This is a genomic window from Pseudomonas sp. PVC-5-1 (genome assembly GCF_057444345.1).
In genome coordinates, this window is record NZ_CM172024.1 from 5,019,755 (window position 1) to 5,481,127 (window position 461,373).

A 461,373-nucleotide genomic window follows, 5' to 3' on the forward strand; every position below is an offset into this window, starting at 1 on the left:
ACGACATAACGGCCACCATGGGGGCGATACCAGTAACCACCGGAGTAGAAGTAGTCATCGCCACGGTAGGGCACTTTCCAGTAGCGGTCCGGGAAATGATCGATGGTGTGCCCCGGGCGATACTGCGGCCCCGGCCCCCAGCCATTGCCATGACCATCCGGGCGCCCTTGCCAGTCACCACCGGGCCGTTGCCCCGGGCCACCGGCTTCCCAGTGGCGGTTATCGCCATGGCGGCGGGGAATGTCCTGGTAATAGCCCTGGCGTGGCGGCTGGGTCTGCTGCACTTCGTCACGCGAATTGAGCGAGCGGCCCGGCGCCCCCTCGCCCGGCCCTTCGGCCATGGCCCCGAGGCTGATGCTCAACCCCAACACACCAACACCTGCCAACTGCCAGATGCGCGACTTCATGCTGTTCCTCTCGGTAGAAAATACGGCAACCACAGCCAGTCTACCGCGCCTGTCACGCACGCCAATTAAATTCCGGACATGAAAAAAGGGAGGCCGCTGGGCCTCCCTTCAGGAATTGTCGTCCGTGCTCGGCACTTGTGGCGCCGGCTCACCTCACACCGTCTTCTGGAAGGTGTGTAGCCCGGGGGCCTGCAGATCCTGTTGGATGGCTGGCCGCGACCGCCCGCCTAGGGCGCGTCGCCGTGGACTGATGTCCGGGCAGTGATTCTGTGGATAAAGATACCGGACAGGTTGCGGCAGATGATTGCGAAGATTGCTCGGATAAATAGCACTTGCGCAATTTTTCACCCTGGATTGATAATTCGCCGCAATCCGAACAGAAAAGGCATAAACCATGAGCAAACTTGACCGCTACGACCTGAGTATCCTCGCCGAATTGCAGCGCGATGCGCGCATTTCCAACCAGGAACTGGCCGAACGCATCGGCCTGTCGCCTTCGCCATGCTCTCGTCGGGTCAAGCAACTGGAGGACGATGGCTACATCTCGCGCCAGGTAGCCCTGCTCGACCGCAAGAAGCTGGGCCTGAGCCTGACTGCCTATGTGCTGATCGGCATGGACCGCCACACCCCGGAGCGTTTCGAAACCTTCGAGGCGGCCATCCGCAACCTGCCACAGGTGCTCGAATGCAGCCTGGTCACCGGCATGGATGCCGACTACCAGCTGAAGGTGGTGGTGCCCGACATGGACCACTACCAGAAACTGCTGCTAGGCAGCCTGACCCGCATTGAAGGCGTCACCAGCGTGCGTTCGAGCTTCGTGCTGAACCAGGTGCTGGCCAGCACCGAGCTGCCCTTGACCCACCTGCGTTAATTGCCTGCGCCAGCAGGCGTATAATCGGACGCTCAAAACGCCTGGAGAACACTGATGGATCCCGCCGTATTCGAAGAGTGGATGATGATCATCCTGGTCACCGTGTTGATCGGTTTCATGGGTTTCATCGTCTGGGACCTGGCGAAAAAGTCCAAGGCCGGGCGGTTCGGGACGCTGATCCTGTTCTTCGTGCTGGGGCTGGGGGTGTTGGCCTTTATCATCAAGAGCGTGGTGGTGGGGTTTCTCGAAGGGGTGTAGAAAATTCAGGGCCATTCGCGGGCACGCCCGCTCCCACAGGTCTGGCGCTGCACTTGAGGGCTGCACTATACCTGTGGGAGCGGGCGTGCCCGCGAATGGCCCTTGAACTGGACTAAAGCTTGGCGGCCACTTCGCGCCAGCACCCCTGCTCCAACCCATCCAGCGCCCAGTCGCCAATCCGCACCCGCACCAGGCGCAAGGTCGGCAACCCCACCGCCGCCGTCATCCGCCGCACCTGGCGGTTACGCCCTTCGCGAATCACCAGCTCCAGCCAGCTGGTCGGCACGCTCTTGCGAAAACGCACCGGCGGGTTGCGCGGCCACAGCGCCGGCTCGTCCAGGCGCCGCGCCTCGGCCGGCAAGGTCGGCCCATCGTTCAGTTCCACGCCATCGCGCAAGCGCCGCAACTGCTCCTCGCTCGGCTCCCCCTCCACCTGAACCCAGTAAGTCTTGGCCAGCTTGTGCTTCGGGTCGGCAATGCGCGCCTGCAGGCCGCCATCGTTGGTCAGCAGCAACAGGCCTTCACTGTCGCGGTCCAACCGCCCGGCCGGGTACACACCGGGGATGTCGATGTAGTCCTTGAGCGTCGCGCGCCCGTCGCCGTCGCTGAACTGGGTCAGCACGTCGAACGGTTTGTTGAACAGGATCAGGCGCGGCTCGGCCGGTGGTGCCTTGGGCTGGCGACGCGGGCCGGTGGCAGGCCGCGCCTGGGGGCGGCGCGGCTTGGAACGGGGTGGCAGTGACATGGATCCTCAGCGGAACGGCGGCTCATCAAAGCTGCGCAGTTTACGCGAGTGCAGCGAGTTGAGCTCGGTGCGCAGCAGGTCGAGGGCGGCAATGCCGATCTTCAGATGCTGGCTGACCGCCCGGTTATAGAAGGCGTTGGCCGAACCCGGCAGCTTGATCTCGCTGTGCAGCGGTTTGTCGGATACACACAGCAAGGTGCCGTACGGCACGCGCAAGCGGTAACCCTGGGCGGCAATGGTACCGCTTTCCATGTCCACCGCCACGGCACGCGACAGGTTGATCAGCGGCCGCTCCTGGGCCCAGCGCAGCTCCCAGTTGCGGTCGTCGTAGGTCAGCACGGTGCCGGTGCGCAGGCGCTTTTTCAGCTGTTCGCCACGCTCGCCGGTGACCTGCGCGGCGGCTTCCTGCAAGGCCAGCTGCACTTCGGCCAGCGCCGGAATCGGGATGTTCGGCGGCACCACCCGGTCGAGAATACCGTCACGGCGCATGTAGGCGTGTGCCAGCACATAATCGCCGATGGTCTGCGACTGCCGCAGGCCGCCGCAGTGGCCGATCATCAGCCAGCAGTGCGGGCGCAGCACGGCCAGGTGGTCGGTGATGTTCTTGGCATTGGACGGGCCGACGCCAATGTTGACCAGCGTGACGCCGTCGCCGTCGGCGGCGATCAGGTGATAAGCCGGCATCTGGTAGCGGTGCCAGACCACGCTTGCCACCAGGGCCTGGGTTTCACCGTGGTCCATGCCCTTTTCGATCACCACGTTGCCCGGCAGCACCATGCGCACGAAGCGTGGGTCGTCACGCAACTGGTCGAGGCCGTGGCTGATGAACTGGTCGACATAGCGGTGATAGTTGGTCAACAGGATCCATGGCTGCACATGGCGCCAGTCGCTGCCGGTGTAGTGCACCAGACGGCGCAGCGAGAAGTCGACCCGTGCGGCATCGAACAGCGCCAGCGGCAGAGTCTCGGCACTGCCCCAGTCATACAGGCCGTCGGCGATGTTGTCGGTCGCAGCCGACAGGTCGGTGCTGGGGAACACCCGCGCCAGCTGCGCGGCGGTGATGCCGCTGCCGGCCAGTTCGTCGCCCTGGTCGACCACGTAGGGGTAAGGGATGTTCTGTTCACTGACGCCGACCTCTACCGTGACGGTGTAGTCGTGCATCAGCGGGCGCAGTTGCTCCAGCAGGTAGCCACGAAAAGCAGCCGGCTGGGTGATGGTGACGCTGTAGGTACCTGCCACCTGAACCTTGGCGTAGGCCCGCGTGGTGGCGGCGACTTCACCATGGCTGTAATAGGTCAGGCGCAGCGCCGGGTAGCGGAACAGGTCGCGCTCTTCGGCGCCCGGCTCGGTACGGTCCTTCAGGTAACGCTTGAGGGCCTGGCTAAGGGCCCCGGTGGCCTGGTCATGCAGGGCCGCCAGACGGTCGACGGCCTGTTCGGGGGTATCAACGACTACAAAAGCTTGGCTCACACTGTGCTTCCTGTCTGGACATGCATGTGAACCATCTTGCCTGCCTTCTTGGCTAAATACACCCCCATTGATCGGTGTTGCATCCATTCGCGGGCACGCCCGCTCCCACAGGATCTTCACTGCCCTCAAGCACGACGCAGTACCTGTGGGAGCGGGCGAGCCCGCGAAGAAGCCAGCTCAGTTCGCCCAGGCTGGCGTAGCCCTGGCCACCAATGCCTCCACATCCACACCCCGCGGCAACGCCCCGTACACGCGCCCGCCCCCCGTCAAGCGGCTGTCGATAAACGCATCACTGACCACCGCATTGCCCGCCTCCAGCAATAGTTTGGCCTGCAGCGCCAGGGCAATATCCTCGGTCAGCTGCCGCGCGCGGTACTGCATGTCGCCAGTGTCGGCAAACGCCCCCTTGAGGTTGCCGATGTGCGCCGCCAGACGCGGGTCCCCGTGCCCATCGCCCAGCTCGGCAAACAGCGCATCGAGCACGCCCGGCTCCTTGGACAAGGCCCGCAGCACGTCCAGGCATTGCACATTGCCCGAGCCTTCCCAGGTGGAGTTGACCGGCGCTTCGCGGTACAGCCGTGGCAGGATGCTGTCTTCCACATAACCCGCCCCACCCAGGCACTCGGCGGCCTCGTTGATCATGGCCGGCGCGCGCTTGCAGATCCAGTACTTGCCCACCGCCGTGACCAGCCGGGCGAAATGCGCCTGCTGCGGGTCTTCCAGCTGCTCCAGCGCCTGCCCCATGCGCAGGCTCAGCGCCAGCGCGGCCTCGCTTTCCAACGCCAGGTCGGCCAGCACGTTCTGCATCAACGGCTGCTCGCTCAGCAGCCGCCCGCCGACCTTGCGGTGCGCGCAATGGTGGGTCGCCTGGGTCAGCGCCTGGCGCATCAGGGCGCTGGAGCCGACCATGCAGTCGAAGCGCGTCATGGCCACCATTTCGATGATGGTCGGCACGCCCCGCCCTTCTTCCCCGACCATCCATGCCAGGGCACCGCGGAATTCCACCTCGCTGGAGGCGTTGGAACTGTTGCCCAGCTTGTTCTTCAGGCGCTGGATATAGAACTGGTTGCGGCTGTCGTCGGGGCGGTGACGCGGCAGCAGGAAGCAGCTCAGGCCTTTTTCGGTCTGGGCCAGGGTCAGAAAAGCATCGCACATGGGCGCCGAGCAGAACCACTTATGCCCGACCAGTTCGTAGGGCTGCCCCGGGCCCGCGGCGCCGACTGGATAAGCCCGGGTAGTGTTGGCCCGTACATCGGTGCCGCCCTGCTTCTCGGTCATGGCCATGCCCAGGGTGACCCCGGCCTTGTGGCGGTCGCCGACGTTACGCGGGTCGTACTCGCAGGCAAGGATTTTCGGCAGCCAGTATTCGGCCAGTTCGGGTTGCAGCCGCAGCGCTGGCACAGCGGCGAAGGTCATGGTCAGCGGGCAGCCGGTACCGGCCTCGGCCTGGCTGTGCAGATAGGTCATCGAAGCCCGCGCCACATGGGCGCCTGGGCGGGGTTCGGCCCATGGCAGCGCCGGCAGGCCGTGCTCGACGGCGGTGCGCATCAGTTCGTGGTAGGCGGGGTGGAACTCGACCAGGTCGATGCGATGGCCGTAGCGGTCGTGGCTGCTGAACTCCGGCTTGTGCGCATTGGCCAGGAAGCCCGCCTGCATCAGCGGGCCACCGGCCAGGGCACCGTAGGCATCGATCCGCGATTCGGCCCAACCCGCACCGAAACGCCGCGACCATTCCTGTAGCGGAATGTCGAGGCGGTAAAGGTTGGCACCGTCGAGGGGCGGTGGCTGGTTGGTGACTTCGTGGGTTTCAGCGTACTGGTGCAGGTTCATCGGGGGCTCCTGGATCCGGGTAGCTTGAGAGCCCCAGTGAAGCACTCCCCGTGGGTCAGTCAAAGTGACATTAATGACTAAACATGTGGTGGGGGGCGCATATGTTGAGGATGCAGCGGGGATGAGAGGTGTTTGCCACAACCAAATGCCATGCCTTCACAGCGACTGCCGCGCCTGCAGTATGTGCGGGCTCATCTGCACCTGCGCTATAGCCATGTTCAAACTCAACTCGAACCGGCTCCCCAACCCCCGCGTCGACTCATGCGACAACCGTGCCCCGAGCAACTCCCCCATCTGCCGACAAATCGACAAACCAATCCCCAGCCCGCCATAACGCCGGGTCATCGAGCCATCGACCTGGAAGAAGCGCTGGTACAGGGTCGCCTGATCGAGATCATCGAAGCCGATACCGCTGTCGCTGACCATGAAGGTCAGCGCCAGGTCGTCCGGCCCCACCCGGCGCCCGCGCACCTGGATCATCACCCCGCCCTGGTGGGTGAACTTCAAACCGTTGTCCACCAGGCACCCCAGGCAGCGGGCCAGCTTCTGAGCATCGCCCTGCAACCCGTCCGGCACATCGGCCGGGATGTCCAGGCTCAGGTACAAGCCTTTGCCCAAAGCCTGCCCGGCATAACCGGCACGTACGCCCTGCAGCAGGTCACGCAGGCTGAATGGCGCCGGCTGCGCGCGCAGGCGGCCGGCCTGTAGTTCGGAGAGGGTAAGTATGGCATCGACCATATCCATCATGCCCTGGGCCGAGCCCACCGCCGTGCGGTGATACTGGGCCATCTCGGCCTCCATCGGCAGGGTGTGCATCAGCTCCAGCGAGCCGATCACACCATTCATCGGCGTGCGCAGCTCATGGGTCACGCTGGCCAGGAATTCGTCTTTCAGCCGGTTGCTCCTGGCCAGTTGCAGGTTCAGTTGTTCCAGTGTGCGCCCGGTGTCACGCAAGGTCTGCGCCTGCTGCTCGCGCAGGCTGTTGATGCGGTCGGCCAGCGCCAGCGACAGCAAGGCCACCTCAAGCGCCGACCCCAGCTGGCTGGCATACATGGTGATGAACACGTTCGGCAGGTAGCCCAGCACCATCAGGGTGTTGACCAGGCCTCCGAGCAGGAACGCCGTCCAGGCGATGATGAACCAGCGTGCCACGCGCAAGCCTCGCCACCAGGCGTACAGCCCGGCAGCGAAGATGCTCACGGTAAACAGCAACGCCAGCATAGTGGCCATGCGCAGGGCGACGCCGTAGGGCATGCTCACCGCCAGCACCATGACCAGCGCGCCACCCAGCATCAGCAGCTGCAGCAGCCGGTCGAAACCACGGCTGATGCTGCCCAGTTGCAGGAAGTGCCGGGCGAACTGGCAGCCGAACAGGCCAGCTGCCCCGATGAACAACGGCGTCGAAGCATTCGCCCACCACGGGCTGTCCGGCCAGAAGTAGGCCACACCAGCACCATTCACCGACACCTGGTAAAAGCCGAACGAGGCGATATAGAGGATGTAGTAGAGGTAGCTGACGTCGCGCACGCTGAGGTAGATGAACAGGTTGTACACCAGCATCACCAGCAACACGCCGTAGATCATCCCCAGCACATACAGGCGCGTGGGCTGCTCCTCCATGTAGGCCTGGGCAGACCAAAGCGCCAGCGGCGCCTGCACCGAGCCCTGGCTGTGCAGGCGCAGGTAGGCGGTGGTCACCTGGCCAGGCTGCAGCTGCAGTTCGAACAGGTAGTTGTTCTGCAGTATTTGACGGCTGTGGTAGGGCAAGGCGTCGCCGGTGCGCCGGGCCAGGCGGTAACTGCCGCTGCCGTCGGGCAGGTAGAGCTCGAGGTGATCCAGCGGCGGGTAGGCCAACTCCAGCAGCCATTGCCGTGGGGCGGCGCCAGGCGCGGCTACAGGGCGCAGTTCGACCTTGAGCCAGAACACCGAGGTGGAATAACCGGCGTTCAACACGTCTTTGTGGTGGGGGCGAAAATGCTTGGCGAAATCAGGGGCACTGACCTGGGTGATGCTGGCACTGCCATCGGGGTCTTCATAAACCTGCATGGCCTTGCCCAGCGGAAGATGCCGGGTAGCTGCGTCGAAATCGACTGCCCCGGCCAGCACGGGCAGCAAGCCCAGAAGCACAATCAGCAAATAGCGCATACAGCCCCAGCATGGCCTGTCCAGTCGAGTCGCGGTTGCCTCCTATCCGTTTGAGACGACACGATCCGGCAGAACCCGTTTGTAGAGTTATCCGAGCACTCTAGCATAGCTTCGCAACCTGGCAATCGACCATATCCAATCACAAAGAAAAGGCTCTAAATCAATGCTTTCAGAAATTAAACCGGCAAAAATCTGACCTTATGATCAACAAAACTCGTTTGTAGGACGATCCGCCCAAACAGGATTGGTGGTAAGCTCGCCGACCATGAATACCTACAGCTCCCGCCCCGTTGTCCTCTGTCTCTCCGGCCACGACCCCAGTGGCGGCGCCGGCCTGCAGGCAGATATCGAAGCCCTGATCGCCCAAGGCTGTCACGCCGCACCCGCAGTGACCGCCCTGACCGTGCAGGATACCGTCAACGTTTCCGACTTCCGCGTGCTCGACCGCGAGTGGGTGCTGGCCCAGGCCAACGCCGTGCTGGCCGACTCCTCGGTGGCCGCCGTCAAACTCGGCATGCTCGGTTCGATCGAAATGGTCGACACCGTCGCCGAACTGCTGGCGGCCCACCCGCATCTGCCGCTGGTCTGCGACCCAGTGCTGCGTGCCGGTGGTGGTGGTCGCCTGGACAAGGACGAAGTGGGCTACGCCCTGCGCGAACGCCTACTGCCGCTGGCGACCATCGCCACGCCGAACCTGCCCGAAGCCCGCATCCTTGCCGAACTGCCCGAAGGCACCGCCGACGAGTGTGCCGAGAAACTGTTGCCGTTCTGTAGACACCTGCTGATTACCGGCGGTCACGGCGACGAAGACGAAATTCACAACCGCCTTTACAGCCGTGCCGGCCAGCACCACACCTGGACCTGCCAGCGCCTGCCGGGCAGCTACCACGGTTCGGGCTGCACCCTGGCCAGTGCCCTGGCCGGCCGCCTGGCCCTTGGCGAGCAGCTGGAAAGCGCCGTCCGCAGCGCCCTGGACTACACCTGGCGCACCCTGCGTGACGCCGAACAGCTGGGCAAGGGCCAGTTCGTGCCGCGCCGCCTGCCGCTGGATTTCTGCTCCTGACACGAGGCCTCCAATGAAGCTACGCGGTCTGTACGCCATCACCGACAGCCAGCTGCTCGCTGGCCGTTTCCTGTCCCATGTCGAGGCGGCACTGGAAGGCGGCGTATGCCTGCTGCAGTACCGCGACAAAAGTGACGACGCGGCACGCCGCCTGCGCGAAGCTGAAGGGCTTATGCAGCTCTGCGAGCGCTACGGCACTCAGCTGATCATCAACGACGACGCCGAACTGGCCGCGCGCCTGGGCGTCGGCGTGCACCTGGGCCAGACCGACGGCCCGCTGACCCCGGCCCGCGCATTGCTCGGCCGCCAGGCGATCATCGGTTCCACCTGCCACGCCAGCCTCGAGCTGGCCGCGCAGGCTGCCAGCGAAGGCGCCAGCTACGTGGCCTTTGGCCGCTTCTTCAATTCCGTCACCAAGCCGGGTGCACCCGCTGCCAACATCGAACTGCTGGAGCAGGCCCGCGCCCAGGTGAAACTGCCGATCGCGGTGATCGGCGGCATTACCCTCGACAACGCCGCCCCGCTGGTCGCCCATGGCGCCGACTTGCTGGCGGTGATCCACGGCCTGTTCGGTGCCGACAGCGCTCAGGAAGTCACCCGCCGCGCCCGCGCCTTCAACGCCTTGTTCGCATCCTGATTCGAGAGAACCCCCATGTCCCGTTCCGAAGCCCTGTTCGCCCAAGCCCAGAAGCACATCCCCGGTGGCGTCAACTCGCCGGTCCGCGCTTTCAAGAGCGTTGGCGGCACGCCGCTGTTCTTCAAGCATGCCGAAGGCGCCTACGTCGTTGACGAGGATGACAAGCGCTACGTCGACTACGTCGGCTCCTGGGGCCCGATGATCCTCGGCCACGGCCACCCGGAGGTACTGGACTCGGTACGCAGGCAGCTGGAGCACGGCCTGTCCTATGGCGCCCCGACCGCCATGGAAACCGAGATGGCCGACCTGGTCTGCTCGCTGGTGCCATCCATGGAGATGGTGCGCATGGTCAGCTCGGGCACCGAAGCCACCATGAGCGCCATCCGCCTGGCCCGTGGCTACACCGGCCGTGACGCCATCATCAAGTTCGAAGGCTGCTACCACGGCCACTCCGACAGCCTGCTGGTAAAAGCAGGCTCCGGCCTGCTGACCCAGGGTGTGCCGAGCTCGGCGGGCGTGCCGGCGGACTTCGCCAAACACACCCTGACCCTGCCGTTCAACGACATCGCCGCCGTCGAGAAGACCCTGGCCGAAGTCGGCCAGACCGTAGCCTGCATCATCGTCGAGCCGGTAGCCGGCAACATGAACTGCGTACCGCCGGCGCCAGGCTTCCTCGAAGGCCTGCGCGAGCAGTGCGACAAGCACGGCGTGGTGTTGATCTTCGACGAAGTGATGACCGGTTTCCGCGTTTCGCTCGGCGGCGCCCAGGGCCACTACGGCATCAAGCCGGACCTGTCGACCTTCGGCAAGATCGTCGGCGGCGGCATGCCGGTCGGCTGCTTCGGCGGCAAGCGTGAAATCATGGGCTGCATCGCCCCGCTCGGCCCGGTCTACCAGGCCGGTACCCTATCGGGTAACCCGCTGGCCATGGCCGCCGGCCTGACCACCCTGAAGCTGATCAGCCGCCCGGGCTTCCACGCCGAGCTGACCGACTACACCAGCCGCATGCTCGACGGCCTGCAACAGCGCGCCGATGCCGCTGGCGTGCCGTTCGTCACCACCCAGGCCGGTGCCATGTTCGGCCTGTACTTCAGCGGCGCCGACGACATCGTCACCTTCGAAGACGTGATGGCCAGCGATGCCGAGCGCTTCAAGCGCTTCTTCCACCTGATGCTCGATGGTGGCGTGTACCTGGCGCCGAGCGCGTTCGAGGCCGGCTTTACCTCCATCGCCCATGGGGACAAGGAGCTGCAGATCACCCTGGATGCGGCTGAAAAGGCTTTTGCAGCTCTGAAGTAATTGTCAGCCTGTACCGGCCCTTTCGCGGGCACGCCCGCTCCCACAGGTTCTGCACCAACCTTGAAAATGGTGCGATCCCTGTGGGGGCGGGCGGGCCCGCGAAGAGGCCGGGACAGGCAACAAAAGACCCTGCACAATCAGCTGACTTCCCCAACCAAGCAGAAATTCGAGTAAAACTTTGTAAGGTTGGCGCTGCTTATCCCATAATGTGCCACCAGAGACATTGGCCGCAGCTTTGCAGAGGTAAGTCGATCCCCATGAACCGCACCGGCCGCGCCCTGACCCTGGGCTGCCTGTTGCTTCTTCAGCCCCTGCTGGCTCTGGCGGAGGGCGGTAACTCGTTGCTGATTCCGGCGACGGGCCGCTGCACCTTGAATGTCCAGCCTGAAGACCTGGCAAACGCCCTCAAGGCTTGTGAGCAGACGGCAACGGCGGGGGATGCCCAGGCGCAATTCGAACTGGGCGAGTACTACTACACGCAAACGCCGAAAAACCTGGGCAAAGCCCTGAACTGGTTCGAAAAGGCCTCGCTGCAAGGCCATGCCGAGGCCCAGTACCGCCTGGGCGCCATGTTCTTCCGTGGCGAAGGGGTCAAGGCCAACAATGTGCAGGCCTACATACTGCTGAAGATGGCCGCGGTCAACGGCGCCGAGGATGCGCTGGACATGGCCGACGAAGTGACCGAGCAAATGCCCCGCGACGAGCTGGAGCATGCCACCCAGGTGCTCGGCCAGATCTTCCGCAAGTACCTGCTGGAACTGCAGAACGCCGAAGGGCGCACGCCGTTCTCGCCACTCCCATGAGGGTTACTTTTCCGGCATCGGCATGGGGAACGGCATCACGTTGCCGCCGCCCTTGGCTTCACTGATCTTAGCCGTGCCCAGTCGCTCCACCTCGTCGATGCGCACGATCGAGTGCATCGGCACGAAGCTGCGGATCACCCCATCGAACTGGCTCTTGAGCTTCTCCTCGCTCGGGTCCACCACCAGCTGCGAACGCTCGCCGAACACGAACTCCTCGATTTCCAGGAACCCCCACAGGTCGCTCTGGTAGATCTGCTTGGCATACATCTCGAAGACCTGCCCCTGGTTGAGGAAGATCACTTTATAGATGGCAGGTTCGCGTTTGCTCATGTTCGTCGGGATAACACATGCGTAAGAAAAGGCGGGCATCATACCTGTTCCGGCCCCTTCGCGGGCAAGCCCGCTCCCACAGGTATTGCGCCCACCTTCGAAGCGGTGCGGTACCTGTGGGAGCGGGCGTGCCCGCGAAGAGGCCGGAACAGGCCATACATACCGTTGAACGTTTCAGTGCTTTCGCCACTGCCATTCAAGGGTTATTCTTGAGTTCACATCCATTGCCGTCGAGCGGCTAAAAACGACCTTGAACGCACCCATACAACCCCATCGCTTCATCCTCGAACCCTTCGAGGCCCACCGTTTCGCCAACTTGTGCGGCCAGTTCGACGAGCACCTGCGCCTGATCGAACAGCGCCTGGCCATCGAGATCCGCAACCGCGGCAATCAGTTCGAACTGATCGGCGAACCCAAGACCACCTCCGCTGCCGAACAACTGCTGCGCCGTCTCTACCGCGAGACAAAGGCCAGCGACCTGTCGCCGGAAACCGTGCATCTGTACCTGCAGGAATCGACCGTCGAGAACATCGACAACCCGGCCGTCAACGAGGTCAGCGTGTCGCTGCGCACGCGCAAGGGCAACATCCGCCCGCGCGGGGTCAACCAGCAACGCTACGTCAAGGAAATCCTGGCCAACGACATCAACTTCGGCATCGGCCCGGCCGGTACCGGCAAGACCTACCTGGCCGTGGCCTGCGCCGTGGACGCGCTGGAACGCGAACAGGTGCGCCGGATCCTGCTGGTGCGACCTGCGGTAGAGGCGGGCGAGAAGCTCGGCTTCCTGCCCGGCGACCTGGCCCAGAAGATCGACCCGTACCTGCGCCCGCTGTACGACGCCCTGTACGAAATGCTCGGCTTCGAACATGTGGCCAAGCTGATCGAGCGCCAGGTGATCGAGATCGCGCCGCTGGCCTACATGCGTGGCCGCACCCTGAACAACAGCTTCATCATCCTCGACGAGAGCCAGAACACCACGCTGGAACAGATGAAGATGTTCCTTACCCGTATCGGCTTTGGCTCCACCGCGGTCATCACCGGTGACATCACCCAGGTCGACCTGCCCCGCGGCACCAAGTCAGGCCTGGCGCACGTCATCGAGGTGCTAAAGGACGTTCCGGGGATCAGTTTCACCCACTTCCAACCCAAAGATGTGGTTCGTCACCCACTGGTGCAGCGCATTGTCGAGGCCTACGACCGCTTCGATGCCCGCCAGACCAAGCCCGAGGCGCCCGGCAAAGATGCTTGAACTCGATATTCAACGGGCCACGGATGCTGCCGCCCCGGATGACACCGCCTTTCGCCGCTGGTGCGAACTGGCCCTGCGCCAGCGCAGCGCCGATTCGGAAATGACCATTCGCCTGGTCGACGAAGCCGAAGGCCGCGAGCTGAACCACACCTACCGGCACAAGGACTACGCGACCAATGTGCTGTCGTTCCCGGCCGACGTCCCCGACGACCTGCTCGATATCCCGTTGCTGGGCGACCTGGTGATCTGCGTGCCAGTGGTCGAGCGCGAAGCCGCCGATCAAGGCAAGTCGCTGGAAGCGCACTGGGCACACCTGGTCATACACGGTTGCCTGCACCTGCTCGGCTACGACCACATCGAGGATGAGGAAGCCGAGGAAATGGAAGGCCTGGAACGGGAATTGCTGGCAGAACTGGGTCATCCAGACCCGTACGCCGACGATGAAACCGACACCATCACACACTGAAACACGAAGGATCACGAGAACCGCCATGAGCGAAGATCGATCGAGCAACGGGCAGAAGTCCTGGCTGGGTAAACTGACCCAGGCTTTTGCCCATGAGCCGAAAAACCGCCAGCAACTCCTTGAACTGCTGCGCGAAGCCCATCAGAACAAACTGCTGGACAGCGAAGCGCTGACCATCGTCGAAGGCGCCATCCAGGTGGCCGACCTGCAGGTTCGCGACATCATGGTGCCGCGTTCGCAGATGATCAGCATCAAGGCCAGCCAGTCGCCCCGCGAGTTCCTGCCGGCGGTGATCGACGCCGCGCACTCGCGCTACCCGGTGATCGGCGAAAGCCACGACGATGTGCTCGGGATCCTGCTCGCCAAGGACCTGCTGCCGCTGATCCTCAAGGAGAATGGCGACAGCTTCAACATCAAGGACCTGCTGCGCCCGGCCACTTTCGTGCCCGAGTCCAAGCGCCTGAACGTGCTGCTGCGCGAGTTCCGCGCCAACCATAACCACATGGCCATCGTCATCGACGAGTACGGCGGCGTGGCCGGCCTGGTCACCATCGAGGACGTGCTGGAGCAGATCGTCGGCGACATCGAGGACGAGCACGACGTCGAGGAAGACAGCTACATCAAACCGCTGCCCAGCGGCGACTTCCTGGTCAAGGCGCTTACCCCGATCGAAAACTTCAACGAGTTCTTCGACAGCGAATTCTCCGATGACGAGTTCGACACCGTCGGCGGCCTGGTAATGAGCGCCTTCGGTCACCTGCCCAAGCGCAACGAGACCACCGAGATCGGCCCTTACAAGTTCCGTATTCTCAATGCCGACAGCCGGCGGATACACTTGCTGCGCCTGACACCGATCACCCGTTAAGGACAAACATGCGTTGGATCACCCGCCCCGGCTGGCCCGGTAACCTGCTGGCCCTGGCGGCCGGTGCCTCCACCCTCCTGGCCCTGGCGCCTTTCGACATCTGGCCCTTGGCCGTGTTGTCCATCGCCCTGCTCTACCTCGGCCTGCGCGAGCTCAGCCCGCGCCAGGCCATGTGGCGCGGCTGGTGGTTCGGCTTCGGCCTGTACGGTGCCGGTACCTGGTGGATCTACGTCAGCATGAACACCTACGGCGGCGCCTCGCCGCTGCTGGCGATCCTGCTGCTGCTGGCGTTCTTCGCCGCCCTGGCCTGGTTCTTCGCCCTGCCCACCTGGCTGTGGGCACGCTGGCTGCGCCGCACCGAAGCACCACTGGCCGACGCCTTGTGCTTTGCCGCCCTGTGGCTGCTGCAAGAGGCCTTCCGCGGCTGGTTCCTGACCGGCTTCCCCTGGCTCTACGCCGGCTACAGCCAACTGGACGGCCCGCTGGCCGGCCTGGCACCGCTGGGTGGCGTGTGGCTGATTTCCTTCGCACTGGCCCTGACCGCTGCCCTGTTGTGCAACGTGCACCGCCTGCGCGCCCGCCCCTCGTTCCTCGCGGTGGGCTGCCTGCTGTTGCTGGCCCCGTGGGTGCTGGGCCTGGCGCTCAAGGGCCATGCCTGGACCAAGCCGGCGGGCGACCCACTGAAAGTGGCGGCCATCCAGGGCAACGTCGAGCAGGACCTGAAATGGGACCCGGCGCACATCGATGCGCAACTGGCGCTGTACCGTGACCTGAGCTTCAGCTCCAGGCCGGTAGACCTGCTGGTGTGGCCGGAAACCGCGGTCCCGGTGCTCAAGGACCAGGCCCAAGGCTATATCGACGTGATGGGCCGGTTTGCCGCCGAGCGGCATTCGGCGCTGATTACCGGCGTGCCGGTGCGTGAAGTGGTGCATCACCAGCGCCGCTACTACAACGGCATCACCGTCACTGGTGAAGGCGATGGCACCTACCTCAAGCAGAAGCTGGTGCCTTTTGGCGAGTATGTGCCGCTGCAGGACATGCTGCGTGGCCTGATCGAGTTCTTCAACCTGCCCATGTCGGACTTCGCCCGCGGGCCGGAAGACCAGCCGCTGCTGCAGGCCAAGGGCTACCAGATTGCGCCGTACATCTGCTACGAAGTGGTCTACCCCGAATTCGCCGCTGGCCTGGCGGCCCGCAGCGACCTGCTGCTGACCATCAGCAACGACACCTGGTTCGGTACCTCGATCGGCCCGTTGCAGCACCTGCAGATGGCACAGATGCGCGCGCTGGAAGCCGGGCGCTGGATGATCCGCGCCACCAACAATGGCGTGACCGCGCTGATCGACCCGTTTGGCCGCATTACCACGCAGGTACCGCAGTTCCAGCAGGCGGTGCTGTATGGCGAGGTGGTGCCGATGCAGAAGCTGACGCCGTACCTGCAATGGCGGTCGTGGCCGCTGGCGATAGTCTGTGCATTGCTGCTGGGTTGGGCGTTGCTGGCTGGGCGAATAGCCAAGACTGTCTGATGATGTCGCCTGTACCGGCCTCTTCGCGGGCACGCCCGCTCCCACAAGGGCTGTGATGAACCTGTGGGAGCGGGCGTGCCCGCGAAGAGGCCGGTACAGGCAGTACAAGGCTCAGTAGAACAGCCGATACCCCACCAACCCGGCCACTTCATTGAGCAACTGCCCGCTCTGCCACATCGCCCGGCTCTCCGGCAGCAACCCGCCGAACGGCCGCGCATGATCGCGCCCGAGGAACCCGACTGGCGCCGGGACCACCTCGAACCCCGCCTGCTCGAAGCTCCAGCGCGAGCGCTGCATGTGCCAGGCCTGGGTCACCACGACCACCCGGCGAATCCCCAACGGCTGCAGCACCTTGGCCGTCAGCCGGGCATTTTCCCAGGTCGTGCGGCTGCCCTCCTCTCGCCATTTCACCTCGACACCGAAATCTTCACGCAGGCGATCAGCCATCAACTGCGCCTCGCTCGGCGGCGAGTCATAGTGCAACCCGCCACTGGTCAACACCGGCAAGCCCGAAGCCTTGGCCAGCCGTGCGGCAAAGCGCATGCGCTCCAGCGCCGTGGCTGTGGGCTGGTCGCCACCACCCCAGGCCGGGTCACCCCGCTCACGCCCCGCGCCCAGCACCACAATGGCATCTGCCCGGCTTGCCAGGCCTGTCCAATCGCTTACCGCCAGTGGCGCTTCTGTCTCGAGCACACGAGCGGTTTCCTGCACCACCAGCGGCAGGCTCATCAGCCACAGGCCACCAAGGCCCAGGGCAAAGCACAGCGCTGCCAGCCGGGGCCGACGGCGGCGCAGCCACCACGCCACAAGCAGCAGCAGGAACAGGACGCCTGGCGGCATCAGCCATTGTTTGACGAAGAATCGGATCGACATTGGCCACACCTCCTTGGCAGGCGTGCAGCCTAGAAGGATCGACGCCGGTCAACAAGGGTGTGGCCGGCGCCGATCGTGAGCTGTGCAAAATTTAAGAACCGGCGCGCGATAGCCTGCGCCTGGCGTCCTGAACGGCTAGCGATGCGGCAGCGTCCTGGATCTCGCCGTGCTGGCGGGGCGTTTCTTGTCCTTGAGCCAGATGATCTTGGCCGATGTCGGCTCCGCTTGTGGGTAACTGCCGACACAGGCATTGTGGCGCTCCGGGAGGGAATCCAGGTAGGCCTTGATCAGTTCGAACTCTGCGTGGCTCAGGCCACGCAACTCCAGCTCGGCTGGCATTTCGTCGCGCAATCGCACCGAGGTCCTGGCCACTTCCAGCGCCAGGCCAAGCCGGTCGATCAGGCGTTCGTATAGCTCCGGTCTGATTGCGGGTAGCTGCGTCTCTCCCATCCGTTCACCTCATTGAAGATAAGAATATCTCCCCCCACACCTGAGCTTAGCGTCGTTGAAAAAAGCAGCCGTGTGCCGCGACCAGCGGGCATTCGCAACGAAGGTTTCCCACGATGCGCGGCGCTGCTGTATGCTACGGCGTTCACTCTAAACGACACCGGAGTGCCGGACGCAGCGAGGTTCCGCTGCCTGGAACAAGGTCTCTTCCCTCTCAGCAAAAAGTAGCCATGCACGAACAATACACGCCCCGTGATATCGAAGCCGCCGCCCAGAAGTTCTGGGACGAGCAACAATCGTTCGCTGTTACCGAACAGCCAGGCAAGGACACCTACTACTGCCTGTCGATGTTCCCGTACCCGAGCGGCAAGCTACACATGGGCCACGTGCGCAACTACACCATCGGTGACGTGATTGCCCGCTACCAGCGCATGCTGGGCAAGAACGTCCTGCAGCCGATGGGCTGGGACGCATTCGGTATGCCCGCGGAAAACGCGGCGATGAAGAACAACGTCGCCCCGGCCAAGTGGACGTACGAAAACATCGACTACATGAAGACCCAGCTCAAGAGCCTGGGCCTGGCCATCGACTGGGCACGTGAAGTCACCACCTGCAAGCCCGACTACTACCGTTGGGAGCAGTGGCTGTTCACCCGCCTGTTCGAGAAAGGCATCATCTACCGCAAGAACGGTACCGTGAACTGGGACCCGGCGGACCAGACCGTACTGGCCAACGAGCAGGTCATCGACGGCCGTGGCTGGCGTTCGGGCGCGCTGATCGAGAAGCGCGAAATCCCGATGTACTATTTCCGCATCACCGACTACGCCGACGAGCTGCTGGAAAGCCTGGACGAGCTGCCGGGCTGGCCTGAGCAGGTCAAGACCATGCAGCGCAACTGGATCGGCAAGTCGCGCGGCATGGAAGTGCAGTTCCCGTACGACTTGGCCAGCATCGGCCACGAAGGCACCCTCAAGGTCTTCACCACCCGTCCCGACACGTTGATGGGCGCCACCTACGTCGCCGTCGCCGCCGAACACCCGCTGGCCACCCAGGCCGCCCAGGGCAACCCGGCGCTGCAGGCGTTCATCGACGAGTGCAAGAGCGGCAGCGTTGCCGAAGCCGACATGGCCACCCAGGAGAAGAAGGGCATGGCCACTTCCCTGCTGGTCGAGCACCCGCTGACCGGCGAGAAGCTGCCGGTATGGGTCGCCAACTACGTGCTGATGCACTACGGCGATGGCGCCGTCATGGCCGTGCCGGCCCACGACGAGCGCGACTTCGAGTTCGCCCACAAGTACAACCTGCCGGTCAAGGCGGTGGTGCGCACCAGCGCTGGCGATGAAGTCGGCAACGAGTGGCTGGCCGCCTATGGCGAGCACGGCCAGCTGATCAACTCCGGCGAATTCGACGGCCTGGACTTCGCCGGTGCCTTCGACGCCATCGAAGCCGCCCTGATCCGCAAGGAGTTGGGCAAATCGCGTACCCAGTTCCGCCTGCGTGACTGGGGTATCAGCCGCCAGCGCTACTGGGGCTGCCCGATCCCGATCATCCACTGCCCGTCCTGCGGCGACGTACCGGTGCCGGAAGACCAGCTGCCGGTCACCCTGCCGGAGAACGTGGTGCCGGACGGTGCCGGTTCGCCACTGGCGCGCATGCCTGAATTCTACGAGTGCAGCTGCCCGAAATGCGGCACCGCGGCCAAGCGCGAAACCGACACCATGGACACCTTCGTCGAGTCGTCCTGGTACTTCGCCCGCTACGCCTCGCCGAACTACGAAGGTGGCATGGTCGACCCGAAAGCGGCCAACCACTGGCTGCCGGTCGACCAGTACATCGGCGGTATCGAGCACGCCATCCTGCACCTGCTGTACGCGCGCTTCTTCCACAAGCTGATGCGTGACGAAGGCCTGGTCACCTCGAACGAGCCGTTCAAGAACCTGCTGACCCAGGGCATGGTGGTCGCCGAAACCTACTACCGTGTGGCCAGCAACGGCGGCAAGGACTGGTTCAACCCGGCCGATGTCGAAGTCGAGCGCGATGCCAAGGCCAAGATCATTGGCGCCCGCCTGAAGACCGATGGCCTGCCGGTGGAAATCGGTGGCACCGAGAAGATGTCGAAGTCGAAGAACAACGGCGTCGACCCGCAATCGATGATCGACCAGTACGGCGCCGACACCTGCCGCCTGTTCATGATGTTCGCCTCGCCGCCCGACATGAGCCTGGAGTGGTCCGACTCCGGCGTCGAGGGCGCCAGCCGCTTCCTGCGCCGCGTCTGGCGCCTGGCCCAGGCCCATGTAGCCCAGGGCCTGCCGGGCAAGCTGGATGTCGCCGCCCTGGACGACGCGCAAAAGGTCATCCGCCGCGCCATCCACACCGCCATCAAGCAAGCCAGCACCGACGTGGGCCAGTTCCACAAGTTCAACACCGCTATCGCCCAGGTGATGACCGTGATGAACGTGCTGGAAAAGGCCCCGCAAGCCACTGAACAGGACCGTGCCCTGCTGCAGGAAGGCCTGGAGGCCGTCACCCTGCTGCTGGCGCCGATCACCCCGCACATCTCCCACGAGCTGTGGCAACAGCTGGGCCACCAGCAGGCCGTCATCGACGCCAGCTGGCCAGCCGTCGACGAGGCAGCCCTGGTACAGGACACCGTCACTCTGGTGGTGCAGGTCAACGGCAAGCTGCGTGGCCAGGTCGAAATGCCGGCCGCCGCCAGCCGCGAAGAAATCGAAGCCGCGGCGCGCAGCAACGAGAACGTCCTGCGCTTCATCGATGGCCTGACCATCCGCAAGGTCATCGTGGTTCCGGGCAAGCTGGTCAACATCGTCGCCAACTGATGGCAACGCCCGCCCGCAGGCACTGCGGGCGGGCGAACAGGCCCACAAGGGAGCAACAACATGATCAAACGCAATTTGCTGGTAATTGGCCTGGCGGTCATGCTCAGCGCCTGCGGTTTCCAGCTGCGCGGCACCGGCTCCACCGAACTGAGCGTGAAGGAAATGGACGTAAGCGCACGCAACGCCTACGGCCCGACCGTGGTCCAGCTGCGTGAAGTACTGCAGCGTAGCGGCGTCAACGTGCACGCTGGTGCACCGTACCGCCTGGTGCTGACCAACGAGCAGGAGCGCGAGCGCTCGGCGACCTACAACAGTGGCAACCGTACCGCCGAGTACGAGCTGACCACCGTGCTGAACTACAGCATCCAGGGCCTGAACAACCTGGAGCTGATGAGCGACAAGCTGGAAGTGCGCAAGATCTACTTGCGTGACGGCTCGAACATCACCGGCTCCGAGCAGGAAGCCATCCGCGCCCGCGAAGAAATGCGTCGCGACCTGGTCAACGCCATGGTCGTTCGCCTGCAGTTGCTGACCCCGTCCCAGCTGGACGAGCTGCAGCGTCAAGCCGACGAACGTGCCAAGGCCGAAGCCGCTGCGCTGGAGGCCGCTCGCCGCCAGCAGGCCGAAACGCCTCAGCAGTCGCCACTGGAAGTACCGGGCAACTAAGCCCGAGCGGGGTACCTTCGGGTACCCCACCTGTTTCCCATGAAGCTCGCTCCCGCCCAACTCAACAAGCACCTGCAAGGCGCCCTGGCACCGGTCTACGTAGTCAGCGGCGACGACCCGCTGCTGTGCCAGGAAGCCGCCGACGCCATCCGCAACGCCGCGCGCCAGCAGGGCTTCGACGAACGCCAGGTCTTCAGTGCCGACGCCAACTTCGACTGGGGCACCCTGCTCCAGGCTGGCGCCAGCCTGTCCCTGTTCGCCCAGCGCCGCCTGCTGGAATTGCGCCTGCCCTCGGGCAAGCCTGGTGACAAGGGCGCTGCTGCGCTGATGGAATACTGCGCCAACCCTGCCGAAGACACCTTGCTGCTGGTCAGCCTGCCCAAGCTCGACGGCAGCGCGCAGAAGACCAAGTGGGGCAAGGCGCTGATCGAAGGTGCCCACTGCCAGTTCATCCAGATCTGGCCGGTGGATGTGCACCAGCTGCCGCAGTGGATCAACCAGCGCCTGCAGCAGGCCGGCCTGTCGGCACAGCGTGACGCCGTCGACCTGATTGCCGCGCGCGTGGAAGGCAACCTGCTGGCGGCCGCACAGGAAATCGAAAAGCTCAAACTGCTTGCCGAGGGCAACCAGATCACCGTGGAGACCGTGCAGGCCGCCGTCGCCGACAGCGCCCGCTTCGATGTCTTCGGCCTGGTCGATGCCATTCTCAACGGCGAAGCTGCGCATGCCTTGCGTATGCTCGAAGGCTTGCGCGGTGAAGGCGTGGAGCCACCAGTGATTCTCTGGGCCCTGGCCCGAGAGCTGCGCCAACTGGCGGGGCTGGCCCAGCAGTTCAGCCAGGGTGTACCGCTGGACAAGGCCTTCAGCCAGGCCCGCCCACCGGTCTGGGACAAACGCCGGCCACTGGTCAGCAAGGCCCTGCAGCGCCTGTCGGCGCAGCGCTGGGCGCAGTTGCTGCAAGATGCCCAGCGTATCGATGCACAGATCAAGGGCCAGGCCGAGGGCTCGCCGTGGACTGGTCTGGCCCGCTTGTCGCTGCTGATGGCCGGCCAGCGCCTCACACTCCCTCCCGAGTAACTGGGGCCGCTGTGGGAGCGGGCATGCCCGCGAATCAGGCGACGCGGTGGATGGCACCGGCTTCGCCGGTGTTCGCGGGCACGCCCGATCCCACAGGGCTGCAATGCCCCCCAACATCTCGACCATATACACAATCAATTGGCCCCACCCTGCCCCAAGCCCTACAGTGCGCCGCGAAACCCACCCAACCCGGGAACCCCGCCATGAGCAAAAAGCCGAAAAAGCACGGCCCCAACAAGGCCAAGTCGATCATCGCCCAACCGCTGTTCCGCTGCCGCCAGGAACAGCCGAACAAGGGCAAAGGCAGCTACCGCCGCGAAGCCTTCCAATCGAGAGATTGGGAGGCTTCCTACTTTTTGGCTGCATGAAAGCATCGAGAGCGCAGGCATGATATGGTCGTCACCTGACCTGCAATTCTGGATCTGTGAATGCTCCTCAGTCTTCTCCCCCGCTGGAAAACCCGCCAGCTGATCGCGGCCTCCAGTTTCATCCTGCTCGTGGCCTGCGCAGAAAAGCCCACCGCCGCAGATGCCTTGCCGCTGGCCCCCGCCCAGCCCACCCCTGTGGTGACCCTGCCCGGCACTACGCCCGACACCAGCACTGAAATCCAGCCTCTGCAAACCTTCGCGCAATGGCAAGCAGGCTTTCGCCAGCAAGCCCTGCAAGCCGGCATTTCGCAGGATACGTTCGACCGCGCCTTCCTCGGCGTCACCCCCGACATGGACGTGATCAAGGCCGATCGCAGCCAGCCGGAGTTCACCCGCCCCGTATGGGAATACCTCGAAGGCGCCCTGTCGCCTCTGCGCGTGCGCAACGGCAAGAAGCTGCTGGAGCAGAACGCCGAACTGCTGACCCGCATCGAGCAAAGCTATGGTGTCGATCGCCAGGTGCTGGTCGCGGTATGGGGCATGGAAAGCAACTTCGGCCAGTTTCAGGGCAACAAGTCGGTGATCCGCTCGCTGGCTACCCTGGCCTATGAGGGCCGACGCCCGCAGTTCGCCCAGGACCAGCTGATCGCCGCGCTGCAGATCATTCAGCACGGCGACATCCAGCCTGAGGCCATGCGTGGCTCGTGGGCCGGTGCCATGGGCCAGACCCAGTTCATCCCGACCACCTACAACACCCATGCCGTGGACTTCGACGGCGATGGCCGCCGCGACATCTGGAACAGCACGGCAGACGCCTTGGCCTCGACCGCGCACTATCTGCAGAGTTCGGGCTGGAAGCCTGGCCAGCCGTGGGGCTTCGAGGTACAGGTGCCGCCTGGCTTCGATTACTGGCAGGCCGATGGCGCCCTGCGCAAGCCGGTGAGCGAGTGGCTGGCGATGGGCGTGAAACTGCCTGCCGGTACCCAGCTGCCGGTGGCTAGCAACCAGCTGTCTGCCGCACTGCTGCTGCCCGCGGGCGCGCGTGGCCCGGCGTTCCTGGTGCTGGACAACTTCCGCGCCATCCTCAAGTACAACAATTCGTCGTCCTACGCGCTGGCAGTAAGCCTGCTGGGTGATCGCTTCACGGGCTGGGGCTTCATTGCCGGCAGCTGGCCGAAAGAAGACCTGCCCCTCAGCCGCAGCGAGCGCATGGAGCTGCAGAACCTGCTGAACAGCAATGGGCACGAAGCCGGCAATGCCGATGGCATCATTGGCGCCAATACCCGCAAGGCGATCCGCAATGCCCAGCAGGGGCTGGGGTGGCCGGCGGATGGGTATCCGACCCACAAGCTGCTCGAGAGCCTGCGTCAGCAGTGAGCATTTTGGGGCCGCTGCGCGGCCCATCGCGACACTAGGCCGCTCCTACAAGCGATCGCGAACCATCGGGGTAACGCGGTCTCCTGTAGGAGCGGCCTTGTGTCGCGATGGGCTGCAAAGCAGCCCCGGCAATCTCAAGCCTTGAACAAATCCTGCTCCAACACCAATGTCTGCCTCCCGCTATCCAGCATTACCCGAGCCCCCAACGGCAAGCACACATTCGGGTCACAATGCCCACTGCGCCATCCGGCCAGCACCGGCACACCCAGCGGCGCGAAGATATCCTTCAGCAGGGGCGTCAACGCCGCAGTGGTAATCCCGGCAAAGTCCCCCACCAGCACACCCTTCACCCCCTCCAGCTTGCCCGCCAGGCGCAGTTGGGTCAGCAAGCGATCCACCCGGTACAGCGGCTCGTTGACGTCCTCGATGAACAGGATGCAGCCCTGCGTATCCAGCTCGGCAATCGTTCCCAGGGTCGCGCCCAGCATCGACAGGTTGCCGCCCAGCAGCGGCCCGCTGGCCACCCCATGCAGCACGCTGCTCAATGCGAAGTCAGCAGGGTGCACGATCTGCTCCCCTGCCCGCACATGCCCACCCAGCTGCGCCAGCAACGAAGTCTCGGTTGGCGGCAACTTGGCCCCCAGCAGGTCGGCATTGAGCATCCCGCCATGGAAGGTGAGCAGCCCGGTATGCCGGTAGATCGCCGTGTGCAGCGCGGTTATGTCGCTGTAACCGATCAGTGGCTTGGGGTTGCGCCGGATCAGTTCGAAATCGAGCTGGTCGAGCAGGCGCATGCTGCCGTACCCCCCACGCATGCACAGAATGGCGTCGATGGCCGGGTCGGCAAAGGCATCATGCAGGTCCTGTAACCGCTGCCGGTCCGGCCCCGCCAGATAGCCCTGGGCCTGAAGGGCACCCGGGTAGATGCGGCAACTGTAGCCTCTATCAACGAACCACTGGTTGACCTTGTGCGTATCCAGCCGCGCCGCGCCCGCCGGGGCGACAATGGCAAAACAGGCATCACGCGGCAGCGCGGCTGGCAGGCTGGGTTGGAAGGTTTCGGCGCAATTCATCGCGGCTCCTTGCAGCGCGTGTGGCACAAACAAAAATGCCGATGCGGCCCTTCGGCGCGCATCGGCATGCGTGGCTCTGTGCTTGGCTCAGAGCTTGATCTTGGCTTCGTGAGCCTGCTGGTCAGCGTGGTACGAAGAACGCACCAACGGGCCGGAAGCGACGTTCTTGAAGCCCATCTTGTAACCTTCCTCGGCGAACCAGGCGAAGGTGTCCGGGTGAACGAAACGCTGCACCGGCAGGTGGCTGCGCGACGGCTGCAGATACTGGCCGAGGGTGAGCATGTCGATGTCATGCTCGCGCATGCGGTGCATCACTTCGATCACTTCCTCGTCGGTCTCGCCCAAGCCGAGCATCAGGCCCGACTTGGTCGGTACGTGCGGCACCAACTGCTTGAACTTCTGCAGCAGGTCCAGCGACCAGTCGTAGTCCGAACCCGGGCGCGCGGCCTTGTACAGGCGCGGTACGGTCTCGAGGTTATGGTTGAACACATCCGGCGGCTCTTGCGCGGTGATCTCCAGGGCAATATCCATGCGCCCACGGTAGTCCGGCACCAGGGTTTCCAGCTGTACGCCCGGCGACAGCGCACGGATTTCGCGGATGCAGTCGGCAAAGTGCTGGGCACCACCGTCACGCAGGTCGTCGCGGTCCACCGAGGTGATCACCACGTACTTCAGGCGCAGGTCGGCGATGGCGATGGCCAGGTTCTTCGGCTCGTCCAGGTCCAGCGGTTTCGGCCGGCCGTGGCCAACGTCGCAGAACGGGCAACGACGGGTGCAGATGTCACCCATGATCATGAAGGTGGCGGTACCACCGGAGAAGCACTCGCCCAGGTTCGGGCAGGATGCCTCTTCGCATACGCTGTGCAGCTTGTGCTTGCGCAGCAGCTGCTTGATGCGGTCTACCTCGGGCGACACCGGGATACGCACGCGGATCCAGTCGGGCTTCTTCGGCAGCTCTTCGGTGGGGATGATCTTCACAGGGATGCGCGCCACCTTTTCGGCACCACGCAGCTTGACCCCGGCTTCCACCTTCTTCGGCGCTGGGCGCGGGGTGGCATCCTGGGTCGGTGTCAGGTTCGGCACGGCTTCTTGCACAGTTGTCATATTCAGTCGATTCCGCCCGTGAGGGTCGTCTGCTCAGCGTAGTCGAGGTGCTTGACCAGCTGTCCGCGCAGCCTTGTCCTGACCTCGTCGAGTTCGATCGGGCCTGCCAGGTCGCGCAGCTGGGTCATCGCCAGCCCCGCATAGCCGCAGGGGTTGATTCGGCGGAATGGCGCGAGGTCCATGTCCACGTTCAGGGCAAGGCCGTGGAACGAACGGCCGTTGCGGATTCGCAGGCCGAGGGAGGCGATTTTCGCTCCGTCGACATAGACGCCCGGGGCATCGGGCTTGGCCGCGGCCTGGACATCGTAACTGGCGAGCAGGTCGATGAGGGTCTGCTCGATACGGCTGACCAGCTCACGCACGCCAAAGCCCAGCCGGCGCACATCCAGCAGCAGGTAGGCCACCAGCTGCCCGGGGCCATGGTAGGTCACCTGGCCACCGCGATCGGTCTGCACTACCGGGATGTCGCCCGGCACCAGCAGGTGCTCGGCCTTGCCGGCCTGGCCCTGGGTGAAGACCGCGGGGTGCTCGACCAGCCAGACTTCATCCTGGCTGTCCGGGCTGCGCTGCTCGGTGAAGCGACGCATGGCCTCCAGCACCGGTTCGTAGGGCTGCAGGCCAAGCTCGCGAAAACCGAGGCAGGCGGACATCAGAGCACCATTTTCACGATGCCGGTAGCGCGCAGGGCGCTGTTGATATCGTGCAGCTGGTTCTCGCTTTCGGCAACGATGTGCAATTGCACGGTGGTGTACTTGCCTTCCTTGCTCTGGCGCTCGGCCAGGGTGGAAAGGTCGACCTTCGCGTGCTTGCTCAGGATCTCGATCACCGTGTCCTTGAAGCCGACAACGGTGTCACCGATGACCTTGATCGGGTAATCGTCGCAGGGGAATTCGATCTTGTGCGACTTGACGTCTGGTTCGCTCATGGCGGAAACGGCCTCGTAAGCCGTGGCAACAACAACGCCCCCGCAGGATACGCGGGGGCATGCAGGTCACGTATCAGTTGAACAACCCGTAGAAGAATAGACGGATGCTATCCCACATACGGCGGAAGAAACCACCTTCCTCGACGCCATCGAGGGCGATCAGGTCGGCGCTGTGAACCACTTTCTCGTCCAGTTTGACTTCCACTTTGCCGATCACGTCACCTTTGGCGATTGGCGCGGTGAGCTGCGGGTTCATGGTCATCGAAGCCTGCAGGCGCTTCAATTGGCCTTTAGGCATAGTCAGGGTCAGGTCGTTGGCCAGGCCAGCTTTCACTTCGCCAGTCGCGCCCTTCCAGACCGGCGACTTGGTCAGCTCGGTACCCTTCTGGTAGAAGGTCTGGGTTTCGAAGAAGCGGAAGCCATAGGTCAGCAGCTTCTGGGTCTCGGCAGCACGCGACTGCTCGCTGTTGGTGCCGAAGACCACGGCGATCAGGCGCTGGCCATCGCGAACGGCCGAAGCCACCATGCAGTAGCCGGCTTCGTCAGTGTGGCCGGTCTTCAGGCCGTCGACAGTCTTGTCACGCCACAGCAGCAGGTTGCGGTTTGGCTGCTTGATGTTGTTCCAGAAGAACTCTTTCTGCGAGTAGATGGCGTAGTGGGCCGGGTCGACGTTGATGATCGCACGGGCCAGGGTAGCCATGTCGTGGGCCGACGAGTAATGGTCCGGGTGCGGCAGGCCGGTCGGGTTCATGAAGTGGCTGTTGGCCATTCCCAGGTCGGCAGCGGTCTTGTTCATCATGTCGGCGAAGGCGTCTTCGCTGCCGGCGATGTGCTCGGCCAGGGCGACCGAGGCGTCATTGCCGGACTGGATGATGATGCCGTGCAGCAGGTCGCTGACGGTCACCTGGCTGCCCACCTTGATGAACATGCGCGAACCGCCGGTCCGCCAGGCGTTTTCGCTGACGGTAACCGGGTCGTTTTCACCGATCTGGCCGCGACGGATGTCCAGGGTGGCGATGTAGGCCGTCATCAGCTTGGTCAGGCTGGCAGGCGGCAGGCGCTCGTCACCGTTGTTCTCGACCAGCACGTTGCCGCTGGACGCATCCATGAGTACGTAGGACTTGGCTGCCAGTTGCGGTGGCGCCGGCGTCATCTGCTCAGCCGCGAAGGCGGCAGGCGTGATCATCAGCAGTACGGGCAGGCAAAGTCGTTTGGCAAGGTTGGTGATGTTCATCCGTCTCTCGAAAATCGCTAATGGTCTGATGTTCCCTGGGCAAGATCATGTGCCCAGCGCCAGTCAGTCTAGTTTTTGCGGCCGTAGGCCTGGCTCGCAATGTGCGGCTTTATGTCGCTGCGGGCAAAAGCCGACATTGTACATGCCCGCGCCCGTCAATTCATGACAAAACCGACAGTTTGGTGTTGCCTTCTTCGCGGGCGCGCCCGCTCCCACAGGGTTTCGCATGCCCTGTGGGAGCGGGCGTGCCCGCGAAGAAGGCAACGCGGTCAGTCAGCTGTGACCAGCTTGGCCTGCCCAAGGTTCGCCAGGCGGATGCTGTCCTGCGCTTGCTGGATCTCGCCCTGGCTGTTGATCGGCCCGAGGCGCACGCGGTGCAGGGTCTGCTGGTTACGCACGATCGAGCTGATGAACACTGGCGCGCTGACCATGCTGCTGAGCTTGGAGCGCAGCAGTTCGGCGGCGTCCGGGTTGGCGAAGGCACCCACCTGCAGGAAGCTGCCGCCACTGCCGGCCGGCACGTTGTTGCCGGCCACCTGCACCGGCACCACCGGCGCTGCATGCTGCTGGGGCGGCGGGGTCCATTGCTCGACGCGCCCGGTACTGGCCGGGATCGCCTGGGTCTGGGCCACCTGGGGCTCCTTGAGCACCATCGGTGGTGTCTGGCCACGCTGGGCCCACCACTGCTGCGGGTCGATACCTTCGACGCGCACGTGCGCGGTGCCAATCTCGGCATAACCGAGCTTTTTCGCCGCGGCATAGGACAAGTCGATGATGCGGTCCGAATAGAACGGCCCACGGTCGTTCACCCGCAAGATCACGCTACGCCCGTTGGCCAGGTTGGTCACCCGCACGTAGGCCGGCAGCGGCAGGGTCTTGTGCGCCGCGCTCATGCCGTACAGGTCGTACAGCTCGCCGTTGGCGGTGTTCTGGCCGTGGAACTTGGTGCCATACCACGACGCGGTACCTTCCGCGCGATAATTGCGCGAGTCCTGCATCGGGTAGTAGGTCTTGCCCAATACCGTGTACGGGTTGGCCTTGTAGTTGCCGGTGTGCACGGTTGGCGTGGCGTCGGGGATCTTGTTCACATCCACGTCCCACCACGGCGCGCCGTCCTTGTGCGCGCGGTTGATGTCCAGGCCCGGCTGGGTGCGCACCACGTTGCCACTGCTTTGCTGGGGCGGGCGGTTGGACGAACAGCTGGCCAGCACCACGCCCACGGCGAGGCAGGTGAGCAGCTTGAAAGACTTGCCAGAGATGATTGCGCGCATTACTTGACGCCCCGTGCTTGAACCAGCTGTTCCGATAGCTGATGCACCGCCATGGCATACATCACGCTGCGGTTGTAGCGAGTGATCGCGTAGAAGTTCTTCAGGCCCATCCAGTACTCGGGGCCATTGTCGCCCTCGAGACGAAAGGCGGTAACCGGCAGATCATCGCGCAACGAATCATGGACCGACCAGCCAAACGTGCGCAACTCCCCAACGGTTTTTACCGGCTCGATGCCGGTGGTCAGGCCTTCGTCGGCGCGCCCACCGTCCACCCAGGCGCGGCTGACCACACCTTCGCCGGCCACCCAGCCGTGGCGCTTGAAGTAGCTGGCCACGCTGCCAATGGCATCGTCCGGGTTGTTCCAGATATTGATGTGGCCGTCGCCGTCGAAGTCCACCGCGAAGTTGCGGAAGCTGCTCGGCATGAACTGCGGCAGGCCCATTGCACCAGCGTAGGAGCCTTTGAGCGTCAGCGGGTCGAGCTGTTCCTCACGGGCCAGCAGCAGGAATTCGCGCAGCTCCTTGCGGAAGAACTCCGCCCGTGGCGGGTAGTCGAAGCCCAAGGTCGACAAGGCATCGATCACCCGGTAGTTACCGGTGTTGCGGCCAAAGAAGGTTTCCACGCCGATGATGGCAACGATGTACTGCGCCGGCACGCCATATTCCTGCTCGGCACGGGCCAGCACCGCCTCGTGCTGGCGCCAGAAGTCCACACCGCGGGCAATACGCGCGTCAGTGATGAACATCGGCCTGTAGTCCTTCCACGGCTTTACCCGTTCGGCCGGGCGCGAAATGGCGTCGAGGATCGACTGTTTGCGCTGCACCTCCGCGAACACACCCATCAGCTGCTCAGGGGCAAAGCCATAGTCGCGGCTCATTTCGCCAACGAACTGGGCCACCTGCGGCGAGCCCTGATAATCGCCGGCATGGGCCAGCTGTACAGCGCCGAACAGGCCCACCGCGCCGATCCACGGCGCACAACGGGCAGCCCAGTTACGCACTGCTTGCATGAAATTCTTCACCTTATTCAAACCTGAGCGATCCATTTGCGGTGCGTGTGGATCGACATCAGAACGCCAAACGCTGACAGCAGCGTCACCAACGAAGTTCCGCCATAGCTGATGAAGGGCAGCGGCACGCCCACCACGGGCAGAAGGCCGCTGACCATACCGATATTGACGAACACGTACACAAAGAAGGTCATGGTCAGGCTGCCCGCCAGCAGCTTGCCGAACAGAGTCTGCGCCTGGGCAGTGATCATCAGGCCACGGCCGATCAGCAGCAGGTAGACGATCAGCAGCAGGCAGATGCCGACCAGGCCGAATTCCTCGCCGAGCACGGCGATGATGAAGTCTGTGTGGCTTTCCGGCAGGAAATCCAGGTGCGACTGGGTGCCGAGCAGCCAGCCCTTGCCGAACACACCGCCCGAGCCGATCGCCGCCTTCGACTGGATGATGTTCCAGCCAGTGCCCAACGGGTCGCTTTCCGGGTCGAGGAAGGTCAGTACCCGTTGCTTCTGGTAGTCATGCATGACGAAGAACCACATCGCCACCGCCACTGGCACCGCAGCCGCCAGTACGCTGAGGATCCAGCGCCAGCGCAGGCCGCCCATGAACAGCACGAAAGCCCCGGAGGCGAGGATCAGCAGCGCCGTACCCAGGTCGGGCTGGCGCACGATCAGGATGAACGGCACGCCGATCAGCACCAGGCTGATCGCCACATGCTTCAGATGCGGCGGCAACGTGCGCTTGGACAGGTACCAGGCGATGGTCGCCGGCATGATGATCTTCATGAACTCCGAGGGCTGGAAGCGGATCACCCCGGGGATGTTGATCCAGCGCGTGGCGCCCATGGCGTTGTGGCCCATCACGTCCACCACCACCAGCAACAGCACCCCGGCCAGGTAGGCCAGCGGCACCCAGCGAGCCATGAAGCGCGGCTCCAGCTGGGCGATGATGAACATCGACACCAGGCCGATGCCGAACGAGGTGGCCTGCTTGAGTAGCAGGTCCCAGTTCTTGCCACTGGCCGAATACAGGACGAACAGGCTACCGGCCGCTAGGGTCAGCAGAATGATCAGCAAAGGGCCGTCGACGTGGATGCGCTGCAGAAAGCTGGCGCGCCGACGCATCACATCCTCGCTGGAGAGCATGCGATCGAAATTGTTCATCACAGGGCTGATTCCTGGGTAACGGTGGCAGGCGCGAACTCGGGCTTGAGCCGGCCGTTTTCGTCGAGCAACCAGGCGTCCATCACCTGGCGCACCACCGGGGCGGCGACGCCCGAGCCGGACTCCCCGTTCTCGACCATCACCGAAACCACGATCTTCGGGTCCTCGGCCGGGGCGAAGGCGACGAACAGGGCGTGGTCGCGGTGGCGCTCCTGAAGCTTGTTGCGGTCGTACTTCTCGCCCTGCTTGATTGCCACCACCTGGGCGGTACCACTCTTGCCGGCAATGCGATATTGCGAGCCGATGGCCGCCTTGCGTGCGGTACCGCGGGCATTGTGCATCACCTGCTCCATGCCATGAGTGACCTTGGCCCAGTCGGACTTGTCACGCAGCACGATGTTTTCCATGGGGTTGTCGTCCACCGGCGGCTGACCTTCGATGGTCTTGGCCAGGTGCGGGCGGTTCCACACGCCCTTGTTGGCGATCAGCGCAGTGGCCTGGGCCAGTTGCAGCGGCGTGGCCTGCATGTAGCCCTGGCCGATGCCGAGGATCAGGGTTTCGCCGGGGAACCAGGCCTGGCGGCGGGTGGCGCGCTTCCATTCACGCGATGGCATCAGCCCGGCGGATTCCTCGAACATGTCGAGGGAAACCCGCTGGCCGATGCCGAACTTGTTCATGTAGCTGGACAGCCGATCGATGCCCATCTTGTGGGCAAGGTCGTAGAAGTAGGTGTCGTTGGAGCGCATGATCGCGGTGTCCAGGTCGACCCAGCCATCGCCCGAGCGGTTCCAGTTACGGTATTTGTGGTCGTAGTTGGGCAGCTGGTAGTAGCCCGGGTCGAACACCCGGCTGCCGGCATTGACCACGCCGCTGTCCAGGCCGGCGATGGCCACCGCCGGCTTGATGGTCGAACCTGGCGGGTAAAGGCCGCGCAGCACGCGGTTGAACAGCGGTCGGTCGATCGAGTCGCGCAGTTCGGCATAGGCCTTGAAGCCGATGCCGGTGACGAACAGGTTGGGGTCGAAGCTGGGCTGGCTGACCATCGCCAGCACCTCGCCGGTACGCGGGTCGAGCGCCACCACCGCACCACGCCGCCCCCCCAGGGCAGCCTCGGCGGCCTCCTGCAGCTTGATGTCCAGGCTCAGCACGATGTCCTTGCCCGGTTTCGGGTCGGTGCGCTTGAGCACCCGCAGCACGCGGCCGCGGGCGTTGGTCTCGACTTCCTCGTAGCCTACCTGGCCATGCAGGTCGGCTTCGTAGAAGCGCTCGATGCCGGTCTTGCCGATGTGGTGGGTGCCGCTGTAGTTCACCGGGTCGAGGGTTTTCAGCTCTTTCTCGTTGATCCGCCCCACATACCCCACCGAATGGGCAAAATGCGCGCCCTGCGGGTAATGGCGCACCAGCTGGGCCACCACTTCCACGCCCGGCAGGCGGAACTGGTTCACCGCCACACGGGCGATCTGCTCTTCGTTGAGTTCGAACAGGATCGGCACCGGCTCGAACGGCCTGCGGCCCTGGCGCATGCGCTTCTCGAACAGGGCGCGGTCGTCGGGAGTCAACTCCAGCACTTCGACGATGGTATCCAGCACTTCCTGCCAGTTACCCGCACGTTCGCGGGTCATCGACAGGCTGAAGCTGGGCCGGTTGTCGGCGACGATCACCCCGTTGCGGTCGAAGATCAGCCCGCGGGTCGGCGGGATCGGCTGCACATGCACCCGGTTGTTCTCCGACAGCGTCGAGTGATAGTCGTGCTGGATGACCTGCAGGTAGTACAGACGCGCAATCAGCACGCAGATAAGCAGCATGATCGCGACTGCGCCGACCACGACGCGGTTGCGCACCAGGCGGGCGTCTTTCTCGTGGTCCTTGAGACGGATCGGCTGCGACATCGGACTGCTTACAGGCTCATTTATGGTAAGGATGCCCGGACAGCACGGTCCAGGCGCGGTAGATCTGCTCGCCGATGAGTATCCTTACCAATGGGTGCGGCAAGGTCAGCGGCGACAGCGACCAGCGTTGCTCGGCGCGCGCACAGACCTCGGGCGCCAGGCCTTCCGGGCCGCCCACCATCAAATTCACCGTGCGCGCATCCAGGCGCCAGCGGTCCAGCTCGGTCGCCAGCTGCTCGGTACTCCAGGGCTTGCCATGGACCTCGAGGGTGACGATGCGTTCCCCTGGCTGAACCTTGCTCAGCATGGCTTCGCCCTCCTGACGGATCAGGCGGGCGACGTCGGCATTCTTGCCACGGGTATTCAGCGGGATTTCCACCAGCTCCAGCGACAGCTCGGCGGGCAGGCGCTTGGCATATTCATGCCAGCCTTCCTCGACCCACTTCGGCATGCGCGAGCCGACCGCGATCAGGCGCAGACGCACAGCGCTTTCCTTATTCCCGGTCCTTGAGCTTGTCGGAGTACTCGTGGGCATGGTCCGGGCTGTGGTGCTTGCCATCGGCGGCACGGCTCTGCTCGGCACCCTGCCACAGGCGCTCCAGGTCGTAGAACTGGCGGGCAGCGGCGGTCATCATGTGCACGATGACATCGTTCAGGTCCAGCAGCACCCAGTCGCTGTCGCCCTTGCCTTCTTCACCCAGCGGCTGGGCACCCTTGGCCTTGACCGCTTCGCGGACCTTTTCCAGCATCGCATTGATCTGGCGGTTGGAAGTACCGGTGGCGATGATCATGTAGTCGGTCAGGCTGTGCTTTTCGCGCACGTCGATGACCTGAATGTCCTGGGCCTTGACGTCTTCCAGCGCTGCCTTGGTCAGGGCAACCAGTTCTTCGCCGTGGATTTTCTGCTTGGTCATATAAAACTCGTTCAACTCGTTGGATGAGGCGCCAGAGGCACCGTCAGTTAGGTGCACGATACAGTTCGTGCGCCTCGATGTAGGCCAGTACGGCGTCCGGCACCAGGAACCTCACCGATTTGCCGCTGGCCAGCAGCTGTCGGATCTGTGTAGCCGACACCGCAAGCGGCGTCTGCCAGACGAACGAAATGTTTCCCGCCGGGCCGGACAAGGCGGTGGGATCGCTCTCCGAGCGCGCAGCCAGCAGGTTGCGCAGCTCGTCAGGGGGTTCTACGTCGGCATCCGGGCGTTGCAGCACCAGGATGTGACAGTGTTGCAGCAATTCTTCCCAGCGGTGCCAGCCGGGCAGGCCACAGAAGGCATCCCAGCCCAGCACCAGGAACAACTGGTCGTCAGCGGCCAGTTCGGCGCGGATCGATTCCAGCGTGTCGATGGTGTACGACGGTTTGTCGCGCGCCAGTTCGCGGGCATCCACGCTCAGGCAGGGCACGCCCTGTACAGCGCCTTGCACCATGGCCAGGCGGTCCTGCGCGGCCACCTGCGGGGTGTCGCGGTGCGGCGGCCGGGCGTTGGGCAGCAGGCGCAGTTCGTCCAGCCCCATGAACTCGGCCACTTCCAGCGCGCTGCGCAGGTGGCCGATGTGCACGGGGTCGAAGGTGCCGCCAAGAATGCCGATGCGCCGGACTGCCTGGGCCTTGCTCAACTCAGCAGGACTCCTGGCCGCGCAGCTGGCCGTCACCGATCACCACGTACTTCTCGCAGGTCAGGCCTTCCAGGCCGACCGGGCCGCGGGCATGCAGCTTGTCGGTGGAAATGCCGATTTCCGCACCCAGGCCGTACTCGAAGCCGTCGGCGAAGCAGGTCGGGGTATTGAGCATGACCGACGCCGAGTCGACCTCGGCCATGAACTGGCGGGCTTCACCCTGGTGTTCGCTGATGATCGAATCGGTGTGATGCGAGCCATAGTGGTTGATGTGCTCGATGGCCTGGTCCAGGCCGTCGACCACACGGATCGACAGGATCGCGTCCAGGTATTCAGTGTGCCAGTCGGCCTCGGTGGCGGGCTTGGCGTCGATGATCGCCCGGGTGCGCTCGCAGCCACGCAGCTCGACGCCTTTCTCCTGGAAGCGACTGGCCATTTCCGGCAGGAAGCGCTCGGCCACCTGCTGGTCGACCAGCAGCGTTTCCATGGCACCACAGATGCCATAGCGGTAAGTCTTGGCGTTGAACGCCACGCGCCAGGCCTTGTCCAGGTCGGCGTGCTGGCTGACATAGACGTGGCAGATACCGTCCAGGTGCTTGATCACGGGCACGCGGGCATCGCGGCTGATGCGTTCGATCAGGCCACGGCCACCGCGCGGCACGATGACGTCGACGAATTCCGGCATGCTGATCAGCGCGCCCACGGCTTCGCGGTCGGTAGTCTCGACCACCTGCACCACGGCTGCCGGCAGGCCGGCGGCGGCCAGGCCACGCTGGATGCAGGTGGCGATGGCGCGGTTGGAGTGGATGGCTTCGGAGCCGCCACGCAGGATGGTCGCGTTACCCGACTTCAGGCACAGGCTGGCGGCATCGATGGTCACGTTCGGGCGCGATTCGTAGATGATCCCGATCACCCCCAGCGGCGTGCGCATCTTGCCGACCTGGATACCGGATGGGCGGTAGCTCATATCGCGGATGGCACCGACCGGGTCCGGCAGGCTGGCCACCTGGCGCAGGCCGGTGATCATGCCGTCGATACGCGCCGGGGTCAGCGCCAGGCGGTCGAGCAGCGCGGGCTCCAGGCCGTTGGCACGGCCGGCGGCCAGGTCCAGCTCGTTGGCTGCGGTCAGCTCGGCACGAGCGGCGTCCAGTGCGTCGGCGGCAGCTTGCAGGGCACGGTTCTTCTGCGCGGTGCTGGCACGGCCGATCACCCGGGAAGCCTCACGGGCAGCGCGACCCAGGCGGGTCATATAGTCAAGAACGGACTCAGTCATGGGTTCGGTGTCTTGGCGAAGGGGAAATCGGCTGATTATAACTGGCGCGCAGGTGTACGCCCAGCGGCGGGTGGCGGATGGTAGAAAATGGCTGGGGGCATTGTGTAGGAAAGATGTAACCGGGGTTATCGAAAAAACCACCATCTGTTGCGACCTTTTCGCGGGCACGCCCGCTCCCACAGGGATTTCACAAAGCCTGAACCCTATGCAGTATCTGTGGGAGCGGGCGAGCCCGCGAAAGGGCCGGCCCTGCAAACATCCCACTCGATTCAGCCTCGATTAAGCTATTCATTGCTATCATCCCCGCCGTCCCAGCCACGAACCGCCCGCATGCCAGCCTTGCCCGACAGCTTTTTCGACCGCGACGCCCAGACCCTGGCCAAGGCCCTGCTGGGCAAAGTCATCCGCCATCGCCACGGCGACCTGTGGCTGGCCGCGCGCATCATCGAGACCGAGGCCTACTACCTCACCGACAAAGGTAGCCACGCCTCGCTCGGCTACACCGAAAAGCGCAAGGCGCTGTTCCTCGATGGCGGGCACATCTATATGTACTACGCCCGCGGCGGGGACTCGCTGAACTTCAGCGCCCACGGGCCAGGCAACGCGGTGCTCATCAAGTCGGCCTATCCTTGGCAGGACGCCCGCTCGGGGCCGAACAGCCTGGCACAGATGCAACTGAACAACCCCGATGCGAGCGGCAACCTCCGCCCGCCCGAGCGCCTGTGCGCGGGGCAGACCTTGCTGTGCCGGGCCCTGGGCCTGAAGGTGCCGCACTGGGACGCCCAGCGTTTTGACGCCGAGCGCCTGTACGTGGAGGATTGCGGCAACATCGTGCCACGGGTGATCCAGGCCGCCCGCCTGGGCATCCCGCATGGCCGCGACGAGCACCTGCCCTACCGTTTCGTCGATGCCGAATACGCCCGTTTCTGCACGCGGAACCCGTTACGTCGCGGCCAAGTCGAAGGCCGCGACTTCTTCATTCTGGAACAAGGAAGCTGAACCATGGGCCAATGGCTCGACAGCCTGACTGGCTGGCTCAGCGCCAACCCGCAGTGGCTTGGCCTGGCGATATTCCTGGTGGCCTGCATCGAGTGCCTGGCCATTGCCGGCATCATCGTGCCAGGCACCGTGCTGCTGTTCGCGGTCGCGGTATTGGCCGGCAGCGGCGCCTTCAGCCTGGGCGAAACGCTGCTGCTGGGCTTTCTCGGTGGCCTGGTGGGCGATGCGTTGTCGTACACGGTGGGCAAGTACTTCCACCAGAACATTCGCAGGCTGCCCCTGCTGCGCCACCATCCGGAATGGATCGGCAGCGCCGAGGCCTACTTCCAGCGCTACGGCATCGCCAGCCTGCTGGTAGGGCGCTTCATCGGGCCGCTGCGGCCTATGCTGCCAATGGTCGCAGGCATGTTCGACATGCCGCTGCCGCGGTTCATCGCCGTCAGCCTGGTGGCCGGTGCCGGCTGGGCAGTGGCCTACCTGCTGCCCGGCTGGGCTACCGGCGCAGCCATGCGCCTGCCCTTGCCGGAAGGCTTCTGGCTGGATGCCGGGATCATCGCCGGCACCCTGGCAGTCATCATCGGGCTGAGCCTGAACACCAGCATTCGTGATCAACGCCACGGCACCCGGCTGATCGCAGGCATGAGTTTCCTGGCCTTGGCCGGGGTCTTCCTCGGCTGGCCCTACCTGCACGAGTTCGACCAGGGCGTGATGACACTGGTGCAGGAGCACCGCAGCCAGGCCATCGATGGCGCCGTGGTGCTGGTGACCCGGCTGGGCGATTTCCGCACTCAGTTATTCCTCGGCGGGCTGCTGACGGGCCTGCTGCTGCTTGCCCGGCAGTGGCGGCATGCCATGTTCGCTGCGGGCGCACTGATGGGTACGGCGTTTGCCAACGGCACGCTGAAGTGGCTGTTCGCCCGGGCCCGCCCGGAAGTGCTGAGCGACCCGCTGACCAGCTACAGCATGCCCAGTGGGCACAGCTCGGCGTCGTTTGCGTTCTTCCTGGTAATGGCAGTGCTGGCCGGTCGCGGTCAGCCGCCGCGGATGCGCCTCACCTGGGTGATGCTGGGCTGCATTCCGGCGCTGGCGATTGCCCTGTCACGGGTGTACCTCGGGGCGCACTGGCCGACCGACATCCTCGCCGGGGCATTGCTGGCGTGCTGCGTGTGCGCGCTCAGCCTGGCACTGGTGCAGCGCCACCAGACCCTGCCGGCCTTGCCGCTGCGGGTGTGGTGGCTGGTGTTGCCGGCGTGTGTCGCGTTGCTGGCGTTCTTTGCCATGCATGCGCTACCGCAGGCTTTGCTGCGGTATCAATATTGATGTCGCCAGTACCGGCCTCTTCGCGGGCTTGCCCGCTCCTACAGGTACCGCATCAGGCCCGAGAGGGCGCTATCTCTGTGGGAGCGGGCAAGCCCGCGAAGAGGTCGGTACTGGCAACACATCACTATCAGGCAAACAACTCACCCTGAATCCGCTCCAGCAGCTTCTGGATTTCCCCCAACCGCTCCTGTGGCGAGTCGAGGGTCAGCAGATCCAGCTTGTCCTCTTCCATGAAGGGCAGCAGGTAAGCCAACTGGTTGGCCAACGTCTGGCGCCCGTCCACAGGCCGCGGCATGTCCAGAGCTTCGACCATCGGGTGTTCACCCAGGGCCACCAGCAACGCCAGCAGGTCTTCGTCCGCCTCGAGCAATGGGCTGTCCGCCTGCTCCGCCAGCCATTGCACCTGTCCCACCAGCAACTGGTCCTTCTGCACCTCGGTGCTTTCCAGATTGAAGCGCCGCACGCCTTCGACGCGGATACCCAGCAAGCCGTTATCCTGCTGCACGAAGTCGCGGATCACCGCCTCGCAGCCGATCGAGGCGACCACCGGCGGCGCCTTGCCGACCTGCTCGCCTTCGAGGATGCACACCACACCAAAACCTTCCCCCCGCTTCATGCAGCGCCCGATCATATCCAGGTAGCGCGCCTCGAAAATCTGCAAATCGAGAAAACAACCAGGAAACAGCACGGTATTGAGCGGAAACAGCGGTAGCGTCATCACAAGTCCTCAAGCCACCAGGCTGACCGCCAGCGGTAGGAAAACCGCCGTGGCCACTCCCATCAGGCTCATCGCCAGCGCGGCAAAGGCGCCGCATTCGTCACTTTCCTGCAGGGCCACCGAAGTGCCCACTGCGTGCGCGGTCACGCCCAAAGACATGCCACGGGCCTCGGGGCTATGCACGCCAAAACGGCTCAGCAACGCCGGGCCGAAGATTGCCCCGATAACCCCGGTAATCAGCACGAACACCGCCGCCAAGGCAGCCACGCCGCCAATCTGCTCAGCCACCAGCATGGCGATCGGCGAAGTGACCGACTTCGGCGCCATGGTCATCAGGATCATGTGCTCGGCACCGAACCACCAGCCCAGCAACAGGCAGCACAGCGTGGCGAACAGGCCTCCGACTACCAGCGTAGTAAATGTGGGCCAGAACAGCTGTCGGATACGCCGCAGGTTGAGGTAGAGCGGCACAGCCAGGGCTACGGTGGCAGGCCCCAGCAGGATGTTCATGATTTCGGTGCTCTTGCGATATTCGCTGTAGTCGATGCCACACACCAGCAGCACGCCGATAACCAGCAGCATCGAGACCAGTACCGGCTGCAGGAAGATCCAGCGGGTCTTCTCGTAGGCTGCCAGCACCACCTGGTAGGCCCCAAGCGTGATGCCGATACCGAACAAGGGATGATGAACGACCGCATCCAGTGCGCCTTGCCAGTCGAGCATCATGGCTGCTCCTCGCTCCGGACCTGACGGTGGATGAGCTTTTGCATCAACACGCCGACGAACACCAGGGTCACCAGACAGGAGATCAGCAAGGCACCGGCAATGGCCCAGAAGTCGGCGGCGATATCTCTGGCATAAACCATCACCCCCACCGCCGGTGGCACCAGCAACAGCGGCAGGTAACGCAGCAGGCTGCTGGCGGCCTCGTTCAGCGGCTTGCCCACCTCACCACGGGCCATGAGGAAGAACAAAAGCAGCAACAGGCCGATGATCGGCCCCGGCAGAAACGGCACCAACAGATGGTTGATTGCCGTCCCCAGCAGCTGGAACAGCACCAGCCAGGTCAAACCACGCAACAGCATAAGCATCTCCCTCGGGCATGGCCGCCATTATAAGCATGTGCCGTCATATACCGATATTCGTCGAAAAACGTGCAACTTGACTGAAACGGTTCGCCGTGCTGATCTTGCACTTTCGTACCAACTGACAACCCGGAGAGTCAGCGATGCCCCATGTACCGGTTACAGAGCTTTCGCAGTACGTTGGTAAGGAACTGGGCCGCTCGGCCTGGCTGAAGATCGACCAGCAACGCATCAACCTGTTCGCCGAAGCCACGGGCGATTTCCAGTTCATCCATGTTGACCCGGAAAAGGCGGCAAAAACCCCGTTCGGCAGCACCATCGCCCACGGTTTCCTGACATTGTCGCTGATTCCCAAGCTGATCGAGGACATCCTGGTTCTGCCGGAAGGGCTGAAGATGGTGGTGAACTATGGGCTGGACAGCGTGCGGTTCATCCAGCCGGTCAAGGTCGACAGCCAGGTACGGCTGAAGGTGGACCTGGCCGAAGTGACGGAAAAGAGACCAGGGCAATGGCTGCTAAAGGCGATTGCCACGCTGGAGATCGAGGGAGAAGAGAAGCCTGCTTATATAGCTGAGTCGCTTTCCCTCTGTTTTGTCTGATGCACCACAGTTTCTGTGGGAGCGGGCATGCCCGCGAAGCAAGCACCGCGGTGGATGGCACGGGCTTCGCCCGTGTTCGCGGGCGCGCCCGCTCCCACAGGGTGCATGCCAGGATTTCAATGTTGTGCAAGGCAGTAGCCCTCACAATGTCCGTGCCCGGCCTCCTCTACAAACCCCCCGCACTCGCGTAAACTGCCAGCCTTCGCGCAGCCTAGGGCTGCCCCTGTCGATTTACCAAAGGTGCCCGCCATGCCCTGGCTGCAAGTACGCCTGGCCATCAGCCCGGAACAAGCCGAAACCTACGAAGATGCCCTGCTCGAAGTGGGTGCCGTCTCGGTCACGTTCATGGATGCCGAGGATCAACCGATCTTCGAGCCAGACCTCAACACCACTCCGCTGTGGTCGCACACCCACCTGCTGGCCCTGTTCGAGGCCGATGCCGATCCTGAGCAGGTATTCGCCCACCTGCGCCTGCTGACCGCTGCCGAACTGCCCGAGCACCAGGCCGAGGTGATCGAGGACCAGGACTGGGAACGCAGCTGGATGGACAACTTCCAGCCGATGCGCTTCGGCCGCCGCCTGTGGATCGTGCCAAGCTGGCACGAGGCCCCGGAACAGGACGCGGTGAACCTGCTGCTCGACCCGGGCCTGGCGTTCGGCACCGGTACCCACCCCACCACCGCACTGTGCCTGGAATGGCTCGACGGCCAGCAGCTCGAAGGCACCCAGGTGCTGGACTTCGGCTGCGGCTCCGGCATTCTGGCCATCGCCGCGTTGCTGCTGGGCGCCCGTGAGGCGGTCGGTACCGACATCGACGTACAGGCCATCGAGGCTTCGCGCGACAACGCCCAGCGCAACGGCATCGCCGACGAGAAGCTGGCGCTGTACCTGCCAGAGAACATGCCGGCCATGCAGGCCGATGTGCTGGTCGCCAACATCCTCGCCGGCCCGCTGGTGTCGCTGGCACCCCAACTGTCCGGCCTGGTCCGCCCAGGTGGCCTGCTGGCGCTGTCGGGCATCCTCGCCGAGCAAGGTGAGGAAGTGGCCGCAGCCTATGCCGCCGACTTCGAACTGGACCCGATCGTCGTTCGCGATGGCTGGGTGCGCATCAGTGGTCGCCGCCGTTAAGCGGGCCTAGAATACTTTTCTGCACAGCTCCCGGATTGCCGCATGACCGACAGTTTCGTCACCCAGTGCCCGCATTGCCAGACCAGCTTTCGCGTCACCCACCACCAGTTGAGCGTGGCCCGCGGTGTAGTGCGCTGCGGCCACTGCCTGCAGGTGTTCAACGCCGCCAAGCAGCTGCTGGAGCAGAACCGCGCCGGCGGAGCCAGCGCACCTGCGGTGCCGGCACCGATGCCTGCCGCCCCTGCCGAGCCGCTGGCCGAACCGGTGATCGCACCCGAGCCTGTCGCAAGCGAATCCGGCACCACCCCGGACGAGGACTGGGCGCTCACCAGCCAGGCGCTGGACGCGCTCGACCTCGACATGGAACTGGAGCGCCTGGAGCGCCGCGGCCAACCGGCCTCGGCTCGCCCGGCAAGCCAGGACGACCGCCTGCAGGCGCGGCGTGACGAACTGCACCCGGACGAACATGCCGACGACCTGTTCGGTACGGCAACCGATGAGCCGTTCGAGCCGCAACCGGCGATAGAAACCGCGCCCGTGCTGCGAGAGCCGGAGCCCTTGGAGCAGGACCTGAAGCCCGCCCCTGGCGAGCGTACCGAGCCGACGTTAGGTGGCAACCTGGACCTGGACATCGACGACGAGCCACCGGTGCACCGCGCCGCCGAAATCGATGACCACCCCGATTTCAACGAACCGCTGCGTGCCAGCGATGATGAAGCCCCGGTACAAGGCCTGAGCGCCCGCGACGACGAACCGCTGGAGCTGCACCTGTCGGCGCGCGATGACGAGCCTGTCGAGCCGCTGCCCGGCGAACGCCTGGAACCAGGCCTTGCCGGCAAAGCCGAGCGCCCGGCGCGCAAGGAGCCGCTGGTCGACGTGGTCGACGACCCGCTGCAACTGGGCTGGGAAAAACCCGCGCCCAACTGGGGCAAGCGCCTGCTGTGGGGCTTCCTGACCCTGCTGGCTGCTGGCTTGTTGGCGTTCCAGTACGTGTGGTTCCACTTCGATGAAATGGCCCGCCAGGACCAGTACCGGCCGCTCTTCCAGCAAGTCTGCCCGTTGGTCGGCTGCGAAGTGCCGACCCGCGTCGATATCGCTCGAATCAAGAGCAGCAACCTGGTAGTACGCAGCCACCCGGACTTCAAGGGCGCACTGATCGTCGATGCGATCATCTACAACCGCGCGCCGTTCGCCCAGCCGTTCCCGCTGCTGGAGCTGCGCTTCGCCGACCTCAATGGCCAGCTGATCGCCAGCCGTCGCTTCAAGCCCAGCGAATACCTGTCCGGCGAACTGGCCGGGCGCGGCGAAATGCCAAGCCAGACCCCGATCCATATCGCCCTGGACATCCTCGACCCAGGGCCGAAGGCCGTTAATTACAGCCTGAGCTTCCGTTCGCCGGAATAACCAGCAGCCCTGTGGGAGCGGGCGCGCCCGCGAACACGGGCGTAGCCCGTGCCATCCATTGCGCCGCCTGGTTCGCGGGCAGGCCCGCTCCCACAGGGGCCGCGCAAGGTCCTGGCTCCTCACCCATACCAAAAGTCATAAGCCGACAACTGTTCAGATTTTATCCAAATCCATCTTTATCCGGTCACCGAGAGCGGGTATCATGCCAACCCTTTTTCGAACTCCAAGATTCGGCCCCACAACAGGGATCACCTATGTCGGCGGTACGCATCGGCCCATACACACTACGTAACAACCTGATCCTCGCGCCCATGGCCGGGGTCACGGACCAGCCTTTCCGTACACTTTGCCAGCGCCTGGGCGCCGGCATGGTGGTGTCGGAAATGGTCTCCAGTGACATGAGCCTTTGGAACAGCCGCAAGTCGAGCCTGCGCCGCATCCATGAAGGTGATCCCGAGCCACGCTCGGTACAGATCGCCGGTGGTGATGCGCAGATGATGGCAGCGGCGGCAAAGGCCAACGTCGAAGCAGGCGCCCAGATCATTGATATCAACATGGGCTGCCCGGCAAAAAAAGTCTGCAACAAAGCCGCAGGCTCTGCTTTATTGAGAGATGAAGCCTTGGTCAGCGAGATTCTCCACGCCGTGGTCGGCGCCGTGGACGTCCCGGTGACCCTGAAGATCCGCACCGGCTGGGACCGGGCGAACAAGAACGGCCTGAACGTGGCGAAGATTGCCGAGCAGGCCGGCATCCAGGCGCTGGCGGTGCATGGCCGCACACGCGCCGACCTGTACACCGGCGAAGCCGAATACGACACCATCGCTGCCATCAAGCAGGCGGTGTCGATTCCGGTTTTTGCCAACGGCGATATCACCTCGCCAGAAAAGGCCCGGGCGGTGCTGGACGCCACCGGGGTCGATGGCCTGTTGATCGGCCGGGCCGCCCAGGGGCGGCCATGGATCTTTCGCGAGATCGAGCATTACCTGCGCACTGGCGAACACCTGCCAGCGCCGCAGCTGGAGGAAGTGGAACGCATCCTGCTGGAGCACCTGGCCGCGCTGCATGCCTTCTATGGCGATGTGATGGGCGTACGTATCGCCCGCAAGCACGTTGGCTGGTACCTGGCAACACGACCCGGCGGCAAGGAGTTTCGCTCCCGGTTCAACGCTTTGGAAGACACACAAGCGCAGTGCGCCAACGTTCGCGCGTTTTTCAGCGAACGTCGACAGAGCCTTGAGACAGAGGACGGACGAGGGGTGGCCGCATGACGATGATGACCGAGACATTTGTGAGTGGAACAACGCCCGTGAGCGACAACGCCAACCTGAAACAGCACCTCAACACGCCGAGCGAGGAGGGCCAGACCCTTCGCGACAGCGTCGAGAAGGCGCTGCACAACTACTTCGCCCACCTGGAAGGCGCGACCGTGACGGACGTGTACAACCTGGTGCTCTCCGAAGTCGAGGCGCCCCTGCTCGAAAGCGTGATGAACTACGTGAAGGGCAACCAGACCAAGGCCAGCGAGATGCTCGGACTGAACCGAGGCACCCTGCGCAAGAAGCTCAAGCAGTACGACTTGTTGTAAGCCAGAATCCCAACCAGAAAAGGCGGCTCCCTGAACAGAGGCGCCTTTTTTGCTGACTCCACCGCGTTATTGGAACCCGAAATGACCGACCAGACTACCCGCCTGCCAGTCCGCCGCGCCCTGATCAGCGTCTCCGACAAGACCGGTATCCTCGAATTCGCCCGTGAGCTGCAGCAGCTCGGTGTCGAGATCCTGTCCACCGGCGGCACCTACAAGCTGCTCAAGGACAACGGCGTCAATGCGGTGGAAGTGGCCGACTACACCGGCTTCGCCGAAATGATGGATGGCCGGGTCAAGACCCTGCACCCGAAAATCCACGGTGGCATCCTCGGCCGTCGCGGCACCGACGACGCCATCATGAACGAGCACGGCATCAAGCCGATCGACCTGGTAGCAGTCAACCTGTACCCGTTCGAAGCCACCATCTCCAAGCCTGGCTGTGACCTGCCGACCGCCATCGAGAACATCGATATCGGCGGCCCGACCATGGTCCGCTCGGCTGCCAAGAACCACAAGGACGTGGCCATCGTGGTCAATGCCAGCGACTACGCCGGCATCGTCGAAGGCCTCAAGGCCGGTGGCCTGACCTACGCCCAGCGCTTCGACCTGATGCTCAAGGCGTTCGAGCACACCGCTGCCTACGACGGCATGATCGCCAACTACATGGGCACCATCGACCAGGCCAAAGAAACCCTGAGCACTGAAGGCCGCAGCGAGTTCCCGCGCACCTTCAACAGCCAGTTCGTGAAGGCCCAGGAAATGCGCTACGGCGAAAACCCGCACCAGAGCGCGGCGTTCTACGTAGAAGCGAAGAAAGGCGAAGCCAGCGTTTCCACCGCCATCCAGCTGCAGGGCAAGGAACTGTCGTTCAACAACGTGGCCGACACCGATGCCGCGCTGGAGTGCGTGAAGAGCTTCGTCAAGCCGGCCTGCGTCATCGTCAAGCACGCCAACCCGTGCGGCGTGGCCGTGGTACCTGAAGACGAAGGCGGCATCCGCAAGGCCTACGACCTGGCCTATGCCACCGACACCGAGTCGGCGTTCGGCGGCATCATCGCCTTCAACCGCGAACTGGACGGCGAAACCGCCAAGGCCATCGTCGACCGCCAGTTCGTCGAAGTGATCATCGCCCCGAAAATTTCCCAGGCTGCCCGCGAAGTGGTTGCCGCCAAGCAGAACGTACGCCTGCTGGAGTGCGGCGAGTGGCCAGCCGAGCGCGCTGCCGGTTGGGACTTCAAGCGCGTCAACGGTGGCCTGCTGGTGCAGAGCCGCGATATCGGCATGATCACTGCCGATGACCTGAAGATCGTCACCAAGCGTGCGCCAACCGAGCAAGAGATCAACGACCTAGTGTTCGCCTGGAAAGTGGCCAAGTTCGTCAAGTCCAACGCCATTGTCTACGCCAAGCAGCGCCAGACCATCGGCGTCGGCGCCGGCCAGATGAGCCGCGTCAACTCCGCGCGCATTGCTGCAATCAAGGCCGAGCATGCCGGCCTGCAGGTGCAGGGTGCAGTCATGGCGTCGGATGCGTTCTTCCCGTTCCGTGATGGCATCGACAATGCGGCTAAAGTGGGTATCAGCGCCGTGATCCAGCCAGGTGGTTCGATGCGTGATGCCGAGGTGATTGCTGCCGCTGACGAAGCCGGCATCGCCATGGTCTTCACCGGTATGCGCCACTTCCGCCACTAAACAGATGCAGGGCCGATCGCCGGCCCTTGTAGGAGCGGCCTTGTGTCGCGATAGGGCCGCAAAGCGGCCCCAGCAATTTCTGCTGCGAAGCTGAAAACCTGGGGCCGCTACGCGCCCCTTTCGCGACACAAGGCCGCTCCTACAGGAAGCGGGATCGGCCAGACAGAATTCGAGGTTTTGACATGAAAGTTTTGATCATCGGCAGCGGCGGCCGTGAGCACGCCCTGGCCTGGAAAGTTGCCCAGGACCCACGCGTCGAGAAAGTCTTCGTTGCCCCGGGCAATGCCGGCACCGCCATTGAAGCCAAGTGCGAGAACGTCGCCATCGACGTGTGCGCCCTGGAGCAACTGGCTGACTTCGCCGAGAAGAACGTCGACCTGACCATCGTCGGCCCGGAAGCACCGCTGGTCATCGGCGTAGTCGACCTGTTCCGCAGCCGCGGCCTGGACTGCTTCGGTCCGACCAAGGGCGCGGCCCAGCTGGAAGGCTCCAAGGCCTTCACCAAGGACTTCCTGGCGCGTCACAAGATCCCGACCGCCGACTACCAGAACTTCACCGAAATCGAGCCGGCGCTGGCCTACCTGCAGGAAAAAGGCGCGCCGATCGTGATCAAGGCCGACGGCCTGGCCGCGGGCAAGGGCGTGATCGTCGCCATGACCCTGGAAGAAGCCGAAGCCGCCGTGCGTGACATGCTGGCCGGCAACGCTTTCGGCGATGCGGGCTCCCGCGTGGTGATCGAGGAGTTCCTCGACGGCGAGGAAGCCAGCTTCATCGTCATGGTCGACGGCCAGAACGTGCTGCCCATGGCCACCAGCCAGGACCACAAGCGTGTCGGCGACCAGGACACCGGCCCGAACACCGGCGGCATGGGTGCCTACTCCCCTGCCCCGGTAGTCACCGCCGAAGTTCACCAGCGCGTGATGGACCAGGTGATCTGGCCGACCGTGCGCGGCATGGCCGAGGAAGGCAACGTCTACACCGGCTTCCTCTACGCCGGCCTGATGATCGACAAGGCGGGCAACCCCAAGGTCATCGAGTTCAACTGCCGCTTCGGCGACCCAGAAACCCAGCCGGTCATGCTGCGCCTGGAGTCTAGCCTGGTATTACTGGTAGAGGCCGCCTTCGCCAAGGCGCTGGACAAGGTCGAAGCACAGTGGGATCCGCGCCCGAGCCTGGGCGTGGTACTGGCTGCCGGCGGCTACCCGGGCGACTACGCCAAGGGTGACGTGATCAATGGTCTGGACGCTGCTGCGAAGATCGAAGGCAAGGTGTTCCATGCCGGTACCGCACTCAAGGATGGCAAGGTGACTACCAACGGCGGGCGCGTGCTGTGTGCCACCGCCATGGGCAGCACCGTAGCCGACGCGCAGCAGCAGGCTTACCGCCTGGCCAAGGAAATCAGCTGGAACGGCAGTTTCTACCGCACCGATATCGGCTACCGGGCCATCGCCCGCGAACGCGGTGAGCACCAGCAGTAAGTTGTACCGGACGTCCGCAGCGCGCCCCAGCACCTTGCGCCTGCGGCATCCGGCTCGTCGACAGGGCCCCAAGGGGCCTTGCCTTCGACTTGGCGCGCCGCGCATAGTTAATACCCGGCACCTAGGCTAAGAAGGGATTTCGTAGTGCGTCGGCTTCGGATTGCCTCAGCTCTGATCGTCAGCTTGCTGACCTTGCTCTGCATGTTCCCGGCGGCGGCCGAACATGACGGAGGCTGGGCCGTTATGCTCGACGAACAGGCCAACCTGCAACTGAGCGACGTGCGCTCCGAACGTTACCGCAACCAGTTCAGCCCGCTGGTACTTGCCGACCTGGATGCCGCTCCTGCGGAACAGGCCCTGTGGCTGCACTACCGCCTGAAGCCCGGCGAGCAGGAAAAACTGCTGCGGGTTTTCGCCCCAGACCTTTCTGGCCTGGACCTCTACGCCCTCGAGGGCGACAAGCTTCTGCGTCAGCTGCACCACGGGCGCCAGGCCGGCAATGCCAGCCCGACCCTGCGTGGCAGCGACCATGTACTACCCCTGCCCAACAGCAAGCAACCGCTGGATATCTACCTGCGCCTGGTTTCCGAGCACCAGTTGCGCCCGGCCATCAGCCTGGAGCCTGCGGCCGTGGCAGCCTCCGACCAGCGCCAGCCACTGCTGTTCGGCATGCTGTTCGGCGGCCTGGTGATGCTGATCATGCACAACCTGATCCGCTTCATCTACAGCCGCTCCAGCACCACCCTGATCCTGGCGCTGTACCACGGCCTGATGCTGCTCAGCGGCCTGATCCTGCTGAACCTCAGCGGCCCCTGGTGGCACGTTTGGCATAGCGCGCAAACACCCGCCGCATACATGACGCTGGTCCTGGCCGGCCTGGCGGGGCTGGGTTTCACCCAGCATTTCTTCTCGCCATGCAACTCGCCACGGCTAAACCGCCTGCTGCAGGGCGAGATGCTGCTGGTCGGGGTGAGCGGGTTGGTGCTGCTGTTCGTCGACACCCTGCCCCTCAACCTGATGACCTATGCCCTGATGGCCCTGGGCAGCGTGAGCATGCTGTTGGTCAGCAGTTACCACTGGTACAAGGGCTATGCGCCCGCACGTCTGTTCAGCCTGGCCATGGTGGTGTTCAACCTCGGTGGCCTGGTGCTGCTGCCAGCGCTGCTGGGCCTGACCCGTACCTCGACGCCCTGGCTGCTGTGCATCCTGCTGGGCCTGACCGTGGCCAGCGGCCTGCTGCTCAACCTGGCCGTCAGTGAACGCCTGCGGCGCATTAGCGAGGAGCGCTTCAGCGCCAGCCGCGCACTGGCCGCCAGCGATGCCGAAATCAACGCCAAGGCCGAGTTCCTGGCCAAGATCAGCCACGAAATCCGTACCCCCATGAACGGTGTGCTGGGCATGACCGAGCTGCTTCTGGGCACGCCGCTGTCGGTCAAGCAACGCGACTACGTGCAGACCATTCACAGCGCCGGCAACGAACTGCTGACGCTGATCAACGAGATTCTCGACATTTCCAAGCTCGAATCCCGGCAGATCGAACTCGATGACGTGCAGTTCGACCTCAACGCGCTGATCGAAGATTGCCTGAACATCTTCCGCGCCAAGGCCGAACAGCAGAACATCGAACTGATCAGCTTCACCCAACCGCAGGTACCACGGGTGATCAGCGGCGACCCGACGCGCCTGCGCCAGGCCTTGTCGAGCCTGCTGGAGAATGCCCTGAAAAACACCGACCAGGGCGAGATCCTGCTGGTAGTGGCGCTGGACCAGCGCGGCGAGGTACCGCGCCTGCGCATCGCCGTGCAGGACAGCGGCGAACCGTTGCCGGCCGCTGACCGCGAAGCCTTGCTGCAGGCCGAGTTGCACAGCCACCACTTCCTGTCCAGCAACAAGCTGGGCGGCCACCTGGGGCTGGTCATCGCCAAGCAGCTGATCGGGCTGATGCAGGGCGAGTTCGGCATCAAGAGCAGCACTGGCATGGGCAATACCCTGTGGCTGACCCTGCCGCTGGACCCTTCGCGCCTGGAACAGCCACCGGCCGACCTCGACAGCCCGCTGCGTGATGCGCGCGTACTGGTGGTGGACGACAACGACACCTGCCGCAAGGTGCTGGTACAGCAGTGCAGCGCCTGGGGCATGAACGTCAGCGCGGTCCCGTCGGGCAAGGAAGCACTGGCCCTGCTGCGCACCAAGGCCCACCTGCGCGACTACTTCGATGCCGTGCTGCTGGACCAGAACATGCCGGGCATGACCGGCATGCAGCTGGCCGCCAAGATCAAGGAAGACCCGAGCCTGAACCACGACATACTGGTGGTGATGCTCACCGGTATCAGCAACGCGCCGAGCAAGGTCATTGCGCGCAACGCAGGGGTCAAGCGGATCCTCGCCAAGCCGGTGGCCGGCTACACACTGAAAACCACCCTGGCCGAAGAACTGGCCCAGCGCGGCCGCGAGCAAGCCGTACCGGCCAGTTTGCCTGGCATCCCCCAGGCACTGGACCTGCCCGACGACTTCCGCGTGCTGGTCGCCGAGGACAACAGCATCTCGACCAAGGTGATCCGCGGCATGCTTGGCAAGCTCAACCTCGAGCCCGACACCGCCAGCAATGGTGAAGAGGCCTTGCAGGCGATGAAGGCGCAGCGCTATGACCTGGTGCTGATGGACTGCGAAATGCCGATACTTGACGGTTTCTCGGCCACCCAGCAGCTGCGCGCCTGGGAAGCCGCCAACCAGCGCCAGCGCACCCCGGTGGTGGCGCTGACCGCGCACATACTTGCCGAACACAAGGAACGCGCCCGCCTGGCGGGCATGGACGGGCACATGGCCAAACCGGTGGAACTGTCGCAGTTGCGAGAGCTGATCCAGTACTGGGCCAATCACCGGGAAGCCAAGGTGGATCCGGTGCATAGTTCCTGACCTGTACTGGCCTCATCGCCGGCAAGCCAGCTCCCACACCGACCGCACCGATCTCAAGATATGCACAGTACCTGTGGGAGCTGGCTTGCCGGCGATTAGGCCAGTGAAGACAACCACGATCCTACTGATACACTTCCCCTCACCTTTCCTGCCAGGGGCTTCCCCATGCTCCATGAGTTGTTCAGCGTCTACCTGAAAATGCTCGTGCTCTACAGCCCGTTCTTCGTGCTGTCGTGCTTCATCAGCCTGACCCGCGGCCATTCCAGCAAGGAGCGCAAGCAGCTGGCATGGAAGGTGGCCATCGCCGCACTCATCGCCAGTGTCCTGCTGTACCTGTTCGGTCGGGCGATCTTCGGCATCTTCGGCATCACCGCCGACGCCTTCCGCATCGGCGCTGGCAGTGTGCTGTTCATTTCGGCACTGGGCATGGCCCAAGGCAAGTCTGCGGTACAGGCCGACAACGTGCAGCAGGATGTCACCATCGTGCCGCTGACCATCCCGCTCACCGTCGGCCCGGGCACCATCGGTGCACTGCTGGTAATGGGCGTCGGCCACCCGCACTGGGACGACAAGCTGTTGGCCATCATCAGCATCGCCCTGGCCAGCTTCACCGTCGGCCTGGTGCTGTACTTGTCGCACCGTATCGAGCGCATACTTGGCGACCAGGGCCTGCAGATCGTCAGCCGGCTGATGGGGCTGTTCGTCTGCGCCCTGGCTGCGCAAATCATCTTTACCGGTATCAAAGGCTACCTGGCGCCATAGCCATTGCCTAATGCAGGTCGAACCGATACTCCCCTTGTGCATCCTTGGTTTTCATCAATACCTCCAGCTCATCTCGCTGGTGTTGGAAACGCCCGTTATCCAGCTGAAAGGAAACGCCATTGAACCCGGCTTCACCCTCCAGCGCCTTTTCGACCAGCAGCATGTCCTGGGGTATGCCGGCGATCGGTGCGTCGAATTGGAAGGTAATACTGCAAAGATCGAGGGCCGGGCCCGGCTTGAGCAAACCAAGCTCGATCACCAGTTGCGAACCCTGCGTGCTGAACTTCAGCTGGTGACGAAAACCTTCGATCGATCGGCCCAGGCCACTTCTTACTGCAGCCAGCACAGCCTCATGACGGATCGAGCGCATCTTCAGCCACGCCTCGAGTGGCTGTATCTGCGCGCTGCGCGCGGGCTGCCCCAGCTGTTTCAAGTCATGCGTACTGGCCAGCTTGATCCAGCCCAGTTGCCGGTATGCCTCGCGATAGGCGTCATACCAGGCTTCATAGTTGTCAAAGCGTGACCCCGCATTCCTGTTGGCCACCAACTGGGCGTAAAGGATGGAGTCGAAGGCAGCCTGGCGTTGAATCTGGCCAGCGTCCGCGCGATACAGTAATGCCGTCCCGCCAATCAACATCAGTTGTTCAGCTGTTCTGTCCATTGCTTTGCCTCGTCACAAAGAGCCGAACAAGGCGGCGTTGCAACAACGCCGCCCTGCAATCAGATGTCGTACTGGAGAACGTTCTCGACGCTGCGCACGCCGAGTTTGTTTTCCACGGTTTCGCGGACCTTGTCGTAGACGAAAGTGTTGAGGGTGAGCACAGCCATGCCGGCGTAGTACTCGGTCTTTTCCAGCTTCCACTGGATACCCAGGATGTCATCTTCCAGTTTTGGGGCAGAGGCCTGGATGCAGCTCACCACCATGACCACATCGTTGTTGTCGGTTTCCACGCAGGCGGCCATCCCGACCATGCCCCTGACCTTGTTCTTGCGCTTGTGATCGACCACCTTGACGTCATTTTCGACGGTGGTGAGTTTGTCGAAAGCCGCCTTGGCCAGCACACCCAACTTGGTACCACCCAGCACTGCATTGCCGACCGCACCGATCGCCCGTATAGCGACAGCGCCTACGGTGACAGACAACTCGGCAGAGGTTTCCAGCTCGAAGGTGCGACGAGGGATGGTAAAGCCAAGATCACGCATGACATCGATGAACCGGTCGTACCACTCCCTGCTCTGTTTTTCGGCATCGAAGGACTTGTCAGCCACCAAGGTGGCAAAGTGGAAGGCGTTCTTTACGTCATGACGGCTTTGCGAAGACATGCCTGCGCCGCAGGCCAGCAGGTTGCCTTCGACCAGGATGGCTGTGTCGGTCGCAGTGACTTGTGTTTCTGTGGACATGTGGAAACTCCTAGATGGTTGCCCCCCGAGTCAGGGGCGACCACCTTAGCCAGCGCGCCCAGGATGCAGCGCGCTGAAGGGTTTCCGGTGCAACTAGTCAGCCGACGGGTACCAACGCGGGGTGTAGGCCCACACCCCACCCGAGAGGCGAGGAAACACGCAGGTTGTAGATGAGCCGACAAGCACCATGGTGCGCATGTCGACCATTTCCGGCAGCAGTTCGGCCAATGTGACGACCTTCAGCGTCTGCCCCGGCCTACCGATGTCACGGCCAAGGACTACAGGCGTGTTACCCTCGCGGTGCCGACGCACGACCTCCAGCGCTACCCCAAGCTGGTGCGGCCTGGCCTTGGAAATCGGGTTGTAGAATGCCAGCACCAGGTCGGCCTGGGCCGCCAGGTCCAGGCGCTTTTCAATGATCGACCACGGCTTGAGGTTGTCGGACAGCGACATCACACAGAAGTCATGCCCCAGCGGCGCGCCCGCCTGGGCGGCCGTCGCGAGCGAGGCCGACACCCCTGGCAGGATCTCGAGATCCACCCGGTGCCAAGCCGGGTCCGTGGACTCGTGCAGCGCTTCAAGTACCGCAGCCGCCATGGCGAACACCCCCGGGTCGCCCGACGAAACCACCACCACCGAACGGCCCTGGGCCGCGAGTTCGAAGGCATGCCGGGCACGCTGCATCTCTTCACGGTTGTCGGTGCAGTGCAGTACCTGGTCGTCACGGAACGGGCCGGCCATGCGCACGTAGGTTTCGTAACCGAGCACATCCTCGGCCCGCGCCAGTTCGGCCTTGACCGCCGGCACCATCAGCTCGGCTGCACCCGGCCCCAGGCCGATGACCGCCAGGCGACCCCGGCGACGACCGATCTGCGCCACCTCGACTGGGGCAGGCGCCACTGCGATGACCACGTCTGCCACCTCGATCAGCTGCGCAGCAGGCAATGCCGCGGCAACCATGCTGGCGAGATCATGCGTCCTGGCAGCAAAGCGCAAGGCAACCCCCAGGGCCTGTGCGGCCTCGTGCAGGGCGCTATCGGCCATGGCTTGCTCGTCGGCCAGCAGGCAGGCCACTGCCGGCTCGGCGATGCCGGCCTGCTGCAATGCCGACCGGATACTGGCCAGGCTACCGCCAGCAACACCCACCACCACCGAACGCGGGTGGATCAGCAGCTCGTCGCGGCTGGCCGGGCGCGCCTGGTGCCCCACATGGATGGTACGCCGGGCCGCCTCACTGGCAGGCAGCTGCGCCTGCTGCAGCCACGGCGCGTCACCTTCGATGCGCACCGCCTCGCCAGCCAGCAGGTCAGAGACGAAGCGCTTGCCTTGCTCGATATCCGCCAGCGCATAACCTTGCGGCGGGTTCAGCAGGCAAGTGCCGAAACGCAACTCGCCGCTGGTGGTGATGGCCGCAGCAACGCCCAGAGCTTCAGCGATTTCGCGCGCCATCACGTTCACACCGCCAAGGCCACCGAGCAACGGCACTACCGCGCTGCCGTCTTCGGCCACGGCCAGTACCGGCGGCTCGACACCTTTCTCGCTGAGCAGGCTGGCCAGGCTGCGGATGACGATACCCGCCGCGCACAAGGCAATGATCGGAGTGTTCTGCTGGTACAGCCCACGCAGGGTATCGCCGAACGCGGTGTAGCAAAGGTCGGCACCCTCGACCCGGCCTTCCAGGCCATGGATCGATGCTTGTGGATAACACTGCTGGATACGCTGCGCCGTGGCCAGGCTGCCCTGGCCAAGGATGACGATCGCCGGTGCCTGGTGCATGTTCAGCCCTGCCATTTTTCACCCGGCACGATGATCAGCGAGAAGTACGGCGACGACTGTGGGTCGACCTGGTCCAGCGGCACGATCTTCTGGTTGGCCATGGTCGCCCGCTCCACATACAGCGCACGCCCGTCCAGGCCCAGTTCGGCCAGCACTTCGCGCACCTTGGGGAAGTTGCGGCCAAGCTTCATGATCACCGCCGCGTCGGCGTCGGCCAGGCGACGCTTGAGCTCTTCGGCCGGCAACACGCCAGACAGCACCGACAGGCTCTGGTTGCGGTAAACCAGCGGCGCGCCCAGTACCGAGGCGCCACCGAGCATCGAGCAGACGCCGGGGATCACTTCGGCCTCGTAGCGCTGCGCCAGGCGGTCGTGCAGGTACATGTAGGAACCATAGAAGAACGGGTCGCCTTCACAGATAACCGCCACGTCGCGGCCGGCATCCAGGTGCTCGGCTACCAGCACGCTGGCCTCGTCGTAGAAGTCGCTGATCACCTGTTCATAGGACAGCGGCGCTGGCAGCGCTTCGGTGGTTACCGGGTAGACCAGCGGCAGCAGGGTCTGCTCGGGCTGCAGGTGCGCCTCGATGATGCCGAAGGCGTTGCCGCGCTTGCCCTTGGCCACGAAGTAGCCAACCACTGGCGCTTCACGCAGCAGGCGCAGGGCCTTGAGGGTAATCAGTTCTGGGTCGCCAGGGCCCACGCCCAGGCCCAGCAGACGTCCACGCGGCGCCATCATTCCACCTCCGTGGCCAAGGCGTTGACCGCAGCTGCGGCCATCGCGCTGCCGCCCAGGCGGCCCTGCATGATCACGAACGGCACGCCACGGCTGTCGGCGGCGAGCATCGCCTTGGACTCGGCGGCACCGACAAAGCCGACCGGGAAGCCGAGGATCAGTGCTGGTTTCGGGGCGCCGGCGTCGAGCATTTCCAGCAGATAGAACAGTGCGGTAGGCGCATTGCCGATCACCACCACACTGCCTTCCAGGTGCGGCCGCCACAGTTCCAGGGCCACGGCGGAACGGGTGTTGCCGGCGTCTTTCGCCAGGCCCGGTACGCTCGGGTCGCGCAGGGTGCAGATGACCTTGTTGTCGGCGGGCAGCCGGGCGCGGGTGATGCCTTCGGCGACCATGTGCGCATCGCACAGAATCGGCGCGCCGTTCAGCAACGCCTCGCGCCCGGCCCGGCCGGCGCCTTCGGAGAACTGCAGGCCATCGATGGCGTCGACCATGCCACAGGCGTGGATCACGCGCACGGCGAGCTTTTCGAGGTCTGCGGGGATCCGCTCGAGTCGGGCTTCCTCGCGGATGATCCGGAAGGAATTGCGATAGATCTCCTGACCATCGCGGATGTAGTCAATCATCAAGGTGCTCCGTCGGCAGGTCGAGCATGGCGCCTGCTTCATTCAAGGTAAGGTCGGTGGCGCGCAGGGCGCCGAAGCCCGGCTGGCGCGCATCACGCAGGTACAGGTCGTAACGGCCCGGCGCGCGGGCCAGCAGGGTGGCCGGGGCAACATGGGCCACGGCGCAGGATCGGGGGCAACCGGACAAGTGCACGCTGCCGGGCACGCCAGGGCCGAGCAGTGCAGCCAGGGTGACGGCGTCGGCCTTGGTCTCGCCCAGGGCCTTGGCACAGCCACTGGCGCCGGTACAGGCGCTTATGCGGGCCAGTGGCTCATGGTCGTGGCATAGCAGGCCCAGTGCGGACAACCCGGCCTGGGCGTGGTCGATGTGTTGCGCTTGCAGGTTGGTCAGCACCAGGCTTTGCCATGGGCTCAGGCGCAGGCTGCCATCGCCATGTTCACGGGCAACGCGCGCAGCGCCACGCAGCATGGCCGGGGTCAGGCGCCCCTGCGGCGGGGCAACGCCCAAGGCGACGCCCTGCGCCTGGGGCAGAACGCCCAGCCACGAGGCGCTGCGCGGTTCACGTCGCCATGCGAGCACGGCGGCATCGCGGCGGATGGCCAGGCCGAGCCCGTCGATGAAATCGGTTGCCGAACATACCTCGAGCAACTGGCGCATGCGCGACTGTGCCGGGGTGGCCAGGTCGAGGAAGCGCTCCAGCACCGCACGCACCAGCACCAGGCCTTGGTCCGCCGGCACCGCACCGAGCACCTGGCCGTCTGCCGGGCAACCTGCCAGGCCAAACGCCAGCCAGGTCTGCTGCCCCAGGCGCAGGGCAGACAGCCACAGGTCATGGGGGTGTTCGAGCATGGCCAGGTTTTCGCCGGCATCCAGCTGCACGGCGAACTTGGCCGACAACTGGTGAAAACGCGGGGTGCCCTCCAGCAGGTCGAGGATCTGCCCGGCCAACGGTCGAGCGTCCAGCAGAATCGCCGGGTCATGCCCGGCCAGCGGGCTGAGCATCAGGTTGCGCACATCGTCACCGGCGGCATCACGTGGGCCCAGGCCGGCAGCGAGCAGTGTCTCGACCAGGCCGCGATGGTCGCTGCCGATGCCGCGAATCTGCAGGTTGCCGCGGTTGGTGGCCTCGATCACGCCACCGGCGAAACGCTCGGCAGCCGCCGCCACTGAGTCGGCCTGGTCGGCCAGCAGCAGGCCGCCCGGCAGCTTGATGCGGCAGATGCCGCCATCACGGGCACTGACGATGCGCCACAACCCCGGGCAGGCCGAGGGACGGGGCGATACATGGGAGGCATGGGCCTGGGTCAAAGGGGCGTCCGGCAATCTGTGAAAATGCGCTTGAGTGTAGAAGGCGCGGTATTATGCCTGCTTTGTCCGGCGGCATGAAAAGCCGGTGGTCGAGCATCATCGACGATCGAGTAGAAATTCAGGACCGCGTCGCCTTCTTCGCGGGCATGCCCGCTCCCACAGGATCACCGCTGCCCTCAACGGCTGCGCTGTACCTGTGGGAGCGGGCGAGCCCGCGAAGTGGCGCGCAGCGGCCCCAAAAATGGCGGAATGAAATACATGGCACCCTGGCTGACAGTAGTAGGTATCGGCGAAGACGGCTTCAGCGGCCTGGGCAAGCAGGCCAGGCGCGCGCTGCTGGGCGCTGCGCGGATCTTCGGCAGCCCGCGCCAGCTGGCCTTGCTGCCACGCTGCGTGGCCGGCGAACGGCTGGGCTGGCCAAGCCCGTTCTCGCTGGCCCCGGTCCTGGCTCTGCGCGGTGAGCCAGTATGCGTGCTGGCCAGCGGCGACCCCATGTTCTACGGCGTAGGCGCCAGCCTGGCGCGCCAACTGCCCGCCGCTGAAATACGCGTGCTGTCGATGCCCTCCTCCTGCGCCCTGGCCGCCGCCCGCCTGGGCTGGCCACTGCAGGACGTGCAGGTGGTATCGCTGGTCGCTCGGCCCCTGGCAGCGCTAAATGCCCATCTGCACAGCGGTGTGCGCCTGCTGGTGCTGAGCAACGACGGCGACAGCCCGGCAGCAATTGCCACGCAGCTGCGCGAGCGGGGCTTCGGGCCAAGCCGCCTGCGAGTCTTCGAACACTTGGGTGGCGTGGACGAACGTGAGTTGGCCGGCACCGCCCAGGACTGGCCGCACAGCGATGTCGCCGCGCTCAACCTGGTAGCCATCGAGTGCCTGGCCACGCCCGAGGCGCCGCGCCTGCACCGGCTGGCCGGGTTGCCGGACAGCGCCTTCCGGCATGACGGCCAGCTGACCAAGCGCGACGTCCGCGCCATTACCCTGGCCCGCCTGGCACCACAGCCCGGCGAGTTGCTGTGGGACGTGGGCGCCGGCTGCGGCTCGATCGGCATCGAATGGATGCGCGCCCACCCGGCCTGCCGCGCCTTGGCCATCGAGGCCGACGAAGGCCGCCAGGGCTTCATCGAACACAACCGCGATGCGTTGGGTGTACCCGGCCTGCAACTGGTCCGCGGCAAGGCACCAGCGGCGCTGGAAGGCCTGGAGCAACCGGATGCGATCTTCATCGGTGGCGGCGTCACCCGCGAAGGTGTGCTCGACCTGTGCTGGGCAAGCCTGCGCCCAGGCGGCCGGCTGGTAGCCAATGCGGTGACCCTGCAAAGCGAACTGGCCCTGGCGCATTTCCGTGAACGCCACGGTGGCGAGCTGACCCGCATCCATGTCGCCCATGCCCAGCCATTGGGCGCGTTCGACACTTGGCGCCAGGCGCTGCCGATCACCTTGCTGGACGTGGTGAAACCCGCCGATGCGTGAAGAAACCCGCGAACAGCCCGCCCCCCTGCGCAGCGGCCTGACCACCGGCAGCTGCGCCACTGCCACCAGCCTGGCGGCAGCGCGCTTGCTGCTGGGAGGCGAGAGCAGCGACGCCGTCAGCATCACCCTGCCCAAGGGCAAGGTGGTGCAGATGCGCCTGGAGTTCTGCCGCCTCACCAGCCAAGGTGCCGAAGCGGGCACGCTCAAGGACGCCGGCGACGACCCGGACGTGACCCACGGCGCCCTGCTCTATAGCCAGGTTCGCCTGCTGGCCGAACCTGGCATCCGTTTTGTCGCCGGCACCGGCGTCGGCACCGTGACCCGCCCGGGGCTGGTGCTGGCGGTGGGTGAGCCGGCCATCAACCCGGTGCCACGGCGCATGATCAGCGACCACCTGCAACGCTTGGCAGACGAATGCAGCTACCCCGGCGGTTTCGAAGTCACGGTCAATGTGCAGGGCGGCGAGCAACTGGCCCTGAAGACCATGAACCCGCGGCTGGGCATCCTCGGCGGTCTGTCGATCCTCGGCACCAGCGGCATCGTGCGGCCGTTTTCCTGCGCGGCCTACATTGCCTCGATCCACCAGGGCATCGACGTCGCCCACACCAACGGCTACACGCATATCGCCGCATGCACCGGAAACGCCAGCGAAGACACCATGCGCCGCGTCTATGGCCTGCCGGAAATAGCCCTGATCGAAATGGGCGACTTCGTGGGTGCGGTGCTCAAGCACCTGCGCAAGGTACCGGTGCCACGCCTGACCCTGTGCGGCGGTTTCGGCAAGATCAGCAAACTGGCTGCCGGGCACATGGACCTGCACAGCCGTCATTCCAGCATCGACCTGCCGCAACTGGCCGGCTGGGCGGCGGACATCGGCGCCGACGCAGTGCTGCAGGCATCGATCATTACTGCCAACACCAGCCAACAGGCCCTGGCACTGGCCCATGCAGCCGGCATTCCCTTGGGTGACGCGGTGTGCGCCCACGCCCTGGCCTTCGCCCGCAGCGTGGTGCCGGCGCAGGTGCAGGTGGAGGTGTTCGCCATCGATCGCCAGGGTGGCATCGTCGGCCGGGCGGGTGTGCAATGAACGGGCGCATCCTGCTGCTGGGCGGCGTCACCGAAGCCCTGGCCATCGCTCGCCGCCTGGGCCCGCAGCATGTCTACAGCCTGGCGGGCATCGGCCGGGTGCCGCAGGACCTGCAATGCCAGGTTCGGGTCGGCGGCTTTGGCGGTGCCGAAGGGCTGGCGAACTACCTGCACGATGCAGGCATCACGTTGCTGATCGATGCTACCCATCCCTATGCCGCGCAGATCAGCCGCAACGCGGCCAACGCCTCACGCTTGGCCGGTATTCCGTGCTGGGCCTTGCGCCGCCAGGCCTGGCAGACACAAGCGGGGGACGACTGGCGCGAAGTCGAGAATTGGGCGGGATTGATCGAGGCACTCAAGCCGTTTCGCAGGCCATTGTTCACGCTCGGGCGTGAGCCGCTGCAACATCTGGACGAGATACCGCTGGAGCAGTTCTGGACCTTGCGTGCGTTGGAAACGTGCCCTGGCAACGATCGCTGCGAAGTGATTGGCGCGCGCGGGCCGTTCCATATCGAGGATGAGCGGGCGTTGTTCCAGCGCCGCAAGATCGATGTGCTGATCAGCAAGAACAGTGGCAGCGTAGCGACCGAACCGAAGCTGGAGGTGGCGCGGGAGCTGGGGATACCTGTGCTGATCCTGAAGCGACCGGCTTTGCCGGATGTGGACCGGGCATTCGATTCGCCAGCCGACCTGGCTGCGGCACTCGACCTGCAGTAACAAATGTCGCAAGCACACTGCAGCCCCCCTGTGGCCTACAGTATGTTCGGACTTTTCTTGCAAACCATGAAGTGGCCATGTGCCGCACTGCTGCCTTAAACTCGGCACTCTCCCCCGGAAGGCGCTACCCATATGGAAATGCAATGGTGGATCTGGCTGGTCTTCGGCATCGCGCTGATCCTGCTCGAACTGGTCCTGCCGACGTTCTTCATCCTCTGGTTCGGCATCGGCGCCGTGCTGGTATCGCTCATTTCGCTGGCCGCCCCAAGCCTGCAACTGGACATGCAGGTGCTGCTGTGGGTTTTGATGTCGTCAGTCACCACGGCACTGTGGTTCAAGCTGTTCCGGCGCAAGCAACCAGACGTGCGCTGGACCGCCGAAAGCGTGATCGGTGAAGTGGGGCTGCTGACTGCTGGTGTCTCGGAGTTCCAGAAAGGCCGTGTGCGCTTCCAGAAGCCTATCCTCGGCAACGAGGAATGGACCTGCATCGCCGACAGCGAGATCGCGGCCGGCGAGCGGGTACGCCTGACCGCCATCGAAGGGAACACCGCCCGGGTCATTCGGGCCTGAATCCGCACTAAAAGGAATTTCGCATCATGACCAGCCTCATCGTCGTCGTCGCCATCGCCCTGTTCGTCCTGATCACCGTGTTCAAGGGGGTGCGCATCGTGCCCCAGGGCGAAGAATGGGTCGTCGAGCGCCTGGGCCGCTACCAGAGCACGCTCAAGCCCGGCCTGAACATCGTCATCCCGTACATGGACGTGGTCGCCTACCGCCTGCCTACCAAGGACATCATCCTCGATGTGCAGCAGCAGGAAATCATCACCCGGGACAACGCCGTGATCGTCGCCAACGCCCTGTGCTTCGCCAAGGTGGTCGACCCACAGAAGGCCTCCTATGGCGTGCAGGACTTCTCGTTCGCCGTCACCAGCCTGACCATGACCTCGCTGCGCGCCATCGTCGGGGCCATGGACCTGGACGAAGCGCTGTCCAGCCGCGAGCAGATCAAGGCGCGCCTGCGCGAGGCGATGTCCGAGCAGACCGAAGACTGGGGCGTGACCGTACGCTCGGTGGAAATCCAGGACATCAAACCCTCGGAGAACATGCAACTGGCCATGGAGCGCCAGGCGGCAGCCGAGCGTGAGCGCAAGGCCGACGTGACCCGTGCCGAAGGGGCCAAGCAGGCGGCGATTCTGGAAGCAGAAGCACGCTTGCAGGCTGCCAGGCTGGATGCCGAAGCGCAGATCAGCCTGGCCGAGGCCTCGGCGCGGGCGATTTCGCTGGTCAAGGACGCGGTCGGCAACGAGACCGTGCCGGCGATGTACCTGCTGGGCGAGCGCTATGTGGGGGCCATGGAGAATCTGGCGGGCAGCAGCAATGCCAAGGTGGTGGTGCTGCCGGCAGACCTGCAGGAGACCGTGCGTGGGTTGATGGGCCGCAACAAGGCTTGAGGGTACCTTGATCTTCATCGCCGGCAAGCCAGCTCCCACAGGTTTACCACAGGCCCTGAAATCTGTGCGGGTCCCTGTGGGAGCTGGCTTGCCGGCGATTGGGCTGCAAAGCTGCCCCTCGAAGGGCCCGGCCTGCGTCACTTCACCGCACCCCGCCATTTTTACCTATACTCCGCCTTACAATACCCACCACGATTCCTGACCGGATCTCTCCATGCCCCCACGTCGGCACATCGCCTGGATAGCCTGCCTTGCAGTGCTGTTCAACCTGCTGGCCATGCCGCTGTCTTCCGCCGCGCCCAAGGGCCCGGCCGAACAGCTGCTGTGGGGGGCCTTCTGTTCCAGCATGGCCAACAAGGCCAAGGTCGACGTCCAGGCCCTGGCCAAGATCGACCTCGGCCCGCAAAGCGACGACAGCGCCAGCATGATGAATTGCTGGTGCTGCTCCGGTGCCGCGCCACTGCTGGCCTTGCCCGGCTACCCGCCGCAGCTGCACAACCCGCCGATACTGCTGGCCGGCCTGCTGCCGCCACCCGCCGACTACCACGCCACGCCGCGCCAACTCTGGCCGGCGCTCAACCCCCGTGCCTCTCCGCTGGCCTGAGTTCTTCACGCTGTCTGCCTGAACCTGAACAGAAACGGAGATTCACCATGCTCAAGCACGCCCTCGTCATGGCCGCCCTGTTGCTGCCCGGCGCCTTTGCCAATGCCCACGAATACAGCGTGGGTGACCTGCACATCGCCCACCCCTGGTCACTGCAGCTGCCCCCCAACGCCCCCAACGTCGCGGCGTATTTCGTGGTGCACAACAATGGCCAGGCCGACGACCGCCTGCTCGGTGTCGACAGCCCCATCAGCGATGACGCACAACTGCACGAGCATGCCACGAGCGCCAGCGGTGCCATGAAGATGCAGCAGATACCCAGCGTGGTGGTGCCCGCCGGCAAGGACTTGACCTTCGCCCCCAGCGCCTACCATGTGATGCTGATGCAGCCCAAGGACCGCAGCCTGCTCAGCGACGGCAAGCGCTTCCCGTTGACCCTGCACTTCGAAAAGGCCGGCGATATCACCGTCGATGTGGCCGTGCAGAAGCAGGCGCCGACGGACCAGCCGCACGCCCACGAACACGCGCACTGATCAACCGCTGAAAGGCACTCGCCATGAGCCTGCCGCGCCACAGCATCAGCCGTACCACCCGCCCTGACCGCAGGCGCGCCGGTGGCGGATGGCTGAGCCTGTTTGCCATGTGGATGATCTTCATCGGCCCGCTGATTTCCCAGTCGATGCCGATGGACCACCACGCCGGCATGAGCATGCCGATGGACATGCCGATGGTCACCGCCCATCAGCATGGCGGCGACACCCATCACGGTCAGGCTGGCGATGGCCAGCTGCATGTGATGTGGGAGAAGTGCGGTTACTGCAGCCTGTTGTTCAACTGCCCGGCCCTGCCCCAGGCCCTCAGCCCGCTCAGTGCCGGCAGCGTCGTCCCCACCACCCACCTGTTCGCACCCACGCGCCAGGGCCATGCCCGGCAGGCTGTATTCCCCGGCGCGCGCAGCCGCGCCCCCCCTTCATCGATCAACGTCTGAACCCACATTTTTCGCGCACGGAGCCAGGAGGCTTCGCGCTGACTCACGACTGATCGACTGGAATCATTATGTCCGGCTGCACCCCTGTTTTTGCCTTGTCCCTGCGAGGGACCATCGCCGCCGTATGCGGCTCGCTGCTCGCGCCCGTGGCCCTGGCCGCCGAACCTGGCCATGAAGGCCATGTACATGACGCCCCCGAGCTGAGCCCGACGGTAATCACCGCCGTGGCGCCGAGTTCGCCGCTGACCGTGGTCACCAACCCGAAAGACCCGCGCCAACCGGTCCCGGCCAGCGACGGCGCCGACTACCTGAAAACCATCCCCGGCTTCTCGGCCATCCGCGCCGGCGGCACCAATGGCGACCCGGTACTGCGCGGCATGTTCGGCTCGCGCCTGAACATCCTCACCAATGGCGGCCTGATGCTGGGCGCCTGCCCCAACCGCATGGATGCCCCCACGTCGTACATTTCGCCTGAAACCTACGACCGCCTGACCGTGATCAAAGGCCCGCAAAGCGTGATCTGGGGCCCGGGCGGCTCGGCGGGCACCATCCTCTTCGAGCGCGAGCCGGAGAAGTTCGGCACCCTCGGCAGCCGGGTCAACGCCAGCCTGCTGGCCGGCTCCAACGGCCGCTTCGACAAGGTGCTGGACACCGCCGCCGGCAACGACCAGGCCTACGCCCGCTTCGTCGGCAACCAGTCGCGCTCGGACGACTACCATGACGGCGATGACAACACCGTGCCGTCACGCTGGGACAAGTGGAATGGCGATGTCGCCCTCGGCTGGACCCCCGACCAGGACACCCTGCTGGAACTCACCGCCGGCAAGGGCGATGGTGAGGCCCGCTATGCCGGGCGTGGCATGGACGGCTCGCAGTTCAAACGCGAAAGCCTGGGCCTGCGTTTCGAAAAATCCAACCTCGGCGAGGTGCTCGACAAGGTCGAGGCGCAGGTCTACTACAACTACGCCGACCACGTGATGGACAACTACAGCCTGCGCACGCCTTCGGGCAGCGGCATGATGGGCATGCCGATGGTCAGCAACGTCGACCGCCGCACCATGGGCGCACGCATCAAGGCCACCTGGCGCTGGGCCGACGTGCAACTGATCAGCGGCATCGACGCGCAGACCAACGAACATCGCAAGCGTGGCGGCATGGGCGTGGACGCTCACAAGGGCCAGGCCTGGACCAAGGACGCCGACTTCCACAACTACGGTGCCTTCGGCGAGCTGACCTGGTACGTCAGCGGTGAGGACCGCATGATTACCGGTGCCCGCCTGGACCGCGCCTCGGCCCGCGACTTCCGCGCAACCAGCGCCACCAACGGCGACACCCGCGCCGATACCCTGCCCAGCGGTTTCGTCCGCTACGAGCACGACCTGGCAGCCATCCCGGCCACCACGTACATCGGCCTTGGTCATGCCCAGCGTTTCCCCGATTACTGGGAGCTGTTCTCGCCCAAGCTGGCACCACCCGGTGCGGCCAATGCTTTCGACGGTATCAAACCAGAGAAGACCACCCAGCTCGACTTCGGTGTCCAGTACCGTGACGAGCGCATGGAAGCCTGGGCATCTGGCTACATCGGGCAGATCCGCGACTACATCCTGTTCGACTACCAGGGAATGAGCTCCCAGGCTCGCAACATCGACGCCCGCATCATGGGCGGCGAACTGGGCGCGGCCTACCAGCTGACGGAAAACTGGAAGGCCGACGCCACGCTGGCCTACGCCTGGGGCAAGAACAGCAGTGACGGCACAGCACTGCCGCAAATGCCGCCTCTGGAAAGCCGCCTGGGCCTGACCTACAGCCGCGATGTCTGGAGCGTCGGCGCACTGTGGCGGCTGGTGGCGGCGCAGAACCGCATCGCCGAGAACCAGGGCAACGTGGTCGGCAAGGACTACGACAACAGCGCCGGCTTCGGCGTGTTCTCGCTCAATGGCGCTTACAAGGTAAGCAACCACCTCAAGCTCAGCGCGGGGGTCGACAACCTGTTCGACAAGACCTACGCCGAGCACTTGAACCTGGCCGGGAACGCCGGGTTCGGCTACCCGGCTACCGATCCACAGCCGGTCAACGAGCCAGGCAGGACCTTCTGGACCAAGGTCGACTTCAGCTTCTGACAACAACAACGGGCGCGGCGCAGGTCGCGCCCATCTGCTGGTCAAACAGGAGGTTCCCATGAGAGGAACACGCATCAACTTCTACAACCTGGCCTGGCGTTGGCACTTCTATGCGGGGCTGTTCGTGGCCCCGTTCATGATCCTGCTGGCAATCACCGGGATCATCTACCTGTTCAAGCCGCAGCTCGACCCGCTGCTGTACCGCGAGCTGATGGTGGTCGAAGCCGGCCACCACCGACAGGGCGCGGACACGATGCTGGCCGAGGTGCGCAAGGCCTACCCCGAGGGCCACGTTGGCCAGTACCTGCCGCCGCTGGACGCCGAACGAAGCGCGCAATTCGTGGTGCATGACGCCGGGCGCGAACTGAACGTGTTCGTCGATCCCTATAGCGGCAAAGTCCTCGGCGAACAGGATGGGAAGCAGAACCTGCAGGCCATTGCCCGCGCCCTGCATGGCGAACTGATGGTCGGCACGGTCGGTGACCGCCTGGTAGAACTGGCCGCGGGCTGGGGCATCGTGCTGGTGGTGTCGGGCCTGTACCTGTGGTGGCCACGCGGGCGCAATGGCGCTGGCGTGCTGTGGCCACGGCTGTCGGCACGCGGCCGAATGTTCTGGCGCGACCTGCATGCGGTAACCGGCTTCTGGGGCTCGGCCTTGTTGCTGCTGATGCTGGTCAGCGGCATGACCTGGACCGGCCTGTGGGGCAAGCAGTACGCCGACTTGTGGAACCGCTTTCCGGCGGCCATGTGGAACGACGTGCCCAAGTCGGACCAACAGGCGGGTGAACTCAACAGCGCGCACCGCCAGACCGTGCCGTGGGCGATGGAAAACACGCCGATGCCACAGTCCGGTGCACACGCCGAACATGCCGGGCATCACATGACGTCGAGCGCGCCGGCAGCGCCACAGATAAGCCTGCAGCAAGTCGAAGACATCGCAACCGCGCGCCAGGTCGAGCCGGGTTACAGCATTACCGCGCCGACCACGGCCGATGGCGTGTTCACCATCGCCGTATTCGCCGACGACCCGCGCAACGACGCCACCCTGCATGTCGACCAGTACACCGGCAAGGTGCTGGCCGATGTGCGCTGGCAGGACTACAGCCCGGTCGCCCGTGCCACCGAGCTGGGTGTGATGCTGCATGAAGGCAAGATGTTCGGGGCGTTCAACCAGATCATCATCCTGCTGGTGTGCCTGATGATCTTGCTGGGCTCGGTGAGCGGGCTGGTGATGTGGTGGAAGCGCAGGCCGGCCGGCGGGCTGGGTGTGCCGCCGCTGCGCCATGACCTGCCGCGCTGGAAAGTAGCGGTGGGGGTGATGCTGGTGCTGGGGTTGATGTTCCCGCTGGTGGGGGTGTCGATGGTGGTGATGTGGCTGGTGGATAGCTTGGTGGTGAGGCGCGGCCGGGTGCTGGCCAGCGCTTGAGTCTTGGCCTGTACCGGCCTCTTCGCGGGCTTGCCCGCTCCCACAGGATAACCACAGATTTCAAGGCCTGTGGTGCACCTGTGGGAGCGGGCAAGCCCGCGAAGAGGCCGGCACAGGCACAACACTGCTACCCAAAAGTCGAGTCGATCTGTCGCGCCCCGAACTGGAACGCGCGTGTTAGCCTAGCCGGCTACCTCTGACAAGACGACCGACCGTCCAACGGAATGCAGCCTATGACGCAAACCTCACCCACAGCGCCAGATGAACAGCATCTGCAGCGCAACCTGACCAACCGCCACATCCAGCTGATCGCCATCGGTGGAGCGATCGGTACCGGCCTGTTCATGGGCTCGGGCAAGACCATCAGCCTGGCCGGGCCGTCGATCATCTTCGTCTACATGATCATCGGCTTCATGCTGTTCTTCGTCATGCGCGCCATGGGCGAACTGCTGCTGTCGAACCTCAACTACAAGTCGTTCATCGATTTTTCCGCCGACCTGCTCGGCCCCTGGGCAGGCTACTTCACCGGCTGGACCTACTGGTTCTGCTGGGTGGTCACCGGCATCGCCGACGTGGTCGCGATCGCGGCATATACACAGTTCTGGTTCCCTGAACTGCCGCAGTGGATACCGGCGCTGACCTGCGTAGGGCTGCTGCTGTCGCTGAACCTGGTGACGGTGAAGATGTTCGGTGAAATGGAGTTCTGGTTCGCCCTGATCAAGATCGTCGCCATCATCGGCCTGGTCGCCACCGGCCTGTACATGGTCATCACCGGCTTCACCTCGCCCAGCGGGCGCACCGCACAACTGGCCAACCTGTGGAATGACGGCGGCATGTTCCCCAATGGCCTGATGGGCTTCTTCGCCGGCTTCCAGATCGCCGTGTTCGCTTTCGTCGGCATCGAGTTGGTGGGTACAACCGCCGCCGAAGCGAAGAACCCGGAGCGCACCCTGCCGCGGGCGATCAACTCGATCCCGGTACGCATCATCGTGTTCTATGTGCTGGCGCTGATCGCGATCATGGCCGTGACCCCATGGCGCGACGTGGTGCCGGGCAAGAGCCCGTTCGTGGAGTTGTTCGTGCTGGCCGGCCTGCCGGCGGCGGCGAGCATCATCAACTTCGTGGTGCTGACCTCGGCGGCCTCCTCTGCCAACAGCGGCGTTTTCTCCACCAGCCGCATGCTCTACGGCCTGTCGCAGGAAGGTGACGCGCCCAAGGCCTTCGAGAAACTGTCGAGCCGCTCGGTACCTGCCAACGGCCTGTATTTCTCCTGCACCTGCCTGCTGCTGGGTGCAGTGCTGATCTACCTGGTGCCGAACGTGATCGAGGCATTCACCCTGGTGACTACCGTTTCGGCGGTGCTGTTCATGTTCGTCTGGACACTGATCCTGCTGTCGTACCTGCAGTACCGCAAACACCGCGCGGCACTGCACCAGGCGTCGAAGTACAAGATGCCCGGCGGGCGTTTCATGTGCTACGTGTGCCTGGTGTTCTTTGCTTTCATCCTGGTGTTGCTGAGCCTGGAGGACGATACCCGCGCGGCGTTGCTGGTGACGCCGATCTGGTTCGTGCTGCTGGCGGTGACCTATCAGGGTGTGCGCAGCAAGCGTCATCCGCGCACGGCTGTGCGTAACGGCTGATGCCCCTGGGGGCTGCTCTGCAGCCCTTTCGCCGGCAAGCCAGCTTGTGTCTTCAAGGTCTCTTAAACTCGAAAGGGTGAGAGCAGTGGATGGCAGACTGAAAGCCAGATGTGCTCTAAAGCACGAGTGGGAGCCTAGTCGCCATCCACCTCTCACTCTGACCTAAGCCCGAACAGTTGAATGAGTGGCGAACTCGTAGTCACAAGCTAGGGCTAAGTCAGAGTGCTCTCACTTCTTGAGTGTAAGAGGGCTTGGCGATGATTTCCTACTTCGTTGGTCTCGACGTTTCGAAAGCGACTCTGGATGTGGGCTTTCTTCCTGAAAGTATTCCCCAGTTCCAGGTCAGGAATGACCCAGAGGGCTTTGCGCAACTGATCGCATGCCTGAACGAGCTTGAGGTCGAACGGGTCTTGCTGGAAGCCACTGGTGGCTATGAACGAGCCGTATTCAAAGCCTTGCGACTGGAGGGTTTGAACGTCATCAGGGTCAACCCCAAGCGCTGTCGGGACTATGCGAGTGCCATGGGCAAAATTGCCAAGACTGACAAGATCGACGCCCAGATGCTGGCGCGGTTTGCCAGGGATTTCGAGGACTTGCCGCAGATAGAGCCTAATCAAGATCGGGATGAACTGGGAGAGCTCATCAAACTCCGTGGCAATCTTGTCCAGCATCGGGATGATGACAAGCGTCGGATGAAACAAACCACTTCAGTTACGGCCATTACCGTTTATACCGAGCATGTCGCTTACCTGAATGATCAGATTAAGGCTTTGGACAAGGCGATTGAGCGCGCCTCGAACGTGCTGGATCGCACGACAGCCATGCGGCTAAGGTCTGTGAAAGGGATTGGCGTCATCAGTTGTGGCACCTTCATGGCCTACCTACCTGAGCTGGGAAGCGTGACGGGGCGCGAAATTGCAGCCTTGGCTGGGTTAGCGCCGTACAACAAAGACAGCGGCAAGAAGAGTGGCCCGAGGAAGATCGAAGGCGGGCGTTACAGAGTCCGCAAGGCGGCCTACATGTCGATCTGGTCAATGATCCAGCATGTCCCAGAAGTTAGAACCCGCTATGAAGACCTGATAGCCCGAGGCAAGTGCGCAAAAGTTGCCGCAGTGGCGTGCATGCGCGTGTTGCTGGTGCGCCTGAACGCAATGCTGCGTGACGGAACGGAGTGGAAAGAGCTCAAGCCTCAGGTACCCGCAACCTGATCACGAACGAGGATCGATTTTCTACAAATGCGGGCTTCGCCAACGACACCGCTACGCGGTATCGAGCGAAGCCCTGCCCGAATGGCACGCTTGAAAATAAATTTCTAAAGACAGTTGCTCCCACAGGGACAGCGCATGGCTCGAGGCCGATGCGGTCGAGGTGGGAGCTGGCTTGCCGGCGATGGGCCGCACAGCGGCCCCAATCCTGTGCACACAAATCCATCAGGCACCAACCTGGATCCAACCAACGCCCCAACACCTCGCACAACCCCTCTATTGCGCACCTTCCGCCGTTAGGCACATCCCTTGCAACACCCCTCCCCGCTTGCCCAACACATAAAAACTCAGCGGAGAGAGCACATGAAGCGACGCAGTCTGATCAAGGCCTTCACCCTTAGCGCATCGATTGCCGCAATGGGCCTGAGCTGGAGCATCCAGGCCGCCGAAACCATCAAGGTCGGTATCCTGCATTCGCTTTCGGGGACCATGGCCATTTCCGAGACTTCGCTCAAGGACATGGCGCTGATGACCATCGAGCAGATCAACGCAAAGGGCGGCGTGAACGGCAAGCTGCTCGAACCGGTGGTGGTCGACCCGGCCTCCAACTGGCCGCTGTTCGCCGAAAAGAGCCGCCAGCTGCTGACCCAGGACAAGGTGGCAGTGGTGTTCGGCTGCTGGACCTCGGTATCGCGCAAATCGGTGCTGCCAGTGTTCGAAGAGCTCAACGGCCTGCTGTTCTACCCGGTGCAGTACGAAGGTGAAGAGATGTCGCCAAACGTGTTCTACACCGGCGCCGCGCCCAACCAGCAGGCCATCCCGGCCGTGGAGTACCTGATGAGCGAGGACGGCGGCAGCGCCAAGCGCTTCTTCCTGCTAGGCACCGACTACGTCTACCCGCGCACCACCAACAAGATCCTGCGTGCCTTCCTGCACAGCAAGGGCGTGGCCGACAAGGACATCGAAGAGGTGTACACGCCGTTCGGCCACAGCGATTACCAGACCATCGTCGCCAACATCAAGAAGTTCTCCGCCGGCGGCAAGACCGCCGTCATCTCCACGGTCAACGGCGACTCCAACGTGCCGTTCTACAAGGAGCTGGCCAACCAGGGCCTGAAGGCCACCGACGTGCCGGTGGTGGCGTTCTCGGTGGGCGAAGAAGAACTGCGCGGCATCGACACCAAGCCTCTGGTGGGCCATCTGGCGGCGTGGAACTACTTCGAGTCTGTGGATAACCCGGTCAACCAGAAGTTCGTCGCCGACTGGAAAGCCTACGCCAAGGCCAAGGGCCTGCCAGGCGCCGACAAGGCGGTGACCAACGACCCGATGGAGGCCACCTACGTGGGCATCCACATGTGGGCGCAGGCGGTGGAAAAAGCCAAGTCCACCGATGTCGACAAGGTGCGCGAGGCACTGGCCGGGCAAAGCTTCGAGGCGCCGTCCGGTTTCACCCTGACCATGGACAAGACCAACCACCACCTGCACAAGCCGGTGATGATCGGCGAAATCCAGGATGACGGGCAGTTCAGCGTGGTGTGGGAGACCGAGCAACCGCTGCGGGCACAGCCATGGAGCCCGTTTATTCCCGGCAACGACAAGCGCCCTGATTACGCCGTGAAAGGTAACTGAGTGCACTGGGGCTGCTCTGCAGCCCATTCGCGGGCTCGCCCGCTCCCACAGGGACCGCACAATTTTCAAACTGTGCACCGTACCTGTGGGAGCGGGCATGCCCGCGAAGAATCCACCGCCGATTTCCAGGATTACCCGCATGCTCAGACTGCTGCTCACCCTGCTCCTGCTGATGCCCTTGGTAACCCAGGCCAGCGAGGGCGAATTCTTCCTCGCTGCCAAGCCCGCCGAGCAAGCCCGCCTGCTCGAAGGCTGGGCCGCACAACCCGATACCGCGCGCCTGGAGCTGCTGGGCAACCTGCGCCAGGGCCGCATCGCCGCCGACGACACGCGCAAGGTACGCCTGAACAACCGCCTGCGCGGCCTGATCGACAATGCCTTGGCTAGCCACCAGTTGCTCAGCGACAACAGCGACATCCGCCTGGCCGCTGCCCAACAACTACAGAAAAGCGCGCAACCGGCGCAAATGGCCTTCCTCGACCGGCGCTTCGCCAGCGAACCGGATGCCGCCGTGCATGCCGCCCTCGGCCTGGCCCTGGCCAACCTGCAGCTGGGCGCCAGCGAACCGGCAGTACGCCTGGCCGCCGTTCGCCTGCTCGGCGAAACCGGTGACCCGCTGGCCCGCACCCGCCTCGAAGCCTTGCTGCAACCCAACGCGGAAACCGACCCGGGCGTGCGCACCGCCGCCGAAACCAGCCTGGCCCAGGTGCAGCGCAAGCTGCTGGCCGGCGAACTGCTCGGCCAGGCCTTCAGCGGCCTGTCGCTGGGCTCGATCCTGCTGCTGGCAGCCCTTGGCCTGGCCATCACCTTCGGCCTGCTCGGGGTGATCAACATGGCCCACGGCGAAATGCTGATGCTCGGCGCCTACAGCACCTACATGGTCCAGGTACTGCTGCAGCGCTACGCCCCCGGCGCCATCGAGATCTACCCACTGATCGCCCTGCCGGTGGCCTTCACCGTCAGTGCCGGCGTCGGCATGGCGCTGGAGCGCACGGTAATCCGCCACCTGTATGGCCGCCCTCTGGAAACCCTGCTGGCGACCTGGGGAATCAGCCTGATCCTGATCCAGGCCATCCGCCTGCTGTTCGGCGCGCAGAACGTGGAAGTCAGCAACCCGGCCTGGCTGTCGGGGGGCATCCAGCTGCTGCCCAACCTGGTACTGCCATACAACCGCCTGGTGATCATCGGCTTCGCCCTGGCCGTGGTACTGCTCACCTGGCTGCTGCTCAACCGCACGCGGCTGGGCCTGAACGTGCGCGCGGTCACCCAGAACCGCAACATGGCCGCCTGCTGCGGCGTGTCCACCGGGCGCGTCGACATGCTCGCCTTCGGCCTCGGCTCGGGCATCGCCGGGCTTGGTGGCGTGGCCCTGAGCCAGGTCGGCAATGTCGGCCCGGACCTGGGCCAGAGCTACATCATCGACTCGTTCCTGGTGGTGGTGCTCGGCGGCGTCGGCCAGTTGGCCGGCAGCCTGTGGGCAGCCTTCGGCCTTGGCATCGCCAACAAGCTGCTGGAGCCGCAGATCGGCGCCGTGCTCGGCAAGATCCTCATCCTTGCGTTGATCATTCTGTTCATCCAGAAGCGCCCGCAAGGCCTGTTCGCCCTCAAGGGACGGGTAATCGACTGATGAACCAGCCACTGCTTGTCACCGCTACGCAAAAGGCCGGGCCACGCCTGACCCTGGCCATCGGCGCCGTCGTCGTCCTGTTGCTTGTGGCCCTGCCGCTGCTGTCGCTGCTGCCGGCGGACCATGCCCTGCAAGTGTCGGCCTACACTTTGACCCTGGTCGGCAAGATCCTCTGCTACGCCATCGTCGCGCTGGCCCTGGACCTGGTCTGGGGCTACGCCGGGCTGCTGTCGCTGGGCCACGGGCTGTTCTTCGCCCTCGGTGGCTACGCCATGGGCATGTACCTGATGCGCCAGGCCGCCGGTGACGGCCTGCCAGGGTTCATGACCTTCCTGTCATGGAGCGAGCTGCCGTGGTACTGGGCTGGCACCCAGCATTTCGCCTGGGCCCTGTGCCTGGTGGTGCTGGCGCCCGGGCTGCTGGCGCTGGTGTTCGGCTGGTTCGCCTTCCGCTCGCGAATCAAGGGCGTGTACTTCTCGATCATGACCCAGGCGCTGACCTTCGCCGGCATGCTGCTGTTCTTCCGCAACGAAACCGGCTTTGGCGGCAACAACGGTTTTACCAGCTTCCGCACCATCCTTGGCTTCGACATTGCCGCCCAAGGCACCCGCGCAGTGCTGTTCCTGCTCACCGTCGGCCTGCTGCTGGCCAGCCTGTACCTGTGCTGGCGCCTGACCCGCAGCAAGTTCGGCCGCCTGCTCACCGCCGTGCGCGACGCCGAAAACCGGCTGATGTTCTGTGGCTACGACCCGCGTGGTTTCAAGTTGCTGGTGTGGGTGCTCAGCGCCGTACTGTGCGGCCTGGCCGGTGCGCTGTACGTACCGCAGGTGGGCATCATCAACCCCAGCGAGATGTCGCCGACCAACTCCATCGAAGCCGCCGTGTGGGTGGCCCTGGGCGGGCGCGGCACCTTGATCGGCCCGCTGCTCGGCGCCGGCCTGGTCAATGGCATGAAAAGCTGGTTCACCATGGCCTTCCCGGAGTTCTGGCTGTTCTTCCTCGGCGCGTTGTTCATCCTCGTCACCCTGTACCTGCCCAAGGGCGTGGTCGGCCTGTTGAAGAAAAGGAGCCAGCCATGAGAGGCGTGCCCCCGGTACACCCGGAATTCATGCTCGAACCGGTGTTCGACAACCTCGGCGCCAGCCGCGACGCCATCGGCCTGGGCCAAAGCCGCAAGACCGGCCTCGACACCCGCCACGGCACGGTGCTGAGCCTGGAAGACATCAGCGTCAGCTTCGATGGCTTCAAGGCGCTGAACGCGCTGAACCTGTACATCGGCGTGGGCGAGCTGCGTTGCATCATCGGCCCCAACGGTGCCGGCAAGACCACGATGATGGATGTGATCACTGGCAAGACCAGGCCCGACACCGGTACGGCCTATTTTGGCGACACCCTCGACCTGACCCGCATGAGCGAATACCAGATCGCCCAGGCCGGCATAGGCCGCAAGTTCCAGAAGCCCACGGTGTTCGAGGCGCTGACGGTATTCGAAAACCTGGAGCTGGCGCTGAAGACCGACAAGTCGGTATGGGCCAGCCTGGCAGCGCGCTTGAGTGGGGAGCAGCGCCAGCGCATCGAGGAGGTGCTGGGCACCTTGCGCCTGCTGCCGCTGGCCCAGCGCCAGGCGGGCTTGCTGTCGCATGGGCAGAAGCAGTTCCTGGAGATCGGCATGCTGCTGGTGCAGGAGCCGCAACTGCTGTTGTTGGACGAGCCGGTAGCGGGCATGACCGATGCCGAGACCGAATTCACCGCCGAACTGTTCAAGGGGCTGGCTGGCAAGCATTCGCTGATGGTGGTGGAGCACGACATGGGGTTTGTCGGCAGCATTGCGGACCATGTGACCGTGCTGCACCAGGGCAGCGTGCTGGCGGAAGGGTCGCTGGAGCAGGTGCAGGCGGATGAGCGGGTGGTCGAGGTCTACTTGGGCCGGTGACCGGCATTTGAATTTTTGAAGCCTGTACCGGCCTCTTCGCGTGCTTGCCCGCTCCCACAGGAAACCCACAGTTTTCGAGCCCTGTGTAGTACCTGTGGGAGCGGGCAAGCCCGCGAAAGGGCCGGCACAGGCACAGCAACAATTTCAGGAATACACACATGCTCAAGATCGACACCCTGCACCAGTATTACGGCGGCAGCCACATCCTCCGGGGCCTGTCCTTCGAGGCCAAGGTCGGCGAAGTCACCTGCCTGCTGGGCCGCAACGGCGTGGGCAAGACCACCCTGCTGCGCTGCCTGATGGGCCTGGTCCCAGCGCGCGACGGCAGCATCGAATGGGAAGGCAAGCCGATCACCAGCCTCAAGCCCCAGCAACGGGTCCACGCCGGCATCGCCTACGTGCCCCAAGGCCGCGAGATCTTCCCGCGCCTCACTGTCGAAGAGAACCTGCTGATGGGCCTGTCGCGCTTCCCCGCCCGTGAAGCGCGCGAAGTACCATCCTTCATCTACGAACTGTTTCCCGTGCTGGAACAGATGAAGCAACGCCGTGGCGGTGACCTGTCCGGCGGCCAGCAGCAACAGCTGGCAATCGGCCGTGCCCTGGCCAGCCGCCCGCGGCTGCTGATCCTCGACGAGCCCACCGAGGGCATCCAGCCTTCGGTCATCAAAGAAATTGGCGCTGTCATCCGTCGCTTGGCAGAGCGCGGTGACATGGCCATCCTGCTGGTGGAACAGTTTTACGACTTCGCTGAGGAGCTGGCCGACCAGTACCTGGTGATGGCCCGTGGCGAGATCATCCAGCGGGGCCGTGGCGAAAACATGCAAGCCGAGGGTGTACGTGGGCTGGTAACCATTTAATCTGCAAGCAACGCCCCTGCGAGACGCTGTCATGAGTCATGAAATCCGCGACGCCCTGCCTACCGACGTGCCAGGCATCCTCGACATCTACAACGACGCGGTGCGCAACACCACGGCGATCTGGAACGAAAACCCGGTGGACCTGGCCAACCGCCTGGCCTGGTTTGCCGCACGTGCGCAGCAGGGTTACCCGATCCTGGTGGCGGTGGATGAGAGCGGTGTGCTGGGCTATGCGTCGTTTGGCGACTGGCGGCCGTTCGAGGGCTTTCGCCTTACCGTTGAGCATTCGGTGTATATCCGCGGCGACCAGCGTGGCAAGGGGCTGGGGCCGGTGCTGATGGCAGCGCTGGTCGAGCGTGCGCGCGAGTGTGGCAAGCATGTGATGGTGGCGGCCATCGAGAGCGGCAATGCAGCGTCGGTGCGCCTGCACGAGCAGCTGGGCTTCGTGGTGACCGGGCAGATGCCGCAGGTGGGGGTGAAGTTTGGCCGGTGGCTGGACTTGACCTTCATGCAGCTGGTGCTGAACCCGGGGGCAGAACCAAGCTAAGTCTTGTGTGACATTCTTCGCGGGCTTGCCCGCTCCCACAGGGACCGCACATCTTCCGAGGTCTGTGCAGTACCAGTGGGAGCGGGCAAGCCCGCGAAGAGGCTGGGCCTGCAAACCTCACATCTGGGTAAACCTGCCCAACCGCTGCCTCAGCATGTTGTTCTCGCTGCGCAGCTGCTGCACTTCCTGCAGCAGTTCCAGCGCCAGCGCCACTCCTTCCCACTCCAGTTCCAGCTCCTGATGCAGCTTCGCCGCACGTTTGGCCAACAACGGCGCCTGATCGTCGAACAACCAGTCCTCCGGCGTTCGGCCGGAAGGTTCGACAATGCCGTGCTCGACGATTTCGATCACGCAGTCAGCCGTGAGGTCGGCCTCCTGACACAAGGTACGCATGTCCAGTTGAACGATCAGGGTGCTGCTCATGATCACTTACTCCATTGTGTCCTCGGGTTGAACGCAGCCTTCTCGGAAAGCTTGGTCCACAGTTCGCGGGCAGACTCGTCGGATGCTGGTGGCATGACCACTTTCAGTTGCGCGTAAAGGTTGCCACGCTCGCCACTCTTGTTGGCCAGGCCCTTGCCCGGTACGCGCAGGCGCTGGCCGCTCTGGCTGTCGGGGCGGATGGTGAGGTTGATCTTGCCGTCCAGGGTCGGCACGGCCACCTTGGCGCCCAGTGCTGCCTCCCACGGTGCCAGCGGCACGGTGATGATCAGGTCATGACCTTCGACATCGAACAGCGGGTGCGGTGCCATGCGAATGGTCAGGAACAGGTCGCCATTGGCCCCGCCACCACTACCCGGCGCGCCCTGGCCCTTTAGGCGGATACGCTCGCCGTCGGTCACACCGGCCGGGATCTTCACGTTCAGGGTCTTGGTAGTGAAGCCGGTGCGCTGGCCCATGGCATTGGTCTGCGGCACCTGGAAGCTGATCTGCTTGGACTCCTTGCTCAGGGTCTCTTCAAGGAATACCGCCAGTTCTAGCTCCACGTCCTGCCCCCGCCTGCCAGCGCTGCGTTGCTGCTGCCGGGCACCACCGAACGGGTTGCCCCCCCGGCCACCAAAGATCGAGCTGAAAAAGTCGGAGAAATCGCCGCCTTCGAAGCCGCCACCACCGCCACGGTTCTCCCAGCCCGGTGGCGCCTGGAACGGCCGGCCATGCTGGCCACCGTACTTGCGGATTTCATCGTACTCGGCACGTTTCTGCGCGTCGCCCAGCACTTCGTAGGCCTCGTTGGCCTCCTTGAATTTTTCCTCGGCGTCGCGCTCCTTGCTGACATCGGGGTGATACTTGCGCGCCAGCTTGCGGTACGCGGCCTTGATCGCCTTTTCGTCCGCCGCGGGCTCTACGCCGAGTATCTTGTAATAGTCTTTGAAGTCCATCTATGGATCACCAATGTGAATGTGCGTGTTGCAAGAGAAGATAGGGGTCAAGCATAGCCTTTCAAGACCACCTTGGGGTTGCTCCATGGCAGACGATCGGTCTTGATTCTGTAGCCAACTGGCATACACTGCGCGGCCGTTTTGCCTCCGGAAGCTCATTCCCCATGTCTGACGTATCCCCGGCCCGCGCCCTGGGCATCGACTTTGGCACCTCCAACTCCACGGTCGGCTGGCACCGCCCAGGCGCCGAGTCGCTGATTGCCCTGGAAGACGGCAAGATCACGTTGCCCTCGGTGGTGTTCTTCAACATCGAGGAGCGTCGCCCGGTATATGGCCGCCTGGCACTGCACGAGTACCTGGAAGGCTACGAAGGCCGCCTGATGCGTTCGCTGAAAAGCCTGCTGGGCTCCAAGCTGATCAAGCACGATACCAGCGTGCTGGGCAGCGCCCTGCCGTTCAAGGACCTGCTGGGCATGTTCATCGGCGAGCTGAAAAAACGCGCCGAGGCCGCTGCTGGGCGGGAGTTCGAGCAGGTGGTGCTGGGCCGTCCGGTGTTCTTCGTCGACGAAGACCCTGCAGCCGACCAGGAGGCCGAGGACACCCTGGCCGAAGTGGCGCGCAAGATCGGCTTCAAGGATGTGTCCTTCCAGTACGAGCCGATTGCCGCGGCCTTCGACTACGAGTCGAGCATCAGCCGCGAAGAGCTGGTGCTGATCGTCGACATCGGCGGTGGTACCTCGGACTTCACCCTGATCCGCCTGTCGCCCGAGCGCCACCTGATCGCCGAGCGCCAGAGCGACATCCTCGCCACCGGTGGTGTGCACATTGGCGGTACCGACTTCGACAAGCAGCTGAGCCTGCAGGGCGTGATGCCGCTGTTCGGCTACGGCAGCCGCATGAAGAGCGGCGCGCTGATGCCGACCAGCTATCACCTCAATCTCGCCACCTGGCACACCATCAACGCCCTGTACTCGCAGAAGTCGCAGCTGGCGCTGGGCAGCATGCGCTATGACATCGAGGACACGTTGGGCATCGACCGCCTGTTCAAACTGATCGAAGAGCGTGCCGGCCACTGGTTGGCGATGGAAGTGGAGGCCAGCAAGATCGAGCTGACCGAACAGCAGAGCCGCCATGTCGACCTAGGCCGCATCGAGCGCGATCTGGGCGTGGACCTGTCCCGAGCGCTGTTCGAGGGGGCTATCGAAGGGTTGCTGGAGCGGGTGCGTGGTAGCGTGAGCGAACTGCTGGCCAAGGCTGGAGTGAGCGAGACCCAGGTCGATACGGTGTTCTTCACCGGCGGTTCCAGCGGGATTCCTGCGCTGCGCAACAGCGTGTCGGCGATGCTGCCGAATGCGCGGCATGTGGAAGGCAACATCTTTGGCAGCATTGGTAGCGGGTTGGCCATCGAGGCGCGCAAGCGCTACGGCGTAGCCTGAGCCAGGCTCTTCAGCCTGTGCCGGCCTCTTCGCGGGCTTGCCCGCTCCCACAGGGACCGCACAGTACCCAAGGCCTGTGCAGTACCTGTGGGAGCGGGCAAGCCCGCGAAGAGGCCGGTACAGGCTGGTGAAGATCAGACCAGTTCGGCCCGCTTCAGCTCACTCTTCAGGTAGGCATAGTAGATCGGCCCCGCCACCACCCCCGGCAGCCCGAATGCCGCCTCGAACACCAGCATCGCCAGCAGCAGTTCCCAAGACTTGGCACTGATCTGCCCGCCCACGATCCGCGCGTTGAGGAAGTACTCGACCTTGTGGATGACGATCAGGTAACCCAGTGCCGCCGCCGCCACCCAGATCGACAGCGACAGGCCGACGATGGTGATCAGGGTATTCGACATCAGGTTGCCGATCACCGGCAGCAGGCCCAGCAGGAAGGTCAGCACGATCAGCGTCTTGGTCAGCGGCAGGTGCACGTCGAACATCGGCAGCACCACGGCCAGGAAGATGCCCGTGAACGTAGTGTTGAGCAGCGAAATCTTGATCTGCGCGAAGACGATGTTGCGAAACGCCTTCACCAGCAGGCTCAGGCGCTCGAACAGCGCCGCTGCCAGCGGCTTGCGCCGGGATATGTCGGGGATGCGCTGCAAGGCGACTATGGCACCGAGGATCATGCCGATCAACAAGGTGACGAACATGTGCGCCATACCCTTGCCCACTAGCTGCAGGTCGCTCAGGTGGCTCTTGATCCAGTCACCGATGGCCACCTTGAACTCCGCCGCACTGGCCGGCAGGTAGCCTTCGATGAACGGCGGCAGCTGGCTACGGGCGCGCTCCACCAGGGCCATGAACTTGTCCAGCGAGGCCCCGGGGTTTTCCGCCTCGTGCAGCAAAAAGCTGAAGGCACCGGCAAACAGCAGGGTCAGGGTGCTGACCACCAGCGTGCCGAGTAGCGCCACAGCCAGCCAGCGGGCGCGCTGCCCGGCGAGCAGCGGCTGCAGCCGCGGCGTGAGCATGTTGACCAGCTCGAACACCAGCAGGCCGGCCAGCAGGCTTGGCAGCAATTTCAGGGGCAACGCCAGCAACAGGCCGGCAAATACGATGATCCAGCTGGCCAGGGTGACCTGGCGGGGGGTGAAGGTCATACAGCCTCAACGGCAGACAACGGGAAAGACCCGCAGTCTGCCAGCCTTACGTCTGCAGGCATAGGCGCAGGTCATTTCTTCTTCAGGCAGTCGCTCATGAACGCTTTGCGTTCGTCACCTTTGAGGGCCTTGGTGGTGGCGTCGGCGTTGCAGGTTTTCATCTTCTCTTGCTGGGTTTGTGGCACATCCTTCTTCAGGCAGGTGCTCATGAAGGCTTTGCGCTCATCGCCCTTGAGGGCCTTGGCGGTGGCGTCGGCGTTGCAGGTTTTCATCTTTTCCTGCTGCGCGGTATTGGCGGCGAAGCCTTGTGCGCTGAACAACACCGCCAATACCAGTAAGGGGATTTGCAGCACTTTCATGAAGTATCTCCTTGGCTCCGCGCCCGATGCACGGGGGTCGAGCTGAGTGTAGCCAAGAATTCTCAACGCCCTGCCCGTGCCTGGCGACGGTATTGCTCGGGCGTGCACTGGGCCTGGCGCTGGAACATGGCGATGAACGCCGAGGCGCTGCTGTAGCCGAGGTCGAAGGCGATGGCCTGGATCGGCTGGCCGGCTTCAAGCGCCTCGATGGCGCGCAAAAAGCGCAGGCGCAGCCGCCATTCACCAAAACTGATGCCCAGCTCGCGCAGGAACTGCCGGGCCAAAGTACGTTCGCTGACATGAATCTGGGCGGCCCATTCGCCCAGCGGGCGGTTGTCGCCCGGCTCGGCACCAAGGGCATCGAGCACCTGGCGCAAGCCCTCGCTGTGGGCAAACGGCAGGTAGCAGGCCTGGGTGGGCGCCAGCAGCAGCTGGTCGAGCAGCACCTGCGCCAGGCGCTGGTCGCGCTCGCCCTCAGCCACCCGCAGGTCGCGCCGGGCGAAGTCGGCGAGGATGGCCTTGAGGATGTCGCTGATCATCAGGCTGCACGGTTGCTGCGGCAGTGCGGCGCACAGGCTGCGGTCCAGGTAGACCGAACGGTAGACGATAGCCTGCGGGTTGTAGCAACCATGCTCGGTGTCGGGCGGCACCCACACGGCGTATTGCGGCGGAGACAGGAAGTGCTGGCCAGCTACCTCCAGGTGCATCACGCCGTGGGCGGTGTAGTTGAGCTGGCCCCAGGCGTGGCGATGCAGGGCGCTGCGGGTGTCGGCACCGAACTCGTCGTGGCGGAAGTACACCGGGGCCGGGAGCCGGGTGAACTGGGGAATATCGAGGTATTTGCGCGGCATGCTGTCTGCTTTGCGGGGTGGGTTGTCTGGATAGGAGTATAGGCTTGTGAACAGACAATCGATAATACAGGCCTATCGAGGGCCTGCTCCGCAGGCCTTCGCGGGCTCGCCCGCTCCCACAGGATCTGCGCCAGCTTTCAGGCCTGTGATATGCGGGCAAGCCCGCGAAGGGCTGCAAAGCAGCCCCAATCCAAGCCCCAACGAGTAACCTGCTACATGAACTACCTGTTCCCCCTGACCGCCATCCTGATATGGGCCGGCAACACCGTGGTCACCAAGATGTCCGCCGGCGCCATCCACCCCGCCGAGATCGGCTTCTACCGCTGGCTGCTGGCCGCGCTGTTGTTCACCCCGTTCCTGCTGCCCGCCGTGTGGCGCAATCGCGCGGCCATTCGCCCGCACCTGGGCAAGGTTTTCGTGCTGGGCGTGCTGGGCATGGCGCTGTACCAGAGCCTGGCCTACTTTGCCGCCGGCATCACCAGCGCCACCAACATGGGCATCATCCTTTCGCTGATGCCACTGATGTCACTGGCATTGTCCATCGCCTGGCTGGGCCAGCGCCTGAGCTACGGTGCCCTGCTGGGCGCGCTGGTGTCATTTTTCGGCGTGCTTGAAGTGGTCAGCGCCGGCCACCCCGCCAGCCTGCTGCAACAAGGCCTGAACAGCGGCGACCTGCTGATGCTGGTGGCCACACTGGCCTATGCGCTATACAGCTTCCTGCTGAAGAAATGGCAGCTGCGCCTGCCGCCGATGCAGCTGCTGTACCTGCAGGTGCTGGTAGCCATCGTCGTGTTGCTGCCGCTGTTCCTGCTGTCGGACAAGACTGGCCTGAACAGCCGCAACGTCGGCCTGGTGCTGTACGCCTGCGTGCTGGCCTCGATGATCGCGCCCCTGGTGTGGATGCAGGCCGTGCACCGCCTGGGGCCCAGCCGCACCACGCTGTTCTTCAACCTGCTGCCGCTGGTCACGGCACTGATCGCCGCCGTGGTGCTCGACGAGCAGCTGGCCCGCTATCACCTGGTCGGCGGCCTGCTGACCCTGGCGGGCGTGGTGCTGGCCGAGCGCTGGACCACACCGATCCGTCGCTAGAGCCCTGCCGCCTTGAGCCGGGCGGCATGTTCGGTGAACAGCCGCACCGGTTCGGCACCCTTGCCCACCGCACCAAGCGACTGGTTGACGATATCCAGGTGGTCGAGCGGGTAATCGTCGCCGATCACCTGCCCCAAGTGCGAACTGAAGCGCCCGACCATTCCGTCGCAATAGCCCTTTTCCTTGACGAAACTGCGCGCGAACAGGCGGCAGAAGTGGCTGCTGCCGTCTAAACGGTTGCGCCGCTGGTCGGTCAGGCCGGGCTGCAAGGTGCCGGACCAGGAGTAATAACGCACGCCATCGACCTCATAGGCCCCCTCCCCGCCCCAGGTGTCTGGCAACCCCTGTGGATAAGCCTGGTTGAACAGCGCCACACCTGCACTGGTCAGTGACTGGTGCGAGGCGTGTACATCCACCGGCAACGGGTCACGGCGCCAGCCGGTTTCCAGCCACACCAGCAGCACGGCCAAGCCATGCAGCACGGCCTTCAGGATGCGCCCCTGCGGGGAATCGCCCGGTGCCGTGCGTTCCAGGTAGTCGGCCAGTTCCGAGCCATGGTTGGGCCCCGCCACCGAAGTGACCGAAGCCACCCGCCCAGGCCGCCTGGCAGCCGCGTAGCGCGCGCTCAGGGCGCCCTGGCTGTGGCCGATGAGGTTGACCTTTTCCGCTCCGGTACGCAGGCAGATGTCTTCGATGATCGCCAGCAACTGCTCGCCGCGCACCTCGCTGGAATGCAGTGGCGAAACCTGCACCGGGAACACCTGCGCCCCGCCCTGGCGCAGGGCCGGCACGATGCCGAACCAGTAGGGGTAGAGCACTACCCGGACAAAACCGAGCATGCCCGGCACCAGCACCAACGGGTATCGCGTGGCCAATTCCTGCTGCATTGCCCCAGCCCCTTTCCGTGGACGACCGGCCAACACTACAGCGGCCTTGATGACCATCGCAATCGAACTCCCACCGCGCGCTGCGGTTCCAAACCACACAGACCCTTTGCAAGGAGCGGGACCATGTACAAGCAGACCCTGGCAATCCTTCTGGCAAGCGCCACCCTCGTCGCCTGCGGCAGCCGCCCGGAAAACCCGGTGGACTACGTCACCTACCGCGACGAACCGCTGGTCAAGCAGGTGGAAAAAGGCATGACCATGCAGAAAGTCATCGCCATCGGCGGCAGCCCGTCCAACGTCATCGACCTCCCCCATGGCGGCACCTGCAACGACTACATCCTCAACCACGATGGCCACCAGCAGCCCTACTACGTGCGCTTCGACGCCACCGGCCATGTCGACGCCAAGGGCTTCAAGACTTGCAAACAACGCGAAGAAGACAGCGACGCCGTCCACGGCGCCTAAGCCTTCCAGGCCATATCCATGACCACCCTGATGTTCCAGGAGATGAACATGAATGCGAATGAACTGACCGATGTACAAACCCTGCGCGAACGTGCCCGTCAGCATGTCGAGCAAGGTGCGGTGACCGAGGGTTACGATGCTGATCGCCAACAGATCCTGCGCCTGCTCAATGATTCACTGGCGACCGAACTGGTCTGCGTGCTGCGCTACAAGCGTCACTACTTCATGGCCAGCGGCATCAAGGCCAGCGTGGCTGCCGATGAATTCCTCGAGCATGCCAACCAGGAAGCCGAGCACGCCGACAAGCTTGCCGAACGGATCGTGCAGTTAGGTGGAGAGCCGGATTTCAACCCGGACAACCTGAGCAAGCGGTCCCATGCCCAATATGTGGCGGGCACTTCATTGAAAGAGATGGTGCTGGAAGACCTGGTAGCGGAGCGGATCGCCATCGATAGCTATCGCGAGATAATTCGGTACATCGGGGATAAAGACCCGACTACGCGGCGGATTTTTGAAGACATCCTCGCGCAGGAAGAAGAGCACGCGGACGATATGTCCGACCTGTTGCAAGGCTTGTAATTGCTGGGGGCGCTTTGCGCCCCATCGCGACACAAGGCCGCTCCTACAGAGGGATCGCGTCTCGGCAGATTTGCGCGATTCCCTGTAGGAGCGGCCTTGTGTCGCGATGGGCCGCGAAGCGGCCCCCTGCTATTTCCGCTCTTTCACCACCGCCGGCGCCTTGCCCGCCTTCATCTGCTGCAACAGCGGCGTGCACTGGTTGGGATCATCCCCGCTGCTAGGCGCAATCAGCGCCAGCAACCCCGCCGCCGGCCCGGCAACCACGCCCAACGCCACCATTCCCGCGCCGCGCAATGCCAGCGGCACCGCCTGCACCCCGGCACTGGGCTTGGCGAACGGCCCGCGCACATACAGCGGCGAACGCAGCGAGAACAGCCGCAACCCTTTCGATTCAGGGGTAATTTTCAGGTCAAGCTGCTCCGTGGCGAAATTGGCCGTGCCGTTGATGTAGATGATCGCGTTCTCGGTATCGAAGATGAACAGGCGCGTGGTCGCCAGGCCATCCTTGATACCCACGTCAGCCGCTGCGCAGTTGATCTTCACATCCTCATCGCCAAACAGCTTGCCGACCACATAGTTACCCACATTAAGTCCGGCAATCTCCATCAGGCTGCGGCTGATGGCACCATCGTTGATCAGCATGCGCAGGTCGCCATTGGCCGTGCCCAGCAAGGCGGCCACCGAGTTGCCCCGGCCAGTGATATCGGCATCGCCGTTCAACTCACCGAAGCTGGTCTGCATCGGCGCAAAGGAGGGGAACAACTGCTTGAGCTTGAAGCCACGCGCCGTCAGCCGGGCACGCCCCTGCAACGGTACGTTGCGGCCATCCAGGCGAATCCTGGAAGCCAGGTTGCCGCCAGCCACGCCAAAACGCAGGGGCTCCAGGCGCAGCAGGCCGTCCTCCAGTATCACGTGGGCCGACAGGTCGTTGAACGGCAGTTGCGCGCTGTGCACGATGCGCTTGCCGGCGAAGGTGACGTCGGCGTCCATCGTGCGCCAGCGCTCGGTGCGGAACTCTTCCACCGGCAGCACCTTGCCCGCCGGCTGTTTGCTGGCACCCCCACGGGCCTTCTGCTCGGCGTTGGAGTCGGCGCCGATCAGCGGCGCCAGGTCCTTGAACAGCAACTGGTTGGACACCAGGTTGCCGGACAGCTTGGGCCGTGGCTGGCTGGCAACGAAGGCCAGGTCGCCGTGGATATCGCTGTCACCGATCTTGCCGTTGAAGCCCTGGTAGTTGAAGGTCGCCCCTTGCGCCGCGTGCAGGTTGGCGCTGAGGTGGCCGTCGGTGGAGTAGGCCGGGGTGTCGGGCAAGGTTACGCCGGTCAGCGGGTAGAGGTTGCCCAGGCTGGCCCCGGACAGGCGCAGGCGCAGGTCGAGGGCACCTAGGTTGCGCGGGTCGGTCAGGGTGCCGGCGAGCACCACATGGGTGTCGGCGATGCGCACGTCAGCCTGCAGCGGGAAGGGCTGGCTGGCGTCCTGCAGGGCCAGCAGGCCGCCGATCTTGCCGGTACCGGAGACCGGCTGGCCTTTGTAACGGCCCTGGGCCTTGAGCCCGAAGGCGTAGTCCTGCGCGGCACCGGCCTTCTCGGCGCTGGCCTTGCCGACGATGTCGCTGAACGGGACAGGCTTGCCCAGCGGGTCGATCTGCACCTTCATGCTGGTTTTCAGGGTTTGGTCATCGAAGCTGACATTGCCCTGGTCGAAGCCGATGGCGCCAATGTCCAGCTGCCATTTGGAAGGCTCTGCGTTTTCATCCTTGGGGCCGAAGTCGAAGGCCCAGTTGGCGCGGCCATCAGCCAGACGGGTGAGGCTGGCTGTGGGCTTGGTCAGGTCGATGCGCGGGATGCTGATCTGCTGGAACAGCAGCGGCAGCGGCGCCAGGCGGAACGCCACGCGCTCCAGGCCGACCATCTTCGGTTCCTTGAGCCACTCGGGGTTGCCCAAGGTCAGGTCTTCGGCAATGAAGTGCGGCCAAGGCACCCAGGCACGCCAGCCCCCCTCTTCTGGTTCGGTGCGCCAGTCCACGGCAAGGTTGCCATTGATCGCGAAGGGCCGCTGCAGGGCCTCGGAGACTTTCTCGTTGAGCAGGGGCTTGACGCGGTTCCAGTCGAAGGTGGCAATCACCACCACCAGGATCGCCAGCAGGGTCAGCAGGCTGGTGGAGGTCCAGACGAGGATTCTGGCGGGACGCGTCATTGCGTGATTCTCCTTGCGGTATGGCACAGAACAGGTGCAGCGGTGGCACTCAATATCTCGGACTGATGAAAACCCGTGGGGTTTTATCGATGGCGCCGTGATAGCGAAGTTTTTCCTGGCCTTTTGCTCAGCAAATCGTCGCGCCAGACCGTGCGTGTTACCTGCAAAAGGCACCATCAAATTGCCATCTAACGGTCTGTAAAGTGCTTTCTAGAGCAGTTTAAAATCTCTATCAATACGGTCGATTGTTACCATTACCCGTATGAACTTCTCTCTGGCGTTACGCGGCGTAGCATTGGCTCCGTACCCACTTTCCAGCCCCCGAGAGGAGCACCGAAATCATGAAACGCCATCTGCTGACCCTGACCCTGTCCATCCTGGCTGCCAACGCTTTTGCCCTGCCAGCCGACGAGCAACACCTGACCGCCGAATCGCGCTCCAGCGCTGCTGAAATCGCCCAGCCGCTGAAGACCGTTGCTGAAGGTGGTGCTGATCGCCTGATCGAACGTAGTGCCCGCGTTGCCGAAGGTGGCTCCGATCGCCTGATCGAACGTAGTGGCCGCGTTGCCGAAGGTGGCTCCGATCGCCTGATCGAACGTACTGGCCGCGTTGCCGAGGGTGGCTCCGATCGCCTGATCGAACGTACTGGCCGCGTCGCCGAGGGTGGTTCCGATCGCCTGATCGAACGTACTGGCCGCGTTGCCGAGGGTGGCTCCGATCGCCTGATCGAACGTACTGGCCGTGTTGCCGAGGGTGGTTCCGATCGCCTGGTTGAAATCAGCCGTGTGAGCTGATCGCCATGACCGAAAAGAACAACCTATGTCACAACGCCAGCTCCCCTCCAGGCCCGGTCCATTGACCGGGCTTTGTTTTTTTAACTAGAGTGCCCAGCCTTACCGCCATAGAAGCCCGCACCATGCTGCCGCGCGCCGAACAGAAGCTACAGACCCGCCAGGCCCTGCTCGATGCTGCCTGCCAGCTCATGGAGAGTGGCCGTGGTTTCGGCAGTATCAGCCTGCGCGAAGTGGCAAAGACGGCCGGCATCGTACCCACCGGCTTTTACCGGCATTTTTCCGACATGGACGCCTTGGGCCTGGCCCTGGTTGCCGAGGTCGACACCACCTTCCGCCAGACCATCCGCCTGGTGCGCCACAACGAATTCGAACTGGGCGGCATCACCGACGCGTCGGTGCGCATCTTCCTTGACGTGGTCGCGGCCCACCGTGCGCAGTTCCTGTTCCTCGCCCGTGAGCAGTACGGCGGTTCGCAGGCCGTACGCCAGGCCATCGCCCGCCTGCGACAGGACATCAGCGACGACCTGGCCACTGATCTGGCGCGGATGAAGCGCTGGCAGCACCTGGACAGCGCCGCGCTGGCGGTGATGGCCGACCTGGTGGTGAAGACCGTGTTCGCCACCCTACCCGAGCTTATCGACAGCCCCGAAGCGGGTTATCCACAGGCGCTGACGCCGCAGGAAAAGATCACCCAGCAGTTGCGCTTCATCTTCGTGGGGGCGCGGCATTGGCAGGGGCTCGGCAACCCGAGCTGATCGGTAGGCTGTACTGGCCTCTTCGCGGGCATGCCCGCGAAGAGGCCGGCACAGGCTACCCACAACCCCAGTTCTGCTACCATGGCGCCCTGCCCGACAGCGACGAGCGCCGAAATGTCCGACCCCCGCCCCACCCTGCCCGAACTGGCCCGCTTCAACCAGCACTTCGCCGAACGCATCGTGCCGTTGTGGCAAGGCCCGGGCTGGAACGCCGACATGGCCCTGCCTTACGAGGCCCTGGACGCCCAGCACCAGCCATTGCCGGTGCAGCGCTACCGGGCCATGGCCTGCGCAAGGCAGCTTTACCTGTTCAGCAGCCGCATCGGGCAACCGGGCGCAGCCGAGCGTGCGGCGGCCTTGTTCCGCTCGCTGCAGAAGCACTTCCACGACGCCGAACACGGCGGCTGGTTCTACAGCATCGACGCCCAGGGCAAACCGCTGGACCGGCGCAAGGACCTCTACACCCACGCGTTCATCGTCTTCGCCTGTGCGCACTACTGGGGCAAGGTGCGTGAAAACCTGGTGGAGTCCACGCTGAACGCCGCGCTGGACATCATCGACCAGCAGTTCGCCCGCGACGACGGCCTGTACGAAGCCAGCCTCGCTGAAGACTGGGCAGACCTTGGCAGCGGCCCGCTGCAAAACCCACAGATGCACCTGGCCGAAGCCTTCCTGCAGGTGCTGGCGGTGCGTGACGACAAGCATGCCCAGCAGTCGTTGCTGCACCTGTGCGACGCGCTGCAGGAACACTTCATCGACCCCGCCCACGGCCTGATGCTGGAAAAGCCACGCGGCACTGTGGATAACTGGTTCGAGCCGGGGCACCAGTTCGAGTGGTTCTACCTCCTGCATACCTCGCCACTGCTGCGAGATACGCCGCTGCATGCGTCCATCGACCGGGCTTTCGGCTACGCCGAGCAATACGGGGTCAAGGATGCCGCTGTGCTGGCGATGCTGGATGTGGATGGCCGGGTGCTCGACGCCACCCAGCGGATCTGGGCACAGGCGGAATACCTGCGGGCGCTGGTGTTGCGGACAGGGGGCGAGAGCAAGCTTGCCGGGCAGTTACAAGCCCTGGAAACGCGGTTCCTGCGTGAGGCGGGCTGGTATGAGTGCCGGGATGGGCAAGGCAGTGTCAGCCGGCATGATATGCCTTCGACTACACCCTACCACTTGGCGACTTGCCTGGAAGGGTTGCAGCGCCTGGGCTGACGCTTTCGCAGCACAAGGCTGCTCCTACAGGGAAAGCGGCGCACCTGAAACCAGTGCCAATCCTGTAGGAGCAGCCTTGTGCTGCGAATGGGCCGCAAAGCGGCCCCGCCTTTTGATCAGGCCTTGGCCGACCGATCGATCGAGAACCCTGCCCAGTCCTGACTCACCGGCATCAGCTCGAGGCTGTTGATATTGATATGCGCCGGCTGGTTGAGGATCCAGAAGATGGTCTCGGCGATGTCCTGCGGCTGGATCGGCTCGGCACCGGCGTAGGTGGCGTCGTATTTGGCCTGGTCACCGCCAAAGCGCACCAGCGAGAACTCGCTCTCGCACAGGCCCGGCTCGATATTGCTCACGCGCACGCCCGTACCCCGCAGGTCGCAGCGCAGGCTCAACGAGAACTGGCCGACGAAGGCCTTGGTGCCGCCATACACGTTGCTGCCTGGGTACGGGTAGTTGCCCGCCACGGAACCTACGTTGAGGATCGACGCCCCACGGCCATGGGCGATCAGCCGTGGCAGCAGCAGGCGAGTGGTGTACATCAGGCCCTTGATGTTGGTATCGACCATGGTTTCCCAGTCGTCCAGGCTGCAGTTCTGCGCCGCGTCCACCCCTAGCGCCAGGCCTGCGTTGTTGACCAGGCCGCGCAACTTGTCGAAGCCGGCCGGCAAGTTGGCGATGGCCTGCTCCATGGCCTTGCGGTCACGCACGTCGAGCACCAGGCCGTGTACTTCGGTCTTGGCCGACAATTCGGCGCACAGGGCGTCCAGGCGCTCCTTGCGGCGGCCAGTGAGCACCAGCTTCCAACCAGCTTCGGCAAAACGGCGGGCAGTGGCCTCACCAAAACCGGAAGTCGCGCCAGTGATGAATACGGTGGACGTCATGCTCTGTTCCTCACGGTGGATTGTCATCGGCAGTCTTGCAGCATGCCCGCGCCGCGTGCTTGCAGCAACCCGCCCGGGATACTGTTCATTTTTTGATCATATGTGGCAAACCCTTACAGCAGACGGCTCGGCACCAGCTATGCGCACGTTATCCACAAGGCTTTCCCCACGGATTGGGGGCAACTTGTCCACGGTGCGGAACCCTTTCAGCGAAGTGTGGTCGGTGGATATCTTTTCGGTGATGGCGCAAGGCTTTCAAGCATGCTGTCTGCAGCGGTCTGTCCAAGGTTTTTTCACAGGGTTATCCACAGGTTTTGCGCAAGCCTTGGAATGAATGCAGGGCTTTGAAAAACCTGGGAAAACCATCCACAAGGCGCCTGTGATCAAAAAATGATCATGAAGCTGCAGGGCTTGGTATCAAAGGGCTTGAGCGAGATGCCACCATGTTTTCCACAGGCGGTTCCACATTATCCGTGGAAAAGATCGGGCCTGTGGAAACAAGGGCTTGGGATGGGGTAGTGATGCGTGAACGGAGAGGCGTGGTAGAAGTTGTCCACATCGAGAATGGGGCTGCTTTGCAGCCCTTTCGCCGGCAAGCCAGCTCCCACAGGGACCACACAGGCCCTGAGGGCAGTGCAGTACCTGTGGGAGCTGGCTTGCCGGCGAAAGGGCCGCAAAGCGGCCCCCGAATGCAACTCAATGCCCGCCGAGATAGGCGTTGCGCACTTCTTCGTTGACCAACAGCTCCTGCCCCGTCCCGCTCATGCGAATCTGCCCGTTGACCATCACATAAGCCCGGTCCGACAGTTTCAGCGCATGGTTGGCGTTCTGCTCCACCAGGAAGATGGTCATCCCGGTCTTGGCCAGTTCACGCAAGGTCGAGAAGATCTGCTTGACCACGATCGGCGCCAGCCCCAGCGATGGCTCATCCAGCAGCAACAACTTTGGCCGGCTCATCAGCGCGCGAGCAATGGCCAGCATCTGCTGCTCGCCACCGGACATGGTCATGGCCCTCTGGTTACGCCGCTCTTTCAGGCGCGGGAACAGCTCGTACATGCGCTGCATGTCTTCGTCGGCATGCTTGTCGCCGATGGGGATGGTACCCATCATCAGGTTCTCCTCGACCGTCATGTCGGGGAACACCCGGCGCCCTTCCGGCGACTGGGCAATGCCGTTGGAGGCAATGTAATGCGATGACTTGCGAGTGATGTCGGTGCCGCGGTACACGATATGCCCCGACGCCGCCCGCGGCTGGCCGAAGATCGACATCAGCAGGGTCGACTTGCCAGCGCCGTTGGCGCCGATCAGGCTGACCGTCTCACCTTCATTGATGTGCATCGAGACTTTCTTCAGCGCCTGGATAGGGCCGTAAAACACGTCCAGGTCCTTCAATTCCAGAATGGGTGCACTCATACCAGTTCCTCTTCATCTGCACCCAGGTAGGCGGCGATCACCGTCGGGTTGTGGCGAATATCCTGCGGCGCGCCTTCGGCAATCACGTTGCCGTGGTCGAGCACCACGATATGGTCGGAAATGCTCATGACCATGCCCATGTCGTGTTCGATCAGCACCACGGTGATGTCGTGCTCGTCGCGCAGCACGCGGATCATGCGGCTGAGAGCCTCGGTTTCCTGTGGGTTCAGGCCAGCCGCCGGCTCGTCCAGGCAGATGATCTTCGGCCGCGTGCACATGGCCCGGGCGATTTCCAGGCGGCGCTGCTGGCCGTACGACAACTCGCCAGCCAGGCGGTTGGCGCAATCGACCAGGTCGACCACTTCCAGCCAGTAGAACGCGTGGTCCAACGCGTCGCTCTCGGCCTTGCGGTAGGCCTTGGTGTTGAGCACCCCGGCCAGCAGGTTGCGGTTGACCCACATGTGCTGGGCCACCAGCAGGTTCTCCACCACCGACATTTCCTTGAACAGGCGAATGTTCTGGAAGGTGCGTGCCAGGCCGGCGCGGTTGACCAGGTGGGTACCGCCGAACATCTTGTAGTACATGCGGTTGGCAAAGCGCGCCGGCGAGACGAAGTCCGCCACCTGGAAGCGCTCGCCGAGCAGCTGGATGACATTGGTGTGGCTGCCGCGCACGTTCAGCTCGATGCGCCCGCCACTGGCCTTGTAGAACCCGGTCAGGCAGTTGAACACGGTGGTCTTGCCCGCACCGTTGGGGCCGATCAGGGCGAAGATCTGGTTGCGCCGGACCTTCAGGCTGACATCGCTGAGCGCCTTGATGCCACCGAACTGCATCATCAGGTTGTCGACCGAGAGAATGATATCGTCGCTCATGGCGCCACTCCTTTACGCGGGGTCACACCGGTACGGCTGATGCGGATCAGCCCACGCGGTCGCCAGATCATCATCAGCACCATCAACACACCGAACAGCAGCACGCGGTATTCGGAGAAGCTGCGCAGCAGCTCGGGTGCCACGGTCAGCACGAAGGCGGCGATCACCACGCCTACGGTCGAGCCCATACCACCGAGCACGACGATGGCGAGGATCAGCGCCGACTCGAAGAAGGTGAACGACGACGGGTTGACGAAGCCCTGGTAGGTGGCAAAGAACACCCCGGCCAAGCCGGCGGTGGAGGCACCCAGGGTAAACGCCGAGAGCTTGACCAGTACGTGGTTCAGGCCCATCGAGCGGCAGGCGATCTCGTCTTCGCGTAGCGCTTCCCAGGCACGGCCGACCGGCATGCGGGTCAGGCGATGCTTGATGTAGAGCACTGCAAGCACGACGATGAATAGCACCGCGTAGATGAACACGAACTTGAGGTTGGCGTTGTAATCGAAGCCGAAGAACTCGTGGATCGGTACCCCACCGTCCTTGGCCCTACGGCCGAACTCCAGGCCGAAGAAGGTCGGCGCCGGTGCCGGCATGCCGTTGGGGCCGCCGGTGAACGACAACCAGTTGTTCAGCACCAGGCGGATGATCTCGCCGAAGCCCAGGGTCACGATCGCCAGGTAGTCGCCATGCATCCGCAACACCGGGAAACCGAGTATGCACCCCGCCAGCGCCGCAGCTATGGCCGCCAGTGGCAGCACGCTCCAGAAGCCCAGGCCAAGGTACTGATAACCCAGCGCCAGGCCATATGCGCCGATGGCATAAAACGCCACATAGCCCAGGTCGAGCAGGCCGGCCAGGCCGACCACGATGTTCAGCCCCAGGCCCAGCAGCACGTAGATCAGGCCGAGGATGACCACGGTCAGCAGGTACTTGTTGGCGAAGATCGGGAAGACAATGGCGATCACCACCAGCGCCGGGATGATATAGCGCAGCCGCGATACGTAGTTCGGTGCGCGCACATGCACGCCCGAGCCACCGCTTTCGAAGCCCTGGAGCATGCGCGAGCCGGCGGCCGTCTGCAGGTACAGGCTGAGCAGGAAGCGCCCCAGCATCACCCCGCCAACCAGCCAGGCCACACGCCGCGGCTCGGCGTTGAAGGTGTAGCCGTCGAGCACCACGCCAACGACAGGGCCGAACACGATGAGTGCCAGCAGGCCGGCGACGATGGTCTCCAGCAGGCTGCGTTTGATATCGAAACTTTTGGTTTCAGGAACAGAGGCAGTTTTGGCAATGGACATGTTCACACCTTAGCCACGAGCGGGCGACCCAGCAGGCCTTGTGGGCGGAAGATAAGGATCATCACCAGCAGCGAGAAGCTGAACACGTCCTTGTAGTCGGAGTTGATCAGGCCAGAGAACAGCGACTCGGAAATGCCCAGGATGATCCCGCCGAGCATGGCGCCAGGCAGCGAGCCGATACCGCCGAGCACCGCGGCGGTAAATGCCTTGATGCCGATGATGAAGCCGGCGTAGAAGTCGAAGGTGCCGTAGTTCATGGTGATCAGCACGCCGGCCAGGGCAGCCATAACCGCACCGATGACGAACACGTAGGAAATCACCCGGTCGGTGTTGATGCCCAGGATCGAGGCCATCTTGCGGTCTTGCTGGGTGGCACGGCACATGCGGCCGAGCTTGGTGTACTTGATCACATAGGTGAGCAGGCCCATGCCAACGAAGGCTGCCACCAGGATGAAGATCTTGGTGTAGGTAAGTTGCACGAAGCCGGTGCCCACTTCGACACGCCAGGCGCCTTCCAGCAGGGTTGGCACGCCTTGCTGGCGGGCGCCCTGGCTGATCTGCGCGTAGTTCTGCAGGATCAGCGAGATGCCGATGGCACTGATCAGTGGTGCCAGGCGGGTGGAGTTGCGCAGGGGTTTGTAGGCGATGCGTTCGATGGTGAAGCCGTACACGCCGGTGACGACGATGGTGAACAACAGGGTGCCCAGCATCAACAGGGGGAACGACTCGATACCGAAATAAGCCAGCAATGCCAGGCTGATCGCCGCGAGGTACGCGGAAATCATGTACACCTCGCCGTGCGCGAAGTTGATCATGCCGATGATGCCATAGACCATTGTGTAGCCGATGGCGATCAGGCCATAGACCGACCCGAGGGTCAGGCCGTTGACCAGTTGCTGCAGGAAAATACCATCCATAACGCAATCTCACCTGATTGAGATTGCACGAGCGCCGACCACGGCGGGCCTGGAACAAGCGGCCCTCGCAGCGCAGTACTGTGCAGATCTACGGATAAAGACAGGTACCGCGGGGCTTTGGCCCGGGGGCTGACGCGCCCGGGCCGTGGGCCATTGTTATTTTTGTTTTTCCAGCTGGTGGTACTTGCCTTGGGCATCCCACTGGTAGACCACGTAGTCGGACACGGTCAGGTCACCCTTCGAGTCCCACTTTTTCTCGCCCATGACGGTCTTCACCGGGTTGGCCTTGAGCCACTTGGCAGCGTCTTCGCCCTTGTTCGACTTGGCGCCGTTGAACGCGGCAGCCAGGGCCTGCAGCGAGGCATAGGCGTACAGGGTGTAGCCTTCAGGTTCGGTACCGGCCTTGCGGAACTCCTCAACCACCGCCTTGCTGTCCGGCAGCAGACGCGGGTCGGCGCCGAAGGTCATGTACACGCCATCGACGTATTGCGCGCCGCCAGCGGTGGACACCAGTTCGTCGGTGACGATGCCGTCATCGGACATGAACTTGACGTCCTTCAGGCCCTGCTCGCGCAGCTGGCGTACCAGCGGGCCGGCTTCCGGGTGCAGGCCGCCGAAGTAGACAACGTCGGCACCGGTGGAACGGATCTTGGTGACCACGGCACTGAAGTCCTTCTCGCCGCGGGTCAGGCCTTCGTACAGCACCGGCTTGACGCCGCGTTTTTCCAGCTGTGCCTTGGTCGCGTCGGCCAGGCCTTGGCCGTAGGTGTCCTTGTCGTGCAGCACCGCGACTTTCTTGCCCTTGAGCACGTCGACGATGTAATCGCCGGCGACGATGCCCTGCTGGTCGTCACGGCCGCACATGCGGAACATGGCGCCCAGACCGCGCTCGGTAACCTGTGGGTTGGTGGAGCCCGGGGTGATGGCGATGACGCCAGCCTCGTCATACACCTCGGAGGCCGGGATGGTGTTGGAAGAACAGAAGTGGCCTACCACGCCAATCACCTTGTCCTGATCGACCAGGCGGTTGGCCACGGCCACGGCCTGTTTCGGCTCGCAGGCGTCATCGCCCTTGACCAGCACGATTTTCTCGCCATTCACGCCACCGGCGGCGTTGATCTTGTCGGCCGCTGCCTGCGCACCTTTCATGTACTGCTCGCCAAACGCTGCGTTAGCCCCGGTCATCGGGCCCGCTACACCGATCTTGACGTCGGCCTGAACATACGAAGAAACACCCAGTGCCGTAGCTACGGCCAGAGCCAGGAAACCTTTCTTGTAAAACGTCTGCGACATGAGGTGGTGCTCCTAGAGTTTTTTTGGTTGGCACTACAACTTCTCAGCCCTGTGCTCAGAGCAAGGGCCGTGCCATAGGTTTTGTCTTCCGGCAAAACACACTGCGCAGGTTGCCTGCAGGCGACCGACGGCCTTTTCTTTATTGAGCGTGCAACCGTCTGCCACGCGGCAGGCGCCACCAGACGTACAGACAAGGAGCAACCGTCGAGTGCCATCATTGCAACCCTGGCAAGTGTTTACGTGCAACCGCCCTGTAACAGCGGACGTCACCGAACTGCACACAGCTGGTGCGCGACTGCTACAAGCGGCACCGTTTCAAGGCTAGCTGGTGCACGAAAAAACACGCGGTTTTGGCAGATCCGGCCTCTTCGCGGGCTCGCCCGCTCCCACAGGTATTGCACCGTTCCTGAGCTCGGAGGTGTTCCTGTGGGAGCGGGCAAGCCCGCGAAGAGGCCGGAACAGCCACACGAGGCGCAAAAGGCTGGCACAATGTCCGCCATTCGCCGCTTCCGGAGCCCCATTGATGAGCGAGAGCGCATTCGCCGAGCGCATCGTGCACAACCTGCTCGACACCGACTTCTACAAACTCACCATGATGCAGGGCGTGCTGCACAACTACCCGGATGCCGACGTCGAATGGGAATTCCGCTGTCGCAACGGCGAGGACCTGCGCCCATACCTCGGCGAGATCCGCAACCAGCTAGAACTGCTCAGCGACCTCACCCTGGATGATGGCCAGCTGGCCTTTCTCGAACGCATCAGCTTTCTCAAGCCAGATTTCCTGCGCTTTCTGCGCCTGTTCCGCTTCAACCTGCGCTACGTACGCCTGGGGATAGATAACGACCAGCTGTTCCTGCGCCTGAAAGGTCCGTGGCTGCATGTGATCCTGTTCGAAGTGCCGCTGCTGGCGATCATCAGCGAAGTGCGCAACCGCCATCTGCACCCGCGCATGCGCCTGGCCGAGGCCCGCGACCAGCTGTACCGCAAGTTCGACTGGCTGCGCGCACATGCCAGCGACGATGAACTGGCCGAACTGCAGGTGGCTGACTTCGGCACCCGCCGGCGCTTTTCCAGCCGTGTGCAGGAAGAAGTGGTGCGTGTGCTGCGCGACGATTTCCCGGGCCGCTTCGTCGGTACCAGCAACGTCGACCTGGCATGGAAACTGGATATCAAGCCGCTGGGTACCATGGCTCATGAATGGATCATGGCCCACCAGCAACTCGGCCCGCGACTGATCGACAGCCAGATCGCCGCGCTGGACTGCTGGGTGCGCGAGTACCGCGGCCTGCTCGGTATCGCCCTGACCGACTGCATCACCATGGATGCCTTCCTTGGCGATTTCGACCTGTACTTCGCCAAGCTGTTCGACGGCCTGCGCCACGACTCGGGCGAACCGGTGGCATGGGCGGAAAAAGCCATTGCCCATTACCAGAAACTGGGTATCGACCCGATGACCAAGACCCTGGTGTTTTCCGACGGTCTCAACCTGACCCGCTCGCTGGAAATCTTCCGAGCCCTGCGCGGTCGCATCAACGTCAGCTTTGGCATTGGCACCAACCTGACTTGCGACATCCCGGGTGTGGCCCCGATGAGCATCGTGCTTAAAATGACCGACTGCAACGGCGCGCCGGTGGCGAAGATCTCGGACGAAGCCGCCAAGACCCAATGCCGCGACGAGAACTTCGTCGCCTACATGCGCCATGTATTCAAAGTCCCCAGCAAGGAGTAACCCATGCAAGCGGTTCAGCAAGAGATTGCCCAGGCACTGAAGGTACAGCCGCCGTTCGCCGACGCCGCCGCGCTCGAGGCCGAAGTGGCCCGGCGCGTGGCGTTCATCAAGGATTGCCTGGCCAACGCCCGGCTCAAGACCCTGGTGCTGGGCATCAGCGGCGGCGTCGACTCACTGACCGCCGCCCTGCTCGCTCAGCGCGCCATCAACGAGCTGCGCGCCGAAACCGGTGACAAGGCCTATACATTCATCGCCGTACGCCTACCGTACCAGGTCCAGCATGACGAGCATGACGCCCAGGCGTGCCTGGAAGTGATCAAGGCCGACGAAGTGCACACCGTGGATATCGCCCCGGCAGTACGGGCGCTTGCGGCTGAAGTGGTGGAGTTGAAGAACGGCTCGCCGACGCTGGTGGACTTCGTGGTCGGCAACGTCAAGGCACGCACCCGCATGGTCGCCCAGTACACCATCGCCGGTGCCCGCGCAGGCCTGGTGATCGGCACCGACCACGCCGCCGAGGCAGTGATGGGCTTCTTTACCAAGTTCGGTGATGGTGCCTGCGACCTGGCGCCGCTGAGCGGGCTGGTGAAGAACCAGGTGCGGGCGATTGCGCGCAGCTTCGGTGCGCCGGAGTCACTGGTGGAGAAGGTGCCGACTGCGGACCTGGAAGACCTGGCACCGGGCAAGCCGGACGAAGCCTCCCATGGCGTGACCTACCAGCAGATCGATGCCTTCCTGCATGGGCAGCCGGTTGACCAGGAAGCGTTCGACATTATCGTCGCCACCTACCGCAAGACCCAGCACAAGCGCGAACTGCCGTTCGCCCCTTGATCAGGCTGTAGAAAGACCTGTGGGAGCGGTTCGGCGCCCCGGTGAACCCGCTCCCACAGGGTTCACCGTCAGCCTTTGATTACTTGACGACGACCTTGCCCTTCATCATCGAGATGTGGCCCGGGAAGGTGCAGAAGAAGCTGTAGTCGCCACCGGCTTCCAGCTTGGTAGCGTCGAACTTCACCTCGGTCTCCTTCTCAGGAGCACCAATCATCTTGGTGTGGGCGATGATCGCGGCGTTGTCAGCCTTGATGTAGTCCTTTTCCAGACCCTGGCTCATGCCTTCGGTGGCAATGCCCTGCATGTCGGCAGTCTTGCTGATCACCAGGTTGTGGCCCATGACGTTCTTCGGCAGGTTGCCGGAATGGGTCAGTTTGACGGTGAATTCCTTGCAGCTCTTGTCGACGGTGATTTCCTTGGTGTTGTAGGACATCTGGTCGGTGGAGTCGACAGTCACCGAGCACTCGGCTGCGAAGACAGAAGCGCTGGCGAGGGTCAGCAGGGATACCGCTACAGCTTTCGCAAACATCATGAATCTCCTTGGCAGGGTTTTATCAATTGCGAGACTGCCTGAAACCGTTCAGCCCCTTGCTGATATGGGTCAAGGGGCTGTCAAGAGGCCAGCCAGTAGAATTGTTCAATGGATTGTATACAACCAATTCAAGGGCACATCATGCCCTTTTATTGGACGATGGGACAACCTCTCATTTAGGAGCAATACGAAATGACCCTTGGTAGCCTGATGAACAGCCTGCTGGCGGCCTACGCCCATGGAGCGACCGGCGCCATCTGCGAATTCTCCCGACCGGAGTGAAACCAGCCTTGGAACTGTAGGACATGGGCCTTACCCTGTCAGCCTGAGTGACTGGAGATGAGCAATGCCCGTACGTTCCGTTTGTGTGTTCTGCGGCGCCAGCATTGGTGCCAACCCCGCTTACCGTGAAGCGGCCATCGCGCTGGGCCAGGCGATAGCCCGTCGCGGCCTGACCCTGGTCTATGGCGGCGGCGCAGTTGGCCTGATGGGCACCGTCGCTGACGCGGCCATGGCGGCCGGTGGCGAAGTGATCGGAATCATCCCCGAGAGCCTCATGAATGCCGAAATCGGCCACAAGGGCCTCAGCCGCCTGGAAGTGGTCGACGGCATGCACGCGCGCAAGGCACGCATGGCCGAACTGAGCGACGCCTTTATCGCCCTGCCCGGTGGGCTGGGTACGCTGGAGGAGTTGTTCGAGGTATGGACCTGGGGGCAATTGGGCTATCACGCCAAGCCGCTGGGGCTGCTGGATGTGAACGGTTTCTACGAGAAGCTGGGCGGGTTCCTCGACCATATCGTCGAAGAAGGCTTCGTGCGGCCGCAGCATCGGGCGATGTTGCTGCTGGGGCAGCAGCCCGATGAGCTGCTGGACGGGATGGACAGCTTTGTTGCGCCGGTGGCGCCGAAGTGGGTCGACAAGAAGCCTGACTGAAGCTGAGATTTTTAGGACCGCTTTGCGGTCCATCGCGACACAAGGCCGCTCCTACACCGACCGCGAGCCCCCCCCCCCGGAATTGTCGGGTTTGCACGGTCATTGTAGGAGCGGCCTTGTGTCGCGATGGGCTGCAAAGCAGCCCCAAGAATCGCCCAGTTAACGCGGGATCACTGGCTGACGCGGCTTCTTGTTGCCTTTGCCACCCTTGGCCGCTTCCTTGCGCTCCTTGGCCGCCTGCTGGTTACGCGCAAACGCTTCGGCCTTGGCTTTTTCACGCTTGTCCCACGGTTTGCTGCCATCACTGCCACGCGGCGGCAGGCCGGTGTGCTGGGTAAGGACCTTCTGCTCCTTGCCCACCTTGTGGCTACCCGCCGGGGTCGAGTTCTTGCGGCGAGCACTCTGGTAGGTATCGGTCTGCGGCTGGTGCAGCGGGATCAGCTGGTGCTTGCCCGGCCCGATCAGGTCGGCACGGCCCATGCGCTGCAGCGCCTCACGCAGCATCGGCCAGCCCTTCGGATCGTGGTAACGCAAGAACGCCTTGTGCAGACGACGCTGCTCCTCGCTCTTGACGATCTCCACACCCTCGCTCTTGTAGGTCACCTTACGCAGCGGGTTCTTGCCCGAGTGGTACATGGCCGTGGCCGAAGCCATCGGCGACGGGTAAAACGCCTGCACCTGGTCGGCACGGAAGCCGTTGCCCTTCAGCCACAGGGCCAGGTTCATCATGTCTTCGTCGGTGGTGCCTGGGTGGGCGGCGATGAAGTACGGGATCAGATACTGCTCCTTGCCCGCCTCTTTCGAGAACTTCTCGAACATGCGCTTGAAGCGGTCATAGGTGCCAATACCCGGCTTCATCATCTTGTCCAGCGGGCCACGCTCGGTGTGCTCAGGGGCAATCTTCAGGTAACCACCGACATGGTGGGTGACCAGCTCCTTGACGTACTCCGGCGACTCCACCGCCAGGTCATAACGCAGGCCAGAGGCAATCAGGATCTTCTTCACACCCGGCAGGGCACGAGCCTTGCGGTACAGCTCGATCAGCGAGCTGTGGTCGGTGTTGAGGTTTTCGCAGATGCCCGGGAATACGCACGACGGCTTGCGGCAGTGCTTCTCGATGTCATGGCTCTTGCAGGCGATGCGGTACATGTTGGCAGTCGGGCCGCCAAGGTCGGAGACCACGCCGGTGAAGCCCGGCACCTTGTCACGCATCTCTTCGATTTCGTGCAGGATCGACTCGTGCGAGCGGTTCTGGATGATGCGGCCTTCGTGCTCGGTGATCGAGCAGAAGGTGCAGCCACCGAAGCAGCCACGCATGATGTTCACCGAGAAGCGGATCATCTCGTAGGCCGGAATGCGCTCCTTGCCGTAGGCCGGGTGCGGCACACGGGCATAGGGCATGCCGAACACGTAGTCCATTTCCTCGGTGCTCATGGGGATGGGTGGCGGGTTGAACCACACATCCACTTCGCCATGCTTCTGTACCAGGGCGCGGGCGTTGCCCGGGTTGGTCTCCAGGTGCAGCACCCGGTTGGCATGGGCATAGAGTACCGGGTCGTTACGCACCTTTTCGAACGACGGCAGGCGGATCACCGACTTTTCCCGGGTCATGCTCGGGCTATCGAGAATCTGTACGACCTTGGCTTCGTTCGGGTCCTCCTGGTCGCCCTTGGCCTGCTCGATGGCACAGGCCTGGGTGTCCTGGGTATTCACGTACGGGTTGATGATCTTGTCGACGCGGCCCGGGCGGTCGATGCGGGTCGAATCGATCTCGTACCAGCCCTGAGGCGTGTCGCGACGCACGAAAGCAGTGCCGCGCACATCGGTGATGGTCTCGATCTTCTCGCCGTTGGACAGGCGCTGGGCCACCTCGACCACCGCGCGCTCGGCGTTGCCGAACAGCAGGATGTCGGCGCTGGCGTCGATAAGGATCGAGTGGCGGACCTTGTCCTGCCAGTAGTCGTAGTGGGCGATGCGGCGCAGCGAAGCCTCAATGCCGCCCAGTACGATCGGCACGTGCTTGTAGGCTTCCTTGCAGCGCTGGCTGTACACCAGGCTGGCACGGTCCGGACGCTTGCCGGCCAGGCCACCAGGGGTGTAGGCGTCGTCGGAACGGATCTTCTTGTCCGCGGTGTAGCGGTTGATCATCGAGTCCATGTTGCCCGCGGCCACACCGAAGAACAGGTTCGGTTCGCCGAGCTTCATGAAGTCGTCTTTCGACTGCCAGTTCGGCTGGGCGATGATGCCCACGCGGAAGCCCTGGGCCTCCAGCAGGCGGCCGATGATGGCCATGCCGAACGACGGGTGGTCGACGTAGGCATCACCGGTCACGATGATGATGTCGCAGGAATCCCAGCCGAGCAGATCCATCTCCTCCCTGCTCATCGGCAGGAAAGGTGCTGGCCCGAAGCATTCGGCCCAGTACTTGGGATAGTCGTAGAGTGGTTTGGCTGCTTGCATGTCAGTGACCGGTTCTGGTGTGCAGGGAAATCGCGGGCGCGGAATATAGCACAAATTTTGACCAAATCCGACGATGGTTGTCGGATTCATGGCTGGCCGGCGATGAGGCCGGTGGCTTATTCGTCGTCGTCGAAGTTGTACATGCCCGGCGCAAGGTTCTCGAAGCGGGTGTACTTGCCGATGAACGCCAGGCGCACGAAGCCGATGGGGCCGTTACGCTGCTTACCGATGATGATTTCCGCCACGCCCTTGTGCTCGGTCTCAGGGTGGTACACCTCATCGCGGTAGACGAACATGATCACGTCGGCGTCCTGCTCGATCGCACCGGATTCACGCAAGTCAGAGTTCACCGGGCGTTTGTTCGGGCGCTGTTCCAGGGAGCGGTTCAGCTGCGACAGGGCGATGACCGGGCAGTTGAATTCCTTGGCCAAAGCCTTGAGCGAGCGGGAGATCTCGGAAATCTCGTTGGTCCGGTTGTCACCGGCCGAACCCGGGATCTGCATCAGCTGCAGGTAATCGACCATGATCATGGCGATTTCGCCGTGCTCGCGGGCCAGGCGACGGGTACGCGCGCGCATTTCAGAGGGGCTGATACCGGCAGTATCGTCGATGAAAAGCTTGCGGTCGTTGAGCAGGTTCACAGCCGAGGTCAGGCGCGGCCAGTCATCGTCGTCCAGCTGGCCGGAACGCACCTTGGTCTGGTCGATACGGCCAAGGGACGAGAGCATACGCATGATCAGCGATTCACCTGGCATCTCGAGGGAGAACACCAGTACCGCCTTGTCGGTACGCAGTACGGCGTTTTCCACCAGGTTCATGGCGAAAGTGGTCTTACCCATCGACGGTCGGCCGGCGACGATGATCAGGTCGGCTGGCTGCAGGCCGCTGGTCTTCTCGTCGAGGTCGGTGAAACCGGTCGATACGCCGGTGATGTCACTGTCGGAGTTGAACAGCGTGTCGATGCGGTCGATGGCCATGGTCAACAGTTCGTTGACACCCACCGGGCCGCCGGTTTTCGGGCGAGCCTCGGCAATCTGGAAGATCTGCCGCTCGGCGTCGTCGAGAATTTCTTCGGCGTTGCGCCCTTGCGGGTTGAACGCGTTGTCGGCGATATCGGTACTGATGCTGATCAGCTGGCGCAGGGTGGCGCGCTCGCGAATGATCGCGGCGTAGGCCTTGATGTTGGCCACCGACGGGGTGTTCTTGGCCAGCTCGGCCAGGTACGCCAACCCACCGACTTGCGAAGAAAGGCCTTCCTTGTCCAACTGCTCGTGCAGGGTCACCACGTCGAATGGCTGGTTGGCGTCGGCCAACTTGTGCACGGCACGGAAGATCAGGCGGTGGTCATGCCGGTAGAAGTCGCCATCCGATACCTGGTCCAGCACCCGCTCCCAGGCGTTGTTGTCCAGCATCAGGCCACCGAGCACGGCCTGTTCGGCCTCGATGGAATGCGGCGGCACCTTCAGGGCTGCGGTTTGCAGGTCAAGCTGTTCGGAAGTGGTGATCTCGTTCATGGCCACGAAAGAATTCTGGAGGATGAAAAAGACAAAGGGCACGGCCTGTCGAAAACAGGACCGTGCCCGATGTTAACCGCCTGCCCCACAAGGAGCCAGACAGTCAGCGCAGCTTAGGCAGCTACGACGACCACGCGTACGGTGGCTTCAACGTCGCTGTGCAGGTGCACGGCTACGTCGTATTCGCCAACCTGACGGATGGTGCCGTTCGGCAGACGAACTTCAGCCTTGGCCACTTCAACGCCGGAGGCGGTCAGGGCGTCAGCGATGTCGTGGGTGCCGATCGAACCGAACAGCTTGCCTTCGTCGCCAGCGGTGGCAGTGATGGTCACTTCCAGCTCGGCCAGTTGGGCAGCGCGGCTTTCAGCCGAAGCTTTCTTGTCAGCAGCTGCTTTTTCCAGCTCGGCGCGACGCTCTTCGAACGCAGCCAGGTTGGCGGCGTTGGCAACGGTGGCCTTGCCGAATGGCAGCAGGAAGTTACGGCCGTAACCAGCCTTAACCTTTACTTTGTCGCCCAGGTTGCCCAGGTTAGCGACTTTTTCCAGCAGGATCAGTTCCATTTGGTAAAACCTCTTAACTTTTAACCTTCACCGTTCGCGGAGTCATTCCCCTTGGGGGACTTGCGACCGCGAAAATCAATCAGGCTGTCGACAATGGCCAGAACCACCAGCAACGGATAAATCAGCTGCATGATCAGCGGCAGCGTCACGTACATGCCCACCAGCCAGAAACCGGCCAGTCGACCCTGTGCCACCAGCCCATGCATCAAGGCGATGCCGGCCAGCACCAGTACCAGGCTGGAGGCCGATGCCAGGACGATGAACTGCGGCCCGATGAACGGGGCCACCACCATCACTGCCACCAAGACCGCCATGGTCTGTTTCGGCAACTTCAGGGCGCGAAACTCGCGACCGAAGCCTCCAGGGTTGTACAACGCTGCCTGCCAGTAGCGCGCCAGCACCAAGGCCAGCACACTGAACAATTGCACCGTCACTGCTGTGGAAGCGACCAGCACAGGGCGGATCAGCTCACCGGAGAGCACCGGCTGCCCCTCGATTTTTGGCATGGCTTCGGCAAAGGCCTTGGCCAGTACATCGAAGGTTTGCGCCAGCGCCAGATCGAGCACGAGGCTGAAAGCCACGGCGAACACGGCACTGACCAGCAACACCCGGCTCCAGGGATGCTCGGCGCGCAACAGCGCAGCCAGGCCCAGGGCACCCGCGATCACCAGAAAGGTGATGGGATCGCCCATGACCCACACGGCCAGCCCGGCCAGCAGGCCGCCGGCGATGACCGTTGTAGCATCCTTGAACCCACGCCGCAGCAGCACAAGGCTGCCGGCAGCGGCACTCAACCAGAACAGCAGCGGCAGTACCGCGCTGATGACCACCACCAGGGTGGCCTGCACACGACCGCGCATGATGAAACTTGCTAACGCTCGCATGCTAATCCCTTACTGCTTGTCGACGACCCGGTCTCAGCGGCCGTGGCTGTCGGTGTAGGGCAGCAGGGCCAGGAAGCGGGCGCGCTTGATAGCGGTAGCCAGCTGACGCTGATAACGAGCTTTGGTACCGGTGATACGGCTTGGAACGATCTTGCCGGTTTCGGATACGTAAGCTTTCAGGGTGTTGAGATCTTTGAAGTCGATCTCTTTCACGTCTTCAGCAGTGAAGCGGCAGAATTTACGACGACGGAAGAAACGTGCCATTTAATAGGCTCCTCTAAAGGTCCGTGGATTACTCGTCAGCGTTATCGCTGGAGTCGCTGTCATTGCTGTCGTCGCCGTCGGCGGATTCAGCATGCTCAGGACGCTCACGACGCTCACGGCGCTCGCTGCGGTTTTCTTCAGCCTTCAGCATCTCGGACTGGCCGGTAACGGCTTCGTCACGACGGATGACCAGGTTACGGATAACGGCATCGTTGTAGCGGAAGTTGTCTTCCAGCTCGGCCAGGGCCTTGCCGGTGCACTCAACGTTCAGCATCACGTAGTGAGCCTTGTGAACATTGTTGATTGCGTAGGCCAGTTGACGACGGCCCCAGTCTTCCAGGCGGTGGATCTTGCCACCATCTTCTTCGATCAGCTTGGTGTAACGCTCAACCATGCCGCCGACTTGCTCGCTCTGGTCCGGGTGAACCAGGAAGATGATTTCGTAATGACGCATGAATGCTCCTTACGGGTTAGTAGTCTGCCAGCGAATCTGGTCAGACAAGGAGTGAATGACACTGTATGTCTTGCACGGAGGGGAGGCACATGCGCGCCTGCCAGCTCGGCAAGGGGCGCAATTGTAGAGAAGGCGAGACGTACAAGCAAGGTGATTGGTGAATATTTGAACAGCCTGAAAAATATTCAGAATGTGTCAGGGCCCATTCGCGGGCACGCCCGCTCCCACAGATCAACTGCTGCCTTTGGCATTGCAGATTACCTGTGGGAGCGGGCGTGCCCGCGAAGAGGCCGGCGCAGGTTATAGATCAGCGCTTGGCCTGACGCTGACGCACAGCCTCGAACAGGCACACGCCAGTCGCCACCGACACGTTCAGGCTGCTGACACTACCGCCCATCGGCAACTTCACCAGGAAATCGCAATGCTCGCGGGTCAACCGGCGCATGCCCTTGCCTTCCGCGCCCATGATCATCACCAACGGCCCAGTCAGGTCCTGCTGGTAGATCTCCTGCTCGGCCTCGCCGGCGGTACCTACCACCCACAGGCCACGCTGCTGCAGTTTTTCCAGGGTGCGCGCCAGGTTGGTCACAGCCACAAGCGGGATCACCTCCGCAGCGCCACAGGCCACCTTGCGCACGACCGGTGTCAGGGTTGCGGACTTGTCCTTGGGCACCACCACTGCCGTGGCACCGGCGGCATCGGCGGTACGCAGGCAGGCGCCAAGGTTGTGCGGGTCGGTCACGCCATCCAGCACCAGGATCAGCGGGGGTGTTTCGGTGCGCTCGAGCAACTCCTCGAGCATCAACTCGCCCCAGACCTGGCTCGGGCTCACCTCGGCGACCACACCCTGATGCACGCCCTCTACCCAGGCATCCATCTCACGGCGCTCGGCCTGGCCGACCGCCACGCGATTTTCCGCGGCCAGCGCCAGCAGCGCCTGCAGGCGCGGCTCGCTACGCCCTTCCGACAGCCAGATCTGCTTGACCCGCTTCGGATGGTGCTGCAGCAATGCCTGCACGGCGTGCACGCCGTAGATCTTTTCCAGCTGACTCATGACTTGCTCTTGCTCTTGCGTGGCGCGCCGGACTTCGGCGGGCCTTTACGGTGCTTGGTCGGCTTGCCGGAGGCCTTGCCACCCTTGTCCGACTTGCTGCTGGCATGGCCGCCACTGCGCGCCTCGCTCATCAGCGCCTTCTTCATTTCGCGGCTCTTGCGCACTTCGGCGTTACGCTGCACAGCGTCTTTCGGGAAGTACGCCTCGGCGGCCTCGCTCTTGCGGCTGCGCGGCTTCGGCGTGGCCTTGGCCTCGACCGGGGCCTGCTCGGCCTGGCCGGCAGCCGGTGCGGCACCACGCTGCTTGCGGCCGATCGGGGCGGCGAGGGTCTTTTCCGACACTTCGAAGTCGATCTTGCGCTCGTCCAGGTCGACGCGCATGACCTTGACCTCGATCGTGTCGCCCAGGCGGAAGCTGCGCCCGGTACGCTCGCCAGACAGGCGGTGGTGCACCGGGTCGAAGTGGTAGTAGTCGCCCGGCAGCGCACTGACGTGCACCAGGCCTTCCACATAGATATCGGTCAGCTCGACGAACAGGCCGAAACCGGTCACCGCGGTGATCACACCCGGGAAGGTCTCGCCCACGCGGTCCTTCATGAACTCGCACTTGAGCCAGTTGACCACGTCACGGGTGGCTTCATCGGCCCGGCGCTCGGTCATCGAGCACTGCTCGCCGAGCTGCTCGAGAGTGTTCTCGTCGTATGGGTAGATGCGCGCCTTGGGGATGCTCATGGCGCCGGCACGCTTGACGTGCGGGGTTTCGACCCTGGAACGGATGATGCTGCGGATGGCGCGGTGCACCAGCAGGTCCGGGTAGCGACGGATCGGCGAGGTAAAGTGGGTGTACGCCTCGTAGTTCAGGCCGAAGTGGCCGTTGTTGTCGGTGCTGTACACCGCCTGGCTCAACGAACGCAGCATCACGGTCTGGATCAGGTGGAAGTCCGGGCGCCCGGCGATGCTCGCCAGCAGTGCCTGGTAATCCTTCGGCGACGGGTCCTTGCCCTTGTGCAGGGTCAGGCCCAGTTCGCCCAGGAAGGCGCGCAGCTTTTCCAGACGCTCCGGCGGCGGGCCGTCGTGCACGCGGTACAGGGCCGGCACGCCATGCTTCTGCAGGAATTCGGCGGTGGCCACGTTGGCCGCCAGCATGCATTCCTCGATCAGCTTATGGGCGTCGTTGCGCACGGTCGGGCGGATTTCCGCGATCTTGCGCTCGTCACCGAAGATGATGCGGGTTTCCTGGGTCTCGAAGTCGATCGCGCCACGGGTGTGACGGGCCTCCACCAGCACCTTGTACAAGTTGTACAGGTTCTTCAGGTCCGGCACGACTGCCTTGTACTCCTCACGCAGCGCCTTGCCCTCACGGGTGCGGGAGTGCTCGAGCATGCTGCTGACCTTGTTGTAGGTCAGGCGGGCGTGGGAGTGGATGACGCCTTCGTAGAACTGATAGTCGACCATCTGGCCGGCTTTGTTCATGGTCATTTCGCAGACCATGGCCAGGCGATCGACATGCGGATTCAGCGAGCACAGGCCGTTGGACAGCTCTTCGGGGAGCATCGGTACCACGCGCTCGGGGAAGTACACCGAGTTGCCGCGCTGCTGGGCCTCGACGTCCAGGGCCGAACCCAGGCGCACATAGCTGGACACGTCGGCAATGGCCACATACAGGCGCCAGCCGCCGGAGAACAGGCGCAGCTTGCCCAGCGGCTCGCAATAGACGGCATCGTCGAAGTCGCGGGCGTCCTCACCGTCGATGGTGACGAACGGCAGGTGGCGCAGGTCGACGCGCTTCTCCTTGTCCTTCTCTTCGACTTCGGAGCGGAACTTGCGCGCTTCCTTGATCACCTCTTTGGGCCAGACGTGCGGGATATCGTAGCTGCGCAGGGCAACGTCGATTTCCATGCCCGGCGCCATGTAGTTGCCGATGACCTCGACCACATCGCCTTGCGGCTGGAAGCGCGGGGTCGGCCAGTGGGTGATCTTGATCTCGACGAACTGGCCGATCTTGGCACCGCCGTTGCGCCCGGCAGTGACCAGCACTTCCTGCTGGATCTTCGGGTTGTCCGGGGTAACGTAGCCGATACCGCCTTCTTCGAAGTAACGGCCGACCACGCTTTCGTGGGCGCGGGAGATGATCTCGACCAGCACGCCTTCACGGCGGCCACGGCGGTCGACGCCAGAGACGCGGGCCAGGCCGCGGTCACCGTCGAACACCAGGCGCATTTGCGACGGGCTGAGGAACAGATCTTCGCTGCCGTCGTCCGGAATAAGGAAGCCGAAGCCGTCGCGGTGACCGGAGACGCGGCCGCAGATCAGGTCCAGCTTGTCTACCGGGGCATAAGTGCCGCGCCGGGTATAGATAAGCTGGCCATCGCGCTCCATGGCACGCAGGCGGCGGCGCAGGGCTTCGATCTGGTCTTCGTCGTAAAGACCGAACTCGGCCGCCAGCTCCTCGCGTGCGGCCGGTTCGCCACGGTCGGCGAGGCGCTGCAGGATCAGCTCACGGCTGGGAATAGGGTTGTCGTATTTTTCCGCTTCGCGAGCGGCCTCGGGATCGAGGGATTGCCAATCGGCCATCAGAAGGGGTTCACCTTGGGGTATATAGATAGGAATTCTGGCATAGGCGTATTGAAACCGGAAATGTCAGCCTTGGACAGCCCCACCGGCGTGTCTGGCGAGGACGAATAGGCCTACGGAATCAACAAGTTGAATTTTTTGAAATTTTTTTTGCTTGGGGGGTTTACAGCCCCCCGGACCGTCCGTATAGTGCGCACCACAACGACGGACAACCCCGAAGTTGTAGTAGAGATGAGCGGCGCCGTAAAGCATCAAGTAATCTCGAATGTGTGCCCAGGTGGCGGAATTGGTAGACGCGCTGGTTTCAGGTATCAGTGGCTTAACGGCCGTGGAAGTTCGAGTCTTCTCCTGGGCACCAAATATTTTCAAGTAACAGATGACCAAGGATCTGTTACTACTGTGTGAAAGCGAACGATAGTCGCCTTCCTCAGATGATGTAAAGCTTTGCCCAGGTGGCGGAATTGGTAGACGCGCTGGTTTCAGGTATCAGTGACTTAACGGTCGTGGAAGTTCGAGTCTTCTCCTGGGCACCATACAAAAACCCACTAGCTTGCTAGTGGGTTTTTTCTTGCCTGCGATTTTTGTATCCCTCCTCTTTCGGTCATAGGTGCAAACCTGTGCCGCCCTCTTCGCGGGCGCGCCCGCTCCCACAGAATCATCACAGGCCTTCCGGCTAGTGAAATACCTGACACCTTCAGACTGTTACACCATGGTCTGACCATGAATTTCTCGTCACCCGGCCACTTGAGAAACGATTTCGTTTACCATTGTTTCCAAATATGTAGCCGTAAGCGAGGAAGTACCCGCATGACGATCCGCCCGCAACCGCTGATGCGTACCTTGGCCGCCGCCGTGCTGAGCCTGGTCGTTGGCGCTCCGGCCGCCATGGCAGACGCACCGGTCACCCTGACCATGTACAACGGTCAGCACAAGGAAATCGGCGAGGCCATCGCCAAGGCCTACGAGGCCAAGACCGGCGTCCACATCAATATTCGCAAGGGCAGCAGCAACCAGCTGGCCAGCCAGATCATCGAGGAAGGCGAACGCTCGCCGGCCGACATCATCTACACCGAAGAGTCCCCTCCCCTGAACAACCTGGGCGAACTGGGCCTGCTGGCAAAGATCGATGACGCCACCGCGAACATGATGCCCAAGGAGTATGTAGGCGCCAACGGCACCTGGATGGGCATCACCGCCCGTACGCGCATCGTCGTCTTCAACCCGAACAAGGTCGACGAGAAAGACTTGCCGACCACAGTGATGGACTTTGCCAACCCCGAGTGGGAAGGCCGCGTCGGCTATGTGCCCACCAGCGGCGCCTTCCAGGAACAGGCCGTGGCCATCCTGAAGATGCACGGGCGAGAAGCCACCGAAGAATGGCTGACCGGCCTGAAGGCATTCGGCAAGACCTACACCAACAACATGGTCGCCCTCAAAGCCGTGGAAAAAGGCGAAGTGGCTGCGGTACTGGTGAACAACTACTACTGGTATGCGCTCGAGCGCGAGCGCGGCAAGCTGGACACCAAGCTCTACTACCTGGCCGATGGCGATGCCGGCAACCTGGTCACCATTTCCGGCGCAGCCGTGGTCAAGGCCAGCAAGCACCCGAAAGAAGCCCAGGCGCTGCTCAACTGGATGGCCAGCGAAGAAGGCCAGCGCGTGATCACCCAGACCACCGCTGAGTACCCGCTGCACAAAGGCATGGTCTCCGACCGCGGCCTGAAGCCGTTCGAAGACCTGCGCCCACCGAAGATCTCACCAGCCGACCTGGGCAATGCCGAGGAAGCGATCGAGCTTGAGCGCGAGGTCGGCCTGCTCTGATGACTGCCGCCCTGTCCGAGCCGGTGCCGGTACGCTTCGTACCACACCGCAAGCGCCCTTCCGTCTGGGTTGTATTGCCTGTGCTGTTCCTGGTAGCGATGAGCTTGCTGCCTTTGCTGTACGTTGCCATGAAAGCCTGGGAGGCCGGCTGGCGCGAAGCCTTGCACCTGCTGTGGCGGCCGTTTGTCTGGGGGCTGATGCGCAACACCCTGATGCTGATGGTCGGGGTGACGCTGACCTGCATGGTGGTCGGCCTGGCCCTGGCCTGGCTGCTGGAGCGCAGCAACCTGGCCGGCCGCCGGTTGTGGGGCGTGGTGCTGTGCCTGCCGTTCGCCGTGCCGTCGTTCGTCAGCAGCTTCACCTGGGTGTCGCTGAGCTCGGACTTCGAAGGACTGGGCGGGGCGATCATGGTCATGGCCCTGTCCAAGTACCCACTGGTGTTCCTGCCGGTGGCCGCGACCCTGCGCAACCTCGATACCTCGCTGGAGGAATCGGCACGTACGCTGGGCTGCAGCCGCTGGGGCGTATTCATCAAGGTCACCCTGCCGCTGCTGTGGCCGTCGATGCTTGGCGGCGCGCTGCTGATCGCCCTGCACATGCTGGTGGAGTTCGGCGCCTTGTCGATCCTAGGCTTGCAAACCTTCACCACGGCGATTTACCAGCAGTTCGAACTGGAGTTCAGCAATGCCAACGCGGCCATGCTGTCCGCCGTGCTGTTGGCGATGTGCCTGGTGATGCTGTGGCTTGAACTGCGGGTACGTGGCAAGGCCCGTCACGTGCGCATCGGCCAGGGTGTGGCGCGACGAGCACAACCGGTGCGGTTGCGTGGCTGGGCAGTGCTGGCGCAACTGTTCTGCGTGGGCCTGGCGGTGTTGGGCAGCGGTATTCCGCTGGCCATGCTCGGCTACTGGTTGAGCGTGGGTTCATCGGCGGCATTCCCTGTTGCGGCCATTTCCAAGGCGCTGTTCACCTCGTTGTCGGTGTCGCTGGGGGGTGCCGGTTTCTGCGTGTTGCTAGCCCTGCCAATCAGCTTCCTGGTGGTGCGCTACAAGGGCCGCCTGGCAATCTGGGCCGAGCGCCTGCCATACCTGTTGCACGCCCTGCCCGGCCTGGTGATTGCCCTGACCCTGGTGTTCTTCGCCCTGCATTACGTGCCGGCGCTGTACCAGACCACGGCACTGTTGCTGCTGGCCTATGCGCTGCTGTTCCTGCCGCTGGCGCAGTCGCCGGTGCGCACCGCACTGAACAAGGCTTCGCCGACGCTGGAGGAAGCCGCACGCACCTTGGGCGCGAGCAGCTTTGCCGCGTTTTGCCGGGTGACCTTGCCGATCATCTTCCCGGCCATGGCGGCAGCCTTTGCCCTGGTGTTCCTGGATGCCATGAAGGAACTGACAGCTACCTTGCTGCTCAGCCCGACCGGCATGACCACCCTGGCGACCGAGGTATGGGCGCATACGGCCAACGTCGAGTTCGCGGCGGCAGCGCCTTATGCGGCGTTGCTGATTGTGGTTTCGGGGTTGCCGGTATATCTGCTTACAACACGGATGTATTTGAACAAGACTTGAAAGCTTGCCCAGGCCGCCATGCGGCCTGGGCATTAAGCCACCTGGGCAACTCACTTCTTGGACATGATCCGCAAGCCCCGCAGAAACAGATTGATAATGTCTAGATACAGCGATGCAGCGCTGTCTATTGCATTATCCACGGTACGCTCAATCTGGTTCGCACGCCCCCAATCAACCCCGATATAGCCACAGAAGATCACTGCTGTGATCCAATCCATTACTGCCAGATTGACGCCGAATAGCCAAACCTGCACCAACTCAATGAAAATCGCAACTATCAAAGCTATGAACAATGACGCCTCGATGCGCTTGAAGAAGCGGGGAAACGCGGTACCCAGCAACATCATGGCCACGGTTAGCAAGGCAGTAGTTTGTACTGCCTTCACGATGGTTTGATGAGAATAGTTCGGGAGCACAACGACAAGCAACAAGCCGATCGGAATCACGATCAGATTGTAGCCGAGGAAGCTGTAAAGCGGTTTTTCTGACTTGAAGATAATGGCGACCCCCGCCATCGCCATGATCATGTAGCCAACCAAGAACAGCATCATGGGGACGGCCCGAACAATCTCGGCTGGCACGATGATTACCAGGTACCAGTTGACGGAAAAGCCCCATACCAGTACTGCGCCAAGGATGAAGTTATAGGTGTTCGCCGAAATTTGATGATTGGTTCCGAGTCGGTTGAACGTTTCGTTCTCCAGCATGTCTGTTACGCTCCCTGGATCTATTGGATCTATGCTTGTAAATACTGTCCGCAATTACGTGTGCTCAACGCCACCTGGCTAAGCAACTGCTGTTTCGCGGCGGCGGCGACTTATGCGGCGTTGTTGATCGTGGCATCGGGTTACCGGTGTATTTGCTGACTTTACGGATGTATTTGAATAAGGCGGAGAACGGGTCCAGGCTGATAAGCAGCTTGGATTTCCGAAAAGGCGTACGCAGACTAGGAGTCACCCAAGCTATTTGGGACTCCCCCCCCAAAATCAACACTGCCGAATGCGATCAAAGAAATTACCGCTACCCCCCAAGTTATCACAAGCACACACCGCATCCGACAAGGAAACTCCTTTACTTGTTGCAGATCCGCGAGACCTCGCCTGGCAAATGCGCGAGGAATTATCAGTAAAGTTGAAACTGTACAAATCCTCATCACTTTTCCTAACAAACCTGCCAGCAAATAGACCGCTCTGTTCCCCTGCACGAATTGACTTTTTGACAGCAACGATTCAATCCGATCTATATAGCGAATCGCTATATAGATCAACACAGAAAAAGCCACGACTAATACTACAAAAAGGAAAAGTGCGAGCATGTTTACTCCCCTCTGCAACGCTCGGGCATTGTCGTCTGACGGTTGCGCCTGAAAAGCTCATGGCGGATTAACGCTGTCGCCTCGAGGCCCGGTTGACACTAGCCAGTTCCCTGTGCCAAGCCACGCAATAGCACGCACCCACCAAAGCAAAATTTGGGAAATTGCCTACAACATCGGGTAAAAATCATGAAGACCATGATCGCTAGGTGCGCACCGCGCTGAACAAGGTTTCGCCGACGCTGGAAGAAGCTGCGCGCAGCGCTGAGTGCGTGTCGCGCGAATTGCGCTGATTCTATTATTCAGCGCAGGAGCACCTACCCAGATAAAATTCAATAGCCGATCAATTTCAACCAACTCCAAAGACCAATGAGCGACAAAAAAATAGCGACATTAACAAACCACAAGCCAACAAGCATACGGCGCAAACCACCAGGAAATCTCTTTACATCCTGAAGATCCAGAAGTCCTTTCCGAATGCAAATTGCCCTCATCGACAACATCACGGACGCCGAGCCTGTGCGCATCACTTTACCGAGCAAACCAGCGTGACCAAAAATCTTTTTATTACCAGAAACCATCGAGATATTAGAAAGCAATGATTCTATTCGACTCACATATCTAACTGAAACATAAACCCATATAAATATTACCATGAACATAGCCACCATCAAAGGAAGGCCTAGCCACCTGGCATCGAAACCAATCATTGCGTCACCTCATATAACATCTCACCAAATATCTCACCGATATCACCTACGACCGAACTGCCTGCCGCGCCACCAACAGCGCCTCCAATCACAAATCGGCTTTTTATCTCCTTATCAAACGCTCAACTTAACCCCAACACCAATTGAGTTCATAACAGTAACCACTAGTAAGATAAAGCGACAGCAGGTTGACATAAGCACTACGTTACCGACCCAACAAATCAACTACACGAAATCTGCCAAACTTAGACCCGGCAAATTCTGACCCAACAATAGAACACTATAAGAACACCAAACACTGACACATGAACCAGCCAAAGCCCCACCAACGCACGCTTGATACGAACGGGGAACGCCAACACTTCCGAAGAGCTTACCAAACCTCTACGCGCATATAACGCAGCCATAGACAACATTAGCGCAACAGAACCAACGCGCATAACTTTGCCAAGCAAGCCAGCACTGGAATACATTTTTTTATTCCCCAACACAAAGGAGCTTTCAGAAAAAAAAGATTCAATGTATTCAGCGTACCGCCAGGCGATATAAAGCCAAGCAAGCATAGTAGAAATTACGATTGTGAACAAAAATAGCCAAATTGCTGCCTCTTGATTATCCGTCATCGTGTATTCTCATACAAAATTGTCCCAACCCTTTCCCCTGCCATACTTCCAATCTCTCCGCCCACTACTCCTCCCGCCGCACCACCTACAACGACGCATGCCAATGCCCCGGTCCCACCTGTTGGAATACCGAGAACAACAGCACATACTGTAGTCCCTATAAATGCGCCAACAGTACCACCGTACCCACTTACAACCACACTACCCACCAAGGCGCTTCCCTCAACATATTTCACTCTACGACAATCATCCTCACGCCCAATTACACAAGCCCTATGTATTTCCAAACCTGCCGATGCAACGTCCAGCGCGGTTCCTATGTATGCACCTCGCTTTATCAGGTTTGCTGCTCGCGCGACACCGGTTACTTTTTCCGCATACCTCGAAATTTCCCCTGTCCGAAGGTAGCTCTTAGTGGAAATTTCTAACATTTTCTTTATAGAACTCTGATTTTTAAGCCCTGCGCCATAGGCAGTCACTTTATCGAGTTGCTCCTCAAGCTTCGTGAATAGTGCTGTGCGCCTAGCATAAAACTGGTCGCGCGCATTCAACGCCCCACTTCCCATATATGTGCGATGTAGTTTCTCAATCTCTTCTAGCGTCCCTTTGATGGAACTCAAACTCCTGCTCCAGGCATCGCTAGCCGCGCCAACCCCCATAGAGGCATGAGCTAACACACTCTTAAGCATCTCGAAATTATCCAAGAAAAATCCGTCAACACCTCCGCCGTTGATTTCGATGTCATGGTGTATTCCAACCGCCTTACCCATGAGAAAAGCTTCATGACTGGTGCAGGAGGGGGTGCTTGGATCACCCACGATCACGAGTTCGCCAGGGATAACGACGCTATTGGCAATATGCGCATTCAACACATCAAACTTGGCCCGCTGATTGGCCGACATCGGCGTGCCGGCCTTCAACGACTCATAGGATTGTGCCTGGGGATTGATGAAGCTACGTGCCTCGGACATAGTCGCACCTCACGCATATTTCTTGTTGCTGATGCGATCCCAGCCGCCGGTCACGTTACCGCCCGCGCTACCATCGAGGCGCTTCTGCCGCGTGTAGGTGGTCTTGATGCGGCCATAGTTGAGCTGCACTACTTCCACCGGCACGCCAGCATTGGCGCTTTGGGCGTAGTCGGCGATGATCACTTCTTCGAGAACGACTTCGTAGTACTTGAGCTTTTCGGTACCGGCCCGGCACACCACCAGCTTCACTTCCTTCAGGTGCTGGCCGGCACAGCTGGCTTCGAGCAGCTTGCAGCTGGCGCTGTCCAGGTACTTGGTGAAGGTGAAGTTGGTGAGCGTGGTACGCCCGGAAGATGCGCCACCTGCAGAGCTTGCGGTGGCAGAAGTGCTCTGGTTGGCACCGAACTTGTAGCCGATGATTTCGATCCAGTTGGCGTACTGCTCGTCCAGTGCCTCACCAGCGATTTCGTTGATTTGAATATAAGCATCGAAAGCCATGCTTACCTCTCCCTGGTAATGTTTGGGCTGATAACGACAACGCTCTGATATTGTCGTCTTGCGGTTGTGCCTGAAAAGCTCACGGCGGTTTAGCGCTGTCGCCTCGAGGCCCGGTTGACACTAGTTCCCGGTGCCAAGCCACGCAATAGCACGCGCTCACCAAGGCAAACTTTGGGAAGTTACCTACAACATCAGGTAAAAATTCTGATTTATCAGGTAAGAATCTGCTGCTTATCGACGCTCGAAACGATGGCCCTGCAAGTTGCTCAGCATCCGCCGCACGATCACGCCATGAACCCATCCAACCGGTACCATGTACAAACGCCCAAAGGTGTTGAAGCACTTCACCGAGGTGGTCACGTTCAACTGCGGGAAGCCGCACTCCCCTGTCGACACATCCATGCAGACCATGACGGCCAAGTGCGTATCGCGCGAGGTCAGCACCAGTTGCTGGTCGCTGATGGCCTCGACAGTGAAGAAGTCCAGACCCTCGCCGACGGCTGGTACATGCTCTGGATCGCGGCGAGTGAAGCCGTGGATATCGGCGACATTGAAACGACGTGAGATGTAGTCGCGAATTTGAAAAGCCAAGGCCAGCCAGCCGGGGACGTCCGAGGTCATGGCGCAGTAGGCTTGCAGGGCGGTCAGCGGTACCGTCAGCTGCACGCTGTCAGTGTGGAGAAAATCAAGGCATGCCTTGGCGGCGACCAGTTGGGCGGACATGAGCAACTCCCTTTGTCATGTGTCGCCGACAGCTTAGCAACATGACTCGCTGTAGGAGCGGCCTTGTGTCGCGAAAGGGCTGCGCAGCGGCCCCGGCATTTTCAGCGTTCAAGCAGATATCCCGGGGCTGCTGCGCAGCCCTTTCGCGACACAAGGCCGCTCCTACAGGGACCGCATCAAGCTCTGAATTGCCCCAGGCTGGCACGCAGCTGTGCCGCCAGGTCATCCAGCACCTTGCTACTGGCCGTTGTCTGCATCACCACCTCGGCCGAGCGTTCGGCCTGGGCGTGTATGGTTTCTACCCGTCCACGCACTGCCTGCGCCCCGCTCGCCTGCTGCTCGGCCGCTCGGGTGGCCAGACCGATGGCTGCATGCACCTGCTCCACCGCCGCCTGCACCGACTGCTGACGGCGCTCGTTGTCACGCAGCACCAGCAGCCCTTCGCTGGCCTTGAGCCCGGCCTGGCTGATAGTTGCCACGGCTTCCTTGGCGCCCTTCTGCAGCGCGGCGATGTGCGCCTGGATATCCCCAGTGGAGCTTTGCGTCTTGCTCGCCAGCGCCCGCACTTCGTCGGCCACTACGGCAAACCCGCGCCCGGTTTCGCCGGCTCGCGCAGCTTCGATGGCGGCGTTCAGGGCCAGCAGGTTGGTCTGCTCGGCAATGCCGTGGATCACCGTCAGCACCACTTCGATCTGCTCACTCTGCTTGGCCAAACGCTCGATCACCTGGGAACCCGCCTCCACCTGGCCCGCCAGGTTTTCGATCAAGCCTGCCAGCTGGGTCGAGGTGCGGCTATTCTCGTCGGTGGCCTGACGGATATCCACCACCTGCTGCAGGGCCGCCTGCATCGCATGGCTTTCAGCCTGGGCTTCGTCGGCCATGCTCGACAGGTCGCGCAGACTGGCCGCCACTTCATCGCGCTGCAACGCGGCGGCGGCATCGGCTCCGGCGTTGCGCTGGGCCATCGCACCAATTTCCACACCGGTGCGCTGCGCCACTTCACCCGCCTCGCGCACGATAGGCTGCAACTTGTCGACGAAGCGGTTGACCGCCGACGCCATGTCGCCGATCTCGTCGCGGCTGTCGAGGGGCACGCGCTTGGTCAGGTCGCCTTCGCCAGCCGCCAGGTCGTCGAGGGCAGCAATCAACAGGCGTAGCTTGCTCAGCACCCGGCGGCCAAGAACAACAGCCACCACCACCAGCACGCCAAGGCCGACCAGCACCAGGCCCAGGCCGATGCGCCAACGCAGCTCGGCGGCAGCATCGCGCACGGTCTGTGCGGTGTTGGCCTGCATGGCGGCGGCACTGCCCTGCGCCTTCTCCAGGCGCTCGCGCAGGGTCTTGCCACTGTCGGCGGCGGCACCGACCAGGCTGTCGCCGACCAATTGCTCGCCGCTGGCGATCAGGGCCGCGAAGCGTTGATCGAGGGCCTTGAGCTCCTGGTCGATGCCAGCCGTGGAAACTCCCATCACCACCTTGCCGATTTCTGCACCGTTGGGGTTGATCGAGGCTTCGACGAAGTACACCGCCGGGTCGCGCCGGGCCGCATCGATCACCTTGTCCAGGGCGCGTTCGCCCTGGCCCTTCTCCATCAACGCTTGGTTGATCGGGTTTTGCCGGTTCAGGTAGCGGGTCAGGTGCTGGCCTTGGGCATCGTCATAGATCACGAACAACACGTTGGGGTTGCGCTGGGCACGTCGGGCGAAGTCGGATAGCACCGGCACGTCGTTGTCCCAGATCGCCCGCGGGGCGACCGAAGCCAGAAGCTCGGCCATGTCGTTGGCGGAGTCCTTGAGGTTTTTCTCCAACGTAGTGCGCAATTGCTGCTGTTCGCTTTGCAGGCGCGCCGACAGCCCTGCGCTCAGGCGCTGGCGGGTGCTGCTGGACAGGCCATCGAGGCCCGAGCGCACATCTTGCCCGGCTTGCTCCAGTTCGCTGGCGAGCTGGCGGCTGTCATTGCCCAGGCGTTCGCCAAGGTCGGCTTCCAGGGCGGTGACCGTGCTTCGGGTAAGCGCAACGGCGACCAGCACCTGCACCAAAAGAGCGATACCAAGGGCAACAAACACAGGCCGCAAAAGGCGGCTTCGTAACAGTGAGAGGATGGCAGACACGGTGAACCCTCGTGTTTTCTGGCGCCACTATTCTGATGGCATCTACAGAAACTTCTTACAGCAAGGGTTGTGCCGGAGGCAGCAGGGATAAATGCCAAGGTTCAGCAGTGTGCTTGCCTGCACCGGCCCTATCGCCGGCAAGCCAGCTCCCACAGGTTCACCACAAGTCTTGGGGGTTGCGAGGTCCCTGTGGGAGCCGGCTTGCCGGCGATAGGGCCAGTACAGGCATACCCCACAAATGAAAACGCCGCAGCCCCTTTCAGGGCCACGGCGTCAGATCAGCCTGGAAGGCAGATCAGGCGAACGGATGACGCAGCACGATGGTCTCGTTGCGGTCCGGGCCGGTGGAGATGATGTCGATCGGCGCGCCGATCAGCTCTTCGATGCGCTTGATATAGGCGCGAGCGTTAGCCGGCAGTTCTTCCAGGGTTTTCACGCCCAGGGTCGATTCGCTCCAGCCTGGCATCTCTTCGTACACCGGCTCCAGGCCGATGTAGCTGTCGGCATCGGAAGGCGCGTCGATGACGGCACCGTTCTCGTTCTTGTAGCCAACGCAGATGTTGATGGTTTCCAGGCCATCCAGTACGTCCAGCTTGGTCAGACAGATGCCCGAGATGCTGTTGACGTCGATGGCGCGACGCAGGATCACGGCATCGAACCAGCCGCAACGGCGCGCACGGCCGGTGGTGGAGCCGAACTCATGGCCACGCTTGGCCAGGGTAGCGCCAGTCTCGTCGAACAGTTCGGTCGGGAACGGACCGGAACCTACGCGAGTGGTGTAGGCCTTGGTGATACCCAGGATGTAGTCCAAGTACATCGGGCCAACGCCAGAACCGGTGGAGATACCGCCAGCGGTGGTGTTGGAGCTGGTGACGTACGGGTAGGTACCGTGGTCGATGTCCAGCAGCGAGCCCTGGGCGCCTTCGAACATGATGTCCTTGCCGGCACGACGCAGGTTATGCAGCTCGGCGGTAACGTCGAGCATCATCGGCTTGAGCTGTTCGGCATAGGCCATGCACTCGTCCAGGGTCTGCTGGAAGTCGATGGCCGGCTCTTTGTAGTAGTTCACCAGCTGGAAGTTGTGGTAGTCCAGCAGCTCACCCAGCTTGGCGGCGAAACGCTCGCGGTGGAACAGGTCGCCCACGCGCAGGCCGCGACGTGCGACCTTGTCTTCGTAGGCTGGGCCGATACCGCGGCCGGTGGTACCGATCTTGGCTTCGCCGCGGGCTTTTTCGCGGGCCTGGTCCAGGGCAACGTGGTACGACAGGATCAGCGGCGCAGCCGGGCTGATGCGCAGACGCTCGCGCACCGGCACGCCCTTCTCTTCCAGCTTGGTGATTTCACGCATCAGGGCATCCGGGGCAACGACCACGCCGTTGCCGATCAGGCACTGTACGCCTTCACGCAGGATACCGGACGGAATCAGGTGCAGAACGGTCTTTTCACCGTTGATCACCAGGGTGTGACCCGCGTTGTGGCCACCCTGGTAGCGCACTACGGCGGCAGCATGTTCGGTCAGCAGATCGACGATCTTGCCTTTGCCCTCATCACCCCACTGGGTGCCCAGGACGACGACATTCTTACCCATTACATTGGTCCTCATTCACGCAAACTTGGTTGCCGGCCTACTGCCGGCGCAGAAACTCACTGGGCCAGCGGCAGAACCTGCCAGCGCCCGTCTTGCTGAATCAATTGCCGATCACAATCCGCCTCGAGAGCAGCACTCAACGGCTGGCCAGGCAGGGCCTGGACCACACGCTGGCCCTCGTTGCGCAACTGGCAGACTTGCTGCCAGAGGGCCGCGTCGCCACTGTCCGGCATCCAGATGCCGCCAGTTGGCAATACGACCTCCGCTCGCCCCAGTGTGACCAGGGTCTTCAAATCCGTGGAGAAACCGGTGGCCGGGCGGGCCCGGCCGAAATCGGCGCCGATGTCGTCATAGCGCCCGCCCTGGGCGATCGATTGGCCTTCGCCCGGCACGAACACGGCGAACACCACGCCTGTGTGATAGTGGTAACCGCGCAGCTCGCCGAGGTCGAAGTACAGCGGCAGGTCCGGGAAGCGCGACGCCAGGCGATCGGCGATCGCCAGCAGGTCGTCCAGCGCCGCCAGCACGCTGGCCGGGGCTCGGCCCAGGCGCACGCGGGCTTCGGCCAGCACTTCGCGGCCACCGCACAGTTCCACCAGCGCGCGCAGCATGTTGCCCAGGTCCTTCGGCAGGTCGGCGGTCAGCACCTGAACCTCATCCACGGCCTTGCGCTGCAGGGCGTCGAACAGCTGCTGCTCGACCGCGCCGGACAGGCCGGCAGCACGGGCCAGGCCGCGGTAGATACCGACGTGGCCCAGGTCCATGTGCACATCTGGCACATCGGTCAGCTGCAGCGTGGCGAGCATCAGGCTGATGACTTCGACATCGCTGGTGGGGCTGGCGTCGCCGTACAGTTCGGCACCCAGCTGGATCGGGCTGCGCGAGGTGGACAGGGCACGCGGCTGGGCGTGCAGCACGCTGCCGGCATAGCACAGGCGGCTCGGGCCTTCACGGCGCAGGGTGTGGGCGTCAATGCGCGCCACCTGCGGGGTGAAGTCGGCGCGGAAGCCCATCAGGCGACCGGACTGCGGGTCTACTACCTTGAAGGTGCGCTGATCCAGGTCCTGGCCGGCGCCGGTGAGCAGCGACTCCAGGTACTCGATATGCGGGGTGACGACCAGCTCGTAGCCCCAACTCTGGAACAGGTCCAACACCTGGCGGCGCGCGATCTCGATGCGCGCGGCCTCAGGTGGCAGTACTTCCTCGATGCCATCTGGCAGCAGCCAGCGGTCTACCGTTGCCATTACGCCATTTCCCCTCTGGTCCGGGCGGCTTGCCAGCAGGCGAGCCGTCAGTAAAGCCGGTATCGCGCACAGCAGCGGGCAGCACTGATCCCAGCGCAGCCACCGTACCCGACACCCTCGAATTGCCTTGCGACCTGACCAATCCGCCAACTGGCGGTTTGCCAATCAACCTTGCAGACGCAAAAAAGCCGGGAAATTTCCCGGCTGCCTCATCATACACCCCTTTTCATTCAGGATGCACCCCGCCTGGCGTTTTAGCTGCCAGGCGGGGCGCCGTCGCATGAAAATCAGGGCCTGAGCATCACGGCCTGCTCTTGTCCAGGAAGCGGAAGAACTCGTTCTTCGGGTCCAGGACCAGCACGTCGCTCTTGCTCGAGAAGCTCTCGCGGTACGCCTGCAGACTACGGTAGAACGCATAGAAATCAGCGTCCTGGGTGTAGGCCTTGGCGTAGATGGCGGCCGCCTGGGCGTCGCCGTCACCGCGGGTTTCCTCTGCTTCGCGATAGGCCTCAGCCAGCAGTACGCGGCGCTGACGATCGGCATCGGCACGGATACCTTCAGCCAACTCGTTACCCTTGGCGCGGTGCTCGCGGGCTTCACGTTCACGCTCGGTGCTCATGCGGTCGAACACGCTGCGGTTGACTTCCTTCGGCAGGTCGATGGCCTTGACGCGCACGTCGACCACCTCGATACCCAGCTCCTTGGCGGCCATGCGGTTCAGCGAAGCAGTGATGTCAGCCATCAGCGCGTCACGTTCACCGGAAACCACTTCATGCAGGGTACGTTTACCGAACTGGTCACGCAGGCCGCTTTCCAGACGACGCGACAGACGCTCGTCGGCGATCTGTTTCATGCCGGATGTGGCGGTGTAGAAACGTTCGGCGTCCTTGACGCGCCACTTGGCGTAGGCGTCGACCATTACCGCTTTCTTCTCCAGAGTCAGGAACCGCTGGGTCGGGGCGTCGAGGGTCATCAGGCGGGCGTCGAACTTGCGCACCTGGTTCACGTACGGAATCTTCACGTGCATGCCCGGCTGTACATCCGCCTGGACTACCTTACCGAAGCGCAGCAATACCGCACGCTCGGTCTGGGACACGATGTAGAAGCTGTTCCAGGCCACGATGGCCAGGACCACGGCGGCGATCAGGGCGATCAGCGATCTGTTGCTCATCAGCGGCTCTCCCTAGTACGCAGCGGCTGCTGTTGCTGTTGCAGGTCCTGCGCCGCACGGGCGGCCGCATCGTTGACCGATGGCGACACGCTGGTGGTCGGCGCGGACGGGTTGCGGCTGCCTTCGACCATCTTGTCCAGCGGCAGGTAGAGCAGGTTGTTCTGCCCGTCCTTGGTTGCCACCATGACCTTGCTCGAATTGCTGTAGACCTCTTGCATGGTCTCCAGATACAGGCGCTGACGGGTCACGTCAGGTGCCTTGCGGTACTCGGCGACCAGCTTGGTGAAGCGATCGGCCTCACCCTTGGCGCGGGCAATGACTTCGTCGCGGTAACCGTTGGCGTCCTCGATGATGCGCTGTGCCTGACCACGGGCTTCCGGTACCACGCCGTTGGCGTAGGACTCGGCCTGGTTGCGGGCACGCTGCTCGTCTTCACGGGCACGGATCACATCGTCGAAGGCTTCCTGCACTTCACGCGGTGCAGCCGCGCTCTGTACGTTGACCTGGGTGACAGTGATACCGGTACGGTAGGTGTCGAGGAAACGCTGCAGGCGCTCGCGGATATCCACGGCCATCTGCTCACGACCTTCGGTCAGCACCTGGTCCATCGAGGTGGAGCCCACCACATGGCGCAGGGCACTCTCGGTCGCGTGCTGCAGGCTGACCTCAGGCTGGTCGACGTTGAGCACGAAGTCCTGCAGGTTGCTGATCTTGTACTGGACGGTCAGCGGTACCTCGACGATGTTCTCGTCTTCGGTCAGCATCTGGCCCTGCTTGGTATAGGCACGCTCGCGCGTGACGTTCTCCATGTACTTGCGATCGATCGGCGGGAAGTAGATGTTCAGGCCGGGGCCGACCGTCTCATAGTACTTGCCGAAGCGCAGCACCACGGCCTGCTCCTGCTCGTCGACCACGTACACGGCGCTGTACAGCCAGATAGCAGCCAGCACCGCCAGGCCGATGCCCAGCAGGCCCAGGCCACCGCCCTTGCCGACATTGCGGCCACCGCCGCCACGTTTTTTGCCACTGCCGAACATGCCGTTCAGGCTGTCCTGCAATTTGCGGAAGGCCTCGTCCAGGTCCGGTGGACCTTTCTTGTCACCACCGCCGCCACCGCCATTCCGGCGACCGCCCCAGGGATCCTGATTGTTCGAGTTGCCACCCGGCTCGTTCCAAGCCATAGCGCTCTCCATCTGATAAAGCAAAGACGCGCCCACGGCGCGCCGTCCAATGCTACAGAATGCCTGTCACTGCTGCCCGGCGACCTCGACGAGCATTTATTGCAAAGTGTGTTGCTCGACAAACACTTGCGGCTCCATGCCTTCGCGGCTGACCAGGCGATTCAGTTCGACCATGGGCAGTCGCACGCTCAGCAGGCTGCGCCCTTCTTCATCATGCTCTTCACTCTGCACGGCACCCAAGGCAAAGAATTGCGCGCGCAAGCGGGCAAAACGCTGCTCCAGACACAGGGTACCGACAAACAGATCATCCCCCAGCAACTCGGCAATCGCCTGGCCGACCAGCTCCAGGCCACGCCCATCGCGTGCCGATACCCAGACCCGTTCCGGCTTGCCATCGGCATTGCGCTGGATCTGCGGCTCGACATCTTCGAGCAAGTCGAGTTTGTTATACACCTCGAGGATCGGCAACCCTTCGGCGCCAATCTCGCCCAACACCGCCAGCACCTGCTCGATCTGCTCCATGCGCTCCGGCTCATGGGCGTCGATCACATGCAGCAACAAGTCGGAGTTGCTCGACTCTTCGAGCGTAGCCCGAAATGCCTCGACCAGCTTGTGCGGCAGGTGGCGAATGAAGCCCACGGTGTCGGCCAGCACGATCGGCCCCAGGTCGTTCAGCTCGAGCCGGCGCAGGGTCGGGTCGAGGGTAGCGAACAGCTGGTCCGCGGCATACACCTCGGATTCTGTCAGGGCGTTGAACAGCGTGGACTTGCCGGCGTTGGTATAACCCACCAGCGATACCGACGGAATGTCCGCACGCTTGCGCCCGCGGCGTGCCTGCTCGCGCTGGCTGCGCACCTTCTCCAGGCGTGACTTGATCTGGCGAATGCGCACCCGCAACAGGCGGCGGTCGGTTTCCAGCTGGGTTTCACCCGGGCCGCGCAGGCCGATACCACCCTTCTGTCGCTCAAGGTGGGTCCAGCCGCGCACCAGCCGCGTGCTCATGTGCTCGAGCTGGGCCAGTTCGACCTGCAGCTTGCCTTCATGGGTGCGCGCCCGCTGGGCGAAGATATCGAGGATCAGCCCGGTACGGTCGAGCACACGACACTCGAACACACGCTCGAGGTTGCGCTCCTGACTGGGCGTGAGGGTGTGATTGAAAATCACCAGGTCTACCTGTTCGGCATGGACCAGGTCGTGCAACTCTTCGACCTTGCCACTGCCAATCAGGTATTTGGCGGAAGGCTGATGCCTTGCCACCGTGACCAGCGAGACGATGTCGGCACCGGCCGACAATGCCAGTTCCTGAAACTCCTGCGGGTCTTCGCGCGCCTCAGGGTTCTGACCTTCCAAGTGAACGAGCAACGCCCGCTCACCACCACCGTGGCGCTCAAAGAACAATGCAGGCTCCTATCAGGCGTTGCCTGGCTCGCTGTCGCCATGTTCGGAATCGGACGGGCTTGGCAGACGAACCGGACGGGCAGGAACCACGGTCGAGATGGCGTGCTTGTAGACCATCTGGCTGACGGTGTTCTTCAGCAGTACCACGAACTGGTCGAAGGACTCGATCGAACCCTGCAGTTTGATGCCGTTGACCAGATAGATGGATACCGGGACCTTTTCTTTTCTCAAGGTGTTCAAGTAAGGGTCTTGTAGCGAATGCCCTTTTGACATATGCCGCACTCCTGTAAGGATAAATAATAGAAAATCAAGAAAATCGATAAATTAGGCCGCCCCTTCGCAAGAATAGACGGCAATCAGCAGGGACTCAGCTCAATATGGAGATGGCCCCAAGGTATTTCAAGGTGCGGGACAGATTGTCGCAGGCCAGGCTGTCAAGCCAGTGTACTTCAGGCCAGCCACGCAACCAGGTGAACTGCCGCTTGGCCAGCTGCCTGGTGGCAATGATACCGCGTTCACGCATCTCATTCTCAGTCAGCTTGCCGTCCAGGTAATCCCAGACCTGCCGATACCCCACTGCCCGTATAGACGGCAGCCCGGCGTGCAAGTCACTTCTGGCTCGCAGCGATCGGACCTCGTCGACGAAGCCCTGTTCCAGCATCTGTGAAAATCGTAACGCAATTCGCTGATGCAAAATGTGACGATCTGTAGGAGCAATCGCCAAACTCGCGACAGTATAGGGCAAATGTCCGCCAGCGCCTGCGTCTGCGCCGCGACTTTCCGCGAATTGACGCTGTCGATGTGCCGTCATGCTCTCGCCACTCACCCGGTAAACCTCCAACGCCCGGATCAACCGCTGCGGGTCGTTGGGGTGGATACGCGCCGCCGACTCAGGGTCAACCTCGGCCAACTGGCGGTGCAACTCGGCCAGGCCCAGCGCTTCGGCCTGGGCTTCCAGCTCGGCACGCACCGCGGCATCGGCCGCCGGCATGTCGGCCAGGCCATCGATCAACGCCTTGTAATAGAGCATGGTGCCGCCCACCAGCAGCGGGATCTTGCCGCGCGCGGTGATCTCGGCCATGGCCTCCAGGGCATCGGCACGGAACTGCGCAGCCGAATAGCTTTCGGCCGGGTCGCGAATGTCGATCAGCCGGTGCGGGTGGGCGGCGAGGATTTCTTTGGAGGGCTTGGCCGAACCGATGTCCATGCCGCGGTAGACCAGCGCCGAATCGACGCTGATCAGCTCGCACGGCAGTACTTTGGTCAGCTCGATGGCCAGGTCGGTCTTGCCGGCCGCCGTCGGGCCCATCAGGAATATTGCAGGGGGCTTGCCGCTCATTTCATCGACCGCGCAGGAAGAGTTTGTCCAGGTCGTCCAGGCCCATCTGGGTCCAGGTGGGGCGACCATGGTTGCACTGACCGCTGCGCTCGGTGTTTTCCATGTCACGCAGCAGGGCGTTCATCTCGGGGATCGCCAGGCGCCGGTTAGCGCGCACGGCACCGTGACAGGCCATGGTACCGAGCAGCTCGTTGAGGTGCGCCTGGATACGGTCGCTGGTGCCGTATTCCATCAGGTCGGCGAGTACATCCTGCACCAGGCGGTTGGCCTCAGCCTGCTTGAGCAAAGCCGGGATCTGGCGGATAGCCAAGGTCTCGGGGCCCAGACGCTGCAGTTCGAAACCCAGCCGTTGGAACCACTGCGCGTGCTCTTCGGCGCAGTCTGCTTCACGCTGGCTCAGGGCCAGGGTCTCGGGCACCAGCAGCGGCTGGCCGCTGAGGCCTTCGCTGGCCATGGCCACCTTGAGGCGCTCGTACATGATGCGCTCGTGAGCGGCGTGCATGTCTACCAGCACCAGGCCAATGGCATTCTCGGCCAGGATGTAGATACCCTTGAGCTGCGCCAACGCGTAGCCCAGCGGGGGAATATCGCCCTGGCTTTCAGGCAGCGTCGTCGGCACCGCGCCTTCATCCAGCGGTTTGTAGAACTCGCGATACACCGCCTGTGCCTCGGCGGCCGGCAGCGGCTGCGAGGGGCGCGGCGTGTACTGGTACTGGTAACCCACACCACTACCACCGCTGGAGAATGACTGCTGCGGGCCACGTGGCTGCTCGAGCACCGGCGAGGCAAGGCGCATTTCGCCCTGGGGGCCGAACTCACCGGCCTGCTGGCCCGTGGCGCGGACCACTTCGGGTACGGCAGCTGGCGCCGCCAACTGGTCTTCCGGGCGCACATCGGCCAGCGCGCGATGCAAGGTGCCATACAGGAAGTCGTGCACCGAGCGCCCCTCGCGGAAACGCACTTCGTGCTTGGTCGGGTGCACGTTGACGTCGACGCCGTTGGGCTCCAGCTCCAGGAACAGCACGAAGGTCGGGTGCCGACCATTGAACAGCACGTCGCGGTAAGCCTGGCGCACGGCGTGGGCGACCAGCTTGTCGCGCACCGCACGGCCGTTGACGAAGAAATACTGCAGGTCTGCCTGGCTGCGCGAGAACGTCGGCAGGCCGACCCAGCCCCAAAGGCGCAGGCCGTTGCGTTCCACGTCGATCGGCAGCGCCTGCTCCATGAAGCCCGGGCCGCAGATGGCGCCCACCCGCCGCGCACGGGCGGTTTCATCGTGGGCCTCGTGCAGGCTAAGGATGCTCTTGCCGTTGTGGCGCAGGTGGAAGCCGACATCGAAGCGCGCCAGCGCCAGGCGCCGTATCACTTCCTGCAGGTGATCGAATTCGGTTTTCTCGGCCTTGAGGAACTTGCGCCGGGCCGGGGTATTGAAGAACAGGTCGCGCACTTCCACCGAAGTACCCACCGGGTGCGCCGCCGGCTGCACCCGCGGGGTCATGTCCCGGCCTTCGGTTTCCACCTGCCAGGCCTCGGTAGCGCTGGCGGTACGCGAGGTCAGGGTCAGGCGCGCCACCGAGCTGATCGAGGCCAGGGCCTCACCACGAAAGCCCAGGCTCAAGACCCCTTCCAGATCCTCCAACTCACGGATCTTGCTGGTGGCGTGACGGGCCAGGGCCAGCGGCAGGTCGTCGGCGGAGATGCCGCTGCCATCGTCTCGCACTCGCAGCAGCTTGACGCCGCCCTGCTCAACTTCCACGTCGATACGCCGGGCGCCGGAGTCCAGGCTGTTCTCCAGCAACTCTTTGGCGACAGAGGCCGGCCGCTCGACAACCTCGCCGGCGGCAATCTGGTTGGCCAGCCGCGGGCTGAGCAGCTGGATGCGCGAACCGCCACTCATTGCGAGGCCAACGTGGTAGCAGGGATATCGAGGCGCTGGCCGACCTTCAGCTCATCGGTCTTGAGGCTGTTGGTGCTGCGCAGGCTGGTCACGCTGACCTGGTAGCGAACGGCAAGCATCGCCAGGGTCTCGCCAGGGCGCACCGTGTGCTCACGCGGGCCAGCGGCGATCTTGCCGGTATCGCGCAGCCAGGCGATGTAGGTGCCTGGCGGCGGGTTCTGCTGGAAGTACTGGCGCACACCGGTATGGATCGAACGGGCCAGGGCCTGCTGATGGCTGGCGGTGGCCAGCTTGGCGGCTTCGTTGTTGTTCGAGATGAACCCGGTTTCAACGAGGATCGACGGGATATCCGGCGACTTCAGCACCATGAAGCCGGCCTGTTCCACCCGCTGCTTGTGCAGTGAAGTAATGCGGCCCATGTTGCCCAGCACCTTCTGCCCGACATTGAGGCTGGAGCTGAGCGTGGCGGTCATCGACAGGTCGAGCAGCACGCCGGCCAGCATACGGTCCTTGTCGTCGAGGCTGACGTTACCGGCACCACCGATCAGGTCGGAACGGTTTTCCGTGTCGGCAAGCCAGCGCGCAGTCTCGGAGGTAGCGCCGCGGTCGGACAGGGCGAACACCGAGGCGCCAAAGGCGGCGCGGGACGGCGCGGCGTCGGCGTGGATCGAGATGAACAGGTCGGCGCCCTTCTTGCGGGCGATTTCCGTGCGCTTGCGCAGTGGGATGAAGTAGTCGCCGGTACGGGTCAGCTCGGCCCGGAAGCCTTTTTCGCTGTTGATCTGGCGCTGCAGTTCCTTGGCGATCTGCAGCACGATGTCTTTTTCATGCTGGCCACGCGAGCCGGATGCACCCGGGTCTTCGCCGCCGTGACCGGCGTCGATGGCAACCACGATGTCACGCTTGCCGTTGGGAACCGGCGGCAGCTTGATGGCAGGCTGGGCCGGGGTCACCGGTACTGCTGGCGTGGTTGCAGGCGTTGGTGCCGGATTCGGGGCCGGAGCCGGCGCGCTGGCCGCGATGGCGTCAGCCTCCTGGTCGTACAGGTCGACCACCAGGCGGTTGCCGTACTGGGCATTGGGCGCCAGGGTGAAGCTTTTTGGGGTGACCGACTTTTTCAGGTCGACCACCACACGCAGATCGGTCGGTGTGCGCTGGGCCGAACGCACGCTGCTGATCGGCGTATTGGAGGTAGCCACATTCAGTGGCGCGGCCAAGGTCGCGCCATTGATGTCGATAACCAGGCGATCAGGTGCGCTCAGGGTGAAGACGCTATGCTGCACGGGGCCAGACAGGTCGAAGACCAGCCGCGTGTTGTCCGGCGCGCGCCACAGGCGCATGCTCTTGACTTGAGTGACGGCCAGAGCGTCAACGGTCACCGTTGTCAGCAGCAGCCCAACGATGGCGACCAGTGCGCGTATGCGCATACCTACCCCACTTACTGTTTATAGTGTTCGGCCAGTGCCACGCACCAGGCCTCGCCGCGAGCCCCCTGCGGCGAAAGGTTCAGCGAGCGTCCGCCCGCTTGGGGGCTTATGGTAATGGTCAGGTCGGGCTTTGGCAAAACGCCCGCACCCTTTTGTGGCCACTCGAACAGGCACAGCGGGTCGCCCTCGAAATAGTCACGAATGCCCATGAACTCCAGCTCTTCCGGATCGACCAGGCGATACAGGTCGAAATGGAACGCCCGCACCTCACCGATCTCGTAAGGCTCGACTACGGTGAAGGTCGGACTTTTCACTGCACCAGTATGGCCCAGGCCACGAATCAGGCCACGCGACAGCGTGGTTTTGCCCGCGCCCAGGTCACCTTCCAGAAAAATCACGCCGTGACCGCCGGTCACCTCGGCCAGTTTTGCGCCGAATTTGACCGTGGCCGCTTCATCGGCCAGAAACAGGTTTAAGCCAGACACGCAGAATGCTCCTCCAACAACTCACGAATGACCGGCGCCAGATCGCTGGCAGCCAGGCCTCTACCTTTTACGCCCAGACGCTCGCCGGCACAGGCGTGCAGCCATACCCCCAGCCCCGCGGCGTGCCAAGCATCCAGGCCTTGGGCCAACAGCGCCGCCAGCACGCCGGTCAGCACATCGCCCAGGCCGGCACCGGCCATGGCCGGGTGGCCACGTTCGCACAACAGCAGTTGCCCGGCCGGGTCGGCTACCAGAGTGCCGGCCCCCTTGAGCACGCAGACGCTGTTGTAACGCCGCGCCAGCTTGCGTGCAGCGCCCGGGCGATCCGCCTGTACAGCCTCGGTGGAAATGCCCAGCAGCCGCGCCGCCTCCCCGGGGTGCGGGGTAAGGATGCTGCCACTGGGCAGGGCCAGCGGGGTGCGCGCCAGCAAGTTCAGGGCATCGGCGTCCCACACCTGTGGGCGTTCGGCATTGGCCACCGCCGACAGCAGGCTGCGACCCCAGGCCGCCTGACCCAGGCCTGGGCCGACCACCAGCACCGAAGCGCGCTCCAGCACGCCCATCAGTTGGTTGGCTGAAGTGACGCCCAGGCACATGACCTCCGGCAGGCGCGCCAGGCTGGCAGTCACGTGTTCGGGCCGGGTCGCCACACTGACCAGCCCCGCGCCACCGCGCAGGGCGGCTTCGGCACTGAGCAGCACAGCGCCTCCGGTACCAAGGTCGCCACCGACCACCAGTACATGGCCGAAGTCGCCTTTGTGGGCATGCGCATGACGTGCCGGCAGGTGCGCGACAGTCACACTGCTGAGCAATTGAGGGGTATGGCTGGGGTGTTTGGTCTGCGGCATGGGGTCAAAGGCTCCAATGTCTGGCAGAATTATACGCACCTGAGCCCGTATTGCCTTGCCCATCCATGTCCGTCTGTACGCCTGACCTCGCCCAACTGGCCCAATCGATCAAGATTTGGGGCCAAGAACTCGGTTTTGCCCATGTTGGCATCGCCGGGGTAGACCTTGGCGAACACGAACACCACCTGCAGCGCTGGCTCGACGCTGGCTACCAGGGCGAGATGGATTACCTGGGTGCCCACGGCAGCAAGCGTGCACACCCAGAGCAACTGATCCCTGGCACGGTACGCGTGGTATCGCTGCGCATGGACTACCTGCCCGGCGACACACAGATGGCGCAGCGCCTGGCACAGCCCGAAAAAGCCTACGTATCGCGCTACGCCCTGGGCCGGGATTACCACAAGCTGGTGCGCAAGCGCGTGCAGTTCCTGGCCGATCGCATTCAGGAAGCCATCGGCCCGTTCGGCTACCGCGCCTTCGTCGACAGCGCTCCGGTGCTGGAAAAGGCCCTGGCCGAGCAGGCCGGGCTGGGCTGGATCGGCAAGAACACCCTGCTGCTCAACCGCAAGGCGGGCAGCTATTTCTTCCTCGCCGAGCTGTTCGTCGACCTGCCGCTGCCGGTGGACGAAGCCACCACCAGCGAACATTGCGGGCGCTGCCAGGCCTGCCTGGACATCTGCCCGACCCAGGCCTTCGTCGGGCCGTATGTGCTGGATGCTCGGCGCTGCATCTCCTACCTGACCATCGAACTACGGGGGCCGATCCCCGTCGAGTTGCGTTCAAAGATGGGCAACCGTGTATTCGGTTGCGACGATTGCCAGATCGTCTGCCCATGGAACCGTTTTGCCAGGCACAGCCAGGAGCAGGACTTCCAGCCACGGCACGGGCTGGAGAATGCCGAGTTAGCGGAGATGTTCCTGTGGGATGAAAGGACCTTCCTGCGCAAGACCGAAGGCGGGCCATTGCGCCGGGCCGGGTATGAGCGCTGGTTGCGCAACCTGGCGGTGGGGCTTGGCAATGCGCCATCGACAATCCCGGTGATCGAAGCGCTGAAGGCGCGGCGCGAGGATGCCTCGGAGCTGGTGAGGGAGCATGTGGAGTGGGCGCTGGCGCAGCACGGCGTTCGATAGCGACCCAGCCCCAGAGCTTGCGCCGCCCTTGTGGGAGTGGGCGTGCCCGCGAATCAGACAACGTGGTGGATGGCACCGGCTCTGCCGGTGTTCGCGGGCACGCCCGCTCCCACAGGGGCCATGTTGTGCCGGAACTGCGTTACTGCTGGTCGTTGTAGTGGAACTTGGGCATCTCCCAATGGAACCGAATCGCCAGCAGCCGAACCAGGAACCCGCCAAACAAGGTCAGCAGCATCGCCTGCTCCGCCGGCACCTTGAAGTGCACGCAGCCCAGATAGAACCACGCCGCAGCAAACGATACGCTGGCGTAAAGCTCGCGGCGGAATACCAGGGGGATGTCGTTACAGAAAATGTCCCGCAGGATCCCGCCAAATACTCCGGTGATCACCCCGCTGATCGACGCCACCAGCATGCCCTGCCCCATCTCCAGCGCAGTCATGCAGCCAATCAAGGTAAAAGCCACCAGCCCCAGGGCGTCGAGCACCAGGAACAGCGAGCGCAGGCGGCGCATCATCGGCGCGATGAAAATGGTTAGCAGCGCCGCACAGCTGGTCAGCACCAGGTATTCAGGATGCTTCACCCAGGTCAGCGGGTAATGCCCGAGAAGCACGTCACGCACCGAGCCGCCACCCAGGGCGGTGACGCAGGCAATCAGCACCACGCCGAACCAGTCCATGCCGCGGCGGCCTGCAGACAACGCGCCGGTCATGGCTTCGGCGGTGATGGCGATGAGATAGAGCATCAACAACATGGTGCGGGGTCCGTGCGGGCGTGCGAGAAAGGCGCGCAGTCTAACCAGTTGCCCATGGCACCAAAAGAGGGCGCAGATACAATATCTGCGCCTTTTCGGCTCACACCTTGATGAAGTGCTCGCGATAGTGGCGCAGTTCGGCGATCGATTCGCGGATGTCGTCCAGCGCCAGGTGGGTGTTGCCCTTCTTGAAGCTGTCGCGCACATCAGGTGCCCAGCGTGCAGCCAGTTCCTTCAGGGTCGAAACATCGAGATTGCGGTAATGGAAGTAGTTTTCCAGGTTGCGCATGTGTCGGTACAGGAAACGGCGGTCCTGGCAGATGCTGTTGCCACAGATCGGGGACTTGCCTTTCGGTACCCACTGCTCGAGGAAGGCAATGGTCTGCGCCTCGGCTTCGGCCATGCCGACCTTGCTCTCGCGAACGCGCTGGGTCAGGCCCGAAGCGCCATGGGTGCGGGTATTCCACTCGTCCATGCGCGCCAGCACTTCGTCACTGTGGTGGATGGCAATCACCGGCCCTTCGGCCAGGGTGTTCAGTTCGCTGTCGGTGACAATGGTGGCCATCTCGATGATGACGTCGCTGTCCGGATCCAGGCCGGTCATTTCCAGGTCGATCCAGATCAGGTTCTGTGGGTTTTGCATGCGGGGGCTCCTCGTATAGGCCGTCATAGTAGCGTAGTGGCCAAGGCACGCCCATTCACGGTGCGAAGGTAAGCCAAATGGTCCGGCGCCTGGCGTGCTAAACTGCCTGCCGTTTTCAACCTGCCCCCACGCACGGAACCTTCATGGCCAAACGCCAGCTCAATCGCCGCCAGAACTGGCGCATCGAAAAAATCCAGAACGAGCGCGCCGCGCGTGCGGCCAAACGCGAACAGCACGTGCTGCAGGAACTGGAGGGTGGCGACCTTGGGCCAGAGCAGTTGGGCCTGGTGATTGCGCACTTCGGTGTGCAGGTAGAAGTGGAAGCCCAGGACGGCGAAGCCGCGGGCCAGGTGTTCCGTTGCCACTTGCGCGCCAACCTGCCGGCGCTGGTTACCGGCGACCGCGTGGTATGGCGGGCGGGCAACCAGGGCATTGGTGTGATCGTCGCGCAGATGCCGCGCAGCACCGAGCTGTGCCGGCCTAACAACCACGGCCAGCTGAAGCCGGTGGCGGCCAACGTCGACCTGATCGTGATCGTCTTTGCCCCCGCGCCCGAACCGCACCCCAACCTGATCGACCGTTACCTGGTGGCCGCGGAGCACGCCGGCATTCGCCCGCTGCTGCTGCTGAACAAGGCCGACCTGATCAACGAAGAGAACGGCCCGGGCCTGCATGCGCTGCTGGAGGTTTACCGCGAGCTCGGCTACCCGCTGCTCGAGGTCTCGGCACATCACGGTGACGGCATGCAACGCCTGCAGCAGATGCTCGACGGCCACATCAGCGTGTTCGTCGGCCAGTCGGGGGTGGGCAAGTCGTCGCTGGTCAACAGCCTGCTGCCGGAGGCCGGCACCCGTGTCGGCGACCTGTCGGAATGGTCTGGCCAGGGTACCCACACCACCACCACCGCGCGGCTGTACCACTTCCCCAATGGTGGCGACCTGATCGACTCACCGGGCATCCGCGAGTTCGGCCTGGGTCACGTCAGCCGCAGTGATGTGGAGGATGGTTTCATCGAGTTCCGCGACCTGTTCGGCACCTGCCGCTTCCGCGACTGCAAGCATGATCGCGAACCGGGCTGCGCGCTGCTCAAGGCGCTGGACGAGGGGCGTATCAAGCAGCAACGGATAAACAGCTACCGCTCGATCATCGCCAGTTTGCCGGAAGACGCTTACTGACCCCCTGTGGGCGCGAGGCTCAGCTGCAGCACGCGCCTGTAGGAGCGGCCTTGCGTCGCGATAGGGCCGCAGAGCGGCCCCAGCAATCTTTGCAAAAATGCAGAAATCCGGGGGCCGCCTTGCGGCCCGATCGCGACGCAAGGCCGCTCCTACAAGGACCGTGCAGGGCGCCCCAAGAACCTACTGGTCCTTGGCCTCATCCATCTTCAGCGTCCCCTCTTCGAAGATGTTCAGCTTCTGGCGCAATTCACGCGGCTGCATGGGGGCCTGCCCGGCCTCCCCTGGCGCCGCCGGTGCCGCAGCGGCCGGCGGCGCGGGCTCGGCAGCCGGTGCTTCCGGCGCGCCCTGCTCGCCTTCGATATTGCGCTGGGCTTTTTTGGTCAGCACGATGATGTCGATGCGGCGGTTGACCGGGTTGAACGGGTCCTTGCGGTCGAACAGCGACGACGAGGCATAACCCACCACCCGCGCCACCTGGCCATCCGGGTAGCCGCCGGCCACCAGTGCACGGCGCGCGGCGTTGGCGCGGTTGGCCGACAATTCCCAGTTGCCGAACTCGCCACTGCCGGCATAGGGCTTGGCGTCGGTGTGGCCACTGATGCTGATCTTGTTCGGCACCGCCTTGATGGTGTCGGCCATCGCCAGCAGGATGTCCTCGAAGTACGGCTGCAGGCGCGCGCTGCCAATGTCGAACATCGGCCGGTTCTCGGCGTCCATGATCTGGATGCGCAGGCCGTCCTGGGTGATCTCGAACAGGATCTGGTCCTTGAACTTCTGCAGTTGCGGGTTCTCTTCCACCTTGTTCTGCAGTTCCTGCAGCAGCAACTCCAGGCGCTCACGCTCGACCTGCTCGGCCATGGTCTCCACCTGGTCCTTGTCCAGCTGAATGCTGGTATCAGGCGTCGGCTCCGACTTGGCTTCGGGGTTGATGGTCTTTTCCGGCGCCAGCTGAGGCGAGCCGCCCAGGTCGATGACGTAGGGCGTTCCGCTTTCCGAGAAGCCGATCGGGTCCTTGAAGTAGCCGGCAATGGCGATCTTCTGTTCCGGGGTGGCCGTGGACAACAGCCACAGCACCAGGAAGAACGCCATCATCGCCGTGGCGAAGTCGGCGAAGGCGATTTTCCAGGCGCCGCCGTGGTGGCCGCCGCCAAAGCGCTTGACGCGCTTGACGATGATGGGCTGATTGTTCTCCATGACTCAGCGACCGCGAACCGCTTGTTCCAGTTCGGCGAAGCTTGGGCGGTGCTTGGGGTACAGCACTTTGCGCCCGAACTCGACCGCCAGCGAAGGCGGCATGCCCGAGGCCGAGGCCACCAGCGAGGCCTTGATCGATTCGTAGAGGTTCAGCTCTTCCTTGGCATCGTGCTCCAGGCACTTGGCCAACGGGCCGAAGAAGCCGTAGGCCGCCAGAATACCGAAGAAGGTACCCACCAGCGCCGCACCCACATGGAGGCCGATGGAGGCCTGGTCACCATCGCCGAGCGAGGCCATGGTCACCACGATACCCAGTACCGCCGCAACGATACCGAAGCCAGGCATACCGTCGGCGATGCCGGTCACCGCATGGGACGGGTGCTCCAGTTCTTCCTTCATGCTCAGCAGTTCCATGTCGAACAGGCCCTCGAGTTCGTGCGGGGCCATGTTGCCGGTGGACATGATGCGCAGATAGTCGCAGACGAACGCGGTCATGCGCTCATCGGCCAGCACCGTCGGGTACTTGGCGAAGATCGGGCTGGCGGCGGCATCCTCGATATCGGCCTCGATGGCCATCATGCCTTCGCGCCGGCTCTTGTTGAGAATTTCGTACACCAGGCCCAGCACTTCCAGGTAGAAGGCGTGAGTGAAGCGCGAGCCGAACATCTTCATCGACTTCTTGATGACGTGCATGGTCATGTGGCCAGGGTTGGCCTGCAGGAATGCACCAAAGGCCGCACCGCCGATGATCAGTACTTCGAACGGCTGGATCAGTGCCGCGATCTTGCCGTGGGAAAGCACGTATCCGCCGAGCACGCTCGCGAATACGACGATGATGCCGATAATTTTAGCCATAGGTTCAAAGCACTTGCTGTCGTGGTCAGGGGAAGAGACGGGAGCTTTAAAACTCTTCTTCTACTTATCGGCAGAACTGCGCCAGACTATAGCCACTCAATGCGAAAAGCCAGTTCGGACTGATGTCAAAATGCCAATTGAAACCAAGGTGCCCGCTCAGGCTCCACGTACGCTAGAGGCCTGGGTAAAGCTGCTCGAGAGTGTTCGCATCCCCGTGCCGAAGCACAGCTACGACCGGGTCATGGCCGCCATCCACGATAACCGCCGCTCACTGCGCGATATCGCCGAACTGATGCAGGATAGCCCGGCGCTGGTGCTGTCGGTGATGCGCGAAGCCAATCACCCCACCAATGCCAGCCTGGCAGAGCCCGCCGAAAGCCTGGAAGTCGCCCTCAACCGCCTGGGCCTGGAGCGCAGCGAACAGCTGCTCAAGCGCCTGCCAGCAGTGCCCGTCGAAGAGATTCCGCCGGTACTGTGCCAGTTCCAGCTGATCAGCCAGCACGCCTCGCAGCAGGCCAGCGGCCTGTTCGCAAGCCGCCTGGCACGGCTGTGGCAGGAAATCCACTGGGGCAGCCTGTTGTTCCTGTCGCCACTCTGGCCGCTGGCGCTGGCCTACCCCAAGCTGCTCGATACCTGGGAGCTGCAGGTTATCCACAAGGGCGAAGACGCCGCCCATGTCGAGGAAGAACTGTTTGGCGTGCGCATCATGGAGCTGTGCCAGACCATGGCGGAGTACTGGCGCCTGCCACAATGGGTGACCCAGGGTTACCGCCTGCTGCTGGAAGAGCGCGAACAACTGGCCCAGGTGCTCAGTATCGCCCGCGACCCGGACCTGCTCAGCCAGCAACACCGCCTGGACGCCGAGCCTGGCCTGCGCCGCTGGTTCAACCAGCCGGCCAACACCGTGCTGCTGGCAAACAACCTGGCCCTGGCGGCACAAGTGGGCTGGGACAACCCGCACCTGTTGCGCTGGCAGCTGCTGACCGCACTGTACCTGCAGACTTCGCTGGACGACGTGCAGCAGCAGGTGCACCAGCAGGCTGCGGCCAGCGCCCGCCGCCATGCCCAGCATGCCTTGTTCCACCCGGCCGAAGCGCTGATCTGGCCCTGGCACCAGCGCCGTCCGCACCCAGACATGCTGGCTCCGCCACCTCCCACAAGCGACGAACTGGCGCGCTGGCGCAAGCTGTGCCAGGACCTTCTGGCCCAGCCCAGCCCGTTCACCAACAGCGTGCACCTGGCCACGCAGGTTATCGAGGCCCTTCTGGCCTCTGGCATGCAGCGGATACTGCTGCTGAGCCTGGACAAGGCCAACGACCAGCTGCGCGTGCAGCAGATGGCCGGCCTGCCAAAGGAAGCCGGGGGGCTGGTACTGCCGGTGGCGCAGAACAAACTGCTGCAAAAGCTGCTGGCCAAAGCCGGGCAATTGCGTATCACCCCGGAAAACCACAGCCAGTTCTCGGCCCTGCTGCCGGCCCCGCTGCGTGCCTTGTTCCGCAGCGAGCACGTGCTGCTACGCTCGCTGGCGGTGGCGGACCAGGTGCTGATGCTGATGGTGGCTGACCAAGGCTGCCGGCCGCTGGCCGATATCAGCGTGCAAGCCTTCGGCAAGACCGCACAGTGCACCGAACGGGCGCTATCGGTGTTTGCCAACCGCAAGGCCTGAGCCTTGCGCTACAATCGCCCCTCTTTCCACACTGGAGACCGTGGATGACTGACTTTTCCGGCCTGCCCCTGGTGATCGAAGCCGCGGACCTGCTGCCGCGCCTGGATTCGCCACAGCTGATCCTGATCGACCTGAGCAGCGCCAACCGCTATGTCAGCGGGCATATCCCCGGCGCACGCTTTGTCGAAGGCAAGCGTACCCAGCTCGGCCAGCCCCCCGCGCCCGGCCTGCTGCCGGCCCTGGGCGAGCTGGAAAAACTGTTCAGCGAACTCGGCCACCGCGACGATGCCGTGTATGTGGTGTATGACGATGAGGGCGGCGGCTGGGCCGGGCGCTTCATCTGGTTGCTCGACGTGATCGGCCACAAGCGTTACCACTATCTCAATGGCGGCATACAGGCCTGGCCCGCCGACAAGCTCTCCACAGAAGTGCCCGCCAGCGGCAATGCGCCGGTGCGCCTGCGCATCGACAGTTCACCCACCGCCACCCGCGAGTACCTTCAAAGCCGCCTGGGCGCCGACGACCTGGTCATCTGGGACGCCCGTGGCCCGCAGGAATTCAGCGGCGAGAAAGTACTGGCAGCCAAGGGCGGTCACATCCCCGGCGCGATCAACTTCGAGTGGACCGCCGGCATGGACCTCAACGACCACCTGCGCATTCGCCAGGACATCGCCGAAGTCCTGAAGAACCTGGGCATCACCCCCGACAAGGAAGTGATCACCCACTGCCAGACCCACCGCCGCTCCGGTTTCACCTACCTGGTGGCCAAGGCCCTTGGCTACCCGCGCGTCAAGGCCTACGCCGGCTCGTGGAGCGAATGGGGCAACCACCCGGACACGCCTGTAGAAGTCTAAGGAACCTGCATGAAATCCCGTTTGTTCATCATCAGCCAGTACCTGCTGCCGCACCACTTGCTGTCGCGCCTGGCCGGCTGCATAGCCGAGTGCCGCGTGCGCTGGTTCAAGAACGCCTTCACCGCCTGGTTCGCCAAGCGTTACCAGGTCAACATGAGCGAAGCGCTGGTCGAGGACCTGAGCGCCTACGAGCACTTCAATGCATTCTTCACCCGCGCCCTGAAGCCGGGTGCCCGTCCGCTGGACGAGACCCCGGGCGCCATCCTTTGCCCGGCCGATGGTGCCGTCAGCCAGCTTGGCCCGATCGAGCACGGCCGCATCTTCCAGGCCAAGGGCCACGGTTTCAGCGCGCAGGAGCTGCTTGGCGGCGACCCGGCCATGGCCGCGCCGTTCATGGGCGGCGAGTTCGCCACCATCTACCTGTCGCCCAAGGACTACCACCGCGTGCACATGCCGCTGGCCGGTACCCTGCGTGAAATGGTCTACGTGCCGGGCCGCCTGTTCTCGGTCAACCAGACCACCGCAGAGAACGTCCCCGAGCTGTTCGCCCGCAACGAGCGCGTGGTCTGCCTGTTCGATACCGAGCGCGGGCCGATGGCCGTGGTGCTGGTGGGCGCGATGATCGTCGCTTCGATCGAAACCGTGTGGGCCGGGTTGGTGACGCCACCCAAGCGTGAACTGAAGACCTTCCGCTACGACGAAGCCAGCCGCGCGCCGATCCACCTGGAGAAAGGTGCCGAACTAGGCCGCTTCAAGCTGGGGTCGACTGCTATCGTGCTGTTCGGGCCGGAGCAGGTGAAGTGGGCGGAGAAGCTGGGTGCGGGTTCAGCGGTGCGCATGGGGCAGCAGTTGGCGGCGCCTGTGCAGGCTTGATTGCCTGATGGAACCTGGGGCCGCTTTGCGGCCCTTTCGCGACACAAGGCCGCTCCTACAGGAGATAAGCGATTCCCTGTAGGAGCGGCCTTGTGTCGCGATGGGCTGCGAAGCAGCCCCGGATTCTCAAATCAGCCGCGCGCGTCGCGGTCGCGCAGGCCCAGCAGATACAACACTCCATCCAATCCCAGGGTAGAAATCGCCTGCTTGGCCGACTGGCGTACCAGCGGCTTGGCGCGGAACGCCACACCCAGGCCGGCCAGCGACAGCATCGGTAGGTCGTTGGCACCGTCACCCACGGCAATGGTCTGCTCCAGCTGCAAGCCTTCTTCGCTGGCCAGCTTCTGCAGCAGCTCGGCCTTGCGCTGGGCATCAACGATCGGCTCCACAGCCACGCCGGTCACCTTGCCATCGACCACTTCCAGCTCGTTGGCGAACACATAGTCGATGCCCAAACGCGCCTGCACCTGGCGAGCAAAGTAAGTGAAGCCACCGGACAGGATCGCGGTCTTGTAACCCAGGCGCTTGAGCTCGGCAAACAGGTTCTCGGCACCTTCAGTCAGACGCAGCGACGCCCCGATCTCATCCAACACGCCCACATCCAGGCCCTTGAGCAGCGCCATGCGCTCCTTGAAGCTGGCGCGGAAGTCCAGCTCGCCGCGCATGGCGCGCTCGGTGATGGCGGCAACCTGCTCACCCACGCCAGCGGCCTTTGCCAGTTCGTCGATGACCTCGGCTTCGATCAGCGTCGAGTCCATGTCGAAGACCGCCAGGCGACGGTTGCGGCGGAACAGGTCGTCCTTCTGGAAGGCAATGTCGATGCTCAGCTCTTCGGCCAGGGCGAAGAAGTCGGCACGCAGAGCCTCGGCATCGCTCGGCACGCCGCGCACAGAGATCTCGATGGCCGCCTTGCCCTTGTCGGTCTCGACATCCAGCGCTACACGGGCCGACAGGCGCTCGATGCGCTCGATGGTCAGGCCGTACCGGCTGATCACCGCACTCACCCGCTGCAGTTGCTCTGGAGTGATCTTGCGGCTGAGCAAGGTGACGATGTGGCGCGCCTCGCCCTGGCCATCGGCCCAGTGCTGGTAGTCCGCCTCGGAAATCGGCGTGTAGCGGGCCTGCAGGTTCAGTTCGTGGGCCTTGGCCTGCACGCTCTGCAGCAGGGAGGTGGCCACTTCGTTGTCCGGGATATCGACCAGGATGCCGAACGACAAGGTACCGTGCATGACTGCCAGGCCAATGTCGAGGATGCTCACACCGCCCTGCAGCAGGACGCCGGTGATAGCCGCAGTGAGACCGGGACGGTCCTCACCGGTGATGTTGATCAGGACGATTTCGCGCACAACCTGGCTCCGACTTCGATGAAAAATGCGCATTCTACCGATTTTCCGTGACCGTCGGGCGCCAACGATACTTTGCCGACAAAACCCGGCTCGCTATACTGCCCCACACTTTCATGCCATTAAGAGCCGAGCTCAGTGAACCGGCCCACGCCCGTCAAAGCAGACAACTTCTTCCTGATGATCTATCGCGCCCTGAGTCAACGTCGCGTGCCGCTGGCACTACGCATCGCCTGCACCAACATTTTCCTGGTGGCGCTGGCGTTGGTGATCTACGCCTGCGTGATGGGCCTGCAGTTCAAGCAGGCCATGCACGAGCAGGCCGATGCCCTGGGCCAGAGCCTGACCACCCAGACCGCCACCTCGGCGACCGAGTTGCTGGTGGCCAATGACATCCTCAGCCTCAACGTTCTGCTCGGCAACCTGGTGAAAAACCCACTGGTGGCCCATGCGGCGATCTACAGCGTGGACAACCGCATCCTCGCGGAAGCCGGCCAGCGCCCGCGCAACAGCCTGCTGGGCGAGGCCGAAGGCCTGTACCAGACCAAGATCACCTTCCAGGACGTGACCGCCGGGCAACTGCGCATCAGCCTGGACATGAGCCAGTTCCAGCAGCCGATGCTGATCAGTCTGCAGAGCATGGGCATCCTTGCCGCCATCCTGCTGGTGCTGGCGCTGACCCTGAGCCTGCGCCAGGGCCGCTTCATCACCCTGCCGCTGCTGCAACTGCGGGTGTGGCTGCGCGACCCGCAACCCTATACCCCGGCCACCGACCGCCAGGACGAGATCGGCGACATCGCCCGCCAGCTGCACGCGCGCCTGGCCCCGCCGCCGCCACCTGAGCCAGAGCCCGAAGAAGAAGAAGAAGAAGACGAGCAGTTCGACGACCTGCACGACGCTGCCCCGGCAGCCAAGGTCGCACCGCGCGCCAAGCTTGCCGCCCAGGCGGACGAGGATGACGATGAAGCCTTCGCCGGCCTGCTGGACGACGAAAGCGCGCCCAAGGCCGCCGTGGTCGAATCCGACGAGCCGCAGTACAGCGCCGTGCTTGCCGTGCAACTGGGCTCACAGGAGCAGCTGCGTCGCCTGCCGCGCACGCGCCTGACCGAACTGACCGAGCGCTACCGCGATTGCCTGGAGCATGCCGCCTCACTCTACGACGGTAAAACTCACACGCTCAACGACGGCAGCACCCTGGTGCTGTTCCACAGCCGCGACTGCGGCGAGGACTACCTGACCAACGCCATCTGCTGCGGCGAGCTGTTGCGCGCATTGGGCCATGCCCTGCAGATCGAGGTAGCGGACAGCGGCATTACCCTGCAGCTGCAGCTGGGCCTTGCCCTGGGTAACGACCTGCAAGGGCTGGAGCTGGTAGACCTGCTGATGGCCGAAAAGGCCCAGGACGCTCTGGCACTGTCGCAGCACAGTCGCAACTTGTTGCTGGTAGAACGGCAGATCAGTGATGACACGCTGATTCGCCAGCGCGCCCGCATTCGCCCGATTGCCAGCCCCGAGGGTGCCTGCTGCGTGGAGCGCCTGATGGAACCCTACCCGTCGATGCTGGAGCGTCAGCTCGCGCGGATGCACGAACGCCGGGCCTGATACAGCCCCTTGCGGGAGCGGGCGTGCCCGCGAATCAAGCGCCGCGGTGTATGGCACCGGCTGCGCCGGTGTTCGCGGGCATGCCCGCTCCCACAGGTCCCTGCAAAATCAGCGGTGCATGGTTTACAGCAGATACGAAAAAGCCCGCAATGATGCGGGCTTTTTCGTATCTGGCAGTTAGATCAGAACCGGTAGACTTCCATATCGGTTCGAATCGGCGCAGCCATCGGGATCTTGGATTTCTCAGGCGTCTTCTTCACCTGCACCGGAGCAGCCGATTTTTTAGGCGACTCTTCGGCAATCGCCGGCTGGTTAGCCAGAGGCTTGACCGCTGTGCTCAGCTGTTCGGCCAGTTTCTGAAGCAACTGGCCCTGGGCCTGCACCTGCGACGCCTCGCTGCCCGCGTGCGGCTGTTCGAGGTGAACGATGCGGTTGTCACGCACATGGCCACGGCGGTCCAACAGGCGCCACTGGGCATCCAGGACGGCCGGCTGGTCCTTGCCCGAGTCCAGGCGAGTGATCGACAGCAGCACTTGTACATCCGGGTTGAACCCGGCAGCCGCCGGGGCCAGCACCACGCGCTGGCTGTCCAGGCGCCAGGCGAGCTGGCGCACCAGCAGCTGGTCGATATCCGACGAAAGGCTGCCGGCCCAACGACCGTCGGTCGCCGAACTCAGGCTGCCATCGGCCTGACGCTGCAGGAACGTCTCACGTTGCAGGTAATCGGCAACCGATACCGGACCGAGCACCACGGCCATGCCCGCACTCTGCGAAGGCTGGCCAGGATCACCACTGTCGAGCTGGTACAGGGCAACCGGCTGATGCATGGTGCACCCGCCAAGGCCCAGCAGGCCAGTCATCAACAGCGCAAATGGAAGGCGCAGAAATTTCATCATCCCATCCAGGCGGTCGCCAAAAGGCCAACCGCAGTGATACATATAAATTCAAACGGGCACACGGCCACGCCGGCACCGCAAGGGCCATATCATCCGCGAAATAACCGTCCGACTCCAGCATTTCTGCCCGGAACGACGCTGAAATTGCCGCTCCAGACATTTCAACCGCTTACGCCGGCACTTCCACCTGCAACCCATCGACCCGCTGGAACCCGCGTGGCAGCTTGCTGCCGCGCCGTCCGCGCTCGCCCTTGTAATGCTCCAGGTCGTCCGCTTTCAGAGATAGGGTACGCTTGCCGGCTTGCAATACAAGCGTCGCGCCATCTGCTATTACGGCCAGATCGGTAACAAATTCTTCACGGCTCGCCACCCGGTCGCCCGGCACCCCGATAATCTTGTTGCCCTTGCCTTTGCCCAACTGAGGCAGGTCGCTGACCTTGAATACCAGCAGACGGCCTTCGGTGGTAACCGCCGCCAGCCAGTCCTGCTCGCGGTTGGCCACCGGGCGCGGGGTCATGACCTTGGCACCGTTGGGCAGGCTGAGCAAGCCCTTGCCGGCCTTGTTCTTGGCCTGCAGGTCTTCACCCTTGACCACGAAGCCATAGCCGGCGTCCGAAGCCACCACGTACAGTGCATCGTCGTCTGGCAACAGCACACACTCGAAGGTGGCCCCCGGTGGTGGCGTCAGGCGGCCGGTCAGTGGTTCGCCCTGACCACGCGCCGACGGCAGGCTGTGGGCGGCTAGCGAGTAACTGCGGCCAGTAGAATCGATGAGCACGGCAAACTGGTTTGAGCGCCCGGCAGCAGCGGCCTTGAAGCCATCGCCGGCCTTGTACGACAGGCCGGTGGCATCAATGTCGTGACCCTTGGCGCAGCGCACCCAGCCCTTCTCCGAGAGCACCACGGTGACCGGCTCGGTCGGCATCAGCTCGTTTTCCGACAGCGCCTTGGCCTCGGCACGCTCGACGATCGGCGAGCGGCGGTCGTCGCCATAGGTTTCAGCATCCTTGATCAGCTCGCTGCGTACCAGCTTGCGCAGCTTGGCATCGCTGCCCAGCAGGGCGAGCAGCTTGGCCTGCTCCTTCAGCAATTCATCCTGCTCGCCGCGGATCTTCATCTCTTCCAGGCGTGCCAGCTGCCGCAGGCGGGTCTCGAGAATGTAGTCGGCCTGGATTTCGGTCAGGTCGAAACGGGCGATCAGGGCCTGCTTGGGCTGGTCTTCGGTACGGATGATGTGGATAACTTCATCCAGGTTGAGGAACGCGGTCAGCAAACCTTCCAACAGGTGCAGGCGCTTCTCCACCTTGTCCAGGCGGTGCTGCAGGCGGCGACGGACGGTAGCGGTACGGAACTCCAGCCATTCCAGCAGCAGCGCTCGCAGGTTCTTCAGCTGTGGCCGGCCGTCCAGGCCGATGATGTTGACGTTGACCCGGTAGCTGCTCTCCAGGTCGGTCGTGGCAAACAGGTGCTGCATCAGCTCATCGGCATCCACACGGTTGGAGCGCGGGATGATGACGATGCGGCACGGGTTCTCGTGGTCCGACTCGTCACGCAGGTCGGCGACCATAGGCAGCTTCTTGGCCTGCATCTGCGCAGCGATCTGCTCCAGCACCTTGGCCCCGGAGACCTGGTGCGGCAGCGCGGTGACGACGATGTCGCCATCCTCGACGCGGTAGACGGCGCGCATACGGATGGAGCCGCGACCGCTTTCGTACATCTTGAGGATTTCTGCCCGCGGCGTAACGATCTCGGCCTCGGTCGGGTAGTCCGGCCCCTGGATGTGCTCGCACAGCTGCTCGATGGTGGCCTTGGGCTCGTCGAGCAGGCGCACACAGGCAGTGGCCACTTCACGCAGGTTGTGCGGCGGTACGTCAGTGGCCATGCCAACGGCGATACCAGTGGTGCCGTTGAGCAGGATGTTGGGCAGGCGCGCAGGCAGCACGGCCGGCTCCTGCAGGGTGCCGTCGAAGTTGGGCACCCAGTCCACGGTGCCCTGGCCGACTTCGCTGAGCAGCACTTCGGCGTAGCGCGAAAGACGCGCTTCGGTATAACGCATGGCGGCGAACGACTTCGGATCGTCCGGCGCACCCCAGTTGCCCTGGCCGTCGACCAGCGTATAGCGGTAGCTGAACGGCTGGGCCATCAGCACCATGGCCTCGTAGCAGGCCGAGTCGCCGTGGGGGTGGAACTTGCCGAGCACGTCACCGACGGTACGCGCCGACTTCTTGTGCTTGGCATCGGCATCGAGCCCCAACTCGCTCATGGCGTAGACGATGCGTCGCTGCACCGGCTTCAGGCCATCGCCGATGTGCGGCAAGGCGCGGTCCATGATTACGTACATGGAGTAGTTGAGGTAGGCCTGTTCGGTGAAGTCAGCCAGCGAGCGGCGTTCTACGCCATCCAGGCTGAGTTCCAGTGAGTCGCTCATGCGGGCCTCGTCATTTCAGGTTCTGGCGCAGCAGCATGGTGCCGCCGCGCTGGGTAAATTCAAGTTGTTTCAGGGCACTCATGCCCAGCAATACGGCCTGCCCGTCCAGGCCCGGCACCACGATGGCGCGCACGTCCTGCAGGCGGATATCCCCCAGCTGCAGGCTGGTCAGGCGCGTGCGGTAGCCTTCGGTACGGCCGTTGGCGGTACTGAGCTGCACCGGGCTGCCACGCTCCAGGCCCAGCTCGCGGCCCAGCGCCTCGGGGATGGCCACGTCGGTGGCACCTGTGTCGAGCATGAAATGCACCACCTGGCCGTTGATTGCGCCATCCATCACGAAGTGGCCCTGGCCGTTGCCCAGCAGGCGCACCTCGATAAAGCCTTCGCCATGCGTCGACTGCACCTGGGCATTGGGGTTGCGCTGGCTGTCTTCCCATTGGCCGAAAAAACGCGTGGCAAGGAACAGCGCCGCCGCCCAGGCGACGATCATCAATACCTTGCCAGCCCGCTTGCCCGGTGCCTGGCTCATGGCTTGGCGCTCCATCCGCCTTCCGGAGCATCGAAGCGCCAGACGATCGGGCGTGCTTCGCCATCGGCGCGGGCGCCGTTGTTGTTGTCCACGCCTATCCAGGCGCCCTTGGCATCGATCACCAGGGCCTCGGCCAGACCGAACGGCTGCTGGTAGCGACGCGACTCGACCAGGGCATCGGCAGCGAACGACCAGCAGCGCTCGACCATGCCGCTGTCGGTATCCCGACGACAGACGCGGTAGGCATTGCGTTCGAGAGTGAACAGCTTGCCTTCGAACCAGGCCAGGTCGGCGAAGTCGCGCGACAGTGCCTGGGCATTGGGCATCTGTGCCGGCTGCATTTCGACCCCGGCCTCGCTCAGCAACACGCAGCTGCGGCCGCAGGTCCACACCGACTGCTGGCGCTCGATAGCCACCAGGCCACGGCGCTCGCGCTCGGCGGCCAGCCACAGGCGGTCACCCGCCGGGTTGATCGCCAGACCTTCGAACAAGGCGTTGAAGTTCAGCAGCATGCCGCTGGCCCGGGCCTGACGAACCATGGCCGGGTCGATCTTCAACCAGTCCGCCTCGCCTTCCAGCGGCAGTTGCAGCACAGCGGCATGAGCTTCGCTGACCAGGTACAGGTTGCCCGCCTGGTCACAGCTGATGCCTTCGAAATCCAGCTCGCCACCACGAATATACGACGCCGCCCAGTTGCGCGACTTCAAGCCCCACGGCAGGCCACTTTCCGGCACCGCTGGCGGGGTGAAGGTGAGCGGCTGCGCGCGCCAGGTCGGGTTTTGCTGGTCGAAGCGGTAGATGCGGTCGTCGTCGCGGTCGGATACGCCCCACAGCCCGCCCCGGCATTCCACCAGGCCAGACAGGTTGCCACCGCGCATGCCTTCGATCGGGTGCTCGGCGCTCAGCTTCAACTCTGGCCAGTTGCCCGCCAGGCTCGGCAAGGCAACCAGCGCCAGGCAGGCAGCCAGAAGCCGCCGAATCAAACCATGACCTCGGCCAGGTTGCCCTTGGTTTCCAGCCAGCTCTTGCGGTCGCCCGCGCGCTTCTTGGCCAGCAGCTTGTCCATCAGCTCGCAGGTGGCCTGCACGTCGTCCAGGGTCAGTTGCACCAGGCGCCGGGTATTCGGGTCCATGGTGGTCTCGCGCAGCTGTGGCGGGTTCATCTCGCCCAGGCCCTTGAAGCGGGTGACCTGTGGCTTGCCGCGCTTCTTCTCGGCCACCAGGCGATCGAGGATACCGTCACGCTCGGCCTCGTCGAGTGCGTAGTAGATTTCCTTGCCCAGGTCGATGCGGTACAGCGGCGGCATGGCCACGTACACATGCCCGGCCTCGACCAGGGCGCGGAAGTGCTGGACAAACAGTGCGCACAGCAACGTGGCGATGTGCAGGCCGTCGGAGTCGGCGTCGGCGAGGATGCAGATCTTGCCGTAGCGCAGCTGCGCAAGGTCGGTGGCCCCCGGGTCGACGCCAATGGCCACGGCGATGTTGTGCACTTCCTGGCTGGCCAGGACTTCGCCACCGTCCACTTCCCAAGTGTTGAGGATCTTGCCACGCAGCGGCAGGATCGCCTGGAATTCCTTGTCGCGAGCCTGCTTGGCCGAGCCACCGGCCGAGTCACCCTCGACCAGGAACAGTTCGGCGCGCATCGGGTCCTGGCCGGCGCAATCGGCCAGTTTGCCGGGAAGTGCCGGCCCCTGGGTTATGCGCTTGCGCTCGACCTTCTTGCTGGCCTTCAGGCGGCGCCCGGCGTTGCTGATGGCCAGCTCCGCCAGCTGCATGCCCAGCTCGGGGTGGGCGTTGAGCCACAGGCTGAACGCGTCCTTGACCACGCCGGAAACGAAGGCAGCCGCCTCGCGCGACGACAGGCGCTCCTTGGTCTGCCCGGAGAACTGCGGGTCCTGCATCTTCATCGACAGCACGAAGGTGATGCGCTCCCAGACGTCTTCCGGCGCCAGCTTCACGCCGCGCGGCAGCAAGTTGCGGAACTCGCAGAATTCACGCATGGCATCCAGCAGGCCCTGGCGCAGGCCGTTGACATGGGTGCCGCCTTGGGCGGTAGGGATCAGGTTGACGTAGCTCTCCTGGATGCTGTCGCCGCCTTCTGGCAGCCACAGCAAGGCCCAGTCCACCGCTTCCTTGTTACCGGCCAGGCTGCCGCAGAACGGCTCGTCGGGCAGGCGCTGGAACTCATTGACGGAATCGACCAGGTAGGAACGCAGGCCATCCTCATAGTGCCATTCGACTTTCTCGCCGCTGGCCTTGTCCTCGAAGCTGACCAGCAGGCCCGGGCACAGCACGGCCTTGGCCTTGAGCACGTGCTTGAGGCGGCTGATGGAGAACTTCGGCGAATCGAAGTACTTGGGGTCGGGGCTGAAGTACACGCTGGTGCCGGTGTTGCGCTTGCCGACCGAGCCGACCACTTCCAACTCGCTGGCCTTGAAGCCATCGGCGAAAGTCATCTGGTATTCGTTGCCGTCACGTTTGACGCGCACGCGCACCTGGGTCGACAGGGCGTTGACCACAGAGATGCCCACGCCGTGAAGGCCACCGGAGAACTGATAGTTCTTGTTGGAGAACTTGCCGCCGGCGTGCAGCTTGGTGAGGATCAGCTCGACCCCGGACACCCCCTCTTCCGGGTGGATGTCCACCGGCATGCCGCGGCCATCGTCGCTGACTTCCAGCGAGTGGTCGGCATGGAGGATGACCTGTACCGAACGGGCATGACCGGCCAGGGCTTCGTCGACACTGTTGTCGATGACTTCCTGGGCCAGGTGGTTGGGGCGGCTGGTATCGGTGTACATGCCCGGCCGCTTGCGGACCGGGTCAAGGCCCGAGAGGACTTCGATGGCGTCTGCGTTATAGGCGCTAGCGCTGGGAGTGGCCATAGGGTCTCGTCGTCAGTCTGGTGAATGCAAAAAAGTCAAAATACAGAAAAATCGAGCGCTGCGTACTGCCCACGGGCAATGCCGGCGAAGGCCAGCAGTGCCGGCAGGCGCTCGGCGAAGCCCTGGAAGCTGTGGTCGCCACCGGCCTGGATGCGCAGGGCACAAGCACGGTAATAGCGCTCGGCATTGCGATAGTCCAGGGTTTCATCGGCGGTCTGCAGCCACACTTGATAGCGGCTGGCGTCCACCGGGGCTGGTACTTCCAGCTCGGCCAGGGCCTGCACGTGATCGTGGGTCAGCTCCCAGGCTTCACCGGTGTAGTGATTGTGCTGGGTGCCCAGGTAGCCGTCGAAATGCTTGTGCGGTGTTACCGCCGGGTTCACCAGCAAGGCCTTGAGGCCGTGGCGCTCGGCCAGATAGGTGGCATAGTAGCCGCCGAGCGAACTACCTACCAACAATGGTGCGCCCAGTTCGGCGATGGCCGCTTCGAGCTGCGCGATGGCCTGCCGTGGGTGGTGGTGCAAGGCGGGCACCCGCAGTTGGGCCGACAGGCCCAGTTGCTGCATCACGGCCTCGAGTTGGCGCGCCTTGGTCGAAAGTGGCGAGCTGTTGAAGCCATGGATATAGAGGATGGAACCCGACATGCTGCCCCCGGAATCTGTGGCTTCGCGCCCAGTGATATGGGCGCAGGGACGCGCAGTGTAGCGCGTTCGCCGGGTTTTGACGCAGTGTCACGGGTTTCGCAACAATTTCTTCACCGAAGGCGCAACCACAGTTCCCTGTAGGAGCGGCCTTGTGTCGCGATGGGGCGCGAAGCGGCCCCAGGGTTTCAGCTGCGCCACAAATATTGCCGGGGCCGCTCTGCGGCCCATCGCGACACAAGGCCGCTCCTACAATTGACCGCGTCTGCAGGCGCAGCTCAATAGCCAGGGCTATCGAAGTCGAGCTTCACCTGGAAATCCACTGCCCGCTCCACCCCGGTCTCCAACCGCCCGTCGGTGTGGAGGCGCAGCCAGCGGTATCCAGGCTGCTCCTCGCTCACCTTGAAATCCTCGCTGCGCGCCGCGAACTGGATACAGGTCGACGGAGTGGCCAGCAGGCGACGGCCGTCGCGCACTTCATCCCATTCCTGGTGCACATGCCCCCACAGCAGCGCCCGCACCTGTGGGTACCCCTCAACGATATCGAACAGCGCCTGGGCATTGCGCAAGCCGATCGGCGCAATCCAGGCACAGCCGATATCCACCGGCTGGTGGTGGAAGCACACCAGGCAATGCCGTTCACCCGCCTCTCGCAAGGCCGCTTCCAGCACTGCCAGCTGATCGCCCTCCAGCAGCCCATGCGTCGCCCCGGGTACGGCTGTGTTGAGCATGACGATGCGCCACGCACCGATATCGGTCACCGCCTGTACCAGCTCCGGTGCCACTTGCGCCATGATTCGGGCCTCGTCATGGTTGCCAGGCAACCAGCGGGTGGGCGCGGCAAACGGTGCGGTCAGCTCACGGAACGCTTCATAGGACGCCACGCTGGCGTCCTGGGACAGGTCGCCAGTGCACAGCAGCAGGTCGACAAGCGGTTGCTCCCGCCGCACCTGGGCCACTACATGGCGCAGGCTGTCACGGGTATTGAGGCCCAGCATGCTGCCGGCCGGGTCGGCGAACAGGTGGGCATCGGTCAGTTGCACCACATGCACGGGGCGCGATTGGTTTGGCTGCGGCAACGGCCGTCTCCTCGAACGGATTCAGCGCGAATTATGGCTGCACAACGGGTGCTAGCAAACACCCACGAACGACCTGCGTCACACTTCAGCGAACGCTCGCCAGCTCGTGACCACAAGCCAGGCAGTGGCTCAGCCATTCACCGAGGAACAGGTTGAGCTGGGCCTTTTCGTCCGGCTGGTGCATGGCCTCGTTCGGATACGGGTAGATGCTGCGCAGGCGCCGGGTGTGTTCGGCACTGACCACTTCGGCCATGCGCGCATCGTGGTACACCTGCACTTCCAGGTGCGGTACCGGCAACCACGGCAGGCTGTGCTCCTGGCGCACGTGCAGGGTGGTGGTGTACGGGCAGGCCAGCACCACGTCGAGCACCAGCACGCCGAGCATCTGGTCGCCCTGGGTCATGCCGATGCGGCGCGAGCTCTGGGTGGTGCGCATGTCGGGCAACAGGCGCATCAGCCGGGCGTAGTTGGCCTCGCAGGCTGCCTGCAGCCCGACCAGGTCGACCCGATAACGCTCGCGCAGCAGGTTCACTTCCACATACCTCGTACTTCATCACGGTTCAGCGCCAGCCATTGCAGGCCGATGATGGTCGCCGCGTTGCAAATGCGCCCGTCGCGCACCGCCTGCATGGCATCCTCGAACGACCACACGCGCACGCGAATGTCCTCGCCCTCTTCTTCCAGGCCATGCAGGCCGCCCGCCCCTTCACTACTGCAACGGCCGAGGAACAGGTGAACGTACTCGTCACTGCCGCCGGGCGACGGGAAGTAACGGGTCATCGGCCACAGGGCGCTAAAGGCCAGGCCGGCTTCTTCTTCGGCTTCGCGGTGGGCTACTTCCTCGGGTTGCTCGTCCTTGTCGATCAGCCCGGCCACCATCTCGATCAGCCAGGGGTTGTCGACCTTGTCCAGTGCACCGACGCGGAACTGCTCGATCAGCACCACTTCATCGCGCAACGGGTCGTACGGCAGCACGCACACCGCATCATGGCGCACGAACAGTTCACGGCTGATCTCGCGGCCCATGCCCCCGGCAAACAACTCGTGGCGCAGACGTAGCTTGTCGAGCTTGTAAAAGCCCTGGAAGCAGTTGGCCCGCTCAATGATTTCGAAGCCCTTGGGCACTGAGTTCAACGCGTCTGACATGGAAATCCTCATTACCTCGAATACCGCATCGCGCCATCCTACTCTGCACGCCTGCCGGTTTCACCCCTTTCCGGCAACCGTTCGCGCACTCGGGACAGCGCGCCTTCTCTCTGTTAGCTTAGTGGCGAACTGAAGGCCGCGCAGACGGTCAAAGGCCGACTTTTCCCTGTTCTGCAAGGATCCTCATGACACTTGTCAAACTGACTTCCGTGGCTGTGCTGGCCCTGGCCCTGGGTGCCTGCCAAAGCCTGTTCACGCCCAACTACCGGGCGCCGCTCGAGGTCAAGCGCGATGCCTGGGAGCATGTCAAACCCGGCTGCAGCGAAAGCGACTGCCCGCTGGTGAACATCGACATGATCCACTTCCCGGCCTTGCCCAAGCTCGATGGCATCGTCGAGAAACGCCTGCTGCAACTGACCGAAGACAACCAGCGCGGCAACGCACCGACCACCCTGCAAGCCTACGAGCAGCAGTACCTGGCCAGTGCCGACAAGCGCAACAGCAGCTACCTGCAGGCCAAGGTACGCGAGCAGCATGACGGACTGGTGATCATCGAATTGTCCAGCTACCTGGACAGCGGCGGCGCCCACGGCATGCCCGGGCGTGGCTTCATCAACTATTCGCGCAAGCTGGACAAGGTGCTGACCCTGCAGGACATGCTGGTGCCCGGCCAGGAAGACACCTTCTGGAAAACCGTCGAGGAATCGCACCACGCTTGGCTGATCAGCGTAGGCATGGACAAGGATGCCGAGTTCATCAAGACCTGGCCGTTCAAGCAGTCGCCGCACGTCGCCCTGACGTACGGCGCGGTGGTGGTCAAGTACGAGGTCTATTCCATCGCGCCCTACTCCATGGGCCACGTGGAGTTGAAGATCCCGTACCCACGCCTGAATGGCGTGCTCAAGCCCGAGCTGTTTCCCGGCCGCGGCTGAAGCTCAGCAGCCCGTGCAGTAGCCCTGCCAGCAGCAATGCCGGCAGGGTCGCACCCAGGTTCGGCGCTTGCGCGGCGATCAGATGGTACGCGGCAACGCCCACCGCCCAGGCCAGCAGTGCCTGCCAGTGCAAGCCATGCACCTGTGCCGGCAAGCGGCGGCGACGGATCACGTAATGGTCCATCAATACCACACCGAACAGCGGTGCAAACACCGAGCCGATCAGCAGCAGGAAGTTCTCGTACTGTGCCAGTGGCGCCAGCAAGGCGATCAGCGTGCACAGCACGCCAATGGCCAGCGCCAGGTGCTCGACCTTCAGGCGCACCAGCACGCCGGTGGAAACGGCCGCCGAGTGAATGTCGGCAAAAGCCTTTTCCGACTCGTCCAGCAGAATCAGCAGCAGTGGAATGCCCATGCCGGCGCCCGCCAGGGCCAGCAGCAGGGCGTTGGCTTCGCCACTGCCGGCGAAGGCCAAGGTATAGCCCACGCCCAGGCTCATCAGCCAGGTGTTGCCGATGAAGTAGCCCACCACCGTACCGCCGAATACATGTTTGCCGTTACGGGCAAAACGCGAGTAGTCGGCGATCAGCGGCAACCAGGACAGCGGCATGGCGATGGCGATGTCGAAACCCACAGCCAGCGACATCGATCCGTCGCCGGCGCGGTTCCACAGTGCCGCAAGATCGGCCTTGGCGAACAGGTTCCAGGTCAGCCAAAGGCAAGCGCCCAGCAGCAGCCAGATACCCCAAGTGCTTAGCACCTTGCGCACGAACGCCAGCGGCCCACCGACTGCGAGCAAGGTGGCCAGGGCGCCGAAGCACAGGGTCCAGAGCACAGGGCTGTTCCAGGCGCTGGCTTCGCCGAACGCCCGCGCGCCCAGCAGGCTGGCGGCATCGCGCATGACGATGATCTCGAACGCGCCCCAGCCCACCAGTTGCAGCAGGTTGAGCAGCGCCGGCAAGCGAGCGCCATGGCCACCCAGGCTCAGTTTCAGCGTGCCCATGGCCGACAGGCCGGTATCGCTGCCGATGACACCGGCAGCCCCCAGCAGCAGCACACCCACACCGGTGCCCAGGGCGATAGCCAGCACCGCGTCGGCAAGGCCCAGGCCAGGGGCCAGCATGGCGCCGACCTGCAGCACCATCAGGCCGATACCGAGGGAGAACCATAGCGAGAACAGGTCGCGGGCGCCGAAGATGCGCTGGGCGGTGGGGACCGGGTGGTCGGGGGAGAATTGGCTGGGGGTGGTCATGCTTTGACACTCGGCAAGGTATTGGATTGGACGCGGTCGCTGTAGGAGCGGCCTTGTGTCGCGAAAGGGCCGCAAAGCGGCCCCAGGTTTTCAGCTTCGCGACTGAAATTGCCGGGGCCGCTTCGCGGCCCATCGCGACACAAGGCCGCCCCTACAGGGGTCAGCGCTGCGACTTAGACTTTGTGATACAGCTGGCTGCCTTCCTGGCGGAACCGCTCGGCCTGCTCACGCATGCCTTGCTCGACCGTCACATCCACGGTTTCGATCTTGGCGGCGTATTCACGCACTTCCTGGGTGATCTTCATCGAGCAGAACTTCGGCCCGCACATCGAGCAGAAGTGCGCGACCTTGGCCGATTCCTTAGGCAGGGTCTCGTCGTGGTAGGCACGGGCAGTGTCCGGGTCCAGGCCGAGGTTGAACTGGTCTTCCCAACGGAACTCGAAGCGTGCCTTGGACAAGGCGTTGTCACGGATCTGCGCACCCGGGTGGCCCTTGGCGAGGTCGGCGGCATGAGCGGCGATCTTGTAGGTGATGATGCCGGTCTTCACGTCATCCTTGTTTGGTAGGCCCAGGTGTTCCTTGGGCGTGACGTAGCAGAGCATCGCGCAACCGAACCAGCCGATCATAGCCGCACCAATGCCCGAGGTGATGTGATCGTAGCCAGGAGCGATATCGGTGGTCAGCGGGCCGAGGGTGTAGAACGGCGCCTCGTCGCAGCATTCCAACTGCTTGTCCATGTTCTCCTTGATCAGTTGCATCGGCACGTGGCCGGGTCCTTCGATCATGCACTGCACGTCGTGCTTCCAGGCGATCTTGGTCAGCTCGCCGAGGGTCTCCAGTTCACCGAACTGCGCGGCATCGTTGGCGTCGGCAATCGAGCCGGGACGCAGGCCGTCGCCCAGCGAGAAGCTGACGTCGTAGGCCTTCATGATTTCGCAGATTTCTTCGAAGTGGGTGTACAGGAAGTTTTCCTTGTGGTGTGCCAGGCACCACTTGGCCATGATCGAGCCACCACGGCTGACGATACCGGTGACACGCTTGGCAGTCAGCGGCACATAACGCAGCAGTACGCCGGCATGGATGGTGAAGTAGTCCACGCCCTGCTCGGCCTGCTCGATCAGGGTGTCGCGGAACAGCTCCCAGGTCAGGTCCTCGGCCACGCCGTTGACTTTTTCCAGGGCCTGGTAGATCGGTACGGTACCAATCGGCACCGGCGAGTTGCGGATGATCCACTCACGGGTTTCGTGAATGTGCTTGCCGGTGGACAGGTCCATGACCGTGTCCGAACCCCAGCGGATGCCCCAGGTCAGCTTGGCCACTTCTTCCTCGATCGAGGAACCCAGCGCGCTATTGCCGATGTTGCCGTTGATCTTCACCAGGAAGTTGCGGCCGATGATCATCGGTTCCACTTCCGGGTGGTTGATGTTGGCAGGGATGATCGCGCGGCCACGGGCAATTTCCTGGCGGACGAACTCAGGGGTGATTTCTTTCGGGATGTTGGCCCCGAAGCTGTGGCCGGCGTGCTGCTCGTCGAGCAGACCAGCGGCACGTGCCTCTTGCAGCTTCATGTTTTCGCGGATGGCCACGTACTCCATCTCGGCAGTGATGATGCCTTGGCGGGCATAGTGCATCTGCGAGACGTTGGCACCAGCCTTGGCACGGCGCGGGTTGCGCACGTGGGCGAAACGCAGCTTGGCCAGTTCGGCATCGTTCAGGCGCTGCTGGCCGAAGTCGGAGCTCAGGCCGGCCAGGCGCTCGGTGTCACCGCGTGCCTCGATCCACGCCGAACGCACATCGGCCAGGCCCTTGCGCACGTCGATGACAACGTTGGGGTCGGTGTACGGGCCGGAAGTATCGTAGACCAGCACCGGGGCATTGGACTCGCCACCGAAATCGGTCGGGGTGTCGTCCAGGCTGATTTCACGCATGGGCACGCGGATGTCCGGGCGCGAACCTTCGACATACACCTTGCGCGAACGCGGGAATGGTTGCACGGACTGCTGATCGACTTGTGCCGATTCGCTGAGGTTGATCGCTTTTTCTTGTTTGGTCATCACAGGCTCTCCAGACGGCTTCCTAGCAGTGGAATGTCGGGGTGAACCTGAAAGGCGCGGACGCACCCTTGATGGGTGCAGTGCCGGATTTGGGGTGCCTGAAGCTGCATGCAGCTGTGACATTCCCGGACCTGGCACAAGAGGCTCCCCGGGAAGGCGAGCAATCTTGTTCCCTACGCAGGCGCTAACCTGATCAGGTTCAACGGGATCCGCAACTTTGCGATCTCAGCCTTTGCTTCAAGGCACCCCGACAAGAACATGCGCAGTCTAGACTGGAGTGGTCGGCAAAGCCAAGCAGGTAAATGCGCGGATGATGAAAGGCACCCCGAGCGATTGTTGCCGGGTGCGCATGGCACTACACTGGCCCGTCGCTCGATACTCAACAGTTCAGTAATTAAATTTCGTACAAGGATTGCCTCTATGCTGCGCAAACTCTCACTGGCAATAGCCGTGTCTTGTGCGTCCAACGGAGTGGTCTGGGCAGCGGACGTGCCCACTACAGTGAAAACCGACCTGGTCAGCGTCTATCAGGAAGCGGTCGACAACAACGCTGACCTGGCTGCGGCCCGCGCCGATTACGGCGCCCGCCGCGAAGTGGTACCGCAGGCTCGCGCCGGGTTGCTGCCTAACCTGTCGGCCGGTGCCGAAATGCTGAACACCCGCACCAAGCTGGACGAACCATCGGCCACCAGCAACCGCAGCGGCAACACCTGGAGCGCAACCCTGGCGCAACCTATATTCCGCGCTGATCGCTGGTTCCAGTTGCAGGCAGCCGAAGCGGTCAACGAACAGGCGGCGCTGGAGCTGTCGGCGACCGAGCAGAACCTGATCCTGCAAACCGCGCAGAATTACTTCGCCGTGCTCCGTGCCCAGGACAACCTGGCCGCGACCAAGGCCGAGGAAGCGGCCTTCAAGCGCCAGCTGGACCAGTCCAACGAACGATTCGACGTCGGCCTCTCCGACAAGACCGACGTGCTGCAATCCCAGGCCAGCTACGATACAGCGCGGGCCAACCGAATCATTGCCGAGCGCCAGGTACAGGATGCCTTCGAGGCCCTGGTGACCCTGACCAACCGGGAATACACATCGATTCAAGGCGTGGTCCATACCTTGCCAGTGCAGGTGCCTACGCCCAACGACGCCAAGGCCTGGGTCGAAACCGCCGGGCGCCAGAACCTCAACCTGCTGGCCACCAACCACGCGGTCGTCGCTGCCGAGGAAACCCTGCGCCAGCGCAAGGCCGGCCACGCGCCGACCCTGGACGCAGTTGCCAAGTATCAGAAGGGTGACAACGACAACTTCGGTTTCACCAACCCCGCGCCGGCCCCCGTTACGCGCTATAGCGGCGACGTCGAGCAGACCAGCATCGGCCTGCAGTTGAACATCCCGATCTACAGCGGCGGCCTGACCAGTTCGCAGGTGCGCGAGGCCTACCAGCGCCTGAGCCAGACCGAGCAGCAGCGTGAAAGCCTGCGCCGCCAGGTGGTGGAAAACACCCGCAACCTGCACCGCGCAGTGAATACCGACGTGGAACAGGTGCAGGCGCGCAAGCAGTCGATCATCTCCAACCAGAGCGCGCTGGAAGCCACCGAGATCGGCTACCAGGTGGGTACCCGCAATATCGTCGACGTGCTTGACGCCCAGCGTCAGCTCTACACCTCGGTGCGCGACTATAACAACAGCCGCTATGACTACATCCTCGACAACCTGAGCCTCAAGCAGGCAGCCGGCACCTTGAGCCCGCAGGACCTACAGGACCTCAAGCGGTACCTGAAGCCAGACTACAACCCGGACAAGGACTTCCTGCCGCCGGACCTGGCGGCTGCAGCGGCGAAGAACTTCGAGCGCAGGCCTTGAGATAGGTGTTGGACCAGTCGCGGGCAAGCCCGCTCCCACCGCGGGGTAACCTGGGGGAGTTGGCGTGCCGGCGATAGGGCCATCAAATATCACTCCAGCCGCTACAGGACAGCGACTAGGCTGCTACGGCAATCGTCGAGTCGATGCGTTGAACCGACATATCCCCGATCAGCGCAGAGCCAGCCGGCTCAGGGGCGAACGCAGCCATTGCATCAACAAGATTTCCCAGGCTCGGCAGCGAATGCTCGACAGCCAACACAGATGCCCCCGCTGAAAGGGTCAAGGCCTCAGGCATGGCAACCATTTCAGAGGTGACTATTGCCGGCTGCGCAAAGATGAAGTCCTCCGCTGTCACTTGCGCAACTTCGAGCGCATCCAGGTACAGTATATTCACGATACCTTCCTGCCCCGGCACTGCCTGGGTATCAACGGCCACACCATGAATCTGCGCAAAGTCATTGAGCATGAAGCGCTCGACTTTGCTGACCTGCAGATCCTCGAAGCGACTGATGCCTACCTGGCTGAGGTCAATCTTGTCGATACCGTGCCGGAACCCCCGCAAGGTGTTCCTGTAATCGCTCACGCCTTCTTGTTTTGTCACCAGGAACACGCTGGGCGCAACCGTTGGCGGGGCATAGATCGTGCCTGCCAGAGAAGCCACCAACTGCCCCGATTCGTCGCTTGTAAGCGACACGCCATCTGCACCACCGGTAAGCAGAACATTCGCGTTGACAGGCGGGGGCGCCTGCACTTCAGGGCTGCCCTCGAAGTAACCTGGCGCAGCAGTGAATGCGTCAAGGAAGCGGAAGTTCGCTGGCTGCAGTTCGGCGATCGGTTTGCCCGCAAGCGTCAGCTTCTGCCCATCGCCAAGGTCTAGCACAGCCGCATTGCCGTCCTGTCGCATCTGCAGGTCAGCAAACCCTAAACCACCAAAACCGACCAGATCGATCACTTCACGCGAAGTTTCGAATTGCTCGAGTACATCGTTTCCGGCTGCACGCCTGTGGATAACATAGCGGTCAGTACCCTCCCCGCCCTTGAGCAGGTTGTATCCACGGCCACCATCCAGTAATGCCCCGGTGGGCCCAGCGATCAAGGTATCGTCGCCGTCGCCACTGATGAGGTTCTGCACCGAACCAGAGGCTATGGTCAGCGCCACTCCGGCGATATTGGCACTGCCGCTGGCCAAATCCACCGAAATACTGCGACTTACCGCAGCCGCATTCAACGTATTACGCCCGCCAGCGGTGCCGCTGATTGCGTCGTCAAGCAGCGCTCGCCCGGCGTTTTCTGCCACCAGGTTCGCATAGTCATCGGTGAAGTAATAAGTATCATCGATGGTGCCGGGGCTGCCAACTAGGCGCAACGTCCAGCGATCGAGTGTCAACGGCAAACCAGCATCGGTATTGCGCACCTCGAGCTTCCACTCCCCCGCTGAGCGCTCTGCGCGATGATGGGTCGACATGAACCCATATTTGAACGCTCCTGAGCGCGAATCGCCCAGATCGTCATCACCGGAGCCCGGTGCCTTGCCCGTGCGATCGAGCAGCACGCTTCGCGTGCCGCCAGGCGACACCAGCGTGAGCGTCATGTCACCAAGACGGCCCACCATCGAATGGATATCGACCTCCACATGCTCCACCAGCACATCAGCCGGCAGGGTCAAGGACAAAGTCGCGACCTGCCCCGCCGCAACCTGGTGGGCAAGCGGCTCACTGGCAGCGGTCAGCACCCGTTCATTGGCCTTGGTCGCCTGGCTACCCCATGACTCGGCAAGACGCACAGCCGCACGGGCGTCGACCATACCAAAACCGTAGTCGTGACTGGTGTGCATGCCACCGCCATTCCAGTTGCGCCCTGCGTTGTAGGCCCATTGGGTGGATGCGTCATCCACCTTGCGCGCAGACAGTGCGAGGATCTGCTGGACGTCCCGATAACCGAGCCCCGGATTGGCCTGCAGCATCAACGCCACCACGCCTGATACAATCGGCGCAGCGAAACTGGTGCCCTGGGTCGTGCTATAGGCGCTGCCCACCGATGCACCGCGCTCCGCTTCAAGGCTGACGCCAGTGGACAACACATGGCTGCCTGGTGCAGCGACCAGCAAGCTGGAACCTGGGTTGGAAAAGGGTGCAGTGGCAGCTTGCAGCACCGAGAGGTCTGCCTTTGCATTGATGGCCGCTACTTCTATTGCGTGACGGTTGTTGTTGGTCAGCGAGCCCTGCGCACTACCACCTTTGTCGCGCTGGTTGCCGCCAGAGGCGACGACGATGGTGCCAAGCCCGCCACGACCATTGGTGGCCGCAAGCGTAGTACTGAAAGCGAGCGCCAGAGCGGTATCGACCTTGCCTTCCGGTACATTCCCCAATGCGAAGTCCTTTTTGAACCCCCAACTGTTGTTGGCAATGTCGTAGTTGACCATTTGCCCCAGGTTGGTCAGGTCGTCGCCTTTGTTGGCCAGGTAGTGCCCGCCGATCGTCGCATCGTATGCAATGCCGATTCCCCCTTGATCATTGCGCGCTCCAACCATGACACCCGCCACTTGGGTGGCATGATTGGACGCCAGGGCAGCCAGCGTGCCATTGGTACGTTGGGTTTGCAGCCAGATGGGGTCGATATTCGGCTTGAGATCGGGGTGCTCGATATCGAAGATTTCCGGCGCGACGGCAAATTCACCGCCAGGCTCGAACTGCCCGATCCTCACGCCCTTGCCCGTGAAGTCACGCCATACTGGCGCGACATCGATCTCGTCCAGATACCACTGCCGCCCAGAGAGCGGGTCACCAGGCGATTGCTCATGGCGCAACGTTACCGTCGCGCGCAAGGGCGCCGATGCACCGCTGCCCACCTCGGTAACACTTATGGAGGCGTTGCCGGCCGCATCGACCAGGTCGTAGCGGAAACTGACATCACCGTCATGGCCAGGCAACGGCGTGACCTCTACATCACCCTGCTCGTTCAGCCGCACTGTAGCGCCCTTGCCAGCACTGACCGACGCGATGCGCAACGGCCCACTGCTGTTGAATGGCTGGTCGTTGGCCAGCAGCGCCGTCGCAGGGACTATCAGCGCGGTGTCAGTGGCGGTGAAGGTAGCCAGTTGCTCAGGCGACAGCCTGTCGCCGATTGGCATGGCGCCCGCGCCGAGAAGATCGATAGCGGCAATATCGGCGAAGCTGAGCTTCTGGATGTTGCTCACGGTCAGGCGGCCGTCTCGCCCCGCCACGGTGTCGGTGATCTGGTGACCCGATTCGGTACGCGTGATCAGGTACTCGTCGTGTGCACCATGCAAGCTGACCAAGTTGGTTCCCGCGCCTCCATCGATCGTGGCATCGCCCCGACCGGCTTCGATCACGTCATCGGCCGCCCCACCCGTAATCCGATCCGCGCCACCACCAGCGTAAATAATGCTGCCGCCCGCCGAGGCCTGGATGCGATCACCATTTGGGCCTGCGTAGATAACGGACTTGCCGGTACCACCAATGATGTCGTTGCGGCCGCTGCCACCGACGAGCACATCGTTGCCACCGCCACCGATCAGCAAGCTATCGCCCGAGCCGCCCTTGATGAAAACTCCGCGTTGACCGCCGCTGGCGATGATGTCCCTACCCCGCCCTCCTTGCGCGATGGTCAACCCGGCCTTGGCCATGTTCAGCCCAACGCCCTGCTCCCCCACGATCAGCGCCGTGTCACGCCCGCCATTGCCGTGCATGTTCGCCCAATCGTCACTGGCGCTGATCACGAATACATCATCGCCCGCCCCGCCGTGATAGGTATTGCTACCAGCGCCGCCGACCAGCCAGCTGCCACCCGGGGCTGCGGTCAAGACATCATCGCCTGCGGCGCCGTACAGCGTGTCCACGCCGAGCGCAGCGGCGTCCAGAGTGCTGCCTTGAGGACTCTGGCTGATGTAAGCCAGCCGGGAAGTGGGCCCGCTTGATGAAGTCAGTACCGTACCGCCACCTTGAGCCTCGATCCGATTGCCGACGGTATCGGCGAGGAACCTCACCGCCAGTACTTCCCGGTCCTCGCCATTGATGGTGAAAGCACTGCGGGAGAGGACCTGGTTACCCTGACGTGCTTCCCCCACCGGCTCGACCTGACCGAGCTTGATTTGGCTGATGCCATGCTCCTGCAATGCCTTCAATTCTCCGGCATCGGCACGCCCGTCGTGGTTGCCATCGACCCACACCTTCAATTGTGCCCAGACAGCATCTTCAACGTTGATAGCGCCATCGGCGTTGGCGTCCACGCTTGCCAGGGCGGCGAAGCCATCTTTGAACGGCGTTTCGCCGGAGTTGCCATCGCTACCGGCTTTGCCTCCGTAGTATTCGGAAAACAGTTGGCTGATGTTGCTCACCTGCCCGATGCCGTTGTCATGTACCAGCATGCCGGTCACACGATCTGCCCAGCCTGTACGACGTAACGTACCGCTGTTATCGACATCGAACAGCACGCCGTCCTCGATACCGGCCAAGCCCACACCTTGCCCGCTCAGATCGAGTAACAGAGGGTCGACGAAGGTGTTCACCGTGGTCATCGCCGCCAGCCCGTTGAGCACCACCGCGTTACGCAGGCTGAAGTCCGGCTGTTCGCTACCCTCCCGATAGAACTGGGCGAGGTGCTGGTTCGGCCGCACGTTGGGGTCGAGCTGGATCTCGCCGGGGCGGATACCCCCGGTGGTCAAGCTGCCCAACTGGGCGGAGGTGAAGTCGGTGTTGTCGAGGGTGCTGTCGGTGAAAGCGATGCTGTGGGTCAGGCGGCGGTTGACGTAGCCGCTGGAGACGTCGTTGCGGATGTCATCTTGGCCTTGGAGGTCGCGACGGGATTCAGTTGCGGGGGTAATTTCGATATCCAAGGATGAATCCATAGGTTCTACTTTTTCAGTACTTATGAGTTCGGATATCGCACTGGCCAAGCCATTTCCCGTAACCTCGCTTATCGAATAAAGAAACGATGCGATGGCCCCCGGCGAGTCAATACGGGATTTCCAATACTTGGCCAGGGGACGTAAATCATCCGGAGCCATTGCAGTAGTGTTAGCCATGATACTATCAGTTCGAATTGACAACCATAGCTCACTAACAGGGCTTCCCGCCGCGTCAAGTACCTCTTTCCAATATGACTCACGCCGCTCCGGATAGGTTAATTCAAATACAGCATTCAGAGTCCAGGCATCTTTCGATCTGCCTAGACCCTCAAAAACCTTACTGTGAAATGTCCAAACTTCCATATGATCTGGATCACCACCAGCCCTCCCTTCGCTCACCCTGCGCTCTTGAAGTTCCAGATAAGCCTTTCCCATCTCCAACCTTACTTGCTCTACATCTGCTTCACTCATGGGACGCCCGGCATCTGCTTCAGTTCTCCTCATGAAATTTATAGCAGCCAACCCTGCTATGGAGTTACCCTTAGCAACGCCGTTGGCAAGTATCGCATATCGATCCCCCTTCATAGCCATGTAATCATACATATCGCCAACACCTTTGGAATCCAAGATATTACGCGCCTTTTCTAAATCTTCCTTGGTCAACCCAGACATTATTCACCTCGCTTTATACTAGCAATTAAAAACTCTTCCACTGAGCGTCTAACCTTCAACCATTGCCCCAACTTGTCAGGGCGCATTATCACCTTGACCAGTACGTCCCCGAACACCACGAAAGTCATTTCGCATGAATAGTAATTCGGTATTTTTGGCCGCCAGTCGCAATACCCCACAGAAGTCATATCATCGAGCTCGCCTTCCCAGTAGATAAGCTTCTTGTGATTTTCAAAGACAGCGTCACGCGCCTCTACGCGATAGAGGCTGTATGACTCATCGTATTCAGCAACCGTTATTGTTTCTGCAGGGCTCTTCCGCAGAAGAAATTCGAGCTTAAGTCGTAAATCTCCCTCTCTTGCAGTTATCGGGGCCACAGCGACCAATAACCCTTCATGCTCCAAGCCCTGCCTAAACACCAAGCTATCGTCCGCCGGAGCAAGTCCCGGCCAGGTCATTGATAAAAAAACAGATACAAGACTTGCGTCACAGCCTTTTTTGTTATTGACAAAATCAGGATCAAAAGAGCTTTTTCCTTCGTACTCTGGCCAGAACGGAAAATACAACCTTGAAAATTCGTATACCTTCCCTGATATTTTCCCACATACTATAGGATCAACGGCTATCCTCTCCCTTTTCTTCCACGGCTCACTTTTCCAGGCCACACTTATCATCACGACCACGGGAATCAATAAGAGTACAGCAGCACAAACTCTTAGAAAATTCCAAGCCCACAGGCAAAACCGAAAGAACAGTTTCCTCATAATCACTCAGCGCTCCTTCAAGCTTTCTTGCATATGCCACCGCATGGGGCCCAGGAAGTAACTTATAATTCTGCGCCTATCTACAACGACCTCCGCCCGCTATGTCATACCCGCAGCAAGTGGCAACTCTTCATCTCCTACGCCCCCCTGAGCGAGCTCTGCATATTTATCTCCATTTGCAGCCAACAGGTCGTAAATCGCTGACAGCCCCTTACCCTCTAGAGCGACACTCGCCTCTTCAATATCTGCAACCTCGAGCCTGATCATTTACCTTCTCCTTGTTTTACACTTCGCTTTAGAAATTCCTCAACTCTATTTACCATACTCCTCCACTCCCCTAGCTTACCCCGCAGAAACTTAACACTCACAAGAGCATCCCCACCAGAAAGCACAAACTTCAAATCGCAGTAAGAATTATCTTCATCATATGCCCTTACACAATAAACTATGTATTGCATGCGCCCATCCTTTTCCAGCCAGAAAAAGTCCTGCTTATCTCCAGGAAAAACTCTACTGACACCCTCTACATATGTCATTCCAATGTTTGGTTCGTAACCTGCCTGTTCAAACGCCGTTATCGGGGTTGCCCGAAGATAACTTTTGAGTCTCTTTTCTAACCCGGTCGCCCCATGAACCCAGGGCTCGACGGCAACGGTCACGCCACCAAAACTGAAAGATGTTGCCTCACCGTAAGGGACAGGCTGCATCTCCGGCCAACTCATTGCCATATAGAGCGAGACCAAATTTGCACCACAGCCTTTTTTGTTGTTTACGAAACCCGGCTCCCAGGAACTTTCACCTTCATATTCCGGCCAATAGATTACATATCTCCTAGGAAGCTCATAAACAACACCTGAGATCTTTCCACATACCATTGGACTAGAGGCAGTGAATTTCTTGGGTGCCCAAGTCGAGGTAGTAGCAACGGCAACCAACAGCCAGACGATACTTAGAAATAACAATAGCTTGCTGAGGCGCCACAACACACGACCAAAAAAATTGCCAATCGCACTCAGCCTCCCGAGCAGCACCTTCAAAAAAAACAAAAAATATTTGAACGTAACCATTACCCCCCTAGAGCCAGCCTACCTATATCAGGCACTAGGCCAACTGAGCTTCAGACAAATCATAAGCGACTTCGAAATTTCTTTCGCACAGCACGGATATCCTGCCCCTAGCTCCGAAAGTATCTGAACCCATGAGTCCAACACCATGAAAACCTGCTATAGCAGCCAAAATTACTGCGCAGGGTACATCGCCGACAGGCCTTCATTTTTCAGCAAGACCCTCGCAAGTTCTATATCAGAATGGCTTAGCCTCGTCACACCTCCCTATTTTTCATTAGACTTCAAGAAATTCTTGGATTGCAAAGCTATTTCATTCCATTTATCTAGCTTATCCCACCCACATTCGATCTTCACAATACTTTGCCTGTCATCATATGGTGCAATTGGCCTTGGTTTTCCACTGAGCATGACATATCCGAAAGCCAGCCCCGCACAACCAGCAGGAACACATAAAGCGACTGCCGCACTAACTCTAAGTGCATTCCATACAATCTCGTATAGCATTATCCAGCCGCCTTTTTTTTTGCGCTCGCTCCGAACTCATTTTTATCGCTCCACTAGACTTTCATTCATATGCCGCTGCAGCGGGCTCAGGAAATAACTTATAACTTTCCGCCTATCTACAATTACTTCCGCACGCACAGACATTCCCGCTGTCAACGGCATATCCTTTTCCCCTATGCGCAACGTTTCCTTACCCAATTGGACCCGAGCGCTATAGACCAAGCCCCGCCGCTCGTCCTCAATGGCGTCATGTGAAATGCTCTGAACTACACCAGGCACAACCCCGTACTTGGTAAACGTGAACGTCTCGACTTTCACTTCCACCGGCTGCCCCGGATACACAAAGCCGATATCCTTGTTCTCGACTTTCACTTCCACTTCCACCGGCTGGCCCGTTGGTACAATGACCATCAATGTCTGCGCGGGTGTAACCACACCACCTTGGGTATGGATGGCCAATTGCTGGACGGTACCGTCAACGGGTGATGTCAGGACCTTGAGGCGATGGCGCTGCTCGGCCTTGTTCAATTCCTGTTCAAGGGTTGCAATGCGCCGCTGCGCATCACCGTGAAGATCGAGCATGGCTCTGCGCAGCTGGGCAATGGCACCGCTACGACGGTGCTGAGCGGCAAGCCGTGCAGCGTTCAGTTCGTCGATGCGTGAGCGCTGGAGTGCCAGTTCGCGCTCTTGCTCCAGGCGGGCCTGTTCCTTTTCCAGGTAGGTGTGCTTGGCCACGGCCGATTCACTGAACAAAAGCTTGTAATCCGCCGTCAGTTGGCGGGTGATAACCAGCAGTTGCCGGAGCGCGTCAGCCCGGCCCTGGGCAGAACGGATTTCGGCAGCGCGTTGACCGATTTCGGCATCAGCCTGCTCCAACGTGGCCTGAAGCTCGAGGTACTGCCCTTCCAGCCAGCGTTGCGCGTTTGCCTGCTGCGCGGCCGTGGCCTGCGGTATCAGTGGTGCCAGGGAAGCAGGCGCGTCATCGCCGTCCAGCGCACTCAGCAGTGTGCTGGCTCGTGCCTGGTCGATCCGCGCCGCCAGCAGTTCGCTGCCCAAGCGCTTTACATCGGCCTCGGTCAACTGCCCTTCCAGCTCGACCAACGCATCGCCTTTGCGCACTGCCTGGCCATCGACGACATGGATCGCCTGCACCACCGCGACCTCGCTGGCCTGGATCAGCTTGCTCCTGCCGCTGGGTACGATCTTGCCCTCGGCACTGGCAACGACGTCGATCTCACCGATGCAAGCCCAGACAAGCGCCAGCCCGATGAACGTCAGCAGGCTCCACTGCAGGTAGCGCGGCAAGGGATGTACTGGTGTTTCCTGCAGGGACAGTGCCGCAGGCAAAAAGGCCAGCTCATCCGGCTCACGGATGGGGCCATCCATGCGTCGGCGCTGTCTCCAGGCCCCTCGCCACGCTTCTCGATAGCGCTCGAAAAGCTCCTTGAAGGCCGTGCTCATACGGCAGCCCCAAGTTGCAGCCGATACAGATAGGCGTAGGTGCCTTGTGGCTTGCCCACCAACTCGTCATGAGGCCCTTGCTCGATGATCTGCCCGCGCTCCATGACCACGATACGGTCGGCGTGACGTACAGCCGAAAGCCGGTGGGCAATTATGATCACCGTGCGCTGCGCGCAGATCCGCGCCATGTTCTGCTGGATGATCCGTTCGGACTCATAGTCCAGCGCGCTGGTGGCCTCGTCGAAAATCAGGATGCGTGGGTTGCCGAACAGCGCCCGGGCGATGGCAATGCGCTGTCGCTGGCCACCTGACAGGCTGGCACCGTGCTCGCCGACCAAGGTTTCATAGCCATCCGGCAATTCGAGGATGAACTCGTGGGCCCCCGCCAGCGTCGCTGCGGCGATGACCTCTTCAAGCGGTGCCGCCGGGTTGCCAAGGGCGATGTTCTCCCGCACGGTGCGCCGAAATAGCACGTTCTCCTGCAGCACCACACCGATCTGCCGACGCAGTGAAGCCACATCGGCTACCGCCAAGTCAGCACCGTCGAGCAATACCCGCCCCCGCTCGGGTGAGTACAACCTCTGGATCAGGCGTGTCAGCGTGCTCTTGCCTGACCCCGAGCGACCTACAATGCCAACCACTTCTCCGGCAGCAATCTTCAGGCTGACATCGCGCACGACTTCCCCCCCGTCCGGCCGGTAGCGAAAACACACACGATCGAGCTCGATCTGCCCGGCTAGTGCTGGCAGCACCGTGCCCTTGCCCTGGTTGACCTCGGTACGGGTGTTGAGAATGTCGCCCAGGCGTTGAATCGATACGCCTGTCTGCTGGAAGCTGGTCCAGAGTTGAGCCAGCCGGATAATGGGTTGCGAGACGCGCCCTGCCAGCATGTTGAAGGCGATCAGTTCGCCCACCGTGAGTTCGCCGTCGATGACCAGGCGAGCCCCCAGCCACAACGTGGCGACCGTGACCAGCTTGCCGATCAGGCCTACGCTCTCATTCGCGAGGTTGGAAAGGCTCTGGGTCTTGAAGCTGGCCGATACATAAGCTGCCAACTGATTGTTCCAGCGCCGGGTAATCTGCGGTTCCACGGCCATCGACTTCAGCGTATCGATGCCGTTCACCGCCTCCACCAGAAATGCTTGATTCTCGGCGCCGCGCTGGAAACTCTGATCGATCCGCGCCCGCAGCAGTGGGGTAACGACCAGGGATACGAGAAAATATAAAGGCAATGAGCCGACGACCACCAACGTCAACCAGCCGCTATAAAGGAACATGACAGCGATGAAGACCACCGTGAACACTACATCCAGCAACAGCGTGATACTGTTGTTGGTCAGGAAACTTCTGATGTTCTCCAGTTCGCGTACTCGGGCAACCGAGTCACCGACTCGCCTGGCCTGAAAGTAGGCGGCGGGAAGATCGACCAAGTGCCTGAACAGTCTTGCACCTAGTTCGACATCAATCCTTGACGCTGTATGAGCTGCCACATAAGTACGCAAACCACTCAGCAATGTTTCAAATAGAACCACGACCAACAAGCCCAGGGCGATAACATCCAGTGTGGTCAACCCACGATGCACCAGTACTTTGTCCATTACCACTTGGAAGAACAGAGGTGTCAGCAACGCCAATATCTGAATGACCAAGGAGACAACAAGCACTTCGCCAAATAGCCGCCTGTACTTCACCACGGCTGGAATGAACCAGGTCAGATCGAAACGCGACAGCCCATGCGGCAACTGGGCATCGGAGCGAACCAGAATGAGTTCTCCCGACCAGCGCATGGCAAGTTCTGCCAAGGTCAGTGCTTGTGGTGCACGGGAACCTGGGTCTTGCACCAGAACCTGCTCACCTTCCGCGCGAGCGATGATGAAATACTCACCACGCGTATCCACGGCTATGGCAGGCAATGGCGCATGCTTAAGCCGATTCGGATCGATGCTGCGATGCTTGGCCTTGAGACCTAGTTGCTGAAATGCCCGGAGTATTGCGCCAGTCGAGAATCGCTCACCCGCTGGTGCATGATCGTGCTGCAACTGCTCGGCAGAGACAGCTATATCATGATAACGCGCCAGCGTGATCAGACAGACCAGCCCACTTTCAATAGCGCTGGTATTACACCCATAAGTCAAATCAGGCACCACGCCACCTCATATAAAAACTGAATATGAGGTGATACTAGCCTGAAGCAATAGGACAAGCGTCCTACAAGGGTCCGACAGATGCGTGGGACACTTCTGACTTTAAAGCACTATTCGTAGGAAATTTCCTATCGACGAAAAATTCAATATAGGAAGTTATACCTAGTGCCGTAGGAAAGAATGACTAAAATTAATCATATCCACTCTAGAATGGGCATTTGAGTGGATATGTCGGAAATCAACGGATCAAGGCACCCAGCCCATCGAGCAACCGCTGCAAAGCCCCTTGATTGGCCCGCATTACCGCCCTGCCCGCCTCGCCCATGCGCTGTGCATCCTGCGGCAACTCGACCAGCCGCCGCACTGCTTCGGCCAGCCCGTCGGCATCATCCACCTGCTGCAACGCCCCCGCCTCGCGCAGCATCGCGCTGATTTCAAGGAAGTTGAACACATGCGGCCCCATCAGTACCGGCAAGGCCAGCGCCGCGGGCTCCAGCGGGTTGTGCCCGCCGGTCGCCACCAGGCTGCCACCGACGAAGGCAATGTCGGCCAGGGCATAGAGGAACAGCAGTTCGCCCATGGTATCGCCGAGCAATACGCGAGTCTGCGCATCGACCGGCGTGCCGGCAGAGCGGCGCGCGGTGGTGAACTGTTCGCTGCACAGCGCATGCACCGCTGCGAAGCGCTCCGGGTGGCGCGGCACCAGGATCAGCAAGGCATCACCATGCACCTGCAGCAACTGCCGGTGCGCCTGCAGGATCAGCGCATCCTCGCCTTCATGTGTACTGGCCGCGATCCACACCGGGCGCTGTGCAGCCCCCCACTGTTCACGCAATGCCTTGGCACGCGGCAACAGTTGCTCATCGATCTTCAGGTCGAACTTGATCGAACCGGTGACCTGCACGCACTCCGGACGCGCACCCAGGTCACGGAAGCGCTGGGCCTCGGTTTCGGTCTGCACGGCAATCAGGCTCATCTCGGCCAGCATCGGCCGGGTCAGCCCGGCAAAGCGCCCATAGCCACGGGCCGAGCGCTCAGACAAGCGTGCGTTGGCCAGCGCTACCGGAATGCCGCGCTTCGCACACTGGTGGATGTGGTTGGGCCACAGCTCGGTTTCCATGATGATGCCCAGCTTCGGCCGCACATGGTCGAGAAAGCGCCCTGCCGCCCAAGGCAGGTCGTAGGGCAGGTAGCAATGCTGCACGCGTGGTTCGTCGGCGAACATGGCACGAATGCGCTCTGAACCGGTCGGGGTCATGCAGGTAAGCGTGATTGGCATTTCCGGGTAGGCCTTGAGCAAGGCGCGCACCATCGGTGCCGCCGCAATGCTCTCGCCCACCGATACCGCGTGCACCCAGATGCCGCCCCGGCGCATGGGCGGCAGCCTGAAAGCAAAGCGCTCGCCAATGCGTTGACCATAGGCCGGCGCCTTGCGCGCGCGCAGATAAAGGCGCAGCGCAACCAGCGGCAGGCCCAGGTGAAACAACAAGGTATAGATAGTTCTGTTCATGGCCGCGGAGTTTACCCGATCGCGCGCAGGTGCACCGCAAAGCGCTCGGCCAGCCACTGCGCAGCAGGCCCCAGCGGCTCGTCGCGGCGCCAGGCCAGTTCCACCACCAAGGCCGGTGGCCGCCACTCGCTGTCCAGTTCGACCATGTGCGCCTGATAGGTCGGGTACTGCACCACGTGCCGCGGCAGCCAGGCCCAGCCCAGGCCACGCATCAGCAGTTCGGCCATGGCGTAGAAGCTGTCGGCGCGCCATACCTGCGGGCTGATCGCTTCGCCGCCGGGGTAGCCGCTTTGCTGCGGGGCAATCAGCAATTGTCGGTGGCGCGCCAGTTGCTGCCGGGTAACCCGGCCTTCGCCGGCGAGCGGGTGACCGACCGCGCATACCGTGACCATTTCGACGCTACCCAAGGCGCGCCGCTCCAGCGAAGCCGGGATGCTCTCGTGGTGGAAGAACAGTCCAAGATCGGCGCGCCGTTCCACCAGCTTGCGCGCCACATCGCCCTGGGCACCGCTGGCCAGCTGCACCTCCAGGAACGGGTAGCGGCTGGCCAGTTCGTCGAGGCTGTCAATGACCGGCTGATAGGGCATGGCTTCGTCCTGGGCGACCCGCAACAAGGCCTCCTGCCCGCGCATCAGCGCCAACGCACGGCCATCCAGACGCTCGCACTGGCGCAACAGTTCGCGGGCATCTTCCAACAGGGCGCTGCCGTTCTCGGTCAGTTTGGGTTGCCGGCCACTGCTGCGCTCGAACAAGGTTACCCCCAGGTCGGTTTCGAGCAGGGCGATCGCGCTGCTTATTGCCGACTGGGCCTTGCGCTGCTCGCGGGCCACGGCAGAGAACGAGCGCAGTTCTGCAACGCGCAGGAAAGTACGCAACTGTTCAAGGTTCCAGTGCTCGGCCATCGACCTATCTCGCATAGTGATAGGTAATGACTTTACCCCATTCGGGGTGGGACTAGAATCTGCGGCCAGCTAACGGAGGATCTCGCCATGAATGCCTACACCTACCTCGCCATCGCCATCTGCGCCGAAGTCATCGCCACCGCTTCCATGAAAGCGGTGAAAGGCTTGAGTACGCCCTTGCCGTTGCTGCTGATGGTGGTTGGTTACGGCATTGCTTTCTGGATGCTGACCCTGGTGGTGCGCAGCATTCCGGTGGGGATCGCCTATGCCATCTGGTCGGGGCTGGGGATTGTGCTGATCAGTGTGGCAGCGCTGGTGATCTATGGGCAGAAGCTGGATGTGCCAGCGATGCTGGGGATGGCCATGATTGTGGGTGGGGTGGTGGTGATTCAGCTGTTTTCGAAGACTGCTGGACATTGATGTTTGCCTGATGGATTTTGGGGCCGCTTCGCGGCCCTATCGCGACACAAGGCCGCTCCTACAGGGACCGAGGCATGCGCGGGGCCTGTAGGAGCGGCCTTGTGTCGCGATAGGGCTGCGCAGCAGCCCCAGGAACGCAAAGCCCACATCGGCCCGACCCTGTATACTTGCCAGCTGTCCCAGTCTTCGAGGTACCGCCATGCCATCCGCCATTTCCACTGACGTACTGATCGTCGGCGCAGGGGTCGCAGGCCTCTGGCTCAATGCCCGCCTGCGCCGGCTGGGCTACTCGACAGTACTGGTGGAACGCGCCAGCCTTGGCGGCGAGCAGACCATCAAGTCTCAGGGCATCATCCATGGCGGCACCAAGTACGCCCTGCATGGCGCCCTCACCGGCGCTTCGGAAGCCATCGCCGACATGCCGCGACGCTGGCGCGAAGCGCTGAGCGGCAGCGGCGAGCTGGACCTGACCCGCACTCGCCTGCTGTCCGACGCGCATTACCTGTGGTCGCCTGGCACCCTGGCCGGCAATCTCACCAGTTTCTTCGCCAGCAAGGCCGTGCGTGGCAGGGTCGACCAGGTGAAAGGCGAGCAACTTCCGCCCGCGCTGCAGGACCGCGCCTTCAAGGGCAAGGTCTATCGCCTGGCCGAGCTGGTCATCGACGTGCCCAGCCTGCTGGCCAACCTGGCCGAGCTGGCAGGCGACAGCCTGCTGGCCGGTGAGCACATCGAGCCGCTGCGCGAGGGCGAAGACCTGGTTGGCCTGCGCGTCGACGAGCGCGACATCCGCGCCCAGCGTATCGTGCTCAGCGCCGGCGCCGGCACCGAGCAGCTGCTGCATGCCCTAGGCCTGAACCAGCCAGCCATGCAGACACGCCCGCTGCATATGGTGATGGCCAAGGGTACCAACCTTAAACCGCTTTACGCCCATTGCCTGGGCGGCGGGCCGAAGCCACGGGTGACGGTGACCACCCACCCGGCCGCCGATGGCCAGTGGGTCTGGTACCTGGGTGGCGACCTGGCCGAAGCCGACGGCGTTGCCCGCGAGCCGGCTGCGCAAATCGCCGCGGCACAGAAAGAAATCGCCAGCCTGCTGCCATGGGTCGACCAGAGCCAAGTGCGCTGGGCCACCCTGCGGGTCGACCGAGCGGAACCGGCGCAATCGGGCCTGGTACGCCCGGACAACGCCTTCCTCGCCGACCAGCAACGCCTGCTGGTGGGCTGGCCGACCAAGCTGGCCCTGGCACCGGACTTCAGCGACCGGGTCATCAGCCACTTGGAGCGCGACGGTATCCGCCCACAGGCGCAGGCCGACCTGGCTGACCTGCCACGCCCACCGCTGGGCGTACCGGCCTGGGAGCAACTGCTGCCATGAGCCTGCCGACCCTGCACGACTTCCATCGCCCCTTGGGCAGCACCGGTTTAAAGGTTTCGCCGCTGGGCCTGGGCACGGTCAAGCTGGGCCGCGATCAGGGCGTCAAGTACCCTACCGGTTTCACCATCCCCGGCGACGACGAAGCCCGCCTGCTGCTGGCCCAGGCCCACGAGCTGGGTATCAACCTGATCGACACCGCCCCAGCCTACGGCCGCAGCGAAGAACGCCTGGGCCCGCTACTGCGCGGCCAGCGCGATGAATGGGTGATCGTCAGCAAGGTTGGCGAAGAGTTCGACAACGGCCAATCGCACTTCGATTTCAGCGCCGCCCATACCCGCCGCTCGGTGGAGCGAAGCCTGCGGCGCCTGGAAACCGACCGCATCGAATTGGTGCTGGTGCATTCGGACGGCAACGACCTGGCGATCCTCGAACAGCAGGAGGTTTACCAGACCCTTGCCGAGCTCAAGCAGGAGGGCAAGATCCTCGGCTTCGGCCTGTCTGGCAAGACCGTCGCCGGCGGCCTGAAGGCACTGGAGCAAGGCGACTGCGCCATGGTCACCTACAACCTCAACGAACAGGCAGAACGCCCGGTGCTGGACTACGCTGCCGAACACGGCAAGGCCATCCTGGTGAAGAAGGCACTGGCCAGTGGGCATATCTGCCTTGCCCCGGGCGTTGACCCGGTACAAGCCAGTTTCGAGCTGCTGTTCGCCCACCCGGGCGTGAGCAGTGCTATCGTCGGCACCATCAATCCGTTGCACCTGGCCCACAACGTGGCCACCGTCGCCCGTATTCTGGGCCAGCATTGAGTTGCCCCAGGCCCATGGGCCTGGACTGACCCGACGCAAGGAGGAGCCTCGTGGCGCGAACGCTGATCCGCAAGAACCCGAGCAACTTCAAGACACTACCGCTACATGTCGAGGCCACGCCCGAAGGTCTGATCTACCAGAGCATCGGGATGCCGCTGAATTTTGCCCAGATCCAACAACGGCGCAAGGCTATCCAGCTGCCCGACGTGCAGCGCTTCGTGATCGAACTGGCCAACCTTGGCGTGTCGGTACGGCTGACCCTGCATTGGCAGAACCGCGATTACTGGGTGCTGGTACGTCAGCGCCGGCAAGACCGTGGCGATGTGGTGCTGAAACTGATTTCCGGCTATGTGCCGGCGCAAGAACTGAACCTGCCATTGCACACGGCCGTGCAGGAAGTGGCCGAGGAATGCTTGCTGGAAACCCCGGAAGGCTGGCTGGGCGGGCGCTTCAATGACACCTGGCTGCCGGTGCCCTACGCTGCCGCCCTGCATTACCGCGAAACGCCGCACTTCGTGCTGGCCCCGGAGTCCGGTGCCGCGCGCCCGGTGCACTGCGGCAAGCTGATGCTGCTGGAGCGGCCACGCGCGTATGTGCACTTGCCCACCGCCTCGCTGCAACTGATCTACGATATGCGCCTGCAGGTACCACGGGACGCCAAGAAGCTCAGCCTGTTCCACGTTGATGAGCGGCTGGAGGGCGACCAACTGGTGGCGCGGCTAAATCGCAAACGACCAGACCTGTACCTGATGCCATTGAAGGACGGCCAGCCACTGGCTGAGCTGTATACCGTGAAGAAGGACGAACTGGTGCCGGCAAGCACGCGCGGGCTGTACCTGGCCGAAAGTTTTGCCCGGCAGGATGGCTGGGTTGTCACGGACGAGCGGGTGCGCTGGAAGGATTGGGTGAAGCAGCAGGGGTTGGTGGAGAACAAGCCGGTGCGGGCATCGCACCTGCAGCGGTTTGGCGACAAGGCGCTAGCGCTGCTGGAGCGGGCGCGTACTTCGCTGCATAAATGATGATTGGGGCCGCCAGGCGGCCCTTCGCGGGCATGCCCGCTCCCACAGGAGCGGTGTAATCCTCAAGCCTGCGCCGTACTTGTGGGAGCGGGCACGCCCGCGAAGGGCTGCACAGCAGCCCCAAAGCATCAGTTCTTGCGAATCTTCTCGACGATCGCCGTGGTCGAGCTGTTCTCGACCAGCCCCAGCACCTTCACGGTACCGCCATAGGCCTTGACGATATCGGCACCCACCACCTGGTCGATGCCATAGTCGCCACCCTTGACCAGCACGTCCGGCTTGACCTGGCTCAGCAGGTTCTCCGGCGTGCCCTCGGGGAAGCTGATGACCCAATCCACTGCCCCCAACCCGGCCAGTACGGCCATGCGCCGGTCGACGCTGTTGATCGGCCGGCCCGGCCCTTTCAGGCGGCTGACCGAGGCATCGTCATTGACCGCGACGATCAGGCGATCGCCTTGGGCCCGCGCCTGTTCCAGGTAAGTGACATGCCCGGCATGCAGGATGTCGAAACAACCATTGGTGAAGACGATCTTCTCTTTGTGCGCCCGCGCGTCGTCGATGGCCAGCAGCAGTTGCTCCAGGCCCAGCACGCCGCGCTCGGAGCCTTCCTCACGCTGGATCGCCCGGCGCAGCTCGGGGGCGCTGATCGCAGCCGTACCCAGCTTTCCGACCACGATGCCCGCTGCCAGATTGGCCAGGGCCACCGCGTGGGGCAGGTCCTCGCCGGCAGCGATGGCCGCGGCGAGAGTGGAGATGACGGTATCACCGGCACCGGTCACATCGAACACTTCACGCGCCCGCGCCGGTAGGTGCAGGGCCGGCTGGCCGCTGCGCAGCAGGGTCATGCCGTGCTCGCCACGTGTCACCAGCAAGGCGCCCAGGTCCAGGTCCTGCAGCAGCTGCAAGCCCTTGGCTACCAGCTCGGCCTCATCGGCGCAACGGCCGACGATGGTCTCGAACTCGCTGAGGTTGGGAGTGATCAGGCTGGCGCCACGGTAGATGGAAAAATCCTTGCCCTTGGGGTCGGCCAGCACCGGAATGCCCTTGGCCCGCGCGGCCTGGATCAGGCTCTGGTGGTTTTTCAGTGCGCCCTTGCCGTAGTCGGACAGGACCAGCACCTTGACGCCCTCGAGCAGGCTGTCGACCTCCGCACCCAGCGACAGCGGGTCGGTAGCGAATGGCTCTTCGAAATCGATGCGCAGCAACTGCTGGTGACGGCTCATTACCCGCAGCTTGACGATGGTCGGCTGGTGCGCAATGCGCTGGAACACCGAGCGCACGCCTGCAGCTTGCAGGCTGTTGGCCAGGCTGTCGGCGGCCTCATCCTGGCCGGTGACGCCAATCAGCGAAGCCGGTGCACCCAGGGCGGCGATGTTCAAGGCAACGTTGGCCGCGCCGCCGGGGCGATCCTCGATCTGATCGACCTTGACCACCGGGACTGGCGCTTCAGGCGAGATACGTGAAGTACCGCCATGCCAGTAGCGGTCGAGCATGACATCGCCGACCACCAGTACCGGGGCTTGATCGAAACGCGGCATGGACAACTTCATGGGCAACCCATATGGAAATAATGAACAGGGACAGGATATTAGCACAGGGTAGACGACGGCTTTATGGCCAGATCACCCCAGGAAAATTCCCGTGACAATCGGGGCCGCGATGGCCCCGATCAGCGAGGGGTCAGGTGATATCGGCCTTGGCCGGCTCATCCAGGCCCATGGCATGCAGGCGGGCATAATGGCCATTGGCCGCAAGCAGCTCGGCATGGGTGCCGCGCTCGACCAGGCGCCCCTGGTCCATGACCAGGATCTGGTCAGCTTTCTCGATGGTCGACAGACGGTGGGCGATCACCAGCGTGGTACGGCCCTGCATCACATGGTCCAGGGCAGCCTGGATATGCCGCTCGGACTCGGTATCCAGCGCCGAGGTGGCTTCGTCGAGGATCAGCAGCGGCGCATTCTTCAGCAGTGCCCGGGCAATCGCCAGGCGCTGGCGCTGGCCGCCGGAGAGCAGTACGCCGTTCTCACCCACTTCGGTATCGAAGCCTTTCGGCAGCCGGTCGACGAACTCCTTGGCATAGGCATCGGCCGCAGCGGCTTCGATGTCGGCGCGCGGGGCGCCGGCCAAGTCGCCATAGGCGATGTTGTTGGCCACGGTATCGTTGAACAGGGTGACATGCTGGGTCACCTGCGAAACGTGGCGACGCAGGTTGCGCAGGCGATAGTTCTCGATCTCCACGCCATCGAGCAGGATCTGCCCCTGGTCGTGGTGATAGAAGCGCGGTATCAGCGCTGCAAGCGTAGACTTGCCACTGCCGGAGCGGCCGACCAGTGCAATCATCTGCCCTGGCTCGGCTACGAAGCTGATATCGCTCAGCACCTCACGCTCGGTACCCGGGTAGGTGAAGCTGAGGTTGCGCACTTCCAGGCGCCCTTCCACCCGCTCCTTCTCGACGGTACCGGTATCCACTTCAGGCTCTTCGTCCAGTTGCTCGAAGATGCTTTCGGCGCCGGCCAGGCCCTTCTGGATGGTCGAGCTGACTTCCGAAAGCTGACGTATCGGCTTGGGCAACAGGCCGGCGGCGGTGATGTAAGCCACCAGATCACCGGCAGTGGAATCACCGCGCAGGAACAGCACCAGGAACATCAGCGCGGCCATGGCGGTGTAGATCACCAGCTGCAGCATCGGCGTGTACAGCGAGCCGGTCTTGGTCATGTGCAACTGCTTGTCGGTATTGCTCTGGCTGGCCTTGCCGAAACGCTGCTCCTCGTAGGCCTCGCCGCCGAAGCTGCGCACCACGCGGTAGCCCTGGATGGTTTCCGAGGCGACATGGGTGACGTCGCCCATGGCTACCTGGATTTTTTTGCTCTGCTTGCGGAATTTCTTGCTGGCGACGCTGACCATCACCGCGATTACCGGCAGGATGGCGACCATAACGAGGGTCAGGTGCCAGTTCATCCACAGCAGGTAACCAAACAGGAACACCACGGTCAGGCCTTCGCGGATCACCACCTTGATCGCATCGGTCGCAGCACCAGTGACCATGGTCACGTTGAAGGTGATGCGCGAGATCAGGTGCCCGGAGTTGTGGTTGTCGAAGTAGCGGTTAGGCAGCACCAGCAGCTTGTTGAACAGTTCCACACGCAGGTCGTGCACCAGGCACAGGGAAACCTTGGCCAGGAAGTAGTTGCCGAGGAACGAGCCCAGACCCTGCCACGCGGCGATCAGGATAATCAGCAGCGGCACCGCCTGCAGCAGTTGCAGGTCGCGCAGGTAAGGAACGTTTGGGAACAACACCGCTTCGGGGTTGCTCAACCCATCTACGAAATACTTCAGGATCCCGGCCAGCATCGGCTGGGTCGAGGCAAAGATCACGAAACCGATGATGCTCAGCAGGAAAATGCCGACATAGGGTTTCACATAGCTCAGCAGCCGGAAGTAGATCTTCAGGCTGGAGGTGTGTTCCGCCGGTCGCGGTGTTTCGGCCATTATCAAGCTCGCTGTTCAGGTTGAACCGGAAATTTTACCACAGGCATCATTTTCGGCGCTCCCCCACGGCAGCAACATGGCCAGGCCCACGGGCAGCCAGCTGATGAACCATTCGGCACGTGGTGTACCAGTGAGGCTGGCGGCATCGAACTGCATGGCCAGGGTGGAGTACACCCAGAAACCGAGCAGGATCTTGCCGAACAACGTGCCACGTGCGCGGACGATTTCGCCCAGGGTGTACAGCCACACCATGACCCACAGCAGCATGCCGGGCAGGCCCATCTCCACTGCGATGTGGGTGAACATGTTGTGGGTATGGTCGAAGTGCTGGCCCACTGCACTGACGTCGTAGGCAGCGCCCAGGCCAAGGCCGGTCCAGGGATGTGCGGCAATCATGTCGGCCACGGCATGGAAGATTTCCGGCCGGTAGGACGAACCGCGCTGGGCGATAAGGTCGTAAACGAGATAGAAGGCCAGGCCGGTGGCAAGGGCCGCCAGCACGGCAAAAACCCGGCTGTGGCGGTCACGGAACCACAACGGGGCCAGGATCACGGTGAGCACCAGGGCCAGGACTGCCCCACGGCTCTGGCTGAGCATGACAAACAACCCCAGGCACACCAGCGCTACCAGCCACAACAACTGCAGGCCACGTTGCCGCGGCGGCTCGTAAAGCAGGAAAAGCACGGCTGAACCGATGACATAGGCGCCCAGAATCGGGTGCGATATCTCGCCAATGCCCTCCAGGCGGGCCAGCAAAGGCATGCCCAGCACGCCGTAGAAATGGACTATCGAGATCAGCGCGGCAACGGCCAGCAAAGCGCTGCCGGCCTGCAACAGCTGACGAACGCGGGCTTGGCCAAGCTGGCCCAGCAGCGGGAACGCCAGCAGGAATACCAGGATGTAGAGCAGGCGCTTGGCCTCGCGCCCCGGGTTTTCTGCGGCCGACCAGACCAGGCTGAGCCCACTCCATACCAGCAACAGCAACACACTTCCCCACAAGGCCGGCTGACGCCGCCAGGCCTGCATTATTACGTGCCTTGCGGACCACGCCATTACCAGGGTCGGCAACCACAGGAACAGCACCAGCCCTTGCTGATAGACCTTGTTGCTCGGTGCCAGGGCAATCGCAGCCAGGAACCAGACCAGACCAAATCCCAACCAGGCTCGCGCCCAGCTTTTTTGATACAACATCCTTTCCCCCGATGAATCAAAGCACCATCCAATGGTGCTACAACATTATTTTCGGCATTATTGCCGGTCATTCTGTTCGCCCGACGACAAGGCTCTATTCATGCAATGCTCCCGGCTCCCCCAGGTCGACTTCGATCAGCTGACACAAGGCGCACAGGTGCTTGAGGCAGATAGCCATGGCGCCAAAGTCTACCTGCTCGCGGATGGTAATTTCCTCAAGGTTTTTCGTAGGAAGCGGCTGATTTCATCTGCACTGCTGCGCCCGTACTCGCAGCGCTTTGTCGACAACGCCGCGCGCCTTGCACAACTGGGCATCCCCACTCTGGAGGTGATCAGCCAGCATAAGCTCGAGCTACCGGGACGAACTGCCGTACTGTACCGCCCGCTGCCTGGGCGTACCTTGCTGCAGATGTCGCGCGATGAGGGTTTCAGCTGGGATACCTATCTGCCACGCCTGATCGAACTGATCCGCCAGCTGCACCGCAGCGGCGTGTATTTCCGCTCGTTGCACCTGGGTAATGTGGTGGTCACACCCGACCAGCAGTTGGGCCTGATCGACGTGGCCGACATGCGCTTCCTGCGCCCACCACTGTCGGCGCGCATGATTCGGCGCAATGTGCAGCATATGGTGCGCTATATCGAGCGGGAGAACCTGGGCGACCGCTTCCCCCTTGCCGCCTTCGAGGCAGCTTTGCTCGCGCGCTGAGCGTCAGCTGCGCAAAAGGCTCTGCGAGCCGTTGCAGAACGCCTGCCAGGCCTGCTCCGGGGCCAGCGCCTGGCGCTGCCGGGCTGCTACCGCCGGGGCACCTATAACCGAGCAACGCTCGATCGCCTCGGCCCAGGCATTTTCATCGGCAACGGGCAGGTAGCCACCGGTGTCCTGCAACTGCTCGCGGAACACCTGCAGGTCGCTGCATACCACCGGCACGTCGGCCATGACCGCCTCCTGCACCACCAGCCCAAGGCCTTCAGAACGCGAAGGCACCAATAGCCAGTCGAATGCCCGATACAGTCGCTGCAGGTCATCGCGGTGACCACTCAGGTGAACGCGCCCGGCCAGGCCCAGCGCGTCGATACGGGCTTGCAGCACCTCACGCAGAGGGCCTTCGCCGATGATTGCCAACTGCAGGTCCGACTGCCGCACACAGGCCTTGGCGAACGCCTCGATCAGCATCTCGAAACCTTTGCTTTCCACCAGTCGCCCGACCGCGCCCAGCATCACCCCTGTTACCTGTGGCAGCTGCAGGGCTTGCCTGGCCGCATCCCTGCTCAACAACGGTTCGGCGAAAGCCAGCGGGTCAAGGGCCATGCGCAAGGTCTGCACCGGCCTGCCCAGGTCGTGTTCGAGTGACGTGGCAAGTGTCTGTGAAACGGCGGCAATACTCAGCCGCTCGACCGGAAACATACGCAGCAGGCGAACATCACTGGCACTCAGACGCGTCTTGCCATGGAACAGCACCTTGGCACGTACTTGCGGAACTTGATGCATCAATGGCAACACCAACCGCGCCACACCGACACCGTCGATCAGCACGACTTCAGCCTGTGCCTCTTTCAGAGCCTTGCGCAAACGCATTCGCAACCATGGGCGCAACAGGCGCCAGAAGTGCCGCCCTTTCAGCGCCCGTGACGGCATATGCCACTCCCGGGTCGAACCAAGCCCACAGCAGAGTCCGCTACCCAGCAGCAGCCAATTACTGATCCGGGCATCGGCACCCGCATGTGACAGAATCTGCCGATGCACCTTGTGGATGGACATGTACGGCGATCCACCCGCCCACATCATATTGACGATGTTCATGGGCCCTCTCCCGCTCACGTAAGGTGGGACAGCGACTTCATTGAACAAAAATGGTGATTCCCATGCCAATCACGGCACCCGCCACCAGCGTCAATGCCAACTTTATCCGATCACGCTTACGACGTTTGGCCTTGCGTTCCACTTCGATGGGCAAGGTCACGTGATTACCAAATCCAGTGTGCAATACTGCATCACCCTCCAAGGTGACCGCTGTCAGATTTAACTCAGCATAGCGTCGGGAAAGTGCCTTCTCTCCAGCATAGGCGGCAAATGGCGCGCAACGCTGGTAATCGCTCAAACGGCGCAACCCGGGGTTGAGCGAAAATGCCTGCCACTCGGCCTTATCGGACAGCAGCGGGTAGCAAGGCACACCGGCGATCAACCGGCGATCCCCCAGGTGGATGTACGGGCTGTGGATGGCCAGGTCATGGGCATGGCTGCGCAGCCACACCTGCAACAGGTCGGGGCTGGCCTCCAGGATGGCCCGAGAGTCCTCGACAAAGCCTTGGCGATAGAAGTGCCAGTCGTCCTCGCAGTGAAAGATGTAGGGCGTCTTGACATGGCTGTAGGCCAGGTCGATAGACGGCAACTGCCCCAACTTGGGCCGGTTTACGAACACCTTGCAGTGCGGTTTCCAGTGCTCAGGCACAGCGGCATGCACGGCATCGTCACCGGAATCTTCGGTGATGAACACTTCGCGAATGGGCGCGGTATTGTAGCGATCGAAACTCTCAAGGGTGTCTTTGAGCAGATCGAACCGCCCACAACTGGTCACGACGAGCGTGACGTCACTCTCATTTGAAAAGCGCACCGGACTCCCTCCGCATTGCGACTATCGACTTTCAACGCCCGCTCCGTAGGCGCGAAAGTTCTAATGTTAGATGCCCAGCTTCAGGCGCAGCCGCTGCCATGCAGACAACGGCGGATGGGGCCTGAGCGCCGGGCGCATGTGGTCGACGATGCTACGTCCAACTGCCCCGAAACTGAAACGGGAAACCGCCAGGTGGCGGCCATTTTCTGCAATCTGCCGGGCCAGTTCAGGGTCCGCACGCAAACGGCGGAGCTTCTCCTGAAGGGTCGGGATGCTGTCATAGAACACTACGTTGTGCATGTCCTGCAGGCCCAGCGCGCGGTTCTCTTCCTCGCCTTGGTCATACGCCAGCAACACACAGCCGCAGGCCATGGCTTCGAAGTTCTTGATCATGTATTCGCCCATGCCAACGTCGGCACTGACGAAGAAGCGGATCCGGTTGAGTGTGTTGCAGTAATCTTCACCCGACTTGGTACGGGTCACCACCAGGTTCTCGACCCGACCCAACTCGTCCAGCAATGCCTTGCGGCCGCTGTAGGCCACGCTGTTGGTGCTGCCGACGAAGGCCAGCTCGATGTCGCGCTCACGCCCCTGGTCGGCCAGCAATTGCTCGTCGTAGCCCTTGGGCACGAACACGGCGTCGAAACCTTCCTGACGCAGGCGCTCGCTGACCATGTAGCCTGAGCTGATCACTCGCGCCCAGGGCAACTTGCGGTAATGGGCGCTGAACTTGCCTGTGTACTTGCACGGGATGTAGTTCTGGTAGGCATCGTGCTCGAGTATGACCAGGTTCGGCACGGTACGGATGAATGCCGCCTGACGGATTTCCTGCTTGAAACGCAGGAAGAAGACAATGCGGTCATAGCGCTCGACCTGCACTTCGCGCTTGAAATAGCGGCGCAGATTGCGCTGGTCTTCGCTGGTCAGCCAGCGCAGGTCGCACTCGCAGTTGGCCGCGACGCCATCGTACAGACGGTCGAGAATCGCCCGCTGTTCCTTCTGCACCAGAAATAGGACTTTCATTGGGTTCCTTGGGCGCTCTGCGCCATCGCGGTCAACCATGGGGCGCGGCTACAGCTCACGCCGCCAGAACAGTTCATGTCGGCGCACAGCCTTGCGAAAGAATTCGTTCTCGCCGTAAGGCGACAGGTGCCGCCCGGCCAACCAGCGCTGCAACAAGCGGCGCAGGCGGCGTTTGAACGGTGCTGGCGGCTGCAGGTCGTGCATCATGCCCAGGGCCATGGCCTTGTCGCGCTGGGTCGCAAGGTCCAGTACCAGGCTGCAAGGAGCCCAGGCCTGGACAGCGTCCAGCTGTGGCGGCAGGGCCACGCCATCACCACTGTCGCCCATCGGCCAGCGGTCGTTGTCATGCAGGTGGTTGGCGTAGCACAGCAGGGTTTGCGGCTGCCAGGCCAGGCCTTGCAAGGCTTCCAGCACCGCTGCCTGGGCACAGATGTGGTCGGGGTGCGGGTCGAGCTGCGGGTGCGGCATCACCAGCACCTCTGGCCTGGCCATTTCCAGCAAGGCCCGCAGGTCGGCGAGCAGGTTGCGCCAGGTCGGCGCGCCATCGCCATCGGCCGGCAGCGGGAACGGGTTGAATCGGCGGAATACGCGAATGTCGGCGAGGTCGGCCTCGCGAGAAGCGGCCGGCTGGTCTGGCGCAGCCTGCATGGCAGGTAGTTGCAGACAGAAGTAGCCCAGCTGCACGCAACGCGATTCCGCCACACCGGCCCAGCGTGGCACGGCGACACTATCCCAGGCCCTCAGGCGGCCCTTCAGGCGCGCGGCCTCGGCCTTTGCCAAGCCCATCTGCTGATAGTGCTCGGCCTCGATTTCACCAGCGGTCAGGGTCACTACCCAGGTTTCGTCGGCCTGGCTGTAAAGGCCGTAAGCGGCCAGCTCGGCATCATCGGCATGTGGCGCGATCACCATCACCCGGCGCCGTTGCAGCTCGACCGCCGGGGTTATCCACAAGCGCGGCTGGCCCGCCAGCCGGCAATGCCGGCCACGCACGCGCAACGCGCCAGCCTGTAGAGGTGCGGCGAGGCCAGTGAGGTTGAGGAAGCGCACGCCATCGACGCCGCGCTCGAAGGTTTGCCGGTCGGCCTGCTCGCCAGCCACCAGCTCGACCTGCGGATCGAGGAAGCGCCCCAGCCAGCTGCTTTTTACCCGCAGCTCGAGGACCAGGGTTTCGTTGCCCTGCAGCACGCACTCAGCCTTGAGCAAGCCGCCGCTCAGGCTGGCAGGAGCCTCCCGGGTCTGCTCGCCGAAGTCGTAGGCGTAGTCCTCGCCTGGCGCGTAGAACAGGTGGTCGGCAAACCAGGCCTCGTGAGCCGCCCATAACAGCGGCAACAGCAGCAGTGGCAACCACCACCAGCTGAACGCACCTATGGCCACCAGCGCGATCAGGCCCGCCAACAGGCCCAGGCGCTTGTTGCGCCGGTGGCGCTTGAGCAACTGCTGCTTGCGACTCACGCCTGATACACCGGTACGGGGTTGCACCAGCGGTCCTTGTACTCGCGGTCGGCACGGCCGAACGAGAACCGCAGCGGCTTGTTGCGTGCACGGGCGTCTTCCCAGGCGGCCTGGGTATTGAGGAAGCTCAGCACGCTGCCGGGGCTGAAGGCCTTGGTTTCAGGGTCGACACCGCCATTGATGTACTCGACGCTGATCCATTCCGGCGCTTCGACACGGTATACCAGCTGGATGGCAATCGGCTTGCCGTCCAGCAGCAGCACCGAGCCGATCAGCAACTCACGCAGGCGTTCCAGCACTTCGGCCATGCGCTCGGCACCGGTCGCAGGGAAGCCCCAGCGGCGCTGGAACAGGTCGCAGTACATGCTGGCGATTTCCTGCGCACTGAATTCGCTGATCGGGCGCACCACACCGCCCGCCTCTTCCAGCAGGCGCAGTTCGCGGCGCTGGTTGTAGCGGAACTTCTTCGACAGGTCTTCATGGGCGCGGGCCATGGCCAGCTGTTCCTTCTGCGCCTTGAGGCCGCTGAAGCGGCCCAGGTTCAGTTCGGACAGGTAGCGCGCGGCATGGCGCAACGGTGCAGCGGCGTCGGCCGCCGCCGGCAGGATGATCTCGGCGTTGCCCAGATCGAACAGGGCCTTTTTGCCGGCACGCTTGAGCACGTCCTTGGACAGCGCAAGGTGGCGCCCCCAGGTAGGAATGGCGGCTTTCAGCTCGCCGGCCTGGTGCCAGCCCAGGTAACGCACAGGGATCTGCGCCAGGTCCGCCAGCTGCTCGACCACCAGGGGATGGGTGGCGACACTGCCACCAAACCGGGCCCATGCCTCGGCATAGGCCTTGGCGTCGATAACTTGCCAACCGCGTTCGCGGAAGGCCTGGATACGGTTGAGCATCAGGCCTGCCCCACCAACGCGCGGACTTGCGGCAGCTGCCAGAATGCTTCGCGCACCGCCTGGTCGGAAAAGCGTTCACGCAGGCGCTGCAGCATGTGCTCGGCACAGGCCTGGCGTTGCTGCCCATCGAGCACAGCCATGTGTTTCAGACCCTGGGCCAATTGCCCCGCATCGCCCAGCGGGAACAGCATGCCAACACCCTCGACCACTTCGCGGGCACCACCACAGGCCGTGGCCAGTACCGGTACACCGGCGACCATGGCTTCGAGCAGGACCATGCCGAACGGCTCATGGTCGGAGCTCAGTGCGAATACATCGAACGCCTGGAAGTAACGGCGCGCATCCGGCACCTGGCCAAGGAAGTCCACTTGCCCGGCAATGCCCAGCTCGGCGGCCAGTGCCTTGAGCCTGGCTTCCAGGCGGCCCTTGCCCAGGATTGCCAGGCGGGCGCCAGTCGGCAGCCCCGGTAGCGCTTCGGCAAAGCCACGCAGCAGGGTGGCCTGGTCCTTGTCCGGGTGCAGGCGCCCGACGTTACCGACAATCCACGCCTGTGCGTCCAGCCCCAAGGCCTGACGAGCCTCGGCGCGTGGAACCAGGGCTGCTTGCAGGGCGTCGATGTCGATGCGGTTATACAAGGTTTGGATACGATCTGCCGGCCACTGCGGCAGACAGCGGCGCATGTCGTCACGCACTGCGTCCGACACGCCCAGCAAGCTCAGGCGTTTGCTGAACAGGTTGGCGAAGATGCGTCGCCCCTTGCGCTCGTAGTCACCGAAAGCATGGTGCACGCCGATCACCGGCAAGCCGGTGCCCAGCAACGCCACGTAGATCGGTTTGAAGCGATGGGCAATGCAAAAGGCAAAATTGCGCTCGGCCGCGATCCGCCGCAATGCACGGATGGCGCCGAGTTTCAGGCCGCGCACGGCCTTGGAGCTGAACTCCAGGAACAGCACCTCGTCCGAGGCGCAGCCTGCCGCTACCAGCGGGTCGGCGGCGCCGGTGAGGAACACCGTGGTGACCTGGTAGCCACGCCCCTGGAACAGGCTGGCGTATTGACGGGCGCAGTCCAGGAACGGCCCGTCATAGCCATGGCAGAACTGCAGGATGCGCGGTTCAGAGCGGCTGGTCATACGGGGCCGCGCCGTCCTTCACAACCAGGATGTCTTCCATGATCAGGTACTGCAGGTCCGAGCCGAAGAACATGTTCAGGGCGTCGGTCGGCGAGCAGATCATCGGTTCACCACGGCGGTTCAACGAGGTGTTCAGCGACACGCCGTTGCCGGTCAGTTCTTCCAGTGCCTTCATCATGTCGTAGTAGCGCGGGTTGTACTCGCGCTTGAGCACCTGGGCACGCGAAGTGCCGTCCTCGTGGACCACTTCCGGCACGCGGGTCTTCCACTCTTCAGCCACTTCGAAGGTGAAGGTCATGAACGGCGCCGGGTGGTCGACCTTGATCATTTGCGGGGCGACGGTGTCGAGCATCGACGGGCAGAAAGGTCTCCAGCGTTCGCGGAACTTGATCTGCTCGTTGATGCGGTCGGCTACGCCCGGCACGCTCGGGCAACCAATGATCGAACGGCCGCCCAGGGCACGAGGGCCGAACTCCATGCGGCCCTGGAACCAGGCCACCGGGTTGCCGTCGACCATGATTTTGGCGATGCGCTGCGGCATGTCGTCGAGCTTGCGCCACTTCGGTGCGTTCGGGTGACGGGCACAGGCAGCGATCACGTCTTCGTTGGAGTACGAAGGGCCGAGGTAGACGTGTTCCATCTTCTCGACCGGTACGCCACGGGCGTGGGAAACGTAGGCGGCAGCACCCACGGCGGTACCGGCGTCACCGGAAGCCGGCTGAACGAACAGCTCTTTCAGGTCTGGGCGGGCAATGATCTTCTGGTTGAGCTTGACGTTCAGCGCGCAACCGCCGGCAAAGGCCAGCTTGCCGGTTTCACGCAGCACGTCGCCCAGGTAGTGGTCGATCATCTGCAGGGCGATCTTTTCGAACAGCGCCTGCATGCTGGCCGCGTAATGGATGTACGGCTCGTCGGCGATGTCGCCTTCGCGCTTGGGGCCCAGCCACTCGATCAGCTTCGGCGAGAAGTAGAAGCCCTTGCCCTTCTCTTTATAGCGGCGCAGGCCAATGACGTTGGCGTATTCGGTGTTGATCACCAGTTCGCCGTTTTCGAAGCTGGCCAGACGCGAGAAGTCGTACTTGCTGGCGTCACCATACGGCGCCATGCCCATGACCTTGAACTCGCCATCGAGCATCTCGAAGCCGAGGAACTCGGTGATTGCGCCGTACAGGCCGCCCAGCGAGTCCGGGTCGAAGAATTCCTTGATCTTGTGGATCTTGCCGTTTTCGCCGTAGCCAAAGAAGGTGGTGGCGTATTCGCCCTTACCGTCGATGCCGAGGATTGCGGTTTTTTCCTTGAACCCCGAGCAGTGGTAGGCACTGGAGGCATGGGCCAGGTGGTGCTCAACCGGCTCGATCTTGACCTTTTTCGGGTCGAAGCCCAGTTGCTCCAGGCACCAGACGATCTTCTTGCGGTAGCGTTTGTAGCGACGGTTGCCCATCAGAATAGCGTCGAGGGCGCGATCCGGGGCGTACCAGTAGCGCTTGGCATAGTGCCAGCGCGCCTTGCCGAACAGGCTGATCGGGGCGAACGGGATGGCTACCACGTCGACGTCGGATGGCTTGATGCCAGCCTGTTCCAGGCAGAACTTCGCCGACTCGTAGGGCATGCGGTTCTTCGCATGCTTGTCACGCACGAAGCGCTCTTCTTCGGCGGCGGCAATCAGTTTGCCGTCAATGTACAAGGCCGCGGAAGGGTCATGGCTAAGGGCGCCGGACAGGCCAAGAATCGTCAATGCCAAGGGATTAGCCTCTTCATTCGGTAGAAATGCGCCAGCGGCCTCTTGGGCGGGTGGCGGCTAAAGGGCGGGATTATAACGCAAACATGTGCGCAACGCGGCAACCTGTACTGGCCTCATCGCCGGCAAGCCAGCTCCCACAGGTACACCGCCGACCTTGAGGCCCGCGCTGTACCTGTGGGAGCTGGCTTGCCGGCGATGGGGCCGGTACAGGCAAGCAATATTATTCAGCGATCAGCCAGTCCATGCGGAAGCTGCCGGCGGTTTGTGCCAGCTCTTTGGCCAGCCATGGCAGCAGCTCCTTGAGCTCTTCTTCCAACCCCCACGGCGGGTTGGCGATGGCCAGACCGGAGCCGTTGAGCCCCTGCGGGCTGTCCTGGTGGTGCACATACAACTCGACCCGCAGCAGTTTCGGTGCGCCGGTGCTGGTCAGGTCCTGGTAGAAGCGGGTCAGCGAGCGCTGGTCCTTTATCGGGTACCAGATGGCCGCGACAGTCTGGCGCATGCGGCCGATCGCCTCTTTCATGGCGGTAGTGCAGCGCTTTAGCTCGTCAGCCTGTTCGAACGGCGGGTCGATCAACATGATCGCGCGCTTTTCCTGCACCGGCAGCAAGGCCCGCGGCACATGCCAGCCTTCGCCCAGGTGCACGAACACGCGCGGGTCTTTCTTCATGTTCTCTTTGAGCAGCGGCCCGTCTTCGGGATGCTTCTCGTTGAGCAGGGCGCGGTCCTGCTGGCGCATCAGACGGCGAGCCAGCTCGGGCGAACCGGGGTAGTAGCGCAGCTCGCCATCGGCATTCAGACGCTTGATGATTCGCAAATAGTCGTCAGCCATGGCCGGCAGGTCATCGCGATTCCACAGGCGGGCGACACCTTCCAGGTACTCGCCGGTGCGGGTTGCCTGGTCGCCCTGCAGGTCGTAAAGGCCGAGCCCTGCATGGGTATCGATATAGGCGAACGGCTGCTCCTTGCGCGACATCAGGGCGATGAGGCGGGTCAGCACGATATGTTTGAGGACGTCGGCGTGGTTGCCGGCGTGGAAGGCGTGACGATAGTTCATGGCAACTCCTGCGGGGGTGGCAAGTTTACCTTGCCTTGCAGGCGGAGTCAGGCCTGGCTGCTGATCAGCGACGGCATCTTCGCGGGTAAACCCGCCACCACAGGGCCTGCACAGATCTCAGACCCTGTGGAGCATCTGTGGGAGCGGGCAAGCCCGCGAAGAAGGCAACACCGAATCAGACGGTATTACTTGTCAGCGTGATACGCCGCATCAGCAGTCTCGAACCGCTTGACCATTGCCTGCGACGGGCTGCCCAACTTGCTCACCACGAAGATGGCAATGCTGGCGAACAGGAAGCCCGGGATGATTTCGTACAGCCCGAGGGTGTCGAAGTTCTTCCACAGGATCACGGTCAGTGCGCCCACCACGATACCGGCCAGTGCGCCGTTACGGGTCATGCCTTTCCACAGTACCGAAATCAGCACCACCGGACCAAAGGCAGCACCGAAGCCGGCCCAGGCGTAAGCCACCAGGCCCAGCACGCGGTTTTCCGGGTTGGAGGCCATGGCGATGGCGATCAGGGCGACGGCCAGCACCATCAGGCGGCCGACCCACACCAACTCGACCTGCGAAGCGTTCTTGCGCAGGAAGGACTTGTAGAAGTCTTCGGTCAGGGCGCTGGAGCACACCAGCAGCTGGCAGCTCAGGGTACTCATCACCGCAGCCAGGATGGCCGACAGCAGTACACCGGCGATCCATGGGTTGAACAGGATCTTGGCCAGCTCGATGAACACACGCTCGTGGTTCTCGGTGACCGGGCCCGCCAGATCAGGGTGCGCCGAGAAGTAGGCGATGCCGAAGAAGCCCACGGCGCAGGTACCGGCCAGGCACAGGATCATCCAGGTCATGGAGATACGGCGGGCGTTGGCGATCGACTTCACCGAGTCGGCGGCCATGAAACGCGCCAGGATGTGCGGCTGACCGAAGTAGCCCAGACCCCAGCCCATCAGCGAGATGATGCCGATGAAGGTGGCGCCCTTGAGCATGTCGAAGTTGGCCGGGTTGACCGCATCGATGGCAGCGAAGGTGGTATCGAAGCCGCCAGTGGAGATCAGCACGATCACCGGGGTGAGGATCAGCGCAAAGATCATCAGCGAAGCCTGCACGGTATCGGTCCAGCTCACCGCCAGGAAACCACCGACGAAGGTGTAGGCGATGGTCGCGGCGGCACCGGCCCACAGGGCGGTTTCGTACGGCATGCCGAAGGTGCTCTCGAACAGACGGGCACCGGCAACGATGCCGGAGGCGCAATAGATGGTGAAGAACACCAGGATCACGATGGCCGAGATGATCCGCAGCACGCCGCTGTTGTCTTCGAAGCGGCTGGAGAAGTAGTCCGGCAGGGTCAGCGCATCGCCGTTGTGCTCGGTCTGCACGCGCAGACGACCAGCGACGAACAGCCAGTTCAGGTAGGCGCCGACGGTCAGGCCGATGGCAATCCAGGCTTCGGACAAGCCTGAGAAGTAGATGGCGCCCGGCAGGCCCATCAACAGCCAGCCGCTCATGTCGGAAGCGCCGGCGGAAAGCGCGGTGACCACGCTACCCAGGCTGCGACCGCCGAGGATGTAGTCGGAAAGGTTATTGGTGGAGCGATAGGCGGCGAAGCCGATCAGCACCATTGCCGCGATATAGACCACGAAAGTGATCGTTAGTGGATTGCCCATGCGTGTGCCCTGGCGTTTGTTTTTATGTCATGCACAACCGCAGCCATGGCGGTTGCACCCAGGCGGCGAATCCTATGCAACAACGCAAAGCGGGTGCAACCATTTTTCATTTGCAAGTTGCACCTTCTCGTGCATTTTCAGACAAATCTGATTTTTTGCTCCTTTTGGGAACAACAACTCCGCTTTTCATAATAAAACGCACCGAAAACGACCCTTTTCCGGGCATGGAAATGACGGTCGGACGAGTTGCACCTTTTCCATGAAAAATTCGGGTTGCACCTGGTTGCACCCGAATTGTCCTACAGCTACTCTTGGCGCCAGCTTAGGCCACAACCGTGGCAATAACGAGGATAAGAAATGGCGACGACCACCCTTGGGGTCAAACTCGATGACCCGACCCGTGAGCGACTCAAGGCAGCTGCGCAGTCGATTGACCGCACCCCGCACTGGTTGATCAAGCAAGCGATCTTCAACTACCTGGAGAAGCTCGAGGGTGGTGCCACCCTGACCGAACTCAACGGCCATGCCAGCAACCTGGCCGAGGACGCCGGTGAGGTCCAACCTGACCACAGCCACCAGTGCTTCCTCGAGTTCGCCGAGAGCATCCTGCCGCAGTCGGTGCTGCGCTCGGCGATCACCGCCGCCTACCGCCGCCCCGAACAGGAAGTGGTACCGATGCTGCTGGAGCAGGCGCGCCTGAGCGCCCCGCTGGCCGAAGCGACCAACAAGATGGCCGCCGGCATCGCCGAAAAACTGCGTAACCAGAAGAGCGCTGGCGGTCGTGCCGGCATCGTTCAGGGCCTGCTGCAGGAATTCTCGCTGTCGTCCCAGGAAGGCGTGGCACTGATGTGCCTGGCCGAAGCCCTGCTGCGCATCCCCGACAAGGGCACCCGTGACGCGCTGATCCGCGACAAGATCAGCACCGGCAACTGGCAGCCGCACCTGGGCAACAGCCCGTCGCTGTTCGTCAACGCCGCCACCTGGGGCCTGCTGCTGACCGGCAAGCTGGTGTCCACCCACAACGAATCCGGCCTCACCTCCTCGCTCACCCGCATCATCGGCAAGAGCGGCGAGCCGATGATCCGCAAGGGCGTCGACATGGCCATGCGCCTGATGGGCGAGCAGTTCGTCACCGGCGAAACCATCGCCGAAGCCCTGGCCAATGCCAGCCGCTTCGAGTCCAAGGGCTTCCGCTATTCCTACGACATGCTCGGCGAAGCCGCACTGACCGAGCACGACGCACAGAAGTACCTGGCGTCCTACGAGCAGGCCATCCACTCGATCGGCAAGGCCTCCCATGGCCGTGGCATCTATGAAGGCCCGGGCATCTCGATCAAGCTGTCGGCGCTGCACCCGCGCTACAGCCGCGCCCAGTACGAGCGCGTGATGGAAGAGCTGTACCCGCGCCTGCTGTCGCTGACCCTGCTGGCCAAGCAGTACGACATCGGCCTGAACATCGACGCCGAAGAAGCCGACCGCCTGGAGCTGTCGCTCGACCTGCTCGAGCGCCTGTGCTTCGAGCCTTCGCTGGCCGGCTGGAACGGTATCGGCTTCGTCATCCAGGCCTACCAGAAGCGCTGCCCGTATGTGATCGACTATGTCATCGACCTGGCCAAGCGCAGCCGCCACCGCCTGATGATCCGCCTGGTGAAAGGCGCCTACTGGGACAGCGAAATCAAGCGCGCCCAGGTCGAAGGCCTGGAAGGCTACCCGGTCTACACCCGCAAGGTGTACACCGACGTGTCCTACGTCGCCTGCGCCCGCAAGCTGCTGGCCGTGCCAGAAGCCATCTACCCGCAGTTCGCCACCCACAACGCCCACACCCTGTCGGCCATCTACCACATTGCCGGTCAGAACTATTACCCGGGCCAGTACGAGTTCCAGTGCCTGCACGGCATGGGCGAGCCACTGTACGAGCAGGTGGTCGGCAAGATTTCCGAAGGCAAGCTGAACCGTCCGTGCCGCGTCTATGCACCGGTCGGCACCCACGAAACGCTGCTGGCCTACCTGGTGCGTCGCCTGCTGGAAAACGGCGCCAACACCTCGTTCGTCAACCGCATCGCCGACCACTCGATCTCCATCCAGGAACTGGTCGCCGACCCAGTCGCCAGCATCGAGCGCATGGGCACCCAGGAAGGCAGCATCGGCCTGCCGCACCCACGCATCCCGCTGCCGCGTGAACTGTATGGCAGCGAGCGGGCCAACTCGGCCGGCATCGACATGGCCAACGAACACCGCCTGGCATCGCTGTCCTGCGCCATGCTGGCCACCGCTCATAACGACTGGAAAGCCACGCCACTGCTGGCCTGCGCCGCCAGCGAAAGCGCAGCCGCACCGGTGCTGAACCCAGCGGACCACCGCGACGTGGTCGGCCATGTTCAGGAAGCCACTGTCGCCGACGTCGACAACGCCATCCAGTGCGCACTGAATGCAGCACCGATCTGGCAGGCCACCCCGCCAGCCGAGCGCGCTGCCATTCTGGAGCGCACCGCCGACCTGATGGAGGCCGAAATCCAGCCGCTGATGGGTCTGCTCATCCGCGAAGCGGGCAAGACCTTCGCCAACGCCATCGCCGAAGTGCGTGAAGCCGTGGACTTCCTGCGCTACTACGCGGTGCAGGCACGCAACGACTTCAGCAACGACGCCCACCGCCCTCTGGGCCCGGTGGTGTGCATCAGCCCGTGGAACTTCCCGCTGGCGATCTTCACCGGCCAGGTGGCCGCAGCGCTCGCCGCCGGCAACCCGGTACTGGCCAAGCCGGCCGAGCAAACCCCACTGATCGCTGCCCAGGCCGTGCGCCTGCTGCTGGAAGCCGGCATCCCTGAAGGCGTGCTGCAGCTGCTGCCCGGCCGCGGTGAAACCGTCGGTGCCGGCCTGGTGGGTGACGAGCGCGTCAAGGGCGTGATGTTCACCGGTTCCACCGAAGTGGCCCGCCTGCTGCAGCGCAACGTCGCCGGCCGCCTGGACAACCAGGGCCGTCCGATCCCGCTGATCGCCGAAACCGGCGGCCAGAACGCGATGATCGTCGACTCCTCGGCACTGACCGAGCAGGTGGTGATCGATGTGGTGTCCTCGGCCTTCGACAGCGCCGGCCAGCGTTGCTCGGCACTGCGCGTGCTGTGCCTGCAGGAAGACTCCGCCGACCGCGTGATCGAAATGCTCAAGGGCGCCATGGCCGAAAGCCGCCTGGGCTGCCCGGACCGCCTGGCCGTGGACATTGGCCCGGTGATCGACGCCGAAGCCAAGGCCGGCATCGAGAAGCACATCCAGGGCATGCGCGAGAAAGGTCGCTCGGTCTACCAGGTGGCCATTGCCGATGCTGCCGAGCTCAAGCGCGGCACCTTCGTCATGCCGACCCTGATCGAGCTGGAAAGCTTCGACGAGCTCAAGCGTGAAATTTTCGGCCCGGTGCTGCACGTGGTGCGCTACAACCGTCGCAACCTGGACCAGCTGATCGAGCAGATCAACAACTCCGGCTACGGCCTGACCCTCGGCGTGCACACCCGCATCGACGAGACCATCGCCAAAGTGGTGGAAACCGCCAACGCCGGCAACATGTACGTCAACCGCAACATTGTTGGTGCAGTGGTAGGTGTGCAGCCGTTCGGTGGTGAAGGCCTGTCCGGCACCGGCCCGAAAGCCGGCGGCCCGCTGTACCTGTACCGCCTGTTGTCGACCCGCCCGGCCGACGCGATTGGCCGCCACTTCCAGCAGCAGGACGGCGAAGGCAAGCCTGACCGCGCCCTGCACGAACAGCTGATCAAGCCGCTGCACGGCCTGAAGGCATGGGCTGAGAGCAACCAGCTGACCGACCTTGCCACGCTGTGCAGCCAGTTCGCCAGCCAGTCGCAGAGCGGCATCGCCCGCCTGTTGCCAGGCCCGACCGGCGAGCGCAACAGCTACACCATCCTGCCGCGTGAGCACGTGCTGTGCCTGGCCGACAACGAAGCTGACCTGCTGGCGCAGTTCGCCGCAGTGCTGGCCGTTGGCAGCTCGGCGGTATGGGCGGATGGCGAGCCGGGCAAGGCCCTGCGTGCCCGCCTGCCGCGAGAGTTGCAGGCCAAGGTCAAATTGGTGGCGGACTGGAACAAGGATGAAGTGGCGTTCGACGCCGTGATCCACCATGGCGACTCGGACCAGCTGCGCGGCGTGTGCCAGCAGGTGGCCAAGCGTGCCGGGGCGATCGTGGGTGTGCACGGGCTGTCCAGCGGCGACCACCAGATTGCGCTGGAGCGCCTGGTGATCGAGCGGGCAGTGAGTGTGAACACTGCTGCTGCCGGTGGTAATGCCAGCTTGATGACCATTGGCTGACGCTGAGGGTTGTTAACGAAAAAAGGAGAGCTTCGGCTCTCCTTTTTTTATGGGGGCTGGGGTTGGGCTGACAGGTGTTCGCCACAACATTTTCTGCGCCTGTGATATCGAGCGCCGCCCGCGCGGCGCTTCGCGGGGCAAGCCCGCTCCCACATTTGTTGCAACGTGGCCATGCCTGTGAGGCCATGGTTGTCAGCCTTGGCGCATGACTAAAGACATGTTGGGCGGCAGCCACGCCAACATGGAGATATCGGCGGACCAACAAAGCGGGCAACCATGGCCTGACAGGTTTGGTACGTTGCAACAAATGTGGGAGCGGCCTTGTGCCGCGAAGCGCCGCGCGGGCGGCGCTCGATCTCATAGGCGCTGAAGATGCTGCGGCGAACACCTGGCAGCCTTCATTCAACCTGAAGCCAAACCCTCACTGTTTCATCCCCAACTCAGCATCATCCATCAGTGCCTTGGCCATCGCACTCAGGTAATGGGCAGCCCAGATCATCATCGGCTTCTCATCCATCAGCCCGGTAATGGTCAATTCACGGACATAACCCATCAACTCCGAAGACTGCTCGCGGGCGTCCCTGCACGGGATGCCAGGCTCGATACGGAACAGCGGGTGGGTGCCGTTTTCACCCTGGTAGAAGGTGGTCTTGCCGGCGGTGAATTGGGTGTCTTCTGTTGTCATTGTTCAATCCCCTGATAATTCTCGAGTGCCTGGCCGGGCCTCTTCGCGGGCGCGCCCGCTCCCACAGGATCACCACAGGCTTCATGACTTGCACCGTATCTGTGGGAGCGGGCATGCCCGCGAAAGGGCCGGTTCAGGCGACAAATCAATAAGCCTCAGTGCGAAGTTTGCGACCTAGATTAGGATCTTCGAGTGAATCTGCGTTCAGGGGTGGATCAGGAACTATCTTCAGCATTGGTATTTTTCTCGGTAAGGGCTATCACCACCTGCTGTCAAACAAGAGGGTGGCAGCTGTGCATGGGTTGACAGACCGGTAGAAAAATCCAAAAACCCGGCGCACACGAGGTGCCCCATACACAGCCGCCGAAAAGGCGAAAGCCATGAGAATTTTCTGGTCGGCCTGTCAAAGCCGGTCACTGATTTGGCAGCGACCACCCGAGACTATGGCCCGATCCAGAGCACCGCAATGGCTAGGAGGGGGTTGGGAGTATGTTTGGGAAATGGACTACATGGAATAGGCGAAAACCTAAAAAGCAGCCGAGATGCTGACCGGAATACGGTGGAGCTGGCAGGTGTTCGCCACGACAGTTGCAGCGCCTTTCTAAACCCATATCACCCAAACCTATTAACCTCCCCCCACCTAACCCTATCAGCCTAGACTCGCAGCATCCCGCCTCTGGACCGCGACCATGCCCGAGACCCTGCTCAGCCCCCGCAACCTCGCCTTCGAACTCTACGAAGTCCTCATGGCCGAGGCCCTGACCCAGCGCCCGCGCTTCGCCGAGCACAACCGCGAAACCTTTGACGCGGCGCTATCGACTGCCCGCACCATCGCCGAAAAGTTCTTCGCCCCGCACAACCGCAAGGCCGACGAAAACGAGCCGCGCTACGTGGATGGCCGCGCCGAACTGATCCCCGAAGTGAAACCCGCCGTCGACGCCTTTCTCGAAGCCGGCTTCCTCAACGCCAACCGCGACTTCGAAGCCGGCGGCATGCAGCTGCCGAGCCTGGTCTCGCAGGCCTGCTTCGCCCACTTCCAGGCGGCCAACGCTGGCACCACGGCCTACCCGTTCCTGACCATGGGCGCGGCCAACCTGATCGAGAGCTTCGGTAGCGATGAACAGAAGCGCCTGTTCCTGCAACCGATGATCGAAGGCCGCTACTTCGGCACCATGGCCCTGACCGAACCCCATGCGGGCTCTTCACTGGCCGATATCCGTACCCGCGCCGAGCCTGCCGGTGACGGCAGCTACCGGCTCAAGGGCAACAAGATTTTCATCTCCGGCGGTGATCACGAGTTGTCGGAAAACATCGTGCACATGGTGCTGGCCAAGCTGCCGGATGCGCCGCCCGGCGTGAAGGGCATCTCGCTGTTCATCGTACCCAAGTACCTGGTCAACGAAGATGGCAGCCGTGGCCCGCGCAACGATGTGCTGCTGGCAGGGCTGTTCCACAAGATGGGCTGGCGCGGTACTACCTCCACCGCGCTGAACTTCGGCGACAACGGCCAGTGCGTCGGCTACCTGGTCGGCCAGCCGCACCAGGGCCTGGCCTGCATGTTCCAGATGATGAACGAGGCACGCATCGGTGTCGGCATGGGCGCAGTGATGCTCGGTTACGCCGGCTACCTGTATTCGCTGGAATACGCCCGTCAGCGCCCGCAGGGTCGGTTGCCGGACAACAAAGACCCGCACAGCCCCGCAGTGCCGATCATCGAGCACAGCGATGTGAAACGCATGCTGCTGGCACAGAAGGCCTACGTAGAGGGCGCCTTCGACCTGGGCCTGTATGCCGCGCGCCTGTTCGACGACACCCAGACTGCCAGCGACGACAGCGCCCGCAAGCAGGCGCAGGAGCTGCTCGACCTGCTGACCCCGATCGTCAAATCCTGGCCCTCGACGTTCTGCCTCAAGGCCAATGAACTGGCGATCCAGATCCTCGGGGGCCACGGCTACACCCGCGAGTACCCGGTTGAACAGTACTACCGCGACAACCGCCTGAACCCGATCCATGAAGGCACCGAGGGCATCCAGTCGCTCGACCTGCTGGGCCGCAAGCTGGCGCAGAACAATGGCGCCGGCCTCAAGCAGTTGATCCGGTCGATCGCTGCCACCGGCGAGCGCGCCAGCCACCATGCGAACCTCGACCCACTGCGCCAGCCGCTGGAGCAACTGGTCAACCGCCTGCAAGGTGTGACGCTGGCGTTGCTGGGTGACCTGGCCGAGGGCAAAGTCGCCGGCGCCCTGGCCAACTCGGCCCTCTACCTCAAGGCCTTCGGCCACTGCGTGATTGGCTGGCGCTGGCTGGAACAGGCGATCCATGCCGAACTCGGCCTGCTCAAGGGCAAACCCACCGACCGCGACTTCTACCTCGGCAAGCTGCAGGCAGCGCGTTATTTCCTGACCTGGGAGGTACCTGGCTGCCATAATGAGCTGGCATTGCTCGAGGCGCGCGACGACACTTGCCTCGCCATGCAGGACGAGTGGTTCTAAGGGGGAGCCACCGTGTACACGGAGGCTTCCACATGTTCGATACCAGCGCCCTGCTGCGCCAGCGCTTTGCCACGCTGCGCAGTACGGCCGAGCTGTTTTCCCTACGCCATGTGAAACAGTCGCACCAGGCGCTGTCGGTTCGCCGCAACGTCGCGGAACCACCCTTCTTCAGCCAGGACGAGGGCGCCATGCTCACCGTGCGTGTGAATGGCGTGGAAGCCTATGCCGCCACCGCCGACCTGTCCCAGGCCGGCCTGCAGCGCGCCCTGGAGCGGGCCGAGGCGCTGGCCCGGCAGATCGCCCGATACAACCTGCTGGACCTGCGCGAGCAACCGGTGACCAGCGCACGCCACGACCACATTTCGCCCAACTTCGACCAACCCGTGCCCAACCTTGCCGACTGCCTTGGCCTGCTCGCTGCCGAATCGGCCAGCGTGCCCAAGGACAGCCGCCTGGTGGACTGGCAGGCCAGCCTGGGCCTGAGCCTGGTCGAGCAGACCTACCTGAACTCGGCCGGCGCCGAGCTACGCCACGCCCAGCGCTTCCTGTTCCCGGGCCTGGGGGTGACCGCCAGCGACGGCCAGGACAGCCAGAGCCGCAGCCTGGGCCGCGACAACTTCGGCCAGCAGGGCGGCTTCGAGGTCATCGAGCGCTGCGGCCTGGTCGGTGCTGCCCGCCGGGTGGCCGACGAGGCGCTGCAACTGCTGCTGGCGCCGAACACCCCCAGCGGCCCGCGCGACCTGCTGTTGATGCCGGACCAGATGATGCTGCAGATTCACGAATCCATCGGCCACCCGCTGGAGATGGACCGCATTCTCGGCGACGAACGCAACTACGCAGGCACCAGCTTCGTCAAAGCCGATGACTTCGGCCACCTGCAGTACGGCTCCGCGCTGCTCAACGTGACCTTCGACCCGACCATCGGCGAAGAGCTGGCCAGCTACAGCTTCGATGATGACGGCACCCAGGCCAGCAAGCAGTTCCTGATCCGCGATGGCCTGCTGCTGCGCCCGCTGGGTGGTGCGCTGTCGCAGTTCCGCTCCGGCCTCGACGGCGTGGCTAACAGCCGTGCCTGCGGCTGGAACCGTGCGCCGATCGACCGCATGGCCAACCTCAACATCGAGCCGGGCGACCAGAGCCTGGATCAGCTGGTGAAAGGCATCGAGCACGGCATCCTGATGCGCACCAACCGTTCCTGGTCCATTGATGATGCTCGCAACAAGTTCCAGTTCGGCTGTGAATGGGGCCAACTGATCGAAAACGGCGAGCTCAAGGGCATCGTCAAGAACCCCAACTACCGTGGTATCTCCGCGCAGTTCTGGCGCAACCTGGCGGCGGTCGGCGACAGCAGTACCTTCCAGGTGCTGGGCACGCCCAACTGCGGCAAGGGCGAACCCAACCAGGTGGTACGGGTGGGGCATGCCTCGCCGGCCTGCGTGCTCCGCCAGATCGACGTATTCGGAGGAGACGCCTGATGAAACACGCTTTCGAAACCCTGGTCGGGGATGTGCGCAAAGCCCTGCAGACGGGCGAACAGTTCACCCTCGGCTACAGCGCCGAACAATCGCAATTCGTGCGTTTCAACCATGCCAAGGTACGCCAGGCCGGCACCGTGAACCAGGCCGGCGCGCAACTGCGGCTGATCCGCGATGGCCGCCAGGCAGAGCAACAGGTGACCTTGAGTGGTGACACGCAACTGGATAGCCAGCGTCTGTTCACGGCCCTGGAGCAACTGCGCCAGACCTTGCCACTGCTGGCGGTCGATCCGTACCTGCGCCTGGACGAAAGCGCCTGGCACAGCCACAGCCAGCAGGAGCAGCCGCTGCCCGAACTGAGCGATGTGCTGACCTTGCTCGAGCGCGAAGCCGGCGACCTGGACCTTGTCGGCATCTACGCCGCCGGCCCCATCTGCCGGGGCTTCGCCAGCTCGTTCGGGGCCTTCGGCTGGCACCAGGCCAACAGCTTCAACTTCGACTGGAGCCTGTTCCACGAAAACGGCGAGGCGGTGAAGGCCAATTATGCCGGGCAAGTGTGGAGCGCCGACGACTTCACCGCACGCCTGCGCCAGGCGCGGGAACAGCTGGGTTTCCTTGGCCGCCCTGCCGTCACGCTGAAGCCTGGCAGCTACCGCGCCTACCTGGCCCCGGCGGCCATGGACGAAATAGCCGGCATGCTGTGCTGGGGCGGTTTTTCCGCACAGGCCCTGGCCACTGGCAACAGTGCCCTGCAGCGCCTGTACAACGGCGATGCGCGGCTGAGCCCACTGGTGAGTTTCACCGAGCAGGTCAGCGGTTCGCTGAGCCCTGCATTTTCCGATGAAGGCTCGCCGCGCCTGGATGTGCCGTTGATCCAGCAAGGCGAGGCCCGGCAGCGATTGATCAGTGCGCGCAGTGCGGCCGAATTCGAGCTGCTGGCCAATGGCGCCGATAGTTACGAGTCACCGTGTGCGCTGAGCCTGGCAGCAGGTAGCCTGCCGAGCGAGCAGATTCTGGAGCGGCTCGGTACCGGGCTGTACATCAGCAACCTGTGGTACCTGAACTATTCCGACCTGCCGGCGGCACGCATGACCGGGCTGACCCGCTTCGCCACCTTCTGGGTGGAGAACGGGCAGATCCAGGGCCCGGTGAGCACCATGCGCTTCGATGACAACCTGTACAGCTTGCTCGGCAGCCAGCTGGAGGACTTGACAAGCGAGCGCGAGATGATCCTGTCGACCAGTACCTATGGACAGCGCAGTACCGGGTCGAGTCATTTGCCGGGGGCACTGGTCAAAGGCCTGACTCTGACATTGTGATAGGCCATTCCGGCCTCATCCCCGGCAAGCCAGCTCCCACAGGGACCGCACCCAACCTGAGGTCTGTGGTAATCCTGTGGGAGCTGGCTTGCCGGCGATGAGGCCAGTACAGGCAATGCCGAACATTGAGGTTCCTCATGCCCGAACGCACCCCGCTGGACCCTGTCACCGCCCGCTGGATCCCTTGGGTGGTGGCCATCGCCTTTTTCATGCAGTCCCTGGACGGCACCATCCTCAACACCGCACTGCCAGCCATGGCCCGGTCGCTGGCCGAAGACCCGCTGCGCATGCAGGGCGTGATCATCGCCTACATGCTCACCGTGGCCCTGCTGATCCCCGCCTCAGGCTGGATCGCCGACCGCTTCGGCACCAAGCGCATCTTCTTCAGCGCCATCCTGCTGTTCAGCTTCGGCTCGCTGCTGTGCGCCGCCGCCAACAGCCTCGGGTTCCTGATCTTTGCCCGTGTCGTGCAAGGGCTGGGCGGTGCGCTGATGCTGCCGGTCGGGCGCTTGGTAGTCCTACGTGCCTACCCGCGCACCGAGCTGGTGCGCATCATGAGCTTCATCACCATCCCCGGCCTGCTCGGGCCGCTACTGGGCCCTACGGTTGGCGGCTGGTTGGTGGAAATACTGAGCTGGCACTGGATCTTCCTGCTCAACCTGCCGGTCGGCCTGATCGGCTGCTACGCCGTTTGGAAGTTCATCCCCGACCTGCGCGGCGCCGAGCGCACCACGTTCGACGGCCCCGGGTTCCTGCTGTTTGGCGCAGCGATGGTATTGATCACCATCGCCATGGAAGGCCTGGGCGAACTGCACCTGCCGCACCTGCGGGTGATGTTGCTGCTGTTCGCCGGCATGGCCTGCCTGGCGGCCTACTGGCTGCGCGCCGGGCGCGACCCGGAGCCGTTGTTCTCACCCAGCCTGTTCCGCGTGCGCACCTTTGCCATCGGTATTCTCGGTAACCTGTTCGCCCGCCTGGGCAGCGGCGCGCTGCCGTTCCTTGTGCCGTTGCTGCTGCAAGTGGCGCTGGGCTACTCGCCGGCCCAGGCCGGCATGAGCATGATCCCGCTGGCGGCTGCGGCGATGCTGGCCAAGTCCATTGCCCGACCACTGATCGAACGCTTTGGCTACCGCATCATCCTCACCGGCAACACCCTGCTGCTGGGCCTGCTGCTGGCCAGCCTCGGGCTGGTCGACGAGCAGACGCCCTATGCCGTGCTGCTGATTCAGCTGGGCCTGCTCGGGGCCGTCAACTCGATGCAGTTCACCGCGATGAACACGGTGACCCTGATCGACCTCGACGACGCCAGCGCCAGCAGCGGCAACAGCCTGCTGTCGGTGGTCGCGCAGCTGGCCCTGAGCCTGGGCGTGGCATGTGCGGGGGCATTGCTCGGCGGCTTTACCGCAGCCGGAAACGCCGACGGTGTAGAAACCACCTTGGGTGCATTCCAGCTGACCTTCGTCACCATCGGCGTGATGGCCATGCTGGCGGCGGCGATATTCCTGCAGCTGTCGCCGACGGACGGAAGGCGTGCCCGTCGTCCGGAAGAACACATGGAGTCGTAGGGCGAATGGCCATGAGGCTGGTAGACTATGCGGCATTTTTCGCTTCGCACCGCAGGCCCGCCTCGTGACCACCGAATCCACCGCCTTTGCCACCTTGCCGCTGTCCACTGCCATGCTGGCCAACCTGGACGCCCTCGGCTATGCCTCGATGACACCGATCCAGGCCCAGAGCCTGCCGGTCATCCTCAAGGGGCAGGACCTGATCGCCCAGGCCAAGACCGGCAGCGGCAAGACCGCCGCCTTCGGCATCGGCCTGCTCAACCCGATCAACCCGCGCTACTTCGGTTGCCAGGCGCTGGTGCTGTGCCCTACCCGCGAGCTCGCCGACCAGGTGGCCAAGGAGCTGCGCCGCCTGGCCCGCGCCGAGGACAACATCAAGATCCTGACCCTGTGCGGCGGCGTTTCGTTGGGCCCGCAGATCGCTTCGCTGGAGCACGGCGCACACATCATCGTCGGCACCCCAGGGCGCATCCAGCAGCACCTGGACAAGGGCACCCTGGTGCTCGACGGGCTGAACACCCTGGTGCTGGACGAGGCCGACCGCATGCTCGACATGGGCTTCTTCGATGCCATCGCCAGCATCATCGGCAAGACCCCGTCGCGCCGCCAGACCCTGCTGTTCTCGGCCACCTACCCGGCCGGCATCAAGCAACTGGCCGCCGACTTCATGCGCAACCCGCAACAGGTCAAGGTCGAGAGCCTGCATGCCGACAACCAGATCGAGCAGCGCTTCATCGAGATCGACCCGCAACAGCGCCTCGAGGCCGTCACCCGCGTGCTCGGCCACTACCGCCCGCAGTCCTGCGTGGCGTTCTGCTTCACCAAGCAGCAGTGCGAGGATGTGGTCGCCCACCTGACCGCCAAGGGCATCGTTGCCCAGGCCCTGCATGGCGACCTGGAGCAGCGCGACCGCGACCAGGTGCTGACCATGTTCGCCAACCGCAGCAGCTCGGTGCTGGTGGCTACCGATGTGGCCGCCCGCGGCCTGGACATCGATGGCCTGGACATGGTCATCAACGTCGAACTGGCGCGTGATGCGGAAATCCATGTGCACCGTGTCGGCCGCACCGGCCGTGCTGGCGAGAAAGGCATTGCGGTCAGCCTGGTGGCACCGGCCGAAGGCCACCGCGCCCAGGCCATCGAAGACCTGCAGAAGAGCCCGCTGCGCTGGGACCAGCTGGACAGCCTGAAGCACAAGGGTGGCGAACCGCTGCTGCCGCTTATGAGCACCCTGTGCATCGCCGCCGGGCGCAAGGACAAGCTGCGTCCAGGTGACATCCTCGGGGCGCTGACCGGTGATGCCGGCATCCCCGGCAAGCAGGTGGGCAAGATTGCGATCTTCGATTTCCAGGCGTTCGTGGCCGTCGAACGGCCGCTGGCCAAGCAGGCCATGCAGCGCTTGAACAGCGGCAAGATCAAGGGGCGCTCCCTGAAAGTCCGCATCGTCTGACCTAATTTTGGGGCCGCTTTGCGGCCCTTTCGCGACACAAGGCCGCTCCTACAGGGGATCGCAAACTCCTGTAGGAGCGGCCTTGTGTCGCGAGAGGGCTGCAAAGCAGCCCCCAGCAATCCTGAAGAGGTAACACCGTGCACTCCACCGACGTGATCATCCTCGGCGCCGGCGCCGCCGGCCTGATGTGCGCACAGCTCAGCGCCCGCCGTGGCCGCCGGGTACTGGTGCTCGACCACGCCAACAAACCGGGCAAGAAAATCCTCATGTCCGGCGGCGGCCGCTGCAACTTCACCAACATGTATACCGAGCCGGGCAACTTCCTCTCGCAGAATGCGCATTTCTGCAAATCGGCCCTGGCTCGCTACACCCAGTGGGACTTCATCGAGCTGGTGTGCAAGCACGGCGTGGCCTACCACGAGAAGAAACTCGGCCAGCTGTTTTGCGACAACAAGGCCAGTGACATCCTCGACATGCTGCTGGCCGAATGCGATGAGGCCGGCGCCGAGATCCGCATGCACACCAGCATCGAGCAGATCGAGAAGACCGAAGGGGGCTACCTGCTGCAGACCAGCGGCGGCCAGTTCGCCTGCCAGTCGCTGGTGATCGCCACCGGCGGCCTGTCGATCCCGACCCTGGGTGCCACCGGCTTCGGCTACCAGGTGGCCCGCCAGTTCGGCCATACCCTGCTGCCAACCCGCGCCGGGCTGGTGCCGTTCACCATCACCGAGCCCCAACTGAAGGCACTGTGCACCGAGTTGTCCGGCACATCGCTGGATTGCACCGCCAGCTGCAACGGCACCAGCTTCCGCGAGAACCTGCTGTTTACCCACCGCGGCCTCAGCGGCCCGGCGATTTTGCAGATTTCCTCGTTCTGGGAAGCAGGCGACACGGTCGAGATCAACCTGCTGCCCGACCGTGATGCACTGACCTGGCTGCAACAGATGCAGGCCGAACGCGCCAACACCGAGCTGAAAACCGTGCTGGGCGAGGTATTTACCCGCAAGCTGGCCAACCTGCTGGCCGAGCAGTGGTTCGAGTCCCGGCCCATGAAGCAGTACACACCGGCGGAACTGGCACAGATCGCCGATAAGCTGGCGAACTGGCAGGTGGTACCGGCCGGCACCGAGGGCTATCGCACTGCCGAAGTGACCCTGGGCGGCGTGGATACCCGAGAGGTGTCGTCCAAGACCATGGAATCGCTGAAAAGCCCTGGGTTGTATTTCATTGGTGAAGTGCTGGATGTGACTGGCCACCTGGGCGGTTTCAATTTCCAGTGGGCCTGGGCCTCCGCCAACGCCGCGGCGCAGTTCGTGTAGAGTAGAATCCATTCAGCAGCACGGAATGCTTCTTGCTGGCCCGTGCTGGGAGTGCCGAAATTCGCATGGGGCTGCCATGCAGCCCATTCGCGGCACAAGGCCGCTCCTACAGGGGACGCGATCGACTGTAGGAGCGGCCTTGTGCCGCGAATGGGCCGCACAGCGGCCCCAATGACACGGCCTCGAACGGTATTTCTCTGATCACTGCCTAGCAGGCCATCATGTCATCGAGCTCGTTCCGTCAGTCACTGCGTCGCCTGTGGGGTCAAGACAAGTTCAGCTACAGCATCCGGGTCACCATCGCCCTCACCGGCAGCCTGGCCCTGTGCTGGTACCAGAACGAAATGGCCCTGCTGATTCCGCTGTTCCTCGGCATCATCGCCAGCGCCCTGGCCGAAACCGATGACAGCTGGCAGGGCCGCCTCAGCGCCCTGGCCGTCACCCTGGTGTGTTTTGCCATCGCCGCACTGGCGGTCGAACTGCTGTTCCCCTACCCGTGGGTATTCGTCATTGCCCTGGCCTTGGCGGCCTTTGGCCTGACGATGCTCGGTGCCTTGGGCGAACGCTATGGCGCCATCGCTTCAGCGACCCTGATCACTGCGGTGTACACCATGATCGGCGTGGACCAGCGCGGCGGCCAAGTCACCGATTTCTGGCACGAACCGCTGCTGCTGGTGGCGGGCGCAGCCTGGTACGGGCTGCTGTCGGTGCTGTGGCAGGCGCTGTTTTCCAACCAGCCGGTGCAGCAGAGCCTGGCCAAGCTGTTCTTCGAGCTGGGCAGCTACCTCAAGCTCAAGGCCAGCCTGTTCGAACCCGTCCGCACCCTTGACGTCGAAGCCCGGCGCCTGGAGCTGGCCCAGCAGAACGGCAAGGTGGTGGCGGCGCTCAACGCGGCCAAGGAAATCATCCTGCACCGGGTGGGCAACAGCCAGCCGAATTCCAAGGTCAGCCGCTACCTCAAGCTGTACTTCCTGGCCCAGGACATCCATGAACGGGTCAGTGCTTCGCACTATCCCTACAACGCCCTGACCGAGGCTTTTTTCCACAGCGACGTGATGTTCCGCTGCCAGCGCCTGCTGCGCAAGCAGGGCTCGTCCTGCCAGGAACTGGCCCGCTCGATCCGCCTGCGCCAGCCGTTCGTGCTGGCCAGCGGTTATCCCGAGGCCCTCGAAGACCTAAACGCCTCGCTGGAACACCTGCGTATGCAGAACAACCCGGCCTGGCGTAGCCTGCTTCGCTCGCTGCGGGCGCTGGCGGCCAACCTGGCGACGCTCGACCGCCTGCTCAGCGCCGCCAGCAACCCGGACAGCCTGGCCGACACCAGCGATAGCAGCCTGCTCGACCGCTCCCCACGCTCGCTGAAGGACGTGTGGACCCGCCTGCGCACCCAATTGACGCCGACCTCGCTGCTGTTCCGCCATGCCCTGCGCCTACCCCTGGCGTTGTCGATCGGCTATGGCATGGTGCACCTGATCCACCCCACCCAGGGCTACTGGATCATCCTCACCACGCTGTTCGTGTGCCAGCCCAACTACGGTGCGACCCGGCGCAAGCTGGTGCAGCGGATAGCCGGCACCGCCGTCGGCCTGACGGTGGGCTGGGCATTGTTCGACCTGTTCCCCAACCCGGTCATCCAGTCATTGTTCGCCGTGGTCGCCGGGGTGGTGTTCTTCGTCAACCGCACCACCCGCTACACCTTGGCCACGGCCGCGATCACCTTGATGGTGCTGTTCTGCTTCAACCAGATCGGCGATGGCTATGGCCTGTTCCTGCCGCGCCTGTTCGATACCCTGGTCGGCAGCCTGATCGCCATCCTCGCGGTGTTCCTGTTCCTCCCCGACTGGCAGGGGCGGCGGCTGAACAAGGCGCTGGCCAATACCCTGGCCTGCGCCAGCGTGTACCTGCGGCAGATCATGCAGCAGTATGCCCACGGCAAGCGCGATGACCTGGCCTACCGCCTGGCCCGGCGCAACGCCCACAACGCCGACGCGGCGCTGTCCACCACCTTGGCCAACATGCTGATGGAGCCGGGGCATTTCCGGAAGGAGGCCGACGTCGGCTTCCGCTTCCTGGTGCTGTCGCATACCTTGCTCAGCTACCTGTCGGGGCTGGGCGCGCACCGCGACACGGCCCTGCCGGCGGAGGTGCAGGAACAGTTGATCGAAGGTGCCGGGCAAAGCCTGGCCAGCAGTCTGGACGAGATTGCCAACGGCCTGGCCGCGCGGCTGCCGGTGGCGATTCACAGTGATGCCGAAGAAGCGCTGGCCAATGCCCTGGAGCAGATGCCGGAAGAGCTGGACGAGCACCAGCGGCTGGTACAGACGCAGTTGGCGTTGATCTGCCGGCAGTTGGGGCCGCTGCGGACCTTGGCAGCGCATTTGATCAAGGAAGGTGCACCGGCCTGAATGCATTGTTACCTGCTCTGGCCTCTTCGCGGGCACGCCCGCTCCCACAGAAACATCACAAGCCCCAAGTCCTGTGAGTTACCTGTGGGAGCGGGCGTGCCCGCGAAGAGGCCAGAACAGGCGATAAAGATCAGAAGCCATGCTGGCGCATGAGCCGTGCATAGCTGCCATCCGCCTTCATCGCCGCAATCGCCTGCTCGAACCGCTCGACGATCCGCGCATGCTCCGGGTGCTTCAGGCTGACCAAGATATGCAGGGTGTTCTCCCCCAACGGCGGCTCCACCAGCATCACCCCATCGCGTACCTCCGGCAGTTCGCGCTGCAAGTTGTAACGGGCCACGTACTCGTCCTCCACCGCCAGGTCCACCCGCCCCGCCGCCAGCATGCGTACCGCAGAGGGAAAGTTGCGCACCGCCACCTTGTGCAGGCGGGTGTCGCGGTCGAACTCGGGGGAATAGGCGTAATCACGCACCACAGCGATGCTGTAGGGGTACAAGTCTGACTGGCGCTTGTAGCGAAACGCCTCGCCCTTGCGTTGCAACAGGCGAATGCGGTTGACCAGGTAGGCTTCGGAAAACTGCCCGATGCTGGCGCGCGAGTCGTTGTACCAGGCGTTGATCAGCACGTCGTAACGCCCCTCGCTCACCCCCAGCAGAGCGCGCGCCCAAGGTGCCTCTTCGACCCCACTGGTGTAGCCGGCCCGGGCCAGCGCCGTGGTGACGATGCTGGTCGCCAGGCCACCGCCCGGCATGCTGGCATCGGTGAACGGCGGCCAATTGTCGGCCACCAGACGCAGCTTTTCGCGCCCCAGGGCGGGTGTTGCAAGCATCATTGCCAGCAATCCCAACACACAAAACAGTGGCCGCATGCTCACGTCCTTTCGCAATGGAGGGCACACACTGCCGACGAGATTACACAAAGCCGTTGCCGAGGGCAGCGGCCAATAGTGTCATTTAGCCTCTATTTTGGCCGTGGCACATACATCATGCGATGATCGACGGCCCACTCAAGGAGTTCGCGCCAATGTCCATCGACTGGCTCTGCAAGCACCACACCGATCTCAGCAAGGACCAGCTCTATGCCATTCTGCAATTACGCACTGAAGTGTTCGTGGTCGAGCAGCGCTGCGCCTACCAGGAAGTCGATGGCCAGGACCTGACCGGCGATACCCTGCACCTGATGGGCTGGCAGGATGACAAGCTGGTGGCCTACCTGCGCCTGCTCGACCCGCAATCCCAAGGAGGGGATGTGGTGATCGGGCGGGTGGTGACTGCACCTGCGGCGCGCGAGCTGAAGCTGGGGCATACCTTGCTGCTCAAGGGATTGGAGGCAGCGGAGCATTGCTGGCCGGGGGTACCGGTCTATCTGTCGGCGCAGGCGCATTTGCAGGCGTTCTATGCCCGGCATGGGTTCGCGGTGGTGGGCGAGGAATATCTTGAGGATGACATTCCGCATATCGGGATGCGCAAGGGTTGAGATCGCCAGGGGTGCTTCGCACCCCTTTCGCGACACAAGGCCGCTCCTACAAGGGAATGCGATCACCTGTAGCAGCCGCCCCCCAGTGGATCAGGGATACCCCAGCACTTCGCGAACCTGCCGCAGGTGCTGGATGATCCACTGCTTGTCGATCGCCCCCCAGTCATGAATGCGGTAATGCCCGGCGTGGTTGCGCGCGCCTTCCTGCTGTTCGAACTCGCAGACGATATCCAGGTCGGCTAGTGCCGCAATGGTGTCCTGGGCGGTGCGCCGGGGCATGCCGGTGGCTTCCATCAGGGCCGGAACGCTGGTCGCGGTCTGGCTGTCGATCAGCCAGGCCACGTACAGGCGGCGGTAGAAGCTGCTCTTGGTCTTGCTCACTTCCATGCTGCGTGGTCCTTAACAGTTGCCCGGCAGCTCCCGATAGGTCAGGTAGACGCGCAGGTCGAATTCCAGTTGGTGGTAGTCCGACTCCATGTGCTGGCAGAGCTGGTAGAACGCCTTGTTGTGGTCGCGCTCGCGCAGGTGTGCCAGTTCGTGCACCACGATCATGCGCAAGAACTGCGGCGCGGCCTCCTTGAATAGCGAGGCAATGCGGATTTCCTTCTTCGCCTTGAGCTTGCCACCCTGCACCCTTGATATCGCCGTATTCAGGCCCAGGGCCCGATGGGTCAGGTCAAGACGATTGTCGAACAGCACCTTGTCCAGGTTGGGCGCGCTGCGCAGGTATTGCTGGCGCAAATCCTGGGCGTAGCCGTACAACGCCTTGTCGCTCTGCACGTCATGGCGGTCGGGGTAGCGGCGCTGCAGGTACTCGCCCAGGCGGTCGCTGTCGATCATCTGCCGCACTTGCTGCTGCAGGTGCGGCGGATAGGCTTGCAAATATCGTAATACGGTCATGGCGCTGCATTCGGTGTAACGAATGCCGATTCTAGCCAATCATGGCCCCGGCCAGGAGAAAATCGCCGGGAAGCTGCTGGCATCCGTAGCGGTCATCGGGTAAGCCACCAGGAACCCCTGCACGTACTCACAGCCATTGGCTTTGAGCCAGGCTGCCTGAGCCGGGGTTTCCACCCCCTCGGCGATCACCGTGATGCTGTAGTCGAGGCACAGGCCGATGACGCTGCGCACCAGCGCGGCATCCACCACCGAGTCGGGCAAGCGCGCCACCAGGTGGCGGTCGAGCTTGAGGGTATCGATCGGCAGGTCGCGCAACATGCGCAACGAACAGTCGCCGGCACCAAAGTCATCCAGCGCCACCCGCACACCCAGCTCACGCAAGCGGTGTATCTGTTTCACTGCCGCATCGATGTTGTACATCAGCGAGGTTTCCGCCACTTCCACCTCCATCTGCGCCGGGTCCAACTGGTAAAGCTGGATGACCCGGTGCAGTTCGTCGACCAGGCTGGGCATGGCGAACTGCGCGCGGCTCAGGCTGATACCCAGCACCAGGTCCGCCGAGAAACGCTGGCACCAGGCCTGGCGCTGTGCCGCGCCCTGGCGGTAGATCCAGCTGGCCAGGCGGTTGATCAAGCGCGCCTCTTCCAGCAACGGGATGAACAGCCCCGGCGGTACGTCGCCGACACTGGGATGCTGCCAGCGCAACAAGGCCTCGAAGCCACGCAGGCGGCCATCGATGAAGCCGACCTGCGGTTGATAAACCAGAGTGAAGTCTTGCTGCTCCACGGCCGTGCGTACGCTGTCCTCGAGCATCAGCCGCGAACGTGCCCTGCCATTGAGTTCCTGATCGTAGAAGCGATATTGCTGGCGCCCGGCCTGCTTCGCTGCGTACATCGCCGCATCGGCCGCGCGCAGCAGGCCTTCGACATTGGCCCCGCAATCCGGATAAGTGGCGATGCCAATGCTCACCCCAAGGCTCACATCCAGCCCTTCCACCTGGTGGCTGATGGAAATGCGTTCCAGCAACCGCTCGGCATAGCGCCCGGCCTGCTCCGGGTAAGGCAGGCTGTCGAACAGTGCAGTGAACTCGTCCCCGCCCATGCGCGCCAGCAGCGCTTCACTGCCCAGGCAATCCTTGAGCTGTTCAGCCACCCAGTGCAGCACCCGGTCGCCCGCGTCGTGGCCGAGCGAGTCGTTGATACGTTTGAAGCCGTCCAGATCCATGTACATCAGCGCCTGCGCCTTGTCCGAGCGCTCGTTGCGCAGCAGCGCACCTTCGGCGGCCTGGTAGAACCCGCGGCGGTTGAGCAGGCCGGTAAGCGGGTCGGTGACGGCCTGGTACTCCAGCTGCTGGTGCAGGTTGCGCACCACCGACATGTCCAGCACGGTGACCACCATGGCCTGTTGCTCGGCCGGCAGTGGAGCACAGGACAACGCCACCGGCACCAGCTCCCCGCCAAGGGTACGCAGCTGGGCATCGTGAACGCGGAAGATGCGCCCCCCCAGGTAAGCCTGGTAGAACTCCGACTCGTTCCACAAGCAGGCACTGGCCAGTTGCACCAAATCGAGCAGATGGGCGCCCCGCAACTGCTGCACTGGCGCTGATAGCAAACGGGAAATGGCCGGGTTGGCAAAGCTGATGATGCCTTGGGCATCCACCACCAGAATGCCCTCGGCAGCGTTCTCCAGGATCGACGCGTTGAACGCCCTGGCCGTTTCCAGCTCACGGGTCAGGCGCTGCAGCATGCGCCGATTGCGCTGCTGGTCGAGCAGGGCCTGAACCTTGGGTTTGAGAATTTGCGGGTCGAACGGTTTGAACATGTAGTCCACGGCGCCACTGGCGTAGCCCTTGAGCACGGCCGCTTCGGACTGTTCATTGGCAGTGAGGAAAATGATCGGAGTCAGCCGGGTGCGCTGGCTGCCGCGCATCAGTCGGGCGACTTCGAAGCCGTCCATCTCCGGCATCTGTACATCCAGCAGCACCAGGTCGACATCGTGCTCGAGCAAAGCACCCAGGGCTTCCATCCCCGAGTTTGCCGTCAACACCTGCCAATCCTGACGGGCCAGCAATGCCCGCATGCTGATGAGGTTTTCGGGGTAATCGTCTACCACCAGAAGAACCGAGTTGCCATCCAGTGGCTGAGGGTGAGGTTGAGCGCCATCCATGCTGCTTCTCTATTATGTGACCGACTTCAAAATACGGTTGGATCCACTAGTACTCTAGACCTGAGCGGATAACACGCAATGCAATCAGAACGCTATCAGTGCCTCAACTCTACGGTAGCCGACTAACGGTCGCTCTGCCGGGAATATGTACCGCCCTCTTCGCAAGCATGCCGGCAAAGAGGCCTACACCGAGGCAAAGTTCTAACACCCAAAAATGAAAAAACCCGCATCGCTGCGGGCTTTTTCATTAATACCAGAAGATCAGTTGACCTTGGCGGCCAGCTCACCTTTCAGGTAGCGCTGGTACATGCCTTCCAGGGAGATCGGCTTGATCTTCGAGGCATTGCCAGCGGTGCCGAAGGCTTCGTAACGAGCGATACACACGTCACGCATGGCCTTGATGGTTTCACCGAAGAACTTGCGCGGGTCGAACTCGCTCGGGTTCTGCGCCATCAGGCGGCGCATGGCACCAGTGGAAGCCAGACGCAGGTCGGTGTCGATGTTGACCTTGCGCACGCCGTACTTGATACCTTCGACGATTTCCTCGACCGGTACACCGTAGGTTTCCTTGATGTCGCCGCCGTACTGGTTGATGATCGCCAGCCACTCTTGCGGCACCGAGGACGAACCGTGCATCACCAGGTGGGTGTTGGGGATGCGCTTGTGGATTTCCTTGATGCGGTCGATGGCCAGCACGTCACCGGTTGGTGGCTTGGTGAACTTGTAGGCACCGTGGCTGGTACCGATGGCGATGGCCAAGGCGTCGACCTGGGTCTTCTTGACGAAGTCGGCAGCCTCTTCCGGGTCGGTCAGCATCTGGCTGTGGTCCAGCACGCCTTCGGCGCCGATGCCGTCTTCTTCACCAGCCATGCCGGTTTCCAGCGAACCCAGGCAGCCCAGCTCGCCTTCTACCGAAACACCGCAGGCGTGTGCCATGGCAACAGTCTGCTGGGTAACGCGAACGTTGTACTCGTAGTCGGTCGGGGTCTTGCCATCTTCACCCAGCGAGCCGTCCATCATCACCGAGCTGAAGCCCAGCTGGATCGAGCGCTGGCAGACGTCAGGGCTGGTGCCGTGGTCCTGGTGCATGCACACCGGGATATGCGGGAATTCTTCGATGGCCGCCAGGATCAGGTGACGCAGGAACGGGGCACCGGCATATTTGCGGGCACCGGCCGAAGCCTGGACGATCACCGGGGAGTCGGTCTTGTCGGCCGCTTCCATGATGGCGCGCATCTGCTCGAGGTTGTTGACGTTGAAAGCTGGTACGCCGTAACCGAACTCGGCGGCGTGGTCCAGCATCTGGCGCATGCTAATGAGTGCCATTGTGTATCTCTCTCCCGACAAGCGTCGTTTGTTTCGTGCAAGCCTGCCGCAGGGGCGGTTGCTGTTCAAGTAGTGTGGGCCACCCTCGCGGCCCGGCCAGTCACGGTGCCTTGCAGCCCCGCCCAATCAGATCGTTGGTTGCCACCCAGTACACCAGGCCTTCTTCGCCCTTGGTATGGAAGGCCAGCATGCCATCGCTGTACAGCGCACCCGAGGCACCCGGCTCGGCCTTGAGCCGGTAGACCTGGTCGCCGCCACCAAGGCGCACATCGACCTGATCGCGCTGCACATCGGCGAAGCGCCACAGCACTTCAGCCTGAGTGTCGCAGACCCAGCGGGTCCAGTCGTCTGCCGGAGCGGGTTGCGCCGGCTTCAGCAGCGAGCATCCTGCCAGTGTCGCCAGGGCCGTCACGGCCAAAAGCGCTTTCATTCAGTTTCCTCGATTGGGGGCTGCTGTGCAGCCCTTCGCGGGCTTGCCCGCTCCCACAGGTCAAGCGCTGTACCTGTGGGAGCGGGCAAGCCCGCGAAGGGCCGCACAGCGGCCCCTACCTCAAGACCACAAATCAGCCTTCAGGTTGCCTGTTACCCGATCAAGGGCAACCCGGCGCCTTGCGCTGGTGGTCTTCGTCGTACTTTTCCAGGCCTTCCGGGCCCACGCGCTTGCTGATGACCGGCACGGTCTCGGCCTGCCACTCGGACTGGTAGCAACCGCCCTTGGGCGGCTGCGCCGGGTCGGTATCCGAGGCCGGGCTGCCGGCGCATGCGCTCAGCAGGCCAGCCAGCATCATCACAGGCAATTGCTTGACCATCAGGCCGCTCCCTTTGCCAAGCGCCGACGTCATCAGGCCTTGGCCCGCTCTTCCAGGATCGCCACGGCCGGCAGTACCTTGCCCTCGACGAATTCGAGGAAGGCGCCACCACCGGTAGAAATGTAGGAGATATCGGCGCCAACGCCATATTTGTCGATGGCAGCCAGGGTGTCACCGCCACCGGCGATGGAGAACGCGGCGCTGTCGGCGATGGCCTTGGCCAGCACCTTGGTGCCGTTGCCGAACTGGTCGAACTCGAACACGCCGACCGGACCATTCCACAGGATGGTCTTCGACGACTTCAGCAGCTCGGCGAAATTGGCTGCGGTTTGCGGGCCGATGTCCAGGATCATGTCGTCAGCGGCAACGTCGGCAATGGCCTTGACGGTGGCTTCGGCGCTCTCGGCGAACTCCTTGGCAACCACGACATCGACCGGCAGAGGCACGCTGACCTTGGCAGCGATGGCCTTGGCGGTATCGACCAGGTCAGGCTCGTACAGCGACTTGCCTACCGGGTGGCCGGCTGCGGCAAGGAAGGTGTTGGCGATGCCACCACCGACGATCAGCTGGTCGCATACCGAGCTCAGGCTGTTCAGCACATCCAGCTTGGTGGAGACCTTGGAACCGGCAACGATGGCCGCCATCGGCTTGGCCGGGGCCTTCAAGGCTTTGCCCAGGGCATCCAGCTCGGCTGCCAGCAGCGGGCCGGCAGCAGCGACCTTGGCAAACTTGGCAACACCATGGGTCGAACCTTCGGCACGGTGGGCAGTACCGAAAGCGTCCATGACGAACACGTCGCACAGGGCGGCGTATTTCTGCGCCAGCTCGTCGGCGTTCTTCTTCTCGCCCTTGTTGAAGCGCACGTTCTCGAACAGTACCAGGTCACCAGCCTTGACCTCGACACCGTCCAGGTAGTCGGCAACCAGCGGTACGTCGCGGCCCAGGGCCTTGCTCAGGTAGTCGGCGACTGGCTTGAGGCTGTTCTCGGCAGAGAACTCGCCCTCGGTCGGGCGGCCCAGGTGCGAGCAGACCATTACCGCCGCGCCCTTCTCCAGGGCCAGCTTGATGGTCGGCAGCGCTGCCAGGATACGCGCGTCGCTGGCTACCACACCGTCCTTCACAGGCACGTTGAGGTCTTCGCGGATCAGTACGCGCTTACCTTGCAGGTCGAGGTCGGTCATCTTCAACACGGTCATGAATGCAGTCCTTCAGGGCTGTTTGTTGCGGGTTGGGTGGACGACGTGCAGATAGTGTTCGGCAACGTCGAGCATACGGTTGGCGAACCCCCATTCGTTGTCGAACCAGGCCAGCAGGTTCACCAGGCGAGGGCCGGAAACACGGGTCTGGCTGGCATCGACGATCGCCGAATGCGGGTCATGGTTGAAATCACAGCTGGCGTGGGGCAACTCGGTGTAGGCCAGCAAGCCTTTCAGCGGGCCTTCCAGCGCTGCCTCGCGCAGCACCCGGTTGACTTCGGCCGCGCTGGTATCGCGGGCGGTCTGCAGGGTGATGTCCAGGCACGAGACGTTGACGGTCGGTACGCGTACCGCTTTGGCCTGGATTCGCCCGGCAAGTTCCGGAAGCAGGCGCTCGATGCCACGCGCCAGACCAGTGGACACCGGGATCACCGACTGGAAGGCCGAACGCGTGCGGCGCAGGTCTTCGTGGTGGTAGGCGTCGATCACCGGCTGGTCGTTCATCGCCGAGTGGATGGTGGTGATCTGCACGTACTCGATACCGAATGCCTGGTCCAGCACGCGCAGCAGCGGCACGCCGCAGTTGGTAGTGCAAGAGGCGTTGGACACCAGGCGCTCGTTGCCAGTCAGACAGGCCTGGTTGACGCCGTAGACCACCGTGGCATCGACATCGGCCTCGCTGGCCATCGGCTGCGAGAACAGCACCCGAGGCGCGCCGGCGTCGAGGAAGCGCTGGCCATCGGCGCGGGTGTGGTAGGCGCCGGAGCACTCCAGCACCAGGTCGATGTCCAGGGCGGCCCAGTCGATGCCTTCGGGGGTGGCACTGCGCATCACCTTCACGCAGTCGCCATTGATATGCAGACAGTCGCCATCGACCTTCACCTCACCGGGGAAACGCCCGTGGGTGGAGTCGAAGCGTGTCAGGTATTCCAGGCTGGCCTGGTCGGCCAGGTCGTTCAGCGCGACGATCTCGAAACCGGCCTTTGCCCCCCGCTCGAACAGCGCGCGCAGGACACAGCGGCCGATACGGCCATAACCGTTGAGTGCAACTTTGTAGGGACGCAGGTGGGGCATAGGTAGCTCTTGAACTCCGGCAGTTGAACGGGGCCGCTGCGCAGCCCATTCGCGGCACAAGGCCGCTCCTACAGGGGACGGCGTGCGCAATACCCTGTAGGAGCGGCCTTGTGCCGCGAACGAGGGCCAAAGGCCCTCGCCTTCCTTGTATCAGTCTTCCAGCAGCTCTTCGGCAGTACCGAGGATGTTCTCCAGGGTGAAGCCGAACTCTTCGAACAGTGCCGAAGCCGGCGCCGACTCACCGTAGGTGGTCATGCCGATGATACGACCTTCCAGGCCGACGTACTTGTACCAGAAGTCGGCGTGAGCGGCTTCGATGGCGATACGCGCACCTACTTCCAGCGGCAGCACGGACTGCTTGTAGGCAGCGTCCTGGGCATCGAACACGCTGGTGCACGGCATGGAAACCACGCGCACCTTGCGGCCTTGTTCGGTCAGCTTGGCGTGCGCCTGAACAGCCAGGCCCACTTCGGAACCGGTGGCGATCAGGATCAGCTCAGGCTCGCCGGCGCAGTCCTTGAGCACGTAGCCGCCGCGGCTGATGTCGGCGATCTGCTGGGCGTCGCGGTCCTGGTGCTGCAGGTTCTGGCGCGAGAAGATCAGCGCCGAAGGGCCGTCCTTGCGCTCCAGGGCGTTTTTCCAGGACACGGCGGATTCCACCGCGTCGGCTGGGCGCCAGGTGTCCAGGTTCGGCGTGCTGCGCAGGCTGGTCAGCTGCTCGATCGGCTGGTGAGTCGGGCCGTCTTCGCCCAGGCCGATGGAGTCGTGGGTGTAGACGTGGATCACGCGCTGCTTCATCAGCGCCGACATGCGCACGGCGTTACGGGCGTATTCCATGAACATCAGGAAGGTCGCGCCGTAAGGCACCAGGCCACCGTGCAGGGCAACGCCGTTCATGATGGCGGTCATGCCGAACTCGCGAACGCCGTAGAACACGTAGTTGCCGCTGGCGTCTTTGGCTTCGACACCCTTGCAACCCTTCCACAGGGTCAGGTTGGAACCGGCCAGGTCGGCCGAACCGCCGAGGAACTCCGGCAGCAGCGGGCCGAAGGCGTTCAGGGCGTTCTGGCTGGCCTTGCGGCTGGCGATGGTTTCGCCCTTGGCGGCCACTTCGTTGATGTAGGCCTGGGCCTTCTCGCTGAAGTCGGCCGGCAGCTCGCCGCTGTCACGGCGCTTGAACTCGGCAGCCAGCTCCGGGTAGGCCTTGGCGTAGGCGTCGAAGCGCTGGTTCCAGTCGGCTTCAACCTTGGCACCGGCAGCCTTGGCGTCCCACTCGGCATAGATGTCGGCCGGGATTTCGAACGGGCCGTGGTTCCAGTTCAGTTCCTTGCGAGCCAGGGCGATTTCGTCGTTGCCCAGCGGTGCGCCGTGGCAGTCTTCCTTGCCCTGCTTGTTCGGCGAGCCGAAACCGATGATGGTCTTGCAGCAGATCAGGGTCGGGCGCTCGCTCTTGCGGGCGGTCTCGATGGCGGTCTTGATCTCGTCGGCGTCATGGCCGTCGACGTTGCGGATCACCTGCCAGTTATACGCTTCGAAGCGCGCCGGGGTGTTGTCGGTGAACCAGCCGTGCACTTCGCCGTCGATGGAAATGCCGTTGTCGTCATAGAAGGCGATCAGCTTGTTCAGGCCCAGGGTGCCGGCCAGCGAGGCGACTTCGTGGGAGATACCTTCCATCATGCAGCCGTCGCCGAGGAACACGTAGGTGTGGTGGTCGACGATGTTATGGCCATCACGGTTGAACTGGGCGGCGAGCACTTTTTCGGCCAGGGCGAAGCCCACGGCGTTGGCGATACCCTGGCCGAGCGGGCCGGTGGTGGTCTCCACGCCTGGGGTGTAGCCGTATTCCGGGTGGCCCGGGGTGCGGCTGTGCAGCTGGCGGAAACCTTTGATGTCATCGATGGTGACGTCGTAGCCGGTCAGGTGCAGCAGCGAGTAGATCAGCATCGAACCGTGGCCGTTGGACAGCACGAAGCGGTCACGGTCGGCGAAACTCGGGTTGCTCGGGTTGTGCTTCAGATAGTCGCGCCAAAGCACTTCGGCGATATCCGCCATGCCCATGGGGGCACCTGGGTGGCCGCTGTTGGCCTTTTGCACGGCATCCATGCTGAGGGCACGAATGGCGTTGGCACGTTCACGACGGCTGGGCATCGCTGATCTCCTAGGGGGCTTGAATAGGTGGTGTCACAAAAAAAGGCGGCCATTTTCGCCCACTGGGGGGGCTTGGGGCAATGACGTATGGTCACAGTCGGGGGATTTTCCTGCGATTGGCATTCAATTCGGGAGTAAAACCGGGCGAACCATCCCGCTCATCACTCAATATCAAAACTTTTTGATATTGCCCTTGCTAGGGCAACGATGCCTGTCTAGACTGCCGCACCATGAACCTCCGCGCGCAATCGATCCCCGAGCAACGCGAAGCATTGGCTGCCCTGTGCAAAGCCAGTGGCGACGAGTTGCGCCTGAACGTATTGCGCGCCCTGGCCAACGACTCGTTCGGCGTGCTGGAGCTGGCGCAGATCTTCGATGTGGGCCAATCGGGCATGAGCCACCACCTGAAGGTGCTGGCCCAGGCAGAGCTGGTGGCGACCCGCCGCGAGGGCAATGCCATCTTCTACCGCCGCGCCTTGCCCGACAGCCTGCGCCTAGGCGGTCGGCTGCACGCGGCGCTGCTCGAAGAGGTGGACGACCTGACTCTTCCGCCTGACGTGCAGGCGCGTATCGCCCAGGTGCAGCAACGCCGCGCAGCCACCAGCCAGGACTTCTTCCTGCGCGTGGAAGAGAAGTTCCGCGCCCAGCAAGACCTGATCGCCGGCCTGCCGCAGTACCGCGAAAGCCTGCTGGCGCTGCTCGACAAACTGAATTTCGACCCGGCCGCCAGCGCCCTGGAGGTCGGCCCCGGTGACGGTGGCTTCCTGCCCGACCTGGCCCGGCGCTTCGCCCAGGTCACCGCCCTGGACAACAGCCCGACCATGCTTGAACTGGCGCGCCAGGTGTGCAAGCGCGAAGGGCTCGACAATGTGAACCTGCAGTTGGCCGATGCACTGGGTGCAACGGATGTGGCCGCCGACTGCGTTGTGCTGAACATGGTGCTGCACCATTTCAGCGACCCGGCCCTGGCCTTGCGCCAGCTGGCCAAACGGGTGAAGGCAGGCGGCAGCCTGCTGGTAACCGAACTGTGCAGCCATGACCAGGGGTGGGCGCGCGAAGCCTGCGGCGACCTGTGGCTTGGCTTCGAACAGGACGACCTGGCCCGTTGGGCCAACGCCGCCGGGCTGGCCCCCGGGGACAGCCTGTACGTGGGCTTGCGTAACGGTTTCCAGATCCAGGTCCGCCATTTCCAGCGGACGGCTGGCGACATACAACATCGGTAAATTTCAGGAACCTTCGAGATGAGCGAATACTCCCTTTTCACCTCCGAGTCCGTGTCCGAAGGGCATCCGGACAAGATCGCCGACCAGATTTCGGACGCCGTCCTTGATGCCATCATCGCCCAGGACAAATACGCCCGCGTAGCCTGCGAAACCCTGGTCAAGACCGGTGTCGCCATCATCGCCGGCGAAGTGACCACCTCCGCCTGGGTCGACCTGGAAGAGCTGGTGCGCAAGGTCATCATCGACATCGGCTACAACAGCTCCGACGTCGGTTTCGACGGCGCCACCTGCGCCGTGATGAACATCATCGGCAAACAGTCGGTGGACATCGCCCAGGGCGTCGACCGCTCCCGCCCGGAAGACCAGGGCGCCGGTGACCAGGGCCTGATGTTCGGCTACGCCAGCAACGAGACCGACGTGCTGATGCCGGCACCGATCTGCTTCTCGCACCGTCTGGTCGAGCGCCAGGCCGAAGCGCGCAAATCGAAACTGCTGCCATGGCTGCGTCCGGACGCCAAGTCGCAGGTCACCTGCCGTTACGAAAATGGCAAGGTGGTCGGCATCGACGCCGTGGTGCTGTCGACCCAGCACAACCCTGAGGTTTCGCAGAAAGACCTGCAGGAAGCCGTGATGGAGCTGATCGTCAAGCACACCCTGCCTGCCGAACTGCTGCACAAGGGTACCCAGTACCACATCAACCCGACCGGCAACTTCATCATCGGTGGCCCGGTGGGTGACTGCGGCCTGACCGGGCGCAAGATCATCGTCGACTCCTACGGCGGCATGGCCCGCCATGGTGGTGGCGCGTTCTCCGGCAAGGACCCGTCCAAGGTCGACCGTTCCGCCGCCTACGCCGGCCGCTACGTGGCCAAGAACATCGTCGCCGCCGGCCTGGCCGAGCGTTGCGAGATCCAGGTGTCGTACGCCATCGGCGTGGCCCAGCCGACCTCCATCTCGATCAACACCTTCGGTACCGGCAAGGTCTCCGACGACAAGATCATCCAGCTGGTGCGCGAGTGCTTCGACCTGCGTCCTTACGCCATCACCACCATGCTCGACCTGCTGCACCCGATGTACCAGGAAACCGCTGCCTATGGCCACTTCGGCCGTACCCCGCAGCAGAAGACGGTCGGCGACGACACCTTCACCACCTTCACCTGGGAGCGCACCGACCGCGCCCAGTCGCTGCGTGACGCTGCCGGCCTGTAAGTTTCCTACGGTGCTGGACGAAAGCCCCTGCCGAGCAATCGGCAGGGGCTTTTTTGTGACATATGGGCTGACAAACGCTGCATGGCGACCCGCACGCTACCTGCCTAGGCTGAGGGCTCACACCCGCCATGCAAGGATGCTGGCCATGCCGCTCATGCTGCTTTTCGCCCTACTGTTGACGTTGAATGCTCCCCTCGCCCGTGCCGCCACATGTCCCACCTGGAACCCGCAACAAGTCGAGGCTGAAGTGAGCCGACTGCGCGCCACGCTTGCCCGCTGGGACGACCATTATCATCGTAAGGGCATCGCACTGGTGGCCGATGAACTGTACGACCAGAGCCGCCAGCGCCTGGCGCACCTGCAGCAATGCTTTGGCATCGCGGCCACCCCGTCCCCGCTGGCCAGCGCTGGCGGGCCAATCCCGCATCCGGTGCCGCATACCGGCGTCGACAAGCTGGCCGACCGCCTGGCTGTAGAACGCTGGCTGGCCGGCAAGGCCGATGTCTGGGTGCAGCCAAAGGTCGATGGCGTAGCGGTATCCCTCATCTACCGACAGGGCCGACTGGTGCAGTTGATCAGCCGGGGGGACGGCGTGCAGGGGCACGACTGGAGCCGCCACATCCCCCTGCTCGACGCAATCAACCGGCAGCTGCCCCAGGCCATCGACCTGCAACTGCAGGGCGAACTTTACCTGCGCCTGGATGCGCATGTGCAAGCCCAGGCAGGCAGCGCCAACGCCCGAGGGACGGTTGCCGGGCTGCTGGCTCGCAAGCAGCTGAGTGGTGAGCAAGGCAAGCGCATCGGCCTGTTCGTGTGGGACTGGCCGCAAGGCCCCGAGCAGCAGGCCGAACGCCTCGCGAAGCTGGCGGAACTGGGCTTTGCGCACAGCCAGGATTACAGCGTCGCCATAGAATCAGCGGACGATGCCGCGCACTGGCGTGAGTACTGGTACCGCTCACCCCTGCCCTTCGCCACCGATGGCGTGGTGTTGCGCCAAGGCGTCCGGCCGCCGGCCGAGCGCTGGCAGGCCAAGGCACCCTACTGGATCGCGGCGTGGAAGCACCCGTACACGCAGGCCCTGGCCGAAGTGCGCGAAGTACGCTTCCGCGTTGGCCGCACAGGCAGGGTCACGCCAGTGTTGCACGTGCTGCCGGTTACCCTGGACGACCGGCGAATCACCCAGGTGAGCCTGGGCTCGCTGGCACGCTGGCTCAAGCTCGACATCCGCCCCGGTGACCAGGTGGCCGTCAGCCTTGCCGGGCTGACGATCCCGCGCCTGGAGCAAGTGGTGCACCGCGCCGTCGAGCGCCAACCGGTAACCGCACCAGCGCCCGGCCAACATCATGCCCACAGTTGCTGGCAGGCCAGCGAAGGCTGCGAGGACCAGTTCATTGCCCGCCTCACCTGGCTCAGCGGCAAGCAGGGGCTGGCCCTGCCGCGCACCGGCCCCGGCACCTGGCGCCGACTGGTGTCTGCCGGGCTGGTGACCTCGATGACCGACTGGCTGCATCTGGATGCCGAGCGCCTGGGCCAGGTAGCGGGTATCAGTGACGCAACGGCTGCGCAGTTGCTGGGCAGTTTCGAGCAAGCCCGCTCACGGCCCTTTGCCCAATGGCTGCGCGGGCTGGGCGCACCCACGCCCACCGGCATGCAGGTGACAGGCGACTGGCTGGAGCTTGCTGCCCGCACAAACCTTGAATGGCAAGCCATGTCCGGTATCGGCGAAAAGCGCGGGCGACAGCTTGCAGGATTTTTTGCGACCACCGAGGTTCAAGCCATTGCAACGCAGCTGGCCAAGGCAGGGATCGACGGATTCCGGATCGACAAGCAAAGCATCGAGCAATGATTATTTACCAATTTATCCGTAGGAAAATCCCGAGATTAAGCCGGAAAACCCCAACAAGGGTTTCTAAATGGGCAAAACCAAGGCAGGATTTCCCCCAACTTTTGCTGCCCCGCCCCCTCAAGGAGGCTTTTCATGAAACGTATTTCGACCCTTTTCCTGATCGCGACACTGGGCCTGGCCGCTGGTGCCGTACAAGCCGCCCAGCCGGATGCCGGCCTGACCGGTTGCGCCGCCAAGCGTAGCGCCATCGAGAACCAGTTGAAGATTGCCCGTGACCACGGCAACAACGAACAGGCCGCAGGGCTTGAAGAGGCACTGCGAGGGGTAGACAACTGCACCGATGCCAGCCTGCGCAAGGAACGTGAGCAGAAGGTGCTCGACGCACGTCACGAAGTGGCGCAGCGGGAAAAGGACTTGAAGAAAGCCGAGAAGAAAGGCGATTCGGAGAAGATCAACAAGCGCAAGGACAAGCTGGCCGAGTCGCGCAAGGAACTGCAGGAAGCGGTGGAGGATCTGGATCGCTGACAGAGATTCGAATACTGCGTTGCCTTTACTGGCCTCATCGCCGGCAAGCCGGCTCCCACAGGTACTGCATTGCATTCAAGGGCAGCGTGATACCTGTGGGAGCTGGCTTGCCGGCGATGAGGTCGCAACAGGCCATCAATGATTACGAAACTCGGAATGACAGGCCTTGCAAGCCGCTTCGACCTTGTCCATCGGCGCCTTCAACTGCGCAGCGTCCAGCGGCTGGCCGCGGGTGACATCGACCAGTTCGCCAGTGACGCCTTCCAGCTGCCGGGCCAGGTCATGAAAGCGCGCCTGACGCTCCCATACCTCGGCACGCGCGCTACTGTCGCCACCATCACGCGCCTGTGGGAAGTGCTGCCAGGGCTGGTGCGAAAGGTTGTCCAGCTTCAGCGCACCGTCGGCAAACTTCACCCCGTCGAACGGCAACCGCCCACGCAACATGCCGCCCAGGTCTTCGCTGGTCTTGAGCATGTCCTTGAAGATCACCTTGCGCTTGCCCAGCGGGGAGTTCGGGTCAACCCGGTCACAACCACCCAGGGCCAGTGCTGCCAGCAGAACAACGGTCAATCGCTTCAACATCACGGTCACTTCGGCTTACGCAAATGGGCGGCCAGTATCGCTGTCCAGCGGCGAAAGACCAATAGCCACATAAAAAACAGGGGCGAATATCCGTGTTCACCCATAACAGGAACGTACTCATGAAATCTGCCCTGCGCCATCTGGCCTGGACACTCCCGGCGCTGGCCCTGCTGGCCGGCTGCAACGGTGGAGAAAGCGCCAAACCCGAGCCCCATGCCATCGCCACCTACGCCAATGCCACCTGGCAGGATTTGCCCGCCGTCAGCGACAGCGACCTGGTGGCGGGCTTCCAGGCCTGGCGCAACGGCTGTGAAAAGCTCAAGCGCGACACCGTCTGGGCCAGCACCTGCGAAGCAGCCGCCAGCGTGCCCGACAATGCCTTGCAGGTGCGCGCCTTCCTGCAACAGAACCTGCAGGTATACGGCCTGCGTTCGGCCGAAAACAATGCCAACGGCCTGATCACCGGTTACTACGAACCGGTCTACCCTGGCAGCCTGAGCCAATCGGCAACCAACCACGTGGCGGTCTACGGCATCCCCGACGACATGATCGTGGTCGACCTGGCCAGCGTGTACCCCGAACTCAAGGGCAAGCGCCTGCGCGGTCGCCTCGATGGCCGGGTGCTCAAGCCCTACGACACCGCCGAGGTGATCAACCGTGACGGCGTCAAGGCACCGGTGCTGGCCTGGCTGACCGACCCGATGGACCTGCAGTTTCTGCAGATTCAGGGTTCCGGCCGGGTACAACTGGAAGACGGGCGCCAGCTGCGCCTGGGTTACGCCGACCAGAACGGCCACCCCTACCGGCCGATCGGGCGCTGGCTGGTGGAACAGGGCCAGTTGAAGAAGGAAGAAGTGAGCATGGGCGCCATTCATGCCTGGGCCCAGGCCAACCCGCAGCGGGTGCCGGAACTGCTCGCCAGCAACCCCAGCTACGTGTTCTTCAGCACCCGCCCGGACAGCAACGAAGGGCCGCGGGGTTCGCTGAACGTGCCGCTGACCGCTGGCTACAGCGTGGCCATCGACCGCAAGGTGATTCCGCTGGGCAGCTTGCTGTGGTTGTCCACCACTCGCCCGGACGGTACGCCGGTGGTACGCCCGGTGGGGGCTCAGGATACCGGTGGGGCAATTACCGGTGAGGTGCGCGCGGACCTGTTCTGGGGCACCGGGCCGCAAGCCGGAGAACTGGCCGGGAACATGAAGCAGCAGGGGCAGATCTGGATGCTGTGGCCCAAGGGCAAGCCGCTGCCCGAGGTGCCGAAAGTGCCTTGATCGGCGGTGGATTCTTCGCGGGCTCGTCGGACCGCCGCACCGCCGCTCCCACCGGTACACCACAGGATTCAAGGGCTGTGATGTACCTGTGGGAGCGGCGGTGCGGCGGTCCGACGAGCCCGCGAAGAAGGCGACGCGATCTCAGATGGAAACCACGAAGAACGCCACGATCATCGCCATCCCGGCAAACCACACCAGCGATCGCAGCATGGCCCAGTCAGCCAGGTAACAGATGATGTAGAGCAGCCGGCTGGTGATGTACATCACCCCCAGCACATCCTGGGTCACCTGCTCGGCATTGCCGACGATATCCGCCACCAGCACCGCCGCGGCAAATGCCGGGAAGGCCTCGTAACTGTTCTGCTGGGCAGCATGCGCGCGCCGCGGCAGCCCGGACAGGGTATCCAGGAAGGCACGCGGGTCGTGGTTGTCGCGCAGTCGGAAGCGGCCACTACCGGCCTTGGCTATCAACGCGCACAGTGGCGGCAAGAGCAGCGCGATCAGGATGCACCACAGGGCAACAGTCATGGACAGGACTCCTTGTTCAGTCTTCGGGTCAAAGCTTCATTACCAGCATGCCGGCCAACACCAGCCCGCAAGCTAGGAGTCTCGGCCCGCCAAAAGGTTCTTTCAGGTAGCGCATGCCCAGCAGCACCACCAGAATCACACTCAACTCCCGCAACGCCGCCGCTTCGGCCACCGACCCCAAGTGCATGGCCCACAGCACCAGCGCGTAACTGAGCAGTACACACAGCCCCACCGCCAGCCCCAGGCGCCACTGAAGGCGCCAGAACAACATGAATGGCGCACGTCGCGCCACGCTGGCCAGCAACGGGAAGGGCCAGGCACTGAGCAAGGTCAGCCATACCAGATAATCCCAAGGCTTGCCCCACAAGCGCACGGCCTGGCCGTCGAACCAGGTGTAGCAACCAATGCACAGGCCGATCAGGGCAACCACCGGCAGCATCGACCAGGGCAGCCGGTCACCGCCACCGCCCTGCCACAACAGGCAGGCCATGCCACAGGGGATCAGCAGGATGCCAATGATCTGCTGCTGGCTCAGCGATTCGCCGGCAAAGGCCAAGGTCAGCCCCAGCACCACCAGCGGCGACAGCCCGCGCATCAGAGGATAGACCAGCCCCAGGTCGCCCACGCGGTAGGCCTGGATCAACAGGAAGCGGTACAGCTGCTCGGCCAGCGCCGAAGCCAGCAGCCAGGGCCAAATGTTAGTCGGCGGTACCTCGACGAAGGGCACCGCCAGCACCGCGAAAGCCAACGCCACCGTATCCATGCTGGCGATCACCAGCAGGCGCTCGCCGCTGAATTTGATCAGGGTATTCCAGGTCGCATGCAGCAGGGCAGCGACCAACACCAGGGATGTTGCCAGCACGCCTTCTTATCCTTGTGGCTTTTTATGGCTGGGACTATATAGCGTTCGAGGGCCGCTGTGCGGCCCAATCGCCGGCAAGCCAGCTCCCACCTCGACCGCGTCGCTTTCAAGGTTGATGCAGTACATGTGGGAGCTGGCTTGCCGGCGATAGGGCTGCGTAGCAGCCCCCTTGGATGGGAACGTTTCAAACGAATCCGGTCAAACCCTGTGTCCCGAACCCCGCGCCAGGTCATCAAAGAACTGCCCGAGCCATTCGGGTTACGACTTGGAAGCCACTGTTACAGGATTCGGGATGCTTGAACTAGTTGCCGCGTTTATCTGCCTCACCACCCTCCTCACCTATGTAAATTACCGTTTCATCGGCCTGCCCCCTGCCATCGGCGTGATGGTCACGGCGCTGCTGTTTTCCCTGATGCTGCAGGGCCTGAGCCTGATCGGCTTCCCTGGCCTGGAAGCGCGCGTCGAAGGGCTGATGAACCAGATCGACTTCAATGACCTGCTGATGCACTGGATGCTGGCGTTCCTGCTGTTCGCCGGCGCCTTGCACGTGAACCTTTCCGACCTGCGCAGCTACCGCTGGCCCATCGGCCTGCTGGCCACCGTCGGCGTACTGATTGCCACCGTCGTCATCGGCTACCTGTCGCACTGGGTGTTCGCCCTGTTCGGCTGGCAAGTGCCGCTGATCTACTGCCTGCTGTTCGGTGCGCTGATCTCGCCCACCGACCCGATCGCCGTGCTTGGCGCGCTACGTACCGCCAACGCCTCCAAACCACTGAAAACCACCATCGTCGGCGAGTCGCTGTTCAACGACGGCACCGCGGTAGTGGTGTTTACCGTGTTGCTGGGCATCATCCAGTTGGGCGAAACGCCGAGCATGACCGACACGGCGATCCTGTTCGCCCGCGAGGCCATCGGCGGGGTGCTGTTCGGCGGCCTGATCGGCTATGCCACCTACCGCATGATCAAGAGCGTCGAGCAATACCAGGTGGAAGTGATGCTGACCCTGGCGCTGGTCATCGGCGGCTCGGCAATGTGCTACGAACTGCACGTTTCGGCGCCGATCGCCATGGTGGTGGCCGGGCTGATAATCGGCAACCTGGGGCGCAACCTTGCGATGAACGACATGACCCGTCGCTACATGGACGGCTTCTGGGAGCTGATCGACGACATGCTCAACGCCTTGCTGTTCGCGTTGATCGGCCTGGAGCTGTTGCTGCTGCCTTTCAACTGGATGCACATGGTAGCCGGCGGCGTGCTGGCGCTGGCGGTGCTACTGTCGAGGTTGCTGACCGTGGCCCCGGCGATCGTGCTGCTGCGGCGCTGGCGCCCGGTGCCCAAGGGCACGGTACGGGTGCTGACCTGGGGTGGCTTGCGCGGTGGGGTGTCGGTTGCCCTGGCACTGTCGCTGCCACTGGGCGAAGAACGTGACCTGCTGCTGTCGATCACCTACATCGTGGTGCTGTCGTCGATCCTGGTGCAGGGGTTGAGCATCGGGCGGGTGGTGCGCAAGGTGAGCGCTCAGCCTTGAGAATGCAGGGCCGCTTTGCGGCCCTTTCGCGACACAAGGCCGCTCCTACAGGAGATTGCATTCCCCTGTAGGAGCGGCCTTGTGTCGCGATGGGCTGCAAAGCAGCCCCAGAATGTTCATTCCACTGCCGAATCCGGGAACTGGTCCTGGATGTACTTGATCTCGGTCCGCCCATGCGCCGCCGGCAACCCATCCTCGCCAAGGTTGACGAAGACCATCTTGTCGACCGTGAGGATGGCCTTGCGGGTGATCTTGTTGCGCACTTCGCACTTGAGGGTGATCGAGGTACGGCCGAACTCGGTGGCAGTGATGCCCAGCTCGATGATGTCGCCCTGACGCGAGGCACTGACGAAGTTGATTTCCGATATGTACTTGGTCACCACACGCTGGTTGCCCAACTGGACGATGGCGTAGATCGCAGCCTCTTCGTCGATCCAGCGCAACAGGCTGCCACCGAACAAAGTGCCATTTGGGTTGAGGTCTTCGGGTTTAACCCACTTGCGGGTATGAAAGTTCATCTGTACTCCTGACCTGCTTGGCTAACGTGCAGCAATGATGGCAGAGCGGCCGCTGTCGCTCCATTGAACATCGACTATCGTCGCGATTAATCGACAGAAAACCTTGGGCAAGCCGACGGGCGCGGCTATAATCTTCGCCGCTTCACATGGCCGCCCACAGCGGCGCCATGCCCGCCACCCGTCCGAGGGGCGCTGCAGCAGGCTAGGCCTGTCAGGCTCGGATGGGGCGTTGCTCGCTCTCGCGAGCGCTTAACGCACAACGGCGCCCATTCGCACACTACGAATGGAGGCTCTCATGAGCGCTGCAAACATGCCTGCTGGTTTTACCGATTACAAAGTCGCCGACATCTCCCTGGCCGCCTGGGGGCGTCGCGAAACCATCATCGCCGAATCGGAAATGCCTGCACTGATGGGCCTGCGTCGCAAGTACCTGGCCGAGCAACCGCTCAAGGGTGCGAAGATCCTGGGCTGCATCCACATGACCATCCAGACCGCCGTGCTGATCGAAACCCTGGTTGCGCTGGGTGCCGAAGTGCGCTGGTCGTCCTGCAACATCTTCTCCACCCAGGACCAGGCCGCCGCGTCCATCGCCGCCGCCGGTATCCCGGTTTTCGCCTGGAAAGGTGAAACCGAACAGGAGTACGAGTGGTGCCTGGAGCAGACCATCCTCAAGGATGGCCAGCCATGGGACGCCAATATGGTCCTCGACGACGGTGGCGACCTGACCGAGCTGCTGCACAAGAAATACCCGCAAGTGCTGGAGCGCGTGCACGGTGTGACCGAAGAGACCACCACCGGCGTGCACCGCCTGCTGGACATGCTGGCCAAGGGCGAGCTGAAAGTCCCGGCGATCAACGTCAACGACTCGGTTACCAAGAGCAAGAACGACAACAAGTACGGCTGCCGTCACAGCCTGAACGACGCCATCAAGCGTGGTACCGACCACCTGCTGTCGGGCAAGCAGGCCCTGGTGATCGGCTACGGTGACGTGGGCAAGGGCTCGGCCCAATCCCTGCGTCAGGAAGGCATGATCGTCAAGGTCACCGAAGTTGACCCGATCTGCGCCATGCAGGCCTGCATGGACGGTTTCGAAGTGGTTTCGCCGTTCATCGACGGTATCAACAACGGTACCGAAGCCAGCATCGACAAGGCCCTGCTGGGCAAGATCGACCTGATCGTGACCACCACCGGTAACGTCAACGTCTGCGACGCCAACATGCTCAAGGCGCTGAAGAAGCGTGCCGTGGTGTGCAACATCGGCCACTTCGACAACGAGATCGACACCGCCTTCATGCGCAAGAACTGGGCCTGGGAAGAGGTCAAGCCGCAGGTGCACAAGATCCACCGCACCGGCGCTGGCAGCTTCGACCCGCAGAACGACGACTACCTGATCCTGCTGGCCGAAGGCCGCCTGGTAAACCTGGGTAACGCCACTGGCCACCCAAGCCGCATCATGGACGGTTCCTTCGCCAACCAGGTACTGGCGCAGATCTTCCTGTTCGAGCAGAAGTTCGCCGACCTGTCGCCCGAGAAGAAAGCCGAGCGCCTGACTGTCGAAGTACTGCCGAAGAAGCTCGACGAAGAAGTGGCCCTGGAAATGGTCCGCGGCTTCGGTGGCGTGGTCACCCAGCTGACCAAGCAGCAGGCCGACTACATTGGTGTGACCGTCGAAGGCCCGTTCAAGCCACACGCATACCGCTACTAAGCGGCCAGCTTGAAGCTTCAAGCGGCAATCAAAGGCAGACCATGCCGTTGCCGCTTGCAGCTCAAGCATCACGGATCTTGAACGATGCCCAAGCCAGGCCGGCCATAACCGATCTGGCTTTTACTTGCAGCCTGCCGCTTGAAGCTTGCTGCCAGAGGAACGCCTGATGTCCCAGGAACGCCGTTACAGTTTCGAGTTCTTCCCGACCAAGACCGATGCCGGTCACGAAAAGCTGATGGGCGTCGCCCGCCAGCTGGCCGCCTACAACCCGGACTTCTTCTCCTGCACCTACGGTGCCGGTGGCTCGACCCGCGACCGCACGCTGAACACCGTGCTGCAGCTGGAAAGCGAAGTGAAGGTACCTGCCGCACCGCACCTGTCGTGCGTAGGCGACACCAAGGCCGAACTGCATGCCCTGCTGGCCGAATACAAGGCTGCAGGCATCAAGCGCATCGTCGCCCTGCGTGGCGACCTGCCATCGGGTATGGGCATGGCCAGTGGCGAACTGCGCTACGCCAGCGACCTGGTCGAATTCATTCGCCAGGAAACTGCCGATCACTTCCACCTGGAAGTGGCCGCCTACCCGGAGATGCACCCCCAGGCCCGCAACTTCGAGGCTGACCTGGCCAACTTCGTGCACAAGGTCAAGGCCGGTGCCGACAGCGCCATCACCCAGTACTTCTTCAACGCCGACAGCTACTTCTACTTCGTCGAGCGCGCGCAGAAGCTGGGCGTGGACATCCCGGTGGTACCCGGCATCATGCCGATCACCAACTACAGCAAGCTGGCGCGTTTCTCCGACGCCTGTGGCGCCGAGATCCCGCGCTGGATCCGCAAGCAGCTGGAAGCCTATGCCGACGACACCGCCAGCATCCAGGCATTCGGCGAAGAAGTGATCACCCGCATGTGCGAACAGCTGCTGCAAGGCGGAGCACCGGGCCTGCACTTCTACACCTTGAACCAGGCCGAGCCGAGCCTGGCGATCTGGAACAATCTGAAGCTGCCGCGCTGAAATTTTTTGCAAAATCTGTTTAAGATTTGATTAAGGCTTTGGTCATAGACTAAAGCCTTATTCATTTTCCGGTTACACAGGTCTTGCCTGCCATGCAGCCCCTCCAGCCATCGCGTCCACAGCTCGTCTACCTGGCTTTTGGCCCGGCAACCTACCATCAGGAGGCCTGCTTCAGCATCGTCAGCGCCCTCGCCCATCTGGGCACGGCAGCGAGCGAAGCCATGGACATCCAGGTCTACACCGACAACCCGCAGCCCTATGCCGGCCTGCCGGTCACCGTACACCTGCTGGACGAAGCCACGCGTCAGGCATGGAACGCCCCTCACGGTTATCACTTTCGCAGCAAGCATGTGCTGTTGCGTCAGGTGCTGCAGCAACACCCGCTGGCAGTGCTGATCGACACCGACACCTTCTTCCGCAAATCGCCGCTGGAGCTGTTTGCCCGGGTGGCCCCAGGGCGCCTGCTGTGCAATGCCATCGGTGCGCGCTACGGCAGCAACCAGAAGTGCCTGCTGTACAAGAACCTGCTGGCCATCCTCGAGTCCAGGGGCCTGGCCGATTGCCAGATGCCACTGGTCAACTCGGGGGTGATCGGCCTCAGCGCCGAAGACGCCGGCACCCTGGACCGCTCCATCGCCATGATGGACGAGTTCCACCCCCTGGCTCGCGAGGCTTATACCCTCGAGGAGTTCTGCCTGGCGGTGGCAGCCTACCGCACGCTGGAGCTGGCCGAATGCACAGATGTCATCCACCACTACTGGAGCCGAAAGGCGCAGTTCCGCGCCAAGATCCAGGCCTGGCTGCGCAAGCACGGCCACGACCCGCTGAGCCAGGCGGCGCTGGCCGACGTATCCCTGGTCAATGACCAGCTGCCACGGCCGCCGGCCCTGCAACGCCTGGGTTACAAGGCGCTGAGCATGACCCTGCCAAGCCACGAGCGCCAGTTCGCCCGAGAACTGCTGTATGGCTGCTACCCCTACCCCAATGAGTTCGACCGCGCCTGCGCGCCGGCCTGGTGGGACAAGGCCCTGGAAAACCTCAACGCCCGCCATGGCCACGTGGAGCCCGAGCAACTGCGCCAGTGCCTGCGCCACCCGGGGTTGCGCCTGTCGCTGGGCGAGCGGCGCAAGGATATCGAGGCGCACCTGCTGAGGTCATCCCACACTTGAGTAAACCTGTGCCGGCCTCTTCGCGGGTAAACCCGCTCCCACAAGTACATCGCGAGCCTGCAAGCCAGCAGAGATCCTGTGGGAGCGGGTTTACCCGCGAAGAGGCCGGCACAGGAGAACATCATCCTCACTGGCCTTGAACAGGCCGAGCGCGTAATCTCCGGCCATGCCACACGTCGCCCGTCTGTTCTGGATCCTGTTGCTCGCCTGCCTGAGCCCGCTGGCCTTGGGCGAGCGCCTGCGCCTGGTGACCGACGACTGGGCACCTTATGCGTACCAGCACGACGGCCAACCGCGCGGCATCGACTACGAAGTCACCACCCGGGTGTTCGAGCGCCTTGGCGTCGAGGTGGAGTGGGAGTTCCTGCCGTGGAAGCGCTGCCTGGCAATGATCGAGCAGGGCTTGGCCGACGGCATCATGGATATCTTCCAGAACGAGTCGCGCCAGCACTACCTGGTGTACGCCCCCGAGCCCATGTCGGAGGTAGAGTTCGTCCTGTTCCAGGCCCGCACTCGACGCCATGCCGTCAAGACTCTCGATGACCTTGCCGGCCTAACCGTCGGCACCTCACCCGGCTACGCCTATGGTGCCGCTTTCAACGAAGCCGTACATTTCCGGCGCGAAGCTGCACCTACCCATGAAGCCAACTTCGGCAAGCTGATGCTGGGCCGCATCGACCTGGCAATCACCGACCGCAAGGTCGGCCATTACCTGCTGCGGCATCTGGGCCTCCAAAAGCAGGTCGAGGAGCTGCCCTTGGTGATCAGCCGCCAGCCCCAGTACCTGGCGCTGGCGCGCAAGCCGGGGCGGGAAGCACTGGCCCAGGCCTTCGCCGTGGAACTGCGGCGCTTCAAGCTGGAACCGGCCTATGCAGCAATCAACAACCGCTACACAGGCGACATCGGAAACATTCTCAACGCCGTTGAGCAGCAGGAAAGCAGCACAGCGCGATAGCTCTGTTATACTCGGGCCTTCCCGCCCGGCTCACGCCCGGACGCTCGGCCTCGCAACAGGCATCCCGATCGGCATCGACGCACTTTCGCGTCCACCCTCTGCTACCCGGATGTGCAGTGAAAGCCCAGCTGGACCGGACGCGATCGCATCCCACCGATGCCCGTCGCGCCAGGCAGAACATCCCAAACGGGCCCAGCCCACACGAGAACAGGATTGCCCATGTCCTTTGCTTCCCTCGGTCTCTCCGAGGCTCTTGTCCGCGCTATCGAGGCTGCGGGCTATACCCAGCCGACCCCCGTGCAACAGCGGGCGATTCCCGCCGTGTTGCAAGGCCGCGACCTGATGGTCGCCGCACAGACAGGTACTGGTAAAACCGGCGGTTTCGCCCTGCCGATCCTCGAGCGCCTGTTCCCGGCCGGCCACCCCGACAAGTCGCAGCGCCATGGCCCGCGCCAACCTCGCGTGCTGGTCCTGACCCCGACCCGCGAACTGGCAGCCCAGGTGCATGACAGCTTCAAGGTCTATGCCCGTGATCTGCCACTGGTCAGCGCCTGCATTTTCGGCGGCGTCGGCATGAACCCGCAGATCCAGGCCATTGCCAAGGGTGTGGACGTGCTGGTCGCCTGCCCGGGCCGCCTGCTCGACCTGGCCGGCCAAGGCAAGGTTGACCTGGCCCACGTGGAAATCCTGGTGCTGGACGAAGCCGACCGCATGCTCGACATGGGCTTCATCCATGACGTCAAGAAGGTCCTCGCTCGCCTGCCAGCCAAGCGCCAGAACCTGTTGTTCTCGGCCACCTTCTCCAAGGACATCACTGACCTCGCCGACAAGCTCCTGCACAACCCGGAGCGTATCGAGGTCACCCCGCCGAACACTACCGTCGAGCGTATCGAGCAGCGCGTCTACCGCCTGCCCGCCAGCCACAAGCGCGCGCTGCTGGCGCACCTGATCACCCAGGGTGCCTGGGAACAGGTACTGGTGTTCACCCGCACCAAGCACGGCGCCAACCGCCTGGCCGAGTACCTGGAAAAGCACGGCCTGACCGCCGCCGCAATTCATGGCAACAAGAGCCAGAACGCCCGCACCAAGGCCTTGGCCGACTTCAAGGCCAACAGCGTGCGCGTACTGGTCGCCACCGACATCGCCGCCCGTGGCCTGGACATCGACCAGCTGCCGCACGTGGTCAACTTCGAGCTGCCGAACGTAGAGGAAGACTACGTCCACCGTATCGGCCGTACCGGCCGTGCCGGGCGTTCGGGCGAGGCCATTTCCATGGTCGCGCCGGATGAAGAGAAACTGCTCAAGAGCATCGAGCGGGTAACCAAGCAGAAGATCCCGGACGGCGACCTGATGGGTTTCGACGCCAGCCAGGTTGAAGCAGAAAAGCCTGAAGTACGCGAACGCCAGCAGAACAATGGCCGTGGTGGCCGTAACCAGCAGGCCCGCGGCGACGGCGGCAAAGACGCCAACGGCGGCCGCAAGGACAAGGGCAAGGATAAAGGCAAGGCCAAGCAACAGGCTGCGGACAAGCCGGCCGACAAGGAAAAGAGCGGCGACAAGCAACAACAGCAACGCAAGCCGCGTGACAAGAAGCCACGCCAGCAGCAACAGCAGGCCAGCAACAGCAGTGCGCCGAAAGTGCCTGTCGACCGTGATCCGGAAGAGTTCCTGGACGACGATATCGACAACTTCGGCAACCGTGCCGACTATGTCAGCCCGTACCAGGGCAAGAACCAGGGCCGCAATCGCCGCCCGGGTGGCAATGCCGGCCAAGGTCAGGGCCAGGGTAATGGCCAGCGCAGCAACGCCGGTGGCCAGGGTCGCAATAGCGGCCAGCCGCGCAGCAGCGGTGGCGGCGAGAAACGTCCGCCCCGCGCCAATAATGGTGGCGGCGCCCGTCGTGATGGTGGCGGCCGTGGTCGCCCGGCCCGTGACGATGCTGCACGGCAAGAGCCGGCCGTGCGCAACCCGCGCCAGCCGGAAAAACAGCCAGTGATCATCCGCAAGGAGTCCAAGCTCGACCGTTACCCGACGCCAGAGCAGCTGGATGACCTGCCGAGCCGCCCGCGCGGTGAGCGCCCGGCGCTGCTGACCCGCAAGGGCTGACAGAAGCACCGAGGGGGCTGCTTCGCAGCCCTATCGCGACACAAGGCCGCTCCTACAGGGTTACGTAAATCCCTGTAGGAGCGGCCTTGTGTCGCGATAGGGCCGCAAAGCGGCCCCCTCAGTTTTCAGCAGGTAAGAATTACTTCTGCTTCACACCTTCAACACTGATATCCAGGTCCAGGGTCTGCGAGGTAGCGCCCGGGCCCTTGATGCCGAAGTCGTTCAGGTTCAGCGTGGTGGTAGCGTTGAAACCAGCGCGCTCGCCGCCCCATGGGTCCTTGCCTTCACCGTTGAAAGTGGCCTTGAAGGTGACCGGCTTGGTCACACCGTGCATGGTCAGGTCGCCAGTCACGTCAGCAGTCTTGTCGCCAGTCGGCTTGACGCTGGTGGAGACGAACTTGGCTTCGGGATACTTCTTCACGTCGAGGAAGTCGGCGCTGGCAATGTGCTTGTCACGCTCGGCGTGGTTCGACCACAGGCTGGCGGTTTTCAGGTCGACGTTGATCTTGCTGGCTTCAGGCTTGGCGCTGTCCCAGGTGAAGTTGCCGTCGAAGTCCTTGAAGGTACCGTGAATGAAGCTGTAGCCCAGGTGGCTGATCTTCCAGTCAACGAACGCGTGCTGGCCTTCCTTGTCGATCTTGTACTCGGCAGCCATGGCCTGGCCGGCGGAGAGCAGAGCGGTACCGAGCGCCAGAGCGGCAAAAGTCTTTTTCAACATCCTTACTTCCTTCCTTTGCAATTGAGGTTGAGAGTCAAGCTTTGCGGCCCAGCATGCGGGTCAGGGTCGCGTCACGGTCGATGAAATGGTGCTTGAGCGCTGCCAAGCCATGCAGCACGGCAAAAATCACCAAGCCCCAGGCCAGCCAAAGATGGATCACGCCTGCCAGGTCTGCCTGGTCGGGCAGGTCGCTGACCAGTGCCGGCACTTCGAACAGGCCAAACACCGGAATGCCGACACCGTCGGCGGTGGAAATCAGGTAACCGGCGATCATTACCGCGAACAACCCAACGTACAGGGCCAGGTGGCCCAACTTGGCTGCCAGACGGGTGAATGCGCCGTGGCTGCCTGGTGCCGGTGGTGGCGGGCTGATGAAGCGCCAGAGCACCCGCAGCAGCATCACCGCCAGCAGCACCAGGCCAATGCTTTTGTGCAGGTCCGGGCCGGCCTTGCGCCAAGGGCTGTAGTAGTCGAGGCCGACCATCCACAGGCCCAGGCCGAACAGGCCGAAGACTGCCAGAGCCACGCCCCAGTGCAGGACGATGCTGACCACGCCGTAGCGAGAAGGTGAATTGCGCAGTTGCATGTTGACGTGTTTCCCCGTGAAAGCTGTACACAGACTAACGCGTAACGCATCGAATAAAAGCGTAAAAAACTGCTTTGGATTATCGATAAATACGATATGTATTCTGTAAGCTTCCCATTAAGGAAACATTAACGATAGTTGGGTAATCAGCGGTTGCCAGTGCCGGCCCTATCGCCGGCAAGCCAGCTCCCACAGGTATTGCACAGGCCTTCGAACCTATGATGATCCTGTGGGAGCTGGCTTGCCGGCGATAGGGCCAGCAAAGTCAACAAATCAACCCGCTTTGGCCTGAGTATTGGCCACAGCTTTCTTGGCCGGTTCGGACTTGGCAGTCGCCTTTTTGGTCTGGGCTGGCTTGTGCGCCGGTGCGCGCTTGGCAGGCGTAGCCTTGGACGCAGCAGGCTTGGCCGCTGCTTCCTTGACCACAGGCGCTGGCGCAACCGGGGCCGGCGCTGTTTGCGGGGCTGGGGCTGGGGCAGGTGCCACTTCCTCGGCCTTGGCAATCGGCTCGGCCTTCACCTCAGGCTTGTCCGCCCCGCCAAACAGGCGCTTGAAGAAGCCCGGCTTATCCTGCTTGGCCTCATCGACCGGCTTCGGCTCGGCCTTGACCGGGGCCTTGTCAGCCTTGTCGCCCTTGTCGGAAGAACCACCGAACATGTTGGAGAAGAACCCGCCCTTGCTCTCCTTGGCCGCCACGGCGCCTGCAGCTGCCGCCGCCGCCACTGGTGCCGCCTTGGCCGGGTCGAACGACTTGCCGGCCAGCAGGTCCTGCACCTGGCTGGCCGCGCGCTGGCCACTGCGCAGGGCGCCTTCCAGGGTGCCTGGGTAGAGGGCGTCGGTATGCTCACCGGCAAAGGTGATGCGCTGCACCGGGCGCTCCCACAGGCGCCAGTACTTGCTGATCTGACCCGGACCATAGGCCAGGTAGGCGCCGCCGGTACCAGCGTCGGTGCTGTAGCGCTTGACCTCGTAACCGGTGAACGAGCCACGGGCCTGTGGGTAGAACGCATGCAGGCGGATCAGCACCTGATCGACCATCTGCTTGTCGCCGAACGCCTGCAGCAGGCGGGCGTTGTCGCCGGACAGGTTGATCACCACGTTGGCGCCACCCTTGAGCGCGGGTTCGATCCACAGCATGCCCAAGCCTGCGTTACTGAAGATTTCGCCCGACATGCGCGCCCGGCTTTCCCACACCGGCTTCTTGAACTTGAGCATCAGCTGGTCGCGCCAGCCATAGTTGGTACCCTTCAACGCCGCCAGGTGCTGGCTGTCCAGGCCCGGGGTCATCTGGATCTTGGCCAGGGCGCGCAGGGGCACAGCCATGACCAGGTAATCCGCCTGGTAACCGACGCTGCCGACCTTGACCGTGACACCGTCCTTGTCCTGGACGATGGAGGTCACCGGCGAACTGGTCTTGATGGTCTTCAGTTGCTTGACGAACGCCTGGGCCAGCACCGGGCTACCGCCGGGCAGGCGCGCGGCACGCAGGTCACGGTCGCTGACGCCGCGATACACGCGGTTCTGCTGGGCAAAATACAGCAGCGACAGGCGCGATGGCTCATCGTAGCGGGTACGGATCTGCTGGTTGACCAGCTGGCGGGCGGTGGTCGGCAGCTGCAGCTTGTCCAGCCAGGTGGAGACGTTGATCTGGTCGAGGGCGAACAGCGTGCTGTTGGCTTGCGGGTTCAGCGGGTCTTCGATCGAACGGGCCAAGTCATCGAGGGTTTTCTCGTAACGTTTGAGCGCATCGGCAGTAGCCGGCTGCTTGGTAGCCAGGTCGGTGGCACTGAAATACTCGCCGTCAATCAGGTAACCGGGGGTACGCACGAACTCCGGTGCCGGCAGTGTTTCAAGTTTGAAACGGTCGAGGTACTGGTTGAGCACCGGCTGCGCCTTGGCGTTGCCGATCCACTCACTGGTAGCAAGGCCAGAGCGCCCGCCCATGCCCGGCTTGGCTTCCAGCAGCGTCACCTGCCAGCCTTTGTTCTGCAGCTCGTAGGCGGCCGTCAGGCCCGCCAGGCCGCCACCCACGACGATCGCCGAAGGTGTCTTGTCCTTTGCCAGCGCGGCGCCGCTGGACACACCAATCAATACCAACGCGCACAGGCGCACCCAAGCAGCAGCCATGTCGGCGAACTCCGAGTCAGGGGGTTACAGAAACGTGGAGAGGCAGAAATGCCCCGGGAGAGATGCGTTAAGAATACGTCAGGTCTACCGACCCTGCCAGCGCAGTGACATCAAGTCCTTTTCGCCACTGACATTTTTGCCTGCAGCGTTTCCACGCGGTAGCAAGCGTAGCTGGCAACCCGATGAACAGCGGCGGTTGTCCTGCCCTGCGGCATTGCTTAGGCTTACGCGGTCGAACCAAGCCGCAAAGCCAGGAGAAGTGCCCATGGGCCTCAATGATCAGTGGATGCAACGCGACCTCAAGGTCCTGTGGCACCCCTGCACCCAGATGAAAGACCACGAGCAGCTGCCGCTGATCCCGATCAGGCGCGGCGAAGGCGTGTGGCTGGAAGACTTCGAAGGCAAGCGATACCTGGATGCGGTGAGCAGCTGGTGGGTCAACGTGTTTGGCCACGCCAACCCGCGTATCAACCAGCGCATCAAGGACCAGGTCGACCAACTGGAGCACGTGATCCTGGCCGGTTTCAGCCACCAGCCGGTGATCGAGCTGTCCGAGCGCCTTGTAGCCATGACCCCGGCCGGCCTCGACCGGGTGTTCTATGCCGACAACGGTTCGTCGTGTATCGAAGTGGCGCTGAAGATGAGCTTCCACTACTGGCAGAACGTCGGCAAGCCGGGCAAGAAGCGCTTCGTCACCCTGACCAACAGCTACCACGGCGAAACCATCGCCGCCATGTCGGTCGGCGATGTGCCGCTGTTTACCGAAACCTACAAGGCGCTGCTGCTCGACACCCTCAAGGTGCCCAGCCCCGACTGCTACCTGCGCCCCGAAGGCACGAGCTGGGAAGAGCACTCGCGCACCATGTTCCAGGCCATGGAACAGACCCTGGCCGAGCACCACGCCTCGATCAGCGCGGTGATCGTCGAACCGCTGATCCAGGGTGCCGGCGGTATGCGCATGTACCACCCGGTGTACCTCAAGCTGCTGCGCGAGGCCTGCGACCGCTACGACGTGCACCTGATCCACGACGAAATCGCCGTGGGCTTCGGCCGCACCGGCACCATGTTCGCCTGTGAACAGGCCGGCATTCGCCCGGACTTCCTGTGCCTGTCCAAGGCCCTGACCGGCGGTTACCTGCCACTGGCCGCCTGCCTGACCACCGACAAGGTGTACCAGGCGTTCTACGACGACTACCCGACCCTGCGCGCGTTCCTCCACTCGCACAGCTACACCGGCAACCCGCTGGCCTGCGCCGCGGCGCTGGCGACCCTGGATATTTTCGAGCAGGACAACGTGATCGAGGCCAACAAGGCCCTGGCCACACGCATGGCCAGCGCCACCGCGCACCTGGTCGACCACGCGCATGTGGCCGAAATTCGCCAGACCGGCATGGCACTGGCCATCGAGATGGTCCAGGACAAGGCCGGCAAGGTCGCCTACCCGTGGCAAGAGCGTCGTGGCCTGAAAGTGTTCGAGCATGCCCTGACGCGTGGCGCCCTGCTGCGCCCGCTGGGCAGCGTGGTGTACTTCCTGCCGCCGTATGTGATTACGCCAGATCAGATCGACTTCCTGGCAGAAGTGGCCAGCGAAGGCATCGACATTGCCACCCGCGATAGCGTCAGCGTGGCCGTACCGGCCAACTTCCACCCCGACTTCCGCGACCCGGGCTAAGCCCGACTGTTGGCCACACCACTTTCCCAGTGGGAGCGGGCGTGCCCGCGAAGCAGGCACCGCGGTGCCTGGCAAGGGCTTCGCCCTTGTTCGCGGGCACGCCCGCTCCCACAGGGGGTCTGCGTCTCTCTTCTACCGAGCAAACCCATGAGACTGTCCCGCTTTTTCATCGACGCCCCCCTGAGCCTTGGCGAGCATGACCTGCCCGAAGCCCAGGCCCACTACATCGGCCGCGTACTGCGCATGGCCCCCGGCGACGCCGTGCAGCTGTTCGACGGCAGTGGCCAGGAATACCGCGGCCAGTTGCTCGAAGTGGGCAAGAAAACCGTGCGCGTCAGCCTCGACCAGGCCCTCGCCGGCCAGGCCGATTCACCACTGCACGTACACCTCGGCCAAGGCCTGTCCCGTGGCGAGCGCATGGACTGGGCGATCCAGAAAGCCACCGAGCTGGGCGCCAACGAAATCACCCCGATCGTCAGCGAACGCTGCGAAGTGCGGCTGAAGGACGAACGCGCCGACAAGCGCCTGGCCCACTGGCGACAGGTGGCAATCAGCGCCTGCGAACAATGCGGCCGCTCGACCTTGCCGGTCATCCACCCGCCAGTGACCCTGGCCGAGTGGCTGAACAGTGCCAACGCCGACCTGAAACTGGTCCTGCACCCGGTGGCCGAACCGCTCACCAGCCATGCCAAGCCGGCCACCCTGGCCTTTCTGATCGGCCCCGAAGGCGGCCTGAGCGAAGCGGAGGTCGAGCAGGCCAAGGCTGCCGGTTTCCACGCCGCACGCCTCGGCCCACGCGTGCTGCGCACCGAAACCGCACCGGTGGTGGCACTGTCGGTGGCACAGCAACTGTGGGGTGACTTTTAACTAACGCACGTAGAACGACACCGCCACGAAATGCATGAGGCTGCCGGCGATCACGAAAAGGTGCCAGATGCCATGCCAGTGGCGGAAGCGGCTGTCGAAGGCGAAGAAGATGATGCCGACGGTGTAGAACACCCCGCCGGCAGCCAGCCAGGCAAAGCCGGCGCTGCCGAGCGAGTGCAGCAATGGCTTGACAGCCACCAGCACGATCCAGCCCATCACCGCATAGATGATGATCGACAGGATGCGCGCTTCGGAACGTGGCTTGATCTCCTGCAACATGCCGATCACCGCCAGCCCCCAGACAACCCCGAACAGGCTCCAGCCCCAGGGCCCGCGCAGGCTGACCAGGCAGAACGGCGTGTAGCTGCCCGCTATCAGCAGATAGATCGACAGGTGATCGAGCTTGCGCATGATCACCTTCGCCCGCCCGCGAGTGCTGTGGTACAGGGTAGAAATGCTGTACAGCAACAGCAAGGTGCTGCCGTAGATGGAGAAACTGACGATCTTCCACGGGTCGCCCTGCAGGCCCGCGACCACGATCAGCCAGATGGCACCGATACAGGCCAGGACGGCACCGACCAGGTGGGTCCAGGCGTTGAAGCGTTCACCGTAGTACATGCAAACACAGACCTCCTGAGGTGGGCTGGGTTCCTGTTGTGATGCTGATGGCCTCTTCGCGGGCACGCCCGCTCCCACAGGTATCCACTTGCCTTGAAGTGTATGATTTTCCTGTGGGAGCGGGCGTGCCCGCGAAAGGGCCCTGTGCCTTACATCCTAACCAATCTCAGGTTGCAGTTCCGCGTCACGCACCAGCCGTTCCAGCCCGACCAGGTCCGGCACCCGCGCTACCTGTTCGCCCACCTGCACTGCCGCCAGTTCCAGGCGACCCAGCGCCACGTCCACGTAGTTCAGCTGGCTGTCCAGCTTGCAGGAGCGCGGTATGTCCTGCAGCAACAACGCCAGGTAGCGCAGGCCGGTATCACCCAAGGCATTGAGCACCACCACGCGTGCCCGCTCGCCGCAGGGTGTCTCGCCACCGCACGCGGCTTCGAAGCCGATCAGCGGCAGGCGCTGCTGGCGCCAGTCGATCCAGCCCAGGTGCCAGGCCGGCTCGCCGCGTTGGCACACTACGTTGCGCTGGCCACTCAACTCCGCCACCGCCACGTTGGGCAACACCAGGGTACGGTCGCCCAACGGCAGCAAAAGCCCGGTCAGGCTGCTGCGTTGGCCGGCGATCAGTTCAAGCATGGGTCTGGCTCCAGTGGGCAATGCTCTGCAACAGGACCGACTCCTGGTACGGCTTGCCCAGGTATTCGTTGACGCCGATGGCCATGGCACGGTCGCGGTGCTTCTGCCCGGTGCGCGAAGTAATCATTATGATCGGCAAGTCTTTCAGTCGTTCATCACGGCGGATACGTGTGGCCACCTCGAAGCCGTCCATGCGCGGCATCTCGATGTCCAGCAGCAACACATCGGGGCGGTGTTCTTCCAGCAGGGCCATTGCATCGACCCCGTCCTTGGCCGTCAGCACACTCATGCCGTGGCGTTCCAACAGGCGGCTGGTGACCTTGCGCACAGTCACCGAATCGTCCACCACCATTACCAGCAACGCCCGCCGTGGCGCCGGGCCGAACACCTGGCGCCGAGCCGCACCGCCACCCGGCAGGCGCGCCAGGCGCCGCTGCTGGCCACGCAACTGGCCCAGCAGGTCGAGAATCAGTACCACCCGACCATCGCCCAACAGCGTTGCCCCCGACAACCCGGCAACTGCGGCAAACTGCGGCCCCAGGCTCTTCACCACGATCTCGCGGCTGGGCGACAGGCTATCGGCCTGGATGGCGAACGACTGCTCCTGGGAATGCACCAGCAGCACCGGCAGAGGCACGCTCTGCCCGAGCAATGCCGGGCGCGGCATGCCCTGCAGCAGCTCACCCAGGTAGCGCAGCTCGTATTCGTGGCCGGCGTACACATAGCGTGGGGCGTCCAGCTGGTAGCACGCCGCCAGTTCGGCCGGCGGCACGCGGACGATGCCCTCGATAGTGTTCAACGGAATGGCGTACTGCTCTTCACCCAGGTGCACCATCAGCGCGCGGTTGACCGACACGGTGAACGGCAGGCGGATCAGGAAGCGCGCGCCCTTGCCCTGGGCCGACTCGATACTCATCGAGCCGCCCAGCTGCTTGACCTCCTCGTGCACCACGTCCATGCCCAGGCCACGCCCGGAAATCTGGGTGATCTTCTCGGCAGTGGAAAAGCCCGGGCGCAGAATGAACTGAAGGATCTCGTGATCGCTCAATTGCGCCTGCGGGTCCAGCAGGCCGCGCTTGATGGCCTTGCGGCGCACCGCTTCCAGTGGCACGCCGGCACCGTCGTCGGTCATTTCGATAACGATATCCGCGCCTTCGTGCAGCAGATTCAGGTGAATGGTGCCCTGCTCCGGCTTGCCCGCGGCCAGGCGCATTTCGCGGCTTTCCAGGCCATGGTCGACGGCGTTGCGCAGCATGTGCTCCAGCGGCGCCACCATACGTTCGAGCACGCTGCGGTCGAGTTCACCCTCGGCATTGCCGACCACCAGCTCCACCTGCTTGCCCAGCTCGCTGGCCACCTGCCGTACCACACGCTGCAAGCGCGGCACCAGGCGCTCGAAGGGTACCATCAGGGTAGCGGTCAGGCCTTCCTGCAACTGGCTGTTCACCCGCGCTTGCTGCTGCAGCAGGCTGTGGGCTTCCTGGGCGCGCTGTGCCAGGGTTTCCTTGAGGTCGAGCAAGTCCGAGGCAGACTCGAACAGGGCCCGCGACAGCTGCTGCAGTTGCGAGTGGCGGTCCATTTCCAGCGGGTCGAAGTCGTCGTAGGCATCGCCTTCGAACTGTTGCCGGCTGGAGATCCGCCCTTGGGTCTCGATGTCCAGCCGCAGCAACTGATCGCGCATGCGCTCGAGGGTGGTTTCCATCTCATTGAGGGTAAACTGCGCATCGTTGACCTGCTGCTCGATGCGCCCACGGATGATCGAGTGCTCACCGGCCAGGTTGCCCAGATCGTCGAGCAACTCGGCATCGACCTTGACCATGTCGCCCGGTGCCCGCTCCGGTGCCACCGCCGGGGCCTCACTGGTTGCGGCTTCGACCGGCCCCTGGCCGGCGGCGCTATCGGCCAGGGCCGAGAAGCTGAAGTTGCGGATGTAGTCGATCAGCGCGGTGGCGGCATGCAGCGGTTGCCCCAGGCGCACGGCATCGAGCATGTGCGCCAGGCGGTCATGGCAGTTCTGCAGCAAGGCGAACAGTGGCGCGCTCGGTGGCATACGGCCTGCGGCCAGCAGTTCGTAGAGAAACTCCAGTTCGTGGGCCAGGTCGCCGATTGGCGCGATTTCGACCATGCGCGCCACGCCCTTCAGGGTGTGCAGGTCGCGCATCAGGTTGTCCACCTCGACACTGCTGCGCGGGTCGGCCTGCCAGCGCGCCAGGGCTGCGGCGGCACTCTCGACGATGTCCGAGCTTTCTTCGAGGAACACTTCCAGCAGCTCTTCGCCAGGGCTTTCCGGCTCTTCGACCAGCGGCTCGGCCACAGCCGGCAGCAAAGGGTTGTGCGCAGGCCCCAGGCCAAGGGTATCGGCCAGGTCCATGTCCGGATGCAACGGCGTGACCGTGTCGATGCCCACCAGGCCAGTGGCGTCCGGTGCCAGCGCCTGGCCCAGCAGGTGGCGCAGGCTGTCGACCAGCTCTGGCCTTGGCGGGATGTCCTGCCCGGCCGCCACTTCGTCGAGCATGTCCAGCAGGGCTTCATGGGCCCGCTGCACGTGGGCGAAGAACCGTGCATCGGCGGGCAGGCTGCCCTCCTCCACGGCGCCGTACAAGTCGAGCAAGGCCTCGCACACGTCATCCATCTGCCACAGGTCGGCCAGGTGCGCGGCGTGGCCCAGGGTAGTCAGTTCGTCGAGCAGGGTGTCCAGCGCATCGCGCTGGCCGGGCTGTTCCTGCCAGCGCGACAGCAACGACTCGGCATCCAGCAGGATATCCATGGCCTGGGCCAGGAAACTGGCGATCAACTGCGGGTCGCGCTTGCTGCGCCGCGCATGCTGCGGGTCGTCATGCAAGCTGGCCAGGTGCGCGTCCACCGCCTGGCCGACCTGCTCGATCAGCTCCGCGGCACCGGGGATGGCCGCCAGCGGCGTGCTGTCGAGTTGCGCCAGGCCCAGGTGGAACAGCGAGCGCGCAGCTTCCAGCCATTCGATCTCGGCCATTTGCAGGGGCAATTGATGACCCTTGTATTCACGTGCCATGCGGTCGAAGGCGGTGGCCAGTTCGGCGACCGGCATCACCCCGGCCATGGCGGCACTGCCCTTGAGCGTATGCAGGGCGCGCTGCAGGCCATCGCTGACCTGCGTATCGTGGCCGTCGGCGCCCTGCAGGAAAGCATCCAGGCTGGCCAGGTGGCCCTGCGCCTCGCTGCGGAAAATGTCGAGCAGTTGCGGATCGAGGCCGTCGATGTCGGCCGCCACCGGGGCATCGTTTTCGGCGAGGGCATGCAGGTGCCCGGCCAGTTGCTCGATTTCCGTCAGTTGCGGCAACTGGCCTGCGGCGAAGTCGGCCAGCAGGTCGGGCAGGTAGACGAATACCTGCTGCAGGGCCACCACGCCTTCCGGGCTGAGCACGCTGCGGCCCTCGAGTACCCGGTTCAGCAGGTGTTCTGCGCCCCAGGCCAGCTCGGCCACCGCCTCGGCATGCACCATGCGGCCGCTGCCCTTGAGCGTATGCAAGGCGCGGCGTACTTCTCCCAGTGCCTCGCGCTGCTGGTTGTCGGCACGCCAGCGCAACCAGTGGCGCTCGATTTCCGGCAGCAGTTCACCGGCCTCGTCGAGAAACACTTCACGCAGCTCGTCATCGATGCCATCAGCGCTGCCATCCTGGCCTGCGGTGGCCTCGACCATCGCGCAGTGCACACCCAGTGTCGCCAGGCTGGCGCGCGCCATGTCGATGAAGGGCTGGCCATCCGCCAATGGGTCCGCCACCCGCCATTGCAGGTAGCATTCGGCGGCGCTCAGGGCCTCGGCCAAGTGCGTCAGCTCATCGGCTGGCGGCTCCACCTCCAGGTGCTGCAGCCACCGCTGCACATAGCTGGCGCAACCGGCAAACAGCTCGGCCACGGTCGGCAGCATCAACATCGCCAGTGCACCACGAATCTGCTGCAACAGCCCTGGCAAAGGTTGCAGGCGTTGCCGAGGCCAGCCGGATTCCAGGCAATCGCCGATCAGGTCCTTGGCCTGCTGCAGCACGTTCAGCGACTCATTCAACACCAGCTGGCGGATTTCGGCCAGGTCCGAGCCAGGCAGGCCGCCCTGGCCGTTTTCCTCCAGCGGGCCGACCATGCCATTGAGCGTGGCCTCCACGTACAGCAGGGCCCCCGCTACATCCATCAACACCGCGTCGTCCACGGCCCGCTCGCCCTGGGCCAGGGCCTGCAGCGCCAGCACCTGGTCGATGATCACCCGGCGTGGCTGCTGGAAACCAAGCACCGCCAGGGTGTCGGCCACGTGGCGCAGCGGTGCCAGCAGGGCATCGAGCTGCTCGCTGTGCTGGCGATCGCCACGCACGAACTGGTCCAGGCGCTCCTTGATGCGCATCAGGTCGTCGCACAGCGCGGTCACCACCGAGCGCAGGGCATCGCGGCCAGCCCCTGCCTGCAGCTGCTCGCGCCAGTTGCCCAGCGACAGGTCGAGGTTGGCCAGGTCGTCGGCACCGGCAAAGCGTTGGGTGGCGCCGCTGATCAGGCTGGCCTGGGCCAACGGCTCCTCGCCACGGCAGGCGCGCAGTTGGTTGAGCAGCGGCAGCATCACCAGTGGCAGGTCGTGGCGGGCGCCGCGCAGGCGCTCCAGATACGACGGCAGTTGCTCCAGGCCGCGAAACAACGCGCCCAGGCAATCACCGCGGGGGCTGACCTGACCATCGGCCAGGGCCTTGGCGAACAGCTCCAGTTCTTCAGCCAGGCGCGTGGCACCGCGCAGTTCGAGCATGCGCAGGCAGCCGTGCACCTGGTGCAGGTTGTCGACCACGAATGCCAGCATTGACAGGTCGCCAGGCTCGCCGGCAAAGCGCTCCAGCGCCTGGCGCGCCTGGCCCAGGCAGTCGAGGATGGCGGCTTTGGTCCAGGCCAGCGCCACGGTGTCGTGGCGCTCGGGGCTTACAGCTGCTACAGCCATGGGCATTCCTCGGCGCGGCTCTTCAGTAGGGCTATTCACTTGGGTTCTGCTGGTGGTGGCAGGGTGAACCCGGACACCGAACGGCGCATCTCGCTGGCCATGCGTGCCAGGTGGCGGATGCTGTCGGCAGTGGCGCCGGAGCCGGCGGAGGTCTGCGCGGTAATCTGCTGGATGACCGCCATGGTGTGGGAGATCTGCCCGGCAGACGAAGTCTGCAGCTGGGCGGCATCGGAGATGCTGTGGATAAGGTCGGCGAGGTTCTGCGAGACGCCTTCGATCTCGGCCAGCGCCACCCCGGCATCCTGGGCCAGGCGGGCACCGCGCACCACCTCGGCGGTAGTCTGCTCCATGGAGATCACCGCCTCGTTGGTGTCGGCCTGGATGGTGCGCACCAGCGCTTCGATCTGCCGGGTGGCCGATGACGAGCGCTCGGCCAGGCGCTGCACTTCGTCGGCGACCACGGCGAACCCACGGCCGGCCTCGCCGGCCAGCGAGGCCTGGATCGCCGCGTTGAGGGCGAGGATGTTGGTCTGGTCGGCAATGTCGTCGATCAGGCTGACGATATCGCCGATTTCCTGGGAGGACTCACCGAGGCGCTTGATCCGTTTGGCGGTGTCCTGGATCTGTTCGCGAATGTTGTCCATGCCGTTGATGGTGTTGTGCACCACCTCGTTGCCCTTGTTGGCGATCGCCACCGAGCGCTCGGCCACCTTGGCCGACTCGTAGGCATGCGCCGAAACCCGGTCGATCGACTCGACCATGTCGCCAACCGCCTCGGAAGCCTCGCTGATCTGCTCGGCCTGGTGCTCCGAGGCCTTGGCCAGCTGGCGTGCGGTGTTCTGTGTGTCCTGCACGGCGGCAGCGACCTGCATGGCACTGTGGTTGATGGTGGCGACCAGGTCGCGCAATTGGTCCACGGAATAGTTGATCGAGTCGGCAATGGCGCCGGTGAAGTCTTCGGTCACCGATACGGTCACGGTCAGGTCGCCGTCAGCCAGCTCTTCGATTTCGTCGAGCAGGCGCATGATCGCCTGCTGGTTGCGTTCGTTCTTTTCCGCCGTCTCACGCAGCTGGCGGTTGGTGGTGCGTACCATGACCAGGCCGATGAGGATGATCGAAGCCAGCGCCAGAAGGCCCAGGACATAGCCGCCGACGGTGTCGAGCGTGCGCCCGCCGGCCAGGTTCTCGAAACCGTTGGCCAGGTGCGAGGCCTCGTCGAGCAGGGTTTGCGACAGGCTGAAGATGTTGCCCGCAGCCTCGCGCACGCGGAACAGTTCCGGCGAGGTTTCGAGGATTTCATCCACCGAGCCGGCAACGAACTGGAACAGCTCTGCAATTTCAGCCAGGCGCGCACGGGCATCGGCGTCCTCGACACGGGTCACCTGAATCGCCGCGTTGCCACTGAGCATGCCCTCGAGCACCTGGCCGAAGCGCCCGGCATCGCGGCCGAAGGCATCCGCCGCCTGGGCCGCGGCGTCGTCACCGGCCAGCACAGTGTTGACCGAGCCGAGAATGCGTTCGGCCAGCAGCAACTGGCGCTGGGCCACCGCCACCTGGCTGGCCGGGGCGCCACTCTGCAGCAGGATCTCGACCACTTTCTCGTATTCCACCTGCAATTGCGGCACGGTCTCGGCCAGGGTCGCCGCCACCTGGTGCAGCGACAGCACGGTCTGCTCGCTGGCCAGGATGGTGTCGGTGTTCTTGCGCAGGTTTTCCCAGTCGCGGCGTACCGCTTCCATCTCGTCACGCACCATGGGCGGCGCAGGTGGCAGGCCGGTGGACTTGTCACCTTCACGCAGGTAGCCCCAGCGCCGTTCGAAATCGTTGCGCGCGTCCGACAGCAGCTTGAAGGCCAGGGCCTTGCCGGTGGCGGCTTCGGTGGCGTTCTTGGCGATGCGCTGCGACAGCACCCGCAGTTCGCCGGCGTGGCCGATGTACTGCTTGTCGTAGTTGGACTGGGTGTTCAGGTAGGCAAAGTTGGCGAACAGCAGAATGATCGACAGGATCAGGATCAGGAACAGCACGGTGATCTGCGCGATGCTGCGGGTACGTGGGGTCACGGTGGTGACGGGGGTGGCAGGCTTGTTCACGTTCGCAGGTCCTATAACGCCACATCGAGAAAGCCCGGCGCCTGGGCCAGGGCGAAGGGGCTGAAGATCGCCCAGTTGCGTTCACGCGGGAAATGCCCCTGCACGAAAGGTGCAGCGGCGCGGATCAGGGGCTGTGGCGGCGACAGTTGCAGGCTGTCGAGGGCAAAGTGCTGCAGGCCCAGCACCTCGTCCACCAGCAGGCCGACGAACAGGTCCTCGTGGTCCAGCACCAGCACCCGCCGCTGCTTGCCCGGGGCGGCGTGGCCCAGGCCGAAGAAACTGCTCAGGTCCATCACCGGTAACAGCCGCCCGCGCAGGTTGGCTACCCCGCACACCCACGGCTGCACGCCGGGGACGCGGCTGCTGCGCGGTTCGCGCAGCACCTCGGCAACCTCGCCCATGGGCGCGACGAACCATTGCCCGGCTATGCGGAAGCCGATGCCGCTCCACTGTTGCAGGCGGTTGTCCTGCGGCGGCTGGTCGGCGACCAGCAGGCGGCAGCGCCGGTCGATGTCCAGCAACAACTCGAAGGCGGTCAGCGACGCGCCCTGCGGGCGGGTGGTCAAGCCCCGAGCACTTCTTTGAGCTTGGCGATCAGCGCGTCCTCTTCCACCGGCTTGGTCAGGAAGTCACGAGCGCCCTGGCGCGTGGCCCAGATACGGTCGGTTTCCTGGTCCTTGGTGGTGACCACGATCACCGGGATGGTGCTGGTTTCCGGGTCCTTGCTGAGCTGGCGGGTTGCCTGGAAGCCGTTCATGCCGGGCATCACGATGTCCATCAACACCGCGTCGGGCTTGTCCTGCCGTGCCAGGGCCACGCCATCGGCACCGTTGTTGGCCTTGAGCACCTGGTAGCCGTGCTTTTCCAGCCATTCGGTCAATCGGTACATCTCTGTCGGCGAGTCGTCGACAATCAGAACTCGGGCCATGCTGGTTCCCCATCAGGAAAGAAAGACCGTGCCATGGCGAGGCGCGGTCAGGGTGCGTGTTGTTGGGCTGCGGCAAAACCGGGCACGTGGGCGCGGATCGCGTCGAGCAGTTCTTCCTTGCTGAACGGTTTGGTCAGGAACTGGTCGGAGCCGACCACCCGGCCGCGGGCCTTGTCGAACAGGCCGTCACGTGACGACAGCAGAATGACCGGGGTGTCCTTGAAGGCACTGTTGTGCTTGATCACCGCGCAGGTCTGGTAGCCGTCCAGGCGCGGCATCAACACATCGACGAAGATGATGCTGGGCTGGTGGTCGACGATCTTGGCCAGGGCATCGAAGCCATCGCTGGCGGTGATCACCTCGCAGCCCGCTTCACCGAGCAACATCTGTGCGGTGCGGCGGATCGTGCGCGAGTCGTCGATCACCATCACCTTCAGGGGTTGTTCCATCACTTGGGCTACCGTCGCTGCTTATGCCGAATTCCTGGAGCTGCTGCGCAGCCCCAAAGGCCTGTTGTATAGCGCTATGACTGGCATTTTTAGCACACTCCGGGTGGCCGTTCCATCTGCGGCGCCCCTTGACCGGCGGCGTTCACGGCGCCACCCTGAGCCACTTTTCTTTCGATCCATCGCGGCCACGTGCCGCCAAGAGGAACCACCCCATGAGCGTTCGCCTCGGCATTGTCATGGACCCCATCGCGTCCATCTCCTACAAGAAGGACAGCTCGCTGGCCATGCTGCTGGCCGCACAGGCGCGCGGCTGGAGCCTGTTCTACATGGAACAGCGAGATATGTACCTGGGCGCCGGCCAGGCCCGTGCGCAGATGCGCCCGCTGAAAGTGTTCGCCGACCCGGCCCGCTGGTTCGAGCTGGGCGAGGAGCAGGACAGCGCGCTGGCCGAGCTGGACGTGATCCTGATGCGCAAGGACCCGCCCTTCGACATGGAGTTCGTCTACAGCACCTACCTGCTGGAGCAGGCCGAGCGCGAGGGGGTACTGGTGGTCAACCGCCCGCAGAGCCTGCGCGACTGCAACGAAAAACTGTTCGCCACCCAGTTCCCGCAGTGCATGGCGCCGACCCTGGTCAGCCGTCGCGCCGACATCCTGCGCGAATTCGCCACAACCCACGGCGACGTGATCCTCAAGCCGCTGGACGGCATGGGCGGCACCTCGGTGTTCCGCCACCGCCCGGGTGACCCTAACCTGTCGGTGATCCTCGAGACCCTGACCCAGCACGGCGGCCAGCAGATCATGGCGCAGGCCTACCTGCCCGAGATCAAGGACGGCGACAAACGCATCCTGATGATCGACGGCGAGCCGGTGGACTACTGCCTGGCGCGTATCCCGGCCAGCGGCGAGACCCGTGGCAACCTGGCCGCCGGCGGCCGTGGCGAAGCACGCCCGCTGACCGACCGCGACCGCTGGATCGCCGCCCAGGTCGGCCCGACCCTGCGCGAGAAGGGCCTGATGTTCGTGGGCCTGGACGTGATCGGCGACTACCTCACCGAAATCAACGTCACCAGCCCCACCTGCATCCGCGAGATCGATGCCGCCTACAACACCAATATCGGCGGGCAATTGATGGATGCCATTGATCGCCAGCTGAAGGCGCGCTGACCGCCGACGCACGGCAACAACCCAGAGTGGGGTATGATGCGGGTCCTTTTAGCCTGGCCTGCTGCCCCGCCCTGCGGTTGCTGGAAACCCGATGACGCTGCCCGCTGACATCCCCGCCGACCTGCTGCCCCCCCGTGTTCGCCCGGTGGACCGGCTCGGCTTTACCCTGTTCCTGGCTGCCCTGGTGCACCTGGCGCTGATCCTCGGCGTCGGCTTCAGCGTGGTCAAGCCTGCAGAAATCCGCCACACCATGGACATCACCCTGGCCACCTTCAAGAGCGAGAAACCGCCGGAGAAGGCCGATTTCCAGGCCCAGGACAACCAGCAGGGCAGCGGCACCCTGGACAAGAAAGCGGTGCCCAAGACCACCGAACTGGCACCGTTCCAGGACAGCAAGATCAACAAGATCACCCCGCCACCCGCCGCGAAGCCCGAGGTGGTACCGCCCCCTGTCCCGCAGAAGTCGGCGGTAGTGACCACGGCGCCCAAGCCACAGAAGGTCGAGCCCAAGCCCAGGGAAAGCAAGCCACAGCCCAAGCCGGCAGCCCCGGCACCGGACTTCGACAGCTCGCAGTTGTCCAGCCAGATCGCCAGCCTGGAGGCGGAGCTGTCCAACGAACAGCAGATGTACGCCAAGCGCCCGCGCATCCACCGGCTCAATGCCGCCTCGACCATGCGCGACAAGGGGGCCTGGTACAAGGAAGAGTGGCGCAAGAAGGTCGAGCGGGTGGGCAACCTGAACTACCCCGATGAAGCGCGCCGGCAACAGATCTACGGCAACCTGCGCATGATGGTGTCGATCAACCGCGATGGCTCGTTGTACGAGGTACTGGTGCTGGAGTCGTCCGGGCAACCGGTGCTTGACCAGGCGGCGCAGCGCATCGTGCGGCTGGCGGCGCCGTTTGCGCCGTTTACCGGGGACCTGGCCGAGTTTGACCGGCTGGAGATCATCCGCACCTGGCGCTTTGCCCGTGGGGACCGTTTGTCCAGTAACTGATTTGCTGGCTGTACCGGCCCTTTCGCGGGCATGCCCGCTCCCACAGGATCTCCGCTGGGTTCAGCTACTGTGAGGTTCCTGTGGGAGCGGGCGTGCCCGCGAAGAGGCCGGCACGATCGACACAAAACCGCACCTTGTCAGCCTCGCCACCTGGCGCCACACTATCCCCCATGAAAACCCTCACGCCGAGCTACCTCAAGCATCAGTTCCTGATCGCCATGCCACACATGGCCGATCCGAACTTCGCCCAGACCCTCACGTACATCGTCGAGCACAACGCCCATGGCGCCATGGGTCTGGTGGTCAACCGGCCGCAGGAGCTGAACCTGGCCGACATCCTCGAGCAGCTGCGCCCGGACGAAATGCCACCGGCCAGCACCTTGCAGGTGCCGATCTACCAAGGTGGCCCGGTACAGACCGACCGTGGCTTCGTGCTGCACAGCAGCGAATGCAGTTTCCAGGCCACCGTGGCGCTGGAAGGGCTGTCGCTGACCACCTCGCAGGATATATTGCTTGCCATCGCCGCCGGGGTAGGCCCGAAACAGAGCCTGATCACCCTGGGCTATGCCGGCTGGGAAGCGGGCCAACTGGAAGCGGAGCTTGCCGACAACGCCTGGCTCAACTGCCCGTTCGACCCTGAAATCATCTTCGGCCTGACCAGCGACCTGCGCCTGGAAGCCGCCGCCGCCAGCCTGGGGATCAACCTGAACCTGCTGACCAGCCAGGCGGGCCACGCCTGATGGCCGAACTGCACCCTGAACTGCGTCTGCTGCTGGGCTTCGACTACGGCAGCAAACAGATCGGCGTAGCCGTCGGCCAGGTGGTTACCGGCCAGGCCCGCGAGCTTTGCACTCTGAAGGCACAGAATGGCGTGCCGGACTGGGCCCAGGTGGAAAAGCTGATTGCCGAATGGAAGCCCGACGCCATCGTCGTCGGCCTGCCGCTGAACATGGACGGCACCCCCAGCGAAATGAGCGCCCGCGCAGAAAAGTTCGCCCGCCGCCTGAACGGCCGCTTCAACCTGCCCGTGCACACCCACGACGAACGCCTGACCACCTTCGAGGCCAAGGGCGAGCGCATGGCCCGTGGCGGCCAGCGCGGCAGCTACCGCGACAACCCGGTCGATGCCATCGCCGCCGCCCTGTTGCTGCAAGGCTGGCTGGAGGCCAATACCTGATCATCTTTGCCGCCGGCCCCGCCCGGCGCACCCTTCCGAGGAGCCCGCAATGAGCCTACCCAATCCCGCCGACCTGATTCGGCAGATGGCTGTCGACCTTCGTGCCCACCTGGCGCGCCGGGCAATTACCGAACCGCGCTACATCGGTATCCGCACCGGCGGCGTCTGGGTTGCCCAGGCCCTGCAGGAAGCCATGGGCGACACCAGCCCCATGGGCACTCTGGACGTCTCGTTCTATCGCGACGACTTCAGCCAGAACGGCCTGCACCCGCAAGTGCGCCCGTCCGAGCTGCCGTTCGAGGTCGAGGGCCAGCACCTGGTGCTGGTGGATGACGTGCTGATGAGCGGCCGCACGGTACGCGCCGCGCTCAACGAACTGTTCGATTATGGCCGCCCGGCCAGCGTCACCCTGGTCTGCCTGCTGGACCTGGATGCCGGCGAACTGCCAATCCGCCCGAATGTACTCGGCGCCACCCTGTCGCTGCCCCCCCATGAACGGGTAAAATTGACCGGACCCGCACCGCTCGCCCTCGAGCGCCAGGACCTCGCCTCCGCTTCCGCCCTTTAAGAGTCCCCCGCGATGACGCCAATCGACGCCAAGCGCCCGCTGCAGCTCAATGATCAGGGCCAGCTGCGCCACTTCCTCTCGCTCGACGGTTTGCCCCGCGAACTGCTCACCGAGATCCTCGACACCGCCGACTCCTTCCTGGAAGTCGGTGCCCGGGCCGTGAAGAAAGTCCCGTTGCTGCGCGGCAAGACTGTGTGCAACGTGTTCTTCGAGAACTCCACCCGTACCCGTACCACGTTCGAACTGGCGGCCCAACGCCTGTCGGCCGACGTGATCAGCCTGAACGTGTCGACCTCCTCGACCAGCAAGGGCGAAACCCTGTTCGATACCCTGCGCAACCTCGAAGCCATGGCCGCCGACATGTTCGTGGTGCGTCACTCCGATTCCGGGGCCGCGCACTTCATCGCCGAGCACGTGTGCCCGGAAGTTGCCGTGATCAACGGCGGTGACGGCCGCCATGCGCACCCGACCCAGGGCATGCTCGACATGCTCACCATCCGCCGCCACAAGGGCAGCTTCGAGAACCTGTCGGTGGCCATCGTCGGCGACATCCTGCACTCGCGCGTGGCCCGCTCCGACATGCTGGCGCTCAAAGCGCTGGGCTGCCCGGACATCCGCGTGATCGGCCCGAAAACCCTGATCCCGATCGGTATCGAGCAGTACGGCGTGAAGGTCTACACGGACCTCGCCGAAGGCCTGAAGGACGTCGACGTGGTGATCATGCTGCGCCTGCAGCGTGAGCGCATGGCCGGCGGCCTGCTGCCCAGCGAAGGCGAGTTCTACCGCCTGTTCGGCCTGACCACCGCGCGCCTGGCCGGCGCCAAGCCCGACGCCATCGTCATGCACCCGGGCCCGATCAACCGTGGCGTGGAAATCGAGTCGGCGGTTGCCGACGGCAAGCACTCGGTGATCCTCAACCAGGTCACCTACGGTATCGCCGTGCGCATGGCCGTGCTGTCCATGGCCATGAGCGGGCAGAACGCGCAACGTCAATTCGACCAGGAGAACGCCCAGTGACCATCAGTATTCTCGGCGCCCGGGTCATCGACCCCAACAGCGGCCTGGACCAGGTCACCGACCTGCACCTGGACGGCGGCCGTATTGCCGCCATCGGTGCAGCCCCGGCCGGCTTCAGCGCCAGCCGCACGATCCAGGCTGATGGCCTGGTCGCCGCACCCGGCCTGGTCGACCTCGGCGTGTCCCTGCGCGAGCCGGGCTACAGCCGCAAAGGCAACATCGCCAGTGAAACCCGCGCCGCCGTCGCCGGCGGTGTCACCAGCCTGTGCTGCCCGCCGCAGACCAAGCCTGTGCTGGACACCTCGGCCGTGGCCGAGCTTATCCTTGACCGCGCCCGCGAGGCCGCCAACAGCAAGGTCTATCCGATCGGCGCCCTGACCAAGGGTCTGGAAGGCGAGCAACTGGCCGAGCTGGTGGCCCTGCGCGACACCGGCTGCGTGGCCTTCGGCAATGGTCTGAAGGAAATCCCCAACAACCGTACCCTGGCCCGCGCCCTGGAATACGCCGCCACCTTCGACCTGACCGTGGTGTTCCACTCCCAGGACCGCGACCTGGCCCAGGGTGGCCTGGCCCACGAAGGTGCCATGGCCAGCTTCCTCGGCCTGCCGGGCATTCCGGAAACCGCCGAGACCGTGGCCCTGGCGCGCAACCTGCTGCTGGTGGAACAGACCGGCGTGCGTGCGCACTTCACCCAGATCACCAGCGCCCGCGGCGCGCGGCTGATCGCCCAGGCCCAGGCCCTGGGCCTGCCGGTGACCGCCGATGTGGCGCTGTACCAGCTGATTCTCACCGACGAATCGCTGCGTGAATTCTCCAGCCTGTACCACGTGCAGCCGCCGCTGCGCACCGCCGCTGACCGCGACGGCCTGCGCGAGGCGGTGAAGTCGGGGGTGATCCAGGCGATTTCCAGCCACCACCAGCCGCACGAGCGCGACGCCAAGCTGGCCCCGTTCGGCGCCACCGAGCCGGGCATCAGCAGTGTCGAACTACTGTTGCCGCTGGCCATGACCCTGGTGCAGGACGGTCTGCTCGACCTGCCAACCTTGCTGGCCCGCCTGAGCAGCGGCCCGGCGGCGGCCCTGCGCCTGCCGGCCGGCGAGCTGAAAGTGGGTGGCGCGGCCGACCTGGTGCTGTTCGACCCGCAAGCCTCGACCGTGGCCGGCGAGCAGTGGTTCTCCCGCGGTGAGAACTGCCCGTTCATCGGCCACTGCCTGCCGGGTGCGGTGCGTTATACCTTGGTCGATGGGCATGTCTGCCACGAGGCCTGAGTAACCCTCACTGGCCTCATCGCCGGCAAGCCAGCTCCCACAGGAAATCATTGCCCTCAATGCCTGTGATATCCGTGTGGGAGCTGGCTTGCCGGCGATGAGGCCAGTACAAGGGAACACCTACCATTCATCCCCCACGGTTGAAATCCTTCCCCCCACCCCCATATGAGTCTGCATCAGGCACTTTCGCCCCGCTGCGTGGAGACTCTCCCCTTGACCACCATCGTTTCTGTCCGCCGTAACGGCAAAGTCGTCATGGGCGGCGACGGCCAGGTATCCCTCGGCAACACCGTGATGAAAGGCAACGCCAAGAAGGTGCGCCGCCTGTACCACGGCCAGGTCATCGCGGGCTTCGCCGGCGCCACCGCCGATGCGTTCACCCTTTTCGAGCGCTTTGAAGGCCAGCTTGAAAAACATCAGGGCCACCTGGTCCGCGCCGCCGTCGAGCTGGCCAAGGAATGGCGTACCGACCGCTCCCTGAGCCGCCTGGAAGCCATGCTGGCCGTGGCCAACAAGGACGCCTCCCTGATCATCACCGGCAACGGCGACGTGGTCGAACCCGAAGACGGCCTGATCGCCATGGGTTCCGGCGGCGCCTACGCCCAGGCCGCAGCCCGCGCCCTGCTGAACAAGACCGACCTCTCGGCCCGTGAAATCGCCGAGACCGCCCTGAACATCGCCGGCGACATCTGCGTGTTCACCAACCACAACCTGACCATCGAGGAGCAGGACCTGGCCGACTGATCAGCTGTTCTGGCGCCTCATCCCGGTGATGGGGTTTTTCCACGCTGATTCATTCCGCCCGAGGACCATTTTCATCATGTCCATGACCCCCCGCGAGATCGTCCACGAACTCAACCGCCACATCATCGGCCAGGACGACGCCAAGCGCGCCGTGGCAATCGCCCTGCGCAACCGCTGGCGGCGCATGCAGCTCCCCGCCGAGCTGCGCGCCGAAGTGACCCCGAAGAACATTCTGATGATCGGCCCTACCGGCGTTGGCAAAACCGAAATCGCCCGCCGCCTGGCCAAGCTGGCCAACGCGCCGTTCCTCAAGGTCGAAGCCACCAAGTTCACCGAAGTGGGCTACGTGGGCCGCGACGTCGAGTCGATCATCCGTGACCTGGCCGATGCAGCATTGAAGATGCTGCGTGAGCAAGAGATCATCCGCGTGCGCCACCGCGCCGAAGACGCCGCCGAAGACCGCATCCTCGATGCCCTGCTGCCGCAGGCGCGGGTCAGCAGCTTCGCCGAGGAAGCCGCGCAGACCAGCACCGATTCCAACACCCGCCAGCTGTTCCGCAAGCGCCTACGCGAAGGCCAGCTGGACGACAAGGAAATCGAGATCGAAGTGGCCGATGCCGTGGGCGTCGAAATTGCCGCGCCGCCCGGCATGGAAGAAATGACCAACCAGCTGCAGAGCCTGTTCGCCAACATGGGCAAAGGTAAGCGCAAGGCGCGCAAGCTGAAGGTTAAAGAGGCGCTGAAGATGGTTCGCGATGAAGAAGCGAGCCGCCTGGTCAACGAGGAAGAACTCAAGGCCAAGGCCCTGGAAGCTGTCGAGCAGCACGGCATCGTGTTCATCGACGAAATCGACAAGGTTGCCAAGCGCGGCAACGTTGGCGGCGCCGACGTGTCCCGTGAAGGCGTGCAGCGCGACCTGCTGCCGCTGATCGAAGGCTGCACCGTCAACACCAAGCTGGGCATGGTCAAGACCGACCACATCCTGTTCATTGCCTCGGGTGCGTTCCACCTGAGCAAGCCGAGCGACCTGGTGCCCGAACTGCAAGGCCGCCTGCCGATCCGTGTGGAGCTCAAGGCCCTGACCCCGGAAGACTTCGAGCGCATCCTGCAGGAGCCGCACGCGTCGCTGACCGAACAGTACCAGGCCCTGCTCAAGACCGAAGGCCTGAATATCGAGTTCCTCGCCGACGGTATCAAGCGCCTGGCCGAGATTGCCTACCAGGTGAACGAGAAGACCGAGAACATCGGTGCCCGCCGCCTGCACACCCTGCTCGAGCGTTTGCTCGAAGAGGTGTCGTTCAGCGCTGGCGACCTGGCCAGCACCCATGACGAAGCGCCGATCCAGATCGACGCGGCGTACGTGAACAGCCACCTGGGTGAGCTGGCGCAGAACGAAGACCTGTCGCGTTACATCCTGTAAGACCGCACGGGGCCGCTTTGCGGCCCAATCGCCGGCAAGCCAGCTCCCACAGGTACTTCACAATCCTGAACCTGTGGAGTACCTGTGGGAGCTGGCTTGCCGGCGATTGGGCTGCAGAGCAGCCCCTTGCACAATGGCCCGAATCTCCCGAAGCTGTGCACTATCAGCTCCCGAGAGATTCCAGCCATGGCCCGCCTGCCCACCGCCATCAACCTGCACAAAGCCTCGAAAACCCTCAGCCTCACCTACGCCCCCGGCGAGGTCTACCACCTGCCCGCCGAATTCCTGCGCGTGCACTCCCCCTCCGCCGAGGTCCAGGGCCACGGCAACCCCATCCTGCAGTTCGGCAAGATCAACGTCGGCCTCAGCGGGCTGGAACCTGCCGGGCAATACGCACTGAAACTGACCTTCGACGACGGCCATGACAGCGGCCTGTTCACCTGGGAATACCTCGAGCAGCTGTGCCTGCGCCAGGAACAGCTGTGGGCCGAGTACCTCGACGAACTGCACAAGGCCGGGAAATCCCGCGACCCCGCCGAGTCGGTGGTCAAACTCATGCTCTAGCGCAAGGCCTTCAGGATTTAGAGCGCATTTTCTAAATTCATTTGTTTGAATACCTTACAGACAGCCCAGTGACGGGCTGTCTTGCGCATTACATGAAAGTCGGGTAACCAATGGGGGGTGGCAAGTTCCCTGCATCAAATTGCAGGTAGCCAGAACCCTCGCAGCACCGCTGTTCCTTATCACTGGTCACCCGAGTAGCAGTACCGGGCTCAGAACTGTGCACCCGCCACAGCAACCGGTACTCGTCTCAGGACAACGGAGCGTCGTAGATGAGTAACAAGAACAACGATGAGCTGCAGCGGCAGGCCTCGGAAAACACCCTGGGGCTGAACCCGGTCATCGGTATCCGTCGCAAGGACCTGTTGAGCTCGGCACGCACCGTGCTGCGCCAGGCCGTGCGCCAACCGCTGCACAGCGCCAAGCATGTGGCCCACTTTGGCCTGGAGCTGAAGAACGTGCTGCTGGGCAAGTCCAGCCTTGCCCCGGAAAGCGACGACCGTCGCTTCAATGACCCGGCATGGAGCAACAACCCACTTTACCGCCGCTACCTGCAAACCTATCTGGCCTGGCGCAAGGAGCTGCAGGACTGGATCGGCAGCAGCGACCTGTCGCCCCAGGACATCAGCCGTGGCCAGTTCGTCATCAACCTGATGACCGAAGCCATGGCGCCGACCAACACCCTGTCCAACCCGGCAGCGGTCAAACGCTTTTTCGAAACAGGCGGCAAGAGCCTGCTCGATGGCCTGTCCAACCTGGCCAAGGACCTGGTCAACAACGGCGGCATGCCCAGCCAGGTGAACATGGACGCCTTCGAGGTGGGCAAGAACCTGGGCACCAGTGAAGGCGCCGTGGTGTACCGCAACGATGTGCTGGAGCTGATCCAGTACAGCCCCATCACCGAGCAGGTGCATGCCCGCCCGCTACTGGTGGTGCCGCCGCAAATCAACAAGTTCTACGTATTCGACCTGAGCCCGGAAAAGAGCCTGGCGCGCTACTGCCTGCGCTCACAGCAGCAGACCTTCATCATCAGCTGGCGCAACCCGACCAAAGCCCAGCGCGAATGGGGCCTGTCCACCTATATCGACGCGCTCAAGGAGGCGGTCGACGCGGTGCTGGCGATAACCGGCAGCAAGGACCTGAACATGCTCGGTGCCTGCTCCGGCGGCATCACCTGCACGGCATTGGTCGGCCACTATGCCGCGCTAGGCGAGAACAAGGTCAATGCCCTGACCCTGCTGGTCAGCGTGCTGGACACCACCATGGACAACCAGGTCGCCCTGTTCGTCGACGAGCAGACCCTGGAGGCCGCCAAGCGCCACTCCTACCAGGCCGGCGTGCTCGAAGGCAGCGAGATGGCCAAGGTGTTCGCCTGGATGCGCCCCAACGACCTGATCTGGAACTACTGGGTCAACAACTACCTGCTCGGCAACGAGCCGCCGGTGTTCGACATCCTGTTCTGGAACAACGACACCACGCGCCTGCCGGCCGCCTTCCATGGCGACCTGATCGAGATGTTCAAGAGCAACCCGCTGACGCGCCCGGACGCCCTGGAAGTGTGCGGCACTCCGATCGATCTGAAACAGGTCAAATGCGACATCTACAGCCTCGCCGGCACCAATGACCACATTACCCCTTGGCAGTCGTGCTACCGCTCGGCGCACCTGTTCGGCGGCAAGATCGAATTCGTGCTGTCCAACAGCGGCCATATCCAGAGCATCCTCAACCCGCCAGGCAACCCCAAGGCGCGCTTCATGACCGGTGCCGATCGCCCGGGTGACCCGGTGGCCTGGCAAGAAAACGCTACCAAGCATGCGGACTCCTGGTGGCTGCACTGGCAAAGCTGGCTGGGCGAACGTGCCGGCGAGCTGAAAAAGGCACCGACCCGCCTGGGCAACCGTGCCTATGCCGCTGGCGAGGCATCCCCGGGCACCTACGTTCACGAGCGTTGAGCTGCAGCGCCGTGGCCCCCTGCGGGGCGCCACGGTGTTCATTTCACCCCATGAGTCACGCGCATGCCGCAACCCTATATCTTCAGGACCGTCGAGCTGGACAACCAGTCCATCCGCACCGCCGTCCGCCCGGGCAAGTCGCACCTGACGCCGCTGCTGATCTTCAACGGCATCGGCGCCAACCTGGAGCTGGTGTTTCCGTTCATCGAGGCGCTGGACCCGGACCTGGAAGTCATCGCCTTTGACGTGCCCGGGGTCGGCGGCTCGTCCACGCCGCGCCACCCTTACCGCTTCCCCGGGTTGGCCAAGCTGACGGCACGCATGCTCGACTACCTCGACTACGGCCAGGTCAATGCCATCGGCGTGTCGTGGGGCGGCGCCCTGGCCCAGCAGTTCGCCCACGACTACCCCGAGCGCTGCAAGAAGCTGGTGCTGGCCGCCACTGCCGCCGGTGCGGTGATGGTGCCGGGCAAGCCCAAGGTGCTGTGGATGATGGCCAGCCCGCGGCGCTACGTGCAGCCGTCGCATGTCATCCGCATTGCGCCGACGATCTATGGCGGCGGCTTCCGGCGTGACCCGGACCTGGCCATGCAGCACGCCGCCAAGGTGCGATCCGGCGGCAAGATGGGCTACTACTGGCAGCTGTTCGCCGGGCTTGGCTGGACCAGCATCCATTGGCTGCACAAGATCCAGCAGCCGACCCTGGTGCTGGCAGGCGACGACGACCCGTTGATCCCGCTGATCAACATGCGCCTGCTGGCCTGGCGAATTCCCAATGCCCAGCTACACATTATCGACGACGGCCATCTGTTCCTGATCACCCGAGCCGAGGCCGTCGCCCCGATCATCATGAAGTTCCTTCAGCAAGAGCGTCAGCGCGCTGTCATGCACCCTCGCCCGGTTTCGGGCGTGTAGGGGCGGGCTTGCCCGCGAAGCGGCGCCATGGTTAGAACGAGGGAGTGTTGCCATGAAAGACAAAACGGCCAAAGGAACGACAACGCTTCCCGCCACCAGCATGAACGTGCAGAACGCCATCCTCGGCCTGCGCGGCCGTGACCTGATTTCCACGCTGCGCAATGTCAGCCGCCAAAGCCTGCGTCATCCGCTGCACACCGCGCATCACCTGTTGGCCCTGGGTGGTCAGCTGGGCAGGGTGATGCTGGGTGACACACCGTTTCAGCCGAACCCGCGGGATCCGCGCTTCAGCGACCCGACATGGAGCCAGAACCCGTTCTACCGGCGCGGCCTGCAAGCCTACCTGGCCTGGCAGAAGCAGACCCGCCTGTGGATCGAGGAAAGCCACCTGGACGACGATGACCGGGCCCGTGCGCACTTCCTGTTCAACCTGATCAACGATGCACTGGCGCCGAGCAACTCGCTGCTCAACCCGCTGGCGGTCAAGGAACTGTTCAACAGCGGTGGCCAGAGCCTGGTACGCGGCGTGGCCCACCTGCTCGATGACCTGCGCCACAACGATGGCCTGCCACGCCAGGTCGACGAGCGCGCCTTCGAAGTGGGCGGCAACCTGGCTGCAACCGCCGGCGCCGTGGTGTTTCGCAACGAACTGCTGGAGCTGATCCAGTACAAGCCGATGAGCGAAAAGCAGCACGCCCGGCCACTGCTGGTAGTGCCGCCACAGATCAACAAGTTCTACATCTTCGACCTCAGCTCGACCAACAGCTTCGTCCAGTACATGCTCAAGAGCGGCCTGCAGGTGTTCATGGTGAGCTGGCGCAACCCCGACCCGCGCCACCGCGAATGGGGCCTGTCGAGCTACGTGCAGGCCCTGGAAGAAGCGCTCAACGCTTGCCGCAGCATCAGCGGCAACCGCGACCCCAACCTGATGGGCGCCTGCGCCGGCGGCCTGACCATGGCCGCGCTGCAGGGCCACCTGCAGGCCAAGCACCAGCTGCGCCGGGTGCGCAGCGCCACCTACCTGGTCAGCCTGCTGGACAGCAAGTTCGAAAGCCCCGCCAGCCTGTTCGCCGACGAGCAGACCATCGAGGCCGCCAAGCGCCGCTCCTATCAGCGCGGCGTGCTGGATGGCGCCGAGGTGGCGCGGATCTTCGCCTGGATGCGGCCCAACGACCTGATCTGGAACTACTGGGTCAACAACTACCTGCTCGGCAAGACACCACCAGCCTTCGACATCCTGTACTGGAACGCCGACAGCACACGCCTGCCCGCCGCGCTGCATGGCGACCTGCTGGACTTCTTCAAACTCAACCCGCTGACTCACCCAGCCGGCCTGGAGGTATGCGGCACCCCCATCGACCTGCAGAAGGTCGATCTGGACAGTTTCACCGTGGCCGGCAGCAACGACCACATCACCCCGTGGGATGCGGTGTACCGCTCGGCCTTGCTGCTGGGCGGCGACCGTCGCTTCGTGCTGGCCAACAGCGGGCACATCCAGAGCATCATCAACCCGCCCGGCAACCCCAAGGCCTATTACCTGGCCAACCCCAAGCTGTCCAGCGACCCGCGTGCCTGGTTCCACGATGCCAAGCGCAGCGAAGGCAGCTGGTGGCCGTTGTGGCTGGAGTGGATCACCCCGCGCTCCGGCCCGCTCAAGGCACCGCGCAGCGAACTGGGCAATGCCACCTACCCACCGCTGGGCCCTGCGCCGGGCACCTACGTGCTGACCCGATGAGCATGCCGACTGGATGAAGACTCGCGACCGTATCCTCGAATGTGCCCTGCAGCTGTTCAACCAGCAGGGCGAACCGAACGTATCCACCCTGGAAATTGCCAACGAACTGGGCATAAGCCCCGGCAACCTCTACTACCACTTCCACGGCAAGGAGCCGTTGGTGCTGGGGTTGTTCGAGCGCTTTGAAGAAGCGCTGATGCCCTTGCTCGACCCGCCGCTGGAGGTACGCCTGGATGCCGAGGATTACTGGCTGTTCCTGCACCTGATCGTCGAACGCATGGCGCAGTACCGCTTCCTGTTCCAGGACCTGTCGAACCTGACCGGGCGCCTGCCCAAACTGGCCCGCGGCATGCGCAGCCTGATCAACGCACTCAAGCGCACACTGGCGGCGTTGCTGGCCAGCCTCAAGGGCCAGGGGCTGGTAGAGAGCGAGACCCAGGCGCTGGGGCAACTGGTGGAGCAGATCACCCTGACACTGATGTTCTCGCTGGATTACCAGCGGGTACTGGGGCGCGAGGGGGATGTGGGGATTGTGGTGTACCAGGTGATGATGCTGGTGGCGCCGCATCTGCAGGCCCAGGCGCGGGGGGCGGCGGAGCAGTTGGCGGTGAGGTATCTGGAGGGGTAAGCCTGTTGTTTCGGTGTCGCGGCTTTCGCGGGCATGCCCGCTCCCACAGGTGAAATGCAGTGCTCGAGTGCACACAGGACCTGTGGGAGCGGGCAAGCCCGCGAAGAAGGCGACGCGGTATCAGATCAGGGTACCGGTGCCTGTCGGTGCCGAAGGCGGATTGCTGGCCGGAGCCGCGGTTGGTGCAGGAGCTGCGCTAGCGGCCGGAGCGGCGCTCGCCGCTGGAGCTGCCGGCTTGGCGGCTGCTGGCTTGGCCGGTGCTTTCTTCACTGCCGGCTTCTTCGCCACAGCCGGCTTGGCCGCTGCCGGTTTCGCCGCAGGCTTGGCCGCCGCGGTCTTGGCAGCAGGTTTCGCCGCAGCAGTCTTGGCCGCCGGCTTGGCCGCCGCGGTTTTCGCCGCAGGCTTGGCCGCTGCCGTCTTGGCCAGTGGCTTGGCCGCCGCCTTGCTCGCAGCCGGTTTGGCTGCAGTGCGCGACGAAATCGGGGTAACCGAAGCACCGGTGAGTTTCTCGATCTGCTTCGTCAGGCTGTCCACCTGCTGGTGCAGGGCCTTGATCTCGTTGCGGCTCGGCACGCCAAGGCGCGAGATGGCGCTGTTCAGGCGCTTGTCGAAGGCCTCTTCGAGTTCGCTCCACTTGCCCAGCGCACGGTCCTTCACGCCCGACACACGCGAAGTGGTCGACGACTTGGCAGTTTCAGCAACATCTTCGGCGGTCTTCTTCGCCTGCTTCTCGGCCTTCTCGCCATCCTTCACCAGCGAGTCGAACAGCTTCGGGCCGTCCTGGTCGATCTTCGAATAGATACCAAGCCCCGCCAGCCAGATCTTGCGGGAGTACTTCTCGATCCCGCCGACCCAGGAGCTGCCTTCTTTCTCGGAATTCTTCTTGCCAGCCATCCTGCTCTCCTTATGGTTTGTGCGCGACGCGCTCGAGCAGCTCGTGCAGCTGTTCAAGCTTGATGGACAACGCCTCAACGTCATGTTTAGACGGAATGCCAAGGCGATTCAAGGCGCGACCTACCCGCGCGTCGAAAGCTTTTTCGATCTTGTCCAGTTGAACTTCGACCTTGCCGCGTACGCGACTGACTTCCTGGGTCGCTTCGTCGATCTGGTTGTTGGCAGCATCGAGCTCCTTGTCGATGCGCTTCTTGCCACGCTTCTCGACGCCTTCGCCGGCCTTGACCAGCTCATTGAAGTAGTCGGAGCCTTCCTGGCCCACGCGCGCGTAAGCGCCGATGCCCGCCAGCCAGATCTTGCGCGCGTAGCCGCGCACCTCGCCCAGCGTGCCCGGGGCGTCGTCCTTTTTCTTCACAGTCACTTTGGCCATGCTCTGTACCTCATGCTCATGAGTGGAGGAGAAACCGCCCATGGAGGTTGGGCTTGAGCACAAGGTAGAGAGGTAAATTAGAATCTTCACCCTAAGGTGAACGAGCATGGCCCCCGGAAGGGGTCAGGCCAGGGCTTTGTCCAGCGCCCGCTCGATCTCGCCCTTGATGGTGCCGCTCATCATCGACAGCACCATGCCCAGCTTCAATTCGACGCGGATGCGGTCATCGAAGATGTGCACGCTGCCGTTGGCACCACTGCGCGCCACGTCGACCCGGTCACCGTTCCAGGTGGCCTTGAGGTCGTATTCGCGGGTCAGTTTGTCGACCAGCGCTTCAGCCTTGGCACGGGCGGCATCGCGGCCGAGGGAATGTTTGCGTTCGACGCTGATCTGGGTCATGCGGGTGTTCCTGAAGATGAAGACATAATGGGCATTATGCCCGCCCCTGCCCACTGGCACACCCCGCCAAGACAAATCTGCCCGTTCGCCCTAGAATGGCGGTAATTTTTTCCGGTGAAGCGATATGAACGACCAGCGCAAAGGCGACCACGCCGAACCCACCACCCATTTCGGTTACCAGGACGTCCCTGAAAGCCAGAAGGCGAAGAAAGTCGCCGAGGTGTTCCACTCGGTAGCGGCCAAGTACGACCTGATGAACGACGTGCTTTCCGGCGGTATGCACCGCCTGTGGAAGCGCTTCACCATCGAGCTGTCGGGCGTACGCGCCGGCAATCGTGTACTGGACATCGCCGGCGGTACCGGCGACCTGGCCGCCAAGTTCTCGCGGCTGGTCGGCCCGACCGGTCAGGTAGTGCTGGCCGACATCAACGAATCGATGCTCAAGGTCGGCCGTGACCGCCTGCTCGACCGTGGCGTGGCCGGCAACATCGAGTTCGTTCAGGCCGACGCCGAGAAGCTGCCATTCCCGGACAACCACTTCGACTGCGTGACCATCGCCTTCGGCCTGCGCAACGTCACCCACAAGGACGAAGCCATCCGCTCGATGCTGCGCGTGCTCAAGCCAGGCGGTCGCCTGCTGGTGCTGGAGTTCTCCAAGCCTACCAACAAGCTGATGTCCAAGGCCTACGACGCCTACTCGTTCGCCTTCATGCCGCTGGCCGGCAAGCTGATCACCAACGACTCGGAGAGCTACCGTTACCTCGCCGAGTCGATCCGCATGCACCCCGATCAGGAAACCCTGAAGGCCATGATGGTCGAGGCCGGTTTCGACCGGGTCACCTACCACAACATGACCAGCGGCATCGTTGCCGTGCATCGGGGGATCAAGCCCTGATGCTGCTGGCCGGGCTGCTCGCCAGCGCCGAACATGGCCTGAACCGCGTCCTGCGCATGGACAGCACGGCCCTGCCGCGGCTGGCCGCGCTGGAGGGCAAGGTCATCGAGATCGACTGCCGCCAGCCAGCCTTGCAGGTGTTCATCCTGCCCGATGAAGAGGGCCTGATGCTCGCCGCCCACTGGCAAGGCGAGGTCGACTGCAGCCTGCACGCCCCGGCCGGCAGCCTGGCGCAACTGGCCCTGGCCAGGGACAAGACCGCCGTGCTGCACAGCCCGCAAGTCGAACTGCATGGCGACAGCGCCGTGCTGCTCGACCTGTTCGGTGTGCTGCAGGACCTGGAGCTGGACTGGGAACACGAACTGCAACGCTGGCTTGGCCCGGTCGCCACGGCGCTGCTGGCCGGCCACATCCGCCTGCGTGCACGCTGGACCCGCCAGGGCCTGGCGCGCTTCAGCCAGAACCTTTCCGAGTACCTGGCCGAAGAGTCCCGTACCCTGGTCGGCAAGCGCGAAGCCGAAGCCGCCTTCAGTGAGCTCGATACCCTGAAGCTCGATACAGAACGCCTCGAGGCGCGCCTCAAGCGCCTCTCCCGATCCCTTGATACCAGCGATAACGCATGAAGCTGCTCGCCGTCCGCCGTCTTTTTCGCATCCAGCGTGTGGTGATCCGCTACCGTCTCGATGACCTGCTGTTCGACCTGCCGCTGCCCTGGTGGCTGATGAGCCTGCGCCTGCTGATGCCGTGGCGCTGGCTGCCGCGCAAGCCGTCCGAGCTCAACCGAGGCGCGCGCCTGCGCCTGGCCCTGCAGGACCTGGGGCCGATCTTCATCAAGTTCGGCCAGTTGTTGTCCACCCGCCGTGATCTGCTGCCCAACGACATAGCCGATGAACTGATGCTGCTGCAGGACCGCGTGCCGCCGTTCGACCCCAAGCAGGCCGTGGCACTGATCGAGGCGCAGCTGGGCGCCCCGGTAACGCAACTGTTCAGCCGCTTCGACGTCGAACCACTGGCCTCGGCCTCGGTGGCCCAGGTGCATGCTGCGCGCCTGAAAAGTGGCGAAGAAGTAGTGGTCAAGGTGGTGCGCCCGGGCCTGAAGCCGGTGATCGCCCAAGACCTGGCCTGGCTGTTCCTGATCGCCAAGGCCGCCGAGCGCGCTTCGGCCGACGCCCGCCGCCTGCACCCGGTGGAAATCGTCGGCGACTACGAAAAAACCATCTACGACGAGCTCGACCTGCTGCGCGAAGCGGCCAACGCCAGCCAGTTGCGGCGCAATTTCGAAGGCTCCGAGCTGATGTACGTGCCCCAGGTGTACTGGGACCTGTGCCGCCCCAAGGTGCTGGTGATGGAGCGCATCTACGGCGTGCCGGTGACCGACATGGCCACCTTGGCCGATCAGCGCACCGACATGAAGCTGCTGGCCGAACGAGGCGTGGAGGTGTTCTTCACCCAGGTGTTCCGCGACAGCTTCTTCCATGCCGACATGCACCCGGGCAACATTTTCGTCAGCACGGTCAAACCATGGAGCCCGCAGTACATCGCCATCGACTGCGGCATCGTCGGCAGCCTGACCGCCGAGGACCAGGACTACCTGGCGCGCAACCTGATCGCTTTCTTCAAGCGTGACTACCGCCGCGTCGCCCAGTTGCACATCGACTCGGGCTGGGTACCGGCGCACACCAAGGTCAACGAGTTCGAAGCGGCGATCCGCACCGTGTGCGAGCCGATCTTCGAAAAACCGTTAAAGGATATTTCCTTCGGCCAAGTGCTGATGCGCCTGTTCCAGACCGCCAGGCGCTTCAACATGGAAGTGCAGCCGCAGCTGGTATTGCTGCAGAAAACCCTGCTCAACATCGAAGGCCTGGGCCGCCAGTTGTACCCAGACCTGGACCTGTGGAGCACCGCCAAGCCATTCCTCGAGCGCTGGATGCGCGACCGCATGAGCCCCAAGGCCGTGCTCGGCAACATCCACAGCCAGGTCGAGCAACTGCCGCACCTGGCCGACATGGCCCGCGACCTGCTCGAGCGCCTGTCGCAACCGCACCTGCACGATCCGCAACTGCCGGAGCGGCGCCGCCAGGGTGACCGCTGGGCGCTGCGCCTGCTCGGCGCCGGCCTGCTCGGAGGTGGCGCGGTACTGGCCGCTGGCGCCGCCGCCGCAGCCGCCAGCCTGGCCGCCCCTGCCGCCTGGCCGGCCTGGCTGATGCTGGCCGCCGGCCTTTACCTGATCGTGCGCCAATAGCCAGCCGCGCCCATGGCTGGCACACTAGCGCAAAGGGCCCGGCACAGGAGCGGGCCCGCTTTGGAGTCGACGATGAAAGACTGGCTGGACGAGATCAAGTGGAACAGCGAGGGCCTGGTACCGGCGATCGCCCAGGACCACAAGACCGGACGCGTGCTGATGATGGCCTGGATGAACCGCGAATCGCTGGCCCTGACCGCCGCCGAGCAACGCGCCATCTACTGGTCGCGTTCGCGTGGCAAGCTGTGGCGCAAGGGCGAGGAATCCGGGCATGTGCAGAAGCTGCATGAAATGCGCCTGGACTGCGATGCCGACGTGATCATCCTGATGGTCGAGCAACTGGGCCATATCGCCTGCCATACCGGCCGTGAAAGCTGCTTCTACCGCGTCTTCGAAGACGGCCAGTGGAAAACCGTCGACCCGGTCCTGAAAGACCCGGATGCCATCTACAGCGCAGGACACTGACATGAGCGACACCCTGAACCGCCTGGCCGAAGTGCTTGAAGAACGCAAGCAAGCGGCCCCCGACAGCTCCTACGTGGCCAGCCTGTACCACAAGGGCCTGAACAAGATCCTCGAAAAGCTCGGCGAAGAGTCGGTCGAGACGATCATTGCCGCCAAGGACGCCGCGGTCAGCAAGGATTACAGCGATGTCATCTACGAAACCGCCGACCTGTGGTTTCATAGCCTGGTAATGCTCAGCGCGCTGGGCCAGCATCCGCAAGCCGTGCTCGATGAGCTGGAACGCCGCTTTGGGCTTTCCGGGCATGATGAGAAGGCTGCACGAACGCCTGCTGCCTGACGTATTTGGGGGCGCCTGTGGGAGCGGGCGTGCCCGCGAAGAATGCGACGCGGTATATGGCACCGGCTACGCCGGTGTTCGCGGGCATGCCCGCTCCCACAGGGGCCGTGTTGCCGGATCGATTTGCTGTACACACATTTTTCAGGAGTACGAAATGGGTATCTTTGACTGGAAACACTGGATCGTCCTGCTGGTGGTCGTGGTCCTGGTGTTCGGTACCAAGAAGCTGAAGAACTTCGGCAGTGACCTGGGTGAGTCGATCAAGGGCTTCCGCAAGGCCATGAGCGACGAAGAGAACAAGCCGGCCGAGCAGACCCCGCCGCCTGCCCAACCCGTTCCACCGGTGCAGAACACTGCCCAGCAGAACCAGGGCCACACCATCGAAGGCCAGGCCCAGCCGGTCCAAGAGCCGCAGCGGAAAGACTGACCCATGTTCGGCATCAGTTTCAGCGAGCTGCTGCTCGTCGGCCTGGTCGCCCTGCTGGTGCTCGGCCCCGAGCGCCTGCCCGGTGCCGCGCGCACGGCAGGCCTGTGGATCGGCCGGCTCAAGCGCAGTTTCAACAGCATCAAGATGGAAGTGGAGCGCGAAATCGGCGCCGACGAAATCCGCCGCCAGCTGCACAACGAGCACATCCTGCAGATGGAAGAGGAAGCCAAGCGCATCCTCAACCCGATGACGCCACCGGCGCAGCCGCCTGTCACCACCGCAACCGTTCAGCCCCCCGCCGGGCTCGAAGCCAGGCCGGTCGAGACCGCTGCCGCCCCGGCCACGCCTTCTGAACCGCCTCAACCGCCGCGAGCCCCATGAGCGAAAATCCGGAACACGACCAGCCAATGCCGCTGGTTTCGCACCTGACCGAACTGCGCACCCGCCTGTTGCGCTGCGTTGCCGTCATTTTCCTGATCTTTGCCGGGCTGTTCTCCTTCGCCCAGCAGATCTACACCCTGGTCTCCGCACCGCTGCGCGAGCACTTGCCGGCCAATGCGACGATGATCGCCACCGACGTGGCCTCGCCGTTCCTCACGCCGTTCAAACTGACCATGATCGTCTCGCTGTTCCTGGCGATTCCGTTCATCCTCCAGCAGATCTGGGGCTTCATCGCACCCGGGCTGTACCGCCATGAAAAGCGCATTGCCATTCCGCTGCTGGTGTCGAGCATCTTCCTGTTCTACGCCGGCATGGCCTTCGCCTATTTCCTGGTGTTCCCGCTGATCTTCGGCTTTTTCGCCAGCGCCACGCCGGAAGGCGTGTCGATGATGACCGACATAGCCAGCTACCTCGACTTCGTGATGACGCTGTTCTTCGCCTTTGGCGTGGCCTTCGAAATCCCGGTGGCGGTGGTGCTGCTGGTATGGATCGGCGTGGTCGACGTGAAGTACCTGAAGAAGATTCGCCCCTACGTGATCATCGGCTGCTTCGTGGTCGGCATGGTCCTTACCCCGCCGGACATCTTCTCCCAGACCCTGCTGGCCGTACCCATGTGGCTGCTGTTCGAGATCGGCGTGCTGTGCGGCAGCCTGATCCGCAAGCGCAGCGCCCACGACGAAACCGCCAACGACCACAACGACCAGCCACCAGCGACCCAACCGTGAACCTGTTGCTCCTTGAAGAGGCCGACTTCGTCTCGGCCGACCGCGTCGTCCTCGCAGATAGGCGCTTCACCCACATGCAGGACATCCACCGTGTGGCGGTGGGCGACAACCTGCGCGTGGGCCGAATCAACGGCCTGATGGGCAAGGCCACGGTGCTGCGCCTGGAAAAGCACGAAGCCGAACTGGAAGTCGCCTTTGACCAGCAGCCACCGGCCAAGCTGCCGCTGACCCTGGTGCTGGCCGTACCTCGGCCGAAAATGCTGCGCCGGCTGTTCCAGACCGTGGCCACCCTCGGCGTGCCGCGGCTGATCCTGCTGAACAGCTACAAGGTCGAGAAAGGCTTCTGGCAAACACCGTTCCTGCACCCGGACAGCATTCGCGAGAACCTCATACTGGGCCTGGAACAAGCCCGCGACACCGTGCTGCCCGAAGTGATCATCGAGAAGCGCTTCAAACCGTTCGTCGAAGACCGCCTGCCGGCCATCGCCGCAGGCACCCTGGGCCTGGTCGGCCACCCCGGCCCCTACCCCGCCTGCCCGCGCGCCGTGGAGCAGCACGTGACCCTGGCCATCGGCCCGGAGGGCGGCTGGATCCCCTACGAGGTGGACCTGCTGGGCAAGGCAGGCCTGGCTCCGGTCCAGCTGGGCGACCGCATCCTGCGGGTCGAGACCGCGGTGACAGCGCTGCTTTCACGAATTTTCTGACACTCAAGTCAACTTTTACCCATAAAGTTTCCCTTCCCCAGGCCGATTGTCTTGGCAACACAACAATTAATCGTGCTGCCAAGGCGCCGGGGAGTCGTACATGTATCAATGGTTCGCCCAATCATTGGGCAATGTGAGCGTCAATCGCAAACTGGGGCTGGGCTTCGGCCTGGTGCTGCTGTTGACCCTGGCCATTACCCTGGCTGGCTGGCACGGCATGGACAGCATCATCAACCGTGGCGACAAGCTGGGAAACATCTCGGTCATCCAGCAGTACACCCAGGAACTGCGCATCGCCCGCCAGCATTACCAGCGCCAGCCTGACGAAGCCTCGGTGGCAGAGCTGGAAAAAGCCCTGGGCAATCTCGAGCGCCAGGTGCAGCTTATGCTCGGGCAGATCGAGCAGCCCGCTGACAGACAGCGCCTTGAGCAGCAACGCGAGGCCGTGCGCGGCTACCAGCAGGCATTCAACGACCTGAAACAGGCCGGCCAGCGCCGCGAGGCCAGCCGCGCCGTGCTAGGCGACACTGCCGATAAGGCCGCGGAGCTGATTGGCCGGGTGCAACGCGGCCTGCTGCAGGGTGGCGATATCAGCCAGTATCAGCACGCGGTGGAAGTCAGCGCCCTGTTGCAACAGGCGCGCTTCCAGGTACGCGGCTACACCTACAGCGGCAACGCCGACTATCAGCAAACGGCGCTGAAAGCTATCGACCAGGCCTTGGCCGAACTGCGCGCGCTACCGGCCAAAGTGCCGGCGGAGCATGCTGCCAGCCTGGACGATGCCACCACTGCCCTGGGAGGCTACCGCGACGCGGTCACCCAGTTCGGCAGCGCACAGGTCGCCAGTGAGCAGGCCCTGCAGAGCATGGTCGAGCACGGCACGGTACTGCTGCAGACCAGCCAGGCGATGACCACCTCACAAACCGCTGTGCGCGACGCCGGGGCGGCCCAGGCCAAGACCGTGCTCGCCGTGGCCACCGTGCTGGCGCTGGCCCTCGGCCTGCTGGCGGCCTGGGCCATCACCCGGCAGATCATCGTCCCGCTGCGCCAGACCTTGCACGCCGCCGAGCGCGTGGCCAGTGGCGACCTGACCCTGAGCCTGCAGGTACAACGTCGCGATGAACTGGGCCAGTTGCAGGCCAGCATGCAGCGCATGACCCAAGGCCTGCGCGAACTGATCAGCGGCATCGGTGATGGTGTGACGCAGATCGCCAGTGCTGCCGAGGAGCTGTCGGCGGTGACCGAGCAGACCAGTGCCGGGGTCAACAACCAGAAGGTCGAGACCGATCAGGTGGCGACCGCCATGAACCAGATGACCGCCACCGTGCATGAGGTGGCGCGCAATGCCGAGCAAGCCTCGGAAGCTGCGTTGATGGCCGACCAGCAAGCCCGCGAAGGCGACCGTGTGGTGGGCGAGGCGGTGGCGCAGATCGAGCGCCTGGCCGGCGAAGTGGTCAACTCCAGCGAAGCGATGAACCAGCTCAAGGCCGAAAGCGACAAGATCGGCAGCGTGCTCGACGTGATCAAGTCGGTGGCCCAGCAGACCAACCTGCTGGCCCTCAACGCGGCGATCGAGGCGGCCCGGGCCGGCGAGGCCGGGCGTGGCTTTGCTGTGGTGGCTGATGAGGTGCGCAGCCTGGCGCAGCGCACCCAGCAATCGACCGAAGAGATCGAAGAGCTGATTGCCGGCCTGCAGAGCGGCACCCAGCGTGTGGCCAGTGTGATGGACAGCAGCCGCCAGTTGACCGACAGCAGCGTCGAACTGACCCGCCGAGCCGGCAGTTCGCTGGAGACCATCACCCGTACCGTGTCTTCGATCCAGGCCATGAACCAGCAGATTGCCACGGCAGCGGAAGAACAGACGGCTGTTGCAGAGGAGATCAACCGCAGCGTGATGAACGTGCGGGATATTTCTGACCAGACCTCGGCGGCCAGTGAAGAGACGGCCAGTTCCAGCGTGGAGCTGGCGCGGTTGGGTACCCACCTGCAAGGATTGGTGGGGCGGTTCAGGCTGTGATCTGAAGCATGAGCCATCTGTGTCGGCCTCTTCGCGGGCTTGCCCGCTCCCACAGACACTGCATGGCCCTTGAAGCCTGTGCGATCCCTGTGGGAGCGGGCGAGCCCGCGAAGAGGCCGGTACAGGCAATAAATCCCACCTAATGAAGTGAAATTTCCTACCTGATTATCAGGTCAAGTCCTACAGCTCCGCTGCCGATTGGCAAAGGTGTGATGCCAGCAATACGCCTGCATCCTCGCCCCCAATCGCACGGAGATTCCTCATGCTCGGCTACCTCAACCGCAAGCTCGGCAACATCAGTGTCGCCGCCAAGCTAGCCCTCGGCTTTGCCGTAGTCCTGCTGCTTACCCTGGCCACTACCGTCAGTGGCTGGCGTGCACTGGATGACGCCATTGTGCGCTCGCAGCAACTCAGCGAAATCGGCCTGATCAACGACCTGACCAAAGACTTGCGCGCAGAGCGCATCACTTACCGCGTACTCAACGACAACGCCAGCAGAACGCGGATAGCCAACATTCTCGACCAGCTCAACAGCATGCTGAGCACCTTGCAACAACGTAGCAGCGTGGATGAATCCCGGCAGATGCTGACCGAAAAGCTGGCGTTGCTGCAGCGCCTGCGCGGCGATTTCAGCGAGCTGGAGAATACTGTCGCCAAGCGTATCGCCCTGCGCCAGGCCATGCAGGCCCATGAGCAAAAGCTCACCGAAGTGATCGACGATCTCCAGACCCAGGCCTTGCTGAGGATGCCTGCCGACAGCCAGCAAAGCGGTGTGCTGGGGCTGATGGACACGCTTAGCCGACATATCGACGGTGCCAACCAGCAGAGCCAGGTTCCGGCCTACACCTTCTCCCCTGTAGAAAGCTTCGCCAAGGTCGGCGACAGCTCCCTGGATGCCGCCGCCAGCAGCCTTGCGCAACTGCTCAAAGGCCTCGCTCCACTTGGCTTGCCCCATGCGCTCACCCAGCAGCCCGGCGAGCAGCTGGCCAAGTACCGCGCCAGCCTGGATGAGTATCGTCGGGCTGCGGTGCGTGTCGAACAGCTGCAAAACAACATGGAGAACATGGGCAACGAGCTGCGCGCGGTAAGCCTGGAACTTGGCAAACGCAAGATCGAGCAGCGCGACAGGGAAGCCCTTGAGGCCCGCTCGCTGCTGACCACTGTAGCCCTGCTGGCGTTGGTCGTAGGCGTCGTGGCCGGCTGGCTGATCACCCTGCAGATCACCCAACCTTTGCGCCAGACCCTGGCCGTGGCCGGGCGCATCGCCAAGGGCGACCTGAGCCAGGTCGAACCGGTGCAACGCCGCGACGAGATGGGCCAGTTGCAAACCAGCATGCGCGAAATGACCTTGAGCCTGCGCGAGCTGATCGGTGGCATCGACCAGGGCGTCAGCCATCTGTCACAGGCCGCCACACAGCTGGCGGCCAGCAGCGAAGACACCAAGCTGCGCATCAACCAGCAACGCGAGGAAACCGACCAGGTGGCCACGGCCATGAACCAGATGAGCGCCACCGTGCAGGAAGTGGCGCAGAACGCTGAACAGGCCTCGCTGGCGGCGACCAACGCCGACCAGCAGGCGCAGATCGGCGACCAGGTGGTGGCCGAAGCCATTGGCCGTATCGAACAGCTGGCCGGGCAGATGGATCATTGTCTGGCGGCCATGCAGCACCTGGCGGGCGAGAGCCAGCGCATTGGCAGCATCCTCGATGTGATCAAGTCAGTGTCCGAGCAGACCAACCTGCTGGCCCTGAACGCGGCGATCGAAGCGGCACGGGCGGGTGAAGCCGGGCGTGGTTTTGCCGTGGTGGCCGATGAAGTGCGCGGTCTGGCCCAGCGTACCTCGACGGCGACCGAGGAAATCGGCCAACTGATCGACAGCCTGCACAACGGCACCGACGAAGTGACCCGCCTGCTGGACAACAGCAAGAGCCTGACAGAGCAGAGCGTGGAGCTGAGTCGCAAGGCAGGCCAGGCCCTGAGCCAGATAACTGACACCGTTTCGAACATCCAGGGCATGAACCAGCAGATCGCCACGGCCAGCGAAGAGCAGAGCGTGGTCGCCGAGCAGATCAATCGCAGTGTGCTGAATGTGCGCGATGTGTCGGATCAGACCAGTGCGGCCAGTGAGCAGACGGCGGCGTCGAGCGGGGAACTGGAGCAATTGGGGCAGCAGTTGCGGGGGATGGTGGGGCGGTTCAACATCTGAAACCGAGTCGCCCTCTTCGCGGGCACGCCCGCTCCCACAGGTATATCACCCCCTTCAAGGCGGTGGTGGGCCTGTGGGAGCGGGCGTGCCCGCGAAGAGGCCGGTGCGGGTTAAAGCACCTGGCGCAGGAACGCCTGCGCGCGCGGGTCTTTCGGCGAGGCGAAGAACGCGGCCGGGGCCGAGTCTTCGAGCAGCTTGCCATGATCGAAGAACAGCACGCGGTCCGCCACTTCACGGGCAAAGCCCATTTCGTGGGTAACGCAGACCATGGTCATGCCTTCCTGGGCCAAGGTCTTCATCACGTCCAGCACCTCACCGACCATTTCCGGGTCAAGCGCCGAGGTTGGCTCGTCGAACAGCATCACTTTCGGGTCCATGGCCAGGGCCCGGGCGATCGCCACCCGCTGCTGCTGGCCACCGGACAGGCGCGACGGGTATTCGTTGGCTTTCTGCGCAATGCCCACCTTCTCCAGCAGCGCCCGGGCCTTGGCCTCGCGGTCGGCCTTGTTGCGCTTGCGCACCACCTTCTGTGCCAGGCACAGGTTCTCCAGCACGGTCATGTGTGGGAACAGGTTGAAGTGCTGGAACACCATGCCGACTTCGCGGCGGTAGGCGTTGATGTCGGTCTTCGGGTCGGCCAGTTGCAGGCCGTCGATGGCCACATGGCCTTCGTCGAAATGCTCCAGGCCGTTGAGGCAGCGCAGGAAGGTCGATTTGCCCGAGCCCGACGGGCCGAGCACCACCACCACCTCGCCCTTGGCGACCTGGGTGGTGACGTTATCCACAGCCCGTACCACGTGGCCACGGGTGTCGAAGACTTTAAGCAGGTCACGGACTTCAATCACTTTGCGCAAGCCTCCGCTCGAGCCGGCTGGCCAGGTGCGACAGCGGCAGGTTGATCAGCAGGTACAGGCCTGCCACGCAGAACCAGATCTCGAAGGTCGAGAACGAGGTGGTAATGGCCTCGCGGCCGCTCTTGGTCAGTTCGGTGATGGCAATCACCGACACCAGCGAGGTGTCCTTGACCAGGCTGATGAACTGGCCGGCCAAAGGCGGCAGCACGCGCTTGAAGGCCTGCGGCAGGATGACGTGGCGCATCGACTGGCCCGCGTTCAGGCCCAGCGAGCGGGCCGCTTCGTTCTGGCCCTTGGCAATGGACTGCACGCCGGCACGAACGATTTCGGCCACGTAGGCGCCAGTGAACAGCGCCAGTGCAGCCACCCCGGCAAACTCACGGGACAGGTTGAGCACGGTACCGATGAAGAAGTAGAAGATGAAGATCTGTACCAGCAGCGGTGTACCGCGCACCAGCTCGACATACACCGTCGACAGGTCACGCAGCGTAGGGTTGCTGGACAGGCGGCAGAGGCCGGCGAACAGGCCGATCAACAGGCCCAGAGCACCGGATACCACCGAAATCCAAAGCGTGGTCCACAGGCCCCAGGCCAGCGGGCCGGCCGCCCAGTGACGGGTGACGCCAATCTGGTCGCCTTCGGAAACATCGTCGCCGCGGGCCAGCTGCAGGCTGTCCTTGTCCACATCGAGCACCTGCTCGGCACCGCTCTCATCTCTCAGCGTGACACGGGCATTGTCGCCAGAGATGACGATGTCCTGCACGGTGCCGTAACCGGCGGCGCGCTGTGCTTCCTCAGCCTTGTAGGCGAAGTACTGCGGTACGCGGTTCCAGCGCCATTCGTAGGAAATCATCGAGGTGGCCATGTACAGGCTGAACGCCAGGCCCACCAGGACCAGGGCAGTCAAACCGTGCCAGGGCCACTGGGCTTTCTTGTGTTTGATCACGTGGGGTACTTCCGTAAATACGAACGCGCAGGGTTTGCCTGCGCGTCGGGGTCATAAAGCCGGCTTGTGGCCTGGGCCTTATTCCATTTCCTTCAGCCAGTCCTTGTTCTTGAACCACTTGTCGTGAATACGATCGTAGGTCCCGTCATGCTTGATCTGGTGCAGGAAGTTGTTGATGAAGTTGATGCTGTCGTAGTCGCCTTTCTTCAGGCCGAAGGCCAGCGGCTCGTAGGTGAAGGGTTCTTCGAGGAACAGCAGCTTGCCGGCACCGGCCTTGTCCACTGCCACCACGTTGTACGGCGCGTCGTAGACGAAGGCGTCAGCCTTGCCGTTGACCACGTCCATCACCGCTTCCTGCTCGTTGTCGTAGCCGTGGTACTTGGCCTTGGCGATCAGCTTCTTGGAAACCATTTCGCCGGTGGTGCCGAGCTTGGAGGTGATGCGGTACTTCTCGTTGTTCAGGTCCTTGTACGACTTGATCTCGCCCGCCAGTTCCTTGCGGATCAGCAGGGTCTGGCCAACCACGATGAAGGGTTCGCTGAAGTTCAGGCGCAGGTTGCGTTCCTGGGTCAGGGTCATGCCGCTGCCGATCATGTCGAACTTGTCGGTCAGCAGGGCCGGGATGATGCCGTCATAGGCCGTGGATACCGGCTCGAACTTGACGCCCATGGACTTGGCCATGGCCTTGAGGATATCGACTTCGAAGCCGATGATCTCGCCACGCTTGTTGGTCATCTGGAACGGCATGTAGGTCGGGTCCATGCCCACCCGCAGGGTGCCGCGCTTGACCGCGTCATCGATCGCGCCCGCCTGGGCGGCCGTTACGGCGACCAGGGCGGTGACACCGACCAGCAGTCGCGAAAGGTATTTCTTGATCATCACCAAGTCCCCTAGCAAGAAAAGTAGCGAATCTTATTGTTGGCATGGCCGTCGTGGCCAATGCGTCATATCGGAGAGGGATGCTAACGCATGGCGGCTCGGGGACCTAGAGCCGGGGGGGACTTTGTTGGCCAAAATCGGTGGGAGCCCTGAAAAGCTTCGCGGGCACGCCCGCTCCCACAGGTACAGTACATGCCTCAAAGGCTGTGAAGTACCCTGTGGGAGCGGGCGTGCCCGCGAATAGGCCCGATCAGGCGCCGACGAGTGCCGGTTGGCCTTCATTCTCCGGATGCAACGGCAACAGCGGCGAATGCGGGTCGTTCTTGATCGACGCACGCCACACGTCGATCCACGCCGCATTGTGCTCGGCCCAGACCTGCTCGTGCAGGCGGGTCAGCGCCACCGGGTCGCTGAGCAGGGCCAGGCGGGTATTGAGGTCCAGCCCTTGCGGCCCGACCTCCATCGCCTTGGCCACGCGCTCGGCGCGCAGTGCCTCGATCGGCGCCGCCTGACCATGACGGGCAGTGGCCATGGCGCAGGCCAGGGCGTTCTGCCGCGGGTCGACCACAGCCCGCACGAAGCCGTCATGCAGGGCATGCCAGCGGTTTTCGTGGGTGTACTGGTCGGTGGCCAGCAGCTCCTGCGGAGTGGCGTATTCCTCGGGGATGAGGAACAGCTTCTCGTCCTTGGCCGCCAGGCCCAGGCGGGTACGGCTGGAGATCACCGAAACCGGGATCGACAGCACCAGCGAACCAACGATTGGCGCCAGCCACCACAGGAAGCTCGGGTTCAGCCAGGCCACCAGCGCCGCCCAGGCAATACCCAGCAGGGTCTGCGGGCCGTGGCGGCGCACTGCTTCGCTCCACGGCGTGGAGTCGTCGTCACGCTGCGGCGAGTTCCAGGTCGCGGCCCAGCCGAGGAACGCGGCCAGCACGAAGCGGGTGTGGAAGATCATGCGCACCGGAGCCAGCAGCATGGAGAACAGCATCTCCATCAGCATCGACAGGGTGACCTTGATGCGCCCGCCAAACTCGGTCGCGCCCTTGGCCCAGATCAGAATGACGCTGAGCAGCTTGGGCAGGAACAGCAGCACGATGGTGGTGGAGAACAGCGCCACGGCCTTCTCCGGGTGCCACTGCGGCCACAGCGGGTAAAGCTGGTACGGTTCGATGAAGTACTGCGGCTCCATCAGCGTGTTGGTGGCCAGCAGCGCGGTCGACAGCACCAGGAACAGGAACCACAGCGGCGCCGACAGGTACGACATCACACCGGTGAGAAACACCGCACGGTGCACGGGGTGCATGCCCTTGACCAGGAACAGGCGGAAGTTCATCAGGTTGCCGTGGCACCAGCGGCGGTCGCGCTTGAGCTCATCGAGCAGGTTCGGCGGCAGTTCTTCATAGCTGCCCGGCAGGTCATAGGCAATCCACACGCCCCAGCCGGCACGGCGCATCAGCGCGGCTTCGACAAAGTCGTGGGAGAGGATTGCACCGGCGAACGCACCCTTGCCCGGCAACGGCGCCAGGGCGCAGTGCTCGATGAACGGCTTCATGCGGATGATCGCGTTGTGGCCCCAGTAGTGCGACTCGCCCAGCTGCCAGAAGTGCAGGCCGGCGGTGAACAGCGGGCCGTACACGCGGGTGGCGAACTGCTGCAGGCGCGCATACAGGGTGTCCATGCCCGAGGCCTTCGGCCCGGTCTGGATGATGCCGGCGTCCGGGTTGGCCTCCATCAGGCGCACCAGGCTGCTCAGGCACTCGCCGCTCATGACGCTGTCGGCGTCGAGTACGACCATGTACTTGTATTCGCCGCCCCAACGACGGCAGAAGTCGTCGAGGTTGCCACTCTTGCGCTTCACCCGGCGCCGACGACGGCGGTAGAAGATGCGGCCGAAGCCTTTGGTTTCGCGGCACACGTCCAGCCAGGCCTGTTGCTCGGCAACGGCGATGTCGGTGTCGTTGGTGTCGCTGAGCACGAAGAAGTCGAAGCGATCGAGGTTGCCGCTGGCGGCCACCGACTCGAACGTTGCGCGCAGGCCGGCGAACACGCGCGGCACGTCTTCGTTGCAGATCGGCATCACCAGCGCGGTACGCGCCTCGGGCGCGATCGGCTCGTTGCCTGCACTGCTACCCGAAATCTTGTACTTGTCGCGCCCGGTGAGCAGCTCGAGGAAGCCCATCAGCGCAGTCCAGAAGCCCGCCGATACCCAGCAGAACAGGATGCCGAAGAGAACCAGGATGGACGTCTGCAAGGCATACGGCCAAACCTGCACCACGGTGTCCCACAGCGGCTGGTTGACGACTTCGTCAAAGTCCACGAACGACCAGCCCTGGTACGGCAGGATGCCCTTCATGTACCAGCCGGCAACGATGGTCTGGCCGATCATCAGCGCCAGCAGGATGTAACGGCGGATCGAACCGACCGTACGCCAGCGGGCTGGCGGCAGCTCGCGCTTGGGCGGCTGCGGGGCGTTGGTGCGGCCAGTCATGCGCCGCCACATGCGGATCAGCACGTTGGTACGCCATGGCTCGGGCACGACCTTGGTGCGCTTGATCGGCGGGGCGATCTTCAGGCACAGGCGGCCGCTGCCGTCGACACCAAGCATTTCGGCGTCTTCCAGCTCGGCGGCGCTGCCTACGGTCAGGCGCGGGCCCACCGAGGCCTGCACGGCCTCGGCAGAGCTGGCGGCCGGGTTGGCCGCCAGGCGTTGGTGCAGCTCACTGAATGACGTGCAGCTGGCGAGTTCCGCCCGTTGCTCGTCGCTCAGTGGTAGGTGGGCCAGGTACTCGCGAAGCGATTCCGGCCTTGCGCTTGAGTTACTCATCGGCAGGCAACTGATAGCTCCAGGTCTCGGTCAGCACCTTCTCGGTGGTGGCCGGGGTCCCGTTGGTGGGCGCCGCATCGGCGGCAGGTTGTTCGGCCTTGGCGGCTTTCTCGGCCTTGGCTTGCTTGGCTGCAGCCTTGTCCTGCTTGGCGTCCTTGGCAGGCTTGGCGGCTTCGACCGGCACGTCACGCACAAGCGCGGCACGCATTTCGGTCGATTTGTTGGCTTCCTTGACCTTCAAACGCAGGGTCAGGCGCCAGCCCTTGGTCTCAGGGTTATAGCGCAGGTTGTTCTCGACCACCTCGGCGTTGTCGCCCACGCTGATCTGGCTGCGCACGGCGGTGTCTTCCGGCAGGGCGGCCAGCGCCGGGCCGGCGAAGTCGACCAGGAAGGCCACGCTGCCGTCTGGCTGGCGGATCAGGTTGGATTGCTTGACGTCGCCGGTGGAACGCAGGGTCTGCTTGACCCAGCCCAGCTCGGGAGCCTGGAACTTCGGCTCGTCGATGGTCCAGTGCAGGCGGTACGCGTACTCGAATGGCTTGCCTGGCTCAGGCAGCTTTTCCGGGCTCCAGAAGGCCACGATGTTGTCATTGGTCTCGTCGGCAGTCGGGATTTCGACCAGGTCGACGGTGCCCTTGCCCCAGTCCCCCTTCGGCTCGATCCAGGCGCTCGGGCGCTTCTGGTAGTTGTCGTCGAGGTCTTCGTAGTCGCTGAAGGCGCGCTGGCGCTGCATCAGGCCGAAACCACGCGGGTTCTCGACGCTGAAGTTGCTCACGGCCAGGTGTTTCGGGTTGTTCAGCGGGCGCCACAGCCATTCGCCGTTGCCGGCATGGATCGACAGGCCTTCGGAGTCGTGCAGGGCCGGACGGTAGTTGAGGACCTTGGACGGCTGGTTGGGGCCGAACAGGTACATGCTGGTCAGCGGGGCAATGCCCAGGCGGCTGACATGGTCACGCAGGAACACGCGGGACTGCACGTCGACCACGGTATCGTTGCCTGGGCGCAGGGTCAGCTTGTAGGCGCCGGTGGAACGCGGCGAGTCCAGCAGGGCGTAGATGACCAGGTGCTTGTCGGCCGGCTTGGGCTTCTCGACCCAGAACTCGGTGAAGCGCGGGAACTCCTCGCCCGACGGCAGTGCGGTGTCGATGGCCAGGCCACGGGCCGACAGGCCATATACATGGCCCTTGCCGACCACGCGGAAGTAGCTGGCGCCAAGCAGGGTCATGATCTCGTCCTGCTTGTCGGCCTTGTTGATCGGGTACAGCACGCGGAAACCGGCGTAACCCAGGTTCTTGGTGGTTTCCGGGTCGTGTGGCACGTCACCGAACTCGAAACGGCTCGGGTCGTACTTGATTTCCTCGACCTTGGTGGCGGTGACCTCGTTGATCTTCACCGGGGTGTCGAAGTGCATGCCCTGGTGATAGAACGACAGCTTGAACGGGGTCTTGTCCTTGGCCCACTCGGCCTTTTCCTGCAGGAAATGAATCTTCTGGTAGTCCGCGAACTTCATGTCGCGGAATACGGCCGGCAGGTTGCTTTTCGGTGCTTCGTACTTCTGGCCGGCCAGATCCTTTGCCTTGGCTGCAACATCGTCAAGATTGAATGCCCACAGCTGGCCCGCGCTCATCAGGCCGACCAGTGCAACACTGGCCATCAGGGCCTTGCGCAGCCCGGTACCGGGGATTCTTGATGCTTTTTGGGGACTAACAATCACGAGCAACCCTCGCCGAAAACAGATCATGAAACCAACGGCCAGCGACAAATGCCGGGTTGGCGAGCACTGTTCGGACCCCGTGAGGGCGTAATGATTCCCCAAACGGATCCAGACAATACTCGAGTCAGAGTGAAACGAACCTGCGAACGCAGGTCCATGCAGCGCGCGATTATCCAGCAGGTCGCGTGACAACGCATCAGGCTGGAACAACTATTTATCGTACAAAACCCCTTGTTTTCCTGTGAACAAGGGGTTTTTTAACCTCATATTTGTAACATAAATGTTACGGGGCCATCATTGACCAGGTGCACCTGCATGTCTGCGCCGAATTGCCCGCTTGCCACATCGGCGTGCCGGGCCTTCGCCTGCTGCAAAAGATAGTCGAACAACTCGGCGCCAAGGGCCGGTGGCGCTGCCGTCGAGAAGCTCGGGCGCATGCCGTTGCGGGTGTCTGCCGCCAGGGTGAACTGCGACACCAGCAACAAACCTCCCCCCACATCCTTGAGCGACAGGTTCATCTTGCCCTGCTCGTCGCTGAACACCCGGTAGTTCAACAGCTTGTGCAACAGTTTGTCGGCCTGCTCACGGGAATCTTCAGGCTCGACGGCCACCAGCACCAGCAAACCCTGGTCGATGGCACCGACCACCTCCCCCGCTACCTCCACCCGTGCACCGCGCACGCGCTGCAGCAGGCCCCTCATGCTTCTTCCAGGGGCAGGTCGAGCAAGCGCCGGGCCATCTGGTCGGCGGCACGCACCAGGGCATCAGTGATGCCCGGCTCGGAAGCCGCGTGGCCAGCGTCACGGATCACCTTGAGCTCGCTGTTCGGCCAGGCCTGGTGCAGCGCCCAGGCGTTGTCCAGCGGGCAGATCACATCATAGCGGCCATGCACGATCACGGCCGGCAGGTGGGCGATCTTCGGCAGATCGCGGATCAGCTGGTCCGGCTCGAGGAAGGCGTTGTTCATGAAGTAGTGGCATTCGATACGGGCGATCGACAGTGCACGCTGCGGCTCGGAGAAGCGGTCGACCACCAGCGGGTTGGGACGCAAGGTGGCGGTACGGCCTTCCCAGGTGGACCACGCCTTGGCCGCGTGCATCTGGGCGATCTGGTCGTTGCCGGTCAGGCGCTTGTGGAAGGCCGTGACCAGGTCACCGCGCTCCTCCGGCGGGATTGGCGCGATGTAGTCCTGCCAGTAATCGGGGAACAGGCGGCTGGCGCCTTCCTGGTAGAACCACTGGATCTCCTGGGGCCTGCACAGGAATATGCCGCGCAGGATCAGGCCATGCACCCGCTCGGGGTGGGTCTGGGCGTAGGCCAGGGCCAGGGTGGAGCCCCACGAGCCGCCGAACAGCACCCACTTGTCGATGCCAAGGTGCTCGCGGATGCGCTCAAGGTCCTCGACCAGGTGCCAGGTGGTGTTGTTCTCCAGGCTTGCATGCGGCGTGGAGCGGCCACAGCCGCGCTGGTCGAAGGTGATGATGCGGTACAGGGTCGGGTCGAAGTAGCAGCGGCTCTGGGCGTCGCAACCGGCGCCCGGGCCGCCGTGGATGAATACCACCGGCAGACCTTCTGGCGAGCCGCTTTCGTCGACATACAGCACATGCGGCGCTTCCACGGCCAGATCGTGCCGGGCGTAGGGTTTGATCTGCGGGTACAGGGTCTGCATTGCGCACTCCGTGTGAGGATTATTCGGCCGTGGGCCATCATAAACCTGAATTGCGCTTTGAGCACTGCCCGCGCTGATGCCGCCGCACCTCGAGGGCACATATATCTACCTCCAGCAGCTCAGACAGGCCCGCGATAGTCCCTCGCCCCAAATCAAGCAAGGGCTTCGCCATGCCAACTGCAGTCACTGCCGCACCTAGTGTTCATTACGCCACCATCGAGCGCAGAATCCCCACCTGGCTCAAGCAGGCTCCGCCAGAAACCCAGAGCGCGATGCGCAACTGGCATCAAGCCCCTGCCTGGCTGGCGACGGCAATCCAGCAACAGCCGGAAGTCGCCAAGGCATGGCAGGAAGAGCACGCACGTCACCGCGAGCACCAGGTGCAGGTGCACAAGCTGTTCGAAAAGCTTCCAACCCTGGAAGCGTACGCCACCAAGACACTCAACGAAGCCATCAAGCAGCGATTCAGGCTTGACCTGGACGTGCGCAACACCTACCTCGTCGATGCCCGCCAGATCGAAACGACCAATGCCATCGACAGCCGCCAGGCCGTCGACCGGGCTACACGCTCGCTGCTGCACTGCGCCTTGCACAACTTCGACCAGGATGCCGCTGCCGAGCATGGCATGGACGCGCCCGCCTCCCTGCTCAAGAGGTCGGTCATAGTCGATCACCGGCGCTTCATGGGCACCGTGCCTATCACCAATGCACTGGATATCGCCGCCGAAGATTTCGCCGATTTGTGTCGTACGCTGGATATCGGCGGCAAATACCATCAACAGGTACATGCCATCTACTATCCAGCGGCCACGCCGCCACTCGGCGCGGATGAAGCCGCACTGACCGTTTATGAAACACTGGGGCGTGCAGAGGTCTCGGCATTCCGGCAATCCCTGCATTTGGCCCGCCTCAAGGGGGATATCAGCGAGGCGCTATATTCCGCCGCTCTTGCCACGCCACTTGACCAGGCGCCATCGCCCTCTTCGCCGGTGACGTTCAGCCTGCTCGACTTGTGGGAAGCCGAGCTCACCGGCGTTGTGCTCATCACCCTGCAAGCTGAAGAGCATCAGGCAGTGGCGCTGTACATCCCCGAAGACAGCACAACGCCCCTCAAGGAATTCGCCAGCCAGGAAGCCATGAACGAAGAGTTGCGCGACAGGCTCCAGGCCGATATCGGCTACCTGGACAGGCATCTCGCCGACCGCGACAAGGCGCCGATAACCACCCGTCTGAAGGACCGGCTAATGCCCCTGGCCTGGAGTGCCCGCGGCCTGCATGAACGTGTTCCGGACCCGCACGCCACCCTGTATCCGGTCACAAAGCCTTTCAGCCACGCCTTCCAGGGCGTGATGACGTTCCAGAAGACCCAGCGTCATGAGAAGGATGTGCTGTTCCACGCCACGCCAACCGAAATCGTCGATCGGCGCACCGCCCAAGCCCACCGAGAGCTGATTGCCGGCCGTGTGCTCACGGCCTTGAACATCGCCGGCTTCTTCGTGCCAGGGCTTGGCGAGGCAATGCTTGCTGTTTGCCTGGCCCAGCTGGCCCATGAGGTGTATGAAGGGATCGACGCCTGGGAAAACGACGAGCGTGATACTGCCTATGGCTATCTGGTCGATGTGATCGAAAACGTGGCCATCATGGCCGCCCTCAGCGCAGCAGCCAAAGCTTTGAGAGGCTTGCACGGCAGCGAAACCGGCACCTCGCTGGAAGGGCCGGAGATTGAAGAGCCAGAGGATGAGGAGCCAGGGATAACCCGTATTCCGGTAGAAACGCCTTCATTCATCGAAGAACTGGAAGACGTGGAAACATCCGACGGTCAGACGCGGTTGTGGAAACCCGACCTCACGCCCTATCAGAGTCACGAGACGCTGCCCCATGACCTGGTACAGGACGAACTGGGCCTACGGCATCACCAAGGCAAACGCTGGCTGGTACTGCAGGGCAATCAGTACATCGTCAGCCAAACGCCAACGACTGGCGAATATCGTTTGCAACACCCTGCAAGTCCTCGCCGTTACCAGCCGCCAGTGCGGCACAACGGTGCCGGAGCATGGTTGCACGTTACGGATAAGCCACTGAGTTGGTCGGGCATGACACTCCTGCGCCGCATCGGCCACTTGAGTGGGCACTTTGACGAGCCGACGCTGCAACGGATTATCGCCGTCAGCGGCGTACACGAAGACGAGCTGCGCCGGGCCCTGGCCGAAAACCAGCGGCTGCCGGCCTTGCTGGAAGACACCCTGCAACGCTTCAAGCTGGACGAAACGTTCCGCCAGCTAGCGGACGAGAGCACTCGGCCAGCTGAGTTTGCCAGGGCCTACGCCGGCCTTTCGCGCGACCTGGCGCCGGGTGCCGAGGCCATCCAGAGGGCGTATCCGAAATTGCCGTCAGCAGTCGCCAATGAGCTGGCACGCGAGGCCAGTGCCCTCGAACTGCAGATGCTCGACAGTGGCAAGGTACCACTGCGCCTTGGCGAGGAGGCCCGCGTCTACCAGCAACAAATTCGCCTTGCCCGCTCCTGCGAAGGGCTGTACCTGTCCAGCGTACCGAGCTGGGATAGCGACCTGTTGATCATGCATACGCTCGAACGCTTGCCAGGCTGGCCTGCACAGACCAGGCTCCGGCTGCTCCAGCGCATGTCCTGGCCAACCCAGGATCATGCCATTGGCACGCCGGGCAACCGCCCATACACGACCATCACCCATGCCCCGGCAGGGTACATCGTCCACGACGAAAGCCTGCCCAGTGCGGCGGTCAAGGTGTACCCAAGCCTTTACGCTGCATTGTACGAGGCACTGCCCACGGCGATGGCGAGCATGGACGTCACCGATCAGCAAGCGCTGCAGCGCCTTGTACAGGAAAGCCCGTTACTACCCCGCCCAGCCCTGAGGGTGCTGCTGGGCATGCAGCCCGTACGCCCCGGCTACCGTTCTCCCATGCGCCTGGCCGATGGCCGCCTGGGCTACCCACTCAGTGGCGGCGGCCCGGCCACCCACGGCATCACCCGTCAGCGCCTGCTCGAAGCTATCGAAGCCACAGGGCTCGCCACACGCACCGGCCGCTCGGCAGATCAGATTCTGCTGGCACTTGCCAGCCGCGGCCGTACACAGCTGCAGATATTCGAACATTTGCAGACGCTGCTGGAGCAACGCAACGAGCTGCAAAGCAGCCTGGACGATTGGAGCGAAGCCATTTCGCCGGCAAGCGACCAGGCAGCCCACGACTACGACAGCCTGCGTGACTCGATCATGCAACATTGGTACGAGACTGCGCTGGAGGAGAGCGCAGAGCCCACGACCGAACTGCGTATCGCCCGCGTCCCACTTGCCGACGTACCCCTCACCTTGCCCGCGTTTTTCAACACACGCGTGCGCAGCCTGAGCCTGATCGACCTACCGTCAGGATCGCTGGCGGGCTGGGCGCAAAACGAGCGCCTGCTGCAGCGCCTGCTCAGGCAGATGCCGCAGATCGAGTCGCTGGAAATCAGCCGTGCGTTTGACCCCAGGGCAACGCCCTCGCCCTTCCTGTTCAGCGTGCCCACCATCACCGAGTGCCTGCCAGCGTTGCAACGACTGGTGCTCACCAACCAGAACATGACGCTCTCCGAAAGCGACCTGAACCTGCTGTCAGGGCTTCGCCAATTGAGATATCTGGACCTGAGTGGTAACCGGCTGGCGCAGAGCAACAGGCCAAGTTTCCATGAGTTGACCCTGGACTACCTGGGCCTGGACCAGATGCAGCTGGCCCAATGGCCGATCGGGATTGGCAGCGACGCCCTGGCGCGCATTTCCCATCTGTCGTTGCGCCACAACAATCTCAGGTCGTTGCCCTCGTTCCTGCTTCATGAAGCGGACATGCTGACCACCCCACCGGTGATCTCGCTGGAAGGCAACAGCATCAATGAATCTCACCTGCAGCGATTGTTGCTGAACGAGCGCGTCGACACCTCGGGCATCACCACGGACCAGCCAGAAGCACTATCCGAACAACTCGCACGCATTCGCGATGAGCGACGACAGATGCGCGATGCGATCGATGGCTGGGCCCAGGCATCCAGCTCGAGCAACCCATTGACCCAAGCCGCGCTAGCAGACAGGCAACGTATCGCGTCAGCGATCGGTCAATTCTGGGAACAACAGGAGCAGGGCCAGTCCTACCTGCGCCTGCAACTTGAGGACGTGGCTATCGAACATTTCCCCAGGCGGCTTCCAGCGTTCTTTGGCGCCCGCGTACGCGCACTCAGCCTGACGCGGTTGCGAGGCAGCGCCTCACAGCTCGATGAACTACTCAGCCGGTTCCCTAACATCAGCCGGTTGACCATCGATGAGCACCAGGCCGCCATGCCCTCGCTGGCATCCGCTCTGGCTCGCCTTCCCCAGCTCACCTTCCTGGAGTTTCGCAACATGGGCCTTGAGGTCGATCAGGCCATGCTCGACATTTTCGCAGGGCTGCGAAACCTGACGTCGCTGGACCTGTCGGGCAACCGCATGGGCAGCATCGACCGGGTGCCCGCATCGCTGGCCAGCAACCTGCAGTCACTCGCATTAACCAACATGAACCTGCAAGCCTGGCCCAGCTGGTGTGACAGTTTGCTGCCACTGGAACTTCTCGACCTGAGCTCGAACAACATCACCCAGTTGCCCGAGCACATCCTGTCGAACCTGAACAATCCCATGCCAATCTCGTCGATCGCCTTGTTCGACAACCCGTTGCCTCTTGAAACCATCCTGCGGGTACGCACGTTCTCGGACAGCCAGCACAGCTATTCCTTTGCCCTGGATATCCCCGACGACCTGATGTTCTTCGATACTTCCAGCGAAGGATCTCTCGACCACCCTCACTTCCCACTGCTCGGCGATGATACGCCCAGGCTGGAGGACTGGATGCTGGGTAACGAGGCACAGAATGCAGCATTGCGGGAGTGTTGGGAGCGGCTTGAAGGCAGCGATCTGTTGCGTCTGACAGGCCGTCTGCACAATGCCGCTCCGTACGTTGACCCGAATACGCGAACCACCTTCTGCGAACGGGTACGCATCATGCTGGTGGTGGCTGCAAGCAACGAAACCGAACGCCCGATCATGGAGAGCATCGCTGCTGCGGCATTGCCCGACCCGGCAACCGGCTCGCAGACCTGCCACGATGGAGCGCTGCAGGAGTTCAACAATATTGAACTGTATCTGATGAGCCAACGCCTGTTGATCGACGCCGGCGATTCCCTGCAAGCACTACGTCGTCGCCTGTTGCAACTTTTCCGGATCGAACAGCTGGAGCTGATGGCCAACCAACGGACTGGCACAGGTGACCGGGTATCGGTACGCCTGGCCTACCGGCGGGAACTGGCCAAGGAACTGGACCTGCCGATCGCCGACAGCATGCGTTTTCGAGGTGCTGCGAACCTGGCGCGCGATGAGTTATCCAGCGTGCTGGAGAAGGTCCGGAAAAGTGAACTGAGCGATGCACTGGTCGAATACATGCTGGCGAATACGGATTGGACCACGCGTCTGCGAGCCGAATTTGCCGACCGCTTCGCCGAAATAGAAGCACGTTTCCGCCTGCGGGTGCTTGAGCTGGCAAGCAAGGACCACTCGCTTCAGGACGAGTTGAACTTGCAGCAAGGCCTGCAAGATGACAAGGATCAGGAAGAGAGGGAGCTACTGCGCGAACTCACCATCAAGCAAATCAACAACAACTGAGCAGTAGTGACTGGCGACGCGAACAACCTGCATCGCGTCGCCATTCTCACCGGTGAACTTCACCGCCCGTAACGCGCCTGGCCCCAGTCCAGCAGCGCCTGCAGAAGCTGCTTCAACACCTCCTGTGTCGGTCGTGCCAGGTTTTCGCAGTAATCGAACGGCTCGGCTTCTTCCATATAGGTGCTCTGCGCCAGCTCCAGCTGCACCGCATGGATGTGGTTGGCCGGATCACCGTAATACCGGGTGATATGCCCGCCCTTGAAGCGGCCATTGAGCACGTGGCTGTAGCCTTGGGCCTGGGCACAGACCTCTTTCAGCTGTTCGGCCAGAGCCGGGTCGCAGCTGGCGCCGTTGAAGGTACCCAGGTTGAAATCCGGCAGCTTGCCGTCGAACAGGTGCGGGATCAGCGAACGGATCGAATGGGCGTCCCACAGCAGGGCGTAGCCGAATTGCTCGCGCAGCCGTGCCAGCTCACAACGAATTGTGTCGTGGTAGGGGCGCCAGATCTGCTCCAGATACTGCTTGCGCTCCTCGCCTGTCGGCACCAGCCCGTCCTTGAACAATGGCTCGCCATCGAAGAGTGTGGCCGGGTACAGGCCAGTAGTGGCACCGACGTAAAGTGGTTTGTCGTCATCCGGCCGGTTCAGGTCGATGACGAAACGCGAATACTCCGCGGCCACGACACTGGCGCCCATCTCGCGGGCAAAGTCATACAGCCGCGGAATATGCCAGTCGGTGTCCGGCAGGCTGCGCGCCTGCTCGACCAGGCCGTCTCGAACAGCCGGCGACAGTTTCAGGCCGGCGTGGGGCATGCTGATCAGCAGCGGCAGGCGCCCCTGGTGAAAACTCAGTACCTTGTCCATCGTGCCTCACTCAATTGGAAATTTCGTGGCCCTTGCGCACTACGCGCTTGGGCAGGTCGCCGCCCAGCCAATAGGCCAGGTCGGCGGGGCGTTCGATCTGCCAGGCGACGAAGTCGGCGACCTTGCCCACTTCCAGCGAGCCATGGCTGTCGCCCAGGCCCAGCGCCGTGGCGGCGTGCACGGTGACACCGGCCAGGGCCTCTTCCGGCGTCATGCGGAAGCATGTGCAGCCCATGTTCAGCATCAGCCGAAGCGATAACCCTGGCGAGGTGCCGGGATTGAGGTCGCTGGCCAGGGCGATCTTCACACCGTGGCGGCGCAGGGCGTCCATCGGCGGCAGTTGGGTTTCGCGCAGGAAGTAGAACGCGCCCGGCAGCAGCACGGCGACCGTGCCGGCTTTTGCCATGGCAATGGCGTCTTCCTCGGTCATGAACTCCAGGTGGTCGGCCGACAGCGCCTGGTAGCGCGCCGCCAGGCTGGAACCGTGCAGCGACGACAACTGTTCGGCGTGCAGCTTGACCGGCAGGCCAAGTTCGCGCGCCTTGATGAACAGCCGCTCGACCTGGGCCGGGGAGAACGCCAGGTGTTCGCAGAAGGCATCCACTGCGTCCACCAGGCCTTCGGCGGCCAGGGCCGGCAGCATTTCATCGCAGATGTGCGCGATATAGTCATCAGCCCGGCCGACGTATTCCGGCGGCAAGGCATGGGCTGCCAGACAGGTGGCGCGCACCGCCAGAGGCAACTCGTCGGCCAGGCGCCGGGCCACACGCAGCATCTTGCGCTCGTTGGCCAGGTCCAGGCCGTAGCCGGACTTGATCTCGATGGTGGTCACGCCATCGCGCATCAGCGCCTGGACCCGCTGGCGAGCACTGGCGAACAGCTCGTCCTCGCTGGCCGCGCGGGTGGCCCGCACGGTGCTGGCGATGCCACCGCCCTGTGCGGCGATTTCGGCATAGCTCACGCCCTGCAGGCGCTGCTCGAACTCGCCGCTGCGGTTGCCACCGAACACCGCGTGGGTGTGGCAGTCGATCAGCCCCGGGGTAACCCAGGCGCCGCCCAGGTCCACCGTACGTTCGGCCTCGACCGACGCCAGCTCGACGCGCGGGCCGATCCACTCGATCAGCCCGGCGTTGGTGACAATGGCCGCGTCCTCAATGGCCGAGTAACGGCCCTCGGCCATGGTTGCCACATGGCAGTGCTGCCAGACGGTTCTCATACATCGACTCCTTTACTTAGCGGTGCAGCTCGGCCGGTTCCGCTACTGGCTTGCCCTGCCCTGCGCGCGGCTTGCACCACAGCAGGTAGGACGCCACCAGGAACACCACCCAGACCACGCCGACGAGCAGTGCCGCCTGGGTATCCGGGAAGTAACCGAGCACGCCAAAGATGAACACCATGAACGCAATGGCCATGGCTGGGCCGTATGGCCAGAATGGTACCGGGAACTGCAGCTGGGCCACTTGTTCACGGCTCATGCTGCGGCGCATGGCCACCTGGGTGAGCAGGATCATCAGCCACACCCAGACGGTAGCGAAGGTGGCGATCGAGGCGATCAGCAGGAACACGTTCTCCGGGATCAGGTAGTTGAGCAGCACGCCGATCAGCAGCGCAGCACCCATCACCACAACGGTCATCCACGGCACGCCGTGCTTCGACAGCTTGCTGAAGCCGCGCGGCGCGTGGCCTTGCTGGGCCAGGCCGTACATCATGCGGCCGGCGCCGAAGATGTCGCTGTTGATTGCCGAGATCGCGGCAGAAATCACCACGATGTTCAGCACCGCGGCGGCAGAGCCGATGCCCAGGTTACTGAAGATTTGCACGAACGGGCTGCCCTGGCTGCCAATCTGCGGCCATGGGAACAGGCACATCAGCACGAACAGGGTGAGCACGTAGAACAGCAGGATGCGCAGCGGCACGGCGTTGATCGCCTTGGGGATGACCCGCTGCGGGTCCTTGGCCTCACCGGCGGTCACGCCGATGATCTCGATGCCGCCGAACGCGAACATCACCACGGCAAAGGAAGCGATCAGGCCACCCACGCCATTGGGCATGAAGCCGCCGTGGTCGAACAGGTTGCTGACACCCACGGCCTGCCCGGTGCCTACCTGGCTGAAGCCGAAGGCCATGATGCCGAGGCCGGCCAGGATCATCGCCACGATGGCGCCGACCTTGAGCAGCGACAGCCAGAATTCCATTTCGCCGAAGACCTTGACGTTGCACAGGTTGAGGCCGCCGATCAGGAAGACGATGCCCAGCACCCAGATCCAGCGGGCCACTTCCGGGAACCAGAAGCCCATGTAGATACCGAAGGCGGTGACGTCGGCGATGGCGACGATGACCATCTCGAAGGCGTAGGTCCAGCCGAGGATGAAGCCGGCCATGGGGCCGAGGTAGGTGCTGGCGTAGTGGCCGAACGAGCCGGCGACCGGGTTGTGCACAGCCATTTCGCCGAGGGCGCGCATGACCATGAACACGGCGGCGCCGCCGATCAGGTAGGCCAGCAGCACGGCCGGGCCGGCCATCTGGATGGCCGAGGCGGAACCGTAGAACAGCCCGGTGCCGATGGCGGAACCGAGGGCCATGAAACGGATGTGGCGGGCACTTAGCCCGCGCTTTAGACCTTGAGCTTGTTGCATGTCACGTCCTTAAATTGTTTTTGTGGTCGTGAGATCGAGGGGGGCTGCCTTGCAGCCCAATCGCCGGCAAGCCAGCTCCCACAGAGATGGTGTGTCGCATCTCCATCTGTGGGAGCCGGCTTGCCGGCGATGGGCCGCACAGCGGCCCCTGGGGGCATTACAGGCTTGGCAGCACACCAGCCGGCAGCAGGCCGGTCAGGCGACCCTTGGCCAACAGTTCCACGGCCTTTTCGATGTCGGGGGCGAAGAAACGGTCACGGTCGTAGTGCGGCACTTCGCTGCGCAGCGCCTGGCGCGCCTGCTCCAGCTTGGCCGAGGTCTTCAGGCCCTTGCGCAGGTCCAGGCCCTGGCAGGCGCCCAGCCATTCGATGGCCAGCACGCCACGGGTGTTTTCGGCCATTTCCCACAGGCGCTTGCCGGCAGCCGGGGCCATCGACACGTGGTCTTCCTGGTTGGCCGAGGTCGGCAGGCTGTCGACGCTGTGCGGGTGCGACAGGGCCTTGTTCTCGCTGGCCAGGGCAGCAGCGGTGACCTGGGCGATCATGAAGCCCGAGTTGACCCCACCGTTTTCCACCAGGAACGGCGGCAGCTGGGACATGTGCTTGTCCATCATCAGCGAGATACGGCGCTCGCTGAGCGAACCGATTTCGGCAATGGCCAGGGCGATGTTGTCCGCGGCCATGGCCACCGGTTCGGCGTGGAAGTTACCGCCGGAAATCACGTCACCTTCGGCAGCGAACACCAGCGGGTTGTCCGACACGGCGTTGGCTTCGATGCCCAGTACCTCGGCGGCCTGGCGCAACTGGGTCAGGCAGGCGCCCATGACCTGAGGCTGGCAGCGCAGCGAGTACGGGTCCTGGACCTTGTCGCAGTTCTTGTGCGACAGCGACACTTCGCTGGAGTCGCCCAGCAGGTCACGGAAGCAGGCAGCAGTGTCGATCTGGCCGCGCTGGCCACGCACTTCGTGAATGCGCGCATCGAATGGCGAGCGCGAGCCCAGTGCGGCTTCGACGCTCAGGCCGCCGCAGGCGATGGCAGCGGCGTACAGGTCCTCGCCCTGGAACAGACCACGCAGGGCATAGGCGGTGGACGCCTGGGTGCCGTTGAGCAGGGCCAAACCCTCCTTGGCGGCCAGGGTCAGCGGCTCGAGGCCGGCCACGGCCAGGGCTTCGGTGGCTGGCAGCCACTGGCCCTTGTAGCGGGCCTTGCCTTCACCCAGCAGCACCAGCGACATGTGCGCCAGCGGGGCGAGGTCGCCGGAAGCGCCCACCGAACCCTTCAGCGGGATGTGCGGATAGACTTCGGCGTTGACCAGGGCAATCAGCGCGTCGATGACTTTGCGACGGATGCCGGAGAAACCACGGCTGAGGCTGTTGATCTTCAGCACCATGATCAGCCGCACCAGGTCGTCATCCAGCGGCGCGCCGACACCGGCGGCGTGGGACAGCACCAGCGAGCGCTGCAGGTTTTCCAGGTCGTGGCTGGCGATGCGGGTCGAGGCCAGCAGGCCGAAACCGGTGTTGATGCCGTAGGCGGTACGGTCTTCGGCAATGATCTGCTCGACGCAGGCAACGCTGGCGTCGATGGCCGGCGCGGCGCTGGCGTCCAGTTGCAAGCGCACGGGCGCCGCATGGATGGAGCGCAGCTGGGCCAGGGTCAGGGTGCCGGGCTTGAGGGTCAATTCGGTCACTTCACTACTCCAATCGCGTGGAGCCGCAGGCCCGTTTGTAAGTGCCTGCGTGCTCCTTCTTGTTGTTCAGTATCACCCCTTGTGGGGTGCGATCCAAAGCGTGGCGATCAGCCAGTGATCATCGGCAGGTCCAGGCCCTGCTCCTTGGCGCACTCGATGGCGATGTCGTAACCGGCATCGGCATGACGCATCACACCGGTCCCTGGGTCGTTGGTCAGCACGCGCGCGATACGCTCGGCGGCTTCATCGGTACCGTCGCAGACGATGACCATGCCAGAGTGCTGGGAGAAGCCCATGCCCACGCCACCACCGTGGTGCAGCGAAACCCAGGTAGCACCGCCGGCGGTGTTCAGCAGGGCGTTGAGCAGCGGCCAGTCGGAGACAGCGTCGGAACCGTCGCGCATGGCTTCGGTTTCACGGTTGGGGCTGGACACCGAACCGGAGTCCAGGTGGTCACGACCGATCACGATCGGTGCCGACAGCTCGCCGCTGCGTACCATTTCGTTGAACGCCAGGCCCAGCTTGGCGCGCAGGCCCAGACCAACCCAGCAGATACGTGCCGGCAGGCCCTGGAAGCTGATGCGCTCGCGAGCCATGTCCAGCCAGCGGTGCAGGTGGGCGTCGTCGGGGATCAGTTCCTTGACCTTGGCGTCGGTCTTGTAGATGTCTTCGGCATCACCGGACAGCGCCGCCCAGCGGAACGGGCCGATGCCACGGCAGAACAGCGGGCGGATGTAGGCCGGCACGAAGCCCGGGAAGTCGAAGGCATTGGCCACGCCTTCTTCCTTGGCCATCTGGCGGATGTTGTTGCCATAGTCGAAGGTCGGAACACCCTGCTTCTGGAAATCGAGCATGGCTTGCACGTGCACGGCCATCGACTGCTTGGCGGCCTTGACCACTGCAGCCGGTTCGGTCTGTGCGCGGTCGCGGTACTGTTCCCAGGTCCAGCCGGCTGGCAGGTAACCGTTCAGCGGGTCGTGGGCGCTGGTCTGGTCGGTGACCATGTCCGGGCGCACGCCACGCTTGACCAGCTCTGGCAGGATTTCGGCAGCGTTGCCGTGCAGGGCGATGGAGATGGCCTTGCCTTCGGCGGTGTACTTGGCAATGCGTGCCAGGGCGTCGTCGAGGTCAGTGGCCTGCTCGTCGACGTAGCGGGTTTCCAGACGGAAGTCGATGCGGCTCTGCTGGCATTCGATGTTCAGCGAGCAGGCACCGGCCAGGGTGGCGGCCAGTGGCTGGGCGCCGCCCATGCCGCCCAGGCCGGCGGTCAGTACCCACTTGCCTTTCAGGCTGCCGCCGTAATGCTGGCGACCGGCTTCGACGAAGGTTTCGTAGGTGCCCTGGACGATGCCCTGGCTGCCGATGTAGATCCAGCTGCCGGCGGTCATCTGGCCGTACATGGCCAGGCCCTTGGCGTCCAGTTCGTTGAAGTGTTCCCAGTTGGCCCAGTGCGGCACCAGGTTGGAGTTGGCAATCAGTACGCGCGGGGCGTTGCTGTGGGTCTTGAACACGCCGACCGGCTTGCCCGACTGCACCAGCAGGGTTTCGTCGTCTTCCAGGCGGGTCAGGGTCTCGACGATCTTGTCGTAGCACGCCCAGTTACGGGCAGCGCGGCCGATACCGCCGTACACCACCAGTTCCTTCGGGTTTTCCGCGACCTGTGGATCGAGGTTGTTCATCAGCATGCGCAGTGGCGCTTCGGTCAGCCAGCTTTTGGCAGTCAGCTTGTTGCCACGTGGGGCACGGATTTCAACGTCACGGTATTTGTTGTTGTCGGTCACGGGAAAGGTCCTCTGCGGTCGTCCGCGGGCGGGTATGTCGTGGTAGATATACAAACACATCTTTACTTGTATGTACAAGCATGGACAACTAAAATAATTGGACCTTTCCGCTGAATGGCAAAAGAAATGGGGCCGCTGCGCGGCCCTTCGCGGGCTTGCCCGCTCCCACAGAGAGCTCCACTGCCTTCAAGGCGTGCGCTGTACCTGTGGGAGCGGGCAAGCCCGCGAAGGGCTGCGCAGCAGCCCCCGGCTATCTCAACGTGAAACGAGTTCGATCAGGCAGAACCGCCCCTGCACATCCAACCCCAACAACTGGTCATTGCCCTCCAGCCGCAGGCAGTCATACAACCCCAACCGCTGCGTCTCACGCCCGGCAATACCCACCTCGACCTGGCTGCTGGCAGCGAACAGCAACACCGTCGACGCCGAACTGTACAAACGGCTGGTGCCATCGAACCACTGCAACCGCGCCCGGTAGCGCTGCGGTGCATATATCAGGTTGAAATCACGGATCGCCCCGCCCAGAAGCTTGCAGCTGACCTGGCTCTCGCCGCTGAAGGCAAAGGCATCGAACGGCAGCAACGGCCGGCTGGCCTGGCCGTCCACCAGCAGGCGCATGCCGTCGCCCTGCAACACGGTGATGATCCGCTGGTAGCCGGCGAAGGTGGAAAAGCCACCGGACTCCTCGATATCGGCAATCGACAAGCGCCAGCCAAAGCCGTCCAGGCCTTCGCCACTGTCGCGGGTAATCTCTTCGGTGAAACCGCCACCATTCTTCCACGGCATGCGCGGGTAGCCCTGCGCACGCAACAACTGCAGCTGACTCATTTACTGAAACGTCCTTCCAGGCGATGACGGGAACCGGGGTGGATCAGCCGCGCGGCGGTCACCGGCTGGCGGCCGGACCAGGTGCGACGGCGGATCAGCAGGCAGGGCTCGCCCCGCTCGATCTGCAACAGGCGGCATTCTTCCGGCTCGGCCAGGATTGCCTCGACCACGTGTTCACCCTCGGTCAGCGGCGCCACCTGCGACAGGTAGGCGTATGGCGTCTGCCGGGTGAAGTCCTGCTTGAGGTAGTCGGGGGCAATCGCCGCATTGACGTAGCGGTCCTCGATCTGCACCGGTACGCCGTTCTCGAAATGCACGATCAGCGAGTGGAACACTCGCTGGCCTTCGCGCATGTCCAGGGCCAGGGCCCGCTCGGAACCGGCCGTTTCCTCGGTGAGGGTAATCACCTGGCAGCTATGCTGGTGGCCACGCGCGGCAATTTCGTCGGCGATGTTGTTGACCTCGAACAGCGCCGAACGCCCCTTGGGCTCGGCCACGAAGGTACCGACCCCTTGCATGCGCACCAGCAGGCCTTCGGCAGTGAGCTCGCGCAGCGCGCGGTTGATGGTCATGCGGCTGAAGCCCAGCTCACTGACCAGTTCGCTCTCCGAGGGTACCCGGTGATGCGGTGGCCAGCTGCCGTTGTCGATCTGCTGGATGATCATCTGTTTGACCCGGGCGTAAAGCGGAGCCGGGCCCTCGCCCATCTGGGCAACCAGCGCGGAGACAGGAGGTGTCGGCACGGCGTTGGATCCTTGTGCAAATGAAATGAGCGGTAGCTTGCCGCAGTTTACCCGGCAGGCAAACGCCTGTATATGTATATACAAGTTAACAATAACAGGATTTTCACCGATGTCCGCCTACTTTGCCGAACGCGCCCTGCTACCCACGGGCTGGGCCAGCCATGTCCGCATCGAGGTCACCAGTGATGGCCATGTGGCCCGCATCGAACCGGGCGCCTCGGCCGAAGGCGCCGAGCGGCTGGCCGGCCCGCTGCTGCCCGGCATGCCCAACCTGCACTCGCATGCCTTCCAGCGCGCCATGGCAGGGCTGGCGGAAGTCGCCGGCAACCCCAACGACAGTTTCTGGACCTGGCGCGACCTGATGTACCGCCTGGTCGGCCAGATCAGTCCAGAGCAGCTGCAGGTCATCGCCCGCCAGCTGTACATCGAAATGCTCAAGGCCGGCTATACCTCGGTCGCCGAGTTCCACTACGTGCACCATGACCAGGCCGGCAGGGCCTACGCCGACCCGGCAGAACTGTCCCACCGCATCAGCGCGGCTGCAGCCGACAGCGGCATTGGCCTGACCTTGCTGCCGGTGCTGTACAGCCACGCAGGCTTCGGCGGCCAAGCCCCGAATGACGGGCAACGGCGCTTCATAAATTCCACTGAACAGTACCTGCAACTGCAAGCGCAGCTGGCCCCGCTGCTGGCCGCACAACCCGCGCAGCAACTGGGTCTGTGCTTCCATTCGCTGCGCGCGGTGACGCCCGGGCAGATCGCCGAAGTGCTGTCAGCCAGCGACAAACAGTGCCCGGTGCATATCCATATCGCCGAGCAGCAGAAGGAAGTCGACGACTGCCTGGCCTGGAGCGGCCTGCGCCCGTTGCAGTGGCTGTACGAGCATGTGGATGTGGACCCGCGCTGGTGCCTGGTGCACGCAACCCACGCAGAGCCGGATGAAGTCACCGCCATGGCCCGCAGCGGCGCGGTAGCCGGGCTTTGCCTGACCACCGAGGCCAACCTGGGCGACGGGATTTTCCCAGCAGTGGACTACCTGGCGCAGGGTGGGCGCATGGGCATTGGTTCGGACAGCCATGTGTCGCTGAGCGTTGTGGAGGAACTGCGCTGGCTGGAATACGGCCAGCGGCTGCGCGACCAGCGGCGTAACCGCCTGTATCGCGGCGACCAGCCGATGGTCGGGCGCACGCTGTATGACGCTGCCCTGGCGGGCGGTGCGCAGGCGCTGGGGCAGGCGGTCGGGGAACTGGCCGTGGGCAAGCGCGCCGACTGGCTGGTGCTCGATGGGCAGGACCCTTACATCGCCATGGCCGATGGGGATGCGATTCTCAACCGCTGGCTGTTTGCCGGCGGCGATCGCCAGGTGCGGGATGTGATGGTGAATGGGCAATGGGTGGTGCGCCAGGGGCGGCATGCGCAGGAAGAGCAAAGCGCGCTGGCGTTTGCCGAGGTGTTGCGACAGCTGTTGGGGTGAGTGTATTGGGGCCGCTTTGCGGCCCATCGCGACACAAGGCCGCTCCTACAGGTATGTGCGTTCCCCTGTAGGAGCGGCCTTGTGTCGCGATGGGCTGCAAAGCAGCCCCCAGAAATTCAGTGCATCTTGACGATCTGCTGGTCCGACGCGCGCCAGATCAGCCGGCTGGTGTCATAACCCTGCTGCCGGGCCTTGGACATCAGGTTCTCGCGCTCCCAGGCTGGTAGCGTCGGCGTACGCGACAGTAGCCACAAGTGCTTGCGGTCCGGGCTGCCGACCACCGCCGTGCGATAGCGATCATCCACATACAGGATCCAGTACTCGCCCCTCGCCACCCCTGGCACCAGCTTGGTGAACCAGTTATCGAACTCGACCCACAACTTGTCGGTGTGCCCTGGCTCCTGGATGTTCGCATGCCCCTCGGCGCGCAGCCATTCGTCACCCATGGTGCGGCAGCGGTTGAGCACGCCGAGGCTACCATCGAGCCTGAGGTTGTAGTGCGCTTCGGACTGCTCACAGCCGGTCTGGTAGCGCATTGGCAGGCGCGCAAGTTCGTACCACTTGCCCTGGTAGCGCTTGAGGTCGATGTTGCCCGCGGTTTTCGGCGCCAGCGGGTCGTGCACGGAGCCGGCACAACCGCCCAGCAGCAACGCCAGGCATACCCCCATCAGCAGATACACGCGCCTCATTTGAGACCCTGCCCTGAATACATGAGCACCTTGTCAGCCGCGTACTGCACACTGATGAAGCTCTTCTCGTCCCCCCAGGTGCAGCTGCTCATGCCCAGCGCGCCAGAGCACTCGGTCGGCGTGCCGAGCAGCTGCTCGACCTCGGCCTTGTTCATACCGGCCTTGATCTTGGAATAGTTTTCCTGATTGATCTTGCTGCAGGCAGTCAGAACGACGCACAGCGACAACAGGGCGAGGGAACGCAACGACATGAAGGACACTCCTGGAGAGGGGATACAGGCGAGTGGCCTGCAGTGACCTTCGACGGTAAAAACCCTCCCAGGTTCCCTGCTCCCCCTCCTCTACCCCTACACCATTGGTCGGATGGCCACTACTGTGCGATTAATCACAAAGAATTACCCCGCACAAACAAAAAGGCCGCCCCTACGTACTGTAGGAGCAGCCTTGTGCTGCGAAAGGGCCGGTAAGGCCAACAGGGATGCATGGGCAGCGAGGGACACTTCGCAGCACAAGGCTGCTCCTACAAGGATCCCGCCAACCCTGGAATCAGAACCTGGACCCAGGCTCCAGCAAAAAGTCCATCTCTTCGCTGGTACTCGGCCGCTCCAGCACCAGGTTGCGGTGCGGGAAGCGCCCGAAACGGGCAATTACCCGCTGGTGCTGCTCGGCATAGTCGAGGAAGCCTTCGAACAACCGGCGGTTGGCTTCGGGTTGCTCGTCCAGCAGCACCTGGTAGCGCTCGACGCACAGGTTCTGCCAGTCCAGCACTTCGGCATGTTCCAGAACCAGCAGCACGAACACCCGCTGTATCGGCAGCAGTTGGTAATCCCAGTTCTTCTGCAAACCCTGCATCGCCACCACCTGGGCACGCCGGTCGCCCTCGAAGGCACGCGGCGTGTCGCGGTAGATCATGCGCGGCAGCTGGTCCAGCAGGATCAGCAGGCCCAGCCAGCCCTGCGGGCTTTGCTGCCACTCGTCGAGCCCACCCTCCAGGGCATGCTCGACCAGCTCGCCAAACAGCGCATGGGCCTCGGCATCATGATGCTTGCCGAACCACAGCGTGCTCTTCTCGTCAGCCACGGCCTGGGGACTGGTGCCCCAACCGAACCACCACTCCAGCAACGGCTGCCAAGGTGCGAGCATGACTTACTCCTTGTGGTAGGCGGTGACGCGCTCGACCTCTTCCTTCGAGCCGAGGATTACCGACACACGTTGGTGCAGGCTTTCTGGCTGGATGTCGAGGATGCGATCGTAACCGTTGGTGGAGGCGCCGCCGGCCTGTTCGATGATGAAGGACATCGGGTTGGCTTCGTACATCAGGCGCAGCTTGCCCGGCTTGCTCGGTTCGCGGGCGTCACGTGGGTACATGAACAGGCCGCCACGGGTCAGGATGCGGTGTACGTCGGCCACCATCGAGGCGATCCAGCGCATGTTGTAGTTTTTCTTCAGCGGGCCGGTCTCGCCTGCCAGCAGTTCGCCCACGTAACGCTGAACCGGGGCTTCCCAGTGGCGCTGGTTGGACATGTTGATGGCGAATTCTGCGGTAGTTTCCGGCACGCGGATGTTTTCGTGGGTGAGGACGAAGCTGCCCAGTTCGCGGTCCAGGGTGAAGCCCTTGACGCCGTTGCCCAGGGTCAGGATCAGCATGGTCTGCGGGCCGTAGATGGCATAACCGGCGGCGACCTGCTGGGTGCCTGGTTGCAGGAAGGCTTTTTCGTTCAGGGTTTCGTTCTGGCTCAGGTATTCGTTAGGGCAACGCAGTACCGAGAAGATGGTGCCGACCGAAACGTTGACGTCAATGTTGGACGAGCCGTCCAGCGGGTCGAATACCAGCAGGTAGGCGCCTTTCGGGTACTTGCCCGGGATCTGGTAGGCGTTGTCCATTTCTTCGGAAGCCATGCCGGCCAGGTGGCCGCCCCATTCGTTGGCTTCCAGCAGGATATCGTTGGAAATCACGTCCAGTTTCTTCTGGACTTCGCCCTGCACGTTTTCAGTGCCCATGCTGCCCAGCACGCCACCGAGGGCGCCTTTGGACACGTGATGGCTGATTTCCTTGCACGCACGCGCCACCACTTCGATCAGGAAGCGCAGATCGGCAGGGGTATTGTTGCTGCGGGTCTGCTCAATCAGATAGCGACTCAGGGTAACGCGGGACATGTATGGCTCCGAAAGGATTGGGGGATAAAAACCCCCGCAGTTTACAGGGAGAGTTGCGGGCTAGCGAGCAAAGAGACTCGACTTCGGCCCCTGAAGTTCAGCAAGCACCAAGCCGATGGTCGGTTGGGGCTGCTGTGCAGCCCATCGCCGGCAAGCCAGCTCCCACAGGGACTGCACATGGCTCAAGGTCGACGCGGTCGAGGTGGGAGCTGGCTTGCCGGCGATGGGCCGCACAGCGGCCCCTTTTCCTCAATCCAGCGCCTTCCAGATCTCGCTGGCATATTCCCGAATGGTCCGGTCCGAGGAAAACCAGCCCATCCTCGCGGTATTCAGCACCGCCATGCGCCACCATTCCTGCGGCGTGTGCCAAAGCTCCTCGACCCGTCGCTGGGCATCCCAGTAGGCATCGAAATCGGCACACACCAGGAAACGGTCATGAGCTACCAGCCCGTCGATCAGCGCGCTGTAGCGCGACGGGTCGTCCGGTGAGAACACCCCGCTGCGAACAGCCTGCAACACGTCGTTCAGGCGGCTGGACGCGGCAATCGCCGCACTGGCGCCAAAGTCACCGTCGCGCCGCCTGGCCTCCACCTGCTGCGCAGTAAGGCCGAAGATGAACATGTTTTCGGTACCCACCTGCTCGCTCATCTCGACATTGGCACCATCCAGGGTACCGATGGTCAACGCGCCGTTCAGGCCGAACTTCATGTTGCTGGTGCCGGACGCTTCGTAACCGGCGGTGGAAATCTGCTCGGAAAGGTCCGCCGCCGGGATGATGCTTTCAGCCAGACTGACGTTGTAGTTGGGCAGGAACACCACCTTCAGCAGACCGCGCACGGTGGGGTCGTTGTTCACCACCCGGGCGATGTCGTTGGCCAGCTTGATGATCAGCTTGGCCTGGTGATAGCTGGCCGCGGCCTTGCCGGCGAAGATCTTCACCCGCGGCACCCAGTCGGTACCGGGGTCGTTGCGCATGGCCTGGTACAGCGCCACGGTGTGCAGCAGGTTTAGCAACTGGCGCTTGTATTCGTGAATGCGCTTGACCTGCACATCGAACAGCGCTTCGGGGTTCACCGTAACGCCCAGCCGGTCCTGGATGATGCTGGCCAGGGCACGCTTGCTGTGCAGGCGCTGCGCGGCGAACTGCTTGCGGAAGCCGCTCTTGTCGGCGAACGGCACCAGATTGACCAGGCGCCCTTCCGGATCGTCCAGCAACTCAGGGCCCAACGCCTCGACCAGCATGGCGGTCAGCTGCGGGTTGGACTGGTACAGCCAGCGGCGGAAGGTAATGCCGTTGGTCTTGTTGTTGATCCGTTGCGGGTAGAGCTTGTGCAGCTCGGCGAACACCGTGCTTTTCATCAGCTTGCTGTGCAGCGCCGACACACCGTTGACGCTGTGCGAGCCGAGGAACGCCAGGTTGCCCATGCGCACCCGGCGGCCATTGTCTTCCTCGATCAACGACACAGCCCGCAACACGTCGAAGTCGTGCAGGCCTTTCGCCCGCAGCGCGTCGATGTGGTAGGCGTTGATCAGGTAGATGATCTGCATGTGCCGCGGCAGCATGCGTTCCATCAGCGCAACGGGCCAGGTTTCCAGGGCTTCGGGCAGCAAGGTGTGGTTGGTGTAGGCCAGGGTGCCGACGGTCAGCTCCCAGGCGGTATCCCAAGGGATCTCATGCTGGTCGACCAGCAGGCGCATCAGCTCGGCCACGGCGATCGACGGGTGGGTGTCGTTGAGCTGGATGGCCGCCGCATCCGGCAGGTTGAGCAGGTTGTCGTGCATGTTCAGATGGCGGCGCAGCAGGTCCTGCAACGAAGCCGAGACGAAGAAGTATTCCTGGCGCAGGCGCAGTTCCTGGCCCGCCTCGGTGCTGTCGGCCGGGTACAGCACCCGCGAAATGCTTTCGGCCCGTGCCACCTCGGCCACCGCGCCCAGGTGGTCGCCGGCATTGAAGCGTTCCAGGTGCAGCTCTTCCAGCGCCCGCGCACGCCACAGGCGCAGGGTATTGACGCTGGCCCCGCGCCAACCGACCACCGGGGTATCGTAGGCCACCGCCCGCACGGTCTCGCCCGGCCACCATACCTGGCGCTGCTGGCCGTGGGTGTCGTGCACCGTTTCGACGCTGCCGCCAAAGCTGATGGGGTAGATCACCTCGGCGCGCTCGAACTCCCAGGGGTTGCCGAAGTCGAGCCAGTTCTCGGTCTGCTCCTGCTGCCAGCCATCGACCATGGCCTGACGGAACAGCCCGTGCTCATAGCGGATGCCATAACCGTGAGCAGCGATGCCCAGGGTCGACATGCTCTCCATGAAGCACGCCGCCAGGCGGCCCAGGCCACCGTTGCCCAGCGCAGCATCAGGCTCGAGCAGGCGAATGCGCTCCAGGTCCACGTTCAGCCCTTCCAATGCGTCGCGGGCAATGTCGAGCAGGCCCAGGTTGCTCAGGCTGTCATACAGCAGCCGGCCGATGAGGAATTCGAGAGAAAGGTAATAGACCCGCTTCTGGCTGCGGCGATACGCCTGGCGGGTGTGGTCCATCCAGTGATCGACCATGTGATCGCGCGCGGCCAGGGCGATGGCTTCGAACCAGTCGTGGTCGAAGGCGTGCTCTGGGTCCTTGCCAACCGCGTAGGTCAGCTTGTCCAGTACAGCGGCGCGAAATTCGGCCACCTCGGCGTCACGAGCTTTGGGTTCCTGGGACATGCGGCATCCTCGGGCAAGTTGACGAAAACGGAGGGAGACTGTTGAGCCTAGACCCTTCGACAGGGAGTGACAGTTAGCGTTCGCAGTTTTCATGCCCACTTTGCGATTCCGGCAAAAGGTTGTTCATAAATTGAACAATTCCGGTATGATCGCGCGCCCCAAGACCGTGATACACCCCATAAAGATGAAAACGACCCTGATCGCCGCAGCCGAAGTCGACCGCCTGGAGACCTGGCAGCGCTACACCAGCAACATGTGCCATGGCTGCCATTCGACCTGCTGCACCCTGCCGGTGGAGGTGAAGATCAAGGATCTGATCCGTATCGGCGTGGTCGACGAGTTCGAGAAGGACGAACCGCCGAAGAACATCGCCAAGCGCCTGCAGAAGGATGGCATCATCGAACGCTTCAACCAGAAGTCGGGGATCTTCACCCTGACCCGGATGAGCAATGATGACTGCCTGTATCTGGATCGTAAAAGCCGGCTGTGCACTATTTATGACAAGCGGCCGGATACCTGCCGCAACCACCCCAAGGTCGGGCCGCGGCCGGGGTATTGTGCGTACAAGCCCAAGGTGGTCGGGCGCTGATCGCTAGCCTTCAAGGGCCTCTTCGCGGGCTTGCCCGCTCCCACAAGGGTCGCGCAAATCATGGGCTCAGCGACACACCTGTGGGAGCGGGCAAGCCCGCGAAGGGCCGCAAAGCGGCCACTGCTGGCCAATTATGTGCCAAGCCAGATTTCTACTTTCCGCCAGAGGGAAAGCTCCTGCATGCACCACCCTGCTCCGCCGGTGGATGTTCGGGATAGGTCTGCGGCAGCACGCTGACCGGGCTGGTAGCGATAAAGCCATCAGCAAACTTCGCTTCGACGAACTGCGCCTGCCATCCCACCGCCGGCGGCGTGCGCTGCAGGGTGAAGCTCTGCATGGGAGCGAGCGTCTCGGATTGGTAGCGCACCCCGCAGGCAAAACGGAAGTCGCGGTCCTGGCTGTTGCTCGCCGTCCACACCTTCACCGCCACTGGCGGCTCAGAGAAGTCGACGCTCATCTGCCCGGCATACCCGCTGGCCGACACCTGCACGCTTGGCAAAGGTGTGCCATCGCGCAGGCGCGTCACTGCAGGTACCAAGGTACTGACTACCGCTTGACGCACCCCGCCATGGTCAGAGTTCGGCAATACCCTGAGGCTGGTCTGGCCCGGCAGGCGCTGCTGATAATCGGTGACCGGGTCAGGGGCGAAGAAATCGTCACCACTGGCGGACACCAGGTACTTGGGAATGGCCAGACGCTGCCTTTTCTCGTTCAGGTACTGCATCGGGTCCATCATCGCCATCAGCCGCTCGAATGCCGGGGTGCCCAGCTGTTGCAGGACACCAGCCTGCTGGTAGGAACCCAGCGCCAAGGGCCAGTGACCACCATAACGCTTGCGCAATCCGGCCAGCATGTCCGAAGTATCCGCGACGTCGATCACACTGGGCACGATGGCCATCACCCGCTCATCGGCCAATGCCGTGAGCCATGCGCTCCAGCCGCGCTTGGAGGCACCCGTGATAATGAAGCGGTCCACCGTGAGCCCTTGCCCTGCCAGCTCTTGCTCGGCCAGATCCATCGCCCGGCTTGCCGCCGCGGCCATCGGCACGTGCAGTGGCAATTCCGGCGCGGCGCCGCGAAGCGCATGAGCCCAGGTATGGGCCACGGCGTCATCCTCGCGCAAGGGCTTCTCGTTATCGTTGAAGGTCACGTACTGATTGGGCACATCGCTGATCATGACCACGGCCATCCGTGCCTTGAGGGCGACCTCGCGCAATGCCTCGCGGGTATAGTCCGGGGTTTGCGCCGGTCCGAACCGTACACCGTTGTTCACCACCAGCAAGGCTTTGCCGGGCACGGCATTGTGCGGGATATGCAGCTCGACATCATGCTCCCAGCGGCGCGGCTCAACCACCGGCGCTGGCTCCCAAACCTACGAAACCATCTGCAAGCGACGGAACGCATACCCAGGCTCGGAGGCTTGCTCGAGCAATACGGCTTCCAAGGGTGCCTGACGCACCTTGCCAATATGGCACTGGACAACATCCTGCGGACGCAGGCTGGCACAATCCTGCATGGTGCAAGCCTGCAAGCCAGCCATCAGGCAGGGGATGGCCAGCGCTAAACGGTAATTCATGTGCATGCTTCCTGCTTCGAGAAAGCACTTCACGCTATGCATCACAACAAGCGCGCACAAGTCGCAAAAGGCCGTGAAGGATGCAACCTACATCAGCTTGAGATATCACCTACAAAAAAACCTGCGTCATACAAACAAAAACGCCCCCGGCGATGCGTGCGAGGGCGTTTTGACTCGAACGAGCAAAATGGGAATAGCTCTATTTCTATATCAACCCTGCCGAGCAAGGTCGCGCAGATGAAGTACAACCATAACGATCGCGGCTATGGCGGTCACTATTGATGCCAAGGTACCCAACACGACCGTGGACATTATCGATTCATTGTTCCAAACCACGACCTGTTGATTGAGACGATCGTCATAGAGTATTTGCCCGTCCAACGTGGCGAGTTCACGCACGGTGCTACCATCATCCCCACGTTCCACTGTAAGAATAACCTTCGTATTGATACGAAGCCCCGATACCTCATACAACTTCCGGTAAGTATAAACACGTTTACCCTCCCGCCTTCCATCAAGCTTATATGCTACGCCAAAATGTACTAGCGAACGGTTATGCTCCCAAACGTCTGGATAACCGGATACTCGCCCCTCGATAACTAGTAGCCTAGACAAATCAGGGGCCTTATATACTTCCAGCTGACTAAAATAAAGCGCAACACCTGCAAGCATCGTAATCACGACAATCGCAAGCAATTGAGCTCGCTTTAAAGGAGGGGACACTCTGAGCAACTTTATGAATCCAGAAAATGACTGCACACGCCCCTCCTGCTATTTTAAATAGGAAAATCACCTAAAAATCTTTAATGATACCTATCAACTCCACCTACGCCCCCGCCAGGCGGGATGATCTCTATAGGACCTATATCAATATTCCACCTGGGGAGTTCCGGCAATGGGAATACCATAGGCCCGCCACCGAAGTCCGGCTCAATATAGCCACCCCCGCCGCCGCCAGATATTCCGTACAGGTGAGAAAGGTCGCTTCCAAGCAGCACGCCTTGCGTATCCGGGTTCCACTGGGTTACCGCAACTCGGCCCGCATAGATTGCGCTGATTTGGGCGAGCGATGCAAGGGCCAAGTCCGGCGCTACCCAGTAATCAGGGTAGGTGGCATTTGTATTTGCAACGAAATGTTTTTGCACTACAGGTGCGATAAAAGAATGATACAAATTTGTTGCCGCATCGGAATTGAGTATCCCCAAGGCATTAGCCCCAACGCCCACAGCAGTGAAAATAACTGCGGGAGTGCCAGCCCCAGCAAGCAAGCTTATGCTGCCGACAATCCCCGCAACATTTCCAACCAGGCTCAGGACGTCACCTTTTTCAAATTTCTGGTCGGTCTTGTACTGAGCAGTAATTTTTAGAAATACTGTAGTCGCAGCAAGCGTATTCACCTTGATATTGAGGAAGGGTGTAAAACCCGCAGTCAGCTTTACTATTGACGTGATCCCGGCGACTGCAGCTCCGGTTTGGGCACTCTGATTCACTAGAACGAACCCTGACTTGTCGCTATTGTACTGATCCGTCAGGGAAGTAGCTGCCGCACCCACCGCTACCGGTTTCTCAACGTAGCCCAAGATAATCTCAAGTGTTTTGATCATCTTTCGCTACTCCCTGATCAATGTCTTGAAGGCGATGCTCATACGCAGCCGATTACAACTCACACCAGGCGCCCGAGCACCATGCGGCACTTCCCCATTGAAGATTACAACCCGCCTCGGCTTAGGCTGTACCGACAGCACAATACTTTCTTTGTCAGCGTCGTAGAATACAAGCTCACCACCCCAGCAGGTGGCCCAGTACTCGCTGCAAAACAGCATTACAGTTTTCCCTGGCGCCTCGGCTGTATTGTCACGATGAATAGGACCATCCTGGCTGCTTGTTTGACCATTGGCGTATACCCCTAACAGGGTCGCCGAAGGCATATGCGCAGCCTTGATACGTGCCCAGATATTCGCCAGAAAAGCCCAGTCCGGTCGCTCTCGTAGTTCTTGCTCACAGTCTTCCAATTCATTTCTGCGAGTACCGGCGATAAAACTGTGCCAACATGGACGATCAAGGGGAGCATAAGGATAGGGCCAGCCATAACGCCAGAGCGAGCCAGTTAGGAGCCTCAATATTTTCGTGTGCTCTTCGTCCGTTATTCCATCATCAATCACACAGATATTTTTACAAGCAGTCAAACCTACCATTACTTCAATCTCCTGATCTCAACATAGCGATTGGAGACTGAAAGTTAAAACACCTTTAGATATTCTCACACAGGGAAACAGCCGCTCAGCCGGTGACCTTTACCATAGCCTTGACGTGATAACAGATTTAGTCGCCATAACGAGTTCCCATTTTCTTTACCTCAAACAAACTTTTTTCAGACTGACACCAACCTGAAGCTTTACCAGCCCCCAAGCATTTACCATGATAAAAGCACGTGTGCGTGAGAGACCGCAGGCAGCCACTGCCCTTGGCTTCACTCAGAATTGGACATAAAAAAACGCCCCCGGCATTTCGACCGGGGGCGTTTTCGTTTCAGCTCAAGCTAGACGATCAAGCCTTGGCTTTCTTGGCAGCGCGGGTACGCTCGCCTTCGTCCAGGATCTTCTTGCGCAGGCGGATCGACTTCGGAGTCACTTCGCACAGCTCGTCGTCCTGGATGAATTCCAGGGCCTGTTCCAGGGTGTGGCGAACCGGCGGTACCAGGGCGATGACTTCGTCTTTGCCCGAAGCACGCATGTTGTCGAGCTTCTTGCCTTTGGTCGGGTTCACGCCCAGGTCGTTGTCACGGCTGTTCAGGCCGATGATCTGACCGTTGTAGATGTCCTGACCGTGCTCGATGAACAGCTTGCCGCGAGCCTGCAGGGTTTCCAGCGAGTAGGTCAGCGCCTTGCCGGTCTCGATCGAAACCAGTACACCGTTCAGGCGACCGGACATCTGGCCGGCTTTCATGGTGTCGTAGCGATCGAAGATCGAGGTCAGGATGCCGGCACCGTTGGTCAGAGTCAGGAACTGGTTACGGAAACCGATCAGACCACGAGCAGGTACGTTGTACTCCAGACGTACACGGCCTTTGCCATCCGGCGCCATGTTGGTCAGGTCGCCCTTACGCAGGCCCATTTCTTCCATGACCTTGCCCTGGGATTCTTCAGGGATGTCGATGGTGACGTTCTCGAACGGCTCCTGCTTCACGCCGTTGACTTCGCGGATGATCACTTCAGGGCGGCCTACAGCCATCTCGAAGCCTTCACGACGCATGGTTTCGATCAGAACCGACAGGTGCAGCTCACCACGGCCGGAAACCTTGAACTTGTCAGCCGAGTCGCCTTCTTCAACGCGCAGTGCAACGTTGTACAGCAGCTCTTTGTCCAGACGTTCCTTGATGTTACGGCTGGTGACGAACTTGCCTTCCTTGCCGCAGAACGGCGAGTCGTTGACCTGGAAGGTCATCGAAACGGTCGGCTCGTCAACGGTCAGTGGCTTCATCGCCTCGACGTGGTTCATGTCGCACAGGGTGTCGGAGATGAACAGCTCGTCGAAACCGCTGATGCAGACGATGTCGCCAGCCTGGGCTTCTTCAACGTCGACGCGGTGCAGGCCGTGGTGGCCCATCAGCTTGAGGATACGGCCGTTACGCTTCTTGCCTTCGGTGTCGATGGCAACAACCGGGGTGTTCGGCTTGATACGACCACGGGCGATACGGCCAACGCCGATAACACCGAGGAAGCTGTTGTAGTCCAGAGCGGAGATCTGCATCTGGAACGGGCCATCGACGTCAACGTTCGGCGCCGGTACGTTGTCGACGATCGACTGGTACAGCGGGGTCATGTCTTCGGCCATGTCGGTGTGGTCCAGACCGGCGATGCCGTTCAGGGCCGAAGCGTAGACAACCTGGAAGTCCAGCTGATCATCGGTGGCACCGAGGTTGTCGAACAGGTCGAAGATCTGGTCCAGAACCCAGTCAGGACGCGCGCCCGGGCGGTCAACCTTGTTGATCACGACGATCGGCTTCAGGCCAGCTTCGAAAGCCTTCTTGGTCACGAAGCGGGTTTGTGGCATCGGACCGTCCTGGGCATCGACCAGCAGCAGCACGGAGTCGACCATCGACATTACACGCTCAACCTCGCCACCGAAGTCGGCGTGGCCGGGGGTGTCGACGATGTTGATGTGGTAGCCGTTCCAGTTGATGGCGGTGTTTTTCGCCAGGATGGTAATGCCGCGCTCTTTTTCCTGGTCGTTGGAGTCCATCACGCGCTCGTCGTTGAGCTCGTTACGCTCCAGGGTGCCGGACTGGCGCAGGAGTTTGTCGACCAGGGTGGTTTTACCATGGTCAACGTGGGCGATGATGGCGATGTTACGCAGATTTTCGATCACAACTGTATCTCGATCAGAGGATTCGGTTGCCGCCAGTGTAGGCGGCGAATATGTATGGTTTGAGGCTCAGCGGGCCCGGTGGTCGGGAGGGCGATGGCGGATGCTGCCGCCATACAGCCCTGGCGTCTTATGCCGGACGATAAACACGCACATTGGCATGTCCCTCACTGAGCAGGTGGTGTGCGTGCAGACGGCTCATCACACCTTTGTCGCAATACAGCAAGTACTGGCGGTTGGCATCCAGCTGCTTGAACTTGCTGTTGATGGCATAGAACGGCATGGCCTGGACTTCGATACCGTCCAGCACCAGAGGTTCGTCTTCCTGGGCATCGGGGTGACGAATGTCGATGACGATCTGGCCGGGCAGCGCCTCGGTCACTTCCTCGATTTCGATGTCCTTGCCCAGTTCGTCGATCACATGGTCGATGGAGATCAACCGGGCGCGTTCCAGGGCGCGCTCCAGCACGGCCATGTCGAACTGCTTCTCTTCATGCTCCATGCGGTGGCGCTTGGCGTGGGTGGTCGGGTTTACCGAGATCACGCCGCAGTATTCTGGCATGTGCTTGGCGAAGTCGGCAGTGCCGATCGCGTAGGCCTGGTCGATGATGTCCTGCTTGTGGCTGGCCAGCAGGGGGCGCAGCACCAGCTTGTCGGTGGCCGAGTCGATGATCGACAGGTTCGGCAAGGTCTGGCTGGACACCTGGGAAATCGCTTCGCCGGTGACCAGGGCATCGATCTCCAGGCGGTCGGCCATGTGCGCGGCACCACGCAGCATCATGCGCTTCAGCGTCACACCCATGTAGCTGTTGTCGACCTTGTTCAGAATCTCGCCGACCACTTCCTCGAACGGCACGCTGATGAACAGCACGCGCTGGCTGCTGCCGAACTTCTTCCACAGGTAGTGAGCCACTTCCATCACGCCCAGCTCGTGGGCACGGCCACCGAGGTTGAAGAAGCAGAAGTGGGTCATCAGGCCGCGGCGCATCATCTGATAAGCCGCCACGGTGGAGTCGAAGCCACCGGACATCAGTACCAGTGTCTGCTCCAGGGCGCCCAGCGGGTAGCCGCCGATGCCCTGGTGCTGGTTATGGATCACGTACAGGCGCTGGTCGCGGATTTCGATGCGCACCAGGACTTCCGGGTTCTTCAGCTCGATGCCGGCGGCGCCGCACTGCTGGCGCAGCTGGCTGCCGACGTAACGGTCGACGTCCATCGAGGTGAAGTCGTGGTGACCACCGCGCTTGCAGCGCACGGCGAAGTGCTTGCCGGCCAGCAGATGGCCGAAGTGCTGCTTGCACTTGGCGACGATGTCATCGAAGTCGCCGAGCGGGTATTCCTCTACCTGCAGGAAGTGGGTGATACCCGGGGTGCAGGTGAGGCGCTCGATCATCTCGCGCTGGACCTTTTCGTCTTCGACGCGGGTGACCACTTCGAGATTGTCCCAGACACCATCGACCACGAGCTCAGGATCGAGGTCCTTGAGCACGTTGCGGATGTTCTTGCCGAGCTGGCGGATGAAGCGCTTGCGCACCGGCCGGCTCTTGATGGTGATTTCTGGGAAGACTTTGACGATAAGTTTCATTGGTTAACAGCGCGCGCAGGGCCTGCCGAAAATGAGGGGCGCGAATTATAGCGGAAATTGCTCAGGATTTGACCAACTTTTGTACAGAAGGTCGGATTTATATTGCCTGCACCGGCCTCATCGCCGGCAAGCCAGCTCCCACAGGCTATCCACAGTTCTCAAGACCTGCGCCCTACCTGTGGGAGCTGGCTTGCCAGCGATGAGGCCCTCAAAGAAAGCACATAACTCAAGCAATGCACACTATTGGTGCACTGCTACCAAAATTCGCATCTTAAGAGTGCACTTTTCCCCAGCAACCCACCCCCAGATGCCCGCAAACGCCCCCTTTTATCCCGCCCTCGCCATTTTCGGGCACTGGCATGCAATTTGCTCCCTTGTGAGGCAGGTAAGCTTGGCCGACTATCCGCGCCCGGCAACACCCTTTTTCCAGGGCAGCGGCCCACCGCGCTCTAGACCATCCGGAGGACAACATGTCGAAGTCGGTTCAACTCATCAAAGATCATGACGTCAAGTGGATTGATCTGCGTTTCACGGACACCAAAGGCACTCAGCACCACGTGACCATGCCGGCGCGTGATGCACTGGAAGACGACTTCTTCGAAGTCGGCAAGATGTTCGACGGTTCCTCCATCGCTGGCTGGAAAGGCATCGAAGCCTCCGACATGATCCTGATGCCGGTCGACGAAACTGCCGTACTGGACCCGTTCACCGAAGAGCCGACCCTGATCATCACCTGCGACATCGTCGACCCGTCGAGCATGCAGGGCTACGATCGTGACCCTCGCGCCATTGCCAAGCGCGCCGAAGAGTACCTGAAGAGCACCGGCATCGGTGACACCGTATTCGCAGGCCCGGAGCCAGAGTTCTTCATTTTCGACGAAGTGAAGTTCCAGTCGGACATCTCCGGCTCGATGTTCAAGATCTTCTCCGAGCAAGGCTCGTGGATGACCGGCGCTGACGTGGAAGGCGGCAACAAAGGCCACCGTCCAGGCGTGAAGGGCGGCTACTTCCCGGTTCCGCCGTTCGACCACGACCACGAAATCCGTACTGCCATGTGCAACGCACTGGAAGAAATGGGCCAGACCGTCGAAGTTCACCACCACGAAGTGGCGACTGCCGGCCAGAACGAAATCGGCGTCAAGTTCAACACCCTGGTGAAGAAGGCTGACGAAGTACAGGCGCTGAAGTACGTCGTGCACAACGTTGCCGACGCCTACGGCCGCACCGCTACCTTCATGCCGAAGCCACTGTACGGCGACAACGGCTCGGGCATGCACGTGCACATGTCGATCTGGAAAGACGGCAAGAACACCTTCTCGGGTGAAGGCTATGCCGGCCTGTCCGACACCGCCCTGTACTTCATCGGCGGTATCATCAAGCACGGTAAGGCCCTGAACGGCTTCACCAACCCGTCGACCAACTCCTACAAGCGTCTGGTCCCAGGCTTCGAAGCCCCGGTAATGCTGGCCTACTCGGCTCGCAACCGTTCCGCCTCGATCCGTATTCCTTACGTCGGCAGCCCGAAAGCCCGCCGTATCGAAGCTCGCTTCCCGGACCCATCGGCCAACCCATACCTGGCCTTCGCGGCCCTGCTGATGGCCGGCCTGGACGGTATCCAGAACAAGATCCACCCAGGCGATGCTGCCGACAAGAACCTGTACGACCTGCCGCCTGAAGAGGCCAAGGACATTCCGCAGGTTTGCGGCAGCCTGAAGGAAGCTCTGGAAGAGCTGGACAAGGGCCGTGCGTTCCTGACCAAGGGCGGCGTGTTCTCCGACGACTTCATCGATGCCTTCATCGAGCTGAAGAGCGAAGAAGAAATCAAGGTCCGCACCTTCGTTCACCCGCTGGAATACGAGCTGTACTACAGCTGCTGATCTGATCGGCGCCTCGCGCCGATGACATGATCACGAACGGCCTCCTTCGGGAGGCCGTTTTCGTTTCCGTGGCTGCGTCCTCGATTTCATACAGAACCGGCAGATGCCGCTGACATTTCGCCGCCCCCCTCAGCACGCAGGGTAGGCGTCCCTTCAGTCAAAGGACGTCACGCCATGCGCAAACTTCTACCTGCAATGATTACCGTATCCGCCCTCCTCACCGGCTGCGCCAGCAATGGCACCGCGCTAGGCCAGGCAACGTCACAGGTGCTTCACCGCGCCACCGGCAGTTGGGACGGTACTCCCTATCTCGATTACCCCGAAGGACGACCAGTGCTGTCGCTTGTGAAAGTCAGCATTCCCGCCCACACCACCCTTGGCTGGCACTGTCACCAGGCGCTCAATCTAGGCTATCTGACCGAGGGACGACTCGAGGTGGAAACCCGCGACGGCAAGCGGACAAGCCTGGTTGCAGGCCAGACGCTGGCCGAACTTCAAGGGGAAGTGCACCGCGGGCACACCACTGGGCAGCCCGCCACTGTCATGGTGTTCCACGCAAGCAATGAAGACCTTGCGTTTTCAACGCCAGAAGCCGAATGCCCGCCAACTGTGCGATAAACCCTGAAACCACCTATGCTCCATATTGGTGCGCGCTGTGGACTAACGCCCCCGAATGCACCCCAAAAGCGATCACATGAACCGTTTAATCAGTTCATTCTGGTGCGAATTTTCCCGTTTCCAGGGCTTTATCGGCAAATTCCGCTTCTTTTCGGAGCCTTGGTTTGGTTCTTGCATTTTTTGCCCAAAGACTGGAATCAGCGGATCCACCGCGCGCCCGACCATGGCCGCGCCCATGCCCGACACGCGCCAAAAGAGGTCGACGACGCCCTATGACCATCAGCGATGCCCAGCACCGTCTACTTCTGGACAACCTGACCACCGCCACGCTGCTGCTCAACGCCGAGCTGCGCCTGGAGTACATGAACCCGGCCGCGGAAATGCTTCTGGCAGTGAGTGGCCAGCGCAGCCATGGGCAGTTCATCAGCGAGCTGTTCACCGAGTCGACCGAAGCGCTCAGCTCGCTGCGCCAGGCGGTCGAGCAGGCGCATCCGTTCACCAAGCGCGAAGCGCAGCTCACCTCGCTGACCGGGCAGACCATCACCGTCGACTACGCGGTTACGCCGATCCTGCACCAGGGCCAGACCCTGCTGCTGCTCGAGGTGCACCCGCGCGACCGGCTGCTGCGCATCACCAAGGAAGAGGCCCAGCTGAGCAAGCAGGAAACCACAAAGATGCTGGTACGCGGCCTGGCCCATGAAATCAAGAACCCCCTCGGCGGCATTCGCGGCGCAGCTCAGCTGCTGGCCCGCGAGCTGCCTGAAGAAGGCCTGCGCGACTACACCAACGTGATCATCGAGGAAGCCGATCGCCTGCGTAACCTGGTCGACCGCATGCTCGGCTCGAACAAGCTGCCGTCGCTGGCCATGACCAACATCCACGAAGTGCTTGAGCGGGTCTGCAGCCTGGTCGAGGCCGAAAGCCAGGGTTGCATCACTTTGGTGCGCGATTATGACCCCAGCCTGCCTGACGTATTGGTCGACCGCGAGCAGATGATCCAGGCGGTGCTCAACATCGTGCGCAATGCCATGCAGGCGATCAGTTCGCAGAACGAACTGCGCCTGGGCCGCATCACCCTGCGCAGCCGTGCCCTGCGCCAGTTCACCATCGGCCATGTGCGCCATCGCCTTGTGGCGAGGGTGGAGATCATCGACAACGGCCCGGGCATCCCGCCGGAACTGCAGGACACCCTTTTCTATCCCATGGTCAGCGGTCGCCCGGACGGTACCGGGCTGGGCCTGGCCATTACCCAGAACATCATCAGCCAGCACCAGGGCCTGATCGAGTGTGAAAGCCATGCAGGCCACACCGCATTCTCGATCTACCTGCCCCTGGAACAAGGAGCCACCGCCTCATGAGCCGAAGTGAAACCGTATGGATCGTCGACGATGATCGCTCCATCCGCTGGGTCCTGGAAAAAGCCCTGCAACAGGAAGGCATGACCACCCAGAGCTTCGATAGCGCCGATGGCGTCATGGGCCGCCTGGCACGCCAGCAACCTGACGTGATCATTTCCGACATCCGCATGCCGGGCACCAGCGGCCTCGACCTGCTGGCACAGATCCGTGAGCAGCACCCGCGCCTGCCGGTCATCATCATGACCGCCCACTCCGACCTGGACAGCGCCGTTGCGTCGTACCAGGGCGGTGCATTCGAGTACCTGCCCAAGCCATTCGACGTGGACGAGGCGGTCTCGCTGGTCAAGCGCGCTAACCAGCACGCCCAGGAGCAACAAGGGCTGGATGTGCCGCAGAGCCTGGCGCGCACCCCGGAAATCATCGGTGAAGCACCGGCAATGCAGGAGGTGTTCCGCGCCATCGGCCGCCTCAGCCACTCCAACATCACCGTGCTGATCAACGGTGAGTCCGGTACCGGCAAGGAGCTGGTGGCCCACGCCCTGCACCGCCACAGCCCGCGTGCGGCCTCACCGTTCATCGCCCTGAACATGGCAGCCATCCCCAAGGACCTGATGGAGTCCGAGCTGTTCGGCCATGAAAAGGGCGCCTTCACCGGCGCCGCCAACCTGCGCCGAGGGCGCTTCGAGCAGGCCGACGGCGGCACCCTGTTCCTCGACGAGATCGGCGACATGCCCGCCGACACCCAGACCCGCCTGCTGCGAGTGCTGGCCGATGGCGAGTTCTATCGCGTGGGCGGCCACGTACCGGTCAAGGTCGATGTGCGCATCATCGCCGCCACTCACCAGAACCTGGAGTCGCTGGTGCAGGCCGGCAAGTTCCGCGAGGACTTGTTCCACCGCCTGAACGTGATCCGCATCCACATTCCGCGGCTGGCCGACCGCCGCGAAGATATCCCTGCCCTCGCCCGCCACTTCCTCGCCCGCGCCGCCCAGGAACTGGCGGTCGAACCGAAGATCCTCAAGCCGGAAACCGAGGAATTCATTCGCAATCTGCCGTGGCCGGGCAACGTACGGCAGATGGAGAACACCTGCCGCTGGATCACCGTGATGGCCTCCAGCCGCGAAGTGCTGATCGGCGACCTGCCGCCGGAGCTGTTGAACCTGCCACAAGACGCCGCACCGGTAACCAACTGGGAGCAGGCCCTGCGCCAGTGGGCCGACCAGGCGTTGGCGCGTGGGCAGACCAGCCTGCTGGACAGCGCAGTGCCGAGCTTCGAGCGGATCATGATCGAGACGGCGCTCAAGCACACCGCTGGCCGTCGGCGCGATGCGGCACTGTTGCTGGGTTGGGGGCGCAATACCCTGACGCGCAAGATCAAGGAGCTGGGGATGAATGTGGCGGGTGGCGATGATGAGGAAGGTGACGAGCACTGAGTTCCAGGTAAACCCATAGTTCTCTGGGGCTGCTGCGCAGCCCATCGCGACACAAGGCCGCTCCTACAGGAGAATGCGATCCCCTGTAGGAGCGGCCTTGTGTCGCGATGGGCCGCAAAGCGGCCCCAAACATTTCAGCCCTTCGATGCACCGATCCTGTGCCCGATGCACCTCACTAAGGCACAAATCCCCTCAAAAAACGGCCAATTCACCCTGAAAGCCCAGATTCACGGGCTTTTCAAAACTGGCACGCCCCCTGCAATAAACAATACATATCCAGTTTCGGGGGCCCTGGTACAGGCAGGCCGGGTGAACCCCTCTTTTATTCGCAACATCGCCAGTTTTGGGGACCTCGGTACAGGCAGGCCGGGCCATCCCCCCTTTATACGCAGTACCCCTTTCGGGGACCCTGGTACAGGCAGGCCGGGATATCCCCTCTTTTATTCGTGCAGTTTCACCTGCAACCGCCAGCGCCCAGCGTCCTCTGCACCGGCCCACTCGCCGTGCAGGGGGCGCGCGGCCACCACCGTCAGCAACAGCCCTTCCTTGCTATTCTGCACCCGCCAACTCACAGGCTTGCCCTGCAGGCTCAGTTGCCCTTGCCGGGCCTTGCCTTGGGCCTGGAACAACAGTGCTACGGTACCGTCCACATTCTCGCCATGCAGCTGAGGCTCTTCGTTGAACCACAGCTCCAGGCCATCCTGCACCACCTCCACCTGCTGCAACTCGCGCTCGTCGGGTGTAGTCAGGCGGCCGATCATCAACCCTACCATCAAGCCGACGATCGCCAGCGACAGCATCACCCGCGGGAACGCCTTCGAACGCACGTCCGGTTCGGGGGTAGAATGCCCGTCATCTTCACGCTTGGAGCCGTGCATGTTTCACGTCATCCTTTTTCAACCAGAAATTCCGCCGAATACCGGCAACATCATTCGCCTCTGCGCCAACAGCGGCTGCGACCTGCACCTGATCGAGCCCATCAGCTTCGAACTGGACGACAAGCGCCTGCGGCGCGCGGGGCTGGATTACCACGAGTATGCCACGCTCAAGCGCCACGAGAGCCTGGCCGGATGCCTGGAAAGCCTGGGCAACCCACGGCTGTTCGCCTTCACCACCAAGGGCTCGCACCCGTTCCACGAAGTGGCTTACCAGCCGGGTGATGCCTTCCTGTTCGGGCCAGAAAGCCGCGGCCTGCCGGCCGAAGTACTGGACAGCCTGCCGGCCGAACAACGCCTGCGCCTGCCGATGCGGCCGGGGTGCCGCAGCCTGAATCTGTCCAATACCGTGGCTGTGACGGTGTATGAGGCGTGGCGGCAGAATGGGTTTGCCGGCAGTTGATGCGCTGCCTGCACTGGCCCTATGGCCGGCAAGCCAGCTCCCACAGGGACCGCACCAGCCTTGAAACCTGTGCAGTACCTGTGGGAGCTGGCTTGCCGGCGATAGGGCCGGAACAGGCCAACAAAAAAGGCGACCGAAGTCGCCCTTTTTCAAATGCAGCTATTACTGCACAGTTGGCGCTTCGCCGGCTTCCTGCATGCGCTGCATTTCTTGCGCGTACAGGGCGTCGAAGTTGACCGGCGACAGCATCAGGGCCGGGAACGAACCGCGGGTCACCAGGCTGTCCAGGGTCTCGCGGGCGTACGGGAAGAGGATGTTCGGGCAGAACGCACCCAGGGTGTGGCTCATCGAAGCCGCGTCCAGGTTCTTGATCAGGAAGATACCGGCCTGCTGCACTTCAGCGATGAAGGCCACTTCGTCACCGTTCTTGACGGTAACCGACAGGGTCAGTACCACCTCGTGGAAGTCGCCTTCCAGGGCTTTCTGCTTGGTGTTCAGGTCCAGGGCAACGCTCGGCTCCCAGGTCTGGCGGAAGATCTGCGGGCTTTTCGGGGCTTCGAACGACAGGTCGCGCACATAGATGCGCTGCATGGAGAACTGAGGGCTGTTGTCTTCTGCAGCAGCGCCGTTGGTCTGTTGGTCAGTCATGGCAGATCCTTATCCTAATGTTTTTGAATGCAGTGCAAATCAGGCCGCCAGCAGCGCGTCGAGCTTGCCGGCGCGCTCCAAGGCATAAAGGTCATCGCATCCACCGACGTGGGTGCTGCCGATCCAGATCTGCGGCACAGATGTACGGCCGGCCTTCTGGCTCATCTCGGCACGAACCTGTGGCTTGCCGTCGACCTTGATTTCCTCGAAGGCCACGCCCTTGCTCTCGAGCAGGTACTTGGCGCGCATGCAGTAGGGGCAGTAGTCGCTGGAATAGACGATGACGGGCTTCATATCACTTCACCAGGGGCAGGTTATCGGCTTTCCAGCTGGAAACGCCACCGCTCAGTTTGGCGGCGTTGTAACCAGCCTTGAGCAGCTCGCGGCAGATGGTGCCGGACTGCTGGCCCATCGAGTCGACGACGATCAGGGTCTTCTCTTTGTGCTTGTCCAGCTCGCTCATGCGGTTGACCAGCTTGTCCTGCGGGATGTTCACCGCACCGACGATGTGACCGGCGGAGTATTCCTTGGTCGGGCGAATGTCGATGACCAGGGCTTTCTCGGCATTGACCAGGGCAGTCAGCTGGCCGTTGCTCAGGCTCTGGCCGCCGCGACGAATTTCGTTGACCAGCAGCGCGACCAGCAAAACAACGAAGATCGCCACCAGGATGTAGTGGTTTGTCGCAAATTGAATCAGGTTAGCAACCATCTGGGGTGTTCCACGCGATTGAAAATGCCGGCCAGTATACACAGGCCCTTATTGCCACCAAAGCCCGACGGGCCGGCCGGAAAGGTACCTTCATGTTGCCACATTGGCCACGCTGGTCAGGGAACAGGACGAATATTCGCCGCCGGTGGCGCATTTGCCCTAAAATGCGTGTCTTTATCATCTTTGAACAACCGTGAGTTTGATTGATGACGAGTACGCCCAAACCCCTGGTCCTGATCATCCTGGATGGCTTCGGCCACAGCGAAAGCCCCGAATACAACGCCATCTACGCCGCCAACACACCGGTCTATGACCGCCTGCGCGCCAGCCAGCCGCATGGCCTCATTTCCGGCTCGGGCATGGATGTCGGCCTGCCGGACGGGCAGATGGGCAACTCCGAAGTCGGTCACATGAACCTCGGCGCCGGCCGCGTGGTGTACCAGGACTTCACCCGAGTGACCAAGGCCATCCGCGACGGCGAGTTCTTCGAGAACCTGGTTCTGACCGGTGCCGTGGACAAGGCAGCCAGTGCCGGCAAGGCCGTGCACATCCTCGGCCTGCTGTCGGACGGCGGCGTACACAGCCACCAGGACCACCTGGTAGCCATGGCCGAACTGGCTGCGCAGCGCGGTGCGGAAAAGATCTACCTGCACGCCTTCCTCGATGGTCGCGACACGCCACCACGCAGCGCGCAGTCGTCCATCGAGCTGCTCGACGCCACCTTCGCCAAGCTGGGCAAGGGCCGCATCGCCAGCCTGATCGGTCGCTACTACGCCATGGACCGCGACAACCGCTGGGACCGCGTCAGCGCCGCCTACAACCTGATCGTCGACAGCGCTGCCGAATACACCGCCGACACCGCCTTGGCCGGCCTGGAAGCGGCCTACGCCCGCGACGAGAGCGACGAGTTCGTCAAGGCCACGCGCATTGGTGAAGCAGTCAAGGTCGAAGACGGCGACGCGGTGATCTTCATGAACTTCCGCGCCGACCGCGCCCGCGAACTGTCGCGCGTGTTCGTCGAAGCCGACTTCAACGAATTTCCGCGTGCCCGCCTGCCAAAACTGGCCGCCTACATCGGCCTGACCCAGTACTCGGCAAAAATCCCGGCCCCCGCCGCCTTCGCCCCGGCCAGCCTGAACAACGTGCTGGGCGAGTACCTGGCGAAAAACGGCAAGACCCAGCTGCGCATCGCCGAGACCGAGAAGTACGCCCACGTCACCTTCTTCTTCTCCGGTGGCCGCGAAGAGCCGTTCGAAGGCGAAGAACGCATCCTGATCCCGTCACCGAAGGTCGCCACCTACGACCTGCAGCCGGAAATGAGCGCACCGGAAGTTACCGACCGCATCGTCGAGGCCATCGAGCAGCAGCGTTATGACGTGATCGTGGTCAACTACGCCAACGGTGACATGGTCGGCCATACCGGCGTGTTCGAGGCTGCGGTGAAAGCCGTCGAGGCCTTGGATGGCTGCGTCGGGCGCATCGTCGAAGCTCTGGACAAGGTCGGCGGCGAAGCGCTGATCACCGCCGACCATGGCAACGTCGAGCAAATGGAAGACGAGTGCACCGGCCAGGCGCACACCGCGCATACCACCGAGCCGGTACCGTTCATCTATGTGGGCAAGCGCAACGTCAAGGTGCGTGACGGCGGTGTGCTAGCCGATGTGGCGCCGACCATGCTGAAGCTGCTGGGGCTGGAAAAGCCGGTTGAAATGACCGGCACCTCGATTCTGGTCGACGCCTGATTCTGAGTATGGGGCCGCGTCGCGGCCCAATCGCCGGCAAGCCAGCTCCCACAAGTACTGCACAGTTTCAAGGCCTGTGGTGATCCTGTGGGAGCTGGCTTGCCGGCGATTGGGCTGCAAAGCAGCCCCTTTGCACATGAATTCCAGACAAACGCCCCTCTGCACCCGCAGCGAGGCGTTTTTTTTGCCCGCCCGCGCGGGCATACTAGGCCAGTCTCCATCCTTGGTACGCCAAACCCCATGCTTCGCGCCCTGATCCTCCTAGCCCTGTCTTGCCTGCTCAGCCCGGCCTTTGCCGATGAGCGTGCGCAGACCCAGCAGCAACTGGACGCCACCCGCCAGGACATTGCCGAGCTCAAGAAGACGCTGGGCAAGCTCCAGGAAGAAAAGGCCGGTGTGCAAAAGGACCTCAAAGCCACCGAGACCGATATCGGCAACCTCGAAAAGCAGGTGGAGGCCCTGCAGCAAGAACTAAAAAAGACCGAGGGCGAGCTGGAGCGCCTTGATACCGAGAAAAAAAAACTCCAGAGCGCCCGCGTTGAACAACAGCGACTGATCGCCATCCAGGCCCGTTCGGCCTACCAGAACGGCCGCGAGGAATACCTCAAGCTGCTGCTCAACCAGCAGAACCCCGAGAAGTTTGCCCGCACCCTCACCTACTACGACTACCTGAGCAAGGCGCGCCTGGAGCAACTGCGCACCTTCAACGAGACCCTGCGCCAACTGGCCAACGTCGAACAGGAAATCGCTACCCAGCAGCAACAGCTGCTGGCCCAGCGCGCCGACCTCGACAGCCGCCGCCAGGCCCTGGAAACCGAGCGTGGCAAGCGCCAGCAGGTGCTGGCCAAGCTCAACAGCGACATGAAGGACCGCGACCAGAAGCTGCAATCGCGCGAGCAGGATCAGGCCGACCTGTCCAAGGTACTCAAGACCATCGAAGAAACCCTCGCCCGCCAGGCCCGCGAGGCCGAAGAAGCGCGCAAGAAGGCCTTGCTGGCCCAGCAGGAAGCGGAAAAGCGCCGCCAGCAGGAAGCCCTCGCTGCCGCTGCCGCTCGCGAACAGGCCCGCGAACCGGTGGAGCCACCGAAAAAGGCCCGCACCACCCTGGGCCCGCTGGTTTCCAGCGACGGCGCGAACTACGGCGGCGCATTTTCTGCCGCACGGGGAAAACTTCCCTGGCCAGTCAATGGTCGATTGCTGGCACGTTTCGGTGATGCCCGCGGCAGCGATGCCCGTGCCAAGTGGGACGGGGTGATGATCAGCGCCAACCCGGGCACCCAGGTACGTGCCGTGCACGGCGGGCGCGTGGTGTTCGCCGACTGGTTGCGCGGTGCCGGGCTTCTGGTCATTCTCGACCATGGCAACGGTTACCTGAGCCTGTACGGCCATAACCAGAGCCTGCTCAAGAGCGCCGGTGATATCGTCAAGGCCGGCGAGGCCATTTCCACCGTTGGCGACAGCGGCGGCCAGGACGCTGCCGGCTTGTACTTCGCCATCCGCCAGCAGGGCCGGCCTACCGACCCTTCGCAGTGGTGCCGGGGCTAGTCAAATTTCTACGGGGTAGCCCACGGGCTGCGCCGATGCTCCCCAGGGAGCGCTTACAGGATCAGGAGTTCGTTCGACATGCTGCACTCGCCTCGTCTCACCCAGCTGGCCCTGTCCATCGCCCTGGCGGTCGGCGCGCCCCTGGCCACTGCCGCGGAACCGGCCAAGCCGGCTGCAGTACCGGCCACCGAGGTGACCGCCAAGGCGCCACTGCCGCTTGAAGAGCTGCGCACCTTCGCCGAGGTCATGGACCGTATCAAGGCGGCCTATGTGGAACCGGTGGACGACAAGACCCTGCTGGAAAATGCCATCAAGGGCATGCTCAGCAACCTCGACCCGCACTCGGCTTACCTCGGCCCCGAGGACTTCCAGGAACTGCAGGAAAGCACCAGCGGCGAGTTCGGCGGGCTGGGCATCGAAGTAGGCCAGGAAGACGGCTTCATCAAGGTGGTCTCGCCGATCGACGACACCCCGGCCTCGCGTGCCGGCGTGCAGGCCGGCGACCTGATCGTCAAGATCAACGGCGCCCCGACCCGTGGCCAGACCATGACCGAAGCGGTCGACAAGATGCGTGGCAAGGTGGGCGAGAAAATCACCCTGACCTTGGTGCGTGACGGCGGCACCCCCTTCGACGTGACCCTGGCCCGCGCGGTCATCCAGGTCAAGAGCGTGAAGAGCCAGCTGCTGGAGAACGACTACGGCTACATCCGCATTACCCAGTTCCAGGTCAAGACCGGCGACGAAGTAGGCAAGGCCCTGGCCAAACTGCGCAAGGACAACGGCAAGAAGCTGCGCGGCGTGGTGCTGGACCTGCGCAACAACCCGGGCGGCGTGCTGCAGTCGGCGGTGGAAGTGGCCGACCACTTCCTGACCAAGGGCCTGATCGTCTACACCAAGGGCCGTATCGCCAACTCCGAGCTGCGCTTCTCTGCCGACCCGGCCGACGCCAGCGACGGCGTGCCACTGGTGGTGCTGATCAACGGCGGCAGTGCCTCGGCCTCGGAAATTGTCGCCGGCGCCCTGCAAGACCAGAAACGCGCCGTGCTGATGGGCACCGACAGCTTCGGCAAAGGCTCGGTGCAGACCGTGCTGCCACTGGCCAACGATCGTGCGCTGAAGCTCACCACCGCGCTGTACTTCACCCCCAACGGCCGCTCGATCCAGGCCCAGGGCATCGTCCCCGATATCGAAGTGCGCCCGGCCAAGCTCACCGCCGAAGCCGACACCGACAACTTCAAGGAAGCCGACCTGCAGGGCCACCTGGGCAACGGCAACGGCGGTGCCGACCGCCCGACCGGCAGCGGCAAGCGCAAGGAGCGCCCGCAGGATGACGACTTCCAGCTGAGCCAGGCTCTGAGCCTGCTCAAAGGCCTGAACATCACCAAGGGCGACTGATCCACTCCATGCGTTATCTGCTGTGTCTGCTGTTCTGCCTGATGGCTGGGGTCGCACAAGCGGCGCCAGCCGGCAAGGCCTACATGAGCATCATCATCGACGACCTCGGCCAGAGCAGCGAACGCGACAGCCGGACCTTGGCCCTGCCCGGCCCTGTGACCATGGCGATCATGCCCGACACCCCGCATGCCACCGACTTTGCCCGCCAGGCGCACAAGGCTGGCAAGACGGTGATCCTGCACATGCCCATGGACCCAGCCACCGGCCCTTACGCCTGGCACCCTGGCACGCCGATCGATGAACTGGCCAAACGCTTTGACGCAGCCCTGGCCAAGGTTCCGTATGCCGCCGGCATCAACAACCACATGGGCAGCCGCATGACAGCACAGCGTGAGCCCATGGCCTGGTTGATGGGTGAGCTGCAGCAACGTCACCTGTTCTTCGTCGACAGCCGTACCAGCGCCGCCACCGTGGCAGCGGCCGAAGCCCAGGCGCAGGGGCTGGCGCATGTTTCTCGGGATGTATTCCTCGATGATGTGCGCACCGCTGAAGCGATTACCGGGCAGTTGCAGCAGGGCATCGCCCTGGCGCACAAGCAGGGCTCGGCGGTGCTGATCGGGCACCCTTATCCACAGACCCTGGAAGTACTGGAGCGGGAGTTGCCATGGTTAAGGAGCAAGGGCATCGAGCTGATCAGGCTCAAGCAGATGATCGCCGTGCGCAGCAATCAGGCGATGCCGGGGCATGGCCGGAATGGCCGCTACAGCAATCGCTGATATTGCTGTCGACCCGGCCGCTCTCATAGAACTGCACATAACTCATTGAATTAGCAGGGACCCTGTGGGAGCGGGCGTGCCCGCGAACACCGGCGAAGCCGGTGCCATACACCGCGTCGTCTGCTTCGCGGCGGTTCGACGCCTCGACACGCCCGCTCCCACAAGGGACGGTGACACGCTCGCGAACATTGTTCCCTGTGCGACAGCACAACCCAAAGGGCTGGGAAATCTCCCACAGAGACCACATTGGCCCCAGGTCAAAAAAAACCCGCTCATGCGAGCGGGTTTTCTTTTGCCTCAACAGCGATCAGCTGTACACACGCCCCAGCAACTGCCGATGGCTTTCAAACTGGTCCAGTACATCACGCACGATCTGCTCTGGCGCAAAGCCCATCAGGTCGTACTCCTGGCTGCCATCGTGCAGGTACACCTCGGCGCGGTAGAAGCGCTGGCGCACTTCCGGCTCACCTTCCACCGGCGCTTCGCTCGGCGCGGCCAGGTAGCCATCCAGGCTCACTTCATAGACGAACGGGTTGCCCTCTTCCATCATCACCCGCAGGCCCATCATGTTGCGGGACTGGCCAACGCGCGTTTCCACCTCGAAGCCCAAGCTTTGCAGCTGCGCGGCGGCTTCTTTCAGCGCCGGGCTGACCTGCTTGTCCATGAAGCGCTGTACAACGGCCTGGGTCGGCTGCAGTTCAAGCTGGGTCAGGCGCTCGCTGAAGCCACGACGGCCACGCGCGGCCAGCTCGGCACGCTCCTGCTCCACCACCACGTCCTGCTTCATGGCCTTGTACAGGCCGAACATGAACAGCACCAGCACCACCGAGAACGGCAGGCCAGCCAGTACGACCATGGTCTGCATGGCCTCGAAGTTACCGGCGAACAGCAGGCCGATGGTGACCAGGGTGATTACCACCGACCAGAACACCACCATCCAGTGCGGGGCGTCTTCGTCGACCTTGCCACCTTTGCACGACAGGTTGGCCATCATCACCGCGCCGGAGTCGGCCGGGGTGAGGAACAGCACGAAGCCGACGAACACCGCTACACCGATGACGATCTTGGCCGCCGGGAAGTATTCCAGCAGCTGGTAGATCGACATCGACGGCTGTTCAAGGGCGGTCTTGCCCAGTTCCACGGCGCCTTGGTTGATCACCAGGTCCAGCGCGGTGTTGCCGAAGATCGACAGCCAGGCCAGGGTGAAGCCCAACGGGATCAGCAACACGCCGCAGACCAGCTGGCGCACGGTGCGACCCTTGGAGATACGGGCAATGAACATGCCGACGAACGGGCCCCAGGAAATCCACCAGGCCCAGTAGAACACGGTCCACAGGCCCAGCCAGCGTTCGGACTTGCCAGCTTCGCCTTCATATACGTAGAGGTCGAAGGTTTTCAGCACGATGCCGTTGAGGTAGTCACCGATGTTCTGCACGAAGCCGTTAAGCAAGTGCAGGGTTTCGCCGCCCAGCAGGACGAAGATCAGCAAGCCGCTGAACAGCACGATGTTGAGGTTGGACAGACGGCGAATGCCGTTTTCCACACCCGAGACCGCCGCCACGGTGGCGACGCCGGCCATGACCAGGATCACCACCAGCAGGTTGGTCTTGCTGTGGTCCATGCCGAACAGGTATTCCAGCCCGGAGGCCACCTGCATCGAGCCGATGCCCAGGTTGGTCACCAGGCCCAGCAGGGTTACGAACATGCCGAAGATGTCCACGGCATTGCCCGCAGCACCCTTGACCCAACGCTCACCGACCAGCGGGTACAGCGCCGAGCGCAGGGCCAGTGGCTGATTGTGGCGGTAGGCGAAGTAACCCACGGCCAGGCCGACCAGGGCGTAGATCGCCCAGCCGTGCAAACCCCAGTGCAGGAAGGTCAGCTGCAGGCCCTGACGCGCTGCGTCGAGGCTGGCAGAAGTGCCTTCCGGTGGGTTGAAGTAGTGGTCCAGCGGCTCGGAGGCGCCGAAGTACAACAGCGAAATGCCGATACCGGAGGAGAACAGCATGCCGGCCCAGGCGCCATAGCTGAAGTCGGGCTGGTCATCCTTGCCGCCAAGCTTGAGCTTGCCGTAGTCGGAGAAGGCCAGGTAGATGACGAACAGCAGGTAACCGCCGATTACCAGCATGTAATACCAGCCGAAGGTGCGCGTCAGCCATTTCTGGGCCACGCCCAGCACTTGGCCGGCGGTTTCGGGTACAGCGATAAGCAAGGCAGTCAAAACGAGAATCATCAGCGCGGAGGTGAAGAACACCACGCGGTTGACCCGTACCCTCTCGGCCGGAGGGTTGGTAAGTGAGGCAGAACTCATTGCACGAATGCTCCGGGCAGTGCGGCTGTGGAGGCTAATCAGTCTTTCCCGAGCAATTGGTGGAATATCCCCACTGCATCAGGTGTTATAAAAGCACCCTTGGAAACCGTGATCCCGAATCGATACGTTGCAAAAAACAGACAGGTGGCCTGCTGCAAATGCCACGCCTCAGCTGAGGTGCGCGCATTGGTCACAGATCACCCCGCCCGCTCCAAGGGCCCGCCGCAGGGTCCATGACCGCACGGCAGAATCTGCATTTCGCATCGCTCATGCCCGTCAACGCCTTGTATTCAGGGGGTTACGCGATTTCCTGGGGTGTCAATCCGTGCCTTCTCGACCGCCTTAAAAACTGTCAATGGCACAAATTGTCGCAGAGCTTATTCTTTATTGATTGAACGTTCAATCAAAACAAAATAGACTGGCCTTCGCCGAGTCAGCCGCCCGTCGTCTGCTCGCAGGCCTGAGGAGAACGCAAGATGCCCAAGGTCGGTATGCAACCCATCCGCCGCCAGCAGTTGATCGAAGCCACGTTGCAGGCGGTCGATCAGGTCGGACTGGGTGACGCCAGCATTGCGCTGATTGCCCGTTTGGCCGGTGTGTCGAACGGCATCATCAGTCACTACTTTCGGGACAAGAACGGCCTGATAGCAGCGACGATGGGTTACATCATGAACATGCTCAACGAAGGTGTTAGAGCACGTCGCCAGGCCCTGACGGACGACAGCCCGCGCGCCCACCTGAAAGTGATCATCGAGGGCAACTTCGATGCCAGCCAGGTAAACGGCCCGGCGATGAAAACCTGGTTGGCCTTCTGGGCTTCCAGCATGCACCAGCCCGATTTGCACAGGTTGCAGCGGATCAACGACCACCGCTTGTATTCCAACCTGTGCTGCCAGTTCCGCCGCGCGCTTCCGCTCTACCATGCGCGCAAGGCAGCCCGCGGCCTGGCAGCTTTGATCGACGGCTTGTGGCTGCGTGGCGCCCTGTCGGGTGATGCATTCGACACCGACCAGGCGATACGGATTGCTTACGAATACATGGATCTACAACTGGCTAAACAGCACACCCTGGGTACAAACGACCAGGCCGCTGAACAACCGCGCACGGCCCTTGCCAACCCAGCAGGAGCGTGACGCGCAAGCCAAACCACACACTGCACTTGCGAGGACACTATGGCCCGTTTCGGAACGCAAAAACTCTACATTGATGGCGCTTACGTCGACGCTGGCAGCGATGCCACCTTCGAAGCCATCAACCCGGCTACCGGCGAAGTCCTCGCCCACGTGCAACGTGCCACCGAGGCTGACGTCGAGAAGGCCGTCGAAAGCGCCGAGCGAGGCCAGAAGGTCTGGGCCGCGATGACCGCCATGCAGCGTTCGCGCATCCTGCGCCGCGCCGTCGAGATCCTGCGCGAGCGCAACGACGAGCTGGCCATGCTGGAAACTCTGGACACCGGCAAGTCGTACTCGGAAACCCGCTACGTCGACATCGTCACCGGCGCCGACGTGCTGGAGTACTACGCAGGCCTAATTCCGGCCATCGAAGGCGAGCAGATCCCGCTGCGTGAATCGTCCTTCGTCTACACCCGCCGCGAGCCGCTGGGCGTGACCGCCGGTATCGGTGCCTGGAACTACCCGATCCAGATCGCCCTGTGGAAATCCGCTCCGGCCCTGGCCGCCGGCAACGCGATGATCTTCAAGCCATCGGAAGTCACCTCGCTGACCACCCTGAAACTGGCCGAGATCTACACCGAAGCCGGCTTGCCGAACGGCGTGTTCAACGTCCTGACCGGCAGCGGCCGTGAAGTCGGCACCTGGCTGACCGAACACCCACGCATCGAAAAAGTCTCCTTCACCGGCGGCACCACCACCGGCAAGAAGGTCATGGCCAGCGCCTCGAGCTCGTCGCTCAAGGAAGTCACCATGGAGCTGGGCGGCAAGTCGCCACTGATCATCTGCGCCGACGCCGACCTGGACAAGGCCGCCGACATCGCCATGATGGCCAACTTCTACAGCTCGGGCCAGGTTTGCACCAACGGCACCCGCGTGTTCATCCCGGCTGATATGAAAGCTGCCTTCGAGGCCAAGATCGTCGAGCGCGTTGCCCGCATCCGCGCTGGCAACCCGGAAGACGAAAACACCAACTTCGGCCCGCTGGTCAGCTTCCAGCACATGGAAAGCGTGCTTGGCTACATCGCCAAGGGCAAGGAAGAAGGCGCACGCGTGCTGTGCGGTGGCGAGCGTCTGACCGCCGGTGATTTCGCCAAGGGTGCATTCGTGGCCCCGACCGTGTTCACCGACTGCACTGACGACATGACCATCGTCAAGGAAGAGATCTTCGGCCCGGTGATGAGCATCCTCACCTACGAAACCGAAGAAGAAGTCATCCGTCGCGCCAACGACACCGAGTACGGCCTGGCCGCCGGTGTCTGCACCAACGACATCACCCGCGCTCACCGCATCATCCACAAGCTGGAAGCCGGTATCTGCTGGATCAACGCCTGGGGCGAATCGCCGGCCGAAATGCCGGTCGGTGGCTACAAGCAGTCGGGCGTCGGCCGTGAGAACGGCGTCAGCTCGCTGGCTCAATACACCCGCATCAAGTCGGTCCAGGTCGAGCTGGGCGGCTACAACTCGGTCTTCTAAGGCCCTGTCCAGCCACGCCCGTGCCTCAGCGCACGGGCGTTCCTGCTCCCTGAACACCGCCAACACGAGGGTACTTTCATGTCCCAAGAATTCGATTACATCATCGTCGGTGCCGGTTCGGCCGGTAACACCCTGGCGACCCGCCTGACCGAAGACGCAGGCGTCACCGTATTGCTGCTGGAAGCCGGTGGCCCCGACTACCGCTTCGACTTCCGCACCCAGATGCCAGCAGCCCTGGCCTTCCCGCTGCAGGGCCGCCGCTACAACTGGGCCTACGAGACCGATCCGGAGCCGTACATGGACGGCCGCCGCATGGAATGCGGTCGCGGCAAAGGCCTGGGTGGCTCGTCGCTGATCAACGGCATGTGCTACATCCGCGGTAATGCCCTGGACTTCGATGGCTGGGCAGAACTGCCAGGCCTGGAAGACTGGACCTATCTGGACTGCCTGCCGTACTTCCGCAAGGCCGAAACCCGCGACATCGGCCCGAACGACTACCACGGTGGCGAAGGCCCGGTCAGCGTGACCACGCCGAAAGCCGGCAACAACCCGCTGTTCCACGCCATGGTCGAAGCCGGCGTGCAGGCCGGTTACCCGCGCACCGAAGACCTGAATGGCTACCAGCAGGAAGGCTTCGGCCCGATGGACCGTACGGTGACCAAGAACGGCCGCCGCTCCAGCACCGCCCGTGGCTATCTGGACCAGGCCAAGAAGCGCCCGAACCTGACCATCGTCACCCACGCCCTGACTGACCGCGTGCTGTTCGACGGCAAGCGCGCCATCGGCGTGACCTACCTGGTCGGTGACAGCGAAGAGCGCGTTGAAGCCCGTGCCCGCAAGGAAGTCATCGTCAGCTCCGGCGCCATCGCTTCGCCGCAGCTGTTGCAGCGCTCCGGCGTTGGTCCGCGCGCCCTGCTGGAAAGCCTCGACATCCCGGTGGTGCACGATCTGCCAGGCGTTGGCGAAAACCTGCAGGACCACCTGGAGCTGTACCTGCAGTACGCCTGCACCCAGCCGGTGTCGCTGTACCCGTCGTTGCTGTGGTGGAACCAGCCGGCCATCGGTGCCGAGTGGATGTTCAACGGCACCGGCATCGGCGCCAGCAACCAGTTCGAGGCCGGTGGTTTCATTCGTACCCGCCCTGAATTCAAATGGCCGAACATTCAATACCACTTCCTGCCAGTGGCCATTAACTACAACGGCTCCAATGGCGTGAAGGAACACGGCTTCCAGGCACACATGGGTTCCATGCGCTCGCCTGCCCGCGGCCGCATCCAGGCCAAGTCGAAGGACCCGCGCCAACACCCGAGCATTCTGTTCAACTACATGTCCACCGAGCAGGACTGGCAGGAATTCCGTGACGGCATCCGCCTGACCCGTGAAATCATGGCCCAGCCGGCACTGGACCCGTACCGTGGCCGTGAGATCAGCCCCGGCGCGCACGTGCAGACCGATGAAGAGCTGGACAAGTTCATCCGCGAGCACGCCGAAACCGCCTTCCACCCGTCCTGCTCGTGCAAGATGGGCACCGACGACATGGCGGTGGTCGACGGCGAAGGCCGCGTGCATGGCATGAAGGGCCTGCGTGTGGTCGATGCGTCGATCATGCCGCTGATCATCACCGGTAACCTCAACGCCACCACGATCATGATCGCCGAGAAAATCTCGGACAAGATCCGTGGCCGCAAGCCGCTGCCGCGCAGCACTGCCAAGTACTACGTGGCGGGCGATGCACCGGTGAAGGGCAAGCCGATGCGTGAAATCAAGCAGGCGTAAACTGCACCGGCCCTTTCGCGGGCATGCCCGCTCCCACAGGACTCTCACAGAACTTGAGATTTGTGATTCACCTGTGGGAGCGGGCGCGCCCGCGAAGAGGCCCACCCAGGCAACACCCGAAAAGGCACCCACCGCGGTGCCTTTTTTTCATCTGCAGAAACGCTTTACAGCCTGCCAATTCATCAGGTTAGAATCATTTGGCACGCGACCTGCTAGCGTCATGCTATCAAGTCCCCTCCCCCGCGGTCCCCGGAGTACCTGCCTTTGGATGCAAGCACCATCAACAGCCTGTTCCTGATCGGCGCATTGCTGGTGGGCGCAAGTATCCTGGTCAGTTCGCTGTCGTCGCGCCTGGGCATCCCTATCCTGGTCATCATCCTTGCGGTCGGCATGATCGCCGGCGTCGATGGTGGCGGCATCATCTTCAACAACTATCCGACCGCCTACCTGGTGGGCAACCTGGCTCTGGCCGTGATCCTGCTCGACGGTGGCCTGCGCACACGGGTGGCGAGCTTCCGCGTGGCGCTGTGGCCGGCGCTGTCGCTGGCCACCATCGGCGTAATGATCACCACCGCCCTCACGGGCCTGGTCGCCGCCTGGCTGTTCGACCTGAGCCTGATCCAGGGCCTGCTCATCGGCGCCATCGTCGGTTCCACCGACGCTGCGGCGGTGTTCTCGCTGCTCGGTGGCAAAGGCCTGAACGAGCGGGTCACGGCCACCCTGGAGATCGAGTCGGGTAGCAACGACCCGATGGCAGTTTTCCTCACCGTCACCCTGATCGACATGATCGCCAGCGGCCAGACCGGCCTGCACTGGAGCCTGCTCACCCACCTGCTGCGCGAATTCGGCATCGGCGGGCTGGTGGGCCTGGGCGGCGGCTGGCTGATGCTGCAACTGGTCAACCGCATCAAGCTGGCTGGCGGCCTGTACCCAATCCTGGTGATCGCTGGCGGCCTGGTGGTGTTCTCGCTGACCAACGCCCTGCATGGCAGCGGATTCCTTGCCGTGTACCTGTGCGGCCTGGTGCTGGGCAACAAGCCCATCCGCAGCCGCCACGGCATCCTGCACATGCTCGACGGCATGGCGTGGCTGGCGCAGATCGGCATGTTCCTGGTGCTGGGGCTGCTGGTCACGCCCCATGACCTGCTGCCCATCGCCCTGCCGGCGCTGGGACTGGCGCTGTGGATGATCCTGGTAGCGCGCCCGCTGTCGGTGGTCGCCAGCCTGTTGCCGTTCAAGGCCTTCCACGGCCGTGAAAAGGCCTTCATTTCCTGGGTCGGCCTGCGCGGTGCGGTACCGATCATCCTCGCGGTGTTCCCGCTGATGGCCGGCCTGCCGGACGCCCAGCTGTTCTTCAACCTGGCCTTCTTCATCGTGCTGGTGTCGCTGCTGGTGCAAGGCACCAGCCTGCCGTGGATGGCCAAGCTGCTGAAAGTGACGGTACCGCCAGACCCGGCGCCGATCTCCCGTTCGGCGCTGGAAGTGCACATCACCAGCGAGTGGGAAATGTTCGTCTACCGCCTGGGTGCCGAAAAATGGTGCATCGGCGCCGCCCTGCGCGAGCTGAAGATGCCCGAAGGCACGCGAATCGCCGCGCTGTTCCGGGGCGAGCAACTGCTGCACCCGTCCGGCAGTACGGTACTGGAAGTAGGCGACATGCTCTGCGTGATCGGCCACGAGCACAACCTGCCGGCCCTGGGCAAGCTGTTCAGCCAGGCACCACAACGTGGCCTCGACCTGCGTTTCTTCGGCGACTTCGTGCTCGAAGGCGATGCCGAACTGGGTGCGGTGGCAGCGTTGTACGGCCTGAAACTCGACGGCCTGGACGCGAAAATGCCACTGGCCCAGTTCATCCGACAGAAGGTCGGAGGCGCTCCAGTAGTAGGTGACCAGGTCGAATGGCATGGCACGATCTGGACCGTGGCCACCATGGACGGGAACAAGATTCAGAAAGTAGGCGTCAGATTCCCCGAAGGAACGCGACCCGGACCAGGATTGTTCCTCTAAACTTCGTTTCTGCCGGATCCACAAGTAGTCTGCCTATGTCCCTGCGCGTGTACCTCCGCACAGCCCTGTTCGGGCTGTGCCTGTCTCTCTCGTTCGCCGCTGGCGCGGCCGAGCTTCCCACCACGACTAGCATCCAGAGCAGCCTGAACAAGATTTCCCAGCCCAAGGGTGCCGAGGCCGACCCCAAGGCTGCGCAACAGACACCGGAGCAGAAGGCCCAGCAACAGGTGCTGGAACAGACCCTGGCACTGCTGCTCAGCAAGGAAGACAGCGAAAAGAAGCTTGAGGCACTCAAGCAGCAATTGGCTGGCGCGCCCAAGGAAACCGCCGACAGCCAGCGCGAGCTGATCAAGCTCAAGGCCAGCAAGCCCCTGCCGGTGGCCCAACGCTACGCCACCCTGAACGTGCCACAGCTGGAGCAGATGCTCAGCGAGCGCAGTACGCAACAAGGCGAACTGCAAAAGGCACTGTCGGATGCCAACAGCCTGATCATCAACTCGCAGACCCGCCCAGAGCGGGCTCAGGCAGAAATCAGCAACAACCAGACACGTACCCAGCAGATCAACCTCAGCCTCAAGAGCGGCAAGGAGAACGGCAAGCCACTCAACAGCGACCAACGCAACAAGCTCAATGCCGAGCTGGCGTCGCTCAATGCCCTGACCTCGTTGCGTCGCCAGGAACTGGCCGGCAACGGCCTGCTGCAGGACCTGGGCAATGCCCGTCACGACCTGCTGATCGAGCGCGCCACACGAATGGAGCAGGAAATCCAGGACCTGCAATCGCTGATCAACGAAAAGCGCCTGGCCCAGTCGCAGCAGGCGGTCACCCAGCAATCGATCGAAGCGCAGAAAGCCGGCGGCAGCACCCTGCTGGCCAACGAAAGCGCTGCCAACCTGAAACTGTCCGACTACCTGCTCAAGAGCACCGACCGCCTCAACGAGCTGACCCAGCAGAACCTGCGCAGCAAGCAGCAGCTAGACAGCCTGACCCAGGCCGACCAGGCCCTCGACGAACAGATCAGCGTGCTCAAGGGCAGCCTGCTGCTGTCCAAGATCCTCTACAAGCAGAAACAGGCCCTACCGCACCTGAAAGTGGACCGCGACCTGGCTGACCAGATCGCCGATATCCGTCTTTACCAGTTCGAGGTGAACCAGCAACGCGAGCAGATGAGCAGCCCCGCCGCGTACGTCGACAACCTGCTGCTTGGCCAGCCACAGGAGCAGGTTACCCCTCAGCTGCGCAAGGCGCTGCTGGAGGTGATGATTACCCGCGTCGACCTGCTCGAACGCCTCAGCCGGGAGCTGTCGGCACTGCTCAACGAATCGATCACCTTGCAGCTCAACCAGAAGCAGCTGCTCGGCACCGCCCAGGGCTTGCGCACCACGCTCGAAGAGCAGATGTTCTGGATTCCCAGCAACAAGCCACTGGACTGGGAATGGCTGAGCCTGGTGCCGGCACGCTTTGCCGACCAGGTAGCCAGCCTGCCCTGGGGTTCGGGCCTCAAGGAACTGGCCGATGGGCTGGGCCAGCGCCCGCTGCTGTTCCTGCCCTTGCTGCTGGTGATCGGCGGCCTGCTGTGGCGGCGCAAATACCTGTACCAACGGCTGGGCAAGGTGCACCAGGACATCGGCCACTTCCGCCGTGACAGCCAGTGGCACACGCCCCAGGCGATCTTCATCAACATCCTGCTGGCAATGCCGGTCAGCCTGGGCCTGGCCCTGTGCAGCTACGCCCTGCAGATCGACGCCCGCGGGCAGAATGCCAACCTCGGCGCCGCCCTCTGGCAACTGGCCCAGGCCTGGCTGGTGTTCTACACCGCCTACCGCATCCTCGCCCCGGGCGGCGTGGCGGAAATCCACTTCCGCTGGCACAAGCCGCAGGTCGAGTTCCTGCGCGGCTGGGTGCGGCGCCTGGGCACCGTGGTACTGGCACTGGTCGGTGTGGTGGCGGTGGCCGAACATCAGCCTTCGGCGCTGGCCGATGATGTGCTAGGTATCGGCGTGGTACTGACCTGCTACGCACTGATGGCCTGGCTGCTCAGCCGCCTGCTGCTCAGCAGCCCGGCACACCGCGACACCTCGCTGTTCCGCAAGGCCGTTGGCGTGGCCTTCACCGCCCTGCCCATCGCCCTGTTCGTGGCCGTGTGCTTCGGCTACTACTACACCGCGCTGAAACTTACCGACCGGCTGATCTACACCCTGTACCTGCTGCTGTTCTGGCTGGTGATCGAAGCCGCGTTCGTGCGTGGCCTGTCGGTGGCGGCACGGCGCCTGGCCTACCAGCGCGCGCTGAGCAAGCGGGCGGCGGCCAAGGAAGGGCTGGATGGCGAAGTCATCACAGAAGAACCAACGCTGGATATCGAACAGGTCAACCAGCAGTCGCTGCGCCTGATCCGCCTGGCCCTGCTCGGCGGCTTCATCGCCGGCCTGTACTGGGTGTGGTCGGACCTGATTTCGGTGTTCGCCTACCTCAACAATTTCACCCTGTACGAGTACTCCAGCGGCACCGGTGCCACCGCCAGCATGGTGCCGATCAGCCTGGGCGACTTCCTCGGTGCGCTGGTCATCATCGGCATCACCTTCGCCCTCGCACGGAACTTGCCCGGCCTGCTCGAAGTCCTGGTGCTGTCGCGGCTCAACCTGGCCCAGGGCAGTGCGTATGCCACTACAACCTTGCTGTCCTATGTCATCGTCGGCGTCGGTATCGTCAGCACCCTGTCGACCCTGGGGGTCAGCTGGGACAAGCTGCAATGGCTGGTGGCCGCGCTGTCGGTGGGCCTGGGCTTCGGTATGCAGGAGATCTTTGCCAACTTCATCTCCGGCATCATGATCCTGTTCGAGCGCCCGGTACGGATTGGCGACACCATCACCATCGGCAACCTGTCGGGCACGGTGAGCAAGATCCGCATCCGCGCCACCACCATCACCGACTTCGACCGCAAGGACATCATCGTCCCCAACAAGACCTTCATCACCGGCCAGCTGATCAACTGGTCGCTGACCGACACGGTCACCCGGGTAACGCTGAAGCTGGGCATCGACTATGGCTCCGACCTGGACCTGGTCCGCGACCTGCTGCTCAAGGGTGCCCACGAAAACCCGCGCGTGCTCAAGGACCCGGAGCCGATCGTGTACTTCCTCAACTTCGGTGAGAGCTCGCTGGACCACGAGCTGCGCATGCACGTACGCGACCTGGGCGACCGCAACCCGACGCTGGACGAGATCAACCGCTACATCAACCGCGAGTTCAAGGCCCACAACATCAAGATCTCGGTGCGCCAGGTCGAGGTGTTTCTGATGGATCCGAAGGGCGGCAAACAGCAGCTGATTCCGGTGGAGCAGCCGAAACCGGATGGCACTGCTTCGGCCTGAGTGGGCTCTAATACTTTATTCTGTGCAGAATCCCTGCGAGGGCTTCGCCCTCGATCGCCGGCAAGCCAGCTCCCACAGTGACCGTGCCGCACCCAAGCCCTGCACATCCCCTGTGGGAGCTGGCTTGCCGGCGATGGGCCGCAAAGCGGCCCCCTAGGTACCGACTTCCAGGAGCAGCCCGTGAAAGCCCTCGACCAACTCACCTTCGACAATCGCTTCGCCCGCCTGGGCGACGCGTTCTCCACCCAGGTCCTGCCCGAACCCATCGCAGACCCACGCCTGGTGGTAGCGAGCGAGTCGGCCATGGCGCTGCTCGACCTCGACCCAGCCCAGGCAGACCTGCCGGTTTTCGCCGAGCTGTTCAGCGGCCACAAGCTATGGGAAGAGGCCGACCCGCGGGCGATGGTCTATTCCGGCCATCAGTTCGGCTCCTACAACCCACGCCTGGGTGATGGCCGCGGCCTGCTGCTGGCCGAAGTGCTGAATGACCAGGGCGAGCACTGGGACCTGCACCTCAAGGGCGCCGGCCAGACGCCCTACTCGCGCATGGGCGACGGCCGCGCCGTGCTGCGTTCCTCGATCCGCGAGTTCCTCGCCTCCGAGGCCCTGCACGCCCTGGGCATTCCCAGCAGCCGGGCACTGTGCGTGATCGGCTCGAACACCCCGGTTTGGCGCGAAACCCGCGAAAGTGCGGCAATGCTCACCCGCCTGGCGCAAAGCCATGTGCGCTTCGGGCATTTCGAATACTTCTACTACACCAGGCAACCAGAACAGCAGCGGGTGCTGATCGACCATGTGCTGGAGCAGCACTATCCGGAATGCCGCGACGCCGAACAGCCCTACCTGGCCATGTTCCGCACCATCGTCGAACGCAATGCCGAACTGATCGCCCGCTGGCAAGCCTATGGTTTCTGCCACGGGGTAATGAACACCGACAACATGTCGATCCTCGGCATCACCTTCGACTTCGGCCCGTATGCCTTCCTCGACGACTTCGACGCCAACTTCATCTGCAACCACTCCGACGACCGTGGCCGCTACAGCTACGCCAACCAGGTACCGATCGCCCACTGGAACCTCAGTGCGCTGGCCCAGGCGCTGACCACGGTGATCGAAGTCGAACCGCTCAAGGAGACGCTGGGCCTGTTCCTGCCGCTGTACCAGGCACACTACCTGGACCTGATGCGCCGACGCCTGGGCCTGACCACCGCTGAAGAAGACGACATGGCGTTGGTCGAGCGCCTGCTGCAGCGCATGCAGAGCGGTGGTGTGGACTACAGCCTGTTCTTCCGCAAGTTGGGCGATCAGCCCGTGGCCGAGGCGCTGAAGATGGTGCGTGACGATTTCATCGACCTGGCCGGTTTCGATGCCTGGGGGGCGGACTACCTGGCCCGCTGCGAGCGCGAAGCGGATAATGCCGAAGGGCGGCGTGAGCGCATGCATGCGGTGAACCCGCTGTATGTGCTGCGCAACTACCTGGCACAGAAAGCCATCGAAGCGGCCGAAGCGGGGGATTACAGTGAAGTGCGACGGCTGCATCAGGTGTTGAGCAAACCGTTCGAGGAGCAGGCCGGGATGCAGGGCTATGCCGAACGCCCGCCGGAATGGGGCAAGCACCTGGAAATCAGCTGCTCATCATGAATCCTGGGGCCGCTGCGCGGCCCATCGCGACACAAGGCCGCTCCTACAAGGGTACGCGGACTCCTGTAGGAGCGGCCTTGTGTCGCGATGGGCTGCAAAGCAGCCCCAAAAACCTCAAGGAAACGACATGTCCGACCCACTGGTAATCCCCTGCCCCCACTGTAACGGCCTCAACCGCCTGCCCGCCGAGCGCCTGGGCGACGCGCCGAAATGCGGCCGCTGCAAACAGGACGTGCTGCTGAGCACCCCCTTCGAACTCACCGAAGCCAGCTACGCCAGCCAGATCAAAGGCGACCTACCACTGCTGGTCGACATCTGGGCCGACTGGTGCGGCCCGTGCAAATCCTTCGCCCCCACCTTCGAACAGGCCGCCCGGCAACTGGCCGGCCGCTGCCGCCTGGCCAAGCTCGACAGCGAAGCCAACCGCAACCTGGCCGGGCAACTGGGCATCCGCTCTATCCCCAGCCTGCTGCTGTTCAAGAATGGCCGTGAAGTCAGCCGTCAGGCCGGGGCGTTTCCACTCCAGTCGTTGCTGGAGTGGTTGCATAGCCAGGGGGTTTAAGCGTTCTCTTCGAGTAGCGAATGCAACTCGACAAACTGCTGGGTCAGCTTGTGCCTGGGCTCCAGGTGAATCAGCGGAAGGCTGGCATGGTGCGACTCACGCATCTTCACCGAGCTGCCCAGGTACACCGGTAGCACCGGGAGCCCTTCGGCCAGCAGCTCGTCGAGCATCTGCTGTGGCAGGCTGGCGCGGGACTGGAACTGGTTGACCACGATGCCTTCGACCACCAGGTCTTCGTTGTGGTCTTCCTTGAGCTCTTCGATCTCGGCCAGCAGGCCATACAGGGCCTGGCGCGAGAAGCTGTCGCAGTCGAAAGGAATCAGCACGCGATCGGCGGCGATCAGTGCGGAAACCGCATAGAAGTTCAGCGCTGGCGGGGTATCGATGTAAATGCGCTCGTAGTCCTCGTCCAGTTCGTCGAGCAACTTACGCAGCTTGTTGATCTTGTGCTTCGCCTCAAGCTTCGGCTGCAGATCGGCCAGCTCGGCCGTGGCGGTGACCACATGCAGGTTGTCGAACGGGGTTTCGTAGATATCGACCTGGTTCTTCTTGCTGAACGGCCCGCTGGACAGGCTTTGCTTGAAGAAGTCGGCGATGCCCATGGGGATATCGTCGCCGGTCAGGCCAGTCAGGTACTGGGTCGAGTTGGCCTGGGCATCCAGGTCGATCAGCAGGGTCCGATAACCTTCGCTGGCGCTCACAGCCGCCAGGTTGCAAGCGATGCTCGACTTGCCCACACCACCTTTCTGATTGAACACCACGCGCCGCATGATTGACCTCCGTGTATCAACGAATGCCCGAGTATGTGGCGCCGCTGCGGCAATGACCAGTGCCATTTGCCCGGAACAACAGCCTTGTGCTGCCTGCCCTGGCCCTATCGCCGACAAGCCAAGCGCGTCCCCTGTGGGAGCTGGCTTGCCGGCGATAGGGCCCGATCAGGCAACTACACTGCCCCCGCCAGCCACCTGCCCCGTGAGCAACTCGGCAAATGCCCGTGCCATCGCCGACCCACCATGCTCGCGCTGCACCAGCCACACCGCCGACATCGCCCCTTCATCCAGCAGCGTACGATAGACCACCCCCTCGATGCGCATGCGCTGGAACGACGCCGGCAGCACCGATACCCCAAGCCCTGCCGATACCAGCCCGATGATGGTCATCGCCTCCCCCGCCTCCTGGGCAAAATGCGGGCTGAAACCCGCCTGGCGCGCCAGGCTCAGCAACTGTGCGTGCAACCCGCTGCCATAGCTGCGCGGGAAGAACACGAACGGCTCATGGGCCAGCGCGGCCATGTGCACGCCATGCCCCGTGCCTTCGACCAATGGATGCGAGGCATTGATCACTGCCACCAGCGGCTCGCGAAACAACTCGGTGGCCACCAGCCCTTCCGGCAGCGGCATCGGCCGCATCAGCCCGACCTCGATGGACTCGTCGAACACCCCTTCTGCCACGTCGCGACTGCTCATTTCCTTGAGGTTCAGGTGCACCGCCGGGAAGCGCTGGCGAAACGCGTGGATGGCCTTGGGGATCTTCGAGGTGAACGGTGCCGAGGAGGTAAAGCCGATCTTCATCTCCCCCAGCTCCCCCAACTGCGCACGCCGGGCGACATCGGCGGCCTTTTCCACCTGCGCCAGCACTTGGCGGGCTTCCTCGAGGAACAACCGCCCCGCCTCGCTCAGCTCGACCCGACGGTTGGTACGCTCGAACAGACGGGCCCCCAGTTCCTGCTCCAGCGCCTGGATCTGCTGACTCAAGGGCGGCTGCGAAATGCCCAGCTGCTGGGCGGCGCGGCCAAAATGCAGCTCTTCGGCCACGGCGATGAAGTAACGCAAATGGCGCAGTTCCATGATCGGCTCCGAACAGGTCGTAAAACATCTCAAATAGGTCGAACAATATATTGGATCTAATCATTAGCCAGCTATATGCTTTTTTTCATTGCGCCAGAGGTTCCCCCCCGTGAAAACTGCTGTAGCTCCCCTTCCCGCCGAACCCGAACCTGCCCCGCTGAACGAAATGTGGATCGAAAAAGGCACCCCCGCCTTCATGAAGACCGTGCTGGCGCTATTCAGCGGCGGCTTCGCCACCTTCGCCCTGCTGTACTGCGTGCAGCCGATGATGCCGTTGCTGTCGAAGGAATTTGCCATCAATGCGGCGCAGAGCAGCCTGGTGCTGTCGGTCTCCACAGCCATGCTGGCGTTCGGCCTGCTGATCACCGGCCCTATCTCTGACCGCATCGGGCGCAAGCCGGTGATGGTGTTTGCCCTGGTCTGCGCCGCCCTTTCCACCTTGGCAAGCGCGGTGATGCCGAGCTGGGAACTGGTACTGGCCACCCGCGCCTTGGTCGGCCTGTCGCTGAGCGGCCTGGCGGCGGTGGCAATGACCTACCTGAGCGAAGAGATCCACCCGCAGCACATTGGCCTGGCCATGGGCCTGTACATCGGCGGCAACGCCATTGGCGGCATGAGCGGGCGCCTGATCACCGGCGTGCTGATCGATTTCGTCAGCTGGCACACGGCGATGCTGACCATCGGCGGCCTGGCCGTGGTGGCGGCGCTGGTGTTCTGGAAGGTGCTGCCCGAGTCGCGCAATTTCCGCTCGCAGGCGATGAACCCACGCAGCCTGCTGGATGGCTTCGTCATGCACTTCAGGGATGCCGGCCTGCCCTGGCTGTTCCTCGAAGCCTTCCTGCTGATGGGCGCCTTCGTCACCCTGTTCAACTACATCGGCTACCGCCTGCTGGCCGAGCCCCATCACATGAACCAGGCGCTGGTCGGCTTGCTGTCGGTGGTCTACCTGTCGGGCATCTACAGCTCGGCGCAGGTCGGTGCACTGGCTGACAAACTGGGCCGGCGCAAAGTGTTCTGGGCCAGTATCGTGGTCATGGCAGGGGGCTTGCTGATGACCCTGGCCAGCCCTCTGGTGATGGTGATCGTCGGTATGCTGGTGTTCACCTTCGGCTTTTTTGGCGCGCACTCGGTGGCCAGCAGCTGGATCGGCCGCAGGGCTCTGAAGGCCAAGGGACAGGCGTCGTCGTTGTACCTGTTCAGCTATTACGCCGGGTCGAGTGTGGCCGGTACGGCGGGCGGGGTGTTCTGGCACCAGTGGGGCTGGAATGGCATCGGGCTGTTCATTGGCAGCCTGCTGGCGGTGGCGTTGCTGGTGGCGCTGCACCTGAGCAGGCTACCACCGAAATCGGTGTGAAACATTCGCGGGCACGCCCGCTCCCACAGGGACGGCACCTCACCTGAAGCCACCGCCATACCTGTGGGAGCGGGCGTGCCCGCGAACTTGCCGTCGGATCAGTTGATGATCTCGACCATATCCACATCCACTTCCCGGCTCATCAGGTGCTTCTCCACCTCACCGGTCAGCTTGACCTTGGTCTTGTCGTTGAACTGCGTCGGCGGCAGGTCTTCATCATCGATTTCCACGGTGATGGTGCCGGTGTTGTCCTTGAACTCGTACTTGTCGTCGTTGTTGATCTTCTTGGTCACGAAGCCTTGCAGCACCACTGGGGTGTCGTCGGCAGCATCGTTGGCCGCAGCTACGGTGGTGACCGACTGGGCGCCGGGGCCGGTGTAGCCGGCAGCCAGGGCGGCAGTGCTGAACAAGGGGGCAAGAATCATCGCAATGTAACGTGCTTTCATGAGGATCAGGTCCTGTTTCGGTTTCGATGGGACCAGATTAACGACGATCACTGAATTAAAACTTAATGAACAAAAAGCCCGACACAGGCCGGGCTTCGTGTTCAGCGATCGACTCACTGATGGTATTGCGCCGACAGCTCATGCACGGCGTTGATGAACACGCCGGCGTGCTCCGGGTCGACTTCCGGTGTGATGCCGTGGCCCAGGTTGAACACATGGCCTGTGCCGTGGCCATAGCTGGCCAGGATGCGCGCCACTTCCTTGCGGATGGCCTCGGGCTTGGCGTACAGCACGGTCGGGTCCATGTTGCCCTGCAGCGCCACCTTGTCACCCACGCGGCGGCGGGCATCGCCGATCTCGCAGGTCCAGTCCAGGCCCAGCGCGTCGGCACCGGCTTCGGCGATGCTTTCCAGCCACAGGCCGCCGTTCTTGGTGAACAGGATCACCGGCACCTTGCGCCCCTCGTGCTCGCGGATCAGCCCGCTGACGATCTTGCGCATGTAGGCCAGGGAGAACTCCTGGTAAGCCGCCGCCGACAGGTTGCCGCCCCAGGTGTCGAAAATCTGCACGGCCTGGGCACCAGCGAGGATCTGGCCGTTGAGGTAGCTGGTGACCGACTGGGCCAGCTTGTCCAGCAGCAGGTGCAGGGCCTGCGGGTTGTCGTAGGCCATGGCCTTGGTCTTGCGGAAGTCCTTCGACGAACCGCCTTCGACCATGTAGGTGGCCAGGGTCCACGGGCTGCCGGAGAAGCCGATCAGCGGCACGCGGCCGTTGAGCTCACGGCGGATGGTGCTGACCGCGTCCATCACGTAGCCGAGGTCTTTCTGCGGGTCGGGGATTGGCAGCGCTTCGATGTCGGCCGGGGTGCTGATGACCTTCTTGAAGCGCGGGCCTTCGCCGCTTTCGAAGTACAGGCCCAGGCCCATGGCATCCGGGATGGTGAGAATGTCCGAGAACAGGATCGCCGCGTCCAGCGGGTAGCGGTCCAGCGGCTGCAGGGTGACCTCGCAGGCGAACTGCGGGTTCATGCACAGGCTCATGAAGTCACCGGCCTTGGCGCGGCTGGCGCGGTACTCCGGCAGGTAGCGGCCGGCCTGGCGCATCATCCACACTGGGGTGACGTCTACGGGTTGCTTGAGCAGTGCACGCAGGAAACGATCGTTCTTCAGGGCAGTCATGTCGGCATCCGGAAAAATAGTGCGGGCATTTTCTCAGACGCCAGCGCAAAAGGCACGGTCAAGGCCATGCGTTTTGTCTATTGGATGCCATGGATCAAGGATTTTTGTATACAAAAATGCCTTTGGGGCTGCTTTGCAGCCCGTCGCGACACAAGGCCGCTCCTACAGGAAGTACGCGATCCCCTGTAGGAGCGGCCTTGTGTCGCGATGGGCCGCGAAGCGGCCCCGACAATCAATCAGACTTCCAGGTAGTCCAGGATACCCTCAGCAGCAGTACGCCCTTCGAAGATAGCCGTCACCACCAGGTCCGACCCACGCACCATGTCGCCACCGGCAAACACTTTCGGGTTGCTGGTCTGGTGCTTGAACTTGCCTTTCTCCGGTGCAACCACGCGGCCCTGGCTGTCCAGTTGGATGCCATGCTGCTCAAACCAAGGCGCCGGGCTTGGGCGGAAGCCGAAGGCGATGACCACGGCATCGGCCGGCAGAATCTCTTCAGACCCCGGGATCGGCTCCGGGCTGCGGCGGCCACGGGCATCCGGCTCGCCGAGACGGGTCTCGACCACCTTCACGCCTTCGACCTTGTCCTCGCCGACAATGGCGATAGGCTGGCGGTTGTAGAGGAACTTCACGCCCTCTTCCTTGGCGTTCTTCACCTCACGACGCGAACCCGGCATGTTGGCCTCGTCACGGCGATAGGCGCAGGTCACCGACTTGGCGCCCTGGCGGATCGAGGTGCGGTTGCAGTCCATCGCGGTGTCACCACCGCCCAGTACCACCACCTTCTTGCCCTGCATGTCGACGAAGTCTTCCGGCGACTTCTCGAAGCCCAGGTTGCGGTTGACGTTGGCGATAAGGAAGTCCAGCGCGTCATGCACGCCCGGCAGGTCCTCGCCCGGGAAGCCGCCCTTCATGTAGGTGTAGGTACCCATGCCCATGAACACCGCGTCGTACTCGGCGAGCAGTTGCTCCATGGTCACGTCCTTACCCACCTCGGTGTTCAGGCGGAACTCGATGCCCATGCCGGTGAACACTTCACGGCGGTTGCTGAGCACAGTCTTTTCCAGCTTGAACTCGGGAATACCGAAGGTCAGCAGGCCGCCGATTTCCGGGTTGCGGTCGAACACCACCGGGGTCACGCCGGCACGTACCAATACGTCGGCACAGCCCAGGCCAGCCGGGCCGGCACCGATGATGGCAACGCGCTTGCCGGTTGGCTTGACCTTGGACATGTCCGGGCGCCAGCCCATGGCGAAGGCGGTGTCGGTGATGTACTTCTCCACCGAGCCGATGGTCACCGCACCGAAGCCGTCGTTCAGGGTGCAGGCACCCTCGCACAGACGGTCCTGCGGGCATACGCGGCCGCACACTTCCGGCAGGGTATTGGTCTGGTGCGACAGCTCCGCCGCAGCCAGGATGTTGCCTTCGGAAACCAGCTTCAGCCAGTTGGGGATGAAGTTGTGTACCGGGCACTTCCATTCGCAATACGGGTTACCGCAGCCCAGGCAGCGGTGCGCCTGCTCCACGGACTGCTGCGGCTTGAACGGCTCGTAGATTTCCACGAACTCCTTCTTGCGCTGGCGCAGCAGCTTTTTCTTCGGGTCCTTGCGGCCCACTTCGATGAACTGGAAGTCGTTGTTCAGACGTTCAGCCATTTTTCAAAACCTCTTTACCGCAGTTGCCAGCCTCAGGCTGCAAGCTGCAAGACGATCACTTGAGCACGACGGGCCCCGCGCACGGGGCCGTCACTTGCAGCTGTTGTTACTGCGGGTTGGCACGGGTGCTGGACAGCAGTTGCTTCAGGTTGGCTGCCTTCGGCTTGACCAGCCAGAAGCGCCGCACGTAGTCGTCCAGGTTCTCCGAGAGCTCACGCCCCCACTCGCTGCCGGTCTCTTCCACGTACTCGGCAAGGACCCGCGCCAGGTGGCTGCGGTAGGCCTCCATCGCTTCACCACTGATACGCTGGATTTCCACCAGCTCATGGTTGAGCTTGTCAACGAAGGTATTGTCCATGTCGAGCACGTAGGCGAAGCCGCCAGTCATGCCAGAACCGAAGTTGTAACCGGTCTTGCCCAGCACACAGACAAAGCCGCCGGTCATGTACTCACAGCAGTGATCGCCAGTGCCCTCGACAACAGCGTGGGCGCCGGAGTTACGTACAGCGAAGCGCTCGCCAGCAGTACCGGCGGCGAACAGCTTGCCGCCAGTGGCGCCGTACAGGCAGGTGTTGCCGACGATGGCGCTGTGCTGGGTTTCGAACGGGCTGCCGGCTGGCGGCACGATGGTGACCTTGCCACCGGTCATGCCCTTGCCGACGTAGTCGTTGGCATCGCCTTCCAGGTGCAGGTTCAGGCCACCAGCGTTCCACACGCCGAAGCTCTGGCCCGCAGTGCCCTTGAAGCGGAAGGTGATCGGTGCCGCGGCCATGCCCTGGTTGCCGTGCAGGCGGGCGATTTCACCCGAGACCCGCGCACCGATCGAGCGGTCGCAGTTGCAGATGTCGAGGCTGAACTCGCCACCGGCCTGGTCGCGGATGGCCGGCATGGCCATTTCCACCATCTTCTCGGCCAGCTCGCCCTGGTCGAACGGCGGGTTCTTGTCGACTTCGCAGAACTGCGGCTTGTCAGCCGGGATGTGCGAGCTGCCCAGCAGCGGCGTCAGGTCCAGGTACTGCTGGCGCTCGGTGTCGCCTGGCAGCACGTCGAGCAGGTCGGTACGGCCGATCAGCTCGCCGAGGCTGCGTACGCCCAGCTTGGCCAGCCACTCACGGGTTTCTTCGGCGACGAAGGTGAAGAAGTTGATCACCATGTCGACGGTGCCGATGTAATGGTCCTTGCGCAGCTTGTCGTTCTGGGTGGCCACGCCGGTAGCGCAGTTGTTCAGGTGGCAGATGCGCAAGTACTTGCAGCCCAGGGCGATCATCGGCGCGGTACCGAAGCCGAAGCTTTCGGCGCCGAGGATGGCTGCCTTGATCACGTCCAGGCCAGTCTTCAGGCCACCGTCGGTCTGTACCCGTACCTTGCCGCGCAGGTCGTTGCCGCGCAGGGTCTGGTGGGTCTCGGCCAGGCCCAGCTCCCATGGGGCGCCGGCGTACTTGATCGAGGTCAGCGGCGAAGCACCGGTACCACCGTCGTAGCCGGAGATGGTGATCAGGTCGGCATAGGCCTTGGCCACACCGGCGGCGATGGTGCCGACGCCGGCTTCTGCCACCAGCTTGACCGAAACCAGGGCCTGCGGGTTGACCTGCTTGAGGTCGTAGATCAGCTGGGCCAGGTCTTCGATCGAGTAGATGTCGTGGTGCGGCGGTGGCGAGATCAGGGTTACGCCCGGTACCGCGTAACGCAGCTTGGCGATCAGGCCGTTGACCTTGCCGCCTGGCAGCTGGCCGCCTTCACCGGGCTTGGCGCCCTGGGCAACCTTGATCTGCAACACTTCGGCGTTGACCAGGTACTCAGGGGTCACGCCAAAGCGGCCGGTGGCCACCTGCTTGATCTTCGAGCTCTTGATGGTGCCGTAGCGCGACGGGTCTTCACCGCCCTCGCCAGAGTTGGAACGCGCGCCCAGGCGGTTCATCGCCTCGGCCAGCGCTTCGTGAGCCTCCGGCGACAGTGCACCCAGCGAAATACCGGCGGAGTCGAAGCGTTTGAGGATCGCCTCCAGCGGCTCGATCTGCTCCAGCGGCAGCGGCTGGTCAGCCACTTTCACCTTCAGCAGGTCGCGGATCATCGACACCGGACGCTGGTCGACCAGCGTGGTGTATTCCTTGAACTTGGCATAGTCGCCCTGCTGCACGGCAGCCTGCAGGGTGTTGACCACATCCGGGTTGTAGGCGTGGTACTCGCCACCGTGAACGAACTTCAACAGGCCGCCTTGCTGGATCGGCTTGCGCGCGCTCCAGGCTTCGGCTGCCAGCAGCTTCTGGTCGCTTTCCAGGTCTGCGAAACGCGCACCCTTGATGCGGCTGGAAACGCCCTTGAAGCTCAGGCCGACCACTTCCTCGGACAGGCCGATGGCTTCGAACAACTGCGCACCACGGTACGAGGCAATGGTGGAGATACCCATCTTCGACAGGATCTTCAGCAGGCCCTTGGAGATGCCCTTGCGGTAGTACTTGAAGACTTCGTCCAGGTCGCCCAGCACTTCGCCGGTACGAATCAGGTCAGCCAGCACTTCATAGGCCAGGTACGGGTAAACGGCCGAGGCACCGAAGCCCAGCAGCACGGCGAAGTGGTGCGGGTCGCGGGCGGTGGCGGTTTCCACCAGGATGTTGCTGTCGCAACGCAGGCCCTGTTCGGTCAGGCGGTGGTGTACCGCACCAACGGCCAGCGAGGCGTGCACCGGCAGCTTGCCAGGGGCAATGTAGCGGTCGCTCAGCACCAGCTGGGTCTTGCCAGCGCGCACTGCTTCTTCAGCCTGGTCGGCGATGTTGCGGATGGCCGCTTCCAGGCCGACGCTCTCTTCATAGTTGAGGTCGATCAGCTGGCGGTCGAAACCTTCGCGCTCCAGGTTCATCAGCGAACGCCACTTGGCGGGCGAGATGACCGGCGAGCTTAGGATTACCCGCGAAGCGTGCTCGGGGGATTCCTGGAAGATGTTGCGTTCGGCGCCCAGGCAGATTTCCAGGGACATGACGATCGCTTCGCGCAGCGGGTCGATCGGCGGGTTGGTCACCTGGGCGAACTGCTGGCGGAAGAAGTCGTACGGCGAACGCACGCGCTGCGACAGAACGGCCATCGGCGTGTCGTCACCCATCGAGCCGACCGCTTCCTGGCCCTGCTCGCCGAGCGGGCGCAGCACCTGGTCACGCTCTTCGAAGGTGACCTGGAACATCTTCATGTACTGCTTGAGCTGGTCAGCGTCGTAGCTGGCCACGCCCTGGTCATCGGTCAGCGTCGCCTGGATGCGCGTGGCGTGCTGACGCAGCCAGCGCTTGTACGGGTGGCGCGACTTCAGGCGGTTGTCGATGGCGTCAGTGTCGAGGATCTGGCCGGTTTCGGTGTCCACGGCGAAGATCTGGCCCGGGCCAACGCGGCCCTTGGCGATGACGTCCTCGGGCTTGTAGTCCCATACACCGATTTCCGACGCCAGGGTGATGTAGCCGTTCTTGGTGGTCACCCAGCGCGCCGGGCGCAGGCCGTTACGGTCGAGCAGGCACACCGCATGGCGGCCTTCGGTCATGACGATACCGGCCGGGCCATCCCACGGCTCCATGTGCATGGAGTTGTATTCGTAGAAGGCACGCAGGTCGGCGTCCATGGTCTCGACGTTTTGCCAAGCTGGCGGTACCAGCATGCGCACGCCACGGAACAGGTCGATGCCGCCAGTGACCATCAGCTCCAGCATGTTGTCCATGCTAGAGGAGTCGGAGCCGACGCGGTTGACCAGCGGGCCGAGCTCTTCGAGGTCGGGGATCAGGTCGTTGGCGAATTTGGTGCGACGGGCCATGGCCCAGTTGCGGTTGCCGGTGATGGTGTTGATCTCGCCGTTGTGGGCGAGGAAGCGGAACGGCTGCGCCAGCGGCCATTTCGGCAGGGTGTTGGTGGAGAAGCGCTGGTGGAACACGCAGATCGCGGTTTGCAGGCGCTCGTCACCCAGGTCCGGGTAGAAGGCCGCGAGATCGCGCGGCATCATCAGGCCTTTGTAGATGATGGTCTTGTGCGAGAAGCTGCAGATGTAGTGGTCGGCGTCGTGGGCGTTGGCCACGGACGAACGGCGACGGGCACTGAACAGCTTGATGGCGAACTCCTGGTCGCTCAGGCCTTCACCGCCGATGAACACCTGCTCGATCTGTGGCAGGCGCTCAAGGGCCAGGCGGCCGAGCACGCTGGTATCGATCGGCACCTTGCGCCAGCCAACCAGTTTCAGGCCAGCAGCGAGGATTTCGCGGTCCATGTTGGCGCGGGCGGCTTCTGCTTTGACCGGGTCCTGGTTGAAGAACACCATGCCGACGGCGTACTGCTTGGGCAGCTCGACGGCGAAGTGCTCCTGGGCCACGGCACGCAGGAATTGATCGGGCTTCTGCATGAGCAGACCGCAACCGTCACCGGTCTTGCCGTCGGCGTTGATACCGCCGCGGTGGGTCATGCAGGTCAGTGCCTGCATGGCGGTTTGCAGAAGGTGGTGGCTCGGTTCGCCCGTCATATGGGCGATCAGGCCAAAACCACAGTTGTCCTTGAATTCTTCGGGATGGTACAGACCTGTTTTCATAGACACATTCTCACCAGGTTCACCTCTCAACGGAGGTAAATCTCTTTTTTAACAACCACTTACCATCCACGCCGATCAAACGCCAGCTTTTTTGCGGTGGCCATGGAAAACCATTGTTGCACAGCGACAGCAATGCCCACAAATTTTCATGTCTCACCATTGAAAATTTATGTCGCAATTTTGAATGTTTTTGCGCCATGCGCCGTGATAGCGGCTTGGCTCGAGTCTGAAGCGTTTCAGCCATGACTGCAAGTAAGGCTTGTGGCCGGCAGCCTGGGACAGAAAAGCCTGCCGCGTGACAACGCAGCAGGCTAGTCGAAAGTCAGTAATCGCTCAGCAACTGGGCGGCGGGGTGGTGCCGCCCGGAAGGTATCAGCGGGCCGAGGCCAGCTCTTGTTGGACGCTGGCGACGGTACGTGGCCAAGGTTTACCAGCCTGGACCTTCGCTGGCAAGTTCTTGATTGCCGCAACCGCTGCGTCGCGGTTGGCGAAGTTGCCGTAAGTGACTACGTACAGCGGCTTGCCCTGCAGGTTTTTCTTGAAGTAGCGATAGTCGCCACCTTGAGCCTTCACGAACGCCTGAGCCGAAGCCTCGGAGCTGGTACCCAGGATCTGCACCACGTAATTGCCCGGTTTCTGCACAGCGTACCAACCGCTGTTGCCGCTGCCACCGGCTGCCGGCTTCTCGACAGGCTTGGCGGCCGGCTTGGCCACGGCGACCTGGGTTGGTGCTGGTGCAGGCTTGGCAGGCGCAACCGGCTTGGCAGGTTGGGTTGCGACAGGTTTTGGCGCAGGCGCAACCAGCTGCGGTGGCGTCTGTACTGGCTGGGCAGGTACCGGTGCCGGGCCCGCTGGCACACCTTGCGGCGGCGCGATGGTGGTCACGGTTGGCGGCGGGTTGCCTGGCTGCAGGGCGGTATCACCGGCCGGGCTGCCCTCTTCACCCTCGCCCATGCCCGCGGCCTGGGCCAGTGGCTCGCGCATAACCGGCTGCGACTGGCCAACCAGCGGCAGCGGCATCGGCTGGGACGAACCCGAGAACTCGATGGCGGGATTGCCACCATTGGCCTGGCCCTCGCCAAGCGGCAGCTGGGCCTGGGCGGCCGGCGCTTCGGCAGGTGCCTTGTCACCTTTCTTCGGCATCAACACCGCGGCCGCAACGGCGACCACAACCACAGCGGACAGCGCGAGCACATGTTTTTTAGGCATCTTGAACCCCATGGATGGTCGCTTGGCCGTCGAGCGGCTGGCGATCATGGCTTCGATCAAAGTGTCACGGGCGACCTGGTTAATGTTGCCAGGCCAGCCGTCGGAGTTTTCATGGATATCGACGATCTGTTCACGGCTGAACACCTCGATGCCCCGGCCAGCACCTTCCAGGCGCTGCTCCAGGTACTCGCGGGTTTCTTCTTCACTGTAGGGGGCGAGTTCGATGATGTGGAAGCGTTCTTCCTCGATATTGATCTCGTCCAGCCCGGCAATCAGCGACGGCTCACCGAACAGGAACACGTGCGGGCGCCCTTCCGGTACACCCGCCGCCAATTCCAGCAACGCTTGGAGTGCCGACTCGTCGAGTTGTTCCGCATCGTCCACCAGCAAATACACTTCCTGGCCGGTCAGTGCCAGTTGCACCACCTTGGCCAGGATCGCCTGCATTTCGGCCTCGGCCACATCCAGGTTCTGTGCAACCTGGCCGAGTACGCTGGCGGCATCGCTGGCGCCACGGGCGGACACCACCACGCTCTGCACCGCCTGCTTGTTGGTACTGGCCACCAAGGCCTGGCGCAGCAGGGTCTTGCCACTGCCCAGCGGGCCGGTGACAACCAGCATCAGCTGGCTGTAGCGCGCCAGGTGATGCAGCTGGCCGAGCACGGGCTTGCGCTGGGCCGGGAAGAACTTGAAGCCGGGCACACGGGGCGCGAACGGATCATGGCTCAACTGGTAATGGTCGAGAAAGGCCTCATCGGCATGCAAACTGGTCATTGCGCTGTCACAACCTCAAAGCTGGGCCACGATCGCGCGGTAATCCGCCGACAACGTGGCCTGTAGAATCTCTTTCGGATAGTCGTCGGTCACCACGGCCTCGCCCATCTGGCGCAGCAGCACCAGACGCAGACGGCCGTCGAGCACCTTCTTGTCGACCGCCATGTGCTCCATGAAATGCGCCGGGGTCATTTCCTGTGGTGGCACCACCGGCAAACCTGCGTCCTGCAACAGGCGGATTCCGCGATCGCGCTCGGCCTGGTCGATCCAGCCAAGGCGCATGGACATCTCCAGGGCCATCACCGTGCCCGCCGCCACGGCTTCGCCGTGGAGCCACACGCCGTAACCCATGTGGGTCTCGATGGCATGCCCGAAGGTATGCCCCAGGTTCAGCGTGGCGCGTACGCCAGACTCGCGCTCGTCGGCACCCACCACCGCGGCCTTGGCCGCACAGGAGCGGCGGATGGCTTCGGTCAACGCCACCGGGTCGAGGGCACGCAGTGCCTGCATATTGTCCTCGAGCCAGGCGAGGAACGGCTTGTCGCAGATCAGGCCGTACTTGATCACTTCGGCCAGGCCTGCGGACAGCTCGCGCGACGGCAGGGTCTTGAGGCTGGTGGTGTCGATCAGCACCGCATTGGGCTGGTAGAAGGCACCGACCATGTTCTTGCCCAACGGGTGGTTGATGCCGGTCTTGCCGCCGACCGAGGAGTCGACCTGGGACAGCAAAGTGGTCGGCACCTGGATGAAGTCGACGCCGCGCTGGTAGCAGGCGGCAGCGAAGCCGGCCATGTCACCGATCACGCCGCCGCCCAGGGCAACCACGGTGGTGCGGCGGTCGTGCCGTGCAGTCAGCAGGCCATCGAAGATCAGCTGCAGGGTTTCCCAGTTCTTGTGGGCTTCGCCATCGGGCAATACCACCGGCAGCACCGAATAGGCCCCCAGGGTCTTGCTCAGGCGTTCGAGATACAGGGGCGCGACGGTCTCATTGGAAACAATGGCAACCTGCCGCCCGGCAATGTGCGGCGCCAGCAGCTCAGGCTGGTCCAGCAGGCCTTCGCCAATGTAGATCGGGTAGCTACGCTCGCCCAGGTCGACCTTTAGTGTCTGCATGTATCCCCACAATGTACTTGGGCGCGGCGCCGCTCGGGCACCTACGCGGTTACGTTGAACCTCGCCTCGGCGCTGGTGGCCGAGAATAGTCCCGGGCTAACGGGGCGGCAACTGCTGCAAGCGCTCGAGAATATCGATCACCACCATGCGTGGCGGCCGCTCGTCGGTTTCTACCACCAGGTCGGCGATCTCGCGGTAGAGCGGGTCGCGGGCTTCCAGCAGGGCGCGCAAGGTCGCCTCGGGATTGGCGGTGCGCAACAGGGGGCGATTGCGATCACGCGCGGTGCGACCAACCTGCTGTTCGACCGAAGCATGCAGATAGATCACCCGGCCACCCTGGTGCAGGGCCTTGCGGTTGGCTTCGCGCATTACCGCGCCACCGCCGGTCGCCAAGACCACGCCATCGAGTGCGCACAGCTCGGCGATCATCGCCTGCTCGCGGTCACGGAAACCCGGCTCGCCTTCCTTGTCGAAAATCCACGGGATGTTGGCGCCGCATCGCAGTTCGATTTCCTTGTCGGAATCCTTGAACAGCAGGCGCAGCTCTTTGGCCAATAGGCGTCCGATGGTGCTTTTACCAGCACCCATGGGCCCCACAAGTATCAAATTTCGCACAGAATCAACGACTCACAGCAATCGCCTGGTCACTCATGATACGCGGAGTCAGGAAGACCAGCAGCTCGGATTTTTTCTCTTGTAATGCATCGCGTCGAAACAGCCGCCCAACATACGGCAGATCGCCGAAAAATGGCACCTTGTCGACCACATTGTTTTGCGAAGTCGAGTACACGCCACCGATCACGATCGTTTCTCCGTCCGTCACGCGAACCTTGGCATTGACCTCGTTCTTGCGGATCGGCGGTACGTTGTTCAAGGCATTGACGTAATCCGGCTCGTCCTTGGTCACCCTGACGGTCATGATCACCTTGTTGTCCGGGGTGATCTGCGGGGTCACTTCCAGCGACAACGAGGCTTCGCGGAACGCTACCGAGGTGGCGCCGCTCTTGCTGGTTTCCTGGTACGGCACCTCGGTGCCTTTGAGGATCCTGGCCGTTTCCTTGTCGGCCGTGACCACCTTGGGCTGCGAGATGATTTCGCCGTTGCCGCTCTTTTCCATGGCACTGAGTTCCAGGTCGAGCAGCACATCGCCACGCAACAGGCCCAGGCCGATGCTGCCACCCACCCGCTCCACCCCGAGATCGACGAACAGATCCTTGCCCGGGCGCGGGCTCTCGACATACAGCGGCCCACCCCAGCGCACCCCCAGGCTTTTCTCGTAATCGACGTTGGCCTCGACGATACGTGCCTCGATCGCCACCTGACGCACCGGCACATCCAGCTGCGCCACCAGTTGCCTCAGCTCGGCAAGGCGGTCTGCCGGCTGGTACACCACCAGCGTATTGGTGCGCTCATCGACACTGAGGCTGCCCCGACCGGTGAGGATGCCGTCATCCGCCAGGCTCGCCAGCAGTAGCTCTGCCAGATCGGCGGCCTTGGCGTGATGAATGGGCAACAGCTCCCGACGCAACGGCTGCAACTGTGCATCCAGCGCCTGGCCCACGTGGGCATCGACAGACTGCGCGGCAAACTCCGCCGCGGGCGCCACCAGCAGCACATTGCCCTCCTGTCGCCGGGCCAAGCCCTTGCTGCGCAGCACCAGATCCAGCGCCTGGTCCCATGGAACATCCTCAAGGCGCAAGGTGACGCTACCCTGCACGGCATCGCTGGCAACCAGGTTGACACCGGCATAGTCAGCCAGCACCTGCAGCACCGAGCGCACTTCCACATCCTGGAAGTTCAGCGACAGTGGTTCACCCTGATAAGGCATTGCCGACGCCAGCGGGAACGGCAGCAGGGCTGCCAGCATCCATTTCATCAATCTTTTCATCGTCATCCGGGGCCTCCTTGCCCAGGTGCTTTGCCAGCGTGATGAACGCCGTGCGTTCATGCCACCCCCCGGCCATGAACAGCCGTTCGCGTACTTCGACCTGGGATTGATCAACTCTCGCCACCACCCCCTGATCACGCCCGACCCGGTCCCCAGGGCGTACGCGATAGAGCCTGCCCGCCGCCATCAGCAGTGCTTCGTGTTCCGCTCCACGTGACAGGCTGCCGACCATCTCCAGTTGCGCCAAAGGCACGCCGGCCAACCCGCTGGCCGACAATCGCGTCGCTCCAGGCGCAAACGGGTCGACTGCGGGCGCTGCCGTCCCGCCCCTGGCTGGCATGCGCGCTAGCATCGCAGGCTGCGGCACTGGCGCCAGCGCCTGATAGGCATCAACCCGCAACTGCAGGCGCAGCAGCCCAGGCTTGCCATCTGCTGGAGCCAGTTGCAGGTCACCACTACGCAAAACACGCGCCTGGCCCAACCAGTCACCCAGCCACTGGCGCAATGCCGCGTATCGCCCCACCACCTGTAGCTCCAGCGGCACCTGGCGGAAACCGGCCTGCTGTTCGTCTTCATGAACGTCGAAGCGCTCGATCAGCAAGCCATGCGCGTGCCCCGAAGCCGCCAGACGCTCGAGAAGGTCACTCATGCCCTCACCGGCCGCCAGGTGCCAGTGCGCCTCGCGCAAGCGTTGCTCGGCGATGGTTACCGACGCGTGGAGTTGCTCCAACTCGGCCAGTTGCACCGCGCCGGCTGAATGCCGTTCGTGCAACTCGGCGTGCCGAGCCTCCTCCTGCGCCTGCTGTTGCAGCGCTGCAGGCAGACGTATGGCACAGCCCAGGCCGAACAGCGCCAAGGCCACCAGCACTGGCGCCAGCTGCCTGAAGCGGCTGGAGCTCTCGGCCATGGCCAGCCAGCCGAGCACCTGCGCAGCATTCACGACCAGAACGCCGAAACGCGCGCCCCCAGCAGGAATTCATCGCCGCCTGGCAGGCTCCTGATGCGCTTGAGCTCCAGACCAACCAGCGCACTCGAGCGGCTCAGGTCACGCATGAACTGCGCGACCACGGCACCTGACTTGGCCAGCCCGGTCATGTGCAAATTGCCATCTTCCAGGCTGAGGTCGAGCAGTTGCACACCCACCGGCAACGCCCGCTCGAGGTCAGCGAACACCCCGGCCAGCACATCCTGATGGGCGCGCAGTGCTTCCAGCGCCGCCGCGCGTGCCAGCAGCGCCTCATGCTGCGCATGCACATCGGCCAGCGGCTGCAACTGCTCGCCCAACACTTCAAGGGCTGCCTGGTGCCGGGTACTGGCCAGCGCCTGCTGCTCCCCGCGCTGGCGGGCCAGCTGGTCGACCAACATCACGCCACACAGGGCCAGTAGAGCGCCGGCGACCAGTTGCCTGCGGAAAGACCGCAACGCCGCTTGGCGCTGCCGTTCGCGCCAGGGCAGAAGGTTCAGCCGCATCATCGACGCAATCCTCCGAGAGCCAGGGCGCAAGCCAGAATCATCGCACGATCGACGTGTTCCAGGCGCGCCAGGTCAGGCACCAGGCGACACGGAAGGTTCAGCTGGGAGCCGAGGCTTTGCAACTGGCCCGCTTCGACCGGAGAACAGCTGGCAATCAACAGGCATTCCGGCAAAGGCTCACCGGCGAGCAAGGCCAGCAGGCGCTCTGGCAGCGCCCCGGTTATCGTCGACAGCCCCAGGCTCAGCTCACGCCGTTGCTGAGGCTGCCCCGAATGCCAGCCATAAAGAATGGTGCTGTGCGCCTCGATACGCAGCAACGCCGAGCTTTGGTGCCTGGCCAGCGGCAGCATGCGCCCCAAGGCAATGCTGTCGACCTCCACGGCCTCCAGTTGCAACCCGGCCTCCTCGACGATGCCCTCAAGTGGCGCCAGTGCACTCTGCCGACACGCAGCCACCATCACCTCGGCGCAGCCTGCCTGGACGCGAGAACCTCCCAGGACCTGAAAATCCAGGGCCAGGTCTTCCAGCGGAAATGGAAACAGCCGTTCGGCGTCAGCCAGCAGCTGCGCCTCCACTTCTGCACCGCCCTGTTCCACTGGCAGGTGGCACAGCTTGCAGATCACCTGGTTACCCGGCAGTGCCAGCGCGACCCGGCGCTGCCTGAGGCCGCTGCGCCTGTAGGCGCGCCTCAAGGCAGCCGCCACGGCGCCAGGCTCTGCCGCCCAATCACTGCCAGCCAATGATTCGAACGGCTCTTGTACCGAGGCAAGCACCCGGCAGCGCCGGTTACGCCGCTGCAGTTGCACAATCCGAACGGAGTCAGGGGCAATTTCCACCCCCACGAGTGAACCGGCATCCTTGCCGAAGCGTCCTAGCATCGTGGCATCCTTGTTGTCTGTCGCCGCCATCCTTCGCGGCTACCTGCCCCAACCCCGCGTCAGCACTAGGCCGCGCCTGCCCATCGAGGCGACGGGCAGCCTGGCCGGTAACCCGGAGAGGCGAAAAAATGCTTATAATGCCCAGCGTTTTTTGGTCCGCCGGACCTGCGTGCAATCCACTCCCAACCTGGACACCGAAAAGCCTTGATACGTCTGCTGAAGTTCTTCTGGTGGTCTTCCGTCGCAGTCATCTGCGCGCTCGTACTCGGTGTGAGCGGTGCGTTTCTGTATCTTAGCCCCAACCTGCCCTCGGTCGAGTCGCTCAGAAGCATCCAGTTGCAGATCCCCCTCAGGGTGTACAGCAGCGACGGCAAGTTGATTGCCGAGTTCGGCGAAATGCGTCGCTCACCGATCCGCTTCGAGGAAATTCCCCCACAATTCATCCAGGCGCTTCTGTCGGCCGAGGACGACAACTTCCTCAATCACTACGGTGTCGACCCCAGCAGCCTGATGCGCGCCGCGACCCAGCTGGTGAAAACCGGCCATATCCAGACCGGCGGCAGTACCATCACCATGCAGGTGGCGAAGAACTTCTTCCTCACCAGCGAGCGCAGCTTCTCGCGCAAGACCAACGAAATCCTGCTGGCCCTGCAGATCGAGCGTGAGCTGACCAAGGACGAGATCCTCGAGCTGTACGTGAACAAGATCTACCTGGGCAACCGCGCCTACGGTATCGATGCCGCCGCGCAGGTGTACTACGGCAAGTCGATCCGCGACGTGAGCCTGGCGCAGATGGCGATGATCGCCGGCCTGCCCAAGGCACCCTCGCGCTTCAACCCGCTGGCCAACCCGGTACGCGCCAAAGAGCGCCGCGACTGGATCCTCGGCCGCATGTACAAGCTGGGCAAGATCGACGAAGCCAGTTACCAGGCGGCCCTGGCCGAGCCGCTCAACGCCAGCTACCACGTGCCCACGCCTGAAGTGAATGCGCCTTACATCGCCGAAATGGCCCGCGCCGAAATGGTCGGTCGCTACGGCAGCGACGCCTACACCGAAGGCTTCCGCGTCACTACCACGGTGCCCAGCGACATGCAGGAAATGGCCAACAAGGCCATTCTCAACGGCCTCTCCGACTACGATGAGCGCCACGGCTACCGCGGCCCCGAAGCACGCTTCCCGGGCCGCACCCAGGCAGCCTGGCTGCAGGAACTGGGCAAGCAGCGCAGCCTCGGCGGCCTGGAGCCGGTCATCGTCACCCAGGTCGAAAAAACCGGCCTCAAGGTGCTGACCCGCAGCGGCCAGGAAGAGCAGGTGGCCTGGGACACCATGAAATGGGCGCGCCCGTTCATCAACAGCAACTCCCAGGGCCGTGCGCCGCAGTCACCGGCAGATGTGGCCCAGGTTGGCGACCTGGTGCGCGTGCAGCGCCTGGAAGATGGCAAGTTCAAGTTCAGCCAGGTACCTGGCGCGCAGAGTGCGCTGGTCACCCTTGACCCTTACAACGGCGCCATCCGCGCCCTGGTCGGCGGTTTCTCGTTCGAGCAGAGCAACTACAACCGCGCCATGCAGGCCAAGCGTCAGCCGGGCTCGAGCTTCAAGCCGTTCATCTACAGCGCCGCACTGGACAGTGGCTACACCGCATCCAGCCTGGTCAACGATGCACCAATCGTGTTCGTCGACGAGTACCTGGACAAAGTCTGGCGACCGAAGAACGACACCAATACCTTCCTTGGCCCGATCCGTATGCGCGAAGCGCTGTACAAGTCGCGCAACCTGGTGTCGATCCGCCTGCTGCAGGCCATGGGCGTGGACCGTACCATCGACTACATCGCCAAGTTCGGCTTCAACAAGCAGGACCTGCCACGCAACCTGTCGCTGGCACTGGGCACCGCCACCCTGACCCCTATGGAAATCGCCACAGGCTGGAGTACTTTTGCCAACGGCGGGTACAAGATCACCCCGTACCTGATCGAACGCATCGAAAGCCGCAGCGGCGAGACGCTGTTCACCGCCAACCCGGCTCGGGTACCGCAAGGTGCCGAGGACCAGGCGGGTGTGGCCGCGCCCGAACAGCCGATCAGCACAACCGCCATGCCTGGCGAGGCACCCGCTGCCTTCAGCCAGGTGGCTTCTGCACCGCAGGCGCCGGCCGTGGCCGAGCGGATCATCGACGGTCGCACCACCTACATCCTCACCAGCATGCTGCAGGACGTGATCAAGCGCGGCACCGGACGCCGGGCGCTGGCCCTGGGCCGCACCGACCTGGCAGGCAAGACCGGTACTACCAACGAGTCCAAGGACGCCTGGTTCTCTGGCTACAACGCCGACTACGTGACCACCGTGTGGGTCGGCTTCGACCAGCCCGAAACCCTTGGGCGCCGCGAATACGGCGGCACGGCGGCACTGCCTATCTGGATGAGTTTCATGGGCGCGGCACTCAAGGACAAGCCTGAGCATGCGCCGGCGGAGCCGGAAGGCATCCTCAGCCTGCGCGTCGATCCGGTCAGCGGCCGTGCCGCTTCGCCGAGCACGCCGAATGCCTACTTCGAGCTGTTCAAGGCCGAGGACTCGCCGCCGTCGGTGGACGAACTGGGCACTGGCGCAGCACCGGGCAGCCCGCTGCCGGCGGATGAAGCGGCGCCGATGGACCTGTTCTGACCAGATGTAAAGCCGGGGGGCGCTTTGCGCCCCTATCGCGACACAAGGCCGCTCCCACAGGAAACGCCTAGCCCTTGTGGGAGCGGCCTTGTGTCGCGATGGGCTGCAAAGCAGCCCCAGAATCCGACAGGCAGCCAAAAATAGCAGCATGGCGCACCGCCAAACAAAAAGCCCCGGCTCATACGAGCCGGGGCTTTTTTGTGTCGCCAGGCAGCAATCAGCCTTTGAACACGTCATCCACGCTAGTCAGCGGGTAGTGCTTCGGATACGGCAGGGTTGCCACGCCGGATTCGATGGCGGCCTTGGCCACAGCGTCGGAAACGACGGTGATCAGGCGTGCGTCCAACGGCTTCGGAATGATGTACTCACGACCAAATTCCAGAGCCTGTACGCCGTAGGCGTCGCACACTTCCTTCGGCACTGGCAGCTTGGCCAGATCTTTCAGGGCGATGGCGGCGGCGATTTTCATTTCTTCGTTGATGCGCTTGGCGCGAACGTCCAGGGCACCACGGAAGATGAACGGGAAGCCCAGTACGTTGTTGACCTGGTTCGGGTAGTCGGAACGACCGGTAGCCATGATCACGTCGCTGCGAGTGGCGTGCGCCAGCTCTGGCGAGATTTCCGGGTCCGGGTTCGAGCAGGCGAACACGATCGGGTTGGCAGCCATCGACTTCAGGCCTTCGGCGCTCAGCAGGTTCGGGCCGGACAGGCCTACGAACACGTCGGCACCGTCGAGGGCGTCAGCCAGGGTGCGCTTGTCGGTGGCGTGGGCGAACTGCGCCTTGTACTGGTTCAGATCGTCACGGCCAGCGTGGATCACGCCGCTGCGGTCGATCATGTAAATGTTTTCGACCTTGGCACCCATGCTTACCAGCAGCTTCATGCAGGAGATGGCGGCAGCGCCGGCACCCAGGCAGACGATCTTGGCGTCTTCCAGCTTCTTGCCGGCGATTTCCAGGGCGTTGATCATGCCGGCCGCGGTCACGATGGCGGTACCGTGCTGGTCATCGTGGAATACCGGGATGTCGCACTGTTCGATCAGGGTGCGCTCGATTTCAAAGCACTCAGGCGCCTTGATGTCTTCGAGGTTGATGCCACCGAAGGTGATCGAGATGCGGCGAACGGTGTCGATGAACGCCTGCGGGCTTTCCGATTCCACTTCGATGTCGAACACGTCGATACCGGCGAAACGCTTGAACAGAACACCCTTGCCTTCCATGACCGGCTTGGAAGCCAGTGGGCCGAGGTCACCCAGACCGAGGATGGCGGTGCCATCGGAAATCACCGCAACCAGGTTGCCTTTGCCGGTGTATTTGTAAGCCAGCTCTGGATCACGGCCGATTTCACGCACGGGCTCAGCAACACCTGGGCTGTAGGCCAGGGCGAGGTCACGGGCGGTGGCTGTGGGCTTGGAGAGTTCGACGCTCAGTTTCCCCGGACGAGGTTGAGCGTGATATTCGAGAGCGGCGGTTTTCAGGTCTGACATGGTGGGCATTCCGCTATTTACTGTTCTGACGGACCGCCGAGGATACGCAAAGAGCCGGGGAGCCACAAGACTGGTCGGTCACTTGTGTCAAGGCCTTTAGCCTACGACTTTACGCTATAACCCACGGGGCATACGCCTAACAGTGTGTACAATCTAATAGCGAAATGTCTACATCTTTTAGCCTGAAATGCGCTCCAACATGCTCGGATCGGTCAACGGCAACAGCCAACGTCGCTGCCCGGGCTTGAGGCCGCCCTTGCGGGAACGATCCAGCACCCAGCCACGCGCCTCGACTCGGCGTCCCTTGAGGTTATCGAAGAAGCTGGCGGGGAAGTTGCGTTGTAGACGAGCGGGAACCTGCAGCACCACCGCACCGTCCAGGTTCAGCCAGACCCCGCCACGGTTGCGCTCCACGCCTTCGATGCGGCCCGCAATGACCGCGAAACCCGACTGCCGGACATCCCCGGCACGCACCACCGGCGAACGGCGCCACAGCCCGGAGCCAGCCTTGCGCGCAGCCTGCTCGGCAAGCTGCTGGCAAGCGCTGAGGCGTACATTGGGGGCAACCGCAACGCGATAGCCCAAGCCCTCGCTGAGCAGCTGTGCTTCGATATTGTCGCCATTGCGGTCGTAGATATGCGCCAGCGTGCGACCGTATTTGTCCTTGGACTCGACGCCCGGCTCCAGCCCGACACGCCCATCGCTGGCCTTGACCAAGGCCTGCAAACGCTGCCTGGCGGCCTCGGCATAGGGCTCGCTGGTGCGCCCGTTACGGCCGATTTCCGGGGCATTGATGCCGATCAATCGCACGCTGCGGCCATCGACCAGGCGCAAGGTATCGCCATCGACCACCTGGCGCACCGCCACCTCCTGAGGGCTGCCTGGTAACGGGCAGAACGCCAGGGCCGGGAAATGCCAGATGACGCCCATAAAAAAGGCGCCCACAAGGGGCGCCTTTTTTTGCAGCAATGCGAAACCCGAGGGGTTCGCCATGCGCATGATTACTTCTTGGTACCGAACATACCGAAGCGATCGGCGAACTTCTGTACGCGACCACCGGTGTCCAGGACTTTCTGCTTACCGGTGTAGAACGGGTGGCACAGGTTGCAAACGTCGATCGCCAGGGTGCTGCCCAGGGTCGAACGGGTTTCAAACTTGTTGCCGCAGCTGCAGGTGACTGCAACTACTTCGTAGTTCGGATGAATATCTGCTTTCATGGTCACTTCCTCGAGCTGCGTGCCGCCACCCAACACCAATTGTTGAATACCGCACGTAATTAGGCGGCGAATAATACCAGAGCATCACGCCAACGCAAGTTGTCGCTTGCACCGACCGTCGTCTGCTAGGCTCGCCAGTCTTTGAAACGCCCTCCGAGACTTTCCGCGTGTCCGACGTCATCCTGCGCCTTGCCCTGCCCTCCCCGCTGCGTCGCCTGTTCGACTACAAGGCGCCGGCAAGCATGGCGCGCCAGGCCTTGACTCCGGGCATGCGCATTCGCGTGCCATTCGGCCGCCGCGAAATGATCGGGGTGCTGGTGGAGGTGTGCGAGCAAAGCGAAGTGCCCGCCGACAAGCTCAAGCCGGCCAGCGCCCTGCTCGACCCGGTATCACCGATCCCGCCGTCGCTGTTCAAGTTGTGCTTGTGGACCGCCCAGTACTACCAGCACAGTCTGGGGGACACGCTGAGCTGGGCCTTGCCGACCCTGCTGCGCCAGGGCGAACCTGCCGAAATGCGCCAGGAGCGCTTCTGGCACGTCGCCCCCGGCGCCCGCCTGGAAGACCCGCGCATCGCCCGCGCTCCGCGCCAGCGCGATGCCCTCAAGACCCTGGCCCAGCACCCGCATGGCGTGGCCCACAGCCTGCTGGCCAAGCTCAATCTGAACAAGGACAGCCTGGACCTGCTGCTGGCCAAGGACCTGGTGCAGATCGAGGTCCGCCGCCATCTGCCGGCACTGCGCCACGAACACTGGCTGGCACAGCCGGAACTACCGCTCAACGAAGAGCAACGCGATGCATTCGACGCCGTGCGCGAAGGCTTTGGCGGCTTTGGCGCCTTCCTGCTGGCCGGTGTCACCGGCAGCGGCAAGACCGAGGTGTACCTGCAACTGATCCGCGAAACACTGGAAGCCGGCAAGCAGGCCCTGGTGCTGATCCCGGAGATCAACCTCGGCCCGCAGACCCTGGCCCGCTTCGAGCAGCGCTTCAACGCCCGCATCGCCCTGCTGCATTCGGCGGTGAACGACCGCGAACGCCTGGATGCCTGGCTGGCAGCCCGGGACGGCGAGGCCGACATCATCATCGGCACCCGCTCGGCACTGTTCACGCCGATGAAGAACCCCGGCCTGATCATCATCGACGAGGAGCACGACGGCTCCTATAAACAGCAGGAAGGCCTGCGCTACCACGCCCGCGACCTGGCTCTGGTGCGCGCCCACCAGGAAAACGTCCCGATCCTGCTCGGTTCCGCCACGCCATCGCTGGAAACCCTGCACAACGCCCTGACCGGTCGCTACCGCCTGCTGCGCATGAACCAGCGCGCCGGCGGTGCCCGCCCGCCACGCATGCTGCGCCTGGATGTGAAGAGCCTGCCGCTGGACAGCGGTATCAGCGGCCCACTGCAGCAGGCCATCCGCCAAACCCTGGAGGCAGGCCAGCAAGTGCTGGTATTTCTCAATCGCCGCGGTTTCGCCCCGACCTTGCTGTGCCACGATTGTGGCTGGCTGTCCGAATGCCCGCGCTGCGATGCACGCATGACCGTGCACCAGCGCTCCGGCGTGCTGCGCTGCCACCATTGCGGCTATGACGAGCGCCTGCCGCAGCAGTGCCCGCAGTGCAACCATGTTGACCTGCGCCCGGTCGGCGCCGGCACCGAGCGTGCCGAGGAGCGCCTGAAAGTGCTGTTCCCGGATTACCCGATCCTGCGTGTGGACCGCGACAGCACCGCGCGCAAGGACGCCATGCACAACCTGTTCAGCACCATCCAGCGCGGCCAGCCGAGCATCCTCGTCGGCACCCAGATGCTCGCCAAGGGCCATCACTTCCCGCGGGTGACCCTGGTGGCCATCCTCGATGCCGATGGCGGGCTGTTCTCCGGCGACTTCCGTGCCAGCGAACGCATGGCACAGTTGATCGTGCAGGTCGCCGGGCGGGCCGGGCGGGCCGAAGAGCCCGGCAAGGTCATCATCCAGACCCACCTGGCCGACCATCCACTGCTGGTGCAGCTTACCGAGCAGGGCTACTTCGCCTTTGCCGAGCAGGCCCTGGACGAACGCCGCGCCGCCGGGCTGCCACCTTACTCGCACCTGGCGCTGCTACGCGCCGAAGCGCACAAGCCCGGGCAGGCCGAAGGTTTCCTCGACGAGGCCTGCGCCGCCGCCGAGCGCCTGGTGGCCGAACAGCGCCTGCCCGGCATCGAGCTGCTGGGGCCGGTGCCAGCACCGATGGAGCGCCGCGCCGGGCGCTTCCGCGCACAACTGTTGATACAGGCCAATACGCGGGCGCCTTTGCATCGACTGATCAGCGCCTGGTTGCTAGTGTTGGAGCAGATGCCGAGCGGGCGCCAGGTGCGGTGGTCGCTGGATGTCGACCCGGTAGACCTGTACTGAATCGACCGGCCTCATCGCCGGCAAGCCAGCTCCCACAGGTTGCGCGCACTCTTCTGTGGGAACTGGCTTGCCGGCGATGAGGCCCTCGAACACAACATGGAACCCTTGATGGTTGCACCCCAAAGGTTGGCAACCCGCCCCCAGCCACGGATAATGCCCAGTTTTTCCACCTGCGCATCCAAGCGCTCCACCGCGCTTGCGGTCGAAAAGAGATCCCCATGAAAGACACCATTCGCCAGCTGATCCAGCAAGCCCTCACCCAACTCGTCACCGACGGTGTGCTGCCTGAAGGGCTGTCGCCGGCGATCCAGGTGGAAAACGCCCGGGACAAGACCCACGGCGACTTCGCCAGCAACATCGCCATGATGCTGGCCAAGCCAGCCGGCATGAAGCCGCGCGACCTGGCCGAGAAACTGATCAATGCCCTGCCGGCCAGCGCCGACATCAGCAAGGTCGAGATCGCCGGCCCCGGCTTCCTCAACTTTTTCCAGAACACCGACGCCCTGGCCAACCGCCTGGATGCCGCACTGGCCGACGCCCACTTGGGCGCGCGCAAGGCCGGCCCTGCGCAAAAGGTTGTGATCGACATGTCGGCACCCAACCTGGCCAAGGAGATGCACGTCGGCCACCTGCGTTCGACCATCATCGGTGACAGCGTGGCGCGCGTGCTGGAGTTCCTCGGCGATGACGTGATCCGCCAGAACCACGTGGGCGACTGGGGCACCCAGTTCGGCATGCTGCTGGCCTACCTGGAAGAAAACCCGATCACCAGCGACGAGCTGTCGGACCTGGAAAACTTCTACCGCGCCGCCAAGAAGCGCTTCGACGAATCCGAAGAGTTCGCCACCCGTGCCCGTGGCCTGGTGGTCAAGCTGCAGGCCGGCGACCCGGACTGCATGGCCCTGTGGACGCGCTTCAAGGACATTTCGCTGTCGCACTGCCAGAAGACCTACGAGCTGCTCAACGTGAAGCTGACCATGGCCGACGTGATGGGTGAAAGCGCCTACAACGACGACCTGGCCAACGTGGTCGCCGACCTCAAGGCCAAGGGGCTGCTGGTCGAAGACCAGGGCGCCCAGTGCGTGTTCCTCGACGAGTTCAAGAACAGCGAAGGCGAGCCACTGCCGGTGATCGTGCAGAAGGCCGACGGCGGCTACCTGTACGCCACCACCGACCTGGCCGCCGTGCGCTACCGCAGCAACGTGCTCAAGGCGGACCGCGCCCTGTACTTCGTCGACCAGCGCCAGGCCCTGCACTTCAACCAGGTGTTCGAAGTTGCACGCCGCGCAGGCTTCGTGGGCCACCCGATGCAGATGGAGCACATGGGCTTCGGCACCATGAACGGTGCCGATGGCCGCCCGTTCAAGACCCGTGACGGCGGTACCGTGAAGCTGATCGACCTGCTCACCGAGGCCAAGGAACGCGCCTACGCGCTGGTCAAGGAAAAGAACCCGAGCCTGGCCGACGAAGAACTGCGCCACATCGGTGAAGTGGTTGGCATCGGCGCTGTGAAGTACGCCGACCTGTCCAAGCACCGCACCAGCGACTACAGCTTCAACTTCGAGCTGATGCTCAACTTCGAAGGCAACACCGCGCCTTACCTGCTGTACGCCTACACCCGCGTGGCCGGCGTATTCCGCAAACTGGGCAAAGGCTTCGATGAAGTCGATGGCAACATTGTGCTGCAGGCTGCCCACGAGCAGGACCTGGCCGCGCGCCTGGCGCAGTTTGGCGAAATCCTCAACAACGTCGCCGACAAGGGCACGCCGCACGTGCTGTGCAGCTACCTGTACGACCTGGCCGGCCTGTTCTCCAGCTTCTACGAGAACTGCCCGATTCTTGCCGCCGAAACCCCGCAGCAGCAGCAGAGCCGCCTGCGCCTGGCGGCCCTGACCGGCCGCACCCTCAAGCAAGGTCTGGAACTGCTCGGCCTGGAAACCCTGGAGCGCATGTAAGTTGGCTGCCAAGAAAAAACCTGCACCCAAACGCGGCGCCAGCCGCCAGACGGCGCCGGCCAAGCAGCCGATTCCCGGTTGGGTATGGCTGGCGGTCGGCCTGACCGTAGGCGCGTTCATTGTGTTCCTGATGAAGCTCGAGCCTGGTGGCGAAGACATCAAGCGCACCAAGCCGGAGCAGCAGAAAGCGGACAAGGTGGCCGAAGCCGGCAAGTCGGCGCAGCCCACTCCGCAGCAGCCTGTGAAGCCGAAGTACGACTTCTACACGCTGCTGCCGGAGTCCGAGGTGATCGTGCCGCCGGAGGCCGTGCCAGAGAAGACGCCTCCCGTCCCGGCCCAGCCGGTGACCCCGGTGACGCCAGCCGAAGCGGCAAAGATCGACACGGCGCGAGCCCAGGCAGCATTGATGGGCCAGACACCGCCACCAGCACCGCCAGTCATCAAGCCGGCGGCGACCACCCAGTTCTTCCTGCAGGCCGGCTCGTTCCGCAAGCAGGCCGATGCCGACAAGGTGCGCGCGCAGATCATCCTGCTGGGGCAGTCGGTAAAGGTAGAGTCGGGCACGGTCAAGGACGAAACCTGGTACCGCGTGCTAGTGGGCCCGTTCAGCAACCGCGAGCAGCTGACCGGGGCGCAGAAGCAGTTGGCCGGGGCAGGTTTCAGCAACCTGCTGCTGCAACAGCGGCAGACCCGTCAGTAACCTGCATTCGGGGGGCGCTTTGCGCCCCTATCGCGACACAAGGCCGCTCCTACAATGTGCGGGTAAACCTGAAAGTCGGGTTTACGCGACCCCTTTAGGAGCGGCCTTGTGTCGCGATAGGGCTGCAAAGCAGCCCCCATGTGAACTCAACCCCGCCCCGCATTCCGCTCGGAAACCTGGCTGTTCAGCGTCCAGAAGTCATAGAGCACCCCCACCAGAAACAGCCCGCCGGTAAAGAAGTAGATGATCGCGGTGATCCACTTGCCCTGATACAGCCGGTGTAGACCAAACACCCCGAGGAAGGTCAGCAGGATCCAGGCGATGTTGTAGTCAATGCGCCCGGACTGGAACCGGAGGTCGGCTTCACGGTCCATGGACGGGATCAGGAACAGGTCGATCAACCAGCCGATGCCCAGCAGGCCCAGGGTGAAGAACCAGATGGTGCCGGTTACGGGCTTGCCGTAATAGAAACGATGCGACCCGGTAAAGCCGAAAATCCATAGCAGGTAGCCAATGGTCTTGCTGTGGGTGTCGTGAAACGGCGCCCCCTGTTGATAACTGTTCATTCATAGCCCCCGTGGGTTATCCGAAAATTTTCTAAGAAAAAATGTGACTTTCTTGTCGCAGGCCGACGTACGGCACCTGGACAATCGACCAACGGATCAAAGATTGATCAAAAAGCTGTTATAAAGTTGCGCGCCCAACACATAACTATTCATAAGAGCTTCATCTATGCCGCCTTTACTCAAGACATGGCTGACCCTCTGCCTATTATTGCCCCTGGCCGCCCACGCCACCAATCGTGAGCAACGTCTTCCCAATGGTTTTACCGGCTACACCACCAATGCCTCGGTAAAACATGCACCGGTCAAGCAGACCGCAATGCGCACCCGTCCAAGCAATGCCGCCAACAGCCGCGGCGTGCCCGGTGTGCCGGTCGCTGCCATGTCGCCGAAGCAGAGCAGCGATGTGCTCAGCCGTGCGGTGAATGTGCTGGGCACCCCTTATGTCTGGGGCGGCAGCAGCCCGAAGAAAGGCTTCGACTGCAGCGGGCTGGTCAAATACGCCTTCAACGACGTCGCCGACGTCGACCTGCCGCGCACCTCCAATGCCATGGCCCAGGGCCACGGCGTCAAGGTAGCCAAGGGTGACCTGAAGCCAGGTGACCTGATCTTCTTCAACATCAAGAGCCGTCGGGTGAACCACGTTGCCATCTACCTGGGCAACGACCGCTTCATCCATGCTCCACGCCGTGGCAAGCGGGTAAGCATCGACACCCTGAGCAAGCCTTACTGGCAGAAGCATTACGTGGTGGCCAAGCGAGTGCTGCCGAAAGAACAGCAGCAACTGAGCCTGGCCAAGCGCTGATCTGATCGGCGCTCTCCTGTATCGGCCTCTTCGCGGGCACGCCCGCTCCCACAGGTACACCACAGCATTCGAAGGCTGTGTTATCCATGTGGGAGCGGGTTTACCCGCGAAAGGGCCAGCACAGGCACTATAGATCGCTGATCAGCCCCCTCTCCTTCAACCCTCGCATCGCCCCCTCCATCGTCCGCATCCCGTCCGCACCACCCGCCTGCATCACCGAACATAACTGCGCCATCCGCCCTTCCCGAACCAGGTTACGCACCGCTGGCGTCACCACCAGCACTTCCCGCGCAGCAACCCGCCCTCCGCCCGCGCGCCTGACCAGCACCTGCGCTACCACCAGGCGCAACGACTCGGCCAGCATCGCCCGCACCAACGGCTTCTCTTCGGCAGCGAACACCTCCACCAACCGGTCAACACTGCTCACCGCCGAACGGGTATGCACGGTCGCCAGTATCAGGTGCCCGGTCTCAGCCGCACGCAAGGCCAGGCGAATGGTTTCCAGGTCGCGCAGCTCACCGATCATGATCACATCCGGGTCCTGGCGCAGGGCACTGCGCAGCCCCTGGGCAAACCCACCGCAATGGCGGCCGACCTCACGCTGGTTGACCAGGCTGCGCTGGCTGCTGTGGATAACTTCGACAGGGTCCTCAAGGGTGATGATATGCAGAGCACGATCGCGGTTCAGCTGGTCGAGCAGTGCCGCCAAGGTGCTGGACTTGCCACTGCCGGTCGGCCCACCGACGAGGATCAAGCCATCTCGGCACTGCGCAACAGCTTGAAACACATCGCCCAGGTCGAGTTCATCGAGCGTGGCGATATGCCCCGGGATCAGGCGAAAGGTGGCCGCAGGGCCGTGCAACTGGCGAAACAGATTCAGCCGAAAGCGCCCTAGCGCCGGCAATTCCAGCGCCAGGTCCAGCTCATCACCCTGGGCCCACTGTCGGCGCTGGTCTTCATCCAGCATGGGTGCCATGCCCTCGGTCAAGGTCGCCGGGCCCAAGGTCGGCAGGGCCATGCGCTGCAGCTCGCCATCCAGGCGCAACATCGGTAACTGGCCCGCCGCCAGATGCAGGTCGGAAGCCCCCGCATCCACGGCCCGGGCCAACAGGTCGGTCACATCCATGAGACTCCCCAAAGGCCTTCAAGTAGGTAGAATGCCGCAAACCCTCCAGCCGCCGGCATCAGTCCATGTCCACCCTAGCAGACAACCTTTCCGCTATTTCCGCCCGTATCGCCAGCGCTGCCCAGGCTGCCGGGCGTGATCCGGCCAGCGTCCAGTTGCTGGCCGTGAGCAAGACCAAGCCAGCCAGCGCCATCCGCGAAATCCACGCCGCCGGCGTATGCGATTTCGGGGAAAACTACCTACAGGAAGCGCTGACAAAGCAGCAGGCACTCGGCGACCTGCCCTTGATCTGGCACTTCATCGGCCCCATCCAGTCGAACAAGACCAAAGCCATCGCCGAGCATTTCGACTGGGTACATTCCGTGGACCGCCTGAAAATCGCCCAACGCCTCTCGGAGCAGCGCCCGGCCGGTCTGCCACCACTGAACATCTGCCTGCAGGTGAACGTCAGCGGCGAAGACAGCAAATCCGGCTGCACCCCTGCCGACCTGCCGGCCCTGGCCAAAGCGGTAGCCGCACTGCCCAACCTGCGCCTGCGCGGGCTGATGGCCATTCCCGAACCCACTGATGACCGCGCCGCCCAGGAAGCCGCCTTCGCCACCCTGCGCCAGTTGCAGGAAGGCCTTGGCCTTGGTCTGGACACCTTGTCCATGGGCATGAGCCACGATCTGGAAGCGGCTATTGCACAGGGTGCGACCTGGGTGCGTATCGGTACCGCCCTGTTCGGTGCCCGCGATTACGGGCAGCCCTGATTCCATGCTTTACTCACTCTTTCCTACAAGGACCTGACATGAGCAAGACTCGTATTGCCTTTATCGGCGCCGGCAACATGGCCGCCAGCCTGATCGGTGGTCTGCGTGCCCAGGGCCTGGACGCCTCGCAGATCCGCGCCAGCGACCCGGGCGCCGAGACCCGCAGCCGCATCCAGGCAGAGCACGGCATCGAAACCTTCGAGAACAACGCCCAGGCCATCGATGGCGCCGACGTCATCGTGCTGGCGGTCAAGCCGCAGGTCATGAAAGCCGTATGCCAGGCCCTGCAACCGAACCTGCAGGAAGGCCAGCTGATCGTTTCCATTGCCGCTGGCATCACCTGCGCCAGCCTGCAAAGCTGGGTCGGCGCTCGCCCTGTGGTGCGCTGCATGCCCAACACCCCGGCACTGCTGCGACAGGGCGTCAGCGGCCTGTACGCCACCGCGGAAGTATCCAGCGAACAACGCCAGCAGGCCGAGCAACTGCTGTCGGCCGTGGGCACCGCCCTGTGGCTCGAGCAGGAGCAGCAACTGGACGCCGTGACGGCAGTCTCCGGCAGCGGCCCGGCGTACTTCTTCCTGCTGATCGAAGCCATGACCGCAGCAGGCGAAAAGCTTGGCCTGCCACGTGAAACTGCCTCCCAGCTGACCCTGCAGACAGCCTTGGGCGCCGCACGCATGGCGGTTGCCAGCGATGTCGATGCTGCCGAACTGCGCCGCCGAGTCACCTCGCCTGCAGGCACTACCGAAGCGGCGATCAAGTCGTTCCAGGCCAGCGGCTTCGAAGCCATCGTCGAACAGGCGCTGCAGGCTGCGGCTACACGTTCCGCCGAGCTGGCCGAACAACTGGGCAAATAAGGAGCTTCAGATGAATGCACTGTCCGGCGCCGCGATCTTCGTGGTGCAAACCCTGGTCAGCCTGTACCTGGTGATCGTCCTGCTGCGCTTTGTCCTGCAGCTGGTCAAGGCCAACTTCTACAACCCGCTGTGCCAGTTCGCCGTGCGCGCCACACAGCCGCTGCTCAAGCCGATTCGCCGAGTCATCCCCAGCGTTGGTGGGCTGGATACCTCGTCGCTGCTGTTGTCGGTGGTCATCCAGGCGCTGCTGATGGCTTTCGTGCTGATGGTCACCTACGGCACCTTCGGTGACATCCTGCACCTGCTGATGTGGGCCATCATCGGTATCACCTCGCTGTTCCTGAAGATTTTCTGGGTCGCGATGATCGTCATGGTGATCGTGTCCTGGGTTGCTCCCAACAGCCACAACCCGGCGGCTGAGCTGGCCTACCAGATCAGTGAACCGGTGCTGGCACCGTTCCGCCGCATCGTGCCCAACCTGGGCGGCATGGACATCTCGCCGATCTTCGCCTTCCTCGCGATCCAGGTAATCCAGTCGTTCGTCATGCCGCCGCTGGCCGCCTACGCCGGCATGCCACAAGAGCTATGGCGGATGATCTGAGCCCCAGCTGACTCTGGTTGCTTCCAGCGACAAGCCTCTGCTTGCCGCTGGGGGTAGCGCTCTTTAGACTTACGCCTCCGTCAAGCGTGAGCAGGGTCGATGTCCACTGTCTTTCCCGAAGATTCCGTCGGTCTGGTAGTACCGCAAACCGCCCGGTTCGATGAACCGCTGGCCCTGGCCTGCGGTCGCTCCCTGGCCAGTTACGAACTGGTCTACGAGACCTATGGCACCCTGAACGCCAGCGCAAGCAACGCCGTGCTGATCTGCCATGCCCTCTCCGGCCACCACCATGCCGCTGGCTACCATGCCGCCACCGACCGCAAGCCGGGCTGGTGGGACAGCTGTATCGGCCCTGGCAAGCCGATCGACACCAACCGCTTCTTCGTGGTCAGCCTGAACAACCTGGGCGGCTGCAACGGCAGCACCGGCCCCAGCAGCATCAACCCGGCCACCGGCAAGCCCTACGGCGCTGACTTCCCGGTGCTGACCGTGGAAGACTGGGTGCACAGCCAGGTGCGCCTGGCCGAGCGCCTGGGCATCCAGCAGTGGGCCGCCGTGGTCGGTGGCAGCCTGGGTGGCATGCAGGCGCTGCAGTGGACCATCAGCTACCCCGAGCGTGTGCGCCATTGCGTCGACATCGCCTCGGCTCCCAAGCTGTCGGCACAGAACATCGCTTTCAATGAAGTGGCACGCCAGGCCATCCTCACCGACCCCGAATTCCACGGCGGTTCGTTCCAGGACCAGGGCGTGATCCCCAAGCGTGGCCTGATGCTGGCGCGCATGGTCGGCCACATCACCTACCTGTCGGATGACTCGATGGGTGAAAAATTCGGCCGCGAGCTGAAGAGCGACAAGCTCAACTACGACTTCCACAGCGTCGAATTCCAGGTCGAGAGCTACCTGCGCTACCAGGGCGAGGAGTTTTCCGGGCGCTTCGACGCCAACACCTACCTGCTGATGACCAAGGCGCTGGACTACTTCGACCCCGCCGCCGCCCAGGGCGGCGACCTGGCAGCCACCCTGGCCCACGTCAAGGCGGATTACTGCATCATGTCGTTCACCACCGACTGGCGCTTCTCCCCGGCCCGTTCGCGCGAGATCGTCGACGCCCTGATGGCCGCGCGCAAGAATGTCTGCTACCTGGAGATCGACTCGCCTTACGGGCACGATGCCTTCCTGATCCCCACGCCTCGCTACATGCAGGGTTTCTCGAACTACATGAACCGCATTGCCATCTGAGGACAGCATGAGAGCCGATCTGGAAATCATCCACGACTGGATCCCCGCCGGCAGCCGGGTACTCGACCTGGGTTGCGGCAGCGGCGAACTGCTGGCCTCGCTGCGCGACCGCAAGCAGGTCACCGGCTATGGCCTGGAGATCGACGCCGACAACATCGCGGCCTGTGTGGCCAAGGGCGTCAACGTCATCGAGCAGGACCTGGACAAGGGCCTGGGCAACTTCGCCAGCAACAGTTTCGACGTGGTGATCATGACCCAGGCCCTGCAGGCCGTGGAGTACCCCGACCGCATCCTCGACGAGATGCTGCGCGTGGGCCGCCAGTGCATCATCACCTTCCCCAACTTCGGCCACTGGCGTTGCCGCTGGTACCTGGCGACCAAAGGCCGCATGCCGGTTTCGGACTTCATGCCGTACACCTGGTACAACACGCCGAACATCCACTTCTGCACCTTTGCCGACTTCGAAGAGCTGTGCCACGAGCGCCGCGCCAAGGTGCTAGACCGCCTGGCGGTCGACCACTTGCACCGCAACGGGTGGGGTGGCCGGCTTTGGCCTAATCTTCTAGGTGAGATCGGCATCTACCGTGTCAGCAGCCCGGGCCTGCAAGAACATCAGCTCGCGGTCTGACGCCCACCGGAGGAATCACCCCATGCGTCGCCTAGCCCTGTTCCTGATCAGCCTGTGCCTGGCCCTGCCGGTACTGGCTGCCGATGCTGCCCGTCCCGAGCGCAAGGAAGTGTTTGGCGACGTGACGGTGCACTACAGCGCGTTCACCTCGAGCATGCTGACACCGGAGGTGGCCGCAGCCACCGGCCTGGTACGCAGCAAGAACCAGGGCGTACTCAACATCGCCGTGCTCAAGGCCAACAAGCCCGCCATGGCGGTGGTCAGCGGCACGGTCAAGGACTTGACCGGGCGCAGCAGCCCGCTGTCGTTCAAGCAGATCACCGAACAGGGCGCGGTGTACTACATTGCCCAGTTCAAGATCGACCAGCCAGAAACCGTCACCTTCGACCTGAATATCGAAACCGGCGGCATCAGCAACTCCCTCAGTTTCAACCAGGAAGTGTTCCCAGGCGAATGATGAATTTCCAGCAACTCGTATTGGCCAGCCACAACGCCGGCAAACTCAAAGAACTCCAGGCCATGCTCGGCGCGTCCGTGCAACTGCGCTCGATCGGTGAGTTCAGCCAGGTCGAGCCGGAAGAAACCGGCCTGTCGTTCGTCGAGAACGCGATCCTCAAGGCGCGCAACGCCGCACGCATTTCCGGCCTGCCGGCCCTGGCCGACGACTCGGGCCTGGCGGTGGACTTCCTCGGCGGCGCGCCGGGCATCTACTCGGCGCGCTATGCCGACGGCAAAGGTGACGCTGCGAACAATGCCAAGCTGCTCGAAGCACTGAAAGACGTGCCTGAAGCCGAGCGCGGTGCACAGTTCGTCTGCGTCCTGGCACTGGTGCGCCATGCTGACGACCCGCTGCCGATCCTGTGCGAAGGCCTGTGGCACGGGCGCATCATGTTCGAGGCCAGTGGCGAGCACGGCTTTGGCTACGACCCGCTGTTCTGGGTACCGGAGCGCAGCTGCTCCAGCGCCGACCTGGCCCCTGTGGACAAGAACCAGCTCAGCCACCGCGCCCGCGCCATGGCCCTGCTGCGCCAACGTCTGGGCCTGGCATGATCGAAACGCTGTCCAACCCCGGCGCGGCGGGTTTCACCAGCCTGCCGCCGCTGGCGCTGTACATCCACATCCCGTGGTGCGTACGCAAATGCCCTTACTGCGACTTCAACTCCCACGCCGCCGGGCCTGAACTGCCGGAAGATGCCTACGTCGCCGCCCTGCTGACCGACCTCGACCAGGAGCTGGCTGCCGTGCAAGGCCGGCCGATCAGCTCGATCTTCTTCGGCGGCGGTACCCCCAGCCTGTTCAGTGCCGACGCCCTTGGCCGGCTGCTGCGTGGCGTGGAACAACGTATCCCGTTTGCGCCGGACATCGAAATCACCCTGGAGGCCAACCCGGGCACGTTCGAGCAGGACAAGTTCAAGGCCTACCGGCAAACCGGTATCAATCGCCTGTCCATCGGTGTGCAGAGCTTCCAGCCAGCCAAACTGCAGGCGCTGGGGCGTATCCACAATGGCGATGAAGCGGTCCGCGCCGCCGGCATGGCGCGCGCCGCCGGCTTCGACAACTTCAACATGGACCTGATGCACGGCCTGCCCGACCAGTCGCTCGACGACGCGCTGGGCGACCTGCGCCAGGCCATCGACCTGGGGCCGACGCACCTGTCGTGGTACCAGCTGACCGTGGAGCCGAACACGGTGTTCTGGAACCAGCCACCCGAGTTGCCCGAGGACGACATCCTCTGGGATATCCAGGAGGCCGGCCAGGCACTGATGGCCGAACACGGCTTCCGCCAGTACGAAGTCTCGGCCTATGCCCAAGCGGGGCGCGCTGCCCGGCACAACCTCAACTACTGGCGCTTTGGCGACTTCATCGGCATCGGCGCTGGTGCCCACGGCAAGCTGACCTTCGCCGACGGGCGCATCCTGCGCACCTGGAAGACCCGCCTGCCCAAGGACTACCTGAACCTGGCCAAGCCGTTCAAGGCCGGCGAAAAGCTGCTGCCAGTCGACGAGCTGCCGTTCGAGTTCCTGATGAACGCCCTGCGCCTGACCGATGGGGTGGAAGCCGAACTGTTCACCCAACGCACCGGTTTGCCGCTGGCACAACTGCGCGAGGCACGCCGCGCGGCCGAACAAAAGGGCCTTTTGCAGGTCGAACCGGATCGACTGGTGGCCACACCGAGGGGCCAGTTGTTCCTCAATGACCTGCTGCAGTATTTCTTGACCTAAGGATGACCCATGGATCTGGTACTTGATCTGCTCGCGACGGTTTCTCGCTGGAGCCGCAGCAACCTGTCGGAGATTTCACTGGCCTTGGTAGGCTGCCTGCTGGTGCTGTTCGGCACCGATATCAAGGGCTGGGTGGAACAACGCCTGGGCGGCCTGGCGGGCGCCCTGCGCGTACCGTTCATGGCCTTGCTGGTGATGATCGGCAGCGGTGCGGCGCTGATCTATGCCACGCCTTGGGTGGTGAAAGGGCTGAGCCAGTTCAACAACTACGCGCTGGCGCCGGTGTTGCTGGTGGTACTGGTGCTGATCGGGGTGGTGGCTGATCGACGGGGCTGAGCCACGGCCTTGCACTGCCCCTTGCAGGAGCAACTGTCTTGCTCAAAATTTAAATGCGCATGCGGTCACTGTGGGAGCGGGCATGCCCGCGAACACCGGCAAAGCCGGTGCCATCCACCGCGTCGCCTGTTTCGCGGGCACGCCCGCTCCCACAAAGTCCCGAACGGTCTTGAGCACAGTCATAAAAAAACCGCCCTTCTCAAGGCGGTTTTTTTTCGCCTGCATTTCTGCAGGCATCGGCATATCGAAAGGCCGTATCAGCCGATCAATCCACCTTCTCGAACTTCAAATCCCAAACCCCATGCCCCAGCCGCTCGCCGCGGCGCTCGAACTTGGTGATCGGGCGCTCTTCCGGGCGTGGCACGTAGGTACCGTCAGCCGCACGGTTGCGATAGCCCGGGGCAGCGCTCATCACTTCCAGCATGTACTCCGCATACGGTTCCCAGTCGGTGGCCATGTGGAACACGCCACCGGGCTTGAGCTTGCGCCGTACCAGTTCGGCGAACTCCAGCTGGACGATGCGGCGCTTGTGGTGGCGCGCCTTGTGCCATGGGTCGGGGAAGAACAGCATCAGGCGGTCGAGGCTGTTGTCCGCCACGCAGCGGTTCAGCACTTCGATGGCATCGCAGTCATATACCCGCAGGTTCTTCAGGCCCTGGGTCAGCACGCCGTTGAGCAGCGCGCCAACACCCGGGCGGTGTACTTCCACACCGATGAAGTCCTGTTCAGGCGCGGCAGCAGCCATTTCCAGCAGGGAATGGCCCATGCCGAAGCCGATCTCCAGGGTGCGCGGCGCCGAGCGGCCGAACACCTGGTCGTAGTCCACCGGGCTGTCGGCCAGCGGCAGGATGTACAGCGGGCCGCCCTGCTCCAGGCCACGTTGCTGGCCTTCGGTCATGCGCCCGGCGCGCATCACGAAACTCTTGATGCGGCGGTGCGGGCGGGCTTCGCCGTCGGGGGTGATCGGCGTATCGTGCGATTCAGTCATCAGGGGCTCTTACTTGATCAGACCATCCAGCGGCGAAGAGGCGCTGGCATAGAGTTTCTTCGGCATACGGCCGGCCAGGTAGGCCATGCGACCGGCGACGATGGCGTGCTTCATGGCCTCGGCCATCAGCACCGGCTGCTGGGCGTGGGCGATGGCCGAGTTCATCAGCACAGCTTCGCAGCCCATTTCCATGGCGATGGTGGCGTCGGACGCAGTACCCACACCAGCATCCACCAGCACCGGCACCTTGGACTCTTCCAGGATGATCTGCAGGTTGTAGGGGTTGCAGATACCCAGGCCGGTACCGATCAGGCCAGCCAGCGGCATGACCGCAATGCAGCCGACTTCGGCCAACTGGCGGGCGATGATCGGATCATCGCTGGTGTAGACCATCACATCGAAACCGTCTTTGACCAACACTTCGGCGGCCTTGAGGGTTTCGATCACATTGGGGAACAGGGTTTTCTGGTCGGCCAGTACTTCCAGCTTGACCAGGTTGTGGCCATCCAGCAGTTCGCGGGCCAGGCGGCAGGTGCGCACGGCTTCGACCGCGTCGTAGCAGCCAGCAGTGTTCGGCAGGATGGTATAGCGGTCCGGAGGCAGCACATCGAGCAGGTTCGGCTCGCCCGGGTTCTGGCCAATGTTGGTGCGGCGCACGGCTACGGTGACGATCTCGGCACCCGAGGCTTCGATGGCCAAGCGGGTTTCTTCCATGTCACGGTACTTGCCGGTACCGACCAGCAGGCGCGACTGGAAAGTACGCCCGGCCAGGGTGAAGGGCTTGTCGCTACGAACGTTGCTCATGGTTGTTCCTCGGGAAAAGGTTGCTGGGCTTGCAGGTGAATCGCCGGCCAGAATCAGCCGCCACCGATGGCGTGGACCACTTCGACCTGATCGCCGTCATTCAACAGCGTGCTGTCGTGCTGGCTACGCGGCACGATATCCAGGTTCAGTTCCACCGCGACGCGGCGCCCGGTCAGCTCCAGGCGGGCCAGCAGGGCCGCGACACTTTCGCCAGCGGGCAATTCGTAAGGTTCACCGTTCAGTTGAATGCGCATGCGCACGGCCACCATTGTTCTTTGGGGGCCCGCATTCTAGCGCTGAACCGCCCTGCAACCCAAGGGCGCTGCACACCATTAGTCGTGATTGTGGACCACCCGGTCAACCGAGCCGCCAGGCTGCCAGGCCCAGGCACAGCCAGCCGGCGAGAAAGCACAGGCCACCAATTGGGGTGATGATGCCGAGCTTGCCCAGGCCGCTGAGGGTCAGCAGGTAAAGGCTACCGGAGAACAGCACTATCCCCAGAGCAAACAGGCCGCCAGCCCAGCCGACCAGGCGCCCTGGCAGGTGCACCGAGAGCACGGCGACAGCGAAGAGGGCCAGGGTATGTATCAACTGGTAGGTCACACCAGTCTGGAAGATCGCCAGGTAGTCGGCCGTCAGCCGGCTTTTCAGGCCGTGGGCAGCGAAAGCGCCCAGGGCGACACCGGTGAAGCCGAAAAAGGCGGCAAGCATCAGGAAGCTGCGAAGCATGGGACGACTCCTTGGATCGGGTCTGTATAATGGCCCCTTCCACCCGTACGGCCAAGCCATCGCCATGCTGCCAACCCTTCTCCGCCGCCTCTCTCGCGCCCTGCTCTGGTTCGCTGCCGGCAGCATTGTGCTGGTACTGGTGTTCCGCTGGGTCCCACCACCCGGTACGGCGTTGATGGTGGAGCGCAAGGTGCAGTCCTGGGTGAATGGCGAGCCGATCGACCTGCAGCGCGACTGGGAGCCGTGGGAGAACATCTCCGACGACCTCAAGGTCGCGGTCATTGCCGGCGAGGACCAGAAGTTCGCCAACCACTGGGGCTTCGACATCCCGGCCATCCAGGCAGCGCTGGCCTACAACGAGCGCGGCGGCAGCATTCGCGGTGCCAGCACCCTGACCCAGCAGGTGGCCAAGAACCTGTTCCTGTGGTCCGGGCGCAGCTGGTTCCGCAAAGGCCTGGAGGCCTGGTTCACCGCGTTGATCGAGCTGTTCTGGTCGAAGGAGCGGATTCTCGAGGTCTACCTGAACAGTGCCGAATGGGGCAAAGGTGTGTTTGGCGCCCAGGCGGCAGCGCGCTACCACTTTGGCGTCGATGCCAGCCGGCTCAGCCGCCAGCAGGCGGCGCAGCTGGCGGCGGTGCTGCCGAGCCCGATCAAGTGGAGCGCCAGCCGGCCGAGCGCCTATGTGGCCAGCCGGGCCGGCTGGATACGCCGGCAGATGAGCCAGTTGGGTGGGCCCAGCTACCTGATGCAGCTCGACACTTCGCGCAAGCCTTGAGGGCCTCTTCGCGGGCACGCCCGCTCCCACAGGGCCAGCATTACCCCTGAGGCCTGTGCAGTACCTGTGGGAACGGGCGCGCCCGCGAAGAGGCCGGTAAATCTTGCACAAAAAAAAGCCGCTCACCCTTTGCGGGCCAGCGGCTTTTCCTTGCTGTGAGGGCTCGATCAGGCCGCGATCAGCGCCTTGACCTTGTTCATCGCATTCTTCTCCAACTGGCGAATCCGCTCAGCCGAAACGCTGTACTTGTCCGCCAGCTCATGCAACGTGGCCTTCTCTTCCGCCAACCAGCGCTGGTAGAGAATGTCGCGGCTACGCTCGTCCAGCCCTTGCAATGCTTCGTGCAGGTTGCTGGTGGAGTTGTCGCTCCAGTCGGCATCCTCCAGCTGCACCGCCGGGTCGTAACGGTGGTCTTCCAGGTAATGCGCAGGCGACTGGAAGGCACTGTCGTCGTCAGCTTCCGCTGCCGGGTCGAAGGCCATGTCCTGGCCGCTGAGGCGGCTTTCCATCTCGCGCACTTCACGCGGCTCCACGCCCAGGCTTTCCGCCACGCGGTGCACTTCGTCGTTGTTCAGCCAGGCCAGACGCTTCTTCTGGCTGCGCAGGTTGAAGAACAGCTTGCGCTGGGCCTTGGTGGTGGCCACCTTGACGATGCGCCAGTTGCGCAGGATGAACTCGTGGATCTCTGCCTTGATCCAGTGCACGGCGAACGACACCAGGCGCACGCCCATTTCCGGGTTGAAGCGCTTGACGGCTTTCATCAGGCCGACGTTGCCTTCCTGGATCAGGTCGGCCTGGGCCAGCCCGTAGCCGGCATAGCTACGGGCGATATGTACGACGAAACGCAGGTGGGCCATCACCATTTGACGAGCGGCCTCGACATCCTGCTCATAATAGAGACGCTCGCCCAGATCACGCTCCTGCTCGACAGTCAGCAGCGGGATGCTGTTGACCGTGTGCACGTAGGCTTCCAGGTTTGCACCAGGTACCAGGGCATAGGCAGGTTGCAACGATGTGGTCATTCAAGAACCTCCGACTTACAGAACTCGCGCCTTGTGGGCGCTGCCAACATTGACCTGGAACGACGGTACAAGTTCCATGGTGAATAATTTGTCAATGCTGGCACGTAAAAACTATCGCGGCGCCAGCTCGTTCAGATGGCGGGCCACTGCGATCCATGCACCGATATACCCCAACAGCACCGCTCCGATCAAGAGCGACAGACCATCGGACGCCGGCACCCCACCCAGGGCGAAGTCGCTGCCGTACAGCCCGGAAAGCCCTACCACCGCCTCGTTCAGCCAGTTCAGGCCAAACGCCAGGATGCCCCATGCGATCACCCCTGCACCCAGGCCATACAGCGCGCCCATGTACAGGAAAGGCCGGCGTACGTAGGCATCCGTGCCACCGACCAGCTTGATCACTTCGATCTCGGTACGGCGGTTTTCAATATGTAGACGAATTGTGTTACCGATTACTAACAGCAGGGCAGAAATCAGCATCACGGCCAGGCCGAAGACGAAGCGGTCACCCAATTTGAGGATGGCCGCCAGGCGCTCGACCCATACCAGGTCGAGTTGCGCCACCTCCACCCGCGGCAGCTCCGACAGGCGCTGACGCAAGGCTTCCAGGGCCGGCTTGTCGACTTCGGTCGGGGTCACCACCACTACGCCGGGCAGCGGGTTGTCAGGCAGTTCACGCAGGGCTTCGCCCAGGCCAGACTGTTGCTGGAACTCCTCCAGCGCCTGCTCGCGGCTGACATACTGAGCGTCGGCCACGCCGGGCATGCCCTTGATCTCGTCGCGCAGCGCCTCGCCTTCGCGGCTACCGGCATCGAGCTTGAGGTATAGCGAGATCTGTGCGGCGCGCTGCCACGAGCCGCCAAGCTTCTCGACGTTCTTCAGCAGCAATGACAGGCCCATGGGCATGCTCAGCGCCACCGCCATCACCAGGCAGGTGAAGAAGCTGCCGATCGGCTGCTTGCCCAGCCGGCGCAGGCTGTCGGCCATGCTGGCACGGTGGCTTTCCAGCCAGGCATGCAGCAGCGTGCGGAAATCCGGGCCGTCATCGTCGTCGTGCTTTTTCTTCGCCGGTTGCGGGTCGGCCGGCTTCGGCGCAACCCGCTCGGAAACCTTCGGCGTACGTGTAGTGCTCATTGCCCGGCCTCCCCATCGCCGATCAAGCGGCCGCGTTGCAAGGTCAGCATGCGGTGGCGCATGCGCGCAATCAGTGCCAGGTCGTGGCTGGCGATCAATACCGTGGTACCCAGGCGGTTGATGTCCTCGAACACCCCCATGATCTCCGCGGCCAGGCGCGGGTCGAGGTTACCGGTGGGTTCGTCGGCCAGCAGCAGGGCTGGCTGGTGAACAATGGCGCGGGCGATGCCTACCCGTTGCTGCTGCCCGGTGGACAGGTCGGCCGGGAACAGCTCGCCCTTGTCGGCCAGCGACACTCGCTCCAGCGCCGAGTCCACGCGCTTGGCGACCTCGGCCTTGGACAGGCCGAGAATCTGCAGCGGCAAGGCGATGTTGTTGAACACCGTGCGGTCGAACAACAGCTGGTGGTTCTGGAACACCACGCCGATCTGCCGGCGCAGGAACGGGATCTGCGAATTGCTGATCTGGCCCAGGTCCTGCCCGGCCAGCATCAGCTTGCCGCTGGTCGGGCGCTCCATGGCCAGCAGCAGGCGCAGCAAGGTGCTCTTGCCCGCGCCCGAGTGGCCGGTGACGAACAGGAATTCGCCCCGGCGCGCCCGGAAACTCAGCTCATGCAAACCCACATGACCATTGGGATAGCGCTTGGCAACCTGTTCGAATCGGATCATGTTCAGTCTCGCTCGGCGAACAGAGCCTTGACGAACGGCTCGGCTTCGAAGGTACGCAGGTCGTCGATGCCTTCACCGACACCGATGAAGCGGATCGGCAGCTTGAACTGCTTGGCCAGGGCGAAGATCACCCCGCCCTTGGCAGTGCCGTCCAGCTTGGTCAGGGCCAGGCCGGTCAGTTCGACGCTCTGGTTGAAGTACTTGGCCTGGCTGATGGCGTTCTGGCCGGTGCCGGCATCGAGCACCAGCAGCACCTCGTGTGGCGCTTCGGCGTCGAGCTTGCCAATGACCCGGCGGACTTTCTTCAGCTCTTCCATCAGGTTGTCTTTGGTGTGCAGGCGGCCAGCGGTGTCGGCGATCAGCACATCGACGCCACGGGCCTTGGCGGCCTGTACGGCATCGAAGATCACCGAAGCAGAGTCGGCGCCGGTGTGCTGGGCGATCACCGGGATCTGGTTACGCTCGCCCCACACCTGCAGCTGCTCGACTGCAGCGGCACGGAAGGTGTCGCCAGCAGCCAGCATCACTTTCTTGCCTTCGAGCTGCAGCTTCTTGGCCAGTTTGCCGATGGTGGTGGTCTTGCCGGCGCCGTTCACACCGACCACCAGAATCACATAGGGCTTGTTCTGCGCCTGCACCACCAGCGGCTGCTCGACCGGGCGCAGCAGCGCAGCCAGTTCTTCCTGCAGCGACTTGTACAGGGCATCGGCATCAGCCAGCTGCTTGCGGGCAACCTTCTGGGTCAGGTTCTGGACGATGGTGGAAGTGGCTTCCACACCAACGTCGGCGGTCAGCAGGCGGGTTTCGATTTCGTCGAGCAGGTCGTCATCGATGACCTTCTTGCCCAGGAACAGGCTGGCCATGCCCTCGCCGATGCTGGCGCTGGTCTTCGACAGGCCCTGCTTGAGGCGGGCGAAGAAGCCGGGCTTGGCCTGTTCGGCCTGCACTGCGACCGGGGCTGCAGCCACAGGGGCAGCAGGCTCTGGTGCAGGGCGTTCCGGGATGGCGGGCGGCGTTTTCGGCTCCAGATCCGGCACCAGGGCCACGGGCTCTTCAGCAACCGGCAGCACCAGGTTGCTGACCGGCGCGGCTGGTTCGACGACCGGGGCCGCCTCGACAGGGGCTGGCTCGATCGGGGCCGCCTGCAAGGGCATCGACGCGACCGGCCGCGGTGCAGGTGCCACCAGCGGCTGGGAAGCGACCGGCTCGGGTTCAGGGGCCTGCAACGGCTGGGAAGCAACCGGTTCGGGGACAGGGGCCTCGACCACCGGGGATTGGACGGGTGCGGCGACCTGCTGCGGTTCTGTCAGCTGTGGGGCCGCAGGGGCCTGAACGGGTTCAGGGGCCTGTGGCGCTTCGGCGGTAGCCCCTTCGACCGGAGCGGCTGCAGGCTGCTCGACGGCTGGGGGTTCATTCGCGGGCACACCCGTTGCCACAGGTTGCTGCGGTTTCTTGCGAAACCAGCTGAACAGGCCTTTCTTCTCACCAGCCTCGGCTGGCGCTTTTTTGTCGTCGTTGGAACCAAACATGGAAGACGGCTATCTCAGGGTAGCGATGGGCCAGCTATGGCGCATCGGGAATTCTCTCTACGCAGAACAGACTATCTTGAAGCCGGCTGGTTCATGCGCAACGTTTTGTCTTAGTGTCCTGCGGGCCAGAACGGCGACAGGCATGGTCGCCAGGCAACCGGATCAGTATCCTAGCACCTCCTGGCCCGCCGACGCTAAACCAGCGGGCCGCCGAACAGGTTAAACACCGTATGAATGCTCTAGCCCGCCGCGCCGCTGGCCTGTTGCTCGGCACGCTCTGCCTGCCGCTCGCGGCCTTCGCCGCCGATGTGCAACCCACCCACGAATTCATCCTCGACAACGGCCTGAAAGTAGTCGTGCGCGAGGACCACCGCGCCCCGGTGGTGGTCTCGCAGATCTGGTACAAGGTTGGCTCCAGCTACGAAACCCCGGGCCAGACCGGACTGTCCCACGCGCTGGAACACATGATGTTCAAGGGCAGCGCCAAGGTCGGCCCCGGCGAGGCCTCGCGCATCCTGCGTGACATAGGCGCCGAAGAAAACGCCTTCACCAGCGACGACTACACCGCCTATTACCAGGTGCTGGCCCGCGACCGCCTGCCGGTGGCCCTGGAGCTTGAGGCCGACCGCCTGGCCAGCCTGCGCCTGCCCGCTGACGAATTCAGCCGCGAAATCGAGGTGATCAAGGAAGAACGCCGCCTGCGCACCGACGACCAGCCCAACTCCAAGGCGTTCGAGCTGTTCCGCGCCATGGCCTACCCGGCCAGCGGCTACCATACCCCGACCATCGGCTGGATGGCCGACCTGGAGCGCATGAAGGTCGAGGAACTGCGCCACTGGTACGAATCCTGGTACGCCCCCAACAACGCCACCCTGGTGGTGGTCGGCGATGTCACCGTCGATGAGGTCAAGGGCCTGGCGCAGAAGTACTTCGGCAGCATCCCCAAACGCGCCGTGCCACCGGCCAAGTTGCCGCTCGAGCTGGTCCAACCAGGCCAGCGCCAGCTGACGCTGCACGTGCGCACCCAGTTGCCGAGCCTGATCTACGGTTTCAACGTACCTGGCCTGCCCACCGCCAAGGATCCGCGTACGGTGCATGCCCTGCGCCTGATCTCGGCATTGCTCGACGGCGGCTACAGCGCCCGCATGCCGGCACGCCTGGAACGCGGCCAGGAACTGGTGGCCGGCGCTTCGTCCAGCTACAACGCCTTCACCCGCGGCGACAGCCTGTTCCTGATCTCGGCCACGCCGAACGTGCAGAAGCAAAAAACCCTCGCCGATGTCGAGAAAGGCATCTGGCAGCTGCTTGATGAGCTCAAGACCACCCCGCCCAGCGCCGAAGAGCTGGAGCGCGTACGCGCCCAGGTCATTGCCGGCCTGGTCTACGACCGCGACTCCATCAGCAGCCAGGCCACTACCATCGGCCAGCTGGAAACCGTCGGCCTGTCGTGGAAGCTGATCGACAGCGAGCTGGATGAGCTCAAGCGCGTTACTCCGCAGGATATCCAGAACGCCGCGCGAACCTATTTCACCCGCGAACGCCTGAGCGTTGCCCATGTACTGCCCGAGGAGTCCGCTCATGAGTAATCGCCGCGTACCACGCCCAACCCTGCTGACCACGGGCATCCGCGCCCTGGCGCTGGCGGCGGTGCTGGCCGCCCCGGCCATGGCTGACAATGCCGCCAAAGCCGACAGCAACGCGGCACGCCCGGCCAATACCTTGCAGTCACTGGCCGAACTGGATGGCAAGGCGCCCAGCCGGCGCCAGTTGAACATCCAGCACTGGAACACCGCCGAAGGTGCCCGGGTACTGTTCGTCGAAGCCCGCGAACTGCCGATGTTCGACCTGCGCGTCACCTTCGCCGCCGGCAGCAGCCAGGATGGCGGCACGCCAGGCCTGGCCGCCCTGACCAACGCCATGCTCAACGAAGGCGTGGCCGGCAAGGATGTGACTGCCATCGCCGAAGGCTTCGAGGGCCTGGGCGCCGACTTTGGCAACGGCTCCTACCGCGATATGGCCGTGGCTTCGCTGCGCAGCCTCAGCGCCAAGGACAAGCGTGAACCGGCGCTAAAGCTGTTCACCGAAGTGACTGGCAAGCCGACCTTCCCCGAAGACGCCCTCAAGCGCATCAAAAACCAGATGCTGGCCGGCTTCGAGTATGAAAAGCAGAACCCTGGTAAGGTCGCTGGCAAGGCCCTGTTCGCCAAGCTCTACGGCGACCACCCTTACGCCCACCCGAGCGACGGCACCGCCGAAAGCATCAGCGGCATCACCCTGGCACAGCTTCGCGCCTTCCACGCCAAGGCTTACACCGGCGGCAACGCGGTCATCGCCCTGGTCGGCGACCTCAGCCGCGCCGAGGCCGAAGCCATCGCCGCCCAGGTGTCAGCCGGTCTGCCCAAAGGCCCCGCGCTGGCCGCACCTGCGCAACCCGGCGAAGCCAAGGCAGGCCTGACCCACATCGACTTCCCGTCCAAGCAGACTCACCTGATGCTGGCCGAACTCGGCATCGACCGCCAGGACCCGGACTGGCCGGCCCTGTCACTGGGCAACCAGATCCTCGGCGGCGGTGCATTCGGCACCCGGCTGATGAGCGAGGTACGTGAAAAGCGCGGTCTGACCTACGGCGTGTACTCGGTGTTCAGCCCGATGCAAGTACGCGGCCCGTTCATGATCAACCTGCAGACCCGCGCCGAACTCAGCGAAGGCACGCTCAAGCTGGTGCAGGACATTCTCGCCGATTACCTCAAGACCGGCCCCACCCAACAAGAACTGGACGATGCCAAGCGCGAACTGGCCGGCAGCTTCCCGCTGTCCAATGCCAGCAACGCCAGCATCGTCGGCCAACTGGGCGCCATTGGCTTCTACAACCTGCCGCTGACCTGGCTGGAGGACTTCATGCAGCAGTCCCAGGCCCTCACCGTAGAGCAGGTAAGGACGGCCATGAACAAACACCTGTCAGCCGATAAACTGGTGATCGTCACCGCTGGCCCGAAAGTGCCGCAAAAACCGCTGCCAGCCCCCACTGACAAGCCCTCCGAGCAACCGCTCGGGGTACCGGAGCACTAATGCCAAGATCCACCCCTCCCGCCCGCCCGCAACCGGGCCAAAGCAAGGGCCAGGGCCACCTGCGCATCATCGCCGGCGAGTGGCGCAGCCGACGTCTGGCGGTGCCGGAAGGCGAAGGCCTGCGGCCAACGCCCGACCGCGTGCGCGAAACCCTGTTCAACTGGCTGGCCCCCTATATTGAGGGTGCCCGCGTTCTGGACGCCTTCACCGGCAGCGGTGCCTTGGTGCTCGAAGCCCTGTCCCGCGGGGCCGAGGACGCCGTCGCGCTGGACAGCAACCCGGCGGCCGTCGCCAACCTGAAGAACAACCTCGAGATCCTGCGCTGCCCGCGCGGGCAAATCCTGCAGACCGACGCCCTGCGTTATCTGCAAGGCCCAGCCAAGCAGCAGTTCGATGTGGTGTTCCTTGACCCACCGTTCCACCAGGACCTGCTGGCCGACACCTGCAATCTGCTGGAACAGAACCAGTGGCTGCGCGAGCAGGCGTGGGTCTACACAGAAAGCGAGGCTGCACCGTCGACCTTGCAACTGCCAGGTAACTGGCGCCTGCATCGCGAGAAAAAGACCGGCCAGGTGCATTACGCACTCTGGCAGCGGGGCTAATTATGTAAAGCAGGTGCAGCACCCTTGTCGCTGAAGCTGTTCGGGTTTACACCAACCAGAGCACTTCAGCGATGACCTTACCATCACCTGCGTCACCACCCGACCTGGGCCAGGTCTCTGCGGGGCTTGCCGCCCTGGCCTGCCCCACTACCTCGGCATTGCAGCACTTCACGCTGGAAAACGGCCTGTCCGTCTACTTGCGAGAAAACCACAAGACCTCTCTGGCCGCGGTCCAGCTTTGGTATCACATAGGCTCAAGCCATGAGCCTGCCGGCCACACCAACCTGTCACACCTTCTGGAGCACCTGATATTCGCAGGCAGCAGCAAAATCCCCGCCGACCAATACAGCCGGGTGATTGCACGCTTAGGCGGCAGCGCTAATGCCACCACCCACCTGGATGCCACCTCTTATGAAATCTCGCTACCGGCCAGCCGCCTGCCCATAGCGCTGGAGATCATGGCCGATGCCATGAGCACCGCTTCCTTCGGCCAAGCTGAAATGGAGAGGGAGATAAAGGCGGTAGAAGATGAGCGCCGGCTCAAGCTGGACGTCCAGCCTGACCAGCAAGCGTACGATCAGCATAACGCCCTTGCACATGGCGACAGCGCCTATGCAGGCCCGAGCTTCGGTGATCCGGCAGACCTGCATGGCATCGACCTGGCAGCGCTGCGAACCTGGTACAGGACCTGGTACCAGCCAAACAACGCAACGCTTGTGGTGGTCGGTAGTGTTGACCTGCCAACGCTCCGGCAGCAGGTGGCACGTTACTTCGCCGGCGTGCCGAAAACACCCCTCGCCGCCCGACCTGTCCCACGCCATGACGCTCGACTGAAGGCCCGCAGCCACACCGTGAGCCTGCCAGGGCTACGCGAGGGGCTGTTCATGTCCTTCAATGTTCCAGGCCGAGCAACAGCCCCCGACGCCAGCACATCGCTTGCCCTGAGCCTACTTTGCGACCTGCTTGGCGTAGGCTTCAGCTCCAGGCTGTACAGCGACCTGGTACGGGACAAGCGCCTGCTTACAGGCGTACGGGTGTCCTACGAGCCCTTGGTGCGTGGCGACACGCTGTTGACGATCTCAGCCTATGTGAACACCAGCCACACCACACCGGAGGACGCTGCCCAAGCTATTTACGAGCATGTGCAGGCGCTGCGCAGTGTTGCCTTGCCAGAAGAAGATCTGCAGCGCGCCAAGTTACGCATGCTCGCCCGACGGCTGTTCAACCTTGACGCGCTCACTTCCCAGGCAGGCGAGCTGGGCGCCGCAGCCGCAGCCGGTTTGCCGGCATCGGTCATTGACGAGGACGGCCCTCTTATCCAGAACCTCGACAGTGCGACAGTGCAACAGGTAGCAGTTGCCTACCTGGGGCGCGAACGGCTGACCACGACCTACCTTCAGCCGGGAGCACAAGCATGAGCCCAGACAATTTGACGACCACCCGACCGACGCTTTGCGACGGCCCAGCCACCGACACCGCCTTGGAGGCCATGGCCAACCTTCAATCGGCCAAGGAAATAGAGCTTGGCCAGGTACCGCCCTTGCAAGCCGCAGCCACGTGCTGGCAAACCACAAGCGGCACAAAGGTCAGCTTCATCGCAGATCATGAACGCCCGATGTTCGACCTGGCCTTGCGTTTTCGTGCTGGCAATGTGCTTGACGGGGCGAACCCGGGCCTGGCCGCAGTCACCCTGTACAGCCTCGACCAAGGGACTGGTGAACTCGATGCAGCCCAGTTTGCCGAGCAGTTGGCCGGGTACGGGGCCATCCTCGGCAGGAGGATCACCGATGACAGTGCCGTCATCACACTCCGCTGCCTGAGCTTGCCCACGATACGCTCCAGCGTGATGCAGCTGTTCACCCAGATGCTGGCATATCCTGCTTTCAGGGAGCCTGACGTGGCGAAAATCCGGGAGCGGCTGGCTTTCAACCGGGTCCGACAGGGCAGCCACCCCCTGATACGGCTTACCAACACCACGATGGCTCATGTTTTCCGTGATCATCCGTACGCTGCCAGCGCCACCACGACAGCCAGTGGTACCGTCAATGTCGAGCAGATCAGGGACTTCCACCAGAAGGCTTACTCGGCGAACAATCTGGATATTGGCTTGGTGGGGGACCTGAGCCGAGAAGATGCGGAGCAACTGATCGACGCACTCACCCGTGTCCTGCCGCAGAAGTGGGCCGCCGCTGCCCCGCCGCCACTACCCGAACACCCGCCAATCGTGCAGCACCTGGCCGCCGCCGGCAGCGCCACACGGGCGCTGTTGACGCTTTCCTCGAAAGCTTCACCAAGCAGCCCGCTATTTCCGGCCTTGACACTGCTCAACGTGATACTTGGCACCAGCTATGAATCACGCCTGACGCAAGAGTTGCGAACCCTGCGCAGCCTGACCTACGCCATCTACTCCGACCTCAACCCGCTGGATGCGGCATGCCTGCTGCAAATTCATTGGGACATCGCCCCGCAGTACCGCGATGCGGCAGCGGCCCTGGTGTCGGGGATTGTCGCGTGCCTGCGCGAACGAGGCCCTAGCCAGGCAGAATGCGACATCGCTGTGAACGAAATTGCGGCCAAGCTGCATCACGACCTTGCAGACAGCGCCAAACTGGCCAGAGCACTTGCGACTTACAGCCACCAAGGGCTGCCAGGCGATCACCTTGCCACTTTTCTTGACAGGCTGCAGTCACTCACGCCAGCGAACCTGCGTGAAGCCGGGCAGGTGTGGTTGGGCAACGCGACGCAAGTGCTGGTGACCGTAGGCCCCGAGTCAGTGCAACTGCCACTGCCGGAAACAATGAAGGACGACCAATAGCGCAGGTACATCGGGGTTTTTCCATGGCATTCTAGGCACGCACAACATGAGTCGCCCACATGCCCAGCCCCAGCGCAACGTTCCGTCCAGCCCTCGGCCTTGCCAACCCCCACTTGCAAACCTTGTGGGGGCCATTGTGGCGAAAACTGCCAGAGCTGCAGCGCAACCGCGAGCGGCTATGGCTGGCCGATGGCGACTTCATCGACCTGGACTGGCACGGCCCGCACCAGCCCCACGCGCCGTTGGTGCTGGTGCTGCACGGCTTGACCGGCTCCTCCCACTCGCCCTACGTCAAAGGCTTGCAGCAAGCGCTGCAAGGCCGCGGCTGGGCCAGCGTGGCGGTGAACTGGCGCGGTTGCTCGGGCGAGCCCAACCTGTTGCCACGCAGCTACCATTCCGGTGCCAGCGAAGACCTGGCCGAAATCGTCAGCCACCTGCGCGCCCAGCGCCCGTTGGCGCCGTTGTATGCGGTGGGTTATTCGCTGGGGGGCAATGTGCTGCTGAAATACCTTGGCGAAAGCGGTGTCGCCAGCCAGTTGCAGGCTGCGGTGGCAGTGTCGGTGCCGTTTCGCCTGGACCACTGCGCCGACCGCATCGGCCAGGGCTTTTCAAAGGTGTACCAGGCGCATTTCATGCGCGAGATGCTGGCTTATGTTCAGCTCAAGCAGCGGCACTTCCACGACAAGGGCCAGCATGAACGGCTGGCGACGCTGCAACGGCTGGGGCCGCTGGTCAACCTGCGCACGTTCTGGGAATTCGACGGCAAGGTCACCGCACCGCTGAACGGTTTTCGCGATGCGCACGACTACTACCGCCGCTCATCGAGCCATTTCTTCCTCGGCCAGAACCGCACACCGACGCTGATCATCCATTCCAGCGATGACCCTTTCGTCTCCGGCCACAGCCTGCCAACAGCCCGCGAACTGGCGCCGCAGACCCGCTTCGAACTGCACAGCCGCGGCGGCCATGTGGGCTTTGTCGATGGCAGCCTGCGCAACCCGGGCTATTACCTGGAGCGGCGGATTCCACAGTGGCTTGTGGAGGGTCAATAGGAGCTGCGGTTTTCATTGGCAGTACCGGCCTCATCGCCGGCAAGCCAGCTCCCACAGGTGTGGTATAGGCCTGATGGGCAGTGGTGTACCTGTGGGAGCTGGCTTGCCGGCGATGAGGCCGGGCCTGCTTACTCGCCAGTGGCTACGCCATGCTGCGGATCGTTGATCCACTCACTCCACGACCCGGCATACAGCTTGCCCAGCGGATACCCCGCCAACGCCAGGGCAAACAGGTTATGACACGCCGTCACCCCTGACCCGCAATACGCCACCAACTGCTCCGGTGCCCGCCCGGCCAGCTTCTCGGCAAAACGCTGCCTGAGCTGCTCTGGCGGCAAGAAGCGCTCGTCAGCATCCAGATTGTCGGTAAAGGCCGCACACTGGGCCCCCGGAATATGCCCCGCCACCGGATCGATCGGTTCCACTTCGCCACGGAAACGCGGCAAGGCACGCGCATCGATCAGGGTCAGGTCAGCGCTGCCCAGGCGCTTGCCCAGGTGCTCGGCATCGATCAGCAGCTTGCCGTCCGGCTCACCGTTGAAGGTGCCTTCCCGCTTGAGCGGCGGGTCCAGGCTGAGCGGCAGGTGCGCCGCATGCCAGGCCTTCAGGCCACCGTCGAGGATCGCTACACCGCTGCGCTTGCCCAGCCAGGCCAGCAGCCACCAGGCACGGGCGGCAAAAGCGCCAGGGCCGTCGTCGTACAGCACTACCTCGCTGTCATCGTCCAGGCCCCACTCACGCAGGCGCTCGACCAACCGGCGCGCATCCGGCAATGGGTGGCGCCCGGTGCGTCCCTTGCTCACAGGCCCGCTGAGGTCACGCTCCAGGTCGGCAAAATGCGCTCCGGCAATATGCCCCTGGGCATAGCTGCGTTGGCCATAGTCCACATCCTCGAGGGCAAAGCGGCAGTCGAGGATCACCAACTTGGGCGAGCCCAGACGCTCGGCAAACTGCTGCGGGGTGATCAATTGCGCAAGGGGCATGACAATCTCCTGATCGATGGCACTATCGATAACACTGAGGCCCTGGGTTAGTGCTCCAGGGCCTGGTTGAACGGTACATGGAATTCCTGGCAAAGGGCGTCCACCGCATTGCGGGCGTTGTCGGTGACGAAGCCGAGCTCCAGCACCAGTACCTGGTAGACGCCGCGCTTGAAGGCTTCTTCACCCAGATGCGCGGAATGTTCCCGCGTGGTGCTGAGAAAACGTACCCAGGACGTCAATACGATCCAGGCATTGATGGTCAGCGATTCGATCTGGGCTGGTGTCATGGCCAGGATGCCCGCCTCGACGAAACCGCGGTAGATCGCCTGGCCCTGACGCAGGCATCGTTCGGAAAAGCGCCGATAACGTGCGGCCAGCTCCGGGTCGCTGTCCAGCAGGTGCTCCAGATCACGATGCAGAAAACGGTAGTTCCACATCGCCGCCAACAGCGCCTTCAGGTAGAAGCGCTTGTCCTCCACGGTCGCCGCACGGCCTTGCGGCGGGCGCAGGAAGCTGTCCACCAGTTCTTCGTACTGACTGAACAGCAAAGCGATGATCGCCTGCTTGTTGGGGAAGTGGTAATACAGGTTGCCGGGCGAAATTTCCATGTGCGCGGCAATGTGGTTGGTACTGACGCTGCGTTCGCCCTGCTGGTTGAACAGCTCCAGGCTGTTCTGCACGATGCGCTCTCGGGTCTTCATGCGCGGGGCCATGCTCAGCTCCCAGTCTGCGGGCCTTCAACAAAGGGGCATCTTACGGCGTATTGGCGGTGGAGTGCACCGCTCGATAAAGCGGAAAAAATCGCACCATGGTACAAATTAGAGTATAGGCTCTAGTGATTTCCTGCTCGGACTCGGAGCCGCCATGAACTCGCCCAGTGCCTTGCCCCCTGTGCAATTCGACCTCGACCTTGCGGCGACGTTCGCCACCCAACGCCAGGCCTTTGCCGGCAACCCACTGCCACCAGCTGCGCAGCGGCGTCAATGGCTGAAAAGCCTGCGGGAAGCCTTGCTGGCCAGCCAGGCCGAACTGATCGAGGCAATCGGCCAGGACTTTGAAGGGCGCAGCGCCGACGAAACCCTGCTGGCCGAGCTGCTGCCCTCGGTGCAAGGCCTGCGCCACGCCGAAAAACACCTGCGGCGCTGGATGCGCGCCAGCCGGCGCAGGGTCGGCCTGGCCTTCCAGCCGGCCAGCGCGCATGTGCGGTACCAACCCCTGGGCGTGGTCGGCATCATCGTGCCGTGGAATTACCCGCTGCTCCTTGCCATCGGCCCCCTGACCTGCGCTCTGGCTGCCGGTAATCGGGTCATGCTCAAGCTCAGCGAGGCCACGCCTGCCACTGGCATTGCGCTGAAACAACTACTTGAGCAAGTGTTCCCCACCGATCTGGTCAGCGTGGTGCTTGGCGAGATCGAGATAGGCCAGGCCTTTGCCCGCCTGCCGTTCGATCACCTGTTGTTCACCGGCGCCACCAGCGTGGGGCGCAAGGTAATGCTGGCTGCGGCGCACAACCTGACCCCCGTCACCCTGGAGCTGGGTGGCAAGTCGCCAGCCATAGTCTCGGCCGACGTACCGCTGGACAGCGCCGCCGAACGCATTGCCTTCGGCAAGACCCTAAACGCCGGCCAGACCTGCGTCGCCCCCGACTACGTGCTGGTGCCACGCGAGCGCCTGGAGGCCTTCAGCGACGCCTACCAGCGTGCAGTACGCCGGCTATACCCGCGCATCGCCGACAACCCTGACTACACCGCAATCATCAACTCGCGCCAACTGCAGCGCTTGCAGCATTTACTGGACGATGCTCACGCCAAAGGAGCGCAGGTACTTGACCTGTACCCGGGTGAAACCCGCCAGGGCCGGCGCCTGCCACCACACCTGCTGCTGGGCGTGAACGATGACATGCAGGTGATGCAGGACGAAATCTTCGGCCCGCTGCTACCGCTGGTTCCCTACGACAGCCTCGAGCAGGCACTGGCCTACATCAACCAGCGCCCGCGCCCGCTGGCGCTGTACTACTTCGGCTATGACCGCGCCACACAGGAGCAGGTGCTGCGCCACACCCACTCCGGCGGAGTGTGCCTGAACGACACCCTGCTGCACGTGGCCCAGGACGACTTGCCGTTCGGCGGCATCGGCCCTTCAGGCATGGGGCATTACCATGGCCATGACGGTTTCCTGACCTTCAGCAAGGCCAAGGCGGTGCTGGCCAAGCAACGCTTCAACGCTGCCCGGCTGATCTACCCGCCTTATGGCAAAGCCTTGCAGCGCCTGGTCTTCAAGCTTTTCATCCGCTGAGGGCCGGCCCATGCACCGCCGCGAACTGCTGCGCTTCAGCCTTGGCGCCAGCGTCTTTCTGGCCGGTACCAGCCTGGTCGGCTGCAGCGCACAGACAGCCGCAACGGGTTACCGGGTACTGCGGGACGACGATCTGCCGATGTTGCGCGCGCTGATCCCGGTGGTACTGGCCGGCACCCAGGCCGCCGAGACACTGGTGCTGCATAGCCTCGACCACAAACTGGCAGCGCTTTCGCCGGAAATGCTCAAACTCACCCGGCAGTTGTTCGACGTGCTCAACCTGCCGCTCACCCGCGGCCCCCTGACCGGTGTCTGGGGCGCCTGGGAACGAGCCAGCGCCGCGCAGGTCACGGCCTTCCTGCAACGTTGGCAGGACAGCTCGCTGAATCTGCTGCGCATGGGCCACGCCTCGTTGCTGCAGTTGCTGCAGATGGCCTGGTACGAACGCCCCGAATCCTGGGCCGCCTGCGGCTACCCCGGGCCACCGAAAATCTGAAAACAACAAGAGCAGCACCAATGCCTGTACCCGACCCGTTTCGCCAAGGCCTGGAAAGCGGCTGGATCACCCACGACGCGTCGCGCCTAGAGCACGACCTCACGCTGGAAGCCGACGTTGCCGTGATCGGCAGCGGGGCCGGCGGCGCTACCAGCGCGCAAATGCTCAGCACTGCCGGCTTCAAGGTGCTGCTGATCGAAGAAGGCCCGCTGAAGACCAGCAGCGATTTCCACCTGCTGGAAAACGAAGCCTATGCCAGCCTGTACCAGGAAGGCCTGGGCCGCATGAGCAAGGACGGCGCCATCACCATCCTCCAGGGCCGCGCCGTGGGCGGCACCACGCTGGTCAACTGGACCTCGAGCTTTCGCACGCCGCCACAGACCCTGGCGCACTGGGCCGCAGCCCACAACGTGAGCGGCCTGGGCGAGGAGCAAATGCGCCCCTGGTTCGAGCGCATCGAGCAGGAACTGGGCATCACCCCCTGGGCCCTGCCACCGAACGCCAACAACGACGTACTGCGCCGTGGCTGCGAACAGCTGGGCTACCGCTGGGCGGTGATCCCGCGCAACGTGCGCGGCTGCTGGAACCTGGGCTACTGCGGCATGGGTTGCCCGGTGAATGCCAAGCAGTCGATGCTGGTAACGCGTATTCCCGCCACCCTTGAACAGGGCGGCGAGCTGCTGTACCTGGCTCGGGCCGAGCGCTTCGAGCACAACGGCGAGCGTATCCAGGGCCTGTCATGCCAGGCGCTGGATAGCCAGGGCATACACACCACAGGCCGGCAGGTCCGCGTTCGCGCGCGTCACTACATCCTTGCCGGTGGCGGCATCAACAGCCCGGCCCTGCTGCTGCGTTCCGACGCGCCCGACCCGCATGGCCGCCTGGGCAAACGGACCTTCCTGCACCTGGTCAACTTCAGCGCAGCACGCTTCAACGACCGTATCGACCCCTACTACGGCGCCCCACAGTCCATCTACAGCGACCACTTCCAATGGCAAGGCGGCAACGATGGCCCGATTGGCTACAAGCTGGAGGTGCCACCGCTGCACCCGGCCCTGGCCAGCACGCTGCTGGGCGGGCATGGCCACGAGAATGCCCAGCGCATGACCGAGCTGCCACATACCCACGTGATGCTGGCGCTGCTGCGTGACGGCTTCCACCCGCAAAGCCAGGGCGGGACCGTGGAGCTGCGCGGCGATGGCTCACCGGTGCTTGATTACCCGGTCACCGATTACCTGCGCGACGGCCTGCGCCGCGCCTATCGCAGCATGGCGCAGATCCAGTTCGCCGCTGGTGCCACCCAGGTCACCCCCGTGCACAGCGATGCCAGCGCCGCGTCCCGCCTGGAACACGCCTTGGCCATGATCGACAAGTTGCGCCTGGAGCCGTTCCGCACGCGCCTGGGCAGCGCTCACGTGATGGGTGGCTGCGCCCTTGGCGACGACCCGCGCCAGGCGGTATGCGACAGCCTGGGCCGCCATCACCAGCTGGAAAACCTGTCGGTTCACGATGGCTCACTGTTCCCCACCAGCATCGGCGCCAACCCGCAACTGTCAGTGTATGCCATCAGTGCCAGGCTCACCGAAGCACTGGTCGCCCGCCTGGCACACAGTGCATGACAAGGAACAGGCCCCCTGTCTATAGTGCCGTCAGCCGGCCGCATGACTTGGCCGGGGCGCCGTCGCTGCGCTACCATCCGACTCCCCAACGCACTCCAGCCAGGATGACGCGATGAACCGAGTGTTGTACCCGGGTACTTTCGACCCCATTACCAAAGGCCATGGCGACCTGGTCGAGCGCGCCTCGCGGCTGTTCGACCACGTGATCATCGCGGTGGCGGCCAGCCCGAAGAAAAACCCGCTGTTCCCGCTGGAACAACGGGTGGAGCTCGCCCGTGAGGTCACCAAGCACCTGCCCAATGTCGAAGTCATCGGCTTCTCCTCCCTGCTGGCGCATTTCGCCAAGGAGCAGGGCGCCAACGTCTTCCTGCGTGGCCTGCGTGCGGTGTCCGACTTCGAGTACGAGTTTCAGCTGGCGAACATGAACCGGCAACTGGCCCCCGACGTCGAGAGCCTGTTCCTCACGCCTTCGGAGCGTTATTCGTTCATTTCCTCGACCCTGGTCCGGGAAATTGCCGCGCTGGGTGGTGATATCAGCAAGTTCGTCCACCCAGTGGTGGCCGATGCGCTGACTGAACGCTTCAAGAAATAACCTTTAGCGGCTGATCATCGCGCCCGCGTGCACTGCGGGCGCGAATGCGGCACAATTGTGCCCACTGCGTTGAACATGCCCGGGCGCGGAGCCCCGGCCGGAGTCCCCATGTCCCTGATCATCACCGACGATTGCATCAACTGCGACGTCTGCGAACCCGAGTGCCCGAACGAGGCCATCTCCCAAGGCGAAGAGATCTACGTGATCGACCCTAACCTGTGCACCCAGTGCGTAGGCCATTACGACGAGCCGCAATGCCAGCAGGTCTGCCCGGTCGATTGCATCCCGCTGGATGAAGCGCACCCGGAAACCGAAGAAGAGCTGATGGCCAAGTACCGCCGGATTACTGGCAAGGACTGATATCAGGTCAGCCCTCATCGCCGGCAAGCCAGCTCCCACAGAGATATCATCGCTCTCGAGAGCTGTGCAGTACCTGTGGGAGCTGGCTTGCTGGCGATAGGGCCTCAAGCCTCAGCGCTGGCAACGCGGGCAATACACACTCGCCCTCTGCCCCAGCTTCACCTCGCGCAACTCCGTGCCACACACCTTGCACGGCTGCCCGCCCCTCCCGTACACGAACAATTCCTGCTGGAAGTACCCCGGCTGCCCGTCACCACCGATGAAGTCGCGTAGCGTGGTGCCGCCCTGTTCGATCGCCGCCGCCAGCACACGCTTGATCTCGATCGCCAGCTTCAAGTAGCGCGCCCGGGAAATCCCGCCCGCTTCCCGACGGGGGTCGATGCCAGCGGCAAACAGCGCCTCGGTGGCGTAAATGTTGCCCACCCCCACCACTACCGCGTTATCCATGATGAACGGCTTGACCGCCATCGACCGCCCACGGGACACCTGGAACAGTCGCTCGCCGTCGAACAGGTCGGTCAGCGGTTCAGGCCCCAGGCGCAGCAGCAGTTCGTGATTGAGCGGGTCCAGGCTCCACAGCATCGCGCCAAAGCGGCGCGGGTCGGTGTAGCGCAGCATCAACCCCGACTCCAGCTCGATATCCACATGCTCATGCTTGGCCGCCGGCAAGCCCAGTTCGACCAGGCGCAGGTTGCCCGACATGCCCAGGTGACTGATCAGGGTGCCGACCTCGGCATTGATCAACAGATACTTGGCGCGCCGCTCGACACTGACGATGCGCTGCCCCGACAGTCGCACATCCAGGTCTTCCGGAATCGGCCAGCGCAGGCGCCGGTCGCGCACCACTACCCGGCTGACACGCTGGCCTTCCAGATGGGGCGCAATACCGCGCCGGGTGGTTTCTACTTCTGGCAATTCCGGCATGTGTCAGTGCCCGCCCATCTCGCGAATGTTCTGCTTGAGGTTCTCGAAATCGTATTCCGACAAGCCAATGTAATCGAGCACCAGCGGGCCAACCACACTCCATTCGTGGTCCACGGCCTGGCTGCCCAGCACCCGGTACGATGCGCAGATGTGCTCGGCCATCTTCAGCACCGCCAGCAGGTTTTTCAGTTGGCTCTGGGTATTGCGCGCGCTCTCGTCGCGGAATACCGCCAGGGCGTTGTGGTGGTTGGCAATGGCCGCGCTGAGGTGCTCGGGCAGGCGCCAGGACTTGGCCGTGAAATAGCCGACCACCGAATGATTGGTGTTGAACACGCGGTTTTCGGTGTCGACCACGCGGGTTTCCTCGTCGGCCTTGGCATAGGCGTCCTCCAGCACATCCATATAGTTGGGGAAGCGCTTGAGCATCAGCGGCACGCCACAGTCATGGAACAGGCCCAGGGTATAGGCCTCGTCTGCCGCCTGGATGCCGGTGCGCTTGGCCAGAGTGAGGCAGGTCATCGCCACGTCCTGGGCAGTGTCCCAGAAGCGGTTGAGGGTAACGATGGTCTCGTCGGTCATTTCACCCTTGATCGACTGGGCGTTGATCAGGTTGATGATCGAACGGCTGCCCAGCAGGTTCACCGCGCGCTGGATCGAACCGATCTTGTTGGAAAGGCCGAAATGCGGCGAATTGACCAGCTTGAGCAAGGCGCCCGACAGGCCCGGGTCCTGGGAAATCAGCTTGGCGATGGTTTCCAGGTCCGGGTCAGGCATGTACTGCTCGAACTGCAGGTCGACCATTATCTGCGGTTGCGGCGGGATGGTGATGCCTTGCAAGGCTTGCTGGATCTGTTCGGCGCTGAGTTCTTGGGACATACGTGCACACTCGTTTGGGACCGGCGATTTTAACCCCCTGAGGCTCGCCTTGACAGGTGCAGCGCCTGGGAGATCGAGCGCCGCCCGCGCGGCGCATCGCCGGCAAGCCAGCTCCCACATCTGTTTCGGGCCAGTTTTTCCTGAGGCATGCGCGCGCGGCCCCTTGGCGTCCACCTCGATATCGCGTTGAGCAAACAATGCGGTCGCGCGCGATGGCACAGGCGATACTGGCCCGAAACAAATGTGGGAGCTGGCTTGCCAGCGATGCGCCGCGCGGGCGGCGCTCGATCTCCCAGGCGCTGCACCTCTAAAGGCGAAAGCCCAGCAGACACGCTATAATCCCGCTCTTTTTCCCGGAGCGACGTCATGTCCCTGCCCAGCCTACGCCTCAAAGCCAATGCCGACCGCCGCCTGCGCGCCGGCCACCTGTGGGTCTACAGCAACGAAGTCGACGTCAGCGCGACCCCGCTGCAAGGCTTCCAGGCCGGCCAGCAGGCTGTTCTCGAGGCGGCCAACGGCAAGCCGCTGGGTATCGTCGCACTGAGCCCGAACAACCTGATCTGCGCCCGCCTGCTGTCGCGCGACGCCAAGCTGCCGCTGGACAAGTCGCTGCTGGTGCACCGCCTGAACGTCGCCCTGTCGCTGCGCCAGCGCCTGTTCGACCAACCGTGCTACCGCCTGGTCTATGGCGATTCCGACCTGTTGCCAGGCCTGGTGGTCGACCGCTTCTTCGACATCCTCGTGGTGCAATTGGCCTCCGCCACCATGGAAGCGCACAAGGACGACGTGATTGCAGCCCTGGTACAGGTGCTCAAGCCAAGAGGCATCCTGTTCAAGAACGACTCCTCCGCGCGTGACGCCGAAGGCCTGCAGCGCTATGTCGAGACCGTCTATGGCGAAGTGCCGGACTGGGTGCCGCTGGAAGAAAACGGCGTCAAGTTCGAAGCCCCGGTACGCGAAGGCCAGAAGACCGGCTGGTTCTACGACCACCGCATGAACCGTGCACGCCTGGCGCCGTACGTGAAAGGCAAGCGCGTGCTCGACCTGTTCAGCTACATCGGTGGCTGGGGCGTGCAAGCCGGTGCCTTCGGCGCCAGCGAAGTGTTCTGCGTCGATGCCTCGAGCTTTGCCCTGGACGGCGTCGAGCGTAACGCAGCCCTGAACGGCATCAGCGAGAAACTGACCTGCATCGAAGGCGATGTGTTTGAGGCCCTGCGCGAACTGAAGGCCGCCGAAGAGCGCTTCGACGTGATCATTGCCGACCCACCCGCCTTCATCAAGCGCAAGAAAGACCTGAAGAACGGCGAAGCGGCCTACCGCCGCCTGAACGAACAGGCCATGCGCATGCTGACCAAGGACGGCATCCTGGTCAGTGCCTCGTGCTCGATGCACCTGCCCGAGGACGACCTGCACAACATCCTGCTGACCAGCGCCCGTCACCTGGACCGCAACCTGCAGTTGCTCGAACGCGGCGGCCAAGGCCCGGACCACCCGGTGCACCCGGCCATCGCCGAAACCCGCTACATCAAGAGCATCACCTGCCGGTTGCTGCCAAACAGCTGATATCCGCTAAAAAGGGCCGCCAAGCGGCCCTTTCCTGCTGCAATCTCCCCGCCAGCTATCCACATCTGCATTCCCTCGCCGCGCCAGCGGTGTAGAATCGGCCTATTCATCGCCAGTCATCCCCGGCGGGTTTATGAGCTCTGCCCAAGCACGCGGCGATCCCGCGCGGTCTTCGGCCCCATCCGTGCCAGTGGCAACCGGCCTGCGGTACAAAGGACAAGAGAAGCTCACTCCCCTTTTTGTGACCTGATTAAGCCGCCAGGAGTGTTTCATGCCTGATTATCGTTCCAAGACTTCCACCCAAGGCCGCAACATGGCCGGCGCCCGTGCCCTGTGGCGCGCCACCGGGATGAAGGACGAAGATTTCAAGAAACCGATCATCGCCATCGCCAACTCGTTCACCCAGTTTGTCCCGGGCCACGTGCACCTGAAGGACCTGGGCCAGCTGGTCGCCCGCGAAATCGAACGCGCCGGTGGCGTGGCCAAGGAATTCAACACCATCGCGGTCGATGACGGCATCGCCATGGGCCACGACGGCATGCTCTACTCGCTGCCAAGCCGCGAGATCATCGCCGACGCCGTGGAGTACATGGTCAACGCCCATTGCGCCGACGCCATCGTGTGCATCTCCAACTGCGACAAGATCACCCCCGGCATGCTGATGGCCGCCCTGCGCCTGAACATCCCGGTAATCTTCGTCTCCGGCGGCCCGATGGAAGCCGGCAAGACCAAGCTGGCCAGCCACGGCCTGGACCTGGTCGACGCCATGGTCATTGCCGCCGACTCCTCGGCTTCCGACGAAAAAGTCGCCGAATACGAGCGCAGCGCCTGCCCGACTTGCGGTTCGTGCTCCGGCATGTTCACCGCCAACTCGATGAACTGCCTGACCGAAGCCCTGGGCCTGGCCCTGCCGGGCAACGGTTCGACCCTGGCCACCCACGCCGACCGCGAGCAGTTGTTCCTCACTGCCGGCCGCACCATCGTCGAGCTGTGCAAGCGCTACTACGGCGAGAACGATGAGTCGGTACTGCCGCGCAACATCGCCAACTTCAAGGCGTTCGAGAACGCCATGATGCTCGACATCGCCATGGGCGGCTCGACCAACACCATCCTGCACCTGCTGGCTGCCGCCCAGGAAGCCGAGGTGGCGTTCGACCTGCGCGACATCGACCGCCTGTCGCGCAAGGTGCCGCAGCTGTGCAAGGTTGCGCCGAACATCCAGAAATATCACATGGAAGACGTGCACCGTGCCGGCGGCATCTTCAGCATCCTCGGCTCGCTGGCCCGTGGCGGCCTGCTGCACACCGACCTGCCGACCGTGCACAGCCGCAGCATGGAAGAAGCCATCGCCAAGTGGGACATCACCCAGACCGATGACGAAGCCGTGCACACCTTCTTCAAGGCCGGCCCTGCCGGCATCCCGACCCAGACGGCATTCAGCCAGTCGACCCGTTGGGAATCCCTGGATGACGACCGTGAGAACGGCTGCATCCGCAGTGTCGAGCACGCCTATTCGCAGGAAGGCGGCCTGGCCGTGCTGTACGGCAACATCGCGCTGGATGGCTGCGTGGTGAAAACCGCCGGTGTCGACGAGTCGATCCTGGTGTTCGAAGGCACCGCGAAGATCTTCGAGAGCCAGGACAGCGCCGTACGCGGCATCCTCGCCGACGAAGTGAAGGCCGGCGACATCGTGATCATCCGCTACGAAGGCCCGAAAGGTGGCCCGGGCATGCAGGAAATGCTGTACCCGACCTCGTACCTCAAGTCCAAGGGACTGGGCAAGGCTTGCGCCCTGCTCACCGACGGCCGCTTCTCGGGCGGCACCTCGGGCCTGTCGATCGGCCACGCCTCGCCGGAAGCCGCCGCTGGCGGTGCAATCGGCCTGGTGCGCGACGGCGACAAGGTGCTGATCGACATCCCGAATCGTTCGATCAACCTGCAGGTCAGCGATGAAGAGCTGGCTGAGCGCCGTGTCGAACAGGACAAGAAAGGCTGGAAACCGGCTGAAGTACGCCCACGCAAGGTGACCACCGCGCTGAAGGCCTACGCCCTGCTGGCGACCAGTGCCGACAAGGGTGCTGTGCGTAACAAGGCGATGCTGGAAGGGTTGTAAGGCTTTCCGGCGTTTGAAAAAGCCGGCGCCTTGTGCGCCGGCTTTTTTATGGCGCTAGAGAAATGCTGAGTCAAAGCTCCCCCCTCGAAGCACATTGGCGCAATTGCGCCAGCAGCAGGGCAACTGAGCGCTTCGGCTTCGCCACCGAGGTCAAAATGAACTGCGCTAGAGGAAGGGATGGCAGCGTTGGCACTTCCTGTAAACCTGAAGCCAGTGCAGACGATCGGGTGATTGGCGTTACACCCAGCCCACCGCTGACAGCGGTCATCAGCCCACCGGCACTTGGGCTCTGGCAAACGATCCGCCATTGTCGCCCCGCACGCGCCAGGGCTTCGATGGCTGCAGCACGATATGGGCATTGATCGGAAAACACCGCCAAGGGTATCGGGGCAGTTGCATCATCGGGGTTCACTGCAACCGGCCCTGTCGCCCAGACCAACGGCTCGGACCAAAGCAGTTCGCCTCGGTCCTCATCGCCGCAGCTGCTTCCCAATACGATATCGAGCCCACCCGATTGCAGAAGGGCAAGCAGATCACCGGTCAGGCCGACTTTCAGGGAGATCTCTGCATCGGGATGTGTCACCGAGAATCGACGCAGACAGTCGATGATGGGCGGTTTCACCACCTCCTCGCTCAACCCGACAAACACTGTACCTGACACCCGACGGCCTGCGCCAAGGCTCGCGCGAGCATCATCATGCAACGCCAGGATAGTGCGGGCATAACCTGCCAGCCGGGCGCCCGCTGGCGTCAGGCTGACCGAACGGGTCGTGCGCTCCAGCAATTTGTGCCCAGCTTCACTCTCCAGCCGCCTGATGTGAGCGCTGATCGCCGACTGCGTTAGATGCAGCCTCTGCGCCGCGCGCGTGAAACCACCGTTGTCGGCAACGGCAAGCAAGCTACGCAAAAGCACAGTATCGAACACAGATTAATCACCTATCTCACTCAATATGCAGAGCATACGTCATTTCTATAAACAATCATTCTGAATCAGACTTTGCGCCAAGCACCTGTGCAGTCGAACGCCAGGGGAAGTGTCACCAACGCTGCCAAGGAGAAGCCCAATGGTTGAACGTATCTTGTATGTTTGTGCCTCACCGAGAGGAGAGCGGTCCGTTTCCACTCAGATTGCAGAAGTGTTCCTGACGGCATTGGCCGAGCGCAAAGCCGTGGAGATTGACTGCCTTGATCCTTGGGAATGCGAGCTCCCCGAAGTGGATGGCGCTTTGCTCGCGGCAAAGTACGCAGGGCTTGCCGATGCCCCACTGTCAACCGCCCAGGCTGCAGCATGGGGGCAGATCAAGGCACTCGCTGAACGGTTCCACCGGGCTGATACCTTGGTGTTCAGCGTACCGCTGTGGAATTTCGGCATCCCGTACAAGCTCAAGCATCTGATCGACGCAATTTCGCACAAAGGCGTCCTGTTCACCTTCGATGAGCAAGGGTTGAATGGCATGCTGGGCGGACGTCGAGCTGTTGCAATCTACTCCCGTGGACTTGGTTACGGCTCTGACTCACAGACACCCGACCAGGCTTTTGGACTGGAAAAACCCTTCATCGATACGTGGTTCCGCTTCGTCGGGATTAACCAGGTGCACAGTGTCGTGGTCGAACAGACGCTTGGCCCGGTGGGGGCCAGCGTCCGTGCAAGCGCCATCGAAGCAGTGACCTTGTTGGCACAGAACATCGATCAGGAAGCGGCCCGGACTCTCATCGTGGGCCGCAACGGCTGACAGGCCTCGTTACTGGATCTGCTCCGGTGTCACGATCACCCAGTTCTTGTCGGCGGTCACTGGCAGCCCTTCCTTGGCCTGCGCCGCAGCATTCCTGGCAATCATCCCGTTCAGCTGGTCCATGTACTTGGCCTTGCGATTTATCCACAGGTGAATGCCGCCCTTGCCCACATCCACGCCATGGAATTGCATGTAGCCATCACTGGTCGGCGTATCGCCGCCGACCAGCACCGGCTTTTTCCACTCATCGATATAGGTGAGGATCGCCGCCTGCTTGCCCGCCATCCAGGTGGCCGGAGTCCACAGGTACGGGGTCAGCTCCAGCCCCACGTTGGCCTTGGCATCATAGTGCCCGGCGCTGATCTGCTTGCGCGCGGTGGTCAACTGGCCGCTGGCGCGGTCCTTCAGCAACAGGCTCACGCCAATCACATTCTGCGGCTTCACGTTGTAGCCGTACTTGGGGTCCGACGCGACCATGCGCACCAGCTCCTCGGAAGCAGCGGAAATCACATAGACCTCGATACCGTTCTCCATGAGCTTGTTGTACAGCTCGGCCTGGCCCTTGAAGACCTTGGGGGGCTGTACCTCGATGGTCTTGACCTGATCGCCTTCGTAATAGGTACTGGGGATCGGCTTGCCGGAGGCCATCAGCTCATCCACCTGCACTTTCAGCTCCTGTAGGGTAAAGCCGGAGAACACCTGGGCCACCCACGGGTAGCAGACCATGTCATCGACTTCGCACAGCCGGTAGTAGTAACTGAACAGGCTTTCCTTATGTTCGGCGGTGTCCTTGAACGGCATCAGCTTCAACGACGGGTCGAGCTTGTCACGGCTCAACAGGCCCTTGTTTTCCATGAAAGGCAGCAAGGCCTCTTCAAGATCGTAGCGGTAGCTGGTGTTGTCCATATCGAACACCGCGTAGTTACCCTTGTTGGCATTGGCGGCGATCATGCTGTCGAGCTGCTTGGCCGCCTCGGCGGGCCAGTGTTTGAGCTCGGTGGCGAAGGTTTCGATACTGAACAACAGGGACAGGCCGACGGCGACGGCTTTCGGAGCAAACTTCATGTACGAATCTCCTGAAATGACCCAGAAACGCTAGTGCAACAATCTCCGCTGGCAGCCCTCGATAACGACCTCCATGCAGCTGCAAACGCCGCGTTCATTGCAATCCGCGACACATCGTTATTCCATAAACGACTATCCACATTCCATTTGGGTATAAATTCGTTTGTTTTCAGGCTGTTAGCATTTCCGTTCGCAATCGCTCACAGGGGCGATGCCTCTTCTGCTTTTTACTGCTGGAGCTTCAATGAACCTGCCGCTGTCCCTTAACCTGCTGGCGTTCCTGGCCCTGTTGCTGGGCCTGGCACAAACCCGCCGCACCGACTGGAGCCTGGCCAGGAAAGTATTGCTGGGCCTGGTGCTGGGCGTAGTGTTCGGCCTGATCCTGCATACCGTCTATGGCGCGGGCCACCCTGTGCTCAAGGCCACCATCGCCTGGCTCGATCTGGTCGGCAACGGCTACGTCGGCTTGCTGCAGATGATCGTCATGCCGCTGATCTTCGCCTCGATCCTCAGTGCCGTGGCGCGCCTGCACAATGCCTCGTCGTTGGGCCGCATCAGTGTGCTGAGCATCGGCACCCTGCTGCTGACCACCGCCATCGCTGCGTTGATCGGCATCGTCCTGACCAACCTGTTCGGCCTCAGCGCCGAAGGCCTGGTGGCCGGCGCCCAGGAAAGCGCGCGCATGCAGGTTATCCACAGCGACTACGCCGGCAAGGTCGCCGATCTCAACATTCCGCAACTGCTGCTGTCGTTCATCCCCAGCAACCCGGTAGGTGACTTGGCACGGGCCAAGCCGACCTCGATCATCAGCGTGGTGATCTTTGCCGTGTTCCTCGGCCTGGCCGCGCTGCAGTTGATCAAGGACGATGCCGAGAAAGGCGAACGCGCGCTGTCGGCCATCGACACCCTGCAGGCCTGGGTGATGCGCCTGGTGCGGGTGGTAATGAAGTTGACCCCGTATGGCGTACTGGCGCTGATGACCAAGGTGGTGGCCAGCTCGAACATGGAAGACATCCTCAAGCTGGGCAGCTTCGTGGTGGTGTCGTACCTGGGCCTGGCGCTGATGTTCGTGGTGCACGGCGTTATCCTCGCCGCTACCGGCGTGAGCCCGCTGCGCTTCTTCCGCAAGGTGTGGCCGGTGCTGACCTTCGCCTTCACCAGCCGCTCCAGCGCCGCCAGCATTCCGCTGAACATCGAAGCGCAAACCCGCCGCCTGGGCGTACCGCAGTCGATTGCCAGCTTCAGCGCATCGTTCGGTACCACCATTGGCCAGAACGGCTGCGCCGGGCTCTATCCCGCGATGCTGGCGGTGATGGTGGCGCCGGCGGTGGGCATCGATACCTTCGACCCGCTGTGGATCGCCACCCTGGTGGCCATCGTCACCCTGAGTTCGGCAGGTGTTGCCGGCGTAGGTGGCGGTGCAACTTTCGCCGCGCTGATCGTGCTGCCGGCCATGGGCTTGCCGGTGGAACTGGTGGCGTTGCTGATTTCGGTGGAGCCGCTGATCGACATGGGCCGCACGGCGTTGAACGTGAACGGTTCGATGACCGCAGGGGTGGTGACCAGCCAACTGCTGAAAGAGACCGACAAGGATGTGCTGGCTGGCGATGAACATGCCGAGCTGAGTCATTCCTGATAGATTGCCGGGGGCGCGTTGCGCCCCTGTCGCGACACAAGGCCGCTCCTACAACGGACCGCGCATGTCTGTCTTGCGCGGCCCCCTGTAGGAGCGGCCTTGTGTCGCGATAGGGCTGCAAGGCAGCCCCGGCAATCTCAAACCTTGTCCCAGACCTCGAAATGATACCCAGGCTTGCCTTCCTCAGCCTGCGCCTCGCTCGATACCCGCTTCCACTGCCCCCGATCGAACTCAGGGAACCACGCATCCCCTTCCGGCGACAACTCGACTCGCGTCAGGTACATGCGGCTGACCAACCCTTTCTCCAGCGCCTGCCCATACAGCTGCGCCCCGCCAATCAGCATAAGCTCATCAACGCCCTGCTCACGCGCCCACTGCTCGGCCCGCACCAGCGCCTCTTCCAACGAGCCGAACACCTCGGCCCCCGCCAGTTCCAGCCCTGCCTGCCGGCTGACGACGATATTCAACCGCCCGGGCAATGGCCTGCCCAGCGAGTCCCAGGTCTTGCGCCCCATGATGATCGGCTTGCCCAGGGTAGTGGCCTTGAAGTACTTGAAGTCCCCCGGCAGATGCCAGGGCATGGAGTTGTCGATGCCGATCACGCGGTTCTCGGCGTGAGCCGCGATCAGGCTGAGGGGGAGTGATGTATTCATGCCAGCGAGGATAGCACCGGGCGTGTGGGTTATGCTTCTGCCCTGACCTGTGCAATGGAAGACCTTGTGACTGCACCCACTTCACTGGACAAGCGCTGGCTCACCGAAGCGGTACGCCTGCGCGAGGAACATGCCGGCCCCCTGGAGGACCAGGAAGCCAACCGCCGCGCCCGCCAGGCAGGCGGTGACCTGGCGGCCCGCATCGAAACCCGTGCCCTGTTCCTGGCCGAACGCGACGGCATCACCACCGCCCTGCGCCACTGGAAACAGGGCGCACGCCTGGCGCTGCTGGCCTTGCTGGTGCTGGCCGTGCTCAGCGGCGCAGGGTTGGCCCTGGCCGCCTTGAGCGACGGGCAGCGCCCGGTGAATGTGTTCTGGGCCCTCGGCAGCCTGCTCGGGCTGAACCTGCTGATGCTGCTGGGCTGGGCCATCGGCTTTGCCCTGAGCGGCGAGCATGGCGCGGGGCTGGGCCGTTTGTGGCTGTGGCTGAGCGAACGCTTTGCCCGTGACGCCAAGGCCGCGCACCTGGCACCGGCGCTGCTGGTGCTGCTGCAACGTCAACGCCTCAACCGCTGGCTGCTCGGCCTGCTGGTGCATGGCCTGTGGCTGCTGGCGATGATCACCGCGCTGGGCATGCTGCTGGCCTTGCTGGCGACCCGGCGCTATGGCTTTGTCTGGGAGACCACCCTGCTCGCCGCCGACCCGTTCATCCACCTGACCCAGGCCTTGGGCGCGCTGCCCTCGTTGCTGGGCTTCACGGTACCCGACGAGGCCATGATCCGCGCCAGCGGCGACAGCCAGCCGGCCCTGGACCTGGCGCGCCAGGCCTGGGCCAGCTGGCTGCTTGGCGTGGTGCTGGTGTACGGCCTGCTTCCGCGCCTACTGTTGGCCGGGCTGTGCCTGTGGCGATGGCGTCAAGGCCGCCAACGCCTGGCGCTGGACCTCAGCCTGCCCGGCTACGCGCAGCTGCGTGAAGCGCTGATGCCGCGCAGCGAACGCATCGGCGTCCAGGATGCCGCGCCCGAGGCCTTGCCGCAGTTTGCCGCTGGCCAGCTGGAAAGCGGCAGCAGCGGTGCCCTGCTGGTCGGCCTGGAACTGGACGACCAGCACCCCTGGCCACCCGCGCTGCCAAAAAGCGTAACCAGTGCCGGCGTGCTCGACAGCCGCGAATCGCGTAACCGCCTGCTGGAACAGCTCAGCCGTTTCCCGCCAGCACGCCTGGCCATCGCTTGCGACCCGCGCCGCTCTCCCGATCGTGGCAGCCTGGCGTTGCTCGCCGAACTGGCACGCAACGCCGGTGCCACCCGTATATGGCTACTGCAGGCCGCACCGGGCGAGGCCCTGGACGCCCAGCGCCTGGGCGACTGGCACGAAGCCCTCGACCGCCTTGGTCTGGCGCATGCCGATACCTCGCCGCTGACCTGGCTGGAGCATGGCCATGACTGAGCCGCTGAAACTGGCCGTGGTCGGCCACACCAACGTCGGCAAGACCTCGCTGCTGCGCACCCTGACCCGTGACGTCGGCTTTGGCGAAGTTTCCCACCGCCCCAGCACCACCCGCCATGTGGAAGGTGCGCGGCTGTCGGTGGATGGCGAACCTTTGCTCGAGTTGTATGACACCCCGGGCCTGGAAGACGCCATCGCCCTGCTCGACTATCTCGAACGCCTGGAGCGCCCGGGCGAGCGCCTGGACGGCCCGGCCCGCCTCGATCGCTTTCTACAAGGCAGCGAGGCACGTCAGCGTTTCGAGCAGGAGGCCAAGGTGCTACGCCAGCTGCTGGCCAGCAATGCCGGCTTGTATGTGATCGACGCCCGCGAACCAGTGCTGGCCAAATACCGCGACGAACTGGAAGTGCTGGCCAGCTGCGGCAAGCCGCTGCTACCGGTGCTCAATTTCGTCGCCAGCCATCAGCACCGCGAGCCGCAATGGCGTGAAGCCCTTGCCAGGCTTGGGCTTCACGCGTTGGTGCGGTTCGACAGCGTGGCCCCGCCAGAGGATGGCGAGCGCCGGTTGTACGAAAGCCTGGCCCTGCTGCTGGAAGACGCCCGCCCGGCCCTGCAGCGGCTGATCGACGACCAGCAGGCACAGCGCCTGGCACGCCGCCACAGCGGCAAGCGCCTGATTGCCGAGCTGCTGCTGGACTGCGCCGCCTGCCGGCGCAGCGTCGAGGCCGAGCCGGCTGCCGAAGCCCGGGCCATCGAGGCATTGCGGCAAGAGGTGCGCCAGCGCGAGCAGCGCTGTGTCGAGGCACTGCTCAAGCTGTATGCCTTCCGCCGCGAGGACGCCCATGCCAGCGACCTGCCGTTGCTGGATGGCCGTTGGGGCGATGACCTCTTCAATCCCGAAACCTTGAAGCTGCTGGGCGTGCGCTTGGGCAGCGGTGTGGCCGCCGGTGCTGCGGCGGGTGCCGGGGTGGACCTGCTGGTCGGCGGCCTGACACTGGGGGCTGCCGCCCTGGCCGGGGCAATTGCCGGCGGCGCGCTGCAGACGGCGCGCAACTATGGGTCGCGGCTGATGGGCAAGCTCAAGGGCAAGCGCGAGCTGACGGTGGACGATACGGTGTTGCGCCTGCTGGCGTTGCGTCAGCAGCAGTTGATGGTGGCGCTGGAAAACCGCGGGCACGCGGCGCAGGACAGCATTCGGCTGGGGGAGCTGGATGAGAAGGCCTGGCGGGAGGGCAAGTTGCCGGAGGCGCTGAGCAAGGCGCGGGCGCATCCGCAGTGGTCCACCCTGAACCCTGGGGCGAAGCTGAACCAGGCTGAGCGGCAGGAACAGCTGGAGGCGCTGGTTTCACAGTTTTGATCAAGCAGGTCTGGCCTCTTCGCGGGCATGCCCGCTCCCACAGGGTTTGCGCGTGGTACTTGTGGGAGCGGGCGTGCCCGCGAAGAGGCCGGCACAGGCAGCCCATCTCTCAAAGCAGTGCCAAAGCCCTCTGCTTCAACCCATCCAGATCAACCACCGGCACCCCAATCTCCTTGGCCATTTCATCCCACTCCCTCATCCGCAAGCTCACCTCGAACAGCGGATCCCGCTCGAACACATCCGCCTCGTCCTCGCTCATCACGCCCCCCTGATACTCCAAAGTCCGCCGGCTCGCTTCACTCAACCGCTGGTAATACCCAGGCTGGCGCAAAGTCAGGTAGCGCTTGGCCTCCACGTGATACTGCACCAGCCGCGCCATGCGTTCGCCGAAGCCACAGCGGCGTAAATACTCGGCGCCGATGCGCTCATGGCTGACCACGCCATAGCCGCCCATGCTGGCGTCACCGCCGCACAGGTGGCCGATGTCGTGGAAGAACGCCGCCAGCACCACTTCGTCGTCGAAGCCTTCGGCCATGGCCAGTTGCGCGGCCTGGGACATGTGTTCGAGCTGGGTGATGGCTTCGCCGATGTAGTCGTCACTGCCGTGGCGTTCGTACAGCGCGAAGGTGCTGTCGATGATCTGGGCTGGGGTGGGCATCACTGTTTATTCCTGGCTGGATTGCAGCAGTGGCTTCTTCGCGGGCATGCCCGCTCCCACAAAGATCGCACACAGCTGAAGGACTGCGCGGTACCTGTGGGAGCGGGCGCGCCCGCGAAGAGGCCGGTGCAGGTTACTGCTGAGCCACCTTCTCCGACTTGCCGTCATAGCGCTTGCGCCACTCGGCCAGGATCTGGTCACGGTTCTTCGAGGCCCAGGCAAAGTCGTTCTTGATCAGGCGCTGTTCATAGTCCGCCGGCAGTTCGGTCTGCGGCTTGGCAATACCCGGGGCAGCCAGCACGGCGAAGTTCTCCTTGTACAGCTCCATGGCCGCCGGGCTTGCCGAGAAATCAGCCAGGCGCTTGGCCGCATCCGCTTTTGGCGAACCTTTGATCACCGCAGTCGCCTCGATCTCCCAGCCCAGGCCTTCCTTCGGCAGCACGATGTCCAGCGGCGCGCCCTGGCGCTTGAGCTGCACGGCCGGGTACTCGAACGAGATACCGATCGGGAATTCACCCGCTGCGGCAAGCTTGCACGGCTTGGAACCGGAATGAACGTACTGGCCGATGTTCTGGTGCAGTGCATCCATGTACGCCCAACCCTGTGGCTCGCCAAAGGTCTGCAGCCAGGCACTGACATCCAGGAAGCCGGTGCCGGACGAAGCCGGGTTCGGCATGACGATCTTGCCCTTGTACTCGGGCTTGGTCAGGTCCTGCCAGCTCACCGGCTTGCTCAGGCCCTGCTTCTCGGCCTCGATGGTATTGAAGCAGATGGTCGCGGCCCACACGTCCATACCGACCCAGGCTGGCGGGTTGGCAGCATCGCGGTAGTTGGCGGCAATCTTGCCCAGGTCCTTCGGTGCGTAGGCTTCGAGCATGCCGTTCTGGTCGAGGATAGCCAGGCTGGAAGCAGCCAGGCCCCACACTGCGTCGGCTTGCGGGCGGTCTTTCTCGGCCAGCAGCTTGGCGGTGATGATGCCGGTAGAGTCACGAACCCACTTGATCTCGATGTCCGGGTTGGCCTTCTCGAAGGCCTGCTTGTAGCTCTTCAGCTGTTCGGCTTCCAGGGCGGTGTAGACCGTCAGCTGGGTGCCAGCGGCCGAAGCCTGCAGGCTGAACACGGCGGAAACGGCAGCAGCAAGTGCAAGGTGCTTGTACATGGGTAGGTTCCTTACAGGTCAGACGGTCGCGGCGCGTTGGCGCCAGGCTTGGGAGCGGCGCAGCAGGCCGCGTGAGGCTGCAGCCAGCAGCAGTGAAGCGCCGGCACTGGTCAGCAGGATCAGGGTGGACATGGCGGCGGCACCACCGACGTTGCCGGCATCGTCCATGTTCAGCACGGCGACGGCAGCCAGGATGGTGTCGGGGCTGTACAGGAAGATCGCCGCCGACACGGTGGTCATCGCCGATACGAACAGGTAGCGAATGATGTCCAGCAGCGCCGGCAGGCAGATCGGCACAGTCACCCGCAGGAAGTGCCTGTACAGCGGCGCCTTCAGCGACAGCGCGGCGGCCTCGAACTCGCCGTCGAGCTGGCGCAGGGCGGTGGTCGCGGTCATCTGCGCGGTGGTCAGGTAGTGAGCGATGGTGCACACCACCAGCAACCCCATGCCGCCATAGAACACATGCAGCGGGTTGCCGTTCAGGTTGAAGAAGAATACGTAGCCCAGGCCCAGCACCAGGCCAGGCACGGCCATGGGGATGAAGCTGAGCAGGCGCAGCGCCTGGTTGAGCAGGCGTTGGCCTTGGGTCTTCTCCATCAGGTAGGCGCCGGTGAAGATCACGATGCTGCCGATCAGCGCGGTGCCGATGGCCATGGTCACGCTGTTGCGGTAGGCCAGCCAGCCACCACCGGCGGTGTCCTCGAACATGTAGTGACGCAGCGACAACGACAGGTTGTAGGGCCAGAACGTGACCAGCGACGAATACACCGCCATGCCGATCACCAACAGCAATGCCGCGCACACCAGCAGCACGATCGCCAGGAAGCAGGCATCACGGCCCCGCGACGGCTTGGGCTCGAACACCTGGGCACGGCCGCTCATGGCCTCGCCCTGGCGCCGGCGCAGCCAGGCATCGACGGTAAAGCTGAACAGCGCCGGCAACAGCAGCACCATGCCGATCAACGCGCCGCGGCCGAACTGCTGCTGGCCGACCACCGCCTTGTAGGCTTCCAGCGCCAGCACCTGATAGTCGCCGCCGACCACGACCGGTACACCGAAGTCGGTAATGGTCAGGGTGAACACCAGGCAGAACGCTGCAAATACTGCCTGGCGCGTGGCCGGCCAGGTGATGCTGGTGAACGCTCGCCAAGGGCCGGCACCCATGCTGGACGCTGCGTCGAACAAGCGTGCATCGGCCAGCGATAGCGCCGACAGCAGGATCATCAGGGCATGCGGGAAGGTGTAGATGGCCTCGCCCAGCACAATGCCCCAGAAGCCATAGATGTTGTCGCTGAGCAACCCGCGCAGCAGCCCCTGGTTACCGAACAGGTAGACCAGGGCGATGGCCGGCAGCATTGACGGCGCCAGCAGCGGCAGCAACGAAATCCCCCGCCACAGACCTTTGGCCGGAATCAACGTGCGTTGCAGGGCATAGGCGAACAGGTAGGCCAGCGGCACCACGATGGCTGCCACCGTGAAGGCCACCGACAGGCTGTTGCCCAGCAACCAGTGGAAGTTTTCACTGGCGAACAGCTCGCGGGCCGCCAGCGGGCCGCCACCCTGGCCCGCTTCTGCGCTGAAGCCACGCCAGAAAATCGCCAGCAACGGCATCAGCACCGCCAGCACCAGAAGGATCAGCAGCAGGCTCTTGCCGCCGACGACGAACAACCGGTCGCCCAGGGCGACGCCAGCACGCGGCGTGGCCTTGGCCTGGCTGAGCGGCAGGGACATTGGCGCGGCCATCTCAGGCAAACACCTGCAGGCTCTGCGGCGGCAGCGCCACCCAGATGTCCTGCGAGCCCAGCCGCGGCATGGCCTCGGGGGCCAACTCCGCCAGCAGTGCATGGCCAGGCAGCGCCTTGAGCTCGAAGCTCATGCGGCAGCGGTTACCGAGGAAGGTGATTTCATGGACCATGGCCGGGAACAGGTTTTCTTCGTGCACCGCAGGGTTGACCGTGATCGCCTCCGGGCGGCAGAACAGCCGACCGCTGCTGGGTCGGGCCGAACCTGGTGCCAGACGCATGTTCATGCCACCGACCTGGGCATGGCTGTCACTGCTGCGCTGGAACGGCAACCAGTTGCCCTGGCCGACGAACTCGGCAACGAACGGCGTGGCCGGCTGGTCGTAGATTTCCTGCGGGGTGGCGTATTGCTCGACCTGGCCGTTGTTCATCACCGCAATGCGGTCGGCCATCAGCATGGCCTCGTCCTGGTTGTGGGTGACCATCAGCGTGGTGATACCCAGCTGGCGCTGCAGCTGGCGCAGTTCGGTGCACAGGTGCTCGCGCACCCGGGCATCCAGCGCCGACATCGGCTCGTCCAGCAGCAGCAACGACGGCGACGGTGCCAGCGCGCGGGCCAGCGCCACACGCTGCTGCTGGCCACCGGAAAGCTGGCCGGGGTATTTCTTCTCGCTGCCGGCCAGGCCCACCAGTTCGAGCATTTCGGTCACTCGCTGGCGGGCCTGTTCACGGCCGCTGCCAGTCAGGCCATAGGCGATGTTGGCTTCGACGGTGAGGTTGGGGAACAGCGCGTAGGACTGGAACAGGATGCCGTAGTCACGGGCCTGGGGTGGCAGCTCGGAGATATCGCGCTCGCCGATGTACAACGTACCGCGGTCCTGGCGCTCCAGGCCGGCGATGCAGCGCAGCAAGGTGGTCTTGCCGCAGCCGGACGGGCCGAGCAGGCACACCAGTTCGCCGGCGGCGATGTCCAGCGAGACATCATTCAGCGCCGTGAAGGCGCCGAAGCGCTTGTGGATGTTGCGCACTTTCATCTGTGCGCCGGGGGTGGTGTGGTTCATGGCAGGGCCTCATCGAAGAGATGGAGGCCATGCTAGGAAGGCTGTGCGAAGGTTCTGTGGCTTTAGGGCAAAAGCGGGTGATAGTGGTATAGGCAGATTTTGTAGTGGCCTTCAAGGGCCCTATCGCCGGCAAGCCAGCTCCCACAGGTACTGCACAGGTTTCAAGGACTGTGGGGTACCTGTGGGAGCTGGCTTGCCGGCGATAGGGCCGGTACAGCCACTACATGGCTATCAGAAGTGCGAACCGGCCACTTCCTGCGCCACCCCAAGGAAGGCCGCCGGCAACCGGGCCTGGCGCCGCTCCTTCAGGCAATACAGGTACTCATGCATCACCGGCGCGTTCTCCAGCGCCAGCACCCGCAACTCAGGGTTGTGCGGCACCTCGTGCCGGGCAATCACGCTGATGCCGATATTGCGCAGCACCGCCTCGCGGATCGATTCGCGGCTGCCAATCTCCAGCAACGCCCCGGCCTTCACCCCGGCCTCTTGCATCATCTGCTCGGTCAGCTTGCGTGTGGTCGAGCCCTTCTCGCGCATCAGCAGGCAATGCCCGGCCACCACGTCAATGGACACCGCCTGGCGGTGTGCCAACGGGTGATTGCGATGCACCGCCACCACCAACGGGTCGGTCCCCAGCACCCGCCGCACCAGCCGCGCATCTTCCAGCAGTTGCGACGAAGCGGCGATATCCACCCGGTAGTCCTCGAGCATCTCCAGTACCTGCTGCGAGTTGCCGATTTCCACCGCCACTTCCACCTGCGGCAGGCGTTCGCGGTAGATCTTCACCAGGTCGAGGATGTAGTAAGGCGCCGTGGCCGCGATGCGCAGGCTGCCCTGAGCCTGGCCACTGTTGCGCAGCTCGAACTCGATGTCGGCCTCCTGCTGCAGCAGTGCCTTGACCATCGGCAGCAGGCGCACGCCCTCCTCGCTCAGCACCAGGCGCCGCCCGCCGCGGTAGAACAGCTCCACCGCGTACTGGCTCTCCAGGTTGCGAATCTGCGTGGTCACCGTGGGCTGGCTGAGGCCGAGCTTCTTCGCCGCCAGGGTGATGCTGCCCAGGCGGGCCACCATGTAGAAGGCTTTCAGCTCCGAACTCAGCATGCACGTCCTCTATTTGCGCAACAGGCGCAAGCCGTTGAACACCACCAGCAGGCTCACGCCCATGTCGGCAAACACCGCCATCCACATGGTGGCCATGCCGGCAAAGGTGATCGCCAGGAATATCGCCTTGATGCCCAACGCCAGAACGATGTTCTGCATGAGGATCGCCGCACTTTGGCGCGACAGCCTGACGAAGGCCGGGATTTTCCGCAAGTCGTCGTCCATCAGCGCCACATCGGCGGTCTCGATGGCGGTGTCGGTACCGGCCGCCGCCATGGCAAAACCGATCTCGGCGCGGGCCAGCGCCGGGGCGTCGTTGATGCCGTCACCGACCATGCCCACCCGATGGCCCCGGGCGTACAGGGTTTCGATGCTCTTGAGCTTGTCGGCAGGCAGCAGGTTGCCTTCGGCACGGTCGATACCCACCACGGTGGCGATGGCCTGGGCGGTATGCGGATTGTCACCGGTCAGCATGACAGTCTTGATGCCCAGTTCATGCAGCTCGGCGATGGCCTGGCGACTGCTTTCCTTGACCGTGTCGGCCACCGCGAACAGCGCCAACGGGCCGGAGCGGTCGAGTAGCAGCACCACGGTCTTGCCCTGGCGCTCCAGCGCATCCAGCTGGGCTTCGAGCTCGGGCGAGCACAGCCCCAGCTCCTCGACCAGACGGTGGTTACCCAAGTGGTAAACCTCACCCGCGATGGTACCGCGCACGCCGCGCCCGGCCAGGGCGGCGAAGTCATCGACCTCGCTCAAAGCCAGGCCTTGCTCCTTGCCGAACTGGGCAATGGCGCGGGAAACCGGGTGGTCCGAACGCTCGCCCAGGCTGGCGGCCAGGGCTTGCGCGCGGCCTTCGAACAGCGGCTCCAGTACCTTGGCATCGGTCTGCACCGGCTTGCCGTGGGTGATGGTGCCGGTCTTGTCCAGGGCCAGGAAGTCCAGCTGGCGCCCGCCTTCCAGGTACACGCCACCCTTGATCAGGATGCCCTTGCGCGCGGCAGCGGCCAGGCCGCTGACGATGGTCACCGGGGTCGAGATCACCAGGGCACACGGGCAGGCCACCACCAGTAGCACCAGGGCGCGATAGACCCAGTCGAACCAGGCACCGGCCATGAACAGCGGCGGTATCACCGCAACGGCCAGGGCAATGGCAAACACCACTGGGGTGTAGATGCGCGAGAAGCGGTCGACGAAACGCTGGGTAGGCGCCCGCGCGCCTTGCGCTTCCTCGACGGCCTTGATGATCCGCGCCAGGGTCGATTGCCCGGCAGCAGCGGTAACGCGGAACTCCAGCGCCCCCGCCTGGTTGATCGTGCCGGCGAACAATTTGTCGCCCACGGTCTTTTCAACAGGCAGGCTTTCGCCGGTGATCGGCGCCTGATCGACGGTGGATTGCCCGCTGGTCGCTTCACCGTCCAGGCCAATGCGTTCGCCGGGGCGTACCCGCACCAAGGCCCCGATGGCCACCTCCCGCACCTCCACTTCCCGCCACTGGCCATCGGCCTGGCGCACGGTAGCCATGTCCGGGGTGAGCTGCATCAGCCCACCAATGGCGTTGCGCGCGCGGTCCAGCGAGCGGGCTTCGATCAGCTCGGCGACGGTGAACAACACCATCACCATGGCCGCTTCCGGCCACTGGCCGATCAGCACCGCGCCAGTCACGGCAATGCTCATCAGCGCATTGATGTTGAGGTTGCGGTTTTTCAGGGCGATCCAGCCCTTCCTGTAGGTACCCAGGCCACAGCCGAGGATCGCTGCCAGCGCCAGCGCCGCCACCACCCACTCCGGGGCCAGCGCGGCAAAGTGCACGATTTCGGCGGCGATCGCGGCAATACCGGACAGCGCCAGCGGCCACCAGCGGGTCTTGGCCACTTGTGGTGCGCTGGCGGTGCCATCGTCTTCGGCGCCAAGCAGCTCGGCCTTCATGCCCAGGCTGTCGATGGCCTGCTCGATTTCAGCAGTGCCACCCAGGGTGTGGCGCACGCCAAGCACACGGTTGATCAGGTTGAATTCCAGCTGCTCGATACCGGCCAGCTTGCCCAGCTTGTCCTGGATCAGGGTCTGCTCGGTAGGGCAGTCCATGGCCTCGATGCGGAAACGGCTGAACTGGGCGTGGCTGCTGGCCTTTTCGCTCAGCTGGACCAAGGCTGGCGCAGCAGCGCTGCCACAGCAGCTGTGGGCGTGGTGATCGTGCTTGTGTTCGTGGCTGACAGGCTGGTTCATGGGGTCATCCTTAATTTGAGCCTGTTGCCAAGTGAACACCCTGTAGCCACTATAGGGTCAAGCCACTTGCTGGAGAATTTCGTGATGAAGATCGGAGAACTGGCCAAAGCCACCGACTGCGCCGTGGAAACCATCCGCTACTACGAGCGTGAACAGCTGCTGCCGGAGCCGGCGCGCAGCGACGGCAACTACCGGCTATACACCCAGGCCCATGTCGAGCGGCTGACGTTCATCCGCAACTGCCGCACCCTGGACATGACCCTGGATGAAATCCGCAGCCTGCTACGCCTGCGCGACAGCCCCGATGATTCGTGCGGCAGCGTCAATGCGCTGATCGACGAGCATATCGAGCATGTGCAGGCAAGGATCGATGGTCTGGTGGCGCTGCAGGAACAGCTGGTGGAGCTGCGGCGGCGCTGCAATGCGCAAGGGGCGGAGTGTGCGATCTTGCAGCAACTGGAGACGAACGGGGCGGTATCGGTGCCGGAAACCGAGCATTCGCATGTGGGGCGAAGTCACGGGCATTGAAAGATCCAAGGGCCTAATCGCTGGCAAGCCGGCTCCCACAGGTTTTGCACAGCCCCCACTGGCAGCGCCGTCCTGTGGGAGCTGGCTTGCCGGCGAAAGGGCTGCAGAGCAGCCCCGGCAATCTAAAAGATCACACCGCCATCGGCGCCGTCATCGGCGCATGGTGCTCATACCCTTCCAGCCAGAAATCGCTCGGCTCGATCTTCTCCAGCCACTCCGGCTCGTACTTCCCCGTGTCGGCAAACGCTGGCACGCGCTCGCTGATCACCAGCTTCGGCGCCTCCAGCGGCTCACGCTTGAGCTGCTCGTTGAGCATGTCCAGGTGGTTCTCATACACATGGGCATCGCCGATGAAGTAGGTGAACCAGCGCGGGGTGTAGCCGGTCAGGCGGCCGAACAGCGACAGCAGCGCCGCGCCTTCGGTGAGGTTGAACGGCGTGCCCAGGCCCAGGTCGTTGGAGCGGATGTAGAGGGTCAGGGAAATCTCCCTGGTCTCCACATTCGGGTGGAACTGGTACAGCAGGTGGCACGGCGGCAGGGCCATCTCGTCGAGCTGCGCACAGTTCCAGCCGTGGAACAGGATACGGCGGCTGCCCGGGTCGTTGGCGATGGTGTCCAGGCACTGGCGCACCTGGTCGATGGCTTTGTACAGGATGACGAACGCGACGCCGTCCTCCTCGTCCTGGGCGATGCGGCGGAAGCCCGCCTTCTCGGCCATCTCGATGGCCGCCGGGTTGCTCAGCGGGATGCGCTTGTAGCCCGGCCACTGACGCCATTGCACGCCGTAGATCTCGCCCAGGTCGTCATGGCCCTGGCGGAACGGGTTGGCCAGCCACTGGGCGTTCTCGTTGGCGTTCTGGTCCCAGACCTTGCAGCCCAGTTCGCGGAATTCACCGGCGTTCTTCACGCCACGCAGGAAACCGACCATTTCGCCGATCGCCGACTTGAACGCCAGTTTGCGCGTGGTAATGGCCGGAAAGCCCTTCTGCAAGTCGAAACGCAGCATGGCGCCCGGCAGGCTGATGGTGCGGATGCCGGTGCGGTTGCCCTGCAGCGTGCCGTTGTCGATGACGTCGCGGACCAGGTCCAGATACTGTTTCATGGCTTACCTGTAGCAAAAACGGCAGGGGGATCGCCCCTGCCGTGGGATTAATCAGGCGGGTTTCGCCGTAGGCTTGCGATTATAAGCCCACCAGATCAGGCCAAGGCCAGCCAGGATCATCGGCACGCACAGAATCTGACCCATGGTCAGCCAGCCCCAGGCCAGGTAGCCAAGCTGGGCATCCGGTACGCGGACGAATTCGACGATGAAGCGGAAGATGCCGTAGAACAGCGCGAACATGCCGGATACCGCCATGGTCGGCCGCGGCTTGCGCGAGAACGCCCAGAGGATCAGGAACAGCGCCACACCTTCGAGTGCGAACTGGTACAGCTGCGATGGGTGACGCGGCAGCTGCGCCGGGTCGCTGAACGGCGGGAAGACCATCGCCCATGGCACGTCGGTGGCCTTGCCCCACAGCTCGGCGTTGATGAAGTTGCCGATGCGCCCGGCCCCCAGGCCGATCGGCACCAGCGGCGCGACGAAGTCCATCAGCTCGAAGAACGACTTGTTGTTGCGCTTGCCGAACCACAAGGCCGCCAGCATCACGCCGATGAAACCGCCGTGGAACGACATGCCACCCTTCCACACCTCGAAGATCAGCGTCGGATTGGCCAGGTAGGCGTGCAGGTCGTAGAACAGCACGTAGCCCAGGCGACCACCGACGATCACACCCATCGACAGCCAGAACACCAGGTCGGAGAGCTTTTCGCGCGTCCAGGTGGGGTCGAAGCGGTTCAGCCGGCGCGAGGCGAGCAGCCAGGCACCGCCGATGCCGACCAGGTACATCAGGCCGTACCAATGGATTTTCAGCGGCCCGATGGCCACGGCCACGGGGTCTATCTGCGGGTAAGGCAGCATGGAACTTCCTCTCGATTCAAATCAAAAAGCTGAGGCCGACACAGAACAGCAGGGCTGCGAACAGGCGTTTCAACAAACGTGGCGACAGCTTGTGCGCCAGGCGCGCGCCGAAGCGGGCGAAAAACATGCTGGTCACGGCAATGCCGAGCAGCGCCGGCAGGTACACGTAACCCAGGCTGTGGGCCGGCAGGTGCTCTTCGTGCCAACCCAGCAGCATGAAACTCAGGGCACTGGCCAAGGCAATGGGCAGGCCACAGGCCGAAGACGTGGCCACTGCCTGCTGCATGGGCAGGCTGCGCCAGGTCAGGAACGGCACGGTCAGCGAACCGCCGCCAATGCCGAAAATGGCCGAAGCCCAGCCGATCACCCCACCTGCACCGATCAGCGCGGGCTTGCCGGGGATGCCACGACTGGCCTTGGGTTTGAGGTCCAGGGCCATCTGCGCGGCGATGACCAGGGCGAACACACCGATGATCTTTTGCAGCAACGGCCCCTGTATCAGCGAGGCGGTCTTGGCGCCGACACCGGCCCCAAGGAGGATGCCGAGGGTCATCCAGGCGAAGATCGGCCATTGCACCGCGCCCTTGCGATGGTGCTCGAGCACGGCGTTGATCGAGGTGAAGACGATGGTTGCCAGCGACGTACCGACAGCCAGGTGGGTCAGCACCGAGGCATCGAAACCCTGCAAGGTGAAGCTGAACACCAGCACCGGCACGATGATGATACCGCCGCCCACGCCGAACAACCCGGCCAGTACACCGGCGCAAGCGCCCAACAGTAGATAGAGCACGAATTCCATTCGTCTTCCCCAAGAAATCAATCCGGCATGGTAACGGAAGCCGGGCTCACGGCTCTAGTGAACTGTGTGTCAGGTTGGAAGTGCCCCGTCGGAGTGGGTACAGTGGAAAAAAACCGGAGGCCCTACCGATGTGCCTGATCGTATTCGCCTGGCGACCGGGGCACGCCCTGCCGCTGATCGTGGCGGCCAACCGCGATGAATTCTATGCCCGCCCCACCCAGGCCCTGGCGGCCTGGGAGGATGCTCCCGGGGTATATGCCGGGCGGGACCTGGAGGCAGGCGGCACCTGGCTGGGCGTCGGTCCGCAGGGGCGGGTCGCGGCGCTGACCAATATTCGCGACCCGGCGCAGGCTTTGGGGCCGCGCTCGCGGGGCGAGCTGGTGGCGGCGTATCTGCAGGGGGAGTTGGGGGTCGAGGCCTATCTGGACCAGGTGGCCAGCCGCAGCAGGCAATATTCAGGGTTCAACCTGCTGGTGGGCGATGGACGGCAGCTGGGCTATTTGCATGCCCGAGACGCGGCGCCGCGCTTACTGGAGGCTGGGGTTTTCGGGCTTTCCAATGCCGGGCTGGATACGCCTTGGCCTAAGCTGGTGAAGGCGCGCAGTGGGCTGGAAGGGTTACTGGAAACGCCAGAGCCACAGCGCTTGCTGGCGTTGCTGGCCGATGCCCAACCGGCGCCGGAGGGCGAGTTGCCGGAGACGGGCGTGGGGTTGGCGACCGAGAAGTTGCTGTCGAGCGTGTTCATTGCCAGCCAGAACTACGGGACGCGGGCGAGCACGGTGCTAATTGTGGATGATCAGGGGAAAAGGCGGCTTATTGAGCGCAGTTTCGGGCCATTTGGCGGGCACTTGGGGGAAGTTGAGCTTTCGGTCTGAGCACTGTGCTGGCCTTTGTGGGAGCGGGCGAGCCCGCGAACACCGGCGAAGCCGGTGCCATACAGCGAGTCGCCTGCTTCGCGGGCACGCCCGCTCCCACAAGCCCGCTCCCACAAACCCGAGAAGAGGCCGGAACAGGCCACCTCACACTCAGAGGGTTTTATTGGCCCCAGGCCCGATCATCCGCGCCAACCCAAGGTTTTTCAGGGCCAGTTGCAGCGAGCTGTGGATAACCTGCGGGTTGTCATGGCTCAGGGCCTCGGTGAGCAATTCCTTGGCCTTGCCCAGGTTGATCTGGCGCAGCATCCACTTCACCTTCGGCAGGTTGGTGGCGTTCATCGACAGGCTGTCGAAGCCCATGGCCATCAACAGGATCGCCGCTGCCGGGTCACCGGCCATCTCACCACAGATACTCACCGGCTTGCCTTCGCCATGGGCGTCGCGCACCACCGTGTTCAGCGCCTGCAACACCGCCGGGTGCAGGTAGTCGTAAAGGTCGGCGACCCGCGGGTTGTTGCGGTCCACCGCCAGCAGGTACTGGGTCAGGTCGTTGGAACCAACCGACAGGAAGTCCACCTGCCGCGCCAGCTCCTTGGTCTGGTACACCGCCGCAGGAATTTCCACCATCACGCCAACCGGTGGCATCGGCACATCGGTGCCTTCGTCACGCACCTCGCCCCAGGCGCGGTGGATCAGGTGCAGCGCCTCTTCCAGCTCATGGATGCCGGAAATCATTGGCAGCAGGATACGCAGGTTGTTCAGCCCCTCGCTGGCCTTGAGCATGGCGCGGGTCTGCACCAGGAAGATTTCCGGGTGGTCGAGGGTGACGCGAATGCCGCGCCAGCCGAGGAACGGGTTTTCTTCCTTGATCGGGAAGTACGACAGCGACTTGTCGCCACCGATGTCGAGGGTACGCATGGTCACCGGCAGCGGGTGGAAGGCCGCCAGCTGCTCGCGGTAGATGGCCAGCTGCTCTTTCTCGCTGGGGAAGCGCTGGTTGATCATGAACGGCACTTCGGTGCGGTACAGCCCCACCCCTTCGGCGCCACGCTGCTGGGCACGGGCCACGTCGGCGAGCAGGCCGGTGTTGACCCACAGCGGCATGCGGTGGCCGTCCGGGGTAACGCACGGCAGTTCGCGCAGGGCATCCAGGCCCTGGGCCAGCTGGCGCTCCTCCTCGACCACATCGCTGTACTGCTTGCGCAGCACTTCGCTGGGGTTGGTGAACACCTCACCCTTGTAGCCGTCGACGATCATCTCGATGCCGTCGACCTTGGAATAAGGCAAATCGACCAGGCCCATCACCGTGGGGATGCCCATGGCGCGAGCCAGGATGGCGACGTGGGAGTTGCCCGAGCCCAGTACCGAGACCAGGCCGACCAGCTTGCCTTCCGGCACTTCGCCGAGCATCGCCGGGGTCAGCTCTTCACTGACCAGGATGGTGTTGTCGGCATACACCAGCGACTGCGCGCGGGCTTCCTGCAGGTAGGCCAGCAGGCGCCGGCCCAGGTCCTTGACGTCGGAGGCGCGCTCGCGCAAGTAGTCATCGTCCATCAGCTCGAAGCGGTTGACGTGCTCGCCCACCACCTGGCGCAGTGCGCCCTGGGCCCACTGGCCGGTCTTGATGACTTCGGTCACCTCACCGCCCAAGGCCGCATCTTCGAGCATCATCAGGTACACATCGAACAGTGCACGCTCCTCCGGGCGCAGCTGGGTGGCCAGCTTGGCCGACAGCTTGCGCATATCGTCGCGCACACCTTCGAGGGCGTTCTGGAACAGCTTCAGTTCGGCGTCGATGTCATCGACGGTCTTGTCCGGCACCACTTCCAGATCGGCTGGCGGCAGCATCACCACTGCGCGCCCCACAGCGGCGCCAGGCGAGCCCGGTACGCCGACGAAGCGCGCTTCCTGGATGCCCTTGCCCTGGCGGCCGAGGCCACGGATCGAGCCAGTAGCCTCGGCGTGGGCGATAACCCCTGCGAGCTGGGCGCTCATGGTGACCAGGAAGGCTTCTTCGCCCTCGTCGAACTGGCGGCGCTCCTTTTGCTGGATGACCAATACCCCGACCACGCGGCGGTGGTGGATGATCGGCGCACCGAGGAAGGAGGCGAATTTTTCCTCGCCGGTTTCGGCAAAGTAGCGGTAACGCGGGTGGTCGGCAGCGTTTTCCAGGTTCAGCGGCTCTTCCCGGGTACCGACCAGGCCGACCAGGCCTTCGTTGGGGGCCATGCTGACCTTGCCGATGGAACGCTTGTTCAGGCCTTCGGTGGCCATCAGCACGAAGCGGTTGGTTTCCGGGTCGAGCAGGTAGACCGAGCAGACCTGGCTGCCCATGGCCTCCTTGACACGCAAGACAATGATCCCCAACGCCGACTTGAGATCTTTGGCGGAGTTTACTTCCTGGACGATCTTGCGCAGCGTATTGAGCATGGCTCGGGGTCGAACTCCGTCGTCAGTCGCGCGTCAGCAGACGCGGTGCTAGCTCTTTCAGGGCGCGTCGGTAGACCTCGCGCTTGAATGTCACAACCTGGCCCAGCGGGTACCAATAGCTGACCCAGCGCCAGCCGTCGAATTCCGGCTTGCCGGTCAGGTCCATCCGCACCCGTTGTTCGTTGCTGACCAGGCGCAGCAGGAACCATTTCTGCTTCTGGCCAATGCACAGCGGCTGGCTATGCGTACGCACCAGTCGCTGGGGTAAACGATAACGCAACCAGCCACGGGTGCAGGCAAGAATTTCCACATCATCGCGTTCAAGGCCAACTTCTTCGTTCAGCTCGCGGTACAGGGCATCTTCCGGCGTCTCGTCAGGGTTGATGCCACCCTGGGGAAACTGCCAGGCATCCTGGTTGATCCGTCGAGCCCATAGCACCTGCCCGGCATCATTCGTGAGAATGATCCCGACATTGGGGCGAAAACCATCCGGGTCGATCACGGCAGCAACCTCGCAAACGCATGTCACCGCATTGTTCCACAAGCTTGCGAGCGCAGCAACGCGCCCGCCAAGCTTATGTGCAGCAGCGTGAAAACTCCGTATTCTGCGGGCCTACCCTGTGGCTTATGCGAGTGACCGCGATGCGCCTGGCTTTATTCGACCTGGACAATACCCTCCTCGGTGGCGACAGCGACCATGCCTGGGGTGACTACCTTTGCCAGCGCGGCATCCTCGACCCGGTTACCTACAAGCAACGCAACGATGGCTTCTATCAGGAATACCTGAACGGCACCCTGGACCTGCAGGCCTACCTGGCCTTTTCCATGGAAATCCTTGCGGCAACACCGGTAGCCCAGCTCGACGAATGGCACCGCGACTTCATGCGCGCCTGCATCGAGCCGATCATCCTGCCCAAGGCGCTGACCTTGCTGCAGCAGCACCGCGAGGCCGGCGACCAGCTGGTGATCATCACCGCCACCAACCGCTTCGTCACCGCACCGATTGCCCGGCGCCTGGGGGTTCGCGTGTTGCTGGCGACCGAATGCGAAACGCGTGATGGCCGCTATACCGGACGTAGTACCGATATACCGTGTTTCCGTGAAGGCAAGGTGACGCGGCTGGAGCGCTGGATGCTGGAAAACGGCTTCGACCTTGAGGACAGCTATTTCTATAGCGACTCGATGAACGATTTGCCGCTGTTGCAGCGGGTGGCGCATGCGGTGGCGGTGGACCCCGACCCGAAGCTGCGGGCGGAGGCCGAGATGCGTGGGTGGCCTGTGGTTTCGCTGCGGGATTGAGGTTTTCCTGTGCCGGCCTCTTCGCGGGTAAACCCGCTCCCACAGGTACTGCACAGCCCTCAAGCCTTGCTCAGATCCTGTAGGAGCGGGTTTACCCGCGAAGAGGCCGGCACATACAGCACAAGCCTGTCAGACCGGCTTGGCCCCCATCAGCCCGGCGATGGACAGGAAACAAACCCCACTGAACACCGCCAGTGCCAGGGTAAAGCGCAACCCCACCACCTCGGCCTTGCGCAGCCGGTTCAACCGCACCAGCAGCCACCACACGGCAAACGCGCCCAGCGTATAGATGACGCTGGACGCCAGCACCCAGGTCTGCCCCAGCGGCCAGCCCACCAGGTGCACCAGCCACCAGCCGGTGAACGGCATGCTCACCAGGCACAGGCCCATCACCAGCCAGACGAACACCAGCGGCCGACGCAGCAGCTTGGCGTAGGCCTCGGCATCGCCCTGGCGGCGGGCGCGCACGGTCCAGAGCGCCAGGCCCAGAGCACCCAGCAGCAGGAGCGCGGTGGCGATGATGTGCAGGGTCTTGAGGGTGGTCAGGTGTTCCATGTCTCGGTTGTCCTTAAGCAGGCCATTTTGTGCAGGCTTCTTCGCGGGCTTGCCCGCTCCCACAGGGATATCACAGGCCCTGAAGCCTGCGCAGTACCTGTGGGAGCGGGCAAGCCCGCGAAAGGGCCATCAGCCCCAGCTTAGCCGCTCAGCCCAGGAACAGCTTGTAAGCCGGGTTGTCGGTTTCGTCCCAGTACGGGTAGCCGATCTTCGCCAGCGCCGCCGGCACCATGTGGCGCTCGTCCTCCGGCACCTGCAACCCCGCCACCACGCGCCCGTCAGCGGCACCATGGTTGCGGTAATGGAACATCGAGATGTTCCAGCGCCCGCCCAGCTTGTTGAGGAAGTTGAACAGCGCTCCCGGCCGCTCGGGGAACTCGAAGCGCAGCACCATCTCGTCACTGGCACCGGCCGAATGGCCACCGACCATGTGGCGAATATGCAGCTTGGCCAGCTCGTTGTCGGTCAGGTCGGTAACCGGGAAGCCCTGCTCGGTCAGTTGCTGTACCAGTGCCGCACGCGGGTCGTTTTCCGGGTGGGTCTGCACGCCGACGAAGATATGCGCCTCGTCGGAGGTGTGCTTGCGGTAGTTGAATTCGGTGATCTGGCGCTTGCCGATAGCCTCGCAGAAGGCCTTGAAGCTGCCCGGGCGCTCAGGGATGGTCACGGCGATGATCGCTTCGCGCTTTTCACCCAGCTCGGCACGCTCGGCCACATGGCGCAGGCGGTCGAAGTTGACGTTGGCACCGGAGTCGATGGCCACCAGGGTCTGCCCGGCCACGCCGTACAGCTCGACGTACTTCTTGATGCCCGCCACGCCAAGGGCACCGGCAGGTTCGGTGATCGAGCGGGTATCATCGTAGATATCCTTGATAGCCGCGCAGATCTCGTCGGTACTGACGGTGACCACTTCATCCACATGATGGCGGCAGATATCGAAGGTGTGCTGGCCGATCTGCGCCACCGCCACGCCGTCGGCGAACAGCCCGACCTGCGGCAGCACCACGCGCTCGCCGGCCGCCATGGCCGCCTGCAGGCAGTTGGAGTCGTCCGGCTCGACGCCAATCACCTTGATTTCCGGGCGCAGGTACTTCACGTAGGCAGCAATGCCGGCGATCAGGCCGCCGCCACCCACCGGCACGAAGATCGCGTCCAGCTGGCCTGGGTGCTGGCGCAGGATCTCCATGGCCACGGTGCCCTGCCCAGCGATGGTGTGCGGGTCGTCGTAGGGATGCACGTAGACGAAGCCCTTTTCATCGACCAGTTTCAGCGAATAGGCCAGCGCCTCGGGGAACGAGTCGCCATGCAGCACCACCTTGCCGCCCCGCGAACGCACGCCTTCGACCTTGATTTCCGGGGTGGTCTTGGGCATCACGATAGTGGCCTTGATGCCCATCTCGCGCGCAGCCAGGGCCAGGCCCTGGGCGTGGTTGCCGGCCGAGGCGGTGACCACGCCACGGGCCAGTTCTTCCGGGGTCAGTTGGGCCAGCTTGTTGTAGGCCCCGCGGATCTTGAACGAGAACACCGGCTGCAGGTCTTCGCGCTTGAGCAGAATCTGGTTGCCCAAGCGCTTGCTCAGCTGCCCGGCGCTCTGCAGCGGGGTTTCGACCGCAACGTCGTAGACGCGCGAGGTGAGGATCTTCTTGACGTACTGTTCGAGCATCGGGAATGCATCACTGGGCCGCGGGACAAGGGCTGGGAGTCTACCCCAGCGCTACGTCGGGCGACCACAGCAAAGCCGCCCGAGCCGTTATACTAGGCTCTTTTCAAAACCGCCCTGCCCCTCTCGGAGCCCGCATGACCCAGGACCAACTCAAACAGGCCGTCGCCCAGGCCGCTGTAGACTTCATTCTGCCCAAGCTGGATGAAAAGAGCGTCGTCGGCGTCGGCACCGGTTCGACCGCCAACTTCTTCATCGACGCCCTGGCTCAGCACAAGACCGCCTTCGACGGCGCGGTCGCCAGCTCCGAAGCCACTGCCCAGCGTCTGAAGGGCCATGGCATCCCGGTCTACGAGCTGAACAGCGTCAGCGAACTGGAGTTCTACGTGGACGGCGCCGACGAGAGCGACGCGCACCTGAACCTGATCAAGGGCGGCGGCGCAGCCCTGACCCGCGAGAAGATCGTCGCCGCCGTGGCCAAGACCTTCATCTGCATCGCCGACGCCAGCAAGCTGGTACCGGTGCTGGGCGCCTTCCCGCTGCCGGTCGAAGTGATCCCGATGGCCCGCAGCCACGTGGCGCGCCAACTGGTCAAGCTGGGTGGTGACCCGGTGTACCGTGAGGGCGTGGTTACCGACAACGGCAACGTGATCCTCGATGTGCACAACCTGCAGATCACCAACCCGGTGGAGCTGGAAGCGCAGATCAACGCCATCGTTGGCGTGGTGACCAACGGCCTGTTCGCGGCGCGTCCGGCAGATTTGCTGCTGCTGGGTACCTCTGAGGGCGTGAAAAGCCTGAAGGCCGAGTAACCTTCTTCGCGGGCGCGCCCGCTCCCACAGGTATTGCACAGGGTCCGAAACCTGTGGCGTACCTGTGGGAGCGGGCATGCCCGCGAATAGGCCCTCACAGGCACTCACTCCGCTGGCTGTTTGAACACATAGAACAGGTTCGGCTCACTGACCAGATAGATGGTCCCCGCCTCATCCATCGCAATCCCCTCCGCCTGCGGCACCGTCGCCTGCAACCCCTGGAACCCCTTGCGTAACGATAAGGTACTCAGCGGCCGGCCCTCCACATCCAGCTCCAGCACCAGCCGCGACTCGTCCGACAGCGCCAGCAGGTGCCCGCTGCGCTCATCGAACTGCAAGCTCGACAGGTCCCGCACGAACAGCCGCGAATCGCGCTTGCGGTCCTGCACCACATGCACCGCATAGGGCTGCTCAGGATTGTCGTGCGGGAAGCCATGCACCTCGTAGATCAGCATTGGGTCACGCTCCTTGGCCACGAACAGGCGCTTGCCCGCCGAATCATAGGCCAGCCCCTCGAAGCCCTTGTTGCCATTCAGGCCAATGCCCAGGGTCAGCTGCTCGGCATCGCCGGCATCGAGGAACATCGTGTCGTCCTCCAGGCGCACGCGAATCAGCCGCTGCTGACGCTCGTCGGTGATCACATAGCTGTTGGGCCCGACGTACTCCACGGCTTCCGGGTCGCCGAAGCCGGTCAGCGGCACTCGGCGCAGGATGCGCCCGTCCAGCGACAGCTCGATCAGCTCCGAGCGTGCATTGGTAACGGTAAACAGAGTCTTGCGGTCGGGGTCGTAGGTCAGCGCCGAGATGTCGTCATCCAGCCCCTCGATCGGCTGCGCCTCCACCACCACCCGGTAACGGTCCAGGCCGATGCTTTGCTCGGCTGGCTGCCACCAGGCCTTGAGGTTGAACCAGCCACGCTCGAACAGGCGAAACTCCTGCCCGGCCAAGCCGAGCAGGATCAGGCCGATAACGACCAGAACAGGGAACGGACGAACAAAACGGCGCATGAGGGAAGACTCGACACAGGGGTGACGAATCTAATCACGAACAACTGAAGTAAAGCTTAATGCCAGCATCCGAAAAGTCGGATGTTTGGGTCAGTTTTTGCTGAAGCGATAGAACAGTGCAGGCTCGCTGACCATGTACAGGTTGCCCTTGTCGTCCATGGCCACCCCTTCGGCACGCGGGATGGTGTCCTGCAGGCCGTTGAAACCGCCGAGCAGGGTCATGAAACTGACTTGCTGGCCCTGCTCGTCCAGTTCCAGAAGCATGTTGGAGTCGGACGACAGCACCAACAAGTGGCCGGTACGCGGATCCACGCCAAGCGCCGAGAGGTTGCGCAGGTCCAGTTCATCACTGGGCAAAAGCTGTTTTTCACCCGTGAGCGGGCTGCGGCCGTCGGTATTCCAGGTATACAGCCTGGGCGGGCGCTCCTCGCCGATGACCAGGCGCTGGCGCAGCGGGTCCCAGGCCACCGCCTCGAAGCCCTTGTTGCTCTTCACCGACGGGCCCAGGTCGTGGCTCTGGAAATCATCATGGTTCAACGAGGTGGTCTGCGCATCCACCTTGACCACGGTCAGGTCGTGCAGGCGCTCATCGGTGATTGCCAGGTAGCCGTCTTCCAGTACGGCGACGCCTTCCGGGTTGTTCCAGCCGTTGAGGGGGATCTTGCGCAGTACATCGCCATCCAGGCTCAGTTCGACCAGGATCGGGTTCTTGCCCATGACTGCGAACAGGGTGCGGGTACGCGGGTTGAAGGCCACATCTGAAGCTTCATCGTCGTCCATGCCCGGCAACGGTTTGGCATCGATGTCGACCTTGTAGTCTGGTAGCCATACGCTCTCGCTGCGCTCGGCGGCGCTTTCGAAACTCTCTTTGACCCACAGCGCACCGCGGTCATCCCAGTGCATGGCTACGGCCACGCCATAGCCGACTACCGCCGCCACAGCCAGGCCGAAGGGCCAGCGCAGAAAGAAACGACGCTTGGGGGTTGCGGGGGCGCTGGAGGGAGATGGCATGCAGGGGTCCTGGGGAAATGGGCGAAGATTCGCGCATTATCCGGATCAGGTGTGAAAAATCGGTAAACAGGACCGGCCTCTTCGCGAGTTTACCCGCGAAGAAGGCGACGCGGTCTCGAGTCAGAGCACCCGGCTTTCGAAGCGGCTCACACCCGGCAACTCCAGCACCAATTCGTCACCGACATTGAACGGCCCCACACCCGCCGGGGTACCGGTGAGGATCACATCCCCCGCCTGCAGCGAGAAATGCGCGGCCATGTGCTGGATCATCGGCACGATCGGGTTGAGCATCATCGCGCTGTTACCATCCTGGCGAACTTCGCCGTTGACTGTCAGACGCACCGGGATGTCGGTCACATCCTCGAAGCTGGCAGCCGACACGAACGGCGGCAGTACGCAGGCGCCATCGAAGCACTTGGCCAACTCCCAGGGCAGGCCCTTCTCTTTCAGCTTGGCCTGCACGTCACGCAGGGTAAGGTCTAGCGCCGGTGCATAGCCGGAAATGGCGTCCAGCACCTCTTCCTCACTCGGGTGAGTCGACAGCGGCTTGCCCAGCAGCACGGCAATTTCCGCCTCATAGTGCACCGAGCCACGCTCCGTCGGGATCTTGAAGCCGCCCTCGGCTGGTACCACGCAGCTGCCCGGCTTGATGAACAGCAGCGGTTCGGTGGGGATCGGATTGTCCAGCTCCTTGGCATGCTCGGCATAGTTACGGCCGATGCACACCACCTTTCCCAGCGGGAAGTGAATGCGTGTGCCGTCTACGTACTGATGCTGGTAACTCATGGCCGACTCCTCTGGATACTGCTTTCTATTCAGGTGCGAAGATCTTACCCGGATTCATGATGCCATTAGGGTCGAACACGGCCTTTATTGCCTTCATGCAAGCAATTTCTTCGGGCGAGCGGCTGTAGCCCAGGTAGTCACGCTTGGTCATGCCCACACCATGCTCGGCGGAGATCGAGCCGTTGTAGCGCTCGACGATCTCGAACACCCACTTGTTGACCTTGGTGCACGAGGCGAAGAAGTCGTCCTTGCTCATGTGCTCGGGCTTGAGGATGTTCAGGTGCAGGTTGCCGTCGCCGATGTGGCCGTACCACACCACTTCGTAATCCGGGTAATGTTCGGTGACGATGGCATCTATATCGCGCAGGAACGCTGGCACTTTCGACACCGTGACAGAAATGTCGTTCTTGTACGGGGTCCAGTGCGAGATGGTTTCCGACAGGTACTCGCGCAGTTTCCACAGGTTTTTCAGCTGGGTCTCGCTCTGGCTCATCACCCCGTCCAGCACCCAGCCTTGCTCGACGCAGTGCTCGAAGGTGGCCAGGGCTTCGTTGGCCACCTCCTCGGTGCTGGCCTCGAACTCCAGCAGCGCATAGAACGGGCAGTCGGTCTCGAACGGCGCCGGCACGTCGCCACGCGCCAGGATCTTGACCAGGCCCTTGTCGGAAAAGAACTCGAAGGCGGTCAGGTCCAGCTTGCCCTGGAAGGCATGCAGCACCGGCATGATCGAGTCGAAATCCGGGGTCCCCAGCACCATCGCGGTGAGGTTGCGCGGCGCACGGTCCAGACGCATGGTGGCCTCGACCACAAAGCCCAGGGTACCTTCGGCACCGATGAACAGCTGGCGCAGGTCGTAGCCGGTGGCGTTCTTGATCAGGTCCTTGTTCAGCTCCAGCAGCTCACCCTTGCCGGTCACCACTTTCAACCCGGCCACCCAGTTGCGGGTCATGCCGTAGCGAATCACCTTGATTCCGCCGGCATTGGTGCCGATATTGCCGCCAATCTGGCTGGAACCGCTGGAGGCGAAGTCCACGGGGTAATACAGGCCCTGTTCTTCGGCGTAGGCCTGCAGCTGGCGGGTAATCACCCCTGGCTGGCAGACCACGGTGCGGTCGAAGGCATTGAAGCCGAGAATCTGGTTCATGTAGTCGAAGGCGACCACCACTTCGCCATTGGCCGCCACGGCGCCTGCGGAAAGCCCGGTACGCCCGCCAGACGGCACCAGCGCCACCTTGTGCGTATTGGCCCAGCGCACGATCGCCTGCACCTGCTCCACCGTCTTGGGAAAGACGATGGCGCTGGGTGCCGGTGGGTAATGCTTGGTCCAGTCCTTGCCATAGGCTTCCAGGGAAGCCGCGTCGGTCAGGACCTTGCCAGGGTCGACAAGGGTCATCAGTTCATCAATTACAGCGGGGTGGGTCATCGCTGGAACTCTCGACTTATTCATAGTCACCCTGAGCACTCTTCACCTGTCGGGATAAGCTCAGATTGTGTCGCGTATGCTAGCATAGCCCTCCCGCTGTTCATGCTAAGGCCGCCTTTGCGCCTGGCATCACCCTCGCCATTTTTTCTCCGGGATACAGGTTTACGCAGATGAGCAAGACTTCTCTCGACAAGAGCAAGATCCGGTTCCTTCTTCTTGAAGGTGTGCACCAGAACGCGGTCGATACCCTCAAGGCCGCCGGCTACACCAACATCGAATACCTCACTGGTTCGCTGCCGGAAGCCGAGCTGAAGGAAAAGATCGCAGATGCCCACTTCATCGGCATCCGTTCGCGCACCCAGCTGACCGAAGAGATCTTCGACTGCGCCAAGAAACTGGTCGCCGTTGGCTGCTTCTGCATCGGCACCAACCAGGTCGACCTGGAAGCTGCCCGCGAGCGCGGTATCGCCGTGTTCAACGCGCCATACTCCAACACCCGTTCGGTAGCCGAACTGGTACTGGCCGAAGCCATCCTGCTGCTGCGCGGCATCCCCGAGAAGAACGCTTCCTGCCACCGTGGCGGCTGGATCAAGAGCGCGGCCAATTCCTTCGAAATCCGCGGCAAGAAGCTGGGTATCGTCGGTTACGGCTCGATCGGCACCCAGCTGTCGGTCCTGGCCGAGAACATGGGCATGCAGGTGTATTTCTACGACCCGCTGACCAAGCTGCCACTGGGCAACGCCGTGCAGGTCACCAGCCTGCACGAGCTGCTGGGCCTGGCCGACATCGTTTCGCTGCACGTGCCTGAGCTGCCGTCCACCCAGTGGATGATCGGCGAGAAGGAAATCCGCGCGATGAAGAAGGGCGCGATCCTGATCAACGCCGCACGCGGCACGGTGGTCGAGCTGGACCACCTGGCCGCCGCCATCAAGGACCAGCACCTGATCGGCGCCGCTATCGACGTGTTCCCGGTGGAGCCGCGCTCCAACGACGAGCAGTTCGAAAGCCCGCTGCGTGGTCTGGACAACGTGATCCTGACCCCGCACATCGGTGGTTCCACTGCCGAAGCCCAGGCCAACATCGGCCTGGAAGTGGCCGAGAAGCTGGTCAAGTACAGCGACAACGGTACCTCGGTATCCTCGGTCAACTTCCCGGAAGTGGCCCTGCCGGCGCACCCAGGCAAGCACCGCCTGCTGCACATCCACGAAAACATCCCGGGCGTGCTCAGCGAGATCAACAAGGTCTTCGCCGAGAACGGCATCAACATCTCTGGTCAGTTCCTGCAGACCAACGAGAAAGTCGGTTACGTGGTGATCGACGTTGACGCCGAGTACTCCGACCTGGCGCAAGAGAAGCTGCAACAGGTCAAGGGCACCATCCGTTCCCGCGTGCTGTTCTAAGTTCGCTGGCGGCATGAAAAAAGGGAGGCCCTGGTGGCCTCCCTTTTTTTGCCTGTGACATTGGTGTCCCCCGCTCCCACAGGGTCCACACCAGCCTTGAAGCCAGTGGTGATCATGTGGGAGCGGGCGAGCCCGCGAAGAACCCGACAACTATTTCACGTCGACAGTAATCTTCTGCGACACGACGCTCGGCTTGAACGGCACGTGATACTGGTCACCCAGCACCAGCTGCAGGGTGTGCTTGCCCGGGGTCAGGGTAATGCTGGTTTCGGTCTGCGCCTTGCCGAAGTGCAGTACTTGCGGGCCATCCGGCAACGCGGTGCCGGCCTGTGGCATCAGGCTGGATGGCATCGCCATGTCGGCCACCGGCTCTTTATCCACATCCACCAGCAGGTGGTGGTGGCCGGTGTGCGGGGTGTTGTCACCCGCAGGCTTGAGCGCCATGCCCTCGATGCCGAACTTGACGGTGAAGGTCTTGTCGACCGTGGCGCCATCGGCGGGGGAAACGATGAAGACCTTGGCATCCTTGGGCGGCTCCTGGCTCTTCAGGGCATCTGCGGCACTGGCGAACATCGACGCTCCCATCATCAGACCAGCAACGGCAGCACGCGAAAATAGGCTGTTCATTCACTTCTCCTGTGATTCACTTATTGACCGCCGCCAGTATTCCAGTGGCGGCGGTGGTTCACCTTAGTTGATATGTTTGCCCAGATGTTCACATCCTCAGGCAGAAATATTTCAATCAGGGTTAAACAATGCCGAGGCTTCAAGGTCATAGGCTGCGCTCGACCACGGCGAGGAAGAAAGCCGTGGCGAAGGTTATTCATCTGCCAAAGAGAAAAGGGGCTTTAATGCGTTCGACCATAGGAGTAATGCTGGCGATACTGATCACGCCATTGGCTCAGGCCGAGCTGATAGACGAAATTGCCGACCGGGGCGAACTGCGCATAGCCGTACAGGCCGACAACTCGCCGTACGCATTCAAGGAAAATGACCACCTGAGCGGCTTCGAGATCGACTTCGGCCAGGCGCTGGCCAAGGAACTGGACCTGCGCGCCGAGTTCATCGAAGCCCCTGCGGCAGAGGTACTGCCCGGTGTCGAGAGTGGCAAGTACGACATCGCACTGACCCCGTCGAGCGAATCGCCCAAAGCTGACGGCCAGCTCGATATGAGCCTGCCGTTTGGCGAGAAGCAGCTGGTGATCCCGTTCCAGAAGGACAACCCGGCGTTCGAGAGCGCGGTGAACAATGCACTGCAGCGGCTCAAGGACAGCGGGCGGACTGCCGAACTTGAGCAGAAGTGGTTCAAGGGCGTGCCTGAGACTGCGTCCGGGCAGTAAGCGCTTTATTGCCTGTACTGGCCTCTTCGCGGGCACGCCCGCTCCCACAGGTTAATCACAAGCCCGGGAGCGGGTGCTATCCCTGTGGGAGCGGGCGAGCCCGCGAAGAGGCCGGAACAGGCTCAAGCTGAAAGCCCAGCCAGCGCCTGCTCCGCCAGCTCCAGCTCCAGCTCGCTGAACACCAGCACCCCCGCCCGCCGCAGCAATGCCGTGGTCACCCCTTCCCCGGCAACCTTCACACCACTGAACGTGCCGTCATAGGTCAACCGGTTGCCACACGAAGGGCTTCCAGCCTTCAGCACGGCCACGCGAATGCCATGCCGGCGCACCAGGTCCAGCGCCCGCTGCGCCCCGGCCAGGAACTCGGCGCTGACATTCTCGCCCGTCACCGTAAGCACCTGCGCGTCACCATCGAGCACCTCCTCACCCTGCCCGCCCGGTATCTCTGCAGGCGGCCGTGGAGTCGGCAAGCCACCCGCCACTTCCGGGCACAACGGCACCACGCGCCCTTCGGCCTGCCAGCGCTGCAACAGGTCGGGGTGGCCACTGGCGCGGCCGTCATAGCGCACTGGCTGCCCCAGCAGGCAGGCGCTGACCAGCACCTTGGGCAGGTCAGAAGGGGTCATTGCCACGGCGTCGGAACCAGCCGGTCAACGAAAGCCGCTCACGCCCTGCCGGCAGCACCTCATGGGGCACCTCGCCCGACAGGAACACCACCAGGCAGCCCGCCACCGGCTCGACATCATGCTCGACACCGTCCGCCAGGAACATGCGCAACTGGCCACCGTCCTGCGGCTGCCAGTTCTCATTCAGGTACAGGACTGCCGACACCATGCGCCGGTCATCATCGCGGAAGCGGTCAAGGTGCCGGCGATAGAACGCCCCTGGCGGGTACAAGGCAAAATGGCACTCGAAGTCTTCCAGGCCAAGGAACAGGCCCTGGTTGATGGCCTGGCGCAGCTGGTCCATGGCGCTCAGGTACTGGTCGCAGGCCTCGGCCTGGCCGGGGTCGATCCACTGGATCTGGTCGCCGCGAATGGCCTCGCGCACCTCCTGGGCAGCACCGCGCCCAACCCCTGCAGGGTTGAGTTCGCCTTCGGCATCACGGCGCCGGCACTCGGCCGCGAGCGCACGCACCAGGTCGGCAGGCAGAAAAAGCGCCTGCTGGGACCAGCCATGGGTGGCCAGATCGTCGACGACGGCCGCAAGCATCGGGTGTTCAGGGGAGATGTGCATGGCGCGCATCATATCCATTAGCCATGCCGGCGCACAGCGCCACTTGGCCGAGAAGCACGCGGATATCTCGACAAACCGGCGCCCGGCCACGGACAATAGCCACCTGCCGACAGGAGTCCTGAATGCGCCGTCTGTTTTCCCTGATTCTGCTGATGATCTGCACCGTGCCTGTCTGGGCAGACAACCTGGATCAACTGTACAAGGCCGCCGGCTGGCCCGACCAGCGCGCCCATTTCAATGATGCCCTGACCGCTGCCCAGGAACGCTACCGCAACAGTTTGCCACCCGCCGTGTACCAGGCGCTGGTAAACAACAGCAACCAGCGCTTCCAGGCCCAGGCGGTGGACCGTCGCGCCCAGGCGCAGCTGCGCGCAACCTTGGCCAACCCGGCTCCGGCGCTGGCCTTCTTCCGGTCGCCGCTGGGGCGCAAGGTGGTGGCTGCGGAGCTCAAGGCCACACGCAAGGACGAACTGGCCAGGAATGCCAAGGGCTTGCCGAAGATCCAGGCCAGCGATGATCGCCTGCTGATAATCGGGCATCTGGCCCAGGCACTGCCGGCGCGCGAAGCCGGCGCCGAAGTGAGCCTGGCCATCGCCGGCGTGGCTGCCGACAGCCTCAGTTCGATGATCCCCGGCCTGTTCGGCGGCGGTCAGGCCCAGAACCTGCTCGACGGCCAGCGCCAGCGCCTGATGGGCCAGATCGGCGAAGACCTCAACAACACCCTGCTGTATGTATATCGCGACCTGTCCGATGCCGAGCTGGAAGAGTTCGCCACCTTTGCCGAGTCGCCGGACGGCAAGGCTTACTACCAGGCAGCCCTGGCCGCTGTACGCGCAGGCCTGGCGGTTGGCCAGAGCACCAACGACCTGAAGTGATCAGTTCAGGCGCTGGTCGATGAAGTCGAAGTAGCGCTTGCGAATGCCCGGCAGCTCGTTGGCCAGGTGGTGACGGGCCTCGGGCAGCATCAGAATCTGCGGCTCGGCAAACTTGGCCTTGAGTACTTCGAGGTTGTACGGCCAGTCCACTGTGCCATCCGCTTCTCCTTGCACGATCAACGGCCGCCGCGAGCTGCGCGGCGCGGCTTCGATACGCTTGACCCAGGCAATCAAGGCGCCCACCCAGGCGGTTGGCAGACGGCGCGGTTGCAGCGGGTCGGCTTCGAGGAACGGCAGGAAGGTCGGGTCATTGGTGTTCTCGCTGAAACGCCGCTCGATGCCACTCACGAAGTGGCGCAGCACCCGATAACTCAGCTTCGACCAGCGCCAGGCACAAGGCCGTACCAACGGTGCCAACAGGATGACCTGACCATCGATGGGGCTGCGCGCGCCCTGGTTCAACAAGTGGTCCACGGCGATGGCGCCACCGGTGCTTTGCCCGCACAGGTGCCAGGGGCGCGGCAGTTGCAGCGTGCGCGCCTGTTCGAACAAAGCCTCCAGCACCTGCTGGTAAACCGCGAAATCACTGATGCTGGCCCGCTCGCCGCTGGACAGGCCATGGCCGGGCAGGTCGCAACTGATCACGGCGAACCCCTGTTTGAGCGCCCAATCGATCACATGCCTGTAGAGGCCCATATGGTCGTAATAGCCGTGCAGCAGGAACAGCGTCGCGCTCGGCTGGTCGGGTAGCCAGGCCTGCCCGACCAGCTCGAAGCCTGCGGCCTGGAAGCCGCCCAGCCAGCTGTGGGCCGACAGGTTCAGGCCATAGAAGCGCTGGTAGTCCTGCGCTTGCGCCGACAACGGCTGGCGGGCGGTCAACGGCGCCAGGCTGGTGCGCAGGAGGTCTGGGTGAAAGGCAGCGGGCATCGGGTACATCCACAGTGAAGCAAGTATTGATCTGGGATATTCAGCTCTGGCTGGCGTCGTGGCAAGCTTGGGCTATGTGTCACCTGTACCGGCCCTATCGCCGGCAAGCCAGCTCCCACAGATTGCCTACCGGCCTCAGGCCTGGTGATATCCTGTGGGAGCTGGCTTGCCGGCGATAGGGCCAGTGAACCCACCACAAGACACCCACAAACATCCATGCAGACCCGCCTTGCCAAACCAGTCCTGCTCGCCCTCGCCTTGCTGCTCTGCACAACTTTGGTCTGGCAGGCCTACACCACCTTCCAGGCCCACTACCTGCGCCCGTTCGACAACCAGGCCACGCTGTTCGACGGCAGCCAGCTGCAGTTGCCCCCCGAACTGGCCGGCCCCGGCCCGATCCGGGTAGTGCATTTCTGGGACCCGGCCTGCCCGTGCAACGTCGGCAACCAGCAGCACCTGGGCGACCTGGTCAGCCGGTTCGCCAGCCAGGGCGTGACCTTCCACGTGCTGCAAAAGCCCGACAGCCACGGCCAGCTGCCCGACAACCTCACCGCCCTCAAGCCACTCGCCAGCCTGCCCGGCAGCGAACACCTGCCCGCCTCCCCGGCCGTGGCCATCTGGGACCGGCAAGGCCACCTGGCCTACTTCGGCCCCTACAGCGAAGGCGCAGTGTGCAATGCCAGCAACAGCTTCATCGAGCCGATCCTCAAGGCGCTACTCGACGGCCGCCAGGTGAGTGCCTCAAATACCCTGGCGGTGGGCTGCTACTGCCCCTGGGCCGGCTGACGCACCCGCGCAGGGTTGCCCACCACCACCGCCCCAGCCGGCACATCCCGAGTCACCACACTACCGGCACCCACCACGGCGTTATCGCCAATGGTCACCCCCGGCAGGATCATCGCCGCGCCGCCGATCCACACGTTGTTGCCGATGGTCACCGGCCGGCCACTCTCCAGCCCTGTGCGGCGCACCTCGGGGTCGAGCGGGTGGTCGGCGGTATAGATCTGCACGTTGGGGCCGATCTGGCAGTCATCACCGATACGCACCGGCAGCACATCGAGGATCACGCAGTTGAAATTCATGAAGGTGTTGCGGCCGACGCTGATGTTGTAGCCATAGTCGCAATAGAACGGCGGGCGGATCACCGCGCCTTCGCCGACCTGGCCAAAGTGCTCTACCAGGAGCCCATGACGTGCGTCGTTGAGCAATTCGACACTGCTGTTGTAGCGGTGCATCCAGTGCTTGTTGGCGATCTGCTCGGCCTGCAGCTCGGGGCAGCCAGCGTGATAGAGCTGGCCTGTAAGCATTTTCTGTTTTTCGCTGAGGGACATGGAAACTCCTTCCTGGGGCTATGCTCTGGTCGCGAATCCGCCGATCATCGGACCACATTTTTCGCTTGAACGCACAAGGAGCCTGCATGAAGCGCAGCTTGACCCTGTTGGCCGTGATGGTTGCCGTGGCCGCCGGCGCCGGATACTGGTATGTGCAGGGCAAGCTGCCGCAACGCGAGGGCGACGTGGCCATCGCCGGCCTGCAGGCGCCGGTCAACGTGCGCTACGACGCCCGTGGGGTGCCGCACCTGCAGGCGCAGAGCGAGCCGGACCTGTATCGTGCTCTCGGTTACGTGCATGCCCAGGACCGGCTGTTCCAGATGGAGATCCTGCGGCGCCTGGCCCGGGGCGAGCTGGCCGAGGTGCTGGGCGACAAGCTGCTGCCCACCGACACCCTGTTCCGCAGCCTGCGCATTCGCGAACAGGCAGCACTGATGGCCAAGCGTCAGGACCGCCAGTCACCCGCCTGGCAAGCCCTGCAGGCCTACCTCGACGGGGTGAACAGCTGGCAGGCCAGCCACCCAAAACCCGTGGAGTTCGACCTGCTCGGCATCACCCCACGCCCCTTCAGCGCCGAAGACACCCTGAGCATCGCCGGCTACCTGGCCTACAGCTTCGCCGCCGCGTTTCGCACCGAACCCGCGCTTACCTATATCCGCGACCAGCTGGGCCCTGAGTACCTGAACATCTTCGATCTCGCCTGGCAGCCCGAGGGCGCCTTGGGTACACCGCTGGCCGCTGCCGACTGGCAAAGCCTGGAGGCCCTCGCCCGCCTCAGCCATGACGCGCTGGGCGATGCGGGCATCCCGCAATTCGAGGGCAGCAACGCCTGGGCCGTGGCCGGTAGCCGCACCCGCAGCGGCAGGCCGCTGCTGGCCGGCGACCCGCACATCGGTTTTGCGGTGCCGGCGGTGTGGTACGAGGCCGAGCTGTCGGCGCCGGGCTTCAACCTGTATGGCTACTTCCAGGCGCTCAACCCGTTCGCCCTGCTCGGCCACAACCGCGACTTCGGCTGGAGCCTGACCATGTTCCAGAATGACGACGTCGACCTGATCGCCGAGCGAACCAACCCTGCCGACGCCAACCAGGTGATGGTCGATGGCAAATGGCAGGCGCTGGAAAAGACCGAGCAGCAGATTGCCGTCAAAGGCGAAGCACCGGTCACCCTCAGCCTCCGCCGCTCGCCCCATGGCCCGATCGTCAACGACGTGCTGGGTGCCACTGCCGGGCCCACGCCAGTCGCCATGTGGTGGGCGTTCCTGGAAACCGAAAACCCGATCCTCGACGGTTTCTACCAGCTCAACCGCGCCGATACCCTGGGCAAGATGCGCGAGGCTGCGGCCAAGGTGCATGCGCCAGGGCTGAACCTGGTCTGGGCCAATGCCCGTGGCGATATCGGCTGGTGGGCGGCGGCGCAGTTGCCGATCCGCCCCGACGGCGTCGACCCCGCGTTCATCCTCGATGGTGCCAGTGCGCAGGCGGACAAGCTCGGCTTCTACCCCTTCAGCGTCAACCCGCAGCAGGAGAACCCGGCACGCGGCTACATTGTCTCGGCCAACTACCAGCCTCCAGCAGCAGTGCCGATACCCGGTTACTACAACCTGCCGGACCGAGGCCGCCAGCTCGATCGCCACTTGGCCAACCCCGACGTGAAGTGGGATACCCAAAATAGCCAGGCGCTGCAGTTGGACACTGGCAGTGACTATGGCCCGCGCACCCTTGCACCACTGCTGGCAACGCTGCGCGCAGTGGCCGAAGGTGACGAAGAGAAGGAGCTGGTCGAGCAACTGGCAGCCTGGAGCGGCGACTACCCGCTCGACTCGACCAGTGCCACGCTGTTCAACCAGTTCCTCTACGAGCTGGCATTCGCGGCCTTGCATGACGAGCTGGGCGACACCTGGTTCCCGGTGCTGATCAGCACCCGCGCCATCGACGCAGCCCTGCCGCGCCTGGCGGCGGATGCCGATTCGCCGTGGTGGAACACCCGCGGAGCCAACCAGCGCACCGACCGTAACGCCGTGGTGCGCATGGCGTGGCAGAACACCTTGAAGCACCTGCGGGAAACCCTGGGCAACGACCCGGCCAGTTGGCAGTGGGGCAAGGCCCATACCCTGACCCACAACCACCCGCTGGGGGTCAAAAAGCCGCTGAACCTGCTGTTCAACGTCGGCCCGTTCGCCGCACCGGGCACCCATGAAGTGCCGAACAACCTCTCGGCGAAGATCGGCCCGGCGCCATGGCCGGTGACCTATGGGCCGTCGACGCGGCGGCTGGTCGACTTTGCCGATGCCGGGCAGGCGCTGACCACCAACCCGGTCGGGCAGAGTGGTGTGCCGTTCGACAGGCATTTTGCGGATCAGGCCGAAGGTTATGTGCAGGGGCAGTACCAGAAGGCGCAGATGGGGGTGATTCCGGCGCAGAGTACCTTGCGTCTGGTGCCAGCCCATTCGCAGCACAAGGCTGCTCCTACAAGAGACCGCGATCCCCTGTAGGAGCAGCCTTGTGCTGCGAATGGGCCGCAAAGCGGCCCCCGAGAATTTCGAATACCCTACAGCGCTCCCAGCCGAGACCCATTCCATGCAAAGACACTTCATCGAAATCGACGGCGCCCGCATGAGCTACATCGACCAGGGCCAAGGCTTCCCGGTCCTGCTCGGCCACAGCTACCTGTGGTCCGCCGAGATGTGGCAGCCGCAAATCGAAGCCCTGTCAGCACACTTCCGCGTCATCGTCCCCGAGCTTTGGGGCCACGGCGGCTCCGATGCTCCGCCTGCCACGACCATCGACATGAGCGCCCTGGCCCGCCAGCATCTGGCACTGCTGGACGCCCTGGACATTGGCAAATGCCATTTGGTCGGCCTGTCGGTCGGCGGCATGTGGGGCGCGCAACTGGCCCTTGAACACCCCGAGCGGGTGGACCGCCTGGTGCTCATGGACACTTACCTGGGCGCCGAGCCGGAGGAGACTCGGCTCAAGTACTTCGCCTTGCTGGATGCCGCCAGCGAAGCCGGCGAATTCAGCGACCTGCTGCTCGACATCATCGTGCCTATATTTTTCCACGCGGGCGGCCAGACCGTGCCTGAAATCCGTGAGCGGTTTCGTGCTCAACTGAAGGCAAGCAGTGCACAAACCATTCGCGAGAGCCTCGATCCCATGGGGCGGATAATCTTTGGACGACACGACCTGCTGGAGCAACTCAAGCAGCTGCCGAGCGAGAGAACCATCCTGATGTGCGGCGACCAGGACATTCCGCGGCCGCCGGAAGAGTCCAATGAAATGGCGCGGATCATTGGCTGCCTGGCGGCGCAGATTCCGTTTGCGGGGCATATCTCCAGCCTGGAGAACCCGCGGGTGGTGAATGAATTCTTGCTGAATTGGCTACCGCGTAACCGTTGAAGTCATTGGGGCCGCCTTGCGGCCCTTCGCGGGCTCGCCCGCTCCCACAGGGTCCTGCATACGCCGATCAATGTGGGAGCGGGCAAGCCCGCGAAGGGCTGCAAAGCAGCCCCAATGGCACAGTCACCCCTGCCACTTGCCCCCTTCCACGATCACGCTTTCCGGCTTGGTGTCATCGCTCAGTTCCTTGCGTACATACTGGTCATACAGCTTCAGCAGAAACTTCTCCTCCCCCAATTTGGCCAGCTCGGCATTCACCCAGTCACGCAGCTCGGTGTTGCCCTTTTTCACCGCCGGTGCAATCGGTGCCTCGTCACCCAGCAGCTCAGGCAGCACGCGGTACCCCGGGTTCTGCTTGGCCCAGCTGAACAGAATCAGGTTGTCCTGCGCATAGGCATCGCCACGCCCGGTGGCCAGCGCCTGCAGCGACTCGCTGTTCTTCTCGAACTTGAGCAGTTTCCAGTCCGGGTGGTTCTTGGTGAGCCAGATATCAGCGGTAGTGCCGGTGGTGACGATGATGGTCTTGTCGGCCAGGTCGTCGAGCTTCTGCACCGGGCTGCCATCCGCGACGATGGCCTGCACGGCAACGCGCAGGTTGGGGTTGGTGAAATCCACCGCTTCCTTGCGCTCCGGGGTCACGGTCATGTTGGCGAGAATCAGGTCGACCTTGTCGCTCTGCAGGAACGGGATACGGCTGGCCGGCTCCACGGCAACGAACTCGACCTTGTTTTCATCACCCAGCAGGTCCTTGGCCAGGCGCCGGCCGATATCGGTATCAAAGCCCACGTAGCGGCCCTGCTCATCGACGAAACCGAACGGTGGCTTGTCGGTGAACACGCCGACAATCAGCTTGTCGCGGGCCTTGATGGTTTCCAGGTAGCTGGTGGCCGGCGAGGCCGCCGCCGGCTTGGGTGGCTCTTCAGCCTTGTTGCAGCCGGCCAGCAGGGCCAGGCCGAACAACGGCGCCAGCAGTTTGGTGAGGTTGGCAGTTTTCATGACAGTTCCTTGTGCAGTGTCTTCGGCAGGCTTTCTACGAAGGAGAATTTCTCCAGGAACTGCTGCGCGCGTGCGGTCCGCGGTCGTGTGAAGAAGCTCTCGGGGTCGCCCTGTTCAAGGATCCTGCCGGCCTCCATGAACACGATGCGGTCGGCCACCGCGCGAGCGAAGGCCATTTCGTGGGTAACGATGAGCAAGGTCATGCCGTCGCGGGCCAGGCCCTGGATCACCTGCAGCACCTCCTTGACCATTTCCGGGTCGAGGGCTGCGGTAACCTCGTCGAACAGCATCACCTCGGGGTTCATGCACAGCGAACGCACGATGGCGATGCGCTGTTGCTGGCCCCCGGACAATTGCCGGGGAAAGGCGTCGCGCTTGTCCAGCAGGCCGACCCGCGCCAGCAACGCCTCGGCCTGGGCCTGGGCTTCGGCGCGCTCGCGCCTTTGTACCTTGAGCGGGCCAAGCAGCAGGTTGTCGATCACGCTCATGTGACCGAACAGGTGATAGCTCTGGAACACCATGCCGACCCGCTGGCGGATCTCGCGCCAATCGGTGCGCGGGTCGAGCAGCTCCTGCCCGGCCAGGCGCAGGTGGCCGCCGTGGGCCTGCTCCAGGCCGTTGAGGCAGCGCAGCAGCGTGCTTTTGCCACAACCGCTGGGGCCGAGGATGACCACCACCTCGCCGGCCGCCACCTGGAGGTCGACGTCCTTGAGCACCTGTTGCTCGCCAAAGAACTTGTTGAAACCCTGAAATTCGATCAATGCGCTCATGAGTGGGCCCAGCGGCGTTCCAGCACGCGTGAAGCGGCGGACAGCGGATAGCAGACGATGAAAAAGAACAGGAACAAGGCGCCGTAGATCAGCACCGACTCGTAGGTGCGTTCGATAATCTGCTGGCCGGCCTTGATCACCTCGACCACGCCGATCAGCACCGCCAGCGAGCTGGTCTTGATGATCCGCGTGTAGATGTTGATGGTCGGCGGGGTCATGCGCTTGAGCGCCTGTGGCAACAGCACGTAGCCATACAGCTGCCAGCCGGCCAGGCCGATCGACAACCCCGCCTCGCGCTGGCCGCGCGGCAGCGAGCGCAGCGCGCCACGCACCACCTCGCCCACCTCGCTGGCGCCCCACAGGCCCAGCACCAGTACCGCGCACCAGAAGCTGGGGATGCTCAGGGCCAGGAAGATCGGCAGGCCGAAGAACACCAGGTACAGCCAGACCAGCACCGGGATGGCACGGAACAGCTCCAGGTACACCTGCAAGGCAATGTTCAGGGCCCGGTTGCCCAAGGTTGCCAGCACGCCATAGAGCACACCGCCCAGCGTCGCGAAGAGGATCCCCAGCGCAGAGATGGCCAGGGTCTGCGCCGCGCCGCCAGCCAGCTGCGGCAATGCCTGCAGCAGCAGTTCAGACGCCGAACTGGCCATTTTGCAGCCTCCTTTCGATATAGCGCAGCAGCAAGGACAGCGGCAGGAACAGCAGCACACAGAGCAGGGTCAGCACGGTGAGCATTTCATAGGTCTTGTAGTACAGCGCGATGTAGTTCTTGGTCGTGTAGAGAATTTCCGGCACGGCCACCGCCGACACCACGGTGGTTTCCTTGAGCAGGAAGACGAAGTTGGCAAACAGTGCCGGCAGGCTGAGGATGCCCGCCTGGGGCAGCACCACATGGCGCAGCAGCTGGCCTTCGGACAGGCCGATGGAGCGCCCGGACTCCAGCTGGGCGCGGGGCACGGCCTCGATGCCGGCACGCAGCACCTCGGTGAGGTAGGCACCGCCCATGAAGGTCATGGTGATGATTGCAGCGGCAAAGCCGGAAATCTTCAGGCCCAGGCTGGGCAAGGCGAAGTAGACGAAGAACAGCTGGATCAGCAGCGGCGTGTTGCGGGCCAGCTCCACGTAGGCTTTTACCAGGCGCCACAGGTACGGGGTGCGTAATACCAGCAGTGTGGCGTTGACCAGGGCGACCAGCAATGAAGTGGCGATGGCGATCAGGCCGACCTGCAGGGTCACGCCCACGGCCTTGAGGAAGGCGGGCAGCGTGCCGAGGATGAATGCGGTGTCGAGGGTCATGGTGAAGCAGGTCTGCAGGGTGCGCGTGGGCACGATAGCTAGACTCTAATGATCTAAAAACTTTTTGATAAATACCTTTGTAGAATAAACATATCACCGAGACGTCGCGCAGGGACCCTGTGGGAGCGGGCGCGCCCGCGAACACCGGCGAAGCCGGTGCCATCCGCGTCGCCTGCTTCGCGGGCGCGCCCGCTCCCACAGGGTCCTGCGCCACAAACAAAAACGCCGACACAAGGGTGTCGGCGTTGGGTCATGCAAGGTAATGCAAGCGCATCAGAACGCCGGCAGCACCGCACCTTGGTACTTCTTGGCGATGAATTCCTTCACTTCCGGGCTGGTCAGGGCCTTGGCCAGTTTCTGGATGGCTTCGCTGTCCTTGTTGTCCGGGCGGGCGACCAGGAAGTTCACGTATGGCGAGTCGCTGCCTTCGATCACCAGCGCGTCCTTGGCCGGGTTCAGGCCGGCTTCCAGGGCGTAGTTGGTGTTGATCATGTCCAGGTCGACCTGGTCCAGCACGCGCGGCAGCATGGCCGACTCAAGCTCGCGGAACTTCAGCTTCTTCGGGTTCTCGGCAATGTCCTTGGGGGTGGCCAGGGCGTTCTTCGGGTCCTTCAGGGTGATCAGGCCAGCCTTCTGCAACAGCAGCAGGGCGCGGCCGCTGTTGCTGCCCTCGTTAGGGATGGCAACGGTAGCGCCTTCTTTCAGTTCGCTCAGGCTCTTGACCTTCTTCGAGTAACCACCAAAGGGTTCGACATGCACTCCGATCACGGTTTCCAGGTGGGTGCCCTTGCCTTCGTTGAAGTTCTGCAGATAAGGCAGGGTCTGGAAGTAGTTGGCGTCCAGGCGCTTCTGGTCAACCTGCACGTTCGGCTGCACGTAGTCGGTGAAAACCTTGATCTGCAGGTCCACACCTTCCTTGGCCAGGGTCGGCTTGATCAGCTCGAGGATTTCGGCGTGCGGTACCGGGGTGGCGGCGACAACCAGTTTCTCGGCGGCGGTAGCCAGGCCGGCGAACGACAGGGCAGCGGCCAGGGCAGTGGTCAGCAGGGTCTTCTTCATGGTGGTCCTTGTTCTGGTTCTGGGCCATCGACGATGGCGAATCGGGTGCCCAACCGGTTCACCAGCGGGCGTGAGGCGGACAATACCCAGATTTTTTATTCCGTAAAAATATCTTTTATTTAGCTGCTTATTCCAAAACTAAATGCTATCAGCCATTTTGCTTTTGAGCAGTGTCTAGCGCTCAGGGTCGGGCAGGTCCAGGTCCTCTGCCAGGATCTCCTCGCCATCATTCACCAGCAAGGCAAAGTGGATGACATTCTCCAGTTCACGGGTGTTGCCGGGCCAGGGGTGTGCCTCCAGCACCTGCTGCGCCGCCTCGCTCACCAGCGGCACAGGCCGCTGCAGGCGCACGCTGTAGATGCCCACGAAGTACTCGGCCAACGGCAGGATATCGCCCGGCCGCTCGCGCAGTGGCGGTAGCTCCAGCGCTCCCTCGCGCAGGTACTGGTACAGGCGCTCGTTGAAGCGCCCCGCGCGCACCACCCGCGCCAGATCGATGCTGGTAGCGGCCACCAGGCGCACGTCCACCGGTTGCGGCTGCTGCGCGCCCACCCGGGTAACCTCGCGGTTTTCCAGGGCGGCCAGCAGCTTGCCCTGGATGGCCAGCGGCAAGTCGGCGATCTCGTCCAGGTACAACGTGCCGCCGTTGGCCGAGCCGAACCAGCCGGCACGGCTGCTGGCTGTGCCACCTTGGCTGCCGGCACTGTAGCCGAACAGCTCGGCATCGGCGTAGGTGGGGCTGATGGCAGCGCAGTTGACCGACACGAACAACCCGCTGCGGTCACTGGCACGGTGGATCTGCCGGGCCAGCAGTTCCTTGCCGGTGCCGGTTTCGCCACGGATCAGCACCGGCAAGGATTGTGGCGCCAGGTGCTCGAGCTCCTCGCGCAACTGCTGCGAACGTGGGTCGATGAACACCAGCGCCTTGGCGCGGATGCTCAGCGGGCTCTTGTCCAGTTCAGGGAAGGTCAGCAACGGCTGGCCAAAAGGGTTTTGAAAAGTCATGACGAACTCCCGCCCCAGGCCTTCAATGGCCGGGCGTCAGGCAAACGGTAAACAGTAAGGGCGATCAGGCGCGGCGCAGTGCGCGCTGCTCGACCCGGCTCTGCAAGCGATACAAGTAGGCGAAACCTTGTTCCCAGCGCTCATGGCCGGACTTGACGTTGATGTGCCCGGCGTTGGTCAGCAGCCCTGCTTCGGCGCCCCAGACCTGGGCCAGATACAACGCCCTTGGCACGCTCACGGCCGGGTCGTTGTCCGAGCTGACCACCTGGCTGGGGAATGGCAGTGCTTCGGTCGGGATCGGTGCGAAGTTGCGCAGAGCTGGCGCGCAGGTCGGCCGCTCCACGTCAGCGGGTGCCACCAGCAGCGCGCCACGTACCCGCCGCAGCAGGGCCGGGCTGGCCTGCGCGGCCCAATGAGCGACGGTTATGCAGCCCAGGCTATGGGCAATCAGAATCACCGGCGAGCGCTCGGCGGCAATCGCCTGCTCCAGTGCCTGCACCCAGTCCTGGCGTTGCGGGGTCAGCCAGTCGTGCTGCTCGAGCCGGGCACTGTTGGGCAGGGTGCGCTGCCAGTGACTTTGCCAATGATTGTCTGGCGATCCTTGCCAGCCCGGCACAATCAGGTAACGAATCGACTCATTGCGCATGGGGACGCCTCCGGTGAGTTTGCGTGCTTGGAGACAAGTATAGGGAGGGAGTTATATCAGTAAAGGAATAAGAAGCTATTTATTAATAACCAAAAATCTCAATATCTTGTGCGACCCCTGTGGGAGCGGGCATGCCCGCGAAGCAAGCACCGCGGTGGATGGCACGGGCTTCGCCCGTGTTCGCGGGCACGCCCGCTCCCACAGGGATCACGCAAAAAAAGGAGCCATCCCCTGCCAAGAGATATGGCCCCTAAGCACTTGCCTGAAGAAAGTTGACGGGTTCAGCGCGCGGTAATCACCGCCAGCTTGCTGATCCCGGCACGTTCGATAGCCGCCATGGCCCGCGCCACTTCGCCGTAGTTCACGCCGTCATCGGCCTGCAGCTGTACGCGCACGTCCACGTCCTTGTCCTTGGCGGCCTTGAGGCTGGTTTCCAGCAGGTCGGGCTGGATCTGGTCCTTGTTGATGAACAACTTGCCGTCACCGTCGATGCTGACCACCAGCGGGTCCTTCTGCTCCACCGGGGCCACGGCCTCGGTCCTGGGCAGGTTGATGGGGATGGCATTGGTCAGCAGCGGCGCGGTGACGATGAACACCACCAGCAGCACCAGCATGACGTCCACCAACGGCGTGACGTTGATTTCACTGAGGACTTCGTCGCTGTCCTGGGTCGAAAAGGCCATGTCAGGACGCCTCCTTCACCGGTTGGGTGAAACCGGCCTGGGGCCTGTGCACGGCCGGGTGCACCAGCACCCGGAAGGCACTCTTCTGCGCCAGGCTGTAGAAGTCATGGGCGAAGTCATCGAGGTCAGCGGCGGTGAGCTTGAGGCGGCGCAGGAAGTAGTTGTAGACCAGCACCGCCGGCACCGCGACGGCGATACCCACACCGGTGGCCACCAGTGCCGCGCCAATCGGCCCGGCCACGGTTTCCAAGCTGGCGGAACCAGCCGCGCTGATGCCCTTGAGCGCTTCCATGATGCCCCAGACGGTGCCGAACAGGCCGATGAAGG

408 protein-coding genes, 2 tRNA genes, 3 pseudogenes and 2 riboswitches (2 of these 415 only partly in view) are annotated in these 461,373 nt (G+C 63.3%); of the genes and pseudogenes, 182 read left to right on the plus strand and 231 right to left on the minus strand.

All coding sequences use genetic code 11. The annotated features are described in order from the left end of the window. Positions 1–407, minus strand: partial view of a DUF6515 family protein gene (locus AC2T3R_RS22960; RefSeq protein WP_486744310.1) — the 5' portion only. The gene continues 379 nt to the left of window position 1, outside the view; only the first 407 of its 786 coding nucleotides appear in the window; its start codon is at positions 405–407; the stop codon falls past the left edge of the window. 394 nt (positions 408–801) lie between these two features. Between AC2T3R_RS22960 and AC2T3R_RS22965 the strand changes: the two genes are divergently transcribed. Both AC2T3R_RS22965 and AC2T3R_RS22970 read left to right on the plus strand, forming a co-directional pair. Next, positions 802–1,278, plus strand: a complete 477-nt coding sequence (locus tag AC2T3R_RS22965) for an Lrp/AsnC family transcriptional regulator (RefSeq protein ID WP_003249795.1) — start codon at positions 802–804, stop codon at positions 1,276–1,278. A gap of 54 nt (positions 1,279–1,332) precedes the next feature. Continuing rightward, complete coding sequence (locus AC2T3R_RS22970; RefSeq protein ID WP_013974331.1) at positions 1,333–1,536, plus strand: DUF2788 domain-containing protein; 204 nt, start codon at positions 1,333–1,335, stop codon at positions 1,534–1,536. 112 nt (positions 1,537–1,648) lie between these two features. Here the strand turns inward: AC2T3R_RS22970 and AC2T3R_RS22975 are convergent, their stop codons facing one another. From AC2T3R_RS22975 to AC2T3R_RS22990, 4 genes are all read right to left on the minus strand, one after another. Next, the gene (locus AC2T3R_RS22975) at positions 1,649–2,281 is read right to left on the minus strand and encodes a pseudouridine synthase (RefSeq protein WP_013974332.1); all 633 of its coding nucleotides are present in this window, start codon (positions 2,279–2,281) and stop codon (positions 1,649–1,651) included. 6 nt (positions 2,282–2,287) lie between these two features. Then, entirely contained in the window at positions 2,288–3,751 is a 1,464-nt protein-coding gene (gene amn / locus AC2T3R_RS22980) for an AMP nucleosidase (protein WP_015271928.1), read from the minus strand. A gap of 177 nt (positions 3,752–3,928) precedes the next feature. Continuing rightward, positions 3,929–5,581 (minus strand): acyl-CoA dehydrogenase family protein, encoded by a 1,653-nt coding sequence (locus tag AC2T3R_RS22985; protein ID WP_486744311.1) that lies wholly within the window; start codon positions 5,579–5,581, stop codon positions 3,929–3,931. Between the two features lie 156 nt (positions 5,582–5,737). Further along, entirely contained in the window at positions 5,738–7,726 is a 1,989-nt protein-coding gene (locus AC2T3R_RS22990; protein WP_410952216.1) for a sensor histidine kinase, read from the minus strand. A 265-nt stretch (positions 7,727–7,991) separates the two neighbouring features. Between AC2T3R_RS22990 and AC2T3R_RS22995 the strand changes: the two genes are divergently transcribed. The 4 genes from AC2T3R_RS22995 (at position 7,992) to AC2T3R_RS23010 (ending at position 11,528) form a co-directional block, all read left to right on the plus strand. Next, a complete protein-coding gene (locus AC2T3R_RS22995) occupies positions 7,992–8,789 on the plus strand; it encodes a hydroxymethylpyrimidine/phosphomethylpyrimidine kinase (protein WP_486744312.1) in 798 nt (265 codons plus the stop codon). Positions 8,790–8,802: 13 nt separating this feature from the next. After that, positions 8,803–9,426: a thiamine phosphate synthase gene (gene thiE / locus AC2T3R_RS23000; RefSeq protein WP_003257589.1), complete on the plus strand. Its 624-nt coding sequence runs from the start codon at positions 8,803–8,805 to the stop codon at positions 9,424–9,426. Positions 9,427–9,441: 15 nt separating this feature from the next. Next, complete coding sequence (gene hemL / locus AC2T3R_RS23005) at positions 9,442–10,725, plus strand: glutamate-1-semialdehyde 2,1-aminomutase (protein WP_013974339.1); 1,284 nt, start codon at positions 9,442–9,444, stop codon at positions 10,723–10,725. Between the two features lie 257 nt (positions 10,726–10,982). Next, positions 10,983–11,528: a tetratricopeptide repeat protein gene (locus AC2T3R_RS23010; RefSeq protein ID WP_003257587.1), complete on the plus strand. Its 546-nt coding sequence runs from the start codon at positions 10,983–10,985 to the stop codon at positions 11,526–11,528. Positions 11,529–11,531: 3 nt separating this feature from the next. On the opposite strand, the gene AC2T3R_RS23015 is transcribed toward AC2T3R_RS23010, so the two are convergent. Further along, complete coding sequence (locus AC2T3R_RS23015) at positions 11,532–11,858, minus strand: DUF1820 family protein (protein WP_013974341.1); 327 nt, start codon at positions 11,856–11,858, stop codon at positions 11,532–11,534. Positions 11,859–12,108: 250 nt separating this feature from the next. Between AC2T3R_RS23015 and AC2T3R_RS23020 the strand changes: the two genes are divergently transcribed. The 4 genes from AC2T3R_RS23020 to lnt are packed head-to-tail and all read left to right on the plus strand — an operon-like array spanning position 12,109 to position 15,964. After that, positions 12,109–13,107, plus strand: a complete 999-nt coding sequence (locus AC2T3R_RS23020; protein ID WP_486744313.1) for a PhoH family protein — start codon at positions 12,109–12,111, stop codon at positions 13,105–13,107. Beyond that, complete coding sequence (gene ybeY / locus AC2T3R_RS23025; RefSeq protein WP_013974343.1) at positions 13,100–13,573, plus strand: rRNA maturation RNase YbeY; 474 nt, start codon at positions 13,100–13,102, stop codon at positions 13,571–13,573. Before AC2T3R_RS23020 ends, ybeY begins: the two co-directional genes overlap by 8 nt. A 25-nt stretch (positions 13,574–13,598) precedes the next feature. Beyond that, entirely contained in the window at positions 13,599–14,438 is an 840-nt protein-coding gene (locus tag AC2T3R_RS23030) for a CorC family transporter (protein WP_003257584.1), read from the plus strand. A gap of 8 nt (positions 14,439–14,446) precedes the next feature. After that, a complete protein-coding gene (gene lnt, locus AC2T3R_RS23035; protein ID WP_013974344.1) occupies positions 14,447–15,964 on the plus strand; it encodes an apolipoprotein N-acyltransferase in 1,518 nt (505 codons plus the stop codon). A gap of 111 nt (positions 15,965–16,075) precedes the next feature. On the opposite strand, the gene AC2T3R_RS23040 is transcribed toward lnt, so the two are convergent. Both AC2T3R_RS23040 and AC2T3R_RS23045 read right to left on the minus strand, forming a co-directional pair. Next, positions 16,076–16,837, minus strand: coding sequence for a YdcF family protein (locus tag AC2T3R_RS23040; protein ID WP_054573596.1), 762 nt, complete (start codon positions 16,835–16,837; stop codon positions 16,076–16,078). A 135-nt stretch (positions 16,838–16,972) separates the two neighbouring features. Then, on the minus strand, positions 16,973–17,287 hold the full coding sequence (locus AC2T3R_RS23045) for a hypothetical protein (protein WP_003257582.1): 315 nt from the start codon (positions 17,285–17,287) through the stop codon (positions 16,973–16,975). 227 nt (positions 17,288–17,514) lie between these two features. Between AC2T3R_RS23045 and leuS the strand changes: the two genes are divergently transcribed. From leuS to AC2T3R_RS23070, 5 genes are all read left to right on the plus strand, one after another. Beyond that, complete coding sequence (gene leuS, locus AC2T3R_RS23050; RefSeq protein ID WP_410952218.1) at positions 17,515–20,121, plus strand: leucine--tRNA ligase; 2,607 nt, start codon at positions 17,515–17,517, stop codon at positions 20,119–20,121. 60 nt (positions 20,122–20,181) lie between these two features. Next, positions 20,182–20,787, plus strand: a complete 606-nt coding sequence (locus tag AC2T3R_RS23055; RefSeq protein WP_397460248.1) for an LPS-assembly lipoprotein LptE — start codon at positions 20,182–20,184, stop codon at positions 20,785–20,787. A 39-nt stretch (positions 20,788–20,826) separates the two neighbouring features. Then, on the plus strand, positions 20,827–21,864 hold the full coding sequence (gene holA, locus AC2T3R_RS23060) for a DNA polymerase III subunit delta (protein ID WP_039613557.1): 1,038 nt from the start codon (positions 20,827–20,829) through the stop codon (positions 21,862–21,864). 203 nt (positions 21,865–22,067) lie between these two features. Continuing rightward, complete coding sequence (gene arfA, locus AC2T3R_RS23065) at positions 22,068–22,232, plus strand: alternative ribosome rescue factor ArfA (RefSeq protein ID WP_003257578.1); 165 nt, start codon at positions 22,068–22,070, stop codon at positions 22,230–22,232. A 60-nt stretch (positions 22,233–22,292) separates the two neighbouring features. Then, positions 22,293–23,609 carry a lytic murein transglycosylase gene (locus AC2T3R_RS23070; protein WP_486744314.1) on the plus strand — a complete coding sequence of 439 codons (1,317 nt, stop codon included), beginning with the start codon at positions 22,293–22,295 and terminating at the stop codon, positions 23,607–23,609. A gap of 134 nt (positions 23,610–23,743) precedes the next feature. Here the strand turns inward: AC2T3R_RS23070 and AC2T3R_RS23075 are convergent, their stop codons facing one another. The 13 genes from AC2T3R_RS23075 to AC2T3R_RS23135 form a co-directional block, all read right to left on the minus strand. Continuing rightward, positions 23,744–24,682, minus strand: a complete 939-nt coding sequence (locus AC2T3R_RS23075) for a S66 peptidase family protein (RefSeq protein ID WP_189121385.1) — start codon at positions 24,680–24,682, stop codon at positions 23,744–23,746. Positions 24,683–24,769: 87 nt separating this feature from the next. Continuing rightward, complete coding sequence (gene lipA, locus AC2T3R_RS23080) at positions 24,770–25,786, minus strand: lipoyl synthase (RefSeq protein WP_023662353.1); 1,017 nt, start codon at positions 25,784–25,786, stop codon at positions 24,770–24,772. A 2-nt stretch (positions 25,787–25,788) separates the two neighbouring features. Continuing rightward, positions 25,789–26,436 (minus strand): lipoyl(octanoyl) transferase LipB, encoded by a 648-nt coding sequence (gene lipB / locus AC2T3R_RS23085; RefSeq protein WP_013974352.1) that lies wholly within the window; start codon positions 26,434–26,436, stop codon positions 25,789–25,791. Continuing rightward, positions 26,436–26,711: a DUF493 domain-containing protein gene (locus AC2T3R_RS23090; protein WP_003249736.1), complete on the minus strand. Its 276-nt coding sequence runs from the start codon at positions 26,709–26,711 to the stop codon at positions 26,436–26,438. The genes lipB and AC2T3R_RS23090 overlap by 1 nt, the downstream gene beginning before the upstream one ends. Positions 26,712–26,784: 73 nt before the next feature. Beyond that, on the minus strand, positions 26,785–27,945 hold the full coding sequence (locus AC2T3R_RS23095; protein WP_013974353.1) for a D-alanyl-D-alanine carboxypeptidase family protein: 1,161 nt from the start codon (positions 27,943–27,945) through the stop codon (positions 26,785–26,787). A 269-nt stretch (positions 27,946–28,214) separates the two neighbouring features. Next, entirely contained in the window at positions 28,215–29,216 is a 1,002-nt protein-coding gene (locus AC2T3R_RS23100) for a septal ring lytic transglycosylase RlpA family protein (RefSeq protein ID WP_013974354.1), read from the minus strand. After that, a complete protein-coding gene (mltB, locus tag AC2T3R_RS23105) occupies positions 29,216–30,226 on the minus strand; it encodes a lytic murein transglycosylase B (protein ID WP_486744315.1) in 1,011 nt (336 codons plus the stop codon). The genes AC2T3R_RS23100 and mltB overlap by 1 nt, the downstream gene beginning before the upstream one ends. A 17-nt stretch (positions 30,227–30,243) precedes the next feature. Further along, positions 30,244–31,347: a rod shape-determining protein RodA gene (rodA, locus tag AC2T3R_RS23110; RefSeq protein ID WP_015271941.1), complete on the minus strand. Its 1,104-nt coding sequence runs from the start codon at positions 31,345–31,347 to the stop codon at positions 30,244–30,246. A gap of 38 nt (positions 31,348–31,385) precedes the next feature. Then, the gene (gene mrdA / locus AC2T3R_RS23115) at positions 31,386–33,275 is read right to left on the minus strand and encodes a penicillin-binding protein 2 (RefSeq protein WP_015271942.1); all 1,890 of its coding nucleotides are present in this window, start codon (positions 33,273–33,275) and stop codon (positions 31,386–31,388) included. 16 nt (positions 33,276–33,291) lie between these two features. Further along, positions 33,292–33,759, minus strand: coding sequence for a 23S rRNA (pseudouridine(1915)-N(3))-methyltransferase RlmH (gene rlmH, locus AC2T3R_RS23120; RefSeq protein WP_003249722.1), 468 nt, complete (start codon positions 33,757–33,759; stop codon positions 33,292–33,294). Positions 33,760–33,769: 10 nt separating this feature from the next. Beyond that, positions 33,770–34,189, minus strand: a complete 420-nt coding sequence (gene rsfS / locus AC2T3R_RS23125; RefSeq protein WP_013974359.1) for a ribosome silencing factor — start codon at positions 34,187–34,189, stop codon at positions 33,770–33,772. A 43-nt stretch (positions 34,190–34,232) separates the two neighbouring features. Then, positions 34,233–34,892 carry a nicotinate-nucleotide adenylyltransferase gene (nadD, locus tag AC2T3R_RS23130; protein ID WP_039613553.1) on the minus strand — a complete coding sequence of 220 codons (660 nt, stop codon included), beginning with the start codon at positions 34,890–34,892 and terminating at the stop codon, positions 34,233–34,235. A 1-nt stretch (position 34,893) separates the two neighbouring features. After that, a complete protein-coding gene (locus tag AC2T3R_RS23135; protein WP_182328914.1) occupies positions 34,894–36,165 on the minus strand; it encodes a glutamate-5-semialdehyde dehydrogenase in 1,272 nt (423 codons plus the stop codon). 330 nt (positions 36,166–36,495) lie between these two features. Between AC2T3R_RS23135 and AC2T3R_RS23140 the strand changes: the two genes are divergently transcribed. Together AC2T3R_RS23140 and AC2T3R_RS23145 are read left to right on the plus strand one after the other, a co-directional pair. Beyond that, positions 36,496–37,164 (plus strand): DNA-3-methyladenine glycosylase, encoded by a 669-nt coding sequence (locus AC2T3R_RS23140; RefSeq protein ID WP_015271945.1) that lies wholly within the window; start codon positions 36,496–36,498, stop codon positions 37,162–37,164. Between the two features lie 3 nt (positions 37,165–37,167). Continuing rightward, positions 37,168–38,484, plus strand: coding sequence for a bifunctional DedA family/phosphatase PAP2 family protein (locus AC2T3R_RS23145; RefSeq protein ID WP_253138685.1), 1,317 nt, complete (start codon positions 37,168–37,170; stop codon positions 38,482–38,484). A gap of 127 nt (positions 38,485–38,611) precedes the next feature. On the opposite strand, the gene AC2T3R_RS23150 is transcribed toward AC2T3R_RS23145, so the two are convergent. Genes AC2T3R_RS23150 through AC2T3R_RS23160 form a run of 3 tightly spaced genes read right to left on the minus strand, consistent with a single transcriptional unit; the run spans position 38,612 to position 40,287 of the window. Beyond that, entirely contained in the window at positions 38,612–39,202 is a 591-nt protein-coding gene (locus AC2T3R_RS23150; protein WP_486744316.1) for an LON peptidase substrate-binding domain-containing protein, read from the minus strand. Between the two features lie 9 nt (positions 39,203–39,211). Beyond that, a complete protein-coding gene (locus AC2T3R_RS23155; RefSeq protein ID WP_013974365.1) occupies positions 39,212–39,928 on the minus strand; it encodes an LrgB family protein in 717 nt (238 codons plus the stop codon). Next, on the minus strand, positions 39,925–40,287 hold the full coding sequence (locus tag AC2T3R_RS23160; RefSeq protein WP_061550643.1) for a CidA/LrgA family protein: 363 nt from the start codon (positions 40,285–40,287) through the stop codon (positions 39,925–39,927). Before AC2T3R_RS23160 ends, AC2T3R_RS23155 begins: the two co-directional genes overlap by 4 nt. Before the next feature lie 143 nt (positions 40,288–40,430). On the opposite strand from AC2T3R_RS23160, the gene AC2T3R_RS23165 reads away from it, so the two are divergent. The 9 genes from AC2T3R_RS23165 to AC2T3R_RS23205 all read left to right on the plus strand — a co-directional run bounded on the left by AC2T3R_RS23165 (position 40,431) and on the right by AC2T3R_RS23205 (position 51,848). Then, a complete protein-coding gene (locus AC2T3R_RS23165; RefSeq protein WP_023662892.1) occupies positions 40,431–40,886 on the plus strand; it encodes a MaoC family dehydratase in 456 nt (151 codons plus the stop codon). A 249-nt stretch (positions 40,887–41,135) separates the two neighbouring features. After that, entirely contained in the window at positions 41,136–42,014 is an 879-nt protein-coding gene (gene prmA, locus AC2T3R_RS23170; protein WP_015271949.1) for a 50S ribosomal protein L11 methyltransferase, read from the plus strand. Positions 42,015–42,056: 42 nt separating this feature from the next. After that, entirely contained in the window at positions 42,057–43,418 is a 1,362-nt protein-coding gene (locus AC2T3R_RS23175; RefSeq protein ID WP_041506366.1) for a DUF3426 domain-containing protein, read from the plus strand. 254 nt (positions 43,419–43,672) lie between these two features. Beyond that, positions 43,673–44,686 (plus strand): tRNA dihydrouridine synthase DusB, encoded by a 1,014-nt coding sequence (dusB, locus tag AC2T3R_RS23180; protein WP_023662385.1) that lies wholly within the window; start codon positions 43,673–43,675, stop codon positions 44,684–44,686. Beyond that, positions 44,683–45,003, plus strand: coding sequence for a DNA-binding transcriptional regulator Fis (gene fis / locus AC2T3R_RS23185; RefSeq protein WP_012274390.1), 321 nt, complete (start codon positions 44,683–44,685; stop codon positions 45,001–45,003). Before dusB ends, fis begins: the two co-directional genes overlap by 4 nt. A gap of 81 nt (positions 45,004–45,084) precedes the next feature. Further along, positions 45,085–46,692, plus strand: coding sequence for a bifunctional phosphoribosylaminoimidazolecarboxamide formyltransferase/IMP cyclohydrolase (gene purH / locus AC2T3R_RS23190; RefSeq protein WP_123084730.1), 1,608 nt, complete (start codon positions 45,085–45,087; stop codon positions 46,690–46,692). Positions 46,693–46,874: 182 nt separating this feature from the next. After that, positions 46,875–48,170, plus strand: coding sequence for a phosphoribosylamine--glycine ligase (purD, locus tag AC2T3R_RS23195; protein ID WP_013974372.1), 1,296 nt, complete (start codon positions 46,875–46,877; stop codon positions 48,168–48,170). Positions 48,171–48,314: 144 nt separating this feature from the next. Continuing rightward, positions 48,315–51,086: a hybrid sensor histidine kinase/response regulator gene (locus AC2T3R_RS23200; protein WP_486744317.1), complete on the plus strand. Its 2,772-nt coding sequence runs from the start codon at positions 48,315–48,317 to the stop codon at positions 51,084–51,086. Positions 51,087–51,251: 165 nt separating this feature from the next. Then, complete coding sequence (locus AC2T3R_RS23205; RefSeq protein WP_013974374.1) at positions 51,252–51,848, plus strand: MarC family protein; 597 nt, start codon at positions 51,252–51,254, stop codon at positions 51,846–51,848. 7 nt (positions 51,849–51,855) lie between these two features. Here AC2T3R_RS23205 and AC2T3R_RS23210 read toward each other — a convergent pair whose 3' ends face one another. From AC2T3R_RS23210 to cobG, 6 genes are all read right to left on the minus strand, one after another. Further along, complete coding sequence (locus AC2T3R_RS23210) at positions 51,856–52,509, minus strand: hypothetical protein (protein WP_486744318.1); 654 nt, start codon at positions 52,507–52,509, stop codon at positions 51,856–51,858. 59 nt (positions 52,510–52,568) lie between these two features. Next, the gene (locus AC2T3R_RS23215; RefSeq protein WP_061303513.1) at positions 52,569–53,249 is read right to left on the minus strand and encodes a hypothetical protein; all 681 of its coding nucleotides are present in this window, start codon (positions 53,247–53,249) and stop codon (positions 52,569–52,571) included. Positions 53,250–53,342: 93 nt separating this feature from the next. Next, complete coding sequence (cobJ, locus tag AC2T3R_RS23220; RefSeq protein ID WP_410952279.1) at positions 53,343–55,040, minus strand: precorrin-3B C(17)-methyltransferase; 1,698 nt, start codon at positions 55,038–55,040, stop codon at positions 53,343–53,345. Then, positions 55,028–55,762 carry a precorrin-2 C(20)-methyltransferase gene (locus AC2T3R_RS23225; protein ID WP_410952278.1) on the minus strand — a complete coding sequence of 245 codons (735 nt, stop codon included), beginning with the start codon at positions 55,760–55,762 and terminating at the stop codon, positions 55,028–55,030. The genes cobJ and AC2T3R_RS23225 overlap by 13 nt, the downstream gene beginning before the upstream one ends. Continuing rightward, a complete protein-coding gene (locus AC2T3R_RS23230; RefSeq protein WP_003257545.1) occupies positions 55,759–56,385 on the minus strand; it encodes a precorrin-8X methylmutase in 627 nt (208 codons plus the stop codon). The genes AC2T3R_RS23225 and AC2T3R_RS23230 overlap by 4 nt, the downstream gene beginning before the upstream one ends. Further along, complete coding sequence (gene cobG, locus AC2T3R_RS23235) at positions 56,378–57,709, minus strand: precorrin-3B synthase (RefSeq protein WP_486744319.1); 1,332 nt, start codon at positions 57,707–57,709, stop codon at positions 56,378–56,380. Before cobG ends, AC2T3R_RS23230 begins: the two co-directional genes overlap by 8 nt. Before the next feature lie 243 nt (positions 57,710–57,952). Here cobG and cbiE point away from each other — a divergent pair, with 243 nt between their 5' ends. The 18 genes from cbiE to AC2T3R_RS23325 all read left to right on the plus strand — a co-directional run bounded on the left by cbiE (position 57,953) and on the right by AC2T3R_RS23325 (position 76,997). Next, the gene (gene cbiE, locus AC2T3R_RS23240; protein WP_410952276.1) at positions 57,953–59,164 is read left to right on the plus strand and encodes a precorrin-6y C5,15-methyltransferase (decarboxylating) subunit CbiE; all 1,212 of its coding nucleotides are present in this window, start codon (positions 57,953–57,955) and stop codon (positions 59,162–59,164) included. Further along, positions 59,157–60,251, plus strand: a complete 1,095-nt coding sequence (locus AC2T3R_RS23245; protein WP_410952275.1) for a cobalt-precorrin-5B (C(1))-methyltransferase — start codon at positions 59,157–59,159, stop codon at positions 60,249–60,251. Before cbiE ends, AC2T3R_RS23245 begins: the two co-directional genes overlap by 8 nt. Beyond that, positions 60,248–60,970: a cobalt-precorrin-6A reductase gene (locus AC2T3R_RS23250; RefSeq protein ID WP_486744320.1), complete on the plus strand. Its 723-nt coding sequence runs from the start codon at positions 60,248–60,250 to the stop codon at positions 60,968–60,970. The genes AC2T3R_RS23245 and AC2T3R_RS23250 overlap by 4 nt, the downstream gene beginning before the upstream one ends. 132 nt (positions 60,971–61,102) lie before the next feature. Continuing rightward, the gene (locus tag AC2T3R_RS23255) at positions 61,103–61,540 is read left to right on the plus strand and encodes an NfeD family protein (protein WP_003257542.1); all 438 of its coding nucleotides are present in this window, start codon (positions 61,103–61,105) and stop codon (positions 61,538–61,540) included. Positions 61,541–61,566: 26 nt separating this feature from the next. Next, on the plus strand, positions 61,567–62,421 hold the full coding sequence (locus tag AC2T3R_RS23260; RefSeq protein WP_013974384.1) for an SPFH domain-containing protein: 855 nt from the start codon (positions 61,567–61,569) through the stop codon (positions 62,419–62,421). Positions 62,422–62,635: 214 nt separating this feature from the next. Then, on the plus strand, positions 62,636–63,025 hold the full coding sequence (locus AC2T3R_RS23265) for a DUF2946 domain-containing protein (RefSeq protein ID WP_024087799.1): 390 nt from the start codon (positions 62,636–62,638) through the stop codon (positions 63,023–63,025). A gap of 47 nt (positions 63,026–63,072) precedes the next feature. Next, entirely contained in the window at positions 63,073–63,558 is a 486-nt protein-coding gene (locus tag AC2T3R_RS23270; RefSeq protein ID WP_486744321.1) for a copper chaperone PCu(A)C, read from the plus strand. Positions 63,559–63,581: 23 nt separating this feature from the next. After that, complete coding sequence (locus tag AC2T3R_RS23275) at positions 63,582–64,013, plus strand: DUF2946 domain-containing protein (RefSeq protein WP_486744322.1); 432 nt, start codon at positions 63,582–63,584, stop codon at positions 64,011–64,013. 68 nt (positions 64,014–64,081) lie between these two features. Beyond that, complete coding sequence (locus tag AC2T3R_RS23280; RefSeq protein ID WP_486744323.1) at positions 64,082–66,133, plus strand: TonB-dependent copper receptor; 2,052 nt, start codon at positions 64,082–64,084, stop codon at positions 66,131–66,133. A gap of 58 nt (positions 66,134–66,191) precedes the next feature. Then, entirely contained in the window at positions 66,192–67,559 is a 1,368-nt protein-coding gene (locus tag AC2T3R_RS23285) for a PepSY-associated TM helix domain-containing protein (protein WP_486744324.1), read from the plus strand. 233 nt (positions 67,560–67,792) lie between these two features. Continuing rightward, positions 67,793–69,199: a D-serine/D-alanine/glycine transporter gene (cycA, locus tag AC2T3R_RS23290; RefSeq protein WP_486744326.1), complete on the plus strand. Its 1,407-nt coding sequence runs from the start codon at positions 67,793–67,795 to the stop codon at positions 69,197–69,199. A gap of 257 nt (positions 69,200–69,456) precedes the next feature. Further along, entirely contained in the window at positions 69,457–70,407 is a 951-nt protein-coding gene (locus AC2T3R_RS23295) for an IS110 family transposase (RefSeq protein WP_486743821.1), read from the plus strand. 360 nt (positions 70,408–70,767) lie between these two features. Continuing rightward, a complete protein-coding gene (urtA, locus tag AC2T3R_RS23300) occupies positions 70,768–72,033 on the plus strand; it encodes an urea ABC transporter substrate-binding protein (RefSeq protein ID WP_013974390.1) in 1,266 nt (421 codons plus the stop codon). A 97-nt stretch (positions 72,034–72,130) separates the two neighbouring features. After that, positions 72,131–73,660, plus strand: a complete 1,530-nt coding sequence (gene urtB / locus AC2T3R_RS23305; RefSeq protein WP_410952269.1) for an urea ABC transporter permease subunit UrtB — start codon at positions 72,131–72,133, stop codon at positions 73,658–73,660. Further along, a complete protein-coding gene (gene urtC, locus AC2T3R_RS23310) occupies positions 73,660–74,739 on the plus strand; it encodes an urea ABC transporter permease subunit UrtC (protein WP_486744327.1) in 1,080 nt (359 codons plus the stop codon). The genes urtB and urtC overlap by 1 nt, the downstream gene beginning before the upstream one ends. Further along, entirely contained in the window at positions 74,736–75,593 is an 858-nt protein-coding gene (urtD, locus tag AC2T3R_RS23315; protein ID WP_367245426.1) for an urea ABC transporter ATP-binding protein UrtD, read from the plus strand. Before urtC ends, urtD begins: the two co-directional genes overlap by 4 nt. A gap of 158 nt (positions 75,594–75,751) precedes the next feature. Continuing rightward, positions 75,752–76,450 (plus strand): urea ABC transporter ATP-binding subunit UrtE, encoded by a 699-nt coding sequence (gene urtE, locus AC2T3R_RS23320; RefSeq protein ID WP_023660838.1) that lies wholly within the window; start codon positions 75,752–75,754, stop codon positions 76,448–76,450. 31 nt (positions 76,451–76,481) lie between these two features. Continuing rightward, a complete protein-coding gene (locus AC2T3R_RS23325; protein WP_486744328.1) occupies positions 76,482–76,997 on the plus strand; it encodes a GNAT family N-acetyltransferase in 516 nt (171 codons plus the stop codon). A 117-nt stretch (positions 76,998–77,114) separates the two neighbouring features. Here the strand turns inward: AC2T3R_RS23325 and AC2T3R_RS23330 are convergent, their stop codons facing one another. Together AC2T3R_RS23330 and cbpA are read right to left on the minus strand one after the other, a co-directional pair. Beyond that, a complete protein-coding gene (locus AC2T3R_RS23330; protein WP_410952266.1) occupies positions 77,115–77,420 on the minus strand; it encodes a chaperone modulator CbpM in 306 nt (101 codons plus the stop codon). A gap of 2 nt (positions 77,421–77,422) precedes the next feature. Continuing rightward, the gene (cbpA, locus tag AC2T3R_RS23335) at positions 77,423–78,376 is read right to left on the minus strand and encodes a curved DNA-binding protein (protein WP_013974397.1); all 954 of its coding nucleotides are present in this window, start codon (positions 78,374–78,376) and stop codon (positions 77,423–77,425) included. 164 nt (positions 78,377–78,540) lie between these two features. Here cbpA and AC2T3R_RS23340 point away from each other — a divergent pair, with 164 nt between their 5' ends. Then, entirely contained in the window at positions 78,541–79,812 is a 1,272-nt protein-coding gene (locus tag AC2T3R_RS23340) for an Hsp70 family protein (protein WP_054572743.1), read from the plus strand. Positions 79,813–79,946: 134 nt separating this feature from the next. Here the strand turns inward: AC2T3R_RS23340 and AC2T3R_RS23345 are convergent, their stop codons facing one another. From AC2T3R_RS23345 to AC2T3R_RS23355, 3 genes are all read right to left on the minus strand, one after another. Beyond that, positions 79,947–80,954, minus strand: a complete 1,008-nt coding sequence (locus tag AC2T3R_RS23345) for an AI-2E family transporter (protein ID WP_015271976.1) — start codon at positions 80,952–80,954, stop codon at positions 79,947–79,949. Positions 80,955–81,025: 71 nt separating this feature from the next. Continuing rightward, positions 81,026–81,313: a PsiF family protein gene (locus AC2T3R_RS23350; RefSeq protein WP_003258250.1), complete on the minus strand. Its 288-nt coding sequence runs from the start codon at positions 81,311–81,313 to the stop codon at positions 81,026–81,028. Between the two features lie 62 nt (positions 81,314–81,375). Then, positions 81,376–82,164 (minus strand): AraC family transcriptional regulator, encoded by a 789-nt coding sequence (locus AC2T3R_RS23355; protein WP_003258248.1) that lies wholly within the window; start codon positions 82,162–82,164, stop codon positions 81,376–81,378. Positions 82,165–82,380: 216 nt separating this feature from the next. Between AC2T3R_RS23355 and AC2T3R_RS23360 the strand changes: the two genes are divergently transcribed. After that, positions 82,381–83,253: a DMT family transporter gene (locus tag AC2T3R_RS23360; RefSeq protein WP_054572742.1), complete on the plus strand. Its 873-nt coding sequence runs from the start codon at positions 82,381–82,383 to the stop codon at positions 83,251–83,253. Here the strand turns inward: AC2T3R_RS23360 and AC2T3R_RS23365 are convergent. Continuing rightward, a complete protein-coding gene (locus AC2T3R_RS23365) occupies positions 83,250–84,140 on the minus strand; it encodes an alpha/beta fold hydrolase (protein WP_410952264.1) in 891 nt (296 codons plus the stop codon). The genes AC2T3R_RS23360 and AC2T3R_RS23365 overlap by 4 nt on opposite strands. A gap of 123 nt (positions 84,141–84,263) precedes the next feature. On the opposite strand from AC2T3R_RS23365, the gene osmE reads away from it, so the two are divergent. Further along, positions 84,264–84,605, plus strand: coding sequence for an osmotically-inducible lipoprotein OsmE (osmE, locus tag AC2T3R_RS23370; RefSeq protein WP_003258245.1), 342 nt, complete (start codon positions 84,264–84,266; stop codon positions 84,603–84,605). Between the two features lie 48 nt (positions 84,606–84,653). Beyond that, positions 84,654–85,184: a ferritin-like domain-containing protein gene (locus AC2T3R_RS23375; RefSeq protein WP_015271981.1), complete on the plus strand. Its 531-nt coding sequence runs from the start codon at positions 84,654–84,656 to the stop codon at positions 85,182–85,184. A 129-nt stretch (positions 85,185–85,313) separates the two neighbouring features. Here the strand turns inward: AC2T3R_RS23375 and AC2T3R_RS23380 are convergent, their stop codons facing one another. Then, positions 85,314–87,380, minus strand: coding sequence for an AsmA family protein (locus AC2T3R_RS23380; RefSeq protein ID WP_486744330.1), 2,067 nt, complete (start codon positions 87,378–87,380; stop codon positions 85,314–85,316). Between the two features lie 341 nt (positions 87,381–87,721). Here AC2T3R_RS23380 and AC2T3R_RS23385 point away from each other — a divergent pair, with 341 nt between their 5' ends. The 3 genes from AC2T3R_RS23385 (at position 87,722) to AC2T3R_RS23395 (ending at position 90,141) form a co-directional block, all read left to right on the plus strand. After that, positions 87,722–88,174, plus strand: a complete 453-nt coding sequence (locus tag AC2T3R_RS23385) for a phage infection protein (protein ID WP_280168208.1) — start codon at positions 87,722–87,724, stop codon at positions 88,172–88,174. 122 nt (positions 88,175–88,296) lie between these two features. Further along, a complete protein-coding gene (locus tag AC2T3R_RS23390; protein WP_023662510.1) occupies positions 88,297–88,929 on the plus strand; it encodes a TetR family transcriptional regulator in 633 nt (210 codons plus the stop codon). A 114-nt stretch (positions 88,930–89,043) separates the two neighbouring features. Next, positions 89,044–90,141 (plus strand): AGE family epimerase/isomerase, encoded by a 1,098-nt coding sequence (locus AC2T3R_RS23395; protein WP_015271985.1) that lies wholly within the window; start codon positions 89,044–89,046, stop codon positions 90,139–90,141. A 116-nt stretch (positions 90,142–90,257) separates the two neighbouring features. Here AC2T3R_RS23395 and AC2T3R_RS23400 read toward each other — a convergent pair whose 3' ends face one another. The 6 genes from AC2T3R_RS23400 to AC2T3R_RS23425 all read right to left on the minus strand — a co-directional run bounded on the left by AC2T3R_RS23400 (position 90,258) and on the right by AC2T3R_RS23425 (position 96,818). Continuing rightward, positions 90,258–91,025 carry an SDR family oxidoreductase gene (locus tag AC2T3R_RS23400; RefSeq protein ID WP_003259040.1) on the minus strand — a complete coding sequence of 256 codons (768 nt, stop codon included), beginning with the start codon at positions 91,023–91,025 and terminating at the stop codon, positions 90,258–90,260. Between the two features lie 696 nt (positions 91,026–91,721). Further along, the gene (locus AC2T3R_RS23405) at positions 91,722–92,438 is read right to left on the minus strand and encodes an ABC transporter ATP-binding protein (RefSeq protein ID WP_015271986.1); all 717 of its coding nucleotides are present in this window, start codon (positions 92,436–92,438) and stop codon (positions 91,722–91,724) included. Further along, the gene (locus AC2T3R_RS23410) at positions 92,435–93,310 is read right to left on the minus strand and encodes an ATP-binding cassette domain-containing protein (RefSeq protein ID WP_025340815.1); all 876 of its coding nucleotides are present in this window, start codon (positions 93,308–93,310) and stop codon (positions 92,435–92,437) included. The genes AC2T3R_RS23405 and AC2T3R_RS23410 overlap by 4 nt, the downstream gene beginning before the upstream one ends. Then, a complete protein-coding gene (gene livM / locus AC2T3R_RS23415) occupies positions 93,307–94,608 on the minus strand; it encodes a high-affinity branched-chain amino acid ABC transporter permease LivM (protein ID WP_015271987.1) in 1,302 nt (433 codons plus the stop codon). The genes AC2T3R_RS23410 and livM overlap by 4 nt, the downstream gene beginning before the upstream one ends. A 2-nt stretch (positions 94,609–94,610) precedes the next feature. Next, a complete protein-coding gene (locus AC2T3R_RS23420) occupies positions 94,611–95,525 on the minus strand; it encodes an ABC transporter permease subunit (RefSeq protein WP_013974411.1) in 915 nt (304 codons plus the stop codon). Between the two features lie 156 nt (positions 95,526–95,681). After that, positions 95,682–96,818, minus strand: a complete 1,137-nt coding sequence (locus AC2T3R_RS23425) for a branched-chain amino acid ABC transporter substrate-binding protein (protein WP_013974412.1) — start codon at positions 96,816–96,818, stop codon at positions 95,682–95,684. A 523-nt stretch (positions 96,819–97,341) separates the two neighbouring features. Between AC2T3R_RS23425 and pncB the strand changes: the two genes are divergently transcribed. Then, on the plus strand, positions 97,342–98,547 hold the full coding sequence (gene pncB / locus AC2T3R_RS23430) for a nicotinate phosphoribosyltransferase (protein ID WP_410952259.1): 1,206 nt from the start codon (positions 97,342–97,344) through the stop codon (positions 98,545–98,547). A 3-nt stretch (positions 98,548–98,550) separates the two neighbouring features. After that, positions 98,551–99,378: an ammonia-dependent NAD(+) synthetase gene (nadE, locus tag AC2T3R_RS23435; protein ID WP_013974414.1), complete on the plus strand. Its 828-nt coding sequence runs from the start codon at positions 98,551–98,553 to the stop codon at positions 99,376–99,378. Positions 99,379–99,457: 79 nt separating this feature from the next. Here nadE and azu read toward each other — a convergent pair whose 3' ends face one another. Continuing rightward, positions 99,458–99,907: an azurin gene (azu, locus tag AC2T3R_RS23440; protein ID WP_015271990.1), complete on the minus strand. Its 450-nt coding sequence runs from the start codon at positions 99,905–99,907 to the stop codon at positions 99,458–99,460. A gap of 349 nt (positions 99,908–100,256) precedes the next feature. Between azu and AC2T3R_RS23445 the strand changes: the two genes are divergently transcribed. Further along, complete coding sequence (locus tag AC2T3R_RS23445) at positions 100,257–100,844, plus strand: cytokinin riboside 5'-monophosphate phosphoribohydrolase (protein WP_023660590.1); 588 nt, start codon at positions 100,257–100,259, stop codon at positions 100,842–100,844. A gap of 159 nt (positions 100,845–101,003) precedes the next feature. On the opposite strand, the gene AC2T3R_RS23450 is transcribed toward AC2T3R_RS23445, so the two are convergent. From AC2T3R_RS23450 to rnr, 8 genes are all read right to left on the minus strand, one after another. Continuing rightward, positions 101,004–103,304, minus strand: coding sequence for a YgiQ family radical SAM protein (locus AC2T3R_RS23450; RefSeq protein ID WP_013974417.1), 2,301 nt, complete (start codon positions 103,302–103,304; stop codon positions 101,004–101,006). A 116-nt stretch (positions 103,305–103,420) separates the two neighbouring features. Continuing rightward, positions 103,421–104,818, minus strand: a complete 1,398-nt coding sequence (dnaB, locus tag AC2T3R_RS23455) for a replicative DNA helicase (RefSeq protein WP_015271992.1) — start codon at positions 104,816–104,818, stop codon at positions 103,421–103,423. A gap of 113 nt (positions 104,819–104,931) precedes the next feature. Continuing rightward, positions 104,932–105,378 carry a 50S ribosomal protein L9 gene (rplI, locus tag AC2T3R_RS23460; protein WP_003249568.1) on the minus strand — a complete coding sequence of 149 codons (447 nt, stop codon included), beginning with the start codon at positions 105,376–105,378 and terminating at the stop codon, positions 104,932–104,934. 20 nt (positions 105,379–105,398) lie between these two features. Continuing rightward, on the minus strand, positions 105,399–106,262 hold the full coding sequence (locus AC2T3R_RS23465; protein ID WP_003259010.1) for a hypothetical protein: 864 nt from the start codon (positions 106,260–106,262) through the stop codon (positions 105,399–105,401). Positions 106,263–106,295: 33 nt separating this feature from the next. Beyond that, positions 106,296–106,526, minus strand: coding sequence for a 30S ribosomal protein S18 (gene rpsR, locus AC2T3R_RS23470; protein ID WP_003249563.1), 231 nt, complete (start codon positions 106,524–106,526; stop codon positions 106,296–106,298). Positions 106,527–106,554: 28 nt separating this feature from the next. Then, a complete protein-coding gene (gene rpsF, locus AC2T3R_RS23475; protein WP_013974420.1) occupies positions 106,555–106,980 on the minus strand; it encodes a 30S ribosomal protein S6 in 426 nt (141 codons plus the stop codon). A gap of 307 nt (positions 106,981–107,287) precedes the next feature. Continuing rightward, positions 107,288–108,034, minus strand: coding sequence for a 23S rRNA (guanosine(2251)-2'-O)-methyltransferase RlmB (rlmB, locus tag AC2T3R_RS23480; RefSeq protein WP_003259007.1), 747 nt, complete (start codon positions 108,032–108,034; stop codon positions 107,288–107,290). Beyond that, entirely contained in the window at positions 108,031–110,607 is a 2,577-nt protein-coding gene (gene rnr, locus AC2T3R_RS23485) for a ribonuclease R (RefSeq protein WP_486744334.1), read from the minus strand. The genes rlmB and rnr overlap by 4 nt, the downstream gene beginning before the upstream one ends. Before the next feature lie 271 nt (positions 110,608–110,878). Here rnr and AC2T3R_RS23490 point away from each other — a divergent pair. From AC2T3R_RS23490 to AC2T3R_RS23505, 4 genes are all read left to right on the plus strand, one after another. Continuing rightward, positions 110,879–110,965, plus strand: a tRNA-Leu gene (locus tag AC2T3R_RS23490). 88 nt (positions 110,966–111,053) lie between these two features. Continuing rightward, positions 111,054–111,140 (plus strand) — tRNA-Leu (locus AC2T3R_RS23495). Positions 111,141–111,414: 274 nt separating this feature from the next. Continuing rightward, positions 111,415–112,428: an extracellular solute-binding protein gene (locus tag AC2T3R_RS23500; RefSeq protein ID WP_367245432.1), complete on the plus strand. Its 1,014-nt coding sequence runs from the start codon at positions 111,415–111,417 to the stop codon at positions 112,426–112,428. Continuing rightward, positions 112,428–113,993, plus strand: coding sequence for an ABC transporter permease (locus AC2T3R_RS23505; protein ID WP_486744335.1), 1,566 nt, complete (start codon positions 112,428–112,430; stop codon positions 113,991–113,993). Before AC2T3R_RS23500 ends, AC2T3R_RS23505 begins: the two co-directional genes overlap by 1 nt. Positions 113,994–114,043: 50 nt before the next feature. Here AC2T3R_RS23505 and AC2T3R_RS23510 read toward each other — a convergent pair whose 3' ends face one another. From AC2T3R_RS23510 to AC2T3R_RS23600, 19 genes and pseudogenes are all read right to left on the minus strand, one after another. After that, positions 114,044–114,700 carry a Bax inhibitor-1 family protein gene (locus AC2T3R_RS23510; RefSeq protein ID WP_367245434.1) on the minus strand — a complete coding sequence of 219 codons (657 nt, stop codon included), beginning with the start codon at positions 114,698–114,700 and terminating at the stop codon, positions 114,044–114,046. Positions 114,701–115,637: 937 nt separating this feature from the next. Next, positions 115,638–116,015: a hypothetical protein gene (locus AC2T3R_RS23515; RefSeq protein WP_486744337.1), complete on the minus strand. Its 378-nt coding sequence runs from the start codon at positions 116,013–116,015 to the stop codon at positions 115,638–115,640. 245 nt (positions 116,016–116,260) lie between these two features. Beyond that, complete coding sequence (locus tag AC2T3R_RS23520; RefSeq protein ID WP_367245436.1) at positions 116,261–116,638, minus strand: hypothetical protein; 378 nt, start codon at positions 116,636–116,638, stop codon at positions 116,261–116,263. Further along, positions 116,635–117,609 carry a hypothetical protein gene (locus tag AC2T3R_RS23525; RefSeq protein WP_367245437.1) on the minus strand — a complete coding sequence of 325 codons (975 nt, stop codon included), beginning with the start codon at positions 117,607–117,609 and terminating at the stop codon, positions 116,635–116,637. The genes AC2T3R_RS23520 and AC2T3R_RS23525 overlap by 4 nt, the downstream gene beginning before the upstream one ends. 9 nt (positions 117,610–117,618) lie before the next feature. Further along, a complete protein-coding gene (locus AC2T3R_RS23530; RefSeq protein ID WP_367245438.1) occupies positions 117,619–118,107 on the minus strand; it encodes an Hcp family type VI secretion system effector in 489 nt (162 codons plus the stop codon). 231 nt (positions 118,108–118,338) lie between these two features. Then, on the minus strand, positions 118,339–118,830 hold the full coding sequence (locus AC2T3R_RS23535; protein ID WP_015272002.1) for a DUF2867 domain-containing protein: 492 nt from the start codon (positions 118,828–118,830) through the stop codon (positions 118,339–118,341). A 176-nt stretch (positions 118,831–119,006) separates the two neighbouring features. After that, positions 119,007–119,891, minus strand: coding sequence for a methyl-accepting chemotaxis protein (locus AC2T3R_RS23540; protein WP_371034222.1), 885 nt, complete (start codon positions 119,889–119,891; stop codon positions 119,007–119,009). Positions 119,892–119,912: 21 nt separating this feature from the next. Beyond that, positions 119,913–120,605: pseudogene (locus AC2T3R_RS23545) on the minus strand (methyl-accepting chemotaxis protein); the annotation flags it as partial. A 631-nt stretch (positions 120,606–121,236) separates the two neighbouring features. Beyond that, positions 121,237–122,529, minus strand: a complete 1,293-nt coding sequence (locus tag AC2T3R_RS23550) for an adenylosuccinate synthase (protein ID WP_013974430.1) — start codon at positions 122,527–122,529, stop codon at positions 121,237–121,239. Between the two features lie 56 nt (positions 122,530–122,585). Next, the gene (locus AC2T3R_RS23555; protein ID WP_013974431.1) at positions 122,586–123,773 is read right to left on the minus strand and encodes an ATP phosphoribosyltransferase regulatory subunit; all 1,188 of its coding nucleotides are present in this window, start codon (positions 123,771–123,773) and stop codon (positions 122,586–122,588) included. 301 nt (positions 123,774–124,074) lie between these two features. Further along, positions 124,075–124,944 carry a protease modulator HflC gene (gene hflC, locus AC2T3R_RS23560; protein WP_013974432.1) on the minus strand — a complete coding sequence of 290 codons (870 nt, stop codon included), beginning with the start codon at positions 124,942–124,944 and terminating at the stop codon, positions 124,075–124,077. Further along, entirely contained in the window at positions 124,944–126,125 is a 1,182-nt protein-coding gene (hflK, locus tag AC2T3R_RS23565; RefSeq protein WP_024087812.1) for an FtsH protease activity modulator HflK, read from the minus strand. Before hflK ends, hflC begins: the two co-directional genes overlap by 1 nt. 96 nt (positions 126,126–126,221) lie before the next feature. Next, entirely contained in the window at positions 126,222–127,523 is a 1,302-nt protein-coding gene (gene hflX / locus AC2T3R_RS23570) for a ribosome rescue GTPase HflX (protein ID WP_015272005.1), read from the minus strand. Positions 127,524–127,535: 12 nt separating this feature from the next. Continuing rightward, positions 127,536–127,796, minus strand: a complete 261-nt coding sequence (gene hfq, locus AC2T3R_RS23575) for an RNA chaperone Hfq (RefSeq protein ID WP_003258160.1) — start codon at positions 127,794–127,796, stop codon at positions 127,536–127,538. A 94-nt stretch (positions 127,797–127,890) separates the two neighbouring features. After that, entirely contained in the window at positions 127,891–128,862 is a 972-nt protein-coding gene (miaA, locus tag AC2T3R_RS23580; protein WP_013974436.1) for a tRNA (adenosine(37)-N6)-dimethylallyltransferase MiaA, read from the minus strand. Position 128,863: 1 nt separating this feature from the next. Further along, entirely contained in the window at positions 128,864–130,759 is a 1,896-nt protein-coding gene (gene mutL / locus AC2T3R_RS23585) for a DNA mismatch repair endonuclease MutL (RefSeq protein ID WP_280044295.1), read from the minus strand. Continuing rightward, the gene (locus AC2T3R_RS23590; RefSeq protein WP_367245440.1) at positions 130,756–132,186 is read right to left on the minus strand and encodes an N-acetylmuramoyl-L-alanine amidase; all 1,431 of its coding nucleotides are present in this window, start codon (positions 132,184–132,186) and stop codon (positions 130,756–130,758) included. The genes mutL and AC2T3R_RS23590 overlap by 4 nt, the downstream gene beginning before the upstream one ends. Positions 132,187–132,197: 11 nt before the next feature. Continuing rightward, the gene (gene tsaE, locus AC2T3R_RS23595; RefSeq protein WP_486745300.1) at positions 132,198–132,656 is read right to left on the minus strand and encodes a tRNA (adenosine(37)-N6)-threonylcarbamoyltransferase complex ATPase subunit type 1 TsaE; all 459 of its coding nucleotides are present in this window, start codon (positions 132,654–132,656) and stop codon (positions 132,198–132,200) included. A 2-nt stretch (positions 132,657–132,658) separates the two neighbouring features. Next, entirely contained in the window at positions 132,659–133,519 is an 861-nt protein-coding gene (locus tag AC2T3R_RS23600; protein WP_486744338.1) for an NAD(P)H-hydrate dehydratase, read from the minus strand. A 65-nt stretch (positions 133,520–133,584) separates the two neighbouring features. Between AC2T3R_RS23600 and queG the strand changes: the two genes are divergently transcribed. Beyond that, positions 133,585–134,649, plus strand: coding sequence for a tRNA epoxyqueuosine(34) reductase QueG (queG, locus tag AC2T3R_RS23605; RefSeq protein WP_410952252.1), 1,065 nt, complete (start codon positions 133,585–133,587; stop codon positions 134,647–134,649). A 139-nt stretch (positions 134,650–134,788) separates the two neighbouring features. Here the strand turns inward: queG and AC2T3R_RS23610 are convergent, their stop codons facing one another. Together AC2T3R_RS23610 and orn are read right to left on the minus strand one after the other, a co-directional pair. After that, positions 134,789–135,400, minus strand: a complete 612-nt coding sequence (locus AC2T3R_RS23610; RefSeq protein WP_046613337.1) for a trimeric intracellular cation channel family protein — start codon at positions 135,398–135,400, stop codon at positions 134,789–134,791. A 100-nt stretch (positions 135,401–135,500) separates the two neighbouring features. Then, a complete protein-coding gene (gene orn / locus AC2T3R_RS23615) occupies positions 135,501–136,043 on the minus strand; it encodes an oligoribonuclease (protein ID WP_003258152.1) in 543 nt (180 codons plus the stop codon). A 143-nt stretch (positions 136,044–136,186) separates the two neighbouring features. Here orn and rsgA point away from each other — a divergent pair, with 143 nt between their 5' ends. Further along, the gene (gene rsgA, locus AC2T3R_RS23620) at positions 136,187–137,218 is read left to right on the plus strand and encodes a small ribosomal subunit biogenesis GTPase RsgA (protein ID WP_486744339.1); all 1,032 of its coding nucleotides are present in this window, start codon (positions 136,187–136,189) and stop codon (positions 137,216–137,218) included. Between the two features lie 180 nt (positions 137,219–137,398). On the opposite strand, the gene motB is transcribed toward rsgA, so the two are convergent. Together motB and motA are read right to left on the minus strand one after the other, a co-directional pair. Further along, a complete protein-coding gene (motB, locus tag AC2T3R_RS23625; protein ID WP_013974445.1) occupies positions 137,399–138,412 on the minus strand; it encodes a flagellar motor protein MotB in 1,014 nt (337 codons plus the stop codon). Between the two features lie 3 nt (positions 138,413–138,415). Further along, on the minus strand, positions 138,416–139,267 hold the full coding sequence (gene motA, locus AC2T3R_RS23630) for a flagellar motor stator protein MotA (protein ID WP_015272014.1): 852 nt from the start codon (positions 139,265–139,267) through the stop codon (positions 138,416–138,418). A 130-nt stretch (positions 139,268–139,397) separates the two neighbouring features. Here motA and AC2T3R_RS23635 point away from each other — a divergent pair, with 130 nt between their 5' ends. Genes AC2T3R_RS23635 through asd form a run of 3 tightly spaced genes read left to right on the plus strand, consistent with a single transcriptional unit; the run spans position 139,398 to position 142,660 of the window. Continuing rightward, positions 139,398–140,933, plus strand: coding sequence for an HDOD domain-containing protein (locus AC2T3R_RS23635; protein ID WP_410952250.1), 1,536 nt, complete (start codon positions 139,398–139,400; stop codon positions 140,931–140,933). 44 nt (positions 140,934–140,977) lie between these two features. Next, positions 140,978–141,787, plus strand: a complete 810-nt coding sequence (locus tag AC2T3R_RS23640; protein ID WP_410952249.1) for a rhodanese-like domain-containing protein — start codon at positions 140,978–140,980, stop codon at positions 141,785–141,787. Positions 141,788–141,796: 9 nt separating this feature from the next. Beyond that, positions 141,797–142,660, plus strand: coding sequence for an archaetidylserine decarboxylase (gene asd, locus AC2T3R_RS23645; RefSeq protein ID WP_410952248.1), 864 nt, complete (start codon positions 141,797–141,799; stop codon positions 142,658–142,660). Between the two features lie 131 nt (positions 142,661–142,791). Here the strand turns inward: asd and serB are convergent, their stop codons facing one another. Continuing rightward, the gene (serB, locus tag AC2T3R_RS23650) at positions 142,792–144,006 is read right to left on the minus strand and encodes a phosphoserine phosphatase SerB (protein WP_410952247.1); all 1,215 of its coding nucleotides are present in this window, start codon (positions 144,004–144,006) and stop codon (positions 142,792–142,794) included. A gap of 135 nt (positions 144,007–144,141) precedes the next feature. Here serB and AC2T3R_RS23655 point away from each other — a divergent pair, with 135 nt between their 5' ends. Beyond that, the gene (locus AC2T3R_RS23655; protein WP_410952246.1) at positions 144,142–145,605 is read left to right on the plus strand and encodes a histidine kinase; all 1,464 of its coding nucleotides are present in this window, start codon (positions 144,142–144,144) and stop codon (positions 145,603–145,605) included. A gap of 182 nt (positions 145,606–145,787) precedes the next feature. Here the strand turns inward: AC2T3R_RS23655 and AC2T3R_RS23660 are convergent, their stop codons facing one another. The 9 genes from AC2T3R_RS23660 to AC2T3R_RS23700 form a co-directional block, all read right to left on the minus strand. After that, on the minus strand, positions 145,788–146,498 hold the full coding sequence (locus AC2T3R_RS23660; RefSeq protein ID WP_031324184.1) for a PqiC family protein: 711 nt from the start codon (positions 146,496–146,498) through the stop codon (positions 145,788–145,790). 172 nt (positions 146,499–146,670) lie between these two features. Beyond that, positions 146,671–148,929 (minus strand): DNA topoisomerase IV subunit A, encoded by a 2,259-nt coding sequence (gene parC, locus AC2T3R_RS23665; RefSeq protein WP_023660490.1) that lies wholly within the window; start codon positions 148,927–148,929, stop codon positions 146,671–146,673. A gap of 10 nt (positions 148,930–148,939) precedes the next feature. Beyond that, positions 148,940–149,458 (minus strand): retropepsin-like aspartic protease family protein, encoded by a 519-nt coding sequence (locus AC2T3R_RS23670; protein ID WP_486744341.1) that lies wholly within the window; start codon positions 149,456–149,458, stop codon positions 148,940–148,942. Beyond that, positions 149,455–150,441 carry an esterase-like activity of phytase family protein gene (locus AC2T3R_RS23675; RefSeq protein WP_013974455.1) on the minus strand — a complete coding sequence of 329 codons (987 nt, stop codon included), beginning with the start codon at positions 150,439–150,441 and terminating at the stop codon, positions 149,455–149,457. The genes AC2T3R_RS23670 and AC2T3R_RS23675 overlap by 4 nt, the downstream gene beginning before the upstream one ends. Beyond that, complete coding sequence (gene parE / locus AC2T3R_RS23680; protein WP_015272020.1) at positions 150,438–152,342, minus strand: DNA topoisomerase IV subunit B; 1,905 nt, start codon at positions 152,340–152,342, stop codon at positions 150,438–150,440. The genes AC2T3R_RS23675 and parE overlap by 4 nt, the downstream gene beginning before the upstream one ends. A 35-nt stretch (positions 152,343–152,377) precedes the next feature. Next, positions 152,378–152,986 carry a YqiA/YcfP family alpha/beta fold hydrolase gene (locus AC2T3R_RS23685; protein WP_486744343.1) on the minus strand — a complete coding sequence of 203 codons (609 nt, stop codon included), beginning with the start codon at positions 152,984–152,986 and terminating at the stop codon, positions 152,378–152,380. A 275-nt stretch (positions 152,987–153,261) separates the two neighbouring features. Next, positions 153,262–154,062, minus strand: a complete 801-nt coding sequence (gene cpdA, locus AC2T3R_RS23690) for a 3',5'-cyclic-AMP phosphodiesterase (RefSeq protein WP_486744344.1) — start codon at positions 154,060–154,062, stop codon at positions 153,262–153,264. A gap of 85 nt (positions 154,063–154,147) precedes the next feature. Further along, positions 154,148–154,600: a DUF1249 domain-containing protein gene (locus AC2T3R_RS23695; protein WP_016501905.1), complete on the minus strand. Its 453-nt coding sequence runs from the start codon at positions 154,598–154,600 to the stop codon at positions 154,148–154,150. Beyond that, the gene (locus AC2T3R_RS23700; protein WP_015272022.1) at positions 154,591–155,208 is read right to left on the minus strand and encodes an NUDIX domain-containing protein; all 618 of its coding nucleotides are present in this window, start codon (positions 155,206–155,208) and stop codon (positions 154,591–154,593) included. The genes AC2T3R_RS23695 and AC2T3R_RS23700 overlap by 10 nt, the downstream gene beginning before the upstream one ends. A 185-nt stretch (positions 155,209–155,393) precedes the next feature. Between AC2T3R_RS23700 and AC2T3R_RS23705 the strand changes: the two genes are divergently transcribed. Then, positions 155,394–156,140 carry an RsiV family protein gene (locus AC2T3R_RS23705; protein ID WP_023660486.1) on the plus strand — a complete coding sequence of 249 codons (747 nt, stop codon included), beginning with the start codon at positions 155,394–155,396 and terminating at the stop codon, positions 156,138–156,140. Here AC2T3R_RS23705 and cytX read toward each other — a convergent pair. Both cytX and thiC read right to left on the minus strand, forming a co-directional pair. Then, positions 156,109–157,392 (minus strand): putative hydroxymethylpyrimidine transporter CytX, encoded by a 1,284-nt coding sequence (gene cytX, locus AC2T3R_RS23710; protein ID WP_486744345.1) that lies wholly within the window; start codon positions 157,390–157,392, stop codon positions 156,109–156,111. The two genes, AC2T3R_RS23705 and cytX, sit on opposite strands and share 32 nt — an antisense overlap. Positions 157,393–157,565: 173 nt before the next feature. Beyond that, positions 157,566–159,446, minus strand: coding sequence for a phosphomethylpyrimidine synthase ThiC (gene thiC, locus AC2T3R_RS23715; protein ID WP_015272025.1), 1,881 nt, complete (start codon positions 159,444–159,446; stop codon positions 157,566–157,568). Between the two features lie 153 nt (positions 159,447–159,599). Next, a riboswitch (TPP riboswitch) is annotated at positions 159,600–159,706 on the minus strand. A gap of 160 nt (positions 159,707–159,866) precedes the next feature. Between thiC and AC2T3R_RS23720 the strand changes: the two genes are divergently transcribed. Beyond that, the gene (locus AC2T3R_RS23720) at positions 159,867–161,303 is read left to right on the plus strand and encodes a TolC family outer membrane protein (protein ID WP_003258125.1); all 1,437 of its coding nucleotides are present in this window, start codon (positions 159,867–159,869) and stop codon (positions 161,301–161,303) included. 115 nt (positions 161,304–161,418) lie between these two features. Here the strand turns inward: AC2T3R_RS23720 and AC2T3R_RS23725 are convergent, their stop codons facing one another. The 8 genes from AC2T3R_RS23725 to AC2T3R_RS23760 all read right to left on the minus strand — a co-directional run bounded on the left by AC2T3R_RS23725 (position 161,419) and on the right by AC2T3R_RS23760 (position 175,194). Further along, positions 161,419–166,170 (minus strand): S8 family serine peptidase, encoded by a 4,752-nt coding sequence (locus tag AC2T3R_RS23725; RefSeq protein ID WP_486745301.1) that lies wholly within the window; start codon positions 166,168–166,170, stop codon positions 161,419–161,421. A gap of 671 nt (positions 166,171–166,841) precedes the next feature. Then, positions 166,842–167,606 carry a hypothetical protein gene (locus AC2T3R_RS23730; RefSeq protein WP_410952242.1) on the minus strand — a complete coding sequence of 255 codons (765 nt, stop codon included), beginning with the start codon at positions 167,604–167,606 and terminating at the stop codon, positions 166,842–166,844. Positions 167,607–167,705: 99 nt separating this feature from the next. Continuing rightward, complete coding sequence (locus AC2T3R_RS23735) at positions 167,706–167,873, minus strand: hypothetical protein (protein ID WP_232880758.1); 168 nt, start codon at positions 167,871–167,873, stop codon at positions 167,706–167,708. After that, positions 167,870–168,673, minus strand: a complete 804-nt coding sequence (locus AC2T3R_RS23740) for a hypothetical protein (protein ID WP_410952241.1) — start codon at positions 168,671–168,673, stop codon at positions 167,870–167,872. The genes AC2T3R_RS23735 and AC2T3R_RS23740 overlap by 4 nt, the downstream gene beginning before the upstream one ends. A 546-nt stretch (positions 168,674–169,219) precedes the next feature. Next, complete coding sequence (locus tag AC2T3R_RS23745) at positions 169,220–170,638, minus strand: HlyD family type I secretion periplasmic adaptor subunit (protein WP_410952239.1); 1,419 nt, start codon at positions 170,636–170,638, stop codon at positions 169,220–169,222. Continuing rightward, on the minus strand, positions 170,635–172,782 hold the full coding sequence (locus AC2T3R_RS23750; protein ID WP_486744347.1) for a type I secretion system permease/ATPase: 2,148 nt from the start codon (positions 172,780–172,782) through the stop codon (positions 170,635–170,637). The genes AC2T3R_RS23745 and AC2T3R_RS23750 overlap by 4 nt, the downstream gene beginning before the upstream one ends. A 238-nt stretch (positions 172,783–173,020) precedes the next feature. Next, positions 173,021–174,292, minus strand: a complete 1,272-nt coding sequence (gene waaA, locus AC2T3R_RS23755) for a lipid IV(A) 3-deoxy-D-manno-octulosonic acid transferase (RefSeq protein WP_486744348.1) — start codon at positions 174,290–174,292, stop codon at positions 173,021–173,023. An 11-nt stretch (positions 174,293–174,303) separates the two neighbouring features. Then, positions 174,304–175,194, minus strand: a complete 891-nt coding sequence (locus tag AC2T3R_RS23760) for a LysR family transcriptional regulator (protein ID WP_013974467.1) — start codon at positions 175,192–175,194, stop codon at positions 174,304–174,306. 87 nt (positions 175,195–175,281) lie between these two features. Here AC2T3R_RS23760 and AC2T3R_RS23765 point away from each other — a divergent pair, with 87 nt between their 5' ends. From AC2T3R_RS23765 to AC2T3R_RS23780, 4 genes are all read left to right on the plus strand, one after another. Further along, a complete protein-coding gene (locus tag AC2T3R_RS23765) occupies positions 175,282–175,614 on the plus strand; it encodes a DMT family transporter (protein ID WP_008095055.1) in 333 nt (110 codons plus the stop codon). A 199-nt stretch (positions 175,615–175,813) separates the two neighbouring features. Beyond that, the gene (locus tag AC2T3R_RS23770) at positions 175,814–176,989 is read left to right on the plus strand and encodes an NAD(P)/FAD-dependent oxidoreductase (protein WP_410952236.1); all 1,176 of its coding nucleotides are present in this window, start codon (positions 175,814–175,816) and stop codon (positions 176,987–176,989) included. Beyond that, a complete protein-coding gene (locus AC2T3R_RS23775; RefSeq protein WP_410952235.1) occupies positions 176,986–177,798 on the plus strand; it encodes an aldo/keto reductase in 813 nt (270 codons plus the stop codon). Before AC2T3R_RS23770 ends, AC2T3R_RS23775 begins: the two co-directional genes overlap by 4 nt. Before the next feature lie 50 nt (positions 177,799–177,848). Beyond that, a complete protein-coding gene (locus AC2T3R_RS23780; protein WP_486744349.1) occupies positions 177,849–178,817 on the plus strand; it encodes a metal ABC transporter ATPase in 969 nt (322 codons plus the stop codon). Between the two features lie 128 nt (positions 178,818–178,945). Here the strand turns inward: AC2T3R_RS23780 and hldE are convergent, their stop codons facing one another. From hldE to AC2T3R_RS23795, 3 genes are all read right to left on the minus strand, one after another. After that, positions 178,946–180,367 carry a bifunctional D-glycero-beta-D-manno-heptose-7-phosphate kinase/D-glycero-beta-D-manno-heptose 1-phosphate adenylyltransferase HldE gene (hldE, locus tag AC2T3R_RS23785; RefSeq protein ID WP_013974472.1) on the minus strand — a complete coding sequence of 474 codons (1,422 nt, stop codon included), beginning with the start codon at positions 180,365–180,367 and terminating at the stop codon, positions 178,946–178,948. Positions 180,368–180,497: 130 nt separating this feature from the next. Then, positions 180,498–182,306 (minus strand): lipid A export permease/ATP-binding protein MsbA, encoded by a 1,809-nt coding sequence (gene msbA, locus AC2T3R_RS23790; protein WP_013974473.1) that lies wholly within the window; start codon positions 182,304–182,306, stop codon positions 180,498–180,500. Positions 182,307–182,321: 15 nt separating this feature from the next. Then, positions 182,322–183,497 (minus strand): O-antigen ligase family protein, encoded by a 1,176-nt coding sequence (locus AC2T3R_RS23795; protein WP_486744350.1) that lies wholly within the window; start codon positions 183,495–183,497, stop codon positions 182,322–182,324. A 100-nt stretch (positions 183,498–183,597) separates the two neighbouring features. Here AC2T3R_RS23795 and AC2T3R_RS23800 point away from each other — a divergent pair, with 100 nt between their 5' ends. Continuing rightward, positions 183,598–184,203 carry a serine/threonine-protein kinase gene (locus AC2T3R_RS23800; protein WP_031325784.1) on the plus strand — a complete coding sequence of 202 codons (606 nt, stop codon included), beginning with the start codon at positions 183,598–183,600 and terminating at the stop codon, positions 184,201–184,203. A 3-nt stretch (positions 184,204–184,206) separates the two neighbouring features. On the opposite strand, the gene AC2T3R_RS23805 is transcribed toward AC2T3R_RS23800, so the two are convergent. From AC2T3R_RS23805 to putP, 9 genes are all read right to left on the minus strand, one after another. Continuing rightward, on the minus strand, positions 184,207–185,298 hold the full coding sequence (locus tag AC2T3R_RS23805; RefSeq protein WP_013974476.1) for a glycosyltransferase: 1,092 nt from the start codon (positions 185,296–185,298) through the stop codon (positions 184,207–184,209). A gap of 37 nt (positions 185,299–185,335) precedes the next feature. Further along, positions 185,336–186,109, minus strand: a complete 774-nt coding sequence (locus tag AC2T3R_RS23810; RefSeq protein ID WP_023663307.1) for a glycosyltransferase family 2 protein — start codon at positions 186,107–186,109, stop codon at positions 185,336–185,338. A gap of 66 nt (positions 186,110–186,175) precedes the next feature. Continuing rightward, on the minus strand, positions 186,176–187,132 hold the full coding sequence (locus AC2T3R_RS23815) for a glycosyltransferase family protein (protein ID WP_015272035.1): 957 nt from the start codon (positions 187,130–187,132) through the stop codon (positions 186,176–186,178). 48 nt (positions 187,133–187,180) lie between these two features. Beyond that, positions 187,181–188,584 carry a PIG-L deacetylase family protein gene (locus AC2T3R_RS23820; protein ID WP_486744351.1) on the minus strand — a complete coding sequence of 468 codons (1,404 nt, stop codon included), beginning with the start codon at positions 188,582–188,584 and terminating at the stop codon, positions 187,181–187,183. Then, a complete protein-coding gene (locus tag AC2T3R_RS23825; protein WP_486744352.1) occupies positions 188,581–189,477 on the minus strand; it encodes an antimicrobial resistance protein Mig-14 in 897 nt (298 codons plus the stop codon). The genes AC2T3R_RS23820 and AC2T3R_RS23825 overlap by 4 nt, the downstream gene beginning before the upstream one ends. After that, complete coding sequence (locus AC2T3R_RS23830) at positions 189,477–190,607, minus strand: glycosyltransferase (RefSeq protein ID WP_486744353.1); 1,131 nt, start codon at positions 190,605–190,607, stop codon at positions 189,477–189,479. Before AC2T3R_RS23830 ends, AC2T3R_RS23825 begins: the two co-directional genes overlap by 1 nt. Next, the gene (locus tag AC2T3R_RS23835; protein WP_247846638.1) at positions 190,591–192,348 is read right to left on the minus strand and encodes a carbamoyltransferase family protein; all 1,758 of its coding nucleotides are present in this window, start codon (positions 192,346–192,348) and stop codon (positions 190,591–190,593) included. The genes AC2T3R_RS23830 and AC2T3R_RS23835 overlap by 17 nt, the downstream gene beginning before the upstream one ends. Before the next feature lie 220 nt (positions 192,349–192,568). Next, positions 192,569–193,405, minus strand: coding sequence for a 23S rRNA (adenine(2030)-N(6))-methyltransferase RlmJ (locus AC2T3R_RS23840; RefSeq protein ID WP_013974483.1), 837 nt, complete (start codon positions 193,403–193,405; stop codon positions 192,569–192,571). Positions 193,406–193,590: 185 nt separating this feature from the next. Next, on the minus strand, positions 193,591–195,069 hold the full coding sequence (putP, locus tag AC2T3R_RS23845) for a sodium/proline symporter PutP (RefSeq protein WP_015272040.1): 1,479 nt from the start codon (positions 195,067–195,069) through the stop codon (positions 193,591–193,593). A gap of 74 nt (positions 195,070–195,143) precedes the next feature. Between putP and AC2T3R_RS23850 the strand changes: the two genes are divergently transcribed. Next, positions 195,144–195,332 carry a hypothetical protein gene (locus AC2T3R_RS23850; RefSeq protein ID WP_139832719.1) on the plus strand — a complete coding sequence of 63 codons (189 nt, stop codon included), beginning with the start codon at positions 195,144–195,146 and terminating at the stop codon, positions 195,330–195,332. 94 nt (positions 195,333–195,426) lie between these two features. Continuing rightward, positions 195,427–199,380 carry a trifunctional transcriptional regulator/proline dehydrogenase/L-glutamate gamma-semialdehyde dehydrogenase gene (gene putA, locus AC2T3R_RS23855; protein WP_486744354.1) on the plus strand — a complete coding sequence of 1,318 codons (3,954 nt, stop codon included), beginning with the start codon at positions 195,427–195,429 and terminating at the stop codon, positions 199,378–199,380. A gap of 421 nt (positions 199,381–199,801) precedes the next feature. Here the strand turns inward: putA and AC2T3R_RS23860 are convergent, their stop codons facing one another. Further along, the gene (locus AC2T3R_RS23860; RefSeq protein ID WP_233694664.1) at positions 199,802–200,065 is read right to left on the minus strand and encodes a DUF3077 domain-containing protein; all 264 of its coding nucleotides are present in this window, start codon (positions 200,063–200,065) and stop codon (positions 199,802–199,804) included. 689 nt (positions 200,066–200,754) lie between these two features. Between AC2T3R_RS23860 and AC2T3R_RS23865 the strand changes: the two genes are divergently transcribed. The 7 genes from AC2T3R_RS23865 (at position 200,755) to yccS (ending at position 212,090) form a co-directional block, all read left to right on the plus strand. Further along, positions 200,755–202,557, plus strand: coding sequence for an acyl-CoA dehydrogenase (locus AC2T3R_RS23865; protein WP_486744355.1), 1,803 nt, complete (start codon positions 200,755–200,757; stop codon positions 202,555–202,557). A gap of 32 nt (positions 202,558–202,589) precedes the next feature. Continuing rightward, complete coding sequence (locus AC2T3R_RS23870) at positions 202,590–204,032, plus strand: TldD/PmbA family protein (RefSeq protein WP_486744356.1); 1,443 nt, start codon at positions 202,590–202,592, stop codon at positions 204,030–204,032. Next, positions 204,032–205,351 carry a TldD/PmbA family protein gene (locus tag AC2T3R_RS23875; protein WP_486744357.1) on the plus strand — a complete coding sequence of 440 codons (1,320 nt, stop codon included), beginning with the start codon at positions 204,032–204,034 and terminating at the stop codon, positions 205,349–205,351. The genes AC2T3R_RS23870 and AC2T3R_RS23875 overlap by 1 nt, the downstream gene beginning before the upstream one ends. Before the next feature lie 137 nt (positions 205,352–205,488). Continuing rightward, positions 205,489–206,916 (plus strand): multidrug transporter subunit MdtD, encoded by a 1,428-nt coding sequence (mdtD, locus tag AC2T3R_RS23880; protein WP_182328874.1) that lies wholly within the window; start codon positions 205,489–205,491, stop codon positions 206,914–206,916. 112 nt (positions 206,917–207,028) lie between these two features. Beyond that, the gene (gene dbpA, locus AC2T3R_RS23885; protein WP_230396947.1) at positions 207,029–208,366 is read left to right on the plus strand and encodes an ATP-dependent RNA helicase DbpA; all 1,338 of its coding nucleotides are present in this window, start codon (positions 207,029–207,031) and stop codon (positions 208,364–208,366) included. Between the two features lie 137 nt (positions 208,367–208,503). After that, positions 208,504–209,685 carry a BaiN/RdsA family NAD(P)/FAD-dependent oxidoreductase gene (locus AC2T3R_RS23890; RefSeq protein WP_410951874.1) on the plus strand — a complete coding sequence of 394 codons (1,182 nt, stop codon included), beginning with the start codon at positions 208,504–208,506 and terminating at the stop codon, positions 209,683–209,685. A 221-nt stretch (positions 209,686–209,906) separates the two neighbouring features. Beyond that, complete coding sequence (gene yccS, locus AC2T3R_RS23895) at positions 209,907–212,090, plus strand: YccS family putative transporter (protein WP_013974492.1); 2,184 nt, start codon at positions 209,907–209,909, stop codon at positions 212,088–212,090. 130 nt (positions 212,091–212,220) lie between these two features. On the opposite strand, the gene AC2T3R_RS23900 is transcribed toward yccS, so the two are convergent. Then, the gene (locus tag AC2T3R_RS23900) at positions 212,221–212,958 is read right to left on the minus strand and encodes a substrate-binding periplasmic protein (protein WP_023661311.1); all 738 of its coding nucleotides are present in this window, start codon (positions 212,956–212,958) and stop codon (positions 212,221–212,223) included. Positions 212,959–213,113: 155 nt separating this feature from the next. On the opposite strand from AC2T3R_RS23900, the gene AC2T3R_RS23905 reads away from it, so the two are divergent. Continuing rightward, on the plus strand, positions 213,114–213,566 hold the full coding sequence (locus AC2T3R_RS23905; RefSeq protein WP_039612472.1) for a GNAT family N-acetyltransferase: 453 nt from the start codon (positions 213,114–213,116) through the stop codon (positions 213,564–213,566). 90 nt (positions 213,567–213,656) lie between these two features. Here the strand turns inward: AC2T3R_RS23905 and AC2T3R_RS23910 are convergent, their stop codons facing one another. The 9 genes from AC2T3R_RS23910 to tkt all read right to left on the minus strand — a co-directional run bounded on the left by AC2T3R_RS23910 (position 213,657) and on the right by tkt (position 223,185). After that, the gene (locus AC2T3R_RS23910) at positions 213,657–213,953 is read right to left on the minus strand and encodes a winged helix-turn-helix domain-containing protein (protein ID WP_013974495.1); all 297 of its coding nucleotides are present in this window, start codon (positions 213,951–213,953) and stop codon (positions 213,657–213,659) included. Between the two features lie 12 nt (positions 213,954–213,965). Beyond that, positions 213,966–214,466 (minus strand): M48 metallopeptidase family protein, encoded by a 501-nt coding sequence (locus AC2T3R_RS23915; RefSeq protein ID WP_486744358.1) that lies wholly within the window; start codon positions 214,464–214,466, stop codon positions 213,966–213,968. Positions 214,467–214,505: 39 nt separating this feature from the next. Next, entirely contained in the window at positions 214,506–216,632 is a 2,127-nt protein-coding gene (locus AC2T3R_RS23920) for a putative bifunctional diguanylate cyclase/phosphodiesterase (RefSeq protein ID WP_486744359.1), read from the minus strand. 261 nt (positions 216,633–216,893) lie between these two features. Further along, entirely contained in the window at positions 216,894–217,958 is a 1,065-nt protein-coding gene (gene fba / locus AC2T3R_RS23925; protein ID WP_015272054.1) for a class II fructose-bisphosphate aldolase, read from the minus strand. Positions 217,959–218,058: 100 nt separating this feature from the next. Next, complete coding sequence (locus AC2T3R_RS23930) at positions 218,059–218,388, minus strand: MliC family protein (protein WP_015272055.1); 330 nt, start codon at positions 218,386–218,388, stop codon at positions 218,059–218,061. A 160-nt stretch (positions 218,389–218,548) separates the two neighbouring features. Further along, entirely contained in the window at positions 218,549–218,800 is a 252-nt protein-coding gene (locus tag AC2T3R_RS23935; protein ID WP_003257743.1) for a hypothetical protein, read from the minus strand. Next, entirely contained in the window at positions 218,800–219,963 is a 1,164-nt protein-coding gene (locus tag AC2T3R_RS23940; protein ID WP_024087831.1) for a phosphoglycerate kinase, read from the minus strand. Before AC2T3R_RS23940 ends, AC2T3R_RS23935 begins: the two co-directional genes overlap by 1 nt. A 12-nt stretch (positions 219,964–219,975) precedes the next feature. Next, positions 219,976–221,037: an erythrose-4-phosphate dehydrogenase gene (gene epd / locus AC2T3R_RS23945; RefSeq protein WP_013974502.1), complete on the minus strand. Its 1,062-nt coding sequence runs from the start codon at positions 221,035–221,037 to the stop codon at positions 219,976–219,978. Positions 221,038–221,187: 150 nt separating this feature from the next. Further along, positions 221,188–223,185: a transketolase gene (gene tkt / locus AC2T3R_RS23950; protein WP_486744360.1), complete on the minus strand. Its 1,998-nt coding sequence runs from the start codon at positions 223,183–223,185 to the stop codon at positions 221,188–221,190. A gap of 230 nt (positions 223,186–223,415) precedes the next feature. Here tkt and AC2T3R_RS23955 point away from each other — a divergent pair, with 230 nt between their 5' ends. The 4 genes from AC2T3R_RS23955 to AC2T3R_RS23970 all read left to right on the plus strand — a co-directional run bounded on the left by AC2T3R_RS23955 (position 223,416) and on the right by AC2T3R_RS23970 (position 227,988). After that, on the plus strand, positions 223,416–224,408 hold the full coding sequence (locus AC2T3R_RS23955) for an ArsR/SmtB family transcription factor (RefSeq protein WP_023661307.1): 993 nt from the start codon (positions 223,416–223,418) through the stop codon (positions 224,406–224,408). An 18-nt stretch (positions 224,409–224,426) separates the two neighbouring features. Further along, a complete protein-coding gene (metK, locus tag AC2T3R_RS23960; RefSeq protein WP_015272060.1) occupies positions 224,427–225,617 on the plus strand; it encodes a methionine adenosyltransferase in 1,191 nt (396 codons plus the stop codon). A 145-nt stretch (positions 225,618–225,762) separates the two neighbouring features. Then, complete coding sequence (gene ligB, locus AC2T3R_RS23965) at positions 225,763–227,463, plus strand: NAD-dependent DNA ligase LigB (protein ID WP_486744361.1); 1,701 nt, start codon at positions 225,763–225,765, stop codon at positions 227,461–227,463. Between the two features lie 132 nt (positions 227,464–227,595). Beyond that, the gene (locus AC2T3R_RS23970; protein ID WP_003257749.1) at positions 227,596–227,988 is read left to right on the plus strand and encodes a DUF1090 domain-containing protein; all 393 of its coding nucleotides are present in this window, start codon (positions 227,596–227,598) and stop codon (positions 227,986–227,988) included. Positions 227,989–228,123: 135 nt separating this feature from the next. Here AC2T3R_RS23970 and AC2T3R_RS23975 read toward each other — a convergent pair whose 3' ends face one another. Further along, positions 228,124–228,570, minus strand: a complete 447-nt coding sequence (locus tag AC2T3R_RS23975) for a c-type cytochrome (RefSeq protein ID WP_084785287.1) — start codon at positions 228,568–228,570, stop codon at positions 228,124–228,126. Between the two features lie 119 nt (positions 228,571–228,689). Here AC2T3R_RS23975 and mltA point away from each other — a divergent pair, with 119 nt between their 5' ends. After that, positions 228,690–229,841 carry a murein transglycosylase A gene (gene mltA, locus AC2T3R_RS23980; RefSeq protein ID WP_025340888.1) on the plus strand — a complete coding sequence of 384 codons (1,152 nt, stop codon included), beginning with the start codon at positions 228,690–228,692 and terminating at the stop codon, positions 229,839–229,841. A gap of 141 nt (positions 229,842–229,982) precedes the next feature. On the opposite strand, the gene AC2T3R_RS23985 is transcribed toward mltA, so the two are convergent. Together AC2T3R_RS23985 and AC2T3R_RS23990 are read right to left on the minus strand one after the other, a co-directional pair. Beyond that, positions 229,983–230,369: an MAPEG family protein gene (locus AC2T3R_RS23985; RefSeq protein WP_015272065.1), complete on the minus strand. Its 387-nt coding sequence runs from the start codon at positions 230,367–230,369 to the stop codon at positions 229,983–229,985. Between the two features lie 28 nt (positions 230,370–230,397). Beyond that, complete coding sequence (locus AC2T3R_RS23990; RefSeq protein ID WP_486744362.1) at positions 230,398–231,231, minus strand: EamA family transporter; 834 nt, start codon at positions 231,229–231,231, stop codon at positions 230,398–230,400. A gap of 292 nt (positions 231,232–231,523) precedes the next feature. On the opposite strand from AC2T3R_RS23990, the gene AC2T3R_RS23995 reads away from it, so the two are divergent. Continuing rightward, the gene (locus AC2T3R_RS23995; protein WP_013974511.1) at positions 231,524–232,759 is read left to right on the plus strand and encodes a cation:proton antiporter; all 1,236 of its coding nucleotides are present in this window, start codon (positions 231,524–231,526) and stop codon (positions 232,757–232,759) included. Positions 232,760–232,875: 116 nt separating this feature from the next. Here AC2T3R_RS23995 and AC2T3R_RS24000 read toward each other — a convergent pair whose 3' ends face one another. Further along, positions 232,876–233,277 (minus strand): acyl-CoA thioesterase, encoded by a 402-nt coding sequence (locus AC2T3R_RS24000; RefSeq protein ID WP_003257757.1) that lies wholly within the window; start codon positions 233,275–233,277, stop codon positions 232,876–232,878. A gap of 178 nt (positions 233,278–233,455) precedes the next feature. Further along, positions 233,456–233,552, plus strand: a riboswitch (S-adenosyl-L-homocysteine riboswitch). 20 nt (positions 233,553–233,572) lie between these two features. Here AC2T3R_RS24000 and ahcY point away from each other — a divergent pair. The 5 genes from ahcY to rhlE2 all read left to right on the plus strand — a co-directional run bounded on the left by ahcY (position 233,573) and on the right by rhlE2 (position 240,224). Beyond that, a complete protein-coding gene (gene ahcY, locus AC2T3R_RS24005; protein ID WP_013974512.1) occupies positions 233,573–234,982 on the plus strand; it encodes an adenosylhomocysteinase in 1,410 nt (469 codons plus the stop codon). Positions 234,983–235,148: 166 nt separating this feature from the next. Further along, positions 235,149–235,994: a methylenetetrahydrofolate reductase [NAD(P)H] gene (metF, locus tag AC2T3R_RS24010; RefSeq protein ID WP_410951882.1), complete on the plus strand. Its 846-nt coding sequence runs from the start codon at positions 235,149–235,151 to the stop codon at positions 235,992–235,994. 92 nt (positions 235,995–236,086) lie between these two features. Continuing rightward, on the plus strand, positions 236,087–237,163 hold the full coding sequence (locus AC2T3R_RS24015; protein ID WP_486744363.1) for a hypothetical protein: 1,077 nt from the start codon (positions 236,087–236,089) through the stop codon (positions 237,161–237,163). Positions 237,164–237,329: 166 nt separating this feature from the next. After that, on the plus strand, positions 237,330–238,118 hold the full coding sequence (locus AC2T3R_RS24020) for a substrate-binding periplasmic protein (protein WP_410951884.1): 789 nt from the start codon (positions 237,330–237,332) through the stop codon (positions 238,116–238,118). A 219-nt stretch (positions 238,119–238,337) separates the two neighbouring features. Continuing rightward, entirely contained in the window at positions 238,338–240,224 is a 1,887-nt protein-coding gene (gene rhlE2, locus AC2T3R_RS24025) for an RNA helicase RhlE2 (protein ID WP_486744364.1), read from the plus strand. 139 nt (positions 240,225–240,363) lie between these two features. On the opposite strand, the gene AC2T3R_RS24030 is transcribed toward rhlE2, so the two are convergent. The 3 genes from AC2T3R_RS24030 to AC2T3R_RS24040 all read right to left on the minus strand — a co-directional run bounded on the left by AC2T3R_RS24030 (position 240,364) and on the right by AC2T3R_RS24040 (position 243,655). Next, entirely contained in the window at positions 240,364–240,942 is a 579-nt protein-coding gene (locus AC2T3R_RS24030; RefSeq protein ID WP_013974517.1) for a YceI family protein, read from the minus strand. A gap of 34 nt (positions 240,943–240,976) precedes the next feature. Further along, positions 240,977–241,528: a cytochrome b gene (locus AC2T3R_RS24035; RefSeq protein ID WP_410951886.1), complete on the minus strand. Its 552-nt coding sequence runs from the start codon at positions 241,526–241,528 to the stop codon at positions 240,977–240,979. Positions 241,529–241,801: 273 nt separating this feature from the next. Next, the gene (locus tag AC2T3R_RS24040) at positions 241,802–243,655 is read right to left on the minus strand and encodes a flavin monoamine oxidase family protein (protein ID WP_486744365.1); all 1,854 of its coding nucleotides are present in this window, start codon (positions 243,653–243,655) and stop codon (positions 241,802–241,804) included. A 265-nt stretch (positions 243,656–243,920) separates the two neighbouring features. Between AC2T3R_RS24040 and AC2T3R_RS24045 the strand changes: the two genes are divergently transcribed. After that, positions 243,921–245,327 carry an adenosylmethionine--8-amino-7-oxononanoate transaminase gene (locus AC2T3R_RS24045; RefSeq protein WP_054572175.1) on the plus strand — a complete coding sequence of 469 codons (1,407 nt, stop codon included), beginning with the start codon at positions 243,921–243,923 and terminating at the stop codon, positions 245,325–245,327. Between the two features lie 147 nt (positions 245,328–245,474). Beyond that, the gene (locus AC2T3R_RS24050; protein ID WP_013974521.1) at positions 245,475–246,194 is read left to right on the plus strand and encodes a 16S rRNA (uracil(1498)-N(3))-methyltransferase; all 720 of its coding nucleotides are present in this window, start codon (positions 245,475–245,477) and stop codon (positions 246,192–246,194) included. Here the strand turns inward: AC2T3R_RS24050 and trhA are convergent, their stop codons facing one another. The 7 genes from trhA to AC2T3R_RS24085 all read right to left on the minus strand — a co-directional run bounded on the left by trhA (position 246,195) and on the right by AC2T3R_RS24085 (position 255,854). After that, a complete protein-coding gene (gene trhA, locus AC2T3R_RS24055; RefSeq protein WP_013974522.1) occupies positions 246,195–246,812 on the minus strand; it encodes a PAQR family membrane homeostasis protein TrhA in 618 nt (205 codons plus the stop codon). Positions 246,813–246,968: 156 nt separating this feature from the next. After that, entirely contained in the window at positions 246,969–247,442 is a 474-nt protein-coding gene (locus AC2T3R_RS24060; RefSeq protein WP_015272077.1) for a chemotaxis protein CheW, read from the minus strand. Continuing rightward, on the minus strand, positions 247,435–252,387 hold the full coding sequence (locus AC2T3R_RS24065) for a hybrid sensor histidine kinase/response regulator (protein ID WP_486744367.1): 4,953 nt from the start codon (positions 252,385–252,387) through the stop codon (positions 247,435–247,437). Before AC2T3R_RS24065 ends, AC2T3R_RS24060 begins: the two co-directional genes overlap by 8 nt. A gap of 35 nt (positions 252,388–252,422) precedes the next feature. Then, a complete protein-coding gene (locus tag AC2T3R_RS24070; protein ID WP_015272079.1) occupies positions 252,423–254,477 on the minus strand; it encodes a methyl-accepting chemotaxis protein in 2,055 nt (684 codons plus the stop codon). Positions 254,478–254,488: 11 nt separating this feature from the next. Next, on the minus strand, positions 254,489–255,043 hold the full coding sequence (locus tag AC2T3R_RS24075) for a chemotaxis protein CheW (RefSeq protein WP_003257767.1): 555 nt from the start codon (positions 255,041–255,043) through the stop codon (positions 254,489–254,491). Beyond that, positions 255,040–255,405 carry a twitching motility response regulator PilH gene (pilH, locus tag AC2T3R_RS24080; protein ID WP_003257768.1) on the minus strand — a complete coding sequence of 122 codons (366 nt, stop codon included), beginning with the start codon at positions 255,403–255,405 and terminating at the stop codon, positions 255,040–255,042. Before pilH ends, AC2T3R_RS24075 begins: the two co-directional genes overlap by 4 nt. A gap of 47 nt (positions 255,406–255,452) precedes the next feature. Next, positions 255,453–255,854, minus strand: a complete 402-nt coding sequence (locus AC2T3R_RS24085) for a response regulator (RefSeq protein WP_003257770.1) — start codon at positions 255,852–255,854, stop codon at positions 255,453–255,455. Between the two features lie 212 nt (positions 255,855–256,066). Between AC2T3R_RS24085 and gshB the strand changes: the two genes are divergently transcribed. The 14 genes from gshB to AC2T3R_RS24155 all read left to right on the plus strand — a co-directional run bounded on the left by gshB (position 256,067) and on the right by AC2T3R_RS24155 (position 270,002). Beyond that, positions 256,067–257,020: a glutathione synthase gene (gshB, locus tag AC2T3R_RS24090; protein WP_410951890.1), complete on the plus strand. Its 954-nt coding sequence runs from the start codon at positions 256,067–256,069 to the stop codon at positions 257,018–257,020. A gap of 91 nt (positions 257,021–257,111) precedes the next feature. Next, positions 257,112–258,017: an energy transducer TonB gene (locus tag AC2T3R_RS24095; RefSeq protein ID WP_013974528.1), complete on the plus strand. Its 906-nt coding sequence runs from the start codon at positions 257,112–257,114 to the stop codon at positions 258,015–258,017. 170 nt (positions 258,018–258,187) lie between these two features. After that, on the plus strand, positions 258,188–258,757 hold the full coding sequence (locus tag AC2T3R_RS24100) for a YqgE/AlgH family protein (RefSeq protein WP_015272081.1): 570 nt from the start codon (positions 258,188–258,190) through the stop codon (positions 258,755–258,757). Beyond that, positions 258,757–259,194 carry a Holliday junction resolvase RuvX gene (gene ruvX, locus AC2T3R_RS24105; RefSeq protein ID WP_013974530.1) on the plus strand — a complete coding sequence of 146 codons (438 nt, stop codon included), beginning with the start codon at positions 258,757–258,759 and terminating at the stop codon, positions 259,192–259,194. Before AC2T3R_RS24100 ends, ruvX begins: the two co-directional genes overlap by 1 nt. 49 nt (positions 259,195–259,243) lie before the next feature. Beyond that, positions 259,244–259,762: a bifunctional pyr operon transcriptional regulator/uracil phosphoribosyltransferase PyrR gene (gene pyrR, locus AC2T3R_RS24110; RefSeq protein WP_015272082.1), complete on the plus strand. Its 519-nt coding sequence runs from the start codon at positions 259,244–259,246 to the stop codon at positions 259,760–259,762. A 12-nt stretch (positions 259,763–259,774) separates the two neighbouring features. Then, positions 259,775–260,779 (plus strand): aspartate carbamoyltransferase catalytic subunit, encoded by a 1,005-nt coding sequence (locus AC2T3R_RS24115; protein WP_003257774.1) that lies wholly within the window; start codon positions 259,775–259,777, stop codon positions 260,777–260,779. After that, positions 260,776–262,047 carry a dihydroorotase gene (locus tag AC2T3R_RS24120; RefSeq protein WP_075046592.1) on the plus strand — a complete coding sequence of 424 codons (1,272 nt, stop codon included), beginning with the start codon at positions 260,776–260,778 and terminating at the stop codon, positions 262,045–262,047. Before AC2T3R_RS24115 ends, AC2T3R_RS24120 begins: the two co-directional genes overlap by 4 nt. Positions 262,048–262,260: 213 nt before the next feature. Further along, complete coding sequence (hslV, locus tag AC2T3R_RS24125) at positions 262,261–262,791, plus strand: ATP-dependent protease subunit HslV (RefSeq protein WP_003249309.1); 531 nt, start codon at positions 262,261–262,263, stop codon at positions 262,789–262,791. Positions 262,792–262,867: 76 nt separating this feature from the next. Next, positions 262,868–264,211 carry an ATP-dependent protease ATPase subunit HslU gene (gene hslU, locus AC2T3R_RS24130; RefSeq protein WP_015272084.1) on the plus strand — a complete coding sequence of 448 codons (1,344 nt, stop codon included), beginning with the start codon at positions 262,868–262,870 and terminating at the stop codon, positions 264,209–264,211. A gap of 186 nt (positions 264,212–264,397) precedes the next feature. Next, positions 264,398–264,775, plus strand: a complete 378-nt coding sequence (locus AC2T3R_RS24135) for a gamma-butyrobetaine hydroxylase family protein (RefSeq protein WP_003249306.1) — start codon at positions 264,398–264,400, stop codon at positions 264,773–264,775. A gap of 269 nt (positions 264,776–265,044) precedes the next feature. Beyond that, positions 265,045–266,724 (plus strand): class II poly(R)-hydroxyalkanoic acid synthase, encoded by a 1,680-nt coding sequence (gene phaC / locus AC2T3R_RS24140; protein WP_015272085.1) that lies wholly within the window; start codon positions 265,045–265,047, stop codon positions 266,722–266,724. Positions 266,725–266,787: 63 nt separating this feature from the next. Further along, positions 266,788–267,639 (plus strand): poly(3-hydroxyalkanoate) depolymerase, encoded by an 852-nt coding sequence (gene phaZ, locus AC2T3R_RS24145; protein ID WP_013974535.1) that lies wholly within the window; start codon positions 266,788–266,790, stop codon positions 267,637–267,639. Between the two features lie 52 nt (positions 267,640–267,691). Beyond that, the gene (gene phaC / locus AC2T3R_RS24150; RefSeq protein ID WP_024087840.1) at positions 267,692–269,374 is read left to right on the plus strand and encodes a class II poly(R)-hydroxyalkanoic acid synthase; all 1,683 of its coding nucleotides are present in this window, start codon (positions 267,692–267,694) and stop codon (positions 269,372–269,374) included. A gap of 13 nt (positions 269,375–269,387) precedes the next feature. Continuing rightward, the gene (locus AC2T3R_RS24155; protein WP_025340913.1) at positions 269,388–270,002 is read left to right on the plus strand and encodes a TetR/AcrR family transcriptional regulator; all 615 of its coding nucleotides are present in this window, start codon (positions 269,388–269,390) and stop codon (positions 270,000–270,002) included. Between the two features lie 120 nt (positions 270,003–270,122). Here the strand turns inward: AC2T3R_RS24155 and AC2T3R_RS24160 are convergent, their stop codons facing one another. The 3 genes from AC2T3R_RS24160 to AC2T3R_RS24170 form a co-directional block, all read right to left on the minus strand. Continuing rightward, positions 270,123–270,896: a phasin family protein gene (locus AC2T3R_RS24160; protein ID WP_410951892.1), complete on the minus strand. Its 774-nt coding sequence runs from the start codon at positions 270,894–270,896 to the stop codon at positions 270,123–270,125. Between the two features lie 10 nt (positions 270,897–270,906). Further along, the gene (locus AC2T3R_RS24165; RefSeq protein WP_023663112.1) at positions 270,907–271,326 is read right to left on the minus strand and encodes a phasin family protein; all 420 of its coding nucleotides are present in this window, start codon (positions 271,324–271,326) and stop codon (positions 270,907–270,909) included. Between the two features lie 123 nt (positions 271,327–271,449). After that, on the minus strand, positions 271,450–271,725 hold the full coding sequence (locus AC2T3R_RS24170) for a polyhydroxyalkanoic acid system family protein (protein ID WP_486744369.1): 276 nt from the start codon (positions 271,723–271,725) through the stop codon (positions 271,450–271,452). Positions 271,726–271,849: 124 nt separating this feature from the next. On the opposite strand from AC2T3R_RS24170, the gene ubiE reads away from it, so the two are divergent. From ubiE to AC2T3R_RS24230, 12 genes and pseudogenes are all read left to right on the plus strand, one after another. Continuing rightward, positions 271,850–272,620, plus strand: a complete 771-nt coding sequence (ubiE, locus tag AC2T3R_RS24175) for a bifunctional demethylmenaquinone methyltransferase/2-methoxy-6-polyprenyl-1,4-benzoquinol methylase UbiE (RefSeq protein ID WP_013974541.1) — start codon at positions 271,850–271,852, stop codon at positions 272,618–272,620. Further along, positions 272,620–273,243 (plus strand): ubiquinone biosynthesis accessory factor UbiJ, encoded by a 624-nt coding sequence (locus tag AC2T3R_RS24180; RefSeq protein WP_410951893.1) that lies wholly within the window; start codon positions 272,620–272,622, stop codon positions 273,241–273,243. Before ubiE ends, AC2T3R_RS24180 begins: the two co-directional genes overlap by 1 nt. Beyond that, entirely contained in the window at positions 273,240–274,862 is a 1,623-nt protein-coding gene (gene ubiB, locus AC2T3R_RS24185; RefSeq protein WP_486744370.1) for a ubiquinone biosynthesis regulatory protein kinase UbiB, read from the plus strand. The genes AC2T3R_RS24180 and ubiB overlap by 4 nt, the downstream gene beginning before the upstream one ends. 72 nt (positions 274,863–274,934) lie before the next feature. Beyond that, positions 274,935–275,327 (plus strand): phosphoribosyl-AMP cyclohydrolase, encoded by a 393-nt coding sequence (gene hisI / locus AC2T3R_RS24190; protein ID WP_013974544.1) that lies wholly within the window; start codon positions 274,935–274,937, stop codon positions 275,325–275,327. Position 275,328: 1 nt separating this feature from the next. Beyond that, positions 275,329–275,664 carry a phosphoribosyl-ATP diphosphatase gene (locus AC2T3R_RS24195; RefSeq protein ID WP_015272093.1) on the plus strand — a complete coding sequence of 112 codons (336 nt, stop codon included), beginning with the start codon at positions 275,329–275,331 and terminating at the stop codon, positions 275,662–275,664. A 154-nt stretch (positions 275,665–275,818) separates the two neighbouring features. Then, positions 275,819–276,091 (plus strand): twin-arginine translocase TatA/TatE family subunit, encoded by a 273-nt coding sequence (locus AC2T3R_RS24200; RefSeq protein ID WP_003259853.1) that lies wholly within the window; start codon positions 275,819–275,821, stop codon positions 276,089–276,091. Positions 276,092–276,094: 3 nt separating this feature from the next. Further along, positions 276,095–276,472: a Sec-independent protein translocase protein TatB gene (gene tatB / locus AC2T3R_RS24205; RefSeq protein WP_003259854.1), complete on the plus strand. Its 378-nt coding sequence runs from the start codon at positions 276,095–276,097 to the stop codon at positions 276,470–276,472. Next, the gene (gene tatC, locus AC2T3R_RS24210; protein WP_013974546.1) at positions 276,469–277,257 is read left to right on the plus strand and encodes a twin-arginine translocase subunit TatC; all 789 of its coding nucleotides are present in this window, start codon (positions 276,469–276,471) and stop codon (positions 277,255–277,257) included. The genes tatB and tatC overlap by 4 nt, the downstream gene beginning before the upstream one ends. Next, positions 277,254–277,961: a 16S rRNA (uracil(1498)-N(3))-methyltransferase gene (locus AC2T3R_RS24215; RefSeq protein WP_486744372.1), complete on the plus strand. Its 708-nt coding sequence runs from the start codon at positions 277,254–277,256 to the stop codon at positions 277,959–277,961. The genes tatC and AC2T3R_RS24215 overlap by 4 nt, the downstream gene beginning before the upstream one ends. 217 nt (positions 277,962–278,178) lie before the next feature. Then, positions 278,179–279,123, plus strand: a pseudogene (locus tag AC2T3R_RS24220) (methyl-accepting chemotaxis protein); the annotation flags it as partial. Between the two features lie 141 nt (positions 279,124–279,264). After that, the gene (locus AC2T3R_RS24225; RefSeq protein ID WP_404940928.1) at positions 279,265–279,978 is read left to right on the plus strand and encodes a methyl-accepting chemotaxis protein; all 714 of its coding nucleotides are present in this window, start codon (positions 279,265–279,267) and stop codon (positions 279,976–279,978) included. A 262-nt stretch (positions 279,979–280,240) separates the two neighbouring features. Then, positions 280,241–282,184, plus strand: coding sequence for a methyl-accepting chemotaxis protein (locus AC2T3R_RS24230; protein WP_486744373.1), 1,944 nt, complete (start codon positions 280,241–280,243; stop codon positions 282,182–282,184). 110 nt (positions 282,185–282,294) lie between these two features. On the opposite strand, the gene AC2T3R_RS24235 is transcribed toward AC2T3R_RS24230, so the two are convergent. The 7 genes from AC2T3R_RS24235 to pip form a co-directional block, all read right to left on the minus strand. Then, the gene (locus AC2T3R_RS24235) at positions 282,295–283,029 is read right to left on the minus strand and encodes an amino acid ABC transporter ATP-binding protein (protein ID WP_013974550.1); all 735 of its coding nucleotides are present in this window, start codon (positions 283,027–283,029) and stop codon (positions 282,295–282,297) included. Further along, positions 283,022–283,984, minus strand: coding sequence for an amino acid ABC transporter permease (locus tag AC2T3R_RS24240; protein ID WP_410951895.1), 963 nt, complete (start codon positions 283,982–283,984; stop codon positions 283,022–283,024). The genes AC2T3R_RS24235 and AC2T3R_RS24240 overlap by 8 nt, the downstream gene beginning before the upstream one ends. A gap of 78 nt (positions 283,985–284,062) precedes the next feature. After that, a complete protein-coding gene (locus tag AC2T3R_RS24245) occupies positions 284,063–284,860 on the minus strand; it encodes a transporter substrate-binding domain-containing protein (protein WP_024087841.1) in 798 nt (265 codons plus the stop codon). 253 nt (positions 284,861–285,113) lie between these two features. Continuing rightward, positions 285,114–287,687, minus strand: coding sequence for a glucans biosynthesis glucosyltransferase MdoH (mdoH, locus tag AC2T3R_RS24250; protein WP_486744374.1), 2,574 nt, complete (start codon positions 287,685–287,687; stop codon positions 285,114–285,116). After that, positions 287,680–289,401: a glucan biosynthesis protein G gene (locus AC2T3R_RS24255; RefSeq protein ID WP_015272100.1), complete on the minus strand. Its 1,722-nt coding sequence runs from the start codon at positions 289,399–289,401 to the stop codon at positions 287,680–287,682. The genes mdoH and AC2T3R_RS24255 overlap by 8 nt, the downstream gene beginning before the upstream one ends. Before the next feature lie 263 nt (positions 289,402–289,664). Beyond that, positions 289,665–290,102, minus strand: a complete 438-nt coding sequence (gene dtd / locus AC2T3R_RS24260; RefSeq protein ID WP_013974555.1) for a D-aminoacyl-tRNA deacylase — start codon at positions 290,100–290,102, stop codon at positions 289,665–289,667. After that, positions 290,099–291,070: a prolyl aminopeptidase gene (gene pip / locus AC2T3R_RS24265; protein ID WP_013974556.1), complete on the minus strand. Its 972-nt coding sequence runs from the start codon at positions 291,068–291,070 to the stop codon at positions 290,099–290,101. Before pip ends, dtd begins: the two co-directional genes overlap by 4 nt. A 170-nt stretch (positions 291,071–291,240) precedes the next feature. On the opposite strand from pip, the gene AC2T3R_RS24270 reads away from it, so the two are divergent. After that, complete coding sequence (locus tag AC2T3R_RS24270) at positions 291,241–296,766, plus strand: dermonecrotic toxin domain-containing protein (RefSeq protein ID WP_486744375.1); 5,526 nt, start codon at positions 291,241–291,243, stop codon at positions 296,764–296,766. Positions 296,767–296,825: 59 nt separating this feature from the next. Here AC2T3R_RS24270 and hutG read toward each other — a convergent pair whose 3' ends face one another. From hutG to hutC, 7 genes are all read right to left on the minus strand, one after another. After that, on the minus strand, positions 296,826–297,629 hold the full coding sequence (hutG, locus tag AC2T3R_RS24275; RefSeq protein ID WP_486744376.1) for an N-formylglutamate deformylase: 804 nt from the start codon (positions 297,627–297,629) through the stop codon (positions 296,826–296,828). A 10-nt stretch (positions 297,630–297,639) separates the two neighbouring features. Next, positions 297,640–298,845, minus strand: a complete 1,206-nt coding sequence (hutI, locus tag AC2T3R_RS24280; RefSeq protein WP_061304644.1) for an imidazolonepropionase — start codon at positions 298,843–298,845, stop codon at positions 297,640–297,642. Between the two features lie 16 nt (positions 298,846–298,861). Next, positions 298,862–300,265 (minus strand): amino acid permease, encoded by a 1,404-nt coding sequence (locus AC2T3R_RS24285; RefSeq protein WP_023663049.1) that lies wholly within the window; start codon positions 300,263–300,265, stop codon positions 298,862–298,864. 157 nt (positions 300,266–300,422) lie between these two features. Continuing rightward, on the minus strand, positions 300,423–301,955 hold the full coding sequence (gene hutH / locus AC2T3R_RS24290; RefSeq protein WP_015272105.1) for a histidine ammonia-lyase: 1,533 nt from the start codon (positions 301,953–301,955) through the stop codon (positions 300,423–300,425). A 107-nt stretch (positions 301,956–302,062) separates the two neighbouring features. Beyond that, positions 302,063–303,736 (minus strand): urocanate hydratase, encoded by a 1,674-nt coding sequence (gene hutU, locus AC2T3R_RS24295; RefSeq protein WP_013974561.1) that lies wholly within the window; start codon positions 303,734–303,736, stop codon positions 302,063–302,065. Positions 303,737–303,991: 255 nt separating this feature from the next. After that, entirely contained in the window at positions 303,992–304,564 is a 573-nt protein-coding gene (locus tag AC2T3R_RS24300; RefSeq protein ID WP_013974562.1) for a HutD/Ves family protein, read from the minus strand. Next, positions 304,561–305,271 carry a histidine utilization transcriptional repressor HutC gene (gene hutC, locus AC2T3R_RS24305; protein WP_013974563.1) on the minus strand — a complete coding sequence of 237 codons (711 nt, stop codon included), beginning with the start codon at positions 305,269–305,271 and terminating at the stop codon, positions 304,561–304,563. The genes AC2T3R_RS24300 and hutC overlap by 4 nt, the downstream gene beginning before the upstream one ends. A 145-nt stretch (positions 305,272–305,416) precedes the next feature. Here hutC and AC2T3R_RS24310 point away from each other — a divergent pair, with 145 nt between their 5' ends. Next, positions 305,417–306,781, plus strand: coding sequence for a formimidoylglutamate deiminase (locus AC2T3R_RS24310; protein ID WP_024087842.1), 1,365 nt, complete (start codon positions 305,417–305,419; stop codon positions 306,779–306,781). Between the two features lie 116 nt (positions 306,782–306,897). On the opposite strand, the gene AC2T3R_RS24315 is transcribed toward AC2T3R_RS24310, so the two are convergent. The 5 genes from AC2T3R_RS24315 to AC2T3R_RS24335 all read right to left on the minus strand — a co-directional run bounded on the left by AC2T3R_RS24315 (position 306,898) and on the right by AC2T3R_RS24335 (position 312,327). Continuing rightward, the gene (locus tag AC2T3R_RS24315; protein WP_003259870.1) at positions 306,898–307,470 is read right to left on the minus strand and encodes a lipocalin family protein; all 573 of its coding nucleotides are present in this window, start codon (positions 307,468–307,470) and stop codon (positions 306,898–306,900) included. Then, positions 307,467–307,721, minus strand: coding sequence for an outer membrane protein assembly factor BamE domain-containing protein (gene bamE / locus AC2T3R_RS24320; RefSeq protein ID WP_003249234.1), 255 nt, complete (start codon positions 307,719–307,721; stop codon positions 307,467–307,469). Before bamE ends, AC2T3R_RS24315 begins: the two co-directional genes overlap by 4 nt. Positions 307,722–308,016: 295 nt before the next feature. Next, positions 308,017–308,613, minus strand: coding sequence for a DUF924 family protein (locus AC2T3R_RS24325; RefSeq protein WP_410951901.1), 597 nt, complete (start codon positions 308,611–308,613; stop codon positions 308,017–308,019). A 3-nt stretch (positions 308,614–308,616) separates the two neighbouring features. Further along, positions 308,617–309,627, minus strand: a complete 1,011-nt coding sequence (locus AC2T3R_RS24330; RefSeq protein ID WP_013974568.1) for a class 1 fructose-bisphosphatase — start codon at positions 309,625–309,627, stop codon at positions 308,617–308,619. A 249-nt stretch (positions 309,628–309,876) separates the two neighbouring features. Further along, a complete protein-coding gene (locus tag AC2T3R_RS24335) occupies positions 309,877–312,327 on the minus strand; it encodes a glycogen/starch/alpha-glucan phosphorylase (RefSeq protein WP_410951902.1) in 2,451 nt (816 codons plus the stop codon). Positions 312,328–312,511: 184 nt separating this feature from the next. On the opposite strand from AC2T3R_RS24335, the gene AC2T3R_RS24340 reads away from it, so the two are divergent. Continuing rightward, a complete protein-coding gene (locus AC2T3R_RS24340) occupies positions 312,512–312,916 on the plus strand; it encodes a YkgJ family cysteine cluster protein (protein WP_003259873.1) in 405 nt (134 codons plus the stop codon). A 151-nt stretch (positions 312,917–313,067) separates the two neighbouring features. On the opposite strand, the pseudogene AC2T3R_RS24345 reads toward AC2T3R_RS24340, so the two are convergent. From AC2T3R_RS24345 to thiI, 7 genes and pseudogenes are all read right to left on the minus strand, one after another. Further along, positions 313,068–314,273: pseudogene (locus tag AC2T3R_RS24345) on the minus strand (PhoPQ-activated protein PqaA family protein); the annotation flags it as partial. 15 nt (positions 314,274–314,288) lie between these two features. Then, the gene (locus AC2T3R_RS24350; RefSeq protein ID WP_486744377.1) at positions 314,289–314,492 is read right to left on the minus strand and encodes a hypothetical protein; all 204 of its coding nucleotides are present in this window, start codon (positions 314,490–314,492) and stop codon (positions 314,289–314,291) included. Positions 314,493–314,702: 210 nt separating this feature from the next. Continuing rightward, complete coding sequence (locus AC2T3R_RS24355) at positions 314,703–315,251, minus strand: hypothetical protein (protein ID WP_486744378.1); 549 nt, start codon at positions 315,249–315,251, stop codon at positions 314,703–314,705. 44 nt (positions 315,252–315,295) lie between these two features. Continuing rightward, positions 315,296–316,096 carry a hypothetical protein gene (locus AC2T3R_RS24360; protein WP_015272113.1) on the minus strand — a complete coding sequence of 267 codons (801 nt, stop codon included), beginning with the start codon at positions 316,094–316,096 and terminating at the stop codon, positions 315,296–315,298. A 6-nt stretch (positions 316,097–316,102) separates the two neighbouring features. Further along, positions 316,103–316,687, minus strand: coding sequence for a 2OG-Fe(II) oxygenase (locus AC2T3R_RS24365; RefSeq protein ID WP_080604908.1), 585 nt, complete (start codon positions 316,685–316,687; stop codon positions 316,103–316,105). Positions 316,688–317,039: 352 nt separating this feature from the next. Continuing rightward, entirely contained in the window at positions 317,040–318,860 is a 1,821-nt protein-coding gene (typA, locus tag AC2T3R_RS24370; RefSeq protein ID WP_013974573.1) for a translational GTPase TypA, read from the minus strand. 127 nt (positions 318,861–318,987) lie between these two features. Beyond that, complete coding sequence (thiI, locus tag AC2T3R_RS24375) at positions 318,988–320,442, minus strand: tRNA uracil 4-sulfurtransferase ThiI (protein ID WP_013974574.1); 1,455 nt, start codon at positions 320,440–320,442, stop codon at positions 318,988–318,990. A 470-nt stretch (positions 320,443–320,912) separates the two neighbouring features. Between thiI and glnA the strand changes: the two genes are divergently transcribed. From glnA to ntrC, 4 genes are all read left to right on the plus strand, one after another. Further along, positions 320,913–322,319, plus strand: coding sequence for a type I glutamate--ammonia ligase (glnA, locus tag AC2T3R_RS24380; RefSeq protein ID WP_015272115.1), 1,407 nt, complete (start codon positions 320,913–320,915; stop codon positions 322,317–322,319). 174 nt (positions 322,320–322,493) lie between these two features. Continuing rightward, entirely contained in the window at positions 322,494–322,937 is a 444-nt protein-coding gene (locus AC2T3R_RS24385) for a cupin domain-containing protein (RefSeq protein ID WP_486744379.1), read from the plus strand. Positions 322,938–323,209: 272 nt separating this feature from the next. Next, positions 323,210–324,295, plus strand: coding sequence for a nitrogen regulation protein NR(II) (gene glnL, locus AC2T3R_RS24390; protein ID WP_013974577.1), 1,086 nt, complete (start codon positions 323,210–323,212; stop codon positions 324,293–324,295). Continuing rightward, positions 324,292–325,728, plus strand: a complete 1,437-nt coding sequence (gene ntrC, locus AC2T3R_RS24395) for a nitrogen regulation protein NR(I) (protein WP_013974578.1) — start codon at positions 324,292–324,294, stop codon at positions 325,726–325,728. The genes glnL and ntrC overlap by 4 nt, the downstream gene beginning before the upstream one ends. Positions 325,729–326,168: 440 nt before the next feature. On the opposite strand, the gene AC2T3R_RS24400 is transcribed toward ntrC, so the two are convergent. Further along, positions 326,169–326,606 carry a hypothetical protein gene (locus tag AC2T3R_RS24400; RefSeq protein ID WP_015272117.1) on the minus strand — a complete coding sequence of 146 codons (438 nt, stop codon included), beginning with the start codon at positions 326,604–326,606 and terminating at the stop codon, positions 326,169–326,171. Here AC2T3R_RS24400 and trmL point away from each other — a divergent pair. Continuing rightward, complete coding sequence (trmL, locus tag AC2T3R_RS24405; protein WP_013974580.1) at positions 326,605–327,066, plus strand: tRNA (uridine(34)/cytosine(34)/5-carboxymethylaminomethyluridine(34)-2'-O)-methyltransferase TrmL; 462 nt, start codon at positions 326,605–326,607, stop codon at positions 327,064–327,066. The genes AC2T3R_RS24400 and trmL overlap by 2 nt on opposite strands. A 162-nt stretch (positions 327,067–327,228) precedes the next feature. Here trmL and secB read toward each other — a convergent pair whose 3' ends face one another. The 3 genes from secB to AC2T3R_RS24420 are packed head-to-tail and all read right to left on the minus strand — an operon-like array spanning position 327,229 to position 328,423. Further along, positions 327,229–327,714, minus strand: a complete 486-nt coding sequence (secB, locus tag AC2T3R_RS24410; protein WP_013974581.1) for a protein-export chaperone SecB — start codon at positions 327,712–327,714, stop codon at positions 327,229–327,231. Between the two features lie 39 nt (positions 327,715–327,753). Continuing rightward, on the minus strand, positions 327,754–328,008 hold the full coding sequence (grxC, locus tag AC2T3R_RS24415; RefSeq protein ID WP_003249204.1) for a glutaredoxin 3: 255 nt from the start codon (positions 328,006–328,008) through the stop codon (positions 327,754–327,756). 1 nt (position 328,009) lies between these two features. Continuing rightward, a complete protein-coding gene (locus AC2T3R_RS24420) occupies positions 328,010–328,423 on the minus strand; it encodes a rhodanese-like domain-containing protein (RefSeq protein ID WP_003259887.1) in 414 nt (137 codons plus the stop codon). 206 nt (positions 328,424–328,629) lie between these two features. Between AC2T3R_RS24420 and gpmI the strand changes: the two genes are divergently transcribed. The 4 genes from gpmI (at position 328,630) to AC2T3R_RS24440 (ending at position 333,881) form a co-directional block, all read left to right on the plus strand. Then, entirely contained in the window at positions 328,630–330,165 is a 1,536-nt protein-coding gene (gene gpmI, locus AC2T3R_RS24425; RefSeq protein WP_024087846.1) for a 2,3-bisphosphoglycerate-independent phosphoglycerate mutase, read from the plus strand. Between the two features lie 240 nt (positions 330,166–330,405). After that, a complete protein-coding gene (locus tag AC2T3R_RS24430) occupies positions 330,406–331,710 on the plus strand; it encodes a murein hydrolase activator EnvC family protein (RefSeq protein WP_015272119.1) in 1,305 nt (434 codons plus the stop codon). A 78-nt stretch (positions 331,711–331,788) separates the two neighbouring features. Then, entirely contained in the window at positions 331,789–333,105 is a 1,317-nt protein-coding gene (locus AC2T3R_RS24435) for a S41 family peptidase (RefSeq protein WP_015272120.1), read from the plus strand. A gap of 8 nt (positions 333,106–333,113) precedes the next feature. After that, a complete protein-coding gene (locus AC2T3R_RS24440; RefSeq protein WP_410951904.1) occupies positions 333,114–333,881 on the plus strand; it encodes a divergent polysaccharide deacetylase family protein in 768 nt (255 codons plus the stop codon). A gap of 307 nt (positions 333,882–334,188) precedes the next feature. Here AC2T3R_RS24440 and AC2T3R_RS24445 read toward each other — a convergent pair whose 3' ends face one another. Continuing rightward, complete coding sequence (locus AC2T3R_RS24445) at positions 334,189–336,135, minus strand: BCCT family transporter (protein ID WP_410951906.1); 1,947 nt, start codon at positions 336,133–336,135, stop codon at positions 334,189–334,191. 533 nt (positions 336,136–336,668) lie between these two features. Here AC2T3R_RS24445 and betI point away from each other — a divergent pair. The 7 genes from betI to trxC all read left to right on the plus strand — a co-directional run bounded on the left by betI (position 336,669) and on the right by trxC (position 348,194). Beyond that, positions 336,669–337,325 (plus strand): transcriptional regulator BetI, encoded by a 657-nt coding sequence (betI, locus tag AC2T3R_RS24450; protein WP_003259891.1) that lies wholly within the window; start codon positions 336,669–336,671, stop codon positions 337,323–337,325. 39 nt (positions 337,326–337,364) lie between these two features. Then, complete coding sequence (betB, locus tag AC2T3R_RS24455; RefSeq protein ID WP_410951905.1) at positions 337,365–338,837, plus strand: betaine-aldehyde dehydrogenase; 1,473 nt, start codon at positions 337,365–337,367, stop codon at positions 338,835–338,837. Between the two features lie 78 nt (positions 338,838–338,915). Beyond that, positions 338,916–340,613 (plus strand): choline dehydrogenase, encoded by a 1,698-nt coding sequence (gene betA, locus AC2T3R_RS24460; RefSeq protein WP_015272125.1) that lies wholly within the window; start codon positions 338,916–338,918, stop codon positions 340,611–340,613. Between the two features lie 264 nt (positions 340,614–340,877). Continuing rightward, entirely contained in the window at positions 340,878–342,620 is a 1,743-nt protein-coding gene (locus tag AC2T3R_RS24465; RefSeq protein ID WP_013974590.1) for a potassium/proton antiporter, read from the plus strand. 35 nt (positions 342,621–342,655) lie between these two features. Then, positions 342,656–345,991, plus strand: a complete 3,336-nt coding sequence (gene mscK, locus AC2T3R_RS24470; protein ID WP_013974591.1) for a mechanosensitive channel MscK — start codon at positions 342,656–342,658, stop codon at positions 345,989–345,991. Positions 345,992–346,171: 180 nt separating this feature from the next. Then, entirely contained in the window at positions 346,172–347,632 is a 1,461-nt protein-coding gene (gene selO / locus AC2T3R_RS24475; protein WP_486744380.1) for a protein adenylyltransferase SelO, read from the plus strand. A gap of 127 nt (positions 347,633–347,759) precedes the next feature. After that, positions 347,760–348,194 (plus strand): thioredoxin TrxC, encoded by a 435-nt coding sequence (gene trxC, locus AC2T3R_RS24480; RefSeq protein WP_410951908.1) that lies wholly within the window; start codon positions 347,760–347,762, stop codon positions 348,192–348,194. Here the strand turns inward: trxC and AC2T3R_RS24485 are convergent. Together AC2T3R_RS24485 and AC2T3R_RS24490 are read right to left on the minus strand one after the other, a co-directional pair. Further along, complete coding sequence (locus tag AC2T3R_RS24485; protein ID WP_025340949.1) at positions 348,191–348,964, minus strand: ParA family protein; 774 nt, start codon at positions 348,962–348,964, stop codon at positions 348,191–348,193. The two genes, trxC and AC2T3R_RS24485, sit on opposite strands and share 4 nt — an antisense overlap. Positions 348,965–349,129: 165 nt before the next feature. Continuing rightward, positions 349,130–350,041: a LysR family transcriptional regulator gene (locus tag AC2T3R_RS24490; protein WP_410951909.1), complete on the minus strand. Its 912-nt coding sequence runs from the start codon at positions 350,039–350,041 to the stop codon at positions 349,130–349,132. 166 nt (positions 350,042–350,207) lie between these two features. On the opposite strand from AC2T3R_RS24490, the gene AC2T3R_RS24495 reads away from it, so the two are divergent. Further along, positions 350,208–351,395 (plus strand): MFS transporter, encoded by a 1,188-nt coding sequence (locus AC2T3R_RS24495; RefSeq protein ID WP_486745302.1) that lies wholly within the window; start codon positions 350,208–350,210, stop codon positions 351,393–351,395. 98 nt (positions 351,396–351,493) lie between these two features. Here AC2T3R_RS24495 and AC2T3R_RS24500 read toward each other — a convergent pair whose 3' ends face one another. The 11 genes from AC2T3R_RS24500 to pilM form a co-directional block, all read right to left on the minus strand. After that, the gene (locus tag AC2T3R_RS24500) at positions 351,494–351,841 is read right to left on the minus strand and encodes a YgiW/YdeI family stress tolerance OB fold protein (protein WP_410951910.1); all 348 of its coding nucleotides are present in this window, start codon (positions 351,839–351,841) and stop codon (positions 351,494–351,496) included. A 113-nt stretch (positions 351,842–351,954) separates the two neighbouring features. After that, positions 351,955–353,019, minus strand: coding sequence for a uroporphyrinogen decarboxylase (hemE, locus tag AC2T3R_RS24505; RefSeq protein WP_025340953.1), 1,065 nt, complete (start codon positions 353,017–353,019; stop codon positions 351,955–351,957). A 236-nt stretch (positions 353,020–353,255) separates the two neighbouring features. After that, on the minus strand, positions 353,256–354,674 hold the full coding sequence (locus AC2T3R_RS24510) for an FAD-dependent oxidoreductase (RefSeq protein ID WP_013974599.1): 1,419 nt from the start codon (positions 354,672–354,674) through the stop codon (positions 353,256–353,258). Between the two features lie 106 nt (positions 354,675–354,780). Further along, a complete protein-coding gene (gene gltB, locus AC2T3R_RS24515; RefSeq protein ID WP_322265035.1) occupies positions 354,781–359,226 on the minus strand; it encodes a glutamate synthase large subunit in 4,446 nt (1,481 codons plus the stop codon). A gap of 372 nt (positions 359,227–359,598) precedes the next feature. Then, the gene (locus tag AC2T3R_RS24520; RefSeq protein WP_410951912.1) at positions 359,599–361,209 is read right to left on the minus strand and encodes an SPOR domain-containing protein; all 1,611 of its coding nucleotides are present in this window, start codon (positions 361,207–361,209) and stop codon (positions 359,599–359,601) included. A 15-nt stretch (positions 361,210–361,224) separates the two neighbouring features. Then, on the minus strand, positions 361,225–362,322 hold the full coding sequence (aroB, locus tag AC2T3R_RS24525) for a 3-dehydroquinate synthase (protein ID WP_013974602.1): 1,098 nt from the start codon (positions 362,320–362,322) through the stop codon (positions 361,225–361,227). A gap of 96 nt (positions 362,323–362,418) precedes the next feature. Next, positions 362,419–362,937, minus strand: a complete 519-nt coding sequence (gene aroK / locus AC2T3R_RS24530; protein WP_015272136.1) for a shikimate kinase AroK — start codon at positions 362,935–362,937, stop codon at positions 362,419–362,421. 4 nt (positions 362,938–362,941) lie between these two features. Further along, a complete protein-coding gene (locus AC2T3R_RS24535) occupies positions 362,942–364,210 on the minus strand; it encodes a type IV pilus secretin PilQ (protein ID WP_486745303.1) in 1,269 nt (422 codons plus the stop codon). After that, complete coding sequence (locus AC2T3R_RS24540) at positions 364,134–365,135, minus strand: pilus assembly protein PilP (RefSeq protein WP_486745304.1); 1,002 nt, start codon at positions 365,133–365,135, stop codon at positions 364,134–364,136. The genes AC2T3R_RS24535 and AC2T3R_RS24540 overlap by 77 nt, the downstream gene beginning before the upstream one ends. An 11-nt stretch (positions 365,136–365,146) precedes the next feature. Next, positions 365,147–365,683 carry a PilN domain-containing protein gene (locus tag AC2T3R_RS24545; RefSeq protein ID WP_486744381.1) on the minus strand — a complete coding sequence of 179 codons (537 nt, stop codon included), beginning with the start codon at positions 365,681–365,683 and terminating at the stop codon, positions 365,147–365,149. Further along, a complete protein-coding gene (pilM, locus tag AC2T3R_RS24550; RefSeq protein WP_410951914.1) occupies positions 365,680–366,561 on the minus strand; it encodes a type IV pilus biogenesis protein PilM in 882 nt (293 codons plus the stop codon). Before pilM ends, AC2T3R_RS24545 begins: the two co-directional genes overlap by 4 nt. A gap of 207 nt (positions 366,562–366,768) precedes the next feature. Between pilM and AC2T3R_RS24555 the strand changes: the two genes are divergently transcribed. After that, positions 366,769–369,219 carry a penicillin-binding protein 1A gene (locus AC2T3R_RS24555; RefSeq protein ID WP_486745305.1) on the plus strand — a complete coding sequence of 817 codons (2,451 nt, stop codon included), beginning with the start codon at positions 366,769–366,771 and terminating at the stop codon, positions 369,217–369,219. Positions 369,220–369,436: 217 nt separating this feature from the next. Here AC2T3R_RS24555 and AC2T3R_RS24560 read toward each other — a convergent pair whose 3' ends face one another. The 3 genes from AC2T3R_RS24560 to rpmE all read right to left on the minus strand — a co-directional run bounded on the left by AC2T3R_RS24560 (position 369,437) and on the right by rpmE (position 371,922). Further along, entirely contained in the window at positions 369,437–370,705 is a 1,269-nt protein-coding gene (locus AC2T3R_RS24560) for a malic enzyme-like NAD(P)-binding protein (RefSeq protein WP_024087853.1), read from the minus strand. A 177-nt stretch (positions 370,706–370,882) separates the two neighbouring features. Then, positions 370,883–371,704, minus strand: a complete 822-nt coding sequence (locus tag AC2T3R_RS24565; protein WP_486744382.1) for a thermonuclease family protein — start codon at positions 371,702–371,704, stop codon at positions 370,883–370,885. Positions 371,705–371,706: 2 nt separating this feature from the next. Then, positions 371,707–371,922 carry a 50S ribosomal protein L31 gene (rpmE, locus tag AC2T3R_RS24570; RefSeq protein WP_003257833.1) on the minus strand — a complete coding sequence of 72 codons (216 nt, stop codon included), beginning with the start codon at positions 371,920–371,922 and terminating at the stop codon, positions 371,707–371,709. Between the two features lie 167 nt (positions 371,923–372,089). Here rpmE and AC2T3R_RS24575 point away from each other — a divergent pair, with 167 nt between their 5' ends. The 3 genes from AC2T3R_RS24575 (at position 372,090) to AC2T3R_RS24585 (ending at position 376,964) form a co-directional block, all read left to right on the plus strand. Further along, complete coding sequence (locus tag AC2T3R_RS24575) at positions 372,090–374,309, plus strand: primosomal protein N' (protein ID WP_039612529.1); 2,220 nt, start codon at positions 372,090–372,092, stop codon at positions 374,307–374,309. A gap of 218 nt (positions 374,310–374,527) precedes the next feature. After that, entirely contained in the window at positions 374,528–376,264 is a 1,737-nt protein-coding gene (gene argS, locus AC2T3R_RS24580; RefSeq protein ID WP_013974613.1) for an arginine--tRNA ligase, read from the plus strand. 1 nt (position 376,265) lies between these two features. Beyond that, a complete protein-coding gene (locus tag AC2T3R_RS24585) occupies positions 376,266–376,964 on the plus strand; it encodes an SPOR domain-containing protein (protein ID WP_003257831.1) in 699 nt (232 codons plus the stop codon). Positions 376,965–377,110: 146 nt separating this feature from the next. Here AC2T3R_RS24585 and AC2T3R_RS24590 read toward each other — a convergent pair whose 3' ends face one another. After that, positions 377,111–377,530, minus strand: a complete 420-nt coding sequence (locus AC2T3R_RS24590) for an NINE protein (protein WP_013974614.1) — start codon at positions 377,528–377,530, stop codon at positions 377,111–377,113. Between the two features lie 166 nt (positions 377,531–377,696). Between AC2T3R_RS24590 and AC2T3R_RS24595 the strand changes: the two genes are divergently transcribed. Then, positions 377,697–378,332 carry a C40 family peptidase gene (locus AC2T3R_RS24595; RefSeq protein ID WP_013974615.1) on the plus strand — a complete coding sequence of 212 codons (636 nt, stop codon included), beginning with the start codon at positions 377,697–377,699 and terminating at the stop codon, positions 378,330–378,332. Positions 378,333–378,459: 127 nt separating this feature from the next. Here AC2T3R_RS24595 and AC2T3R_RS24600 read toward each other — a convergent pair whose 3' ends face one another. Then, positions 378,460–379,458, minus strand: coding sequence for a type IV pilus twitching motility protein PilT (locus tag AC2T3R_RS24600; RefSeq protein WP_486744383.1), 999 nt, complete (start codon positions 379,456–379,458; stop codon positions 378,460–378,462). Between the two features lie 65 nt (positions 379,459–379,523). Here AC2T3R_RS24600 and AC2T3R_RS24605 point away from each other — a divergent pair, with 65 nt between their 5' ends. The 9 genes from AC2T3R_RS24605 (at position 379,524) to AC2T3R_RS24645 (ending at position 386,093) form a co-directional block, all read left to right on the plus strand. Further along, entirely contained in the window at positions 379,524–380,210 is a 687-nt protein-coding gene (locus tag AC2T3R_RS24605; RefSeq protein WP_013974617.1) for a YggS family pyridoxal phosphate-dependent enzyme, read from the plus strand. A gap of 38 nt (positions 380,211–380,248) precedes the next feature. After that, positions 380,249–381,067, plus strand: coding sequence for a pyrroline-5-carboxylate reductase (gene proC, locus AC2T3R_RS24610; protein ID WP_039612533.1), 819 nt, complete (start codon positions 380,249–380,251; stop codon positions 381,065–381,067). Positions 381,068–381,077: 10 nt separating this feature from the next. Beyond that, on the plus strand, positions 381,078–381,668 hold the full coding sequence (locus AC2T3R_RS24615) for a YggT family protein (protein ID WP_013974619.1): 591 nt from the start codon (positions 381,078–381,080) through the stop codon (positions 381,666–381,668). A 99-nt stretch (positions 381,669–381,767) separates the two neighbouring features. After that, complete coding sequence (gene metX, locus AC2T3R_RS24620; protein WP_013974620.1) at positions 381,768–382,907, plus strand: homoserine O-succinyltransferase MetX; 1,140 nt, start codon at positions 381,768–381,770, stop codon at positions 382,905–382,907. A gap of 7 nt (positions 382,908–382,914) precedes the next feature. Then, positions 382,915–383,535, plus strand: coding sequence for a methionine biosynthesis protein MetW (metW, locus tag AC2T3R_RS24625; RefSeq protein WP_015272149.1), 621 nt, complete (start codon positions 382,915–382,917; stop codon positions 383,533–383,535). Positions 383,536–383,557: 22 nt separating this feature from the next. Further along, on the plus strand, positions 383,558–383,992 hold the full coding sequence (locus AC2T3R_RS24630; protein ID WP_013974622.1) for a DUF4426 domain-containing protein: 435 nt from the start codon (positions 383,558–383,560) through the stop codon (positions 383,990–383,992). Then, the gene (rdgB, locus tag AC2T3R_RS24635; RefSeq protein WP_003257822.1) at positions 383,989–384,585 is read left to right on the plus strand and encodes an RdgB/HAM1 family non-canonical purine NTP pyrophosphatase; all 597 of its coding nucleotides are present in this window, start codon (positions 383,989–383,991) and stop codon (positions 384,583–384,585) included. The genes AC2T3R_RS24630 and rdgB overlap by 4 nt, the downstream gene beginning before the upstream one ends. Continuing rightward, entirely contained in the window at positions 384,582–385,757 is a 1,176-nt protein-coding gene (hemW, locus tag AC2T3R_RS24640) for a radical SAM family heme chaperone HemW (protein ID WP_085587715.1), read from the plus strand. Before rdgB ends, hemW begins: the two co-directional genes overlap by 4 nt. 9 nt (positions 385,758–385,766) lie before the next feature. Then, a complete protein-coding gene (locus AC2T3R_RS24645; protein ID WP_003257821.1) occupies positions 385,767–386,093 on the plus strand; it encodes a DUF3392 domain-containing protein in 327 nt (108 codons plus the stop codon). A gap of 42 nt (positions 386,094–386,135) precedes the next feature. Here the strand turns inward: AC2T3R_RS24645 and AC2T3R_RS24650 are convergent, their stop codons facing one another. The 5 genes from AC2T3R_RS24650 to AC2T3R_RS24670 form a co-directional block, all read right to left on the minus strand. Next, the gene (locus AC2T3R_RS24650) at positions 386,136–386,330 is read right to left on the minus strand and encodes a hypothetical protein (protein WP_252361428.1); all 195 of its coding nucleotides are present in this window, start codon (positions 386,328–386,330) and stop codon (positions 386,136–386,138) included. A gap of 28 nt (positions 386,331–386,358) precedes the next feature. Next, entirely contained in the window at positions 386,359–387,081 is a 723-nt protein-coding gene (trmB, locus tag AC2T3R_RS24655) for a tRNA (guanosine(46)-N7)-methyltransferase TrmB (protein WP_013974624.1), read from the minus strand. 9 nt (positions 387,082–387,090) lie between these two features. After that, positions 387,091–387,885, minus strand: coding sequence for a thiazole synthase (locus tag AC2T3R_RS24660; protein WP_015272152.1), 795 nt, complete (start codon positions 387,883–387,885; stop codon positions 387,091–387,093). A gap of 53 nt (positions 387,886–387,938) precedes the next feature. Continuing rightward, positions 387,939–388,139, minus strand: coding sequence for a sulfur carrier protein ThiS (gene thiS / locus AC2T3R_RS24665; protein ID WP_003257817.1), 201 nt, complete (start codon positions 388,137–388,139; stop codon positions 387,939–387,941). Between the two features lie 103 nt (positions 388,140–388,242). After that, a complete protein-coding gene (locus AC2T3R_RS24670) occupies positions 388,243–388,614 on the minus strand; it encodes a DUF423 domain-containing protein (protein WP_486744384.1) in 372 nt (123 codons plus the stop codon). Between the two features lie 64 nt (positions 388,615–388,678). Here AC2T3R_RS24670 and mtgA point away from each other — a divergent pair, with 64 nt between their 5' ends. After that, a complete protein-coding gene (mtgA, locus tag AC2T3R_RS24675) occupies positions 388,679–389,389 on the plus strand; it encodes a monofunctional biosynthetic peptidoglycan transglycosylase (RefSeq protein WP_085691431.1) in 711 nt (236 codons plus the stop codon). Between the two features lie 167 nt (positions 389,390–389,556). Here mtgA and rpoH read toward each other — a convergent pair whose 3' ends face one another. From rpoH to ftsY, 4 genes are all read right to left on the minus strand, one after another. Then, positions 389,557–390,411, minus strand: a complete 855-nt coding sequence (gene rpoH / locus AC2T3R_RS24680; protein ID WP_003249083.1) for an RNA polymerase sigma factor RpoH — start codon at positions 390,409–390,411, stop codon at positions 389,557–389,559. Positions 390,412–390,522: 111 nt separating this feature from the next. Next, a complete protein-coding gene (ftsX, locus tag AC2T3R_RS24685) occupies positions 390,523–391,545 on the minus strand; it encodes a permease-like cell division protein FtsX (protein ID WP_013974629.1) in 1,023 nt (340 codons plus the stop codon). Continuing rightward, the gene (gene ftsE, locus AC2T3R_RS24690; protein WP_013974630.1) at positions 391,542–392,213 is read right to left on the minus strand and encodes a cell division ATP-binding protein FtsE; all 672 of its coding nucleotides are present in this window, start codon (positions 392,211–392,213) and stop codon (positions 391,542–391,544) included. The genes ftsX and ftsE overlap by 4 nt, the downstream gene beginning before the upstream one ends. Before the next feature lie 2 nt (positions 392,214–392,215). Continuing rightward, the gene (ftsY, locus tag AC2T3R_RS24695) at positions 392,216–393,742 is read right to left on the minus strand and encodes a signal recognition particle-docking protein FtsY (RefSeq protein ID WP_412481506.1); all 1,527 of its coding nucleotides are present in this window, start codon (positions 393,740–393,742) and stop codon (positions 392,216–392,218) included. 230 nt (positions 393,743–393,972) lie between these two features. Here ftsY and AC2T3R_RS24700 point away from each other — a divergent pair, with 230 nt between their 5' ends. The 6 genes from AC2T3R_RS24700 to AC2T3R_RS24725 all read left to right on the plus strand — a co-directional run bounded on the left by AC2T3R_RS24700 (position 393,973) and on the right by AC2T3R_RS24725 (position 401,280). Next, entirely contained in the window at positions 393,973–395,328 is a 1,356-nt protein-coding gene (locus AC2T3R_RS24700) for a M16 family metallopeptidase (RefSeq protein WP_015272157.1), read from the plus strand. Next, the gene (locus tag AC2T3R_RS24705; protein WP_410951923.1) at positions 395,321–396,811 is read left to right on the plus strand and encodes a M16 family metallopeptidase; all 1,491 of its coding nucleotides are present in this window, start codon (positions 395,321–395,323) and stop codon (positions 396,809–396,811) included. Before AC2T3R_RS24700 ends, AC2T3R_RS24705 begins: the two co-directional genes overlap by 8 nt. Then, positions 396,811–397,413: a 16S rRNA (guanine(966)-N(2))-methyltransferase RsmD gene (gene rsmD / locus AC2T3R_RS24710; RefSeq protein WP_486744385.1), complete on the plus strand. Its 603-nt coding sequence runs from the start codon at positions 396,811–396,813 to the stop codon at positions 397,411–397,413. Before AC2T3R_RS24705 ends, rsmD begins: the two co-directional genes overlap by 1 nt. Positions 397,414–397,484: 71 nt before the next feature. After that, the gene (locus tag AC2T3R_RS24715; RefSeq protein WP_486744386.1) at positions 397,485–398,831 is read left to right on the plus strand and encodes a M16 family metallopeptidase; all 1,347 of its coding nucleotides are present in this window, start codon (positions 397,485–397,487) and stop codon (positions 398,829–398,831) included. After that, positions 398,828–400,228, plus strand: a complete 1,401-nt coding sequence (locus AC2T3R_RS24720) for a M16 family metallopeptidase (RefSeq protein WP_486744387.1) — start codon at positions 398,828–398,830, stop codon at positions 400,226–400,228. The genes AC2T3R_RS24715 and AC2T3R_RS24720 overlap by 4 nt, the downstream gene beginning before the upstream one ends. Positions 400,229–400,287: 59 nt before the next feature. After that, a complete protein-coding gene (locus AC2T3R_RS24725) occupies positions 400,288–401,280 on the plus strand; it encodes a hydrolase (protein WP_397460371.1) in 993 nt (330 codons plus the stop codon). A gap of 128 nt (positions 401,281–401,408) precedes the next feature. On the opposite strand, the gene AC2T3R_RS24730 is transcribed toward AC2T3R_RS24725, so the two are convergent. Together AC2T3R_RS24730 and AC2T3R_RS24735 are read right to left on the minus strand one after the other, a co-directional pair. Beyond that, the gene (locus AC2T3R_RS24730) at positions 401,409–402,263 is read right to left on the minus strand and encodes a sulfurtransferase (protein ID WP_486744388.1); all 855 of its coding nucleotides are present in this window, start codon (positions 402,261–402,263) and stop codon (positions 401,409–401,411) included. A gap of 47 nt (positions 402,264–402,310) precedes the next feature. After that, positions 402,311–402,976: a TetR/AcrR family transcriptional regulator gene (locus AC2T3R_RS24735; RefSeq protein ID WP_039612545.1), complete on the minus strand. Its 666-nt coding sequence runs from the start codon at positions 402,974–402,976 to the stop codon at positions 402,311–402,313. Positions 402,977–403,127: 151 nt separating this feature from the next. On the opposite strand from AC2T3R_RS24735, the gene AC2T3R_RS24740 reads away from it, so the two are divergent. From AC2T3R_RS24740 to AC2T3R_RS24760, 5 genes are all read left to right on the plus strand, one after another. Further along, positions 403,128–404,558, plus strand: a complete 1,431-nt coding sequence (locus AC2T3R_RS24740) for a coniferyl aldehyde dehydrogenase (protein WP_486744389.1) — start codon at positions 403,128–403,130, stop codon at positions 404,556–404,558. Between the two features lie 10 nt (positions 404,559–404,568). Next, positions 404,569–405,054 carry a twin-arginine translocation pathway signal protein gene (locus AC2T3R_RS24745; protein WP_182328843.1) on the plus strand — a complete coding sequence of 162 codons (486 nt, stop codon included), beginning with the start codon at positions 404,569–404,571 and terminating at the stop codon, positions 405,052–405,054. Positions 405,055–405,074: 20 nt separating this feature from the next. Then, the gene (locus AC2T3R_RS24750; RefSeq protein ID WP_410951928.1) at positions 405,075–406,673 is read left to right on the plus strand and encodes a GMC family oxidoreductase; all 1,599 of its coding nucleotides are present in this window, start codon (positions 405,075–405,077) and stop codon (positions 406,671–406,673) included. 112 nt (positions 406,674–406,785) lie between these two features. Next, entirely contained in the window at positions 406,786–407,265 is a 480-nt protein-coding gene (gene coaD, locus AC2T3R_RS24755; protein WP_003249065.1) for a pantetheine-phosphate adenylyltransferase, read from the plus strand. A 108-nt stretch (positions 407,266–407,373) separates the two neighbouring features. Then, entirely contained in the window at positions 407,374–407,625 is a 252-nt protein-coding gene (locus AC2T3R_RS24760) for a YfhL family 4Fe-4S dicluster ferredoxin (protein ID WP_003258518.1), read from the plus strand. 111 nt (positions 407,626–407,736) lie between these two features. Here AC2T3R_RS24760 and mutM read toward each other — a convergent pair whose 3' ends face one another. Both mutM and AC2T3R_RS24770 read right to left on the minus strand, forming a co-directional pair. Further along, complete coding sequence (gene mutM, locus AC2T3R_RS24765; protein WP_410951929.1) at positions 407,737–408,549, minus strand: bifunctional DNA-formamidopyrimidine glycosylase/DNA-(apurinic or apyrimidinic site) lyase; 813 nt, start codon at positions 408,547–408,549, stop codon at positions 407,737–407,739. A gap of 3 nt (positions 408,550–408,552) precedes the next feature. After that, on the minus strand, positions 408,553–409,371 hold the full coding sequence (locus AC2T3R_RS24770) for an HDOD domain-containing protein (protein WP_169774634.1): 819 nt from the start codon (positions 409,369–409,371) through the stop codon (positions 408,553–408,555). A gap of 420 nt (positions 409,372–409,791) precedes the next feature. Here AC2T3R_RS24770 and AC2T3R_RS24775 point away from each other — a divergent pair, with 420 nt between their 5' ends. Together AC2T3R_RS24775 and ilvD are read left to right on the plus strand one after the other, a co-directional pair. Then, on the plus strand, positions 409,792–410,988 hold the full coding sequence (locus AC2T3R_RS24775) for a class I SAM-dependent rRNA methyltransferase (protein WP_486744390.1): 1,197 nt from the start codon (positions 409,792–409,794) through the stop codon (positions 410,986–410,988). Between the two features lie 271 nt (positions 410,989–411,259). Then, positions 411,260–413,101 (plus strand): dihydroxy-acid dehydratase, encoded by a 1,842-nt coding sequence (gene ilvD / locus AC2T3R_RS24780; RefSeq protein WP_025340988.1) that lies wholly within the window; start codon positions 411,260–411,262, stop codon positions 413,099–413,101. Between the two features lie 70 nt (positions 413,102–413,171). Here the strand turns inward: ilvD and AC2T3R_RS24785 are convergent, their stop codons facing one another. Next, positions 413,172–414,026 (minus strand): LysR family transcriptional regulator, encoded by an 855-nt coding sequence (locus AC2T3R_RS24785; RefSeq protein ID WP_410951930.1) that lies wholly within the window; start codon positions 414,024–414,026, stop codon positions 413,172–413,174. Positions 414,027–414,165: 139 nt separating this feature from the next. Between AC2T3R_RS24785 and AC2T3R_RS24790 the strand changes: the two genes are divergently transcribed. Beyond that, positions 414,166–414,834 carry an FMN-dependent NADH-azoreductase gene (locus AC2T3R_RS24790; RefSeq protein ID WP_015272171.1) on the plus strand — a complete coding sequence of 223 codons (669 nt, stop codon included), beginning with the start codon at positions 414,166–414,168 and terminating at the stop codon, positions 414,832–414,834. Between the two features lie 9 nt (positions 414,835–414,843). Here AC2T3R_RS24790 and AC2T3R_RS24795 read toward each other — a convergent pair whose 3' ends face one another. After that, a complete protein-coding gene (locus AC2T3R_RS24795; RefSeq protein WP_410951931.1) occupies positions 414,844–415,899 on the minus strand; it encodes an HAD family hydrolase in 1,056 nt (351 codons plus the stop codon). A gap of 244 nt (positions 415,900–416,143) precedes the next feature. Between AC2T3R_RS24795 and AC2T3R_RS24800 the strand changes: the two genes are divergently transcribed. After that, positions 416,144–417,535 (plus strand): L-cystine transporter, encoded by a 1,392-nt coding sequence (locus AC2T3R_RS24800; protein WP_085691442.1) that lies wholly within the window; start codon positions 416,144–416,146, stop codon positions 417,533–417,535. Between the two features lie 137 nt (positions 417,536–417,672). On the opposite strand, the gene AC2T3R_RS24805 is transcribed toward AC2T3R_RS24800, so the two are convergent. Further along, a complete protein-coding gene (locus tag AC2T3R_RS24805; RefSeq protein ID WP_039612552.1) occupies positions 417,673–418,188 on the minus strand; it encodes a dihydrofolate reductase in 516 nt (171 codons plus the stop codon). Positions 418,189–418,242: 54 nt separating this feature from the next. Here AC2T3R_RS24805 and AC2T3R_RS24810 point away from each other — a divergent pair, with 54 nt between their 5' ends. Further along, entirely contained in the window at positions 418,243–419,634 is a 1,392-nt protein-coding gene (locus tag AC2T3R_RS24810; protein WP_024087865.1) for a DUF2868 domain-containing protein, read from the plus strand. Continuing rightward, positions 419,627–420,991 (plus strand): GTPase/DUF3482 domain-containing protein, encoded by a 1,365-nt coding sequence (locus tag AC2T3R_RS24815; RefSeq protein ID WP_410951932.1) that lies wholly within the window; start codon positions 419,627–419,629, stop codon positions 420,989–420,991. The genes AC2T3R_RS24810 and AC2T3R_RS24815 overlap by 8 nt, the downstream gene beginning before the upstream one ends. Positions 420,992–421,100: 109 nt before the next feature. On the opposite strand, the gene AC2T3R_RS24820 is transcribed toward AC2T3R_RS24815, so the two are convergent. The 6 genes from AC2T3R_RS24820 to AC2T3R_RS24845 form a co-directional block, all read right to left on the minus strand. Beyond that, entirely contained in the window at positions 421,101–421,649 is a 549-nt protein-coding gene (locus tag AC2T3R_RS24820; RefSeq protein ID WP_410951933.1) for a phosphonate degradation HD-domain oxygenase, read from the minus strand. Positions 421,650–421,782: 133 nt separating this feature from the next. Then, the gene (locus tag AC2T3R_RS24825) at positions 421,783–422,808 is read right to left on the minus strand and encodes a putative 2-aminoethylphosphonate ABC transporter substrate-binding protein (protein WP_085592463.1); all 1,026 of its coding nucleotides are present in this window, start codon (positions 422,806–422,808) and stop codon (positions 421,783–421,785) included. Positions 422,809–422,826: 18 nt separating this feature from the next. Beyond that, the gene (locus AC2T3R_RS24830; protein ID WP_182328834.1) at positions 422,827–424,551 is read right to left on the minus strand and encodes a putative 2-aminoethylphosphonate ABC transporter permease subunit; all 1,725 of its coding nucleotides are present in this window, start codon (positions 424,549–424,551) and stop codon (positions 422,827–422,829) included. 1 nt (position 424,552) lies between these two features. Continuing rightward, complete coding sequence (locus tag AC2T3R_RS24835; RefSeq protein WP_486744392.1) at positions 424,553–425,611, minus strand: putative 2-aminoethylphosphonate ABC transporter ATP-binding protein; 1,059 nt, start codon at positions 425,609–425,611, stop codon at positions 424,553–424,555. 231 nt (positions 425,612–425,842) lie between these two features. Next, a complete protein-coding gene (locus tag AC2T3R_RS24840) occupies positions 425,843–426,712 on the minus strand; it encodes a LysR family transcriptional regulator (protein ID WP_015272181.1) in 870 nt (289 codons plus the stop codon). 9 nt (positions 426,713–426,721) lie between these two features. Next, complete coding sequence (locus AC2T3R_RS24845; RefSeq protein ID WP_486744393.1) at positions 426,722–428,935, minus strand: heavy metal translocating P-type ATPase; 2,214 nt, start codon at positions 428,933–428,935, stop codon at positions 426,722–426,724. An 84-nt stretch (positions 428,936–429,019) separates the two neighbouring features. Between AC2T3R_RS24845 and cadR the strand changes: the two genes are divergently transcribed. After that, the gene (cadR, locus tag AC2T3R_RS24850; RefSeq protein WP_015272183.1) at positions 429,020–429,463 is read left to right on the plus strand and encodes a cadmium resistance transcriptional regulator CadR; all 444 of its coding nucleotides are present in this window, start codon (positions 429,020–429,022) and stop codon (positions 429,461–429,463) included. A 130-nt stretch (positions 429,464–429,593) separates the two neighbouring features. On the opposite strand, the gene AC2T3R_RS24855 is transcribed toward cadR, so the two are convergent. From AC2T3R_RS24855 to AC2T3R_RS24865, 3 genes are read right to left on the minus strand one after another with little or no spacing between them, the layout of a single operon-like run. Beyond that, positions 429,594–430,565: a thymidylate synthase gene (locus AC2T3R_RS24855; RefSeq protein ID WP_486744394.1), complete on the minus strand. Its 972-nt coding sequence runs from the start codon at positions 430,563–430,565 to the stop codon at positions 429,594–429,596. A gap of 51 nt (positions 430,566–430,616) precedes the next feature. Next, positions 430,617–431,423, minus strand: a complete 807-nt coding sequence (gene lgt, locus AC2T3R_RS24860) for a prolipoprotein diacylglyceryl transferase (protein WP_013974665.1) — start codon at positions 431,421–431,423, stop codon at positions 430,617–430,619. 16 nt (positions 431,424–431,439) lie between these two features. Beyond that, the gene (locus AC2T3R_RS24865; RefSeq protein WP_024087873.1) at positions 431,440–432,222 is read right to left on the minus strand and encodes a sulfite exporter TauE/SafE family protein; all 783 of its coding nucleotides are present in this window, start codon (positions 432,220–432,222) and stop codon (positions 431,440–431,442) included. 128 nt (positions 432,223–432,350) lie between these two features. Here AC2T3R_RS24865 and AC2T3R_RS24870 point away from each other — a divergent pair, with 128 nt between their 5' ends. Continuing rightward, complete coding sequence (locus AC2T3R_RS24870; protein WP_486744395.1) at positions 432,351–433,097, plus strand: NRDE family protein; 747 nt, start codon at positions 432,351–432,353, stop codon at positions 433,095–433,097. Between the two features lie 150 nt (positions 433,098–433,247). On the opposite strand, the gene ptsP is transcribed toward AC2T3R_RS24870, so the two are convergent. Both ptsP and AC2T3R_RS24880 read right to left on the minus strand, forming a co-directional pair. Then, positions 433,248–435,527, minus strand: coding sequence for a phosphoenolpyruvate--protein phosphotransferase (ptsP, locus tag AC2T3R_RS24875; protein WP_023660917.1), 2,280 nt, complete (start codon positions 435,525–435,527; stop codon positions 433,248–433,250). Positions 435,528–435,549: 22 nt separating this feature from the next. Beyond that, a complete protein-coding gene (locus AC2T3R_RS24880; protein WP_003249017.1) occupies positions 435,550–436,029 on the minus strand; it encodes an RNA pyrophosphohydrolase in 480 nt (159 codons plus the stop codon). 140 nt (positions 436,030–436,169) lie between these two features. Here AC2T3R_RS24880 and AC2T3R_RS24885 point away from each other — a divergent pair, with 140 nt between their 5' ends. Next, entirely contained in the window at positions 436,170–436,826 is a 657-nt protein-coding gene (locus AC2T3R_RS24885) for a histidinol-phosphatase (protein WP_003258535.1), read from the plus strand. A 129-nt stretch (positions 436,827–436,955) separates the two neighbouring features. On the opposite strand, the gene AC2T3R_RS24890 is transcribed toward AC2T3R_RS24885, so the two are convergent. Then, the gene (locus AC2T3R_RS24890) at positions 436,956–437,381 is read right to left on the minus strand and encodes a DUF2269 domain-containing protein (protein WP_015272187.1); all 426 of its coding nucleotides are present in this window, start codon (positions 437,379–437,381) and stop codon (positions 436,956–436,958) included. Positions 437,382–437,529: 148 nt separating this feature from the next. Next, positions 437,530–439,044, minus strand: coding sequence for a threonine ammonia-lyase, biosynthetic (gene ilvA, locus AC2T3R_RS24895; RefSeq protein WP_410951938.1), 1,515 nt, complete (start codon positions 439,042–439,044; stop codon positions 437,530–437,532). A gap of 134 nt (positions 439,045–439,178) precedes the next feature. Between ilvA and rpiA the strand changes: the two genes are divergently transcribed. Next, positions 439,179–439,853 (plus strand): ribose-5-phosphate isomerase RpiA, encoded by a 675-nt coding sequence (gene rpiA / locus AC2T3R_RS24900; protein ID WP_013974672.1) that lies wholly within the window; start codon positions 439,179–439,181, stop codon positions 439,851–439,853. Between the two features lie 104 nt (positions 439,854–439,957). Here rpiA and AC2T3R_RS24905 read toward each other — a convergent pair whose 3' ends face one another. From AC2T3R_RS24905 to AC2T3R_RS24920, 4 genes are all read right to left on the minus strand, one after another. After that, positions 439,958–440,860 carry an SdiA-regulated domain-containing protein gene (locus AC2T3R_RS24905; RefSeq protein WP_013974674.1) on the minus strand — a complete coding sequence of 301 codons (903 nt, stop codon included), beginning with the start codon at positions 440,858–440,860 and terminating at the stop codon, positions 439,958–439,960. A gap of 90 nt (positions 440,861–440,950) precedes the next feature. Continuing rightward, on the minus strand, positions 440,951–441,871 hold the full coding sequence (locus AC2T3R_RS24910; RefSeq protein WP_085721361.1) for an SdiA-regulated domain-containing protein: 921 nt from the start codon (positions 441,869–441,871) through the stop codon (positions 440,951–440,953). A gap of 120 nt (positions 441,872–441,991) precedes the next feature. After that, positions 441,992–442,657, minus strand: a complete 666-nt coding sequence (locus tag AC2T3R_RS24915) for a fumarylacetoacetate hydrolase family protein (protein ID WP_015272191.1) — start codon at positions 442,655–442,657, stop codon at positions 441,992–441,994. A gap of 25 nt (positions 442,658–442,682) precedes the next feature. Continuing rightward, positions 442,683–444,080: an FAD-binding oxidoreductase gene (locus tag AC2T3R_RS24920; RefSeq protein ID WP_410951939.1), complete on the minus strand. Its 1,398-nt coding sequence runs from the start codon at positions 444,078–444,080 to the stop codon at positions 442,683–442,685. A gap of 170 nt (positions 444,081–444,250) precedes the next feature. On the opposite strand from AC2T3R_RS24920, the gene serA reads away from it, so the two are divergent. Next, complete coding sequence (serA, locus tag AC2T3R_RS24925) at positions 444,251–445,480, plus strand: phosphoglycerate dehydrogenase (protein ID WP_003258542.1); 1,230 nt, start codon at positions 444,251–444,253, stop codon at positions 445,478–445,480. Between the two features lie 150 nt (positions 445,481–445,630). Here serA and AC2T3R_RS24930 read toward each other — a convergent pair whose 3' ends face one another. Beyond that, positions 445,631–446,107 carry a DUF4399 domain-containing protein gene (locus AC2T3R_RS24930; protein ID WP_410951940.1) on the minus strand — a complete coding sequence of 159 codons (477 nt, stop codon included), beginning with the start codon at positions 446,105–446,107 and terminating at the stop codon, positions 445,631–445,633. 224 nt (positions 446,108–446,331) lie between these two features. On the opposite strand from AC2T3R_RS24930, the gene AC2T3R_RS24935 reads away from it, so the two are divergent. Next, positions 446,332–446,820, plus strand: coding sequence for a substrate-binding periplasmic protein (locus tag AC2T3R_RS24935; RefSeq protein ID WP_486744397.1), 489 nt, complete (start codon positions 446,332–446,334; stop codon positions 446,818–446,820). 122 nt (positions 446,821–446,942) lie between these two features. On the opposite strand, the gene AC2T3R_RS24940 is transcribed toward AC2T3R_RS24935, so the two are convergent. Further along, the gene (locus tag AC2T3R_RS24940; protein WP_410951942.1) at positions 446,943–447,446 is read right to left on the minus strand and encodes a 2-thiouracil desulfurase family protein; all 504 of its coding nucleotides are present in this window, start codon (positions 447,444–447,446) and stop codon (positions 446,943–446,945) included. Continuing rightward, entirely contained in the window at positions 447,433–448,065 is a 633-nt protein-coding gene (locus AC2T3R_RS24945; RefSeq protein ID WP_367245126.1) for a 2OG-Fe(II) oxygenase, read from the minus strand. The genes AC2T3R_RS24940 and AC2T3R_RS24945 overlap by 14 nt, the downstream gene beginning before the upstream one ends. A 113-nt stretch (positions 448,066–448,178) precedes the next feature. Here AC2T3R_RS24945 and AC2T3R_RS24950 point away from each other — a divergent pair, with 113 nt between their 5' ends. Continuing rightward, positions 448,179–448,931: a hypothetical protein gene (locus AC2T3R_RS24950; RefSeq protein WP_410951943.1), complete on the plus strand. Its 753-nt coding sequence runs from the start codon at positions 448,179–448,181 to the stop codon at positions 448,929–448,931. Here AC2T3R_RS24950 and bipL read toward each other — a convergent pair whose 3' ends face one another. Then, positions 448,932–449,858, minus strand: coding sequence for a phospholipase BipL (bipL, locus tag AC2T3R_RS24955; RefSeq protein ID WP_410951944.1), 927 nt, complete (start codon positions 449,856–449,858; stop codon positions 448,932–448,934). Positions 449,859–450,074: 216 nt separating this feature from the next. Between bipL and AC2T3R_RS24960 the strand changes: the two genes are divergently transcribed. After that, positions 450,075–450,644, plus strand: a complete 570-nt coding sequence (locus tag AC2T3R_RS24960) for a DUF6436 domain-containing protein (RefSeq protein ID WP_486744399.1) — start codon at positions 450,075–450,077, stop codon at positions 450,642–450,644. Here the strand turns inward: AC2T3R_RS24960 and AC2T3R_RS24965 are convergent. Then, a complete protein-coding gene (locus AC2T3R_RS24965) occupies positions 450,623–451,189 on the minus strand; it encodes a sugar O-acetyltransferase (RefSeq protein WP_486744400.1) in 567 nt (188 codons plus the stop codon). The two genes, AC2T3R_RS24960 and AC2T3R_RS24965, sit on opposite strands and share 22 nt — an antisense overlap. 86 nt (positions 451,190–451,275) lie before the next feature. Here AC2T3R_RS24965 and AC2T3R_RS24970 point away from each other — a divergent pair, with 86 nt between their 5' ends. Together AC2T3R_RS24970 and AC2T3R_RS24975 are read left to right on the plus strand one after the other, a co-directional pair. Continuing rightward, the gene (locus tag AC2T3R_RS24970; RefSeq protein WP_486744401.1) at positions 451,276–453,681 is read left to right on the plus strand and encodes a penicillin acylase family protein; all 2,406 of its coding nucleotides are present in this window, start codon (positions 451,276–451,278) and stop codon (positions 453,679–453,681) included. An 85-nt stretch (positions 453,682–453,766) separates the two neighbouring features. Next, positions 453,767–454,585, plus strand: a complete 819-nt coding sequence (locus AC2T3R_RS24975; protein WP_486744402.1) for an alpha/beta fold hydrolase — start codon at positions 453,767–453,769, stop codon at positions 454,583–454,585. Positions 454,586–454,708: 123 nt separating this feature from the next. Here the strand turns inward: AC2T3R_RS24975 and AC2T3R_RS24980 are convergent, their stop codons facing one another. From AC2T3R_RS24980 to AC2T3R_RS25020, 9 genes are all read right to left on the minus strand, one after another. Beyond that, positions 454,709–455,581, minus strand: a complete 873-nt coding sequence (locus tag AC2T3R_RS24980) for a transporter substrate-binding domain-containing protein (RefSeq protein ID WP_015272203.1) — start codon at positions 455,579–455,581, stop codon at positions 454,709–454,711. After that, on the minus strand, positions 455,578–456,351 hold the full coding sequence (locus AC2T3R_RS24985; RefSeq protein ID WP_085721360.1) for an amino acid ABC transporter ATP-binding protein: 774 nt from the start codon (positions 456,349–456,351) through the stop codon (positions 455,578–455,580). Before AC2T3R_RS24985 ends, AC2T3R_RS24980 begins: the two co-directional genes overlap by 4 nt. Beyond that, positions 456,348–457,007, minus strand: coding sequence for an amino acid ABC transporter permease (locus tag AC2T3R_RS24990; RefSeq protein WP_025341019.1), 660 nt, complete (start codon positions 457,005–457,007; stop codon positions 456,348–456,350). Before AC2T3R_RS24990 ends, AC2T3R_RS24985 begins: the two co-directional genes overlap by 4 nt. After that, entirely contained in the window at positions 456,988–457,653 is a 666-nt protein-coding gene (locus AC2T3R_RS24995; protein ID WP_486745306.1) for an amino acid ABC transporter permease, read from the minus strand. The genes AC2T3R_RS24990 and AC2T3R_RS24995 overlap by 20 nt, the downstream gene beginning before the upstream one ends. 273 nt (positions 457,654–457,926) lie before the next feature. Further along, positions 457,927–458,712 carry a MetQ/NlpA family ABC transporter substrate-binding protein gene (locus tag AC2T3R_RS25000; RefSeq protein WP_013974690.1) on the minus strand — a complete coding sequence of 262 codons (786 nt, stop codon included), beginning with the start codon at positions 458,710–458,712 and terminating at the stop codon, positions 457,927–457,929. Positions 458,713–458,886: 174 nt separating this feature from the next. Then, complete coding sequence (locus tag AC2T3R_RS25005; protein ID WP_410951948.1) at positions 458,887–459,717, minus strand: sigma 54-interacting transcriptional regulator; 831 nt, start codon at positions 459,715–459,717, stop codon at positions 458,887–458,889. A 64-nt stretch (positions 459,718–459,781) separates the two neighbouring features. Then, entirely contained in the window at positions 459,782–460,363 is a 582-nt protein-coding gene (locus AC2T3R_RS25010) for an alpha/beta hydrolase (protein ID WP_486744403.1), read from the minus strand. A gap of 281 nt (positions 460,364–460,644) precedes the next feature. Next, complete coding sequence (locus tag AC2T3R_RS25015) at positions 460,645–461,046, minus strand: ExbD/TolR family protein (protein ID WP_486744404.1); 402 nt, start codon at positions 461,044–461,046, stop codon at positions 460,645–460,647. Position 461,047: 1 nt separating this feature from the next. Beyond that, positions 461,048–461,373 carry the 3' end of a MotA/TolQ/ExbB proton channel family protein gene (locus tag AC2T3R_RS25020; protein WP_075046694.1) on the minus strand. 394 nt of this gene lie beyond the right edge of the window, so the window shows 326 of its 720 coding nt (coding positions 395–720); its start codon lies off the right edge, out of view; it ends in the stop codon at positions 461,048–461,050.

Bases quoted from the DNA above. Each gene is read 5' to 3' on its own strand.
- AC2T3R_RS24810 (WP_024087865.1), top strand. From the start codon at position 418,243: ATGGAAGACCTTGTGACTGCACCCACTTCACTGGACAAGCGCTGGCTC.
- betA (WP_015272125.1), top strand. From the start codon at position 338,916: ATGTCCCAAGAATTCGATTACATCATCGTCGGTGCCGGTTCGGCCGGT.
- AC2T3R_RS23520 (WP_367245436.1), bottom strand. From the start codon at position 116,638: ATGACGGATAATCAAGAGGCAGCAATTTGGCTATTTTTGTTCACAATC.
- AC2T3R_RS24500 (WP_410951910.1), bottom strand. From the start codon at position 351,841: ATGAAAGCACGTTACATTGCGATGATTCTTGCCCCCTTGTTCAGCACT.
- AC2T3R_RS24945 (WP_367245126.1), bottom strand. From the start codon at position 448,065: ATGCGCGCCATGCACATCTCCCCTGAACACCCGATGCTTGCGGCCGTC.
- AC2T3R_RS24790 (WP_015272171.1), top strand. From the start codon at position 414,166: ATGGTTGAACGTATCTTGTATGTTTGTGCCTCACCGAGAGGAGAGCGG.
- AC2T3R_RS23915 (WP_486744358.1), bottom strand. From the start codon at position 214,466: ATGACCGTATTACGATATTTGCAAGCCTATCCGCCGCACCTGCAGCAG.
- urtD (WP_367245426.1), top strand. From the start codon at position 74,736: ATGAGAGGCGTGCCCCCGGTACACCCGGAATTCATGCTCGAACCGGTG.
- proC (WP_039612533.1), top strand. From the start codon at position 380,249: ATGAGCAAGACTCGTATTGCCTTTATCGGCGCCGGCAACATGGCCGCC.
- AC2T3R_RS24995 (WP_486745306.1), bottom strand. From the start codon at position 457,653: ATGACCCTCGACACCGCATTCATCCTCGGCACGCTGCCCGCCTTCCTC.
- AC2T3R_RS24935 (WP_486744397.1), top strand. From the start codon at position 446,332: ATGCGTTCGACCATAGGAGTAATGCTGGCGATACTGATCACGCCATTG.
- parE (WP_015272020.1), bottom strand. From the start codon at position 152,342: ATGGCCACTCCCAGCGCTAGCGCCTATAACGCAGACGCCATCGAAGTC.
- AC2T3R_RS23270 (WP_486744321.1), top strand. From the start codon at position 63,073: ATGCTCAAGCACGCCCTCGTCATGGCCGCCCTGTTGCTGCCCGGCGCC.
- AC2T3R_RS24270 (WP_486744375.1), top strand. From the start codon at position 291,241: ATGCCAACTGCAGTCACTGCCGCACCTAGTGTTCATTACGCCACCATC.
- AC2T3R_RS23515 (WP_486744337.1), bottom strand. From the start codon at position 116,015: ATGATTGGTTTCGATGCCAGGTGGCTAGGCCTTCCTTTGATGGTGGCT.
- ilvA (WP_410951938.1), bottom strand. From the start codon at position 439,044: ATGCTCGAACAGTACGTCAAGAAGATCCTCACCTCGCGCGTCTACGAC.
- ubiE (WP_013974541.1), top strand. From the start codon at position 271,850: ATGAACGACCAGCGCAAAGGCGACCACGCCGAACCCACCACCCATTTC.
- AC2T3R_RS24300 (WP_013974562.1), bottom strand. From the start codon at position 304,564: ATGAGTCAGCTGCAGTTGTTGCGTGCGCAGGGCTACCCGCGCATGCCG.
- trmL (WP_013974580.1), top strand. From the start codon at position 326,605: ATGTTTCACGTCATCCTTTTTCAACCAGAAATTCCGCCGAATACCGGC.
- AC2T3R_RS23215 (WP_061303513.1), bottom strand. From the start codon at position 53,249: ATGTCCACAGAAACACAAGTCACTGCGACCGACACAGCCATCCTGGTC.
- putA (WP_486744354.1), top strand. From the start codon at position 195,427: ATGGCGACGACCACCCTTGGGGTCAAACTCGATGACCCGACCCGTGAG.
- AC2T3R_RS24735 (WP_039612545.1), bottom strand. From the start codon at position 402,976: ATGGCCCCGCGCATGAAGACCCGAGAGCGCATCGTGCAGAACAGCCTG.
- AC2T3R_RS23745 (WP_410952239.1), bottom strand. From the start codon at position 170,638: ATGAGCACGGCCTTCAAGGAGCTTTTCGAGCGCTATCGAGAAGCGTGG.
- AC2T3R_RS23760 (WP_013974467.1), bottom strand. From the start codon at position 175,194: ATGGCCGAGCACTGGAACCTTGAACAGTTGCGTACTTTCCTGCGCGTT.
- hldE (WP_013974472.1), bottom strand. From the start codon at position 180,367: ATGAAGTTGTCCATGCCGCGTTTCGATCAAGCCCCGGTACTGGTGGTC.
- AC2T3R_RS23380 (WP_486744330.1), bottom strand. From the start codon at position 87,380: ATGACGCGTCCCGCCAGAATCCTCGTCTGGACCTCCACCAGCCTGCTG.
- AC2T3R_RS24430 (WP_015272119.1), top strand. From the start codon at position 330,406: ATGCTTCGCGCCCTGATCCTCCTAGCCCTGTCTTGCCTGCTCAGCCCG.
- phaZ (WP_013974535.1), top strand. From the start codon at position 266,788: ATGCCGCAACCCTATATCTTCAGGACCGTCGAGCTGGACAACCAGTCC.
- AC2T3R_RS23850 (WP_139832719.1), top strand. From the start codon at position 195,144: ATGCAACAACGCAAAGCGGGTGCAACCATTTTTCATTTGCAAGTTGCA.
- AC2T3R_RS23730 (WP_410952242.1), bottom strand. From the start codon at position 167,606: ATGAGGAAACTGTTCTTTCGGTTTTGCCTGTGGGCTTGGAATTTTCTA.
- AC2T3R_RS24420 (WP_003259887.1), bottom strand. From the start codon at position 328,423: ATGGTTGCTAACCTGATTCAATTTGCGACAAACCACTACATCCTGGTG.
- AC2T3R_RS24950 (WP_410951943.1), top strand. From the start codon at position 448,179: ATGCGCCGTCTGTTTTCCCTGATTCTGCTGATGATCTGCACCGTGCCT.
- AC2T3R_RS23770 (WP_410952236.1), top strand. From the start codon at position 175,814: ATGCCATCCGCCATTTCCACTGACGTACTGATCGTCGGCGCAGGGGTC.
- AC2T3R_RS24940 (WP_410951942.1), bottom strand. From the start codon at position 447,446: ATGACCCCTTCTGACCTGCCCAAGGTGCTGGTCAGCGCCTGCCTGCTG.
- urtA (WP_013974390.1), top strand. From the start codon at position 70,768: ATGAAGCGACGCAGTCTGATCAAGGCCTTCACCCTTAGCGCATCGATT.
- purD (WP_013974372.1), top strand. From the start codon at position 46,875: ATGAAAGTTTTGATCATCGGCAGCGGCGGCCGTGAGCACGCCCTGGCC.
- AC2T3R_RS24015 (WP_486744363.1), top strand. From the start codon at position 236,087: ATGCAGCCCCTCCAGCCATCGCGTCCACAGCTCGTCTACCTGGCTTTT.
- AC2T3R_RS23295 (WP_486743821.1), top strand. From the start codon at position 69,457: ATGATTTCCTACTTCGTTGGTCTCGACGTTTCGAAAGCGACTCTGGAT.
- pip (WP_013974556.1), bottom strand. From the start codon at position 291,070: ATGCAGACCCTGTACCCGCAGATCAAACCCTACGCCCGGCACGATCTG.
- AC2T3R_RS24740 (WP_486744389.1), top strand. From the start codon at position 403,128: ATGAACTCGCCCAGTGCCTTGCCCCCTGTGCAATTCGACCTCGACCTT.
- AC2T3R_RS24920 (WP_410951939.1), bottom strand. From the start codon at position 444,080: ATGACCCACCCCGCTGTAATTGATGAACTGATGACCCTTGTCGACCCT.
- aroB (WP_013974602.1), bottom strand. From the start codon at position 362,322: ATGCAGACACTAAAGGTCGACCTGGGCGAGCGTAGCTACCCGATCTAC.
- ftsX (WP_013974629.1), bottom strand. From the start codon at position 391,545: ATGAGCACTACACGTACGCCGAAGGTTTCCGAGCGGGTTGCGCCGAAG.
- AC2T3R_RS24325 (WP_410951901.1), bottom strand. From the start codon at position 308,613: ATGCTCGCACCTTGGCAGCCGTTGCTGGAGTGGTGGTTCGGTTGGGGC.
- AC2T3R_RS23135 (WP_182328914.1), bottom strand. From the start codon at position 36,165: ATGACTGAGTCCGTTCTTGACTATATGACCCGCCTGGGTCGCGCTGCC.
- ruvX (WP_013974530.1), top strand. From the start codon at position 258,757: ATGGCCGAACTGCACCCTGAACTGCGTCTGCTGCTGGGCTTCGACTAC.
- msbA (WP_013974473.1), bottom strand. From the start codon at position 182,306: ATGGCCGAAACACCGCGACCGGCGGAACACACCTCCAGCCTGAAGATC.
- AC2T3R_RS24630 (WP_013974622.1), top strand. From the start codon at position 383,558: ATGCGTCGCCTAGCCCTGTTCCTGATCAGCCTGTGCCTGGCCCTGCCG.
- AC2T3R_RS24960 (WP_486744399.1), top strand. From the start codon at position 450,075: ATGCAGACCCGCCTTGCCAAACCAGTCCTGCTCGCCCTCGCCTTGCTG.
- AC2T3R_RS24705 (WP_410951923.1), top strand. From the start codon at position 395,321: ATGAGTAATCGCCGCGTACCACGCCCAACCCTGCTGACCACGGGCATC.
- AC2T3R_RS24870 (WP_486744395.1), top strand. From the start codon at position 432,351: ATGTGCCTGATCGTATTCGCCTGGCGACCGGGGCACGCCCTGCCGCTG.
- AC2T3R_RS24035 (WP_410951886.1), bottom strand. From the start codon at position 241,528: ATGCAACTGCGCAATTCACCTTCTCGCTACGGCGTGGTCAGCATCGTC.
- AC2T3R_RS25005 (WP_410951948.1), bottom strand. From the start codon at position 459,717: ATGACTTTTCAAAACCCTTTTGGCCAGCCGTTGCTGACCTTCCCTGAA.
- AC2T3R_RS24350 (WP_486744377.1), bottom strand. From the start codon at position 314,492: ATGAATTACCGTTTAGCGCTGGCCATCCCCTGCCTGATGGCTGGCTTG.
- AC2T3R_RS23550 (WP_013974430.1), bottom strand. From the start codon at position 122,529: ATGGGTAAGAATGTCGTCGTCCTGGGCACCCAGTGGGGTGATGAGGGC.
- motA (WP_015272014.1), bottom strand. From the start codon at position 139,267: ATGGCTAAAATTATCGGCATCATCGTCGTATTCGCGAGCGTGCTCGGC.
- arfA (WP_003257578.1), top strand. From the start codon at position 22,068: ATGAGCAAAAAGCCGAAAAAGCACGGCCCCAACAAGGCCAAGTCGATC.
- hflC (WP_013974432.1), bottom strand. From the start codon at position 124,944: ATGAGCAACAGATCGCTGATCGCCCTGATCGCCGCCGTGGTCCTGGCC.
- rpiA (WP_013974672.1), top strand. From the start codon at position 439,179: ATGACCCAGGACCAACTCAAACAGGCCGTCGCCCAGGCCGCTGTAGAC.
- AC2T3R_RS23910 (WP_013974495.1), bottom strand. From the start codon at position 213,953: ATGGAAGTGAGCAAGACCAAGAGCAGCTTCTACCGCCGCCTGTACGTG.
- mltB (WP_486744315.1), bottom strand. From the start codon at position 30,226: ATGCAAGCAGTGCGTAACTGGGCTGCCCGTTGTGCGCCGTGGATCGGC.
- AC2T3R_RS23325 (WP_486744328.1), top strand. From the start codon at position 76,482: ATGAGTCATGAAATCCGCGACGCCCTGCCTACCGACGTGCCAGGCATC.
- AC2T3R_RS23015 (WP_013974341.1), bottom strand. From the start codon at position 11,858: ATGAGCAAACGCGAACCTGCCATCTATAAAGTGATCTTCCTCAACCAG.
- AC2T3R_RS23995 (WP_013974511.1), top strand. From the start codon at position 231,524: ATGCTTGAACTAGTTGCCGCGTTTATCTGCCTCACCACCCTCCTCACC.
- AC2T3R_RS23360 (WP_054572742.1), top strand. From the start codon at position 82,381: ATGAACTACCTGTTCCCCCTGACCGCCATCCTGATATGGGCCGGCAAC.
- AC2T3R_RS24310 (WP_024087842.1), top strand. From the start codon at position 305,417: ATGTCCGCCTACTTTGCCGAACGCGCCCTGCTACCCACGGGCTGGGCC.
- AC2T3R_RS24905 (WP_013974674.1), bottom strand. From the start codon at position 440,860: ATGCGCCGTTTTGTTCGTCCGTTCCCTGTTCTGGTCGTTATCGGCCTG.
- AC2T3R_RS23145 (WP_253138685.1), top strand. From the start codon at position 37,168: ATGGGCCAATGGCTCGACAGCCTGACTGGCTGGCTCAGCGCCAACCCG.
- rsgA (WP_486744339.1), top strand. From the start codon at position 136,187: ATGGCCAAACGCCAGCTCAATCGCCGCCAGAACTGGCGCATCGAAAAA.
- AC2T3R_RS23860 (WP_233694664.1), bottom strand. From the start codon at position 200,065: ATGACAACAGAAGACACCCAATTCACCGCCGGCAAGACCACCTTCTAC.
- gshB (WP_410951890.1), top strand. From the start codon at position 256,067: ATGAGCGTTCGCCTCGGCATTGTCATGGACCCCATCGCGTCCATCTCC.
- AC2T3R_RS24195 (WP_015272093.1), top strand. From the start codon at position 275,329: ATGAGCGACACCCTGAACCGCCTGGCCGAAGTGCTTGAAGAACGCAAG.
- AC2T3R_RS23150 (WP_486744316.1), bottom strand. From the start codon at position 39,202: ATGACGCTACCGCTGTTTCCGCTCAATACCGTGCTGTTTCCTGGTTGT.
- AC2T3R_RS24855 (WP_486744394.1), bottom strand. From the start codon at position 430,565: ATGAAACAGTATCTGGACCTGGTCCGCGACGTCATCGACAACGGCACG.
- fis (WP_012274390.1), top strand. From the start codon at position 44,683: ATGACGATGATGACCGAGACATTTGTGAGTGGAACAACGCCCGTGAGC.
- AC2T3R_RS23815 (WP_015272035.1), bottom strand. From the start codon at position 187,132: ATGAAAGTCCTATTTCTGGTGCAGAAGGAACAGCGGGCGATTCTCGAC.
- AC2T3R_RS24060 (WP_015272077.1), bottom strand. From the start codon at position 247,442: ATGCTTGAACTGATCGCCGGCCAACGCAGCAGCCTGACCGGGCTTTTG.
- AC2T3R_RS24595 (WP_013974615.1), top strand. From the start codon at position 377,697: ATGCCGCCTTTACTCAAGACATGGCTGACCCTCTGCCTATTATTGCCC.
- metF (WP_410951882.1), top strand. From the start codon at position 235,149: ATGTCCCAGGAACGCCGTTACAGTTTCGAGTTCTTCCCGACCAAGACC.
- AC2T3R_RS23090 (WP_003249736.1), bottom strand. From the start codon at position 26,711: ATGAGCGAACCAGACGTCAAGTCGCACAAGATCGAATTCCCCTGCGAC.
- hemL (WP_013974339.1), top strand. From the start codon at position 9,442: ATGTCCCGTTCCGAAGCCCTGTTCGCCCAAGCCCAGAAGCACATCCCC.
- AC2T3R_RS23280 (WP_486744323.1), top strand. From the start codon at position 64,082: ATGTCCGGCTGCACCCCTGTTTTTGCCTTGTCCCTGCGAGGGACCATC.
- dnaB (WP_015271992.1), bottom strand. From the start codon at position 104,818: ATGAACGAGATCACCACTTCCGAACAGCTTGACCTGCAAACCGCAGCC.
- AC2T3R_RS24760 (WP_003258518.1), top strand. From the start codon at position 407,374: ATGTCCCTGATCATCACCGACGATTGCATCAACTGCGACGTCTGCGAA.
- rpmE (WP_003257833.1), bottom strand. From the start codon at position 371,922: ATGAAAGCAGATATTCATCCGAACTACGAAGTAGTTGCAGTCACCTGC.
- AC2T3R_RS23600 (WP_486744338.1), bottom strand. From the start codon at position 133,519: ATGCCGCAGACCAAACACCCCAGCCATACCCCTCAATTGCTCAGCAGT.
- AC2T3R_RS23445 (WP_023660590.1), top strand. From the start codon at position 100,257: ATGCCCGTACGTTCCGTTTGTGTGTTCTGCGGCGCCAGCATTGGTGCC.
- AC2T3R_RS24660 (WP_015272152.1), bottom strand. From the start codon at position 387,885: ATGAGCAACGTTCGTAGCGACAAGCCCTTCACCCTGGCCGGGCGTACT.
- AC2T3R_RS25010 (WP_486744403.1), bottom strand. From the start codon at position 460,363: ATGCGCAATGAGTCGATTCGTTACCTGATTGTGCCGGGCTGGCAAGGA.
- rhlE2 (WP_486744364.1), top strand. From the start codon at position 238,338: ATGTCCTTTGCTTCCCTCGGTCTCTCCGAGGCTCTTGTCCGCGCTATC.
- AC2T3R_RS24200 (WP_003259853.1), top strand. From the start codon at position 275,819: ATGGGTATCTTTGACTGGAAACACTGGATCGTCCTGCTGGTGGTCGTG.
- AC2T3R_RS24495 (WP_486745302.1), top strand. From the start codon at position 350,208: ATGTGGATCGAAAAAGGCACCCCCGCCTTCATGAAGACCGTGCTGGCG.
- AC2T3R_RS24730 (WP_486744388.1), bottom strand. From the start codon at position 402,263: ATGCCCCTTGCGCAATTGATCACCCCGCAGCAGTTTGCCGAGCGTCTG.
- thiS (WP_003257817.1), bottom strand. From the start codon at position 388,139: ATGCGCATTCAACTGAACGGTGAACCTTACGAATTGCCCGCTGGCGAA.
- argS (WP_013974613.1), top strand. From the start codon at position 374,528: ATGAAAGACACCATTCGCCAGCTGATCCAGCAAGCCCTCACCCAACTC.
- AC2T3R_RS24365 (WP_080604908.1), bottom strand. From the start codon at position 316,687: ATGGTAGGTTTGACTGCTTGTAAAAATATCTGTGTGATTGATGATGGA.
- dbpA (WP_230396947.1), top strand. From the start codon at position 207,029: ATGCTGGCCAACCTGGACGCCCTCGGCTATGCCTCGATGACACCGATC.
- waaA (WP_486744348.1), bottom strand. From the start codon at position 174,292: ATGAACAGAACTATCTATACCTTGTTGTTTCACCTGGGCCTGCCGCTG.
- AC2T3R_RS24725 (WP_397460371.1), top strand. From the start codon at position 400,288: ATGCCCAGCCCCAGCGCAACGTTCCGTCCAGCCCTCGGCCTTGCCAAC.
- AC2T3R_RS23385 (WP_280168208.1), top strand. From the start codon at position 87,722: ATGAAACGCCATCTGCTGACCCTGACCCTGTCCATCCTGGCTGCCAAC.
- glnL (WP_013974577.1), top strand. From the start codon at position 323,210: ATGACCATCAGCGATGCCCAGCACCGTCTACTTCTGGACAACCTGACC.
- AC2T3R_RS24990 (WP_025341019.1), bottom strand. From the start codon at position 457,007: ATGGCCAGTTCGGCGTCTGAACTGCTGCTGCAGGCATTGCCGCAGCTG.
- AC2T3R_RS23900 (WP_023661311.1), bottom strand. From the start codon at position 212,958: ATGCGGCCACTGTTTTGTGTGTTGGGATTGCTGGCAATGATGCTTGCA.
- lipA (WP_023662353.1), bottom strand. From the start codon at position 25,786: ATGACAACTGTGCAAGAAGCCGTGCCGAACCTGACACCGACCCAGGAT.
- mscK (WP_013974591.1), top strand. From the start codon at position 342,656: ATGTCCCTGCGCGTGTACCTCCGCACAGCCCTGTTCGGGCTGTGCCTG.
- miaA (WP_013974436.1), bottom strand. From the start codon at position 128,862: ATGAGCGGCAAGCCCCCTGCAATATTCCTGATGGGCCCGACGGCGGCC.
- AC2T3R_RS24565 (WP_486744382.1), bottom strand. From the start codon at position 371,704: ATGCGCATGGCGAACCCCTCGGGTTTCGCATTGCTGCAAAAAAAGGCG.
- gpmI (WP_024087846.1), top strand. From the start codon at position 328,630: ATGACGAGTACGCCCAAACCCCTGGTCCTGATCATCCTGGATGGCTTC.
- phaC (WP_024087840.1), top strand. From the start codon at position 267,692: ATGAAAGACAAAACGGCCAAAGGAACGACAACGCTTCCCGCCACCAGC.
- AC2T3R_RS24975 (WP_486744402.1), top strand. From the start codon at position 453,767: ATGCAAAGACACTTCATCGAAATCGACGGCGCCCGCATGAGCTACATC.
- AC2T3R_RS24700 (WP_015272157.1), top strand. From the start codon at position 393,973: ATGAATGCTCTAGCCCGCCGCGCCGCTGGCCTGTTGCTCGGCACGCTC.
- hslU (WP_015272084.1), top strand. From the start codon at position 262,868: ATGTCCATGACCCCCCGCGAGATCGTCCACGAACTCAACCGCCACATC.
- AC2T3R_RS22975 (WP_013974332.1), bottom strand. From the start codon at position 2,281: ATGTCACTGCCACCCCGTTCCAAGCCGCGCCGCCCCCAGGCGCGGCCT.
- AC2T3R_RS23175 (WP_041506366.1), top strand. From the start codon at position 42,057: ATGACCGACAGTTTCGTCACCCAGTGCCCGCATTGCCAGACCAGCTTT.
- AC2T3R_RS23100 (WP_013974354.1), bottom strand. From the start codon at position 29,216: ATGCGCGCAATCATCTCTGGCAAGTCTTTCAAGCTGCTCACCTGCCTC.
- AC2T3R_RS24840 (WP_015272181.1), bottom strand. From the start codon at position 426,712: ATGCTGAGTTCGGAGCTGAAAGCCTTCTACATGGTGGCCCGCCTGGGC.
- trhA (WP_013974522.1), bottom strand. From the start codon at position 246,812: ATGTACTACGGTGAACGCTTCAACGCCTGGACCCACCTGGTCGGTGCC.
- AC2T3R_RS23355 (WP_003258248.1), bottom strand. From the start codon at position 82,164: ATGCCGCGCAAATACCTCGATATTCCCCAGTTCACCCGGCTCCCGGCC.
- urtE (WP_023660838.1), top strand. From the start codon at position 75,752: ATGCTCAAGATCGACACCCTGCACCAGTATTACGGCGGCAGCCACATC.
- fba (WP_015272054.1), bottom strand. From the start codon at position 217,958: ATGGCACTCATTAGCATGCGCCAGATGCTGGACCACGCCGCCGAGTTC.
- AC2T3R_RS23365 (WP_410952264.1), bottom strand. From the start codon at position 84,140: ATGCAGCAGGAATTGGCCACGCGATACCCGTTGGTGCTGGTGCCGGGC.
- ybeY (WP_013974343.1), top strand. From the start codon at position 13,100: ATGCTTGAACTCGATATTCAACGGGCCACGGATGCTGCCGCCCCGGAT.
- AC2T3R_RS24835 (WP_486744392.1), bottom strand. From the start codon at position 425,611: ATGAACCACACCACCCCCGGCGCACAGATGAAAGTGCGCAACATCCAC.
- AC2T3R_RS24285 (WP_023663049.1), bottom strand. From the start codon at position 300,265: ATGCAACAAGCTCAAGGTCTAAAGCGCGGGCTAAGTGCCCGCCACATC.
- AC2T3R_RS23405 (WP_015271986.1), bottom strand. From the start codon at position 92,438: ATGAGTGCACCCATTCTGGAATTGAAGGACCTGGACGTGTTTTACGGC.
- AC2T3R_RS22985 (WP_486744311.1), bottom strand. From the start codon at position 5,581: ATGAACCTGCACCAGTACGCTGAAACCCACGAAGTCACCAACCAGCCA.
- AC2T3R_RS23410 (WP_025340815.1), bottom strand. From the start codon at position 93,310: ATGAGCGACGATATCATTCTCTCGGTCGACAACCTGATGATGCAGTTC.
- cbpA (WP_013974397.1), bottom strand. From the start codon at position 78,376: ATGGACTTCAAAGACTATTACAAGATACTCGGCGTAGAGCCCGCGGCG.
- rsfS (WP_013974359.1), bottom strand. From the start codon at position 34,189: ATGACCAAGCAGAAAATCCACGGCGAAGAACTGGTTGCCCTGACCAAG.
- holA (WP_039613557.1), top strand. From the start codon at position 20,827: ATGAAGCTCGCTCCCGCCCAACTCAACAAGCACCTGCAAGGCGCCCTG.
- mtgA (WP_085691431.1), top strand. From the start codon at position 388,679: ATGCTGCCAACCCTTCTCCGCCGCCTCTCTCGCGCCCTGCTCTGGTTC.
- AC2T3R_RS23955 (WP_023661307.1), top strand. From the start codon at position 223,416: ATGAACCTCCGCGCGCAATCGATCCCCGAGCAACGCGAAGCATTGGCT.
- lipB (WP_013974352.1), bottom strand. From the start codon at position 26,436: ATGTCCGCCTGCCTCGGTTTTCGCGAGCTTGGCCTGCAGCCCTACGAA.
- AC2T3R_RS23505 (WP_486744335.1), top strand. From the start codon at position 112,428: ATGACTGCCGCCCTGTCCGAGCCGGTGCCGGTACGCTTCGTACCACAC.
- AC2T3R_RS23040 (WP_054573596.1), bottom strand. From the start codon at position 16,837: ATGTCGATCCGATTCTTCGTCAAACAATGGCTGATGCCGCCAGGCGTC.
- AC2T3R_RS23825 (WP_486744352.1), bottom strand. From the start codon at position 189,477: ATGCTCAACCGTATCCAGGCCTTCCGCGAACGCGGTTGGCAAGTTATC.
- trxC (WP_410951908.1), top strand. From the start codon at position 347,760: ATGTCCGACCCACTGGTAATCCCCTGCCCCCACTGTAACGGCCTCAAC.
- AC2T3R_RS23765 (WP_008095055.1), top strand. From the start codon at position 175,282: ATGAATGCCTACACCTACCTCGCCATCGCCATCTGCGCCGAAGTCATC.
- AC2T3R_RS24890 (WP_015272187.1), bottom strand. From the start codon at position 437,381: ATGGAACACCTGACCACCCTCAAGACCCTGCACATCATCGCCACCGCG.
- rlmB (WP_003259007.1), bottom strand. From the start codon at position 108,034: ATGAGTCAGCTGGAAAAGATCTACGGCGTGCACGCCGTGCAGGCATTG.
- AC2T3R_RS23735 (WP_232880758.1), bottom strand. From the start codon at position 167,873: ATGATCAGGCTCGAGGTTGCAGATATTGAAGAGGCGAGTGTCGCTCTA.
- thiC (WP_015272025.1), bottom strand. From the start codon at position 159,446: ATGACCAAACAAGAAAAAGCGATCAACCTCAGCGAATCGGCACAAGTC.
- metK (WP_015272060.1), top strand. From the start codon at position 224,427: ATGAGCGAATACTCCCTTTTCACCTCCGAGTCCGTGTCCGAAGGGCAT.
- cycA (WP_486744326.1), top strand. From the start codon at position 67,793: ATGACGCAAACCTCACCCACAGCGCCAGATGAACAGCATCTGCAGCGC.
- AC2T3R_RS22965 (WP_003249795.1), top strand. From the start codon at position 802: ATGAGCAAACTTGACCGCTACGACCTGAGTATCCTCGCCGAATTGCAG.
- AC2T3R_RS23540 (WP_371034222.1), bottom strand. From the start codon at position 119,891: ATGGCGTCGGCGGTCAACCGCTTCGTCGACAAGTTGCAGCCTATCGTG.
- AC2T3R_RS24805 (WP_039612552.1), bottom strand. From the start codon at position 418,188: ATGAATACATCACTCCCCCTCAGCCTGATCGCGGCTCACGCCGAGAAC.
- AC2T3R_RS23525 (WP_367245437.1), bottom strand. From the start codon at position 117,609: ATGTCCGAGGCACGTAGCTTCATCAATCCCCAGGCACAATCCTATGAG.
- rodA (WP_015271941.1), bottom strand. From the start codon at position 31,347: ATGCGTCGGCGCGCCAGCTTTCTGCAGCGCATCCACGTCGACGGCCCT.
- AC2T3R_RS23450 (WP_013974417.1), bottom strand. From the start codon at position 103,304: ATGCAAGCAGCCAAACCACTCTACGACTATCCCAAGTACTGGGCCGAA.
- rpoH (WP_003249083.1), bottom strand. From the start codon at position 390,411: ATGACCACATCGTTGCAACCTGCCTATGCCCTGGTACCTGGTGCAAAC.
- AC2T3R_RS24385 (WP_486744379.1), top strand. From the start codon at position 322,494: ATGCGCAAACTTCTACCTGCAATGATTACCGTATCCGCCCTCCTCACC.
- ptsP (WP_023660917.1), bottom strand. From the start codon at position 435,527: ATGCTCAATACGCTGCGCAAGATCGTCCAGGAAGTAAACTCCGCCAAA.
- AC2T3R_RS24230 (WP_486744373.1), top strand. From the start codon at position 280,241: ATGCTCGGCTACCTCAACCGCAAGCTCGGCAACATCAGTGTCGCCGCC.
- AC2T3R_RS24720 (WP_486744387.1), top strand. From the start codon at position 398,828: ATGAGCCCAGACAATTTGACGACCACCCGACCGACGCTTTGCGACGGC.
- AC2T3R_RS23985 (WP_015272065.1), bottom strand. From the start codon at position 230,369: ATGACTGTTGCCCTGTGGTGCATCCTGATCGCGCTGCTCTTGCCGCCA.
- coaD (WP_003249065.1), top strand. From the start codon at position 406,786: ATGAACCGAGTGTTGTACCCGGGTACTTTCGACCCCATTACCAAAGGC.
- azu (WP_015271990.1), bottom strand. From the start codon at position 99,907: ATGTTTGCGAAAGCTGTAGCGGTATCCCTGCTGACCCTCGCCAGCGCT.
- AC2T3R_RS23685 (WP_486744343.1), bottom strand. From the start codon at position 152,986: ATGTCGGGTTCCATCCTCTATATCCATGGCTTCAACAGCTCGCCACTT.
- ilvD (WP_025340988.1), top strand. From the start codon at position 411,260: ATGCCTGATTATCGTTCCAAGACTTCCACCCAAGGCCGCAACATGGCC.
- mutL (WP_280044295.1), bottom strand. From the start codon at position 130,759: ATGAGTGGCGGTTCGCGCATCCAGCTGCTCAGCCCGCGGCTGGCCAAC.
- AC2T3R_RS23970 (WP_003257749.1), top strand. From the start codon at position 227,596: ATGAAACGTATTTCGACCCTTTTCCTGATCGCGACACTGGGCCTGGCC.
- AC2T3R_RS23420 (WP_013974411.1), bottom strand. From the start codon at position 95,525: ATGGATGGTATTTTCCTGCAGCAACTGGTCAACGGCCTGACCCTCGGG.
- urtC (WP_486744327.1), top strand. From the start codon at position 73,660: ATGAACCAGCCACTGCTTGTCACCGCTACGCAAAAGGCCGGGCCACGC.
- AC2T3R_RS24915 (WP_015272191.1), bottom strand. From the start codon at position 442,657: ATGAGTTACCAGCATCAGTACGTAGACGGCACACGCATTCACTTCCCG.
- bamE (WP_003249234.1), bottom strand. From the start codon at position 307,721: ATGTCGTTGCGTTCCCTCGCCCTGTTGTCGCTGTGCGTCGTTCTGACT.
- AC2T3R_RS23045 (WP_003257582.1), bottom strand. From the start codon at position 17,287: ATGGGAGAGACGCAGCTACCCGCAATCAGACCGGAGCTATACGAACGC.
- AC2T3R_RS24795 (WP_410951931.1), bottom strand. From the start codon at position 415,899: ATGAAGTTTGCTCCGAAAGCCGTCGCCGTCGGCCTGTCCCTGTTGTTC.
- AC2T3R_RS23210 (WP_486744318.1), bottom strand. From the start codon at position 52,509: ATGGACAGAACAGCTGAACAACTGATGTTGATTGGCGGGACGGCATTA.
- AC2T3R_RS23030 (WP_003257584.1), top strand. From the start codon at position 13,599: ATGAGCGAAGATCGATCGAGCAACGGGCAGAAGTCCTGGCTGGGTAAA.
- AC2T3R_RS24865 (WP_024087873.1), bottom strand. From the start codon at position 432,222: ATGGAATTCGTGCTCTATCTACTGTTGGGCGCTTGCGCCGGTGTACTG.
- livM (WP_015271987.1), bottom strand. From the start codon at position 94,608: ATGTCCATTGCCAAAACTGCCTCTGTTCCTGAAACCAAAAGTTTCGAT.
- AC2T3R_RS23875 (WP_486744357.1), top strand. From the start codon at position 204,032: ATGAAACACGCTTTCGAAACCCTGGTCGGGGATGTGCGCAAAGCCCTG.
- rdgB (WP_003257822.1), top strand. From the start codon at position 383,989: ATGATGAATTTCCAGCAACTCGTATTGGCCAGCCACAACGCCGGCAAA.
- AC2T3R_RS23345 (WP_015271976.1), bottom strand. From the start codon at position 80,954: ATGACCTTCACCCCCCGCCAGGTCACCCTGGCCAGCTGGATCATCGTA.
- AC2T3R_RS24490 (WP_410951909.1), bottom strand. From the start codon at position 350,041: ATGGAACTGCGCCATTTGCGTTACTTCATCGCCGTGGCCGAAGAGCTG.
- rpsF (WP_013974420.1), bottom strand. From the start codon at position 106,980: ATGCGTCATTACGAAATCATCTTCCTGGTTCACCCGGACCAGAGCGAG.
- tatB (WP_003259854.1), top strand. From the start codon at position 276,095: ATGTTCGGCATCAGTTTCAGCGAGCTGCTGCTCGTCGGCCTGGTCGCC.
- AC2T3R_RS23285 (WP_486744324.1), top strand. From the start codon at position 66,192: ATGAGAGGAACACGCATCAACTTCTACAACCTGGCCTGGCGTTGGCAC.
- AC2T3R_RS24335 (WP_410951902.1), bottom strand. From the start codon at position 312,327: ATGTCCCAGGAACCCAAAGCTCGTGACGCCGAGGTGGCCGAATTTCGC.
- rnr (WP_486744334.1), bottom strand. From the start codon at position 110,607: ATGGCCGATTGGCAATCCCTCGATCCCGAGGCCGCTCGCGAAGCGGAA.
- AC2T3R_RS23920 (WP_486744359.1), bottom strand. From the start codon at position 216,632: ATGGATGGCGCTCAACCTCACCCTCAGCCACTGGATGGCAACTCGGTT.
- thiE (WP_003257589.1), top strand. From the start codon at position 8,803: ATGAAGCTACGCGGTCTGTACGCCATCACCGACAGCCAGCTGCTCGCT.
- nadE (WP_013974414.1), top strand. From the start codon at position 98,551: ATGCAAGCGGTTCAGCAAGAGATTGCCCAGGCACTGAAGGTACAGCCG.
- AC2T3R_RS24535 (WP_486745303.1), bottom strand. From the start codon at position 364,210: ATGAAAAGATTGATGAAATGGATGCTGGCAGCCCTGCTGCCGTTCCCG.
- AC2T3R_RS23800 (WP_031325784.1), top strand. From the start codon at position 183,598: ATGCAATGCTCCCGGCTCCCCCAGGTCGACTTCGATCAGCTGACACAA.
- AC2T3R_RS24520 (WP_410951912.1), bottom strand. From the start codon at position 361,209: ATGACCAGTTTGCATGCCGATGAGGCCTTTCTCGACCATTACCAGTTG.
- AC2T3R_RS24715 (WP_486744386.1), top strand. From the start codon at position 397,485: ATGACCTTACCATCACCTGCGTCACCACCCGACCTGGGCCAGGTCTCT.
- pyrR (WP_015272082.1), top strand. From the start codon at position 259,244: ATGAGCCTACCCAATCCCGCCGACCTGATTCGGCAGATGGCTGTCGAC.
- AC2T3R_RS23465 (WP_003259010.1), bottom strand. From the start codon at position 106,262: ATGCGAGCGTTAGCAAGTTTCATCATGCGCGGTCGTGTGCAGGCCACC.
- AC2T3R_RS24170 (WP_486744369.1), bottom strand. From the start codon at position 271,725: ATGACCCAGATCAGCGTCGAACGCAAACATTCCCTCGGCCGCGATGCC.
- AC2T3R_RS23075 (WP_189121385.1), bottom strand. From the start codon at position 24,682: ATGAATTGCGCCGAAACCTTCCAACCCAGCCTGCCAGCCGCGCTGCCG.
- AC2T3R_RS23705 (WP_023660486.1), top strand. From the start codon at position 155,394: ATGACACTTGTCAAACTGACTTCCGTGGCTGTGCTGGCCCTGGCCCTG.
- urtB (WP_410952269.1), top strand. From the start codon at position 72,131: ATGCCCGCGAAGAATCCACCGCCGATTTCCAGGATTACCCGCATGCTC.
- epd (WP_013974502.1), bottom strand. From the start codon at position 221,037: ATGCCCCACCTGCGTCCCTACAAAGTTGCACTCAACGGTTATGGCCGT.
- AC2T3R_RS24845 (WP_486744393.1), bottom strand. From the start codon at position 428,935: ATGAACCAGCCTGTCAGCCACGAACACAAGCACGATCACCACGCCCAC.
- mltA (WP_025340888.1), top strand. From the start codon at position 228,690: ATGAAATCTGCCCTGCGCCATCTGGCCTGGACACTCCCGGCGCTGGCC.
- leuS (WP_410952218.1), top strand. From the start codon at position 17,515: ATGCACGAACAATACACGCCCCGTGATATCGAAGCCGCCGCCCAGAAG.
- AC2T3R_RS23840 (WP_013974483.1), bottom strand. From the start codon at position 193,405: ATGAACTATCGTCACGCCTTCCACGCCGGCAACCACGCCGACGTCCTC.
- AC2T3R_RS23660 (WP_031324184.1), bottom strand. From the start codon at position 146,498: ATGAAATTTCTGCGCCTTCCATTTGCGCTGTTGATGACTGGCCTGCTG.
- AC2T3R_RS23010 (WP_003257587.1), top strand. From the start codon at position 10,983: ATGAACCGCACCGGCCGCGCCCTGACCCTGGGCTGCCTGTTGCTTCTT.
- queG (WP_410952252.1), top strand. From the start codon at position 133,585: ATGTCCGTCTGTACGCCTGACCTCGCCCAACTGGCCCAATCGATCAAG.
- AC2T3R_RS23400 (WP_003259040.1), bottom strand. From the start codon at position 91,025: ATGACGTCCACCGTATTCATCACTGGCGCGACTTCCGGTTTTGGTGAG.
- trmB (WP_013974624.1), bottom strand. From the start codon at position 387,081: ATGACTGAATCGCACGATACGCCGATCACCCCCGACGGCGAAGCCCGC.
- purH (WP_123084730.1), top strand. From the start codon at position 45,085: ATGACCGACCAGACTACCCGCCTGCCAGTCCGCCGCGCCCTGATCAGC.
- asd (WP_410952248.1), top strand. From the start codon at position 141,797: ATGAAATCCCGTTTGTTCATCATCAGCCAGTACCTGCTGCCGCACCAC.
- grxC (WP_003249204.1), bottom strand. From the start codon at position 328,008: ATGAAGCCCGTCATCGTCTATTCCAGCGACTACTGCCCCTACTGCATG.
- AC2T3R_RS23865 (WP_486744355.1), top strand. From the start codon at position 200,755: ATGCCCGAGACCCTGCTCAGCCCCCGCAACCTCGCCTTCGAACTCTAC.
- AC2T3R_RS24050 (WP_013974521.1), top strand. From the start codon at position 245,475: ATGAGACTGTCCCGCTTTTTCATCGACGCCCCCCTGAGCCTTGGCGAG.
- AC2T3R_RS24000 (WP_003257757.1), bottom strand. From the start codon at position 233,277: ATGAACTTTCATACCCGCAAGTGGGTTAAACCCGAAGACCTCAACCCA.
- AC2T3R_RS23095 (WP_013974353.1), bottom strand. From the start codon at position 27,945: ATGAACATCACCAACCTTGCCAAACGACTTTGCCTGCCCGTACTGCTG.
- AC2T3R_RS23255 (WP_003257542.1), top strand. From the start codon at position 61,103: ATGGAAATGCAATGGTGGATCTGGCTGGTCTTCGGCATCGCGCTGATC.
- AC2T3R_RS24590 (WP_013974614.1), bottom strand. From the start codon at position 377,530: ATGAACAGTTATCAACAGGGGGCGCCGTTTCACGACACCCACAGCAAG.
- phaC (WP_015272085.1), top strand. From the start codon at position 265,045: ATGAGTAACAAGAACAACGATGAGCTGCAGCGGCAGGCCTCGGAAAAC.
- putP (WP_015272040.1), bottom strand. From the start codon at position 195,069: ATGGGCAATCCACTAACGATCACTTTCGTGGTCTATATCGCGGCAATG.
- AC2T3R_RS24095 (WP_013974528.1), top strand. From the start codon at position 257,112: ATGACGCTGCCCGCTGACATCCCCGCCGACCTGCTGCCCCCCCGTGTT.
- AC2T3R_RS24040 (WP_486744365.1), bottom strand. From the start codon at position 243,655: ATGGCTGCTGCTTGGGTGCGCCTGTGCGCGTTGGTATTGATTGGTGTG.
- AC2T3R_RS24745 (WP_182328843.1), top strand. From the start codon at position 404,569: ATGCACCGCCGCGAACTGCTGCGCTTCAGCCTTGGCGCCAGCGTCTTT.
- AC2T3R_RS23740 (WP_410952241.1), bottom strand. From the start codon at position 168,673: ATGGTTACGTTCAAATATTTTTTGTTTTTTTTGAAGGTGCTGCTCGGG.
- AC2T3R_RS23510 (WP_367245434.1), bottom strand. From the start codon at position 114,700: ATGCTGGAGAACGAAACGTTCAACCGACTCGGAACCAATCATCAAATT.
- AC2T3R_RS24510 (WP_013974599.1), bottom strand. From the start codon at position 354,674: ATGGCTGAACGTCTGAACAACGACTTCCAGTTCATCGAAGTGGGCCGC.
- AC2T3R_RS23590 (WP_367245440.1), bottom strand. From the start codon at position 132,186: ATGCGCATACGCGCACTGGTCGCCATCGTTGGGCTGCTGCTGACAACG.
- AC2T3R_RS24155 (WP_025340913.1), top strand. From the start codon at position 269,388: ATGAAGACTCGCGACCGTATCCTCGAATGTGCCCTGCAGCTGTTCAAC.
- AC2T3R_RS24440 (WP_410951904.1), top strand. From the start codon at position 333,114: ATGCGTTATCTGCTGTGTCTGCTGTTCTGCCTGATGGCTGGGGTCGCA.
- AC2T3R_RS25000 (WP_013974690.1), bottom strand. From the start codon at position 458,712: ATGAAGAAGACCCTGCTGACCACTGCCCTGGCCGCTGCCCTGTCGTTC.
- AC2T3R_RS23930 (WP_015272055.1), bottom strand. From the start codon at position 218,388: ATGAAAGCGCTTTTGGCCGTGACGGCCCTGGCGACACTGGCAGGATGC.
- AC2T3R_RS23155 (WP_013974365.1), bottom strand. From the start codon at position 39,928: ATGATGCTCGACTGGCAAGGCGCACTGGATGCGGTCGTTCATCATCCC.
- AC2T3R_RS24670 (WP_486744384.1), bottom strand. From the start codon at position 388,614: ATGCTTCGCAGCTTCCTGATGCTTGCCGCCTTTTTCGGCTTCACCGGT.
- AC2T3R_RS23940 (WP_024087831.1), bottom strand. From the start codon at position 219,963: ATGACCGTGTTGAAGATGACCGACCTCGACCTGCAAGGTAAGCGCGTA.
- pilH (WP_003257768.1), bottom strand. From the start codon at position 255,405: ATGGCCCGAGTTCTGATTGTCGACGACTCGCCGACAGAGATGTACCGA.
- AC2T3R_RS23500 (WP_367245432.1), top strand. From the start codon at position 111,415: ATGACGATCCGCCCGCAACCGCTGATGCGTACCTTGGCCGCCGCCGTG.
- AC2T3R_RS23775 (WP_410952235.1), top strand. From the start codon at position 176,986: ATGAGCCTGCCGACCCTGCACGACTTCCATCGCCCCTTGGGCAGCACC.
- parC (WP_023660490.1), bottom strand. From the start codon at position 148,929: ATGAGCGACTCACTGGAACTCAGCCTGGATGGCGTAGAACGCCGCTCG.
- dusB (WP_023662385.1), top strand. From the start codon at position 43,673: ATGTCGGCGGTACGCATCGGCCCATACACACTACGTAACAACCTGATC.
- AC2T3R_RS24985 (WP_085721360.1), bottom strand. From the start codon at position 456,351: ATGAGCGCATTGATCGAATTTCAGGGTTTCAACAAGTTCTTTGGCGAG.
- AC2T3R_RS23870 (WP_486744356.1), top strand. From the start codon at position 202,590: ATGTTCGATACCAGCGCCCTGCTGCGCCAGCGCTTTGCCACGCTGCGC.
- AC2T3R_RS24020 (WP_410951884.1), top strand. From the start codon at position 237,330: ATGCCACACGTCGCCCGTCTGTTCTGGATCCTGTTGCTCGCCTGCCTG.
- gltB (WP_322265035.1), bottom strand. From the start codon at position 359,226: ATGAAAACAGGTCTGTACCATCCCGAAGAATTCAAGGACAACTGTGGT.
- AC2T3R_RS24970 (WP_486744401.1), top strand. From the start codon at position 451,276: ATGAAGCGCAGCTTGACCCTGTTGGCCGTGATGGTTGCCGTGGCCGCC.
- AC2T3R_RS22995 (WP_486744312.1), top strand. From the start codon at position 7,992: ATGAATACCTACAGCTCCCGCCCCGTTGTCCTCTGTCTCTCCGGCCAC.
- AC2T3R_RS23245 (WP_410952275.1), top strand. From the start codon at position 59,157: ATGCGTGAAGAAACCCGCGAACAGCCCGCCCCCCTGCGCAGCGGCCTG.
- osmE (WP_003258245.1), top strand. From the start codon at position 84,264: ATGTACAAGCAGACCCTGGCAATCCTTCTGGCAAGCGCCACCCTCGTC.
- cobJ (WP_410952279.1), bottom strand. From the start codon at position 55,040: ATGGCAGGGCTGAACATGCACCAGGCACCGGCGATCGTCATCCTTGGC.
- AC2T3R_RS24885 (WP_003258535.1), top strand. From the start codon at position 436,170: ATGCGCCTGGCTTTATTCGACCTGGACAATACCCTCCTCGGTGGCGAC.
- hutC (WP_013974563.1), bottom strand. From the start codon at position 305,271: ATGGGCGAGGGCCCGGCTCCGCTTTACGCCCGGGTCAAACAGATGATC.
- AC2T3R_RS24800 (WP_085691442.1), top strand. From the start codon at position 416,144: ATGAACCTGCCGCTGTCCCTTAACCTGCTGGCGTTCCTGGCCCTGTTG.
- hisI (WP_013974544.1), top strand. From the start codon at position 274,935: ATGAAAGACTGGCTGGACGAGATCAAGTGGAACAGCGAGGGCCTGGTA.
- AC2T3R_RS24605 (WP_013974617.1), top strand. From the start codon at position 379,524: ATGTCCACCCTAGCAGACAACCTTTCCGCTATTTCCGCCCGTATCGCC.
- mutM (WP_410951929.1), bottom strand. From the start codon at position 408,549: ATGCCGGAATTGCCAGAAGTAGAAACCACCCGGCGCGGTATTGCGCCC.
- metW (WP_015272149.1), top strand. From the start codon at position 382,915: ATGAGAGCCGATCTGGAAATCATCCACGACTGGATCCCCGCCGGCAGC.
- AC2T3R_RS24225 (WP_404940928.1), top strand. From the start codon at position 279,265: ATGAACCAGATGACCGCCACCGTGCATGAGGTGGCGCGCAATGCCGAG.
- AC2T3R_RS23340 (WP_054572743.1), top strand. From the start codon at position 78,541: ATGTCTGACGTATCCCCGGCCCGCGCCCTGGGCATCGACTTTGGCACC.
- AC2T3R_RS24600 (WP_486744383.1), bottom strand. From the start codon at position 379,458: ATGGATGTGACCGACCTGTTGGCCCGGGCCGTGGATGCGGGGGCTTCC.
- AC2T3R_RS23640 (WP_410952249.1), top strand. From the start codon at position 140,978: ATGACTGACTTTTCCGGCCTGCCCCTGGTGATCGAAGCCGCGGACCTG.
- rplI (WP_003249568.1), bottom strand. From the start codon at position 105,378: ATGGAACTGATCCTGCTGGAAAAAGTCGCTAACCTGGGCAACCTGGGC.
- AC2T3R_RS24180 (WP_410951893.1), top strand. From the start codon at position 272,620: ATGCTGCTGGCCGGGCTGCTCGCCAGCGCCGAACATGGCCTGAACCGC.
- betB (WP_410951905.1), top strand. From the start codon at position 337,365: ATGGCCCGTTTCGGAACGCAAAAACTCTACATTGATGGCGCTTACGTC.
- AC2T3R_RS24135 (WP_003249306.1), top strand. From the start codon at position 264,398: ATGGCCCGCCTGCCCACCGCCATCAACCTGCACAAAGCCTCGAAAACC.
- AC2T3R_RS25015 (WP_486744404.1), bottom strand. From the start codon at position 461,046: ATGGCCTTTTCGACCCAGGACAGCGACGAAGTCCTCAGTGAAATCAAC.
- AC2T3R_RS23275 (WP_486744322.1), top strand. From the start codon at position 63,582: ATGAGCCTGCCGCGCCACAGCATCAGCCGTACCACCCGCCCTGACCGC.
- lnt (WP_013974344.1), top strand. From the start codon at position 14,447: ATGCGTTGGATCACCCGCCCCGGCTGGCCCGGTAACCTGCTGGCCCTG.
- AC2T3R_RS23720 (WP_003258125.1), top strand. From the start codon at position 159,867: ATGCTGCGCAAACTCTCACTGGCAATAGCCGTGTCTTGTGCGTCCAAC.
- cytX (WP_486744345.1), bottom strand. From the start codon at position 157,392: ATGACCACCCCCAGCCAATTCTCCCCCGACCACCCGGTCCCCACCGCC.
- tkt (WP_486744360.1), bottom strand. From the start codon at position 223,185: ATGCCCAGCCGTCGTGAACGTGCCAACGCCATTCGTGCCCTCAGCATG.
- AC2T3R_RS24645 (WP_003257821.1), top strand. From the start codon at position 385,767: ATGGATCTGGTACTTGATCTGCTCGCGACGGTTTCTCGCTGGAGCCGC.
- motB (WP_013974445.1), bottom strand. From the start codon at position 138,412: ATGGAGAACAATCAGCCCATCATCGTCAAGCGCGTCAAGCGCTTTGGC.
- AC2T3R_RS23555 (WP_013974431.1), bottom strand. From the start codon at position 123,773: ATGGCAACGGTAGACCGCTGGCTGCTGCCAGATGGCATCGAGGAAGTA.
- lgt (WP_013974665.1), bottom strand. From the start codon at position 431,423: ATGCTGCCTTACCCGCAGATAGACCCCGTGGCCGTGGCCATCGGGCCG.
- AC2T3R_RS23535 (WP_015272002.1), bottom strand. From the start codon at position 118,830: ATGTCCGCCCAACTGGTCGCCGCCAAGGCATGCCTTGATTTTCTCCAC.
- AC2T3R_RS24910 (WP_085721361.1), bottom strand. From the start codon at position 441,871: ATGCCATCTCCCTCCAGCGCCCCCGCAACCCCCAAGCGTCGTTTCTTT.
- AC2T3R_RS24400 (WP_015272117.1), bottom strand. From the start codon at position 326,606: ATGCACGGCTCCAAGCGTGAAGATGACGGGCATTCTACCCCCGAACCG.
- rsmD (WP_486744385.1), top strand. From the start codon at position 396,811: ATGCCAAGATCCACCCCTCCCGCCCGCCCGCAACCGGGCCAAAGCAAG.
- AC2T3R_RS23390 (WP_023662510.1), top strand. From the start codon at position 88,297: ATGCTGCCGCGCGCCGAACAGAAGCTACAGACCCGCCAGGCCCTGCTC.
- AC2T3R_RS24315 (WP_003259870.1), bottom strand. From the start codon at position 307,470: ATGAGGCGCGTGTATCTGCTGATGGGGGTATGCCTGGCGTTGCTGCTG.
- AC2T3R_RS24165 (WP_023663112.1), bottom strand. From the start codon at position 271,326: ATGGCCAAAGTGACTGTGAAGAAAAAGGACGACGCCCCGGGCACGCTG.
- AC2T3R_RS24115 (WP_003257774.1), top strand. From the start codon at position 259,775: ATGACGCCAATCGACGCCAAGCGCCCGCTGCAGCTCAATGATCAGGGC.
- ntrC (WP_013974578.1), top strand. From the start codon at position 324,292: ATGAGCCGAAGTGAAACCGTATGGATCGTCGACGATGATCGCTCCATC.
- AC2T3R_RS23795 (WP_486744350.1), bottom strand. From the start codon at position 183,497: ATGTTGTATCAAAAAAGCTGGGCGCGAGCCTGGTTGGGATTTGGTCTG.
- mdtD (WP_182328874.1), top strand. From the start codon at position 205,489: ATGCCCGAACGCACCCCGCTGGACCCTGTCACCGCCCGCTGGATCCCT.
- ahcY (WP_013974512.1), top strand. From the start codon at position 233,573: ATGAGCGCTGCAAACATGCCTGCTGGTTTTACCGATTACAAAGTCGCC.
- AC2T3R_RS23395 (WP_015271985.1), top strand. From the start codon at position 89,044: ATGTCCGACCCCCGCCCCACCCTGCCCGAACTGGCCCGCTTCAACCAG.
- AC2T3R_RS24030 (WP_013974517.1), bottom strand. From the start codon at position 240,942: ATGTTGAAAAAGACTTTTGCCGCTCTGGCGCTCGGTACCGCTCTGCTC.
- AC2T3R_RS24485 (WP_025340949.1), bottom strand. From the start codon at position 348,964: ATGCGGCGCGTGGTGTTCAATCAGAAAGGTGGTGTGGGCAAGTCGAGC.
- AC2T3R_RS23975 (WP_084785287.1), bottom strand. From the start codon at position 228,570: ATGTTGAAGCGATTGACCGTTGTTCTGCTGGCAGCACTGGCCCTGGGT.
- AC2T3R_RS23070 (WP_486744314.1), top strand. From the start codon at position 22,293: ATGCTCCTCAGTCTTCTCCCCCGCTGGAAAACCCGCCAGCTGATCGCG.
- AC2T3R_RS23250 (WP_486744320.1), top strand. From the start codon at position 60,248: ATGAACGGGCGCATCCTGCTGCTGGGCGGCGTCACCGAAGCCCTGGCC.
- hflK (WP_024087812.1), bottom strand. From the start codon at position 126,125: ATGGCTTGGAACGAGCCGGGTGGCAACTCGAACAATCAGGATCCCTGG.
- AC2T3R_RS24085 (WP_003257770.1), bottom strand. From the start codon at position 255,854: ATGGAACAACCCCTGAAGGTGATGGTGATCGACGACTCGCGCACGATC.
- AC2T3R_RS24930 (WP_410951940.1), bottom strand. From the start codon at position 446,107: ATGAACAGCCTATTTTCGCGTGCTGCCGTTGCTGGTCTGATGATGGGA.
- AC2T3R_RS23260 (WP_013974384.1), top strand. From the start codon at position 61,567: ATGACCAGCCTCATCGTCGTCGTCGCCATCGCCCTGTTCGTCCTGATC.
- AC2T3R_RS24435 (WP_015272120.1), top strand. From the start codon at position 331,789: ATGCTGCACTCGCCTCGTCTCACCCAGCTGGCCCTGTCCATCGCCCTG.
- betI (WP_003259891.1), top strand. From the start codon at position 336,669: ATGCCCAAGGTCGGTATGCAACCCATCCGCCGCCAGCAGTTGATCGAA.
- AC2T3R_RS23265 (WP_024087799.1), top strand. From the start codon at position 62,636: ATGCCCCCACGTCGGCACATCGCCTGGATAGCCTGCCTTGCAGTGCTG.
- hemW (WP_085587715.1), top strand. From the start codon at position 384,582: ATGATCGAAACGCTGTCCAACCCCGGCGCGGCGGGTTTCACCAGCCTG.
- AC2T3R_RS23055 (WP_397460248.1), top strand. From the start codon at position 20,182: ATGATCAAACGCAATTTGCTGGTAATTGGCCTGGCGGTCATGCTCAGC.
- ftsY (WP_412481506.1), bottom strand. From the start codon at position 393,742: ATGTTTGGTTCCAACGACGACAAAAAAGCGCCAGCCGAGGCTGGTGAG.
- AC2T3R_RS23330 (WP_410952266.1), bottom strand. From the start codon at position 77,420: ATGAGCAGCACCCTGATCGTTCAACTGGACATGCGTACCTTGTGTCAG.
- AC2T3R_RS24545 (WP_486744381.1), bottom strand. From the start codon at position 365,683: ATGATGCGGCTGAACCTTCTGCCCTGGCGCGAACGGCAGCGCCAAGCG.
- AC2T3R_RS24615 (WP_013974619.1), top strand. From the start codon at position 381,078: ATGAATGCACTGTCCGGCGCCGCGATCTTCGTGGTGCAAACCCTGGTC.
- yccS (WP_013974492.1), top strand. From the start codon at position 209,907: ATGTCATCGAGCTCGTTCCGTCAGTCACTGCGTCGCCTGTGGGGTCAA.
- AC2T3R_RS22970 (WP_013974331.1), top strand. From the start codon at position 1,333: ATGGATCCCGCCGTATTCGAAGAGTGGATGATGATCATCCTGGTCACC.
- AC2T3R_RS24820 (WP_410951933.1), bottom strand. From the start codon at position 421,649: ATGCCCACCCCAGCCCAGATCATCGACAGCACCTTCGCGCTGTACGAA.
- hutI (WP_061304644.1), bottom strand. From the start codon at position 298,845: ATGAGAACCGTCTGGCAGCACTGCCATGTGGCAACCATGGCCGAGGGC.
- AC2T3R_RS24100 (WP_015272081.1), top strand. From the start codon at position 258,188: ATGAAAACCCTCACGCCGAGCTACCTCAAGCATCAGTTCCTGATCGCC.
- AC2T3R_RS23670 (WP_486744341.1), bottom strand. From the start codon at position 149,458: ATGAGCCAGGCACCGGGCAAGCGGGCTGGCAAGGTATTGATGATCGTC.
- AC2T3R_RS24560 (WP_024087853.1), bottom strand. From the start codon at position 370,705: ATGTCAGACCTGAAAACCGCCGCTCTCGAATATCACGCTCAACCTCGT.
- hutG (WP_486744376.1), bottom strand. From the start codon at position 297,629: ATGGACAAGGTACTGAGTTTTCACCAGGGGCGCCTGCCGCTGCTGATC.
- mdoH (WP_486744374.1), bottom strand. From the start codon at position 287,687: ATGAGTAACTCAAGCGCAAGGCCGGAATCGCTTCGCGAGTACCTGGCC.
- AC2T3R_RS24750 (WP_410951928.1), top strand. From the start codon at position 405,075: ATGCCTGTACCCGACCCGTTTCGCCAAGGCCTGGAAAGCGGCTGGATC.
- cbiE (WP_410952276.1), top strand. From the start codon at position 57,953: ATGGCACCCTGGCTGACAGTAGTAGGTATCGGCGAAGACGGCTTCAGC.
- glnA (WP_015272115.1), top strand. From the start codon at position 320,913: ATGTCGAAGTCGGTTCAACTCATCAAAGATCATGACGTCAAGTGGATT.
- AC2T3R_RS23225 (WP_410952278.1), bottom strand. From the start codon at position 55,762: ATGATGGCGCCGCGTGGACGTCTGCTGGGCCTGGGCGTGGGCCCTGGC.
- AC2T3R_RS23935 (WP_003257743.1), bottom strand. From the start codon at position 218,800: ATGACGTCGGCGCTTGGCAAAGGGAGCGGCCTGATGGTCAAGCAATTG.
- AC2T3R_RS23635 (WP_410952250.1), top strand. From the start codon at position 139,398: ATGCCAATTGAAACCAAGGTGCCCGCTCAGGCTCCACGTACGCTAGAG.
- prmA (WP_015271949.1), top strand. From the start codon at position 41,136: ATGCCCTGGCTGCAAGTACGCCTGGCCATCAGCCCGGAACAAGCCGAA.
- bipL (WP_410951944.1), bottom strand. From the start codon at position 449,858: ATGCCCGCTGCCTTTCACCCAGACCTCCTGCGCACCAGCCTGGCGCCG.
- pilM (WP_410951914.1), bottom strand. From the start codon at position 366,561: ATGCTAGGACGCTTCGGCAAGGATGCCGGTTCACTCGTGGGGGTGGAA.
- AC2T3R_RS24065 (WP_486744367.1), bottom strand. From the start codon at position 252,387: ATGGCTGTAGCAGCTGTAAGCCCCGAGCGCCACGACACCGTGGCGCTG.
- ubiB (WP_486744370.1), top strand. From the start codon at position 273,240: ATGAAGCTGCTCGCCGTCCGCCGTCTTTTTCGCATCCAGCGTGTGGTG.
- AC2T3R_RS23160 (WP_061550643.1), bottom strand. From the start codon at position 40,287: ATGCTGTTGCGTGGTTTGACCTGGCTGGTGCTGTTCCAGCTGCTGGGG.
- metX (WP_013974620.1), top strand. From the start codon at position 381,768: ATGTCCACTGTCTTTCCCGAAGATTCCGTCGGTCTGGTAGTACCGCAA.
- AC2T3R_RS23805 (WP_013974476.1), bottom strand. From the start codon at position 185,298: ATGAACATCGTCAATATGATGTGGGCGGGTGGATCGCCGTACATGTCC.
- AC2T3R_RS23725 (WP_486745301.1), bottom strand. From the start codon at position 166,170: ATGGATTCATCCTTGGATATCGAAATTACCCCCGCAACTGAATCCCGT.
- AC2T3R_RS23530 (WP_367245438.1), bottom strand. From the start codon at position 118,107: ATGGCTTTCGATGCTTATATTCAAATCAACGAAATCGCTGGTGAGGCA.
- AC2T3R_RS23205 (WP_013974374.1), top strand. From the start codon at position 51,252: ATGCTCCATGAGTTGTTCAGCGTCTACCTGAAAATGCTCGTGCTCTAC.
- AC2T3R_RS24965 (WP_486744400.1), bottom strand. From the start codon at position 451,189: ATGTCCCTCAGCGAAAAACAGAAAATGCTTACAGGCCAGCTCTATCAC.
- hfq (WP_003258160.1), bottom strand. From the start codon at position 127,796: ATGTCAAAAGGGCATTCGCTACAAGACCCTTACTTGAACACCTTGAGA.
- AC2T3R_RS24330 (WP_013974568.1), bottom strand. From the start codon at position 309,627: ATGTCCCGCGTTACCCTGAGTCGCTATCTGATTGAGCAGACCCGCAGC.
- orn (WP_003258152.1), bottom strand. From the start codon at position 136,043: ATGCAAAACCCACAGAACCTGATCTGGATCGACCTGGAAATGACCGGC.
- AC2T3R_RS23905 (WP_039612472.1), top strand. From the start codon at position 213,114: ATGTCCATCGACTGGCTCTGCAAGCACCACACCGATCTCAGCAAGGAC.
- AC2T3R_RS23830 (WP_486744353.1), bottom strand. From the start codon at position 190,607: ATGACCAGCCGCTCTGAACCGCGCATCCTGCAGTTCTGCCATGGCTAT.
- AC2T3R_RS23140 (WP_015271945.1), top strand. From the start codon at position 36,496: ATGCCAGCCTTGCCCGACAGCTTTTTCGACCGCGACGCCCAGACCCTG.
- AC2T3R_RS22990 (WP_410952216.1), bottom strand. From the start codon at position 7,726: ATGCGCTATTTGCTGATTGTGCTTCTGGGCTTGCTGCCCGTGCTGGCC.
- AC2T3R_RS23165 (WP_023662892.1), top strand. From the start codon at position 40,431: ATGCCCCATGTACCGGTTACAGAGCTTTCGCAGTACGTTGGTAAGGAA.
- rpsR (WP_003249563.1), bottom strand. From the start codon at position 106,526: ATGGCACGTTTCTTCCGTCGTCGTAAATTCTGCCGCTTCACTGCTGAA.
- AC2T3R_RS23610 (WP_046613337.1), bottom strand. From the start codon at position 135,400: ATGTTGTTGATGCTCTATCTCATCGCCATCACCGCCGAAGCCATGACC.
- dtd (WP_013974555.1), bottom strand. From the start codon at position 290,102: ATGAGGGGCCTGCTGCAGCGCGTGCGCGGTGCACGGGTGGAGGTAGCG.
- hemE (WP_025340953.1), bottom strand. From the start codon at position 353,019: ATGACTGCCCTGAAGAACGATCGTTTCCTGCGTGCACTGCTCAAGCAA.
- AC2T3R_RS24360 (WP_015272113.1), bottom strand. From the start codon at position 316,096: ATGATCAAAACACTTGAGATTATCTTGGGCTACGTTGAGAAACCGGTA.
- ligB (WP_486744361.1), top strand. From the start codon at position 225,763: ATGCCGCTCATGCTGCTTTTCGCCCTACTGTTGACGTTGAATGCTCCC.
- tatC (WP_013974546.1), top strand. From the start codon at position 276,469: ATGAGCGAAAATCCGGAACACGACCAGCCAATGCCGCTGGTTTCGCAC.
- AC2T3R_RS24775 (WP_486744390.1), top strand. From the start codon at position 409,792: ATGTCCCTGCCCAGCCTACGCCTCAAAGCCAATGCCGACCGCCGCCTG.
- AC2T3R_RS24830 (WP_182328834.1), bottom strand. From the start codon at position 424,551: ATGGCCGCGCCAATGTCCCTGCCGCTCAGCCAGGCCAAGGCCACGCCG.
- secB (WP_013974581.1), bottom strand. From the start codon at position 327,714: ATGACTGACCAACAGACCAACGGCGCTGCTGCAGAAGACAACAGCCCT.
- AC2T3R_RS24980 (WP_015272203.1), bottom strand. From the start codon at position 455,581: ATGAAAACTGCCAACCTCACCAAACTGCTGGCGCCGTTGTTCGGCCTG.
- serA (WP_003258542.1), top strand. From the start codon at position 444,251: ATGAGCAAGACTTCTCTCGACAAGAGCAAGATCCGGTTCCTTCTTCTT.
- AC2T3R_RS24825 (WP_085592463.1), bottom strand. From the start codon at position 422,808: ATGTACAAGCACCTTGCACTTGCTGCTGCCGTTTCCGCCGTGTTCAGC.
- AC2T3R_RS24340 (WP_003259873.1), top strand. From the start codon at position 312,512: ATGAAAACGACCCTGATCGCCGCAGCCGAAGTCGACCGCCTGGAGACC.
- AC2T3R_RS23375 (WP_015271981.1), top strand. From the start codon at position 84,654: ATGAATGCGAATGAACTGACCGATGTACAAACCCTGCGCGAACGTGCC.
- AC2T3R_RS23700 (WP_015272022.1), bottom strand. From the start codon at position 155,208: ATGTCAGACGCGTTGAACTCAGTGCCCAAGGGCTTCGAAATCATTGAG.
- AC2T3R_RS24160 (WP_410951892.1), bottom strand. From the start codon at position 270,896: ATGGCTGGCAAGAAGAATTCCGAGAAAGAAGGCAGCTCCTGGGTCGGC.
- cadR (WP_015272183.1), top strand. From the start codon at position 429,020: ATGAAGATCGGAGAACTGGCCAAAGCCACCGACTGCGCCGTGGAAACC.
- AC2T3R_RS24045 (WP_054572175.1), top strand. From the start codon at position 243,921: ATGGGCCTCAATGATCAGTGGATGCAACGCGACCTCAAGGTCCTGTGG.
- AC2T3R_RS24815 (WP_410951932.1), top strand. From the start codon at position 419,627: ATGACTGAGCCGCTGAAACTGGCCGTGGTCGGCCACACCAACGTCGGC.
- AC2T3R_RS24650 (WP_252361428.1), bottom strand. From the start codon at position 386,330: ATGCCTGCAGAAATGCAGGCGAAAAAAAACCGCCTTGAGAAGGGCGGT.
- AC2T3R_RS23230 (WP_003257545.1), bottom strand. From the start codon at position 56,385: ATGATTGACTACATCCGCGATGGTCAGGAGATCTATCGCAATTCCTTC.
- AC2T3R_RS23425 (WP_013974412.1), bottom strand. From the start codon at position 96,818: ATGTCGCAGACGTTTTACAAGAAAGGTTTCCTGGCTCTGGCCGTAGCT.
- thiI (WP_013974574.1), bottom strand. From the start codon at position 320,442: ATGAAACTTATCGTCAAAGTCTTCCCAGAAATCACCATCAAGAGCCGG.
- mrdA (WP_015271942.1), bottom strand. From the start codon at position 33,275: ATGTCGCAGCCGATCCGTCTCAAGGACCACGAGAAAGACGCCCGCCTG.
- AC2T3R_RS23350 (WP_003258250.1), bottom strand. From the start codon at position 81,313: ATGAAAGTGCTGCAAATCCCCTTACTGGTATTGGCGGTGTTGTTCAGC.
- pncB (WP_410952259.1), top strand. From the start codon at position 97,342: ATGAGCGAGAGCGCATTCGCCGAGCGCATCGTGCACAACCTGCTCGAC.
- ftsE (WP_013974630.1), bottom strand. From the start codon at position 392,213: ATGATCCGATTCGAACAGGTTGCCAAGCGCTATCCCAATGGTCATGTG.